Source organism: Candidatus Zixiibacteriota bacterium (assembly GCA_035574315.1).
GTDB lineage: Bacteria > Desulfobacterota > Binatia > UBA9968 > UBA9968 > DATLYW01.
The window spans coordinates 1-404,653 of record DATLYW010000048.1 but is presented as its reverse complement, the minus strand read 5'-3'; the positions used below and the strand labels follow the sequence as shown (position 1 = coordinate 404,653).

The window sequence follows — 404,653 nt, the reverse complement described above, 5'->3', positions numbered from 1 at the left end:
CCCGCCGGTCCGGCGCCGACGACAACCACTTCGACCCGCTCCATCGTCACCCTCCCGGGGACGTCAGCTCGGCTTCGCGCCTTTCTCCCGCAGCACGACCCAGCGCTCGCTGCCGATCTCGAGCGACTCCATGAACCCGGTGACCGTGAGCCGCTCGCCCTTCTTCGGCAACACTCGATCAGTGATCACCCGGATCGAACCGGTGTCGTCCCGCAGCGTGAAGTACTTCACGAACAGAACGGACGCGGCGTCGGTGACGGTGCCGTGGATGGTGATCTGCTTGTTTTCGTAGTCCCGCGGCCGCTCGAGAACGTCCTTGATCCTGGTTGCGGTAAGACGATTGAACTGCTCGCAGGAGGCGGCGGCCAAAACGAGGCAGAGAAGCGCCGGGAGACAGGACGCAGCGCGCATCGCGGCGCATGGGGAGAGCCGACGGCGACAGGCTGCGCGCGAAGTCATGCCCGCGATACTATTGGACGGAAAATCGGCTTGTCAAACGGAATTTCGGCCGCGACGGCGTCGCTGTCCGCGCGTGGCGTTCCGCTGCAGCCAATTCAGGAGACTGGCGGACGTATTCGAAGGCGAGGAGAAGAAATTTACAGGTGGTGCGCCCGCCGAGAATCGAACTCGGACTTAGGGTTCCGGAGACCCTCGTGATATCCTTTTCACTACGGGCGCCCGCTGATTTTTGTACCATCGGCGGGACCGCCGAGTCAACGCGCCACCCGCCAGCCCGGCGGCACGGAGCCCGAAACCGTGCTCGCCACCGCCACCATCTCGTCGTGAATGGTTCCGTTGGAGGCCAGCGTCTCGCTGCCCCAGAGGGAAAACCGTCCGCCGGAAAAGTCGCTGATGCGCCCGCCGGCCTCGGTCACGATGAGGCTTCCGGCGGCGGTATCCCACGGCTGGAGCTTCATCTCCCAGAAGCCGTCGAGCCGGCCGCAGGCGACGTAGCAGAGATCCAGCGCCGCCGAACCGTCGCGCCGCACGCCCTGGGAGCGGACCATGAAGGCCTTGAAGTAAGCGAGGTAGAAATCGGGATGCTCGCGTCGATCGTAGGGAAAGCCGGTGGCGAGCAGTGATTTGTCCAGCTCGGGGGTGCTTGAGATTCGAATGGTGCTGCCGTTGAGCGTTGCGCCGTGCCCCTTCGCGGCGCGGAAACATTCCCGACGCAGCGGATCGTAGACGAGCCCGACGATCAGCTCACTTTCGTGCTCGAGAGCGATCGAGACGCAGAAATGCGGATAGCCGTGGGCGAAATTGGTCGTGCCGTCGAGCGGATCGACGATCCAGCGATAGCCGCTTCCGGAGCCCGTGACGTTCGATTCCTCTTCCGCGAGGATCGCATGGTCGGGAAAGCGCTCGCGCAACGCGGCGACGATGCAGCGCTCGCTTTCCCGGTCGGCGGCCGTCACAAGATCGATCGCTCCCTTGTAGTCGATTGTCTGGGGCTTCAGCCAGCTCTCGCGCAATAGCTCACCGGCCGCCCTTGCCGCGTCCCACGCCGCCGACAGAAAACTCGCAACCATGCCCGTCATTGCGGAAACGTCCGTCGCAAACCGCCGAGTGCTATGTTACCTAATGGGTCGTGAAGATTCGAGCGCCGGCGAAAATCAATCTCGGGCTGCGCGTTACCGGCAAGCGCAAAGATGGCTATCATCTGATCGATTCGATCCTGGCGCCGATCTCGCTCTGGGACGAGGTCGAGATCCGGCGGCGCCCCGTTGCGGGCCGGAAAGCCCGCCCGCGGCGGCAAATCTCGGTCTCGTGCGTGCCCCCGATCGCGCCGCGGGGACGGCGAAATATCGCTTACCGCGCGGCGGAGCTGCTGCTTTCCGAAGCGCGGGTCGACGCCTCGATCGTCATCCGCATCCGTAAGCGCATTCCCGTGGGGGCGGGCCTCGGAGGCGGGAGCAGCGACGCCGCGGCCGCGTTGATTGGCCTGAACCGGCTGCTTCGGTTGGGCTGGACGCGTCGCCGGCTGGCCCGTCTCGCAGTCCGGCTGGGCGCAGACGTGCCGTTTTTCGTATACGGCCGGACGGCCCGGGCCCGGGGTATCGGCGAACGGCTCACCCCCGTTTCCGGGCTCCGCCGGCTCTGGCTGGTGGTGCTCTATCCGGGCTTTCCTGTGGCCACTTCCTGGGCTTACCGGAACGCGCCAGTTAAGTTGACAAAACCCATTGCAAATACTAGCATTACGTCGCGATTGCGGAGCCTGAAAGGTCTGCCGGAAATTCTCGTCAACGACCTTGAGGCGGTTACTTTGGCCCGATATCCTCGGATCCGTCGCCTGAAGGAGAGTTTGGCACAGCAGGGCGCCGTCCTGGCCCTGATGTCCGGGAGCGGATCTTCGGTCTTCGGCGTCTTTACTTCGAGGCAAAAAGCGGCGCAAGCCTTTGCCCGGTTGCGGAAGGAGGAGGGGGTTCACGCTTTTCTTGCACATACGTTGAGGTAGTGGGGGAACAACAAGCCCGCAAGGTTTGTCCGGCATCAGGCCGCGCGCGAAGAGGAGGTCCCTATGCAGGTTACAGAAGTTAGGGTCTTTCCTGTCGATGAAGATAAGCTGAGGGCTTATGTGACCATCACTCTCGACCACTGTTTCGTGATCCGCGATCTCAAGATCATCCGAGGGACCACGGGCTTCTTCGTGTCGATGCCGAGCAAGAAGAGAAAAGACGGAACCTACAAGGACATCGCCCATCCGATCAACAACGAGACGCGAAGAATGATTGAAGACAAGATCATAGCCGAGTACGAGAAAGTTCTCGCGGAAGGGGGGAGCCAGAGAGCCCTCGGAGGCGGGTAGACCGATCATCTGCCCGGGCGGATGAACATCTCTGGGGAGGTTCGGGGATGGGCGGTCGCCAAGCGGTAAGGCCCCGGACTTTGGATCCGGTATCGAAGGTTCGAATCCTTCCCGCCCAGCCAGTTTCCACCTGATTGACGCGGCGCGATTCCATCAAAGACGGCCCGGTCTCGCGCTCGTTCGGCGGGTTTTTTCTTTTTTGTCAGCTCACGCTCGGCCCGTCCGTGAACCGGACGAGGCGTTTCGGGCGCGGGAATTGCTATACGATCCCGGCGGGATGGTTATGAGTCGACAAGGCGCGGAGCTTAAGATTTTTGCGGGCAATTCCAACCCGCCGCTGGCGCGGGAGATCAGCGATTATCTCAAGGTGCCGCTGGGCGAAGCCGTCGTCGAGACGTTCAGCGACGGGGAAAGCAAGGTCGAGATCAAGGAGAACGTTCGGGGCGCCGACGTCTTCGTCCTGCAGTCGACCTGTTCCCCGGGAAACAACAACCTGATGGAGCTCCTCCTCATGCTCGACGCCTTCAAGCGGGCCTCCGCCAAGCGCATCACCGCGGTGATGCCGTACTACGGCTACGCGCGGCAGGACCGCAAAGTGGTGCCGCGGGTGCCGATCAGCGCCAAGCTCGTGGCCGACCTGATCACCACCGCGGGCGCCTCGCGCATGCTCACGATGGATCTCCACTCGGGCCAGATTCAGGGGTTCTTCGACATCCCGGTCGACAACCTGTACGCGACGCCGGTCCTGCTCCAGCACCTGCGCAAGCGGCTGAACAACCACGAAGTGACGATCGTCTCGCCGGACGCCGGCGGCGTGGAGCGGGCGCGCGCGATCGCCACGCGACTGGACGCCTCGCTCGCGATCATCGACAAGCGGCGGGTCGGCCCCAACGTCGTGGCCGAGATGAACATCATCGGCGAGGTCAAGGATCAGGTCGCCGTCCTGCTCGACGACATGGTCGACACCGCCGGCACGCTGACCATGGCGGCGGAGGCCCTGAAGCGCGAGGGGGCGAAAAGGATCCTCGGGTGTTGCACCCACGCCGTGCTCTCGGGGCCGGCAATCCAGAGAATCGAGGAATCGCCGCTGGAAGAACTGATCGTGACCAATACGATTCCGCTCGGGCCGGAAGCCCAGAGATGCCGTAAGATCAAGGTGCTTTCGGTCGCGCACCTGATCGGCGAGGCGATTCGCCGCACGCACGAGGAGGAGTCGATCAGCTCGCTGTTCGTCTGATTCCGGCCGGGCGTTTTTTTACAGGAGGTAGCTTTCGTTGGAAACTCTTGAGATCCATGCCGATGCGCGTGAGGTGAAGGCCAAGCGGCAGGCGCGCCGGCTCCGCCGCGCCGGAAAGATTCCGGGCGTGCTCTACGGTCCGAAGACGCCGCCGGTTCCTCTGCAGCTCGACAAAAGAGAGTTCTCGACCCGGGTGGGCGTGCTGACCGGCTCGCATCTCGTCAGGCTGAGGTCGGAGTCTCCCGCGCTGGCCGACAAGGTCGCGCTCGTCAAGGAGATGCAGTTCCATCCGGTCACCGGGGAGATCCTTCACGCGGACTTTTACGAGGTCGATCTGAGCATCAAGATCCAGGTGCAAGTCCCGCTCCAGTTCGTCGGGAAGGCCGCGGGAGTGGTTCGCGGCGGTATCCTGCAGCCCGTGGTTCGCGAGATCGAGGTCGAATGCCTGCCGCTGGACATCCCGGAATCGATCCAGGTCGACGTGAGCGAGCTCGACATCGGAGACGCCATTCACGTGGAGGACCTCAAGATGCCGCCCGGCATCAGCGCCGTATTCGACTCCAACTTCACGATCGTGACGGTGGTGCCGCCGACGGTCGAGGAGGCTCCGGCTCCAGCCGCGGCGGCTCCGGTGGAGGGAGCCGTAGCGCCGACACTGGGCGCGCCGGAAGAGAAGAAAGAGGGCGCCGAAGAAACCTGATGCCGGGTCTGTTCTGCGCGACGGGACCCGAGCGGTGAAGCTTGTCGTCGGCCTCGGCAATCCGGGCAAGAAGTACGAGCGGACGCGCCATAATCTCGGCTTCGTCGTGGTCGAGCTGGTCGCCGAGCGTCGCGGCGCCAGGCTGCGTTCCCGCCGGTGCGATTCCCTGGTGGGGGAAGCGGTCTTCGATGGCGAGCGGGTCCTGCTCGCAAAGCCGCAGACTTACATGAACCGCAGCGGGGCGGCGGTAAGGGCGCTGCTGAAAGAATGCGGAGCGACTCCGCAGGACCTGATCGTCGTTTACGACGATCTCGACCTGCCGTTCGGGAGAATTCGCATACGCCCCGGGGGAAGCGCCGGCGGCCACCGCGGAGTGCAGTCGATTCTCGACGAGCTGGCGGGAGCGTCGTTTTACCGGGTGCGGCTGGGGATCGGGCGTCCGCCGGAGGGTGTCGATCCTACGGACTACGTGCTCGAGCCCTTCACGCCGGAGGAAGCGAGCCGCCTGGGCGAGTTCGCCGGGCGCGCGGCGGACGCGGTCGCCTGTCTGCTGCTCGAGGGCCCGGAGCGGGCGATGGGGCAGTTCAACCGGGCGGGGTAGCGCGTGCGCGCGGCATTGTAAAGGCGGGCTTGCTGTGCTAAAAACAACCATTTATCGCGGAGGGATGCTCGACCGTGGCACTTTATGAAACCCTTTTCATCGTTCATCCGGAAAAGGGGGGTAGAGTCAAAGAGTTCATCGACCGGTTCAGAAAGATCATCGAGAGCCAGGAAGGCACGGTGACCGACGTCGATGAATGGGGCCTGCGGGAGCTGGCCTACCGCATTCAGAAGCAGAACAGGGGATATTACGCGCTGCTGCGGTATCGCTCATCGGGGCGCGGCGTCGAGGAGCTGGAGCGTAACCTCAAGCTCACCGACGGCATCTTGCGTTACCTTACGGTCCGGGCGGAAGAGGGGAGCCCGACTCGCGGCGTGTCTCCTCCCAAGAGCCGCGAGGAGGAAGGCGGGAAGACGGGCGGCGAGCCGGGCCCGGGCAAAGCGGAAGCGCCGGCCTAAGGAGGCGAACCGCCGGGCGGCCCTCCGATGGGCGAGTACAACAAAGTCATCTTGTTGGGAAATCTCACCCGGGACCCGGAGCTTCGTTACACGCCGGCGGGCGCCGCGGTTTGCGAGTTTTCGCTGGCGGTCCCTCACCGTTACCGCGTCCACGAGGAGCTCAAGGAGGACGTCTGCTACATCGACGTCGTGGCGATGGGGCGGGTGGCGGAGAACAGCAAGAGTTTTCTCCGTAAGGGCTCGCGAGTCCTGGTGGACGGGCGGCTGAACCAGCGCCGCTGGGAAACTCCCGACGGCAAGAAGCGAAGCAAGCACGAGATCGTCGCGAATACCGTGCAATTTTTAGACGGCGCGGGCGCACCGGCAGGCGACCAGGATCAGGAATCGCACTGATCCGCCGGCCGCGCCGGACAGGATAGGGTTCTATGTCAAAAAAAGAGACGACGACCAGGGTTGGCAGGAGCGACGAGGAGAAGGGAAGTTCCCGGCGCCGGCCCATGTTTCGCCGCAAGGTCTGCCGGTTTTGCGCCGACAAGTCGTTGAGAATCGACTACAAGGACGTACGCACCATCGGCGCGTTCATCACGGAACGCGGCAAGATAACGCCGAGTCGCATCACCGGGAATTGCGCGCACCACCAGCGGCTGCTCACGACGGCGATCAAGCGAGCGCGCAACGTCGCGCTGCTGCCTTTCACGACGGCAAAAAGCTAGCCCGCAAGCCGGGGTGATTATGCAACGGCTGGAAACGGCCAGCAAATTTCTCCTGGCTCTGACTGCGACAGCGTTCCTCTTCATCAGCGGCATCATGGCTCCGCCCGCCGGAATCGTGCTGCTGCCGCTGGTCCCGCAGCCGGCGCTCTCGTTCGGGTTGCGTTTCGGGGCGCCCAGCGGCATCGGCGTGACGCTCGCCGCCGCGGCGCTGTTCCTCCTGATCGCCGGCGAGGAGCTGGCGCTGATTTACGGGCTTTTCGGGCTCGTGGTCGCGCTGCTGTTCGCGCTGCTCGGACGCGTGCGGGCGGTCGAGTATCTGGTCTTCGGCGTCGCTTCCGCGGTCTATGCCGCGGCAGGGGCGCTGCTGTTCTATTTCTACGGTTCGTGGTCCGCGATGGTGCGAGATTTCCGGGCGAGCATGACCGAAAACTTCGCGGCCGCCGTGCAGATCCAGGAGCGAATGGGTCTTCCGAAGGAGAGCATCGACGCGCTCCGGGAGCAATCTCCGGAAATTGTCGGCCTGCTCCTCTATCTGCTGCCGGCGCTGCTGTTCGTCGCTGTCGGGGTCGTCGTGTTGCTGAACTTCTTCCTGCTGTGGCATCGTTTTCCGGAGCGGCGCGAGCAGTGGTTTGCCGTCGAGACGTTACGAGAGTGGAAGGCTCCCGAGCCGCTGGTCTGGGGTTTCATCGCATGCGGCTTCTCGTTGTTTCTGCCGGTGCCGGGCGTGCTGAAGGCGCTCGGGGCGAATCTTCTGGTCGTGATCGCCGCCTGTTATTTTTTCCAGGGCCTGGCGATCGTAGCGTTCTTTTTCGACAAGAACCGGGTGCCGCGGTTCTTCCGCGGCGTCACCTATCTGTTCATCGCCTTCCAGCAGATCTTTACGTTTCTGGTCATCGGCCTCGGTCTGTTCGACCTGTGGATCGACTTTCGACGCTTGAGGAAGAAAAACCTGAAGCCGAGCCAGGTTTCATAGAGGAGGCAAGATGGAGGTCATTCTCAAGGAAGACATTCCCAATCTCGGCAAGATCGGAGAGGTCGTGCGCGTGCGCGACGGCTTCGCGCGCAACTACCTGTTGCCGCGCGGGCTGGTCCTGGTGGCGAACAAGAAGAACCTGAAGTTTTTCGAGCACCAGAAGCGGGTGGTCGCGGATCAAAAGCAGCGTCTGGTGCGCGAGGCCCAGGCGGAAGCCGAGCGGCTCGCCGGGCTCGTCCTCGAGCTGCCCATGAGGGCGGGCGAGGAAGGCAAGCTCTTCGGCTCCGTCACCAATCTCCAGATCGAAAAGGCGCTCAAGGCCAAAGGCTTCGAGATCGATCGGCGCAAGATCCACCTGCCTGAGCCCATTCGCGCGCTCGGCGAATTCGAGGTGCCGGTCCGGCTCGCGGCCGAGGTGACGGTGCCCCTGAAGGTCGTGGTCGTTCCGGAGGAGGGCGAAAAGTAGCCCGGCACGGAGACCCGTTCCGGTGTTCCGCTCCGGCGCCGTTGCCGCCGGCCTGACCCGCGCCGGAAGCGGCGGCGCCCGCAGGGCGAGGGTCGGATTGCTGCTTGCCGCCGTTCTCTGGAGCCTGGCCGGCGTCTTCATCAAATTCCTCCCGCTCCATCCCCTGGCAATCGTATTCTACCGGAGCTTTTTTGCGTCGCTGTTCTTCGGCTTCTTCGCCCGCACCACTTCGTTCCCGCGCGCCGCGACCGCCGTCTCGATGTGCAGCTACACCGCGGCGATCAGCGCGTTCGTCGCCGCCAACAAGCTCACCACCGCGGCGAACGCCATCGTCCTGCAGTACACCGCCCCGATCTTCGTTTTCCTCATCGTCCGCTTTCTGCTTCGCGAGGCGGTTTCCGCGGCGAGCTGGCTCGCGCTCCTCTGCGGGATGCTCGGGGTGAGTCTGATCTTCGCGGGGAGCGCGGGAGAGCCCGACGCCCCGGGCGTCGCCATGGCCGTGCTGAGCGGCGCGTTGTTCGCGATTTACATGGTGAGCCAGCGCTTTCTCACCGGCGTCCACGCCGCGACGCTGACCTTCGCCAACAACCTCGCCTGCTGCGTGCTGCTGCTCCCGTTCGTGTGGCGGGAGCTGGCGGTGGCCGGGGATCAGGCGGCGATCCTGGCCGTCATGGGAGTGGTGCAGCTCGGCATCCCCTACTGGCTTTTTGCCCGGGCGGTCGCCAGCATCACGGTGCAGGAGGCGTCGCTGATCGTGCTGGTGGAGCCGGTGCTCAACCCGGTCTGGGTGGCGCTGGCGGTGGGGGAGCTGCCGTCGGCGGCCACCGCGGGCGGCGCGGCGCTGATCCTCGGCGGGCTCGCGCTGCGCTACTGGCGGGAAAAGCCGCCGCCCGGGCGATGACGGCCGCGCTCCGCGGTTTCGCCTGGGCGCGGGAATTGTGATAAGGTACGGCGATCGTCAACAAGACCAGGGAGGGAACGATCATGAACTGGGGCATGGCCAATCGCATGGCAAGAATCGTCAAGCCGGAGGACGGGCGCGCCGTCATGCTCGCCGTCGATCACGGTTACTTTCTCGGGCCCACCAGCGGCCTGGAGCAGCCGCGCAGGACGATCGCGCCGCTGCTGCCCTACGCCGACTCGATCATGCTCACCCGCGGCGTCCTGCGCAGCTCGGTCGATCCGGGCGCGAACGTGCCCGTAGTGCTCCGCGTCTCCGGCGGCTCGAGCATCCTGAAAGAGCTCTCCAACGAGGACATCACGGTCTCGATCGAGGACGCGATCCGACTCAACGCGTCAGCGCTGGCGCTTTCGATCTTCGTCGGGGCGGAATTCGAGAAGCAGACCCTCGTGAGCCTTGCCCGGCTGGTCGACGAAGGCGAGAAATACGGGATCCCGATCCTGGCGGTCACCGCGGTCGGCAAGGACATGGCGCGCGACGTGCGCTATCTGGGGCTGGCCTGCCGGATCGCCGCCGAGCTGGGGGCGCACATCGTCAAAACCTACTATTGCGAGCAGTTCGAGCAGCTCGTCGAGAGCTGCCCGATCCCGGTGATCATCGCCGGCGGCAAGAAGACGCCCGAGATCGAAGCGCTGGAGCTGACGTACAACGCGGTGACGCGCGGCGCCGTCGGCGTCGACATGGGGCGCAACATCTTCCAGTCCGATAGCCCCGTGGGCATGATCCGCGCCGTGCGGGCGATCGTCCACGAAAAGGCCTCGGTGAAGGAAGCCTATCGGATCTACGAAAGCTCGAGAGAGGCCGCGCCGCGGCGGGCGGCAAGCTAGAAAAGGTTACCGGCTCGCGGAGCTGAAACGCGCGACGATGCCGACGTTTCGGAAATTCACGGAAATCGCGGCATGGCGATAGGCTCGCGAATCCCCGCGAGCCTTGAGGTTCGACGGCCGGGGTCCTGTCGCGCCCGCATATCGCGTTCGATCAGGACCGTGTTTCTCGCGAACAATTCGAGCGGCTGGTTGCGGAGACAGAGCCCGACCGGTCGAATGATCGGCGTATCGGTGGTTTGTTTGCGCAAATCGCAGACTCGCGGACTGAAGCTCAAGACGCCCTGAGCCCGATTCAGGATTCCCCGATGTCGTTCCCGAACCAGCAACCGGAAACCGAGAACCGGAAACCCGCCCCGGCCGGCATGGCCGTCGCCATGTATTACAACAACCGCGACGTGCGGCTGGAGCGGATGGCGGTACCGCGGATCGGGGCCGGGGAGCTGCTGGTGCGCGTGCGGGCGAGCGGCATCTGCGGCAGCGATCTCATGGAGTGGTATCGCGCGAGGAAGGCCCCGCTGGTTCTCGGCCACGAGATCTCCGGCGAGGTGGCCGAGGCCGGCGCCGGCGCCGGCGACTTCCGGCCGGGCGACCGGGTTTTCGCCGCGCATCATGTTCCGTGCGGCGCGTGCCGCTACTGCCTCGACGGTCACGAGTCGGTCTGCGACACGCTGCGTTCCACCCACTTCGATCCCGGCGGGTTCGCGGAGTACGTCCGGGTGCCGAAGATCAACGTCGAGCTGGGAACGTTCCGCATTGCCGAGGAGCTGTCCTTCGACGAGGCCTCCTTCATCGAGCCGCTGGCCTGCGTGGTGCGGGCGCAGCGCTTTGCGCGCGTGCGGCCGGGTCAGACCGTGCTCGTGATCGGCAGCGGCGTTTCCGGCCTCCTGCACGTGCAGCTCGCCCGGGCGCGCGGCGCCGCGCGCGTGATCGCCACCGACGTGAGCGACTTCCGCTTGAAGGCGGCCGGCGAGCTGGGTGCGGACGCCGCGATTCACGCCGCGGGCGAGGTGCCGGCGCGCGTGCGCGAGCTCAACGGCGGGCGGCCGGCCGACGTCGTGATCGTCTGCACCGGCGCCGCGGCGGCGATCCGCCACGCCGTGCAATCGGTCGACCGCGGCGGCACGCTGCTGTTCTTCGCGCCCGCGCCCGAGGGCGTCGACGTTCCGATCCCTCTTTTCCAGTTCTGGCGCGACGAGATCTCGGTCGTGACCTCGTACGCCGGAAGCGGGCCGGAGCTGCGCGAGTCGATGGAGCTCATCCGTTCGCGAAAGGTTCGCGTCGCGCCCATGATCACGCACCGCCTGCCGCTCGCCGAAGCCGGCCTCGGCTTTCGCCTCGCCGCGGAAGGCAAGGACGCGATCAAGGTGATCCTGGACCCTGCCCTTTAAAAGTCCAGGGTCTACAGTCCGGAGTCCGGGGTTGACCTTGGACTCCGGAACCCGGACGCTATCTGCCTCCCATCCCCAGCTCCCGCCGCGCCTTGTCGACGAAACTGTAGTCGACTACCTCGGAAGCTGCGACGGGGCGGGAGACCTTCGCGCTTTCGCGCGCCAGATCGACCAGCACCTGCACCGATTCGGGCGTGACGCGCGCGTCCCGGGTGAGGACACGGCCGACCTGCCGCGACATCTCCGCCGCCATCCGCCGGTCGCTTACCTTCCACTGCTTCATCATGATTGCGGTGACGGCGTCGCGGTTCTCGGCGTCCCAGATGAACTGCAGGCCGCGGAGCGTGGCGCGAACCATGCGGTAGACCTCGTCGGGGTTCTCGCGGATCTTCTTCTCGGAGGTCCCGAAGCCGTTCTGGGGGAATTCGACGACGTCGCCCGCGAAAACCAGCTCGTTGAAGCCCCGATCGAGAGCGATGATGTTCTCGGGAACCGAGAGAAACGACGCGTCGACGAGGGCGCTTTCGAGCACGGCGTAGCGGCTCGCCGCGGAGCCTCCCATCGGGAGCAGCGAAACGTCCCGTCCCGGCTCGAGCCCGAAGTGGCGCAGGATCCTGTCGGCGATCAGCGTCGCGGTGCCGCCGGGCGAGCTCCCCGCGATCTTCTTGCCGCGCAGTTGCTTTACGTCCTTGATCTCCTTCCGGCTCACGAGGAACAGAAGCGGCTTGGAGACGGTGAACAGCAGGACCTTCATCGGCTGGCCGCGGACTGCGGCACCGATCGTGCCGGTGACCGCGCCGTTGTAATCGACGTCGCCGTTGAGCACCGCCGTACTCGCCAGGTTCGCGGGCATGTGGACGATTTCGAGCTCGATCCCCTCGTCCTTGAAAAAGCCCCGGTGCAGCGCGGTGTAGAGCGCGAGAAAGGAGACGTTGGTCGACGAGTTGCCCATGCGGACCTTTTTCAGCGCCTGGGCGAAGGAAGGGGCGGGCAGCGCGGCCGGACCGGCGAGCAAGGCGACGATCCATGCCGCCGCGACGGCTCTTGTCCTGCGCATCGGAACCTCCTCCGGGGGATTCCCCCTTGTTTTCGGACTGCGCTCAATCGAGGTGGCTCCACTCCTCGAATTCTTCGAGCCCGAGCCGCTGCAGCGTGTCCATGAACGGGCGGCCGGTCTTCTCGTGCCGCCCCGAGCAGCGGTAGTACTCGTGGATCAGCTGCGGGAGCCACCGGGCGATGGTGAAACCGCGGTACTTGCCGTCCGGGATCGGTTCGAGAAAGCGCGGGCCGACGTCCTGCCAATCGTGCTCGGCGATCCAGCCGCGCTGCGTGCCGAACAGGCTCTGGAGAACGATCGCTCTCAGGCCCGCCTCCAGCATCTCGTCGAGGTCCACGTCCCAGCCGGTCGTGGCGTTGAGGGAATCCACCATGCTCCGAAGCCCGTCGGGCACCTTGTCGTTGAGCGCGAACCAGCAGCCGCCCATCATCCCGCAGGCCTGGCGGAACTGCTCGGTGCGCAGATGGGAGATCGCCCAGCCGTCCGGCTTCGCCGGGTCGAGCGGTCCCCATTTTTCGCGATAGGCGAGATCCGGCGGCGGCTCGCGGCCGCCCGCTCCCTGCGGCTTCATCCCGCCGCTGGCAACCAGCTCGCGGAGCATCTGGCTGAGCAGCGGGCGCCATTCGTGCTGCGCCGGCGTTCCCCCCTTGGTGTGAACGACCCACTTCAGGGCTTCTCCCCCCAGGGCAAGCGCAAGGTCCTTGGGTCCGTCGGCGAGCAAATTGCCGAGCCAGCCTTCGCGCCGGGCGCAGCGCTCGAGCAAGGTTTCCGCCGCTTCCAGATCGCCCCATTCGAGCCTCAGGCCGTCGGTGCGGTCCGGCCCGAGCAGGCCTTTTTCCCATGCCTCGAAAGCCAGCCCGGCGCCGCAGGCATAGTGGCTGCATTCGATGCCGAGATCGTTGATGCGCTCCGCGAGATAGAGGACATCGTTGCCCTTGAAGCCGAGGTTGTAAAAGGTGTCCATCCACTCGCTGCCGGCGTTGAAGCGGCCGATCTTTCCCAGGTGGCGTCCTTCGCCGATCTCGACGTCCCACGGGCACATCCGCGGGCACTGGAAGCACGGGCGCAAGACGACGTGGTTCCGGTCGAGGCCGCGCGCCTCGTCGGTGATCACCGTGCTGCGCCAGTTGAGCCTGGTGATCGCGCCCCAGTCTTCGCCATGGCCGACGCTTGTCAGCCGTTTTTCCACCGTGGTGGTCCGCGGGGCGAGCGCTTTTTTCCATCTGAGGCCGGCCTCGATCAGCGCGCTCCTGTCGAAGGGAACGGGCCGCCGGGTTCCCCAGGCGACGATCGCCTTGAGCTTCTTGGAGCCCATCACGGCGCCGAGTCCGTGGGCGGCGGTGTGATTGTAGTCGTTGACCAGCATGGCGGCCCGGACGAGGTTCTCCCCCGCCGGCCCGATCGAGCCGACGCGGGCGTCCAGGCGTCCGATCTCGGCGCGGATCGCGTCCTCGGTCTCGCGCGTTCCCTTGCCCCACAGGCGCGAGGCGTCGCGCAGCTCGATCTTGTCCTCGCCGACGTAGAGGTAAACCGGCCGCGAGGCTGCTCCGGTCAGGATGAGGCCGTCGTAGCCGGCGCCCTTGAGCGCGACCGCGAAGTAGCCGCTGGTGGCGCCGCGCCCGAGCGTGTAGCGCGTCGCCGGGCTCAGGTAGACGAAGCAGATCTTGGTTCCCCCGGGCGTGAAACCCGTGCCGGTGATCGGACCGGTCATGCCGACGATGACGGCGCGCGGATCGTAGGGATCGACGCCGGGCGGAAGCTCGTGGATGAGAATGTACTCCGCCATCAGCTGCCCGCCCCAGTACTTGCGCAGCAACGGCTCCTCGGGGAGATTCAACGCGGTCGATTCACCCGAGGTCAGGTCGACGCGCAGGACCTTTCCCATGTAGCCGCCGGGGAGGCGGCTGCGGCGCTCGGCCGGGAAAAAGCCGGAGTAGTCGGAGCTCATGGTGAAATACCGTTCAAGCCGTTCAAACCGTATCGCCTCGCGGCGGTTCAACAGCTCAATCGTGACGAGAGCTCGAGCTGTTCAGCTTCATTCCCCCGCCGCCCAGAGCACGCGGTCCGCGGGCAGCTCGATATCGAGCCTTTCCCAGCTTTCCCCGGCGTCGCTGCTGAACATGAGATCGCCGGCGCCGCCCGGACCGGATGCGTGCCCGCGCGCCACATTGCCGAACCCGGCAAAGACCGCCCGCGGATCGAAGGGATGGCGGGCCAGGGCCCAGACCATCGAGTCGAGATTTTCCGCAAGCCCGCGCGTCACGCGCGTCCAGGATCGCGCGCCGTCGGCGCTCCGAAAGAGCGCGGCGCGCGCCCCTCGCTGCTCGCGCCGCCAGACGCCCGGCGAACCGTCCGCGGCGGCGAGCAGCATCTCCGGCGGCTCGCCCGGCGTCGCGGGCGGAAAAAAGACAAAATCGTGGAAATAGTTCCGGGTGAGGCCCGCTTCCGTCCTCGACCAGCCCCGCGCCGGATCGGCGCTGGTGAAGAAGCCGCGCGCGCTCGCCAGATAATAGCGCTCAAAGCTCCCGGGGAAGTTCGCGATCGCGTGAATATCGAGGTAGTCGATCCCCTGGCTCACGTCTTCCCAGGTTTCGCCCCGATCGAAGCTCCGCACGACGCCGCCGTGCTCGATGCAAAGATAAATGACCTTGGCGTCGTCGGGATGAATGAAGATGTGGCGGACGTGTCCCAGGTGCGGGGGCCGTGGAAACCACCAGTTCTTGCGTACCGCTTCCGGAAGGTCCTTGAGAGTTTTCAGCTCCCGCCAGCGATCGCCGCCGTCCTCGCTGCGGAAGAGCGCAACCGGCTCCACGCCGGCGTACACGACGGCGTCGTCGGCCGGGTCGACGGTGACCGCGCGGATGTCGCCGTCGAGGACCTTGCTCCAGCTCCGGCCGCCGTCCGAGGTGCGATAGAGGCCGTCGTGGGCAACCCCTGCGTAGACTCGCTCGGGCCTGGCGCGGCAGCCGGAGATCGAGTCGATGATGGCGTCCTCGAACGCTCGGGACACCTTTTCCCAGCCGCCCTTCTTCGGGCGGCAGACGATCAGGCCTTGCTGGGTGCCGGCGTACAGACGGACCCCCTGGCTCATGACAGCTCTCCCTGGTTCCAAACGCTGAACCTGCCCGACAATTGGAACCGTCTGAACGGAGCGCAGCAGTCGAGCGGCTTGAACGATTCTTTGATCACGGAAACAAGTCCACCCGTCCGGTGCCGGGCTGGCGATCCCAACGGCTCTCCAGGCTGCGAAAGTAGGTCCAGGCTCTCTGCGCCCGGCGCTCCAGCGCGATCTCGGCGCCGAACGCGCGACATTCCCCCGGGCTGACCGTCCCGACCTCGCCCAGCGCCGCCGCCTGCATCGTTTTTTTGGCGTCGTCCTCGAGAACGAGGGAAGCAAAGAGCACCTCGGGAAGATTCCTGCCTGCGACCACGATCCCGTGAGCGCGCAGCAGGACCGCGCGCTTTTCGCCCATCACCTTGAGGAGACCGTCGGCCCGGGCCGGCGTCGTGATCAGGTGGGCCTCGGAATAAAGCGGTACGCCGTCGCCGAAGATCGCTCCCTGCAGCGTCACCGGCTGGAAAGGGCGCCGGGCGATGGCGAACAGCGTCGCGTAGGGCGTGTGGAGGTGCGCGACCGCAACGGCGTCGGCGCGTGAGCGGTGCAGCGCTGTGTGGATCGGCCACTCGACCGGAGGGCGTTCGCTCCCCTCGGTCGGATTGCCCTGCAGGTCGATCGGGATCATCTCCTGCGCGCGCAGCCTGCCCTTGTCGGAGCCCATGCCGGGTGTGATGAAGATCCGTTTCGTTTCGGGCTGGTAAACGCTCACGTGGCCGAAAAGGCCGATCAGCCCCTGCATTGCGAAGATGCGCGCGCAGGTCGCCAGCTCTTCGCGCAGGTCGTTTTCCGTTTTCATGGGCTCGCGCTCCTCCGGGCGGTCTCCGGCTCATCCTCGCTCGGGCGTCCGTCGGCGGCGGGAAAGAGCCTCGGCAAATAGCGGTAGATCAGACGCCCGGGATGAACGGCCGCCAGGTAAAGCGCCCTGAGCTTGCCGGCGATGCCGCAGCGGGGCGTCAGGAGATCCTTGAGCATGAGGCCGAGCGGGACGTTGTGCCGCGGAAATCTTTCCGGCCCGATCCCGCGCACGCCGTAGCTCTCCTTTTTTTCCTTGAGCACGTAGAGAGCCCGCCCGCCGCCGGCTTCCCGATCCCCGTAAACGTAGCCGCCTACTTCGCCGGCCCGCTCGCTCGCTTTGCGGGAGATTTCCTCGCTTGCGCCGAAGTCGAGCGCGCCCGCAGGGCAGGCCTGGACGCAAAACGGCTGCTCGTCTCGGCCGATCCGGTCGCTGCACATCGTGCACTTGGCGGCCTTGCCGGTGAGGTCGTCCCTGGCGATGACGCCCCACGGGCAGGCGTGGATGCAATAGTCGCAGCCGATACATTTTCCGCCGTCGATCACCACCGGACCTTCCTCGTACTTGGTGATCGCTTCGACGGGGCAGATCGCGGCGCAGGCGGGGTAGTCGCAGTGCATGCAGCTGTTGCGCGCCCAGAGCGGCGAAAGCCCTTCGAGGACCGGCGGCTCGATCGTTATCCAGTTGGTCGCGGAAATCGCGTAAGGGCTGGTGCGGTCGTGCTCGTTCCAGTCCTTGCAGGCCTGGACGCAATGGCGGCAACCGATGCACCTGGTGGCGTCGAACAGGATGCTCCTCGGCTTTCCGTCCGCGAGACGGCCGGTCGGAACGAGAGTGCCGTATTGCCGTGCGAGGGCTTCGGTCCCGCTGGCAGCCATGGCGCGTCCCCGTTTATTGATAGTTCCCGGTTTCGAAGTCCCCGCTTCCGATCTTACGCCGAGCGCGAAGTCCCGGTTCCCTTCCGGCGGGTGCCCACCTGCCGACCAAGCAAGGGTCGTTTATCACTTCCGTTTTACCCCCGTCAACCGAGGCGAATTGCGCGGCCGGCTCCTCATCGCCTGCCGCCCGATAAGAGCTCCTGGTGCACCTCGCGCAGCAGGGAAAAATCGACGAGCTGGCTCAGCGGCGGGGCCGCTGCGAGCTTGAGCGGGCGGGTGATCGTGAGCTCGACGTTGTGCCGTAGCGCCTCGTCGTCGGCCAGCCCGGGACGGCGCGCGTCGATCGCCCTGATACAGACATTGGCCGCGGCCTCGGTGACGTCGCGAGGGTGGCCGAACTCCGCCTCGGCGATCCGGTAGATCTCTTCGGGGCGCTCGAGCATGAGCTGCAGGCTTTGCACCATCGCGCGCGTCCAGCGCTTGAGCTTGTCGCGGCGGTTGGCGAGGTGGGCGTCCGAGGTGGAATAGCCAGCCCAGGGCCAGGGGCCCATATCGGCCAGAAGCGCCAGCTCGGTGAAACCCTGCTTCTTCAGAACGTAGGCGGCGTCGGGATTGAAGGCGCGCGCATGGATGACGCCGCTGCGCATGGCGGCGATGGAGGTTCTGGCGCCGCCCACGACCATGAAGGTCACGTCCCTTTTCGGATCGAGACCGTGATGCTGCAGGACCATGGCGGCGGCGATCTCGGTGGTGGCGCCGGGGCCCGTGGTGCCGACGATTTTTCCCCTGAGGTCCGCTACCCGCTTAATTCCCGGGGCGCCCATGAAGACGAACAACGACTTCTCGTAAGGAAAAAAATTGGCCTTGAGCGGTGCACCCCTGGCCGCGGCGCGCATCGCGGAGCCCGCGATCCCGGCGACGTCGATCTCGCCGGCCATCAGCGCGGCGACCACGGCGTTGGAGCTGACCTGAATCCACTGGATTTCGAGGTTTTCGCGCGCGAACAGGCCGGAGCGAATGCCGGCAAAGAGAGGAAGGTAGCCGAAGTCCTTGGTCGACAGCGCGACGCGAAGCAGCTCGGCGGGCGCATCCGGCGGGCGAGAGAGGGAGCAGCAAAAGAGCAAAAAGGCGGCGAGCGCGGCTCCGGGCAGCCGGCTAAGCGCCGGGGCCGCTCGTAGTGTCGTCCTGACCGACGCGGACATCGATCCTCCGACAGGCGCTGTTTCCCGCACGCCGCGACGGGCTCGATCCTCTACCGGCCTTCCACGGGCGCCGGAAAATGAAGCTCGAGGTAGTTCCCCTCACTGTCGAACATGTAAATGGTCTTGCCGCTGGCGCGATCGACGCTGCGGTGGTACCTGCCCAGCTCTTTGGCCGTGCGCAGCGCCTCGTCGTAATCTTCCCAGGGCATGTCGAAAGCGTGGTGCGCGATGCCGTCCTCGTCGAGGGCGTCCCTCCCGATGGGGCGAGGGCGCTCGAAGAGAACGACGGTGTCCGCGCCGCAGCGCAGGCGGTCGAGCCTTTGGACCCGACCGTGGATCGGCAGCGCGTCGGGGTTGTCCGGATTGCCACCGACCCGGCCCAGATATTCCATCCCGAGGATTCGCGTGTAGAAGTCGCGCGCCCGGTCGAGATCGTCCACGGGGATTCCCAGGTGGTAGACCTTGGTGAGCTTCATAAGCCCTCCTCCGCCGGCGCGTGATTCTCTTCCCGGACCCGGGGCGCTGTCAAGCGGCTGCCCCGCGCCGTTGCTTCCGCCGCGGCTTCCGCCTATCATCCCCGCGTAGGGCGCGTTATGGCACGGGCGTTCTTCAAGGTGGTTCCACCCAGGGAAGCGCTGCGGCTGTTGCTGGAGGTCTCCCCGGTGACCTCGGCCGAGACCGTTTCCACGGTCAAGGCGCGCGGTCGCGTCCTGGCCGAGGATCTCTGTTCGCGGGTCGACTTGCCGCACTTCCACCGCGCGGCGATGGACGGATACGCCGTGCGGGCCAGGGACACGTTCGGAGCGAGCCAGAGCCTGCCGGCTTATCTGAAGCTTGCCGGAGTGGTCGAGATGGGCAAGGAGGCCACGCAACCGCTCGGCGCCGGCGAGGCGATGCGCATCTCGACCGGCGGCATGATGCCGCCCGGAAGCGACGCTGTGGTGATGGTGGAGTACACCGAAGAGACCGAAGGCGGTCTCGTCGAGATCCATCGAGGGGTTTCGCCCTGGCAGAACGTCATCCGGGTCGGCGACGATATAAAGAAGGGAGACCCCGTCTTTCCCAGGGGAAAGCGTCTGCGGGCGCACGATCTCGGCGCGCTGACCGGCATCGGCGTCTCGTCGGTGCCCGTCTACGGAAAGCCTCGCGTGGGGCTGATCTCCACCGGCGACGAGATCGTCGAAGCGGACGTGGAGCCCGGCCCCGGACAGGTGCGCAACATCAACCAGCATTCGCTGGGCGCCATGATCGAGGAAGCGGGAGGCGAGCTGCGGGACTGGGGGGTCGTGCAGGACGACAAGCGGGAGCTCGGGCGCGCGATCGGCGAGGCGCTCGAATGGGCCGACCTGGTGCTGCTCTCGGGCGGGAGCTCGATGGGCGCCAAGGACATCACCCTGGAGACGATCCTCTCGTTTCCGCGGTCGGAGTTCGTCTTTCACGGCATCTCGGTGGCTCCGGGGAAGCCCACGATCTTCGCGCGCGCCTGCGGCAAGCCGATCGTCGGGCTGCCGGGCTATCCCGTCTCCGCTCTGGTCATCTTCGATCTTTTCGCCGCGCCGCTCATCCGCCGGCTCGGCGGCGAAAGCATCGCCGCCATCGAGCGGCCGAAGAACTCCGTGCGCGCGATCCTCAAGACTAACGTCGCCTCGCAGGCGGGGCGCGAGGACTACGTCCGCGTCACGCTCGAGCGCGACGGCGAGCGATGGCTGGCCACGCCGCTGCCGGGCAAGTCGGGGGCGATCTTCACGCTGGTCAAGGCCGACGGCATGATCCGAATCGACTTGCAGAGCGAAGGATTGGAGCAGGGGGACGAAGTGGAAGTGCTGTTGTTTTAGCCCGGCGCTCGGTGCGCGAGAAACGTCTCGCGGCTGGCGGCGCCGGGCTCCAGGCCCTGGACGGTAAGACAAAGCCGATGGCTCGCAAACGCTACCTCAAGAAAACCCCCCTCGCAGAGGCGCGCGCGGCTTTTCTGGCGCTGGTCGATCCGCTCCGCCTCGCGGTCGAACAGGTGCCCGTGGACGAGGCGCTGCACCGGGTCACGGCCGAGCCGGTGTTCGCGAAGATCTCCTCGCCCCACTATCACGCCGCCGCGATGGACGGCATCTGCGTGCGAGCCGAGGATACCTTCGGCGCGACGGAGTTCGCTCCCAAGCGGCTGAGACGCGCCGGAGCGGGCTCGCCTCCCGCCGGAAGCTTCGCCTACATCGACACCGGACAGGCGCTGCCGCTCTGGGCCGACGCGGTGATCATGATCGAGAAGGTGCGTCAGCTCGACGACGCGACGGTCGAGATCTTCGACTCGGCCGCCCCGTGGAGCCATGTCCGCCTGGTGGGCGAGGATGTGGTCGCCACGGAGTTGCTGCTGCCGCGGGCGCACCGCCTGCGTCCGTACGATCTCGGCGCGCTGCTCGCGTGCGGCCACACCGCCGTGCCTTGCAAGGCTCGGCCGAGGGTCGGGATCATCGCAACCGGCGACGAGCTGGTTCGCCCCGGAGAAGCGCTCCGGCCGGGAAGCGTCATCGAGTTCAACTCGTCGGTCCTGGCCGCGTTCACGAGCGAGTGGGGAGGAGCGCCGGTACGCTATCCTGCGGTGGCCGACGACCCGGAGCTTCTGCGCGGGGCGTTGCGGCGGGCGGCGCGGGAATGCGATCTCGTCGCGTTGATCGCCGGCTCGTCGGCCGGCGAGCGTGACTTTACCGCGGCGTCGGTGGCGGCCGAAGGGGAGATCGTCGCCCACGGAATCGACGTGATGCCCGGCAAGCCGGCGGTCCTCGGGCACGTCGCGGGGAAACCGGTCATCGGCTTTCCCGGCTATCCCGTGTCGGCGATCGTCATCGCCCGGGAGATTCTGCGACCGGCGCTCGAAAAATTTCTCGGCTGCTCGGGCGCGGCGCCGCCCCGGGTGCGCGCGGTAGTGCCCAAGAAGCTGCCGTCGCATCTCGGGCTCGAGGAGCTCGTTCGCGTCCGACTCGGCCGGGTGGAGGGAAGGCTGATCGCCGTTCCTCTGGGGCGCGGCGCCGGTGTCATTACGACGATGGTTCACGCCGACGGGCTCCTGCGGATTCCAGCCATGGTCGAGGGGATGAACGCGGGGGAGGAGGCGGACGTCGAGCTGCTGCGCCCCGACAGTGAGATCGAAAACACCATTCTCTGCACGGGAAGCCACGATCTGGCGGTCGGCGTCCTCGAGGATCAGCTCAAGCGCGCGTATCCCGGCCTGAAGATCGCGGCGACGAACGTCGGCAGCCTCGGCGGTCTGCTCGCCCTGCAGCGCGGCGAAACCCACATCGCGGGAACCCATCTGCTCGATCCGGAAAGCGGCGAGTACAACGTGCCCGACATCAAGCGTTCGATTCCCGATACGCCGGTCGTCCTGGTTCATCTCGCCCGGCGCGAGCAGGGAATCGTGGTGCGAAAAGGCAATCCCCGCAAGATTCACGGGCTCGAGGACCTGGCGCGCGACGGCGTTCGCTTCGTAAACCGCCAGCCGGGCTCGGGCACGCGCGTGCTGCTCGACTTCGAGCTGAAGAAAAGAAGGATCGACCCCTCCGCGATTTCAGGCTACCAGCGCGAAGAGTTCACTCACATGGCCGTGGGGATAGCGGTGGCGAGCGGGCTGGCGGACGCGGGGCTTGCGGTGCACGCGGTCGCTCGGGCGCTGGGCCTCGATTTCGTGCCGGTGGCGAGCGAGCAGTACGACCTGCTGTTTCGGCGGTCTTTCTTCGAATCGGAAAACGGGCGCCGCCTCGTGGAGGTGGCGCGCTCCGACGGATTCAAGACGGCAGTGGCCGCGCTCGGCGGCTACGACAGTCGCCGCTCCGGAGAGGTGCTCTACCGCCAATAAGCCTCCGACGCGGCGGGACCGCCGCTGCGAAGGTCTCGTCACATTGCGCCGCGTTTGTCCCGCGTTGCCCAAAATTGTGCCGGTCCCGACGGCTTCGCCGCCAAGATCATCCTTTATAATCCGGTAGTTAGGGATTTCGCCGCCGTGGCATTGCGGTTGCGTGAAAAGCTGCGGGGTTTTTCCAACCATGGAGGTCAAGCTGGATCAGATTCAGCTGCTCACGCTGAGCGAGGCGGCAAAACTGCTTCAGGTATCGACTCGAACATTGCAAAGGATGATCCATAGCGGACAACTGCCGGCTTTCAAGGTCGGCGGCCAGTGGCGCTTGCGCGAGGCCCAGCTGAAACAGTGGGTGGAGCGACGAGAGCGCGACGCGGCGGGCAACGGGAAGGACGCTGATTCCGGCGCGTAGCGCCAAGCGCCGGTCGAAGACGCGCGGGGACGGTTGATGAGACTCTTGTGGCTTTCCAGCCTGCGCGGCCGGCTCGTGGTGCTCGTGCTCCTCGCGGTGCTCCCGGCCCTCGCGGTGATCTTCCACTCCGCCCGGGAGCAGCGCCGGGCGATGTCGTTGGAGGCGCAGGCGAGCGCGCTCAGGATCGCGCGGCTGGTCGCGACGAGCCAGAACAACCTCGTGGAGGGAGCGCGGCAATTCCTGCTCGCTCTCACCCAGATCCCCGAGATCCGCAAGATTGATCCCGAGGCGTGCCCGACGCTCGCCCGCCGGCTGCTCGCTCGGGATCCCCGCTACACCAACATCGGCGTGGCCGACGCGGAAGGCAACGTGCGCTGCAGCGGCATCGCGGTCAGGCGGCCGGTCAACATTGCGGACCGGGCCTATTTTCGTGGCGCGCTGAAGAGCGGTGGTTTCGCGATCGGCGAGTACCAGATCGGTCGCGTGACGAGTCGGGCCGCGGTCAATTTCGGATACGCGATCGTGGCGCCGGACGGAAGCCGGCAGGGAGTCGTCTATGCGGGGCTCGGGCTCGCGTGGCTCAACCGGCTGGCGGAACAGGTCGAGCTTCCGGAAGGCGCGACGCTGACGATCGTCGATCCGAACGCGACGATATTGGCGCGGTATCCGGACTCCGAGAAATGGATCGGGCAGCCGCTTCCGCCGGGGCCGTTGCGCGATCTGCTGCTCGCGTCGACGGGCGAGGGAACGGCCGAGGCTCCCGGGGCGGACAGGATACCCCGCCTCCATGGATACGCCCGCGTCGGGGGCAAAAATCCCGGCGCTACGGTGATCGTGTCCACGCGCAAAGACCTTGCTTTTTCCGCGGCCAACTCCATCCTCGCGGTCAGCCTCGGCTGGATGATCCTGGTCTCGGTGCTGGCCCTGGCGGGAGCCTGGTGGGGCGGGGAGTGGCTCATCGTGCGCTGGGTCGACCGCCTGATCGCGGCGACGCAGCGCGTAACCGGAGGAGATCTCACGGTGCGCGTCGGACGTCATCGAGGCGGCGGCGAGCTCGAACAGCTCGCCGCCGCCTTCGATCGCATGGCCGAGGCGCTGGAGCAGCGCGCCGCGGAAGCGGAGCGGGCGAAAGGCCAGATTCAAGACCAGCTCAGGCGGATCCTGGCCCTGCGCGAGATCAATTCGGCCGCCAATGCGACGCTCGATCTCGACATGGTGTTGAACGTGCTGATGGGGGAAATCGACGCGTTGCTGCCCTACACGGCCATGCTGGTCTGGCTACGTAACAGCGAGGGCAAGCTCGAGCGCGCCGGGTGCTGGAATCTCGACGCCGACGACTGGAAAGGGCGAAACCTCAGCGCGACTCCCCGCCTGGTTGAGGAAGCGATCGAAACGCGCGAGCCCGTGATCGTGCGCAACATCCAGGAGGACCCCAGGGTACTGGACCCCGATTTCTACCGCAGGCACGGGCTGGTTTCCTATCTCGGCGTGCCGTTGATCGGCAAGAACAAGGTCGTGGGAGTGCTGGTCTTCCTCACCCGGGAAGAGTACCGCTTCTCCCCCGAAGAGATCGACTTCCTGGTCGCGCTGGCGGGCCAGGCGGCGGTCGCGATCAACAATTCCCAGCTCTACGAGGAGACCAAGAAGCAGGCGGCGGCCCTCGAAAAGGCGAACGAGGACCTGCGGCGAAAGGAACAGATCCAGGCGCTGCTCAAGGAGGTGAACCAGGACGTCACCCGCCTCGACATCGAGGCGCTGTTCTCGAAGCTCACAGGGAAAATTTGCGAGTTCTTCAAAGCCGACGTCGCCGACGTGAGAATCCTGAAGGACGACTGCTGGAGCGTTCTCGGCGTTTCCGGCGTGGAGCCGCAGCTGATCCCGACCGTCCGGCACGGAAGCTCCAACCGGCGCTCCCGCTGGATCGTCGAGCACCGCAAGCCGCTGGTGATCCGCGACGCCAGCACGACGGCGCTGCGGCCGCGGCGGGGAACGCTGCGGCGGCTGGGGCTCCGGGGCTACGTGGGGGTTCCCCTGATCTCGCGCAACGGCGACGTGGCCGGGGTGCTGCGGGCCCTCACCTACGAGCCGCGCGAGTTCACCACGGAAGAGATCGAGCTGCTGCAGACCATCGCCAACGGAGCCGCGGTCGCGCTGGAGAACGCGATGCTGGTCGAGCAGATCAAGCTGCAGGCGGTGGCCCTGGAGAAGGCCAACCGCGTCAAGAGCGAATTTCTCGGCTTCGTCTCTCACGAGCTGAAAACGCCGGTGAATCTCATCAAGGGTTACACCGAGCTGGTCGAGATGATCGGGGGGCTCGCGCCCGAGCAGGAGCACGCCGTGCGCAAGCTGGAGAAGTGCTCCGACGAGCTGATCGGGATGATCAACACGCTGCTCGAGGCGACCAAGATCGAAGCCGGCGCGATCCAGGTCCAGGCCGCCGCGGTGGACCTGCGGGCCTTTTTCGAGGACCTCCAGTCGAGCTATCAGGTTCCGCTCGACAAGGACCTCACGCTGCAGTGGCGCTGCGCGGGAACTCTGCCGGTTGTCCGGATCGACGGGGAGAAGCTGAAGCACATCGCGCAGAACCTGCTCAACAACGCGATCAAGTACACCGAGCGAGGCCACGTCACTGCGACCGCCGCGTACCGCCCGGAATCCTCGGAGCTGGTGTTCCGGGTGGAGGATACCGGAATCGGCATTCCCGCCGACGAGTTGGGGACGATCTTCGAGCGTTTCCGCCAGGTCGGGACGGCCGCCAAAAGGGCGTCGGGCGGCGTGGGGCTGGGACTTCACATCGTCAAGACGTTCGTCGAGCTGCTCGGCGGCACGGTGACCGCTGAGAGCGAGCCTGGCAAAGGCTCCGTTTTTACGGTGACGCTGCCGGCGAGGCCGGAGCCGTTCGGCGATGCGGCCGAGCCCGACGGGCTCAGACCGGCATGACGCCGTGCTTTTTGGCGGGGCGTTGCTCTTTTTTGTCGCGCAGGATCTCGAGGGATTGAATCAACCGCCGCCGGGTCTCGCGCGGCCGGATGGCGGCGTGCGCGAACTGCTTTGAGAGCGCTTCGAACGGGCCGCTGAAGCGCTCGGCGAACTCGGCGATCTTTTCCTGGCGGGTCTTTTCCGGGTCCGCCGAGCGCTCGATCTCGCGACGGTAGAGCACGTTGACCGCGCCGCCGCCGCCCATGACGGCCAGCTCGACCCCCGGCCAGACGAGCAGCTGGTCCGCGCCCATCTCGCGCGTGCAGAGCGCCTGCTTCGCCCCGCCGTAGCCCTTGCGGAGCACCACCGTGATCTTCGGCACGGTCGCCTCCGCATAGGCGTAGAGCATCTTCGCGCCGTGGCGGATGATGCCTTTTTCTTCCTGCTGCCTGCCCGGGAAGAAGCCCGGCACGTCCATGAGGGTGATCACCGGGATGTTGAACGCGTCGCAGAAGCGGATGAAGCGCGCGGCCTTGTCCGACGCGTCCACGTCGAGAGCGCCGGCGAGAAACATCGGCTGGTTCGCCACGAAGCCCGCGGGGAAGCCGTCGAGACGGCCGAAGCCGACGACCAGATTGCGCGCGAACTTAGGCTTGAGCTCCAGGAAATCGCCACCGTCGACGATCGCCTTGATCACCTGGAGGACGTTGTAGGCCTTGCGCGGGTCCTCCGGGACGATCCGCTCCAGCGAGTCGAGTTCGCGCCCGGGATCGTCGCCGGTTTCACGCCGCGGGGCGGGCGCATCGTAGCTCGACGGCAGGAAGCTCAGGAGACGGCGGATCGCGGCGAGGCATTCCTCGTCGTTGCGTGCGACGAGGTCGGCGACTCCCGAGACCTCCGAATGGATCTTCACGCCGCCGAGCTCCTCCATCGTCACGGTCTCCCCGAGCACCTCCTTGATCACCGCCGGCCCGGTGATGAACATCTGGCTCGTGTTTTCGACCATCAGGATGAAATCGGTGAGCGCCGGCGAGTAGGAGCCGACGCCGATGCACGGCCCCATGATCGCGGAGATCTGCGGGATCACCCCGGAGGAGATGCTGTTCTCGAAGAAGATCTTGCCGATCGCCGCGGTCACCGAGAGCCCTTCCTGGATGCGCGCCCCGGGCGAGTCGTTGAGGCCGATGAGCGGAACGCGGAGGTTGCGGGCGGAACGGATCGCGTAGGCGATTTTTTCGGCGTGCGCGCTGCCGACCGTGCCGGAGAGGATGGTGCGGTCCTGGGCGAAGACGTAAACCGGACGGCCGTCGATCTTCCCGAACCCGGTCACCACGCCGTCCGACGGCAGCCTGCGCTCGGCCATGCCGAAGTCGACGCACTGGGTCTCCGCCAGCATGAACTCCTCGACGAACGTCCCCGAGTCGAGGAGCCGGCCGATCCGTTCCCGCGCGGTGAGCTTGCCTTCCGAACGCTGCTTCGCGGCCGCCGCGACGTCCCCCTCGAGCGCGGTCTTTTCCAGGGCCCCGAGCTTCTTCTCGAGCTCCTCCCGGGACGGCATAACGCGCTACCCGCCGGCGAAGCCCATGCCCTTGAGGACCGAGAGCATGACCGCCGCCGCGATCACCGAGCCGATCTGGCCCCCGGCGTTGGCGCTCATCGCGTGCATGAGAAGATAGTTCTTCTTGTTGTACTTCTGCCCCTCGACCTGGACGACCCGCGCCGCCATGGGAAACGCGGAGATGCCCGCAGCGCCGATCAAGGGGTTGACCTTGCCGCCCGTCAGCAGGCACATGAGCTTGCCGAACATGATTCCCATCACGGTGTCCAGGCCGATCGCGATCAGGCCGAGGGCGAGAACGAGCAGTGTCTGGCCGCGCAAAAACTTGTCGGCCTCCATGGTCGCCCCGATGCAAAGCCCCAGCAGCAGCGTAACGATATTGGTGATCTCGTTCTCCGACGCGCGCTTGAGCCGATCGACGACCCCGCTTTCCTTCATCAGGTTGCCGAGCATGACGGTGCCGATCAGCGGCGTTCCGATCGGCGCGATGATCGAAGCCACCACCGTGACGATCACCGGAAAGAGGATCTTCGTCGTTTTCGAAACCGGCTGCTTGACGACGCCCATCGTGATCTTGCGCTCCCGCTCCGTGGTGAGCGCGCGCATGATCGGCGGCTGGATCAACGGCACGAGCGACATGTAGGAGTAGGCCGCAACCGAGACCGCCCCGAGCAGGTGCGGCGCGAACTTCGAGCTCACGTAGATCGCGGTGGGACCGTCGCAGGCGCCGATGATCGCCACCGCCACCGCGTCGAGCTTGTCGAAGCCCGCGGCCAGGGCCAGCAGCAGCGTGAGAAAGATCCCGAACTGCCCGGCGGCCCCGAGCAGGATGATCTTCGGGTTTTCGAGCAGCGGCTGGAAGTCGGTCATGGCGCCGATGCCGAGAAAGATGAGAACGGGAAAGATTTCGGTCAGGACCCCGACGTTGTAAAAAAACCGCAGGATTCCGTGCTCGTCCATCAAGCCGGCCAGCGGGATGTTGACCAGGATGGCGCCGAATCCGATGGGAACCAGCAGCAGCGGCTCGTAGCCGCGGGCGATTCCCAGATAGAGCAGGAGCGAACCGATGAGGATCATCACGACGTGGCCCGCGGTGAGATTGGTCACGCCGAGCAGGAGGCCCTGGAAGCCGGAAGCGATTGCGCTCTCCATTCGTGGAATTCAACCTTTCTGGGAGTCCTGGGCTTCGGCGGGGAAGATCTTGCGCAGCAGCAGAACCAACAGGCTCAAGCACCAAAGCACGAGCATGGTTCCGCCCATGCCGATCAACGCAAGAGTCCATCCGAACGTCCAGGTGTCCATCGGTCAGCTCTCCCCAGATGGCGACAGGATAGTTTGAAGCGCCGGAAGGCGGGTTACTCGATCTCGGCCAGCACCTGATCCGCTTCCACGGCCTGCCCGGGGGAAACCTTGATTCCGCGCAATACGCCGCTCACGGGCGCGACGACCGGAATTTCCATTTTCATGGCTTCCATGACGAGCACGACGTCGTCTTCCTCTACCCGGTCCCCGAGCTTTTTCTCGATCCGCAGAATCTTTCCGACCATCGGTGCAGCGATGGGAGTTGCCAATGTCGTTCTCCTCACTTTGCGACGGCGCCGGCCGACGCCCGGCGACAACCGCCCGCGACGAATCCGGTCCGCTTCGTTTCATGCCAATTAATAGATTTTCCGGCGGATTGTCAATGCTCGCCGCCGGCGTCGACGCGCCACGATCGCGCAGAGCCGAGGCGGCCGGATTCCGCGATGCCCGCGCAAAAACCGCTGCAAAATCGCCTTGTCGCGCTCGTCGTCGCCTTGCTTTTGCCTCCTCGATAGGCTAAGAACCGAATCAACGACGGAGGAGTTTTTATGGCAAAACCGGCATCCCAGGTCGATCAGGTGATGGACAACATTCCTTTCTACGAAAAGTGGCAGCTCGGCGAAGGCATCCCGATCCTCAAGACCTTTTTCGTCCAGGACTTGAAGAAGGTGGAAGTCAAACCGTGGGATCGCGTCGGCGCGCTCGGAGCCTTCATCAACATGGAAGGGGCCGAAGGCGCCACCGGGGCCTACGTGCTCGAGATTCCGCCCGGAAAGAGCACCAACCCGCAGCATCATCTCTACGAGGATATGATCTACGTGCTCAAGGGACGCGGCGCCACGACGATCTGGAACGATCGGGGGGCGAAGCAGACGTTCGAATGGGGCGAGGGGAGCCTTTTCGCGCTGCCGCTCAACGCCTGGTATCAGCACTTCAACGGCCAGGGGGGCGAGCCGGTCCGGATGTTCTCGGTCAACAGCATGCCGATCGTCTTCAACCTGTTCCACAACGCCGATTTCATCTTCAACACGCCGCGCGACTTCACCGACCGGTTCAACGGCGAGCCGGAGTATTTCAGCGGCAAGGGCAAGGCCTACCCGGGACGGGTCTGGGAGACCAACTTCATCGCCGACGCGCGCACCTTCAAGCTCGAGGAGTGGAAGGAGCGCGGCGCCTCGGGCACCAACGTGATGCTCGAGCTGGCCAACGGTTCCATGGCGGCTCATATCTCGGAGTTTCCGGTGGGCACCTACAAGAAGGCGCACCGTCACGGTCCGGGGTTCAACGTCATCATCATCAAGGGGAAGGGCTTCTCGCTCTTCTGGCGGGAAGGGGAGCCGATCAAGCGTTACGACTGGCAGGACGGAAGCGTCTTCACTCCCCCGGCGATGATGTTCCACCAGCACTTCAACACGGGGGCGACGCCCGCCCGCTACCTGCCACCCCGTCTGGGCGGCATCAAGTACAGCCTGGGCGAGGGCTTCGGCGACATCACCAAGGTCGACAAAGACGTCAAGGCCGGCGGCAACCAGATCGAGTACTACGACGAGGACCCCTCCATCCGCAAGATGTTCGAAGAGGAGCTGGCGAAGTCCGGTACCTACAGCCGCATGAATCCGGATGTCTACAAGAGACCGTAGGCGCGCGCGCCGCTCCCGAGGTCCTTGCGCCCCGCCCGGCGTCGTCCGTCGGGCGGGGCGTTTTTTTCAGAGCCGAGGCGGTCCGGCGGACGGATGGGGTGAGTTGTGACCGCAGCGCTCGCGCTCATCGTGTTCGGCTATCTTCTGGGTTCGCTTCCGACCGGGTATCTTCTCGGGCTGCTCGCCGGGGTCGACGTCCGCCGGCTGGGGAGCGGGAATATCGGCGCCACCAACGTGGCGCGCGTCGTCGGCAAGTGGCAGGGGATGTTGACCCTGGCCGCGGATGCGGCCAAGGGGTTCTTGCCGGTGCTCGTCGCGCAGCAATGGCCGGTCTCGCCGGCTTGGGTTGCCGCCGCGGGGGCGGCGGCTTTTGTCGGCCATCTCTATCCGGTGTTCTTGAGGCTGCGCGGCGGAAAAGGGGTGGCGACGGCTTTCGGGGTGATGCTGGCGATGGCGCCGCTCGCGGCGCTCGCCCTGGTCGCGGTATTCGCGGCGGTGTTTCTGCCGACGCGGCTTGTCTCGCTGGGCGCGATGGTCGCTGCGGTGGCGGCGCCGCCGCTTCTCTGGATCCTCTCCTATCCGCCGCCGGCGGTCGCGCTCGGATCGCTGTTTGCGGCGCTGATCATCCTGCGCCACCGCGACAACCTTCGCCGGCTGATCGCCGGCACCGAGCCGAAGTTCCGGGCGGCGGGAGACAGAGGAAGCGAACGCTGAGCGTCGGTTCCGGCTCCGTTCAGTTCTCGATGATTACCTCGACCCGCCGATTCTGGCGGCGTCCCTCCTCGGTGTCGTTGGAAGCGATGGGAGAACGGGTTCCGAGCCCGCGCACGCTCAAGCGTCTGCCGTCGACGCCGTATTGCTCGAGCGCGTCAGCCACCGTCTGGGCCCGCCGCTCGGAGAGCCGCTGGTTGTAAGCTTCCTGCGCGGCGCTTTCGCGGCTCGCGTGCCCTTCGACGCTCAGCCGGCGGTCGGGCGCGTCACGCTTGACGATGCCGGCGATCTGACTCACGCGCTCGCGTCCTTCCGGCGTCAGCTCGGCGCTGTCGAAGCGAAAATTGACGCTCGGGAGGTTCACCATCACGCCGCGGCTGGTTTCGCGCGCCTCGATGTTGCGCTTCTTCAACTCCTCGATCAGGGCCTGGTTTCTCGCGATCTCGGCACGTTGCTGCTCGATCGCCTTCTGCTGCTCCGCCTGCTTCATCTCCTGGCCCTGGAGCTGATCGCCGATCAGCGCCCCCGTGCCGAGGCCGAGCGCGCCGCCGATCGCGGCTCCCGCGCCCGGACGACCGACCGCCGCGCCGATGATACCCCCTGCCGCGGCTCCACCGAGGGCACCGATGCCGGCGGCCTTTTCACGCGTGGTGAGGCCGCCTCCAGCACAACCCGAGACGACCAGCGCCGCGGCGAGCAGGGCCGTGCCGGCCGTCCGGTAGCGTGACGATCCTTCCATAAACCCGACCTCCCGGGCGACTCCTCCTACCACTCGCCCCTTTGCTGCTTCAGGCGCTCGTTCTCTCTCCTTAGACGTTCGATCTCGGCCTGGTTAGCCTGAATCGTTTTCTGCTGCTCGGATTCCTGCTGCTCCCGAGCCATGAGCTGATCACCCACGAGCGCCCCGGCCAGAAGCCCCACCGGACCGCCGATGAGGGCGCCCGCTGCCGCGTGGCCGACGGTGCTGCCGATGATGGCGCCGGTGCCCGCACCGAGGCCGGCGCCGATCAGCCCGCCTTTTTCACGGGTCGTAAGCGGTTGGGAACAGCCGATCGAGGTCACGGCGACAAGGATCGCGGCGAGAGAAAGAGATCGTTTCCCCATGGTTCCTCCCTTGCGAACGGGTTCAATACTCGCGCTGTCGCTTGAGCCGCTCGAGCTCGCGTCTTTGCCGCTCGAGCTCCGCCTGGTTGGCGTCGATCTGTCGCTGCTGCTCGCTCTGTCTTATTTCCTGGCCCTGGAGCTGATCGCCGATCAGCGCCCCCGTGCCGAGGCCGAGCGCGCCGCCGATCGCGGCTCCCGCGCCCGGATGGCCGACCGCCGCGCCGATGATACCCCCCGCCGCGGCTCCGCCGAGCGCGCCGATGCCGGCCGCTTTCTCGCGAGTGGTCAGGGGACCTCCGGAACAGCCCGCCGCTGCGCCGATTAAAACCAAAAGCACGGCGACACCGATCGCTGGCTTCATGATTCCTCCCGCAATCTCGAAGGGTTCCGAGAAACTTTTACCGGATTTTACCAGACGGCTTCCCTCCCGGCAATATTTTTGCGAATCTTTGCCACGCTCGGGCAGCTTCGGCGTCTCATGGTTGACATCGTAGACCTTATGAGTCTATAGTCAACCCAGCATGACGCAACCACTGACGCAAGACCAGGTTATCGAAGCTCTCCGGCGGGTTCAGGATCCGGAGCTGCATCGCGACATCGTCAGCCTCGGCATGGTGAAGGATCTTGCGGTCCGCGACGGCAGGATCGCCTTCACGGTCGAGCTCACCACCCCGGCGTGTCCCTTGCGGGAAAGCATCGAGGGCGACTGCCGCAGGGCCTTGGCGGATCTCCCGGGCGTGAGCGGCGTCGAGATTCGCTTCGGCGCGCAGGTCAGGGGGAGCAAGAGCGGCGGCGGCGAGACCGATCTGTTGCCGAGCGTGAAGAACGTGGTGCTGGTGGCCGCGGGTAAAGGCGGCGTCGGCAAATCCACCGTGGCGGCGAATCTGGCGGTCGCTCTCACCCGCCACGGAGCGGCCACGGGCTTGCTCGACGCGGATATCTACGGGCCGTCGATTCCGATTCTGATGGGCGTCCAGAGAGACCCGGAAAAGGTCGAGGTGAACGGCGGATACAAGATCGCGCCGGTCGTCGCGCATGGCGTGCCCGTGATGTCGATCGGATTCTTTCTGGGCGCCGACCAGGCGGTCATATGGCGCGGCCCGATGCTCGGCAAGGCCCTGCATCAGCTCATGGCCGACGTTCACTGGGGCGAGCTCGACTACCTCGTGGTGGACATGCCGCCTGGAACCGGCGACGTCCAGATCACGTTTTCCCAGCAGCTCAGGGTGAGCGGGGCGGTGCTGGTCGCCACGCCGCAGCACGTGGCGCTCGCCGACGTCATACGCGCCAAGAGCATGTTCGACAAGGTCATGATTCCGATCGTCGGACTGATCGAGAACATGAGCTACTTCATCTGCGACGGTTGCGGCAAGCGACACGAGATCTTTTCGCGCGGCGGCGCGCAAAAAGCCGCCGAGCGCTTCGCGATCCCGTACCTGGGAGAAATCCCGATCACCCCGGCGCTGCGCGAAGGCGGCGACCGCGGCGTCCCGATCCTGGTCCAGGAGCCGGAGTCGCCGGTGAGCAAGAGTTTTCTGGATATTGCGGCGAGGCTGGCGGGACAGCTCTCGATCGCCTCGGAAAGGGCGCGCCGCGTCCAGGGCCTGAAGATCGTCTCGAGCTGAGCGCCGGTCGGGCCCGCAAGGAGTGATTCGCCATGGTGACCAAGGAACAAGTCTACAAGGCGTTGCAGGAGTGCTATGATCCCGAGATCCCGGTCAACATCGTCGATCTCGGGCTGGTTTACGACGTCCAGATCGACAACGATCGAGTCGGGGTGAAGATGACGCTCACGGCGCCGGGCTGCGGCATGGGCGCGATGATCGCCGCCGACGCGCGCCGCAGGCTGCTCGCTCTCGAAGGCGTCGAGGACGCCACCGTGGATCTCGTCTGGGATCCGCCGTGGGATCCGAGCCGGATCAGCGAGGAAGCCAGGCACAAGCTCGGCATCGGCTGATCCGGGGACCCGTCGCTCCATCGTTCGACAGCACCGATGACGGAACGACCCCGGTTGCGGCCGGTGGAAGCCTTCCCGGTACAGCACAACGGCGAGACGCTGATCTACCTCAAGGACCCGCTCAACCTCGCTCCGCCGCTGGGCGTCTCGCCGGTCGGTTATTTCATCCTTTCCCACTTCGACGGCCGCCACAGCCTGATCGACATCCAGGAACAGTACTGCCGCCGGTTCGGCGACCTGTTGCTGACCGAGCAGCTCAAGGGCTTCATCGACATGCTCGATCGCCACTATTATCTCGTGAGCGAACGCTTTCTCGAGCACCAGGCCCGGACCGTGGAGGAGTTCCGCCGCCGGCCGACGCGCGCGGCGGCGCACGCCGGCGGCGTCTACAAGACCGACCCGGCCGAGCTCGCCGCGCAGCTCGACGGCTACTTCACTCACCCCAAGGGCCCGGGCATGCCCGGGCCCGGGCGGCGGAGCGCGCCGCCCCGGGCGATCGTCGCGCCGCACATCGACTTTCACCGGGGCGGTCCGGCCTACGCGTGGGCCTACAAGGAGCTGGCGGAAAGCGAAGGGGCGGACCTCTACATCCTGCTCGGCACCTCGCACTGCGGCGGAGAGCACCCGTTCATCCTGACGTTCAAGGACTTCGAGACGCCGCTCGGGCCGGTGGAGACCGACAAGGAGTTCGCCGGCAAGCTGGTCGAGCGCTGCGGCAGCGAGCTGCTCGCGGACGAATATCTTCACCGGGGCGAGCACTCCATCGAGTTTCAGGCGGTATTTCTCCAGTATGTCGCGCGCGGCCGGGAGGCGCTCGGAGGCCGGCGCCCGAGACCTTTCAAGATCGTTCCGATCCTGGTCTCTTCCTTCCACGCGATGATCCACGCGCGCACGGCGCCCGAGGAGCAGGCGCCGGTGGCCTCGTTCCTCTCGGCCCTGCGCGAGCTCACCGCCGCCGACAGCCGCCGCGTGTGCTTCGTCGCGGGCGTCGATCTCGCCCATGTCGGCCGCCAGTTCGGTGACCGGGAGGAAATGACGCCGGAGTTCCTGCGCTGGGTCGAGGAGGAGGATCGGCGGCTGATCGATCGGCTCGCGGCGCTCGACGCGCGCGGCTTTTTCGACGAGGTGGCGAAGGACCAGGACCGGCGGAGGATCTGCGGCTTCGCGCCGCTTTACTCGTTGATCCGGCTGCTGGAGGGCGCACGGGGCCGAAACCTGACGTACGATCAGGCCTTCACTCCCGAGACCGCGTCGGCCGTGACCTTTACGGCGATGGTTTTCGAGTGAGCCGGGCCGGGCGGCCGGGCCGCCTCTTCAGTGCATGTTCATGCCGCCGTCGACGCTGATCGACTGGCCGGTGATGAAATCGCTGTCGTCGGACGCGAGGAAGATCACGGTGCCGACCAGATCCTGCGGGACCTGGTCGCGCTGAAAGCAGCGCCGCTTGCGGCGGTCGGCGAGCTGCTCCGGAGTCATCACTCCCTCCTGGTTCGAGCCGGAGATCGTCAGGCCGGGCATGATGGCGTTGACGCAGATGTTGTCGCCGCCCACCTCGCGCGCGAGCGCGCGGGTGAAGCCGATGACGCCGGCCTTGGAAGAAACGTAGTGGAGGAAGAACGGCGAGCCGCTGAGCGCCGTACCCGAGGAGATGTTGATGATCTTTCCCTTCCTCTGCCGCTTCATCGCGGGATAGACCGCCTGAACGCAGAGGAAGAGCCCCTTGAGGTTGACCGCCATCACCCGGTCCCATTCGTCGGAGTCGATTTCCATGAAGCTTTTTTTCTTGAGCGCCGAGTACAGGCCGGCGTTGTTGACCAGAACGTCGATCCGGCCGTAGCGCCCGAGCGCCGCCTCGGCCATCGCCCGCGTCTTCTCCGGCGAGGTCACGTCGACCGGGACCGCGAGCGCTTCACCGCCCGCGGCGCGGATGTCCGCCGCCACCTTTTCGGCCTCGGTCTCCTGGATGTCGGCCACCACCACGCTCGCTCCTTCGGCGGCAAGCCCATGGGAGTAGGCCTTGCCGATTCCCATGCCGCCGCCGGTCACGATCGCCACCCTGTCCTTCAAGCGCATCTGTCGCTCCCCCTTCGGGCCGCTGCCGGTCGCGGGAAAGCCCGCGGGCGCAAGCCGCCCGTTTTCTTCGCTCTTCCTCAGAGCTTCAGGCCGTAGAAATCGATCGGGTTGTCGTGCAGAATCGCCTTCTTCGCCGTATCGTCGATGTCCGGCCGCTCCAGGAACTCGGGTATGTCTCGCCTGAACATGTCCGGGAGCCGTTCGTGCGGGTAATCCGACGGCCACATGACGCAGCGCGGGTTGAACTGGCGCAGCACCTGGACGAGCGCCCGTTCCTCGACCTCGCACGTGACCCAGACCTGCCCCGACCGGATGTATTCACTGGGTTTTTTCCTCAGCAGCGGAGCCTGGAACCGGTAGGGCTTTTCGAACTCCTCGTCCATGCGGTCCATCATGTAGGGAATCCATCCGGAGCCGGCCTCCAGGAACGCCACCCGCAGCTTCGGGAAGCGCTCGAAGACCCCTTCGAAGAGCATGTGGGTGAACTGGACGAGGATCGCGAAGGGATGCTCGAGCGTGTGCACCTGAAGAAACTTGTCGAAAAAGTCGAATCCCATGTTGCGGCTGGGAGCGCCGTGAACCGCGAGCGGCATCCCGAGTCGCTCGGCCGCCTGGTAAATCGGGTCGAAATCGGGGTGGCCGTAGCCCTTGTAGAGCACTGTCACCGCCGGGAGCAGCCCGCCGACGAGACCGAGCCTCCGGGCTCGCTCCAGCTCCTTCGCCGCTTCGAGCGGCTCGTGCACCGGGAGCAGCGCCACCGCCTTGAGCCGCGGGCTGTGACGGACGAAACGCTCCGCGATCCAGGAGTTGTAGGCTCGAGCCAGCACGCAGGCCCACTCGGGGTTCTGGATCAGCCCGAGCGCGAGCCCTGCGGTCGGGTAGAGGACCGTGGTGTGAACGCCCAGCTCGTCGAGAAACTCGATCCACTTCGGCGCGGGCGTCTCGTGCACCTTTCCGGGCACCCCGAAGCCGCGGTTCCAGCCGTCGAGCGAGGGAAAATAGCTGTAGGTCTGGAAATGGGGGTACTCCCGGTACTTTCCTTCGAGAAACTCCCGGATCTCGGCGTCCCGCTCCAGCACGTGCCCGTCGGCGTCGATGATCGGATAACCGGTGCTCATGGCGATCTCCTGTCCTTTTCCAGCTCCGCGGTCGGCTGCGGTCCCTCAGCGAAACGAAATGCCGCCGTCGACGTTGACCGTCTGCCCGGTCATGAAATCGCTCAGCGGCGATGCGAGAAACAGCGCGGCGCCGACGACGTCCCGCGGCAACTGGACGCGCTTGAGCGCCCGACTGCCGACGGAAGCCTGGCGAAAGCGCAACGTTTCCGGGGTCGGATTTTCCTCGGAGAGCGTGTTCCCCGGCGCGAGCACGTTGACCTGGATGTTGTCGGGGCCGACCTCGCGCGCGAGCGTGCGCGAGAACCCGATCACCGCCGCCTTCGACGTGACGTAGTGGATGCGGCCGGGGCTGCCGTTGAAAACCGTTCCGGAGGCGATGTTGACGATCTTTCCGGATTTCTGGCGGCGCATCTGCGGCAGGACCGCCCGGCAGCAGAAAAAGACTCCCTTGAGGTTCACCGCCATCAGCCGGTCCCACTCCTCGGGCGCGATTTCCTCGATGCGCCCGCGGTTCATCGGGACGGTGGCGAAAACGGCGGCATTGTTGACCAGCACGTCGATGCGCCCGAACGCCCCCAGGGCCGCCTCCGCCATCGCGCGGGTTGCCTGCTCGTCGGCGACGTCGACGCCGACGGCGAGTGTCTTCGCCCCGGTCTCCCCGCCGATCCGGCGCGCGGCCTCTTCGGCCGCGGGCGCGTCGATGTCGGCGATCACCACGCGCGACCGAGCGCGGGCGAAGCCGGCGGCGTAGGCTTTGCCGATGCCGTGAGCCGCGCCGGTCACGATCACCACCCTGTCCTCGAGCCCGTCGATCATGGCGTTCGGTCCGGCCGGATCAGCGCCTTGGTCGGGAAGAGACCGGGGATCTCGCCGCCGACCGCGCGGATGCAGCGCTCGGTCTCTTCCAGCGGAAACACATGGCTCACCATCTCCTGCACGGGAAACTTCGTCTCCTCCAGGACCCGCAGCGCCGCCTCGGTGGCGTCGTTGTCGGCCGTAAAACAGCCCTGGACCCGGATCTCGTTCCAGACGATCCGGTCCAGCAGCAGCGGCGTCTCGGTCGCGTCGCCCGTCAGTCCCGCGAGCACGAGCGTCCCCTGGCGCCGCAGGCATTCGAGCGAGGTCCGGATCGCCGCCGGGCTCCCCGACACATCGATTGCGACGTCGCACAGCTCGCCGCCGGTCTCCGCGCGCACCACCTCGACGACGTTCTCGGTCTCGGCGTCGATGGTCCGGTGGGCGCCGAAGCGTCGCGCCAGCTCCAGCCTCGCGCGGTCGCGGCCGATTCCGGTGACGAAGATCCGCGCCGCGCCGGCGCGCCGCGCCGCGAACGCGTTGGCGAGCCCTTGCTGTCCCGGCCCCTGGATGAGGACGTAATCGCCCATCTTGACGCCGCCGCGTCGGATCGCCCACTGAAAACCGTTCGCCATGACCGCACCGGCGAGAACGGCGGCCTCTGCGGGGAGCGCGTCGCTCACCTTCGTGGCGAGGACGTCGGGCGCGAGGTACACGTAGTCGGCGAAGCCGCCGAAAAGATGCGGCGGCTTGTCGCACGGCGTCCGCCCGCCGTAGCTCGTGCGCTTCCTGCAGAACCGGGCCGCGCCGCGGCGGCAGTCGGGGCAGCGGCCGCAGCCGAGAGCCCCCTTGAGGATGATGCGGTCTCCTTCCTCGATCTGATGGATCGCCGCCGCATCGCGCCCGAGCTTTTCCACCCGGCCGAGGATCTCGTGCCCGAGGATCAGGGGGAGCGGCGTCCGGATCTTGCCGTGGAAGTATTTGACGTCCGTGCCGCACACCCCCGCCGCTTCGACCCGCACCAGCCCGCCGTCGGCGGGAACGTCGGGCAACGGGTACTCGCGGATCTCGAGCCTCTCGGGAGCGAGAAGTGTCGCGGCGCGGGCGGTCGGCATGGCGGTCGCCTGCAGCCTACTTGACGTACTCGGCGGTCAGCCGGTCGATGAAGCCGCTCGCCTCCGGCTCCTTGACGAGCGACACGTCCACGAACCGCTCGGGGTTTTCCGCCAGCATCCTCGGGTCCTTCTTGCCCACTTCCTGGATCGGCAGCTCGAAGTACTCCTTCGACGGATACGGTTTGAGCGGGAAGTCGTGCTCGCGGAAATTTTCTTCGAGCACCTCGCTGGTCCACACGACGTTCAGCTGCGCGGCGGAGACGGCCCCGAGCACAAAGAAAGCCAGAACGGCCAGCCATCGACGGGTGCTCGCGCGGTTCTTCATGATCGCCTCCTCGGCAAGAGAGCGCGCCGGCCGCTTCCCCGGCGCCGTCCCCCATATACTTCCGTCGCAGGGGGCGAATCAAGCCCGGCGTGCGTCTCAGGAGCGGCGCCGGGCCCGGCGAAACCGCATGCGCAGGCCCAGATCCGACAGCTCGTCGGGCGTGAGGGTCTCCTGGTAACGTTCTCCCTCCGCCGTGTCGTACTCGACGCGTACCGAAGCGGGGGCCCAGGCGATCTTGAGAGTTGCGACGTCGACGCGATCGAGGTGCTTGCCGAGGGTGCGCAGCAGCTGCGACAGCCTGCGCGTGCCGAGGATCTGGGACGAGAAGCGCTTGCGCCGCTTTTTCCGCCCCTGTGCGTTCAGCCACGCGATGTAGATCGGATCGTACCGCAGCTCCTCGGTGCGCTCCGCCGCGCGGGCCGGCGCCGGGGACTCCCAGTCGGCGCCGGCGGCGGTGGGTTTGAAGACCAGCTCCGACCCGGCCGGCAGCGAATCGCTGCGCACCACGTAGCGCGGGCCGTCCTTCTCGATCACGAAGGTGTCGACGCCGAGAATTTCGAGGGATTGCCCGATCGCTCTGAGGGAGGTGGAGTGGGCCATCTCGTCAAACCCCTCGGGCGCGGGCTCCTGGAGAGCCGCGCCCCGTCGCAGCCGGCCAATTGTAGGGCGGCGGCGGCTTTTTCTCAAGCCGCACGCTCAGCTTCGACCCAGCAGCACGCCGAGAAGGAGCACGATGGGACCGAGCGTGGCGTTGACCTTGAGCAGAACGAACCAGCTCTGCCATTGTTGCCGCAAGGGCTCGTCCCAGCCGAGGCGCCCGGCCCCGGGTCGGGCCGAGAGCGCGGCGATCCGAGGGCCGATCCGGAACACCTGCAGCGAATGGTGGGTCAGCATGGCGACGAACAGGACGAGCTTGATCGACAGGACCGCCATGTACGCGCCGCTCAGATGCGCGGCCGTCACCTGATGCCGCAGGATCAAGTTGATCGCGCCCGTGATCATCACAAGGGTGATCCCCGCCCACGAGACCGCCTCGAAACCGCTCCGCCCGCGCTCGAGCATCCTGAGCGCGGAAGCCGGCTCGAGCCTGTGCGCCGCGGGACCGAGAACGACCAGGACAGAAGCGATGGCGCCGAGCCAGAGAGCCAGGCCGGCGAGGTGGAACAAGAGACTCAGAGCCTGCCAGGTAGCCATGCGCCCGCGAACGCCTTCCGCAGTGCTTAACATCGGTCCGATACCATTGCAAATCGGGCGGTTTGTGCGCTTGAAATAGGTCCGTCGCTGTGTTAGCAAAGATTCGGTTCCCACACAGGCGTCCCGCAAAAAATCGCTAAGGATGGTCAATCGATGCTGCGCTGGTTGCCAGAAGACGTGTCCACATACGGCGGAGAGATCGACGCGCTTTTCTACCTGATTTACTACATCACGGCGGCGACTTTCCTGCTCGTCACCGTCCTCATGGTGGTGTTCCTCATCGCATACCGCGCCAGAGACGGGCGGCGCGCCACCTACAGCCACGGGAACACCACGCTCGAAATCATCTGGACCATCGTTCCGGCCGCGATCCTCGTGGTGCTGTCGTTCATGAGCGTCTCGACGTGGGCGAAAGTGAAGCGCGAGACGCCTCCCACCGATTTCGAGGTCGGGGTGAACGCGAAACAGTTCAACTGGGAGATCAGCTATCCCGGTCCGGACGGCCGCCTGGGAACGGCCGACGACGTCAAGTTCGACAACGACATGCACGTCCCGGTCAACAGAATCGTCCGTCTGCACATCACCTCCAGCGATGTCATTCACAGCTTTTTCATGCCCAATCTGCGCTTCAAGCAGGACGCCGTGCCCGGGCGCACGGTGATCGGCTGGTTCGAAGCCACCAAGCCCGGACGGTACGAGCTGCCCTGCGCCGAGCTCTGCGGCTTCGGCCATTCGGGCATGAAGGGGTGGCTGTACGTCGATTCGGCCGAGGACTACGCCAAGTGGGCGGCGGAGCACCTGAGCCCGAAGCCCCAGTAGCCATCTCGCGGCTCGACCGAATGGGCCGAACTTATCACGGAGGACCTTGGACGATGAGCGATACGGTAGCGACGGCGCACCCGGTGCACGAGCAACACGCCGAGCAGGGGTTTTGGCGGACCTACGTGTTCTCGACCGATCACAAGATGATCGGCCGGCAGTTCTTGTTCCTCGGGCTGTTCATGCTGGTGATCGGCGGGTTGCTGGCGATGATGGTGCGCTGGCAGCTGGCGTGGCCGGAAACGCCCGTGCCGGGCCTCGGGGCCATTCCGGAGCCGTATACGTACGGCGGCATCATTCCGCCCCAGACCTACAACGCGCTGTTCACGATGCACGCCACGATCATGATCTTTTTCGTGGTGATGCCGATCATGGTCGGCGCCTTCGGCAACTTCCTGATCCCGTTGATGATCGGGACTCGCGACATGGCCTTTCCGCGGCTCAACATGCTGTCGTTCTGGGTAGGGGCGCTCTCCGGCGCGGTGATGCTGGCGAGCTTCTTCGTTCCCGGCGGCCCGGCGGCGGGCGGCTGGACCGCCTACGCGACGCTGTCGGCCAAGGAGTCGTACACCGGGGTCGGATGGGGCCAGGACCTCTGGATCATCAGCCTGATCATCTCGGGCGCCTCGTCGCTGATGGGGGCGGTCAACTACATCACCACCATCGTCAACATGAGAGCTCCCGGCATGTCCTATTTCCGCATGCCGCTCACGATATGGTCGTTGTTCATCACCGCCGTGCTGCTGCTGCTCGCGCTGCCGGTGCTGACCGCGGCGCTCGCGATGTTGCTGTTCGACCGCACGATGGGCACGAGCTTCTTCCTCCCGGAGAACGGCGGCGAGCCGCTCCTCTGGCAGCACATGTTCTGGTTTTTCGGCCATCCCGAGGTCTACATCCTGGTGCTTCCCGCGATGGGAGTGACCTCCGATCTCCTCTCCACGTTCTCGCGCAAGCCGGTCTTCGGCTACCGCGCCATGGCCTTCTCGATGATCGCGATCGCCTTTCTCTCCTGGCTCGTCTGGGGGCACCACATGTTCGTGAGCGGCATGAACCCGCTGCTCGGGACCGCGTTCATGATGACGACGATGGTGATCGCGGTGCCGTCGGCGATCAAGACCTTCAACTGGCTCGGGACGCTCTGGGGCGGCTCGATCCGCTTCGCCGGCCCGATGTTGTTCGCGCTGGGCTTCGTCTCCAACTTCGTCATCGGTGGTCTCTCGGGCATTTTCATGGCCTCGACCCCGGTGGACATCTTCATCCACGACACCTATTACATCGTCGCCCATTTCCACTACGTGGTGGCGGGGATCATCTTCGCGCTGTTCGCCGCCGTCTACTACTGGTTCCCCAAGATGTTCGGGCGGATGATGCACGAGGGGCTGGCGAAGATCCATTTCGTGTTCACCTACATTTTCTTCAATCTGACCTTCTTCCCGATGCACTTCCTGGGCGTCGCGGGCCACATGCGGCGCATCTACAACCCGCTGCAGTACGAGTTCCTGAAGCCGATGCAGGACTGGAACGTCTTCATCACCGTGAGCGCGTTCCTCCTCGCCTTGGGGCAGATCCCGTTCGTGGTGAACTTCGTCTGGAGCCTGGCGGCGGGGAAAAAGGCGGAAAGAAACCCGTGGTGCGCGAACACGCTCGAATGGACGGCGCCTTCGCCGCCGCCGCACGGGAACTTCGAGGTGCAGCCGGTGGTTTACCGCGGCCCGTACGAGTACAGCTCGCCGGATGCAGCGGAAGACTGGCTGCCGCAGAATCGGCCTCTCGCCGGCGCCGCGGCGCGAGCTCATTGATCGACGGATGAACAGTCTGCCCGAGCGCGACGGACCGTGCGGCTTCGTTGCCGCGCAGGTCTCTTCGAAATGGCCCCACCGCCTCGCGGTGGCTACCGCGGGCGCGACGCTGCCGCTGCTGTTCATCGGCGGCCTCGTGACCGGCAAGGGGGCGGGGCTGGCAGTGCCGGATTGGCCGACGACCTTCGGCTACAACATGTTTCTCTACCCGTGGTCGAAGATGGTCGGCGGAATTTTTTACGAGCACAGCCACCGACTGGTGGCTTCGGCGATCGGACTGCTCACGATCTTCCTCGCGCTCGCCTTCTGGTTGAAAGAGGAGCGGCGCTGGCTGCGGCTGCTGGCACTGGGAGCGCTCGCGCTCGTGATCGTTCAAGGGGTGCTCGGCGGGTTGCGCGTGGTGCTGCTCGAGCACGGTCTCGCGATCGTCCACGCGGCGGTGGCCCAGGCGTTTTTCGCGCTCGTGGTGAGCCTCGCGGTCTTTACGTCGGGGCAGTGGGCGGAGCGCCCGGCGCGGCCGCTGGCGGCAGGCGATCGGCTGCGCCGCCTCTGCGCTTCGACGGCGGCGTTCATCTATTTCCAGTCCGTGCTGGGCGCCGTGCTGCGCCACACCGGAGGGCGCGCGGATCTCCATCTGCTCTTTGCCGCGGTCGTGGCGGCCCACGGGATTCTGGTGCTGCGGCGGTTGCTGCGCTTCCACGCCGACCGTCCCGAGCTCGTGCGTCCCGGGATCGCGTTGGGCACCCTGCTGGCGCTGCAGCTGGCGCTCGGCGGGGCCGTCTACTTCGGCAAGTTCACGACCCTGCTGCGCTGGCCCGCGGACCTCGTCGTCGTGCTCGCGACACTGCACCTTCTGGTCGGCGCGCTCATGCTGGGGACTTCCCTGATCCTGACGCTCAGGTGCTACCGGCTCACCGTTTTTCGGCCACTCGGTCACGGCCCGGAACTCGCCGCGGAGCGGGCGCCGGCATGAGCTCGGAAACCGGCGCCGCCGAGCTCATGCCCGCCGTCGCGCTGCGCAAAGCGGCGGATTTCCTGGAGCTCACCAAGCCTCGTGTCGTCTTCATGGTGCTGGTGACCGCTTTCGTCGGCTTTTACGTCGGATCCGAGCAGGTCCCGGATTACGCCGGGCTGCTGCGAATGCTGTTCGGGACCGCGCTGGCGGCCGCGGGGACGCTGGCGCTCAACCAGTTCCTCGAGCGGGAAACCGACGCCAAGATGGAGCGCACGCGCCGGCGTCCGCTGCCGGACGGCCGGCTGCAGCCGCGCGAAGCGGCCTGGTTCGGCACGGCGGTGGCGCTCGCCGGCCTCGGCTGTCTCGCCGTTGCGGTCAACCCGATCAGCGCCGGGGTGGCCGCTTTCATCGCTGCCACCTACCTCTTCCTGTACACCCCGATGAAAAGGCGCAGCCCTTTGTCGGTCATGATCGGCGCGGTCCCGGGAGCGCTGCCTCCGGTGATCGGGTGGGTGGCGGCTCGCGGCCGGTTCGACATCGACGCCTGGGTGCTGTTTGCGATCATGTTTCTGTGGCAGGTGCCGCACACCCTGGCGATCGCGCGCCTGTACCGGGACGACTACGCCCGCGCCGGCATTCAGTTCCTGCCGGTGATCGATCCCGACGGGCAAAGCACCAGCCGCCAGGTGATCTCGCACTGCGCCGCGCTGCTCGCCGTGAGCCTGCTGCCCACGCTTCTCGGCCTGGCCGGGCCGGTGTACTTCGTTGCCGCGTTTCTGCTCGGCGTCGGTTTCCTGTCCGCCGGCGTGAGCCTCGCGCTCGAATCGACGCTGGCAGGGGCGCGCAAGCTCCTGTTCGCTTCGCTGCTCTATCTGCCGGTGTTGCTGCTCGTCATGGCTTTGGATAGAGTTCCAGCATGAGGTCTGCGGCTGGTCCCAGAGCGTTGCGCGAGAACCGCAATCGGCGGATGGGGTTCATTCTCGGCGCGTCGATCGCGGTCTACATCGCGGCGGTGATCGCTTTTATCGTCGCTTACTGAGAGGGAGCATGGCACAGTCGGCCAAGGTGCGGCGTCTGAACGCCGCCGAGTCGGTTCCGGCGCGCGAACGGCCCGGTTTCGGCGGAGCAGAGCCTCCGGTCCCACCGGTGCGGCGCACGCCTCCGGCGATCGAGAATGCCCGGCTGGCGATCATGATGCTGATCGGCGCGGAAGCGATGTTCTTCGCCGGCCTGATCGGGGCTTTCATCGTTTTCCGCGTCGGGAGCCCGGTCTGGCCGCCTCCGTTCCAGCCGCGGCTGCCGGTCGGGGTCACGGGGGTGAACACGATCATTCTGCTGGCGAGCGCTTTCACGGTGCGCCGCAGCGTGAGCGCGGCGCGGTCGGGCGATGGGGCGCGGCTCCGGCGCGCTCTCGTGCTGACGGCGGTGCTGGGGGGGACGTTCCTCGCCGTCCAGGGCTACGAATGGGCGCGCCTGATCCACTTCGGCCTGACGGTTTCGAGCAGCGTTTACGGCGGCCTTTTCTACACGCTGATCGGGTTTCACGCCGCCCACGTCGTGGCGGCGCTCGTGTGGCTGCTGGTGGTCCTCGGGCTGGCGCGCCGCGGCAGGTTTTCTCGGGAGCGCCATACCGGCCTCGCGATCTGCGCGACGTACTGGATTTTCGTCGTCGCTCTGTGGCCGGTGCTCTACGGTCTCATCTATCTGTTGTGAAGCGTGCCGGCGCGTGTTGACAGCTCCGGCACCTTAAGTTAAGTTCGATTACTTCACATGTTGCGGCGGTCGAGTTTTTTCCTGTCCGGGTTCGGAACGCTGGCGGCGCTCCCCGCGCAAGCTCTAGCCTGCGCGGTTTGCATCACCGGCGCGGGGGCGGATGGCTCGGGCGACGCGTTCAACTGGAGCGTGCTGTTCCTGATGTCTGCTCCCTACCTCGTCGTCGGATCGATCGCGGGCTGGCTCCTCTACCGCCACCGGCGCGCCGGGAGGCTCGAGGCGGCGGAACGTAACGGCGCGCTCGTTCGGCTGGTCTGGGATCATCACAAGGAGAGCGGAAGATGAGCGATGTTGCCGTGGCGCACGCGGGGGTCGAGCCCGCGGAGTCGCCGCTCACGCCTGAGAATCTGGGCAAGCTCGGCATGTGGCTTTTTCTCGCGGGCGACGCGATGTCGTTCGGCGGGTTGATCGTCGGCTACGGGATTCTGCGCCATGCGAGCAAGAGCTGGCCGGTCCCCTCGGAAATCCTCGGCATCAACCTGACCGCCCTGATGACCTTCCTGCTGATCGTCAGCAGCGTCACCATGGTGCTTTCGCTCTCGGCGGCGCAGCACGGCGAGCGCGCCCGGTTCCGGAAGTTCATGGGTCTCACGATCCTCGGCGGCGTGACCTTCCTGGGGTTGCAGGCCTACGAGTGGACTCACCTGATCACCGAGGTCCTGCCCCATCACCAGCTGAGCTTTTCCAGCCATCTTTTCGCGACCACGTTCTTCGTCCTGACCGGCTTTCACGGCATGCACGTGACCGGAGGCGTGATCTACAACGCCTGCGTGCTGGCGGCGGTCTCGCGGGGGCGGTATGGGGCGAAGCACGTCGAGATCGCCGGGCTGTACTGGCATTTTGTCGATCTCGTGTGGATCTTGATCTTCACGTTCGTTTACTTGCTGTAACAGGAGCCTCGGGATGAGCGCAACGACGACGCACAGGGAGCCCAACTACATCGGCGTGTTCTGGTGGCTGCTGGTCTTGACCATCATCGAGATCGGCGTGATCTACCTGCCGCTGGCCAAGGTCGCGGTGGCGGCGCTGCTGGTGGCGCTGGCGATTTCCAAGGCCGCGCTGGTCGCCCTTTACTTCATGCACCTGAAGTTCGAGAAGCTGACGCTGGGGCTCGTGGCCTTGAGCCCGTTCGTGCTCTGCCTGTTCCTCATTCTCATGCTGCTGCCCGACATCTTCCCCCGTTGAGCGAGGCCGTCCACCTGCCGTCGGTGAACGCGGCGCTTAATTCATTGAGCGCCGTTTTCCTGGTCGCGGGCTATTATTTCATCCGCTCGCGCAACGTCTCCGCCCACCGGTTCTGCATGCTCGCGGCGCTGGCCGCCTCGGCTCTCTTCCTCGTTTCCTATCTCGTCTACCACTACCGGGTCGGTTCGGTGCCGTTCAAAGGGGAGGGTGCCATCCGGCTGGTTTATTTCGCGATCCTCATCAGCCACACGATCCTGGCCGCCGCGCTCGTGCCGCTGGTCGGCGTGACGCTCGTCCGGGCGCTCAAGGAACGCTTCGGCGCGCACCGGCGCCTGGCGCGGTGGACCTTTCCCCTGTGGCTCTACGTTTCCGTGACCGGCGTGGTCGTTTACTGGATGCTCTACCGGCTCTCCCCGCCGTGAGGCGCGGCCGCAATTCGTCCGCCCGCTCGTTGACAGCGCGAACGGGTTGGCGCTAGATAGAGCTTCACCCGAAGCGGAGCGACCCGGCATGAGTTCAAAGGCGATCGGAATCGTCGGCTGCGGTGCCATCGGGAAGGCGCTGCTGAAAGCGAGCGCCGCCGGGCTGCTGCCGGTCCGGGTGGCCGGGGTGACGAGCCGTACCGAGGAAAGCGCGCGCGCCTTTCTCTCGAGCCTGGATAGCCCGCCGCCTTTCCTGCCGCTCGCCGAGCTGATTGTCGCCGCCGATCTCATCATCGAGGCGGCGGGGGGAGCGGTGGTGGCGGGATTGGCCGACGCGGCCTTCACCGCGCACAAAGATCTCATGGTGATCAGCGTCGGGGCGCTGCTCGAGCATCCGGAGATCATAGAGCGCGCGCGGGCGACCGGCTGCCGGTTGCACGTTCCCTCGGGCGCGATCGCCGGACTGGACGGGATCAAGTCGGCCTGCGCGGGCCGGGTCGACCATGTGACGATGACGACGCGCAAACCACCGCGCGGGCTGGAGGGAGCGCCCTATCTCGTTCGCAACGGCATCACGCTGGCGGGGCTCGAAGAGGAGAAGGAAGTGTTCTCGGGCAGTGCCCGGGAAGCGTGCCAGGGTTTCCCTGCCAATGTGAACGTCTGCGCCGCGGTGAGCCTGGCGGGCGTCGGCCCGGACCGGACACGGGTGCGCATCCTGGCGGTTCCCGGGCTCGAGCGCAACTGCCACGATATCGAGGTCGAGGGCGAGTTCGGCCGGCTGCACGTCCATATCGAGAACGTGCCGAGTGAAAATCCGCGGACCGGAAAGCTCACCGCCCTGTCGATCGTTCGCGCCGTCCAGCAGGTCGTCGATCCCGTACGAATCGGCAACTGAGGACCGGGGCGCGCTCCGTGCGGGTCCAGGCGCGCCTCGGCGGATCGGGCCGTCCTCCGTTCGCCCCGTAGCCTTTCTCTTGTCGTAAGGAAGCGATGAACAACGCCCAACGGCTAGTGCGGATCCTGGAAAACGCCGGCGTGCGCTGGCTCTTCGGCGTCCCCAGCGGTCCGGTCCTCCCCGTGATCGATGCGCTCCGCGAAAGCTCGATCGAGTTCGTGCTCACCGCGAGCGAAACCTCCGCGGCGTTCATGGCCTCGGCCGTTGGCTACTTGACCGGAGTTCCCGGCGCGTGCGTCTCGACGCTCGGGCCGGGAGCGACCAATCTCGCGACGGGGATCGGCTGCGCCTGGCTCGACCGCGCTCCGGTGCTGGCGATCACCTGCAACGTCGCCACTCCGTGGCTCGAGCGGCGCGTCCAGATGAGGATCGACCACCACGCGCTGTTCAGGCCGCTGACCAAAGCATCGCTGCCGCTGCGCCGCGACAACATCGGGCGCCTCGCCGTCGAGGCCCTGGCGCTCGCCGCGGCCGAGCCGCCGGGTCCGGTCCATCTCGATCTGCCCGAAGACGTTGCCGAGGCTGCGGCCGCGACGGACGATACGCCGGCGCCCGCCCGGCCGCGGCCGCCGGCCGAACTCCCGGCGAGGGTCGTGGATACAGTGGCGGCGGCGCTCGCCCGGTCGCGCCGCCCGCTGCTCGTCACCGGCCTCGGCTTTACCCGTTGCCGGCGCCCGGAGCGGCTCCTGCCGTTCGTCGAGCGACAGGGCATGCCGTTTGTGACCACGCTTCAGGCCAAAGGCTTCCTGCCGGAAAATCACCCCTGCTGGGCGGGCGTGATCGGCCGCGCGCGCCGCAGCGACGTGCAGGCGCTCGTCAGGCGATGCGACCTCGTGATCGCCGTCGGGTACGATCCGGTCGAGATCAACTACGAGGAATGGGCCTCCGGCATTCCACTGATCCATCTGAGCACGGAAACGGCGGAAAGCGGGACCGGGCTCGCCTGGGTGTGCAACGAGGCCTGCGATCTCGATCGAGCGATCGCCGCGCTGAGCGAGCTTCCGGAGTGTTCGAACGATTGGTCCGCGGAAGAGCTGCGGGCGCACCGCGACGCCCTGGAGCGGGCGCTGAGGCCGGCCGGAGACGGCTTTGCCCCGCACGAGGTGATCGACGTGGCCCGGGAGAAGTTCCCTCCGGACGCCGTGCTGGCCTGCGACGTCGGCGCGCACACGCATCAGATCGCCTCTCAGTGGCGCGTGGATCTTCCGCGCTCTCTGCTGGCGACCAACGGCTGGTCGTCGATGGGCTACGGCATGCCGGCGGCCTACGCCGCCAAGCTGGTCGATCCCCGGCGTCCGGTGCTCGCGATCGTCGGCGACGGCGGTTTTCAGATGACCGTCGGCGAGCTGGCCTTCGCCCGCCGCCTCAAGCTCGCGGTGCCCGTCATCGTGCTGAACGACGGCTGGCTCGGCTTGATGAAGGTCAAGCAGGAGCGCCGGCGATATTCTCTTTCCGGCGTGTTCCTCGGGGAGCCGCCCCCCTCGCCGCCGCATTACTTCGGCGTGCCTTGCCGCAGCGCCCGCGACGCCGCAGAGCTCGCCGCGGCGCTCGACTGGGCCCGAGAGCAAGACGGGCCGTCCGTGATCGAGGCGTTCGTTTCGGTCGAAAGCTACTCGCTGACCGTTTTCGATTGATTTGCGATGGCCGACGCACTCCCCGCGCGCGACAGTTTTCGCTGGGCGATTCTGGCGCTCATCACGGTCTCGCACATCATCGGCGCGACGGCTCAGTACGGGATCAACACGCTTGCGCCGTTCTACCAGGGCGAGCTCGGTCTTTCGCGCGCTCAGGTCGGCCTCTTCTTCTCGGCCTTCTATCTTGCCATGACAGGGGCGTCGTTCGTCGCTGGATGGCTCGCCGATCGGCTCGGCGTGCGCCGAACGACCCTGCAGGGTCATCTCGCCGTCGGCCTGTGCACGGTGGCGGCCGCGCTTTCCCCTTCGTTTTCGTGGGCCTTCGCGAGCTTCTTCCTCGCCGGCCTCGGCTACAGCTTTCTCAACCCATCTTCCACCAAAGGAGTGATGGCGTGGTTTTATCGCGACGAGCGCGCTACGGCGATGGGCATCAAGCAGACGGGAGTGCCCGCCGGCGGCGTTGTCGCGGCGGTGCTCGCTGCGCCGCTGGTCCTCGTGGTCGGCTGGAGGGGCGCTCTGGCGGCGCTGGGGGCCGCTAATTTTCTTTTCGGGTTCGTTTTTTCATGGCTGTGGCGCGATCCCCGGGAGGAGTCACAGACCGTGGCCGGCGATGCCGGCGGGAGCTCGGGGCGGGGCGCGCCGCTCGAAGTCTGGGGCTTCGTTCCGGCGAGCTTCGGCACCGCGATCTTCCTGATCGGACAGATGTCGTTGATCACCTACGTGCCGCTCTATCTCAAGGACGAGATGGGGTTCAGCGCGTACTGGGCGAGCCAGGCTCTGGCGATCCTTCAGTCGGGAGCGATGGTGGGGCGAATCGGGTGGGGCGTGGCCAGCGACCGCCTGTTCGGCGGGCGGCGAAAAATCGTGCTGATGATCATCGGCCTGCTGGGCGCGGTGCTGACGGCCGGCCTGAGCGTCGCCACGCCGGAGACGCCGCTGGCGGTGCTGCTGGCGCTCGTCTTTTTTTCCGGTTTGTGCCTGGTCGGCTACCAGGGGGTTTCCTATGCGCTGATCGGCGAGCTCGCGGGCACGATGCGGGCCGGAGTGGCGATGGGCGTCATGATCACGATCAACGCGGCGGCGGCGGCCGTGGGCACGCCCCTGATCGGTTACCTCGTCGACCGGACGGGGAGCTATGCGGTCGCCTGGCAGGCGCTCGCCGGCGCAACACTTTTCGGCATTGCGGGGCTGGGGCTTTTCCTGAAAGAGCCGCGCCGCCGCGCTCCGGTTCACGCCCCCGCTGAAACCAGGCGGGCATGACGGAGAGATGCTGGCGGCGGGTTTTGACGTCTGGCGGAATTCACCGGGAGCAGCCGTCTCGCGTGCCGGATGCACGGAGACCTAAGTTGCGAACCGCAACCTGGCCCCGGGCAAATTCCATAGACGGTGAGGCCGGTCGGGTTTGCTCGCGCCTGCCCGCTCCCTGCAGCGGGCCAGACAGCGCCGGATGTAATCCGGGTCGAGCTCCAGAATCCCGCAGATGCTCGCGAAGCTGAAAAGCCAGTCGTCCTCGGGATCGGCGAACCACCGCTCGGCCTCGAGAAAAAGCTGCCTGTCGTGTCTCGTCTTGGCATGCAGGGTCTTCATGTAGCAGTCGATGGCGTCCTGCAGGACCGCTGCCATGAGCCTGACTTCCGGGCTTCTCGGGGTGCCGCTCTTGTAGATGCACAGGTAGTCGTAAAGAGCGAGGACATCGGACTGAAACAGGCTGTCTTGCGCTTGGCGCTGCAAGATCGGCTCGCCGATCTCCATAAATAAAATACCTCCGCGATGCCTCCGCGTGCCCGCTCGCGCCAGGGTCGGGATCGGCGCACGAGCCGCGCGTCGAGAGAGCCTGAACCGTGACGGAGCAATCACCGCGCCAGCGATCCCTCGTTTCGGAACGTCCTCCCGGCTTCGAGTAAGCACGCGATTCCGGCAACTTGTGGGTCGGCTTCAATCGACGGCCGCATCGGACCGCGCACCGACTGTAGGTTAAAGGGACACAGTCGCAGGAGAAGGGCATGGGAGGTGTAGGAATTCCCCGTCAAGGCGTGCGCGACGGATCGCCTATTGTTCGGGCTCCGGGAAAACGGGTACACTGCAGGTGCAGCCGCGGAACTCAAAGGAGGGCGAAGCGATGGCGGCGTTTCTGGTTCTTCTTGCGTTCCTGCTTCCGTCGGCCGCTGCTGCCGGAGAGCAGCCCAGGCCGGCGTTTCACGAAGAGCTCGGGGAGTCGTGGAACTCGCTCGGTCGCGAGCTGCGGGAGCTGCTCGGGCGCTGGCGGTGGCATTTCGATTTCGAAAGCTCGTGGGAGTCACAGCCGTTGATTTCCCTCATGCTCCGCAACCGGGAGCGACTCGGTCTTTCAGCCGAGCAGGTGCGGCGGCTGGAGGCGCTCCGCGACGGCTACGAGAAAAAGGCGACGCGCGTGCGCGCCGATATAAGAGTGGCCGAAATCGATCTTGCCGCGGTGTTGAAGGCGGAAGAGCCGGACATGACGAAGGTCGAGGCCCAGGTCCGCGAAATCGAGAAGTTGCGGGCCGACCTGCGGATCGAGCGCATCCGGACGATCGAAAGAGCGAAGCAGCAGCTGAGCGCCGAGCAACGCAGAAAACTCGAGGAGCTGCGAAGCGAGCGGCGGCTCGCGCAAACCCAGCCCGCTGAGACCGCCGGCTAGGGAAGCAGCAAAACTTTCCCCGCGGTTCTCCGCGCTTCGAGCCGGCGATGGGCCTCGGCCGCTTCGGCGAGGGGAAAGGTCCGTTCGATCCTGAGCTTGAGCCTTCCGGAGCTCACCCAGGAGAAGAGGTCTCCGGCGCGGCGTAAAAGCTCTTCGCGATCGAGCGTGTAGTGATTGAGGCTGGGCCGGGTGAGAAACAGCGATCCCTTCGCCGCCAGAATCGACGGGTCGAAAGGCGCTACCGGCCCGCTGGACTGCCCGAAGAGGACGAGATAACCCCGGGGCCGCAGGCACTCCAGGCTTTTTTCGAAGGTCGATTTCCCCACCGAATCATAGACGACATGCGCTCCCTGGCCCCCGGTTTCCGCCTTGACGGCGGCGACGAAATCCTCGTTCTCGTAGATGACGACGCGATCCGCGCCGGCCTCCCGCGCCAGCTGAGCCTTGGCTTCAGTGGAGACCGTTCCGATCACGCGGGCGCCCAGCTGCTTGGCGACCTGCACGAGGAGCAAGCCCACGCCCCCGGCCGCCGCGTGGACGAGCGCGATCTCTCCGCGCTTGAGGGGGTAGGTGCTGTGGGCGAGGTAGTGCGCGGTCATTCCCTGGAGCATGAGTCCCGCCGCGACCCGCGATTCGATGTCCCCGGGAACCGGCACCAGCTTCCAGGCGGGCACGATCGCGTACTCGGCGTAGGCGCCCGGAGTCATGGCGTAAGCGACGCGGTCGCCCGGTTTGACCTCGGTCACGCCGTCTCCGACCGCGTCCACCACGCCCGCCGCTTCCATTCCGAGCGTGAAGGGGGTCTTCAACGGATAGAGCCCGATTCGGTGATAGATATCGATGAAATTCAGCCCGGCGGCCTCTACCCTGACGCGTGCTTCGCCGGCCTTCGGCTCGGGGATGGGAATCTCCTCGTACTGCAGAACCTCTGGACCTCCATAACGATGGATTCGAACTGCCTTCATGGTCTCGCCTCCCGTTTGCTCCGTGCGGACTTCTTACTCGAGCATTTCCCGAGGTCGCTGCCGCTCAAGGGCGGCCCCAGGTCATCACCACGATCTCGATCGGCTGGGGCAGCTGTTGCTTCGTCACTCGCAGGATCGGGCCGTCCAGCCGACGAACGCGCGGAAATCCCGCCGTAAAGCCATCCACCGCTCCTTCCCACCAGTAGTGCTCGGGAATCGCGATCTTCGGATTCACCTGCTTGGTGACGGCGATCGCTTCCTCGGGGGTGATCGTGAACATTCCGCCCGCGACCGGCACCAGGAGAACGTCGATCTTGCCGAGCAGCTTGAGCTGCGCAGGCGTCAGCGAGTGTCCGAGATCTCCCAGGTGGGCGATGCACACGTCGTCGACCCGGAAGACGAAGATGGCGTTCTTGCCTCGTTGCAGCCCCTGGCTCTTGTCGTGATAGGCCGGAACCGCGTAGACGGAGACGTCGCGGACCGTGGTATGGATCGGGCGCCAGCTCTCGCCCGAAGGCGTGAGACCGTGCAGGACCACCGGATTTCCCTTGGCCATCCAGACGTTGTTGTGGGCGCCGTGCTGGTGGCTCGTCGTCACGACGTGCTGTTCGAGATCCGGCCAGGGGAGATCGTGGCGGGAATGAGGGTCGGCCAGAACCCGCGTCCCCCTGGAGGACGTGATCTGAAACGTCGCATGCCCGAACCACCGGATCTCCACCGCCGCCGGGGAAGCGGCCACGCGGCGAACCCGCGGTGCGGAGACCACCTCCATCTCGTGGCAAAAGCTCCAGGCAAGGCGCGGCAGGGCGATCAACACCGCCGCGGCCAGACATCTCGGAACGAAGGCGCGTTTCGCCATCAAATACAGCTTCAGGCTTCCGGTTCCCGGCTCATGCCGGGGTGAAAAGCCTGGGTCTCCGTTGCCGGTCCCCGATAAACCATAAACCAGAAACCGGAAACTAAACCAATCCCCATTTCCGCCTCGTCCACCATTCCGCCGCGAGCAGGACCAGCGCGAGAGAGAAGATCCAGGGTGTGCTCCACAGGCGGGTCTGGCGCCGCTCGACGATCCGGGAGGGAGCCTGGCCTTCCAGCCGCGCCGCGATCTTTTCGAGGGCTTTTTCGTTCCATTGCTCGATCGTGAAATGTTCGCCGCGGCTCGAGCGGGAAATCCGCTCGAGCAACTCGGGCCGCGGCCTTCCGTCCTCGCTTTCGTGGTAGCCCGCGGCGACCGAGAAAGCGCTGCGGTCACGCCCGAGCGTCCTGCCCGCGAGGGCGGCTTCGGCCTCGACCCGGTAAGAGCCCTCTCGTGCGGGCGTGAACTCCCCGCGGTAATCGCCGGGGGAGTCGCCGGGGGAGACCGGTACGAGGAGGGGGTCCCCGTCGGGGCCGAGGACGCGGAGCTGGACCGATGCCTGGGCGGCTGGCGTGAAGTCGTCCTTGAGGACCCGCACCGTGATCGCCGCTTTCTCTCCCGGGCGGGATGCCGCCACCGGGAGTATCTTGACCTGCTCGAAAGAGGGCTCGCGGGCGAGCCAGCGCACGGCCTGACGGACGAACTTCAAGTGATGCTGCGGCGTTTCGCGGTTCCCGACGGCGATGAAATTCCAGCGCCATGCCTCGTCGCTCATCAACGCGAGGGTTCGCCCCTGGCCGAAGCGTCCGACGGTGAGCAGCGGCTGGCCGTCGCTCCCGTCTCCGGAGAGCGCCAGCAGCGTTTCGCCGCGCGCCCGCTGCACGCGGTTGAAGGCGGTGAGCTGCGGGAGGCGGGACCAGGTCTCCTCGTTGGCGCGAGCGTCGGCGACCAGCCGGGTGATCGGATGAGCTTTGCCGGCGGGGGTCAGCACGGCGCGCACCGACGTTCGCCCGCGGTACGTGCCCTTGCCGTCGAGCTCCACCGGCAGCACTTCCTTGAGAGCGCTTTCGCCGTATCCGCCGCTGTCGAACGCCCGCGCGCCGCCGAACACCGCCAGCCCGCCGCCGTCGCGCACGAAATCCCGGAGCTTTTCGAGGTAGACCGGGTTGAAATAGGCGCGATGGGAAAAATCGTCCAGGATCACCACGTCGAAGTTCTTCAGCTCCTCGAGAAAGATGTCGTCGATCGGGAAGGGGATCAGGCTGAGCTGGCTGTCCGGGACGTCGACGCTGTCGGTGGGCGTTCGCAGGAAGACGAAAGAGACTAGGTCGACCAGCGGGTCCTGTTTCAAGGCCATGCGGAGGAACCGGTAGTTCCAGGCGGGCGAGCCGGAGAGAGTGAGCACGCGAATCTTGTCGCGTTGCACGTCGACGGCGAATTCCTTGCGGTTGTTGTGCGCGATCTGCTCGCCGGGCTGGACCGGCAGGCTCACGTTGAAATGGTGCGCGCCGATTTCCTTGGGAGTGAAGCTGAGCGAGATTCTTTTCTCGAAGGGGTCCGCGTCGATGTCGACCGACTGAGCGGAGACGAGGTTGCGGCCCCGGTTGAAGTAGAGCGGAAGCTTCCGGCCTCGAAGGCCGTACGCCTCCACGATCACGTCGAGCTTGATCTCGCGCCCGCGAAAGCCGAATTCGGGTGCGCGCACCTCGGCGATGCGGAGATCGGTGTAGGCCTGGGGTCGCCCGACCGTCACGGAAAAGACCGGCAGCGGCAACGGCGGCGCGCCGTCCGCGGCGGCGCGCTCGCCGTTGGCGATCCCGTCGCTGAACACCAGGATGCCGGATTGCGCCGGCACCTCCTTGGCCGCAGCCTCCAGCGCCTCGACGAGGCGGGTGCGGCCGTCGCGAGCTCCGAGGCTTCGCACGGCGGCGGGCGTGACCGGTTCCAGCCCGTCGCCGAACCGGAACAGGCGAAGATCGTAGTCGCGGACGAGGCGCTCGAGCAGCGGCAGCAGGGCGTCCTTGACGGCGTCCAGGCGGCTCTTCGGCGGAGTGCCCGGCGCGTCGGCGGGCAGGGCCATGCTCTGCGAGCTGTCGATCAGGAGCGCGAGAGGGCGGCGAAGCTTCACGACCCGCCGCTCGACCCATGCCGGACCTAAGAGAAAGAAGACGAGAAGGCCGTAAACCAGCCCGCGCAGGAGCGTGAGCAGCGCGCTTCTCCGCGGCCCCAGCCGCTCCCGCAGAGCGCGGTACTGCAGGACGAGCAGGAACGCGGCGAGGGCGCCGATCGAAGCGGCCACCCACCAGGGAACGGGAGGGATCAGGTAGAGATCGGCCATCGGTCAGCGGGTGAGGCGCCTGCGGATGAACGGAACGTGGATGAGGTCTTCCTTGTAGTTTTCGGTCATCGCGTACAGGATGATGTTGATCCCGAGGTGGAAGGCGTCGCGTCTCTGCTCTTCCCCGCCGGGGGTGCAGACGTTGGTCCACTTTCCGAGCTGATCGCGCTCCCACGCGCCGCCGAGGTCGTTCTGGCAATAGATGACCGGCGTGGCGCTGCCGACCGTGATCCCCTCGAGCGCGGGATTGGCAATCCGGACGCCGCCGATCCGGCGCATCAGATAATAGCTGCGCAGCACCGCGTGGCCAGACGGGAGCCGCTTGAGCTCGTTTCCCGGGAAAACCCGCTGGAACTCGCGGCGGACGCTCTTGTCGAAGCCGTAGCCGCGTTGCCCCAGCGCGTCGTCGACAAGCAGGAAGCCGCCGTAAGAGAGGAAACGGCGCAGCGTCTCGATCTCTCCCTCGGTGAACGGCTCGAACTCGTACCTTCCGGCCATATAGAGGAACGGGTATTCGAACAGATCGGGGTCCGCCAGGGTCACCTCGTGCCGGACCGGAGACGCCTCCACGCTCGTGCGCAGCATCAGCTCCTCCATCAGCGGGCCGACGCACAGGGGATGGGGGTTCCAGTCGCCGCCCCGGTAGCGGACCTGGGCGAAGACGAACGGAAAGCGCTTGTCGCGGGGATGACTCGCCCGCGCCGGGCGCGGCAGCGCCGCTGCCAGCAAGCAGCCCCAAGCGAGCCGCAGGAAATCCCGTCTCCTCATGGCGTTCGACCAGGCGCGCGTTCTAGAGACGCTGCGCGATCCATCCCTCCAACAGCAAGGTGGCGATCAACGAGATGAGCAGCGGAAACGCGAGGTCGGTGCGCGCGCCGCCTTCCTCGACGGATTCGACCGGAATTACCTCCGCCCGAACCGGGGCGAGCTTGGCGCGGAGCTCCGCTTCCCCGATCGGATCGAGCCGGGATTCGAGGAAAGGGGAGTTGACGGCGTAAAGCTCGGGCAGGCCGGGCGGCTTCTCGCGATCCGCCGGCAGGACGATCCGGTAGATCCCGGCCCGTTCGTTGCCGCGGTATGACGCGACCGCGCGATCCCTGTTTGCGACGATCTCGGCCGTCCCTTCACGATCGCCGGGCCCGACCACCCGGATGGTTCGTCCCACCATGCTCGGCGGCAAGTCGATCCGCTTCTCCTCACCCACGGCGATCCCCGTATCGACCGAACCGCGCCTTCCCCCCGCGAGGTAGGAAGCCAGTGACTGGACGAGCGGGAGGTACGCGGTCTTGAGCGGGAGATCGCTCCAGTCGCGGTCCGCGCTCGTGCCAAGAAACATCACCCGGCCCCGGCCGACCCGGTGCTCCGTCAGCAACGGTTCTCCGCTGGCGAGCGAGATCAGTGCGGTTCCCCCGCCTCGCTCCAGGCGGGTGTAGCCCCACACCCTCGTCGATCGGATCGAGTCGAGCAGGACAGGATCGGCGAGCGGCGCCAGCGCGGGGTGCGTCGCCTCCACGCGCGCGATCCCGTCCGCTGCGGTTTCGGGCCCGCTCTTCTTGCCGGCGATCGAGCCCGGGAGGAGCGCCGGGGGGACGCGGAGCAGCCTGGCGTTGTAGTCGTCGGCGCTCAGGTGCTCGCCGCCGAAGATCAGCAAGCCGCCGCCGCGGCGTACGAACTCGCGCAAGCGGGCGGCGAACGCCTCCGGAAGGGTTGCGACGTTGGCGAGGACGACGACCTGATAGTTCTCGAGCGAGGTCCCGGCGAGCGCGTCGGCGATCGTCACCACGGGAACGAAAAGCGAAGCGCCGGCGTCGCCCCCGGGGTGGAGCGCCCGGCTGAGAAAAAACGTCTCGCTCTGCACCAGCGAGGTCTGCGGCTCGCCGTCGACCAGGAGCACGCGGAGCCGGTCCTCGGCCAGCAAGCCGAAATGGTGCTCGGTCTGGCCGGCCAGCCCCTCGGCCTTCAGGGTCAGCGTTCCGTAGTGGGAGCCCGCGCGCTCGAGCGCCGTCTGAAAGACCACCGTCGATTCCGATTTCGGAGCAAGCGATGCGAGCCGCTGCTCTCTCGCCTTTCCGTCGATGCTCAGCTGCACGAGCAGATCCTTGACCGCGCCATCGCCGAAGTTCGCCAGCACGGCTTCGAGACGGAGCGGCACTCCGGCGCCTATCCCTCGCTCGCCGCCGGCGCGGACCTCCCTGACGGCCGCGTTCACGGGCGGCCGGCTCCCGCCCACGCGCAGAATCGTGATCGGGACCGCCGGATCGTACTGTTTCAACGCGGCGATCGTGAAGTCGTCCCACCCGGTGAGCGCCAGGTCGGTGATCAGGCGGATCTCCTTGTGACCGGCGGGCTCGGCGAGCAGCTCGTACGCCTTGCCGAGAGCCGCCGCGAGATCGGCCGAGCCGTCGGAGAGCTCGATCGCCTCCAGGTCGCGCAACAGCGCGTCGCGCTCGCTCTTGAGGCGCAGCGGCGCGTCGGCGGAAACCGCGGTGGAAAAGACCGCCGCGCGGTCCCCTTCGCCGAGCGCGCTCAGCAAGGTCCGGGCGGCATCCTTCGCCCGCCGGAAGCCGGCGCCACCGCCGCTCCACTTCATGCTGAGCGAGTTGTCGACGACGACGACCAGGGAGAGGGGCCCCCCGCCGGCGAACAGACCGGCGCCGATCTGAAAGACCGGGTTGGCGAGGAGCAGCGCGAGCAGCGCCACCGCGGCGGTGCGCAGCGCCAGGAGCAGCCAGTGGCGCAGCCGATAGCTGCGCGCCACGCGCCGTTGCGACAGCGCGACGAAGCGGACAGCGGGAAAGCGGAGACGCTTGAGCCTGCGGCGGTTGAGCAGATGAATAAGCAGCGGCACGGCCGCCGCGAGCAATCCGAAGAGGTAGACCGGGTACAGGAAGAAGATCGACATGGAGCGGCTTCAGCCTCTCCAGCTCAGGTACATCGCGAGCGCGCGGTCGAGAGGCGTCGAGGTCGTCAGCAGCTGGTAGTCGATCGAGCTGTCATGGCATTGTTTGCGCAGATCGGCGGTGAACTCGTCGATCGCCGCGCGGTAGGCCTGGCGAATGGCCTTCGGATCGGCGATCACCTTCAGGTCGGGCTGCTCCAGGTCCTCGAACAGGATGTTGCCGTCGAAGGGGAGCTCGATTTCCGCCGGATCGAGCACGTGGAATACGATGACGTCGTTGCCCTTGTAGCGGAACAGCCGCAGCCCCTTGACGATCGCCTCCGGCTCGTCGAGAAGGTCGGAAACCAGCACGACCATGCCGCGTCGCTTGATCTGTCCGGCGACCTTCTCCAGAATCCCGCCCACGTCGGTTTCGCCTCCGGGCGTGCGGTTCTCGAGGGCGTGGAGGATCTGCGTGAGATAGTCGCGCTTGGCGCGCGGCTGGATGACGGTTTCGAGATCGTCGGAGAAAGTCACCAGGCCGGCCGCGTCCTGCTGCTTGAGGATCAGGTAGGAAAGACAGGCGACCAGCGTGCAGGCGTAGTCGAACTTCGTGATCCCGTCCGACGCGTAGTCCATCGAGGCGCTGGCATCGAGCAGGAGGTAGGCGCGCAGGTTGGTCTCGTCCTCGTACTCCTTGATGAAATAGCGGTCGAACTTGCCGAGCGCCTTCCAGTCGATGCGCCGGATCTCGTCGCCCGGCGAGTACTCCCGGTGCTCCTCGAACTCCACGCTGAAACCCTTGGAGCGGCTGCGGTGAATGCCGGACATCAACCCTTCCACCACCCAGCGCGCCCGCAGGGAGAGGCTCGATATCCCGGCGAGAACCTTGGGGTCGAAATAGTTTTTTCCCGGACCGTTCATCGGGCGACGGTCGGCCGCCACCGGCGCAGCGGTATCATCGGACTGACCCGCGAGCCGGCAATCGCCTCCCCTGTTGCGCGGGGCCGAAACTCGCCGGGCGCCGCGGCGCGGCAGCAGACGTCCCGTTCGAAAGTTTCTACCACCGCCGCCGGAGATAATCTAGCCAGCTCCTCCAGCCGCGATGGCTTCCCTGATAGGAAGGGTTGCACTCCCAGCGCTCGACCCAGGCGATCAGGGCCGGCTCGGCTCCGAGCGCGCGCAGCACCTGCAACTGGAACGCGAGACAGCGCCTTTCGGCTTCCGCCCCGGTCCAGGCTTCCCCTTCGCGGTAGAGCCTGGAGTGACAGGCGTCGTGCGCGATCGCGCCCGCGTACCAGTGGAGTGAATGGCTCCACGTCGGCCGGCCTACGACGAAGGTCGGTCTTTCCATCCAGGCCCTCATGCCGCTCCGGCGTCCCTCGCGGATGGCGGCGAGATAAGGCTCGATCTCGTGCAAGAAACCGCGCAGGCCGAGCAAGGCCAGCGCCGCCCGCGTGCGTCTGCGGAACTCTTCGTCGCCGGTGATCTCGATCCCCTGGAAGAGCTCCGAGCGCCGCCGGGAAATCCGCTCGACGAGCATGCGGACCGGTATGCCGGCGGCCGACCGGCGCAGTCGTGCCGCGAGGAGCCCAGGCGAAAGACGGGACGGAGTTGGCTGGCCCACGGCCCCGGGGCGGCCTAGCGGGCCGGCCTGCCGTCGGCCGAAGGCTGGATCTCCCCGAGCAGCCGGTCGATCACGTCGAGCGAGGAGAGCCCTTCGCCCTGCGCCTTGAAGTTCGGGATGATACGATGGCGCAGCACAGCGGGTGCGAGCGCCCGGATGTCCTCGATCGAGACCGCGTAGCGGCCCTGCAGGATCGTGCGTGCCTTGGCACCGAGAATCAGATACTGGGAAGCCCGCGGGCCGGCTCCCCACTCGACGTAGTCCCTGATGAACTGCGGCGCCCTCGGGTTCTTGGGGCGCGAGCTTTGCGTGAGCTGCACGGCGTAAGAGACGACGAAATCCGAGACTGGAACGCGGCGCACGAGCTCCTGGCAGCGCAGGATCTCCGGGCCCTCCATGACCTTGCGCGGCGAGACCTTCGATGTGGAGGTGGTTTGCATCACGATCTGGACCTCGTCGTCGAAATCCGGGTACTGGATCTCGATGTTCAGCATGAAGCGGTCGAGCTGCGCTTCGGGCAGCGGATACGTGCCTTCCTGCTCGATGGGATTCTGGGTCGCCAGGACGAAGAAGGGGAGGTCCAGCGGATAGGTGGTTCCGCCCGCCGTCACCTTGTATTCCTGCATCGACTGCAGCAGCGCCGCCTGGGTCTTGGGCGGCGTGCGGTTGATCTCGTCGGCAAGGAGCACGTTGGTGAAGATCGGGCCCTTGAGGAACTGGAACTGTCTACGGCCGGTGGCTGGGTCTTCCTGCAGGATGTCGGTTCCGGTGATGTCCGAGGGCATCAGGTCGGGAGTGAACTGGATGCGGTTGAACTCGAGATCGAGGATCTCGGCCAGCGTGCTGATCAGCAGAGTCTTGGCCAGTCCCGGGACGCCGACGAGCAGGCAGTGGCCCTTGGCGAACAGCGCGATCAGGACCTCCTCGATCACCCGGTCCTGACCGACGATGACCTTGCGGATCTCGCCCAGCATCGCGTCGCGCTTGGCCGCGAACTCCTCGATTTCCGCGATTTCGTGCTGCTGAATATCGACCGACGCCATGAATCCTCGCTTCAGTTGCCCGCGGCCAGCTTCGCGAGCGCCGCCTTTGCCTCCCGGCTTTTCCCCGGGTCGCCGAGCGCCGTGTAAATCTCGATCAGCAGCCGGTAGATCGTCGGGTTGAAAGGGTTGATCTGCAGGGCTTCTTCGAGCATTTCCCGCGCGGCGCGATGGTCTTTCGCGGCGCGATAGGCGCTTCCGAGCTGCACGTACGTGCCCGCGTTGTCGGGATCCAGCTGCAGGGCTTTCCGGAGGTGCGAGAGCGCCTCGCCGTGGCGGTTCATTTGGATCAGGACGCGGCCCAGCTTGTTCAGAATAATAGGAGAATGGGGACTGGCCTGCAAGGCGCGCTGGTACTCGTTGGCCGCGGCGAGCACCCGGCCGCGGGCGAGCATCTGATCGGCGAGCCGCGTGCGGTTGCGCGCCACCTCCGACTGAATCTCCCTCAGCTCCACGACCTCCTCGTCCTCCTTGCCGTTCTTCTTCACCTTGAAATGGCGCACGCGGCTGCCCTCGATCTCCTTCAGCCCCTTCGACTTGAGGAACTCCTTCCATTGCTTCTCGAAGGTCTCGAAGGAAAGCCCGAGCACCCGCTCGATGGCCGAAGGGGCGGGTGCGTCGCGCAGCGCGGCGAGCAGCTCCCGGGCCCCGGATTTCCCCTTGCGGCGGTTGATGAAATCGATCGCCGAGGCGGCCTCGGCGTAGGCGAGCTGGACCTGCTCCGGGCTGTCGAGGTGGATGAGCGAGGGCTCCATCTGCCGGAACCCGACGAACTTGTCGTGCTCCAGGGCCCGCACCAGGAGCGTCTGGTTGGCCGGCGTGAGATAGTCTTCCGCCGCGTCCCCGGGCGGCTCGGGCCGGCGCCAGCGGGTTTCGTAGAAGCGCGCGGCGCCTTCGTGGATCCAGATCGGCGCCTTGTTGTCGCTCAGCGCGACGATCACGTAATGCAGGTACTCGTGGCTCAGGGAGTCGACCCAGCGGTAACCGAACGCGAGCGCGCGCGGCGAGATGATCATCAGCTTGTTGAACTTGCAGATGCCCACTGCACCGGTCTGCTCGATGTCGCGCAGCGAGAGCGTCGAGATCGCGTTGAAGGCGGCCGCGTCCGGGGCGATCTCGACGCGCACCTTGTCCCTGGGGAAATAGCCGAGCTCGGCGCCGATGCTGCGGTAGCTCTTTTCGAGCGCGTCGAGGGCGTAAGGGGCGAGAATGCCGTCGCGCCGCTCGTCGAGGTAGACGATGAAGTGCTCGCTCTCGTAGCGCTTGAGGCTCCGGACCACGTCGTGGGTCTGCTGCGCGAACAGCCGCATCGCCTGACGCCGTTCGTTCTTCGAATCGAGGGCGAGGGCGCGCTCCAGGGACTGGACCGCGTCGGGGTAGCGGCCTTCGTAGAACTTCACCCAGGCATCGAGGTCCAGAGCGGCGGCGGAGCGCGGCGACTCGCGGAGCGCCCGGCCCGCGAGCTCGCGGGCCTCGTCGATCCGCCAGGCGTCCAGGAGCTCCTGCAGCCGCTGGAGCTCGGCGTCGGCGACCGCGGCCCGGGCGGAAGCCGCCCACGCGAGCGAGAGGGCGAGAAGGAAAACGGCCGGGGAGGCGAGGCGAAACGGGCGCAGCATTCGAATTCGCGGGCTATTCCGTCAGGTTCCTGAAATAGCGCTCGATCTGCTCCTTGTGCTGGGGAGGGATGCCCTGCTTGAGCGACTCGAGGATCTCCTCGCGGAAGCTGCGCGGGGCCTTGTAGTCGTCCTTGCCCGGCAGCCGGAAGCGCTCGGTTTCCAGCCCGGTGACGCCGCCCTCGACGTTGAACTCCGGAAACTCCGGCATGCCGGGCAAGGGGGCCAGCATCCCGTAAGGGAGAAAGCGCCCGCGGCGGAAGACCATCGTCGCCGGCATGTTGCCGAGCTGGCCCCGCTGGGCGAGCTGCTGCATGGCGCTCTGCATCTGCTGCTGCGACTGCGTCAGCCGGTCGAGGGCGTCCCGCTCCGGAGGGACCGCATTGCGGGCGTCGAGACCCCCCAGGCGCTCGCGCGCCGCTCCCATCGATCCGGCCGCCCCGTCGATGTTCTGGAGGATCTTGGGGTCGAGCGCCGGGAATAGCTGGAACAGCGATTCGAGCTTCTCGTGCAACTCGCGCGTGCGCTCTCGCAGCAGCTCCTGGCGGCGCGCGAGTTCGCGCAACTGCTGCTTTTCCGAATCGTTGAGCGCCCGCAGCGGCTCGCCGAGCAGGGCGTCGAGCTCGCCTTTCAACCGGTTGAGCGTGCGCTCCGCGTCGCGCGCCTTTCCCTCCTGCGCGGGCGCGCGCCTTTTCGCCAGCTCGCGGCGCGCCAGCTGCTCGCCCTCGGCGTAGCCGGGAAAATCCCTGTCGAGCAGCCGGGCGATCAGATTCTTCACGAGATGGTTCATGGTGGCGTCATCGAGTTGCGCGTCCGCCGCGGCGTCGCCCGTCTCCCCGCCCTCGCGGTCCGGGAACAGCTCCGTGAGCCGCCCGAGGTCCTCCTTGGCGCGCCCGAGAAAGCGGTCGAGCTTTTCCTTCAGGAGATCATCGCGCTCCCTCAGGGCGGAATTGTTCAGCGCTTCGGTCTCCATCAGGATCTCCTGCTGTTCGCGCGCGATCTGCTGCAGCTCGCTCTGGGAACGCCCCATCTCCCCCTGCATCCGGCCCATGGACGACGCCATGGCCGACCGCTGCGACTGCTGGAGCGCGGCCACCATCGCAGCCATCTGATTGAACAGCTCGCGGGCGAGCTGGCGCGCACCTTCCAGATCGCCCGCGAGGAGCTTCTTGCGGATCTCGTCGAGCGCGGAAAACATCTGGTCGAATCCCAAGCCGCGAAGCGACTCGGGATTCATGAAGTCGTCCGGGAGCTGCTGCGCGAACTGCGAGAGCGCCTGCTGCAGGGACTGGAGGAGCTTGCCGAGCTCGGAAATCTGCTTGAGGATCCCGTCGAGGTTGGGGTCCCCGCTCTGCAGCTTTTCCAGCGCGTCGAGCAGCCGCTCCTGGCTGCGCGCCAGATCCTGCGCCGTGGAAGCGAGCTCGCGCGCCTGCATCCGTTTGCCGATTTCCTCCGAAAGCAGCGACATCCGCTCCAGCTCCGTCGCGATCTCGTCGCGCGCCTTGAGCCGCTCCTGCTCGCCCGCCGCCCGGGCGTGCCGCTCGAGCAGCTCGTCCCTGGTGAACTGGAGATTTTTCTTGAGCGCTTCGAGATCCGACCAGGTCGCGAAATCGGAGAGCCGGTCTTTTTCCACCCGCTGCAGCGCCTCCTCGGTGCGCTGGAGCGCCTCGTCGAGCTTTTTCTCCAGGGCTTCCCGCCGGTCCCGGGCGCCTTCGGCCGGCGATTCCAGGTGGTCCGCCAGCATGTCCATCATGCGGGCGTTGAGGTCGCGAACGATCTCGGCGACCTGCTGGTGCTCGCCGCGCAGGTCCTTGAGCTTCAGCCGGAGCGTCCGCGAGGTCCCGAGCTTGGGGCCTGAGATGGTGTCGTTGTCGCGCACCTCGAGGTGAAAACGGGCTTCGTCGCCCTGGCGCAGGCCGAGCCGGCTGAGATCCCAGCGGAAGCGATCCCGCAGCACCAGCCGCCGGGCGTCGTCGCTCTGGAGCCGGATCGTCTCGCGCCGCTCGCCGACCTCGACCGCCAGATCGATGCGGCCGATGCCGAAGTCGTCGCGCGCGCTGTACTCGAGCGCAAGGACCTCGTCGCCGCTCACCTCCAGATCCTCGGTCGGCGCGAGCAGGTCGACGGTGGGAAAGCCGTCCGGCCTGACCTTGAGCTCGTACGTGATCGGCGCATTGCGAAAACCGTGGACATCCTCGACCGTCACGCGGTAACGTTGCGGCTGGAACAGCACCAGGCTTCCCTGGAGCTCGCGGCCCTCGATCTTGAGGGGCACGGTCTTCCCGTCCTCCGTGACGATCTCCGCCTTGACGACTTGCCGGGTCGTGACGGCGTCGATCCGGATGGTGGAGCCTTTGAGCCCTTCCGCGTCGCCGCCGGGCGCGGTGACCGCGCCGAGGCCGGTGTATGCGGGGGGATAAACCGTCACCCGAACATTGGCGATCTCGGGCGGTTCGATGGCCTCGGCGGTGTAGACCGGCGAGGAAAACGATCCGGCCACCGCCCGATAGCGGATCGTGTGATCCAGCTTCGGGATCGCGATCGCGAACTTTCCCTCTCCGAGCGATTCCATCGGGAGCCCCTCCTCCGCGCCGGGTGCCCCTGCGCGCTCGATTCGGAGCTGCAGGGACCTGGGAATCGCGCCGGAGGTGGTCGCCTGGATCCGAAGCGGGGCGCCGCGAACGAGCCGGGCCCCTTTGGGCTCGATGTGGATCACCGTCACCGAGGGCGGCAGGTGGTCCAGGGGGCGGGCGAGCAGGCTGAAGGTCTCGCCGACCCGGGAGGGATCGAGCAGGACCATGGCCAGCACGGGAACGAAAACCAGACCGAGCAGGCGCACCTGCGCCTTGAGGTTGCGCGCGTCGATCAGCTCGTCGAGCCGCAGGGCCGCGAGCTGGCGGCGCGTGGTGCGCAGCAAGGCGAGCACCATGGCGGGGGAAAATCCCTGAGCCCCCGGGGATTCCGCGAGCCTGGGATAGAGCTGGAGGGAGTTGATCAGGTTGTTGCGCAGCTCGGGGCGCTTCTCCTCGATGTAGCGGGCGGCGCGCTCGCGCGACGGGCGGCGCAGCAGGCGCGCCAGCGTCCGCCCGAGCAGAAAGAGCAGCACGAGAGCGCCGAGCGCCCAATAGAGCAACGGCGCGTAGGGAAAGAAATCCGCCAGCGCCGCAACCGCGGGACCGGCGCCGAAGAGAAGCAGGGCGCAGATCGCGGTCAGGCACAGGCCCTCGGCCCCCTGGACGAGCTTCAGCCGGCGCGTGAAACGCCCGAGAAACTCGGAAAGCTCCCGGAACTCTTCCTGGCCCATGACGGCGCGACGAGCTCATCTTATCGTCGGCGACCGCCGTTGTCCATCCTCGCGGAGCGCGCCCCGCGGGTGGCAACGCCGGCGCGCTTGTGCTATTCAGTTTTGGATAGCCAAGAGCGCGAAAACCCGAAAGGAATTGCAGCCGGCATGGAGAGCATGGACCAACTGGAACCGACCGAAACCCTCTATTTCCACGAAGGACACGACGACGAAGACGAAGACGGCCCGCTCGCCGAGGAAGACCACCCGATGTGGCGCTCCGAGCGCATCTCGCTCACCTCGGTCGGCATCGACGTCGGCTCCTCCACCTCCCACTTGATCTTTTCCAGGCTCACGCTCAGGCGGCAGGGAGTCGCGCTTTCGAGCCGCTTCGTGGTCGTCAACCGGGAGATCATCCACGAGTCGCCGATCCTGCTCACGCCCTACGTCGACAAGACGACCATCGACACGGTGAGGCTCGAGCGCTTCATTCACCAGGCCTACGCCGACGCCGGGGTCACGCCGAACGACATCGATACCGGCGCGATCATCGTGACCGGAGAAGCGGCGAAGAAGAAGAACGCCGAGGCGATCGCGGCGCTGTTCGCCGCGCAGGCGGGGAAGTTCGTCTGCGCGACGGCCGGCCACAACCTCGAGGCGATTCTCGCAGCCTACGGCTCGGGGGCGGTGGCCATGACTCGGCAAGAGGGAGGCGATTTCACCGTCATGAACGTCGATGTCGGCGGGGGAACGAGCAAGATCGCCATCGTGCAGCAAGGACGCGTGATCGACACCTGCGCGGTCGAGGTCGGCGCCCGGCTCGTCGCCATGGACGAGACCGGGAGGATCAACCGCCTGGAGGACACCGCGCTCAAGATCGCAAGAGCCGCCGGCGTCGCCCTGCGGCTCGACGAGGTCATGAGCGAGGAGGACAAGGAGAAGTTCAGCCAGGTGCTCTGCGATTCTCTCTTCGAGGTGCTCGAGCGCGGCCCGCTTTCCCCCCAGGTCCAGGAGCTGCTCTTGACCCCGAGGCTGGAGTACGACGGACCGGTGCACGCGGTGATTTTCTCCGGCGGCGTCTCGGAATACGTTTACGGCTTCGAGAAGCGCAACCTTGGAGACCTGGGGCTGCATCTCGGGCGGCGGGTGAGACAGCGGGCGAACCGGCTCGGTGGCGGGCGGGTGCCGCTCAGGCCGGCCGAGGTGCGCATCCGCGCCACGGTGATCGGGGCTTCGCAGTACACCGTGCAGGTGAGCGGGAACACGATCTATCTCTCGGACCCGGACCTGCTCCCGCTCCGGAACCTGCAGGTGGTGACGCCGCAGTTCGAGCAGACCGAAACGATCACGGCGAGCGAGATCGCCGCGGGCATCGAAAGGGCGTTGCAGCGCTTCGACATCCAGGACGGCGACCGGACGGTGGCCCTCGCGCTGCATTGGGAGCTGGGTCCCTCTTATCCGCTGATCCGCACGCTCGCCGAGGGACTGGTCGGCGCGATGAAGCCGCACGTCGAGAACGGCAACCCGCTGGTCCTCGTTTTCGACGCCGACATCGCCAAGCTCATGGGCAACATCATCGAGCGGGAGCTTCTGCCCGGCGCGGGCATCATCTCGATCGACGGCATCGATCTCAAGGACTTCGACTTCATCGATATCGGACAGGAGCTGCCCGACGCCAAGGCGGTGCCGGTGGTGATCAAGTCGCTGATCTTCCGCCATACCGAAATGGGGCGCGGCCACTCCCACCCGCACCATCATCATCACCATCACTGATCCGCGCGGCGAAGCCCGTCGAGCGGGCGAGAGCGTGGAGTCGGGCGTGGACGGACCGATTATTGACATTACCCCCGATTTCGCATAGTTGTGTTGGATATCCCTTAAATTACGAGCGCTTAAAGCCACTCTGGGAGCGGCGGAATTGCCATGGAAGAACCGAGCGGATTGCAGAACTTTTTGGCCATCGTAACCAAGCCCGACAACATACCGATCGTTGCGATGCTCATTCTCGTCATCTTCTTCACCTGGTTGGGCCTGCGCGAAGCGTTCAGGAACGACAAGCTCATCGAAGAAGGCAAGGAAGACGAGATTCTCAAGGAAATGTGGAAATAGCCGCGCTCAGAGGCTGGCTGGCTGCTCTCGCCCTCCTTGTGGCAACGGGAGCACCGCTTGCCGCCGGCCCCCAAGGCGCCGTCGAGAAGGAAGAGGCGTGGGCCCTGGGGCGAAAATATCTGGCTGAGGGGAGGGTGTCCGAGGCGAAAGCCGCCTTTCAGCGGCTGCTCGCCGGTTACCCCGACGAGCCCGACCTCCATTTTCTTCTGGCGCTGGCCGCGCTCAGGCTGCGAGATGCGTCGGAAGCGGAAAGAGCGCTCCGGCGGGCGCTCGCCGCCGACCGCGACCACGTTCAGGCGCGCACGCTTCTCGGCTGGATCGAGCTCGAGGTCCGGGGGAACGCCGATGGAGCCATCCGGGAGTACTCCAGGGTGATCGAGCTGCGGCCGGACGCACCCGACGCCTACGTCAATCTGGGGGCCGCGTACAAGAAGAAGGGCGAGCTGGGGCGGGCGCTGGCCAATTACAACGAAGCGTTGAAGCGACGTCCGGACGACGCCGCCGCGCTCGCCAACCGCGGCTGGGTTTTCATCGAGCAGGAGCGCTGGGCCGAAGCGCGAGCCGATTTCGACCGCGCGCTCGGGCTGAGACCGAAGGATCCGGGGGCGCTCCAGGGGCTCGCCCAGGTTCTCGAAAAGACCCGCGATTACGCCGGCGCCCAGGCGGTGCTGCAAAGCCTGATCTCGCAGTCGCCGAACTTCGTCTTCTGGCTGCAGTGGGGCAGGCTCGGGCTGATTCGCTTCTACTGGGTTCTCCTATTGATCGCGATCGGCTGGTATCTCGCCGGTCGGGTGCGGAAAGCGAGGGACGTTTCGCATGGCTGAGGCCGAGAAAAAACGCAAGGGCACGGCGCTTCTTGCGGTGATGGACGAGAACTGCTCGAGCTGCGCCGGCTCCCCCCTGTGCGAGGCACATTGTCCGGTGGACGGCTGCATCAACCTGCTCTACGAGGAGATGCCGGGCGGCGGGCTCAAGCCGTACCGGGTTTTCGTGGACAACGACAAGTGCATCGGCTGCCAGATGTGCTACAGCGACGATCTCACCAAGATCCACCAGCACAAGGAGACCGGCGAGATCTTCTACGAGTATGCCGGGAGGTTTTACGATGCCGAGCGCCGGCCCGTCGCCCCGGAGGCGGCCCCCAAGAAGTTCCAGCTGCAGTTGATCGGCACCGAGTCCGAGGATCGGCTGGACAAGAAGATCTGCCCCTGGGACGCGATCAAGATGTACGAGTACGAGGAAGGGCTCCAGCGCTCGCAGTATTTCTACGACAAGAGCAAAATCAGGCTGGTGAACGGAGTCTACGTGATCGACCGGGAGGAGAAGGAGCGGCTGGAGGAGAAGCAGGCCGAGCTTTACGAGTGAACGACCTACGGAAGACGGAGTCCTTATGAGTCAAAAAGTCGAGCTGACGGAAACCATCCTGCGCGATGCCCATCAGTCGCTGCTGGCGACGCGGATGCGCACCGAGGACATGCTGCCCATCGCGGAGAAGCTGGACGCCGTCGGGTACTGGTCGCTGGAGACCTGGGGCGGCGCCACCTTCGACGCCGCCCTGCGCTATCTGAAGGAGTGCCCCTGGGAGCGCCTGCGCAAGCTGCGGGCGGCGATGCCCAAGAGCCGCTTCCAGATGCTCGTGCGGGGCCAGAACGTTGTCGGCTACCGCAACTATCCCGACGACGTCGTCGAGGCGTTCATCCGCCGGGCGGCCGAGCTCGGCATCGACGTCTTCCGCGTCTTCGACGCGATGAACGACGTGCGCAACATGAAAACCGCGATCGAGGCCGCGCTCAAGACCGGAAAGACCGTCGAGGGGGCGATCTGCTACACGATCAGTCCGGTGCACTCCGTCGACTACTTCCTGCGCGTCGCCGAGAAGCTCGCGGAGCTCGGCGTGCAGATCATCTGCGTGAAGGACATGGCCGGCATGCTCGCGCCCTATGTGGCCTACGAGCTGGTGAAGAAGATCAAGTCGAGGATTCCTCTGCCCCTTCACCTCCATTCGCACTGCACGGCGGGGCTGGCGCCGATGAGCTACATCATGGCGGTCGAGGCGGGAGCCGACATCCTCGACACGGCGCTCTCGCCCCTTTCCAACGGGACCTCGCAGCCGGCGACCGAAGCGGTCGTCGCCGCGCTCGCGGGAACCCCGCACGACACGGGTCTCGATCTCGCGAGGCTCGCCGAGATCGCCGACTACTTCTACGGCGTGAGGCGGAAGTACGCTGAGTTCGAGAGCCAGGTCAACAACCAGGTCAAGACCGACATCCTGATCTCGCAGATTCCCGGAGGGATGCTTTCCAACCTGGTGGCGCAATTGAGGCAGCAGAAGGCCGAGGACCGTCTCGAAGCCGTGCTCGCCGAGATGCCCCACGTGCGCAAGGACCTGGGCTACCCGCCGCTGGTGACGCCCACGAGCCAGATCGTCGGCTCACAGGCGGCGCTCAACGTGATGACGGGAAAGCGCTACTCGGTGGTCGCCCAGGAAACCAAGAACTACGTGATGGGGCTTTACGGCGAGCCTCCCGGACCCATCAGCGAGGAGGTCAAACGCAAGGTCCTCGGCAAGAAACAGCCGATCACCTGCCGGCCGGCGGACCTGCTCAAGCCCGGCCTCGAGGCCGCGCGCGCCGAGATCGGCAGCCTTGCCCGGAGCGAGGAGGACGTGATCTCCTACGCGCTGTTTCCGGACATCGCCAAGGACTTCTTCCTGTGGCGCGAGGGGCGAAGCGGGGCGGACGCCCGGAGCGCTCAGGCGGGTTAGCCGGCGAGCGCGGCGCGGAATGGCCGCGACTTCAGATCACCTTGTTCAGCGGGTATTCGATGATTCCCACCGCGCCGTTCTGGATCAGGCGCGGAATCAGGTCGCGCACCACCTCTTCGGCGATCACGCTCTCGATCGAGAACCATTTGACACCCTTCAGGGCGGCCGTGGGGTATAGCGTGGCGATGGTCGGCGCGGTGATGCTCGGGATGAGCTGAACGACCTTCTCCAGGTCCGGCTCGGCGACGTTGAGCTTCAGCCCCACGCGGTTCTCGGCCGAAAGCGCGCCCTGCAGCAGCAGCCGGATCTGCTCGATCTTCTCCCGCTTCCACGGATCCTCCCACGAGCGCTTGTTGGCGATGAGCTGGGGGCAGGACTCCATCAGCTCCGCGACGATGCGCAGCCCGTGCGCCCGGATGGTGCTTCCGGTCTCGGTTACCTCGACGATCGCGTCGACGAGTCCTTCCGCCGCCTTGGCTTCGGTGGCGCCCCAGGAGAACTCCACATCGACCGGGATGTTCCTCTCGGCGAAATAGCGCTTGGTGAAGTTGACCATCTCGGTGGCGATCCGCCTGCCGCGCAGGTCCTCGATCGCCTTGACCGGGGAATCGTGCGGTACCGCCAGCACCCAGCGGGTCGGGCGGAAGCTCGTCTTGGAATAGACCATCTCGCAGACTACCCGGACGTCGGAGGCGTTTTCCATCGTCCAGTCGCGCCCGGTGATGCCGCAGTCCAGGGTGCCGGCCTCGACGTAGCGCGACATCTCCTGCGGCCGCGCCAGGCTGCAGCGCAGAGTGGGATCGTCGACCGAAGGAAAGTAGCTGCGATGGGTCGTGGAGATTTTCCATCCCGACTTCTTGAAAAGCTCGATGGTCATCTCCTCGAGGCTCCCTTTCGGGATCCCCAGCTTCAGCTCCTTCACTTCTTGTAGACCTCCTTGGGGTCGAACACCCGCCGGGCGGCGGTTTTCCAGCCGCCGTCGACCATTTTGCGGAAGAAACAACTCCGGTAGCCTTCGTGGCACGCGGCCCCGCCCACCTGCCGCACGCGCAGGAGCAGGGTGTCGTTGTCGCAATCGAGGTAGACGCCCATGACCTTCTGAAAATGGCCGGACTCTTCTCCTTTAAGCCACAGCGATTTGCGGGAGCGGCTGTAGTAGTGGGCCTTGCCGGTCTTTTTCGTTTTTTCCCATGCCTGCCTGTTCATGTAGGCGAACATGAGGACCTCGCGCGAGCGATAGTCCTGGACGATCACCGGCACCAGGCCGCCGCCCTTTTCGAAATCGATTTTCTGCATGACCGGCTCTTCCTCGGGGATGGATTCACGTAACATATATCCTGCGGGGGTTCAACTCGCGGATCGCGCACCTCGAGCGAAAATCGGTCCTGAGCCCGGCGTCCGGCGTCTTGCGTTCTCTACGACCGCCGAAGGCGATCTATTGCCATCCGATCGGGTCGTAGCCTTTTTCGCGCAGGCAGCGGTCGACGAAGTTCCTGTAGGCGGGGCTGGGCGAGCGCTTGCGAAACGCTTCGCGGACGAGAGCGCGCGTCGCCCCCGCCGCGCCGCCGCCGGCGGCACCGGCCGCCGCACCGGCGCCCGCCCTCCCCAATACCGCCCCTCCTGCCGCGCCGCCCGCCGCGCCCACTGCGGCTCCGGCGGCCGCCTCCGAGCCGGCGCGCTCCAGGGGCCCGCCGCCGCGCTCTCTCCCCAGGTATTCTTCCGCGCGACGCATGCAATCGTCGATCTCCGCCTCTGCGGCGGCGGTTCCGGCGCGCTTGAGCTGAGCGTCGGGATAGAGGACCGGCCGCTGGCCGGCGGCACAAGCGGAGAGCAGCAGGCCCATGGCACAGAGGCAAAACTTCGAGGTCAGCTTCACCGGGCTCATTCCAGCTCTCCATTTTATGCGGTGGACGCCCGCAGCGGAAGACCGCGCCAGACTTCTCCCGTTCGAGTTTGACACGAGAACCGCTTTTCTCGTAGTTTCAGGCGTTGCCGGAGTCCGTGCGCAGAGCGGATCGGAGGGAGCCGTCATGACCGGCGAAAAGTACATCGACGTCGGGGGGATCAGGACCCGTTATTTCGAGAAGGGTAGTGGTCCCGTCGTGGTTCTGTTTCACGGCGGCCATTTCGGATCGCACGACGCCGCCGACTGCGCCGAGGATTGGGGCTTGAATTTCGACGGTCTGGCGCGGTGGTTTCACGTCTTCGCCTTCGACAAGATCGGCCAGGGGTGGACGGACAATCCGAGACGCGACGAGGATTACACCATGGCAGCCGTGGTCGAGCACGCTTACGGCTTTCTCAAGGCCTTGGGCCTGAACGAGATCCATCCGGTCGGCCATTCACGCGGCGCCTACCTCGTCGCCCGCTTGACGATCGAGCACCCCGAGCTGTTCAGGACCTGTATCCTGGTCGACACCAACACCCTGGCTCCGGGCATTAGCAAGAACGAAACCGTGATGGCCAACCCGCCGCTGCCGCGCCTCAGCCGGGAAAGCCAGCGCTGGGTGCTGCAGCGCTATTCCTTTGCCTGCGAGCACATCACGGAGGAGTGGCTGGACGCCATGGTGCGAGTGGCGGCGCTGCCGAAGTACCGCGAGGCGGTCGCCAGAATGGAGGAGGCCGGGCTGCGGGTCACCCGTTTCCTGCCGCATCTCGCGCGGCAGAAAGACGAGACCCTCGGAATCATCCGCGACCGCGGCTTCGGCAGGCCGACGCTGCTCGCCTGGAGCTATCAGGACCCGACGGCGACCATCGATCAGGGCTATGCCCTGTTTGACCTGATCGCGCGCAGCACGCCCGATTCGCGTATGTACATCTTCAATCGCGCCGGCCATTTCTGCTATCGCGAGCACCCCGCGGAGTTCAACGAGATGCTGCGCTCGTTCGTTCAGCGAAACGCCTGAAGGCCGCGCTCCCGGAGACGGAAGGATCAAGCGAAGAGCCGGAGCACCGCAGCGGCACGGATTTTCGCGGCCGCGCGAACCTCCTCCATCGCGACGAGGTCGCAGTCGGTGTGCGCGAGGCTCAGGTCTCCGGGACCGAACATCACGGCCTCGATGCCCGGGAGATTGAGATTGCCGGCGTCGAGCGCGGCCGGCGAGTAACACAATCGCTCCTTTCCAGGTTGTGCCGTTCACGCTGTCCTTGTCCCAGCCGGCGGCAGATGTCCATTCGCGGAAACACGCCATTGCAATTCCTTAAACAAAGCGCCGGGCTCTGATATGGTGGCGCCGCATGCGCCGGGGCGTCGAAATCGCCGCTGCAGGCCTGGTCGCGCTCGCCGCCTTGGGGTGTTCCCTGGAAGAGCGCTTTATCTTCTTTCCCTACGCCGAGATCTCCGAAACGCCGTCCCGATACGGCGTCTCATTCGAGGACGTCTACTTCAGGACCGAGGATGGTCTTACGCTGAACGGCTGGTTTGCGCCCTACCCGCGCGCCTCCGTCACGCTGCTCTGGTTTCACGGCAACGCGGGCAACATCGGCCATCGCTCGGAGCAGCTCAAGCTCCTGCACGACCGGATCCGGACCCATATCTTCATTTTCGATTATCGCGGGTACGGAAGAAGCGAGGGAAGCCCCTCGGAAGAGGGCACCTACAGGGACGCCGCCGCGGCTCTCGGGCATCTGCGCTCGCGCATGGAGGTCGATCCCGAGCGGATCGTCTTTTTCGGGCAGTCGCTCGGGGCCGCCGTGGCGACGGAGCTCGCTGCGCGCGAATCGTGCATGGCGCTGATCCTGGAAGCTCCCTTCACGTCGATCCGCGACATGGCCGAGGCCGCGCTGCCGCTCCTCCCGATCGGCTCTCTGCTCCGCACCCGTTACGAAACCGTGCGCCGCATCCGGGAGGTCCGCGCGCCGGTTCTGGTCCTGCACGGGGAGCTCGACGAGGTCGTGCCGTTCGCGCAGGGGCGAAGGGTGTTCGAAGCCGCGCCCGAGCCCAAGACCTTCCACGCCATCCGGGGCTCGCGGCACAACGACGCCTACGTCACCGGAGGCGAGGCATACTTGGCGTCGCTGAAAGACTTTATCGACAGGGCCGAAGCGCGTACCGGCGGAACTCGGAAGAAGTGAGGCTCAGGCTTTGACCCGCTCCACGTACTTGCGGGTCTGCACGTCCACCCGCACCGTGTCCCCGGTCTTGATGAACTGCGGCACGAGGATCTCGATGCCGTTTTCCAGCACGGCGGGCTTGTAGGTCGCCTCGGATTCGTGCACGCCCGGGCCGGTGGAGGCAACCTTGAGATCGACGGTGGCGGGGAAGAGCACGTCGACGGGACGCCCTTCGAGCAGCTCCATGTCGATCCTCATGTTGGGCTGGAGGAAAGCGAGACGGTCGCCGAGCATCCGCTTCGGCACTTCGAGCTGCTCGTAGCTTTCGACGTCCATGAAATAGCAGCGCTCCGTATCCTCGTAGAGGTACTCGGCGGTCAGGCGCTCGAGGACGACGTCCTCGAGCTTTTCGGTGGGGCGCAGCCGCCGCTCGGTGACGTTGCCGGTCCGGAGATTCCGGAGCGTGAGGTGAACGGTCGCCCCCGCCTGGCCGCCGCCCTTGTGAAGTCGGGCGGCTTCGACCTTGTAGAGGTCCCGATCGAGCTGTATTACCAGACCGCTGCGCACGTCCGATGCCACGATCATGGCGCTCACCTCGAAGCGGACCAATCCTACGGCATCGCCGGACCGGATTCAACGCGGGGGCAAGGCCGGGCGACTGCTCTCCGAGGTCGGCCACGGGATTCGAGGGCGATTTCATCATCGGTGGTCATACCGCTGCGGGGGCGAAGGCGAAGGAGAGCACGGGAATCCGGGATATCGAGCCGCAGCGCGCCCTGGCCGAGGAGAAAAAGCCGAAACGATACGTCTGCGCGAGCCTGGCGCGGCGCCGGCGAACCCTGGAATCCATTACGATCCTTCCGTACCGCGAATTCCTTGACGAACTCTGGGCCGGCCAATACCGCTAAGGGAGGCTCTTGACCGGTGCGGAGGATCGTTGATCGCGGCCGTGGCCCGGGAGCTCCATCCCGATTCCTTCCCCGGTTCCTCATAGTCCGCGCTCGAGCAGAGCCGGCGATCGGTTGGCGACTAGCGTTTCTTTCGCTCCCGGAGCACCGGGATTTCGGCCAGCTTGTCCGCGGGGAGGTGGCTCCAGTAGATGCCTCGGGGGCGGGGAAGAGGCGTTTCTATCTCGATGATCTTTTCCGGGGCGACGATGACGTCGATCGGGATGTCGTGCGCGGTCATCGGGATCTCTTCGTCGAGGATCTGCAGGGGGTGGACGGTGGTGACGATGACGGTGCTCCTGTCTATCTTACGCTCCTCGGTGAGGAGAGCGAACTCGAGATCGGAGAATCCGCCCCCCTTGCCCACGCGCGCGCCTTTGCGGTTGACCGCGACCGAGCCGCAGACCACGAGGTCGATCCTTTTCACCTCGGCCAGCGTGACGGGCCGGCCGTGCTGCGCCGCGCCGGCGATCGACGAGGCGGCGAACGGCGTGCATTCGAGCCTCGCGGGGTCGAGCTCGATGAACGGCCGGTCGCTCTGCAGGCGCGGCACCGCCATGTAGACGGTCTTTCCCTCGGTGAGCGCCCGCTGGCGCACCGGGCGCTGCGGGGAGTCGGGATTGACTTTCAGGACCCTGGCGGCCTTCCAATAAGGGGTTTCCGCCAGGAGCCTGGCGCACGCTTCGGCGCCGATGAAATTGGGGATTCGTCCCTCGGCGCCGGGAAAGCGCGCAACCTTCTTTTCCACCAGGCGACCCCACACATCGCGCCGGATCTCGTCCTTTGACCTCATGTCCTCACGTTATCAGGGAATTCGCGGGCGTGTACACATCCGCTTCGCGGCACTCCGATCGTCAAAAGCTCCAGGGCTCGACGTATAAACCACGAACCCGAAACCACGAACCGGAAACCGGAAACGAAAGCGCTGGTTTGACTGAGGTCGAACGGGGGTTATAAGATCAGCCAGCGTGTCGGAATACATCGTCGTCTACGTCACCGCGGGATCGGCGGAAGAAGGGGAACGGCTGGCCCGCGCGCTCGTCGAGGAGCGGCTCGCGGCCTGCGTCAATCGGGTCGCGCCGGTTCGCTCGGTTTACCGCTGGGAGGGAAAAATCGAGCAGAGCGAGGAGGAGCTGCTGATCGTCAAGAGCCGCAGGGACCTCTTTCCCGTCCTGGAAAAACGGGTCCGGGAGCTCCACGGTTACGAGGTTCCAGAGGTGATCGCGCTTCCCGTGGTAAGCGGGAGCGAGCCCTATCTGCGCTGGCTGAGCGGTGAGCTCACGGCTCCCGGCCCGGGACGGGGCGGGCTGCGCACCGTGCGCGAGGTTTCCGCCGGCGGAATCGTCTTTCGGCGCCGCGGCGGCGCATACGAGACCGTCCTGATTCGCGTGCGCCATCGCTGGACCCTGCCGAAGGGCCACGTGGAGGAGGGGGAAAGCACGGAGCAGGCGGCGCTGCGCGAGGTGCGGGAGGAGACCGGCCTGGAAGGCGCCGTGGTTCAAAAGCTCGGCGACATCCGCTATAGCTATCGCGACAAGAGCAAAGAGGGGGAAGCGATCCGCATCTACAAGCGGGTCTTCTTCTATCTGCTGCGCTACGTCAAAGGCGATGTGCGGGACCACGATCACGAGGTCGAGGAAGCCCGCTGGTTCCCCATGGAGCAGGCGATCAGGCGGCTGAAGTTCGCCACGGAACGCAAAATGGTCCATCGGGCGCTCAGCGTTCTGGAAGCCGAGGACGGCGGACCGGAAGCCTCTGCGCAACGGCGGGCGCAGAGCGACCGGTAGAAGACAAAAAGAGGAGCGGGCGGCGGCGATCATGGCGGTGGAAGAGCCTTCGGTCGGATTCCGGTTCTCGACACCCTACGAGATCGCCGCGGTGCGCCCGCTGCGCCAGACCACGCCCGCCGAGCGCGCCGCGGCGCTGGCCGCCGCGCGTTACAATACGGAGCTGCTCCCGCAGGAGTTGATTTACGTCGATCTTTCCACCGACAGTGGAGTGAGCGCGCTCAACACAGCCCAGCTTGCCGCGCTCGCGGCGGCCCCGGTGGCCGAGCCCGGGATGGGCCTTGCGCCAGAGGCGAGCCGCGCCTACAGGGATCTGGCCTCGGAATTCCAGCGGATCTTCGGCTTCCCCTACGTGGTGCCGGTGACCCAGGGCCGCGCGGCGGAGCGCATCTGGATCAGGCTGCATGTCAAACCGGGCTCGGTGGTGGCGGGAAACATGCTCTTTCCTTCCACCCGGACCCACATCGAGATGAGCGGCGGCAAGGTCGCCGACGTGATCGTCGACGCCGCGCACGATCTCGGCTCGGAGGAGCCGTTCAAGGGAAATCTCGACATCGACAAGCTGCGCGCGCTTTTCAGCGAAGGGCGGGACAAGGTAAGCTGCATCTACGTCGAGGTGGCCGTGAACGCCTGCGGCGGTCATCCGGTCTCCGTGGAAAACCTGCGCGCCGTCCGGGCCGTCGCGACGGCAAACGGCGTGCCGCTTTTTCTCGACGCCTGTCGCCTCCTGGAGAACAGCTACCTGGTGAAACAGCGGGAGCCGGGGTATTCCCACCGCCCGGTCCGGGAGATCGTCGCCGAGATCTGCGGTCTTGCCGACGGCCTGACGATGAGCGCTCTCAAGGATCTCGCGGCTCCGGCGGGCGGATTCATCGCGACCCGGGACCCGGCGAGCTATCAAAAAGCCTGGATGCAGGCGTTTCTCGACGGCGCGCAGCTCGGCAGCAGCGCCATGGAGGTCGTCGCCGCCGGGCTCCGGGAGCTGTTCGCGACCGACGCCTACGTCGCCGGGCGTGTCGAGCAGGTGCAGTATCTCTGGCGGCGCCTCGGCGGCGGCGTTCCGCTGGTGCGTCCGCCTTCGGGCCACGCCGTCTATATCGACGTGCGGAGCTTTCTCCCGCACGTCGCGCCGGAAAACCACCCGGCGGAAGCCCTCGCGGCTTTCATCTACGGCGTTTCCGGAGTTCGCCTCTGCAAGGGACCGCCGCCGGCGCCGAGCCAGAGCGCTCGCGGCACGGAGCTTCTGCGGCTGGCGGTGCCGGCGCGGAAGTATCTGCGAGGACACCTGGACGATGTCGCCGAGGCGGTGTTTTACGCTTATTCGCGCCGCGCGGAGATCAAGGGGCTGAAACGCGTCGAGGAGCCGGGAAGGTCGAAGCACCAGCCGGCTTATTTTACGCCGCTTTGAACGAATCGATCAGCGCGCTGCAACCGACGACGGACCGCCATCTCGGGGCGGTCTTCTTCCGCCGCGTCCGGCAACTCGGGGAGCGGACGTTCATCAAGCTCGAACGAAACGGTCGCTTCGAGGATGTCTCGTGGCGCCGTTGCGGCGCCCTCGTGGAGAGCCTGATCTTTTCGCTGCGTGCCCTCGGCCTGGCTCCGGGAGACGCGGTCGCCATCATCGGCGACAACAGCCTCGAATGGCTCTGCGCGGACCTGGCGACCCTGGCCTCGGGCCTGCCCAACGTGGTCCTCTCCCCGAGCCTTTCGGACGCGATGCTTCTCAGGGTGCTCGATCACGCCGAGTGCCGGGCCGCTTTCGCGCAGGACGCCTGTACAGGTCGGCTGGTCGGTCTCAAGAAGCGGCTGGCTCGGCTCGCCCACGTCATCGCGATGGGTCGAGAAGGCGAGTCGGTTCCGGGTACGATCCCCTTCGCGCGGCTGGCGGCGGCGGGGGGCGGCGGACGGGATGCGCTCGACGCGGTCCTGGGCTCGGTCCGGCCGGGCGATCTTGCGACGATCATGTACACCTCCGGCTCGACCGGCGCGCCCAAGGGCGTGATGAAAACCCAGGACAATCTCCTCTCGAACATCACCAACGGCGGGGAGCTCGTGCCGAGCAGGGCAGAGGAACTGTTCCTCATCGTCCTCAGCCTGAACCATTTATTCGGGCGCTTCGGCTTCCACAAGAGCGCGGTCACCGGGAGAACTACGGCGCTGGTGGAGGCGACCGAGCGACAGGTGGATCTCGACGTGGTTCAGTCGCTCGCGCCGACGGCCCTGGCCGTGGTGCCTCGGGTGATGGCGCGCCTCTGGGAGCAGATGCTGGAACGGGAGGGTCTGGGCGGTCTCTGGGAGAAGCTCGAATCCCTCGACCGCGAGCGAGCCGACGGGAGCGCGTCCTCGGAGCGGCCGTTCGAAGACCTCAAGGCGGCGCTCGGGCCGGCGGTCAGGCGCGCTCTCGGGGGGCGGATCAAGTACATCTCCTACGGCGGCGCGGCGATGCCGCCGCGCATCATGCGCTTTTTCGAGCTGGCGGGCGTCCCCCTGATCGGCTCTTACGGCTCGACCGAATGCGGCGGCGTCACGCTTTGCGGGATCGGCGAGAATCGTCCGGGGAATCTCGGCCGGCCGTTTCCCAACGTCGAGTTGCGGATCGCCGGCGACGGCGAGATTCTCGTCCGCGGGCCCACGGTGACGCCGGGTTACTGGCGCGACCCGGAAGCCACGCGCGAGGCGCTCGACCCCGACGGCTGGTTTCACACCGGCGATCTCGGCGTGCTGCAAGCCGACGGCTCGCTGCGGGTGGTGGGGCGCAAGAAGGACATCTTCAACTGCTCGGACGGCACGAATATCTATCCCGGCGCCATCGAGGCGTTGCTCGAAAACGATCCCTTCATCCGCCAGGCGGTTCTGGTGGGGGACGGGCGGCCGTTCATCGGCGCGCTCCTGGTGCCGGAGCGGGCGAGGATCGCGGCAGCATGCGGCCGTGATCCGGCGAGCCTGTCGCGGCGCGACGTCGAGGCGGCGCTTCGCGAGCGGATCGAGGCGATCAACTCCGGGCTGGAACACTACGAGCGGATCCGCGGCTTTTGCGTGCTCGACGCCGACTTTCCGCCCGACGCGCGCAGCGTGAGCGCTTTTCAAAAGGTCACGGTGCGCCGTGCGGCGGTCGAAGAGCTTTATCGGAACGAGATCGCCGAGATCTATTCGGCGAGGCCGGAAGGAGAAGGCAAATGAGTGCGGTTGCGTTGATCAGCGGCGGCGCCAACGGCATCGGCCGGGCGGTCGCGGCGCGCCTGGCGCGAGCGGGCATGGCGGTGATGATCGCCGATTGCGATCGAGCGGCGGCGGAGCAGACGCGCGGCGAGATCGAAGAGGCGGGCGGCACCGCGGAGGCGATCGAGGTGGACGTGTCGGCCGCGCCATCGGTCCGCGCGGCGGTGAGCGAAACCGAGCGGCGCTGGGGCCGGATCGACGTGCTCGCCAACGTCGCCGGCGGCAGCTTCTACAACAAGCGCGTGGAAGAGCTCACCTGGTCGGAGTGGAAAAGGGTGATCGATGTCAATCTCAAGGGAACGTTTCTCATGAGCCGTGAGGTCGTGCCGATCATGCGACGGCAAAAGAGCGGGCGCATCCTCAACACCGCCTCCAACTACGGCTTTACCGGATCGGCGCTCCGTGTGCCTTATTCCGCGGCGAAGGCCGGCGTTGTGGCCTTCACGAAGAGCCTGGCGCTCGAACTCGCGGCGGACGGCATCCGGGTCAACGCCGTGGCGCCGGGGCCGACGGATACTCCGCGGGTGCTGGAGAAGGAGACGCCCGAGGCGCGCCGGCGGCGGTGGGAAGGGATGATTCCGCTGGGCCGCACGGGGCGACCGGAGGATATCGCCGAAGTGTTTTATTTTCTCACCACGGCGGAAAGCGAGTGGATCACCGGCCAGACGCTGCACGTCAACGGGGGGCTGATATGAGACAGCGAGGAAAAGTCGCCGTGATCACCGGGGCGGCGCAGGGGATCGGCCGGGCCATCGCGCTCGGCTTCGGCCGTGAAGGGGCGAAGGTCGTCGTCGCCGATCTTCAGGCGGAAAAGGCGCGCAACGTCGCCGAGGAGCTGCGCCGAGGCGGCGGGGAAAGCCACGCGGTCGAAGTCGATGTCGCACGCGAGGCATCGGTGGAAGCGCTGGCAAGAGAAGTTCTCGGCCGCTTCGGACGGGTCGATGTCCTGGTCAACGACGCCGGTGTCTATCCCCGCGGCGCGGCGGCCGGGCTCAGCGAAGCGGACTGGGACCGCACGCTCGACGTCAACCTGGGAGGGAATTTCCTCTGCTGCCGGGCCTTTCTTCCCGCGATGCGCGCGCAGAAAAGCGGCCGCATCATCAGCGTCGCTTCCGGGATCGCGCACTACGGGGCGAGGGAGGGCGCGGCGTACGCGGCGTCGAAGGCCGGGATCATCGGTTTCGTGAAGGCGCTGGCGCGAGAGGTCGGCGGCGACGGAATCACCGTCAACGCGATCTGTCCGGGCGCCGCCAACACCGCGATGCCCCGCGGCCACCGGCCGGAGGCGGAGCTGCTCGAGCGGTTGCGCTCGAATCCGCTCGGCCACGTGCTCGAGCCCGACGATTTCGTGGGAACCGTGCTTTTTCTCGCGAGCGACGCGGCCTCTTACGTTACCGGGCAGGCGATCAACGTGAACTGCGGAAGCTACATGTCCTAGAGACGTTCAAACCGTTCAGCCGCTCCGCGGCAGTTCCAACGGTTCGATAGAGGATGACCGCGGATCGGAGACCGGGAACTGGAGGCTGATTATTGACCGGGCTCCGGCGGGAACAGCCTCTTTCCGGTTCCCTCCTCCTGGAGAACGATCGCTTTGGTGGGGCAGAGCTTCGCCGCCAGAAGGATTCTCGCGTCGCTTTCGGCGGCGGGGTCGACGACCTCGGCGATCATTTTCGCGTCGAGCTTGAAGACCCTGGGCAGCGCCTGAACGCATTTCGCATAGCCTTCGCATTTGCTTCGGTCGACGGTGATTTTCATCGCGCCTCCTGCAGGGTCAATGGGCGGGGGCCGGCGCCCCCGGGCGGAGAACCTCTCCCGGCAGATCGCCCGTCGGCTCTCCGTGTTCGATCACGAGCCGTCCGTTCACGACCGTGTGATGCACTCCCAGAGCGCGCTGGATCATCCGGGTTTCGCCGCCGGGCAGGTCCTGCGCGTATTCCGGCTCCAGCGTATCGATCGTCGCCGGGTCGAAGACCACGAGGTCCGCCGCCAGCCCCGGCCGCAGCAGCCCCCGGTCGTGCAGGCCGAAGAGCGATGCGACCTTGAACGTGAGCTTCGAGACCGCTTCCTCCAGGCTCATGATGCCGCGGTCTCGAACCCAGCGCCCGAGAAACGCCGTACAGTACCCGAAGCGGGCGTCATAGCCCATGTGGGCGCCGGCATCCGACTGGCCGACCACGACGGCGGGATGCTGGAGAATGCGGCAGACCGCTTCCGGGTCGCCCTGGGTGGTGATGTGGGCGAAGCGCGTCTCGAGGTCCTCTTCCAGCGCGAGATCGAGGAAGGCATCGAGGCCGCTCTTTGCCCGGCTTCGCGCCAGCTCGGCGACGGACTTGCGTTCCCAATGCTTGTTCTTCGGGAGCTTGACCCGATCGACGAAGACCACGTCCCAGCGTCGCGGGAAGACCGACGGCGAGGGGTCGTCGATCGCCTCGCTCTGGAGCCTCCTGCGCACTTCGGGATCGGCGAACGCCTTGCGCCGTTCCTCCAGGGAACTGAACATGATCGCGCGCCACGTGGGAAACTCGTCGAAGCACTGCGCATCGCGCAGCGTATAACGGTTCTCGAAGGGCTTGGCCTGCGTCATGGCGTAGATCGGGAGCCCTTCTTCCGCTAGGACCCGCTCCGTGCGCTCGAGCATTTCCCGCCAGTGGTCAGGCCGGCTCCAGCTGTGGCTGATGCTCTGCCACACGACGGGGCGGCCCGTACGGCGCGCGAGCTCCGCCGCGTACCGGATGCGGCCCCGGGAATCGGCTCCCCCGCCGCTCAGCTGCACCACGCCCGTGTTCAGCTCGGCAAGCACGTCGAGGAGGGCGCCCAGCTCGGCGTCGTCGGCGACCCGGCTGGCGACCGGCAGGCCGTCCTCGCGCATGTGGCGGGGGTTCTGGTTGGTGGAGAAGCCGGCGGCGCCCGCCGCCATCGCCCGGCGCACGAGCGCCTGCATCTCGGCGATCTCGTCCCCGGTCGCCTTTCGCTCCACCGCGGCTTCCCCCATGACGCAGTGGCGGACGGCGATGTGCCCGACGAGCGCCGCGACATTGACCCCGAGCCTGGCGCCGACGGCGTCGAGGTATTCGGCGGTCGAAGTCCATCTCCAGGGGACGCCCAGTTCGAGCACCCGGCGGCTGATCGCCTCGACCCGTACGAAGCTCTTGATCAGGGCTTCACGGTCGGTGGCTCTGGCGGGCGCGAGGCTCAATCCACAGTTTCCGATCACAACCGAGGTCACGCCGTGAAAGCAGGAGGACGTAGCGAGCGGATCCCAGAACAGCTGCGCGTCGAGATGCGTGTGGGGGTCGATGAAGCCGGGCGCAACGGCCAGGCCGTCGAGCTCCAGCGTGCGGCGCGCGCCGCCCGTGATCCGGCCGATCTCGACGATCCTGCCGGCGGCGACGGCGAGGTCCGCCCGGTAACTCGGCAGCCCCGACCCGTCATAGATTCGCCCGTTCTTCAGCACGAGGTCGTGCATGGCGTTCTCCTTCGAGCCCGCGGAGGGGTCGTTCTCGGCTTCTCTGGCTGAACCCCTTGTAGGAAAAAGGAGCGCTCCGTGTCAAGCGAGAACCGACGTGGGTTTGACAGCCTTGCAAAGCCGCTGTAGATTGCCGCTTCAAAAGCGGCGACGACGTATCTTCGTCGCGCGGCCGTTTTGCTTGCCGGAGCAGCGCCATGATCAGGCCGATAGGTATCTGCGCGACTCACATGGAGTGCCGCAGCTTGAAAGAGTCCGTTCCCGTGCTCACCGATCTGCTGGCGTTCGAGAAGATCGCCGAGGACCCGGGTGAGGCGACGCTCAAGCACCCGAACACCGACTGGCTGCTCGTGGTACACGAAGCGGGCGACGACGCGCCGGCGAAACCAATGCACAACCACTGGGGGGTGCGTGTCGCGCACAACGAGGAAGTGGACGCGGCTTACGAACACCTCAACGCCAACAAGCAGAAATACGGCCTCAAGCAGGTGGGCAAGCCGCTCTACAACCACGGCTCCTACTCGCTCTATTTCGTCGAGCCCGGGACCAACGGCTGGGAGATCGAGTGTTACGAGTCCGCGATGCGCCGGCCCTCCCTGCTGGACCGGGTCGGAGGCGTGCGCGCGCCGCACTGGAGCGAGCCCCTTCCCGCCGAACGCTTCCCGGGACGCGGCTATGTTCCCCAGGGCTTCACGCACGGCACGCTCGCCTGCCGCAGCATCGAGACCGCGCGAGCCTTCTACCGCGACGTGATGGGTCTCGAGGTGCACCAGGCGAACGACCACGTGGTCTACCTCAAGCATCCGGCCACCCGCTGCTACGTGGTCTGCGCCGAGCGACCGGAATGGCAGGCCTTTTCGCCGAACTTTCGCTTCACCGTGGCCGTCGAATCCCTTGAGGCGCTCGAGGAAGCCCATCGCCGGCTGGAGGAAGCCGGAAGCAGAACGGGGTTGACCGAGCTGGGCGCCATCGAGCGCAAGGGCGCGGCGACAGCGTTCCTGCTCCGCGACCCCGATCGAAACTGGTGGGAGGTCAGCGCGGGGAACTGATGCGGCCGGTCGAGAAACCGTTGGCGCACATGGGCCTGCGGGATCTTCGCGCCGTCGCTCGGGCGAGGATGCCCGCCGAGGCCTGGCGTCACTTCGACGGCGCGGCGGAGAGCCGCGCGACTTTTCATCGAAATCCGCGCGCGTTCGCGCGTTATCTTTTCCGCCAGCGGATCTTCCACGACGTGACCGATCCCGATCTGTCGATCGAGCTGTTCGGAGTCCGGCTTTCCATGCCGGCCGCCGTCGCGCCGGTGGGAAGCTTCAGCCTGATCGCCGAGGACGCCGAGCGCCACGTGGCCGAGGGAGCCGAACGTGCGGGAGCGATGGTCTTCTGCAGCGCGGCGGCCAAGTTCGGCCCGGCGGAGTGGCGCGCCGCCTCCAAGGCACCGCTGGTTTTCATGGCGTACATGAACCGGGGCCGTGACGAGATGGGAAGGTCGGCGAAGCTCGCCGAGGATCTCGGGTTTTCGGCCGTCGGCATCACCATGGACACGGTGCGCCCGGTCAAGATCGGCGATGAGGTGCCGCTTTCCACGAAGGACGGCAAGCCGCGTCGGGGCCATCCGGCCACGCCGAAGGACATCGAATGGATGAAACGCCAGGTCTCGCTGCCCGTGGTGATCAAGGGGATCATGGGAGCGGAAGACGCGCGCATCGCGGTCGAGGCGGGCGCGGACGCGGTGGTGGTCTCGAACCACGGCGGCCGCATCCTGGACTACAATCGCTCCGCGCTGGAGGCGCTCCCGGAGGTCGCGTCGGCGGTGGGGGCGAGGGTGCCGGTGCTGTTCGACAGCGGCATTCGAAGCGGCGGAGACATCGTCAAGGCGGTCGCCCTCGGGGCTCGCGCCGCCCTGGTGGGCCGCCCGGTGGCCTGGGGCGTCGGCGCGTACGGGGCGGCCGGCGTGGAAAGGGTCTTCAGCGTTCTCGAGGAAGAGATGAAGCGCGTGCTTTGCATGACCGGCACGCCGAGCATCCGGGCGGTGAGGCCCGAGATCCTGATCCGCGACGACCCGGGAGCGCTGCCGTGAGCTGGGTCTTCTGGGGACTGATCTTCCTCGTGGTCGGTTGGGTGATCTGGACCTACAACGGCCTGGTCGCCCTGCAACATCAGATCCAGAACGCCTGGAAGCAGCTCGAGGTTCAGCTCAAGCGCCGCTACGACCTGATCCCCAATCTGGTCGAGAGCGTCAAGGGATACATGAGTTTCGAGCAGGAGACCCTGGAAAAGGTCATCGAGGCGAGGAGCCGGGCGATGGCCTCGACCGGAGTCAAGGAGACCGCGCAGGCGCAGTCCGATCTGACGCAGTCGCTGGGAAGGATCTTCGCATTGATGGAGAGCTATCCCGAGCTGAAGTCGAACGAGAACGTGCTCCGCCTGCAGGAAGAGCTGACCACCACGGAGAACCGGCTCGCTTTCGCGCGCCAGTACTACAACGATCTGGTGATGCGCTTCAATCTCAAACAGGAAGTGTTCCCCTCGAACGTGGTGGCGAGCTTCTTCCGGTTCCGCCCGAGCGAGTTCTTCAACGTGCCCGACGACGAAAAGGTGGTGCCGCGCGTCAATCTCACCCTGCCGACTTGAGCGGACCATCCTCTGGACATCGGGCCACAAGATTTCCTCCAGGTTCAAGCCCGCAACCGCCGCGGCAGCGTGCTCCTCGTGGCGGCGTTTCTCGCGTTTTTCGCTCTTTGCGGTCTCGCAATCGATTTCGTCTACTTCGGCGCCTTTACGAGCGGGGGGCCGCCGTTCCCCGTGGCGGCGCCGGCCGCTCTGGTCGGCTCGGGGCTGATCGCGGCGGGGGCGTATCGCTTCGGCGACCGGCTGCTCCTCCGCTCGCTCGGGGCGGAGCCGTTGGATCCTGTGGTTCCCGAGCATCGCGAGCTTCGTAACGTGGTGACGGAAATGGCGCTCGCCTCCGGCTGCCCGATGCCCGGAATCTGGGTGATCTACGATCCGGCACCGAACGCCTTCGCCACGGGACGGGACGAGCGGTCCGCGGCGGTTTGCGCTACCACCGGCCTGCTGGCGCTGCTCAACCGCGAGGAGACTCAGGGCGTGGTCGCCCACGAGATGGCGCACATCAAGAACAACGACACGCTGCTCATGATGCTGGTCGCGGTGCTTCTGGGAGCCGTAGCGCTGCTTTCGGACTGGGCCCAGCGAACCGCCGGAGCGCTGCCGCGGCGCCGCGGCGCCCGGATAAAGCTCGTCTTCGCTCTTCCTGCGCTTCTGTTGATCGCCATCTCGCCGCTGGTCTCGCGGCTGCTCGCGATGGCGGTCTCGCGGCGGCGGGAGTACCTCGCGGACGCCTGTGCGGCCGAATTCACGCGCAACCCGCTGGGCCTGGCGAAGGCGCTCGAAAAAATTCGCGACGCGGGGCTGCCGTTTCACCGCGCGCCGCGCGGAACCGCCCATCTGTTTTTCGTCGATCCGCTGCGGCGGCGGATGGGCGAGCGCGAAGGCCGGCTGGCCGACTGGCTCGCCACCCATCCGCCGATCGAGCACCGCATCGAGCTGCTTTACCGGATGGCGGGGATCCCGCGGGCTTCCCAGGCGCGGCCGGTCGACGGTGTTCGCGAAAGCGCGAAATGATCCGTTGTCCTGAGTGCGACGCTGCGATGAACCCGGTGACCGCCCGTGCCAATCCCGGCTCGCTCATCGAGCTCGATCAATGTCCGAGTTGCGGCGGGATCTGGTGCGATCGCTGGGAGCTTTTTCCCGTTCAGCCGGGAGAGGCCGAGCGCTTGGAAACGCTCGACCACGAGCTCTTGCGCAGCCGGAGGCCCGCCCGCAGGGAGAATCTCTACTGCCCGCGATGCACGGCGCCGCTCGCATCTCCGGCGGACCCGCTTCTCGGACCGGATCTCCGGCTCCGGCGCTGCCTGAGATGCGACGGCATCTGGCTCAAGCGCGGCCAGCTCTCCAGATACAAGCGCTGGCAGGAGAAGATCCGGGAGAAGAAGCTTCCGAGGGACGTAGATTTAAAGAGGCTCGGCCGGCTCGCGGACGATCCGAACGCGTGGGTCGTCACCGGTACGGGTGGAATGTTCGCCTACCCGCGCGGGCGGGAAACCGAGGTCGCCATGTCGGGCTTGTTGCGGGAGGTCCTGGAGGCACTGGTCCGGCTGATCTTTCAGTGAGCGACGAACGCTTCTCGTTCGAGCCGCCGCTTCGCGCGGCGTCGAATCAAGAGCGTCAACGGTTCAGGTGAAAGAACCAGGAACCGGAAACACGGATTTCATCCGGTCAGAGCGATCACGTCGATTTCGACCAGCGCGCCGCGCGGCAATTCCGCGACCGCGACAGTGGAACGGGCCGGGACGGCGTTTCCGAGATATTCCTGGTAAACCTGGTTCATCGCCGCAAAGTCGCTCATCCGCCTGAGGTACACGGTCGTCTTGACAACCCGGTCGAGCGACGAGCCGGCTGCCTCGAGAACCGCCTTGAGGTTTTCCATGACCTGGCGGGTCTGGACGGTGACGTCTCCATCGACCAGGGCCCCCGTGTCCGGCTTCAGGGCGATCTGACCGGCCGTGAAAATGAAGCCGTTGGCTTTGATTCCCTGGCTGTAAGGGCCGATGGCAGGGGGCGCCTTATCGGTTCGAATCGGTTCGCGGTTCATAGCGCTTGCGCTCCGGTGCCGATCGTATCTCAGCGGGGCTCCGCCGGCAAACGTTTTTCCTTCTCTTGAAGCCGGAGGGACATCCGGCCTATGATGATGTGGAGGGAATCAAAGCCCGCGATGAAGCTCATTACCGCTCATCGTATCCTCATCGCCAGCGCCGCCGTCTTCTTCTTGTTTTTCTCCGCCTGGGAGCTGGCGCGGTACTTCAACCGGGGCGAGGGCTGGGCGGCGGGTCGAAGCCTCCTTTACCTCGTGATCGCGGTCGGATTTTCCATCTATTTCAAGTCGCTCAAGCGCTGGTACCGCTAGCGGGTCGCCAATCCATGGAGCCGTCGTCGTTCCTCGTCGAGGTGACCGAAGAAGAGGTGCGGCGCGAGCGGCGCCGGGCCCGGGAGCTTCGCGCCAGCCAGTGGTGGAAACGCAAGCGGGCCCGCGGCGTCTGCTACCATTGCGGCAAGAAGTTTCCGCCGAGGGAGTTGACCATGGACCACCTGGTGCCGATCATCCGCGGGGGAAAATCGACCAAGGGCAACGTGGTTCCGAGCTGCAGGCGCTGTAACGCGGCGCGGAAATACCGCCTGCCGTTCGAGGAGCCTGGGGTCTGAACGGCTTGCCGGCCGGAGAACGATCGATTACGATCGCGGGGAGGGCCCGATGGCGGCCGAGATATTCCTGGTTCGAACGATGTCCGATACGGTGGAGACCGATATCCAGCGGGTCTTCACCATCGCCAACGAGATCCTGCCGCGCTACGGCATGTCCCGGCTCACGTTCGAGCAGTTGAGGAAAATCGCCGACGGCCCTTTCGACCTCTTCCTGATCCCGCACATCTTCGCCAGGGAGTACCGCAGGGACCCCGATGTGCGCTTCAACGAGCGCAAAAGGCTCGAAATCAGGACGCACGCGCTCGAGATCGCGCGCCGGCACCGCTTCGACGTCGAGCCCCCGCCGCTGGTTCCCGGCATCGAGCGCTCCCTCGAGCAGACCAGAGCCGCCGGCCTGCGCAACGTCCTGCTCACCACCGGCGGGCGCCGCTTCAAGCACGAGGCGATGGAAAAACACGGGATCGGCGCCTTCTTCGAGGAAATCGTCGATCGCGACCAGACCTACTATGCCAAGGAGCAAGGCCTGTACTATCTGTTCCGCAAGCACCGGCTTCCCAAGCTGCGGATCCTCCTGCTCACCGGGACCGCCAGCTACGTTCGGGCGGGCGCCAACGCCGACGGCTGCAAGGTCGGCGACAGCGAGCTGGAGGTGCGGACGATCGCCCTCGCCAACGAGTTCTCCTACAACGACCCGGAGACGCTGGCGGCGGCGAAGCCGGACCTGCTGATCCACGGCTTCGAGGAGCTCCTTTCCGGGCTGAAGGAACGGCAATGGCTCGGCTGACGGCCCGAAACCCGCACCGTCCCTCCCCGGCTGCTTCGATTCGCCCCCGGGGGGGCGTCATGAGGCTCTACAGGCTGATGCTGGCGGGGTTGCTGAGCGCGTCGCTGACGGCCAATCTCGCCACCCTCTGGGTCAACCTGGACCGCATGGCCGCCGGGTACGGGGACTTCGTGATCTTTTACACGGGAGCGGAAATCGTGAACGACGGCCGGGTCGCAGAGCTCTTCAAGGTCGAAACCCAGCAGGCCTACCAGCGGAAGTTCGACGTTCCGCAGTTCGAATGGCCGCTGCCTTTCAACCACGCGCCCTATGAGCTGGCCATCTTTCTGCCGCTGGCCCGCCTTTCGTATCCCGTCGCGCACGCGGTCTGGTCCGCGTTCAACGTGGTCCTGCTTCTCGCGATCGCGTTTTGGCTGTCTCCCCATCTCGAACCGGGTTACCGGCTCCTGTTCACGGCCCTGACCGCCGCCTTCTTTCCGACCATGGAAGCGCTGAGGATGGGGCAGGACTCGATTCTGTCCACCGCGTTGCTGGTTGCCTGTTTCGCCGCCCTCAAGCGAGGGCGCGACGCCGCCGCGGGAGTTCTGCTCGCCCTCGGGCTCTACAAGCCGCAGCTGGTGTTGCCGTTTGCCGGCGTTTTTCTGGTTCAGCGCCGCTGGAAAACGGTGGCCGCCTTCGGCGTAACAGGCGCCGTGCTCGCCGCCGTCTCGCTTGCCGCGGTCGGATGGCAGGGCGCGCTCGATCTTCTATCGATTCTCCGCTCGATGCACGATTACAGTTACATCGTGAATCCGCGGAACATGCCCAATATCCGAGGGCTGCTTGAGGTCGCGCTGCCGGCTCCGGCGCTTTCCGGCGGCACGCTCGTTGCCGCGTCGTCGCTCGCGCTTTACGGGGGATGCCTCTTTTTCTGTCGGGGAACGCGAGACGCCGCCGAGCCGGGCTTCGACCTCAGATTCGCGCTCGCCATCGTCACCACGACGCTCGTCACTTACCATCTCTATTCCCACGATCTCATGCCGCTGGTGATCGCGCTCGGCATCGTCTCGGGCGAGGCGCTCGCCGGCCGCATGACAGCTCCGGCGGCCCGGTTCGGCTTTCTGGCGCTGCTGCCGATTTTCTACGTGCCGTTGGTTCCGAGCTTGCTGGTTCGCGATCGGGTTTTCGGCTGGGGCGCCGCCCCGCTGCTGCTGCTCTACGGGCTGCTCGTATCGGAGCTCGCGGCGCGCGAGCGTCCGTTGCCGCGGCCGCGTTGAGGGAGAGAGGGCCATGAGCGAGGTTCGAAAGTTTCTCGGAGGCCGCGTGGTGGTCAAGGTCGGCGACATCACGCGCGAGGCGGTGGACGCGATCGTCAACGCCGCCAACAGCTCGTTGATGGGCGGAGGCGGAGTGGACGGCGCCATTCATCGGGCCGGCGGACCGGAAATCCTCGCCGAGTGCAGGGAAATCCGGCGCACCCGTTTTCCCGACGGTTTGCCGACCGGGCAGGCGGTGATCACGACGGCGGGAAAGATGCCCGCGAAGCACGTCATTCACACGGTCGGCCCGGTGTACGGCCGCGGGGGAGAGGACAAGGCGGAGCTGCTGGCGGCCTGTTACCGCAACTCGCTCCGCCTGGCGGCCGACCACGGCCTCAAAACCGTGGCGTTTCCGGCGATCTCGACCGGCATCTACGGCTATCCGCGGGAGGAGGCGGCAAAGGTCTCTTCGCGCGCGATCGAGGAATTCTTGCGCGCCGAGCCGGCCGTGCGCGAGGTCAGGCTGGTTTTCTTCAGCCCCGAAGACGCTGCCGTCTTCGTCGCCAACCAGGCGTTTACCGAGGATTGAGCGCGCGCGGTCCCGGAAGCCGGCGGTCAGCGCCGGTAAAGCGACTTGATGAACCCGCTTTCTTCGAGCTCCTTTACGAAGCGAGAGTCGACGAAGTCCCTGGCATTGGCCTGAGCGGCTTTCGGGTTACTCGCCGCGGTCTCCTGAAGAATCAGCTGGTAGCCTTCCACGGGAGGATAGGGGGCGTCGGGGATGAAGCGCGCGTGCCAGTCCCAGGCTTCTTCCAGCACCTTGCGATCCTCGACCCGGGAGTACTTGCGCATGATCTTCAGAGTTTCTTCCTTCCGCGTCTTGTAGAAATGGATCGCCTCGACGTAGGCGCGGAGGTACCTTCGAATCAGGTCCGGACGCTCTCGCACGAGCCTGCCGGTGGTATAGAGGCCGTTCTGGGGGAACGGAATCTTCAGGTTCGCCATGTCGATCAAGGTGGGGAAACCCAGCTTTTCGGCCGTCGCCTTCCCGGCTTCGGTCGCCACCGTGAACTGGACGATCCCCTTCTGCAGCGCGACCATGCGGTCGATCGTGCCGCCGATGACTCTGAGCGTCACGTCCTTCGCCGGGTCGAGGCCCATCTTTTTCAGCCCGACGCGCAGTGCGAACTCGGCAGTGGTGCCTGCGATGTGGTTGCCGCCGATCTTCCCCTTGAGGTCCTCCGGCTTCTTGATGGAGGGATGCGCGACGAGATAGTAGGGCAGCACGTTCACGTTGCCGGCGATCGCGACGACGTCCGCTCCGGCCAGGCGAGCGCTGGTGAGACCGGGCCCGCCGCCCTCGCCGACAGGGATCTCTCCCGCCAGGATCGACTGGATCCCGCGGATGCTGCCGGAGATGAAGATCGGCGTCGCGTCGAGGCCGTGCTTCTCGAACAGCCGCGCCTCCTTCGCGATCCAGACCACGGTGGAAGAGCCCGGCGTGATGGAAATGTAAGAGGTGTTGATCTTCTCGTTCGCCGCGGACGCGAGCGAAGCGAACGAGAGCGCGGCGGCCACCAGAGCCCATCGAGCGAACGATGTCATCGCGTACCTCCGTGGATCGGTTAATGAGCGAACCCAGACGTCGTATAGCACGTTCGGTCGCGGCAAAAAAGCGCCGACCTTCCGAAAACCTTTTTTTGCGGTAAGCTTGCGGGAGATTTCGCGAGAAAGGAGAGACCATGGCAGACCGCATACCCGATCAGTTCCGAGACCTGTTTTCCAAGCCCGCCTTCGCCCATCTCGCCACGATCATGAAGGACGGAAGCCCGCAGGTCACTCCGGTGTGGGTCGACTTCGACGGCACGTACGTGCGCGTCAACACGGCGAAGGGACGCGTCAAGGACAGAAACATGCGCCGCAACAAGAAGGTTGCCCTGTCCATCCAGGACCCGGACAATCCCTACCGTTACCTGGCCGTCCGGGGGGAAGTCGCCGAGATCACCGAGCAGGGAGCGGACGATCACATCGACGCGCTCACCAAGAAATACCTGGGAAAAGAGCGTTATCCATACCGCCAGCCGGGCGAAGTCCGGGTGATGTACAAGATCCGACCGGAGCGTGTCTCGACCATGGGATGAGCGGCTAGAGCCGCCGCGCCGGACCGCCGTCCTTCAGCTTCTCGTAGGCTCTGGCGCCGACCGCCACGTCCATGATCCCGGTCCCCTGAAGCTTGTAGAGCGTGATGTCCCGGTCGTGGCGTCTTCCGGGCGCCTTCCCCAGCAGGAGGTCGCCGATCTCCCGGACGCGATCCCAGGAGAGGACGCCGTCGCGGACCGCGCGGAAAATGTCGCTTTCGTTCGCGCACACGGTCTCCTTCGACGTGATGAAGATCGCATCGGCCCGGCGCATCGTGGCGTCGTCGATCTCCCGCCGCGTTCGGGTCGCATCGCCGTTGGCGATCGAGGTCACGTGCGTTCCCTCCGGCAGGCGGCGCCCGTCGAATACCGGCGTGCGCGAATCGGTCGCCGTGATGACGAGGTCTGCGCCGTCGAGCGCTTCCTCGGGATGCTCAGCCGGCACGACGGCGATCCCCAGCTCGCGGGCCATCGACTCGGCGAAGCGGGTCCGGCTCTTCTCGTTCGGACTGAAGACCTTGACTTCTTTCAGCTCGCGAACGGCGCACGCGGCCTTGAGCTGCATTGCGGCGTGGGTGGCGCTGCCGAAGACCGCGGCCCGGCGCGCCGCGGCGCGGGCAAGATGCTTGGCGCCGATCGCTCCGGCAGCCGCGGTCCTGAACTCGTTGATCGAGCAGTCCTGAAACAGGATCAACGGTTCGCCGGTCTCGACGCTGTAGAGGATGATCGACTCATGGTGCAGCCGGCGGTCGAGATCGGTTTGCAGGTAGGCGCCCATGAAACCGCCCACCGACCCGGGCAGCAGGCCGAAGATCATGCGGTTCGGGTGGTGGATGCGCCGGCGCGGCAAGTCGAAGCCGCGCCCGCGCGCCAGCTCGCGCAGGGCTTCCTCGACCGCCTCGATCATTTCGCCGATCGACAGGATCCGGTCGATGGGGGTCCGTTCCAGATAGAGCACCGGGTTCCTTTCTTTGGGGGCGGCGCGCTCAGGATCGCCGCTCAGCACCGCAGCCGCGATTCCAGGAGGCGGGCGCAGCGCGACATGCCGTAGCTCGACAACCAGTACACCGCCGCGATGAACAGGTAGAGCTCGAACGGGCGGATCTCACGGTTGTTGACGATCTGCGCCGCCTTGGTGAGCTCCACGTACCCGATGATCGAGGCCAGCGAGGTGTCCTTGAGCAGCACGATGAACTGGGTCACCAGGGCCGGAATCATGTTGCGCAGCGCCTGGGGCAGGATGACGAAGCGCATCGCCTGGCCCCGGGTGAGCCCGGTCGCCGCCGCCGCCTCGAGCTGACCGCGAGGCACGGACTGGATGCCGGCGCGCACGATCTCGCCCAGGTAGGCCGCCTCAAAGAAGACGAAGGCCGCGAGCGCGACGCCGTACTCGGGGATCGCCCGCCCCAGCAGCTGGGGCGCGATGAACCAGAACCAGAAGATCACCATCACCAGCGGCACGCCCCGGAAGAACTCGACGTACGCCGCCGCAACAGCGCGCAGCCAGGGCGATCGCGCCAGGCGCGCCGTGCCGATTGCCACGCCGAGGGCGAAGCCCAGCCCGATGGCGGGGAGCGCCAGGCGCAGCGTGCCGCCGGCGAAGGCGCCGAGGCCGATGAAGCCCTGGAGGATGAGAAAATCGAGGTTGCGGACGACGACGTCGAGGTCCAAGCTTACAGCTCTCCCAGCCGCGCCCGCGTGGTCAGCCCGGGAATCGCGAAACGTTTCTCGAGCCGCGCCATCAGCGCCGCCACGACGAGGCACAGCGCCAGATAGATCGCGGTTCCCGCGACCAGCGCCTCGAAAGCGCGGGCCGTGTAGGCCTCGATCTGGCGTGTCTGGAACGTGAGCTCGGCGACGCCGATGGTCAGCGCCACCGACGAGTTCTTGAGCAGGTTGAGGGATTCGTTCGCCGCGGGAGGGATGATGAGGCGGACCGCGACGGGGACGATGATCCAGCGGTACGACTGCGCGACGGTGAGGCCCGTCGAGAGGGCCGCCTCGAACTGGGTGCGGGGAATCGATTGAATGCCGGCGCGGACGATCTCTGCGAAGCGTGCGCCGTGATAAACGCCGAGGGCGACGGTTCCGGCCCAGAACTCGGCGCCGTGCGCGAGGAGCCAATCCTGGAGGTTCCGCGGCAGGAGCGGCGCCGCGGCGAAATACCAGAAGAACATCCAGACCAGCAGCGGGACGTTGCGGAAGAACTCGACGTAGCCCCCCGACAGCCACCGCAGCGGCTTCGTTGTCAGCGTGCGCAGGGCGCCGGCGGCGATGCCGAGCGCCCCCGCGAGCAGCCAGGCGAGGGCCGAGAGCTCCAGCGTCGTCAGCAGACCTTGGAGCAGCCAGGCACCGGACTGGCCGGTCCAGAGCACGCTCCAGTCAAAGCGGTACGCCATCGGGCTTCATTTCGGCACCACCTGCATCTCGAGGAAGCGCCTGACCTCAGGAGCCAGCGGGTAGGGCACTTCGCCCTTCGGCCCGAACCACTTGTCGTAGAGCGCGAAATACCTGCCGGATTCGATCGCCTCCATCAGACCTAGGTTCACCGCCTGCCGGAAGTCGGAGTCGTTCTTGCGCATTGCCATGCCGTAGGGCTCGTACGAGAAAAACTCGCCGACGACCAGCCAGTCGGCCGGACGCGGAGCCTTGGCTTTCAGGCCCGCGAGCTGAACCCCGTCGTTGGCATAGGCCTCCACCTGGCCGCGGGCGAGGGCCTGAAACGCCGCCGGCTGGTCGGGAAACTCGAGGAGCTTCGCGCTCGGCACGCGCTCGCGAATGATGCGCGCGTTGGTCGAGCCCTGCTGCGCCGCCACGCGTTTGCCCGCGATCGACTGCAGCCCCTTGATCGGGCTTCCCCGCTTCACCAGGAACTGGGCGCCGGTGACGAAGAAGGTGAGGCTGAAATCGACGCTGTCGCGCCGCGATCGAGTGTCGGTCATCGTTTCCGCGATGAGGTCGACCGAGCCCGAGGTGAGCAGAGGGATGCGGGTTTGCGGCGTGGACTCTTTCTTCTCCAGCCGGATCGGCTTGCCGAGCTTTCTGGCGAGCGACGGCAGGACCGCCTGTTCCACCAGGTCGATGGAAAAGCCCACCCATTCGTTCTTCGAGTCCACGTAGGCGAACGGCGGCGAGCCGGTGCGCGTGCCGATGACCAGGACCCCCGTCCGGCCGATCTTTTCCAGCGTCGTCTGCGCGAACGCGGCGGCCGGAGCCAGCATCAGAGCCAGCAACAACCCGAGCGATCGATTCATCCGCGTCTCCTCAGTGCGTGAGAATTTTTCCCAGGAACTGCCGCGCGCGCGCCGACTTCGGGGCGGCGAAGAAACTCTCGGGGCGGTCCTGCTCGACGATCTCGCCGCCGTCCATGAAGACGACGCGGTGCGCCACGCGCCGCGCGAAACCCATCTCGTGGGTCACCACGACCATGGTCATTCCCTCGCCGGCCAGCGCGGTCATCACGTCCAGCACCTCCTTGATCATTTCGGGATCGAGCGCCGAGGTCGGCTCGTCGAAGAGCATGATTTTCGGCTTCATCGCCAGCGCGCGCGCGATCGCGACCCGCTGCTGTTGCCCGCCCGAGAGCGCGGCCGGGTAGGCGTCGGCCTTGTCGGGAATACCCACGCGCGCCAGCAGCTCGCGCGCCAGCGCCTCGGCGTCGCGGACCGCCAGCCCCTTGACGCGCACCGGCGCGAGCGTGATGTTCTGGAGCGCGGTCATGTGCGGATAGAGATTGAAGGACTGGAAGACCATGCCCACGTCGGCGCGCAGCCGGGTGACGTCGGTTTGCGGATCGGCGAGCGAGACACCGTCGACGATCACGTCTCCGGAGTCGAGCTGCTCGAGACGGTTGATGCAGCGGATGAGAGTGCTCTTGCCGCTACCGCTCGGGCCGCAGACGACCACCACCTCGCCCGCGGCGATCGCGAGGTCGATATCCTTCAGCACGTGCAGCGGGCCAAACCATTTGTTGGCGCGGCGAAACTCGATCACAGGGGTGCGGCGACGCGCGTCGGTCCGGTTGAAAAGCGCTGGTCGGCATACTATATGAACAACGGCTTTTTGCAACAGCCGCCGGACCCCGGCGCCGTCTGGCGGCCGGGGCCGTTGCGAGCCCGCCGGACGGTGAACCCACGTGGACTTCTACTTCGTGCGGCACGGTGAAGCCGCGCCGGAACAGCTGGATCCGCGTCGTCCGCTGACCGATGCCGGCCGCCGTGACGTGGAGCGCGTGGCGCGCTCGGCCGCCGCAAGGCAACTGCGCATCGCCGAAATCCTTCATTCCGGCGTTCTACGGGCGCGGGAGACCGCCGAAATCTTCGCGTTGCATCTCCGGCCGGAGAAAGGCGTGCGGCAGAGCGGCGGTTTGCTGCCTCAGGACGACCCGATGGTGCTGCGGGCCGAGCTTCAGGCCGCCGAGGAGCCGGTGCTCGTGGTGGGACATCTTCCCCATTTGGGCCGTTTGGTGGCATCTCTGGTTTCGGGCGATCCCGAGCGGCCGGTGGCCGATTTCGGCCCCGCGACCCTGGTCTGTTGCGCGCGGGAGGCGGCGCGCTGGAACGTCGCCTGGGTTTTGAGCCCGCAGACCGCGTGACGCAAGGTTGACCGGCGCGGGAGGATGGTCTAAAACGAATCAAAATCGGGGATCGAAAGGTGCACGCGCATGGCGTCGGAGACATTGACCATTATCGATAACCGGACCGGCAAACAATACGAGATTCCCATCCGCAACGGGGCGATCCGCGCCACCGACCTGCAGCAGATCAAAGTCAACGACGACGAGGGTCTGGTGAGCTACGATCCGGGTTTCATGAACACCGCCTCGTGCCAGAGCAAGATCACCTTTATCGACGGCGAAAAAGGAATCCTGCGCTACCGAGGCTATCCGATCGAACAGCTCGCGGAGAAGAGCACTTACCTGGAGACCGCCTACCTGATCTTGTACGGAGAACTGCCGAACCGCGCGCAGCTCCAGGAGTGGACGCGCAACGTCACCTACCACTCGATCATCCACGAGAACATCAAGAAGCTCATCGACGGCTTTCACCACGACGCCCACCCGATGGGGATCCTGGTGAGCACCGTGGGAGCGCTTTCGACCTTCTATCCGTCGGCCAAACAGATCTTCGACCTGCAGTCCCGGCGCGAGCAGACCTACCGTCTGATCAGCAAGATGCCGACGCTGGCGGCGTTCGCCTACCGTCACAGCCTGGGGTTGCCCTATTCGTATCCCGACAACGATCTGAGCTACACGGGCAACTTCCTCAACATGCTTTTCAAGATGACCGAGCTCAAGTATCAGCCGCATCCGGTGCTGGAACGGGCGCTCGACGTCCTCTTCATCCTGCACGCCGACCACGAGCAGAACTGCAGTACGAACGCGATGCGCGGCGTAGGCAGCTCGCACTCCGACCCGTACTCCGCGGTGGCGGCGGCGGCCGCGGCGCTGTACGGGCCGCTGCACGGCGGAGCCAACGAGGCGGTGCTGAGAATGCTGATGGCGATCGGCTCGAAGGACAAGGTTCCCGAGTTCATCAAGAAGGTCAAAGGGGGCGAGGGGCGGCTGATGGGATTCGGCCACCGCGTCTACAAGAACTACGATCCGCGGGCGAGGATCATCAAGGAGATCGCGGATCAGGTCTTCGAGGTCAAGGGGCGCAACCCGCTGCTCGACATTGCCCTGGAGCTGGAGCGGATCGCGCTGCAGGACGACTACTTCATCAAGCGCAAGCTCTATCCGAACGTCGACTTCTACTCCGGCCTGATCTACCAGTCCATGGGGTTGCCGATGGACATGTTCCCGGTGCTGTTCGCCATTCCGCGAACCTCGGGGTGGATCGCGCAATGGGAGGAGATGCTGACGGATCCCGAACAGAAGCTCGCGCGTCCGAAGCAGATCTACCTGGGCCCGGCGAAACGGGACTACGTCGCGATCGAGCAGAGAGCGTAGGGATGCCGGCTCCGCCCGAGCGCCTCAACGCAATCGGCCTCCCATCCTTTCCACGATCACCTTCAACCGCTGCCCGACCCTCAGGCGGGCGCTCGCCAGCCCGTTCAGCTGCATGAGCGCGCGAACCTCCTGGCCGTAGCGCCGTGCGATCGAAAAGAGGGTCTCGCCTCTGCGCACCTCGTGGATGACCACCCGACCGCCTGCGGGGCGGGTTTCCTGATGTCGCCGATAGGCTCGGGCGAAGGCCGCCGCGCTGCCGGTCGGGATCTTGATTCGAAACCCCGAAGGGTCCGGGGGCGTGAGGTCGTGCAGGAGCGACGGGTTCAGCTCGCGAAGCTCGGCCACCGTCGTCTCGGCCATGGCGGCCAGCGTCGCCAGGCTCATCGGCTCGTCGATCTCGACCTCTCGATACTCGAGCGGTGGCTCGTATTCGATGTCGCGGATCCCGTACTTCGCCGGATCGGCGGCGATCATCGCGACCGCGACGAACTTGGGTACGAAGTCCCGGGTCTCGTTGCTCAGGCGCGCGTTGCCGCTCAGCGTCCAGAAGTCGCTCGTTCCGCTCGACTGCAAGGCGCGATCCACGGTGCCGGGGCCGGCGTTGTAGGCGGCGGTGACGAGATACCAGCGGCCGAAATAGTCGTGCAGGTCCTTGAGGTAGGCCGCCGCGGCGCGCGTCGCCTTGACCGGGTCGCGGCGCTCGTCCACCCAGCGGTCGATCTTGAGGCCGTAATGGCGGGCGGTCGCCGGAACGAACTGCCATAGCCCGACGGCGCCCCGGGGCGAAGCCCGATGCGGAACGAAACCGCTCTCGATCAAGGCGAGATAGCCAAGCTCCTCCGGCAACCCTTCCTCGTTCAGGATCTTTGCGATCATCGGCCAGTACCGCCCCGAGCGGGCGAGCAGCTTCCGCAATTGCGCCCGGCCGTTCCGGCTGTAGTGCCTGAGGAAGTACCGGACCTTCGGGTTCCGGGTGACTGCCGACGAGAACTCGATGCGCCGGCGGTCGGGCGGCTGCCCGAGGGCTTTGTCGATATCCTTCCCCAGGAGCTCGACCAGGCTGTCCACCTGAGGCGCGTGCGGCCGGCGCGCCCTGGCGGCGCCCTCGGCCGCGGGCACGCGGGTGCTCGGAGAATGTACGGGCCGTTGCGCGCGCGGCTCCTCCGCCGGCGCCTCTGCGGGGAGCGCCTCCAGCGTGGTTTCGCGCACCGCTTGCGGTTCGGCGATCAGGGCTCGCTCGGCCTCTGCGGGCCCGGCGGCGGACCTTTCACCGCCCACCGGCCGCTCGGGCCGCGCGCGATTCGCACCCTCGTGACCGAGCGTGGCGCACCCCAACGTTCCAAGAAGGGCCAGGGGAAGGAAAAGAATGCTCTTGCCGATCTCCATAGCGAAAAAACGCGAGCTGCCGGACGTTACTCGAATACGCCGGGAGATGCAAACGGAGGGTCCGGCGATCCCGTCTGGCTACGGCGCCGCGTGAAACGGCTTGACAACCCGCGATCGAAGTCAATAAATCTCTGGCCGTGGAGGGATGGCCATGGGAAAAAGACTCAGCGCAACGCTCGTGTTCCTGCTCGTCGCCACGGTGGCGCCGCTTTCGGGTGCCGAACGGTCCAAGTACCCGCAGCCGCGGTTCCCGTCTTATCTCAGACCGCCGAAATCCATCGAGGACGTCATGCCCTACGCCCGTGCGGCCGTGAGGCAGACGGGAGGAAGGACCCCGCTCGGTCTCGTCGAAAAAGGCCAGACGGTGGCAATTTTCACCGAACCGACGGCGGACGAAATGATCCTGCAGGCGATCCGGCGCGCCTATGAGGAACGCGGAGTCAAGGTACAGATGGTTCCCGAGCATCAGCTCCTCGGCGTCAGCAAGGAGCAGGCGGTCAAGGCGGTCAAGGCGAACCGATGGTTTACCGCCGAGCACGGCTACATGGAGGCGCGAGCCTGGATCCTCCAACGCTTCAGCGACCCGGAGATCCCGAAGAGATGGCTCAAGGAACGCCGGCCCGACCTTTACCGGGCGGTGTTCGAGAAGGAAGAGCAGAGTTCCAAGGAGTTGATCGACCTGGGGCGGCGGTTCGGCGGGAAGAGCGTTGCCGAAGCGATCGTCAGGTACCTCGACCAGCACAAGGAGGTCAACGCCGTTTTCTGGCGCCGGGGCGGACGCACCGTGACGCGCAGGAGCATCGAGCCGCACGGCAGCAAGTTCTACGGCAACTTCATTTTCGACAACCGCTACGAGCTGATGAACAAAGCGGCGACGTTTCCCGGCGACATCTGGAGGCTGGCCGAGGAGCGTGTGATCGAACCCCTGGCATGGGCCGATCGTGTGGAAGTCAGCGACCCCGAGGGCACCAGCTTCGCTTTCGAGCTCGACGAAAAGCAGGCAAAGGCCTGGGCCGAGGGGGCCTATCAGCAAGGCCACCTGTTCATGTTCCCGCACCAGGCGACAGGGCGATTCCCCTATTCTTCCGTGGACTATCCCGCCTTCACGAAGAAGTACAATCCCCGGTTCCTCGTCAAGGTCAACGGCGTGTTCGCCGGCACGAGCAACCATACCGGGTCCTTTCCCCGCATCGAGGTGCGCGTGAAGGACGGTTACGTGACCGAGGTGAAGGGCGGCGGGATCTACGGCGAGCTGTGGCGGGAATTTCTCAAATATCCCAAGATCAACGAGCTTACTTACCCGTTCCACGACCAGCCCGGTTACTGGTGGCTCTACGAGGCGGGCATGGGTACCAATCCAAAATTCTTCAGGCGTCCCGACGAGAACGGGATGGGCGTCAACACCTCCGAGCGCAACAACGCCGGGGTGATTCACTGGGGCTTCGGATTGCGCCTCGATCACGGCCCGGACAAGGCGGTCGAGTCCAAGGAGTGGATGGACTTCGCCAAGCAGCATGCACTGCCGAACGATCACTGGTGGCACATCCACAACACGCTTCCGACTTATCGGGTGAGGGTGCGCGGCACGAAGAACACCTGGATTACGCTGATCGACAAAGGGGAAGTGAACGCGCTGAAGAGCCCGGAGATCCGGGCCCTGGCTTCCCGCTACGGCAATCCCGACGAGGTCTTGAGCGACGACTGGTCGCCCTACATCCCGGGGATCAACGCCCCCGGCAGATTCGAGGACTACGCGCGGGATCCCTGGAAGACGTTTGCAGAGGTCATGCGCAAAATCGAGGCCGGGACGTTCGAATACTTCTACCCGGCCATGAAAGGCCGCAGGTGATCGCCGAGACTCCCTGAACGGGACCGGCGAGAGCCGGCCCTCGAGCGCTGCTCCGTGTTCCTGCTCCTGCGACTCGCACGAATCGTCGGCAAGCGAGCTTTTGTCGCTTTCGGCGTCGTCACGCTTCTCGTATCGGGTTTGCTCGCCGCGATCAATCTCGCCTCCCACCATGCGCTGAAGCTCTACGTCGAGGACCAGCTCTCCCGCCTGTCGTGGGACATTGCGCTCTACCAGACGACGGACTTCTCCGTCTCCGCGGAAGTGGCGGCGGAGCTGAAGGAGATCGGCGGTATCCGGCGGGTCGAGAGCCTCACGTTCCTGCGCTCGAAGCCGCCGCCCGAGGCGATCCTGATCGTCGACGGCAAGCCCCTTGCAGCTCCTTGGGTGTCGATTCTCGCCGCGACCGACCTGAATCTGCTGCCGCCCGAAGCGCGGCCCCCCGGAACGGAGCCGGATGCGGCGTTTCTCGCCCTCGTCGGCCCGGAGCAGCACATGGGCAAGGCCTACCTCGCGCTGCAGGGGGCCCGGCGGTTTTCGGTGCGGGTGTACTCCGACCGGAAGAAAATCAGCGCGGGGCTGTTCGAGCTCCCGCTGCGCGGCGTGGTGCGCCTGGAGCGGTCCGATATCAATCGCTACTTCATGGAGGAGGTCGGCTCGATCTCCTTCGTTCCTTATATCGGGGTGATTCTCGTTGCGCCCTATGACTTCGGCGTGCTCCGACGCTTCGACGCGCTCGCGCGCGGCGCGCTGGGTGACCGCGCCGACATTCACGTGACGGCGGGTGAGTACCTGCCGGAGGTCGTGCACGTCGCGCGGCTCGATCGCAAGGCGCTGATCTCCGGCTGGGACGTCGAGGGGTCGCTCGCGCGCCTGGAAGCGCTCAACGCGGAAGTCGAGCGCAGAGCGAAGTCCATGGGGCCGGCGATTTTCGTGGACAACGCCCTGCTCGTTCTCTTGAGGCGCATGGCGGAAATCTCGCGCGCCATCGGGCTCGCCACGCTGCTGATCGCAATTCCCCTGCTGGCCATAGCCTGGATGCTCGCCTCGGATCTTTCCTCGCTGCTCATCCTGAACGAGCGACGAACGCTGGGCCTCATGCGCCTTCGCGGCGTACCCGGCCGGCTCCTCGGGTGGAGCCTGCTGCTCTCCATCGGCCTCGGCGGGCTTGTCGGCGGAGTTGCCGGCCTGGTCTCGGGGACCGTCGTTCCTCTCTTCGCCTACGAGGGCCGTCTCCTCCCCCCAGACGTTCTGTCGCGGGTCCAGGGACCGACGAGGATGCTTCTTTTTTTGGTGGCCGGCCTGCTGCTCGTCCTGCTCATCAGCCGACGCCTGGTGCGGTACGCCACGACGATCTCGCCACTGGAAGCGTCGCGCCGGGTCGCCCTGTCCGAGTCGAGTCAGACGCGTGTTCGTTTCTCGGTGCTCGAGGGGGTCGCGTTGGCCGCCGGCGCGGGCAAGATCGGCGGATGGATCGGAGGGTTCAACCTTGGCGAGCTGCTGGCGACGGCCGGAGAGGACAGCGAGGCGCGGCAATGGCTCGTGGAGAGCGTCTTGTTTCTGGATCGCGTGCTCGACTTCGTGGCGCTGCCGCTCCTGGTCCATGGCCTGGTCGCGCTGCTGGTCGCCCGGCGGTCGCTGCTTCGCGGCCTGTTGAGCTCGATGGCGCGCGTTATCGGCGGGAAGCTGCACGGTCTTTCCCTCGCGCACATGTCGCTGAAGCCCCATCGGATCGCGAGCTTCCTGCTCATCGTTGGGCTGATGGCGAGCGTGAGCCTGTATCCCGGCATTGCATCCAAGTCGTTCGAAGAGAAGGCGCTGAGGGGTGCAACGGTGCAGATGGGAAGCGAGCTCCACGTGACAATCAATCCCGCCGACCTGGTCGAGCCGCGACAGCTCGAGCAGGGGCTCGGAGCACAAACGCAGGCGCTCCGCGCGGCGCTGAGAACCCGCCTGGCCGCTTTTCAGCGACCCGACGTTTCCTCGCTCGATTACCTGTTCGAAGCGATCCTGCCGGGCTTTTTCTATCCTGGTTACGGCTTGAGCGGCGTGCCGCTCTATCTGATCGAGGAGCCCCGGCGCTACCTTCGGACGGCTCTCTTCGAAGAGCACCTGGGCGTCACGGCAAAATTCAGCGAGGTCGTAACGACCGCCGCCGACCGGAAGGTCCTCGCCTCGCCTCCGGTGGCGGCATTCTGGAACCTGTCAGCCGGTGAGCCGGTTCTGCTCGGAGCAGATCTCGACAGGAAGGCGGTTCTCTTGCCTGCCGGCGGCGTGATCGGCTTTTTGCCGGGAATGGCACCGCGCAGCGTGTCGGATCGCCAGAGCTACGTTTCGGCACGCATCGATTATCTGAACCATCTCGCCAGCACCGACGCGTATCTCGTCGCGACGATGGACAACCCGGCCGCCGCGAATCTCAAGGTCCTGATTCCCCGCGTTTTCGTGCTCGTCCGGACGAAGCCGGGCGCCGATCCCGGCGGGATCGTCAGGGATCTTAATCGAGCGCTCGGCGCGCGGCCGCTCGAGGTCCGGGAGCTTCGGCGCGAGCTCGAAAAGGTGGGCGGCGACATGTTCATCTTTCTCGCCATGGAAAACATGCGCATTTATCTCGCCGGAGGCGTGCTGCTGGCGGTGGTCGCCATTCTGGCGATCGCGTTGACCAATTATCTCGAGGACCGCCGCACTCTCGGGCTCCTCCGGGTGCGCGGGGTATCGCCCGGGCTGGTGTTTCGATTCCTTGCTTCGGGTCTGTTGGCGCCGGCTCTGCTAGGTCTCGGGGTGGGCTTGCTGGTGGCGCTGGCGGCCGGCTTCGGTTTGGCGAACTTGATCTGGAGCCTGCGCCAATTGAAGTCCGTCGTTCACTTGCTGCCCACGCATCTGGTCGTGTCCCAGCAGACGGTGTGGGTCGCCCTGGGCTTGTTGGCCTTGATGGCGGGGATGGCGCTGCTCTTCAGCCTGTGGGTCTTCAGGAGATCGGCGAGAGCAAGCGTGACCGAGAGCTGAAGGTTCGGTTCAAAGAGGAAGGTGAGCCCCATGGATCCGGACGGTTTTTTCAAGAATCGCGGGGTAGAGGTGAGGGTTTCCAGCTTACAGAAGTCCTACGAGACTTCGGCAGAACGGGTGCGGGCACTGCAGGGCGTCGACTGGGAGATCCCGGCGGGCGCGGCCGTCGCCCTCATGGGGCCATCGGGTTGCGGCAAAACCACCCTGCTCAACATTCTCGGCGGCGTCGACCATGCCACCGCCGGAGAGGTTCGGGTGGGAGATCAGATCCTGGGCGCTCTTTCGGAGCGGGATCTCGAAAAATACCGTTTGTATCGCGTCGGATTTGTCTTTCAATTCTTCAACCTGATCCCCACTCTGACGGCCGCGGAGAATCTGGAGCTCCCGATGCTGGTTGCCGGCGTCGACCCCGCGGAGCGCCAGCGCCGGGTCGACGGGCTGCTGCGAATGGTCGGGCTCGGCGAGAAGGGCCGCAAGAGGCCCGAAGAATTGAGCGGTGGCGAGCAGCAACGGGTCGCGGTGGCATTGTCTCTGGCCAACGATCCTTCGGTGATCCTCGCCGATGAGCCGACCGGGAACCTGGATTCGGAAAATACGGAAATGATCACGGCGCTTTTCCTGTCGCTCGCTGAAAAGTACGGCAAGACGGTCATCATGGCGAGCCACGACCCGAAGGCCGTGGAGCACTTCAAAAAAGTCTACCACATGCGCGATGGGAGGTTCGTCCGACCCGCGCGTCCGGATGCCGAAGGCGGGCTTGGTCAGGTCTTGAAATCAGGATAGCCGGCCCGGGCGGTCTTTTCCTTGTAGTCCTTGACCAGCTCTTCGCGCGGCACCTCGTGTCCCCACACGGCCTCGGTGAAGCTCCACAGCGTGAAGGGATGCGCACCCAGGGCGTAGAGCTTGCCGTAGTCCCTGGTGGCCAGCGCTTCGCGCTCCTCGGGAGTGAGCTTGAGCTTTTCCTTCTTCTCCCACTGCTCGAGATAGGCGCGCGGGCGATGTTTGTACTCCCGTTCCGCCTCCTCGTTCATGTTGACGTGGTGGATGAATTTGTTCATCAGGTACTTGCTCATCGCTCGCCTCGTTCAGGTGCGGAAAAAGGTCCACAGACCGATCGCGATGAAACCCAGGCCGGCGACGTAGCGGAGGTGCCGCTCGCTGACGTAGCCCGAGACCGCGGAGCCGGCGAGCACGCCGATCGCCGAGGTCAGAACCAGGGCGAGCGCCGCTCCGGCGAATACCGCGATCTTGCTGATCTCCCTGTCGGAGGCGAACAGCATGGTCGCAAGCTGCGTCTTGTCGCCCAGCTCGGCGACGAACACGGAGACGAAAACCGTCGATAGGATCTTCCAGTCCATAAGCCCACTTGAAAAATGCCGAGATTTTCCCGTCGCCCTCTGCTACTGCGGGCCCCAGTGGAAGAACGGAACGGCGGGGAAACCCGCGTCCAGCCCTTCCGCATGCGCCGGCCTGGCCGCGTTGGCCACGCCCATCATCATCAAGAAGTTCAGATAGCCCGAGGTCATGTTGCCGGCCTTGATCAGCCGCTCGGGCGTGCAGCCCGCAGCGGCAGCGTCGATGTCGCCGTTCTGAATCCAGCCGACCGCGGCGGCGTCGAAGCTCGGGTCGGTGAGCCTGCGCTCGAACTGCCGTGGCCCGCCGACCTCGAGCGAGAGATGGCCGCTCACCAGGACGCCGATCCGCTTCGTTCCCGGCAGCGAGTCGATCGCCGCGCGGATCGCCTTTCCCACCTCGAAGAAGCGCCGCGGCCGCGGCATCGGCGGCGCGATGCAGTTGGTGAGAATCGGAACGATCGGGATGTCCATCTCCGGCCGCACGAACATCATCGGGACGACGATCGAGTGGTCGACGGTGAGCTCGTTCGAGTATGCGAAATCGATCCCGCGATCGAAGGCCGCTTCCATGAGGGCATCGGAAAGCTCGACGTCGCCCGGGAGCCTGCAACGCGGCAGCCCGAACTCGCGCGTTTCGTCGTAGAAGGTTCCGTCGTAGCAATCCATCTTGCCGATCATGAAGGCCGGCATGTTGTCCATGAAGAACTGGTGCAGGTGATCGTTGCCGATGGCGACCAGGGCGTCGGGGCGGGCGGCAGCGAGCCGCTCGCGCATCATGGCGATCCGCTCGATGACCTTGTCGCATCCGGCCGGCCGGTCGGGCCGCTGGAACAACCGCGGCATGAAAGGGTTATGGGTGATGCCGATGATCGTGACGATTTCCGCCATGGCCTACCTCCGCGAACCTGTTTACCACGGCGGGCGTCCGGGTGTAAACGCCGGCACCGCGAGCGGTTGCGTCAGCGCCGCGCGGATCGGAAAAAGCCGCTCTTCTCCAGCTCGTCGTAGAACGTCGGATCGATGAAATCCGCGGCCTTGTGGCCCCTGGCTTTGGGGCTGGTCTCCGCGAGCTGGGCGAGAATCGTGTCGATCGCCTTGTACGGCAGCCGGGGCGGGCGCTCGATGAAGTTGGTGGCGTAGGCATAGGCCGCCTCGAGGGTTTCCCGGTCGCTGACGCGCGTGTACTTGCCCAGAACCTTCATGGCAAGCTCCCGGTTGCGGAAGGTAAGCTCGACGCCCTCGCTATAGGCCATGAGAAAACGTTTGACCGTATCGGGGTCCTTCCTGATGGTGGAGCGGGTCGAGACCAGGCTCACGGTCGGATAGTCGAGCCCGACTTTACGGAAATCGGCCAGCAAGGTGAATCCGGCCTTTCTCGCCCTGAACTCGCCCGGCGAGCTGAAGTTGCCGCCCTGAATTGCTCCGGCCTTCAGTCCCGCCAGGATTTCGGGTTGGCCGCCCATTTGCAGGATCTTGACGTCCCGGTCCGGCTCCAGTCCCCACTGCTTGAGAAGATAGCGGAGCGTGAAGTCGGTGGACGAGCCGTAGCGGGTGATCCCGAGAGCTTTGCCCCTGAGGTCTCCCGGTTTCTTGATCGAGGGATGGACGACGACGTAGAAGGCCGGGACGTTTACGATCCCCCCGATCACCGCCACGTCGGCGCCCGCGAGATTCGCGCTGACGACGACCCCTCCGGCCAGCGCCACGGGGAACTCGCCGGCGATCATCGCCTGGACGACCTTCGTTCCCGAAGCGACGTACACGGGATCGACCACCATGCCGTGCTTTTCGAACAGCCCCGCCTCTTTCGCGACGTAAAAGGCGGTCTGTGTGGCGCTCACGGCGCTGTAGGCGGCCGCGATTCGCTGGGTTTGGGCCGAAACCGATTCGGCGAGCGCGAACAGGGCACACGCCAGCGCGGGCAGCAGCCTCCTCATCGACGGACTCCTCCTGATGACAAAACGCGTCGAGCCGGCTCATATCACAGATCCCGAAGGAATCCAAAGGGCTTTGGACGTTGACAACGACAAGCGGGAAGTATATCAGAACGGTGCGCCCGGTTGAGCCGGAGCGAGAAATCGAGCTTTTTCGAGGAAAACCAGCCTCATGAACGTGGCGGAGATTCAGGCGAGAAGCGAAAGCCAAAACGTGCGGCTGATCGCGTGGAACGATCTGAACGGTCACGGCGACGGGATGCAGGTGCTGAAGAACGGCCGCTACGTCTACGTGGCTCACCTGGGGACGTCGCCCATGGCGCTGACCATCCTGGACGCCGCCGATCCGTCCGATCCCCGAGTCGTGCGCCAGCTGCCGCACGCCCCCAACACCCACGCGCACAAGGTGCAGATCGCCGGAGATATCCTGATCCAGAACCAGGAGCGCCCGTACTTCGATAAAACGCTCCCGGCGAGCGTTCCCAACGAGGCGGGGATCAAGATCTACAGCATCGCCGACCCGACGGACCCGCGCGAGATCGGCTATCTGCGGCTGCCGGGAAAGGGCGTGCACCGGATGTGGTTCACGGACGGGAAATACGCCCACGTGGGCGCCATGATTCCCGGGATCCGGGAGCGCGCCTACTTGATTGCGGACCTCGCCGATCCCTCGCATCCCAAACAAGCGGGCGTATGGTGGATACCCGGAACCAAGGAAGGAGAGGAAACTCCACCCGGTTGGGAGCCCTTCCCGGGCGAGCACTTCCACGTTCACGGGGCGATTCCGTACGGAAACCGGTCCTATGTGGCTCTGGTCGACGCCGGAGTGGCCATTCTCGACATCTCCGACCTGAGCCGGCCCCGTACGATCAGCCGGGTGGACTGGAGCCCGCCGTACGGGGGGTACGCGCACACCGCGCTGCCGCTCCCGGGCCGGCGGCTGCTCGTCGCGGTCGACGAGGCGGTCAAGTACGACTGCCAGGAAGGCGAGAAGCGGGTCTGGCTGATCGATATCCGCGAGGAAAGGAATCCGGTAATCATCAGCACCTGCCCGGTGCCGCGAGGCGACTTCTGCAAGCGGGGCCTGCGCTTCGGTCCGCACAACGTGCACGAGAACCGGCCCGGGTCGTTCCAGAGCGAGAACGTCATCTTCGTGACCTACTACAACGCGGGGCTGCGAATTTTCGATATCCGCGATCCGTACCGTCCGGAAGAGGTCGGCTTCTTTATTCCGCCGCCGCCCGACGGGCAGAAGGCGCCGATGTTCAACGATCTCTTCGTGGACGCGGACGGGCTGATCTACGTGACGGACCGGATCAAGGGCGGGCTTTACGTTCTGGAGTATACCGGACCGAAGATTCGATGAAATCGGGCGGGCAGCGCCCGGACCCCTGACCGGAGCCGTCCGTGGCGCCCGGCATCAGGAAGGGCCTGCGGACGATGCGTGTGCCGCGGCCACCGATAGCCTTCGGTCCGAACCGACCCTCCCGTGCAAAAAGGGTGGAAGCCCATGAGGAAACAGGCTCTTGTCGAGAGGCAACCGCCGGCGATAAGGGCCCGAAGCCATTCAAGGAGGATGCCATGCGGAACGTGGAAAAAGTCTTAGCCTGCTTCCTCGCCGCCGTACTTGCTGGCCGGGCAGGGACCGCAGCGAGCGCAACGCTCGACGATCTCGTCGCGGGAGCCAAAAAGGAAGGCCAGCTCGAGTTCTACGGCCCCTCGACTCTGGGTCCGGAGGGAGCGAAAGCGCTGGGCGAGGCATTCAACAAGAAATACGGTCTCAACGTGACGCTGCAGTATAATCCGTCCGGGAACATGACCCGGGATACGGGCAAGGTGATCGGGCTTTCGGCCTCGGGCCAGCCGGCCGAGTGGGACGTGATGGTGGTAACCGACGCGCACCACGGCTCGCTCTGGCTGCGAAAGCTCCACAAGACCTTCGACTACACTCAGCTTGGGGTGAAGAAAGAGCGCATCGAGTACGACGGCGGCACCGTTTCGATCGCGAACCAGTTCGCCCTTCCCACCTACAACAAGAAGCTCCTTCCGGCCAAGGACGTGCCGAAGAAATGGGAGGATCTGCTCGATCCCAGGTGGAAGGGGAAGCTCGGGGTGATCAACTCGACCCATCATTTCGCCCGGCTGGCGGCCGGGGCGTGGGGCGAGGAAAAGACCACGGAGTTCGTAAGAAAGCTCGCCGCCCAGAAACCGATCCTCAGTCGCGCGGGGGAAATGGCGCAACGGCTCATCCTGGGCGAGGTGCTGCTGTCCGCCACGCTGCAGGACAGCCAGCTCCACGAGGCGGAGCAGTCGGGAGCGCCGCTGGCGTTCGCCACCGAGGTCCAGCCGGTCGTCTCGCCGGAATACCACGTGGGCGTCCTGAAGCACGCCCCGCACCCCAACGTGGCGACGCTCTTCGTCGCCTTCATGGCTTCGCCGGAGGTCCAGACGCTCTGGAAAAAGTATACCGGCCATACCTCGGCGTACGTTCCGGGGACCGACGCCTACAAGTTCGCTCAGGGCAAGAAGGTCGTCTACATGAAGCAGGATCAGGCGAAGCTGGTCGACAAGCTCGCTCGCGAGTACGGGAAGATCTTGGGCTTCAATCGCTAGCCCGTCCGGGGAACGCCCGATGGAAGCGGAGATGCGGCGCGAGCTGACGCTCGCCACCGGCGGCCTGGAGCAGATCAAACGGCACGGAACAAGCCTGTTCGCGGGGGGGCTTTTCGCGGTTCTGCTGCTCCTCGTCGGGGTGCCGGTCGCGATGGTGGTGTTGATGAGCCTTCGCACCGGATTTCCCGGTGAGGACGTTCCATTTACGCTGGAAAACTTCGTTTCCGTCTACCTCGACCCGGCGACCTACCAGGTGCTGGGCAACACGCTGGTCTTCGCCGTCTCGAGCGTGGCCGTCACCCTGGTGTTCACGATCCCGCTGGTCTGGATCCTGATGCGGACGGACATCCCGCTGAAAAAAACCATCTATGTCTTTCTCACCATCGGGATCCTGATCCCGGTCTTCCTCCGCACCATCGCGTGGATCCTGTTGCTCAGCCCGCGGATCGGCCTGCTGAACCGCTGGCTGCAGGAGCTTTTCGGGCTGGGGGAGCCGCCGTTCAATCTCTACAGCCTGACCGGGATGGCGTTCGTGCAGGGGGTCTCTTTCGTTCCCGGGGCGTTTTTCATGCTGGCCGCCGCCTACCGTTCGATGGATCCGTCGCTGGAGGAAGCGGCCTACACCTCCGGGGTGGGAAAGCTGAGGACCTTCCTGAAGATCAACATTCCGATCACGATGCCGGCGATCGCCGCCGTCATGGTCTACCTGTTCATGACCGCGATCGCGGTGTTCGAGGTCCCCGCGATCATCGGCATGCCTTCGCGGATCCTGGTCCTGAGCTCGCTCATCTACAGCGCGACCACGCCCGCCACCGGCATCCCCGACTATGGCATGGCCGGCGCTTACGGGGCGGTGATGCTCGTTTGCGGCCTCCTGCTCGCCTTTCTCTACGTCCGGCTGGTCAAGCAGGGAAAGAAATACACGGTGATCACCGGGCGGGGCTACCGTCCCCGGGAAATCGCCCTCGGCCGGTGGAAATGGCCGGCCCTGGGCTTCGTGTTTTTCTACCTCGCGATCGAGGTATTCATCCCCTTCATCGTGCTGCTGTGGGCCTCGATCACTCCGTACCTGCAGCTGCCCTCGGCCGCGGCCTGGTCCTCGATCACGTTCAAGCATTATCTCGAGATCCCGATTCACGTCGGGACGCGGCCGCTCGTCAACACGCTGATTCTCATGTTTGCGGTGCCCACCCTTACGATGATCCTCAGCGTACTCGTGTCATGGGCGGTGGTCCGGACTCAGGTTTCGTTTCGCGGATGGCTCGACACGCTGGCGTTCATTCCCCATGCGGTTCCGGGCATCCTCATGGCGGTCGGGCTGGCGTATCTCGGCCTGGCGTACCGCGATGTTTTCCCGCTCTACGGCACCGTTTTCATCATCGTCGTCGCCCACACGATCAACTGGATCGCCTACGGCACGCGGACCACCAACAGCGTCATGATCCAGGTGCATCGCGAGCTGGAAGAAGCCGGGAAGGTCGCCGGCGCCTCCACGCCGCGGGTGCTGTGGAAGATCGTGCTGCCGCTGATCGCGGCGGGGATCTTGAACAGCTGGATCTGGATCGCGATGCTTTCTTATCGCGAGGTCACGATGGCGCTCACGCTGTATACGCGCCACAGCGTGGTCATTTCCACCATCGTGTGGCAGTTCTGGGGCAGCGGCTGGGTGCCGCAGGTCTCGGCTCTGGGCGTGGTGCTGATTCTCTTCGCCGCGCTGGTCGTGGGGGTGATGCGGGCGGTCCTCTCCCGCCTCGGGGAAATCGGCGAGGGCTCGTGACCGGCGGCAGGACGGGGCGGGTTTTCTCATGATCAGCATCCGAAAGCTCAAGAAGACGTTTCACGGGCGGCGAGGGGCGGTCGACGCGTTGCGGAGCATCGACCTCGAGGTGGGGGAGGGAGAGTTTTGCGTCCTGCTCGGGCCGAGCGGATGCGGCAAGACCACCACGCTTCGTTGCGTCGCCGGTCTGGAAAAACCCGACGGCGGCGAAATCGAGATCAGCGGCCGTCTCGTCAACTCCGCCGAGCGGGGCGTCTACGTGCCGGCGGAGAAGCGCGACCTCGGAATGGTCTTTCAATCCTACGCGATCTGGCCGCACATGACCGTTTTTCAAAACGTCGCGTTTCCCCTGACCCAGGGCCAAAAGCGAGTTTCCAAGGCCGCCGTCGGAGAGCGGGTGCGCAACGCCCTGGCGCGCGTGCAGCTCGCGGGGCTGGAAGACCGGCCTGCGACCGACCTGAGCGGCGGGCAGCAGCAGCGGGTCGCAATGGCGCGCGCGCTGGTCACCGAGCCCAAGATCCTGTTGATGGACGAGCCGTTGAGCAACCTCGACGCCCGGCTGCGAGAACAGATGCGCGTCGAGCTGCGCAAGATCACCAAGGCGATCGGCGTCACGACGCTTTACGTCACCCACGATCAGGCGGAAGCCCTGAGCCTCGGCGACAAGGTTTGCGTGATGCACAACGGCGAGATCCTCCAGGTGGCCCCGCCGCACGAGATCTACGCAAAGCCGGTCGACCTCTTCGTGGCGCAGTTCGTCGGCGAGATGAACTTTGTCAAGGGAAAGGTCACCGGCGCGGCGCAGGTGGAATGCCCGCTGGGGACTCTGCGCCTGCCGCTGCCTCCCGGAGTCGGCGCAGGCTACGCTGTAACGCTGGCGATCCGCCCCGAGCACGTCCGGCTCGGCTCCGACTCGACCGCCAGCGTCCCGGGCGTCTGCGGCAGGCTGACGACCAAGAACTACCTGGGCGACAGCACGCTCTTCGAGGTCGAGGTCAACGGAGTTCAACTGCTGGCGAAACTGCCGGGCGACTCCGATCTGGCCGTCGGACAGAGCACGACCGTTATTCTCCCGTCCGAACGCTGGCACGTCTACCCGGCGGCTTAGGCTGGAAGACGCGCCCCTTCGGGCAAGACTGGAAGGTTGGAACATGATGAGCACGACCCCTGCGACCGGAGGCTTTCAGCGGCGGCCGGTCGAAAATCTTCTCCGCGCCCGTTCGGTCGCTCTGATCGGGGCATCGCCGAAGGGCCGCTGGCCCATGGGAATCTATCGCAATCTCAAGAAGGCTTACTCCGGCAAAGTGTTTCTCGTGAACCCGAACTACAAGGAGATCGCGGAGGATCCCTGCTACCCCAACCTCGGAGCGCTGCCCGAGGTCCCGGAGCAGCTGCTCGTCCTGATTCCGACGCGGGCGGTCCTCGGGGTGCTGGAGGAGGCGGCGAAGATCGGCACCAAGTCCGCCACCGTCTACAGCGCCGGCTTCGGGGAGGGAGACGATCCCGAGGGGAAGAAACGGGCGCAGGCGATGCGCGAGCTATGCGAGCGCAGCGGGCTCGTCGTTTGCGGCCCCAACTGCATGGGCTTTTATTCCGTCGCCGAGGGGCTGTGGACCTTTCCCACCTCGACCCCTCTGCTCAAGAAGGGCCTGGTCGGTCTGATCTTTCAGAGCGGCGGTTCCCTTGGTAACTGGATCAAGGGGGCCACGGAACGGGGCATCGGATTCACGTACGCGGTCTCGAGCGGCAACGAGATCAGCCTCGATCTCGTCGACTATCTGTCCTTCATGGTCGACGATCCCGAGACCAAGCTGATCGTCGTCATGGCGGAGGGAATCCGCAGGCCTGAAGAGTTCATGAACGTGGCCGCCGAGGCGCTCCACAGGAAAAAACCCATTCTCGTGGTCAAGCTGGGCAGGTCGGAAATGGGCAGGCGACAGGCGATCTCGCACACCGGGGCGCTCGCGGGCGCCGACGAGGTGTTCGACGCCGTGTGCGAGCGGTTCGGCCTGGTCCGCTGTCCGACGCTGGAGGATCTGACGGAAATCACCCTCGCCTTTTCCGCGGGACGCTTCCCGCGCGGCGGGCGAGCGGCGATCGTGGTCAACTCCGGCGGGATGAAGGGGTTGATCTGCGATCACGCCGAGGAGCTGAGGACCAACCTCGCGCAGCTGAGCGAGCAGACCAAAGAGGCGGTCCGGCCGCTGATTCCGCCGGAGCTGGCGGTGGAAAATCCTCTGGAGTGTGGCGTCGCCGGGTTCGGCGACGAACAGGGGTTCATCAACATCGTCAAGCTCCACGCGCAGGACGACGGGGTCGACCTGCTCGCGATCCACGGCGAGCTGCCCCGCTTTCCGGAAAAACGGGATGCGGCGCTGTTCAAAAGCCTGGCAGCGGCCACGGAAAAGCCGATTCTCGCCTTCTCACGCTCGACCTACAGCTGCACGGACGAAAGCCGGGCGTTCCAGGAGGAGGCCGGGATTCCGTTCCTGCAGGCGATCAAGCCGACTTTGCGTGCGCTCGCCGCGCTGGGCGCCTATGGGGAGCGTGCGCGGGCGGGAATTGCGCGGCTCGCTCCGGCGGCTGGCGACCCCGGCGAGCTTGAAGACGATCGATTTGCCGCCCTGCTTCAAGCGAACGGTCTGCCGCCGCCGCGCCAGGGGCTGGTTGAGACCGCGGAGGCGGCCGCGGCGGAGGCGGAAAAGATCGGCTTTCCGGTGGCGCTCAAGTTGATCGCTCCCGAGATCGTGCACAAGACGGAAGCCGGGGCGGTGGCCCTTGACCTGAGGAGCGCCGGCGAAGTGGAAGCGGAGGGGAAGCGGCTGCTCGGTCTGGCGCACGGCGCCGCCAAGCTGCTGGTGCAGGAAATGGTTCGGGGAACCGAGATGATTCTCGGCGCGCGCACCGACCCGCAATACGGGCCGTTCATGATCGTGGGCCTCGGCGGAGTCTTCGTCGAGGTCCTGAAAGACGTCGCCGTTCGCCTCCTGCCGGTCGGCGAAGAGGACGCGCGGCGCATGCTGAAAGAGCTGAAGGGCTATCCCATCCTGGAGGGGGTTCGCGGCCAGGCGCCGCGCGACGTGGACGCCCTGGTAAAGGCGATGGTCGGGCTCTCGAACATTTTCTCCGCCCACCGCGGGCATCTCTCCGATCTGGAGCTCAACCCGCTGGTCGTTCGGGAGCGGGGCGCGGGCCTCGCCGCCGTCGACGTGCGGTTGATCCGGAAATGACGCGGGTAGGCCGCCGTCAGGATTCGGTCACGAGCTTGTTCGCGAGCTCGTCCCTGTCGTCGGCCGCGCGTGGAAAGTGACGGGCGAGAATCTCGCCGCAGCGGGCTATGGCGCGGCAGAGAGCGTCACAGGCCTGCCCGGACTTGAGCCCCTCCGTTATCGTCTGAACGATCTCGTCCCAGGTGCCCGGGGGCACTTTTTCGTTGATGCCCCGGTCGGCCAATACCTCGACGCGGTGCTCGAGGAGGGAAACCAGGATCAGGATTCCGGTGTGCTCTCGAGTGAGATGGATGCCGTGAGCGGCAAACGCGGCGAGAGCCCGCAGAGCCACGGCGCGTTCGATTCTGGCCCTCGGCACCAGCAGCCGCTTGATCGCGGGCACGCTGCAGGCGACGAAGCCGAGCACTCCTCCGATCAACGGCCAGAGAAACTGCGCGTAAAGCGGCGCCCACGGATCGTGCAGGAGCAAAGCCGCCAGGACTCCGGCGCCGAGCCCAGCGACCAGCCCGGCCATCTCCACCTCGGCATAACGGCCGCTCGCGCTTACGATCATCGGGACGATCTCGCCGGAGGTCGTCCGCTCGGCGCAGGCGACCGCGTCCTCGATGCGGCGTTTTTCTTCCGGCGAAAAGAAACTCTCCGCGTTCATGGTTACCAGCTCCCGGACGCGCCGCCTCCTCCGAAGCCGCCGCCTCCCCCGCTGAATCCGCCGGTCGAACCTCCTCCGCCGAAGTCTCCGCCGGACCACCCCGGCCCGAAGGTGTCGCTGTAAAAGGGACCGCTCCAGCGGCCCCTGCGTCGGCGCCCAAACGTCTCCCATCCCTCAAGCTCGTTGTGGAGCCCGCCAGCGATTCCGATGGCGACTGCCGCGAGGACGAGAAAGACAAGAAGGGCGAGACTGAAGCCCGCGCCCGACCCGAGCGCCAGCCCGGCCCCCAGACCACCGAGGACTGCGCCGGAAAGCGCGCCAACCAACGGAGCGCGGCGCCGTCGTCGGGCGACAAGATGGCTTGCCAGGTAGGTCGGGATCAGCAGGAGAAAAAGCAGAGGCGCCCATGCGGAACCGTTTTCCGGAGCGCTGCGACGGGGGGCGTCGGGGAGCTTCTCGCCGCGGGCGGCGCGCAGGATCTCTTCCACCCCCGCTTCGATCCCCCCCGCGAAATCGTTCCGGCGAAACCGCGGAACGATCGTCTCACGGACGATCCTGCTCGCGATCGCGTCCGGAATCACGCCCTCGAGCCCGTAGCCGACCTCGATGCGGAGCTTGCGATCGTCGCGAGCGACCAGCAGAATTGCGCCGTTGTCGAAACCCTTTTGACCGATCTTCCAACTCTCGGCGACGCGAATGCTGAAGCTTTCGAGATCGTCGCCCTCGAGGCTCGGGATCGTGAGGACCGCGACCTGATGGCCGGTCTCGCTCTCGAACGCGGCCAGACGTTGCTCCAGCCGGGCGATGCGTTCGGGAGGGAGCATGCCGGCGAGATCATTGACCCGCCCGCGCAGCGGCGGAACCTCCAAGGCCGCGGCGGCGCAAGGGGAAATCGCGGCCGCGAGCAGGCAGGCGAGCCGGAGTCGGCGGGACCGGATCGCACTGCGAAAAGCTCCAATCATCGGCAGCAATTCGCCCGAGTCCCGCCCTAGAACTTCACCTGCGGCGGTCGGGCCACACCCTCGTCGGCGCTGAAGTTCTGCCGGACTTCCAGGCCGAGGATATACTTGGCGGTCAAATTCGTCGGGAAAGAGCGGACGCCGGTGTTGTATTCCGCGACCTTTTCGATGTAGCGCTTGCGGGCCACGGCGATGCGGTTTTCGGTGCCTTCAAGCTGCGCCTGCAGGTCGCGGAAGTTCTGGCTCGCCTTCAGCTCCGGGTAACGCTCGACAACCACCAGCAGACGCGAAAGAGCGCTCGAAAGCTCCCGCTGGGCCTGCTCGAATCTCTTGAACGCCTCGGGATCACTGAGGGCGGCGGCGTCGAGATTGACCGCGGTCGCCTTGCTCCGGGCCTCGATGACGCGCTGCAAGGTTTCCTGCTCGAATTGCGCGGCGCCCTTCACCGTCGCGACAAGGTTGGGGACCAGGTCGGCGCGGCGCTGATACTGGTTTTGCACCTCGGACCAGGCGCTCTTGACCTCCTCGTCGAGCGCCTGGAGCCGGTTGTAACCGCAACCCGAAATCCACAGCAGCAGCGCCAGCGCGCCAAGCGAGCGCGCGACTCGACCGTACGCAATCGCCATCGGATACCTCCGTGGCTCTGAATGTAAGGCCGCACCCGAAAAAGGGCAAGGGGCGCCCGATTGAGAGGCCGCGGCCCGGGCTCGTGCGAACCCGGCCGTGAGGAGCGGGCTGTCTCTATTGCATTGCACCGACCTTCGGGCGCCAGCGCTCGAAGCGTTGCTCGAACTTGTTGAGCAGTTCGGTCAGCACCATGCCGCTCAACGCGAAGATGAGGACGCCGACGAAAACCTTGTCGGTCTGGAAGGTCGCTCCGGCGACGGTGATCATGAAGCCGATGCCGGCCGTGGCGGCATAAAGCTCGCCGACCATCACGCCGACCAGGGCGCGCCCGATTCCCTGGCGCATGCCGCTCAGGATGAAGGGGAGCGTGGACGGCAGCACCACGGACTTGAAAACCTGCCACTCGGAGGCGCCAAAGCTCTTGGCAGCGTTGATGAGATTCAGCGGGGTCGTCTTCACGCCGTCGCGGGCGTTGACCAGGATGGGCAGCACGGCGCCGAGGAAGATGATGCCCACCTTGGAGAGAATACCGATGCCGAGCCAGATGATCACGAGCGGAAGCAAAGCCACGCGCGGAGTAGCGTTCATCCCGTTGATGAACGGGTCGAAGATGTGGCTCATCTTCTTGTACCAGCCGACGGAAATGCCGAACGGGACAGCGAAGACGACCGAGAGCAGATAGCCCCAGAAAAGCTCCACACTGCTCACGTAAAGGTCGTTGTAGATCTCGCCGGAGCCGAAAAGCTGAACGGCGGCGTTGAACACGAGCGAGGGGGCGCTCATGAACATCGGGTTGATCAGGTTGAAGGTATTGCCGACGAGCTCCCACAGGACGAGGAACGTGATCACTCCCGCGGCGCCGAGAATCTTTTTTTCCTGGTTGAGGTAGAACCGGTAGAGCTTCGACGTTTCGGCGATCTTGACGTCGAGCAGGAGCTCGTCCGCGGTGTTCTGATGCTCGGCCATGGTTCACGCCCTCCGTTGGTTTGGACTGGAGCCGGGGTCGGTCTCGGAATGGTCGCGTCTCGGCGTGCGCGCGATCAACGTTTTGAGAACCGCTACCAGGCGTGGCCCTACGCTCTGTAGCTCCTCGAAGTGATAGAGGGCGAGCTTGCCGAGGAGCTGCTCGCCTTCGCGCGTGAGCTTCACCAGGACCTGACGCCGGTCGTCGGCCGAGCGCAGGCGGTAGAGGAGCTTTTTCTCCTCCAGCCGGTCGACCAGCTCCACGGTGCTGTGGTGCTGCAGTTGCATCCGTTCGGCCAGCACCCCGATGGTCGGCTTCGCGGTTTGCGGCAGTCCCTTGATCGCCAGGAGGAGCTGATGCTGTTGGGGCTCGATGCCCGCCCGCCGGGCGGCTTCCTCGCTGAAGCGCAGGAAACGGCGGATCTGATAGCGGAACTCCGCCATGGCACGATAGTCGGGGTGGGGAGTTTTCCGGTTCATAAGTCTCGTTTAACGATAATATCGTATATCGATATTTATGCCAGCCTGGGAACCCATTGTCAACAGCCTTTCGACGACCTTCCTCCGTCGCAGGCTGGGGACCAGAATTAGCCGGAACCCGGTCATATCGCGGTTGTTCGGGTCAGGGGGGAGGGATCTCCGACGGGAGCGGGCCCGGCGCGTTGGTTGACTTTGCGCGGTCTTTACTCTAATTATCTTTTTCACGGGTATCGGGTATTTAGAGCCATGACTTACGCCGTTATCAGAAGCGGAGGGAAGCAGTATCGCGTCTCCACGGGCGACATCGTCAAGCTGGAGAAGCTGGCTGGCGAGGTGGGAGACAAAGTGACGCTTTCCGAGGTTCTCTTCGTGGGCGGCGACGGAGAGCCGAAGATCGGGGCTCCGCTGGTCGCGGATGCCAGGGTGCTGGGCGAAATCGTAAGCCAGTCGAAAGCCAAGAAGATCCTGGTTTTCAAAAAGAAACGGCGCAAGAGCTACAGCCGGCAGCGCGGCCATCGGCAGGAGCAAACGGCCGTCAGAATCACGGGTATCGAGTTCTAGCCAGGAGTCTTTCGATGGCGCATAAAAAAGCGGGGGGCAGCTCCCGCAACGGCAGGGACAGTCAGGGGCAGCGGCGCGGCGTCAAGGTTTTCGGCGGAGAGCGAGTGCTCGCGGGAAATATCCTGGTACGCCAGCTGGGAACGAAAATCCATCCGGGCAAGAACGTCGGGATGGGGCGCGACTACACGCTGTTCGCCAAGATCGACGGCATCGTCCGGTACGCGAGGTACGACAGGACGAGAAAACGCGTCGACGTCCTCCCGGTGGCGTGACGCTCCGGGGAGCGGCAAAAAAGCCCCTTTGCGGGGCTTTTTTTTTGTCTCGAGAAAGGCGCTGCGCGTTCCATGAAGTTCGTCGATGAAGCCAGGATCCGGGTGATCGCCGGTCGCGGGGGGCGAGGGTGCGTGAGCTTTCGGCGCGAGAAATTCGTCCCGCGCGGGGGACCGGACGGAGGCGACGGCGGAAAAGGCGGCGACGTGGTCGTCGTGGCGGATCCCCAACTGACGACGCTGCTCGACCTGCGTTACCAGAAGCTGTACAAAGCCCGGCCCGGCGAGCACGGCAGGGGAAAGGAGCAACACGGCAGGGCCGGAGAGGATCGAATCATCAAGGTTCCCGTGGGCACCATCATCCGGGATGCGGTTACCGGTGAGTTGATCGGCGATCTCAAGGAGCCCGGACAGCGGGTGGTGGTCGCCGCCGGGGGGAGAGGTGGCAAGGGGAATGCCCATTTCGTTTCCTCGACCAACCGAAGCCCTCGCTTTGCCCAGCCCGGAGAGCCGGGGGAAGAGCGTGAGCTCGTGATCGAGCTGCGGCTGCTGGCCGACGTGGGAATCGTCGGATTTCCGAACGCAGGGAAATCGACGCTGATCGCGGCGATCTCGGCGGTCCGGCCGAAGATTGCGGACTATCCGTTCACGACGCTGGTGCCGAACCTGGGCGTCGTCCGCTACGGCGACGGCCGGAGCTTCGTGGTGGCGGACATTCCCGGCTTGATCGAGGGGGCGCATCTGGGGCACGGGCTGGGTCACAAGTTTCTGCGCCACGTCACCCGGACCAGCTTGCTCATCCACCTCATCGACGGCTCGAGGGTCCGGGAGGAGGACCCGCTCGCGGACTGGAAGGCCGTCAACCGGGAGCTCGAGCTGTTCGACGCGGGGTTGGCCGCCAAGCCGCAGATCGTGGTCGTGAACAAAATCGATTTGCCCGAAGGGAGGGCGGGGGCGAGATTGCTGGAAGAAAGGATTCCGGCGCGTTGGCGCCCGGTGTCCGCGATCTCGGCGGCGACCGGCGAAGGAGTCCGGGCGCTGGTGCAGCGCACCGGGGCGCGCCTCGACGAGCTGCGCCGGGAAAAGGAAGCGAGCGGTGAGCCAGCGGGAGCATAAGAGGCGGATTTTGCGCCGGGCGCGCCGCGTCGTCGTCAAGATCGGAAGCCAGATCCTCTCATCGCTGGAAGGCATCGAGGAAGCCCGGCTTAAGGAGCTGGTGCGCGAGCTGGCGCGCCTGCACGACCACGGAAAAGAGCTCGTGGTGGTGAGCTCGGGGGCGGTCGCCGCGGGAATGACGAGCCTGGGACGCAGGGAAGGACCGAGGACGATTCCCGAGAAGCAGGCCTTGGCCGCGGTCGGGCAGATCAAGCTGATGGCGCTCTACGAGAGCTATTTTTCACGCTTCGGCAAGAGGGTCGCCCAGGTGCTGCTCACCCGCGAGGACCTCGCGAACCGCCAGCGCTATCTCAACGCCAAACACACCTTCCAGATGCTGCTCGAGTCCGAGATCGTCCCCATCGTGAACGAGAACGACACCGTCGCGGTGGACGAGATGAAGTTCGGCGACAACGACCGGCTTTCCTCGCTCGTGGCGACCCTGCTCCAGGCCGACCTCCTGGTCATTTTGAGCGACGTGGACGGGGTGTACGACCGTGACCCACGGCTCCACGCTGACGCAGCGCTGATCCCCCTGGTTGAGAACATCAAGACGGCGAAGGGGCTGGTGAAGGGGCGAAGCCGCGGCATTCTGGGAACGGGAGGCATCGTCACCAAGATCAGGGCGGCCGAGACCGCGGCCGCGGCCGGCATTCCGACGGTGATCGCCAGCGGCCTTCGGGTCGGCGTGCTCGGGCGCATCTTCGACGAAAAGCAGGAAGTCGGCACGCTGATCCTGCCGGAGGGCAGCCGGATGACCAACCGCAAGCACTGGATCGCTTACAATCTCAAGCCGGCGGGAGATCTGGTCGTCGATGCGGGCGCGCGCGACGCGCTCGTGCACAAGAACAAGAGCTTGCTCCCGTCGGGGCTGAGAGAGATCCGGGGGACGTTCGGGGCGGGCGAGTGCGTCCGCTGCGTCGACGCGCAGGGACGGGAGTTCGCCCGCGGGCTGGTCAATTACACCGCCCAAGAGTTGAATCAAATCAAAGGATTGCATACAAGCGAAATTGAAAAAGTGCTGGGCTACAAGGCGTACGACGAGGTCATCCATCGCGACGATCTCGTGGTGCTTTGAGGGCGGAAAAGGAGCCGAGGTGAAAAACGCGTCTGCGCTCAGGGAAGAAGCGGCTCGGCTGGGACGGAACGCGAAACAGGCCTCGCGCGCCGTCGCGATGCTCTCCTCCGAGCAAAAGAATCGCGCGCTGCGGCTCATGGCCGAGCGGCTCGAGGCCAGAACCGATTTTCTGGTCGCGGAAAACCGCAAGGATATGCGGGAGGCGAGCCGATCGGGGGCGAGCAGGGCGCTGCTCGACCGGCTGATGCTCGATCCCGCCCGGGTGGGCGCGATGGCGAACGCCCTGCGCGAGGTCGCCGCGCTTCCCGACCCGGTGCGGGAGATCGTGAAAATGTGGCGCCGTCCCAACGGGCTCCAGGTCGGCCGCATGCGCATCCCGCTCGGCGTGATTGCGATGATCTACGAGGGGCGTCCCAACGTAACCGCCGAGGCTGCCGCGCTCTGTCTGAAGTCGGGCAACGCCGCGATCCTGCGCGGCGGCAGCGAGGCGTTTTGCTCCAACCAGGCGATCGGCGAAGTCCTTCGGGAAGCCTGCCTTGCCTGCGGCGTTCCCGAAGCGGCGATCCAGGTCGCGGCCTCCCGCGAGCGCGGGCTCGTGCAGGAGCTGCTGCAGCTCGAGGAGTTCATCGACCTCGTGATCCCGCGCGGCGGCGAGGATCTCATCCGCGCCGTGGCCGCGAACTCGCGAGTGCCCGTGATCAAGCACTACAAGGGCGTGTGCCACGTCTACGTGGACAGCGACGCTTCGCTGGAGATGGCCGAGCGCATCTGCATGAACGCGAAGGTGCAGCGCCCTTCGGTCTGTAACGCGATGGAGACGCTCCTGGTCCACGAGGCGATTGCGGCCGATTTCCTTCCCGCGATGATCGCCAAGTTCCTGGCGGCAGGGGTCGAGGTGCGCGGCTGCGAGCGTACCCGGGCGCTCGTTCCCGGCATCCGGCCGGCCTCGGAAGAGGATTGGGGAGCCGAGTACCTGGATCTGATCCTCGCGGTGCGGGTCGTAAAGGACATGGACGAGGCGATCGCGCACATCGAGCGCTACGGATCAAGCCACACCGAGACGATCGTCACTTCGAACTACCAGAAGTCGCGCGAGTTCGTCGATCGGGTCGACTCCTCGGCCGTCATGGTCAACGCCTCGACCCGATTCAACGACGGCGGCGAGCTCGGACTCGGAGCGGAGATCGGCATCAGCACCAGCAAGATCCACGCTTTCGGGCCCATGGGGCTGGAAGAGCTCACGACCACCAAATTCATCGTGTTCGGCAACGGGCAGATCAGGGAATGAACCGGCCCACAACGATCCATCGCCGCCTCGCGAAGCGGAGCGTTGCGGCCCGCCCCGGTTCAGCCGCGGGAAGGGCGTTCGGCGCTCGATGAAGATCGGCCTCTACGGCGGCACCTTCGACCCGATCCATTGGGGCCATCTCCGCAGCGCCGAGGAGGTGCGGGAAGCCTTTGCCCTCGATCGGGTTCTCTTCATTCCCGCTTCGACACCGCCGCACAAACGCGGCCAGGCGATCACTCCGGCCCGCCACCGGCTCGCCATGGTGCGACTGGCGGTCGCCCGGCATCGCGCTTTCGCGGTTTCCACCGTCGAGATCGAGCGAGCGGGCGTCTCGTACACCATCGACACGCTGCGCCACTTCGCGCGATCCGCGGAAAAGCACACGTATTATTTTATTCTCGGGCTCGACGCCTTCCGCGAGATCGACTCGTGGAAGGATTTCCGGGAGCTTTTTCCGCTCTGCAATTTCATCGTCACGTCGCGGCCGGGAAGTCGCGACTCGAATCCCTTCCGCGGGACTTCCGTTGCCCTGCGCCGGCTGTTTTGTTATGATTCCAGACGTAGGCTGTACCGGCACCGGAGTGGTACCCAGTTGTTTTTCTTGAAGCTCACCGATCTCGCCATCTCGGCGTCGGCCATTCGCGAAAAGGTACGCCGCGGACAGTCGATCCGATACCTGGTTCCCTTGGAGGTCGAAGCGTACATCGAGAAGAACGGGCTCTATCGCGGCCCGCGAGCGGAGAAGCGATCCAGTTGACCTCGGCCGGCTCCTGGGATAAAGCGCTTTTGGTCGTGCGGGCGGCGCTGTCGAAAAAGGCCAGCGACGTGACCGTCCTGGAGGTTCGCGAGCTGACCTCGATCGCCGACTATTTCGTGATCTGCTCCGGTCGATCGGACCGCCAGGTGCAAAGCATCGCGCAAGGAATCGAGGAGGAAGCCCACCGGGCGCGGGTCGGAGCTCCGTCGGTGGAAGGGGCCGGTCGCGGGCACTGGGTCCTGCTGGACTTTTCCGACGTCGTGGTCCACGTCTTCTATGAACCGGTGCGCGCTTTTTACGATCTCGACGGCCTCTGGAGCCATGCTCCCAGGGTGGCCCTGCCGGAGCCCTATTCCACCTGGGCGGGCCGACAGCGGGCCGCGGCCGATCATCCCTGACGCGAGAGTTTCTTCGCGAGGCACGTTCCGTGGCGTCACTGCGACCGGTCGTTCTGATCATCCTGGACGGGTTCGGAATCAACCCGAGAAAAGAGGGCAACGCGATCGCCCACGCGCGCATGCCCAACATGGACGCGTTACGCGACCGCTACCCGGTCTCGAGCCTCTCGGTTTCGGGAACCGACGTCGGTCTTCCCGACGGACAGATGGGGAATTCCGAGGTCGGCCACATGATCCTCGGCGCGGGCCGCATCGTTTACCAGGACCTCACGCTCATCCATAAGTCGATCGACGAGGGGACGTTCTACGAGAACCCGGTCCTGCGCGCCGGCATGCGCGAGACCCGGACGGCGAGCGGCCGGCTGCATCTGATGGGGCTGCTCGGGGACGGGGGCGTCCACAGCCACCAGCGTCACCTCGAAGCCTTGATCGAAATGAGCCGGCGCGAGCGGGTCGCGCGGGTCTTTCTCCATCTTTTTCTCGACGGCCGGGATACCCCGCCGCACAGCGCAGAGCAGTTCCTGCTGGATCTCGAAGAGAAGCTGAAGGCCTATCCCCACGCGAGCATTGCGACCTTGACGGGGCGTTACTACGCGATGGACCGGGATAAGCGCTGGGAGCGCACCGAAAAGGCGTATCTCTGCCTGACCGAAGGCGTCGGCAACCGTGCGGCTTCGGCTCTGGAGGGGGTGCGCCAGAGCTACCGCGCCAACGTCAGCGACGAGTTCGTGTTGCCGACCGTGATCGAGGCGGCGGTTCCGGAATGCCTGATTCGCGGCGGCGACGGAGTGGTCTTTTTCAATTTTCGGGCGGACCGGGCGCGCCAGCTCACGCGGGCGTTCACGGAGGAGAACTTCGACGGTTTCACGCGCAAGCGGCGGCCCAAGTTGTCCGCGTACGTGACGATGACGCAGTACGACGAGACCTTCAGGCTGCCGGTCGCGTTCCCGCCGCGCGATCTCAAGGAGATCGTGGGGGAGATCGCCAGCCGCCACGGAATTCCGCAGCTGCGGATCGCCGAAACTGAAAAATACGCGCATGTCACCTATTTTTTCAACGGCGGGCAGGAGGAAAAATTCCCGGGCGAGGAGCGAATTCTCATCCCCTCGCCCAAGGACGTGCCCACCTACGATCTCAAGCCCGAGATGAGCGCGCCGCAGATTACCGAGACCCTGGTTCGCATGCTGCACGAGCGTCGCTTCGGTCTGGTGATCGGCAACTACGCCAACGCGGACATGGTCGGCCATTCCGGGAATTTCGCCGCGGCCGTGCGCGCGTGTGAAACGATCGACGCCTGCGTGGGAAAGGTCGTCGAAGCCGCGCTCGCGGAAAAAGGGCACGTGCTCATCACCGCCGACCACGGTAACATCGAGCAGATGATCGACTACGATACCGGCAAGGCGCATACGGCCCACACGACGAACCCAGTGCCGTTTTTCCTGATCGACGAGGGGCGCACCCGGGCCGCGCTCAGAACGGGAACCGCCAGCGACGTTGCGCCGACGATTCTGGAGCTTCTCGGGATCGATCGTCCAGAGATCATGACCGGCCGCTCGCTCATCGTCCATTCCTGATTCTCGGCGCCGCTCGGCAGCGGAACCGGGACCTCGCATGATCCCGAGGCGCAATCCTTTTCCCGCGGACCGTTTCGCTCGCCTCATCGACTGGCTGTACCCGCCACGTTGCCGCGCTTGCCGGGAGCGCATCCGGGGAAGCGATTCGGAGTATTTTTGCGTCCCGTGCCGCGGGCGCATCCGCTTGATCCAGCCGCCGCTCTGCACGATCTGCGGTCGCCCCTTCCCCGACGCCAGCGGCGGGGATCACCGTTGCGGCGCTTGCCTGGCCCGCCCACCGCGTTTTTCGAGGGCAAGGGCATGGGCCTGCTATCCGCGGGAGGAAACCGATAGGGCGCCGCTGCGGGAAGTGCTGCACCGGTTCAAGTACGGGCGCAAGATCGCTCTCGGGAAACCGCTCGGGCGCCTGATGGCGTTGGGCTGCGCCGGGTTCCTGGCCCAGTACGCCTCCGACCTGATCGTTCCGGTTCCCCTGCACCCCAGGCGGTTGCGCTGGCGGGGCTTCAACCAGTCGGTCGTCCTGGCCCGGCAGGTGAGCCGCGTCTACGCTGTTCCACTGGACCCTTTTGCCCTCCGACGGGTCAAGGAAACCCCGCCGCAAACGCAGCTGAGCGAGGAAGAGCGCAGGAGGAACGTGCGCGGAGCTTTTGCGGTGCGGGAGGGTGCAGAGCTCGAGGGCCGGCGCGTGCTCCTGATCGACGATGTCTACACTTCAGGTGCCACGGTCAACGAGTGCGCCCGGGCGCTCCTGCGGGCGGGCGCGGAGGAGGTTTGCGTGCTCACGCTGGCGCGCACCGTGTAACGTCGGGCGCGTTCCAGTCCCTTTGCGGGTTGCACGAAAAAATGTCGACGGAAGATCGGGAGCGGTGGAACCGCAGATACCGGGCCGGGCCGGGGGCTTCCGAGCCGTCTCCTTTTTTGAAGCGCGTGTTCGAGAGCGGCTGGTGGGACATTCCGCGCGGCCCGGCCCTCGACGTGGCCACGGGCGAGGGGCGAAACGCGCTTTTCCTCGCGTCCCTCGGATTCGAGGTCGTGGGAGTCGACGTTTCGCCGGTCGCGCTCGCGGAAGCGCGCCGTCGTGCGCTCGGCGCCGGGCTGAGCGTCGATTGGCGCCAGGCGGACCTGGAGTCGGAGCCGCTGCCGAAGAATCGCTACCGGCTCGTCGTCGACTTCAATTACCTGCAACGCTCGTTGACCGTGCCGCTGAAAAACTCGTTGGTCCCGGGAGGCTTCGTGGTCTTCGAGACCTATCTCATCGATCAGCGTGAGATCGGCCATCCGCGCAACCCGGCTTATCTTCTACAGCGCAACGAGCTGCTCTCGATGTTTCGCGATTTTCGCGTTCTCCTCTACCGCGAGGGTAAATTCTTCGACGGCGGGCGGCCCGCGTTCCGGGCCGGGATTTTCGCGCAAAAACCGGGCTAGCATCGCGCCAGGTGGGCGAGATAATCGCCCCCCTCGATGATCGCCTCTCCTCGCAACGGACCGCGATAAAGATAGATCCATGCACGGACCCTTGCCCCCGTCGCGGAGCGGACCGTGACACGCTCGCGCCTGAAGAGCCTGCCTTCGTAGGCGTCGAGGAAGGAAAAGAGCCTGTCCGGGTCGTGCACTCGGTAGAGGTCGCCCCTGACGCAAGCCTTGGGGTTTCGGGAGCGGCAGGCCCCGGGGTATGGGCCGAGATCGTAGAGCACCCCTCGAAACGTCCCGGTCCCGCTGAATGTCGACAGGCGTTCCAACGCGTGCTGCGCCGGGATAGCCGTGCCGCGGCGCAGCGTTCCGTAAACGAACAGGTAATCCGGCCGGTCCATATCCCTGGTCTCGTCGGTTTTCGGGGCCATCTTAGCAGCTTTTCTCCGTCATGGAGGCGTCCCGGCGAGGTCGCCTTCCCTCAGAGGCCATTGAACATCTATCGAAGTATCTATATATTGCGATAATCTATGGAGCTGGTCCGGTTGCTCAAAGCCTTTGCCGATCCGATGAGGCTGCGCATCCTAGCGGCCGTCGCGGAAGAAGAGCTCACGGTGGGAGAAGTCCAGGAAGTCGTGGAATCGGTTCAATCCTCTGTTTCCCGTCACCTCGCCATCTTGCGCGACGCGGGGCTGGTGCGGGATCGGCGGGAAGGAACCTCGGTTTACTTTTCGCTGCGCCCCGACATGACCGAAGAGGCCCGCAGGATCTTTGCCTCGCTGCGATCGCGTCTGGCCGAGCTGCCGGAGGCAAAGCACGACCGCGCCCGGCTCGAGGCCTGCCGCAGGCGGCGGTTGCGCCGCTCGCGCGGCTATTTCGAAGCGGTTGCGGGGGACTGGGAGCGGATCCGCCGGAACTACTTCGACGATCGCGTGGCGTCGATCGCGATCGAGAAGCTTCTTCCGCGGAATCTGGTGCTGGCGGACGTCGGCTGCGGCACCGGGAGCCTCACGTTCGAGCTGGCCCGCTTCGCTCAAAAGGTGATCGCCGTCGACCTCTCGCGGGAGATGCTGCGGCGCGCCCGGGCCATCGCGGAGGAAAAGCATGTCCGCAACGTCGAGTTTCTCTACGGCGACGCCGCGGATCTGCCGATCGCCTCGGCGGGCGTCGACGCCGCCTTCTGCGTCATGGTGCTGCACTTTCTGGAGGATCCCGGGCGCGCGGTTGCGGAGCTCCGCCGCATCGTCCGTCCCGGCGGCAGCGTGATCGTGGTGGATCTCGTGGAGCATACGCAGTTGTGGATGCGTCAGCAAATGGCGCACCGCTGGCTCGGTTTCGGGCACGAGACCATGGCTCGATGGCTGGGCGCAGCGGGAGCGGTCGACGTGGAGTTCAACCTCACCGGCTCCTACGCCGGCGAGCGGATGGCGCGCAACGGCAACCGGCCGGTCGAGATTTTCGTCGCGCGTGCCGTCGTTCCGGGGCCGACGGGGGTCGTGGAAAGCAAAGCATGAACGACATCGAGAACACATTGCGGCAGCTGCTGGGGGAGAGGATTCTTTTGTTCGACGGCGCGATGGGGACGATGATCCAGCGCCTCGGGCTCGGCGAGGATGATTTCCGGGGGCGGGCATTCGCCGGTCACGATCGTCCGCTCAAGGGATGCAACGATCTGCTGAGCGTCACGCAGCCGGACGCGATCCTCGAAGTCCATACGGCCTACCTCAAGGCGGGCGCGGACGTCATCGAGACCAACACCTTCAACTCCAACGCCATCTCGCTCGCCGACTACGGCCTGGAGCCGCAGGCCTACGCGATCAACCTGGCCGCGGCACGGCTCGCGCGCCGGGCCGTCGACGCCTTTCCGCGCAAGCCCCGGTTCGTCGCCGGATCGATCGGACCGACCACGAAGACCGCGTCGCTGTCGCCCGACGTCAACAACCCGGCGTTTCGGGCGGTCACGTTCCGGCAGCTGGTCGACGCCTATTCCGAGCAAGTGCGGGGGTTGCTGGACGGAGGGGTAGACCTGCTCCTTCCGGAAACCAACATCGACACGCTGAACCTCAAGGCTTGCCTCTTCGCCATCGAAAGCGTCTTCGAAGAGAAAGGCTTTCGTGTGCCGATCTTCGTCTCGGCCACGATCACCGACCGCAGCGGCCGGACCCTCTCCGGGCAGACGCTCGAGGCTTTCCTGACCTCGATTTCTCATGTCCGCCTGCTCGCGGTCGGAATCAACTGCGCCCTCGGACCGGACCTGATGGCGCCCTACGCCGAGGAGCTGTCGCGCGGCAGCCCCCTGCTCACCTTCGCCTATCCCAATGCCGGCCTGCCGAACGAGTTCGGCGGTTTCGACGTCGGCCCGGAGGAGTTCGCTCGCTTCCTCGGAGACTGGGCGGCCCAGGGCTGGCTGAACCTCGTCGGCGGGTGCTGCGGCACCACGCCCGAGCACATCGCGGCGGTCGCGGAGGCGGTCGCCGGCCGCCCCCCGCGCGTGCCGCCCGCGCCGGACGGTTTCATGCATCTCAGCGGGCTCGAACGGCTGACCGTCCGCCCGGACTCGAATTTCATTCTGATCGGCGAACGCACCAACGTGGCCGGCTCGCGCAGGTTCGCCCGCCTGATCCGCGAGGAGCGGTACGAAGAGGCGCTGTCGGTGGCGCGCGAACAGGTCGAGGGTGGCGCCAATATCCTCGACGTCAACATGGACGAAGCCCTGCTGGATTCCCGCAAGGCGATGACCACGTTCCTGAACCACCTCGCCGCCGAACCCGACATCGCCCGCTTGCCGATCATGATCGACAGCTCCAGCTTCGATGTGATCGAGGCCGGGCTGCAGTGCCTCCAGGGCAAGGGCATCGTGAACTCGATTTCGCTCAAGGAAGGAGAGGAGGAGTTCAAGCGGCGCGCCCGGCTGATCAAGCGCTACGGCGCGGCGGTCGTGGTGATGGCTTTCGACGAGGAGAAGCAGGCCACCACGGCGGAGCACAAGGTCCGGATCGCCAGCCGCGCCCACAAGATCCTCACCGAGGAGATCGGGTTCGACGAAGCCGATCTGATCTTCGACCCCAACGTTCTCACCGTCGCCACCGGGATCGAGGAACACAACGATTACGCCGTGAGCTTCATCGAGGCCACGCGCGAGATCAAGCGGCGCTTTCCCCGTTGCCACGTTTCCGGGGGCGTGAGCAACATTTCGTTCTCGTTTCGCGGCAACGAAAGGGTGCGCGAGGCGATGCACGGGGCTTTTCTGTATCACGCGATCCGGGCGGGCATGGACATGGGGATCGTGAACGCGGGGCAGCTGGCAGTGTACGAGGAGATCCCGCCGGCGCTCCTGCAGCGGGTGGAAGACGTGATTTTCAACCGCCGGCCCGATGCCACCGAGCGCCTGATCGAGTTCGCGGAGCTGTTCCACGGCGAGCGCAAGGAAGCCGGCGAGACTCTGGACTGGAGAAAAGAAAGCGTCGAGCAGCGCCTGGCGCACGCCGTCATCCACGGCGTGATGGACGACCTCGAAAGCGACCTCGAGGAAGCTCTGGCGAAGCTCGGAAGTCCGCTGAAGATCATCGAGGGGCCGCTGATGGACGGCATGAACGTCGTCGGCGATCTGTTCGGCGAGGGCAAGATGTTCCTCCCGCAGGTCGTCAAGAGCGCTCGCGTCATGAAGAAAGCGGTCGCCTACCTGACGCCCCTCATGGAAGCCGAAAAGCGCTCGGTCGACGGGGAGCGGCGAACCCGACTGGTCTTCGCGACGGTCAAGGGAGATGTTCACGACATCGGCAAGAACATCGTCGGGGTCGTGCTCGGTTGCAACAACTGCGAGGTGATCGACCTCGGGGTCATGGTGCCCGCGGATCGTATCATCGAGACGGCGGTGCGGGAAAAGGCGGACATTATCGGCCTGAGCGGGCTCATCACCCCGTCGCTGGAGGAGATGGCGCACGTCGCCGGAGAGATGGAGCGGCGCGGCCTGCGGGTGCCCCTGCTCATCGGCGGGGCGACCACGAGCAAGCGGCACACGGCGGTGAAGATCGCCCCCGCTTATCGGGGAGAGACCATCCACGTCGTCGACGCGTCGCGCGCAGTGCCGGTCGTCGGCGCGCTCAGCCGGCCGGAGAGCCGGGCGGTTCTCGCCGAGCAGAACCGCAGGGAGCAGGAGGAGATCCGCAGGCAGTTCGCCAGCCGAAGCGCAGCCGGGCTGCTGACCTACGAAGAAGCGGCGCGGCGAAGGCTGCACACCGATTGGGACGAGCGCCACATCTGCGTTCCGGCGTTCATCGGGCGCAAAGTGCTCGACGATTTCCCGCTCGCGGAGCTGGTGCCCTATATCGACTGGTCGCCGTTCTTTCATGCCTGGGAAATCCGCGGGCGCTATCCTGACCTGCTGCAGGACCCGGCGCGCGGTCCGGCCGCCCGGGAGCTCCTGGCCAACGCCCGCACGCTGTTGCAGGAGATCGTCGACAAGAAGCTGATTCGCGCCCGCGGAGTCTACGGCTTTTACCCCGCGAACAGCGACGGCGACGACATCCTGGTTTACGAGGACGTGTCGCGCGGGCGCGTGCTCGCGCGCTTCCACACCCTGCGCCAGCAGAGGGAAAACCAGAGGGGCAGGCCTCAGCTGGCCCTGGCCGACTTCATCGCGCCGCTTTCCAGCGGAGTTCTGGACTACGTAGGGGCCTTCGCGGTCACGGCGGGGCACGGCGCGCAGGAACTGGCGTCGCGGTTCGAACGGGAGCACGATCAGTACAACGCGATCATGGTGAAGGCTCTCGCCGATCGCCTGGCCGAGGCCTTCGCCGAGTATCTGCACAAGCAGGCACGCGCCGATTGGGGCTACGGCAGGGACGAGCAGCTGACCTGCGAGGATCTGATCGCCGAGAAATACCGGGGCATCCGGCCGGCGCCGGGTTACCCGGCGTGCCCCGACCATACGGAAAAGGCGATTCTCTTCGAGCTGCTGCGAGCCGGCGAAGCGACCGGGATCACGCTGACGGAGAGCTTCGCCATGGTTCCTCCGGCTTCGGTGTGCGGCCTGTATTTCGCCCACCGCGAGGCCCGCTACTTCGCCGTCAACGCGATCGGCAGGGACCAGGTCGCTTCCTATGCAGCGCGCAAAGGCATGACGGTGGAGGAGGTCGAGCGCTGGCTGGCGCCGATCCTCGGCTACGATCCGCGGGAAAGAACCGCCGAGCGCCTTCAGCCCGGGTAAGGAACCGGAACGAGCTGACCGGCGCCGCTTCTGACGTCGGCCTCCCAGAGCTCGAGCAGCTTTCTCGCGATCGGCCCGGGCTTGCCGTCGCCGATCGGGCGGCCGTCCCATTCGACGACCGGGGCGATCTTGATGGAGCTCCCGATCAGCATCATCTCGGCCGCGGTCCGTCCCTCCTCCACGGGTATGTCGGCGACGCGCACAGCGCTGAGCTCCCCGTCTCGCACCAGGCGCTCAGCGAACTCGAGGACCCGCTGGATGGTGATGCCGGAAAGAATCGCATCGAAGGGCGGGTGGCGAAAGACGCGTTCCGGCGTAACGAACGCCACATTCATGTTCGAGCTCTCGGCCACCATGCCGCGCTGGTCGATGAAGATCCCGTTGTCGGCGCCGCGGTCGGCCGCTTCGAGCGCCACCAGCACGTTGGGGAGGTAGTTGGTGGACTTGATACGGGCGAAAAGAGGGGGCTTGATGGGAACCGTGCTCGTCACCAGCCTCATCCCCTCGCGGTAATAACGCTCGGGGTAGGTCTCCTGTTTGAAAACCACCACGTAGAAACTGCTACCCGCGCACTCCCCGGGACCCAGCGCAAATCCTCCCGGGCCGGCGGACAGCCAGTAACGCACGGATCCATCCTTCCTGCCGCCCGCGGCCGCGGTCTCCAGGATGATCTCTCGCAGGCGCTCCCGCGGGTAGGGGGGCGGAATCCTGGCTTCCCTGGCCGAGCGCAGCAGGCGGTCCAGGTGCGGGTCGAGCTGGTAAAGCATGCCGTTGACGAGCGCCGCCGTGTCGAAGACCGCGTGACCGCGATGCACCATGTGGTCGTCGAGGGGCACGAGCATCAACGCGGGGTCGGTTACGATCCCGCCGAGAACGCTCGAGTACATCGCGTAGAAATTGCCCGATCGCGGGTGAACCGCCCGGCTGAAGCGCGCCAGCGCTTCCGCCGAGGTGAAAATAGGAACGCTCGCCATGAGCCCTTGCTCCGGATTCCCCGCCGCTCCCGGAACGGACACCTTCTCGAGCGCCGCCTGCCGGCACCCCGCGGGCACACGAAAAGCGTTGGCCGGCAAAGGCCGCGCTCTCAGCTATCCAGCACGGGCTTCGGCAGCGTCACGAAAGGAACGCCCTCTTCTTCCAGCTCGGAGCGTTCCTCGGGCGTGGCCGTGCCGTGAATCGGCCGCTCCTCCGCTTTCCCGTAATAGATCTGCCTCGCTTCTTCGGCGAACCGGGGGCCGACGTCCTCGAAGTTCTCGCGGACGTAATGGTGCAGGCGGAGAAGCATCTCTTTGAGGTCGGCTGGCGAAGGCGTAGGCTCCGGAGCCGCCGCCCGAGGCATCGTCTCGGGGCGCTTCCGCACGGCACGATCTTCTTTTTTGACGTGCACGGCACAGGCGTGCGGCACCTTCTGCACTCGCGTTGTGCCGCAGGTAGGGCAGGAGATCTGCCGGTTCTTGGCTTGTTTCTCGAATTCCTCGAAGCTTGGGAACCAGCCCTCGAAGCTGTGCTTCTTTTTACAGACCAGGTTGTAGATAACCATGGAGCCTCTCTGGCTAGCATCATTAAGTTTCCGGGCTCGACTTGTCAAGGCCGGACCTTGCAAGCGATCCGGTCCGGTCGAGGCCGCTGCCCGGGAAGTGCCGCGGTTTGACGGCTCTTCGGCCCGTGTTACGATGGGGCTTCGATGGCGGCCGAGACCGTTTTTAGGATCGTGCGGAAAGTCGCGGAAATCCCGGCGGCCGAATGGGACCGTCTCGCCGGCGACCGCTCGCCGTTCCTGAAATGGGACTGGCTCGATACGCTGGAGCAGACCGGCTGCGCAGGGCCGGAGACGGGGTGGGTGCCGCACCATCTGGTGATCGAGCGGGGCGGGCGGGCGGTAGGCGCCTGCCCGATGTACCTCAAGCTCCACAGCATGGGCGAGTTCGTGTTCGACTATGAATGGGCGGAAGCCGCCCGTCGCTGCGGGATCGCGTACTATCCGAAGCTGCTGATCGGTGTGCCGATGACGCCGGTTACGGGCCCGCGGCTGCTCACGGACCCGGCCGAACCCCGCGCGCCGCTGCTGCGGCTCATGGGAAGGGCGCTCGCCAAGATCGCCCACGACAACAGGATATCGTCGGTGCACGTGAACTTCTGCCTGGAGGAGGAGAGCGAAGCCCTGGAATCGGCCGGGTTCCTGCCGCGGCTGGGAATCCAGTTCCACTGGCAGAACCGGAATTTTTCTTCGTTCGACGATTACCTCGCGAGCTTTCGCAGCGAGCGGCGCAACAAGATCAAACGCGAGCGCAGGGAGATCGCGGAGCGAGGCATCACGATTCGACCGGTCGAAGGGGCGGATCTCCGGCCGGGGTTGATGCGAACGATGTTCCGGCTCTACAAGGCCCACATCGACCGGCTGTACTACGGCAGGCAGTACCTCAACCGGGAGTTTTTCGAGGAGATCGGGGTGCGCTTTTCGGACCATCTATGTTTGATGGTGGCGGAGCGGGGGGGAAAAGTCATCGCCGGAACGTTCAACGTCCGCGACCGCACAGCCATGTACGGCCGCTACTGGGGAAGCTTCGAGGACCATCCGTTCCTGCACTTCAACGTTTGCTACTATTCCGCGATCGAGCATTGCATCCGGTCGGGTCTGCGCCGGTTCGAGGCCGGAGCCGGCGGGAGCTTCAAACAGCTTCGCGGGCTCGATCCCGAGCCGACGCGCAGCGCTCACTACTTCACCGACGAGCGCTTCCGCGGCGCTGTCGAGCGCTACCTCGAGCAGGAACGGAATCTCGTTCGCGAGAAGCGCGATGTGCTTCTCGAGCACAGCCAGCTCAAGACCGGGAGCAATTCTAAGTAGCAGATTTTCCGTGATTTCCTTGACTCTCCCCGGGCTTTCCATTAATTTCTGCGTGGAACCATGAAGCTCCCGGCCAAGAACGTGATCGAGCCGGTGATCTTTTTCGCCGCGCTGCTGGTGCTCTGGGAAATTTTGGTCGAGGTGATCAAGGTTCCCGAGTTCATCCTGCCTCCGCCGCGCGACCTGTGGCTGGCGCTGGTGAAGAAGCTGCCGATCCTGGGTAACCACGCGCTCATCACGTTCGTCGAGGCGGTCGGCGGCTTCGGGCTCTCGCTCCTGCTGGGCGTCGCCTTCGCAATCGCGGTGGTCTATTCGCGCCACCTCCAGAATACCATCTATCCGCTGATCGTGATCCTCTACGCCATGCCGAAGAGCGCATTCGCGCCGCTGATGGTGATCTGGGTCGGGTACGGCCTGTTCTCCAAGATCGCGATCGCGTTTCTCGTGGCGTTCTTCCCGATCGTGGTCAACACGGTGGTGGGGCTGAAAGAAGTCGAGCCGGAGCTGCTCGAGCTGGCGCGCATCAATCGCGGCTCGCAGTTCGACGTGTTCAAGAAAATCAGGCTGCCCAACTCGCTGCCCTACATGTTCGCCGGGATCCGCGTCGCGATCGTGCTTTCGGTCACCGGAGCGATCGTCGCGGAGTTCGTCGCCGCCAACGAAGGCCTGGGTTATCTGGTGCTTCAGGCCAACTACAGCCTCGACACCGCGTTCGCGCTGGTGATCTTGTTGATCCTCGCCCTACTTTCTCTCGGGCTTTTCTGGTTGATCGAGTTGGTGCAAAAGAGAGTCGCTCCCTGGAGCGCCGAGGTGCGCCAGGTCGAGGGCTCATTCTAACAGACGGAGGTCACATGACGATTTCTCGGCCGGGGTCGCGCATCGCATTGGGAGCCACGGGAGCGGTCCTGTTGTCGCTATGGGTTGGCGCCGCCGGGGCGGCGGAGCTCAAGCCGGCGACGATCCGCCTCGATTTCATCATCGGCGGGAAGCACGCGCCGTGGTTCGTGGCTCTGGAGAAGGGCTTTTATGCCAAACGCGGCATGGCCGCGACGATCCACGCGGGCTCGGGCTCGGCCGACACGGTGCGCAACATCGCCGCCGGGGGGGCCGACTTCGGGTTCGCCGACATGGCGACGGCGATCGTCGCGCGCTCGAGGGGGACGCCGGTCATCACGGTGGCGCAGCTCGGGTATGTCCCGGCGACGATCCTCTGGCGGGAAGACAGCCCGATCAAGACGCTGAAGGACCTCGAGGGGAAGTCCTGGGCGATCAGCCCGGGGCAGGCGCAATGGTACTTGATGCCCGCGTGGGCCCGGATCAACAAGATCAACTTCAAATCGATCCGCATTCAGGAGACTGCGGCGCCGCTGCAACCGGCCGCGCTCGCCACCCGCAAGGCGGACTTCATCGTGATGTACCGCGCGTCCAACGACGAAGTGGCCGAGCTGGCCGCCTCGAAGCAGGGCATCAAGCTGCAGCGCGTCTTCATGAAGGATACGGGGCTGGACATCTACGGCAGCGGGCTGGTCGTCAAGGACGACGACCTGAAGCGACGGCCGGATCTGGTGCGGGCCTACGTGGAAGGCACGATGGAGGGATTGCGCTACACCCGCGATCACCAGGAGGAGTCCCTGCAGATCCTGCTCAAACACAAGCCGGAGCTCGATCCGGCCCTGACCACCCTGCAGCTCAAGAACGCGCTGACCGAGGTCATGATCCCACCCGAATCGGTGGAGCACGGCCTCGGCTACATGAGAAAAGACATCATGGAGAAGACCGTGCGCATCACCAACGAATTCTTCGACGTCGCGCGAAAGGTCTCCGCCGCGGAAGTCTACACCAACCGGTTCATCAAGCGCTGAAGGCCTCGGGACCGCCGGATTCTCTCGTGCCGACGCTGATCGCCGTCCGGGACGTCTCGCGCACCTTCGCGAACGCCAGCAGAACCGTGAACGCCCTGGAGCGGGTGTCGTTCGAGATCCAGGCGGGCGAGTTCGTCTCTATCGTCGGCCCGAGCGGCTGCGGCAAGAGCACGCTGTTGAAGATCGTCTCGGGGCTTCTCCCGCCCTCGTCCGGTTCCGTGCTCGTCGCCGGGCACCCCGTCCGCGGGCCCCTGGAGAGCGTCGGCATGGTCTTCCAGTCTCCAGTCCTGCTCAAGTGGCGCTCGGTACTGGACAACATCATGCTGCCGGTGGAGTTCGCGCGGCTCGATTCCGCGAGCCACGTGGAGCGCGCCCGCGCCCTGGTCCGGCTGGTCGGGCTCGAGGGCTTCGAGGACATGTACCCGTACCAGCTCTCCGGCGGCATGCAGCAGCGGGTCTCGCTCTGCCGCGCGCTGGTGACCGACCCGCAGCTGCTGTTGATGGACGAGCCGTTCGGCGCGCTCGACGCGATGACGCGCGACGAGCTCGACCTCGAGCTGCTGCGCCTTTGGGAAGAAAGAAAGAAAACGGTGCTGTTCGTAACCCACAGCATTCAGGAGGCGGTGTTTCTCTCCGACCGCGTCTTGATCATGTCGGCGCGGCCCGGTAGATTGCTCCAGACTCTCACGGTGGACCTTCCGCGGCCGCGAACCATGGAGATGATGAGCTCTCCGATCCTCGCCGAAGCTTCGCTGAAGATCCGTGGCCTGCTGGCGACCGCCGCCGGCAATCCGGAGGCCGCGCGGGGATCGACGGTGTGATTTCCGCCGCTTCCTGCGCTATGATCGCTTTTTAAGGTTCACCAGCGGTCCGTCGCATGAAATCAGGCATGACCTATGCCCGGGCCGGTGTCAGCATCGATGCCGGCGAGGAACTGGTACGGCGCATCGGGCCGATCGCGGCAAAGACCAGGATCCGAGGCTTGCTGGCGGGCGTCGGCGGCTTCGGCGGGCTGTTCGATCTGAAGAGCCGGGGCTACCGCCACCCCGTTCTGGTGTCGTCGACCGACGGCGTCGGCACGAAGTTGAAGATCGCTTTCATGATGCGGCGCCACGACACCGTCGGGATCGATCTGGTCGCGATGGGAGTGAACGACATTCTGACTCAAGGGGCGGAACCGCTTTTTTTCCTCGATTATTTCGTCTGCGGCAAGCTCGACGTGAAGATCGCCGAGTCCGTCGTTCGCGGGATCGCCGAGGGTTGCCGCCGGGCGGGGTGCGCGCTGATCGGCGGTGAGACGGCGGAGCATCCCGGCGATTTCCCCAGGGGCCAATACGATCTCGCGGGCTTCGCGGTCGGCGTGGTCGAAAGGCGGAACGTCGTCGATCCGCGAATCATCGGCCCCGGCGACGTCCTGATCGGGCTGCCTTCGAGCGGCTTGCACAGCAACGGCTATTCTCTGGCGCGCAAGGTCCTGCTCGAGCTCGGGCGGCTCAAGCTGAGCACCCGGGTTCCCGAGCTGGGCCGGACTCTCGGGGAGGAGCTGCTCGAGCCCACCCGCATCTACACGGGCGTGATGAAGAAGCTTTGGTCGCGGCGCTGGATCAAGGGAGCGGCGCACATCACGGGCGGGGGAATCCCCGGAAACCTTCCGCGCATCCTGCCGCCGACGAGGCGCGCCCATATCGACGCTCGGAGCTGGCCACGGCCGCCGATCTTCGACCTGATCCGCCGGTTGGGGCGGATCTCCCGGGAGGAAATGGACCGAACCTTCAACAACGGCCTGGGAATGATCCTCGTCGCGGCGGAGCGGCGTGTCGCCGCGGTCACCGAAGCGCTCGAACGGATGGGCGAGAGATACTTTCTCGTCGGGGAGATCCGCAAGGGCGTCCGCGGAGTGGAGTTTGTCTCTTGAGGGGGAATCCATGGCGCGACGACTTCCGATCGCGGTATTGATCTCGGGCAGCGGCACCAATCTCCAGGCGATCATCGACGCGATCGCAGCCGGGAAGCTGGACGCCGAGATCCGGGTGGTGGTGAGCAACCGGGCGGACGCCTATGGGCTGGTCCGGGCGCGCAATCACGGGATTCCGACCGAGGTTCTCGACCACAAGAGCTACCCCAGCCGCGAGGCTTTCGACGAAGCCGTCGTCGAGATCCTGCGGGCGCGCGGCGTCGAGCTGGTGGTGCTCGCGGGCTTCATGCGCCTGCTCTCGCCGGTCTTCGTCAAAGCGTACTCGAACCGGATCATGAACATCCATCCGGCCCTGCTGCCGTCGTTTCCGGGGCTCCACGTGCAGAAAAAGGCGCTGGAGCACGGGGTGCGCTTTTCCGGGTGCACGGTCCATTTCGTCAACGAGGCGTGCGACGAAGGGCCGATCATCATTCAGGCGGTGGTGCCCGTGTACCCGGACGACAGCGAGGAATCGCTCGCGTCCCGCATCCTCGAGCAGGAGCACCGGATCTACCCTCGCGCAATTCAGCTCTACAGCGAAGGCCGTCTCGAGGTGCTCGGGCGCAGGGTGCTGGTGAAGGGGTGGCCCCGCAGCGAGAACGCGGTGCTGATCGAGCCGCCCCTCGAAGGATGAAGAAGCTCAAGGCCGCACGCGTCCTCGTGGCCAAGCTGATGGTCAGCGGCGGCCTCCTCGCCTATTTCCTGACGCGCATCGATCTCGAGCGCTTCCTCGGCACGCTGGCGGCCGCGGATTTCTCCTACATCGTGCTGGCGCTGGGAGTCTACCTGACGACGCAAACGATCAGCGCGGCCCGCTGGGCGGTGCTTGCCCGGCCGCTGGGCTTCGAGATCCGCTTCCGGAACTTCCTCGTATACTACCTGATCGGAATGTTCTTCAACCTTTTCGCTCCAGGGACCGTCGGAGGGGATGTCAGCCGGGTCTACTATCTCGCTCGCGACGGGCGGCAGAGCCGGGCAGGAGGCGGGGCGGGCTCGACGCTTCACTCGGTCGTGTCGGTTCTCATGGATCGGGCCGTCGGTATGGTCGTTTTACTCTGGCTGGGGGCCCTCGGCCTGGCGCTCTTTCCGCAGTTCGCGGTTCCCGCTGCGATCCGCTCGCTGACGTTCGCGCTCGCCGGGGCAGGGGCGGTCGCCGCCGTGCTCGTGCCGTTTGTCCGGCTCGTCCTGCCACCCAACGGCCACGCGCTCGTGAAAAAGCTCCGGATCGCCCTGGGCGGCTACCGCGATCGGGTGCGCTCGATTCCGCAGGCGGTTCTGCTTTCGTTCGTGGCTCACGTGATGCAGGCCTGGATGCACGTCGTCATGGGCTGGGCCCTGCACGTGGAGATCCCGTTCGCCTACGCGATCATCCTCTATCCGCTGGTCGGCGCGTTCTCGGCCATCCCGGTCAGCCTGAACGGGATCGGGCTGCGCGAGGGGGGGTACATTTTCATGCTCGGCGTGATCGGTTTCGGTTCGGAAACCGGCATCGCGTTCGGGCTCCTGCTCCTGCTGATCGTGGCGGTCGACAGCCTGATCGGCGGAGTCGTCTTCCTGCTGCGGCGCGGGCCGGCCCCGGCCGTCATGGCGGCGGAAGCGGAGATCAGGTCAGATAGCGTATAAAGGCGGTCGCGAGACCGAGGAAAGAGAGAAAGCCGAGAGCGTCGGTGAGGCCGGTCACGATGATTCCGGAACCCAGCGCCGGGTCGAACCGCAGCGCCTTCAGGAGGAGCGGAATCACCGCACCGCTCAACCCCGCGACCAGGCCGAGGTTGAGGACCATCGCGCAGGCCAGGACCAGTCCGAGAATCGGGTTGCCTTTCCACAGGAAAGCGGCGAGCGCGATGACTGAGCCCGCGGCGACCGCCAGGCACACGTTCACCGAGACCTGGCGCAAGACGGCCTTCCACGCCGACGAAAACTCGAGCTCGCCGAGCGCGATCGCCCGGATGATCACCGTGGCGGTTTGCGTCGCCCCGTTTCCCCCCACCCCCGCGACGATCGGCATGAACGTGGCGAGCGCGATCAGCTCGTGCAGGGTTCCCTCGAACAAGGCGATGATCGAGGCCGCCAGCGTGGCCGTGGCCAGGTTCAGGATGGTCCACGGAAGCCGCATTCGGATCGATCGGCCGACGGGCGTAAAGACCCGGTCCTCCTCGGCCAACCCGGCCATCTTGTACATGTCCTCGGTGCTTTCCTCGTTGATGATGTCGATGACGTCGTCGACGGTGATGATTCCCTGCAGCCGGCCCTCCTGATCGACGACCGGCAGCGCCAGCAGCTCGTACTTCGCGACCAGCCGTGCGGCTTCCTCCTTGTCGGTCATCACGTCGGCCTTGATCGGGTCGACGATCATCATCTCCCTCAACGTGCGGTCCGGAGGCGCGATGACCAGATTGCGGATCGGCACGACGCCGACGAGCACGCCCGCGTGGTCGACGACGTAGAGGTAAAAGAAGGTCTCGAGCTCCCCGCGTTCGCGGATCCTGTCGATCGCTCCCTGAGCGGTGGTCTCCGGAGGCAGCGCCATGAAATCGGTCGTCATGATCCGGCCGACGCTGTCTTCGGGGTAACTGATCAGCTCGCGGACCTCGGCGCTCCGGTCGGGATCCAGCAGGGAAAGAACGTTCTCGCGTCGCTCCTCGGGCAGGCTGTCGATGAAGGTGACGGCGTCATCCGGATCGGCGCGAACGATGAGGCGCGCCACCTTCTCGTCGTCGATCAGGGCGAGGATGTCCGGCAGGAGCTCCGGGGGAAGCTCCTTGAGCGTCTTTTCAGCGCGCCTGGCGAAAAAAAGGATATCGAACAGCTGGCGGATCTCGGGAGGCTGGAGCCCCTTGAACAGAAGGGCGATGTCGGCGGGGTGACTCTTGCCGATCACCCGCAGCACGCGATCGGGCGTTGCGGTTCGCAGCATCGCGCGAAACGTTTCCTGATCGAGCTGCAGCGTTCGGAAATTGTTCGCCTGCGTCGCCATCCCGTTCTTTCTTAACCATTGCCAGCCGTATTTTGCAATCCGCCGCGCGGGAGCGATCGCTCCCGCGCACGCCGGGGAGCAGGCGGAGACTCGACCGGGGGGTCCCTGCGGGCAGCCCTTAAAGGGGCGTGGCGGATTTGCTATGGTTGATCCGTTTGAGCAAAGGAGAGCCAACGCCATGATCCCGAAGCGATTCTCGTTGGGCGTGTTGCTCGGTGCGGCCGTCGGGTCGGTCTGCTCGGCGCTGTCGCCGCAAGGCGGTCCGGGAATCTCTGCGGCGACTGCCGGAAATCCGGCGGGACTCGAGCACCGGCCGCCTTCGTTCGCGGCGATCGCGAAAAGGACCATGCCGGTCGTCGTCAACATCTTCACCACGACCCAGAAGAGCGGCCGGAGCGGGTCCGGCGACCCGATCGACGAGTTCTTCGGCCGGTTTTTCGGGGAGTCGGCATGGCCCGAATCGACCCAGCGCAGCCTCGGTTCCGGAATCCTCATCAGCCGAACGGGCGAGATCCTGACCAGTTACCACGTGGTCAAGCACGCCGACGTCATCAAGGTCAGGCTCGCCGATCAGACCGAGTACGACGCCCGGCTGGTGGGAAGGGACACGCGCACGGACCTGGCGCTGATCCAGATCAGAAAGCCTCAGGCGGCGCTTCCGGTCGCCCGTCTCGGCAGCTCGAGCCAGCTCGAGGTCGGCGATTGGGTGATGGCCATCGGGAACCCGTTCGGGCTGGAGCACACCGTGACCGCCGGCATCGTCAGCGCCAAAGGCCGCGCCATCGGCGCCGGGCCCTACGACAGCTTCATTCAAACCGACGCGTCCATCAATCCCGGCAACAGCGGCGGCCCGCTGATCAACGCACTCGGGGAAGTGGTCGGAGTCAACAGCGCAATCTTCAGCCAGGGCGGCGGCAACATCGGTATCGGCTTCGCGGTTCCCATCGATCTCGCCAAGAAGGTCGTCGATCAGCTCAGGAAGAACGGGCGGGTGGTGCGCGGCTGGCTCGGCATCCGCGCGAACGACGCGGCAGCCAACGGTCCGAGAGGCGGCGCCGGAGAGGTCCCGGTCGTAACGGAGGTGGCGGAAAACAGTCCTGCCGCGGAAGCAGGCATCAAGCCGGGCGACTTCATCGTCGAGCTGAACGGCAGACCGCTGTCGAAGAGCAGCGATCTGCGCCAGCTGATCGCCGACACGCCGCCCGGGCAGAAGGCGACCCTGAAAGTGATTCGCGGAAAGCTGGAGCGCGTGGTTCGGGTGAAGATTGGCGAGCTGCCCGATGACGCCGACACGCCGCAGCCGGCGGAAGCCAAGGATGCCGAGCTGGGCCTGCGCGTGCAGCCGATCACGCCGGAAGCGGCCCGCCGGCTGGGGCTGAGCTCGACCAAGGGTGTGCTGGTCGTGGAAGTCCAGCCGGGAAGCCCCGCCGATCAGGTCGGAATCGAGCCGGCGGACGTGATCCGCGAGGTGAATCAGCGACCGGTCAACGGGGTGAAGGACTTCGCAAAAGCGGTGCGCCAGGGCCGGCGCGGCGATCGCATCTTGCTCCTTGTGCAACGAGGCGACAACGCGGTATTCTTCGCAGTGAGGCGCAAGACCTAGGAGGCTCCATGTTTGGATTCGGGCTCCAAGAACTGCTGGTGATCCTGGTGATCGCCCTGGTCATCTTCGGTCCGAGCAAGCTCCCCCAGATCGGCAGCGGGCTCGGAAAGGCGATTCGCGACTTCAAGAAAGGAGTCAGCGGCGACGACGGCGAGGAGGCGGGCAAGACCACCCCGAAGGAAAATCAGAACCCGTCCAAGGACCTTCCCCCCTGAGCCGGCTCGCCCGTCGTGAGCGCCGCCGGCTCGAGTCGCCTGTGCGGTCGATCGGCCGGAAATCCCGCCTACTACTAGATGTAGCCGCGGCCGTCTTTCCTGACGCGATGCCCTTTCAACCCGATCGGCGGCCGCAGGTGACCGTTCGCCAGCTTGGTCCCTACCAGGACGGTGTACAGGGAGGACTTGGAAAGCTTGTAGATCCGCTCGACGGTGAGATCGGTCGCTTCGATGAACGGTTTGAGGCGGAGGTTGGTGCGCCATCCAAGCCGGCGCGTGAACGGATCGAGCGCTTCGGTGAGCGATCCGAGAACCGGGACATCGGTCGTGAAGTGGTTGACGATCACGATCTTTCCTCCCGGCTTACAGACCCTTTTCGCCTCTGCGATCATCCGCACCGGATCCGGGACGACGGTTACGACGTGGAACGCCATCACGTAGTCGAACGCGTTGTCCGGAAACTGCAGGTTCAGCGCGTTCATCTGCATCACCTTTACGTGGGTCCAGCCGTTCTTGCGGATTTTCTGCCGGGCACGCGCCAGCATGTCGGGAGCGAGGTCGATCCCGATAACGTCACAGTGGCGGGGATAAGCCGGGAAAGAGGTGCCGGTTCCCGCCCCCACTTCGAGGATACGGGAGCCGGGGGGCAGGTTCAGGTCTTCGATGACGCGCTGTAAGCGCGGATAAAATATCTTGCCAAAGACTTTATCGTAGAGCGGGGCCAGATCCGAATAGATTTTACTCCGGTGCGCTTCGATCTCACCCATGGGCCATCCCCGTTGCGGAAAATAGCTCAAGCATCCCGGATGTCCCGAGACTGTTTCTTGAAGAAGAGGGAAATATCCCGCCTTCGAAAGCGCCACTGCTTGCCTTTCTTGAAAGCAGGAAGAATGTTCTTGCGGGCAAACTCGTTCACCGTATCGGGGCTCACATCCAAGATAACGGCAACTTGCTTGCTGTTCAACAGCTCCTCTTCTCTTTCCACCATAAAACCCCCTCGGAGAAAAACCGCGGGCGTATCAGGCGCGGGAAAAAAGTTTTTTCCTTCTAACAAGTTCGCGCCGGACTGTCAAGGCAACTTTCGCTCCCCCAGGCCCTCGGCGGGGCGACGGTCGGGCCTCGCCCGACTGAGGAAATCGCCGGCTTGCGGCCCAGGAACGCTTCCTTTAGCATGGAGCTGAAATGCCAGCTCCGGGACCGTTGCGGTTTGTTCATGCGGAAAGTTCTTAAGTTTTTCGGCTTTGCTTTCACGACGTTTGTTCTGTTTATCGCGGTGGTCCTGGCCGCGTTCTACTATCTGGTGCAGATTGGCGAGTTGCGCCGCTTCCTCGTGAGGGAGATCGAGCGCGAAACCGGGCTGCGAGTGGAGCTGGGCCAGGCGCGCGTGGAGCTGGGCTGGATCACCGGCGCCAGCTTCCGCGACCTGGCGCTCTTCGAGGCGGGCGGACCGCGGCCGATTCTCACGGCTGCGGAACTGACCGCGCGCGTGGCTCTGGCCCCGCTTCTGCACCGGCAGCTGGATTTCTACGAGATCCGGATCGACCGGCCGGCGGGGGTTCTGGTGAGGGAAAAGGACGGCCGGGTTCCCCTGATCGACAAGCTGCTCAACCTCCCCTTCCTCGCGCAAGGCGACGCGCGGCTGAGGCTCGATCTGCGATCGATCAAGGTCTCGGGCGGCGACCTGAAGCTTGTCGACCTCCGGCGGGGAAGCGGTCAAGAGATCCTCCTGCACGATGTCCAACTGACGCTCGAACGACTCCGCAGCCGAACGGAGGCGAGCCGGGCCGAGCCGCGGACCGGTGTCGCGGGCTCCCGGCCTCCGGTGCGAGGAGGGGTAGCCTTCTCGGTCGCGAGCGGCGTCAGCTCCGGCAATTGGCGGACGGCGCTGCGCGCAAACGGCCGGGTCATCGCGACGGAAGACGCGGCAGACCTGCGAAAAGCCTACTGGCAGGGCGAGCTTCAGCTGGCGGATCTGCCGGCCGGTATGGTGCGCGAGCAGCTCGGCGAACGGTTTTCGATCCGCTCGATCGACGGTTTTCTCTCGCCGCGGCTCCGCTTTGAAGGGACCCCCGCGACCCGACTGCTGGTGAAAGGCACCGTTCCTTTCCGGCGCCTGTCGATTGAGGCCCCGGATTGGTTCCGGGGGCCGCTCGCTCCGGGCAGCGGCACGGCGGAGATCGACGTCAGCTGGCAACCGTGGGATCTCCATGTCACCGACTTCAGTCTCCGCTCGAACGAGCTGCGGTTGAGGTTCCGCGGCGAGGTTCGGTCGCTGGACAGCGAAAATCCCCGGTTGCGGTTCGCGGCTACCGTAGCCCGAACGCCGTTCGTCGTGCTGCGTAAGTACCTTCCCGCCGCGCGCTGGGCGCCCGAAGTCGAGCGCGTCGTCGCCGCCATCGAGGAGGGCGAGGTCTCGATAAAGTCGGCAACGGGCAGCGGGACGCTTTCCGAGCTCTCGGGGGGCGGGAAAGCCTATCCGTGGGACCGCGTGTCGCTCGAGGCGGAATTCGCCGGCGTGGGGGGCCAGCTCACTCCCTGGTCGCCCTTGCCGTTTCGCCGGGTGCGCGGCAGCCTCAAGGCGGAAAAGGGGCTGCTTTCGGTTGCGGGCGTCGGAGGCGAATACGGCCAGTCGCGCCTGGTACAGGCGAACGGATGGTACGGGCTTTCGCCGCCCGCGAGCGGCGCGTTCGCTTTCCAGGTACAGGCCGTGATCGACCTCGCCGAGTTGAAAGAGGTCGTTCCGCCCGATCGGCTCCCGGGCCGGCTGGCTTCCGCCCTCGCTTCGATTCGCCAGATCGCAGGGTCGGCCACGGTTTCCGCCGGTGTGAAAAAGGCGGCGCGGGGAGCGGTCGAGTGGGAAGGCGACGTGGCGCTGGATCGGGCCCGGCTGCGGGCCGGGGACGTTTCGCTTGCCGAGCTCCGCGGCTCGGTCCGCCTTGCCCCCGCCGAGATCAGAGCGGAGAAGATCTCGGCGCTGCTGGACGGGTCGCCCGTGCAGATTCGGCTGGGACTGCACGAGTACACGGCGCCGAACGGCTCCTTCGACCTGGTGATCGCTTCCGGCGGCGTCCGGGCGGAGGTCGTGTCGCGCCTGCTCGATCTGGGCGACCCGGCTCGGAGCAGCGGCCTGGTGCGGGGCTTCGTGCGGTACCGCGGGCCGCTGACGGGTACGGAGAATCGTCGGTTCTCGGGAGAGCTCGACCTGGCCAACGTTCAGCTCATGACCAGGCCGCTGCTCCAGCCCCTGCGCGAGCTCAACGGGAAGGTCCGGATCGAGGAGGCGGGAATCGAGGTGGAAAATCTCAAAGGGCTGCTCGCGGGATTTCCGGTCACCTTCAGCGGCCGATGGCGTTATCGTGAGGAGCCGCGGCTCCTTTTCGATTTCGCGGCTCCGAATCTCGATCTGGGCTACCTCTTCGCGCAGATCGATCCGGAATCGAGCGAGTTTTACGCGAAGCTCCGCGCCTCCGGACGGATTCGACTGGGCCGGGGTCGCCTGAAGGCGTTCGAATTCTCGGACTTCAGCTCCGATGTCGTCATCGACCGCCGGGTCTGGAAGCTCGACCGCGTGACCATGCGCGCCGCGAGCGGAGCCATCGAGGGGACGGTGACCGTTGCAGACAGGCCGGACGTCCTCGCCTTCAGCATCGACTCGCGGCTTCAGGCGGTGCCTGTGCAAACGTTGCTGCGCTGGCTGGAGATCGAGAACGCGGAGATGACGGGCAAGGCTCACGTCAAGGGGAGCCTGGAATCGATTGGCAAGGACGGGGCGGAGCGGAAGCGCAACCTGAACGGGGCCTTCCACCTGCGGATCGAGGACGGCACCATCCAGCGTTTCCGCATCCTGATCCAGATCCTCAACCTCCTGGACCTTTCGCGCTGGTTCACCTTGAAGCTCCCCGATCTCACCAAACAGGGGATCCGCTTCCGCAGTATCACGGGCGATTTCAGGGTGGAAAAAGGAGTGTACACGACGCAGAATCTCGTCGTGGACAGCGACGATCTGCGCATGACCGGATCGGGGAAGATCGACGTGCCCAACGACAATATCGATTTCGTCATGGCGGTGCGCCCCTTCGCCGGGATCGACACCGCCATCAGCTCCATACCGCTGATCGGGCGCGGCATCGCGGCGATCAAGAATTCCTTTCTGGTGGCCAGCTTCAATATCAACGGGCCGATCGACGATCCGACCATCACGCCGGCGCCGCTGAGCACGCTTTCGGAAGTCTTCTTCAGCGTTCTCGGAGTGCCGAAGAAGCTGATTCCCTTTATCGGCGAGGAAAACAAGGGGACGCCTGCCGGAGCCGAGCCGGGAGGGCCCCGGGAAGAGGCGAGGCCGCCGGCGGCGCCGTGAAAAACGAAATCGTTCTCTACACCCGGAAAGGTTGCTGTCTCTGCGAGGAGATGAAAGAGATCGTACGTTCAGTGACGGCCCGTCGCGCGCTGGACTGGCGCGAGATCGACGTGGACGAGGACGAGACGCTGCGCGAGCGCTACGGCCACGAGGTGCCTGTGCTGTTCGTGAACGGCCGCAAAGCGTTCAAGTATCGCGTGACCGCAAAGGAGCTGGAACGGCATTTGAGCCAAAGGGCCTGAGCGGTCCGTCGGCTGGACGGCTCGGGGCTCGAAGGAGAAGAGATGGCCAGTCCAATCGTCTGGTGCGACATTCCGGTCGTCGACCTGGAGCGCGCGATCCGTTTCTATTCCGCGGTGCTCGGAGCAAAGGTCGAGAAGCGCGAGCTCGGCGGAGCGGTGCTAGGGGTCCTGCCCCACCGGGACGGCGAGACGGGAGGCTGTCTGCTCGCGGGCGGCGCGCATGCCCCGTCGGCGCACGGGCCGACGGTCTACCTCAACGCGAACGGCCGGCTGGACGACGCGATCGCCGCGGTGGAGCCCAACGGCGGCAAGGTGCTCGAGCCGAAACGCTCGATCGGCCCGTTCGGCTTCCGCGCCATCGTTCTCGACAGCGAGGGGAACCGCCTGGCGCTGCACTCCGATTGAGTGCGGCGCTACTCCCCGTCGACGCGGCGTCTGGGCCGGTCCGACTGCGCGAGGATTTTCTTCCGCAGGCGGATCGATTGCGGAGTCACCTCGATCAGCTCGTCGTCGGCGATCCATTCGATCCCGTCCTCGAGCCCCATCTCCCGGTGCGGCGTGATGAGGATGTTCTCGTCGCGTCCGGCGGCGCGGATGTTGGTCAGCTTTTTCTCCCGGCAGACGTTGACGTTGAGGTCGGCGGCGCGCGAGTACTCGCCGACGATCATTCCCTCGTAAACCCGCGCCCCCGGCGGGATGAACATCGCCCCGCGCTCCTGCAGGTGGAAAACCGCGTAGGGCGTGGCGACTCCTTCGCGGTCCGCGACCATCGCTCCGTTGGCGCGCGCCTGAATGGGGCCGTGCCACGGCATCCAGCCGTCGAAAAGGGCGTTCGAAATGCCCGTACCCCGGGTGTCGGTCAAGAAGCGGCCGCGAAAGCCGATCAGGCCGCGGGAAGGGACCGTAAACTCGAGGCGCACGCGGCCCGAGCTCCCGGTGTTCATCTTGACCATCTTTCCCTTGCGGACGGCAAGCAGCTGGGACACCACGCCGATGAACTCCTCCGGGATGTCGACCACCAGGAGCTCCGTCGGCTCGTGGAGCACCCCCCCGATCTCGCGCGTGACCACGGCGGGTTTTGAGACCATCAGCTCGTAGCCCTCGCGGCGCATCGTCTCGATGAGGATGGCGAGCTGGAACTCGCCCCGCCCGGTGACCTGGAAGGCGTCGGGCTGCCCCGTTTCCGCGATCCTCAGGCTGATGTTCTTCTTCTGCTCAAGGAACAGCCGCTCGCGGAGCTGGCGCGAGGTGACGAACTCGCCCTCGCGGCCGGCCCACGGCGAGGTGTTGGCGCTGAAGATCATCGCGATCGTCGGCTCGTCGACACGCAGCGGCGCAAGCGCCACGGGACGCTCGGGGTCGGCCAGGGTATCACCGATCGTGATGTCCTCGATGCCGGCCACCGCCACGATATCGCCCGCCTCTGCCGACGCGACCTCGACCCTTTTCAGACCGTCCCAGGCGTAGATCCGGGTGACCTTCACGGCCGCCCGCGTTCCGTCGGCCCGGCAAAGAGCGTACGGCCCGGGCGTCAGGCGGCCGCTCTTGATCCGGCCGATTGCCAGCCGGCCAACGTAATCGTTGTAATCGAGGTTGTTGGCTTGAAACTGCGCCGGCGCGTCGGGATCGACCGCCGGCCCGGGAAGCGTGTCCACGATCAGCTCGAAGAGCGGCTCGAGATCGACGCCTGGCCGCGCGAGGTCGCGCGTGGCCGTGCCGGCGCGCGCGTTGGTGTAAACCACGGGGAAGTCGAGCTGGTCCTCGGTCGCCTCGAGGTCGATGAACAGATCGTAGATCTCGTCCAGCACCTGCCGGGGCCGCGCGTCCGGGCGGTCGATCTTGTTGATACAGACGAGCGGCGGAAGGCTCGATTCCAGCGCTTTTTTCAGGACGAAGCGGGTTTGCGGCAGCGGCCCCTCGGAGGCGTCGACCAGCAGCATGACGCCGTCCACCATCGCCAGGGTCCGTTCCACCTCGCCTCCGAAGTCGGCGTGCCCGGGCGTGTCCACGATGTTGATCTTGATCCCGCGGAAGCGAACGGAGGCATTCTTGGCCATGATCGTGATGCCACGCTCGCGTTCGAGCTCCATCGAGTCCATGACGCGCTCCGCCACCGGCTCGTTGGCGCGAAAGATGCCGCTCTGGCGGAGCAGGCCGTCGACCAGCGTGGTCTTTCCGTGGTCGACGTGCGCGATGATCGCGATGTTGCGGACGTCCGGGCGCCGGGCGAGAGTCGGCGAAGTCATGCGTGCTTTATCGGGGACCAGCCGCTCCTTGTCAAGCGCGCCGGCGCGCCACGCCGCCAAAAAGACGTTTTCTTGCTTCGCCTGGCGCCGTGGAGTATTTTTAACGTTCAGGCCCATGGGGCGGTTGATCATCTACCTGCGGCGCTACCGCGCGCGCTACCTGCTCGGCGCCCTCTGTCTCGTTGCCACCACGACGCTGGTCATGTGGATCCCATGGTGGATGCGCGAGGCGGTGCGCGCCATCGAGCACGGCGGGCCGCTGAGGGACGTCGCCTTCTACGCCGGCTTGATCGGCGCTGCCGCGGTGGCCCAGGGGATCGTGCGCACCTGGTCGCGCGCCCTGATCTTCAACGCCGGGCGCAACGTCGAGTACGACCTGCGCAACGACCTGTTCGCTCACCTACAGAAGCTGCCGCCGTCCTTTTACCATTCGCAGCGCACAGGGGACCTGATGTCCCGGGTGATCAACGACATCTCGGCCGTGCGCGTGATGCTCGGGCCGGGGATCCTGAACTTCGTCAACGCGCCGCTCTACTACGTCTACGCGCTCGCCCTGATGTTCTCCATCGACGCGCGAATGACGCTGGCCGCGCTCGCGCCGTTTCCGCTGCTGATCTTCGCGGTGCGGCGCTTCCGCGGCCGGATTCTCAAGAGCTCCCTCGAGGTGCAGCAGCAGATGTCGGTCTTGAGCAGCCACGTACAGGAGAACCTGAGCGGCATGCACGTCGTCAAGGCGCACGCGCAGGAGGCCCATCAGACGCAGCGCTTCGTGGAGCTGAACGACGTTTACCAGGAAAAGAGCCTGGAGCTCGCCCGGATGCGCGGCATCATCACGCCGGTGATGCAGGGGGTGAACGGGCTCACGGTGCTGGTGGTGATCTGGTACGGGGGAATGAGGGTGATCCGCGGCGACATTCTGGTAGCGGACATCGTCGCTTTCGTGGCTTACCTGAACGTGCTCGCCTGGCCGACGGCCGCGTTCGGCTGGATGCTCTCGCTGATCGAACGCGGCCGCGCGGCCATGGAGCGGCTGGAGGAGATCTTCAAGATCCAGCCCGAGATCGCCGAGCCCGCCGAGCCGGTCAAGGTGACCGGGCTGGAACGCGGCATCGAGGTCCGCGACGTGACTTTCGCCTACGATCGGCAGAAGAACGGCCGTCCGGCGCTGCGCGACGTCAACCTGCTCCTGCCCAAGGGTCGAACCGTGGCCCTGGTCGGGCGGATCGGCTCGGGGAAGAGCACCCTGGCGCAGCTTCTCCCGCGGCTCTTCGATCCGGCTTGCGGCACGATCCTGTGGGACGGGCAGGACCTCCGCCGCCTGTCGCTGCGCGACCTCCGGCAAACGATCGGCTACGTGCCTCAGGACCCGTTCCTGTTCTCGACGTCGCTCAGGCGCAATCTGACCTTCGGGCGCGAGGACGTCGGGGAAGAAGAGCTCGAGCGCGCCGTCCGGTTGGCGCGGCTCGACCGCGATCTCGAGGCTTTTCCGGACGGGCTCGACACGGTCGTCGGCGAACGCGGGGTGACGCTCTCGGGCGGCCAGAAGCAGCGGGCGACGCTGGCCCGCGCGCTGGTGATGGATCCCCCGGTGCTCATTCTCGACGACTGCCTGTCGAGCGTCGACGCCCAGACCGAAGCCGAGATCCTCGCGGGCATCCGATCGATCCTCAAGCAGAAGACCTGCCTCATCATCTCCCACCGGATCTCCGCCGTGAAGGATGCCGACGAGATCCTCGTGATGGACGAGGGCGAGATCGTCGAACGGGGGAACCATGAGGATCTGATCCGCAGGGGCGGGGTGTACGCGGAGATCTACGAACAACAGCGTTTGACGGAGGAGCTGGAGCGGATCTAGATGGACCCGGTGGAGCAGCGCGAAGAAAGCCTCGGCCGCGCCTACGACGCCCGCCTGATCAGGCGCCTCTGGGCCTTCATGCTTCCGTACCGGCGGCTGTTCTGGCTCGCGATGCTGCTCCTCCCGCTGCAGCAGGCGTTCGGACTGGCACAGCCCTATCTGATGAAGGTCGCGATCGACCGCTTCATCGCGGCCAGGGACTTCTGGGGGCTGCAGAACGTCGGCCTGCTATTTCTCGGTGCGCTCGCCGGCGAGGTCGCGACGCTCTTCTTCCATTACTACCTCACGATGCTGGTGGCGCAGCGGTGCCTGGCGGATCTGCGCGTGGCGATCTTCTCGCACGTGCAGAAGCTGCCGATGGGCTATTTCGACCGCAACCCCGTAGGCAGGCTGGTGACGCGGATGACCACCGACGTCGACGTGCTCCAGGAGATGTTCTCGTCGGGGGTCATGACGCTGATCTCGGACTTCGTCATGGTCGCCTGGATCGTCGCGATCATGTTTTACCTCGACGTCGGCCTCGCTCTGGTCTCTCTGGCGTTGATCCCGCCCATGGCGCTGGCGATCAACTTTTTCCGCGTCAAGGCGCGCCAGACCTACCGCCAGATCCGGGAGCGCATCGCGCGGATCAACGCCTATCTCGGCGAGGCGATCACCGGGATGGCGGTGATCCAGCTCTTCGCCCGGGAGGCGCGAAGCTACCGGGAGTTCGACGCGCTCAACGCCGCTCACCGCGACGCTTACCACATGTCGAACCTGTACGAAGCGGCGCTCTACTCGATGGTGGAAGCCGCGGGCTCCGTGAGCGTGGCGCTGCTGCTCTGGTGGGGCGGCGGCGAGGTGCTGCACGGCGCGGTCGGCATCGGCACGCTGGTCGCGTTCAAGGAGTACATCCACCGCTTTTTCGTTCCCTTGCGGGACTTCAGCCAGAAGTACGCGGTCCTGCAGTCGGCGATGTCGTCGGCCGAAAGGATTTTTCAGCTCCTGGACACGCCGGTCTCGATCGCCAGCCCGAAGCGCGCGGTCGTTCCCAGACCGTTTCGCGGGGAGGTGGTGTTCGACGATGTCTGGTTTCATTACAGGCCGAACGAGCCGGTGTTGAAAGGGGTGAGCTTCCGCATCGAGCCGGGGGAGCGGGTGGCGGTCGTCGGGGCGACGGGGTCGGGAAAAACGACCACGATCAAGCTGCTCAATCGCTTCTACGAGATCCACCGCGGCTCGATCCGGGTGAGCGGCGTCGACGTGCGCGACTGGGACCTGCACGCGCTGCGGCGACACATCGGCGTGGTCCTGCAAGACGTCTTTCTCTTTTCCGGAGACGTGGCGAGCAACCTCCGTCTCGGCGACCGCTCGATCCCCCTGGAGCGGGTGGTCGAGGCGGCTCGCCACGCGAACGCCGAAGGCTTCATCCGGAAGCTGCCGCAGGGCTTCGCCTCCCAGGTGCGGGAGCGCGGCAGCAACTTCTCGGCGGGCCAGCGCCAGCTTCTATCCCTCGCTCGCGTGCTGGTCTTCCAGCCGGACATCCTCGTCCTGGACGAGGCGACCTCGAGCGTCGACACGGAGACCGAGGCGCTGATTCAAGACGCGCTGGAGAAGGTGATGCGCGGCCGCACCTGTCTGGTGATCGCCCATCGGCTCTCGACGATCCGCAACGCCGACCGGATCGTCGTGCTGCACCACGGGGAAGTGCGCGAGAGCGGATCGCACGGGGAGCTGATGGCGCGGAAAGGAATCTACCACCGCTTGTACCAGCTCCAGTACGAGCGCGAGGAGCTGAGGCTCGCCGGACGAGTGACGGCCTGAACGGGTATGAACCGGGTTGCGACCGAGAGCCGGACCGACCGCCGTGGGACGCGCCGCCTCGCCGCCGCCTGGGGGCGGGCGCTGCGGCCGGCGTCGGCGGGGGCGCTCGTCGCTGCCATGCTCGCCTCCTGCTCGCCGCTCTACGTCATGCGGGCGGCTTACGAAGAAGGGAAGATCCTGTGGCGCCGCGAGCCGATCGCAAATCTCCTCAAAGACCCGGCGATGGACGGGGATCGCCGCGAAAAGCTCGCTCTGGTGCTTGCCGTTCGCGAGTACGCCCGCGACGTTCTCAAGCTGAACGTCGGCGGCAGCTACGCTTCGTACTCCTACGTCGACCGCGCCGATCTCTCATATGTGCTCACCGCCGCCCCGAAGACGGAGCTCCGGCCCTATACGTGGTGGTTCCTGATCGTCGGTCGGGTGCCTTACAAGGGATTTTTCTCGAAGGAGGCGGCGGCAGCGGCCGCCGAGGAGCTCAGGGCTGAAGGCTACGACACCCACGTCCGCATCGCGCCTGCCTTCAGCACGCTCGGGTGGTTCGACGATCCGTTGCTGGACCACCTGCTCAAATACGACAAGGTCGCGCTCGCGGACGTGGTCTTCCACGAACTGTTTCACAATACGCTGTACGTCAAGGGCGCGGGCGCCTTCAACGAAAGCGTGGCCAATTTCGTCGGCGGGCGCGCAGCGATCGATTTCTTCCGCGCCCGGTCCGGCGAAGGCAGCCCGGAGCACGAGCGAGCGATGCTCAGATGGGCCGAGGAGCTGGAGTTCGCGGACTTCATCGAAGCGCTGGCAACGGAGCTGACGGATCTGTACGCGCGGGAGATTCCGTACGAGGACAAGCTGAGAGCGCGCGAGGCTGTCTTCGATCGCGCCCGGCGGGACTGGCAAGAGCGGACGGCGGCCCGCCCCGGCCATCGCTTTCGAGGGTTTTCCCGCCAGGAGCTCAACAATGCCGTGCTGATCAATTTTATGCTTTACCTCAAGAATCTCAGGCTCTTCGAATCCGTCTATCACGCTCTCGGGCAGAGCCTGCCCGCGGTCATCGCGTCGGTGCGGGACGCGGTCGATGGCGGCGGCGATCCGTTCGAGAAGGTGCGGGCGCTGATCCCCGCTCCGGCGAGCTCAGCCGGCCAGTACAGCCTTGCACCGGGCGATCGCCTGGATGTGCTCGGACGCTGAGGCCAGCCCGGCCTTCATGGTGTTGACCGAAAGGTGAGTCGCTCCGAGCTCTGTCCAGGCGTGGAGCTGTCGAAGCCAGGTTTCCTCGATTTGGCCGGCGACGGAGATGCGCCCTTCGATGCCGATTTTTTCGGGATCTCGTCCCGCCTCGCGCGCGTACGAGCGCACCCGTTGGATGGCGGCCCGACAGGTTTCGTCGGGGGCGAGCAGCGGGAACCAGCCATCCCCCAGGCGCCCGACCCGCCTGAGGACGCGTTCGTGGCTCCCGCCGAGCCAGACCGGAATCGGCTTTTGGACCGGCGGCGGATTGATGCCGGCGTCGGTGATCTTGTGCCATCGGCCGGAGTAGGTGATCGCGTCCCCCGTCCAGAGCGCGCGCAGCACCTCGATCTGCTCCTCGCACCGGCGGCCGCGGTTTGCGAAGTTTTCCCCGAGAGCCTCGTACTCGACGGGGTTCCAGCCGATTCCAACCCCGAGCCGCAGCCGGCCCCCGCTCAGGACATCGAGGGCGGCCGCCTGCTTGGCGACGAGCGCGGTCTGGCGCTGCGGCAGGATCAGGACTCCAGTGACCAGCTCGATGCGCTTCGTCAGGCCCGCCAGGTATCCGAAAAGAACGAAGGGCTCGTGGAACATATCCCGGTAGCTATAGGGCGGATTCCAGCCCGGTCGGCTTGTAAGATTGGCGCCCAGCACGTGGTCATAGGCGAGAATGTGGTCGTAGCCAAGCGACTCCGCCGCCTGGGCGAAGTCGCGGATGGCGATCGGGTCCGCGCCGATCTCGGTCTGGGGAAAAACGACGCCGTAACGCATGGTTTTACTCCTGTTCGATCGCCCCGATCGTTTGGGGCTTGATTTCCGCCCCGGCCGTACGCAAATTAGCCGCGAACCGCAAGCTTGACTTAAGTTAGCCATTTCATAGGATGGGTGCAAAGGGAGGAGCCCGATGAATACCTTTCGGACCACGATCCTCTTGGCCGCCTTGACGGCTCTGTTGATCTGGATCGGCGACATGATCGGCGGTCGGCAGGGGGCGGTCATCGCGCTGCTGCTTGCCGGAGCGATGAATTTCGTGAGCTACTGGTTCAGCGACAAGATCGTGATCTCGATGTACGGCGGCCAGGAGGTCGGCCCTCAGGACGATCCGGAGCTTTACGGGCTGGTGCAGGACCTGGCCCAGCGGGCAAACCTGCCGATGCCCAAGGTGTATATCCTCCCGCAGGAAACCCCCAACGCTTTCGCCACCGGCCGGAATCCTCGACACGCGGCGGTCGCCGTCACGGACGGGATCCGGCGGATGCTGACGAAAAGAGAGCTTGCGGGAGTGCTCGGGCACGAACTGGCCCACGTCGCCAACCGCGACATCCTGGTAAGCACGATTGCGGCGACCATCGCCGGCGCGATCAGCTATCTGGCGCAGATGGCGCAGTGGGCAGCCATGTTCGGGGCCGGCCGCGACCGCGACCGCGAGGACGGCGGCGGCATGCTGGGCCTGCTGTTCATGATGATCGTGGCTCCCATCGCCGCCCTGCTGATCCAGATGGCGGTTTCACGATCGAGAGAATACGGCGCCGATGAAGGAGGAGCGAGGATCACCGGGGACCCGCTGGCGCTCGCCAGCGCGCTGCGCAAGCTGCACAGGGGTGTGCAGAGTATCCCGCTCGAGGCGAGCGACGCCACCGCCAACGCCACTGCCCACATGTTCATCGTCAACCCGCTGACCGGCAGCGGGCTGGCCGCGCTCTTCAGCACCCATCCTCCGATGGAGGAGCGGATCGCGCGGCTCGAAGCGATGGCGGCCCGAATGGGCGCGCGCGCTTACTGACCGCTCAGCCGACGATCCCCAGAGGAGAAAATATCTTTTCTTCCAGCCACGCCGAGAGGTCCGCGAGGCTTCTCGGCGTGATCTCGTGTCCCATATCGTATTCCCGGTAGGTGAGGGCGGCGCGAAGCTCGCGCAGGCGCTCGACCGAGGCGTGCGCGCGCCCGACCTCGATCATCCGGTCTTCGGAGCCGTGCTGCACGAGCACCGGTAGCGATCGGAGAGCCCCGTCTGCGCCCGCCCCGGAGACGATCTCGTCGGGCAGCCAGGAGCTGAGCGCGACCAGAGCCGCAAAACGGCCGGGATGGGCGAGCGCCAGGGCGTAGGCCATTACTCCTCCCTGGCTGAATCCCATGAGCACGAGCTTGCCCGGATCGACAGGGTAGCGGCCGACGCAATCGTCGATGAAGCGGTCGAGTTCGGCGCGCGACGAAAGGGCGGCGTCGACGTCGAAGGTTCCGCCCGCGGGATACCAGGCGTAACCGGTCGCTTCGGGCCCGATCGGCATCGCGATCGGCGCTTGAGGACAGATCACCAGGAAGCGGCCACCGCACAGGTAAGGGGCGAGCCCGAGCAGGTCGAAGGCATTTGCGCCCCGGCCGTGAAGCGCCAGCAGCGTGGGATGGGGACCGGCTCCCGCAGGCTCGTAGAGCGTGTGCACCAATCGCATCGAATCCTCCTTTTTCCCGACTCAGGCTCTCAGCCGCTCGAGGCTCTTCAGCCCGAGGCGGATCGGCACGACCACTGCGGCGGCGGTCAGGCCGGCCACCGCGATCAGGGAGGGCGCCAGCAGCCCCACCTCCGGTGCTGCGGGTGCCGCGGAGCGAAACGACTTCATGCCAAGGTAGTAGATCGGCCAGGCCTCGACCATCACGGTAAGGCCGATAAAACCGACGCCGAAAATCATGCAGATCGCTCCGCCGAAGCTGGTCGGGATCTCGGCCGCGTGATCGAAGTCGAACTTCGGGTAGAGCGCGCCCACGCCCACCGCGATCGCCGTCATGCCGAGCGCCATCGCGAAAACGGTGACGAGCGAGAGCGCCATCATCCATGCGGGAACCTGGAGCAGGAGGTTGCTCAGGAAAACGAGAATCTCGCCGAGGATCAGCAGCGGCATCAGATAGAGCCAGAACTTGCTCCACAGAACCGCCGTGAGCCCGATCGGGGCGGTCTGAACGATCCAGAAGGCCCGGCCCTCCAGACTGACCGCCGGAAAGGCGAAGCGGATCGCAACCGAGCTCAAGACGAAACCCGCGAGCGCCAGATTCGCGAAGCCGATCATCGTTTTGAGCGTTTCCGTCGGGATTGGCGCCCGGTCGAGAGGCAGAACCTTGAAATTGTACAGGTAGACCACGACCAGGGCCAGGAGCAAAAAGAGCTGCGACCACTGCGTGCTGTCGCGCAGAAAAATCTTGACGTCGCGAATCATCAGCGCGCGCAGCACCCCGGGAACCGGCCTCAACAGGGTTTCGAGCGCGTGCTCGAACCGCTCCGATTGCCGCCGCCCGCGGCGGGACTCCTGCGCCTTGGACCGGCCGCTCAGGTACACGGCGCTCGAGACGCAGCCGGTGACCCAGGGCAGGAAAAGCGCGTAGCTGGCGAGCAGCGCATAGAAAAAGCCGTGGTCGGTGGCACGGTTGAAAAGCGGCCGGGCGAGGACTTCGGCGGACCAGCTGCTCGGCAGGAAGGGCGACGACGGGGCCTCCATCGCGGCGAGGAACTCGAGAAAGTGGCCGAAGCTCTCCGGCTGGACCAGCCGCTCGGGTTGGGAGAAGCGGAACAGGAGATAAACGACGATGAAGGAAAACAGGCCGATGAAGAACAGGACTTCCCGAATCCGCTGCGCCGGAAGGAGATAGACCAGTAGATGGGTCACGAGCACGCCAAGCGCCGCCGGAATGATCAGGAAAAGCGGCAAGGTGATTCCCAACCAGAAGTAGTATTCCCAGCCTCCGCCGAACACGGTTCCGTAGGCGGCGAAAACCGGAAGGCTGAAGAACAGCATCATCCAGGAGGAGTTGACGGCGGTGGTGATCAGCCGGGAGTAATAGAACGACCCCATGGGGACTCGCGTCGACAGCACCAGGTCGAGATCGCGCGCCAGGAAGAACGAAGAAAGCGCCGTGATCAGGTTGCTGAAGAGCAGCATCGACAGGAACGTGAGCAGGATGATCAACAGAAGCTGGTAGGCGAGACCGGGACCGAGATCGTAGATCGATTGAAAGTAGATCAGCACGCGCCGGACCACGTAGTATACGCCGAGCCAAAACCCGGCCCCGATCGCAAGCAGCCCCGCGCGACGCCCCAGCCGCAGCCCGCCGCGTGAGAGGTCGTTCTTCCAGGAGCGCCAGAAGGGCCCCAGCAGCGTCGCAATCGCGGTCACGGCCGGGTACCGTCCGGGCCCCGCGTCTCCGCGGCTTCGCGGGTGAGGTCGAGGAAGACGCTTTCCAGATTGCCGTCCTGGTTTCTCGCCTGCGCGTGAAGCTCGGCCATCGTGCCGCACGCGATCAGGCGCCCGCGCTGGATGATCCCGATTCGGTGGCACAGCTCCTCGGCCATGTCGACGCTGTGCGTCGACAGGAAGACCGCCGCTCCGCCGCGCGCCAGGGATCGGAAGAGATCCTTGAGCTTGCGCGCTCCTCTGGGGTCCATGCCGACCATCGGTTCGTCGACGATGAGAATCCTCGGTTCATGGACGAGCGCGGCGCAGAAGACCAGCCGCTGCTTCATGCCGTGCGAATAGCCTTCGACGAGCTCGTTTCCCCACGCGCTCAGCTCGAATTCTTCGAGAAGCTCCGCGATCCGCCGCTCCAGCCGGGGCCGCTCCAGGCGATGAAGCCGGCCGACGAACTGCAGGAACTCCCGACCGCTGAGCTTTTCGTAGATGAAAGGACGATCGGGGATGAATCCGGCGATCGCCTTGGCGCGTTCCGGCTCGCGTTCCACGTCATGTCCGCCAAGAAAAACCTGGCCGGCGGTGGCCTTGAGCACGCCCATCAGCACTCGGATGGTCGTGGTCTTGCCGGCGCCGTTCGGACCGAGAAAGCCGAAGATCTCGCCGCCGGGAACTTCCAGATCGAGCGAGTCGACGGCGGCCACGTCGCCGTAGAGCTTCGTCAGGCCCGCGATCCGGATCACGTCACGACGCCTCGATCACCCGGATGCTCAACCGGCCGATGAGCTGGAGGACATCGATCTGCCGGTCGATGTCGCCCTCCAGGAACTTCACGTGAGCCGCGTCGGCGGGAAACTGATCGAGCGTGGCATCGAGGGAGACCCATTGGCCGAGCCACACTTCCGACCACGCGTGATAGTAAAAAGCGTTGCGCACGTAGGCCACTCCCACCACGGTCTTCGCCGGCAGTCCGGCGGCGCGCGCCAGCGCGTTGAACAGCACGGTGTGCTCGTTGCAGTCGCCCCGCTTGAGCTCGAGCACCTGGAGCGCGTTGGGAACGCTCACCGTCGGCTGCTTGGCCAGCTCGCGATGAACCCAGCGGCGGATGCGCTCGGCCGCCTCCCGCGCGTCCCGCTCCCGCCCGACGATCCGGCTCGCGAGATCGCGGATTTTCGGATGGTCGCTCTGGAGGAAAGGAGTCGGCTGCAGGTACGAAGCGAGCATCCGGTCGCGAACGGGGAGGCGCACGAACCGCAGGTCTTGCAGCTCCTCGCGCCGGATCTCGAGAACGTCGCCACGCAGCTTCTGGCGCCCCAGGCCGAGCATGGGGAAATTCATCGTCTCGACGCCGCCGAGACGCAGCCTCATCCGCCGGAGCCGCTCGGGATGCTCGACCGGACGGTCCGGCGCGATCGCGGTCGCGGCGATCAGGTCGAGCGGAACCGCGCGTGGTCCGGACGGCATCGCTTTCGCTTCGTTCGGGCTCTGGCGCACCAGGGTGAATCCCGCCGGCGATTCCTCCCGGAGCGTGCCTCCGGCTCCGTCCAGCCAGGAGACCACCGAAATCCCTCTGAACTTCTGCCTCACCCGCATCGCGGGCTCGGTGCGGTCGCCGACGCGGATCTGCTCCCGCCCTTCGACCACCACCGTCGTCACCTGCTGGGACAGGCTGGCCGGATCGAAGGTCGAAAAATAATACTCCTTGCCGGGTTGAAGCTGCTGGGTGGCGATGAAAGGTTTGAGCGCGGCCGGAAGATAAGGAGTCTGCGTCAGTGGAATCTCGCGCTTCGTGGCATGGCCGGCGGACTCGACCTCGAGCACGAGCCTGCCCGCGGCCGCGCGTCCCCGAGCCTTGAAACGGACGCCGTCGGATTGCAGATCGAAGTCGAACCGCTCGAGCGCCCATTCCGGATCGACTTCGACGTTGAGGCGAGTCACCGCAGTGCGCGTGGTGTCGAGCAGCCGCAGGCGCATGATCGCGTAGTCGGCGATGCGATAGCCCGGCTCACCCGGGCGGATCGCCTGAGTCGCGTAGCCTATCTTCTCTCCGCGGTAATAAATGCCCCACCATTCCTCCACGGGGCCGGCGAGCGCCCGGATGGCGGGCAGCGCAATCGGCGCCGGCGGCGCAGAAAGCTGGCGCTGCAGCAGCCAACCATTCATGACGACCCAAAAGGAAACAACGGCGACGCCGGCGGCTCGCTTCACAAGCATGCGGATGTCCGTATATGGTAAAGACAAAGGGAGAACGATTCAATGTCGGTCGAGGGCCGTGAGGGAGAGAGTTCCGAGGTGAGATTCGCCGCCGACCGCATGCTGGGCAAGCTCGTCAAGTGGCTGCGGGTGATCGGCCAGGATGTGATCTACGGGCCCCATCTCTCCGGCTACGGGCTCATCCGCGCGGCGCGTCGCGAGCACCGGACGATCTTGACCCGAGACCGCAAGCTCGCCCGCAAACACCCGCCGGAATTGATTTTCATCGCCAGCGACCGCTATCCCGAACAGCTGCGCCAGGTCATCGAGCACTGCCGGCTCGACCCGTTCGCGCGAGCCTTCAGCCGCTGCCTGGAGTGCAACGCCTTGTTACGGCCGCTGCCCAAGGAATCGGTCGAGGCTCTGGTTCCTCCGTACGTCTTCGCCACGCAGGAGCAGTTCTCGGGTTGCCCGGTCTGCCGTCGGGTCTTCTGGCGAGCCACGCATCACGAGAAAATGCTTGCGGAGCTCAAGAAAATCACCGGCGGCTGAGCTAGAATTTGGCCGGACCCTGTGCTAGAAGAAACCTGTTCGACGGCCGGGCTTCGTGTCGCTGACCGCGTCGGTTCCCGCGATCGCCCGGCGCCGTTCATTCACCAGATCGGAAGAATCGGGAGGTCGAGGAAATTGCGCGGCGGATAAGCCGGCAGGGCGTCCTGCTGTCGCATCGAAGCCACGAACGGCACTTTGAAGAGTTTCCCCGGTAGCTCAGTCGGTAGAGCAGTTGGCTGTTAACCAATTGGTCGGGGGTTCGAGTCCCTCCCGGGGAGCCAGCGTCACGGCTCCGCTTCGGCGGCCAGTGGCGGCCGGAGCGGAGCCCGTTTATCGACTCGGCGATCATCACCTTTCAACACGAACCGGAGGTCACCGGATGGCGTCGAAGATCATAGGCAACCCGACCCCGAGGGTCGAAGGCGAGTTAAAAGTGACCGGCAAGGCGATCTACGCCGTGGACGTCACGCTGCCGGGAATGGTTTGGGGCAAGCTGCTGCGCAGCCCCATCGCTTCCGGAAAGATCAAGCGCATCGACGCCGGCAAGGCGCTGGCGCTGCCGGGCGTGCGCGCGGTCGTCACCGGCGAAGACTGCAGAGGTCTCAGGATCGGGCGGAGGCTTTACGACATGCCGATCCTGGCGGACGGCGAGGTCAGGTTCATCGGCGAGAAGGTTGCGGCGGTGGCCGCGGACACGGAGGAGATCGCCGAGCAGGCGGTCGATCTGATCGAGGTGGAGTACGAGGAGACCGAGCCCATCCTCGATCCGCTCGAGGCGATGAAGCCCGGAGCGCGGCTGATCCACCCGGACGTCATGACCTACAAGGGGCTCCCTCGGCCGCTCAAGGAGCCGTCCAACGATTTCATCTACGTCACCTGGGGAAAAGGGGACATCGAGACGGGCTTCCGCCAGGCCGACATCATCGTCGAGAACACGTTTACCACTCCGGTGGTGCACCACGCGTACATCGAGCCCCATTCCTGCGTCGTCGACACGGCGGAGGACGGCTCGGCGAGGTTCTGGTCCTGCAGCAAGGTGCCGTACGGCGTCCGCGAGCAGGTGGCGAACGCACTGCGGCTGCCTCAGGAAAAACTCGTCTTCAACCCGGTCTTCATCGGCGGTGACTTCGGCGGCAAGGGCGATTTCATGGACCTGGCGGTGGGATACCTCTTGTCGCAAAAAGCCCGCCGGCCGGTCAAGCTGGTGATGGAGTACAGCGAGGAGTTCGCGGCCGGGAATCCGCGCCACGCGTCGATCGTCCGCGTCCGGACGGGCGTCAAGAAGGACGGAACGATCGTAGCGCACCACATGAATTTCATCTTCGACAGCGGGGCCTACGGAGCGTTCAAGCCCAATGCTTTCCTGAACGGTCCTCATCTCTCGGCCGGGCCTTACCGGATCCCGCACGTTTTCATCGAAGAGCACATGGTCTACACGAACAAGATTCCGTGCGGTCATATGCGCTCGCCGGGCGACCCCCAGGGAATCTTCGCCAACGAGAGCCAGATGGACCTCGTCGCCAAGCGGCTCGGCATGGATCCGGTCGAGTTCCGGCTCAAGAACTTCATGCACGACGGGGACATCGATCCGGTCGGAGAAGAGATCGGCTACATCAAGACCGAGGAGACCCTCAAAAAGGCGCTGGAGGAGTCGGGCTACCGACGGCCGAAGCCGAAAAACGTCGGCCGCGGAGTGGCGCTGGTGCAGTGGACGGCGGCCGGGGGCATCGGCACGGTCGAGATCAAGCTGGACCAGGAAGGCTGGGTGACCATCTCCTCGGCGATGCTCGATCAGGGCGCCGGGACTTTCACCGTGCTTTCGGAAATCGTGGCGGAAGAGCTCAAGGTGCCGCTCAAGCGGATCAAGACCGTTTCGGTGGACACGGCGACCGGTAAGAAAGATACCGGCGTGGGCGGCAGCCGGGCGACCCGGGTTTACGGGAACGCCGGGTATCAGGCGGCGCTCAAGGCGGTCGAGGAGATCAAGAAGACGGCGGCCGAGCAGATGGGAACGACGCCGGAGAACATCGTGCTCGCGGACGGCTGCGCGCTCCACCGGAAGCAGGAGCGCCGCCTCTCGTACGCCGAGTTGATCCGGGCCAAGGGGTCGCCGATCGTCGTGGAGGCGACCTACAACGACAGCAGCAAGGTTCACGACGCTTCGATGTGCGTGCAGGTCGCGGAGGTCGAGGTCGATCCGGAAACCGGACAGGTGCAGCTGAAGAAATTCGTCTCCACCCACAACACCGGAACGGTGCTCAATCCCCTCATGCACCAGGGGCAGATCGAAGGCGGAACGATAACCGGGGTGGGTTACGCCCTGATGGAGCAGTTGTTGATCCAGGACGGCAAGGTCGCGACCACGAACTTCGGCGAATACAAGATCCCCACGATCAAGGACATTCCGCCCTTCAGGAGCTCGGTGACGCAGAGGCCGAAGGGGGCGGGCCCTTACAACAGCATGCCGATCGGCGAGACCGCGAACATCCCGGTAGCCGCGGCGATCGCGAACGCCGTCGAAGACGCGTGCGGCGTGCGCATCAAGAACCTGCCGATCACCGCTGAAAAGGTCTACGAGGCGCTTCACGGGAACCGGTAACCGATGAAGCCGGTTCCGGGACACATCGATCTCGGAAAGTTTCGGGTCGTCGGCCGGCGGGAAAGCACCTCCGCGGCCGGCGAGCCGGAAGACTATTTGCTCGAGCAGAGGGCCGTGGTCCGGCTCAACGACGATCTCGTCAGGCTGGAGCGGTGCGAAGATTACACGGTCTTCTGCGACGAAAGCGCTTTCAGAAAACGGGCCGGCAGGCGGCCCTCGCCTCTGCAGTACTTCATCGCTTCGATCGGATTTTGCATGCTCACCCAACTGGCGCGCAGCGCGGCGCGGCTGGAGGTCGATCTGGACGAGGCGCAGATGGAATTGCGGGTCACCTACGATCTCAGGGGCGATTTGCAGCGGGCGCGTCCGTCCCAGGCGGCGCGGGGCCTGAGCTACGTCTTCAGCGTGACGAGCCGGGGGCCAGTCGAAAGCGTGATTCGCGCTGCCCAGGCGGCCGGCCGCGGTTGCCACACCGTGAACTCCATGCGCAAGCGGCTGCCCGTCTCGGGGCAATTGATGCTCAACGGCCGCCGGTTCACCATCGCCGACTGACAGGACACTGCCGGGAGTTCGATGTCGTCCCCAGCCGCGCTGGCCGGAGACCGGATTCGGCGACGAGCGGGTCTGGCTCGAGGAGCCGGTTACCCGAAGGAGCGATCAGGTGCCAGCACCGGCCAGGCCCATCCTTTGCGTTTCGGCCAGCCGTTCGAGCAGGGCTTCGGTGTCTTCGAAGCCGAGGCACGCATCGGTGATGCTCTGGCCGTAGATCACCGGCGCGTCCTGGCGCCCGCCGACGAGGTGGCTCTCCACCATCAGCGCGCGAACGGGGGAGTCCTGGAGGTTTGCCATAACCGCATTCGCCACGTCGATCTGCCGCGCGGCGTCCTTCTCGCTGTTGGCGTGGCTGCAATCGACCATGAGGACTTGGGGAAGGCCGGCGGACCGCAGCAGTGCGGCTGCTTTTCTTATCGACGCGGGGTCGAAGTTGGGCCCGCTCTCGCTGCCGCCGCGGAGCACGAGATGAGCGTAAGGGTTCCCGGTGGTCTCCAGAATCGCCGGCGCGCCCTCTTTGGTCAGCGAGGGGAAGAGATGCCGGTTCCGCGCCGCTCGTATCGCGTCGACCGCTACCTGAACGTTGCCATCCGTGCGGTTCTTGATGCCGACGGGCATCGACAAGCCCGACGCGAGCTCGCGGTGAACCTGGCTTTCCACGGTGCGGGCGCCGATCGCGCCCCAGCTGATCAGGTCGGCGTAGAACTGGCCGAAAGTGGTATCGAGGAACTCGGTGGCGGCCGGCACCCCCACCTCGAGAATGTCCGCCAGCAATTGCCGGGCGAGGCGCAAGCCTTTGTTGATGTGATATGAGCCGTCGAGGTCCGGATCGTTGATGAGCCCCTTCCAGCCGACCACCGTTCGCGGCTTCTCGAAGTAAACCCGCATCACGATGAACAACGCGCCGGACAGCCGGTCGGCGATCGGTTTGAGGCGCGTCGCGTACTCGAGCGCAGCCCTGGTGTCGTGCACCGAGCAGGGACCGACCACCACGAGAAGTCGCGGGTCCTCGCCGTCGAGAATGGCCTCGATGGCTCGCCGGGACTCGGAAACCCTCCTCGCGGCGGAATCGGTGAGAGGGATCTCTTCCGCCAGGATGGCCGGCGACAGCAGGGGGCGAGTCCTGGCGATGCGAAGGTCGTCGGTTCTCATTGCGCCGCCGCAAACAGGTTGTCGTCGCGGACCTCGAAGGTTTCGTCCCGCCGGCAGCGTGCCCGCTTCAACGGCCGATGATAAGTTCATTCGGCGGAAAAGGAAAGGGAAATCCCGGGCCGTCGGAAAGCTCGGGCCGATCGATCGGCGGCGCGGATCCGGATCTTGGAACCCTACTTCGCCGCCTTTTCCACGGCTTCCTGGAGGGAACGAAAGACCTTCAACAGATCGGTGGAGGTGATAATTCCGCAGACTGTGCCGTCCTCGTTGACCACCGGGAGGCAGTTGATGCGTTTCGAGAGCATCTTGCCTGCGGCGAGCGAAAGCTCGGTCTCCGGTTTTACCGTAACGACGTCGCGGGACATGAACTGGCTGACGTAGCTTGCTTTCCAGTCCCGTGTGCGCGCCAGGGCTCGCAGGATGTCCCGGTCGGAGACCACCCCGGCAAGGCGCGTGGCCGAATCGACCACCGGGAAGTGGCGAAAGGAATTGCTGCCCATCAAGCCCACTGCATCGGCGAAGGTATGTTCGGGCCGAAGAGTGACGACCTGTCTCGTCATTACGTCTTGAACGCACAAAGGCACTCTACCGACCAGCGCTTCGTGCATCGCCGCCTTTTCGCTGAGAGCTTTGACGCTGTGCATCTGGCCTCTCCTCCCTCCTTCGTCCCCGGCGCGTCGCAATGCGCGGCAGGGGGTATTGTCCGCCCGCGGCCCCGCCGAACCGGGGGAACCCCGAGAGGCCGGCGCCGGCGCTTTCGAAACGGCCGGACTCCCGCGCCGGAGCGGCACGACACGAAGGGCAATAGGGGTGCCAGAAGACAAAGGTTCCAGCAAATGCCAGCCAGTTCCTCCAGTGGCGGGAGCCGAGGTCTTCGGCGGGTCGTTTTTGTAACATTTTCGCGTTGCCGGTAGGAAAAAACGGACCGGCCGAAGGCGCTTCGTTCCCCGAATGGTTTGCGGCTCCTGGTTCCCGGTTTGCGGTTTTTGAACGATTGCAGCAGCGGGAGGGCGGGGTCCGCACAACCGTGGCACCATGTCGGAGCTCGCTGATATGCGAAGACCCAGGCAGCTCCACCCTTGGGACGTGACGCCGAAGGAGGCGGTGGCGATCCAGCAGAGGCTGCGCTCCAAGGTCATCGTCGAAAAGCTCGACCGGCCGGTTCGCTACGTGGCCGGCTGCGACCTGTCGGCGGCCAGGCATTCCGACGTGGCCTATGCCGGAATCGTGGTGCTGGAACTGCCCGATCTCGTCGAGGCGGCTCGGAGCAGCGCCGTCACCCGGGTGCGGTTCCCTTACATTCCCGGCCTTCTCTCGTTTCGGGAAACCCCTGCCCTGCTCGAGGCCTGGCGCCGACTGGCGATCACGCCCGATCTCCTCATGGTCGACGGCCACGGACTCGCGCATCCGCGTCGCTTCGGGATCGCCTGTCACCTCGGGGTGCTGCTGGATCTGCCGACCATCGGTTGCGCGAAAAGCCCGCTTGCGGGAAGTTTTGTCGAGCCCGGGCTTCGAGCCGGAAGCTATTCGATGGTCACTGACGATGGTGTCATCATCGGAGCCGCCTTGCGGACCGTGGACCGTGTCAGACCGATCTTCGTCTCGGTCGGACACCGCGTCACGCTCGAAGAGGCGATTTTCTGGGCGATCCGGTGCTCCAAAGGGTACCGCATTCCGGAGCCTACCCGCCGGGCGGACATCCTCGTAAACGCGCTCCGGCGGGGCAGCTAGCAAGGCGATGACGGATCGGCCCCAGGTTCATGAGTGAGCCGTAGACATCGTACGGGATCGTGAGGAAAGGCAGGTGACATAAGCAACGACGCGGAAATTCGGTACAACGGCTTGTCTCTTTGGATTTTTCGAGGGAAGATATCGGCGAGTTCGTTGAGGGCGAGCCGGGTCGGTCGGGTTGAGATCTGGACCTGCCACGTCACGGCGGCTCGACCGTTCGAGGGTCTCGATCGGTTCCATGCAAAAGCGGGAAACCGGGAACGGGAAACCGTTGTCAAGGGCGCGCCGTGTCGGTTGATGCCACGGTACCAATGAACTCTTCGGTCAATGCCGTGCCGGTATCCGCCAGCCGCGGCTTCAAAGCGACAGGTCGATCTCCGGCGGGAGCGGAGCGCGCTGCATGGGGACGAACGCCTCGTTTTTAGATCTTCTCAAGGTCCACGAGCGGATCGACGATCTTTTTCTTTCCCACCAGGAAGCGCTCCTGTGTCTCGACCTGGACCGCGCGGCGGAGATTCTTGTCGCCTACGAAGCGGAGCTGTTGACGCATATGGGGGACGAGGAAGAGCATTTGCTTCCGGTTTACCAGGGACGGGCCGGAAAGATTCCGGGAGGCTCGGTGGAGCTTTTCGTCGGCGAGCACAAAAAGATGAAAAATTTCCTGGCCGAGTTCCGGCAGGCGCTCCCGAACCTGCGGGGCGAGCAAGATTCCCGCCTGAGACGGTCGGTTATCGCTCTACTCGACCGGCAATTCATGTACAAGCATCTCGTGGAGCATCACGATCTCAGAGAGCAAAACGTCCTCTACCCGGTCCTTGATCGGGTCACGACGGAGGCCGAACGCATTTCCATTTTTCGGCGACTCCGCCAATCGTCGTAGCGGGGAGCTTGCCGGGCGCACCGTCATGTCGAGAATTTCTCCGACAGCCGTCTTTTCAACTGCCCGGGAAGGTGCCAAACTGGATCGGGAGGTGCCGAGCCGTGTGGAAAGTCGAAACGATAGGCGAAACGGCCGGGCTGGTCTGGAACCACTTGCACTCCAACGGAGAATCGACGCTCGCGGGCCTGGAAAAGGCCGTCAAAGCCCCGAAGCCGATGGTATCGATGGCCGTGGGCTGGCTTGCTCGAGAGGGTAAAATCCAGGTCAAGGAAGATCGACGGACGGTCCGGATCTCGTTGACCGGGTGAGGGGCGCGGCAGGCGCCTTTTCCCTTTCGAAAGGGGCTCGCCTCCGCGGACGGGTTTTGCCTGCGCCGGCCATTGGGACCGGCCGTCGGCGAGCTCGTCTCGACCGACTGCGGGGGCTCGGGAAAAACCGTCGGTCGTTCCATAGCGCCGAACGAGCGGGTCCCTCACCTCACAAACCGGTGCAAGGCCGAACGGAAACCGGCCTGCAGGAATATCCCGACGGCCGCAGCCCGCGTCGACGCGGGCTGCATGTCTCCACACTTGCGAACTCACTGATAACCTCGGCCCGCTCTCAGCGGATGTCCGCTACCAGGAAACTCCCTGGTAACCCGAAGCCGGAGACACGCCCGGCGCGGTTGCCCTCCAGGGCGGTGGCTAGTAAAATCCGGCCAGCGCTCGTTTCAGGAGGTTCGGTCATGAAGAACGCGCATGTGGCGTTGCTGGCAGCTCTCTGCTTCGCGACTTTCTCGACCGGGGCTTACGCGGATCTGCCGGAACCCAAAAGCGAGCGGGTCAATCCCGATGTCGAGGCGGCGAGAAAAGCGATCGACGCCAAGAACTACAAGGCCGCGCTCAGCCATCTGGCCAAGGCGGTTCAGGAGCTTCCCAACGACGCGGACGTCCACAACATGCTCGGTTACAGCTACCGCAAGACCAACCAGCTCGACAAGGCGATGGAGCACTACCGTACGGCGCTCAAACTCGATCCGAACCACCGGGGTGCGCACGAGTATCTCGGGGAGCTTTATCTCGATCTCAACCAGGTGCAGAACGCGGAAAAGCAACTGCAGGCCCTGAAGAAATCCTGCCCGTTCTTCGGCAGGTGCGACGAGTACGAGGACTTGCGGCGAGCAATCGAAAAGCACAAGGCCAGGAAGTAGGCAGCGGTTCGTTGGCAGGCACCCCGTAGCATGGTCGCCCGGCCCGACAAGGATAAGCCGCCGTTTCGCGCGGATCACGTGGGCAGCTTGCTGCGCCCGTCCGATCTGCTCCAGGCCAGGGAGCGGAAGGAGAGGGGAGAGCTTACGGAGCACGAGCTACGCGTCGTCGAGGACAGGTGCATTCGCGACGTCGTGAGGCTCCAGGAAGATCTCGGGTTACAGGGCGTGACTGACGGAGAGTACCGGCGCACGCTGTGGCACGCGGATTTCCTCCGGTGCATCGAGGGTGTCGTCGTCCGCGAGGGGGTGCTGCCGGATTCCGGACGGGATTTTCAGGGCGCCGGCGAGAGCGTGCAGCGCTCGCCGACCCGCTTCGAGACCGTCTCGCGACTCAGGCGGCCGCGCGGCATCGAGACGGAAAACTTCAAGTTCCTCAAATCGGTGACCCGGCGCACGGCCAAGGTCTGCATTCCCTCGCCGTCGTTGCTCCATTTTCGCGGCGGGCGCGGCGCGGTCAGCCGCGCGGCCTATCCCGACATGGAAGAGTTCTTTTCAGACCTCGCCCGGGTCTATCGGGAGGAGATCGCCGAGCTGGCGGCGATCGGTTGCACCTATCTGCAGATCGACGACACCAACCTCGCGTACCTCTGCGACCCCCGGATGCGGGAGAACGCGCGCAGGATCGGCGAGGATCCGGACAGGCTGCCGTCGCTCTACGCGCGCCTGATCAACGACTGCATCGAGGCGCGGCCGGCGACGATGACCGTGTGCGCGCATCTGTGCCGGGGGAATTTCCAGAGCGCGTGGGTGGCCGAAGGCGGTTACGATCCGGTGGCGGAGGTTCTGTTCAACGAGCTGAAGGTGGACGGCTATTTCCTGGAATACGACACACCCCGGGCGGGCAGCTTCACGCCGCTTCGCTACCTGCCGCGAGGCAAGCGGCTGAACCTCGGCCTGGTCACGACCAAGGTCGGGGCACTGGAGCGCGCGGACGACTTGAAGCGGCGCATCGACGAGGCGGCGCAAATCGTGCCCATCGAGCAGCTCGGCATCAGCCCCCAGTGCGGGTTTTCCAGCACCGTGCTGGGAAACAAGCTGACCATCGAGGAGCAGATCGCCAAGCTCGAGCTGGTCGTCGAGGTGGCGCACGACGTCTGGGGATTCCCGTGAACCGGCCGCCGCAGGCGCCCGCCGGTTCGGGGCGATCGCCCAACCGGCGCTGACCCAGAAAGAAGCGCGCGGGAAGTTTCTCCGGCGGTTACGGCGACGTCCCGAGGAGAGTACCCGTGCGACACCGATGTGCCGCGCACCCGCCTCGCTCCTTCCCGAGATGGCTGAAAAGAACAAAGGCCTGATCCTGGCATCGGGGCAAGAATCGTTCTGGCCCCATGTAGGTCCGATCGTTTTTCTCGCCGGGATCTTCCTCATCAACTTTGTGGCCCGGATCGTCCTCTCGCCGCTCCTGCCGGCCATCGAGCGTGAGCTCGAAATGAGCCACACCCAGGCGGGTTTGCTCTTTTTCTTGATCTCGGGGGGATATCTGGTCGGGCTGATCCTTTCGGGCTTCGTCGCCGCCGGCCTCACACACAAGAGCACGATCGTGGTTTCGACCGCCGGGACAGGGGCGGCGCTGCTGGCCAGCGCTTCGGCCAGCCATCTCCCGCTCCTTCAGCTGGGGCTCTGCGCCTTGGGCTTCGCTACGGGTCTTTACATTCCGTCGGCGATCGCGACGATCACCGCGCAGATCGATCCGCGCCACTGGGGCAAGGCGATCTCGGTGCACGAGCTGGCGCCGAACCTCGGTTTCTTCACCGCGCCGTTCTTCGCGGAGCTTTTCCTGCGCCGCGGCTCCTGGCGCGCGGCGCTCGCGACCCTGGGCGCCGCCGCGGTCGCGGCGGCCGTCCTGTATGCACGCTACGGCCGGGGCGGAGAGTTTGCGGGAATCTCGCCGCGCTCGAGCGCGCTCCGCCTCCTGGTCGGTCTCCGATCGTTCTGGATCATGCTGTTGCTGTTCGCCTGGGGCATCAGCTCGACGATCGGGGTTTACGCCATGCTGCCCCTTTACCTCGTGAGCGAGCGCCAGATCACTCCAAGCTGGGCCAACGCCCTGGTCGCGTTCTCACGATCCTATGGGCCGGTCCTCGGCGTGTTCGGCGGGTGGGTCACGGACCGCCTGGGAGTGAAGCGTACCCTGGTCGTGAGCCTGACGTTCACCGGGGCGCTCTCGTTCCTCCTCGGACCGGCATCCGATCGCTGGCTGGCGGTCGTGGTTCTGCTCCAGCCGCTTCTGGCAGTCTGGTTCTTCCCCGCGGGGTTTGCCGCGCTCGCCCGCATCACGCCGCCCCAGGCGCGCAATCTCGCCGTCAGCTTTGCGGTGCCGTTCGGGTTCCTGGTCGGCGCCGGCCTGATTCCGACGCTGATCGGCCGGATGGGGGATGCAGGCTCGTTCGCGCTGGGATTCAGCATTACCGGAGCATTGATCCTTTCGGGAGCCGGCCTCGCGCTTCTGCTGCAGGTTCCGGGGGAGCGCCAGGCGGGGGAGTTGTCCTGACCCGCGGTGGGGTTTATAAAATGGCCCGATGATGACGTTCGAGGAGCTCGCCGCATGTCTGCGGGAGAGCAACCGGATCGTGGTCTTTACGGGAGCGGGGATCAGCACCGAATCCGGCATCCCCGACTTCCGCAGTCCGGGAGGGTTGTGGACCCGATACCGGCCGATCACCTTTCAGGAATACGTCAGCAGCGAGGAAGCGCGTCTCGAATCCTGGCGCAGGCGGCTCGAGAGCTACCGGACCTACCGCGAGGCCGTTCCGAACCTTGGCCATCACTTCGTCCGGAGCCTCGAAGCCAAGGGTAAGTTGATGGGCGTGATCACCCAGAACGTCGACGGCCTGCATCGGATGGCCGGGCTGCCTGATGAAAAGATCGTGGAGCTGCACGGCACCTACCGCCGTACAGTTTGCCTCGCCTGCGGCAAGGATTTCGAAACCGACGAGATCATGAGGCGACTGACCGCCGATTTTCGTTCGCCCACGTGCGACGCCTGCGGCGGAATCCTCAAGCCCGCGACGATTTCCTTCGGCCAGGCGATGCCCCAGGACGCCATGGAGCGGGCGCGCCGGTGGACCGAGCGCGCGGACACGTTCGTCGTGATGGGCTCGTCGCTCCAGGTTCAGCCGGCGGCGTCTTTCCCGCTGCTTGCCAAACGCAGCGGCGCCCGGCTGGCGATCGTCAATCGCGAAGCGGGACCGCTCGACGAGCTCGCCGATTTCGTTCACCACGGTGAAATCGGCGAATTTTGCCGGCGGTTGATCGCTTCGATCTCGGATGGGTGAGAGCCGTCGCGCGGGCGGCGCGATACCTTCCCGCGCGGGCGGGAGTGGCCGTCAGCTTCCCTGGCTCGCCTGGACCTGAGCCCGGATGTCCTTGCGGGTCTCGTAGCTGATGATCTGGATCTTTTCAGCCGGCCCCGAGCGGTTGCCCATCATGATCATCGGCCCGGAGCCCGTGTTTTCCAGCTGGTAGAAAGAGCCGCCGGTAATGAGCGCCGCCTGCCCGGGCTTGAGCGTCACCCTGCCGCCGTCGGGAAAGCTCATGGTGCACTCGCCTTCGATGACCACGAAGGTCTGGTCGGCGTTGTGGCAGTGCATCTCATCTTTCTGTCCCGGCTTGTAGTAGTGCATCCAGGCGTGAAACCGGGGAGTGTTGAAAACGTTCTTGCGCCGTTTCTCCTGGTGTCCCAAGGCGACCAGATCGATGATTTCGATGCCCATCGGCTCCTCCTTCCCCGAGGTGGATTTCCGCCCATCCTGCAACGCGCACCCGGTCTTGTCAACCGCGTCAGAGCACCGCGATCACCTCGACCTGAAACAGCACTTCGCCCCGCAGCTCCGCCTTGATCGCGTGGCGCGCCGGCCGGTTGTGCTCGTCGGGAAACATTCGGAGCCAGGCCTTGTTGACGGCGTCGCGATACCTCTCTTCTCTGAGAAACACGGTCATATGGCCGATGTTCTCGGGTGTTCCGCCGGCGGCGTCCATGAACAGCCTGAGATTCCGGAACATCGTTTCGGCCTGCTCGTCGGGGTCGGAAGGCAGAATTCCGGTCGCAGCGTCCCTGCCGGAAATCGCCGAAGAAAATATAAGGTTGCCCACCACGGCGCCGTTCGGTATGGGCGCGCCGTGCTCCATGCCCTTGACGTGAATGCTCGTTCTCCGCGTCATGACCGCCTCCTTCCCGGGTTTGGCGCTCTCATAGCACGGGCGGGGCGTCCGGCGCAAAAACAGCGGCGTTTGCGGTGAGCGGGTTCCGCCGCGGGACGGCTAGTTCTGTCTCCTGCGCACCGCGTCTTGCTCTCTCACAAAACCGGGCGGGCGTCCATGCCTGGAGCGAATCTCGAGCCAGCCGTTGCGCGAGGAAACCACGTTGATCCTGGTTCCGGGGTCGATGTTGGCGATGAGTTGAGAGTTCTCAGCGGGCTCGCTGAAAACCTGGGTCGGTCGGATCACCTCGTACAGTGTTCCCGCGGCCGGAGCGGGGCTTGCGGAGCCCCTTGTCTCACCGCCGGCGCTCCTCGAGCTGCGCGTCTGCCGCAGGGGCTCGTTTTTCAGAGGTTTCGGCGGCTCGGAGAAGGGCGGTTTTTCGTCCCGGACACGGCCGGGGAGCGACGCGCTTGCGGGCGGCTGTTCTTCGGGGAAGCGGGCGATTTCAGGCTGCCCGGCATTCATGGGGGGTGACGCGTCGTCGCCGGAAGTCAGAAAAAAAACGGTTGCCACTGCGGCGGCGACAACGAGAACTCCCAGGGCGCCAACGGCCCCGTAACGCCGGAACCCGTGCGCCGGTCGGCCGCGGTCCAAGTGTTCGGCGCCGTGGCCTGCGGGCGGCTCTTCGAGAGCACCTGCAGGGCCTGCCGCGGTTGCGCCAGGCATCGTCTCGGGGGACGACGAAACGCCCTGTCCCGGAAGCGACTCGAGAAGCCGAGCAATTCCCGAAAGCTCGTTCTCCAGGATACGCCAGTCCTCTCCGAGCGCTTGCCCCCGGGCACGAAGCAAATCGACCTGCCGCTGGAGCGCTTCGAGGCGACGGCGGTTGTCCTCGTCCTCGGAGACCCGTTGACGCCAGCGCTCGAGCTCGGCTTCGACGCGTTGCTTTTCGGCGAGCGCCTCCCCGTAGGCCGCTTCGAGCTGCCGCAGGCGCGTGCGGGCAGCATCGGCTTCACGGGCTTTCTCCTCGCTTGCGCCGAGGCGCTGGCGCATCTCGGCCAGCGCCGCCTCCAGCTTTTGCTTTTCCTCGGTGAAGCCGGAGGCGCGCGATTCCATGTCAGCCAGGCGTTGCTCCGCCGCCGCGAAGTCGCGCAGCCGCGCCTCGGCGATCTCCAGCCGCGTCCTTAGCGCGGCCACCTCGTTGGCGTGCTCCTCTTCTCGGGCAGCGCTCTGCTGCCGCGCCATTTCCGCTTCGTGGAGCCGGGATTGGCGTTGCTCGAGCTCCGCCGAAAGCTGGGCCACTCTCGCTTGCAGCTCGCCGACGGTCTGCTCGCGGCGCCGACTTTCGGCTTCAGCGGAAGCAAGGCGCGACGCGGCGGCTTCGAGCCCGGCCGCTTTGCGCTCGCTGGCTTCCAGGCGGCCCGAAAGGAGCTCCAGCTCCCGGCGTAGCTCCCGGTTCTGCTCCCGCAGCGCGGTCAGCTGGCTCTCGTGCTCCGGACTCTCAGCGGACCCGGGTGGGCTCTGGGTGGCATCCGGGCGAGCCTCTTTCAGGTTCGCGATCTGCGTCCGTGCCTTCTTGAGCTCGCGTTCCGACGCGATCAGAAAAGTCGCGAGCAGCCCGATCGTCGCGCCGGCGGAAATCAGTATCCAGACGAGCATTGTTTCCATCTGCGTCTCCTGCTTTGCCTTCCACGCGGTCTCCTCGGGGAGCAAGCTTTCGTCGCGGGTTTCCCCTCCCTCCCGCGGTAGCCTGAGGATCAATTTGGGCTACGCCAATTCCATGCCAAGAGGGTACGGCGTGGCTGCCGACTGTTAAGTCTTCGTTTGCCTGAGGCTTTTTTCGACCCGAGGAATCCGCCGGCGTGGTTCGGCGGCGCGAACCATGAAACAAAACCGTAATTGGCGGTGAAATCCGTCGTCCGGAGGGCCTGGGTCAAGTTTTGATCTGCACCGTAACCTCGGTTTCCACCGGGGCCTCGTTGCTCAGCGACGCCACACCGACTGCAGCTCGGGCGTGCTCGCCCCGGTCGCCCCAGAGAGCGATGAATAGATCCGAGGCTCCGTTGACGACCTGGGGCATCTGAACAAAGCCGGGCGCAACGTTGACGTAACCGATCAGCTTCACGATTCGTTCCACGCGGTCGAGATCGCCGAGCGCGGCCTTGATGATCGCGAGGTGATTCAGAGCGCAGCAACGCGCCATCTCGTAAGCTTGCTCGAGCGTAACCGAGCCGCCTACCTTGCCGGAGTACTTGAGCGGCTGGCCGTTCAACCGCCCGATGTTCCCGCCGACGAAGAGCAGGTTGCCGACCCGGACCGAGGGGATGTAGTGCGCCGCGGGCTTCGGCGGAGACGGCAGAGCCAGTCCGAGGGCGGCAAGCTTCTTCTCTATTTCCATGAAAACCTCCTGTGCCCGAAGCGTTCGGTCGGAAGCAGGCGCGAGGGAGCGGGCGGTCGCTGTCGTTCACCGCTCGGACATCGGCTTCACCATGCCGGAGTCGACGTACCCGGGCTTGTTGCCCCGCTTGGAAACGACCTTGAACCACCCTTTCTCCTCGTCGACGACGTGAATCTTCGTGCCCTTGGCGACCTCGGCGACGACCGGATAATGGAGACCCGGCCCGCTACGGACTTGAGTATTGGCCAGCGTCTCGTAGCTTCCTTCCACCGACCGCGCGGGGGGTTCCGGCTCGTCGCCGGTTGCGGGCTCCAATGCCGCCAGCTCGACGAATCCAGGCGGGTTGCCTTTTTTTGAGACGATCAGGGCCCAGTCGCCGTCCCGGCCGACCACGTACACCCGCGCCTTCCTGGGAACTTCGGCGACGGGGCGGAACTGGGGCCCCGGTCCGGTTCGGACGCGGGTGCCCTCCACCGTGACATAGGGGCGCATCTGAGCGTTGAGATCGGGAAGATCGTCGCGGCCGGCGCTCTGTTCTGCTTTCTTGCACGCCGACATGCTCAACAGAACGACCAGGAATGCCAGCGACGCCCATGACTTCCGCGCGGCAATCATTTTTCGTCCTCCGTCAAGAAACGATAACGCACTATTATACACGTTCCCGAGCCGCAAACTGAGCGAAAAAAGCTTCCCTCCGGAGCAAACGACCACCTCGAACCGCGTGGCCGAACGGACGGCGCGCCCGGAGGGCCGGCCTCGCGCCGCCGGGAAGCACCGCCTGCTCAATAGTGTTCGAGAAAGTTCTTGAGCAGAATCTTCCCGCCTTCGGTCAGGATGGATTCGGGGTGGAACTGGACCCCCTCGACCGGCCAGCTTTCGTGGCGGACTCCCATGATCACGTCGTCGGTTCGGGCGCTGACCCGGAGCTCTGCGGGAAGGGTTCCGGGATCGATGACCAGCGAATGATAGCGCATCGCGGCGAACGGATTGCGAAGCGAGCGAAAGATCGTGCGCCCGTCGTGCGCGACGTCGGAAAGCTTGCCGTGCATGAGCGTGGGAGCCCGCACGATTTTTCCGCCGAAGGCAGCGCCGATGCACTGGTGGCCGAGGCAGACGCCGAGGATCGGAGTCTTTTCACCGAATCGGCGGATCACGTCGCAGGAGATTCCCGCTTCGGCGGGAGTGCACGGTCCGGGCGAGATCACGATCTTCTCCGGACGGAGGGCGGCGATCTCGTCGAGCGAGATCCTGTCGTTGCGAGCGACCCTGATCTCGGCTCCGAGCTCGCCGAGGTAGTGGTACAGGTTGTAGGTAAACGAGTCGTAATTGTCGATCAGCAGGATCACGATGCGCTCCACTGCTCGGCGAGATCGACGGCCTTCAACATGGCGCGCGCCTTGTTCAAGGTTTCCTCGTACTCCAGAGCCGGGTCCGAATCGGCGACGATCCCCGCGCCGGCGTTGATGAAGGCTTTTCCATCCTTCATTACGATCGTCCGGATCACGATGCAGGTGTCGAGGTTGCCGTTGTACCCGAAATAGCCGATCGCTCCCGCGTAGAGCCCGCGCTTTTCCGGTTCGAGCTCGCCGATGATCTGCATGGCCCGGATCTTCGGAGCCCCCGAGACGGTTCCGGCCGGGAAGGCGGAGACGAAAAGATCAAAAGGGCCCTTGTCGCGGGCGAGCTTGCCGCGGACGTTGGAAACGATGTGGATGACGTGCGAGTAGCGCTCGATCGCCATCAGCTCGTTGACCTCGACCGTGCCGATCTCCGCAACCCGCCCCACGTCGTTGCGCCCCAGGTCGACGAGCATGATGTGCTCGGCCCGCTCCTTGGGGTCGGCGAGCAGGTCGGCTTCGAGCTCTCGTTCCTCTTCGGGCGTGGCGCCGCGCCGCCGGGTGCCGGCGATCGGACGGAGCTCTATCGTGTCGCCGGTGAGTCGCACCATGGTTTCCGGCGAGGAGCCGATCACGCGCAGGTCCTCGAGCTCCAGGTAGAACATGTAAGGCGAAGGATTGATGACGCGAAGCGCGCGATAGATCTCGAACGGATCGCCCGTGGTCTCGGTCTCCAGCCTCTGACACAGCACGACCTGGATGATGTCGCCCGCCCGGATGTATTCCTTGGCTCGAGCCACCGCCCGCTCGAAACCCTCGCGCGTAAGGTTGGATCGAAACTTCCGGTCGCCTTTGCCCTCCCGGGCCAGGTCGCGCGGCTCGATGCCGCGAGGCTTGCGTTTGAGAGAATCGATCACCTTGCGGATGCGCTCGGTCGACTCGCGGTACGCTTTCTCGAGAGAGGTGCGACCGTCGAGGCTGACGTTGTCGATGACCTTGATGGTGTGCTTGAGGTTGTCGAAGGCCACCAGGGTACGCGTGAAGATGAAGAAGATCTCGGGCATGCCCAACGGGTCGGGCTTGTCGTTGGCGATCTCGTGAAATTTCTCTACCGCGTCATAGGCGACGTAACCCAGAGCCCCACCGAAGAACGGCGGCACGCCGGGCACCGTCACCGGTCGGCAGCCCTTCAACAGCTCCTCCAGGGATTTCAGCGGGGTCTCGGTAACGAAGCTCCTTTTCTTGGCTCCTTCGATGATTTCGACACGGTTTCCGCGCGCTTTAAAGATCCGGTAGGGGCGCGTCCCCAGGAACGAGTAACGGGCCCAGCGCTCGCTCCCCTCCACGCTTTCCAGCAGGAACGCGTAGCGGTCGCGCTCGAGCCGCTTGAAAAACGACAGCGGGGTTTCCAGATCCATCAGGAGCTCCTGATAGATGGGAATCAGGTTGCCCTCCCGGGAGAGCCGGCAGAATTCGTCAAAACTGGGATGGACCATCGCTCGAAAATAAAAAGGGCCATAAGTTTTCACCTATGGCCCTTTCCCGATCTTTCGGATGAGCGGAGTCAGCCATGGTGAAGACGGCGCGGCAATTCCCGGCGCCGCCAGCCCCAAACGAGCCTTTGCATCGGCTGAATCCGCATGGTGCCCATTATGCCGCGCGGAGTGTGCACCGTCAACCGGGGGCGGCGATCAAACAGCGGTTCATGAAAGGCTTCTATGCGGGAGGGTTTTCTCTCCTTCGGGCCGGAGTCGTTTCCTCGGCCACGGGCTCTACGAGGGAATTTGACATCGGGACGTCGCTAAGTTAGGTTAAAACGCTTTTTTGGAAGAGTCGGATCCGGCTTCGCGCACGGGGAGGGGGAAGATGGTTCGACGCGAAAAGTCGAATTACGTGATCCAATCGGTCTCGCACGCTCTGGATGTCCTGGAGCAATTCAGCGGTTCCGTGGACGAGATCGGCGTGACGGAGCTGAGCAAGCGTTTGAAGCTCCACAAGAACAACGTCTTTCGTCTGCTGGCGACCCTCGAGGCGCGGGGCTACATCGAGCAGAACCGCGTGACCGAGAACTACCGGTTGGGCCTGCGCTGCTTGCAGCTCGGGCAGACCTTCATCCAGCAGATGGGATTGCTGACCCAGGCGCGCGCTGCGCTGCAACAGCTGGTCGCCCACACAAGGGAGAGCGCTTTCGTGGCCGTCCGGAAGGATTCGGCTATCGTGCCGCTGGATTTCGTCGAGCCGGGACGGCCGGTACGGGTGGTATCGTTTCTCGGGAGCCGGCTTCCGCCCCATGCGACCGCCGCGGGCAAGATCCACCTGGTCTTCGATCCTGACGGCGGGGTCAAGCAGGCTCTCCCCGAGCGCCTCGAGCGTTTCACGGACCACACGGTCGTGGAGCGCGGCGCCTTGCTCGAGCAGATCAAAGAAATCAAGGAACGCGGGTGGGCCGTCGAGCGCAGCGAGTTCCTGGAGGACGTCGCGTCGGTGGCCGTTCCCGTGCGGGACTACACACGCTCGCTCGTGGGCAGCCTCGCCGTCGCGGCGCCGAGTCATCGTCTGACGAGCGAGCGGATCAAGACGGAAATCGTCCCGATGGTGCTCGAAGCGGGGCGCGCTCTCTCCAAGCGTCTGGGATTTCCCGGATAGGCGACTTTGCGGCTCGTAGCGGCTCTCCGCCGGCGGACGCGTGGCCGCGCCGCGACCGCTGCGCGACCGGACTCTGCCGGTCTTGCGTGGGCGCGTATCATGAAACACGGAGGTCTGTGAAATCGGATGCTGAGCGCAATTGAAAAGATCGCCTTCCTCTTGCTGGCGGCCGGCTCGGCCTACCTGGGCGGCAGAGGCTTTTACGACGTCTATCGCGCGATCGCGCGCGGCAGGCCCGACGACCGTTTCACCCATCTTTCCGAGCGGATCCGGCGCGCTCTGGTCATCGTGCTGACGCAGCAGACCGTGCTCAAGACCCGCCCCGTGGTCTCTGTCCTGCACGCGATGGTCTTCTACGGATTCGTTTTTTATTTTCTCGTCAACCTGGTCGACGTCCTCGAGGGATTTTCCTCTTTTCACGCTCGGGGCGGCCCATGGAACCTGTTCAACGTGCTCGCGGATGTTTTAACCGCGGCGGTGCTGCTCGGCATGGCCGGCCTCGTCGCCCGGCGGTGGTGGGTGCGGCCGGCCGATTTCGACTTTCCCGCCAACGTTCCGGTTCAGGAATCGGTGCGGCCCGGCATCCGGCGGGATTCGACGATCGTCGCGGCGTTCATCCTGTTTCACGTCGGCTGCCGCCTCTTTTTCAAGGCGACGCAGGCGGCGCTCGAGGGCAGCGATCCGTTCCTGCCGGTGAGCTCACTGGCCGCCAGCCTCTTCGCCGGCGCGCCCGCCGGGCTGGTCCAGGGGCTCAACCATTTTTTCTGGTGGGGAGCCCTCGGCTCGATTCTGGTGTTCATTCCCTATTTCCCGCGCTCCAAGCACATCCATATCTTCATGGCGCCGATCAATCTGGCCCTGAGGAAGGAAAACCCAGGGACGCTGCAGCCGATGGATTTCGAGAAGGAGGAGGTGTTCGGCGCCTCCCGCCTCGAGGAGCTGGCCTGGCCTCGGCTCCTCGACGCCTACAGCTGTATCATGTGCAACCGCTGCCAGGAGGTCTGCCCGGCCACCACCACGGGAAAAGCCCTGAGCCCGGCGGCGCTCCTCATCAACGAGCGCTTCGAGATCAACCGGATCCTTCCCGAGTTCGCCTCGGGGAAAGAGAGCCCGCGGCCGCTCTTGGAATTCGCGCTCAACGAGGAGGCCGCCTGGGCCTGCACGACCTGCAACGCGTGCATCGACATCTGCCCGGTCGGCAACGAGCAGATGCTCCACATCATCGATATCCGGCGCGAGCGGGTGCTGGGGGCGGCGGAGTTTCCCGCGGGGCTCAAGAACGCCTTCAACCACATGGAGCGGGCGGGAAACCCGTGGGGCATGGCGGCCGAGGAGCGCATGGCATGGACCAAGGGGCTGCCGTTTGCGGTCCCGACCGTTGCGGAAAACCCCGATCCCGACGTCCTCTATTGGGTCGGATGCGCCGTGGCCTTCGATCCGCGGGCGCAAAAGATCGCCCGCAGCATGGCCCGGCTCCTCGACGCGGCGGGCATCAACTGGGCGGTGTTCGGCAAGGAGGAGAAATGCACCGGGGACGCCGCCCGGCGCAGCGGCAACGAGTACCTGTTCGCCGAGATGGCGGCGGCGGCGGTCGCCGCCCTCGACGAGGTCAAGTTCAAGACGATCGTGACCACCTGTCCCCACTGCTTTCACACCATCGCCAACGAGTATCCGCAGTTCGGCGGCCGTTACACCGTCCGGCACCACACGGATTTCATCGCGGAGCTGCTGCGCGAGGGAAAATTGCCGCTCGACGGGGCCGACGCACGAAACGTAACCTACCACGACCCGTGCTATCTCGGCCGGCATAACGGGATCTTCGATCCGCCCCGGGCGGCCATCGAGTCGGCCGGCGCCCGGCTCGTCGACCCGCCGCGAGCGCGGCGGTCGAGCTTCTGCTGCGGCGCGGGAGGCGGTCAGTTCTGGAAGGAGGAGGAGAAGGGCAGGGAGCGGGTGAGCACCAACCGCTACCGCGAGCTCAAGGCCACCGGCGCCGCCGCCATTGCGACCGGCTGCCCGTTCTGCATGCGCATGCTGGTGGAGGAAGCTGCAAAGGAGGAAACCGGCGCGCCGGAGATTCTCGACATCGCCGAGATCGTTGCAGGCAGGCTCCGGCCCGGCGGCGTATGAGGATCCGGCAGGCCAGGGCTGTGCGTCACGGGGCGGCGGCGCTGATCGCCGCCGCCGTGCTGTCCACGGCGGGCTCGTGCCATCCCCAGCCCCGGGTGGTGATCGAGACGCGAAACGGCCGCGAGGTCGCCTTCGAGGTGGAGATCGCCGATACGCCGGCCAAGCGCGAGCTAGGATTGCAGTATCGGCGGGAGCTCGCCGAAGGCCGCGGCATGCTCTTCCTCTTTCCGGAAGAGCGGGAAAACTCCTTCTGGATGAAAAACACTCCGATTCCGCTGGACATGATCTTCATCGGAGGCGATCGGAGGATCGTCGGGGTCGTCCACCGGACCACGCCGTTTTCGCTGCAGCCGCAGGGGGTGGGGCTCCCGAGCCGCTTCGTTCTCGAGATCAACGCGGGATTGGCGCGGCGCTACGCGATTGAGGCGGGCGACCGCGTCCGCTTCGAAGGGATCGCTCCCGAGAAGGTCCGGGAGTGACCGCTGGCTAGATCTCGCTGAAGAAGTACGGCCGCACGGGCTCGAGCCGTTCCTCGTAAGAGTCCGGGTACAGGAACCACAGTGTCGCCGCGAGGCTGCTCAGCAGGGAATTGCCGTCCTGCGGCGTGAAGCAGGTGCCAATGATCTCGCGGTCCCCGCGCATCGCGAGACTCTGCGCCACGATCACCGTCTGGTTCAGAATCCGGCCGAACAAGCCGTGGTCGCGGCCGAAGGAAAAGACCGAGGCCGAAGATTTCTTGTTGGTCAGCGCCACGCGCCCGTTTCCCTTCAACCGCCGCATCAGCTCGTCCTGCGTGATGCCGCGGCGCAGCTTCAGGTTGAAGTGGATCGTGTGCATGTACTGGGTATTGATCTTCAACGCCGAGGAATAGATGTTCAGGTCCAGCCCCAGCGTCTTGAACAGGTAATGAGCGTCCCGCCCCTGGTGCGTGCCGAATTGCTTGTCGTCGTGCTTGCCCACTTCCGGGGCGGGGATGAATTCACCCTCCTGGCTCAGGTCATTGGCCCGCCGCATGCAGACGAACCGCCCCTCTTCGAGGTTGTCCTCCTTTTCAGGCCCTAAAGCGATCGTATCGATGAGCACGGCGAGATTGTGCGTGTTGCAGCTGACGACCTGGATAAACTGGTCTTCGCCCCTGACCAGGGCCCTGTCGTTGATGCCGCGGGCGTACATCTTGCCGAAACCGAACTCGCTTCCTTGGGCGATAAAGCCCCGGCCGTTTGCCGTGAAGCGGTTGTAGATTTTCTCCTTGTTTTCGTTGCCGACGGGAGTGCAGTCGATCACGACACTGGCCCGCTCGATCGCTTCCTCGGCCTCGAACGACGGGTTCATCCCCATATCGACGAACTTTTGCCACGCGCCCTTGTCGACGCAGAGCCTGGCCCCTTTCTTTCCCAGCACGATGACCTTGGAGCGATCCGTGAGCAGGGGCGTCCGCTTGTGAAACGTCACCTCGTCGATCCCGAATTGTTCGCGAAACGTGGCCAGGATGCCGATCAGCGGCTCGCCGATGGTGCCGGTTCCGACAATATGCACGATTTTCTTTTGCGCCATGGGGGTCACCTGCCCGTTTTTTTGGAAGGGATTCTAGCCCAAGGATGGGGGCCATTCAACCCGCGTTTCGCGCCCCGTGCGGTTCCCGACGAGGCTCCCTTTAAGGCGCTCTTGCGCCATGCTAAATGTAGAGGGCGAGGCGGTTCCATGGCGCAGCAAGAACTCGTTCCCGCTCGGGCCTTTTTCGACGAGAACTTCGGCATCGGGGCGCGCGACCTCGAGCGCGTCATCGCCGCCGCGTTGGGCCGGAAAGCGGATTACGCGGACCTCTATTTCGAATATCGCAAAAACGAGGGAATCAGCCTGGAAGAGGGGCTGGTCAAGAGCTGCACGCAATCGACGGCGAACGGCGTCGGAGTGCGCGTGCTCGCCGGCGCCAAGACCGGATACGCCTTTACCGACGACATCACGGTCCAAAATCTGGAGATTGCCGCTCGGACCGCCCGCTACATCGCCCAGAACCAGCCCTCCCGTGCGCCGGCGCGGGCGACCGGACGGAAAACGGAGGCCCACGACCTCTATCCGGTCAAAACGCCGGCGAACGACGTTCCGCTGGATCAAAAGATCGCTCTGCTGTACGAGATTGACCGCTACGCGAGAAGCCTCGACGGACGGGTGAAAAACGTCTTCGTCTCTCTCGCCAACGAGTACAAGATCGTCCTGATCGCCACCTCCCAGGGTACCGTCGTCGGCGATCTCCAGCCGCTGACCCGCCTCAACGTCAGCTGCATCGCGGAAGAGCGCGGCAACCGCCAGGTGGGCAGCTTCGGCGGCGGCGGCCGGGTCGAGTTCGGTTTTTTCATCAACGCCAGGGACTACGAGCGCTACGCCCGCGAGGCGGTGCGGCAGGCGCTGGTGAACCTGGAAGCCGGAGAGGCGCCCGCCGGAACGATGGACGTGGTTCTGGGGCCCGGCTGGCCGGGCATCTTGCTCCACGAAGCGGTCGGCCACGGGCTGGAAGGGGACTTCAACCGCAAGAAGACCTCGGCGTTCACGGGACGGATCGGCGAGAAGGTGGCCTCCGAGCTGTGCACCGTGATCGACGACGGAACGATCCCGTGGCGGCGAGGCTCGATCAACGTCGACGACGAGGGGACGCCGACGCAGCGCACGGTCCTGATCGAGCGCGGGGTGCTGAAAGGTTACCTCCAGGACCGCCTCAATGCTTCGCTGATGGGGATGGCCCCGACAGGCAACGGCCGACGCGAGAGCTACGCTCACATTCCGATGCCGCGGATGACGAACACCTTCATGCTGGCGGGCGAGACGCCGCCGGAGGAGATCATCCGCTCGGTCAAGAAAGGGCTCTACGCGGTTTCCTTCGGCGGCGGCCAGGTCGACATCACGAGCGGGAAGTTCGTTTTTTCCGCAAGCGAAGCCTACTTGATCGAGGACGGCAAGGCGACCCGCCCGGTCAAAGGAGCGACGCTCATCGGCAACGGTCCGGACGTTCTGACCCGGGTGACCATGGTGGGAACCGATCTGAAGCTCGACGAGGGAGTCGGGACCTGCGGGAAAGACGGACAATCGGTGCCGGTGGGCGTGGGGTTGCCGACGATCCGGATCGACGGGCTGACGGTGGGGGGGACGAGGGCGTGAGAGCAATGCAGGGTCCGTCGAGCCCCCGCTTGCAGTCTCGTGCACGCGGAGCGCCGTGACCGTGGAACGTTACGACCTAAGCCAGGAGCTGGCGCAGGATATTCTCAGGCAGGCCGCGCGCAAAGGGGCGACGGCAGGCGACGTCGTCATGGTCGAGAACGACTCGTTCTTCGTTACCGTGCGGCTGCGCGAGCTCGAAAAGATCAGCCAGGCGCGGGAAAAACGGTTGGGACTGCGGCTGTTCTTCGGTTCCAGCTCGGCGTCGGCGGCGACCTCGGATATCTCGCGGGCGTCGATCGAACGTCTGGTGGAGGAGACGGCGCAGAGGGCGCGGGCGACGGCGCAGGATCCGTTCGCCGGGCTGCCGCCCGCGGAGCAGCTCGCGACAGCGGTTCCTGACCTGGACCTCCTCGACGAGGAGGCCCGCTCCTTGACGGTCGAGGACAGGATCGCTGTCGCCGCCCGGTGCGAGGAGAGCGCCCTGGCGGCCGACGCGCGCGTCACCAACAGCGAGGGCGCGGAATTTTCGAGCGAGTTCGCACGCGTCATCTACGCCAGCAGCGCCGGTTTTTCCGGGGAGTACCGGGGTTCGAGCTTCAGCCAGTCGGTTGCCCCGGTTGCATCGGAAGACGGCTCGATGCAGCGCGATTACTGGTACTCGGCGAGCCGCCGGTTCGCCAGGCTCGAGCCGCCCGAGGCGGTCGGCCGAAAAGCCGCCGAGAGGGCGGTACGCCGGCTCGGAGCCCGCAAGATCAAGACGTGCGAGGCACCGGTGGTGTTCGACCCTGAAACCGCGGCGTCGCTGATGCGCCTGCTGGCCTCGGCGCTCTCCGGGTATGCGCTGTACAAGGGGGCTTCTTTTCTCGTCGGCAAGCTGGGAGTGAGGATCGCCTCCGATCTCGTGACGGTCGTCGACGACGGGACGATCCCAGGAGCGCTGGGCTCGAGGCCGTTCGACGCGGAAGGGCTGCCGACACGCCGCACTCTCGTCGTTGAGAACGGGGCGCTCCGGAGCTATTTGCTGGACAGCTACAGCGGCAGGAAGCTCGGAATGACCTCGACCGGCAACGCCTCGCGCTCGGTGGGAGAGGCGCCCGGCGTAGCGCCGACCAATTTTTATCTCGCCCCGGGAAGCCATCTCCCGGAAGCGATCATCGCCTCTGTCCGGCAGGGGCTCTACGTCACGGAAACCATCGGCTTCGGCGTCAATCTCGTCACCGGGGACTATTCGCGCGGGGCGGCCGGGCTATGGATCGAGAACGGAGAGCTCGCGTATCCGGTCGAAGAGGTGACGATCGCCGGCAATCTCCTCGAGATGCTGCAAAGCATCGAGATGATCGGAAGCGATCTCGAGATGCGCGGTCGCATCAGTGCCCCGACTCTCAAGATCGGCCGGATGACGATCGCAGGGGACTGACCGCGCGCCGGCTCAGAGCACCTTGAAGCCGGCCTTCAGGATCGCCCGCAGGAAATCGTCCACGTGCGAGCGGGCGGGATCGAATTCGACGACCGCGACGCTTCGCTCCACGCTGAAGTCGACGCTGTCGACCCCCGCGACCGCCTGAAGCGCCGCCCGGAGGGCGGGCAGGGCGTCGGCGGTGAGGTTTTCGACCGAAATAATCGCGGTCTTCGTCCTCATCAGCCCTCCGAGTTCACTCTGGCAAACCGTCTCCGGCTTTGCAACCGAGCAGTCCGCGGTTGCCCTCCCGCGAAAAAGCCGATATAGCGGGGTGAAATTCGTCGCCTCCGTCGATGCCGCCCGAGCTGTTCGCCCTCGCCAACGCCTTTTTCTTCGCGCTGCACAACATGTTCACGAAGAAGGGGCTCCGTTATTCCAATCCGGCCACCGCCGTGATCGTCAGCCTCGTCATCAACATGATCTTTCTCTGGGGGACTTCCCTCGTCGCCGTTCCGCTCTCCTCGCTCACCGGCCCGGGGGTCCTGATCTTCGTGCTGGTCGGTTTGTTCCAGCCGGGGCTCACCCGGCTGTTGACCTACAAAGGCATCGAAACCCTGGGGGTCGCCATCACCGATCCGATCCGTGCGACGACGCCGCTCTTCAGCGCGCTGGTCGCGATCGCCTTTCTCGGGGAGCAACTGACCGTGCCGATCTTCGCGGCTACCCTGCTGATCATCGCCGGCGTCACGCTGCTTTCCCTGCGCGGCGGCCCGGCGCAGGAAATCCGCTGGCTCCATGTGCTCTATCCGCTTTCGGCCTCGGTGCTGGCCGGCTGCTCGCAGGTTCTCAGAAAGTTCGGCCTGGCATCGGTGCCGCACCCGTTTCTCGCCGCCGCGGTCACGGCGACCTCGTCCTTCGCGGTCTCGGTCGCAACGCTGTGGTTGGTGGAAAAGAAGACGCAGACGTGGAAGTTCAACCGCCGCTGCCTGCCCTACTATACGGCTGCTGGCGTCGCCGTGAGCATCGGGATGGTCTCTATCTACTACGCCCTCGATCTGGGGAAGGTCACCGTGGTGATTCCGATCAGCAGCACCGGGCCCTTCTTCTCGCTCCTCCTGAGCGCGCTGTTTCTCCGCGACGCCGAGCGCGTGACCTTCAGGATCGTCGCGGGCGCCGCGATGATCGTCGGCGGGGTGCTGCTGATCACCCTGTGGAAATAGCCCGGTTCAATTGGGGAGACGGTCCTCGACCTCGAAGCCGAGATCGGCGATCATCCGGTGCGCCTCGCTCGCTTCCTGGCCCGGGGTGGTGAGATAACCGTTGACGAAGAGCGAGTTCGCCGGATAAAGGCTCAGCGGCTGAAGCGAGCGGAGGTTGCGCTCTCGCCCGCCGCCTACCCGGATCTCCTTGTCGGGAATCACGAAACGAAAGAGGCAAAGGATCTTCAAGCAGCGCTGCGGCGTCAGGTTTTCCATCCCGGCAAAGGGGGTGCCGTCAATGGGATGGAGGAAATTCACCGGGATCGAGTCGACGCCGAGCTGCCGGAGCGCGAGCGCGAGATCGATGATGTCATCGTCGGTCTCGCCCATTCCCATGATTCCGCCGCAGCACGACGAAAGGCCCGCCGCCTTGACGTTGTGGACGGTCTCGACCCGATCCGCGTAGGCGTGCGTGGTGCAGATCCGGGGGTGGTGATTCTCGCTGGTGTTCAGGTTGTGGTTGATCCGCTCCACGCCGGCTTCCTTGAGGGCCGCGATCTTCGACTGGTCCATGAGGCCCAGGGAACAGCAGATGTTGATGTCGACCCGGCTCTTGATGTCGCGCACGGCCTCCGCCAGCTCGCGGACCTCTTTCTGCGTCGGTCCCCGCCCGCTGTTGACGATGCAGAACCGGACCGCTCCCGCAGCCTTGGCGCGAAGCGCGCCCTCCACGAGCTTCTCCTTGGAGACGAACGGGTATTTGTCGATCGGCGCGCGCGAGACGGAGGACTGCGAGCAATAGTGGCAGTCCTCGGGACAAAGCCCGCTCTTGGCGTTCATCAGCATGTGAATCTGGACGCGCTTGCCGAAATAGCGGCGGCGCACCTTGAAGGCCGCGCTCAGCAGCTCCGGCAGATCTTCGTCCGCGGCATTCAATACCGCTTTCATCTCTTCACGTTCGAGCAATTCTCCCTGGAGCGCCTTCTCGGCCAGCCTGTCGAAATCCATCCAGAACCTCCGTTGAACGGGAAGAACTTTTATCATGCGGAAAAGGGGGTTGCAACGACCGTTCGGCGATCAGGTTGCTGAGGGATCGCCGGCCGACGGATGTCAAGCGGAGCCGGCCGAGAGCCGGAGAGCACCAGCCGCCGTTCCCGTCTTTCCCGAGAGCGGCTTGTCCGGCCGCTGCAGCGCGCAGCGGGAGCTTCACGTTCCCGTGCCCGTGCTGCTCTCGGGACCTCGGTCCAGTTCCGATGGATGTTCACCCAGTCTCTCCTCACGACGCGCGGGCCTGTTCTCAGCGATAAGAAAAGCGGGTTTGTGCAATCCAAAAATTAGGAATGCCGGTGACCGAAGTTTCAAATTTCCGCGCACAAAAGGGTCGTTTTCGTGGCATTTCTCTTGCTTTCCCTCTGTGCCAACCAACGGTCGGCGCGTATCGTGCAACCGAAAATCCGAGGAGGGGGAAACATGTTCACCGACAAGATCGAGCTCAAAGACTTCGACAAGATGGATCCCGAATACAAGGATCTGCTCAGACGGGTCCTGACGATTCAAGCCGACTGCGAGATCGGCGGCCCTCACCTTTACGTGGAGAGAATGCTGCCGGCCGCTCCGACCAGGCTGGACCAGCTGATCGTGGCGCGGACCGCGGCCGAGGAGATCGACCATTACCGCAAGTTCGCGCGCCTCGCCGGCGATATCGGAACCGACGTGTCGTTCGTGCTGAGCCAGCCCAATGAGAAGCGTTTCGTCGATACCTTCCGCGGTTTGATCACGACGTGGGAGGACAACGCGGTTTTCGGCTTTCTCATCGACCGGGTCGGCCGCTACCAGCTCGAGGAGTTCTACGACTGCAGTTACCTGCCGCTGGCGCGGATTCTACCCGACATCGTGACCGAGGAGCTGGGCCACATCGAGTACGGCTACAACAAGACCCTCGAGCTGATGGCGAAGGGCGACGAAGCGAAAGAGCGCGTCCAGAAAGCAGTCGACTTCTGGTACGTCAGGGCGCTCGACATGTTCGGGCGCACCGGATCCAAACGCTGCGAGCGGTACCGCTACTGGGGCCTCAAGCGGCGCGCGAACGAGCAGGCTCGCCAGGATTACATGAACGAGGTCAATCCGATCCTGGAGAAGATGGGGCTCAAAGTTCCGGACCCCTTGAAGGGTCGGAAATACCTCTAATACCGGTCAAGTCGAGGGAGGTTCAAGCGGTATGCCCGAGCCGGCACCCAACACGGAAAAACTGGACCAGCATCTGCTGGAGATTGTCCAGGCGCTTCACGGCGCCGTAAAGAGAGGAATTCTCAACGTCAAGGACACCGAAGCCGCCGACCGGGCGGTCAGGGACTGCAAGGAGCTCCTGGACGAAATCATGAAGGGAAACGTGTCGGAGTGGTTGCACTGAAGAAGGACGGCCTTTTCCCGTGAGCCGTCCCATCGCTCCGGCCGCACGGGGTCAGCGCGGGGCGCTGAGCGCGAGCGACAGGATGCGCTGGATGAGCCTCGGATAGCTCAAGCCGCCTTTCATCGCCGACTGCGCGAACTCGTCGTCCCGGTCGAGATTGGGGTTCGGATTGGCCTCGAGGATCACGACCTCGCCTTCGGGCGTGACTCTCAGGTCGATCCGGCCGTAGCCGCGAATCCGCAGCGCGCGGTAAACGCCCCGGCAGATCTTCGCGATCTTCTGCTCCAGCCCGTTCGGCAGCGGGGCGGCGAAGATGTTTTGAATGCCCCAGCGCTTGCGGTAGGCGTCGTCCCATTTCGCCTTGAAGGTGGAAAACTTGGGCTGCCCGTCCGGAACCTGCGAGAAAATCACCTCGCGGAACGGAAAGACCCTCAGCCGGTCGTTCCCCAGCACGCTGACGTAGAGCTCGCGCCCGTCGATATATTCCTCCGCGAGCGCCTCCTGATTGAGCCGCTCGTGGATAAAGCGCACGCGCTCTTCCAGGGCCTCGTCGCTCTCGACGAAGGAGTCGAGCGCGATGCCAACCGAGCCCTCTTCCCGCAGAGGCTTCACGAACAGGGGAAACTTGAGGTGTTTCGGGCGGCGGACGGCGCATCCGGGGGAGTAGATGGCGAAGTTGGGCACGCGGATCCTGTGATACGCGAGCAGCTCCTTGGCCATTCCCTTGTTCTTGCAGAGCGTCAGGCCCGTCGGGCTTGACCCGGTGTAAGGGACCCCCATCATTTCCAGAAGACCCGCCACGTTGCGATCATAGGCGGAGACCTCGTTGAAGTGCTCCGTCAGGTTGAAGACGACGTCGGGCGGGTTGGCCTTGATCTCATCGATGATCATTCCCGGCTCGTCCCACACTCCGATGGTTCGCACCTCGTGACCGAGCCGGTTGAGCGCGTCGATCACGTGCGCCTCGGCGGCCCAGTCGTCGGTCTTCAGCTCCTTGCTGAAATCCTGGCTCTCCGGCGGGGTGCCCGCCGTGTCGAAGAGCACGAGAACCTTGTAGCGTTTGCGTGCGCGCACGGTCAGCGGTCCTTGAATTTTCCGGTGAGTCGGTAATGCGAGACGAGGCTCGTCAAATAGGCGGTCACCTCCACGCCGGTCAGCGGCGAGCGCAGGCGCAGGTCGAGCTGGGCGCAGCGGTCGGTGAGTGCCCGCAGCAGGCGATTGACGGTGAACTTCGGCTCGCCGGTCCAGCTGGAGACCGCGTTGAGGATCAGCTGGTTCGACCGCCGCAAGAAGACCGCGGCACGCTCGCCGTCGGGTGAAGCAGGCGCTTCCGCGAAGAGACGTTTCAGGTCGGCGTCGAAAAAGTCGGGAAAATCCTGGGCGTACGCGCGCCGCCGGCGCCGATAGTAGTTTTCCAGGCGCGATCGCAGGCGCGAGGCTTCGCTCATCTTGGTCTTGACGAAAGCCAGGGGTGGGGTGGCCGCCAGCTTGCGCATCAGACCGTCGACGTATTCGAGCTTCTCCAGCGCCTTCCAGCCGCGATACTGCGTTCGCCAATCCAGGTCCGGCGTCAGCCAGATCGCGACGGTTTCGGCGAAATCCTCCTCCGGGTGGCTCTGCGCGTACCAGCCTTCGAGGTGGCGGACGAAGCGCTTGCTGTACGGCCGTGCTCGAAAGCTCTCGGAGTATTCCAGCGAAGGCGGTCCGAAGACTTTTTGCCACCGCCGGTCACGGTCGAGCAGGTAGGCGTGGTTCAGCACGTGACCCATCTCGTGCCGGAGCAGCCGCATGCACCAGGTCTCGGTGCCTCCCTCGACTTCGAGCATCATCTTCTCTTCGAGCCGTTTGAGGCGCGGGTGCGCGAGATAGAAGGGGATGGCGATGGTCGCCGAGCCTTCGGGGCAGAACCACTCGTCGCCCAGGTAACAGATCGGCTTGCAGGCGATGTTCTTCGCCTCGAGCTCTCGATAAAACTTTTCGATGCGCGATTCGAGCTCCGTTCCCCGGATCTCCAACTTGAGATCGCAGATCCGGAGTTGCAGCAACTGCTCGTCGCTCAGGCTCGCGAAATCGGGCGCGGCGCGGCGTCGCGCGCCGCCGGACATCTCCCTGTTTTCGGATTCCTCCACCGGAAAATATTTTATCAGAGCGAAAAGAAAGCGGCCAGGGAGACCCGGCAGGGCGGCGGAGCTACGGGATCAGGATGATCTTGCCGAAATGGCTTCGGCCCTCGAGATAGCGCTGGGCGGCCCTGGCTTCGGCGAGCGGAAACGTTTTGTCGATGATCACCTTGAACTTGTTCTCCGCGATCAGGCGCAGGAACAGGTCGAGGTGGCGGAAGTCGCCGGGATTGGCTTTGAGATAGTTGGTGATCGAGAAACGCGTCGCCCGGCGTCCCTCCGCCAATGTCGGAGCGGGATCGGGAACGGCGCCGAACGCTCCGCCGATCGAAACAAGTCGTCCGCCGGGCGCCAGGACCTCCAGGCTTTTCTTGTAGACGTCGCCTCCGATCATCTCCAGCACCACATCGGCGCCCCTCCCCCCGGTGATCTTCATCGTCTCGGCGACGAAGTCCGCGACCGTGTAGTCGATGGCCGCATCGGCTCCCAGAGCGCGCAGCCGCCGGCATTTGTCCTCGCCGCTGGAGGTGGCGATCGCCTTCGCCCCGACGTGCTTGCCGACCTGGATCGCCGCCACTCCCACTCCGCTGCTCCCCGCCTGAACCAGCAACCAGTCGCCCTCCTTGAGCTTCCCATCGGACAGCAGCCCGAACCACGCCGTGAGAAAGACGGTCGGCACCGAAGCGGCGGTTGCGGCGTCGACTCCGGGCGGGATCGGGTGGACTTCCGACTCCCGGGCGACCGCATATTCCGCATAGCCGCCCTTGCCGGGGTAGGCGACCACTCGGTCCCCGATCTTGAATTCCTGCACTCCCGGGCCGAGCCTGGCAATCGTGCCGGCGAACTCCCGGCCCGGGACGATCGGCAGATCCTCGGGAGCCACCCGATAGGTGCCCTTGCGGAGACCGAGGTCGGCGCGGTTCAGTGCTGCGGCTTCGACCTTGATCAAGACCTCGCCCGCTCCCGGCTCGGGAACAGGGATTTCGTCGTACTGGAGCACATCCTCGGTTTCTCCAAAGCGGTGAATGCGAACAGCCTTCATAGAGCCTCCCGGATGCCCACGCTTCTGGGCCGCGTGCCACTCCCGCGCGGGAGCGTATCCCGCACCGGGCCGGACTGTCAACGAGGCCGGGGGCCGTGCCGGCGCTGCGCGAGAAGCGTGCGCTTGACAACGGTGACGTTCGCGCCGATGAATCCGGACCGACGCGGCCTGCCGGTGATCACGAGCAACCAGGCCGGCCTGTGGCAGGCGCTTCGCCTCGTCGGCATCGAGGATCGATTGCCGGGACCCGGACGGTTGTTGCGGGAATATTGAAGTGTCTCTGGCCTTGCGCCCCTTCTCGTGCCCCTCGCGTACTCGATTCGCGTCGCCGGCCTCGGCCAGCGCTACTTTTGACCTGCCCGGCAGGTGAGACTCGGCCCGATCTTCTAGCGGTCGCAACACGCCATGTAAGTTGTGGCGAATCCTGGATTACGTTAGACTCGGTTCTGAACGATATCGATCAGGAGGTTCAAATGCCACGCAAATTAGCAGCTTGCGCGATCGCGGCCTTTCTCCTGTGGATGGCCTGGCCGTCGACCCGAGGTTTTTCCCAGGAGGGCCAGATGCACAAGGAGCAAGCGCAGGGCAGCCACGGCATGATGGGCGGCGGGATGATGGGGATGGGCGCGATGTGTCCGATGATGGCGATGACGGGCATGGCGGGAAGCGATCCCGAGATGGCGGCAAGGATGATGGAAATGCGCGGCGAGATGATGATCAAGATGGGGGAAGTGATGGTGAAGCACGCGAAGGCGATGAAGCGAGAGGCCCAGCCTAAGGGAAAGTGACCAACGACCCCCCACAGTAAAGCTCATCGCTACGCTCGTCCTTAGCGCCCCAGCAGGCGTTTCACCTGCTCGATGACTTCAGGCGGCTGACTGGCCACTGTCTTGGCCAGCTCCTGGAGTTCATCTCCGCTTACCGGGTCAAAATCGTAGTTCTTTTTTCGAATTTCCGCGACCAATTCGGGATCCCTGAGCGCTTTCGCGTACGCGTCGCGGATGGTTTTCACGCGTTCGGGAGGGGTGCCGGGCGGCGCAATCATCGGATGACCGAAGATCTCACCGGCGGTAAGTATGCGGGCAATTCGGCGGCCGAGATCGTGGGTGTTGTAGCGGTCCATCAACTCATAGAGGGTGGGAACATCCGGCGCTCGCCTATCCCTTTGCATTCCGGTCTGAAGCAAGTGTCTGTCAAAGCCTTTGCGATGCCATTCGGTAAATGGCTCGCGGCTAAAGTGAGCGCCTAAACCCATGGACCGACAAACGATCTCACCCCTTTGGACGGCTAAGTCGGTTTGGCTTCCTCCCTGATATCCGAGGACAACTTCGAATTTCGCACCGATCAAAGTCCGTAGCGCAAAAATAATGCTCGAACTGTCCCTTCCGGATCCACCGCATTTCGGGGGAAGCTTCGCGTTGATCACGTCATCCATGGTCTTATACGGCGAATCGGCCCGGATGTAGAGGACGGTAGGATTGCGGTCAGGTGAACCGATCCAGTTGAACTTTTGGATGTCGAATTTAACTTCCCTGCTGCCGCCGATCTGACCCAGGTAGACGAGCTGGTTGGGCATTCCGACGGTGAGACCATCCGGCTTGGCGACCTCGTAGAGGTAATTTGCCGCAGCCACCGAGCCGCCGCCGGGCATATTTTGGACTACGACATCCGGGTTTCCGGGAAGATACTTCGGCAAGAAGCGAGCTAGAAGCCTTGCCCAGTAATCATAGCCGCCGCCCGGACTTGATCCGACGACGATGCGCACGACCTTATTGCGATAAAAATCGCCGTTCTCGGTGGCGGCCATGACACATTTACCCGCGGTACTCATCACTATAGCGAGCACAAACAATAGCCGGGGGATCATGGCGTGTCTTAGCGGATTCATCGCGTTACTTCGGCTTGTGCCGAGCCTCGGGGCCTTTGTAGATCATCCCGACTTCCATTACCTCGTAAGAGGCGACGAATTTATTATCGAAAGCCCGCCCACAATAGTGCGTCGGCCGGAGCTTTTCGAGAACAGCATACCCGTTGGCGTCGATGCAGTCCGAATTGACGGACGCGGCCACAACCTGTCCCATGACTGTGAGGCGGTGCAGCCATTCCTTGGTCCAGAGCACTTTACATTCATAGTGGGCCTTGCACTCCTCGATACGCGGGGGTTTCAGTACCCTGCTCGGGATCGGGGTTAGGCCGGCTTTCTCCAGCTCGTTGACCCCTCGGGCGAACGGCAGGCCGACCACCCTTACCTTTTCGAGAATTTCTCTGTCAAACGATGGAATGTTCACCACAAATTCCTGTGTTTCCAGAACATTATGGTAGGTGTCCTTACCTATCTCGACGGTAAACGAGATGCAGGTAGGCTCGTGATTCTGCCTTACGCATGTAGCGAATGACGCAGCATTAACGCGGCCCTCCTTGTCGACCGTTGTGATCATGACAGCGCAAGCGACCGGCGAAAACATCCGATCCCAGTGTTCGTAGGGCACGTCTACTTTCTGGACATTTCCCATGGCTTTCTCGCCTCGATGAACTTCCCGTGGGTGATCCGTGCAGATCTACGGTGCAGCTTTTCCCACGAGTCGTCAGGTTATGAAAGCCGCTCGGTTTGTGTCAAGATTTAATCTTTGATAATCCCCGATTAATTCCAGATTAACCGCCGAAGGGGCCATGGAGCTCAAACAACTCAAGGCTTTTCTTCACCTGTCCCGGAAGGGGAACCTAGGAGTGACCGCCAGTCTTCTGAGGCTTACGCCCGCCGGTGTGTCGCTCAGGCTGAAGCGGCTAGAGCGTGAGCTAGGTGTCAAGCTGTTTGAGCGAAAACCGAATCGGTTGTTGCTGACGGGCAGAGGCCGGGTATTCTCTGACCGGTTGTCGAGAATCATGGATGATCTCGACGCGGCTGTGGCAGCCGTGCGAGATGGTCGGGAGGATGTACCGACCGATATCGAGATCGCCGCGGGGAGCGACACGGCATTTTTTTTGGGTCCTCACTTGGCCCAGTTCGCGAAACGCAATCCTTGCGCGCGGGTGAGCCTGCTGACGCGCTCTTCCGCAGAAATCATTGAGTCGATCTTGGACGGCCGAATTCACCTCGGTGTCGGTTGGTTCCCGTCCATCCCCCGCGATTTGGCTTGCGTGCCGGTGTTGTCATCTAGCTTAGTTGCGATTTGCCCCAAGAGCACGTCGCGGTCGAGTTTTAAGCTCCACTCGATCCAGCAAATTGCGTCGTACCCCCTCGTGGTCCTGCCGCACCACTCGACGGCCCGACGTGTGGTGGAAGAAGTCCTCGCCCGGAAGGGTCTGGAGCTGAAAGTGTCACTGGAGGCGGGCGGCTGTTTAGCCATCAAGCAATTTGTCAGACTCGGACTTGGGATCGGTCTCGTGCATGACATCTGCGTATCGAAAGACGAGCTGTCTTATTTCGTGATGAAAGATCTCCGGGGCGTGTTCGGACAGTGGCAGGTATCTCTGGTTTTCAAGAAGAATCAACAGTTTTCGCCAGCGCACGAAAGTGTCGTCCGATCGTTTTTGCTGGCGGGTCGCATGTGGACAAAGAAACGGCGCGATCTCTTCCGCTCGGCGCGGTAAAGCGAGAGCCAACCCGTGCCGGGAGGCGGCCATCCCTGTGGCCTTTCCTGGGCTCCGCCCCTAGCACGGAAGCTTCGAGTGTCCCCCTAGCGGCGGAGATCGCGTGGCTCATGCAAGGGAGCATGCTCGGGTTAATCCGAAAGCGTATTCGGGAAGGCCCCGGTTCCGCAAGCAAACTGCGTTTTCTTGGGGAATACTTCCCGCGCTCATCCGGGTATATCGCCCGGCGCCTCTCTCGGGGGATTGACAAAGCTTTCCGCGGTTACGATAGAATCGGCCGGCATCGAATTTTGCGCTCGTGCGGCACTGCGAAAAACTGGGCAACTCCCTTGAGGGGAAAGGAGCGCTGGTATGAAATTGAAACGGACCACACGGTCGTTTCTCGTTTCGATCGTCGGCCTGTTGGTTTCGCCGGCGTGGGCGCAGTTTCCCTCCAATCCGACCTTCACGACCCGCGCCCTCACGCCGTTTGCGATCGAAGGCTTGACCGCCGACGCGACCGGTAACCTATACACCACCGGACGCCAGCCGGACACGAACAAGAAATGCCCGGTGTGGAGAATCGACTCCAGCGGAGCAAGGCGAACGGTTGCTTTCATTGCCAACAACCCCGCGTGCAATCCGTCGGGCATAGCGTTCGATGCGGTCGGCAACCTGTATATTGCCGATGCAGCCGGCGGCGGAAGAGTCTGGAGGGTCAAACCCCATCCTGTGGGCTGCGCGTCGGACGACTCGAGTACGCCGGCTTGCAACGCCGTTCCCGACGCGACGGCGTTTGCGGTCAACGCTCCCGGAACCAACGGGCTGGCGTTCGACAGATTCGGCAGCTTGTGGACGGGAGACGGCACGACCGGGCGCGGGCGAGTCTGGAGAATATCGGGACCGAACGCGGACTGCGCGACCAGCGTGAACTGCGAAGAAGTTTTTCGCATTCAGCCGATGCGCAATGGCACAGCGTTGGGGGGAGACATCAGCAGCGTGCAGTTGGCTGCCGAGCCCGCCCAGGGGGTAGGCCGGCAGGCAAGAACGTTTCCGCATACAGCCGCCAACGGGAATCCTCAAGACCTCGTCGCCAACGGTTTGGCGTTCAATCCGGACGGCGATCTGTTCATCGCGGATACCGCTCGAGGAGCGATCTGGAAGGTCGAGTTCAACAACGACGGAAGCGTGGCGGGCGGTCAGATCGGATGCGATACCACGTTCACCCCCAACACCGTCTGCCTCGACACGGTCTTCGTCGCCCATCCGCTCCTCGAGGGAACTGACGGAATCGCCCTCGACACGGCGGGAAACATCTGGAACTCGGCGAACGAGAGAAACGCCATTGTGGTAGTCACGCCGCAAAAGCAGGCCATAGAGATTTTCCGTAACGCTCCGGACGGGACAACCGGCCTTCGAAACCAGGGTCCTCTGGAATTCCCGACGAGCCCGTTTCTGATCGGCACCACCTTTTGCACCGCCAACTCCGACGGCAATCGGCGCGATAACTTCCCCAACTCCGGCGGCGAGGCGTCGCCGAGCGGCCCGAGTCGAGGAAAGATCTCCTGCATGGATCAGGCCTTGTCCAGCCCGGGATTGCCGTTGCCGGTCGAGTGAGTCGTGAGCGAGCCGGAGAAGTCCGAGGGCCGGCGAGCCTCTCCGGGCTCGCGCACCCGGCGCTTGTCCGGATCGACCGCGGCCTAGCCGCAGTCGGCCCGGCGGCCTCCGCTCCCGGCCGAACGGAAGAGCCCGGTCAAAACGCATCCCGGAGCGCCTGGAGGGCGGCGAAGTGGCCGCACATTCCATGCACGCCGCCGCCCGGGGGCGTCGCCGCGGAGCAAATATAGAGACCTTTCACGGGGGTCCGGTAGATCCTTCTCGTCGGCCGCAGAAAAAGCTGACCGAGCAGGGGCGCGCCGCCGTTGATGTCGCCCCCGATGAGGTTGCCGTTGTGCTTCTCGAGCGCAGCCGGAGACATCGTATGGCGCGCGATCACCAGGTCCCGGAAGCCGGGCGCGAAGCGCTCGATCTGCCGTTCGATGCTTTCGGTCATGTCGACCGTCGAGCCGTTTGGCACGTGGCAGTAGCCCCAGAGCGTGTGTGTGCCCGGCGGCGCGCGCAAAGGATCGAAAAGGGAAGGCTGCGCGAGGAGCACGTAAGGCCGCTCGGCGTGCTGTCCGTTCCAGGCCGCGCGCTCTGAAAGCGCGATCTCTTCGAGGCTGCCGCCGAGGTGGACGGTCGCGGCGCGCGTGCACTCGGGCGCTCTCCACGGCACGGGGCCGCCGAGCGCCCAGTCGACTTTGAACGCACCCATGCCGTACCGGTAGCGCCGCAGGCTTTTGCGGTAACCCTCCGGAAGTCGCTCCCCGGCCAGGTCGAGCAACTGTCGCGGCGTCACGTCGCACAGGACGACTCGGGAGGAAGGAAGCTCGTTCAGATTGCGCACCCTCCGGCTCACGACGATTTCGCCGCCGAGACTCCTGAGATACGAAGCCAGGGCGGCGCTGAGCCTTCGGGCGCCGCCGCGTGCGATCGGCCAGCCGACGCCGTGTGCGGTGATTCCCAACACCAGGCCGAAGGCCGCAGAGGGCCTCAGCTCGAGCGGCAACATCGCGTGCGCGCCGAGCCCGGCGAACAACGCGCGTGCCCGGGTCCCGCTGAACCAGCGCCGGGCAAGGCGGCTCGCAGGCTGTAGAGCCAGCATGCCAAAACGCGCCATGCTCCACGGCTGCGAGGGGAATCGAAGCGGGCCGAGCAGATCGACGTCGAGGCCCCGCCACGCGCGAACCAGCGGCGTCATCAAACGGGAATAGGCGTCGCGGTCTTCTCCCAACTGCTCCGCCGTCCGCGCGACGGAGCGTTCGACGGTGACTGCGGTTCCGTCATCGAACGGGTGCGCGAGAGCCGCCTCCGGCTCGATCCACTCGAGCCCGTAGCGCGCGAGCGGGAGCGAGCGAAAAAAGGGTGAGCCGGCGGCGAGCGGATAGACCGCGGAACAGACGTCGTGGACGAAGCCGGGAAGGGTGAGCTCCGCCGATCGAACGCCGCCGCCGATCTCGTCTTCCGCCTCGTACACGATCACGGACTTCCCGCGCTGGGCGAGCGTAATCGCGGCGGCCAGACCGTTCGGTCCGGACCCGATCACGATGGCGTCGTAACGGTCGACCATAGGCGCGGAATGTCGAGTGCGTTCCTTGCGCGGCAGTTTGCGCAGCTCGCTTCAAGGGCTCATCGCGCTCGCCGATGCCGATCCTAGCAGAAAGAGACACATGCCGACGAGCCCGAAAGCCGCTCCATCCCGGCGCAAGAGGTCTCAGGGCGCGCCCCGGCGAGGGTTCCGTTGACACCGGGGGTGACGGGAGATAAAAGCTCCGGCTATGAAAGAAGCGGTACGGAAGCTCGACCGGGAGTACGGGCTGAATCTTTCCGAGGAAGAAATCGATCAAATCGCAAGCCAGGCCGAGGCGGCCGAAAGACTTTTCAAGAAACTGTTCGAGGTCGAAGTCGAAGGCGTGGTTCCGGCGCTCAAGATGGATCTGGGGAAGCCGTCGTGAAAGCCCGGGAAATCGAGAACTGCGACATCGCCGCGGTTGCGCCGCTCGTACGAGATCGCGAGCTGTCCCCGCTGGAGCTGACACGGCTTTTCCTCGAGCGCATCGAGCGGCTTAACCCGGAGATCAACGCCTACGTCACCGTGACCGCGGAGGCCGCGCTGGCCGATGCGCAGAAAGCCGAGGCGGAGATCGCTTCAGGCCGCTACCGCGGGCCGCTGCACGGTATCCCGTTTTCGATCAAGGACAATCTCGCGACCAGGGGGGTCCGGACGACGGCGGGTTCCAGGATTCTGAGCGACTGGGTGCCGGATTCGGACGCAACCGTGGTCCAAAAGCTCAAAGAGGCCGGCGCGGTCGTTCTCGGCAAGACCAATTTGCACGAGTGGGCGCTCGGCGGCACGACCATCAACCCGTTCTACGGGACCACGCGCAACCCGTGGAGCCTCGACCGCATCGCCGGCGGCTCGAGCGGCGGCTCGGCGGCGGCGGTGGCCGCCGGTCTCTGCCTGGCTTCGGTCGGCACCGACAGCGCTCAGTCCGTGCGCAATCCGGCGGCGATGTGCGGCATCGTCGGCCTGAAACCGACGTACGGAAGAATCAGCCAGTACGGCACGGTTCCCGGAACCGGCGCCTATTCCTGCAATCACACCGGCATCCTGACACGAACCGTCGAAGATGCGGCGATCGTGCTCGAAGCGGTTGCAGGGCACGATCCGTGGGACCCGCTGAGCGCGGATCGCCCGGTCGGCCGCTATCGGGACAGCGTCGGCGAGGATGTAAAGGGCTTGCGGATCGGCGTCCTCCGGGGATACTTCGAAGAAGTCGTCACGACGGAAGTGCGCGAGGCTTTTGGCGCAGCTCTCGGCGTCTTGAAGGATCTGGGCGCGCAAAGCGAGGAGGTCACGACGCCGCACATGGATCTGATTCCGGCGGTCAAGGTTTGCACGAGCCGCGTCGAGAACGCGTCGGCGCACGATCGCAACCTGCGCGAGCGCCCGCGCGACTACAGCCCGCAGACGCGCAACGCCTACCTCGCGGCCCTGCTGATCCCCGCGTCCGCCTATCTCATGGCGCAGCGGGTCAGAAGGATCATTTGCGATGAATTTCGCGCCCTGATGAAGCGCGTCGACCTTCTGGCGCTTCCGACCGTCGGCTTCGCGGCCCCGACAATCGCGGAGTGCGCGGAAGGCTGGATCGATATCGATGGGAGAAAGGTCCGGCGGCAGGACGAGCGCGGCGGGGCGGACAGCCTGACGGCGATCCCTTTCAACGTGACCGGGTTCCCGGCGATCAGCGTTCCGTGCGGCTTCTCCAGGGCGGGGACGCCCATCGGCCTGCAGATCGCGGCGGCCCCTTTCCAGGAAGAGCTTATTTTCAGGGCGGCTCACGCCTACGAGCGAGCTGCGGGCTGGTTTCGGCACCGGCCGGCGGTCGCATTCTGACTTTCGGCAGACACGACGGACCGCGCGGAAGAGCGCGGAGTATTCGGAGGAAGCATGACAAGCGACAAAGTCAAAGAGGCGATCCTCGAGAGGATCACGCGCGAGGAGTGCGCGGAGCTGACGAAACAGCTCTGCGACATTCCCAGCCCCACCGGCTCGGAGCGAGAGATCGGGGAGTTCATCCTGGGCTGGTACTCGCGCCACGGCATCAAACCGATCCGCCAGGAGATCGACCCCAACCGGGTCAATGCGGTCGGCGTCGTGGAGGGTCGAGGCGGCGGAACGGTGCTCCAGATCAACGGCCACATGGACACCAGCTACACGGGCACGGAAGAGGACCGCATGTTCTGCAGGGAGCTCGAACCCGAGAGCGAGCTCCGCGGGGCGATACGCGACGGCAAGGTGTTCGGCCTCGGCGCGTCGAACATGAAGTCGGGCCTCGCGGCGTTCATGGTAGCGGGCAAGGCGCTCAAGCAAAGCGGCGTCGAGCTGAAGGGCGACCTGATTCTCGCCGCCGTCGCGGGGGAGATCTCGCGGACGCCGATCGGTCCCTATCAGTCCGGGGCGTATCGCGGCGAGGGAACCGGCACCCGCCACCTGCTCACTCACGGCATCCAGTCCGATTACGCGATCTGCGCGGACCGGTCGGGTCACTCGATCGTCTGGGCGCAAAACGGGGTGGCCCAGTTCCGCATCAGCACTTTCGGCAACCCGCATGCGGCGTGGGGCATGACGCGGGAACAGGAGCCGCCGGAAGAACACAACGCCGTGCTCAAGATGATGAAGGTCGTCGAGGCCGTGGATCGCTGGGCCGCCGATTTCGAGAAGCGGCGGGTCTACCAGTCGGCGGTGGGCCCGTTGCTTCCGAAAGTGAACATCGGCGCCATCCAGGGCGGCGCGCCTTTCAGGCCGAACTATTTTCCCGGCGTCTGCTCGCTTTACGTGGACGTGCGCACGCCTCCGGAGCTGCGGCCGCTGGAAGTTCAGCGGGAGCTGAAGAAAGCGCTTGCCGGCGCCGCGGTCGACTGGGAGCTCGAGATGTACGCTTCCCTCATGGGTTACGAGGCGAAAGGGGTCGAGCCGATCATCGAGGCCGTCAGGCGGGCGTTCGTCACGGCCTGCGGCAAGGAACCGCCCAGGCCCAACCCGTTTCGCGCCAGCATCTGGACCGACACCAACGTCTACAATGAAATGGGGATCCCGGCGATCAAGTTCGGCCTGGGCGGAAAAAAATACGCCATTCGCTCGGAGCAAATCGACATCGAGGAGATCTACGTCGGCGCGCAGGTTTACGCGCTTGCGGCCGCGGAAATCTGCAATTGGGAGAAATAGCGGTCGAATCGTGCGGGGCTCGCGACCGCGATCAATGCGGCCGTGCGTCGTGGCCCAACCCGCTTGGCGCTCGGGTGCGAGCCGGAATTGCCCTCCGTCGGGTTTCAGCCCGCGAAGCAGTCGAAGCCCGGGGCGGCGGAACTCGTCGTCGGCGAATCGCCCGACCTTAAGCGCCCTTCGAGCGTATCCCCGGCGGGAGAATCCTGTAAACGCCCTCGAAGGTCTCTTCACTGAGGTTGGGGGAGATGAGTCCGATCAGCTTCATGGTATGATCCTGGTTCAGTTCAAGACTTCCTTCAGCTTTGCCAGCATCACGGAAGAAGTCTTGTACAGCGCGGAAACGATTTTCTCGAGCGTCTCGCCCGGGACCGGGTCGACGTCGAGCTTCGATTTCTCAGCTTCCGCGAGAAACCCGGGGTCTCTAAGCGTCGCCATGAAAGCGGCGCGCATCGTTTGGACCCGGTCTTTTGGGGTCCCCGGCGGCATCACGAAAGGTCTGGCGACATCGGCGGCGTCGTGAATGCCTACCTCAATGAGCCTGCGCGCCTCGTCGTTCCGGGCGTGGTCGATCGCCAGCGGTACTTTCGGCAGATCACGGTGTGGTTTCGGCAAAGCCTGCAAGACGATATTCACATCGCCCGATTCGAGTCCTTTGGCCCATGTGGACTTGATCGCGTCCCAGCTCCAGCAGGCGCCGGCGAGCTCACCGCTCTCCGCCGCGAGGCGAATGTCGGATGTGCCTTTGAAGCCGAGGACGAGTTGCACCGCGAGGCCGAGCGCCACTTTCAGTATTTTGGGGACGTCGACGATCGGTCCGGAACCGGTCGCACCAAGTTTAACCGGGGCTTTCGCCGCCAGCCACTGTTCCAGGTTGCCGATTCCGCTGGCCCTGGTCAGCGCGCAAGCTGTCCTTTCGGGAATCGGAGCGCCGATGAACTGGTATTTGGTGGCTTCGAACTCGGCGCCGGGCCGGCCGAGCAGTTGCTGCATGAACAGACTGCCGACGAAATGCCCGAGGGTCAACCCGTCCGGCTTGGCTGCCTTGTAGACGTGATTGGCGGCGATCATGCTCCCCGCGCCGGGCATGTTGTCGACGATGAAAGAGGGGTTTCCCGGAATATATCTGCCCATGTGGCGAGCGACGGCGCGGGCGTAGACGTCGAAGCCACCCCCGGCGGAAAGGCCGACGATGACGCGCACGGTTTTACCCCGGTAATACTCATGATTGCTCGCGACGGCGCGGGAGACGTACAGAGAGGCAAGGAAAACGACGACGACAGAGCACAACGAATCAACTTTCATGTTCCCTCCACCATTTCGGCGTTGAGCAGGACACCGCAAGACGGACAGTACAGCCTTTCAAAGACATAGCGCCCTTCCAGGACTTTCATCAGCGGCCCGGCTCGGGTCGGGGACGAGACGTTTCTCTTGCACGCGGCCCGCCAGTCCTCCGCCTCCCGGCAAAGCGCTTGCTGGCAACGGGTGCAGCGAATCCAGCGGCCGTTTGCGCCTTCGGCGATTTCCAGATTTTCTCGTAACGGACGGCTCGCGACGCCTCGTCCAGCTTCCGGCCTTCTCGGCCGGGATCGTAGCTCTCGGGTGGCTTCCGAATCGACGTCGAAGTCTTTCCCGAACAGAGCCACCCCATAGATCTCCCGCGCCGCCGCGGGAGAAACGATGGAGTTCAAGACATCGTGGCGTACGCGCTGCGGGGCCCGCTCCAGGGGATCTCCGTAACCGCCACCGGCGGCCACCCGCATGTACAACACGTCGCCGTCGCGAAGCTCGAAATTGCAGTAGGAAAGCATCGTTTCTTTACCCCCGAGCTCGCGGAGATCGATGGGCGGCCGGTTCGCGGCCAGCAACTCTTTGATCCTGGTCTTTTCCATCAGAACCATGACACTCGGCGCTCCGGGATAGCCGCCGAACATGCCATGCCCGGAGTTTTCCAGGCCCGCCACCCTGTACGCGACTCCCCGGATCTTCGCCTCCGGCGCGTCGTGCAGAGTATGCGCTGATTCGACGGCGACGCCACCCCGGAACCGCCCGGCTCCCGCGCTGTCCACCGCGTGCCGGCGAAACAGGTAAAGCAGGGGGTACTGAAGCTCCATCCATTCAACGTTGGGACAGCTCATATAACTGCCGCCCGAGTCGACGCCGTCACGGTCTATGCGTGCGCCGTTGCCGTCCATGGCGCCGTGCGCCATGTTGATGAACGCCATGTAGCGGCCGTACTGGTTCACCCCGGAGTGGCGGCAGTTGCGGTGGCTGGCACTGGGCGCCACGATTTCGCGACACCAGCGATCGCTCGTTGCGAGCATTTGCATGAGCACGGAGCTTGCGAGAAAGCCCACACCGAAGCCGGAGGAGGTCGTGCTCATGGATATCGGGCCGGGGTAGGCGACGTTCACCAGCGTCCCCTCAGGAGCGACGATGTCGAGCGGCGCCAGGATTCCCTGATTCTTTGGGAGATCGTAGGCGATCGAATAGAGCACGGCGCCGAAACAAAAGCCGAAGGTACCGTGGAAGGGCAGATTTACGCCCTTTCTTGCCTGCGGGTCCGTGCCGGTGAAATCGAAGGTGAGGCGGTCTCCCTGCTTGCGCAGGACCAGCCGAAGTCGACAAGGACCGTCCGCCTCGATGGTCAGCTTCTCGCGCCATTCGCCGTCGGGGACCTCGCTGAGTCGCCTGCGCAACACCCGCTCGGTGTGGTTGATCAGTTCGGCCGAGACGCGCTGCATCAGCTGCGGCCCGTACTGGCGGCACATCGCCAGAATCCGGGCCTTCGCGACGTTGTTCGCCGCGATCTCGCACTTGAGGTCGAGGGCCACCGCATCGGGCTGCCGCGTCATGCGCGTGATCATCTCGAAGACGTCGCGGCGAAGTTTGCCTCGTTCCACGAGCTTGATGCCAGGTATGCGGAATCCTTCCTGAAAGATCTCCGTTGCGTCGGGCGAGTCCCCGCCGGGCGTCATTGCACCCACGTCGCTCACGTGCACAAAGGTGGCGCTCCAACCCACGAGTGCATCCTCGTAGTGGATCGGCGCGATGACGTAGACATCGGGGTTGTGGATGGCGGCAAGATACGGGTCGTTCAGCAAAAAAACGTCGTCGGGAAAGATTTCGTCTGCTCCGAAACGCTCGATGATCCGCCGCACAGCGAACCCGGCGCAGACAACATGGTGCCCATAGGTCTCGCCGGCGGCGAGAATAGCGCCGTCCGGCCGGGTAAAGAGAGGCGTTGTAGTCATGCTGCTGCGTGGTCGTAACGGTTCCCCCGGTGCGCTCGAGCGCGATGCCCATCTCGCGCGTGATGTGGTGCAGCCGGTGCGACAACACCTCGAAGGTGACGGGATCAATATCACCGGGCGGCATGACTCAGGCTCCCAGGAACAACCTCACGTTACGATACTCGTCGACCATCGCGCGATCGCGTGGGTTGACCACGATGGTGGTGAGCGGCGTTTCGACGACCGCCGGCCCCTCGATTTCGTCTCCCGGGGAAAGCCGGTCGTAGTCGTAAATTTTCGTCGAGACGAAATCGCCCGCTTCCTCGAAATAGGCCTGTCGCTGCCCTTTCAACGCGGCACCCGCCCGACTCGCTCGAAGAGGATATTTCCGCAGGCGTGGCCTGGGAAGCCTGCCCGTGGCAACCACGCGAAAGGCCATGATCTCCTTGCCCGCTTCCCGATAGCCCGAGCCGGGACCGTAGGTCCGCTCGTAAACCCGGTCGAAGCGTTCGTAAACCTCCTCGAGCTCGGCCTCGGAGATCTCCGCGGTTCCGGGCGCCAGAGGAATCGTGAGTTCGTGAACCTGCTGGCGATAACGCATATCGAGGCTGCGGGCGACGGCGATATCGGAGCCCTCGAAGCCCGCGCCTTTCAGGCTCTCCGAGGCTTTGCGGGTCAAGAGCGCAAACTGCTCGCGCACCCGAGAGAGCGCTGCGGGCACCGCCAGGCGCTCGGACCGGCCGAATTCGTAAACCACGTCCGAGCTCACCAGCCCCGCTGCGCTGTGCACCGAGGCGGTCAGCGGGATCACGACTTCGGGGATGCCGAGTTCGGCGGCGTAACGCCCTGCGTGCACAGGAGCGGCACCGCCGAAAGCGAACAGCGTAAATTCGCGGGGATCATAGCCGCGCTCGACGGTCGCCCGCCGAATAGAATCGCTCATGTGGGCGTTAGTGATGCGGAAAATCCCGCTCGCAGCCTCGGGGACCGTCATCTTCATCGGGGCGGCGATCTTCGCCTCAAACGCCGCTAATGTTCTTTGTCGATCGAGCCTCATTCGACCGCCGAGAAAGCACTCCTCGTTCAGATAACCCAGAATCAGATCGGCGTCGGAAACCGTTACCTCGGTGCCGCCGAGACCGTAACAGATCGGCCCGGGACGCGATCCCGCACCGTGGGGGCCGACTTTCAGGAGACCGGTTTCCGAGTCGATCCACACGATGCTGCCGCCCCCCGCGCCGATGGATTCGACCCAGATCTTGGGGAGACAGAGCTGATAACGCATCAAAACCGGCTTGTTTTCCTTCTCCACCCGGCCCCCGCGAACGACGCCGACCTTGAAGGTCGTGCCGCCCATGTCGGTGGTCAGGATGTTCTCGATCCCCATGGTCTCGCCGAGGAACCTGCTGGCGATAATCCCGGCGGCGGGACCCGACTCGATGGTTCCCGCGGCACTTCTGCAAGTATCGTCGATATCGAGAGCTCCGCCGTAGGCCTGCATAACCAGCGGATCCCGGCGGAGGCCTTTCGATCGGAGAAGTTCAGTCAGCCGTCGCAAGTAAGCCGCGATCCTCGGGCCGACGTAGGCGTTGAAGGCGGTGGTTGCGGTACGTTCGTATTCTCCCAGATAAGGCGCGACCTCGCTGGAAAGGCTGAGGTAAATCGACGGACAGCGGGTTTTCAGGTAGTCCGCCAAAGCGCGTTCGTGCGCGTCGTTGGCGAGAGACCAGAGCAAGGCGATCGCCACGGACTCCACACCCTTCCCGAGGAGCGCATCGACCGCCCGGACGATCTCCTCCTTTTCCAGCCGGACGAGAACCGATCCCTTGTAGTCGACGCGCTCGGCTACTTCCTCGATCAGCGAGCGTGGGATGATCGGCTCCGGCTTGCTCTGTCCGGATGCGCGAAAGGCCTCACTCTCCGTGAGCCCCTCGGTCGTGCGGCCGCGCATGATCAGCAGGGTGTCTCCGAAACCGAGGGTGGTCAGCAGGCCTGTCTTAGGGCCGCTTCGAGTGATCAGCGAGTTGTCGGCGACCGTGCACGCGTGAAAAAACAGCCGGGTATCGTTCAGCAGATCCGCCTCGCCGGACAGTCCGATGTTGCGCGCCGCGTCGGCGAGGGCGTGCAGAGCTCCGGCAGCAAAATCCTCCGGTGTCGAGAGAGCCTTGCCGAGCGTGACGTTACCCTTCTTGTCCAGGACCACGCAATCGGTAAAGGTGCCGCCGATGTCGACGCCGACAATATAGCTCATCGCGCACGCTCGCCCGCGACCCGTGCAACCGATCCCGCCGAGCTGACTCAGTTCCGGCCCGGTAACATAGATCGACGATCAGGCAGCGAAAATATGCGACTCCCGGGGGCGTGTCAACGCGGGCGCGAGGTGGTGCGTGCGGGATTGCTTGCCGCGCTGGTCTGCGGCAGAGCGGGGTCGAGCACGGATTCAAGAACGACTGCTCTCGGGGCTGAGGTGACGGAGGGGGAGAGGAGACACGGCTCGGAGAGGAAGGAGGGGCGGACCGAAGGGCCGCCCCTCAGTACGCGCTCGGCGGGATCTCTAGCGGTCGTGAAGGTGGCGGCGATGTCCGACGCGGTCTAGGCGGCGATCGATCCGGTCGCCGCGCCGGTCGAGGCGCGCTTCGATCCGGTCCCCCTTCCTGTCCAGGCGGCTTTCGATCCGGTCGCCTTTGCGGTCCAGACGATCGGCAAGCTTGGTTCTGCCTTCTTCCCGGGCTTTTTCGGCCAGGTCATCGAGCCGGTCGTTGATCCGATCTCCCCGGGCATCGAGCCGGTCGTTGATCCGGTCGCCCCGTGCGTCCAGACGCTCGTCGATCCTTTCGCCTTTCGCGTCGAGTCGGTCGTTGATCCGATCTCCTCGGGCATCGAGCCGGTCGTTGATCCGATCTCCCAGTTTGTCCAGGTACTCGTGGTGATCGGCCATCGCCGGTGCCGCTCCGAGGGCCAACAGGCCAAGTCCAACAACTATCGCTCTTTTCATGCTCGTCGGTCTCCTTTTGCTTTTTTCAGGCGCCTCGTCGCAATTGGACGGCATGGGGCCCGAAAGGTTTACGTGGAGCGTCGAGCGAGAACTCGGGGGGCCGAAGTTCGCTCCTTTGACGCCGCGCCAAGGCAATCGAGAGAGCGATCCGGACACTGCCTGGATGGGCGGCGAGGCGGTGCTAGAGTGGTTTGGTGCTCGCGTTGCCGATCATGGGGATCCCGATACCGGGGATCGCTCTCTTCAAGTCGCAGCGCAACCGGGGAAGGGCCGACCTGCAGATTTATGCCTTCGACGCGCGCACGGGAGAGTTCCTGGAGAAAAGCGATGTCTTCGTCGGTACGGCGAAGTACGACGACTACCGCCTCTGATCGTCGTCAACTTCAACCTGACCGACGTCGACGAACCGCCGAGCGAGCCGGGTCCCTGAGCGCCGCCACCGCCGGAACCTCTCAGCGTGCCAGCTCCCGCGCAGCGGCGACCACCGCTTCGAGCGAAGGGAGAAAGGGCCGCTCGTCCCAGAACGGCAGGAACTGGTCGGCGCCACAAATCAAACGTGGCGGCGCAGCCAGAGCCCCCGCCGGCAACCGGTCGAGCAGACAGCGTACGAAGGGCGCGTACCCGGACCACGGCGGCTCGTCCTGAACGATCAACACCCTGCCGGTCTTGCGTGCCGACTCGAGAACTGCTTCGCGATCGATCGGTTTGACGAAGCCCAGGCTGACCACCTCCACACGGTCACGCCAGCCGTCCTTCGCCAGCTCGTTCGCGGCGTCTTCGGCGAGCGCTGCGGCACGCCCGGCGGCGACGATCGTCAGCCGTTCGCCTGCGCGCGCGATCCGCGCCCGCAGACCCGGGCTGTGCTCCTGTACTTCGTCGGCCCGCGAGTGCAGTGAGCGGTCTTCGAAAAACAGCGTGGGCGTCGGCCGAGACAGGGCCTCGCGAAAAGCCCAGTAAGCCTCGCCGGCCGAAGCGGGCATGGCGATATGATTGTACGCGCCGACGAAGCGCTGGTTCGCGTAAACCGCGTCCAGCCCGAAGCTTCTTTCCCATCCCGGGTAGGCCACCAGCATATCGCGGTCGATCAACGGGCGCAGCGCGCGTAACGAGCCGGACTGGATGACGTCCACCGCGGGGGGCTTGCCGGCTTGAGTTTCCGCGATGACACGCTGCACCAGCGGCTCGGGGATGCTTTCGAAGTGCTCGATCCTGATCCCCGGGTATTGCTTGTTCAGCCGCTCCTGGGCGCGCTGGTAAATGATCGCGTCCGTGGGTCCCCAGATAATCACCGTCCCTTCTTTCCTGGCGTCCGCGTAGAGCTGGGCGAGGAGATCCGCTCCGCCTTTGCTTTTCTCCTGCGCGTAAACCGCTGCGCACTGCCAGACCGCCAGAAGAGCCAGGAGCCATCGCGTGCGTTTTGCCTTGCGAGCTGTCATGGGCCGATCTCCCCGCCAGTGAATTGCGTCCGCCGGGCCGCAGCCGGCGCCCGCAATATTAGGAGGCATCGAGGAAGGCTGTCAATGGAAACGTCGAGAAAAAACGGGGACCGCCGTCCCCGCCCGCCGAGGATCGGGCACGACACCGTTCAGGGGCGTGAAGGCGCCGTCCGGCGGAGCAGGCGGAGAAAAGCACGGGCGTCCTCGAACATGTAGCGGTTGTTGAAAAAGACGTAGGTTTTCCGCGCGCACATTCCGAGCAGCCGCTGCAGCTGCGGCGGCTCGTAGCGACTGTTGTAGCCTGCGGGGCCGTGGAGCCGGTAGTAGCGCAGGCGGCCCCACACGGCCGGTCGTTGCAGAGGGTCGACGCAGTGGACGAGGTCGAGCTCCTCGCACAGGCCGCGGATCTCGTCGGCGCTCCACTCGCCGCGAGGCTCCCAGACCAAGGTGAGATTCCCGCGTTCCACCGCGGCGAAGAATCTTCGCATGTTTTTCTTGTTCCCCGCGCTCGGCGTGAAGCTCGCCGGGCACTGAAACAGGACGAGGAGGGCCCCCAGCTCGCGCGCGAACCGGCGGGTGACCTCCCATGCCTCCCTGACCTCGTCGGTGGGCTTGAACGACCCGTACCGGGACGCTCTGGTCACGGGGATCTCGATCTTGAGCCTGCGGTATGTCGGACTGGTCGGCTCGTGCGTGATCAGCTGCCACGCCTTGATCGCGAACTCGAATCCCGCCGGCGCCTCGGCACGCCATTTCGCCGCGGTCTCGGGTCGCGGCGGCTGATAGAAGGTCTGCTGGATCTCGACAGCCGCAAAGGTGGCGTAGTACTTGCGGCGTGCGACCGGAAAGCCGCAACACCCCACGCGCATCGCATCGGCGGTTCTCATCACGCCTCGATTCTGCTAGAAATCAAGCCATGCGCATCTGTTCTCTGCTGCCCGGTGCCACCGAGATCGCTTTCGCGTTGGGGCTCGGAGACGAGATCGTCGGGGTCACCCACGAGTGTGACTATCCGCCGCAAGCGCGGCAGAAGACCGTGGTCGTAAAGCCGGCGCTCGATGCGGCCGCAAGCAGCGGCGCGATCGACCGCGCGGTGAGGGAGCGCGTGCGCTCCGGCGGTCCTCTCTACATCCTGGACCGCACGCGCCTGCGGCGGGTCCGGCCCGACCTCATCCTCACGCAGTCGCTTTGCGACGTGTGCGCGCTGGATTATAACGACGTCGTCGCGGCCAGCCAATCGCTGGAGCCGCGGCCGCGCGTCGTCGGCCTCGCGCCGCGCCTTCTCGCCGACGTCTTCGACGATATCCGCCGCGTCGGCTCAGCCGCAGACCGGTCGGCCGAGGCCGACGCGCTGGTCCGGCGACTGGCGCGAAGGGTCGCGGAGGTCGAAGCCAGGACAAGATCGGCCCGGCGGCCGCGGGTGGCCTGCCTTGAGTGGCTCGATCCTCTTTTCAGCGCGGGTCACTGGGTGCCCGAGATGGTAGAGCTGGCGGGCGGTCGAAACGGCCTGGCGGAGAAAGGCGAGCCGTCGCGCCGGGTCGGGTGGCGCTCGGTCGTCGAGTTTCAGCCCGAAGTGCTGATTCTCATGCCGTGCGGCTTCGACGTCGAGCGCACGCTCGCGGAAGCGCGGCCGCTCAGTCGAAAGCCGGGCTGGAAGGAGCTTCCCGCGGTCGCGGAAGGCCGCGTTTTCGCCGTCGACGGCGGCGCCTACTTCAGCCGCCCTGGACCGCGGCTGGTCGACGGCCTGGAGATTCTGGCGGCCATCATGCATCCGGACCGGTTTTCCTGCAAGATTCCGCCGGAGGCGGCGCGCAAGGTCAGCTGACCCATGGTCAAGTGGCTGTTTTTCCTTTTCAGCATCGTCCCCGTCCTCGAGCTTTATGTGCTCATAAAGATCGGCGGCTTTCTCGGCGCGCTCAATACCGTGATCCTGCTGGTTGCTGCGGCATTTCTGGGGGCACTGCTGGTCCGTCTCGAAGGGGCCAGAACCTTCCGGCGGATGATGGACAGTCTGTCGCAAGGGACCGTCCCCGCCGGGGAGCTGGTCGACGGGCTGCTCATTTTCGCGGCCGGCGTTCTGCTGATCACGCCGGGCGTCTTTACCGATCTTCTGGCGTTGGTATTTTTGGTCCCTGTGACGCGCGCGTGGGTGAAGCGCTGGTTGCGACGAAAGCTCGAGCGGATGATCGCTTCCGGACGAGCGCGGCTCTACTTCCACGGAGGCTCCTAGGGAGAATAAGCACACGGCGCGACCGGCGGGAAAACCAGCTCGCAAGGAGAAGCCTTTGACCTCAACGAACAACGATCCGATACACCGGTTCAGGGAGTTGCTGTCCAGCGCCGAGCGTCTCGGCATTCCGCTCTACAACGCGGCGGCGTTCGCAACCACGGGAAACGACGGCCAGCCTGCCGTGCGCATGCTTCTGCTCAAAGAAGTGGACGAGCGGGGCTTCGTGTTCTACACGAATCTCCAAAGCCGCAAGGGGCGCCAGCTCGCGGAGAACCCGCGGGCGGCGGCCTGCTTCTGGTGGGAGCGGCTCAAGCGGCAGGTCCGGATCGAGGGAACGGCCGAGATTCTGAGCGATCGCGAGGCCGACGAATATTTCGCCACTCGCCCGCGGGGAAGCCAGCTCGGCGCGTGGGCGTCGCAGCAGAGCGCGATGCTTGCTTCCCGTGACGAGCTTCTCGCCGCGTTCGCGGCCTGGACGGAGAAATTCAAGGGGCAGCCGGTGCCGCGGCCGCCGTACTGGTCCGGCTACCGGCTGGTGCCGGAGCGCATCGAGTTCTGGAAAGAACAACCCGACCGCCTGCACGAGCGCGAGCTTTACACTCGCGAGGGCGGGGTCTGGAAAATGGTTCTGCTGGCGCCGTAGCCGGCCGGGCTGCGCGGGCCGTGCGGCGGCCGACGTTGCCGGGAGCTCTCGCGGCCGCAGAGCGCGGTCTTTTCGGGAGCGCCCAGCCCTCTGCGGAGTCCTAGGAGCCCAGCTCCTTGAGCGCTTGCCGCAGATAGCCGGGGTCGACGTATTTCTCCGGCGGCGGCAGCGGCTCCTTCAGCACCCCGTCGCGAGCCTGGACCTCGATGTTGACCTTCAGCCCGTCGAGCGTCACCGATCCGTCCCTCGGGAAGATGTTGTTCCTGGTGAAGTAATCCACTCCCCGCCGGGCGTAAGGCGGCTTGACTCCCATTTCCTGCGTGAAAAACTCCGCAGCCTGAGCGGGCTGGTCGTGGATCCAGCGCAGGCTGCGGACGTGGGCTTTCAGGAACCTCACGACCGCGCCCCGGTTCCTTTCCGCCCAGGCGGGATCGACGTTCACCGCGTTGAACTGGTAGGTCGGGATCGCCTCGACCGTGTCTCCCAGGCGGTTGAAGCCCTGGTCGACGGCGATGTCCGAGTAGGGGATTCCGAGGACCGCGGCCGCGATCGCGCCGGTTTCCAGCGCGCTCAGCCGCGCCGCCGTCCCCCCGGAAACCACCGCCAGCGAGAAATCCCGCGGGTGCTGCAGCCCCTTGCTCTTCAGATAGGAGAGCAGGATCGACGTCGCTCCTCCTCTCAGGCCGGACACGCCGATCCGGGCGCCCCGCAAATCGTCGATTTTCTTGAACGCCTTGCCGCCGATCAGAACGTACGGAGCCGCGTTGACCGTGCCGGCGATGACTTTGAGGTTTCCGCCCTTCTCGTTGAAGATGATGATTCCGTCCGGGTTGAAGTTGGCGAAATGGAGCTCGCCCGCGACCATCGCCTGAAGCTGCACGTCGCTCCGGCCGATGAGGATCAGCTCCACCTGAAGCCCCTCGGCACTGTAGAACCCCTTCTTCTGGCCGACGTAAAACGGGAGATAAAAGAGGGTCTTCGAGGTGATTCCGGCCTTGAGGGTTTGCGCCCTCCCCGGCGCGAAAGCGCCGCCGAGCGCGAGCGCGAGCAGCGGCAACGCGGCAAGAGCTTTTTTCATCGCAGTCCACCTCCCGTCGTGCTTGCCCGGGAGGAAGGCCCAACCGCCGGAAGGGCCGGCTCGATAGCGAGCCAGCGGGCAAGAGCCCTGTGATCCGGCCGCCGGTCGAAGTCTCCCGTGGCCCCTCGAACACTACCACAGGCCGCGGCTCGGGAGGAACCGGAAAAAACGGGCCCCGCCGCGGGCAGGCGCGCCGCTACTTCTTCTTGGCGTAGAGGCTGTCGATGTAGCCGCTCTTGTCGAACTCCTCGACGAAACGCGCGTCGATGAAATCCTCGGGTCGGGCGGTTTTCGCTTTCGGGTTGGTCCGGGCGAGCTGCTCGATGATGATCTTCAAGCCTTCGACGGTCGGATATTGCTTCCGGGGAAGCTTGCTCTCCTCGATCGAGCTTTCGTAAGTCCGGCGCAGCAGTTCCGGGTCCTCGAGGCGGAGATACTTGGCGGCGATTTTCATCCCGGTGGCCCGATCGGTCTTCAGCCGGTGCACCGCCTCGATGTAGGACTTCACGAAGTTTCGCACCACCGCAGGGTTCTCGCGCAGGAAGCGTCGCGTCGTGACGCCGCCCTGATGCTGGTAGGCGAGGCCGAGAGCGGCGACGTCCGCGAGGACGTGAAAACCTTTTCTCTGGGCGATGAAGCTCGCCGGCGGCACGAGCGTGCTGCCGCTGACGCGTTTGGTTTCGAGCGCAGCCAGCCGTTCGGGCGTGCTGCCCGTCTGTATGATGGTGACGTCCTTGGCCGGGTTGAGCCCGAGGCGCGCGAGGGCGTAACGGGCGACGAAGTCGGCGGCCCCGCCGAAGCGCGCCACCGCAATTGTTCCGCCCTTTAGCCGCTCGGGCGTCTTGATGTTCGGCTGCGTCACGAGCCAGTAGTCGAGGGTCGTGATGCCGCCCACTACGTACACGGGGTCGCCTCCCGCGAGGCCGGCGCTCACGATGCCCGGTCCAGACGCCTGGATCAGGGGGGTGTCGCCGGAGAGCATCGCGGTCACGGACATGGTGCCGCCGGTGAAGTAAATCGGCTGAGCGTCGAGGTTGTTGCGCGCGAAAATGCCGGTCTCCTTGGCGACCCAGATTACCAGCTGGTCGGCGCTGATGCCGCTGTAGCCGATGGCGACCTTGACCGGCTGCGCGCTCGCGGGGCGGATCCAGAAAATCGCCATGCATGCGGCCAAAAAGAAGCCGAGTGTCCGGTTCGTAGTCATTTTTCCATCCTCTTTCGGTGCGTTCGGTGTGTGATGAATGAGGCTAGGCCGGCGAGCCGCCCGCGTCGCTCGGCCGGCGCAACCGGCCGGCGGCGACCTGCCGGGCGATGATTTGCTCCGCGATGTCCTGGCAGTCCTTCGTGGAAGAGAGCGGCTTGTCCTGGAAGACGCCGGTCGGCCACGACAGAGCCTTGCGGTACTCGCGCGCGTACAGGTCGGCGCGGCAGAGCACGGTCGGGTTGTAGTTGTGGCCGCTGGCGGCGACGCGCGTCTTGCGCCAGCGCAGCCGGTCGATGTCGACCGATGCGGAGATCACCGCCTCGCCGGGCCCCTCCACGATTGCGAGCATGTCGCCGTCGGGGGAGATGATCTGGGAACGCCCGCGGTAGCCGAACTCCGGCCGGTCGGTGCCCAGGAACGCCGCGGTGGTGCACGACAGGAGGTAAGCCTTGTTTTCGGCGGCGCGCGCCACGCGCATCGCTTCCCAGCCGGCGTGCGAGCGTCGGTAGATCTCGGCGGTCGGATGGATCAGGATCTCCGCGCCTTTGAGGGCCAGCGCCCGGGCGACCTCCGGGTACTGAATGTCGCCGCAAACGAGCACGCCGAGACGGCCGATCGGCGTATCGACCACCGGAAAGAGCGCGTCCTCGCCGAACACCTCGACAAAGCGCTCGTAGATGTCTCCGGGCCCCGTGTAGGAGGTGTTCAGGTTGTTCGGGCCGTTGTGCTTGCGGTAGGCGAGGACGATCTTGCCGGCGGGGTCGACGATGACCGTGGTGTTGAAATAGCGCCCGGGAAACTCGGGATGGCGCTCGAGGAAGTGTCCCGTCATGTAGAGCTTCATTCTGACGCAGATCTCCGCGAGCAGGTCCGTGGCGAAGTTGGGGATCGGCAGCGTCATGTCGATCCATTCTTCGAGGGAGCGAGGCCGGAATTGGCCGAAGAGCGAATATTCGCCGGTGACCGCGAGCTTGATCTCGCCGACCCGGTTGCTGGCGAAGCCGACCAGCTCGCCGATCCGCTTCAAGTTCCTCTTGATCAACTCGTCGCGCTCGTCGCGCCGCCGCACGACGTGACAGTTGCTCTGAATCAAGGCGACATCGTAGGGATACATCGGGTCTCCTTTGCCGCGCTGAATACCCTGCAAACTCTAGCGGCTGGCAGGGGTGATTTCAACGCGGGCGCAGGAATGAACGGCACGACAAGGCATGCCGGGCGGCTCAGGGAGCCGCGGGAGTCATGCACGGCATCTCCATGCCCGCGTCGAGCACCGCGGCGGAATACGGCCAGCCGACGAACCTGGTGACGGGCGCGAACATCGCCGGCTTCGTCAGGGTCGCGTACGCGATGATCGGTCAGGTGTTGTCTCGCGGAGACCCTGGATCAGCGCACGGTCTTCGCAGGAGTGAGAAAATCCCGCCGGGTTTTCCCGGCTCTTGGAATCTCGATCCCGATTCCTCACTCTCGCTTCGTTCTCCGGGCCCGATCTTTCCACAAAGCGAGCTCGGCAGTCCCGTGATCCGTTGGCACCGAAGTTGCCTGTCCGACCTCGGCGTCAGCGGTTTTCCGACGGAGGTATCCCATGAGCGTGGAACGGATATGCAGCAAGGCCGTGGTGACGATCTCGCCGATCGCGACGATCCTGGAGGCGGCGAAGCTGATGCATTCGAAGCACGTCGGCTGTCTCGTCGTCGTCGACGAGTCCCGCCCGGTGGGAATCCTGACGGACAGGGATATCGTTCTCAAGGTCATTGCCAAAGAGAAAAATCCGGGAACGACCACGGTCGGGCAGGTCATGACTCCCAATCCCACCATGATCAACGTCAATTACGATGTGCTGGACGCTGTGCGTCTCATGCGCAGCCGGGGCGTTCGCCGGCTGCCCGTCGTGGACGAGCGGCGGCGCCTTCTCGGCATCGTGACCATGGACGACGTGCTGAGGGCGTTCGGCGCCGAGGTCGGAGATCTGGCCGGGGCGGTCCAGAAGGAGTTCGGTTTGGAGGCCAAGGCCGCCGCTGCGAGCTGAGCCCGAGTCCAGTTGCGATTCACGCGGGATGCGACGGGCAATTCTCCGCAGCGAAGGCGATGATCGGTACCCCCGGCACTGATCGATCAGGATAACTCGATGAAAGCAGGCGCTCGAGAGCGCCGCCGGGCGTCTCCGGGTCCGATCGGCAGCCGCGTTCGGGGCCTGGCGTGCCGCTGCTTCGACCCGCAGGAGTAAAGGGGGTGAACGGATTCCATCGCCTACGGCGGCGGAATCGGCTCCAGGCCCGTCTTGACGATTGCGGGACGCGCGGCGGGGGAGGCGAGAAACCGGATCAAGGCGCGGGCCGCTTCCCGGTTCTTGCTCGCCGCGACAATTCCCGCGGAAAAAACGCTGACCTTCTGGACCTCGGAGGGAAGCGCTCCGACGAGGTCGATTCCTGGAACGGGCAGCAACTCGCTGATCTGTTGAAAGCCGATCTCCGCCTCGCCGCGGGCGACCACCGCGCCGACCCTTTCTCCTTCGATCCGCCGGGCCTTGGGCATCACCTGCGCCGCGATGCCGAGGCGCTGGAACAGCTCCCCGGAAAGATAATCGCCGCTCACGCTGGCGGAGTATGCGATCGACCGGGCTTCGAGAAGCGTACGCTTGAGCGCGTCCACCGAGCTGATGTCCGGCCGGCGGGCACCCGCGCGCACCGCCATGCCGATCGCCGAGCGGGCCAGTTCCGTCCGGCTCTCGGCCAGGACCTTGCCGTCGTCGATCAGCTTTCGGAGCGATGTGTCCGCCATGATCACGACGTCGACGGGCTCGCCTCGCTCGATCCGGCTCGGGATCGAGTTGGCTCCGGTGCCCATCGTCGTGGTCGCGACGACGACCCGGTTTCCCGTGGCTTTTTCGAACAGCGGGATGAGGTCCAGCAGCGCCGCGGTGAAGGCGCCGGACGTCATGACCGTGATGTCGGTTGGCATCTTCGTCACACCTCTTTTTAAAGCGGGTTTTTGATCAGGGGGTGTCGTACCGCGGCACGTCGCTCGGAGCGCATCTATTTGTACAGCCTTTCCACGAACCCGGATTTGCCGATTTCGGCGAGAACCGAGTTGTCGATCAGGGACTCCGGCCTGGCGGTTTTCGCGGCGGGGTGAGCGGCGAAGTCCAGCATCGTTTGCACCGCCGCGGCCGAGACCAGAGGGAGCTGCTCCCAGGCCGGGCGAAAGGTCTGATACGAGTTTTCCAGATCTTCCGCGCTCGTCGTCTTCGTATACTTGCCGATCACCTGCTTTGCGAGGTCCGGCTCGGTCTTCGCGATCTTGATGCCTTCGAGGTAGGCCTGGAGATAGCGCCGGACGTTGTCGCGCCGCGTTTTGACGTAGTCCCTGGTGCTGGCGAAGGCCGCATGGATCATGGGTATATTCTGCTCGGTCACGTTGACCAGCTCCTTCAGGCCCGCGTGCTCCGCCTTGAGCGTGGTCGGCGACGTGAAAATCCCGGCGTCGGCGTTCCCCTGATTGATCCCCGCGAGGATCTCCATCATCCCTTTGAGGTAGAGAAGCTTCACGTCCTTGCCCGGCGTCAGGCCCGCTTTCTGGAGCAGGAGGCGCGCGGCGAAATCCGTCGTGGCCCCGGGGACGGTCACGCCCAGCACCTTTCCCTTCAAGTCCGCGATCGACTTGATCTCGGGTTTGGCGTAAATCGACATGACGGCCCGGTTGAGAATGCCGGCGATGTAGACCACCGGCTCGCCGTTCAAGCCGGCTTCGACAATCTCGCCGCCGGGATTGACGATGTCGAGATTCTTTCCGATCAGCGCCTGGGTGGCCGTTGCAGGCGCGATGTAGCGCAGCTCTACCTTCAGGCCGCGCCTGGCGAAGAGGTTTCGCTCGGCCGCGATCCACAAGGGAGCAAAGGCGCCGCTGAAAGCGGAGTAGTTGGCGCGCACGACGGGAGCATCGGCCGCATGCGCCCGGATGTGCGCCGCCGGCAGGGCGGTCGAGAGGAACAGGAAAACCGTTATCCCGCGGGCCGAAAGCGTTCGCCGCGGGCGCTTGTCGATCAGTCTCATGCGTCCTCCAGGCTGGGTCTGGTTCGAGGCATTCACCGGTCCTGCTTCACGATGCCGAGAAGATTGCGGGCGAGCACCTTCTCGAGATCTTCACGGTCGAGCTTCGCCGCTCCGGCCACGTGCTTCGCGATCTTGTCGATTTCCATCGGCAGAGGATTGTAGGGATGGTCGGAGCCGAACAGGATCTTGGTCGACCCCACGCCCCGAAACGCTTCCAGGAGGAGCGGCATCCAGCCGACCACGGAAGTCTCCAGGAAAATGTTCTCGTGCTGGCGCGCCACGGCAACGGCCAGCTTGACGTACTCCGATACCCCCATGTGGCCCAGAATGACCGGGACATCCCGGTACCGGGCGGCGAGCTCGGCGATGACGCCCGGGGATGCCTTGCTGGACATGCCAGTATGAAAAATGATCGGGACGCGATAGCGCCGGGCGGCTTCGTACACCGGCTCCATCAGCTCCGCCTCATTGGGATCGAAGAACTCGATTTCGGGATGGAGCTTGATGCCTTGCAGCCTGAGCACGCCGAGGCAGTGGTCGAGAGATCGTGCCGTCGCGTCGGGTCCGAAGTTGGGGTTGATGCGGCAGAAGCCGATGACGCGATCCGGATGTTTGGCGGTCTCCGCGGCCACGACCTGGTTGGCCTCCGAGTAATCGGTATACGGCGCTCCCAGCGGAAACGAGACCGCCCGGTCCACGCCGGCCGCGTCGAGATTGCGTACCAGGTCGCCTCCGAGAAAGCTCGCCACCCCGTGCCCGAGCGGCGTCTTCCGCCGTCCGAGGTGAGAATGGGCGTCGATCACCTGAAGCTCCGTATCGCCGATGCGCAAAGCCAAGGCTGCTTCCCTCCCTGGAGGGCGGGGCGCGGAAAAGCCATCGTCCCGTCGATGTGCTTCGGTTCCGCCGCTGAACCGTAGCTCAACTCGCCGCAGGAGTAAACAGCAGCGCGCAGGAGCCGAAGACGAGCTTCCCGCTCCTCCGCCTAATCCGGGATGCAGGCGGTGACGGTGATCTCCACGAGCAGCTCGGGCGCGTTCAACATCACCTCGACGGTTGTTCGCGCCGGCTTGTCGGTCGGGAAGAATTTCGCGTACTCTTCGTTGTAGGCCGCGAGATCCTCGCGCCGCGTCAGGTGCGTGGTCACGGTCAGAACGTTCTCCAGCGAGGTGCCGGCGGCCTGCAGTATGGTTTTGACGCGCTGCAGCGCGTAATTGGTCTGCTCGCGGACGTCCCTGCCCACCTCGCCGGTGACCGGATGCCTTCCCGTCTGTCCGGCGACGAAGACCAGGTTGCCGAAACGCGTGGCGGGGGACAGGTTCGGGTTGGGGGCCGCGAGATTCACCTGGATCACTTCCTTCTTCGGCACGTTGCCTCCTCTCCGGCGAAGGGCCGCAGTTTTGCAACCGAGCCCAAGCCGCCTGGCTGGATTGAATCCGTGGACATCGAGACCGAGCCGGGGCCGCAGAGCCGGCCGCCGCTCGGTCGCGTTACGATCATTTCACCCGGCTGCGCACTTCCCTGGCGATCGTGAAGTCCGCGACCTCCGCCGCGGTGATTCTGGAGCCGAGCAGCCTGGTTCTCGCGGCCACTACGTCCCAGAAGCTTTTTTCGTCGCGCGGCACGCCGTCGCTGTACGCGAAGGTGACGTCGTTCAACGCCGCTGCGGCCTCATCCTCGGGCATCCCGAGCCAGCGGTTGACGATCCCGACGACCGCGGACGCGTTGGCCGGTTGAGCGATGAAGTGCGTGGCGCGTATCAGCGCCCGCAACATTCGCCGCACCTGGTCCGGCTTTTCCTGGACCGTGCGGCGGTAGGTGGAGAGGCCGGCCAGAGGAGCGCTGTAGATGTCGCCGGCGCGAAACATCACCTTGAGACCGGCGGTGCGCGCCTTTTGCGGCCAGGGCGGAACCAGGAAGGTGGCCTCGGCGAGCCCCTGCTGCACCATCGCGAAAAGGGCGGGCGAATCCGCGGCTGAGATCCATTTGGCGTCCTTGAAAGGATCGAGCCCGAAATGCCGCAGCGTCGCCTGATACACGAGGCCGGTCGAGCTGTTGAGGTCGACCGTGTTGAGCGCGAAAGTCTTGCCGCGCAGATCCGCGGCGGAACCTATCTCCGGCCTGGCGACGAGATAATGAAGGGAACGGTCCACGAACACGGCCTGCATCTGGATCGGGACACCGCGCAAGGCGCTGTCGATCGGCGGCAGGAAACTCATCGTATAGTCGATGTGGCGATTGGCCAGAGCGGGAATCACCGCGGCCGTCCGCATCTGAATGAATTTGACGTCCAGCCCTTCCTGGCGAAAAAAGCCAAGGTCCAGCGCCGTTCTGCCCGCGAGAAAGGTCAGGGTCGAAGCGGTGTAGGTGAGCGTCACCTCCTCCGCGCCGGCCCAACGTAACGCCCCCGGCAGGGAACAAAGAAGAACGGAGAGAAACGCCTGCACGTACCTGCGGCCCTTCATCGCGGAAGCCTCCGACGCCGATCCATACCACAGACCCGAGCTTTAGACCATTGGAATCGGGGGCCGATCCGACGCGGTCTCTCTGCCGCCGGTTGCGGTGGCTTTCCTGGGCGGTCGAAGGAGCCGACGGCAAGAGGTTCGCGTCAGCTGAAAAACCGGCGGCGGGGGACGCCTGGACGGACGAGGCGCCGGGCCGGCGTCGGCACCTGGTCCGGGGGAATCCGCTGGAGCGATCGGAGATGCCGGACGATCGCGAGCTGTTCCTGCCGGGTGATGGGACGGCGCGGCGCGTAGTCGCGGATGAAGTCCGGCAGCTCGGCCAGCCGCACCACCGGCACGGTCGGCTGGATGAGCGTCAGCGCGGCGTGCGGATCGACGAAGACCAGAACCGGCGTCACGTAGGGGATGAGGCTCGTCTGGCCGGGGAACAGACCGGCGATGCTGCTGCGGACCGCAATCGCTGCGCGTTTGGCCTGCCTGCTCAAGCTCCGGATGGGCTTGTGCGCGAGAAACCAGAAGTCCTTTTCGCACCGGATGTGCTTCGAGTAGTTCTTTGTCTCGACTGCGAAAACGCCGTTCGGCCCGACGACCACGTGATCGATGTTTCCTCTTCCGTCCGGAAGAACCAGATCGTTCAAAAGAACGTATCCCTGAGGAAGGGTTTTCAGGGCCACCACCACCGCCAGCTCGCCCCGCTGCCCGGCCGACCAGCGGCTCCAGCGCCTGAAGCTTCGCCCGGAGCAGAGCAGCAGGGCGACCCCCGCCGCCAAGCCGATGGCGGGCAGGCGGAGATGGCCCGAAGCGAGCCAGGTCAGCGCCCCGAGGCCGAGGAGAACGGCGGACTGCAGGGAGTAAAAGCGGATCCGCCCGCTCATGAACCGTCCGCCGCGCCGCAGGACCCTCATGACGAACGAGGTCTTCAGGCAACACCGGTGCCAAGGCGAAGCAAAGCGCCTTCGGGAGCGGCCGGGCGAATACGGTAGCGGTGGGCTCGGACGAAAGGCGCTTTTCGGCGGGTGAAAACAGCGTAAAAAGTTCCACGGAGCGGATCTTGCGCCGATTGACAGGCCGGGCGCGATCCGTATAGAAGACGCCCATGCAAAGCCATGGAAGCCATCGGCGGCGTTCTCCGGCCTGGAGGACGCTTCGGTGAACGACCCGACGATCACCCTCGCGCTTTCTCCCGATCCGCGCGCGCTCGCGTTGATCGAGGGGAAGGTGACGATCGACGGCTACCGCCTCGCGGTCGTCCATGAGTTTCGCTCGCCCGGCGAGCAGCACCACCGTTTCGAGAACATGGAATTCGACGTGTGCGAGTTTTCCACCGCGACGTTTCTTCGGAGCCGCGAGGCCGGTGTTCCTTTCGTCGCCATACCGGTCTTTCTCACCCGCGGGGCGCGCCACCGCAATATCTTCTGCCGGCAGGGAGCCTTGCGGCATCCCGCTGATCTCAAGGGGAGAAAAATAGGCCTCTCCCGCTACGGCGCGACGGCCAACGTCTGGGCTCGCGGGCTTCTGCTCGACCTTTACGGGCTGAAGACGACCGACGTGCGCTGGTACGCGTGCGGACATGAGCTGTTCGGCGCTTCGGAGCGACTGCCGGTGGATGTCGACCGGCCCCCGGCTCCGGTGCCGTTCGGTGAAGAGGCCGCCCACCTGGGCAAGATGCTGAGCGAGGGGAAGATCGACGGCGTGATCGTGCCCGGCGATACCGGCCACCGGAGCATTTTCGGCGGCGGCCGGCTGGAGCGCGCGATGAAGAGCTTTCCCGGCGTGACAGCCCTGCTGAACGACGCCGACGAGATCGTTCGCTACATTCGAGCCCGCCGGATCTATCCGATCATGCACACCATCGTCATGAAGGCCGAGGTCGCAAAGCGTTTTCCCGACTTTCCGGCAAGGCTCGTCGAGGCGTTTCGTGAAGCGAAGAGACTGGCGCCGCGGTACATGACCGCGGAGGAGATCGAAGGCTGCGAGAAGGAAAAGGCGGTTCTGGGGGAGGACCCCTACGCCTACGTGCTCGGCCCCATGGAGCTTGAAAGCCTCGAGGCGCTGAACCGCTACCAGATCGAGCAGGGGTTGATGAAAACGAGACTGGACATTCGCGGGCTGTTCGTTCCGGATACGGTTTGATGCGGCTCGTTGTTTTCGAGCGACGGGCTCGGAACTCGAACCGAGATTTTCCGGAGAGTTGACATAACCGGGACAGTCCGATTACTAAGGAGCTCATTGGCAGGGAGACGAGCATCGAGAACGGGTCGAGGGCTCAGGGTCGTGACGGTTTCCGGTTCATAGTTTCCGGTTTTCACGGCGCACCGTTGAACCCGGGAACGATCGAACCGGAAGGCCTCGGCCACGGGCCGCCACGATGCGATGTCTCCGTTTACGGACTCGCTAACAGACTGGCGTCACCCAAGGAGGGCAACCGTATGCGCAACCGGTCGGTTCCGCTGTGGATCGTTTCCGGCGGCTTTCTTGCCTTTCATCTCTGGACTTTTCCCGCGCAGGCTCAGCTTCCCAAAGCCGTGACGGTCGGCTCGAACCCGCCGGGCTCTTTGTTCTACGCGCTCGCGAGCGGCCTTTCGAAGGTAGTGACCGAAGGTTCACCGATCCAGGCTCAGGTCCAACCGCACGCCGGCACGAGCACTTTCCTGCCGCTGATCAACAGCGGCGAGATGGATTTCGGCGTCGTCAACGCCGTGGACATGGGGCTGGCGTATCAGGGGCCGAACCGCCTGAAGATCGGCGGAAGGAATCCCTTTCCTCACGTGCCGAACACCCGCCTGATCATGCGCGGCTCGCCGCTTCGCAGCAGCCTCATCGTGCGGAAAGATTCGCCGATCAAGACCATCCAGGACGTCAAGGGAAAACGCGTGACCGGCGAGTATCCCGCGCAGCTCGCCGTCTGGTACAACGTCTTCGGGTCGCTTTCCAACGGCGGCCTGACCTGGAACGACGTCAAGGTCGTCCCGGTGCCGGCGGTGAACGAGGGCGTGGACGCGCTGGTTCAGGGAAGAGCGGACGTCACCACCCACGCGATCGGCTCGGCGAAAGTGAAAGAAGCAGACGCGGCGGTGGGGATCCGCTACATCTCGCTCGACTGCTCGCCCGAGGGAGAGGCGCGCATCAAGAAAGCGGTTCCCGGCTACTATCTCACCGTCGTGAAAGCGGGATCGTCCACCGGAATCGTCGAGGACACCTGCACGTACACCTACGACATTTATCTGGTCGGCCATAAGGGTTTGTCGGACGCAGCCGTGCAGGCAGTGTTGGGCGCGATCTGGGACAATATCGCGAAGCTGCCTCCGCTCCATCCGGGATTCCGGGAATGGACCCGGGAACGAGCGGTGAGCCCGGAAGCGACGATGCCTTATCATCCGGCCGCGGTTCAATTTTTCAAAGGCAAAAAAGCCTGGTCGGTGAAGGCGGAGGAGAACCAGCAGCGACTTCTCGCGCTCAATCCCTGAGCATGGATCCGGCTTTTGTTGAGCCGTTGAACCTTTGGACGATTGAACCCTGATTTCGCGGTTGGGCCGACAAAGCGAGGACATGCTGGAGCGCCGGGGACGCAGGAACGCGAAATTTGAGACTCCTTGCGCCCTTGAGGCGGCCGGCGTCGATCGCGATTGCGTGCAACCGGACCGGCCCAACGCCAGACCTCCGCGCGAAAGCCACGGCGGCCGGTTAGCGCTTTGCGCCGGGTGATTTCGCCGTGAGCGACGACTTTCAACCGGACACGAAGCTGCGTTCGCTCGCCGGCTGGCCGCGCACCGCGGAACGAGCTCTCCTTGTTACTCTCACCCTGACCGGCGCGGCGTGGGCTGCCCAGCTTCACGTCTTTTTCGAGATCGCCTTTTTCAAGGAGCAGTTCCTGGGGCTTTTTTTCGGCCTGGGGATCGCCGGAGTCTTTCTCCGGGTCAGAGCGGGTAGAAGGGATGGAGGGGAGCAGGTGCCGTGGTACGACTGGCTCTGCGCGGTCGGCGCGCTTGTCGCCGGGACGTACGTCACCGTCATGTATCCCTCGATTGCCTACCGGCTGGGGATCCTCTCGCCGGAGCGCTGGCTTCTCGGAGCGCTCGCGGTCGTTCTCGTTCTCGAGGCGGCGCGCCGCGTCGCGGGTTGGGCGCTCGTATGGGTGGCCGTCGTCTGCATTCTCTACGCCAAGTTCGCCTACCTTTTCCCGGGTCAGTTCTACGCGCACGGGTCGTCCTGGCAGCGGATCGCGAGCTACCTCTACCTCGACTCCAGCGGGATCCTGGGAGTCCCGCTCACGGTCGCCGCCAGCGTGGTGGTGGCGTTTATCTTCTTCGGGCAGGCGCTCTACTCCGTAGGCGGCGATCGTTTCATCACCGATGCGGCGCTGGTCTTCATGGGACGTTACCGAGGCGGATCGGCGAAGGTTTCCGTGGTCTCGTCGGCGCTCTTCGGCACGGTTTCGGGAAGCGCCGTTGCGAACGTGGCGGTGGACGGCGCGATCACGATTCCCCTGATGAAACGCTCCGGATACCCCGCGCACCTCGCAGCGGCGATCGAGGCGGTCGCGTCCAACGGCGGCCAGATCACGCCTCCCGTGATGGGTGCCGCGGCGTTCCTGATCGCGGAATTTCTCAGCCTTCCGTACGGGCAGGTCGCCCTGGCGGCGGCGATTCCGGCAGCGCTCTATTATCTGGCCCTCTTCACGCAGGTCGATCTCGAGGCGGCCAAGCACGGCCTCGGGGGGCTGCCCGCCGACCGGATCCCCCGGTTCCGCGGCGTGGTGCGCTTCGGGTGGGTCTTTTTGCTCCCGCTCGGATTCCTGGTATACGCGCTGATGTTTCGCAACTGGGAAGCGGGGCAGGCGGGAATGGCGGCGGTCGTTCTGACCTTCGTGGTCGGCGCCGTGCAGAGGGAAACCCGCCCGTCGATTCAGGGAATCCTCTCCAGCATCGAGGGAACCGGGCGCACGCTCCTCGACATCGTCACGATCACGGCGCTGGCGGGCCTCGTAATCGGCGCGCTGCAGCTGTCCGGACTGACCTTCAAGCTCTCGCTCATCCTGGTCAGCTTCTCGGGCGGCAACGCCTTTCTGCTCCTCGTCTTGACCGCGCTCATCTGCATCCTGCTGGGGATGTCGCTCCCGACCGCGGTGGTCTACATCACGCTGGCGGTTCTGGTGGGGCCTGCGCTGGCTCAGCTCGGGATCGATCCGCTGGCCGCTCATCTCTTTCTCTTCTACTTCGGCATGCTGTCGCTGATCACGCCGCCGGATTGCCTGGCGACCTACACCGCCGCCGCGATCGCCGGCTCGGATTTCTGGAAGACCGGCTGGACCGGAATGCGACTCGGCATCGCGGCTTACATCGTGCCGTTCGTGTTCGCGCTGCACCCGGCTCTGATCCTCAAGGGCGCGCCGGGCGAGATTCTGCTCGCCGTCAGCGCGGCGTCGGCCGGAACGTTTCTGCTCGCCGTGGCGTGCGCGGGCTATCTGTTCGGCCCCATGGCCTGGGGGAAACGCGGACTGTTCGCGCTCGCGGGGCTCTTGCTCGTGCTGCCGAGCTGGCAGGGAGCGTGGCTCCTCGCAGACGCCGCCGGGCTGCTTCTCGGCGCGGGCCTGATCGCATGGGAGCGGAGCAACGCTGCGGGGCGGACGCCCGTTCCGGGCCCGAGCGGGATTCCGCGGTAGACAGGGGGACGATGAAGTTCGGAATGTTCATCATCGGCGACAGCCACCCGGAGGCGGCCAGAGATCTCGGCGACTATTATGACGCGATGATCGAGCAGGTGACGCGAGCCGAGCGCCTCGGGTATCAGGGGTTCTGGTTCGGCGAGCACCACTTCGATTTCGCCGGGGTCATTCCCGCGCCGCCGGTCTTCATGGCGGCGGCAGCCAGGGCGACGACAACCATCCGCCTGGGCGTTGCGGTCTCCCTGCTCCCTTACCGGGACCCGATCTTCGTCGCCGAGGAATACGCGATGGTCGACGTCCTCAGCCGCGGCCGGCTCGATTTCGGCGTCGGCCGGGGCACGCCACCGGAGCTCAAGGGATTTGGCGTCACCGAGGACAATCGGGAGCTGCTCCTCGAAAGCCTGGAGGTCGTGAAACGAGCCTGGAGCGAGGGGCGGGTCTCGTTTCACGGCAGGTACCGTACGATCGACGACGTTTCGCTGAACGTCCGTCCGGTACAGCGACCCACGCCGCCGTTGTTTCTCGCGGCCTTGAGCGACGAGTCCTATCGGATGGCGGGGATCAATCGCTACCCGGTGCTCGGCATTCCCTACGCAAGTTGCAAGGACATGGCGGAGCTCGAGCGGAAGATCTCGCTCTATCGGGAAAGCCTCGCGGCCTCGGGCGAAGACCCGGCCGCGTTCGAGGTCATCCAGTGTTTTCATGCGCACGCCGCCGAAAGCGAGCGGGAGGCCGACGCGAACGCCCGGCAGGGGATGGTGCCTTACCTGGCGGCGAGAATCCAGGTGCGGCCGCGCGGCTACGACGAGCTGCTCGGAAAACGGCTGGTCGTCGTCGGCAGCCCGAGGCGCTGCATCGAGCAGATCGAGGAAATCCGGTCCACGGGCACCGATCACATCATCTTCATGATGAACTTCGCCACGCTCCCCCAGGAAAAGGTCCTGGCCTCGATGGAAATCATGGCGAGGGAGGTGCTGCCGAAGCTCGCGATCCGCTGAGGCGGAGATCGATCCGCGTCAGGCCCGGCCCCAGAGCTCCCGCGTGGCGAGGCGCGCTCCCTCGGCCATCGCCTCGAATTTGGCCCAGGCGATTTGCGCGTCGCCGACCCGCGGGCCGAGCCCGCAGTCCGTGCCGGCCATGACGTTTTCCCGGCCGACGACCTTCGCGTAGCGCACCAGCCGGTCGGCGATCGCCTGGGGGTGCTCGATGATGTCCGTCGCATGACCGACGACGCCCGGCACCAGCACTTTCCCTTCGGGAAACCTGACCTCCTGCCAGACCCGCCACTCGTGCTCGTGGCGGGGATTGGCCGCTTCGATCGAATAGGCGCCGGCGCGGACCTTGAGGATCAAGTCGACAATGTCCCGCAGCGGGATGTCGTGCTTGTGCGGTCCGTGGTAGCTCCCCCAGCAGGTATGGAACCGCACCTTTTCCGGCGGGATGCCCCGCAGGCCGTGGTTCAGCGCGTCGACGCGCAGCTCGGCGTATTTGCGGTATTCCGGCACGCTCATGTGCGACATGAACTGCCAGCCGTCCGGCAGATCGGGATCGTCGATCTGGAGCAAGAAGCCGGCTTCCACGATCGCCTTGTACTCCTCGTGCATGGCGTCGGCGATCGCGAAAAGGTAAGACTCGTCGTCGGGGTAGTAGTCGTTCTTCATCCAGTGCTCGATCGTGCCCGGAGCCACGGCCGGAAGGAACGCCTCCTCGTAGCTTTGCCCTTCAAGGGCGGCTTTGAAGTCCTCGATCTCGCGCCGCAGGCTTTCGTGCCCGACGTACCGGAGCGGCGCGTTGCAGAAAACCCGCTTGACGTTGTCGCCGCGGTTCACCCGGCTCCTGAAGTAGCTCTCGAATTCCACGAGGTCGCGAGCGAAGATGGTCGAGACGCGTTCCCCCGGCTTCGCTTCGCGCTCGATGAAACCGCTCAGCCGCTCGCGCGCGTAGCGGGAAAAGTTGGATTTCCCGACCTCGCCGTCGTTGATGACGTCGAGACCGCACGCGATCTGTTTCTTGACCGCCTCGGCCACGGCCTCTCTCACGCGCCGCGCGAACGCCCTTTCGTCGATCTCCTGTCCGCTCGTCCGCGCGGCGTGCATTTGCTTGAGGTCGGCGGGCTGGGGCAGGGCGCCCGCGTGGGTGGTGAGGATTCGGTCGATGCTTCGTTTCATGGTTCCTCCCGGCTCGCTGCCCGGATGCCGTAAACGGGCTGAAATCGTCGATTCGCAAGCTTGCAGACGGTCCGCATTCCTTGGACCTCCAGCTGCCAATGAACTCCTTAGTAGAAGGATCGAAAGCGCGGGTCAATAGATGCCCTGCACGTTCGAACCTTTCGAACCGCCGGCCGTTTCCTCCGGAGAAAACGTGCGGCGCCTCGAGCTCTCGAACGGGGGGCGGACGATCAGTACAGTTCTCCCTCGCCCCCGCGCCGCTCCGACGGCCGCCAGCGGAGGAGGTAGGCTTCGGCGCGGTTGATCGCCTCGTTGCACACGACGACCACGAGGGCGAGAACCAGGATGCCGCCGAGCGCGCCCGTGGTCGAGAAAAGCGAGGTGTTGTAATGGATCAGGTAGCCGAGCCCTTTGCTCGCGGCGATGAACTCGCCGACGACCGCTCCGACGATCGCGTAGGGAACGCTGATCTTGAGGCCGGTGGTGATCCAGGGAACGATCGCGGGCATGACGATCTTCGTCAGGATCTGCCGTTCGGTGGCCCCCATGACGCGCAGGATGTTCTTCAGCTCGGCATCGACGCCTTTGACGCCCGCGTAGGTGTTGAAGAAAGTGAGAAAGAAAACGACCATCACCACGAGGATGATCTTCGAGGTCGGGCCGATACCGAACCAGATGATGAACAGCGGCGCGAGCGCGATGCGCGGTATCCCGTTGAAGGCGACGACGTAGGGATCGACGATCTGGGCCAGCAGCTCGCGCCGGCCGAGCGCAAAGCCGAGGCCGATGCCGCTGACGGCGCCGATGAAGAAGCCGGTGAAGGTCTCGTAGAGCGTGACGGCGAGATGGCCGAAGATCGAGCCGTCGGCGACGACCTCGTAGAGATAGCCGAAGACCCGCGACGGGCTGGATACCCAGAAGGGGTCGATGATCCTCCCCGAGCACCATTCCCAGGCGCCGACGAGGGCGAGGCCGAACAGCAGGCGATAGAGGAGCAGACGGCCGCGTCCGATCATTGCGCGAGAAAATCGTTGCTCACCACGTCGGCATAGGCCACCCGCTTTTTGAGCATGCCGGCCTGCTCCAGCACGTCCTGCGTGACCTGTACGCTGCGCTCGGTGATCCTCCCGTCACGGCTCAGCGCCGGGCGCACGGCCCGCGCGCCGGCGAGGAGCAGCTCGGGCGGCGTCTTCGCCATGAACGGCCTGAGCGCGTCCGCCACCTGCTCAGGCGTGCTTTCGAGCGCCCAACGGTTGGCGCGCGTCAGCGCCCGTACCATGCGCCGCACCAGATCCGGCTCTTTCGTAAGCGTCTCCGGCCTCGCCACGAGGTTTTCCATGAGGAACTCGGGGATCGAGGGGTCCTCGCCGCGCGTGTTTTCGATCAGCATCATGGCGAAACCCCGGCTGATCGCCGTCTCCGGCACGGGCGGAGCGGTGAGCGCGGCATCGACCTTGCGGTTCTCGAGGGCCGCAAGCCACGTCGGGCCGGCGCCGATCGGGATGATCTTGACGTCTTTCTGCGGAGTGTAGCCCGCCTTGCGGATGACGAAGGCCGCGAGATGGGCGGTCAAGGCCGCCGGGTTGGTGACGCCCACGGTCAGGCCCTTGAGCGCCTTGATCTTGTCGGCGAGCGGCATGGATTCCGTGATCCCCTTCGCCTTGGCGGCCTCCTTGTGGATCGCCCAGTTGATGAAGACCTTGTTGAGAGCGGCCATCACCATCCGCAGCTTCTTGCCCTCCTGGTATGCGAGGATCACGTTGTCGCCGGTCGTGAAGGTGAATTCCACCTCGCCGGCGATGAGGGCCCGGATATCCGGGCCGCCGCCGCCCGTGGAGGTGACGTCGACCTCGAGCTTTTCATCGCCGAAAAAGCCCCGGCTCTGAGCCACGTACACCGGCGTCATCGAGTGGGCGACCACCGGCATCGTCATCCTGACCTTCCGGAGCGGCTGGGCGCCGGCCGGGCGGTAAGATCCAAGGAGGGAAAAGCCGGCGAGCAACAGTACGATTGCGCGCTTCATGGGATGCTCCCCCTTTCTCTCTCGAGCCTTTGGGAACCGAACCTTGCATCTGCGGCAACGAACCCGGAACCGTGTCCCGGCGCTCCTCTCGTCATGTCCACCGCCCCGACTCGTCAGCACGGCGCCTCCGCCAGCTTCACTTCGGGCCGCAGCTCGCGCCACAATTTTTCATAGGCGGATTGAAAGCTCCGGTTTTCATGGATCTGAAAGACATCCCTGGGCCGCGGGATGTCGATCGCTTCGACGAGCTTGATCCTGCCCGGCCGCGAGGTCATCAATACGACGCGATCCGCCAGCGTGATCGCCTCCACCAGGTCGTGGGTGATGAACACGATGGTCTTTTTCGATGCCGCCCAGAGCTTGAGGAGCTGATCCTGGAGCACGATTCGCGTCTGGGCGTCCAGCGGGCCGAAAGGCTCGTCCATGAGGATCAGCTCGGGGTCGTAGATCAGCGTGCGGATGATGTTGGCGCGTTGCCGCATCCCTCCGGAAAGCTCGTGCGGGTAATGGTCCTCGAAACCCGCCAGCCCCACGCGCTCGATCAGGTCTCGCGCCCGCCGCCGCCGGACGGCCTTCTCGATGCCGCGGATCTCGAGCGCAATCTCCACGTTCTCGATCAGAGTCCGCCAGGGCAATAGGTTGTCTCGTTGCGTGACGTAGCCGATGCGGGTGCAGACGTCGACGACCGGTTCGCCGCGGAAAAGCACGCGCCCGGAGGTCGATGGCAGCAGTCCCACGATCAGGTTCAGCAGCGTCGATTTGCCGCAGCCCGAAGGACCGACGATGGTCACGAATTCGCCTTCTGCCACGCTGAGGTCGACGCCGTCGAGGGCCGCCACTTTCCTGCCGCGCGCCTGGTATTCCTTGCGGAGGCCTTCGACGGAAAGCAGCGCCACGGCACCTCCTACGGCACGATCATGGCGACCGATGCGCCGATGCCGTCGAGCGCGGTCTTGCCGCTGGAGTCGAGATTGTCGCGCCTCGGCACGTCGAAGTTGCTGACGTAAGCGGTTCCGCCGACGAAGACGATGCCGGAGGGAAATTCCAGAGGACCCCTGCTGTCGTTCTTCCAGACCTCGCGCACGCTGCCGTCGGGAGCGACCGTCGCGATCGCGTTGCGCTCGTTGGCGGCGACCCAGAGCGTTCCCCTGGCGTCGAACTCGATCCCGTCGGCGCCTTCGAGAAGCGGGCTTTGAGCCAGCATGACGGGTTTCCCGACGGCGCCGTCGGCTGAAATGGGCACCTTCCAGATGGCGCCCCTGGCGGTATCGGCGACGTGGAGCACGCCGTTTGCGTCGAAGGCGAGCCCGTTCTCGACGATCGGCTGCACCCCGCCTCCGGGAACCTTGCGGCTGTGCGGCGGAATCTGCACGATCGGCTGAGCCGCGCCGCCGCCGGGTCCGACGCGATAGATCTTGCCGGCGCGTCCGCCCGAAACGTAGAGGTTGCCCCGCCGGTCGAGCGCCACGGCGTTCGCCCCCGGGACGCCGGTTGCGAAGGTTTCCGCCCGTCCCGGTTTTCCCGGGTCGAGCTCGGAGGCGCGAATGCGCAGGACCTCGGAAAATCCGCCAGCGGCGATCAACAGATCGCCCTGCCCATTGAACGCGAGGCCGCCCGCGTCGGCGCCGACTTTTTTCCCTTTGATCTCGCGCGGCTCGATACGCCCGACGACAACCGGCCTGGGAGCTTCCGGGTCGATCCGAAGAACATTGCCGCTCACGCGGTCCGGAAGATAGAGCCTGCCCGCCTTGTCGGCGGTGATGGCCTCGACAATCACGCTGCGGTCGGCGCGGGCAGGGTCGAGATCGACCAGGATCGAGACCTCCGACCGCCCCGTCCGCATCGCCGCGCAAGCCTGAAGCCCCATCACGAGGACCAGAAGCAACGTTCTCATAAAGACCTCCCGAGAGCCGATTGCGGTGCCGGCGCGCTGTCCGGCGCGAGCCATGAGGGTGCGCCGGAAAGACAAGTCCGTATACCAAAAAAGGCAGTCCGAAAGGTAGCGAAAAAACAGCGTGGAACGGATACTCGATCGTGGTTCGGCTCGGACGCCCCTTTCGGGGGCCAGGTGAGCCGCCTGCCGGACGGCGGGCTTTGACGCGGCGGCGATAAGAGGTAGGCTCCTACGGGCCGGATGGAAGCGAAGCGCGCCGCAAGAATGTTGTTCTTTCTCCTGGTCTTCGTTTTGCTCTTTCTCCCGCTCTGGGGCTTCTACGTTTCGGTGCGGCCGCCGAAGCTCGTCTCCAGGATCACGCCGGAAAACCTGGGGCTTGCCTACGAGGCCGTTTCCTTCACAACCGAGGACGGCGTCGAGCTGAGCGGGTGGTTCATCCCCGCGACCGGAGGCAAAACGAACAAGACCGTGATCGGCCTTCACGGCTATCCGGCCGACAAGGGAAACATCCTGCCGGTTCTCGCTTTCCTGGCCGCGCGCTACAACCTGATGTTGTTCGACTTTCGCTACCTGGGGGCCAGCGGAGGGCGGTATACCACGATCGGCGCCAGAGAGACCAGGGATCTCGCGGCGGCGGTGGCGTTTCTCCGCTCCCGGGGAATCACCGAGGTCGGTGTCTGGGGCTTTTCGATGGGAGGGGCGGTGGCCCTCATGGCTGCTCCCGATCTGCCCGAGATACGAGCGGTGGTCTCGGAATCGAGCTATGCTCGGCTCGATCTTCTGGCGCCGGTGCTCTTTCGCATTCCGCTTCTCAGATACCCGCTCGGCTGGCTGACCGGGCTCTGGGCGCGGGTGCTGCTCGGGATCGATCTGGCGAAAGTTTCGCCCATGGAAAGCGCGCGGCGGCTCCGAGTTCCGGCCCTGATCCTTCATTCACGAAACGATCACGTCATTCCCTTCGAGCACGCCCTGCTTCTCAAGGAAGCCTTGAAGGAAAATCCGAGGGCCGAGTTCTGGTTCGCGGACGATCTCTTTCACGGCCAGGTGGGCCCGGACTATGAACGGCGCATCGCCGGCTTCTTCGAAGCGAGCTTGTGAGCGCGTTCCCTGATGATCGGACGAAACGAAGGAGCGCAAACGGGGTTCGAGGCCCAGTGGGAAAACAGAAACCGGGAACTAATGGATACCGGCGGCGGCGAAAGCCGTTCTGGCTTTCTGGCTCGCGAGGTGCCGAACGAGGTCGCGCGCGCGTGCCTGTTGCCGGCTGGCGGCCAAGACGGCGGCGTCGTAGCGCGTGTAGTTCTGGATTTCTTCCGGCAGAGGGCCGACAAAGCTGAGGCCGCGGCCGGCGGCTTCGACGATCACCGTGGTCGCCCCGAAACCGATCTCCCTTCCCGTGCCGTCCGCCACGTGGGCGATGACCGCGGCCGCGTCGGGATAGCGCGTGATCTTGGGGTCCAGCACCGCCTTGATTCCCCAGCGCTCGAAGAGTTGCTCGAGGTAGATCCCGGTGGAAGCCCGGTTGTAAACGATCGACTCGGCGGCGAGCAGGGATCCCCTGAGCTCTTCGGCGGTGGCGATCTTCGGCAACGGAGCGCCCGCCCGCACCATCAAGCCGACGCCGATTCGCCCGAGCGTCGCGCGTGCGTCTCCCGCAGTCGTGCCGCTTTGCGCCAGCCGGTCGAGCACCGACTCGGGCGCGATCACCACGTCGGGCGCTTCGCCCGCTGCAATCCGGGCGGCGATCGCCGGCGCGGTTGCAAAGGAGACGGCAACCGCGCAGCCGGCCGCCCGCCGGAACCCGTCGAGGACGGGCATCAGGCCGGGGGCGACGGCGCCGGCGCTGAGCACGGAAATCGAGTCCGCCATGCTGCGCTCCTCAGGGTTTCGCCGCCGGCGGGATGCGCGAGAACACCTTCCGGGCGTTGATCTCGGTGATCTTGCGCTTGTCTTCGGCGGTGAGCCAGTCGATCGAGTCGAAGATCGGCACGAGATCCTCGAAATTGCGCCCCGTCTTCGGATCGATGGCGTTGACGGCGCCGAACATCTCGGTGGCGAACAGCACGTTGTCGACGCCGACCCGCTTGATCAGCAGCTCCATCGATTCCTTGTCATAGACCGCCATGTCCCAGTAAACCTTCCGCGCGACTTCCTCGAACGGCTCCAGCCCTTCGCGCACGTGCAGGCCGCGCTGGCGGTTCCACTGGTATGGAATCGCCCCGCCGCCGTGCGGGATGACGATCTTGAGCTTGGGGAAGTCGTTGAGCACGCGCGATTTCAGGATTTCGACAGCGGCCGCGTTGTGCTGGGCGATGTAGTAGGCGTTGGTCAGGTGCATGGCCGGATTGAGAGAGGCGCTCGCGTGAATGGTGCACGGCACGTCCAGCTCCACCATCTTCTCCCAGAGCGGGTACCACCATTCGCTGCCCAGCGACGGCGTCAGCGGCTCCCGGCCGCCGCCCACGTCAGGGTTCACGTTGCACCCGACGAATCCGAGCTCCTTGACGCAGCGCTCCAGCTCGTCGACCCATTCCTTGGGGCTTACACCCGGCGACTGCGGCAGCTGGCAAACCGGGGAGATCCTGTCCGGCCACAGGCGCGCCACCCGCGCGATCAGGTCGTTGCAGGCCTCGGTCCAGTAGCGGCTCACCAGCGGGGAGCCGAAGTGGTGACCCATGGCGGACGCCTGAGGAGAAAACAACAGCCGGTCGATGCCGCACTCCTTCATGCGCTGGAACTGGCCGCGCATCGAGCGCTCCAGCTCCTCGTCGCTGATCTGGAGCCGGGCGCGCCTCGGCCTGGCGAGGTCGGTGATCTGCCGGCCCCGGTAGGCCTGGAGCTGTAACGGTGCCGTGGTGTAGTGGGTATGGGCGTCGATGATCATCGTTTTCTCCTCGGAGCTGCAGCCGCGCAGCGCAGGAACGAGATTGTCGCGCCTCGCGGGCTCTGCTATAGCTCGTCAATAAAACAAAAATCCGGAGCCTTTGCCATGCCAGACATACCGCGCCTCAACGGCGTAATCAAAGCCCTCGAGGAGGGCAGGGTCGCCTTCGTCGGATTCACCCCCGTCGATATCGAGAGCGCCACCGCCATGGCCTCTTCTTCCTTCGACGGCATCGCGTTCGAGATGGAGCACGCGCCGCTCGACCTTCCCGGCCTGCGCCACGCCCTTCAGGCGATGCTCGACCGCCGGCAGATCGTCGAGCGCGGCACGCTCGCGCCCAAAGTCACGCCGCTCGTGCGCATTCCCCCCAACGGCGGAGAGATGAACCAGTGGGTCGCCAAGCAGGTTCTCGACATCGGCGTCTACGGCATTATTTTCCCTCACGTGAGCACGGTCGAGGAGGCCTGGAACGCGGTGCGCTCGTGTCGTTATCCGCGGCTCCCCGGCGCGCCGCTCTACGACCCCCCGGGGATCCGCGGGGACGCGCCGGCGCGAGCGGCCCGCTACTGGGGACTTACGCAACAGGAGTACTACAGCCGCGCTGACGTCTGGCCGCTGGCGGCGAACGGAGAAATCCTCGTCATCATTCAGTGCGAGGACACCCGCGCGATCGAGAACCTGCCCCGGATCCTGAAGGAAGTTCCCGGGATCGGAGTGGTCTTGATCGGCGAAGGGGACCTCAGCCAGGAGCTGGGCCACCCCCGGGACTACGAGCACCCGGTGGTCGCGGAGGCGATCGACACCATCCTGCGGATCTGCAAGGAGCACAACGTGCCGTGCGGCCACCCGCACCCCGATGCAAAGAACATCGAGCGGCTGATCGCGAGCGGGTATCGCTTCTTGATGCCGTCCGCCCAGCGATCGTTCGCGGTGCTGGAGCAGGGGAGAAAGCTGGCGGGGCGATGAGCGGCTCGGCCGCGGCGCTCACGGGCGCGGAACACGCCGGACAAGAAATGTCGGATGCAGGGCGGAGAGCGGCCGTCCCGCGAGCGGTGCGATCCGCCAATCAGCCGTAGGCGTCGTAAATCCCGTCGAACTTGGCGATCTTGAAGCGCACCATGTTGCGGGCGGCGGCGCGCACGAGCTCGTGATCGCGCGGGGTGCGCGCATGGCGGGCGATGACCTCCGCCGCCATCGCGGTATGATGCTCGTCGACCCTGGCATGAACCGTGAAGAAGGCCCGCGCCCGGGCGTCCAACCCGTAGTGCCGCTCGAGCGCGGCGTCGAACACCTCCGAGTAGCGGCGCACCATGGTCTCGTTCACCAGCGCGCCCGCGCGCGCTTCGGCCAGGGTGCCGAGGAACATGCCCCGAATGATCGCCCCTGTATGGGCCACGCATTCGAAAATCATGACGGCGTCGTCGAAGTCCTCCCCGCGCAACCCGATCGCTTCGCCGAAGCGCTTCATGAGCCCGGGATGGGAGGTTTCCTCGACGAACAGCTCCACGAACTGGTCGTACACCGGTTGGTGGTTGGCGTTTCGCACCATGCAAAAGGCAAGGCCCTTGTTGATCGCGTGGTTCGAAAGGTAGTGCTGGAGGGCGAAGCCCTGCAGGCGTTTTCGCGACAGCTTTCCCTCTCTCAGCTCGCTGAAAAACCGGGTGCTCATCAACTGCGCCACGCCCGGACCGATGATCTCGCGGTGCAAAGAATCGATCAACGACTGATTCTCCATGTTACGGCCCCCCGTGCGCGCCGTTCCCGCAGGGAGGGAAACGGCGCCGCTCAGACACTATCCGGCGGCGGCGGCCGCTGTCAACTTCGGTTCCGGCCGGCGCGCGAAAGTTGACAGCGGCCCCGCTTTCTCTGTAACGTCTCGTTGCTTCGGCTGTTCTTCCATCGAGGAGGGGACGATGAAGATCGTGGTGCTCGACGACTATCAGAACGCGTTTCGCACGCTGCGCTGCTACGCCAAGCTCGCCGCCCATGACGTAACGGTCTTCAACGACACGGAAAAAGATCCGGCGCGGCTGGCGCAACGGCTGGCGGATGCCGATGCGGTCATCCTCACCCAGCAGCGCTCCGCTTTTCCCCGGGCGGTCGTCGAGCGCTTGACGAGGCTGAAGCTCGTCAGCCAGACCGGGCGCAACGTCAGCCACATCGATCTCGCGGCGTGCACGGAGCGCGGGATCGTCGTGTCCGCGGGCGGCGCGGGCAACCCGAGCGCAACGGCGGAGCTCACCTGGGCGCTCATTCTCGCCGCGCTGCGTCACCTGCCCTACGAGATCAACCGGCTCAAGCAGGGTCACTGGCAATCGACGCTCGGCTCGGCGGTGCACAACAGAGTGCTCGGTATCTACGCGTTCGGCCGGATCGGGAGCCTGGTCGCGAACGTCGGGCGGGCGTTCGGGGCGCGCGTCGTTTGCTGGGGCCGGGAGGGCTCCACGGCGCGCGCCCGCAGCGCTGGCTACGAGGTGGCGTCGAGCCGGGAAGCGTTTTTCTCCGAGGCCGACATTCTGAGCCTGCACATCCCGCTGAACAAGGAAACGCGCGGCATCGTAACGCGCGAGGACCTTGCAAGAATGAAACCCACGGCGCTCCTCGTCAACACGAGCCGCGCCGGATTGATCGCGGAGGGAGCGCTGGTAGAGGCGCTCAGGGCCGGCCGGCCCGGCTTCGCCGCCGTCGACGTCTACGAGGACGAGCCGGTGATCGGCGGGAACCATCCGTTGCTGAGCCTCGACAACGCGATCTGCACGCCCCATCTCGGCTACGTCGAGAGGGAAACCTACGAGAGCTATTACGACACGGTGGTCGAGCAGATCCTCGCTTTTGCGGCCGGCCGCCCGATCCACGTGGCCAACCCAGAGGTTCTGCAAAGGCGAGTTTGACCTCCAGGGTGGGCGGTCCGGGGTCCCGGGGTGCTCGTTCTGGCGTGTTGAACGGTCGCATCCGATCCTATATTTCTGACTCCATGACCGATAAGGAGCATCTCATCCTCACCGCTATCGGTCCCGATCGGGTCGGGCTGGTGCAGACAATCTCCGAGTTCATCGACCGCCACGGCTGCAATATCGAGGACAGCAAGATGGCGGTTTTCTGCGGCGAGTTCGCCGTGATCCTCTTGATCAGCGGCAGAGGCGCCGACCTTCTGAAAGTCGCGAATCACTATCGCGAGCTGGAAATCCAAACCGGGTTGACCCTTGCAATCAAGACTCCAGCGGCTCGAAAGCCCACCGAGCCTCTTCTACCCTATCGGCTCACGGCCTCCAGCCTGGACCACCCGGGGATCGTGCATCGAATCAGCGCCGTTCTGAGCAGCCTGGGCGTTAACATCGAGTCGATGGAGACCAAGACCTACGCCGCTCCCGTCAGCGGCACACCGATCTTCCGCCTGGAGGCGAGCATCTCCGTGCCGTCGAGTACCAGCGTCAACGTTCTCCGCGAGCGCTTCGCCGACCTCCAGCGCGAAGAAAATATCGACATCGAGCTTTCCTTGCGATGACGGTTTCCGGTCTCGGGTTCCCGGTTCCTGGTTTTGCGCATTGACCTCGTCGAACCTCTGCGATTGAAGCGAAGTCGCGGTTGCAGTTGCGGCCGACGCGGGATGCGAGGGGAATCCCTTCGCAGCGACGACTTTGAAATTTCGCGTTCCTGCGCCTCCGCTGCTCCGGGGTTGCCCTCGCCTCGGCCGAGCTCGACGGCGAATCCGGGTTGAATCGCCGCGCGCAGCGGCTTCCCGCGCAGCCCCGTACTCCGCGGTACGAGGTCAGGGCTCGATCAGCGCCTCGCGGAGAATCCGGCCGGTGGCGTCTTTCGGCGGCGGCAGCCGCAGCAGGCGGGCGAGGGTCGGGGCGAAATCGATGACGCGGACTCCGGAGAGCCTTCGGCCGGCGTGTACGCCGGGACCGCTCAACGCGAGGATGGTCCGCATGGAGGGCCGCGCCGGGTCGAAGCCGTGGGCGCCGTGAGGCTCTCGCTTGACGATCAGCTCGCCGGCGCCGCCGAGCCGGCAGTCGAGCTCGTACCCCGGCACCAGATCGACGTATAGATCCCCGCCGGCGTCGCCGCCGATGCCCAGCGCCGAGCCGCGGGCCCGCGCGTCGTAGACGTTCGCGACCACGCGGCGTGCGCCGTCGCGGATCTCGGCCAGGGCCTGGCGAGCTTTCTCCACCAGCGCCGCGCGCTCCCGATCGCCGACCGATCCCTGCCTGCGGTCTCGCATGTTGAAAAGCAGATAGCCGTCGGTCCCTGGAGGGCAGAGCAGCTTCGTTTTCGCGAGGTCGACGCGACCCGTTTCATCGACGGCGAGCAGACCGGCTCTCTGGAATGCCTTGTTGACCGAGACGAGCCTGTCCGTCGCTTCCATCCCGTGATCGGAGATCAGCGCGACGAGCGTGTCATCCGGACGATGAGCCATCAATACCCCGAGCAGCTCGTCGGCGCCACGGTAGATCCGCTCGAGCAGCGGCCGCAGCCGCCCGGCGATCTCGCTGCGGTAGCCTGGAAGCGCCGGGTCGAGGTAGCCGCGCCAGAGATGCTCGCTTTCGTCGGGGAACGGCGTGTAGACGAAAAAAAGATCCCAGGGGACGAACGCGATGGCCCAGCGCGCGGCCTGCTCGAGCTGATACAGGGCGAACGAAACGGTTTCGAGATAACGTGCTTCGGCCAGCCCGTCTCCGCCGTCGGGGATCGTCGGCCCGAAATTCCTGCGCAGATACGGGACGCTGGCGCCGTTGCCGACGAAAGCGCGGACGAGGGGACTTGCGTCCCGGAGCAAATGCGGCGGCGCGGCGAGGTCGCGCGCCGGGCGCGTGAAGTAGAGCAGAAATTCCTTGCCTCCGGGATCGAGGTGGAACAGGCGGAAATAGACGGTGGCGGGTTCTCCGGAAGCGGTGCGGACCTGGACAGGATCGCTCCAGTAGGACGGGCCGGCTCCTGCAGGCGCCGCCTTCAGCCGTGCTTTCGCGCGAGCGGCGTCCCGCTCGGGAGCCACGAGCATCGTGTCGTAGCCGGGCCGCTCATCCGCCGGATCATCGATCAGCAGGCAGTAGAGCGTCGAGGCGCCGACGGCGAAACTGGTTTCCAGAGGCGCAGCGAGACTGGCGGGCGCGTTGGTCCACGGAGGAGAGGCGCGGGGGCGGTGGCTTTCGGCGTCGACGACGCCGTCGCGCCCGGAAATGCCGGCATATCCCCGAAAGTGCAGCCCGCCGCCCGATCTCGGCGGCGCGAACGGCATGTGCAGGTCCACCACGTTGCGGCCGGCGCGCCGGGCGACCTCGACGATCGTTTCCGCCCGTTGCAGCTCGGGAGAGAAGCCCGGGGCGCTTTCGAGAACCGTAAAGCGGTCCTTCGGCAGGCGCGGGATGCGGTTGCCGGTTATCCCGGTGGCATCGGGCCGGGCCCCGGTCATGAGCGACGCGAAACCGGGAGCGGTGAGCGACGGGTAGACCGCAAGGACGTCGTCGGCGAAAACTCCGGTCTCGATCAGCCTCGAAAGATGAGGGAGTTTTCCCTGTCGGAGCAGGTCGCCGGCGAAGGCGGGAACGGCGCCATCCCAGGCGACCACGATCGCTTTCGGCGGAGATCGGTCCGCGCTCGCAAAGACGACCGCGGCGCTCGAGAACCAGACGGCGGAGACGAGCAATCGCAGCGGGAGGTTCATTCGCGGAATACCGTTACTTGGCGCCGGCGGGTTTCGACATTACCGGTGCCGGCCGCCGGTGTCAAAGAGGCGGTTGGACATTTTCACCGCGGAGCCCGATAATAACCGCCCCGTGGCCGAAACAAGGAGGTCGCTTCATGCGGTCGGCTGACAAAAGGCTCGTTCTGGCGGTCGTTTCGGCTCCGCTGGCAATCCTCGTCGGGGGCGGGCGGATCGCCGCTCGGCAAGAAAGGAAGAAGTAGGGGGCACTCCGCGCGCGATGTCGGGGAGTGAAAGGGCTGCATGTTGAAGAAGATCCCGACGATCCTCGAAAAGCACGGGAGGAAGCGCATCGACCCTTACTACTGGCTGCGCGAGCGGGAGAACCCGGAGGTCCTGGCGTATCTCAGGGCGGAAAACGAGCGCGCCGAGAGGGAAACCGCTCACCTCAGGGCGCTCGAGGACGCCCTGTTCGAGGAAATCAAGGCGCGCTTCAAGCCGGCTGACCAGTCGGTGCCTTACCGCAAATGCGGCTATTTCTACTACACCCGCTTCGAGGAAGGAAAGGAATATCCGATCCTGGCTCGAAAGCGCGGCTCGCTCGATGCTGCGGAAGAGATCATGCTCGACGGGAACGAGCTTGCGCGCGGGCACGAGTTTTTCTCGATCGGCGGCTGGGCGGTCAGCTCCGGCAGCGACGTTCTCGCCTACGCTACGGACACCGTGGGGCGGAGGGTCTATACCATTCACTTCAAGAATCTGACCACGGGGGAAACGCTCGATGAGGCGATTCCCGAGGCGACCGAGAGCCTCGCGTGGGCCAACGACAACCGCACGCTATTCTACGCCAAGCAGGATCCGGTCACGCTCCGGTCGTGCCGGATCTTCCGGCATGCGCTGGGGAGCGATCCCTCGCGGGACGTTCTCGTTTTCGAGGAGACCGACGAAACCTTTTCGACCTACGTATTCAAGACCAAGTCGAACCGGTTCATCATGATCGTCTCCTCGCAGACCCTCAGCCAGGAGTGCCGCTATCTGGAAGCCGACGATCCCGAGAGCGAACCGCGACTGCTGCTGGCGCGCCAGCGCGACCACGAGTATTACGTCGAGCATTTCGAGGACCGCTTCCTGATCCGGACGAACCGCGGGGCGAAGAATTTTCGCCTGGTCGCGGCGCCCGTGGAGCATCCGGCCGAGGAAAACTGGGTGGAGATCGTTCCACACCGCGAGGACGTGCTGCTGAGCGATTTCGAGGTGTTCGCCCGCCACCTGGCGGTCGAGGAGCGCCGCCGGGGGCTGGTTCACATCCGCGTGATCCCCTGGAGCGGCGGGGCGGGGCACGAGCTGGTTTTCGACGAGCCAAGCTATCGGGCTGGCTTCGGCGACAATCCCGAGCTGGACACCGCGCTGCTGCGCATCGAGTACACCTCGATGAAAACCCCGGTCTCGATCTACGACCACGACATGGACACCGGCGAGCGGCGGCTGCTGAAACGCGAGGAGGTGCTGGGCGGCTTCGACCCGGACGACTACGTCGCCGAACGCCTCTACGCGCAGGCGGACGGCGTGGAGGTTCCGATCTCGATCGTTTACCGCCGCGGCGTCGAGAAAAACGGGCGCAACCCGCTGCTGCTCTACGGCTACGGCGCGTACGGCCTGAGCACGGACGCCGCGTTCTCGTCGCCGCGCCTGAGCCTGATCGATCGCGGCTTCGTCTACGCGATCGCCCACGTGCGCGGCGGCCAGGAGCTCGGCCGGTCGTGGTACGAGGACGGCAAGCTGCTGAAGAAGAAAAACACCTTCACCGACTTCATCGCATGCGCCGAGCATCTGATCAGGGAGGGCTATACCTGCCCGGATCTGCTCTTCGCCATGGGGCGGAGCGCGGGCGGGCTTCTCATGGGGGCGATCGCCAACATGCGGCCGGATCTTTTCAAGGGAATCGTGGCCGAAGTGCCGTTCGTCGACGTGGTCACCACCATGCTCGACCCGTCCGTGCCGCTCACCACCGGAGAGTACGACGAATGGGGAGATCCGAACGACGAGAAGTATTTCGACTACATGCTTTCCTATTCCCCTTACGACAACGTCGAGGCGAAAGACTACCCGCACATGCTGATCACTGCGGGCCTTCACGATTCGCAGGTCCAATACTGGGAGCCCGCCAAATGGGTGGCGAAGCTGCGGGAGCTGAAGACCGACCGCAACCGGCTGCTGTTCAAGACCAACATGGAAGCCGGTCACGGCGGGGCGTCCGGCCGTTTCCGGCGGTACCGCGAGACCGCGTTTTGCTACGCTTTTCTGCTCGATCTGGCGGGCCGCGCCGGCCGGACTTCTTGATCAGCAGGGCGCCGGCCGCGTGAGTCAAGAAAAGCGTCGGGCGAACGGCTCTCCTGGGATCGGCGGCAGGTTCGTCGTATGTCCTTCCGCCCGGACCTGGAGATTAGAATTTGCCGAGCGAGAACAGCCCCTTCAGCGCCCGGTCGACGCTCCAGTCGGTCGGAATAACGCGCCCCGGCGAAAGACGCAAAAGCCGGCCCTGTGCCGGGTTGGGCGAATGGGGAACGAAGACCAGCAGCCTTTGCGCTTCCCCGTTGCCCTCGGACCCCGTCACCAGGCCGATCTCGGCGCCGCCGGTTCCTTCGTCGGGAACCAGTACTACACGCTCAAAAAGCGCCCCCTCCCCCGGGTCGAGGCCGAGGATCTGCTTGAGGGTGCGGTAAAGGAGGCCGAGCCCGGGCAGGCGGCAGACGAGCGCGTCGGTTCGATGCCAGAGCCATCGGCCAAGTACCGTCGTCAGCGTAAGACCCAGGAGATAGAGCAGGGCGATAACCGACAGCAAACCCGCGCCGGGAAAGTAAAACCGCGCAGGGATCAGCGGGCTGAGGGAGTTTTCAGCGTACACGAGGAGAAGAAAGGTGCCTCCGACCGGAAGAAGCGTGACGAGACCGGTCAACAGGCAGATCACGAAGTGACGATAGACCGCTTCCATCCGTGACGCCCTCCGTTACAGGTGTTCGACCCGGCTGCACGCCGCATCTCGCGGCTAGCTTTCCGGCTCGTCCTTCCGCGGGGCCGGACGGGACCAGCGGGCCTTGATCTCCTTTTCGAAGCCGGAATCGGAAGGGTGGTAATACCTCGCTCCCGCCAGCGCGTCTGGCATGTGCTGCTGGTCGACCCGGTGCCCCGGAAAATCGTGCGCGTATCTGTAGTCCTTGCCGTACCCGAGTTTTTCCATCAAAGGCGTGGGCGCGTTGCGGAGATGGAGCGGGACCGGTAATGCGCCGTGCTCTTCGACGTCCCGCGAAGCGGCGAGCATCGCCTTGTAGGAGGCATTGGACTTCGGGGCGGTGGCGAGGTAGGTCACCGCCTGGGCCAGCGGAATCTTTCCCTCCGGAAGTCCGACGAAATGAAAGGCGTCCTTGGCGGCGACCGCTACCTGGAGGGCTCTGGGATCGGCGTTGCCGATGTCTTCCGCGGCGAAGATGATCATTCGTCGGGCGATGAACAGCGGATCTTCGCCCGCCTCGATCATCCGCATCATCCAGTAAAGCGCGGCGTCGGGATCGCTGCCGCGCAGGCTCTTGATGAAAGCCGAGATGACGTTGTAATGCTCCTCGCCCGCCTTGTCGTACTGCAGGGGCCTTCTCTGGATCGCTTCCTCGATGTCGGAGATCTCGATGCTGCACCGTCCCGGTTTCTTGCGCACCAGCGCGGCCGCGGTCTCCAGAGCGTTCAGCGCCACCCGGCAATCTCCGCCGGACTGCTGGATCAGGAAGTCGCGCGCAGCCGCGGTCAACTCCAGGCGCAGGGCTCCCAGCCCGCGGTCCGGGTCCCGCAGGGCACGATCGACGATCTCCCCGATCTCCGCGGGGTCGAGCGGTCGCAGTACCAGGACCTGACAGCGCGACAGGAGGGGAGAGATCACCTCGAACGAGGGATTCTCCGTGGTCGCGCCGATCAGCGCGATCACGCCGCGCTCGACGTAAGGGAGGAAGATGTCCTGCTGCGCCTTGTTGAAGCGGTGGATCTCGTCGACGAAGAGCACGGTCGATTTTCCCGCTCGGTGGAGCTGCTCCGCCTCGGCGATGACCTTCTTGAGGTCCTTGACTCCCGACGTGACGGCGGAGAAGTGAATCCGGGCGGCGCCGGCGGCGTCGGCCAGGAGCTGAGCGAGCGTTGTCTTGCCGCTTCCCGGAGGCCCCCAGAGGATCAGCGACCGCAGCATCCCGCCGGCGAGCATCTCGCGCAGGATTCTGCCTTCGCCGAGAAGATGCCTCTGGCCCACGAACTCGTCGGGCGTCCTCGGGCGCATGCGCTCGGCGAGCGGCGCCTCCCCCCGGGAACGCCGGCTCGGCAGGGAATCGAACAGCTCCATTTCAAGAGCATGCTAGCACAAATCGGTTGGCCCTCGACAGGGGGCGCTGGACGTTCCCGGCGAAGTGGCCTGGCCGGGTTGCTTGCTTTGGACGAACGGAATGGTATGGTGGAGCGGCGTTTCGGACCATGCCGGAGAAGCCTGAAAACCGCAGCCCCTCCTTCATGCACGGGGCGGTGAGGACGGTGCTTTTCCCCGATTCAGCGGTTTCGGGAAAGCTGAGCTACGATCTTCCGGTCAAGATCGACAGCCGCTTTACCGGGGAGGTCAAGGCCAACGACCTGCTGGTGGTCGGTCCCAACGCGCGGGTGGACGCGCGCGTTTCGGCGCGGCACCTCCAGCTCGAAGGCCAGCTCGCCGGGAAGGTGCAGGTGGCGGGTTGCTTCGAGATCATGCCTGGCGGGCAGTTCCGGGGCGAAGTCAAAGCCGGGGAGCTGAAAGTCCACCCAGGGGCCGTCTTCGACGGCAATGGGCGGATCATCGGCCTGGCCAGATAGATCAACCTCCGGAAGACCCCTCTTCGCCGCTCAACCGCGCCGCTTTGCCCGACCGCTGCCGCAGATAGTAGAGCTTCGCCCGGCGCACTTTTCCGCGCGCGACCACTTCGACCTTCTCGATGCGCGGCGAATGGAGCGGAAAGATGCGCTCCACCCCGACTCCGTAGGAAACCTTGCGCACGCGAAACATCGCGCGGTTCCCTTCGCCGGAAAGCCCGATCACGGTTCCCTCGAAGACCTGCGTCCGTTCCTTCTCGCCTTCGACGACTTTGACATGAACCCGTACCGTTTCGCCGGGCCTGAGCGACGGAGGTTGCTGCTTGGTTTGCTGCGCTTCGATCTCGTTCAAGATGTTCATAACGCGACTCCTTCGACAAGGTGTTCAATACCGCAAGAGGCGGTCCAAAATGATGGCTGCCGCCGACCTCACGGACAGGTGATTGTAGCCGGCGCAACCCTCGACGGGCTCCAGAATGTAATCCGCTCGGGAAAGGATCTCGTCCGTCAGGCCCCAGCCCGTCCCGAAAAGAATCAGCACTGGCCGAGAACTCTTTATTAACATGTCCCGGACCTGGGGGAAAGAGGCGCGTCCCGGACCCGTCCTGGCGGAGGTCGCGACGATCGCGGGCTGGATGCCGCTTTCGCGCTCGACGTCAATGAGCACGTCGTCGAGCGCGTCGGTGACGCGCGCCAGCGCCAGAGCCTCCTTGCGGGTAGCGTTGTACTCGGCCCCATAGCCGGTTTCCCAGTGCTCGATGATCTTGAGCGACAGCTTCTGGAGCGCCTTGACGGGAGTGACAACGTAGAGGGCCCGGACGCCGTAGGTTCGCGCGGCCCGCGCGATGTCGTGGATGTCCATGTTGGTCACCGCCGTGGTCACCACCCGGCCGTTCTTGTCGTAAACCGGATGATGGAGCAGGGCGAGGTAGACGGGGGCCCGGTGCTTCAGTGCCTCGGCCTTTTCCTCCGCGCTCAGCCGGGCGCGCGCGAGGAGGTCGGGCCGCCGCTCGGCGGTGAGTGCGACGCTCGCGCGCCGGCGCCACCGCCGGATCCGCTCGTGGTCCCCCGAGAGGAGCACGTCCGGCACGCGCATCCCGCGGAACTCTTCGGGCCTCGTGTACTGGGGGTACTCGAGAAGGCCCTCAACAAACGATTCCTCCGCGGCCGATCTTTCGTTTCCGAGCACGCCCGCGACCAGCCGGGCCACGGCGTCGATGACGACCAGCGCGGCGGGTTCACCGCCGCTCAGGGTATAGTCGCCGATCGACAGCTCTTCGTCGACGAACGCCTTGACACGTTCGTCGACTCCTTCGTAGCGGCCGCACACCAGCACCACATGGTTCTCGCGGGCCAGTCGGGCGGCCACAGCCTGATCGAAGACCCGTCCCTGGGGGCAAAGCAGGATGACGCGAGCGCCGGGAGATTTCCGCCTGACGTCCTCGATCGAGGCCACGAGGGGCTCGGGCTTCATCACCATTCCATGGCCGCCGCCGTACGGATAATCGTCGGCGATCCGGTGGCGGTCCGCCGTGTAGTCGCGCGGGTCCACCATGGAGACCGAGATCAATTCTTTCTCCTGCGCCTTCTTGAGGATGCTATGGCCGAGGGGCGACTCGAGCATCGAAGGGAACAAGGTGATGACGGTAAAGGTCAGCATCGAGCTACGGCCAACTGCGTCAGAGGTCGAGGAGACCCTCGGGAGGGCGGATGATCAACCTGCCCGCCGCAAAGTCCACTTTCTCGACGATCTCCTTGACCGCCGGAATCAGGTACTCTTTCTGCGGCCCGGCGATAACGTAAAGCTCGCCGCCCGGGGAGTGGCGGGCCTCCTTGACGACGCCGATCCGACGGCCTTCCACGTCGAATACCTCCAGGCCGATCACCTGGAAATGATAGTACTCTCCGGGCGGCAGCGGGGCCAAAGCGCTCTCGGGCACGGACAGCGTCGCTCCGATCAGCTCCTGCGCGTGCGTGATGTCGTCGACACCGCGGAGCTTGAAGACGATTTGCGAGCGCTGCCGCCGGCTCGCTTCGACGACGTGCACCGACCGCGAGCCCCCGCGCCGCACGATCACCTCGCGTCCGGCCGTCAGGAGCGCAGTTTCCGGATTGTATGGATTGAGTTTCAGCCAGCCGCCGACGCCGTGAGTCGTGACGATCTTCCCGAGTGGAACCAGTCGCTCAGACACCGGCGCGCAGGGATCCGACGCTATTTTTCCTCGACGATCTCGAGCACCACCCTGCGGTTGGTCCGGGACGCGGCCGCGTTGAGAATCGTACGGATCGATTTCGCGGTTCTGCCCTGCTTGCCGATGATGCGTCCCAGATCCTCTTTCGCCACCTTCAACTCGAAGATCGAAGTGGATTCTTCCTCGGTTTCCTTGACCTCCACGGCGTCCGGATTGCTCACGAGGGATTTCGCCAGATACTGGACAAGCTCTTTCATGAGGAGAAAGCCTCCTCCCGTTCGGATCAAGCGGATCGGCTCTGCCGCGCGATCAGCTGGGAGACCGTTTCGCTCGGCTTGGCTCCCCGCTGGATCCAGCTCTGAACTTTTTCGCGGTCGATCTTGATTCCCCCGCCGGCGGCGTTGGGATCGTAGGTCCCGACCTGCTCGATGTACCGGCCGTCCCTGGGAAAGCGCCCGTCGCAGACCACGATCCGATAAAACGGTCTTTTCTTGGCGCCGTGACGGGCGAGGCGAATTCTAACGCTCATCGATTCGTTCTCCTTTACTGGAACAGGTGAGGCATCCGGCCGAACAGCGACCGCACCCCAAGCTTGTTCACCCTCTGCATCATCTTTTTCATCTCCAAGAACTGCTTCATCAGCCGGTTGACGTCGGTCACGGTCGTGCCGCTGCCCTGGGCGATGCGCCGGCGCCGGCTGCCGTTGAGGATGCCAGGGTGGCGCCGCTCCTGGAGCGTCATCGAGTTGATGATGGCCTCGACCCGCTTGAGCTCCTGCTCGGCTTTTTCCGTATCGACCTGGGAAGCGAGCCTCTTTCCGCCGGGGATCAGCTCGAGAAGGCTTCCCATCGAGCCCATCTTCTTGATCTGCTGCAGCTGCAACAAGAACTCTTCGAGCGTGAACTGCTGTTTCTGGATGACCTTCTGGAGCCGGGCCGCGTCCTTCTGCTCGATGGTCTGCTGGGCCTTGTCGATCAACGACAGGATGTCGCCCATCCCGAGAATCCGCGACGCCAGCCGGTCGGGATAAAATGGCTCGAGCGCGTCGAGCTTCTCACCGGTTCCGCAGAAGAGGATCGGCTTGCCGACCATCCGGCGGATCGAAAGCGCCGCCCCGCCACGGGCGTCGCCGTCGAGCTTGGTCAGAATCACCCCGGTCAGCTCCAGATGGCGGTCGAAGCCGATCGCCTGGTTGACCGCGTCCTGGCCGGTCATCGAATCGGCGACGAACAGGACGTGGCGCGGGGCGATTGCTGCCTTGATCGCCGCGAGCTCCCGCATCAGCGGCTCGTCTATGTGGAGCCGTCCGGCGGTGTCGATGAGGAGCAGGTCGCAAAACCGGCTTTTCGCCTGCTCCAGTGCCTGCCGGCAGATGTCCACGGGATCGCTCTCGGGGTCGGTCGGGTGGACCGGAAGGTCGAGCTCTTTTCCAAGGATCTGGAGCTGCTCGATGGCCGCCGGGCGGTAGACATCGGCCGGCACCAGGTAAGGAGTCCTCCCCTGGGACCTCTTGAGGTGGCGCGCCAGCTTCGCGACGGTCGTCGTCTTGCCGGAACCCTGCAGCCCGACCAGCATGACCGCCACGGGGGGAGCCGCCTTGAGATCGAGCTCCCGGTGCTCGCCGCCCAGGATGGCGGCCAGCTCGTCGGCGACGATCTTGATGAACTGCTGGTCCGGCGTGAGGCTGAGCAGGACTTCCTGCCCGAGCGATTTCGATTTCACCGAATCGAGAAAGCTCTTGACGACCTGGACGTGAACGTCGGCTTCGAGCAGCGCGAGCCGCACCTCGCGCAGGGCGTCGTCGATGTTCTTTTCGCTGATCTTCCCCTGGCCTCGGAGCCGCTTGAAGGTCAGCTCGAGCTTTTCCGTGAGCGATTCGAACATTGTCTAAATTACGATAATTTCAGCGAAAATTGAATAAACAGACTAGTGGAAAAGGCGTGGGTTGTCAAGGTAGACGCCAAAAAACAAAGGCCCGCTGTACCCTTGAACCAGGCACAGCGGGCCCCGGACGCCTCAAAGCCCGGCCTACATCATCCCGCCCATTCCGCCTCCGGGCGGCATCGCCGGCACGGGCGGCTTCTCCTCCGGCTTTTCCGCGACCATCGCTTCGGTGGTCAAAAGCATGCCGGCCACGGAAGCCGCGTTCTGCAGCGCGGTGCGAACCACCTTGGTCGGATCGATGATCCCCGCCTTCATGAGGTCCTCGTATTCCTCGGTGGCGGCATTGAAGCCGAACGAGCCTTTTCCTTCCTTGACCTTCTGGAGCGCGATGGCGCCCTCGACGCCCGCGTTCATCGCGATCCGCCGCAAAGGCTCTTCGAGCGCCCGCCGGATGATGCCGACGCCCGCCTTCTCCTCCTCGCCGACCCTCAGCTTGTCCAGCGCCGGCGCACAACGGAGCAACGCCACCCCGCCTCCGGGCACGACGCCTTCCTCGACGGCCGCGCGGGTCGCGTGGAGCGCATCCTCGACCCTGGCCTTCTTTTCCTTCATCTCGATTTCCGTCGCCGCGCCGACGTTGATGACGGCGACGCCGCCGATCAGCTTCGCGAGCCGCTCCTGCAGCTTCTCGCGGTCGTAGTCCGAGGTCGTCTCCTCGATCTGCGCGCGGATCTGCTTGATGCGGGCCTCCAGGTCCGCCTTCTTGCCGGCGCCGTCGACGATGGTCGTGTTGTCCTTGTCGACGACGATCCTCTTGGCGCGGCCGAGGTCGTGCAGCGAAACGTTCTCGAGCTTGATCCCCAGCTCTTCGGCGATGAGCTTGCCGCCGGTGAGGATCGCAATGTCCTCGAGCATCGCCTTGCGTCGGTCGCCGAAGCCCGGAGCCTTCACCGCCGCGCAGTGCAATGTGCCGCGGATCTTGTTGACCACCAGCGTGGCCAGCGCTTCACCCTCCACATCCTCGGCGATGATGATGAAGGGCTTGCCGGATTTCGCGATCTGCTCGAGGATCGGCAACAGTTCCTTCATGTTGCTGATCTTCTTCTCGTGGATCAGCAGGTAGGCGTCCTGGAGGACGCATTCCATCCGCTCGGGGTCGGTGACGAAGTAGGGCGAGAGATAGCCGCGGTCGAACTGCATCCCCTCGACCACGTCCAGCGTCGTTTCCAGCCCCTTGGCTTCCTCGACCGTGATCACGCCTTCCTTGCCGACCTTGTTCATCGCTTCCGCGATCACCTCGCCGATCGTGGGGTCGTTATTCGCGGCGATGGTGCCGACCTGGGCGATCTCTTTGGGGTCCTTGGTGGGCTTGGAGAGGTTCTTGAGCTCTGCCACGACCGCTTCCACCGCCTTGTCGATGCCGCGCTTCAGCGACATCGGATCGTGGCCCGCCGCCACCAGCTTCGCGCCCTCGGCGTAGATCTGGCGGGCCAGCACGGTCGCCGTCGTGGTGCCGTCGCCCGCCACGTCGGAGGTCTTGCTCGCGACCTCCTTGACCATCTGGGCGCCCATGTTCTCGAACTTGTCCTCGAGCTCGACTTCCTTCGCGACGGTAACGCCGTCCTTGGTCACGTTCGGCGCCCCGAACGACTTCTCGAGCACCACGTTGCGGCCCTTTGGCCCCAGCGTCACCGTCACCGCGTCGGCGAGGATGTTGACGCCTCTCAGAATCGCGTCCCGGGCGTCCCGGTTGAATTTTACCATCTTGGCTGCCATTGTTTCCCTCCCGTTCGAGTCTGCAGAGTTATTTCTCGATCACCCCGAGGATATCCTCCTCGCGCATGATCAGATGCTCTTCGCCGTCGATGTTGATCTCGGTGCCGGCGTACTTGCCGAAAAGCACCCGGTCGTTCACCTTGACGTCGAGCGGCGTGATTTTCCCGTCCTCGTTGACTTTCCCTTTGCCGACGGCCACCACTCTTCCTTCCTGCGGCTTCTCCTTGGCGGTATCGGGAATGATGATGCCTCCCTTGCTCTTTTCCTCCTCGGCGATCCTCTTGACGATAATCCGATCCTGCAACGGCCTGATCTTCACTTCCCGCCTCCTTTCAAGCGTCCAAAATGAGTCATCGAATGCGTGGAATCCGGCCGGCCGCGCCGCGGTGTGGAAGGGCGCTTCCGAAGCCAGCCTAATGTAAACATCCGTCCCGGGCTGTCAAGGCTCCAAGGACGGCTATTTCCTGTGCTTTCGCGCTTCTTCCTCGAAGTACTTGCGGTAGAGCACGTCCCACTCGCGGCTCCCCGGCGGAATGGGCCGGGACAGCGACTGGATTTTTTTCCGGACGATCTCGTCGATCTGATCTTCGTGCTGGAAAAAGCTGTGCAGCACGGCTTTGGTCTCGGCCAGAGCGCGCCCGACGTTGGTGAACTCCCCGAGGCCGCTCTTCGTCACGGCGTCGACGATCAGATGCGCGAGGTGCGATACGCGGCTCTCCGAAAGGCGGGTCACAGGATGAAACCCTTCCTCGCCGCGACCTTTTGCTTGGCGATCAGAAACATCTTGTATGGGTCCATGTCCCGGGCGGCTCGGCCGTGCTCCGCCAGCACCCTGCGAGCCTCCTCTTCGATGGCCTCTTCCTCGGCGAAATTCTGGGCGACGACGGCGACGATTCGCGCCTTGATCTCAGCATCGCCGCCTTTGGCTACCAGCAACCCTTTGGAGCGATAGCTTGCCAGAAGTTGACCCGCGAGCCGTTCCAGCTGTTCCTGCTTGATCTTCATCGGCAGCGGAAAACCTGTGGATAAGTTGCGCCGCGATCGTGGAAAGCCCGGTGGAACCTGTCAACTCTACAGCGTTGTTTATCCGGGGGAGGGCGGGAAGTCAACCGCAGTGGCAGCCGTCACAGCGTGATCGGGCGCTCCTGGCGGGTAAAAAAGCTTGAGTGTTCGCGGGTTTTCTGCAAAAATTCGAATTCCATGAAAACCGCCTGCAGGAAAGCTTTGTTGAAATATCCACAGGGGGCTGCCGTGCGGGCTTCGAGAAGTCCGTGGCGCCCTGTGGACAGCGCCCATGGCTGTGAATAAGCCGCCGCGGCTCGTTCCCGGAGACCGCATCGGGGTGGTTGCGCCGGCGGGATGCGTCGATCCGGATGCGCTGGCGGCCGGGGTGGAAGCGTTGCGCCGGGAAGGCTTCGAGGTGGAGGTCTCGCCCCGGGCAGGGGAAAAAAAAGGCTATCTGGCGGGCGATGGGCGGAGCCGGGCGGAGGAATTGTTGTCCTACTTCGGGCGCGGCGATATTGCGGCGATCTTCTGCGCCCGGGGCGGCTTCGGGTCGATTCAGCTCCTGCCGTACCTCGAGAGGGCGGCTGCGCCGGCACCGAAAATCTTCGCTGGCTACAGCGACGTGACGATCCTGCTCAACTGGCTCACCGAGCGCTGGGGCATGGTCACTTTTCACGGTCCGATGGTTGCCATGGACCTGGCGAACGGGCTGAGCGCCCGGAGCCGCGATTTCTTCTGGGGCGTCCTGAGGGGCGACACATCTTCGTGGAAGATCCGATTGGGCGAGGTCGTTCGGCGCGGAAAGGCGCGGGCGGAGTTGATGGGAGGCTGCCTCTCGTTGCTGGTAACGACGCTGGGGACTCCCTACGAAATAGAAACTGCGGGAAAGCTGCTTTTTCTGGAAGATGTGGGGGAGAAGCCCTATCGGGTCGAGCGCATGCTAACGCACCTGAAGATGGCCGGGAAGCTGGATCGGCCGGCCGGGGTCGTCTTCGGGAGCTTTACCGGCTGCGACGGGGAGGGGGAGCGGCAGATTCCGCAGATCGTCGGCGAGTTGTTCCGCGACGCGCCCTATCCGGTGGTCATGGGACTGGAGGCCGGACACGGAAAGGAAAATCTCACGCTTCCGTTCGGTATCCCGATGCTCCTTGACGCCGAAACCGCTTCCCTCTCCATGCTGGAAGCCCCCGTGTGTTGAGCGCTGGCGGCGGGAAAAGCAGGCGTGCGCGTATGCAAGACGAAACATCGCTGGAAAGCGCAACGGTCAAGTGAGCTTCGATTCCGTCGAGGCGGCGTTTCAAGAAGCCGTCGAGCAAGGCGTGTTCCCCGGAGCGGTGGTTCTGGTGGGCCGGGAGGATGAGGTCGTCTACCAGCAGGCCTTCGGTTTTCGCTCCCTCGTCCCCGAGCGGACACCGATGCGTATCCATACTATTTTCGACCTCGCCTCGCTCACCAAGCCGCTCGCGACCACGCTGGCGGTCATGCTTTTGGTCAAGGAAAGAAAGGTCCGCCTCGACGACCGCGTAACGCGCTTTTTCCCGACCTTCGGGGTTTTCGGCAAGCACACGGTAAGCGTGCGCCAGCTGCTCAGCCACACCTCCGGCCTGGCGGCGTGGAAGCCGTATTACGAGGAGATCGTAAAGGCGGAAAGGGCCGGAAGGATCCATTTCGTCGCAAGCCGCGGGGCCAAGAGCTACGTCCTGGAGCAGATCCATCGTGACAGGCCGGTGAGCGTTCCGGGCACCCAGTCGCTGTACAGCGATCTCGGCTTCATGGTTCTCGGCCAGCTCGTCGAGGAGCTGACGGGAGCGACGCTGGACCGCTTCTGCCAGGAGCAGATCTTCAGGCCGCTGGAGCTGCGTTCCACCTCCTTCGTCGACCTGACGCAGCTCAGAACGCGGCGGCTCGAGCCCGTGGTGGAAATGATCGCGCCTACGGAAAACTGCCCGTGGAGGAAAAAGATCCTCTGCGGCGAGGTCCACGACGACAACGCGTACGCCATGGGAGGAGTTGCGGGCCACGCCGGCCTGTTCTCGTCGGCGCAGGACATTCACCGGCTCGTCTCCCGGTTGAGCCGCTGCTACCGCGGCGAGGACAACTTTCTGCCGGCTCCCCTGCTCAGGGAGTTCCTCACCCGCGACGGCACGGTGCACGACTCCAGCTACGCGCTCGGGTGGGATACGCCGTCCGGGACGCAGTCCGCGGCGGGAAGCCTGTTTTCGCCAAGGTCAGTGGGCCATCTCGGCTTTACCGGGACGTCGCTGTGGTGGGACCTCGACAAAAACTGCCACGTCATCCTGCTCAGCAACCGCATTCATCCCACGCGCAAGAACGAAAGGATCCGCGATTTTCGACCTCGCATTCACGACCTCATCATGAAGGCGTTGTTCCCATGAGCACCGCCGGGCCGAAGTACGCCGGCGCCGCCGGGCCGTCGGGTCCGAGCTTCGCGGTCGAAGGTGATCCATCGATGTTCGACGCTCCTCCCAAGGGCAGCCATATCCATCTCATCGCCGTCTGCGGCGTCGGCATGGCCTCGCTCGCGGGCCTTCTGCAGGCGGAGGGCTATCGGGTAACCGGCTCGGACCAGAACGTCTATCCGCCGATGAGCACCTATCTGGCCGGGGTCGGTATCGAGGTGCTCCCGGGTTTTTGCGCAGAGCACCTCGTCCCGAAGCCCGACCTCGTGGTCGTCGGGAACGCGGTCTCGCGCGACAATCCGGAAGCGCAGGCGCTCCTGAGCGCGGGGATTCCTTATCTGTCGTTTCCCCAGGCGCTCGGAACCTTCCTCATAGGCGACCGTGAGTCGCTGGTGGTCACCGGAACACACGGCAAGACGACGACGACTGCGCTCGCCGCATGGGCCTTGACCCGGGCGGGATTCGATCCGGGTTTTTTCGTGGGGGGCATGCCGCTCAACTTCGGCAGCGGCTGGAGCCGGGGCGCGGGACGGCACGTCGTGCTGGAAGGAGACGAGTACGACAGCGCGTTTTTCGACAAGGGTCCGAAGTTCCTCCACTACCGGCCGCGGCACGTCATCTTGACGAGCGTGGAGTTCGACCACGCCGACATCTACCGGGACCTGGATCATTTGAAGAGCGCTTTCGCCCGGCTCGTCGACCTGATCCCCGCCGACGGTACGCTGGTGGTCTCCGGCGACTACCCCGCGGCGCTCGACGTCGCCGGGGGCGCGCGCTGCCGGGTGATCACGTACGGCGACGGCGCGGAGTGGAGCGCGGCCGAGATCGAGGCGCGCGAGGGGAGAAGCAGCTTCGTTCCGGTTTGGCGCGGCAGGCGGGAGGGGCGCGTGGAGCTCGGCATGATCGGACGGCACAACGTACAGAACGCGCTGGCAGTCTACGCGGTGGGGAGAACCCTGGGCCTCGGCCATCGGACGCTTGCCGAAGGGTTCGCCGGCTTCCGCGGCGTCAAGCGGCGCCAGGAGCTTCGTGGGGCGGCGCGCGGCGTGCGGCTGATCGACGACTTCGCGCACCATCCGACGGCCGTGCGCGAGACGATCGAGGCGGTTCGAGCGGCGTATCCCGGCGCCAGGCTTTGGGCGGTTTTCGAGCCGCGGAGCAACACCAGCCGTCGACGCGTCTTCGAGCGGGAGTTCGCCGCCGCGCTCGGGCTCGCCGACCGCGTGGTGCTCGCGGCGGTGCATCAGCCGGAGAAGATCCCCGAGGGCGAGCGGCTTTCGGTCGGTAACGTGGTGGCGGCGATCAACGACCGCTGTGGGGAGGATCGCGCCGTCGCGCTCGCGGGCGCCGACGCGATCGCGGCTCACGTCGCGGCCAACGCCGCGGCCGGCGACATCGTGCTGGTCATGTCGAACGGCGGCTTCGACGGCGTGCAGGACAAGATCCTGGCGCGGCTAGCCGCTTAGGAAGCGCCGGGCGCATTCTTCGCTGCAAAAGTAGTTCCCGTTCCGCCAGAGTGCCTCCGACTTGGGCACGTAGGCGTGGCACTGCGGGTCGAGAACCATTTCTTCGCCTTTCCCGCCGAGGGAGTCGCCGCGCTTGTCGCGTGCACCGCGCAGGTAGGCCCGCGCCATCCTCAGGCAGACGTAGAGCAACAGCAGAAAAAGCAGCAGGCGCAGGAACAAGGCAAGCGCTCCTCTTTCCGCCGGCCCGGGCCCGGCGGGGCCGGCGGGACCGGGCCTGGCCCGTTCAGGAGTGGTACAGCGTCACCTTCTTGTCGTCCTTTACGTTGATGAGCAGCTCGGAGATGGTGACGCCGAGCTCGGGATGAATCACCTGCGGCGCGATCTCGCTCAACGGCACCAGCACGAACCGCCGGTTGGCCATTTCGGGATGGGGGATCCGCAGGTTCTTCTTCTTCACGATCAGCGCGTCGTACAGCAGGATGTCGAGATCGATGATGCGCGCCCCCCAGCGCTTCTTCACCTTCTTGCGCCCCATGGCGCGCTCGATGTTCTTGAACTTCTGCAACAGCACGTCGGGTTTGAACCGCGTCTCGATCTCGATCGCGCCGTTGACGTACCATTCGCGCGAGTCGCCGTGCGGCTCGCTCTCATAGAGAGACGACTCCTTGACGATCTTGGTGTCGGGGAGCCTGCTCACGCGCCTCAACGCTTCCAAGAAGTTCTCCTTCTTGTTGCCGACGTTCGAACCAACCCCGATGTAGACCTGATGGGCCAGAGCGCTCGCCATAGCGCGCCCGCGGAGACTCCCTACAGTTTGACCAGCCGGATTCTCTCCGCGACCTCCTTCAATCGTTCTTTGTCGACGCACAGCGTGAAGCGGACGTAGCCTTCCCCGGCGGCGCCGAAGCCGTTTCCCGGCGTGGTCACCACCCCGGCCTCGTCGAGGAGCTTGGCGGTGAAGGCGGCCGATGAAAAACCCTTGGGGACAGCAACCCAGACATAAAAGGTCGCCCGGGGCTTCTCGCATTCGAGACCGACGCCCCGCAACGCGTCCACGAGGATGTCACGGCGCTCCTGGTAGATGCGGCGGGACGGCTCGACGATCGAGTCTCCAAGGCGCAGCGCCTCGATGGCGGCCTCCTGAACGGCCTGGAAAACGCCCGAGTCGAGATTGGACTTCGCCTGCGCCAGCCCGCCGACCAGCTCCGCGTTCCCGACGGCCATCCCGATGCGCCAGCCGGTCATGCTGAAGGTTTTCGACAACGAATGGAACTCGATACCGACCTCTTTGGCTCCCTCCAGCTCGAGAAAGCTCATCGGCCGGTAGCCATCGTACCCCATCTCGGTGTAGGCGGCGTCGTGACAGACGATTACGTTGTGGCGCCGAGCGAAGTCGACCACGCGCTGGAAAAAATCGCGCTCCGCGACTGCCGCGGTGGGGTTGTTGGGATAGTTGATCCACAGCAGCTTGGCCCTGGCCGCCACGTCCGCCGGGATGGCGTCGAGATCGGGCAGAAAATGGTTTTCCTTCGTCAACGGCAGAAAGTAGTTCTTGCCGCCGTTGAACGCCGTGCCGATATGGTAGACGGGATAGCAGGGGCTCGCGACCAGGACGACGTCACCCGGATCGACGAAGGCAACCGCCATGTTGCCGATTCCCTCCTTGGAGCCGATCAGCGAGACGACCTCGGTGGCGGGGTCCAGCTTGACCCCGAAGCGGCGAAAATACCAGTCGGCTACCGCAGCGCGAAATTCCGGCATGCCCGAGCTGTTCGGATAACGATGGTGGACGGGATTGAGCACGGCCTCCCGCAGCTTCTCGACGACCGGCGACGGCGTGGGAATATCGGGGTCTCCGATCCCGAGATCTATAAGATCCGCGCCGCGCGCCAGCGCCTCGCGTTTTCGCCGATCGATCTCCGCGAAAAGGTACGGAGGTAAGTCATTGATACGTTTAGCTTTTTTTATCACGATGCCCAATTTTTGTGCGCCTCCCCGAAGTCCGACTGTATTTACCTGTTTTTCTCTGCTTTGACAATGGGTCTGTTTAGCTGAAGGCGAACCGGCGGCGGCCGGGCGACCGTCGCGTTCGCGGGCGCGTGCGGACAAACAGGGCCAGCGCGCTTGCCGGTTGATTACTTCGGCTGGATATACTGGCGCGAGCCCCCGTTGAACACGCTTGGGTGAATATAGCGGCGGTCAAAAAAATTCGGCCGAAACCCGCAGTCGCCCCGGCAACGGTGGGGCCGCTTTCGAGCCCCGGAGTTGACGACGATGATCGTCGTTTCGCCGGGGGCGTAGTTGACGATCACCGGCTCGGGAACCCTTGGCTCTTCGGGAGTTGCAACGGGAATCCTCTCGGGCTCGAAAACAGGGATCTCCTCTGGCGCCCGATCCGCTTTCGGCTCCTCCATGGTGCGTATTCGCAGCGCCGCGGACCGCCGAATCTCCCGCGGAACCGAGGTCAGGTCGTCGGTAAAATGAACGACGCCACCGGCGTCCGTCCACTGATAGATTTCCGCCGCTCCGGCGGCAACGGGCGCCGAAAAGAGGCTCATGAGAACCCATGCAGCAGTTTTGCCGGCCATCTTTCCCTCCTCCGGCCCTCCCGGCCTGGCTTATCGCGGAGTCTTCTTGTCTTCCCGAGATTCGGTTCGGCTCAGCATGCCGTTCTGAAATATCAGGATGGAACCGTCGGGATAGAACCACTGTTCCTCCTGCGAACGGTTCGGCGCCTTGATCTTGACCACACGGCCGGGCTCGCCGACGACCTTGCGCACCTCACCCGTCGTCATTCCTACGACCGGCTTGCGCGCGATCGCCGCCTCCTTGACGGCTTTCGACCACGGCTGCGCCTGGATCCAGGCCAGGCGCCGCTCTTCCTCCTCGGCGGCTTCGGCCGCCTTCTTTTTCCGATCAGCCAGCGGGTCCAGGGTCACGATCGTCGCGTTGAATTCTTCCAAGAACTGCTCAACGCTCAGGTAACCTTCCTTCCCCGAGGCGAAAAGCGCACGGAAATAAGGCTTTTTTGCAGCTCGGCCGACAAGTTCCTTGATCTCGAACGACTCGTTTTCCGCCGGCTGGAAAGTGGCCGCACGGGCGTCGGGCGCGGCGAGAAATCGCGGCGTGCGGCCGTTCACTGAAACGATCCAGTAAGTTCTGCCGACCCGGCTTTCGAGCGCATCGAGCTGCTTGGCGGTGTAGTGGTGCGAGGCGCCCGCGGGCCGGCAAAGCGCGAGCAGGGCTCCGAGCAGCAAGACCGTCCTGGTTCCAACACCCATGGCGAAATTCTATAGAAAACCAGATGCCAAACCAAGCCGAGCCTCCGACCGACTTCGGTGCCCGGGTTCCTTTCGGACCTGGAGACGGGGCACTTTCCCGCGGCTGGGAGGAGTCGATAGCAATCAATCATTCGATATACACGTTTGACGGATCGATACCGTCGCCGTTACGATAGAGGACCAGGTATCTTGCGGTTTCAGGTTGGGGGGCGAGCGGGACGTCCCGCAGACTGATTGCCGGGTTGCGATCCGGACACCCGGAAGGGCTTTGACGGGAGCGAGAAGAGAAGGCGCCTGCACGGAATGAGCGAGCTTGTTTTCGTCTCGTTAGGGTTGCTGGCAGGGGGAGCGATCGCTTGGTTCTGGGCGAGCGCTCGAGCCCGGGGCGCGTTTGCGCGGCACGCGGCAGAGCTGGAGGGTCGCGCTCGCGCAGCGGAGGGCCTCAGGGACGAGTTGCGCGAGCAGATCGAGCGGAGGGAGAGCGAGCTGTCGAGCCTTCGTTCGGCTCTGGACGAAGAACGCCGAGCTCGAACCGAGGCGCAAACCCGTCTGGAGGCTGCGCTTGAGAACTTGCAGGAGCAGAAGAAACTCTTGGACGAGGCGGCAGCAAAGCTCACCGATACGTTCAAAGGGCTCAGTGCGGACGCCTTGAGAAGCAACAACCAGGCTTTTCTCGATCTCGCCAGGCAGACGCTGGAGGTCGTTGTCGAGGAGACCAGAGGGGATATCGGCAAGCGCCAGGAAGCCATCGACGCCTTGATCAAGCCGCTCCAGGAGACGCTAAAGCGCTACGAGGAGCAAATCCAGGCCATGGAGCAAAGCCGTCGGCAGGCGTACGGGAGTCTCGAGGAGCAGCTCAGGGCGCTGGGCACCACCCAGCAGCAGCTCCAGCGGGAGACGGGGAACCTGGTCACGGCGCTGCGGACACCCCAGGTTCGCGGACGTTGGGGCGAGATGACCCTCCACCGCGTGGTCGAGCTGGCCGGCATGTCGGAGCACTGCGACTACGTGGAGCAGACAACCGTCGACTCCCAGACCGGCCGCCTTCGTCCCGATATGGTCATTCACCTCCCGGCGGATCGCGAGATCGTCGTGGACGCCAAGGTTTCCCTCGACGCCTACCTGGATGCGCTGTCCGCGCCGACCGAGGAGGAGCGTAACGCGGCAATGGCGCGTCACGCCAGACAGGTCCGCGCCCATATGGACCGGCTGGCGGGGAAGTCGTACTGGGACCAGTTTCCAAAAGCGCCGGAATTCGTGGTGATGTTCATCCCCGGGGAGTCCTTCTTTGCGGCGGCGGCGGACTGCGACCGGTCTCTGATCGAAGACGGGATGGCCAGACAGGTGGTGCTCGCCACTCCCACGACCCTCATCGCCCTCCTGCGGGCCGTCGCCTACGGCTGGCGGCAGGAGCAGATCGCACGGAACGCCAGGGCGATCAGCGACCTCGGCAAGCAGCTCTACGAGCGCCTCAAGACGCTGGCGGACCATTTCGGCGACGTCGGCAAGTCCCTGGAAAAGGCGATCACCTCGTACAACAGAGCCGTGGGTTCGATGGAATCACGGGTCTTTCCGGCCGCCCGCCGCTTCAAGGAGCTGGGAGCCGCAACTGGCGACGAAATCCCCGTCGTCGAAACGGTCGACCAGGACCCGCGCGCGCTTACGCTCCCCGACCCGAGCGAACGATAACTTTGGTGCCGCCCGGTGCAACCGCCACGACGGACGGCTGGACGATGGCGGCCGGCGAGGGCGGGAAGATTGCACGACTCACTGGAAGTGACGCGGGTGGGGCCTTGCCGCAGCGGCTTCACCGCCGCCGCCAGACGGCCCGAGATATCCCGAACAGGACGCAGGCCGAGCGTTAATGAATGCTTCGTACCTGCGACCTGAACGGAAAGGGTTGGTTGCGGGGCCGGGATTTGAACCCGGGACCTCAAGGTTATGAGCCTTGCGAGCTACCAGACTGCTCCACCCCGCGGCAGGCCTTCTTTGTACCTTGCGCTCCGTCCGGAGTCAAGGTAGGGATGGTCCATGAGCAACGCGCCGAAGACGCCGCTCTTGACCGTCGACGTGATCATCGAGGTCGGCGGGGGCGGCATCGTGCTGATCGAGCGGAAAAACCCTCCTTACGGGTGGGCGCTGCCGGGCGGCTTCGTGGAGTACGGCGAAACCGTCGAGAGCGCGGCGCTTCGCGAGGCCCGGGAGGAAACCTCCCTCGATGTCTCACTCGTCGAGCAGTTCCACACGTACTCCGATCCGTCGCGCGACCCGCGCCACCATACCGTTTCGACCGTGTTCATCGCGACAGCGGAGGGAACGCCGCGCGCCGCCGACGACGCCAAAGCCGCCGGAGTTTTCACCGAGGACACCCTGCCGGCGCCAGTGATCTTCGACCATCCGCGCATCCTGCGCGATTATTTCGAGTACAAGAAGACCGGGCGGCGGCCCAAACCGTAAAACGCCGGGGCCGCAACTCAGAGCAGCCTGGCGAGCGCCGCAGCGATACGGGCGCAGCCCTTCTCGATGTCGGCAATCGAAGTCGCGTACGAAATCCGCACGTGCTCGCGCGAGCCGAAGTCCTCGCCCGGGACCAACGCCACCCTCGCTTCTTCCAGGAGATAGTCGGCGATGTCGCACGGCGAGTCGAGGATCTTGCCGCGCGCCGGTTTCCCCAGAAACGCCGCGACGTTCGGAAAGACGTAAAAGGCTCCCGCGGGCTTGTGGCAGCGCAGGCCCGGAATCCGGCCGAGCGCGGCGACGATGGCGTCGCGCCGCTTGTGGAACTCCGCGACCATCGCCGCCACCTCGTCCTGGGGACCGGCGATCGCTTCGAGGGCCGCAGCCTGGGCGATCGAGGTCGGGTTCGAGGTGCTCTGGCTCTGGATCTTGGCCGCCGCGCCGATCACGCCCTCGGGGCCGAGCGCGTACCCGATGCGCCAGCCCGTCATCGCGTAGGTTTTCGAGACGCCGTTGACGATGACGGTGCGGTCGCGGAGCGAGGGAAAGAGCGCCACCAGATTGTGGACCGCAAATCCCTCATAGACGATCTTTTCGTAGATGTCGTCGGTGATCACGAGACAGCCGTGCCGCTCGAGAATGGCGCCGAGGGCGAGCAGCTCGTCGCGGCTGTAGGTCGCGCCCGTCGGGTTGCACGGGCTGTTGAGAACGAAGACGCGCGCCTTCGGTCCGAGCGCGGCCTCGAGCTGGCCGGGCGTGATGTGAAAGCCGGTCTCCTCGGTCGTGGGAATGAGCTTCGGTATCCCCCCGGCCAGCACCGCCATGTCGGAATAGCTTACCCAATAGGGCGAAGGGATCACCACCTCGTCGCCCGGGTCGATCGTCGCCTGCAAGACATTGTAAAGCGAGTGCTTGGCGCCGCAGCTCACGAGCACCTCTTCCTTGCGGTACTCCAGTCCGTACTCGCGCCGGTACTTGACGGCGATTGCTTCGCGCAGCGGCTCGATCCCCTTCACGTCGGTGTACTTGGTCATGCCCTTGCGCAGCGCTTCGACGGCGGCTTGCTTGACGCGCTCCGGGGTGTCGAAGTCGGGCTCACCCGCGGAGAAGTTGACGATGTCGACGCCCTCCGCGCGCAGCTTCTGGGCCTTGGCGGCGATGGCCAGAGTGACAGACGGCTTGATCCAGCGGGTTCGTTCGGCGAGCCGGTTCATGGCGCTCCTCGGCGGCCCAGCTTTTCCTTGAGCTTGCGCAGTACGTTGGGCGGGACCAGCCCCGAAACGTCGCCTCCCAGACCGACCACCTCCTTGACGAGACGCGAGCTGATGTAGAACTCCGACTCGCCCGTCATCATGAAGAAGGTTTCCAGCTGCGGCTTCAGCCGGTGGTTCATCATCGCCATCTGGAACTCGTACTCGAAATCGGAGACCGCTCGCAGCCCGCGGATGATCACCTTGGCGCCCTTGCGCTCCGCGTAGTCGACCAGAAGCCCCTGGAAGGAGTCCGCCGAGACCCGGTCGTCGAGCCCGGCGAAAACCTCGCGGATCATTTCGAGCCGTTCCGCCACGGAAAAGAGCGACGTTTCCTTGTCGGGATTCGTGGCGATGGCCACGACCACCCGGTCAAAGACCCGCAGCGTGCGCTTGACGAGATCGACGTGGCCGTTGGTGATCGGATCGAACGACCCGGGATAAATCGCGACATTGTTCTGCGCCATGTTCGGAAACCCTCACCGCGTCACTTCGTTTCGGGATCGCGGCCTGAAAAACGAAAGCACCGTATCGCCGTAGCGCCGGCGGTCCGCGAGCGCGAGCGCGCCGTAAGCCTCCTCCACCTTTTCGCGGACGCTGTGCTCCGCGATTACCACACCCGACGGCCGGAGCAACTCCGCCCGCCCGATACGCTCGAGCGTGCCGTGCGCCAGCCCGCGGTCGTACGGCGGGTCGAGAAAAATGATGTCGAAGCGCTCGCCGGCACGCTCCAGGGCGCGCAGCGCCTGCGAGGCCTCGGCGACCCGCACTCGGGCCCGCGGCGCGAGCCCGAGCTGCCGCAGGTTGTTCCGGATCGCCTCCGCCGAACGCTCGGACGCGTCGACGAGCAAGGCCCGCTCGGCGCCACGGCTCAGGGCTTCGATCGCGACGCTGCCGGTCCCGGCGAACAGCTCCAGAACGCTCAGGCCCGAGAGGTCGTGCGGCAGGATATTGAAGAGCGCCTCTTTGACTCTCGCGGCCGTAGGGCGCACGGCCTCGCCCCTGGGGACCTTCAGGCGCCGCCCGCGCGCCTGGCCGCCTGTCACTCGCATCATGGTCGTCCCGCAGCCCGGCTCAGTGAACCACGGTCAAGACGATCTTCCCCCAAAGGTCGCCTGCTTCCAGACGGCTTCGGGCCCGCGCGGCCTCCTTCAACGCGTAGCGTTCCGCGATCGGCGGCCTCGCACCGGTGGCTTCGAGGAAGGCGAGGGCTCGGCAGAAGTCCCCCCGGCTCCCGAGCGCCGACCCGCTGACGGTCAAGTGGTTCCAGAAGACGCGGCGGAGATCGGTCCGGGGGCTCGGTTCGGCCGCTCCGCAGGTGACCAGGCGGCCACCCTTGGCGAGGGAAGCGAGGCTCCGGCGCCAGCTCTCGCCGCCGGCGCAGTCGACGGCGACGTCGACGCCCCGTTTTCCGGTGAGCTCGCGCACCACGGCGGGGACGTCGCCGGCTTCCTCGTCGATGGCGTGCTCGGCGCCGGCCTCTTCGGCGTGGCGCCGCACCGCGGGGCTCCGCGACGCAACGAAGACGCGTGCGCCGAGATGACGCGCAAGCTGCACTGCGGCGGCGGCGAGACCGCCGTCAACCGCGGCGACGAGAACCGATTCTCCCGGCTTCAAGCCCGCATCGGCGACCAGCATGCGCCAAGCCGTCGCGTAGGCGAGCGGCAGCGCGGCACCCTCCTCGAAGGAAAGGCCCTGGGGCAGCCGGAAGCAGTTTCGCGCGGGCGCTCTCACGTACTCGGCGAAGGTGCCGTTCTCGTCGCGCCCGAGCATGTGCAGGCCGGGGCAGAGATGCTCGCGCTCGGCGGCACAAAACTCGCAGCAGCCGCAGCCGCTGGCGGGATAGAGACAGACCGGGTCGCCCACGCGGATCCCGCCGGCCCGGGGCCCGGTTGCAACCACGATCCCCGCGCCGTCCGCGCCAGGTATCAGGGGTAAGGTGACGCCGGGTCCGAAGGCTCCGCGGCAAACTCGAAGATCGAAGGGATTGAGCGAAGCGGCGCGCAACCGGACGACGACGTCTTCCTCCGACCTGACCTCCGGGTCCGGCGCGCGCTCGTAGCGCAACCGGCCGGCGTCACCGTATTCGTGAATTCGGACCGCGTTCAAGAAAAAACTCCGGGAAGCTTCATGGTCGTAGCAGGATCGTTTCGTGGAGTCAAAGGTTTCTCGTCCGGAGCGCGCAAGCGGACGAACGTTCCCGTGACCGTGGCGGGAGGCTTTACGTGGCGAACGACGTGCCGCAGCCGCAGGTGGCCGTTGCGTTGGGGTTGCTGAACTTGAACCCGCCGCCGTAAAGGCCTCCGACGAAGTCGATCACGGTGCCCTGGAGGTACGGAGCGCTTTTCGCGTCGATGAAGATCTTGAGACCGCCGGCGTCGAGCACGACGTCCTGCGGCGCCGGTTCTTTGTCGAAACTCAAATGGTAGGACATCCCGGAGCAGCCCCCGTCGCGCACGGCCACGCGCAGGCCGCAATCTTCCATGCGGTCGCGCGCCATGATGCTCTTGACCTGCCGGATAGCCTCCTCGGTCAGGCTCAGTCGCGCGGTGACAGTCGTGTCTTGCAGGGGCTTCTCTGGCATCGCGATTCTCCGTCGAACAGTCCCTAGCGTAGCCGAGAGCGCGGCGAGGAGTCAAGCTCGGGACTACTTCTCGAAAAGGGCTTCGACGAAACGGCGAGCCTCGAAAGGCTGGAGATCCTCCGGCTCTTCGCCGACGCCGATATAGCGGACGGGCACCCCGAGGGTTTCCCGCACGGCGATCACCACGCCGCCCTTGGCCGTGCCGTCGAGCTTGGTGAGCACGATCCCGGTGATGTCTGCGGCCTCCTTGAAGACGCGCGCCTGCTGCAGCCCGTTCTGTCCCACCGTGGCGTCGAGCACCAGGAGGGTTTCGTGCGGCGCCCCGGGCAGCGCCCTCGCGATCACGCGGCGGATCTTCTTGAGCTCTTCGATCAGATGGGTCTTCGTGTGCAGCCGGCCGGCGGTATCGATCAACGCCACGTCGACGCCGCGGTTCTTCGCCGCCTCGATGCCGTCGTAGACGACCGCAGAGGGATCGGCTCCCGCCCGGTGCTTGACCACGTCGGCTCCGGCCCGCCGCCCCCACGCCTCGAGCTGCTCGATAGCCGCGGCGCGAAACGTGTCCCCGGCTACGAGCAACGCTTTCTTCCCCGCGCTCTGGTACTGGGCCGCGAGCTTGCCGATGGTGGTGGTCTTGCCGACGCCGTTGACGCCGAGGAACAGGATCACCCAGGGGCGCGCCGGAAGCGGCGCGCCGGGCGGCGGCGCTCCGCTTCCCTCGATCAGCTCCAGGATCGCTTCTTGAAGCACCGCCTCCATGGCTTCGGCCGGCGCTCCGCCGCCCGGCGGCGATTTACGGCGCAGGGCGGCCATCAGCTTTTCGGTGGCGGCGACGCCGAGATCGGCGGCGAGCAGCGTCTCCTCCATCGCCGCGAGCGACTCCTCGTCCCATCGGCGGCCCTGAAAGACCGAGCCGATCTTTTGCACCCAGGTCTCGCGGCTTTTGGCGAGTCCCTGCTTGAGGCGCTGGAAAAAAGAACTTCCCTCCATGGCTTGCTTCGGAACCGGCGGGAAAGAAGCGGCGCAGGGGGCTAGCTCATCCTCACCGAGACGATCTTGGAAACCCCGGGTTCCGCCATCGTCACCCCGTAGAGGACTTCGGCCGCCTGCATGGTTTTCTTGTTGTGCGTGATGAGAATGAACTGCGAGACGCTGCTCATCTCTTTCACGAGATCGATGAACCGGTCGATGTTCGCGTCGTCCAGCGGGGCGTCCACCTCGTCGAGGAAGCAGAACGGGCTCGGCTTGGTGAGAAAGATGGCGAACAGAAGGCTCACCGCCGTCAGCGCCTTTTCCCCTCCGGAAAGCAGCGTGATCGACTGGAGCTTCTTTCCCGGAGGCTGAACGACGATGTCGACGCCGGTCTCGAGGAAATCGTTCTCGTCGGTCAAGACGAGCCTGGCCTTGCCTCCGTGGAACAGCCGCGGAAAGACCGCCTGGAACTTCTCGTTGATCGCCTCGAAGCTCTCCCTGAAACGGAGCCGGCAGATACGGTTGAGCTTGACGATCGTGCGCTGCAGGTCGGCCATCGACTTTTCGAGGTCCTCTTTCTGCTGGCTCATGAACTGGAAGCGGGCCGACAGCTCCTCGTATTCCCCGATCGCGGCCAGGTTGACCTCTCCCATGCGTTCCAGACGACCGCGCCAGTCCTCGATCTCGGCGGCCAGCGTTTCCTCGGCCGGGAGGGATGCGTCGTCGGCCAGCGGCACGGCGGCGAGATCCACGTCATATTTCTCGCGGATGGAATCCGCCAGGTGCTGGAGCGCGACGCGCTTCTCGGCCAGCGCCACGTGCAGCCGGTTTCTTTCCTCCTGGCACGCTTCCCCGAGCGGCCGCAGCTCCCTGATCGATTCCTCGATCGCGGCGACGCGGCGGGAGGTCTCCCGGTACCGGTCGCGGTCGAGCTGAAGCCTGGCGTCCAGCTCCGCGAGGCGCTGGTGCGCGGAGGCCAGAGCTGTTTCCGCCGTCGCCAGCGCGGCAGCGGTCTCTTCGCGTTTGCGCAGAACGCCGTCGATCTGCGCGCGGCGCGCCGCGATTTGCGCCGCCGTCTCCTGCTTCAGCGCCAGACGCGTCTTGAGGGTCTGGTCGCTGTGCTCCCGTTTTTCTCCGAGCGCCGCGTTGCGGATCCGCGATTGCGTGACCTCGGCTTCCGCGCTTTCCAGCCCGCCCTTCAACGCGGCGAACGAGGCCTGCTTTTCCCCGAGCGCCGCCTCGCGCGCGGCGGCCTCCCGCCGGCACGCCTCGGTCTCGGCGCCGCATTGCGCGATCTGGTCGGCGAGGAGCTCCAGCGCGGTCGCGAGGTCGCGCTGCTCTTGCACCAGGGTGTCGATGGCGCGGCGAAGCCGGTCGGCCTCCTGCTCGGTCGCCCGCCGTTCGGTCTCCAGGCGCACGCGTTCCAGCTCGAGGCGATGAATTTCGCTCGCGAGCGTCGCCTTGCGGGTCTCCGATTCCTCGAGCCGCTCCTTGACGTCGGCCAGTTCCCCCAGCTCGCGTTCCAGGCGGGCCTGGAGGTCTGCGATCAGCTCGCGCAGCTCGCGCATGCGGCGGCGCTGCGCCAGCAGGCTCCCTTCGAGCGAGTCGCCGCTGCCTCCGGTCACCACTCCCATCGAGTCGATGACCTCGCCGTCCGGCGTGACCAGCGTGCTGTAATAGCCGTTTCGGCTCCAGAGCGCGAGGCCGGCTTTCAGATCCTTGACCAGGACGACGTCCGCGAGCAGGTATTCCGCGACTTCGCGGTAGCCCTCCTTGACGGAGATCTTCTCGAGCAGGGGCCCGACGACCTCGGCTTCACCGAGCGGCAACGGCTTGGAGCTCCGGCGGGCGAGCTGCAGCGGAATGAAGCTGCCCCGCCCCGAGGCTTCCCGCTTCAGGTACTCGATCGCTTCGACGCCTTCCTCCTGCCCGCGGACGATCACGTACTGCAGGCGGTCGCCGAGGACGGCGGTCAGCGCCTTCTCGTACGCTTCGGGCGCCTCGAGGACCTCGGCCACGAGCCCGTAGATTCCGTCTGAGGCCGGCTCCTGACGGCGCTTCTTCAGCATGATCGCCCGGACGCCTTCGTGGTAGCCTTCGTAGTTCTTCTGCAGCTCTTCGAGGGAGAGCAGGCGCGAGCGGCTCTCGTGGAGCTGCTCCTTGAGGGCGGCGATCTTCTGCTCCTGCTCCTCCCGGCTCCGGGCGAGACTCTGGATCGACGCGTTCACCTGGGCCGATTCCAGGCTCCGCTCCGACGCCTGCGCCAGGCAGCTCTCGAGGGCCGAGCCGGTCTCGGCGAGCTTTCGCTCGCATGCGGCCGCGGCCTCAAGGGCCGCTCCGTGCTCGGCGCGGCTGCGCTGGAGATCGCGTTCGATTTCCTCGCGCCGCCGCTCCTTCGCGGCCGCCTCGTTTCTCAAATGCGCGGCCCGGTTGGCCAGCTCGATCAGGGTTTCCTTGTCCCGCTCCAGCTCCCTTTGGAGCGCTTCCATCCGCGCCTGCGCCTCGGCCAGCTCGGCCTCCTTGCGGCGGAGAAAGCTTTCCTCGAACAGCGAGAGCTGGACGACGCTCTCCTTCGCCTTCTCGAGCTCGGCGATCTCCCGAGCGAGCACCTCCAGCTTCTCCTCGAGGGCGCGGAGGCTGGCTCGGGCCTCGGCTTCCGTTCCCTCGATCTGCTCCAGATCCTTGCGGTAGAAATCGATCCGTTGTTCCTGTGTCTGGATGTCGATCCGCGCCTGGTAGACTTCTTCCTGCTGGGCGCCGATTTTCTTTTCGAGCTCCATCATCTCGAGCCGCACGGCTTCGCTCTCGGCCTCTTTGGCGCGCAAGGCGGCCTGACACTCCGCCAGGCGCGCTTCGGTGTCTGCCAGCCGAGACTCGTCGAGCGCGATCTGCGCTGCGGCGCCGCGGCGCCGCAGCGCCGCCCACAGCAGCTCCTTTTCGCGCAGCTCGGCGCGTAGCGCGCGATAGCGCTCGGCTTTTTTCGCCTGCAGCTCCATCGAGCGGATCTGGCGCTCGATCTCGCGCACGATGTCGCTCACGCGCAGCAGATTCTGCTGCGTCTTTTCCAGCTTGCGCTCGGCGATGAGCTTGCGGCTCTTGTACTTGCTCGTCCCGGCGGCCTCTTCGATCAGCGCGCGGCGCTCCTCCGGCTTGGCGTTGACCAGCTCGTCGATCCGTCCCTGCTCGACGATCGAGTAGGCTTTGCTGCCCACGCCCGTTCCCAGGAAGAGCTCGATGATGTCCTTCAGCCGGCACGGCACCTTGTTGATCGAGTACTCCGATTCGCCGGAGCGGAAGAGCCGGCGCGTGACCATGATCTCGCTGAAGCCGTTGTATTCGACCGGGCCGCGGCCGTCCTCGTTGTCGAAGACTAGAGAGACCTCAGCCATGCCGGTAGCGGCCAGGCTGTCGCTGCCGTTGAAGATCACGTCCTCCATGAGGTGGCCGCGGAGGTGCTTGGCGCTTTGCTCCCCCATCGCCCAACGCAGGGCGTCCACGATGTTGGACTTGCCGCACCCGTTGGGGCCGACCACGGCAGTGATTCCCCGGGTGAGGTCCAAGGCGGTCCTTTCCGCGAAGGACTTGAAACCCGTCATCTCGAGCCGTTTCAGGCGCATTTTCGGTACTTTCGGTAGGCTTCGAGGCCGGCCGCGAGCCGTTTCGAGCGCTCGGATGGCACTATTTCATAGGGCGGTCGGGCCTGTCAAGGAAAATTACAATATAGAGGGGAGCAAAATGCAGCTCTGCACTATATATTGAATCCGACCCTGACCTGCCCGCTATTTTTCCAGAAGCTCGGTGTTCCAGTAGGAAACATCGACGGTATTGAGGAAGGGGAGCCATTCCTTGTAGCGCGACAGGCTGAAAGTTTCCTGCATGAAGGGAGTCCATTGGGGCTTGAACGGTTTCCGTATAAGCGTCATTCCGGCCTGCTGGGGCGTTCGCCCGCCCTTTCGGCGGTTGCATTCCTGACAGGAGCAGACGACGTTTTCCCATACCGAGGTGCCTCCCTGAGAGCGCGGAATCACATGGTCGAGGTTAAGCTCATGCCGGGGGAGGCGGCGGTTGCAGTACTGGCAGGTACACTTGTCCCGCGCGTAGATATTGTACCGGCTGAAGCGGACCTGGCGCTTCGGAACCCGATCGTAGCCCACCAGAAGGATGACGCGGGGCACCCGGATGACGCGGTTCACCAGCCCGATGGTCTCGTCGCGGGCCGAGACCGACAGGTCGCTCCAGCTCGCGAAATCGAAGGTCTGGTATTGCTCGTTTACCGCCCGCGCGATCCCCTGATAGAGAAGCACGAAAGCACGGCGCACCGAGGTGACGTGGATCGGCAGATAGGAACGGTTGAGAATTAAAACCTTGGTGTTGAGGATGGAGTAGGCTGGAACCGCCGCGCTATAGCTCATCTGGGTTCAAAAGGGCCGCGACCATGGCTGCGTATCGAGTCCAGAGTATCCGGCGACCCTGCCGATGTCAACCGAGGCCGTTTCGCGGGTCGCGGCTGAACTCTGCTTGCAGTCGCCGAAAATTTACACTATAAGCTTAGACGGCCGATCGTTGACGGCCGTCGATTGGATCTCCCGATGCCGAGCGGCGATCCGTCCCTGAGCCTGCCTCCCTCAAAAACACGTTTGATCCGATAAAACATGAAGCAAGAGATTTTCATCAATTCCACCCCCCAGGAAAGCCGTATCGCCATCATGGAGGACGGACTTCTCGCCGAGTTCCTGATCGAGCGGAAAGAAGAGCGGGGGATCGCGGGAAACATCTACAAGGGCAAGGTGTCGCGAGTCCTGCCGGGCATGCAGGCGGCGTTCGTCGACATCGGCATGGAAAAGGCGGCGTTCCTGCACGCCTCGGACTTCTGGAGCGGGGGGGGCGAGCTGCGCCTGATCGAGGCAGGCGAGGACGAGGCGGAAATCGAAGAGATCCCGAAACCGCCGCCGCGCCGCCGAGTGCCGCTCGAGAAACAGCTCTCCCGGGGAGAGGAGATCCTGGTACAGGTCGCCAAGGATCCCCTCGGCACCAAGGGAGCCCGGGTGACCTCGCACGTGTCGCTGCCCGGGCGCTACATGGTGTTCATGCCCAACACGAAACACACCGGGATCTCGCGGCGCATCGAAGGAGAGGAGGAACGAAAGCGCCTCAGGGAGATCGCGCAGTCGTTGCTCACCGAAGAAGGCGGCTTCATCCTGCGCACCGCGTGCGAGGGGCGGAGCAAGCGCGAGATCCAGCGTGACCTGCGGTTTCTCATCAGGCTCTGGAAACGCATCCGGGAGAAGGCCGCCTCGGCTTCGGCGCCCGCGCTCATCCATCAGGATCTGGACCTCATCATGCGCAGCATCCGGGACTTCTTCACCACCGAGACCGAGCAGGTGGTCGTGGATTCCGCCAAGGACTACCGGCGCATTCTCGATTTCGTCCGCAATTTCATGCCCCGGCTGAAATCGAAGATCATCCTTTACCAGGAAAAGGAGCCGCTCTTCGATCGCTACGGGATCGAGGAGAAGATCGAGAAGGCGCTCGAGCCCCGGGTGTGGCTGCGCTCGGGCGGCTACATCATCATCGAGCGCACCGAGGCGCTGACGGCGATCGACGTCAACACCGGGCGTTTCGTCGGCAAGCGCAGCCAGGAAGAAACCATCGTCAAGACCAACCTCGAGGCGGCGCAGGAGGTGGTCCGGCAGCTGCGCTTGAGAAACATCGGCGGCATCATCATCATCGATTTCATCGACATGGAAAAGGAGTCGAACCGCAAGAAGGTTTACGACGCCTTGAAAGAAGCGCTCAAGAAGGACAAGGCCCGGACGAACATCCTGAAGATCTCCGAGCTGGGCCTGGTCGAGATGACGCGTCAGCGCACGCGGGAGAGCCTGGAGAACCAGCTGCTGCGCCCCTGCCCGCACTGCGACGGCCGCGGGCGGATCAAGTCACCGGTAACGATCGCCTACGATCTGTTGCGTACGATCAAGAAGCAGCAGTCCATGGTGGAAAACGGCAAGAACATCGTCGTCCGCCTGCATCCCGACGTCGCCAATTTTCTCTACGACGAAACCAATAACAGCCTGGAAAACCTCGAGCGCGAGATCAATCACAAGATCATCATCAAGGTGAGCGAGGCGCTGCACCCCGAGAAATACGAGATCTCGTTCTCCTAGCAAGGCCCCGATCGCTCATGAAAACCGGCTCCCGCAACGCGCGCAAACCCGCGCCGCGGAGCTCGCGGGCGTCGTAGCGCTCGAGGCGGGTGAAGTCGGCGATCTTGCGGCGGGGCCTGGGCCGGGGCCAGGCCGGCGGATGGCCGACGGGGACAACCCAGAGGAGCCGGAGCCGCTCCGGAACACCGGACAGCCGGTGCCGAGCTTCATGGCGGCGGCCGCGAGGATCGTCTGCTGGACCGCGTTCGCCACGCTCGCCCGGAAGAGCTTCTTCCGGTCGGCGGGCTGGCGGGTTGTCAGGTAAACGTCGCGGGTGCGCGGGTCGCCGCATGCCAAGACAAGCACGCTCGCGTCACCGGGCGGGCATCCCCTCGAGCAAGCATTGCGCATCCATGCGCGCCGCTCACGGGATCATTGCACCGAAACCTGGCTGCGCCGGCCGAACCACCAGAAGAGCAGGATCAGCGGCGCCAGGACGAGCGTCATCAACAGGGTCACCGCCGAAGCCTTGTTGATTCCGCCGCCGTACCAGTAGCTCCAGATCACGGCGGGAAGGGTGACGTTGTCGTGCACGCCCAGAAAGACCGCGACCGTCAGCTCGCGGTAGACCAGCAGCGCGGTCCAGATCCAGACCGAGAGCAGGGCCGGCCGGAGCAGCGGGAACAGGATGCGGGCCGCGGTCCGGGCGTTGGAGAGCCCTGCGACGAAGGCGGCTTCTTCCAGCTCCCTGTGGATCTGCAGCAGCGACCCGTTGATCGCGCGCGTCGCGAACGCGAGGCGCGCGATGACGTACACGATCGCGATCAGCCAGACCGAGCCGTAAAGAGGCACGTGGTCGCCGAGCACGAACAGGGCGAGCAGCAGCGCGCCGATGGCGAGGATGACTTCCGGGAGCGCGTGCGGCAGGAACGCGCCGAACTCGAGGATATAGCGAATGTTGCGCCGCGAGCGGACCACGAGCCACGAGATGCAAAACGCGAACAGAACGACGAGCAGCGGGACGACCGCGACCAGGAGGGCCGTGTTCTTCAAACCGCGGATGACCAGCTCCCAGTCCATGCCGGCAAAGTGGACCAGCGAAAGGCGGCGGAACATGACCGCGGACGGAGGGGCGAAGTAGGGCGTCAGCGCGGCGTACGCGATCAGCAGAAGCGGCAAAAGCTTCGACAGGAAGGCATAGAGCGCGATGAAGCCCCAGGCGACGAACCGCCACCCGCGGAGGTCGATCGGTGAAGGGCGATAGCCCTTGCCCGTCACCACCTCGAAGCGGTGGCCCTGGCGCAGCACCTGCCCGTACCAAAGCGTGAGCATCCCGGCGATTACGATCATGAACGCGCCCACCGCGCCCGTGATGCCATACTCGGGAAGGCCGCTTCCCTGAGGATTGACCTTCAGATAGATGAAGGTGCTGAGCAGGTAGACCCGGTTTCCGAGGCCGAGGATCGCCGGGATGTCGAAGGTCGCGATGCCGATGGTAACGATGTAGATCACCGCCGCCAGGATTCCCGGGAGAGCCAGCGGAAGGGTGATCCGGCGCAGGATTCCGCCGAAGCCCATCCCATGGACCTTGGCCGCCTCCTCGAGCGAGGGGTTCATGGCGCGGAACATCTGCGCGTTGAGGATGAAAGCCAGGGAGGCGAGGCTCAACCCCTGAACGAAGCCCATGCCGACCGGGGTCGCGATGTTGATCGGCCCCTCGGTAAGGCCGAAGAGATCGACCAGCCATCGGTTGAGAATCCCGATCCGGGGATGGGCGATCAGCGTCCAGCCCATCGCGGTGTAGATGCCGGGAATCAGCAACCCGAGCGTCATGATCGTATAGACCAGCGTCTTCGCGGGAAGCGTGGTGCGCTCGACGAGCCAGGCGATCGGGAGCCCGATCGCCAGCGCGACGGCGGTGCTGGCGAGAGCGAAGACGACGGTATTCTTGATCACCCGCAGGAGGAAGGGATCGCTCAACAGCTCCCGGTAGTTGTCCAGCGTGTAGGTCGCCGCGGCCGTGCCGAAGATGCCCTTTTGAAAGCTCACCCAGAACATCATGGCGACGAAGATCACGATCAGCGTCATCGGCGCGAGCGAAATGGAGAGCAACGCCGGCGAGATCTGGATCCGCCCGCCCAGCCGTCCCGGCAATCGCAGAGTGGCTTGGCTCATGTTTCAGCGTCCAGGGTCCAACGTCCGGCGTCCGGTCGCGGTCTGCGACCTCCGGTCAAAGCCCGGCGCCGGAGGCCCTACGTCGCAGAGGCCGAACTTCTAACCTCGAACCTCGAACTTCGAACCGGAAACCGTTCCTACTTGCCCCCTTCCCGCAGGATCTTTTCCAGCTCTTTTTGGGTTTCGCTGTAGCCTTTGAGCGAGGCGAGCCACTGCGGGGTGTTGTAGGCGATCTTGCCGCCGGAGGAGCGCACCTGGTCGACCTCTTTTTTCATCTTCGAGTCCGGATAGAGATGGAGGTCCATGCCGTCGTGCTTCCAGAGCACGGCCTGGCCCTCGGGCGTGTGCAGGTAAGCCGCGAGCAGCGCCCCCGCGTTGGGAGAGCGCGAGTTCTTCGGCACGCCGGCGTAGCGGGTATGGATCACCGTGCCTTCCTTGACGACGGTGTGCGCGACCGGCGCGCCGGTTCTCTGCAGCACGTTGACGTCGTTGCCGCCGCAGGTAAGGACCAGCATCAGAAATTCCCCGCTGGTGATGCGCTCCGCCTCTCCGCAGCGCATCAGCCCGCCGATCTGCTTCGAGAGCTTCCTCACGTAGTCGATGACGTATTCACGGCCCAACAGACCCGGCATGGCGAGCTCCCGGAAGCCGGCCGCGTACGGAGTGGACGCCACTTTCCCCTTCCATTTCGGCTTGAGCACGTCGTCGAGGCTGCGCGGCACGTCATCGCCCTTGACCAGGTCCGAATTGTAGAGAACGCCGACCACCGCGCTCGCGAAAATCACCGCGACCTTGCCGGGCGCGACGGGCTCGAAACCCGGCTCCGACGGGATCTTGCGCGGCAGGATCGCCGTCCAGTCGATCGGCTTCAAGACGTTCGCTTTCATCGCGTCGAAAATCGCCTGCGAGTTTCCGAGGTAGACATCGGTGCTCGCCGGGTGTCCGGCCTCGGCCTCCTGGGCGAGCCGGAGCATGAGCCGCTGCATGTCCGGACCGGGGGTGAACTGCGATTTCAGGTTGAGCCCGTATTTCCTGTTCATTCCGGCCACGAGCTCGGCCAGGCCGGCGCTGCCTCCGAAGCTGTTCTGGGACCACTGGCCGCGAATGATCCCCTCTTTCTTCGCTCCCTCGATCATCTCGGCGAGCGGACCGGCCGCCCCGGCGTGGAGCGGCTGCACCGTCATGGCGGTGATTGCCAGCAGTGCCAGGGCGCTTGCCAGAGCCCCGGCGAGCCTGGCGTTGGACCCGAGTAGACGATTCATGGATAAGTCCTCCTGTCAGGGCGATTGGCTCAAGGATGTTGCGCGTGCTCGAGAACTTCCAAGCCGGTCTTTTGCTCCGCCGGAAACACCATCACGTCGGCGGGATCGACGCGCAGGCAGACGCTGGCGTTCGGCGTGCCGAGGACCGCGCGGTTTTTCCCGACCAGCTCGCGGTCCGACACCTTCACCTTGAAGATGAACTGGTCGCCGAGAAAAGTGCTCGATTCCAGCCTGGCCTGAAAGACGTTGGCCTCGCCGGGGGCGTGGCCGTAGGCGAACGACAGGCATTCGGGACGAAAGCCGAGCAGGACCTTCTCGCCCGCGGCGCACCCCGAGGCGGCGAGGCGCAGCTTGCCGATCTGCGATTCCGCCACGCCGGGCTCGACGATGACACCGGAGAGCCAGTTCACCGAGCCGAAGAACTCGGCTACCTCGGCGCGCGCCGGCCTGTGATAGATCTCCGCGGGAGAGCCGACCTGCAGGATCTCACCCGACTGCATCAGCGCGATGCGGTCGGCGATCGCCATCGCTTCGATCTGGTCGTGGGTCACGTAGAGGACGGTTGCGCCGAGCTGTTTGGCGAGGTCGCGGATCTTCCCGCGGACCTCCTCGCGCAACCGGGCGTCGAGGTTGCTGAGCGGCTCGTCCATCAGGAGGAGCCGGGAGTTCACCGCGATCGCGCGCGCGAGGGCGACGCGCTGCTGCTGGCCGCCGCTCAGCAGGGTAGCCGGGCGATCGGCGAGCTCTTCGAGCTGCACCAGCCGCAGGGCCTCCCGCACGCGGCTGGCCACCTCGGCGCGGGGGACGCGCTGGGCCCCTTCGGCGAGCGGCAGAGCGACGTTCTGGGACACCGTGAGGTGCGGCCAGACCGCGTAGGACTGGAACACCATTCCGAGCCCGCGTCGCTGCGGAGGCACCCAGGCGGGCGGGTTGTCGGAGGAGACGATCTCGCCTGCAATGGCGATCTCCCCGCCGTCCGGCACTTCGAGACCGGCGACGCAGCGCAACAGGGTGGTCTTGCCGGACCCGCTGGCGCCGACGATCACGAAAAATTCGCCGCCCGCAACTTCCAGGTCGAGGTCCTTGACGGCGGCAACCGCCCCGTCTCTCATGCTGAAGCGTTTCTGGAGGCGACGAATCGAGATCATTGGCTCCGCTCCCGATCTCCCGCCGCGGGCGACGGGCCAGCGGGAGCGCGCGAAACCGCCCTCGCTGCGCCGTCGAATCGAATCCCGGCGGCGCGAAGCAGCCTAGCTTGCCGCGCGCCGGAGCGGGTCAAGGCGGGACGGCATTGCCTCAATGGTATTCGACCCCGGGAAGCGGATTCGCCACCGCCTCCTCGAGGCTCGTGGCCCGCTTCCACTCCGACGCCGGGCGGCTCCGGCCATCCGTGCCGATCTGATCCATCGCAGCGTAAATCTCGATCTGGTTGCCGTCGGGGTCGAGAAACTCGATGCCCGGATTGCCTCCGGGGCCGCGCCGCCCCTCGTAGATGATCGTCACTCCTTTCGAGCGCAAAAAATCGCGGATCCTGAAGAGCTCGGAGACCGTGGCGACCTCCAGGGCGCAGTGGTCGAAGCCGACGGCTCCCTTCTTCGGGACGTGGTCGCGGTTTTCCGCCGGGGCCAGGGCGATGGTATGGTGGTCGGTGCCGCAGCGGAAGAAGACCATGCCCCGTTCGTTCCGGTCGGAGATCTTGAAGCCCATGATCTCGGTCCAGAACCTGGTGCTGCGCTCGATGTCGGTTACGTTGAAGACCACGTGGCCGATCTTCTTGATCCGGATGGGGGTTTTCTCGTCCGCCATAAGGCCCTCCTTCCCGCGTTGGCCCGCCGGGCGGAGCGGCCCGCCGGGCTGGTGGTTCTCCTATCACGGAAACAAAATCAAGGCAAAACCGATGGAGAAAGCGCAGCCGGCGCGGGAGCAAGAGCGCGACGCCGAAAGGATCAGCGCCGGCCGAAGCGGAGCAGCAGCTTTCGGTGGTAGTGGCGCGCGGCCTGCACGCTGATGGAGCGCCGCTTGAGCAAGTCGAGACGCACGAGCTTCCACTGGAGGCTCTTCGCGAGCGCGCGCCGCTCGCCCTCGTCCTCGACGTGCTTGAGGAGGTCTTCGAGCGTGTGAATATCTTTGCGCAGCTCGGCCTCCGGCGGGAGCACGCCGGCGTTCTTGAGCACGTGATAGCCGATTCGCAGGTCTTCGGGAACCCAGCTCAGATCCTCGATTTCGATCGGCTTGCCTTTGCCGGGCAGGTTGTCGAAGGCTCCCGCGCGCTGGGCCTCCAGGATCCGTTCCTCCGCGATGCGCCAGAACAGGCTCAAACCCCGCTCCTTTCGGGCGAAGCCCGCCGGATCTCCTCCGGCGGCTTCACGTCGCGAAACATGAGATAGAAAGCGACGTCGTTGGCCAATTGTAACCCGCCGCCGATGAACAAGGGAAGAGTGAGCGAGACGCTTTCCATCAAGTAGGTGGCGACGGTGGGACTGATCCCGAAAGGGACCTGGCGCGCGAGGCTGGTAACGCCGGCCGCCGAGCCCCGCTCCGCGGAGCCCACCATCGCCATCGTAAACGAGGCGCGGAGCGGGTTGTCCATGTAGGCGAAGTAGGAGCGGATCGCGAGCAGGACCGACGCGAGGCCAAAGGTCGGAGCGAAGGGAATCGCGAGGTAGAGGCTCGACGCGACCGCGTGCGAAAAGGCCATCGTTCGCACCACGCCGAGGCGGCGCGCCGCGACCGGCGCGCTCAGGAACGAGAGCGCCGCCAGGAAATAGGAGACGAAAAAGAGCAGCCCCAGGGATTTGAGCTCGACGCCGAAGCGGAGAAAAAACCAGTAGGGCACCAGCGCGCCCGCGAGCCCGGCGCCGAAATTGTCGACGACCGCCAGAAGGGACATCTTGGTGACGAACACGCCGGTCGCGCGCGATATCTTCCTCGGGGCGGCCGCGGGGCGGTGCTCCTCTCCGATCGCCCGGTAGACGAGGGCGAGAACGGCGCTCAGCACGACGGTCAGAAGGAACAGGGGCTTGTAGGAAGCGACCGCCTCCCACCCCCAGCTTTCCTGGAGATATTGCGGCAGACCGGCGGCGAGCGCGCCCACCGCGCCCATCAGGGAGCCGACGAATGAATTGAGCGCGAAGATCTGGTTGCGGTTCTCCGGCGTGCATTTTTCCGCGAGCAGCGCCTCCTCGACCGGATTGAAGGGCCCCCCGCCGGAGCCGCCGCCTCCCTGGCCGCCGGCGCCGACGTTGGCGATCACCACGGCCAGCAGGATGAAAAAGAGAGAGCTGAAAAAGATGAAAATGGCGTTCGAGACGATGGTGAGGGCGGCCAGCAGGATCAGGATCCGCCGCCGCCCGAGGCGATCCGAGAGGTGCCCCCAGGCCGCGGTCAGGAGCGCGCCGCTCAAATAGGCGACGGAGAAGACCACGCCGATCGCCAGGGTCGAGTAGCCCAGCCGGTCGAGGTAGATCGCGAAAACGACGTTGAGATACGAGAAGGCGAAGGCGCGAAGACCGCGCGACGCCATCAGCAGCCTGGCATCGCGGGGGAGCCCGGCGAGCATCTACGTCGGGACCCCGGGCGCCGCGGAGGCGGAGGCGGCGCGCTCCTCCGGCGGTTTGACGTCCCGGAAGAGATAGTAAAAAGCGCAGTCGTGGAGGAGCTGCAGCAGTCCCCCCAGGGCGATCGGCACGCTCAGGGAGAGCGCCTGCATCAGATAGGCCGAAAGCGCCGGGCTCACCGTCATCGGGACATGGCGCGAGAGGCTCGTGATTCCCGCGGCCGAGCCGCGTTCCTCGGGCCGGACCACGCCCATGAGAAACGAGCTGCGCAGGGGGTTGTCCATGTACGCGAGGAAAGAGCGCAAAACGATCAGCGCCGCGGCGCTGGGGAAACCCGGCGCGAGCGGCACGAGCATGTACATCAGTGACGCCGTCCCGTGAGAGAGCGCCATCGTTCTCACCACCCCGAGCCGGCGCGCGATCCACGGCGCCGCCAGGAAGGAAAGGGCGGCGAGAAAATACGAGAGAAAGAACATGAAACCCAGGGATTTCAGTTCGACGCCGAAGCGGAGGTAGAACCAGTAGGAGATCAGCGGCCCGGCCAGCCCGGCGCCGAGATTGTCGACCATCCCGAGGAGCGCCATCCTGGTGATCAGGCGGCCGGTGCCCTTGGAGATCTTCCTTTCGCGCGGTCGCGGCCGGTGCTCCTCGCGGATGCTGGCATAGGCGAAGATCAAGACCACGCTGAAGACGATCGTGAGCGCGAACAACGGCTTGTACGACGCCACCGACGACCAACCGCGGGTCTCCTGGAGGTACTGCGGCAGGCCGCTCACGAGCGCGCCCAGAGCCCCCATGACCGACCCGACGAACGAGTTCGTCGCGAACACGCGGTTGCGCTCCGCGGGGCCGCATTTCTCCGCGAGCAAGGCGTGCTCGACGGGATTGAACGGACCGCCCCCCTGACCGCCCCCGCCGGAGCCGCCGGCGCCGACGTTGGCGATGATCACCGCCAGGAAAATGAAAAAGAGGCGCTCGACGAAGACGTAGATCATGTTCGAGACGATGGTCAGCGCGGCGAGCAGCATCAGGATGTTTTTCCGGCCGTAGCGGTCGGAGAGATAGCCCCAGACCGCGGTCAGGACCGCGCTGCTCGCGTAGGCCGTGGAGATCACGAGGCCGACGGTCACCGTGGAATAGCCGAGCTGGTTGAGGTAGATGGCGAAGACGACGGTGAGGTAGGAAAAGGCGAACGCGCGCACTCCGCGCGAAGCCATCAACACGAGCACGTCCCGCTGCAGGGTCGCCATTCGCTACGAGCCTTGCGCGGCGCGGTAGCGCTCCCGCTCGAGATCGAGCTCGGTGCGGATGCCGAGGGCGTGCAGCGCGTCGTTCGCCTCCTCGAGCGAAGCGCTCGACCGGACCGCCCGCGCGGGCCGCGCCACGCTCTGGTACAGAACCCCCGGCGAGAGGAAAAAAGTAAGGGCGGTGAGGGGAGTGAGCTTGATGCTTCTCTGGCCGCCGCGAATCTTGCCTTCTCCCCACGCGCCGCGGAAACAATCGAGCGGGATGGCGCTCGCCTCGGTCGGAACGGTCTTGATCACGTTCTCCAGCTCCGCGGCGATCCTCGGCGTGAGCGACCAGCTTCCGAGAAAGCCGCCGGCCGCGGCTACCTTGCTGAGCGCGCGCTCCAACTCGTCGACGGTCAGCTCGCCGTCGCTCCCGTAGCCGAAAACGCCCCAGAGGGTCCGCAGGCCGCGCTCTTCCAGCTCGGCGAAGGCTGCGAGCATCACGGAATCGGCAAGCGGGCTCCGCAGTCCCGGCTCGCTGCCGTCGGCGAGCGAATCCCCGCCGACGTCGAGCCCCACGAGCAAGTCCGTCCGAAGCTCCTCGACCGCCCGCTCGATGCCTTCCACCGCGCCGCGCACGCCGCCGTTGATGTCGAGCAGCAGGACCCCCTCGCCCAGCACCGACGCCATGCGCGACTCGGCGAAATAGACCCCGCTACGGGTCCGGGTCTCGCTCCCCGCGATCCAGGCATAGGGATGGAGCACCCGGACGTTCTCGACCTCGTCCAGGCGGCGGGGCCCGGGAACCGGATCGAAGACGTAGCGCTCCCACGAGAGACCGCCGAGGCGAAAACGCAAACCGCAGAACTCCAGGAATCGCGCCGCCGCCAGCGCGCCGGCCACGTCGCCGCCGCCGCCCACGCCGATCACGAGGGCGCTGGTCGAGGCGCGAATGATGTCCTCCAGCGAACCAGAAACGGGCGGGCGCATCGGCAAAACGGTCACGCTCCCGGACGGCGGGTCATCCGGCCTGCGCCCACGCCCTTCGCCAGGCGGAGCGCGTCACGGCCGCTCCCTCTCCGGCAGCGACGTGTCCTGTCCCGGAACCGGATCGGCGATAGCCGCTTCCAGCGAGCGCGCGCCGCGCCATTCCGCCGCCGGGCGCACGCGGCCGTCGCTTCCGACCTGGTCCAGGCCCCAATAAATCTCTACGGCATGGTTGTCCGGGTCGCGGAACTCCACGGCGATCTGGCAGCCCGCGCGCCGCCTTCCCTCGAAATCGATCGGGACGTTGTGGGCGCGCAGCCGGTCGCGGGCGCGCAGCACTTCCCCCAGAGTGGCGACCTCGAAAGCGAAGTGGTGCAGCTCTTTTCCCGTCGAACTCCCGGCGCCCGCGCCAACGAGCGCGAGGCAGTGATGGTCGGTATTGCAACGCAGAAAGACCATGCCCCCGGGCATCATCGCTTCCGGGTAGACGTCGGACACCTTGAACCCGAGCACTCGGGTGTAGAACTCCGTCGATTTTTCCAGATCGCTCACCTGCAGCACCACGTGTCCCAGCTTGCGGATCTGGAACCCGATCGCGGCGGGAGGGCTCATGCCCTTGAGCTTTTCGACGTCGACAGCCATGGCCGTTCCTCCTTTCCGCCTCGTTCTATACCATTTCCCGCCTCGGCCCGCACTCGTGTCGGCGGCCGCCGGGGGGAGCCCAACGGTCGCGCTAGCTCGGTCGAGGCGGCATGAGGCCCCGGTCGCGGAGAAATTCGATCACCAGAGCGTCGAAGCCGGCGGGATCCTCGATGCAGCAGGCGTGTCCCGTTCCCGGCAAGACCCGGTGGACCGCGCCGGGAATCAGGGCGGCGGTCCGCTTTCCCGCGGCGAGCGAGTTGTCGTGCTCGCCGTTGACGACCAGCGTCGGCACCGTCATCGAAGAAAGCCGCGCCGTCATGTCCGCCCCGGCTCGGGCGCGAAAGATCTGAGCGATCGCCGCGCCGGGCAGGCGCGGGCCGCGTTCGGCGAAAGAGTCGAGGAGGTAGCCGCCGAGCCTGGTCTCGGGAAAGCCCGGAGCGACCAGCTCCCGGAGATGGCGCCGATGATACCGTTCGATCCCCGTTTCGGTGTAGCCGCGGACGCGCTCGTCGATGCCGCTGCCGCCGGCGCTGCTGCCGCCGACGAGAATCAGCGCCTTGAAAATCTCCGGGTGATCGAGGCCGAGCAGAATCGCGATCCCCGAGCCCACGCTCGCACCGGCGAGGATCGCCTCGCGGACGTTCTCCTCGCGGCAGACCGCGAGAACGTCGCCCGCCATGTCCGCAAGGGTGAACGGGCTTTCGGGCTTGTCCGAGCGGCCGTAGCCGCGGAGGTCGGGCGCGATCACCCTGAAATAGGTCGAAAAGCGGGCGATCTGGTACATCCACAGGTTGTGGTCGAACGGGTTCGCATGGACCATCACGAAGGGGAAGCCTTCGCCCGCCGTCTCGTAGTAGATTTTCAACCCGCCGGATCGGCTGTAGGGCACGGTCTGCTCGTGAAGGTTCAGGCGGCCGAACCGCCTCGATCGGAGGTCTAATCCGGCTTCCGCGGTCGTTCGCGGCGCAGCTGCTCCTTCACCTCGTCGAGCGTCATGACGTCCGCGTACTTGTGGTGCAAATCGAACAGGTTCACCTTGTGCGAGAGGGGACTCCGGTCGAACACGCACTCCTCCACGATCGAGACGTGATAGCCGAGCGAGTAGGCATCGACGCAGCTCGCGCGGACGCAGCCGCTGGTGCTCTCGCCGCAGACGATCAGGCTGTCGATCCCCTTTTGCGTGAGATGGGCGACGAGCGGCGTGCCGAAGAATCCACTCGCCCTTTCCTTGTAGATCACGACGTCGCCGGGCTGCGGCCGGAACTCCTCGCGGATCTCGAAGGCTTTCGGATCGATCTGCACGCGCTGGCGGTTGGTGGCGTAGACGGTGTCGGGGTTGACCTCCTTGCGCGTTTCGGTGGTGGTGTAGAAGATCGGGATCTTGAGCGAGCGGCAGAGCGCGAACAGCTCCTGCGTCGGCTTGATCGCGTTGTAGGCGTAGATGCCGCAGGAGCTCTTGTGTTCCTTGACCAGCTCGTGCGGGTACCTGGGGCCGCCTTCGTAGACCAGATTGTAAAGATCGATCGCCAGCAGCGCCGGCCTCTGGCCGATGTAGGTTTCGCGGTGGTACGGCGTGTAGGTTTCGAGGATTTCCGGCGTGACGACGTCTTTCCAGCAGTGATCTTCGAATTTGGGCAGCGCCATGGCGTCCTCCCGGACCGCTTTGGTTCGGTTCTACCGTTAGCCGGCAGGGCTGTCAAGGAAAGGCGCTGCGCGCCCGTGGTTTGTAACGGTGCTCGTAATCCGGTAATGTTCTGGCTCGAATTCGCCGCGCGCAGGGCCAGCGCGCGCCGCTTCGAGGGACTGGATTTGGCATCACGAGCCGAGACGCTTCCGGGGAGCACCGCGGCCGCAGCTCCCAGAAAAATCGCCTTTGCCGCGCTCCACCACCGCGATTTCCGCATCTACTTCGCCGGCACCATGCTGGCCATGATGGCCGACAACATCGAGCACGTCATCAGCTACTGGCTGCTGTTCCAGAAATTCCACTCGCCGGTTCTCGCCGGATTCGCGGTGATCAGCCACTGGACGCCTTTTCTTCTTCTTTCGGTTTACTGCGGCGGCTTGGCGGACCGTCACGATTGCCGCAAGGTCATCCAGGTCGCTCAGGTCATGTACATGGCGGTGTCGGTGGCATGGGCCGTGCTCTTCTTCACCGACACGATCGAGGTCTGGCACGCCTGCGTGCTGCTCGTCGTCCACGGAATCGCGGGCGTGCTCTGGGCGCCGGGCGAACAGCTCATGATCCACGACATCGTCGGCCCCGACGATCTGCAGAGCGCGGTGCGCCTCAACTCCACCGGGCGCCAGCTCGGAATCCTCATGGGCCCCGCGGTCGGCGGCGGGCTGATGCTGGGGCTGGGGCCGAGCGCCGGGCTGATCGTCAACGCGCTCATCTATCTGCCGCTGACGCTCGTGCTGCTGCGGCTGCCGTACACGGGCCACGCCCGGGACGGAAAGCCCGCGCGCCGGGCGATCGGCTGGAAGGACGCGGCCGCGGTCCTCCGCGAGGTCGGCGCCAACCGCCCGATCGTCACCATGGTGCTTCTCGGAGGCGCCGCCTCGCTCTTCGTGGGCAACGCCTTCCAATCGCAGATGCCCGAGTTCGCCCACGACCTCGGCGCAAAGGACGCCGATCTCTCCTACAGCGCGTTGCTCGGCGCCAACGCCGCGGGAGCGGTTGCCGGCGGATTCCTGCTGGAAGGGAAGGGCTGGCTCAAGCCCACGGTCCGGACCGCGATCGTCTGCGCGGGCCTGTGGTGCGTGGCGGTCGCGGCCTTCGCCTTCTCGTCCAGCTATCCGCTGTCGCTCGCGCTGCTGTTTTGCGCGGGCGTGCTGAACCTCGCCTTCTACTCGACCGCGCAGACGATCGTCCAGCTGCTCGCGCCGAGCCATCTCCGCGGGCGGCTGATCGGCCTGTTTTCGACCTCGACCTTCGGCCTCCGGGCCTTCAGCGGCGTCACGGTGGGCGTGCTGGGCGGCCTGATCGGGATCCACTGGTCGCTCGCCTTGAGCGCGATGGCGCTCTTCGCCGTCACCATCGTGCTCTTCGCCTTCGCGATGCCCGTCGCCGGCGAGTTTCAGGGACGCCGTTGAAGAAGGTCCTCGATTCCGGCGGCGCCGCGGCGGCGGCGCCGGGGGCGGAGCGGAGGCTCGCCTTCGCCGCCCTGCACCACCGCGATTTCCGCATCTACTTCACCGTCAGCATGCTCTCGATGATGGCGGACAACATCGAGCACGTCATCAGCTACTGGCTGCTGTTCCAGAAATTCCATTCCCCCGTCCTGGGCGGATTCGCGGTGATCAGCCACTGGACGCCCTTTCTTCTTTTCTCGGTCTACTTCGGTGCGCTGGCCGACCGGCACGACTGCCGCAAGGTGATTCAGGCCTCGCAGCTCATGTACGCGGTCGTCTCCCTGGCATGGGGCGTGTTGTTTTTCACCGACACGATCGAGGTCTGGCACGCCTGCGTGCTGCTCGTGGTCCACGGCATGGCCGGAGTGCTCTGGGGTCCGGGAAGCCAGCTCATCATCCACGACATCGTCGGCCGTGAGTTCCTGCAGAGCGCCGTGCGGCTCAACTCGACCTCGCGCCAGCTCGGTATCCTGCTGGGCCCGGCGGTGGGCGGCGGGATGATGCTCCTTTTCGGGCCGGCCGTCGGGCTGTTCGTGAACGTCATCCTCTACCTGCCGCTCGCGGCCTGGCTGGCGACCGTGCCGTATACCGGCCACCGCCGGGACGAGGCGGGGGGCGGACGCACGCAGCGCCTGACCTTGCGGGGGGCCGTCGCGCTGCTGCGCGAGCTTTCAGCCGACCGCACGATTCTGTCGATGATCGTCCTCGGGGGCGCCACGTCGCTGCTGGTGGGAAACGCTTTTCAGGCGCAGATGCCCGAGTTCGCGCACGACTTCGGCCACGACAAGCAGGACATCGCCTACAGCGTCCTGCTGGGAGCCAACGCGGCCGGTGCCGTCGTGGGCGGGCTGCTCCTCGAGGGCAGGGGGCTGCTCAGGCCCGACCCGCGGACCGCGGTGGCCTGCGCGATCCTGTGGTGCCTGGCGATCGCGGGCTTTGCGGCGTCGAGCAGCTACCTGTTGGGCGTTGCGCTGCTCTTCTGCGCGGGGCTGCTCAATCTCACCTTCCTCTCGATGGCCCAGACCCTGGTACAGCTGCTGGCTCCGGCACAGCTGCGCGGGCGGCTGATCGGCCTGTTCAACATGTCGTACAACGGCCTCAAAGCCTTCAGCGGCGTCACCGTCGGCGTCGTCGGCGGCCTGATCGGTGTTCACTGGTCGCTTGGATTGAGCGCGATGGCGCTTTTGGCGGTGATCATCGCGCTTTTTGCGTTCATGACGCCGGAGCGGGGCGCGGCGGGGCCGCGCTAGACGGCCGACGGCGCTTCGGGTTCCGCGGGCCCGCGGGCCGCGAGCGCGCCGTAGCCCTCCAGCAGCTCGCGTTGCTCGGCGGCCGATATCCCGAGCTGCGGTTTGCGGACCGCCGCCGAGCGAATCAGCCCTTGATGCCGCAGCACCGCCTTGATGCGCGCCACGGCCTCGACGATCGGCTCGCTGAAGACCAGCTCCTTCAGCCGGTCGAGCCCTTGCTGGATGGCGAGCGCGCGCGTTCCGTCGCCGGCGCGGCCGGCCGCGTCCAGGGCGGCCCATCTCTCGGTGGCGAGATTCGCCACGCCGATCAGCGCGCCGCGGGCGCCCAGGCCGTAGCTCTCCGCGACGAAGCGGTCGTTGCCGGTGAGAATCTTCATCGCTGCCTGCTCGCGCCCGAGCCGCCGCGCGGTTTCCGCGAACAGCTCGCGGTCGAAGGAAGCTTCCTTGAACGCCGCGACGTTTTTCAGCCGCGCGATGCGGCAGATCGTTTCGACGTCGTACCAGTAGCTTTTCACCGGCACCTGAAAGAGCACCAGGGGCAGCATGGTGGCGGCAGCCAGCTCCTCGAAGAATCGCACCTTGAGATCGCCGCCGACCTCGCCCCAGGCGAACAGCAGCGGCGGAAAGATCATGACGGCGTCGACGGCAAGCTTTTCCAGGTCGCGGACGAGCGCGACGGCCTCGGCGGTCGATTGCGGGGCGATGGTCGCGACGTGCACGCGACCCGCACGGCGTGCGACCCGGCCGGCGATCTCGTAAACCCGCCGTTTTTCCTCCAGCGTCAGCACCGGCCCCTCGCCGATGCGCGCGCACGAAACCAGTCCCGCGACGCCGGGGATCGCGGCGAAATGGGCCGCCAGGCGCTCCAGGCTCTCCAGATCCAGCTCGCCGGAGTCGTCGAACGGCGTGACGTGCGGAATGAACAACCCCTCGAAGCGATCGTAGACTGCGGTGGTCATCGTTGCCTCCGGCGCCGGGCGAAAAAAGCGGTCCTTGAATTTTCCTCAGCCATAAGTAGAACGGATCGCGGGACACGGTCAAGCGGGATGACGATGGCGAAGGAAATCTCGTGCGCGCAGCTCGAAGAGCTCATGGACGGCGGCTCGCCGTGCGCCGTTCTGGACGTCCGCGAGCGCGGCGAGTTCAACGACTGCCAGATCGCGGGCGCCACGTCCCTGCCGCGCGGCGAGATCGAGTTCCGCGTCCTCGCCCTGGTGCCGGATCTCAAGGTGCCCGTCGTGGTTTACGACGAGGGCGGGGCGCGTGCGGCGCTGGCGGCGGCCACCCTGGCGGAGCTGGGGTACGAGGAGGTCGCCGTGCTTGGCGGCGGGATCGACGCGTGGCGAAGCGAGGGGCGGCCCGTCGCAACCGGCGTCAACGTTCCCAGCAAGCGGTTCGGCGAAAGGCTCTACCGGGCGCGACACGTTCCGCACGTGACGCCGGAGGAGCTCAAGCGCTGGCAGGACGAGGGGCGGAGCGTTGCCGTGCTCGACGTCAGGACTCCCGAGGAATACGCGCGGTTCTGCGTTCCCGGAGGGAGCAACGTTCCCGGCGGCGATCTGGTGCTGTGGGCGCACGCGCTGAAACAGCGGCGGGAAGCCATGATCGTCGTCAACTGCGCAGGACGCACCCGGGGCATCGTGGGAACGGCGACGTTGCGGGCCCTCGGGGTCGAGAGCGCCCGCGTGCTGCAGAACGGCACGATGGGATGGGTGCTGGCCGGATTGGAGCTGGAGCGGTCGCCCCGCAGAAACGTCCCGGTCCCGCCGGTCGAAAGCGTGAGCGAGGGTTCGAGGCTGGCACGGCGCATGGCCGCCGACGCCGGGCTTTCCCGGCTCGGCTGCGAGGATATCGACGCGCTTCTCTCCCGGCGTACGGACGGGCCCTTCTATCTCGTCGACGTGCGCTCCCGGCGGGAATACGAGAGCGGCCACATCGCCGGGTCGATCCACGCGCCGGGGGGCCAGGCGGTGCAGTGCGCGGACGATTTCATCGCCGTCCGCCACGCCAGGATCGTCTTCCTCAGCAACGAGGCGGCGCGCGCGACCGTGGCGGCCTACTGGTACGGTGAGATGGGCTTTCGCGACGTCTCGGTCCTCGACGGCGGCCTGCGCTCGTGGGCCGAAAGCGGAAGGCCGCTTTTCGCCGGCGCCGAGAGCGGCGAGAGCCCCCTGGTGACCCGCGCGGTGGACGCCGCCGCCTGGATCGACGCCCGCGAGCTCCTCTCCACTGGCGCCAGCCGCGGCGTCACGATTCTCGACGTCGGAACGAGCGCGGAGTTCGGCGCGGCCCACCTTCCCGGGGCGCTCTGGATCGCGCGCGGCCGTATCGAGACCGAAATCCCGCGGCTGTTTCCGGACCGCGGCAAGCCGATCGTGGTGACCTCCCCGGACGGCCGCGCCGCGGCGCTCGCGGCGCGGGCGCTCGAGGGCATGGGCTATGAACGCGTGCGGGCGCTCGAGCGCGGGTTGCGCGGCTGGGTCGCCGCGGGTGGCTCGACCGAAGCCGGGCTGGCTCGCTGCCTCGTCGAGCCGAACGACGTCGTTCTCTCCCCTTCGATCACCGGGGACCTCGAGTCGATGAAGCGCTATCTCGAGTGGGAAGTGACGCTGTGAGGAGCAGCCGCCCGGCGCAACCGTCTAACAGTTGTCGTATTTCGGGCTGGCGAAGGTCTTCACGGCCCTGCCGTCGACGTCGAAGCGCAGCCGCGGGAGATCCGTGAGGTCCTTGCCGTAGACGTGGATCTCGACGGTGTTCCGCCGCGTGACGTTGTTCATCTCGTGGATGTCGTCGTCGGGCGGCAGCAGACAGGAAACCATGCCCGCCTCGTTCCTCAGCACCGCGGTGACTTCGAGCTCGGCGTATCCGGGTCGCGAGCCGTCGTCCGTGCGTCGAAAGCGTGTTTCCTGGATTTCGTTCTCGATCACGCCCACCAGGCCCCACGTCTCGTGGTTGTGCGCCTTGGCGTTGTCGCCGGGTCCCCAGACGACCGCCGTCACGTTGAACCGCGGAGCGCGGTGCAGCATGTAACGGCCGTAGGCGGTCGCTCCGCGCCGGGTGAAGCGGGCATCGATGCAGGAAGGAGTGCGCACCAGCCTTTCGAGAAGCGGGCGGGCCTGCGCGACGATCCTCGCGGGCGCCGTTTCGGCGCCGGTGATGCGGTTCAGGTCCGTGATGAACTGTTCCAGCGAGTAGGGGTTTGCCATCGGTCTTCCCGCGAACGTCATTGTCCGCGCACTGTCAATACCGGGCAAGGCGCCGCGGCGACGACCCGGGCCGCGACGCTGCCCAGGAAAAGCCTCGACAGCCCGGTGCGCCCGTGCGTGCCGATCACGATCATGTCGGCGTTGCGGCTTTTCGCCGCCTTGATGATCTGATCGTACGCCACCCCCTTGAGCAGGAGGCTTTTCGCCCTGACCCTCGAGCGGCGCAGCCGCTGCATCAGCCTGTCCATCGACGCCTCGGCTTCGCGCCGCGCGCTCTCGGCGAGCCTGGCGTAGAGCTCGGCGCCGCCGAAGTCCTCACCCGGCATGTGGGCGGGCACGGGCTCGATCACGTGCACGACGAGCAACTCGGCGCCGTTTCGCCCCGCAAGGGCGATGGCGTGCTCCAACGCCCGTTCCGAGGCCTTGGAGTAGTCCGTCGCGTAAAGAATGCGCCCGATTTTCCCGGCCATCGTCCCTGCCGGGGCTCAGGCGCTCGCCTGCGCGCGCGCCGCCGCGCGCGCGATGCCCGCGGGAATTCTCGACAGGTCGAGGTCGTAGAGCCTGGCCACGTTCGTGGCGAGGACCTTCGTTTGCGTTTCCACGGGCAGGTGGCCGAGGTCGCGGCGGATGATCCTGAGCGAGTTCGGCCAGGTGGAGTTGGGATGCGGAAAATCGTTCGACCACATGACGTTGTCCTGACCCCACCACTCCAGGTTGTGGCCGCAGACCGCGTCGTTGAAGAAGCAGGAATAGACCTGGTTGCGAACGAACTCGCTCGGGTCCCGGGTGATCGGGGGCGGGTTCACGCCGCGGAACCGGCGATAGTAGTAATCCCACTGCTGCACCATGAACGGCAGCCAGCCGACCTCGTTTTCCACTGTGACGACCCTGAGCCTGGGGTAGCGTTCGAGGATGCCGTAAAAAATGAACTCGAACAGCGCGCCTGCGATGTCGGCGAGCTTGAGGTTGACGCTGCCGCGATAGTGCTCGACGCCCTTGCGCCGTTCCTTGTCCTTGTTGTAACCGTGGCCGGTAAGAATGTGCAGGCTCACCGGGACGTCCAGGTCCTGAGCGGCCGCCCAGAATTTGTCGTAGTGGTCGGAGCGAAACGGCAGCGACGGATGCGGAACCTGCCACACCATCGCGCCCCTGAGGCCGGCCTTGCGGCAGCGCTCCAGCTCCTTTACGGCGACGTCGATGTCGTAAACGGGGATCGCCGATACGCCGATCAGGCGGTTCGTGTCGACGCTGCAATAATCGATGAGCCAGTCGTTGTAGACGCGGAAGCAGGCTTCCTGCAGGCCGGCGTCGTCGAGCGCGAAAAGGTCGAGCAGGAGCGTCGGATAGAGCACCTCGGCGCTCACGCCGTCGGCCTCCATCTCCTTGATGCGCGCGTTGGGATCCCATCCTCCCGGATGGTGCTGGAAGCCTTCGCCGACCTTGTGCGGCGGAAAGAGAGGCGCGGCGTCGCGGTAACGCTCGGGCACGCCTTTTTTCCAGAGATCGACCGGCTCCATCACGTGCGAGTCGGACGAGATGATAACGCCTTCGATTCCCTCGCCGTGGCCGTTTGCCGCAGCCATCGTTCGTTCCTCCTTTTCGCGATTTCGCTCCCGGGCGACCCGGCGAGCTTACGCGATCTTCGGGCCGAGTGTCAATTCGCACCCGCCCCGATCCACGAGCGCGAGCGCGGGGGTCATCGCCACGCTTTGCCGACGAGCCCCCGCATCGGTCACGCGAGCGCGGCGTGCTAGCCCCGCGTCGACTCCAGGACCTCCGGATTGAGGAGATCGACGGGCCGTCCGTCCATGAACTTGAGAATGTTCGTGATCGCCTGCTCGTACCGCTCGCGCAGGACCTCCTCCGTGGCGTAGCCGCGATGCGAGAGCAGGATGGCGTTGTCGAAACGGCGCAGCGGGTGATCGAGCGGCAGGGGCTCGACGTCGTAGACGTCCAGGGCGACGCCGCCCAGCCGCCCGCTCCGCAGCGCTTCCACCATCGCGCGCTCCGAGACCAGGGGGCCTCGGGCCGTGTTGACGAGCAGCGCCCCGGGCTTGACCAGCGCCAGCTCCTTCTCCCCGATCAGGCCGCGCGTGCTCGCGTTGAGCGGAACGTGAACGCTGAGCACGTCCGACTCGCGCAGGAGCGTCTCCAGCGAGACGCACTCGACGCCCGCCTCGGCGGCCTTCTCGGGGGTCAGCGTGCGCGAGTAGGCGAGAACCCGCGCGTCGAACACCTTCAGGATTCGCGCCACCTGACGCCCGATCCTGCCGAAGCCGATCACGCCCGCGGTTTTCCCCTGAAGCATCCTGCCGGTCACGGCCGGCCACGACTCCTCGCGCATGCGCCGGTCGACCTCCGGGATCCTGCGCAGCAGGGCCAGGATGAGGCCGATGGTGAGCTCCGTCGTCGATCGTCCGTTGTCGCTCGGCGTGTACGCGATCGGGATGCCGCGCCGGGTGGCGGCCGCCACATCGAGATGGGCCGTGGTCCGGCCCGTCTGGGAAATGAACTTGAGGCCCGGAACGGCGGCCAGCTCCGCCTCGCGAAAAGGCGTGCGCTCGCGCATCAGCAGGATCGCGTCGGCGCCGCGCAGGCGGTCGGACAGCTTCTCGAGCGTGTCGAGGCGTTCCTTGAGAATCGTCACCTCGGCGCGGCCGCGCAACAGCTCATACGCCGGAACGCGGCTCGCCTGGTCCTCGAAGTCGTCCAGGATGAAGACGCGGAGTACGCTCATAGGGAAGCGGTCACCTCGATCTCGCACAGCTTGCCCGGGGCGGAGTAGCCGTCGACCAGCTCGACCTCGACCTGTGGAATTTCAGCGGCAACGCGCCGGCGAAACAGCTCCCGAAGCGTCTCGAGCGGCTGGCTGCGATGGAGGTAAAAGGATACCCGGGCGACGCGCGACCACGAGGTGCCGGCGTCCCTGAGCGATGCCTCGATGCGGGGAAGAATGTCGTCCAGCTGCTCCTTCAGGGTCGGTCGCACCGCCGTGACTCCGGACAGCACCGCCACCGATTCATAGACGAGAAAGCGGATCGGCACGATCGGCGGATCGTAGTCCACGATCCGTTTGGCGCTGTCGGGCCGGGCCGGCCGCATCGCCAGGAGATCGATCGCCACGCGGGCGTCGGAGTCGAAGCGGCCCGGAGCGATGTAGCTCGAGCTCGCCGACCGGGCCTTGCCGGAAAGGATGCGAACGCGCTCGTCGCTGCCGCGATCGCGGCTCTCCCGATCCTTTCCCCAGAGGCGGGTGCGCACCGTGTGGGCGAGCGAAAGGCCGAGCGCGCCGAGCTCCCGATCGAAGCGCTCGAAGAGCTCCCTGGCCTCTTCGGTCGCCGTCGCGGCGGGCCGCGCCTCGCCGGAAAGCATCACGAACTCGTGGCCGAGCCAGGAAAAAATCCTCTTGCGCATCGTGCTATCCCACCGTTCCGGGGCTCCGGAGCAAAGGCGGATCGATCTTATAACAGCCGTTCGGCCAGAGCAATCGCGGGGCGCCGTCTCGCTAGGGACGCGAAACGCAACAGCCCGCGGCCGCCGCTCGCGGCGCGTCGGGAATCGCTTTCTCCCACACCGAGCGCAGGTCGGGCGAGTGGGGATGGCGGATGCCGTTCTCTTCGAGAATCTCCGCGGTCGACGCCAGCAGCTCCGCGCGGTTGAAGACCATGGTCTCGTGCGTTCGGCGCCCGGCCGTCGAAAACTTGAACGTGGCGTCCGGGGCGGCACTGTCGCGCAGGATTTCGACCAGATGGCGGAGGTTCCGGACCGGGACGCCGTTCACCTCGCTTACGACGGATCGCTCCGGGTTGTCGTATCCCTTGGTGCTGCGGTGCGGGAACATCGGCGACGCCACCACCACCAGCTCTTCCCCGCGAAAGGCCGGTTTGTCGTAGCGGCGGGTGATCAACAGGCTGGCGTGCTGGCGCGCGGGGAGCAGTCGCTGCACGCCCACCCGCTCGATGTACTCCTGGGTCGCCTGCGAGAAGACCAGGGGGCCGGCGATGAAGTAGCGCGGGTTGTCGTTCATCAGGTAGGGCACCACGAGTTCCCGGCCGCCGTGGACCGGCAGATCGATTTCCAACGTCCGCCCCTCGCGGAAAACGGTGACTTTGAGCTGCCCGTTGCGCGCGTGCTTCTGCACCAGATAGAGGGCGGAGAGACGGAGATCGTAGCGCACGGTGACCTTGCCGTCGCTGTCGATCGGCGTGTCGCCGATCCGCGTGATGACGTCCCATTCCCGCAGCGGGTACGAGGGATCCCTGCTGTAGGAGTCTGCGACCATGATGCCGTTGATGCCCGGAGGCAGTCCGAGCTTGCGGCGCAGGGCGTCGTTCTCGACGGTCTGAAGGAAGTCGTGGATCTGAGGCTTGCCGTCGTAGGAGCCGTCGGCGATGTCCGCGAGGAAGAGCTCGATCTCCTCGACAGGGATGAGGTAACCGATGTTCTGGGCGTTCTGGATGAGGCTGAAGACCAACCCCACCAGCTTCCCGTCGGAGACCGCCGGGCCGCCACTGTTGCCGAAATTCAGCGCAGCGTCGACCTGTATGCGCAGGCCGCTCGTCTGGTAGTAGTATTCGGTGAACTCGATGCGCGAGACGATCCCCTGGGTGACCGAGAGCTCGGTCCCTCCGGTCGGGTAGCCGTAGACGTTGACCACGTCCTTGACGCGCGGCAGCTCGTCCGCGAAGGGGAGAAAGCCCCGCCCCTCGAAAAATGCCTCGTCTTCGAGCTTGAGCACCGCGAGATCGATCGACGGCGCGATCGCTTCCACCCGGGCGGCGATTCTGTCCGGGGACTGGTTGGGCTGGACGTAGATCTGGCTCGCGTAGCGGACCACGTGGGCGTTGGTCAGGATGCGCCGCCCCCGGATCACCACCCCCGATCCGCCCACCTGTTGCGGGCTGTTTTTCATCCAGGGTCGCAGCACGTCCGGCGTGTGATGGATCGCGTGAATCTTGACCACGAGGTCGCGGATCCTGTCCTGAGCCGTCAGCGGCCGGGCATCGACACTCCACAGCAGAATGAAGACGAACGAGCAGACCAATGTTCGAACCATCGTCACCTCACAGAGCGTTTTTTCAGCCCGGCACGGGCCGGACGCGCGGCGGCGCCGTCCAGGCGGGAACGCGACCGTCGCGCGCGGCCGGGGCTCTGTTTTCAGGAGCCCCGAGGCCGCTCGGTTGCGCCCGCCTCGACCGCACGCGCCGCGAATGCCGCAGACCCCAGTATATACGAAAAGCGGCGCGGCGGGAAAAAACCGCAGGACTCAGCCGGCATTCACCTTGCCAGTGGCTTCGTCGGGCCGGCAGAGATCCGCCAAAATCGGCGTCAGGTCTTTGGTTTCCCGTTTCTACTTTCCATATTGACTCGCGAACCTCTGCGGGATTGGGTCGGCCGCGAGCGGCCCGGCGCCGGGTTGCGCAATCTCCCGCTCGCGTATATGCATGAACGATCAAGCCGCTGCCCGAAGCGCCGCCAGCGGCGTGGCTCGGAGTCGCCGCCCTTGCGTCATGACCCCTGAGGCCATTGCTCTCCTCGCCGCCCTATCGTACGCGCTCTTCACGGTTTTCGGCTGGTTCGGGCTCCGCTACTCCACGCCGATCGTGGCGACCGTCGTCTCGCTGACGGCGCGCACCGCTACGTTATGGACGGCGGTCTTCGTGACCGGGGGCATCCCGCGGTTCGCCACCCCGGCCCTGGTGGTGTTCGTCGTCCTGGGAGTCCTGCAGAGCGCCACGAGCCTGCTCACGTTCATCGGCCTGCACAAGGTCGGGACGGCCAGAAGCCAGCCGCTGCGCAACACCTACCCGCTCTGGAGCGCGGCGATCGCGGTGCTCGTCATGGGCGAGCGAGCCGGCGGGATGATCCTCGCGGGGACCGCCCTGATCGTCGTCGGCGTCGTACTGATCTCGTGGAAGCCGCAGGCGCCGCCGCCCGGCTACCGTTGGTGGCACGTGCTCTACTCGCTCGCGGCCGGCGCTCTGGCCGGCATCGCCTTTCCGCTGCGGCGCCTCGGCCTGACGATCACGAACGAGCCGGTCTTCTTCGCGGCCGTGGTCGCGGTCGTCTCCCTGATCGGCGCGGTGCCTTACTGCGCGGGGGCTCGCGACCGCCGCGCGCCCTGGGACCGCAGAGGAGTCCTGCACTTCAGCGCTTCGGGATTTTTCGAAGCGCTCGGAGCGCTACTGTCGTTGATAGCGCTCGCTTCCGGCCGGGTCGTCGTGGTGGCGCCGATCGTGGCGACCACGCCGCTCTGGAACCTGCTGATCGCGATGATCTTTCTCCGCGGCCGCGAGGAGATCAACCCGCGCACCGTCGCCGGCACGGTCGCGGTCGTGCTCGGAACGGTAGCCGTCGCGGCCGGACGGTGACGGGCGAAGTCCCTTGACAAGCAGACGGCAGAGCGATAGGAGAGGGACTGTGCCCACCACCTCCGTGAAGGGCACGCCGGAGCGACGCGCGGAGCGCGCCCGCGGATCGTTTGCGGCGACGATGTAAGGAGGGAGTCCTATGAACGGAGAGGAGACTCCGCCGGGCCAGGATCGCCCGCTGCGGCGGGCCGTCCGGGAAACGCTCAGCGGCCAGCGGCGGGTCGGCTGATTCGGCCCCGAGCTCCAACACCGGAAGGTGCTGAATCGCTCCATCGAGCGAGCACAGGAAGAGGGGGCGGTTGAAAAAACGCCTGCCAGGCCGGGCGCTGCAAGTCGCCGGACGAAGGTCGCCGACGCACGGGCTTCGAGCCAGCCAAGCGTATAACTGAGACAGGACGCGACAGCGTCGGAAGCGGGGTCACCTCCCGGGAGGCGGTCCCGCTTTTTTTTGCTACGGTCAGCGCAGCAGCTGACCATAGCCGGGAATGCTGATCTTCATTCCCAGCGTGCGGATGACCCACCAGAGAGAGGCCGCCGTGCTCGATACGACCGGACGGTCCACGTCCTTTTCCAGCTCCTCCACACACGCCACCGAGCGCCAGCGGCCCTGAATCAGGACGGCGTCGACCTTCGGGTGCTCTCGGTAAAGCGCGCGCGCGACGTTGTACGAGGCGTAGTCCGGAAGCTTGACCTGATCCACGGGCCTGGAAACTTGCAGGCCCCGGATGCCGAGAACCTGAAATCCCGCCGATTCGTAGTAGCGCCGGACGGCGTCGTTGATCGATTCCTTGTACGCGGTGGCGATCACGACCGTTTTTGCCCGCAGGCGCCTGAGCGCCTCTGCGCTGGCGCCCATCGCGGTAATGACGGGTAGCCCGACGCGGGCCGAAAGGCCGGCTACGATCTCTTGCTCCTCCCGATAGCCCCGCTGCGTACCGAGGGTGATTCCTCCGAGCAGCACGACGTCGCACTCCTCGGCGCGGAAGATCTCAAGGCCGGTTTCGAGCGCCGCCACGGCCTTGTCGAACTCCTCGGGGGTGTGGGCGCGCACGTTCAGTCCCGTGGCGACGATGGTAAAGCCCTTGGGCAGGATCAGGTTCCAGTCCGAGGGCGTTTCGAAGACCGAGGGGGACAGATATCCGATGCGCGCTTTCCACCCCGACATTTTTTCTGTGCTCCGTCACCGCAGCCCAGGGTTCTTTTATCGCAAACCGACCGCGAGGGGAAGGGAATCATTCGCGGGTCCGGGAGGACGCTGCCCTCGTATCACGGCGGCCAGGCCCCGCCCGATTTCGATGCATGTCCGCCGGCCAGTGAACTCCTCAGGAGTCTTCTTCCGGCGCGCCTCCCGAGCGCGCCAGATCCTCGACCCGGACGCGTTCGACGTTCAGCCTGGCCACCGCCCTGGCCATGCGCTCCAGCACCTCGTCGAAGCCGAGCGGAGCGGCGTCCCTGGGCCGAAAGCGCAGCGGGTTGGCGCGCGCGACCACGAAGCTCTTGAGATACGGGCTGGTCAGTCCGCGGGCCTTGAGGCCCTCGACTTTCTCCATCACCGCGTCGTCGAGCTCCATGAGCGCGCGCGCCCGTTGTTCCCGGACGGCGAGGGCGCTTCGCAGCGGGCGGTCGAGGAAGGCGTCGCAGCGCCTGAGGAGCGGGTGATACGCGCCGCCGCTGAAGCGCGGCCGCTCCAGATAGCAGAGGCCGAGCGTCACCAGCGCCGCCTCCTCGAACTCGAGTGCGTAGCTTTTTTCCGCCGCCTGGTCCAGGGCCGCGAGCTCCCGGTACATCTTGATCACTTCGAGGGCGCGCTCCCGGAGGTTGTGGGCTTTTTCGGTGTTGAGCGCGAGGATCTGGTAGGCGACGGACGGCTCGGGAACGACGAGCGCGACGATGGTCCTGGCGCCGAGCGTGCGCATCGCGGCGAGACGGTGGTTGCCGTTCGGGGTCCAGTAGCGCGCTTCGGCTTCCCTCGGGCCGCGAACGGCGATGATCGGATCGAGGAAGCGGCCGATTTTCGCGATGCAGGATTCCAGCCGGCGAACGTGGGCGTCGGAGAGATTTCGCTGGTACGGCGTCGGCGCGACGCTGTCGATCGGCAAAGCGGCGAGCACGAGCCAGCGCCCGCCGAACGGCTCGCGATACGAAACGAGCGCCTTGCCGCCGTCGCTTTCGATCGCCCGTCGGAGCTCCGCGACGGCCTCGGGCGGCGCACCGGCGAGAAGCTCGGCGGGCTCGAGCGCGACCGCTTTCCCGGCGATTTTTCGGCGCCTGCGCGAAGCCCCTTTTTTCGCCCTGGTTTTTTTCTCGGCCATGGTTCGACCCTCTGTCGTTGCTATTCCAGCCGGCGCATCTCGGGCCGCCGGGCCGCCACCACCAGCGCCATCGCGCCGACGGCAGCTCCTCCGATCGCCACCGCCGCCGGAGCACCGGCATATTCCGCGATCGCGCCGGCGATCATCCCGCCGACCGGCATCAGCTCCCAGGCAAGCCCGTAGATTCCCATGACGCGGCCGCGCAGGTGATCGGGGAGGTTGACCTGCAGGATCGAGTTGATCGTCGTGATGTAAAACTGGCTGGCGGCGCCCAGCGCGAAGGCCAGCGCCAGCGAAAGCGGATACGAGCGTGACAGGGCGAAAACGATCAGGAGCCAGCCGAAGAGAAGCGCGCCGCCGATCGCCATGAGCCCCTTTCTGCGAGCGGTTGCGAAAAACGCCACCAGGAGCACGCCGCACAGCGCGCCGGCGCCGCCCGCGCTCTGCAGGAAACCGAAGCCGCGCGATCCAACCTCGAGCACGTTGCGGGCGAAGACCGGCATCAGCACCAGGTAGGACATGCCGAAGGCGCTGTTGAAGAAGGCCATCCCGATGAACGTGGAATAGATCTGGTTTTGGCGGATGAACGACAGCCCGGCGACCATGTTCTGCACGAGCCCGCCGCTCACGGCCGCCGCGGGGCGGCGCTCGAGGCGGATTGCGAGCCAGAGCGCCACCGCGCTCAGCGACGCGGCCAGACAGAAATAATAGGTCGGGCCGACGCCGACCCAGTAGATCAGCATGCCGGCCACGGCCGGTCCCATGAGCCGGTTCAGCTGCCAGATCGTTCCGCCGATCGCCACCGCGTTGGGGATCTCCGATCTCGGAACCATCTGGGGCAACAGGGCCATGCGGCTCGGCCGGTCGAAGGCGCGAACGGAGCCCGAGACGAAGGCGAAGAGCAGAACGTGCCACAGCGCTATCCTGCCGACGGCCACCAGCGTGCCGACGGACGCGAAGACGGCTGCGGAGACCGTCTGGGAAACGATCATGATGCGTCGGCGGTCGGCTCGATCGGCGATGACGCCGCCGAGCAGCGTCAGCAGGATCGTCGGTGCCGCGAACGCCAGGCCGGCGGCGCCGAGCATCAACGGCGAGTCGGTGAGCTCGAGGACCAACCACGCCTGGGCCACGCCTTCCATGTTTTGTGCGAGGACGGAGGAGAGCTGCCCGAGCCAGTAGAGCCGGTAGTTGCGATGGCGCAGCGCGCTCAGCGCCTCGAGCAGTCGATGGTTTGCGGCGGCGATGCGTGCGGCGGCCTCGGTCATCGGAGATCGGCTACGGGCGGAATCGGGACCGCGCTATTGTTCCCGAAACCACCGTGGGTGTCAAAGAGCCGGGCGCGGTTGAGGAAACCGGCGGCGCCTTTTATCATGAGCAAACGTCCAGACGAGAGGGTGACGAGCGATGGCTCAATACGACTATGATCTGTTCACGATCGGCGCCGGGTCGGGCGGCGTGCGCGCCAGCCGGGTTTCGGCCGCTTACGGCGCCAGGGTTGCGATCGCCGAGGAACGATACCTCGGGGGAACGTGCGTCAACGCAGGTTGCATCCCGAAAAAACTCCTCGTCTACGCCGCGCAGTTCAGCGAAGACTTCGAGGACGCGGCGGCGTTCGGATGGACGGTGGGGGAGCGTCGAATCGATTGGGCGCGGCTGATCGCGAACAAGGACCGGGAAATCGCGCGGCTCAACGGCGTCTACCGCAAGCTCCTGGAGGATACCGGCGTGACGGTCATGGAAGGGCGTGCGCGTCTTCTCGGACCGCACGCGGTGGAGATCGGCGGCCGCCGCGTGACCGCCCGCTACATCCTGGTCGCCGTCGGGAGCTGGCCGGTCGTACCCGCGGTTCCCGGGGCCGAGCTCGCCATCACCTCGAACGAAGCGTTTCACCTTCCGGCGCTGCCCGGGAAGGTGGTGATCGTCGGCGGCGGCTACATCGCCGTGGAGTTCGCGGGCATCTTTCACGGCCTCGGCGCAAAGGTCGTGCTGGTCCATCGCGGGCCGGCCCTGCTTCGAGGATTCGACGAAGACATCAGGTGCTCTCTCGGCGAGGAGATGGCGAAGCGAGGGATCGATCTTCGGTTCAACGTCCGCGTCGAGCGCATCGAGAGCCGCGGGGGCGGGCTGCGCGTCGCTCTCTCCAGCGGCGCCGTCGTCGAAGCCGACCGCGTGCTCTACGCGACCGGACGGGCTCCCAACACCCGCGGGCTGGGGCTGGAAGAAGCGGGAGTTGCGCTGAAGCCGAACGGTGCCGTCGCGGTCGACGACTATTCCAGGACCAGTGTGGAGAGCGTCTACGCGATCGGCGACTGCACGGACCGCATGATGCTGACGCCGGTGGCGATTGCCGAGGGTCGCGCCGTCGCGGAAACGCTTTTCAACCAAAATCCGATGCGTCCGAGCTATGCCAACGTTCCCACGGCGGTCTTCAGCACCCCGAGCGTGGGTACCGTGGGTCTCACCGAAGGCGACGCGCGGGAGCGTTACGGAGAGATCGACGTTTTCAGGACGAGCTTCCGGCCCCTGAAGCACACGCTGACCGGCCGCGACGAGAGAACGATGATGAAGATCGTCGTCGACCGCCGGACCGACCGCGTGCTCGGCTGCCATATGGTCGGCGAAGAGGCGGGGGAAATCATCCAGGGCTTTGCGGTCGCCATGAACTGCGGCGCCACCAAGGCGCAGTTCGACGCCACGATCGGGATTCACCCGACCGCCGCGGAGGAGTTCGTAACGATGCGCACCAGAGCGACCTAGCAAGCCGGCGAGCCCGACCCGGGACAGGTGTGCCCGCAGGACGTGCCGCATTTGGCATTTTGCTCCGGGCGGCTGCGACAAAGCCCGTGAAAAATCATGGTTTTTCTCGTGGCACGGCAGTTGCTTTCTCCAGCACAGGTGGGGGTTCGGCCATGGATCGGGATACGTTTCGGGAAAAACTTCTCACGGTCATGGAGGGCAAGGACCATTGGGCGTGGCCCGCGTTCGTGAGCGGGAGGGTGCCCAGGGAAAAGCTCCACCTCCACTTCGAGCAGGAGTATGCGACCTACGTGAGGGATTTTCCCGTTCTGGTAGGACGGGCTTATGTTCAGTGCCCGATCCCCGAGGTGAGGCGCAGCCTCGCCGAGAATCTCTATGAAGAAGAGACCGGCGGTTTGATCGCGGGCAAGCCGCATCCGGAGCTTTTCCTCGAGTACGCGCGCGGACTGGGAATGGATCTGAGCCGGTTCGAAAACATCGAGCTGGTGCCCGCCGCGAGACGTTACCGCGACTATCTCGATGACGCTACGCTGCGGCGCGGCTGGGACGTCGCGGCGGCCATCGTCACGATTTTCGTCGAAGGCACGAAGGACGAGCGCTCGCTGTTCGAAGCTGCGATCGCGCCCACGCCGCCGCCGTTGGAAGAGCATCCGCTGGTGAAGCATTACGGCATGAGCGTCGAGCATCTCGCCTTGACCAAGGCGCACCGGCAGGTGGAAGGTCGTCACCGCACGCTCGCCTGGACGGCCATCCTGGAGCACGTCGAACCGGTTCGCCGCTCGGTGGTGGCAGCGGCGATGTCCGGCGCGCTGGTCCGGTGGCTTCAGTACCGTGACGAAGTTGCCGCGCTGTGCGGCATCGAGCGCGACGGCCTGCGGCGCGAGCCCGCGGCGGTGTAGTTGCGCCCTGCGTCAAGAGTCTCGTTTCCAACACCCCTGTTCTAACGTCTCGGGGTTCAGGGTCCCGCGTCCGGAGTTTTTCAGGTTCAGAATCCGAAGTTTTGGTGTTCCAACGCCGGACGCCGGACGCTGGGCTGCGGACCCTATACTATATCCGAGCCACCGTTAACATCGCCCGCCGGAGCCCGTCTAAGCCGCCGAGGAGGGCAAACGCCTATGAACATCAAAAGGACCGTAACCTGCTTCGGGGTGGGGTTGATGCCGCTTTTGCTGCTCGGCGGCCCGGTGCCGGCGGATGACGGACACGGCGCCCGGCGCAGTCTTTTCGAAGAAATCCGCCGTGACAGAGCGGAATTGCGGCGCGACATGAGAGAGCTCAGGCGTGATCGGGCGGAGCTGCGGCGCGATCTGCGGCGCGGGGCACCGCCGAGCGAAATCGCCGCCGACCGGCGCGAGGTCAGGGACAGCCTGCGGGAGGTCGCTCAAAGCCGCCGGGAGCTGAGAAGGGATTACGCGGATCTCAACCGCTATCGCTGGCAGCATCGATGGGACCGGGATCGGTGGGATCACCGGCCGCCTTACCGCCACGGCTGGTATCGCAATCGGGGCTGGGGCTATCACCGCGACTGGTGGACCGATCACCATCCCCGCTGGCGTTGGAGAGACCGCGATCGTCACGAGCGCTGGGGAATGTGGCACCGCCACTGGGATTGATTTTCAGAGAGCCTTAAACCGAATTCCCTCCCGCGGAGGAGGCGGCGGTCCGCCTCCTCCTTTGGCCGTTTTCGAGCATTCCTCTTGACAGCTCCGCACGCGAGCAACTATAAGCGCCGATAACCCGAGAGAGCGAACGGCGCATGGCAATCCCGCAGCGATACAACACGGGGTACAACATCGGTGTCGGCGGCGCGGTGGTTGCCGGTGGCCGGCTGCTGCTCGTGCGACGCTCGTCGCGCCACGGCCGGGGCAACTGGCAGCTTCCCGGAGGATTCATCGAGCCTGACGAAACCATCGAGCGGGCGGTGGTGCGCGAGGTGCGGGAAGAGGCCGGCGTCAGCACGGAAGTCGAAGGAGTCCTCGGCGTGCGGAGCCGCTACGATCCCGAATCGGGCAACGGTCTTTACGTCGTTTTGCTGTTGCGGCCCGTGAGCGGAGAACCGCGCGCCGACGGCCGTGAAGTCGATCAGGCGGGCTATTTCACCCTCGAGGAAATCTCCCGCCTGAGCCCCCTTCCGCCGGTGAACTGGGAGATCGCCCGGCGCGTGTTGTCCGCGGATCGCCGCCTGCTCATTCCCAAATCCGTAACGAATCTTGCCGGCGCCCGCTTCACGCTGTTCGTCGGTTGAGCGCCGGAAGCGGCAAGCAATATTTTGGCCGGTTTTCTTCAAGGTCGCGGCTTTTCTCTCGATGGGCGTCGAGCCTTTTCGTTGACCCGCAACAAATAACGGCGTAGCTTTCGACTGTGCCTCGATCTACGGGCGCGGAAAGGGGTTGACGATGAAGATTCAGTGGGAGTTACGCTGTGGACGCATCCGCCGCGCATGGCCGGCAATGGTTGTCCTGCTGCTCGCGGGGGGTCAGCCGATCACGCAGGCCGCTGCGCCGCGGCAGCTGGTCGAGGCTGCCGCGAAAGAGGGGGAAGTGGTCTTCTACGCGTCCATGAACCTGGGCGAGGCGAACGCCCTCATCTCCCGTTTCCAGGAGCGATACCCGGCGGTCAAGGTGAGACTCAACCGAACCGGAAGCGAAAAGCTCCTCACCAAGGTCCTCGCCGAGGCGGCCGCCGGCAAGAGCTTCGCCGATGTCATCCAGACCGTCGAGTTCAGCATGTATCTTTTCAAGCGCAGGGGCGTGCTCGCGCGCTACGTGCCGCCTGAAGATTCCCTCTATCCCCGGGAGTTCAAGGACTCCGGCTACTGGACCACGGTCTACTACCATCCGTACGTCGCGGCATACAACACCCGGCTGGTTTCGCCGCTGGCGCTGCCGAAGAGCTACGACGATCTTCTCGATCCGAAGTGGAAGGGCAAGATGATGATGGAGGGGACCAAGGCGGAGTGGTTCGCCGGCATGCTCCAGATCCTGGGGCGCGAGCGCGGGCTGGCTTACATGCGGGCACTCGCAAAGCAGGAGCCGACGCAGCGGGTCGGCCACGAGCTCCTGGCGCAACTCGTCGCCGCGGGCGAGAGCTGGCTCGACATCAACATACCGTCGTCCTCCGTCGATCGATTGAGGCAGAAGGGGGCGCCGATCGACTGGACCGCGCTCGGCCCGGCGCCGGCGATCATGGTCGGCACCGGTCTCTCGGCCCGCGCGCCGCACCCCAGCGCCGCCCGGTTGTACCTGGATTTCGTTCTGTCGCAAGAAGGCCAGAAAATCATTCAGGGGTTCGGTCGCCTGGTGGCCAGAAGCGACCTCGCCCGCGGACAGACGGCGCTGGTGCGCGGCATCCAGATGGTCCCCGTCGATCCGGCGCTGGCCGAGAGGATGGAAGAATACTCGAAGCAGCTCCGGGAGATCTTCTCTCGCTGATCGAAGCGCCGCGCGCGGCTTGAACGACGAATCGCCATCGGTTATACGGAACATCGGTGGACGCGGCCGCGAAAAAAAGCATCTCGGTGACCGTGAACGGGGCTGCGCACGAGCGCGAGGTCGAGCCGCGGCTCCTGCTCGTCGATTTTCTACGCGACACGCTGGGCCTCACCGGCACCCACGTCGGCTGCGACACCTCCATTTGCGGCGCGTGCACGGTTCTTCTCGACGGCGCGGCGGTGAAGTCCTGCACCGTGCTCGCCGTCCAGGCGGACGGCGCCGAGGTCCTCACCATCGAAGGATTGGCGCGGGGAGAGAAGCTTCACCCGATCCAGCAGGCGTTCTGGGATCGCCACGGGTTGCAGTGCGGTTTTTGCACCCCGGGAATGATTCTCACCTCCTACCAGCTCCTCCGGCGCAACCCGAATCCGTCGGAAGCGGAAATCCGCCACGCGCTCGACGGGAATCTCTGCCGCTGCACCGGCTACCAGCATATCGTCGACGCCGTGCGCGAGGCGGCGCGAGCGATGAGACCGAGGAGCGGCGGGCGGCTTCGGGCTGCAGCGCGCTCGGGACGAAGCCGGAGCTGAAAGCGGAGGAGGCGTCGTGCCGGTCAGCAAGCTGGTCGGAGCGAAAGTCAAACGGCGGGAAGACCCGGCCCTGGTTCGGGGCCTCGGCCGGTACGTGGACGACGTCAAGCTTCCCGGCGTGCTTCACGTCGCGATCCTGCGAAGCCCGCACGCGCACGCCAGGATCGTGCGCATCGATACCGACGAGGTGCGGCGGCAGCCGGGCGTGGTCGCGGTCTTCACCGGCGCGGACCTGCGCGGGAAGATCGCCGCCCTGCCGACTACGGCGGACAACCCGACGCTCAGGGTCCCCGAGCACCGCGTCCTGGCGGTCGACAAAGTCTGTTACGTCGGCGAGGGCGTTGCGGCGGTCGCGGCCGAAGAACGCTACGCGGCCCGCGACGCCCTCGATCTGATCGCCGTCGACTACGAGCCCCTGCCGGCCGTCACGGATCCGGAACGGGCTCTCGCTGCCGGCGCCCCGGTGATCCATTCCCAATGGCCCGACAACCTGGCCTTTCGCTGGGAGCACAAGCAGGGAGACGTCGAGCGGGCGTTCGAGCAGGCGCACAAGATCGTCCGGCAAAAGCTCGTTCACCAGCGCCTTGCCCCGGTCGCTCTCGAAGGTCGAGCCGTGGCGGCGCGCTATCTGGCCGCCGAAAAGGAGCTCACCGTCTGGTCGTCGACGCAGATCCCGCACATCCTGAAGAGCCATCTGGCGCGCATGCTGAATCTCCCGCAGGATCAGGTGCGCGTGATCGCGCCGGACGTCGGTGGCGGGTTCGGGAGCAAGCTCAACGTCTACGCCGAGGAGCCGCTGCTCGCGTACCTCGCGATCGCGCTCGGCCGGCCGGTCAAGTGGACCGAAGAGCGGGGCGAGAATATGCGCGCGACGATCCACGGCCGCGGCCAGACCGGCGAGGTCGCCGCGGCGGTGGCGGAGGACGGCGCCATTCTGGGATTGCGCTACGACGTGGTCGCCGACATCGGCGCCTATCATCAGCTCTTCACGCCGGCGATTCCGCCGTTCACGGGCCGCATGCTTTCCGGGTGCTACAAGATCCCGGCGATCGCGATCGAGGTCAAAGGGGCCTTCACCAACAAGATGTCGACGGACGCGTATCGCGGCGCCGGGCGGCCCGAGGCGACCTACGTGATCGAGCGGCTCGTCGACAGGATCGCCCGGGAGCTGGGGATGGATCCCGTCAAGGTGCGGCAGCGGAACTTTCCGCAGCCGCGCGAGTTCCCGTTCAAGACCGCGACGGGTCTCACCTACGACAGCGGCAACTACCGCGCGGCGCTCGACAAGGCACTCCGGCTCGCCGGCTACGCGGAGCTGAGACGGGAGCAAAAACGGCTGCGAGGCCGCGGGCGCTATCTGGGGATCGGGCTTTCGACCTACGTCGAGATCTGCGCGATGGGGCCCGGGTTCTCGGAGTACGGCAAGGTGGAGGTCGAGCCCACGGGCAAAGTGAGAGTGCTGACCGGGGCCTCGCCGCACGGGCAGGGGCAGAAGACCTCGTTCGCGCAGATCGTGGCGGATCAGCTCGGCGTCGCTCTGGACGACGTCGAAGTGGTGCACGGCGATACCGCGCTGGTCGCCAGGGGAACCGGCACCTTCGGGAGCCGGGCGACGGCGGTGGGAGGTATCGCCGTTTACCACGCAGCTGAGAAGGTCAGGGAGAAGGCGCGCGAGCTGGCGGCGCATCTGCTGGAAGCGGACGTCGAGGACGTCGTTTTCGCCGACGGCCGCTTCGGCGTCAAGGGAGTGCCGCGCCGGGCGCTCACGCTCGCGCAGATCGCGCAGCGGGCGCAGGCGACGCGCGATCTTCCGCCGGGGCTCGATCCGGAGCTCGCGGCGGAGTCGACGTTCGAGCCGGACAACTTCACTTTTCCCTTCGGCACTCACGTCTGCGTGGTCGAGGTCGAGCCCGATACCGGGCAGGTCACGATCCGGAAGTACATTGCGGTCGACGATTGCGGCAGGGTGATCAATCCGCTGCTCGTCGACGGCCAGCTCCACGGCGGTATCGCCCAGGGAATCGGACAGGCGCTCTTCGAAGAGATCGTCTACGACGAGAACGGGCAGCTCCTCACCGGCAGCCTGATGGACTACGCGCTGCCGCGCGCAGCCGACCTGCCGCGCTTCCGTCTCGCCCGCACCGAGACGCCAACGCCGGTGAACCCGCTTGGCATCAAGGGCGTCGGCGAGGCGGGGACGATCGGCTCCACGCCCGCCGTGGTGAACGCCGTGGTGGACGCGCTGGCTCCCTTCGGCGTGAGCCATATCGACATGCCGATCACGCCGGAGAAGATCTGGAACATCTGCCGCAGACCAGAGACGGCGGCCGGAGGGCGGAAATGATCCCGGCTGCTTTCGACTATCTCGCGCCGCGCACGCTGGAGGAGGCGCTCGAAGCCCTTGCCGCGCACGGGGAGGACGCCAGGCTCCTCGCCGGCGGTCAGAGCCTGCTGCCGCTCCTCAAGCTCAGGCTCGCCCGGCCGAAGCTGCTTGTCGACCTGCGAAAGATTTCAGGGCTCGACGGCGCCGAACGGCGGAACGACCGACTGTGCATTGGCGCGCTGGCCACTCACTATAAGATCGAAAGCTCGGCGGCGCTCGCGAAGAGCGGGCGGCTCTTGGTCGAAACCGCCGGCGTGATCGGCGACCTCCAGGTGCGAAACCTCGGTACGATCGGGGGCAGCCTCGTCCACGCCGACCCCGGCAGCGACTGGCCGGCGGCGATTCTGGCGCTCGGCGGCGAGCTGCTCATGCACGGGCCCGCGGGCGAGCGGCGGATACGAGCCGAGGACTTTTTCCTGGGGCCGATGACGACCGCCATCGGTCCCCGGGAGATCCTGACGGAAATCCAGGTGCCGGCGGCGCAGCGCCGATCGGGGAGCGCCTATTTCAAGGCGAGGCAACGGGCCTCCGGCTTCGCTCTGGTCGGGGTAGCGGTCGCGTTGAGGGTCGACTCGAAGGGAAGCTGCGAGGAGATCGGCATCGGCGTGACCGGTCTTGCGGACAGGCCGTTTCGCGCCCGCGCCGCCGAAGAGCGGTTGCGCGGCGAAAAGCTCGCGCCCAGACTGATCGAGGAAGCCGCCGCTCGCGTCGCCGACGGCGTCGAGCCGCTCTCGGATCTCCACGGCTCCGCCGAGTTCCGCTCACACCTGGCTCGCATCTACGGCGCCCGCGCGATTCGCGCCGCGGCGCAGCGCGCCCGCTGACCCGCGGTCTCCGCCGGGCAGCCGTCGCCCGTCGTCGTCGATCGCAACCGCGGAATCCGCGATCGACGGGCTCCTCGAGAGACGGGACAGGCTGCGAGTTTCAGCGGCCCAGGAAAATGGACCGGAAATCTTCCCGCAGCTTCTTGAACTCCTCGGCCGTCGGGTTGTCCATGAACACCGCGTTGGCCACGATCTTGTCCGCCTCCTTGACGGCGGGGTAGATGCCGGGATAGAGCGGAAAGTCCCCGCTATCGGCGATCGCTTTCTGCGCCTCCGGCCCGCAGAGGTAATCCATGTACAGCTTTCCGGCGTTGCCGTTCCTCGCCCTGGCTCCGAGACCCAGGTCGGTCGAGTCCGTGAACACCTTGTCGAAGACGACGAGACTCAAGGGCCCTTTGACCTGCCCGACGTATTGCGCGTACGAGATGCCGAGGTAGCCTTCCCCCCGGACGAGAGCATTGGGAACCGGCGCCAGCGATTCGACGAGAAAGGGCTTCTGCCTGGCGAGCGCCCTCACGTAGTCCAGCCATTTGTCGCCCTTGATCTTCTGCAGGTTCCAGAGGAACTGCGCCGTGCTGGTGTGGCGCGACGGGTCGGGCATGACGATCTTGTTCTGCCATTTCGGATCGAGCAGATGATCGAAGCTCCCGGGCAGGTCGGCGGTTTTCACCAGGTCCGTGTTGTAAAGCACGGCCAGCGGCGTGTGGCGAAACGCGGTCAACACCCCGTCCTTGTCTCTCACTTTTTCGGGAAACTTCGCGGCCGCGGGCGGCGTGTAACGGGCCAAGGCGTTTTCCCGCTTGAGCAAGGTAATGGTGCCGTTGATCGCGAAGACGACGTCGAAGCCCGGATTCCCGCTGCGCCATTCGGTGATGGCGCGATCCACGACCGCCGTCGCCGAAGCGCGCCAGTACTCGACGCGGATGCCGTAGCGCTTCTCGAACGCCGCATGGATGGGCTGGATCACGTTCGGAAGCGTCGTTCCATAGACGACGACCTTGCCTTCTTTTCTTGCTCCGGCGACATCCGCCGCCTGGGCGACGAGCATCCGCGGAGCGAGCAGCCATGTACAAAGAATCCCGGCGGATAAGAGAAGCGCTGAATAGCGACGGGCGGACAAACTCATGTCTTCCTCCGGACTTCGGCTCCCGGCCGTATCGAAAGGGGCGCGCGACCCGAGGATTCCGGGGCGGCCTGCGCCGGGTTCATACCTTTTCCCTCCAGACGTCCCGAAACTGAGTGGCGACGACCTGATCGTAAGGGGCCGGGCCCGAGAGGAGGCCCACGCTTCGAGCGAACCGGTTCATGTTCTCGACGGTCTCCTCGCTGATCTCGGGATCGTAGTACGGAAGATCGCGACGGATCAGGTCGGCGATCAGCTCCGCTTCGGCAGGCGGAAAGCGCTTCTTCCCCACCTCGCCGGCCAGCGTCACGTCCTCGCGCAGCGCCTTGTGAGCCTTCATGATGGCGCGGATGGCCGCACGGGCCGTCTGCGGCTCCTCGTCGATGCGCTTTTGCGTGGTGACCAGGGCGGGAAACGTGTGGTGGCGCGCCCCCGGCGGCCCGTCTCCCCGTCGCACGTCGAGCACCATCGCGCCGACACCGCGCCGTACGGCGACCTCGCACCCCATGCCGTTCGCCCAGAAGCCGTCGAGCTTCCCTTCCTCGAGCGCCCGGGCGGCCGAGAGCCCGAAGGAAACATCGGGGCCCGCTGCACCGGGGATCGGCGTGATCTTCACGTTGTCGCGCTCGGGGTCGATGCCGGCCTCGACGAGCATCGCGCGCAAGCTCAGGTCGACACCCGGAGCGGCGCCGAGGCGCAAGCCCTTGACCACGCTCAGATCGCCCCGTTTCGGGCGGAGATCGCTGCGGACGACGAGAAACCAGTAGGTGTGGCGGGCCACCGCCGCGAGGAGCTTCGCCCCGCGCCATTCGGGAAAGGCGAACAGCGTCGCGTGGGCCGAGCCGACGACGAAGTCGAGCGCGCCGTCGCGCAGAGCCTCGTAGGTCTTCGGAACGGGGAAGAGGAGGTCGATCGAGGCGTCGAGCCCCTCCGAGGCGAAGCATCCCAGCTCGACGGCGGCGATCGCCGGAAAATAGGAATTGGAGATCAGGTCGGGAACGGCGATGCGGATCACGGCGCCTCCTTTAGTCGGCCAGGGGAATCGTCATGAAGACATGCGGCTCGCTCCCGAGCACGCGCGAGACATGGCCTTCGCCCGTGGTGTCGTCCGCGAGCATGACATCGCCGGCCTTGAAGGTCCGCCTCGCGCCGCCTGCGGCCTCGATCTCCCACGAGCCCGAAAGCGTGACCACGTACTGGCGCCGGGGCGCGGGATGGAGATCGAGCACCGTCCCCGGAGGGACGCAGCGGAACACGGCGCTCGTCGCCTTGCGCGGCTCGGTGGTGAGGATTTTCTGATCGCCGCCGAACCGGAGCTCGACGTCTTCGAAGTGCGATTTTCCGTCCGCCCCGGTATAGATCCTGACAATGGTCATTCCCCCCTCCTTCAGACCTTGTATTCGAGGCCGGCGGCTGCGATCCCGGCGATCACGCATGCTTCGTCCTCGTCCGCGGTTCCGCCGCTCGCCCCGGCCGCGCCGATGATCGCCCCGCCGTCGATGATCAGCACGCCGCCGGGAACCGGGACCACCTTGCCCTGCGACATGTCCGAGAGCGCGCCGAGAAATTCCGGCCGGCTCTTCAGCCGCTCGCCCAGGTGGCGGCTGGACTCCCCCATGCCGATGGCGCCCCAGGCTTTCCCGATCGCGATGTGCGGCCGCAGGATGCCGGCGCCGTCCTCGCGCTTGAGCGCCTTGAGGTGGCCTCCCGCGTCGAGCACCGCCACGCAGAGCGGGCGGATCTTCATCTCCCGCGCGCGGGCGAGCGCTCCGTCGACGATCGCCGCCGCCTTGTCCAGCGTCAGCTCCATGGCTTTTCCTCCGTTCGGGCGGTCAGAGCCTGAATTGCCTGCGGTCGTTCGCCTTGCGCCACTTCTTTTCGGCGTCGGCGTCGAAGATCAGCGACTGGTCGGCCGGAATGGTGAACCATGACTGCCCGCGAATCTCGCTTTCAAGCTGACCGGGCGCCCAGCCGGCATAGCCGAGCATCAGCAGATAGCGCCTCGGCCCCTTGCCGGCGGCGATCGCCTCGATCATCTTCGGATCGGAGGTCATGGCGATGCCGTCGTCGATTTTCGCGGACGTATCCAGCAAATAATCGTCCGTGTGCAGCACGAAGCCGCCGCTCGGCGAGACGGGTCCGCCGTAATGCAGAACGATCTCTCCCGCCGCTTCTTTGCTTTCGATCCCGAAACCCTTCAAGAGATCCTTGATCGGGCCCCTGGTCAGCGGGCGATTGATGATCAGGCCGAAAGCCCCGCCGGCGTCGTGGCGCACGAGGTAGATGACGGTCTCGACAAAACGCGGGTCCGTCATCTCCGGCGTCGCAACGAGAAGCTGACCGGTGAGATGGCCGCCGGGCCCGGCTCCGCCCGCTCCGCCAGGGCACGGCGCGGCGACCGCGGCCCAGCAAAGCAGAAGGCTGAAACAAACCCACCGCGCCAGAACCCGCCCTTTCTCGTCGCCCATCGCGGGCGGCGGTTCCACCGTCTGCGATGAGCCAAACTAAAATACCCCGGGGACCCAAATCAAGAGGCGGGCCGGAGTCGCCTTGACCCGCCGGAGCCGTTCTCCTATAAAGAGAGCTGACGACGGCGGCGCCATGAGCGCGACGATCCCAAACCGGCCGCTCCCGGAAATCCTCCCGGTGTTTCCTCTGACCGGCGTTTTGCTCCTGCCCGGCACCGTGCTGCCGCTGCACATCTTCGAGCCCCGCTACCGCAACATGGTCGAAGACGCGCTGGAGCGCGATCGGATCTTCGGGATGATCCAGCCGCTCGTGCCGCAGCAGGACAATCGGCCCTTACCCGGGGCGGAAGAGCAGCGGCCGGAGCTCTACCGGGTGGGCTGCGCCGGGTACATCGAGAGCTGGGAACGCCTCCCGGACGGTCGGTTTTTCCTGAATCTCAGAGGGCTGAACCGCTTCCGTTGCGCCGAGGAGCTACCGCTTCACCGGGGGTACCGGCGCGTGCGTGCCGACTACCGGGAGTTCCCCGATCACGCGCCGATCGAAGGCTGGCGGTGCGCCCGGGAGCCGCTGCTCTCCGCGCTCGCCGACTACGGCAGGGCTCGCGGCCTGGAGGTTCATCCGGCGCAGGCGGAGCGTTTCACCGATATCGAGCTGATCAATCTCATCGGAGTGTCGCTGCCGTTTCATCCGGCCGAAAAACAGGCGCTGCTCGAGGCCGCCACCCTGAAGGACCGCGAAACCCTGCTCGTCGATCTGCTCCGGCTCGGAGCCCGCTCGCCCGGCGGCGATCCGGGCTCCTCGCCTTCGTCCCTCAACTGAGGGGTTTTCCGTCGCTTTCCCGGAAATTTTTTCCGCCGGTGGACCCGCGCCACGGCGTTGACACCCCCGCGCTTTCGTGGAATACGGACGGGGGCGGTTGCTCGCGGCAGCGATGAGCTTGATTTTCCAGGTATCGGATACGCATTTCGGGACCGAGCAGCCGCACGTCGTCGAGGCGCTGGTCCGGCTGGCGCGCGAGCGCCGGCCCGACGCGGTGGTCATGTCGGGCGACATCACGCAGCGCGCGCGGCGGCGTCAGTTCCAGGCGGCGCTCGCGTTCGTCGAGCGCCTCGCGGCGCCGGCGACGCTGGTGCTGCCGGGCAACCACGACATTCCGCTCTTCAATCTCGCGGCGCGTCTTTTTCGCCCTTACGGTAACTACTGCCGCGCGTTCGGCTCCGATCTGGAGCCGGTGCTGGAGTCTCCGGATTTCCTCGTGGTCGGAGTGAACACGACGCGGCCCCGGCGCCACAAGATCGGCGAGGTCTCCGCGGCGCAGATCGCGAGGGTCGCGGAACGCCTGCGCGCGGCGAAGGACGAGCAGCTCCGGATCGTGGTGACCCACCAGCCGGTGCACGTGATCCAGCCGGCGGACGAAAAGAGCCTGCTGCGGGGCAGCGAGCGGGCCGTGCGGGCGTGGGCGGACGCGGGCGCCGAGCTGGTGATGGGCGGCCACATTCATCTGCCCTACGTGACGCCTCTCTTCGAGCGGTTTTCCGGGTTGACCCGGAAGGTCTGGATCGTGCAGGCGGGCACCGCGGTCTCGAGCCGGTTGCGCTACCACCGCGCGAACTCCGTCAACCTGATCGGTTACCGGCGGGACGAGAAGCCGCGGCGCTGCACGGTCGAGCGCTGGGACTACGACCTGGGAAGTGGAAGATTCGAGCCCGGAGAGCGGGCGGAGCTCGAGCTCGACGACGCCGCGGGGGAGTGACATCGAAGCGGGCCCCATAGAACCAACCGGGATCGGCGGGAGACGGGCATGGAACGGACGCAGGTGATCATGGTTCGACACGGGCAGACCCGGTGGAACACCCTGGGGATACGACAGGGCCATCTCGACAGCGAGCTCACCGAGCTCGGCATCGCTCAGGCGAAGGCGCTGGCCGAGCGCCTGTCGCGCGAACGGTTTACCGCACTCTACAGCAGCGATTTGGGACGCGCGGTGGAGACGGCGCGCACGATCGCGTCCTACACCGGCCACGACATCGTCACGGACGCGCGGCTGCGCGAGCGGAATCTGGGGATTTTCCAGGGACTCAACGCGGAGGAGATCCAGCGGCGTTTCCCGGAGGAATACCGCCTCCACAGAAGCCTCGGGCCGCACTACGTGATACCCGGCGGAGAGAGCGTGGCCCAGCAGGTGCAGCGCAACATGGCGTGTCTCACCGAGATCGCGCAAAAGCACGCCGGCGAGACGATCGTCGTCGTCACGCACGGCGGGGTGCTGAGCGGCGTTTTCCGCCACACGCTGTCGATCCCGCTCGACGCTCCGCGCCGCTTCGAGTTCGTCAACGCCGGCCTGAACGTTTTCGTCTTCGACGACGGAAAATGGCTCCTTCAGACCTGGGGGGACGTGAGCCACCTCGGCGCCGCGGAGACGAGCGAAAGCAACGATCCGTAAGACGCCGCCGGACGGCTTGAACGAAGGAAGCGGTCGAACGGCTTCGACGTTTTGAACGGGACCGCAGCCCATGAACGCCGTCCCGCGTCCGACGTCCTTGGCTTCCGTTCCCGGTCTGCCCTACGGCGCTCGCTTCTCCAGCCTCACGCTGAAGCCGGGTCTGCGGATGTAGATCTGCCGGGAGTCCTCGCGCTTGCTGAGCTGCTCGATGAGCTTCACCAACGGCTGGCCGCCGTCGAGATAAGTCCTGGGCTTGCCGGAGCGGAGCAATGCGTCCACCGCGTCGTTGCCGGCGAAGAAGCGCAGGATCAGCTCTTCGTCCGAGAGGTGGACGCCGAGTCTCTGGCGGATCTCGTGCAGCGAGGGCTCGGGCTGGCGCCACTCGCGCCACTCGCGGGCGCGCGGCCGGCTCAGGATCTTGTCCTTGACGGCGGGATCCATCAGCTCCGCACCCTCTTTCCCCCAGATCCCGAGGGCATACTGGATGACCTGGTCGGGAACCTCCTTGTAGCGTTCGCCCAGGATCACGTTGATGGCGGCCTGCGTGCCGACGTATTGCGACAGGGGAGTGACCATGATCGGGTAGCCGAAATCGGCCCGTACGCGCGCGGCCTCCTCGAGCGCCGCCTCCATCTTGTCCTCCATGCCGACGATCTTGAGCTGGTGGCGCATGTTCGAGATCATGCCGCCGGGGACCTGGTGCAAATACTGCGAGTAGTCGTATTCCACCGGCCGGCCGATGGGCAGGCCCAGGCGCTTGGCGACCGAGGTGAAATGGCGGCGCACCGGCTCGAGCGGCTTCTCGTCGACGACCGGGGTGTAGCCCAGCGCTCGCAGGTTGTGCGCCACGTTGAAGATCGAGGGCTGGGAGGAGCCGTTGGCGAGCGGGGGAACCGCCGTGTGGAGCACGCGCATGCCCAGCTTGACCGCCTCGAGGTAGCACAGCGGCGCCTGCCCGCTGTTGCAGTGGGCGTGGAACTCGACGGGGACGTCGCCCGCGCTCCTGAGCACCACCGGGATCAGCGTGCGCGCCCGCTCGGGCGTCAGCAGGCCGCCGACGTCCTTGAAGCAGATCCGGTAAGGCCGGATCGCCGCCGCTTCGCGGGCCTTGGTCGCGTAGTATTCGTCGGTGTGGCGCGGCGAGACCGAGTAGATCAGATTGGCCACCGTGTCCATTCCGTTTCGCTTGAGATCGGCGATCTCCTCCTTGAAGGCCGTGTAATCGTTCCAGCAGTTCGAGGTGCGGGTGAGCGTGAGGCCGTAGGAGACGAGCCGCTCGACCAGCAGCTTGAGGATGCAGTGCGGCGTCTTCTCGAAGGCGCTGTGCATCCCGCCGTGGTAGCGCAACTGCGTCTTGCGGAATTTCTTCGTTCCCTGACGCAGCCACTCCCAGGCGTCCTCTTTCAGCTCGCGCGCGTATTTCTTGAACATCACGCTCAGGAAGAACTCCATCGACTCGAACCCGGCCTCGTCGAGGTGGGGCGCGGCCGGCAGCATGGCGCCGACCGGCATGTTGAGGGCCCAGAGGCTCTGATTGCCGTCGCGCAGCGTGGTGTCGATGAAGCGCACTTCGCTCATGGTTCCCCCGGTGGCTTTCGCTCGGTTTCTATTCTGTACAAATTCCTGCACAATAGATCAATCGGGAGGTTCCGCGCCAGAGCGGAGCCCGTTCGGCGACGTGCCGGACCGGGGAGGACCGAGCATGAAGAGCTTCCGCAGGGAACTGTGGTTCAACACGCCGACGCGCGTGGCGTTCGTCAACATCACGCCGCAGGTGGAGGAGTGCGTGAGGGAGAGCGGCGTCAAGGAGGGGCTGGCGCTGGTGAACGCGATGCACATCACCGCCTCGGTGTTCATCAACGACGACGAGTCGGGATTGCATCACGACTACGGCGTATGGCTGGAAAAGCTCGCGCCGCACGAGCCGGTGCGCCAGTACCGGCACAACGACACCGGGGAGGACAACGCCGACGCCCACATGAAGCGGCAGGTGATGGGGCGCGAAGTGGTGGTGGCGATCACCGGGGGAAAGCTCGACTTCGGTCCCTGGGAGCAGATCTTCTACGGCGAGTTCGACGGCCGCCGGCGCAAGCGCGTGCTGGTGAAGATCATCGGCGAGTAGAGGGGCGCGGTGCGGAAAGGGGTGCGGCGGGCGGAAGGGGTCGGAGAAGAAACGGCGGCGGCGCGCTGCCCGCACTATCCGGACTGCGTCGGCTGCGCGTACAGCGCGCTGCCGTACCCCGAACAGCTCGAGCGCAAGCGCCGAAGCCTTGCCGAGGCGTTCGGGGCGTACGCTTCCCTGGCTTCCGCGGAGATCCCGGAGGTCGTTCCGTCGCCCCGCCGCCTCGGCTACCGGGCCCGGGTCAAACTGGTGGTGCGTGCCGCGAGGGGAGAGCCGCTGGTGGGTCTCTATCGTCCGGGGAGCCATCGCGTCGTGGACATCTCCCGCTGTCCCGTGCACCCGGAGCCGGTCAACCGCGCGATCGCCTACGTCAAGCGCAAGCTCCGCGAGCTGGGAATCGAGCCCTACGACGAGCGCGACGACTCCGGCGACATACGTTATCTGGATTTGCGCTACGGGTTCGAAAGGCGCGAGCTCAACGTCACCCTCGTCACGCGCCACGCCGCATTGCCGCAGGGAAAGAGGCTGGCCCGCTCGCTGATGCGCCGCCTCGGGTTCGTCACCGGCGTCTTGCAGAACGTCAACCCCGAGCGGGGCAACGTGATCTGGGGCGAGCGCTTCGTCACGCTCGCCGGGCGCCCTTACGTCGAGGACCGCATCGATTCGTACCGGCTCGCGTATCCCGCGGGCGTCTTTTCGCAGGCCAATCCCTTCGCGGCACGTAAGCTCTACCGGCTGGTCGCGGAGCTGGCCGGGCTGGGCGGCGGAGAGACCGTCGCCGATCTTTATTGCGGAGCTGGACCGATCGCGCTTCTGCTCGCCGCCCGGGCGCGGCGCGTCGTCGGGATCGACGACAGCGAACCGTCGATCGCGGCGGCCAGGCAGAACGCACGGCGGAACGGGATCTCCAACTGCCGCTTTTTCTTCGGCGACGCCGCGGAGCGGCTGCGGCAGGCGGCGAGCGACCTCGGCGCGATCGATCTCATCACGCTCAATCCGCCGCGCAAAGGTGTTCAGCCGGCGGCCCTGGAGGCGCTGGTTGCCGCCGGCGCCCCTCGGCTGATCTACGTCTCGTGCGACCCGGCGAGCCTGGCGCGCGATCTCGACCGCCTGCTCGGCCGCGGTTACCGGCTCGCGCGGCTCCAGCCTCTCGACATGTTTCCCCAGACCGAGCACGTGGAAACGGTGGCGCTGCTCGCCCGGGCCTGAGACGCGGTCCGTCTTGCAATCCCCGCGCTCCCTGTGTTTTGATTGGCGCGCAAGTTCGGTTCGGACGGAGGTGCGATATGGCCGAGCTCCAGGTCCAGGGCGTCACTCACTGGTCGATTCCGGTCAACGATCTCGCCGAGGCGGAGAAGTTCTACGGGGAAATTCTCGGTCTCGAGCCCAAGGGGCGCCTGGGGAATTCCAAGATGTCCTGCTTCAAGGCAGGCGAGCACCATTTCATCCTGCTCTGCGAGCGCAAAGAACCGCTGGTCCGAACCCCGCAGCAGGACAACCGCCTGCACCACGCCTTCACGGTGAGTCCCGAGATGTGGGAAAAGGGTTGCAAGGTTCTCCACAAACACGGCGTGAAGATCGCCGAACCGATCGTCTACCGGGAGAAGGGCCACTTCACCGGACGGGAGCTTTATTTTCTCGATCCCAGCGGCAACATGCTCGAGCTTTGCGATCCGACCTGGAAGCCCGGCATGCCGACGCCCACCTACGAGGAGATCGTCTCGTCCTGAGCGGCGCCGCTTAACCCGAGCGGTAGCGCCAGAGTTGCGGGATCGCCCAGCAAACGCCGAGCACGCTCGCCGCGCAAAGAACGGAGCCGGCGAGCAGAGCGTTCGGCGCCCCGAGCACCGCGGCGGCGGCGCCGGCGATCACGGCTCCCAGGGCGTTGGTGGTCTGGGCGAAGACGGTGAGAAAGCTCGAGGCTCTGCCGCGCATGTCGTCCGGCGCCAGAATCTGGACGACGGTGCGGCGGACGGCGACGCTGATCGCATCGCTGAACCCGAGCGCGCCGACCGCCAGGAGCCCCAGCCAGAACCACCGCGAAAGGCCGAGAAACCCCAGGCTCGACGCGAACAAGAGGGTGGCGATCACCGAGAGCGCTCCCTTGCGCTCCACCTCGCCGACGGCGAGCAGCAATCCCGAGCCCACGAGGGCGCCGATTGCGGGCGCCGCGTAGAGGGCGCCGAGCCCGCCGGCGCCGACCTTGAAGACGTCGTTGGCGAAAATCGGCAGGATCGGGCGGTAGTAGCCCACCAGCACGGCGAAGAAATCGAGCAGGAACAGAGAGAGAATGATCCGCGTGTGCCAGAGAAATTCGAAGCCTTCAACGAGACTGCGCAGGCTCACGCGCCGCCGCTCGCCCGTCGGCTGCCCCGAGCTGCGGACCATGAGCACCGAAACCAGCGCCGGGGCGAGCAGCGCGGCGTCCATCAGATAGGAGACCTCGATCCCGGCGAGGTCGATCAGGAAGCCCGCGAGCACGGGCGCGACCAGCTGCGTGCTCTGCATCATGAGCGTCGCGAGCGTAACCGCGTTGAGCAGATGCGACGAGGGCACGAGGCTCGGGATGATCGCCTGGCGAGCGGGGCCGCCGAGCACCTGAAACGCGGCCGTGAACAGGTTGAACAAGTTGACGTGCCAGACCTGCACAGAGCCGGTCGCCGTGAGGGCCGCGAGCGCCAGCCCCGGCACGACGTTGAAGATCTGCGTGTAGAGGATCAGCTTCTTGCGGTTGACGCTGTCGGCCAGCACGCCGCCGAGCAGGCCGAAAAAAACGAACGGCGCCGCCTGGAAGAAGCCGGTCAGGCCGAGCTGCAGCGAGGAGCCCGAGATGTGGTAGACGTGGTAGAGGCTCGTGACGTTGCGCATGTGCATCGAGGTGTTGGCGCAAAGAATCGCGAACCAGATCAGGCGATAGTCGCGGAAAGCGAAGGAGGACCAGGGGCGGACGCGGTCCGGGGGCACTGTATCGGGAGGCTTGTCGGTCTGCTGCGTCACCTGGGTGTCTGAATCGCGGGTGCGGCGCGGATCGTGCGCCAATGTAGCAGATCAGAGTTCGAAACTTCAATAGAACGTTCGAGCCGTCCGGCGCCGGTCAGGCTTCGTGCCGTCTCCGGCTTTCCGTCCCCGGCCTCCATTTCGAACGGCGAACCTCGAGCGGGGGCTCGCGGTCGAGCTGGGAGAAGGCGTCGCGATGCAGGGTGTTCCCGTCTCTGCATCGAGCCTCGATGCTCTTTTGCGGGATACGAGTACGAGCGACGGGATATACGAGAGGCCGGAGACGTCCTCGGAGCCGGCGGTTCAAGGGAAATTTCAGCTCGTGAGAAAGTATCCTCCGGTCACCGCGTGATGCCAGCTCCTGACCACCGAGGGGGCGATTCCCAGCGGCAGGTCCTTTTCCGCTTTCCAGAAGCTGTGCACGCCCGCGCCGAAACGGGTGAGCGCGATCCTCGGCGCCGGCTTCATGGCGCGAAAGCCGGGGAGGATCACTTCCTGATAGACCTCGGGGCTGTGGTCCCGGCTGTCCTTGGAGATCTCGAAAAGGAACGGCGGCAGCGGTTTCACCCCCTCGCCGGACAGCTCGCGCGTATAGCCGATGAACCGCCGAACGAGCGCCTCGGTCTCGTCGGCGTTCATCTTCAACCGCGCGGCGCTCACGCGTGCCGCCGTCTCGAGAGACGCGGTGATCGCGTGGGTGACGATGTACTCCGCCTTGAACTGCGGGCGCGACCGGACATTCTCCCAGGCCGCGAAGATGTCTTCCATGATCGCCGGCAGGCGCATCAACGCTGCGGGCCCCTCCTGCCCAAGCGCTTCGGGGCCCTGGTAGCGGGCGAGGTCGCGCCACGTGCGGATGTAAAGCTCATTGAAGGGGTCGGTGCGCGGCTTGCTTTTTTTCGCAGCCTTCTCGTAGCCGGAGATCTTCCCCATGTCGCCGCCCCAGAGGTCGCGGCCGCTGCAGAGATAGCCGAAAGGGGAATGCTCGGCGGCGCACACGCCGGCCATGTTCGGGATGCGCTGCGACAGCATGCAGATGAACGGCCCGCCGGTGGAGTGTCCCTGGCCGTAGATCGAAAACTCATCCGCGGGAAAATGGCGCCGGGCGGCCTCGATCATTCCCTCCTCGAAGGCCGCGGGCCAGGCGGCCATCCGGTAATAAAAGAGCGTGTCAGGTTTCGCGCGCGCGAGCGTGCGCGTCCCGTAACGGTTTCGCATCGAGGCGTCGCGTACGACATCGTACTGGTCGGGCGTGATCGTCTCGCCCTGCTTCCAGATCGGCGTGCGAACGGTTCCATCGGCATGAACCGTGTCGTCCGGCCAGTCGCGGCTGGGGTCGGGAAAATAGAAACGGCCGGGGAAGGTGCCTGCCAGAACCTTGTAGCCGAACCGGACGGCCAGCAGCCGCGAATAGCGCTCGATCCCCTTGAAGTCGCTCGAGCCGCCGTGGAGGAGGAAAAAGCCCGCCTTCTTTCCGTCGGCCCCGCGCGGGACCCGCTCCGGGTCGGCGGGCTCGTAGACGACCATGCCGAGGTCCCAGTCCATGCCGAGAACGTTGATGCGAAAGATGTCCTCGGCGCAGGAGATCGGAATCTCGGGCATCCCGAGCACTTCCTCGGTGTCACGGACGCATTGCTCGCGGCTGACGAACTCCGGCGGTTCCCACGTGCTTTCGGCTTCGGCCTTCATCGGCTCACCTCCCGCGAGCTCACATTTATTGAGCCTTCGCGCGCAAGTCAAACCACCGCGTCGGTGTCCGGCGTTGGGAATCCGGAACTTTCGACGCAGGACCCCGGACCTTGAACGCTGGACCTTGAAAACGAGACGGAGTAAAAAGGCGGGAGGCGAAATCGAGCCGGGGCGATTATGAACGTCTTGATCACGGGCGGAATGGGAGTCAACGGCGCGGCCACGGCCCGCTTTCTCGTGGGCGAGGGCCTCCGGCCGGTGTTGTTCGACAACCGCCTCGACTTCTCGCTCTTGCGGGACGTGGTGCAGCGGGTCGAGTGCGTCGAAGGCGACGTTTGCGATCCGCGCGCGCTGGAGAGAGCGGTCGAGGACCACGGAATCACGCACATCGCCCATCTCGCTGCCCTGATGCCCGAGCCGGCGGAAGCAAATCCGCGACTTGCGGTCCAGGTCGGAGCCGGCGGCACGACCAACGTTCTCGAGGTCGCGCGCGCACACGGCATCAAACGCGTGGTGTTCACCAGCTCCAAGGCGGTGTACGGCGAGATCCGCGGCGCGCACGGGGCGCCCGAGTTCAAGCCCGTGACGGAGGATCATCCCAAGCGGCCCGCGGACCTCTACGGAACGATAAAGGTCTGCTGCGAGGCGCTCGGCGCGTATTATCGGGAGGCCTGGGGAGTGGAGTTTCTGGCGCTTCGCTACGCGTCGATTTACGGCCCCGGAAAAGAGGCGCGCCACGGACCGCTTTCCTTTTACGGGAGGCTCATCGAAACCGCGCGCTCCGGCGAGCCCTGGGCCGTTCCGGAAGGCGGCGATCAGCACAACGATGCGGTTTACGTCGGCGACGTCGCCCGCTCGATCTATCTGGCGTTGAAGGCGCCGACTCCGGGAGTCTGGGCGTTCAACATCGGCAGCGGGCGGCTCTCGACGCCACGGGAGTTCCTCGCGGCGGCCGCGAAACTGTTTCCCGCCCACCGCATCACCCTGGGGCCGGGCCCGGGCAGGCTCGGGCGAACCAAGCAGAGCTACTGCCGGTTCGACATCTCGGCGGCAAGAAGGCACCTCGGATACGAGCCCGCCTTCGGCGTCGAGGAAGGCGTTCGTGACTACGTGGCGACCCTGGGGTTGATCGGGAGATAAAGAATAGTTCAAACGGTTCGAGCCGTTCAATCGCCCCGCTCCGTTCGACCCGTCCGGCGCGGGGGAACAACCGTGGACGTGGGATTCCGGACACACGGAGATAACGACCGGAGACCGGAGACGGAAGAGCGGAAAAACGATCGTGCAGGGACGCATGTTGCAAAGGAAAGATTCGTTTCAGGCTGTGGGATTCGGTTCGACGGGTCCGGAGTTCAAAAAGTTCGCTTAAAAAGGGTTCGGCTGAAAGCGTACGAAACTGAAGGACGCGATTACGGGAGAGGATACCGTGGCGGATCAAGGTAAGGCGGCTGCAAACGCGGAAATATGGGCGGCGGGAATCGGTCGCAGGAGTCGGGCCGAGTACGGATCGGACCTCGCGGTCGAGGTGCTGCGGGAGCTGGGGATCCGGTACATTGCGCTCAACCCCGGCGCCAGCTACCGGGGCCTGCACGATTCCCTGGTCAACTTCGAGCCCGGGAGCGGGCCCGAGCTGATTCTGTGCACGCACGAGGAGATCGCGGTTGCGCTCGCCAACGGCTACGCGCGCGCCACCGGCGAGGTGATGGCCACGGGCCTCCACGACATCGTCGGGCTGCAGCACGCGAGCATGGCGATTTTCAACGCGTGGTGCGATCGTACCCCGATCCTGAACCTCGGCGGCGGCGGACCCCAAAACACGATCAACCGGCGGTCGACGGACTGGGTGCACACCGCCCTGGTTCAGGGCAACATGGTGCGCGAGTTCGTGAAGTACGACGACCAGCCGAGCACCGTCGAGGCGCTCCCGGAGGCGCTGCTGAAGGCCTACCGGATCGCGACGACGGAGCCGAAGGGCCCCGTCTACGTCTGCCTCGACACCGACGTCCAGGAGCAAAGGATCGCATCGCCCCTGGTCGTCCCGGACGCGCGCCTGTTCCGCGCGCCGGCGCCTCCCGCGCCCAATCCTGAAGCGCTGCGGCGCGCGGCGCAGCTGCTCGCCGAAGCGGAGTGGCCCGTGATCGTCGCGGGCGAGGTGGGACGGAATCCCGTTGCGCTTCCGCCGCTGCTCGATCTCGCCGAGCTGCTAGGCGCTCCGGTGATCGACGCCGACGGCCGCTACGCCTTTCCGAGCACGCATCCGCTCAACCTGACGACCGCGCGCGAGCAGGCCTTGCGCGACGCCGATACGGTGCTCGCTCTCGACGTCCCGAGCCTCGGCGTGCCGCTCGGCCCTTCGGTGCGCGAGCGCGGCAACTTCGCGCCGGTGACGCCTCCCTCGGCGAAAATCATACACGTTACGCTTCTCGATCTGGAGCGGCAGAGCTGGGTGAGCGATGGGATGTGGTTGCTTCCGGTCGCGGTGCCGATCGCCGCAGACACCGCCATTGCGCTGCCGCAGCTGCTCGAGGAGGTCCGCCGGCGCGGGGTTTCCCGGGAGAAGGCAGCGAGCCGGCGCGCGAAGGTGGAAGCGATCTACGCCGAGGCGCGGCGCAAGAGCCGGGAATGGCTCGAAAAAAGCTGGGACGAAACTCCGATCTCCCAGGCGCGCCTGTACGGCGAGATCAACCGGCGCGTGGAGCGGCGCTCCTGGGCGCTCGTCTCCGCGCACGGGCGGCGCTGGCGGGAGGCGCTCGAGGTGACCGAGCCGGCGCACGGTCTGGGGGGCGGACGGGGGGGCGGCGTAGGCTACGGGCTGCCGTCCTCGATCGGCGCCGCGCTCGGGTTCAAGGGCAGCGGGCGTCTCTGCGTCGGCGTCATCGGCGACGGGGATTTCATGATGACGTCGAACGCGCTCTGGACCGCGGCGAAGTACGAGATTCCGCTTCTCGTGGTCGTGCTCAACAATCGCTCGTACTACAACGACGAGGAGCACCAGGAGCGGATGGCGCGCTGGCGCGGCCGGCCGGTGGAGAACAAAGGGATCGGCATTCGCATCGAGGATCCGGCGCCGGACATCGCGGCGATCGCCCGGGCCCTGAGCGTGGCGGGGTTCGGCCCGATCACCGAGCCGGCGGCGCTCGGTCCGGCGCTCGACGAGGCGATCGCGGTGGTGGACGGCGGCCGGCCGGCCGTGGTCGACGTCGTGACCCAGCCGCGATAGCCCTTCAGCGGAGGCGCGTCTGGCGCCGCCGCTTCTCGATCTCGATGTCGACCTGGCGCGAGCGCTCGACGGTATAATTGAGCCTTTCCCGTTCCTGCGCGAGTAATTCCTTCTCGCGGAGCAGGACGCGCCTTTCCTCGATCAGCCGGCGCCGCTCTTCGGCTATTTTCTGGTGCTCCTCCAGCACCTGGACCCAGACCTTCGCCTGCTCGACGAGGGGGCTTCGGGGATGCTCCTTGATCAGCCTCCTGAAATAGCCGAGCGCCTTCGGGTAGTCCTTCCTGGGATTCGAAGAGTAAGCCGAGATCAACCCGAGATTGAACAGCGCTACGTCAGGCGCGGCCCTGCCGTCCGCGAGCAACCGCTGGTTCTCGCGCAGAGCCGCGTCGTAGTTGCCCTGCTCGAAGAGCTGCCGGCTTTGGCCGAAGGGATCGGAAGACTTCTCGGCGTCGTGCACGGCGAGCCCCGAGCAACCGGGCAGCGCGGCGGCGAGCGCCGCCAGGAGCACGGCGGCGCAAAAGGAAGGCCGCACCGTCGGCGCTGCCTGTCCTCGTGGCCGAACGGTTTTCCGCTTCATGACTTTCTCGCCTTTCCGCATCCCAAAGTCTCGATCGAGGCTCGAATCGAGCTCCAGGACGCTCTGGCGCGCCGATGCCAGAGTTCCGCCAGCCGGAAGGCACGCGAGCGCCAGTTTTCGAGCAGCGCGCGCCGGGTCGTCGTCATCGCCGCTGCTGCCCGCCGCTCCGGCTTTTCTTCGCTCCCGCCCGGGAGCGCCTCGGGGACGGGCGGAGCCTCGGCGAGCTGCTGGAAGCGCCGGATCAGGCGGTCGTTCTCGGAGGCCAGGATCTGGAGCACGGCTTTCTGATCGGTCGTCATCGTGGCGTTCAGCTCGCTCTCCAGACGACCGAGGCGCGCCCGCATGGAAATCAGGGGCGTGGCAAACTCGTCGGTGACCGAGCGGACGAAATCCCGGTTCGCCTGAGCTGCGGCCTCGAGTTTCCGCCGGGCGTGCGCGAGCGCGTCCGCGAGGTCGCGGATCTCCGGGATTCGGGAAAAGTCCTCTGCGGATGCGGTGTCCGGGGCGTTTTCGGCGGTTTGCTGCCGCAGCTCTGAAATCGGCCGGGTGATGCTCCGGCTGACGACCAGGGAGACCGCTGCGCCGAGCGCGATCAGCAGGACCGTGGTCAGAATCGCGACGCTGCGGGCGGTGTGGGCCGCGCCCTCGATCGTCCGCAGCTTTTCCTGGAACGTTTCCTGGAGCCGCCCCTTCAGCCCTTCGAGCTCCCTCAGGAGCGTATCCATGATCTTTTCCTTTTCCTGGCGGTAGCGGCTTTCGGCGTAGGGCTGGCGGGCCTTGAGATAGCGGACCTCCTGCTCGAAGAGCTCGCGGTAGCGCCGATGGTACTCCTCTACGCGCGCCAGCCGGCCCTCGACCTCGGGGGAGGCGGCCAGCGCTTTCACCTCGCTCAGCGAGCGGAGGAAGTCCCGGTTGAACTGGGAAAACTGATCCCGGTGGGCCGCCGCCTGTGTGATGACGAACTTGCCCGCGTAGCGCACCTCCGAGAGAAAGATGTCGGCCAACCTCTCCTGGTGAGAGATCAGGCGATAATCGCGCCCGAGCGCCGTGCGCGCCGCCTCGCTCAGCGTGCCGAGCCGCAGGATCGAGTAGGAGGAGGCGCCCAGGGAGAGAACGAGAATGACCGAGTACCCCGCCATGAGCCGCCAGAAGATGGGTATCGCCATCGAACGCTCCTTTCAGCTGCGTCAGGCTTGCCCGGCGCAGTCGGCGCGGTATTCCGGGACTCCGGGCCGGTTGGAGGGCACGCCGAGGGGCAGCCGGACGATGAAAATCGATCCCTCGCCGAGCCTGCTTTCGACCCGGATCGTGCCGCCCAACAGCTCCACGAAGGTCTTGACGATATAGAGACCGAGGCCCGCGCCCGAGTGGCTCCGCGTCGTCGTGCTGTCGAGCTGGCGGAACTTGTCGAAGACCACGGGAATCAGCTCTTCGGGAATACCCGGTCCGGTGTCGGCGACGCGCAACTCGAGCTCTCCGGTCCGGGCGAGCACGCTGGCCGATACCACCACCGATCCTTGTTCCGTGAACTTGATCGCATTGTTGATGAGGTTGGTCACGATGTGCTTGAGCTTCGCCCGATCGGTCATCAGCGCCGGAAGGTCGTCGGGGTGGCGCCACTCGAGGGAGAGGCGCTTTTCGCTCGGCATCATGTAGTCGGAGCGCAGCTCGGCGAGAAACTTGTTCAGATCGACCGCCTCCCGGTGGACCGCGACGCTCCCGGTCTCGATCTTGGTGATCTCGAGAATGCCGTTGATCAGGGCGAGCAACTGGGCCGCCTGGGAGCGGATCTTTTCCATTCCCCTGGTCTGCTCCGGGCCCAGCCCGCCGAACATCCCGATGCGCAGCGCCTCGGCGTAATTCATGATGATGTTGAGGGGCGTGCGCAGCTCGTGCGACATGACGCCGAGGAACTCGTCCTTGGTCTTGTTCGACTTCTCCAGCTCCTCCGCTTGGCGGCGCGTCTGCTCGTAGAGGCGGGAGTTCTGGATCGCCATCGCCGCCTGCGTGCCGACATCCATCAGGAAATCCACCTCATCGGCCTGAAACTCGTGCGGCCGGTTGGTGTAGAGCGAAAGGACGCCGAGGGCCTCGCCTTGCGAGATCATCGGCAGGCCGAGATAGGAAACCAGCCGGTAGCGGCGGAAGAACTCCGGATGGGTGGTGCGGGGATCGAGCTGCGCATCGCGAACGGCGACGGGCGCGCCCGCCCGTACCACCACCTCGGGAAGGCCGCGCTCGATGCCGGTCTCGGCGAAGCCCGCATCGTCGCCCGCGTCGCTCCGGTACGCCATGTCTTCGAGCCGCCCGGTCCGCCGGTCGATCCAGCTCACCGTCGTCACGCAGCAGGGAAACAGCGCAGCGATCTTCGCGAGCAACGTGTTGAGCACACTGGCGAGGTCGAGCGTCGACATCAAGGCGAGGTTCAGATCGTGGAGGACCCTCTGGCGAAGGCGCTGGACCTCGATCTGCGCGACGGAGGCTCTGGCCTCCCGGTCACGCCGTTCCAGTGTTTCGGCCAGCTCGTCGAACGCTCTGGCCAGGCTGCCGAGCTCGCTCCTGCCGTAGGGGAGCGAGGTACGGGCGGTGAGCGTTCCCGCGGCGACCTGCCGCGTCGCCGAAACGAGGTCGCGGATGCGACGCAGGACGAGCAGATCGGCCCCGAACCAGGCCGCGAGCACCGTTACGGCCGTGAGCAGCGCGAGGGCGGCCAGGCTGTAGGCGGCGATGCGATCGGCCTCGGCGAAGGCCAGGGACGCGGGAACGTCGATCGCGGCGTAGATCGTCTGGCCTTCGAACCTGGTTTTGAGCCGGCTGAAGGCAAAAAGGCGCTCCACTCCGTCCGCTGCGATCGCCTGCACGGCGCCTTCGAGCCCGCCGAGAACGGCGAAACGGTTGGAGCTGTCCATGAAGGCTTTCTTTCCGACCCAGGCGGCTCCGTCAGGGTGGCGGAGGAGAACGGTTCCCTGATCGTCGATCAGAGTGAACGACGCGCCCGGTGAGAGGCGGCTGTGGGCCGTGATGCGAGCGACCCAGGAAAAGTCGAGCGCGACGACGACCGCGCCGCGCACGACGCCCGGGGATTCCACGACGGGATAGCCAAGGTCGACGACCGCCTTTTCCGCCGACGGGAGCGGACGGATCCGGCCGATGGAGAAATCGTGAGTTCGGGTCACCGCCGAAAGGAGCGCGGCCTCGGGCCTCACGAGAGCTTTGCTCCGGGGCAAAGCACCGCAGACCTGGCCGCCGTTCAGGTTGAAAACCGCGAGATCGACGTAGAGAGGCTCGAGCAGGCCGGCCAACAGCCGATCGCAGGCCGGGCCGGATCGCTCGCGGACTTGCGGCAGGCGGGCCAGGGTGACGAGGAACTGGTGGGCGTTCTCGAAGTAGCGCTCCTGCTCGGCTCCGATCAAGCGCGCGGTGTCCAGGGCCTTCCCCTGAACGTGCCCCGCCATCAGGGCACGGTAGCGGGCGGTGCCGTAGAGAATGACCCCGAAAGCGGGAACGACGGCCAGCAGGACGAAGGCGATCAAACGGAAGCGAAGACTCGAGATCAGCCAGGCCATAAAATAAAAAACGGCGCCGCGCCGAAACCGTGGGGGAGCGGAGCAACCTCCGTGCCACGAAGACGCGAGCGGAATATTTGGAGCAATTCCGGTAATGCGTGCAGCCAGGCGCTAATCAGCGAGTGTCACCAGGGGCGGTTTTGACCGACGATGCCGTTTTTTTCAGTGGCGATGCCGGAGGGGGAAACGAGGAGGGAGGAATCGTTTCGTGCGCGCTCGAAGGGCATCTCCCTTGTCGGCCCCGTCCCGTCCTCACGGTGCGGGCCTGAACGTCGGCTTTGCGTTTCCGCGCCCGCGCTCCACAGGACTCGCCGCTTCAAGCGGTGAAGACGGAGAAAGGCGAATCCGGCCCGGCGACGTCGGGATGAGCGTGCTGCTTGACGACGGCTGCGGGGCGGCGATAGAAGAACAACGTCGCGCTTCTGATGCTCGTGGTCTTCGTGGTTTTAGACAACTGCCTCGGGCTCGGGTTGCGCGGTAGAGATTGACCGGGAGAGAGCTTTCACGGGAGGAAACCGCCATGGACAAATCGCTTGAGCGGATGCTCGAAGCGCTCTTGCAGAAGGAAGGGCTGGAGCCGAGAGACGGCGACCTGGAGCGTTTCGGGTCTTTGCTCGAACATTACGTGGCGACGCTGGAGACGCTTCGAAGCGTCGATGCCGGTGACGCCGAGATCGCCGGCGTGTTTCACCCGGAGCGGAAATAGGGGGGCGCATGAGCCACGCTGGCGGCGAACCGCTTTACTACCTGACGATCGACGAGGCACAGAGGCTGATTCAACGGCGCGAGCTTTCACCGGTCGAGCTGACCAGGGCGGTGCTTGACCGAATCGCCGCCGTGGACGGTGACCTGCACGCGTACTGCCGGCTGACGGGGGAGAGTGCGCTCATCGAAGCCCGCCGCGCCGAAGCCGAGGTTCTCAAGGGCGACTGGCGCGGCCCGCTGCACGGAATCCCGGTTGCGGTCAAGGACCAGCTGGACGTGGAAGGGGCTCCCGCCGAGATTCGCGGTGCGAGCGCGGCGGCGGCGCTGGCGACCGCCGACGCCACCGCGGTCAGGAAGCTGCGCGACGCGGGCGCCGTTCTGCTCGGAAAGCTCACCATGAGCAGCATGCCGACCGAACCGCCGGCGCCACGAAATCCGTGGGACCTCAAGCGAATCACGGGCGGATCGAGCACGGGGGCCGGCGCGGCGGTGGCTGCCGGATTGTGTCTGGGCGCGCTGGGCGAAGACACGGCCGGATCAATCCGCAATCCCGCCTCTCTCTGCGGCATCGTCGGCCTCAAAGCCACTTACGGCCGCGTGAGCCGCCGGGGGCTGGCGCCCCTCGGCTGGTCACTGGACCACTGCGGGCCGATGACGCGGACCGTGGAGGACTGCGCTCACATGCTGCAGGCGATCGCCGGTTACGATCCCGACGATCCGACGTCGGCCGACGTGCCGGTGCCGCCCTACGCCGCCGCGCTTCGCGAAGACGTTCGCGGCATGGTAATCGGCGTGCCGCGAGATTTCATCGAGGTCTGTCGCGGAAGGACCGACCCCGAAGTTCTTTCGAAGGTCGAGCAGGCGATCGCAGATCTCGAAACGCTCGGCGCCCGCGTCGTCGAGGTCTCGCTCCCCACGCTGCGCTACGCGACGCAGGCCAACGCGGTGATCTACTACAACGAGCACTACGCGGGCAGGCGGGAGGAGGCGAAGATCGTGATCAAGAGCGGCCCCGCGGCGCGCCGCGCGCGGATCTACCTGGGCGTGCTGACGGGCGCCGCCGACTACCTCCACGCGCAGCGGCTGCGCAGCAAGCTGAGACGCGAGTGCGCGGAGGTTTTCGAGACCGTCGATCTCCTGGCGCTGCCCTGCCAGACCGCGACCGCGCCGACCTTCGAAGAGGTGGACGCGCTCGATACGCTGCGCAAGCACCTGGCGCCCGAGTACCAGGCGCCGTTCAACCTCGCGGGGCTGCCGGCGATGTCGGTTCCCTGCGGGTTCAGCCAGAAGGGGTTGCCGGTGGCGCTGCAGCTCGTCGGCAAGGCGTTCGGCGAGCCTTCGGTCTTCCGCGCGGCCTTCGCCTACCAGCAGCACGCGCGCTGGCACGAGCGCCGGCCGCCGATTTGAGCGGCGGCCGGCGAGCTGCTCCCGCCTTGGGTTTCGTCGATCGTCCGAACCGGCGGAAACCTGGAGCTGTTACCGCCGCGGCCGGCCCGGGGCCTCTCGGCGCCCGGACAGGCCGTAGAAGCGCACGGCGTTGCCGCGGCGGATCGCCTCTTTGTCGGCCGCGCCCAGCCCGGGATTTTCCTCCAGCTCGCGCAGAGCGTGCTTGCAGGTCTCGTTGTTGACCTCGTGGGGAAAGTCGGAGGAAAAGATGAACGGATCGGAGCCGACCGTGCGCACGGCGAACGGCAGCGTCAGCTCGTCGCCTTCGACGCCCACGAAGATCCGCCCCTCGCGCACATGGCGGCGGATGTAATCGGTGATCGATTCGTTCTCGCGCAGCTTGAGAAACCGGCCGCGCGGATCGTACTGCACGTGGCTGTTCCATGAGCGCTCGAAGCGCTCGATGCAGCCCACGAACCATCCCGAGCCCGCTTCCATGAAGCCGAAGCGGGCGTTGGGGTACTTGTCGAAGATCCCGTTGAAGAGAAGGCCGCCGAAATTGACCATCTGGCCGAACGGATGGCCGAGCGCGTTCACGGGGGCGTACGGGCTCATGTCGTCGAGGCCCATGTGGTCGTGCACGCCGCCGTGAATCGCGATCGCGCAGCCCAGCCGGTCGGCTTCCTCGTAGATCGGCCAGTAGCGCTCGTCGCCGAGGTGATTTTGCAGCCCCGGAGCGCCGGTGCTCGGCAGCATCGCGCCGCAAAAGCCGCGCTCGCGCACCGCCCGGCGCAACTCCTCGACCGCAGCCGCGGGCTCCTGCAGCGGAATCAGCGCGAGCCCGTAGAAGCGATCGCTCCGCTTGAGGTACTCGTCCCACAGCCAGTCATTGTAAGCCCGCGCCAGCTCGATCGCCCAGTCGCGGCTGACCACGCGGCCGAAGGCGAGCCCGCTGGAAGGATACAGCACCGCCTGCCCGATGCCGGTGTCCTCCATGAAGGCGACCCAGCCCTCGCGGTCGACACGCCGGAACGCGCCGTCCGGAACGAAGTGGCGGTTGGCGGCGTGGAGATGGTCGTTGGGCGGAAACGGGCTTCGCATCGTCCAGTTGTCGCCGCGGTACTCGCGCGGCATGCGGCTCCAGATCGCCTCGTGGTTTTCGAAGATGTGACCGTCGCCGTCGATAACGCTTCTTGTTTCTGGCATGATCGCGCTCCTCAGAGTCGGGCAAGGCCGTAGAACCGGCGGGCGTTGCGGGAAAGCACCGCTTGCTTGTCCTCGGTCTTGAGCTCGGGATTCTCCTGCAGCTCCTCCAGCTCGTGCTTGCAGGTCTCCGCGTCGACTTCGTGCGGATAGTCGGTCGAGAATACGAAGGGCTTGTTGCCGACGATCCGGACCGCTTCCGCGATCGTCAGCTCGTCGCCCTCGACGCCGACGAAGATCCGCCCTTCGTCGATGTGGCGGCAGATGTAATCGATGATCTTTTCGCCTTGACGAAGCCGCAGAAAGCGGCCGCGCGGGTCGTACTGGACGTGGCTTTCCCACGAGCCGGTAAAGCGCTCCAGGCAGGTAAGCAGCCAGGCCGATCCGGCTTCCATGAAGCCGATCCGGACCCCCGGGAACTGGTCGAAGATGCCGTTGAAGACGATCCCGGCGAAGCAGATCATCTGTCCCATGGGATGGCCGAGCGCATTGACCGGGGCGTAGGGGCTCATGTCGTCCATGAGCAGACCCTCGTGTGCCCCGCCGTGGATCGCGAGCGCGCAGCCGAGCCGCTCTGCTTCGCCGTAGATGGGCCGGTATTTTTCCGAGCCCAGGTGGGGCATGTTCGCGCCCGTCGACGGCAGCATGGCGCCGCAAAAGCCAAGGTCGCGCACGATGCGGCGCAGCTCGATCACTGCTTCGGCGGGCTCCTGCAGCGGGATCAGGCCCATCGCCTTGAAGCGCGGGCTCTTCGAGACGTATGTGTCGTAGATCCAGTTGTTGTAGGCGCGCGCCAGCTCGATCGCCCAATCGCGGCTGACGATCTTGCCGAACGCCAGACCGGCGCTGGTGTAAAGCACCGTTGCACCGATGCCGACCTCGCGCAGAAAAATCTCCCACCCCTCTCGGCCGACGTTGGCGAAGGCGCCGGGCGGCGTGAAATGGCGGTTGGCCGTATGGAGATGGTCGATCGGCGGGAACGGACTTCGGCCGCGCAGATCGGAGAAGCTCCGCCCGACATAAGCCTCGGGCATGTACTTCCAGATGGCGGCGATATCCTCAATGACGTGGCCGTCGCCGTCGACGATTTCGTGCTGTTCTGTTGCCATCAAGCACCTCGGTCCGAAAAAAGATTTCCTATTCATAGCGCGGCAGGCCCGGCTTTCCAACAGCTTGGGGGGCGGGGCCCGGGCGGAGCAGGCCGGCTTTGCGGCCAGCGACGCTACCTGCCGGCGGGCAAAGTGTGGTATTTTGCGCGCCATGATCAAGAGAGCGGCGGCGATCGGGCTGGTCCTGGTCGCTGCGACGGGGTGCGTCCCCGCGAACGTCAGCCCGGGCATGACCTTCGCGGTGGGGCTGAACGACTATCACGAGGAGATGAGCCGGCTCGCGGCCCGTCCGGACCGCTGGCCGGACCGCCAGCGCATGGCGGAATCGCTGAAGAGCGTCTATATCGTGACGATCGGCGGATCGCGGGAATTCAATCAGCTGGTCGACCTCGACCTCAGGCGCAAGGAGTACGAGATCGCGCTGCGCCAGACCGCGGTTCGCCCGGAGCGCGCGCGGGAAATGAAATCCGAGCTGGAAAGGATCGAGCGGGCCGTGGCCGAGCTCAAGGAGATCGTCAAGGAGCAGGCGCTGAACGCGCTGTCACGAGGCACCGATCCGGCGCGCCGGATCGAAAGCATCGCGGCCATCGGGCTGGTTCACATCGCGCTGGATCGCTTTGCGGCTTCGGGCGGCGGCTTTTCGAGCCCGCCAGCGCAGGTCGGCCCTTATACCGTCACCGATCTCGGCGGCGTGGGAGCGATCGTCAGAACTCCGGAAGGGCAGGTCTACCGTTGCGCCACGGCGCTGGTAGAGGACGCGGGCGCGGGAATCACCTGCGAGGCCCCGGCGAAATAAGGCCGCTTTCGTGTGTGAGCGGTGCCGTGGGGATCGACCACGCAGGTCATGAAGGAAGGGACTCGCCGTCCGCCCGCTTCTTGTAGCGGCGCCACCCTCCTCTCCAGTCGCAGCCGCAGGCGCGGCAGTACCATTCCGTCATCCCTTCCCACTCCTCGCGGTCGGCGAGGACCGCCTCGTTGCGTTCCACCGCGCGGCGCTGCGCCGCGCCAGGGACGCCGTGGATCACCGGCACGACCGTCTCGGAACCGCACTCCGGACAGGGAGGCGGCTTGCGCGGTCGCCGGCGTCTGCTTTGCCGCGCCGGGCTCGGGGGCGTCACGATCGGTCTTCCCGGAGGGCTTTCACAGCGCCCGCCGCACCTCGCGCGCGACCTCGACGAGGAAGCGTGCTTTCGCTTCGGCGAGCTCACGGCTGATCGTCATCAAACCGCAGTCGGGGGCGAGCAGCAGGCGCGAAGGCTCGACATATTTCAGCGCGACGCGCACCCGCTCGGCGACGGACGGCACCGGCGGCACCGGGGAATCGCCTGGATCGACGCAGCCGAACAGAATGGTGCGCCCCCGGCAGGCGCCGAGAACCGCTGGATCGTAGCCGCTTCGGGCGAACTCCACGGCGAATCCCCCGATCCGTGTCTTCATCAGCTCGGCGAGCAGCTCGGGATATTCGTACTGGTGCTGGCGGCCGCCGCCGCCGGGGTAGCCGTAGCAAAGGTGAACGACGGTGGGCGCACGCACGCCTTCGAGGCAGCGGTCCAGCGCCCGGGAGCCGTAGGCGAAGACCTTTTCGTGGTAACGCGTCATCGCGGGCTCGTCGATCTGCAGCACGTCACACCCGGCCGCCTCCAGCTCGAGCAGCTCGGCGTTGAGCGCGGCGGCGACGTCCAGCGCCATCTTTTCCTCGTCGCCGTAGGTCTCGTCGAGCGTGCTGTCGATCACGGTCATCGGCCCGGGGACCGCCATCTTGATCGGCTTTCGGGTGTGCGCCTTGGCGAAGCGGAGATCTTCGACGACCGCCGCGCGCCGGCGCTCGATCTTCCCGACGACCCGCGGGACCATGCGGTTCTGCTCGCGCCGGCGATAGATGGCTTTGATGCCCTGATGAACGAGGTCGATCCCGTCCCACGCGGCAAGCACGTGGTGGATGAAGCCCGTGCGGCGCTGCTCGCCGTCCGTCAGGAGATCGAGGCCGATTTCTTCCTGAGTGTGGAGGATCAGGCGAGTGGCGTCGTCCTGCGCCTCCCGCAGCGCGGCTCCGTCGAGCCGAAACCGCACCTGGGTGCGCTCGCTCGAAGCGAGCCACGCCGGTCGCGGGAAGCTGCCGATCGTGGTGGTGGCGACTGCCGGGATCTGCATGGGACCTCCGCAGGGGGCGGTTCAAAGATTCCGAAGTTCAATTGTTCCATATAGGAATCGTTCAAACGGTTCAAACCAGCCAGCCGCTTCGCTCCGTTCAATCCGTCCGGCGCGCTCGGGGCGGTTCAAAGGTTCCAGAATTCAACGCTTCAAGGACGATTCGAAGCGCTCTTCTTCGTCTCCTTCGGGGTGTGCCAAACCGGTCTCGCCCGGGTTTCTCGAATTTTGAACGGGTGGACCCTTGAAGAGCTGTTGCCGCGCTCGAGCGCAATAGCAGCGGGCGTTGACACTCCCGCGACTTGGGATTAGCTCTGGTTCGAGCGAAATCTTTCCAGCGAGGAGGCGGTAGTGGTTTACGACGACCGGAGCGTGAAACCGATGAGCGCGAGCCTGATGCGGGCGCGCATCGCGACGAGAATCCTGGCGGGTCTGTACGAAGACGTTCCCACGATGCTCACCAGCGCGGTGAGACTGGCGGTGGAGCTTCCCGGCGGCAAGGCTGATCCCGGGCCGCCCTATCCCTTCACCATCGGCGTGAGCCCGGCATGGTGCAGCGGCGTGCGCGGAGCGAAGCTGGTCGGGACCGGCAAGCTCGACCTCGTCTGGCTCAACCCCTCGGTCATCGCCTCGATGGCGGTGCGCGGCAAGGGGCCGTTTCGCCGCGCGTATCCGCTGCGTGCGCTCGCGGTCTTTCCGTCCTGGGACCGACTCGTCGTCGCCGCGTCGCCGAAGCTCGGCGTCCGGACGATGGAGGAGCTGATCGCCATGCGGCCGAAGATGAGCGTCTCGATCGCGGTGAACGACTGCGTGGATTTCGCGATCCGGGCGATGCTGAAGGCGCACGGCATCTCGCGCCGGGATTTCATCGATTGGGGCGGCACGATCGACGAGGTGGTCCGGCCGAGCAATCCCCGACGGCGCGAGGGGATCGTGTCGGGTGACGTCCACCTGGTCATCGACGAGGGGATGGACTCCTGGGGCGACGTCGCGGTCCAGCACGGAATGGTCTTTCTCTCGTTTTCCGAAAAGGCGCTGCGGAAGCTCGAGCGCTACGGCTTCAAACGGGCGCGGGTCGACGGCGGTCGGGTCGCAGGCATCGAGGGGCCGGTCACGGCGGTGGATTTCAGCGGCTGGCCGATCGTCGTGCACGAAAAATTCCCGGAGGAGCTGGCCTACCGTATCGCGGCGGTCCTGGAGCGGATCCGGGAGGAAATCCCCTACGACGCGCCGGCGCCGCCGCCGATGCGGTCCCTTTGCACCGACACGGATTCCGGCCCGCTCGACATCCCGCTCCATCCGGGGGCCGAGCGGTACTACCGGGAGAAGGGCTACCTCTAAAAAGATTTCGCCCGGAAGAGCACGGGAAGCAATCTCCTCCCGTGCCCGTCCGGTTGGCTCGGCTCATTCACGCACGAAGAACAGCAGGAACATGCCGGCAATGTAAGTCGACGCGGCGACGTAGAACGCAGGGGCGAAGCCGTAGTGCTCCATGACGTAGCCCGCGATCAGCGTCCAGATGGGTCCCGAGATGAAGCCGACGAAATAATAGATGGAAAAGGCGGCGTCGGTCAGCTCGGGTGTGGCGAAATCGCCGATCATCGTCTGCGTGAGGGAGCCGCGCGCCTGGACCACCGCGCCGTAGAGAACCAGATTGAGATAGAAAAGGGGGCCCAGGGTCGAGTGCTGCACCAGAGCGACGGTCATGAGAGCCGAGGCGAGAAGCGTCGCCTGGGTGACGAGGGCGCGCTTTCCCGTGCGGTCCGAAAACCATGCGATCCCCAGCGGGCCGACCAGCCCCGCGCCCTGCATCAACGTCAACAGCAGGCCACCCGTGGAGGCGCTGACGTCGAAGCGGTCCATGAAGAACGGCACGAGATAGGTGGCGTTGATTCCCGTGCCGCGCCCGGCCGCGCCCACCATCAGCACCATCGACGTCAGCAGGATCTTGCGGTTTCTCAGGCAGATCGCGTAGGCCCTGAAATTCGCTTTGAGCCTGCCCCTGCGGCTCCGGGTCTCGTCCAGGACCGGGCCTTGCTCCTGGAGGAAAAAAAGCGCCAGGCCCGCGACAAGGCTCAGCATCCCGAAAACCACGAAGGTCGTCCGCCACCCGAGGTAAAGGAGGGCCAGGGAGGCCAGCGCCGGGCCGATGAAAGAGCCGAGATTGCCCGCGGAGTGGTGAAACGTGAGCGCCCAGCCGCGCGCTTTCGGGAAGTAACGCGACAGGATGCTCGACCCCAGCGGGTGCTGAGGGCTGGAGCCCGCGTCGATGACCGCCCGCGCGACGAGCAGCTGAGGATAGCTCGTGACCAGCGACTGCATCATTGAGGTGCAGCCCACGAGCACGTTGCCCGCGCCGAGTATCGCCGTCCGCCTGAACATCCCGGCGAAGAAGCCGTAGACGACCTGAAGCCCCTGACCGACGAAGCTCGAAACGGCGGAGATCATGCCAAGCTGGAGCAGGCCGAATCCCAGCTCTCTCATCACGACGGGATAGACAACCGACGTGATGCTGTACTGGAGATGATTGAGGGTGTGGCAGGCGCTGATGAAGCTCAGCGCGAGGCGCTTTTGCTGCTCGGTCGCCTCGAAAGCGGAAACCCCGACGGCTACGGGAGCGGCCGAAGACCGATGCTCGTTCATTTTCCTGAGAAGTGGAAGTGCTATTTGAATGTGTAGCGGGAGCAGGCCGCGGCTGTCAAACGATTGCGCGCCCGGAGTCCCTTCCGGTCGGGCCGTGCGGCGCTCGAGATTGCATGCACAGGCTCGCCGCCAGCCCGGCGATCATCAGGAGGAGACCGACGAGGAACGCGTACCACAACGCGTCGGCGAGAAGCGAGGTGAGCTTCGGCAGGAGCGAAGCGGGGATCGTGGCGCGCGCCGCGGGTTCGAGCAGGTACTGCGGGTCGGCGATCCGCCCGCGCAGGGAGCCGGGGAGATCGGAGGCGCCATCGAGCATCTGCAGCCCGTGCTGCATCCGGTCGAGCAGGACGGTGCCCATGAGGCTGATGCAAAAGGCACCACCGAAGGTCCGGAACAGCATGATCGTCGAGGTCGCCACGCCGATCCGCCGCATGGGCACCGCGCTCTGGGCGGCAACCAGGCTCGTGAGGTTGGCCATACCCATGCCGACGCCGATCAGGCAGCCGCCGGCGACCACGGCTGGCACGCCGCCTGCGCTCGCGGCGAAGACGAAGACGGAATAGCCGAGCGCCATGGATGCCATTCCCGCCGCGGCGGCGAAGCGATAGCCGCCCCGTCTGATCACAGGGTCGGCGATCAGGCTTCCGACCGTCCAGCCGAGGCTCAAGACCAGGAGCACGGCGCCGGCGCGCGACGCGGCGAGGCCCGTCACTCCCTGCAGATAGAGCGGGAGATAACTGATCGCCCCGAACACGCCCATTGCCGCCAGCGCGGCCACGGCCGACGACACGCGGTAGAGAGGGATCGGAAAAAGGTCGAGCGGAATCACCGGCTCCTCGGCGCGCCTCTCGATGAGATAGAAGGCGGTCAGGAACACCGCCGAGAGCCCGAGCAGCGACAGCACCTCGGGATTGAGCGGACGGCGGTTGTGGGCTCCGTGGGAAAGCGCGTAGAACATGAGCATCAGCGCGGCCAGGAGCGCCGCCGTGCCGGCGAGGTCGAGCTTCGGCACGCGATGCTCCGCTTCGGCTTCCCGCAGACCGGTCGCGATCAACGCGACCGAAAGCGCGGCGATCGGCAGGTTGACGAAAAAGACCCAGCGCCAGCTCGCGTGCTCGACGATCAGGCCGCCCGCCAGCGGCCCGAGGACGGAAGAGACGCCCCAGATGCCGCTGATCACGCCCTGAACCCGGGCGCGGCGATCGGGCGGATAGAGCACGCCCGCGATGATGAACGAGAGGGCGTAGATGGCGCCGCCGCCGAGACCCTGGATCGCCCGGAACACGACCAGAGCTTTCATGCTCCAGGCCATGCCGCAGAGGGTGGACCCGACGACGAAAACCGCGATGCCAGCGAGCATCAACCGCCGCCGGCTGAACAGATCGGCGAGCTTGCCGAAGACCGGAGTACTCAGAGCCGAGGTAAGCATGTAGATGGAGAAGACCCAGCCGTACAGCTCCAGACCGCCGAGCCGGGCCACGATGGTGGGCATCGACGTGCTGACGATGGTGGCGTCGATGGCGAAAAGGAAGATGACCAGCATGACGCCGGCCACGGCGATTGTGCGGCGTGGCGTGGGTTCTTCCGGGATTGCTCGCGTGGTACTCACTGCTGGGGCGCGGCTCGCGGCAAAAGATCTCTCAGAGTTGACTCACTTCGGAAACGGTGTCAAGGAAGCGCGAGCTTTTGACTGTCGCTCCCGACGGCGCTAGGTTTCTGGATTGCACTACGGAGGAGAAGATGACGACGGACAAGAAGAAATGGGTTGCGGCAGCCGTGTTCTGGTGCGCGCTCCTTCCCGCGGCGGCGCCGGCACAGATCTCGCCGGCGACGGTCGAGGCGGCGAAGAAGGAAGGCGAGGTGATGTTCTACGGGGCAATCACCATCAATGCGTCCAAGGCGATCGGCGATCTGTTCGAAAAGCGGTACGGAATCAAGCTCCGCCACTGGCGGGGCGACGCCACCGAGCTGATCAACCGCAGCCTCGCCGAGGCGCGGGCGGGGAGGCCGGGCTTCGACGTGACGCTGGGCAACGAGGTCGTGGTGACGGCGCTCAACGAACGGAACCTGTTCGCGGATTTCGAGCCGCCCGCGGCGAAGAGCTTCCCGAAGCAGTTCCGCACCGCCGAACGCAGGATGACGCCATGGCGCGTGCTGCCCTACGGCCTCAACTACAACAACCGGCTGCTCAAGCCCGCCGAGGCGCCCAGGCGCTGGGAGGATCTGGCGGAGCCGAAGTGGAAGGGAAAATTCGGCATGGCCAACCCGGGCATCCATGTGACCACGCTGCAGTTCGTGCTCAATCTCGAGAAGCTCCTCGGGCCGAAATGGGTGAGCGTGGTGGAAGGGTGGGCAAAGCAGGAACCGCGCCTCGGCCGCAGCCTCTCCGACACCATTCAGCCGCTGACGGCGGGAGAGGTGCAGGTGGCGATCGGCTACATCAAGGACAAGTACCAGTTCCCCGGGCCGATCGAGTACGTGCGCATGGACCGTTATCTCGCCTCGGTGAGCTACGTCGCGATCAACCGCCAGGCGCCGCATCCCAACGCCGCGCGCCTGTTTGCGGACTTTTTCCTCGGGCCCGAGGCGCAGAAGGTCTTCGGCGATCTCGGCGAGTACGTTTTCCATCCCGAGGTCGAGCATCGCTTCAAGAAGGACGTGAGGGACGATCAGATCGTGGTCATGTCCCTTCCCGCGAAGGCGGAGCTGGAGAGCTGGGGCCGGAAGCTAAGGGAGATGTTCAAGTAGGAGGTTCGAACCGTTCAAGCCGTCCAGATGAATGTAAATGGGAGAGGAGAACGCTGGACGCCGAGCTTGAGACGGCGGGAGGGCAGTGGTTAAAGGGCGCGGCTTATGTTAATGGATTTTGAATTTATATTTCCTGTGCCAGGACCGCGCGTTTGCCGGAAAAAACAACCCGAATCTTCTACGGCTGGTGGATGGTGGCCGCTTCGTGTGCGCTGCGAGTGCTCGGCGCCGGGCTCCACAGCTTTGGCTTTACCGTCTTTTTCCTCCCGCTCAGTCAGGATCTGAACCTCAATCGCACCTCGACGTCGCTCGCTTTTTCCCTCGCCAGAGCCGAGGGCGCGATCGAAGGGCCGGTCGTCGGCCACCTGCTGGACCGCTATGGCCCCAAGCCTGTGATGCTGGCTGCGGCACTGCTCATGGGCTTGGGCTATCTTCTGCTCTCGCAGGTCGAGAGCTACGCCGGCTTTTTGATCGTCTATCTCGGCGTGATCTCGCTGGCGCACGCGGGCGGCTTCATGCACGCCCCGATGGTGCTGATCAACACGTGGTTCATCCGCTACCGTGCCCGCGCGATCACCGTGAGCAGCGCCTCCTTCGGGCTCGGCGGCGTCCTGATCGCGCCGCTCTTGAGCGCCGCCGTCCAGGCCTGGGGCTGGCGCTGGGGCGCCGCCGCGGCGGGCCTCCTCTTTCTCGCGGTCGGCGTTCCGCTGGCTCTCACCATCCGCCGCTCGCCCGAGAGCGTCGGGCTGCGGCCCGACGGAGGCGAATCGCCGGTCGCGACAGCGGGCAGGAGCGAGGCGCCGCCGGCAGCGGAAGTCGAGGTCACGGTGGGCGAGGCGTTGCGGTCGTTCCCGTTCTGGGGATCGGTCATGGCGGCCGGCATCCGCAACGCCTGCTACCACGCGATCGGCGTTCACTTCGTGCCGCTGATGGTCTGGAAAGGGCTGAGCGAGCAGCAAGCCGCTTTCCTGCTCAGCACCTACGCGTTTTTGGGGATGGCCTCGACGCTCGTGTTCGGCTGGGCCGCCGATCGAAGCGACAAGCCGCGCCTCACGGCCTCGATCCTGTTCGTGGGCGGCGCCGCCATGCTCCTTCCCATCTTCAGCGGCTCGCTCTGGGTCCTGGTCCTCTTCACGGTCTTCTTTGCCGCCGTTGAGAGCACCTTTCCGCTCGGCTGGGCGGTGGTCGGCGATCTCTTCGGCAGGAAGCACTACGCGAAGATCCGCGGCTACATGACCCTCTTCTACACCTGGGGGAGCGTGCTCGGCCCCGTGATCTCCGGCGCGGTCTTCGATCGCTGGCAGAGCTACGAGCCGCTCCTGTGGTCGCTGGTCGGTGTCTACGTGTTGGCGGGACTGCTTTTTGCGAGCCTGGACCCTGCCTGGCGCAAAGCCACCGGCCTGGCAGCGAAGCCCCTGTGAAAAATCATTGCGCCAAATTTGAACGACCTTCTGTCATCACTACCTGGCGCAGCCTTTGTCCGTCGCGGTTCTCGGTTCCCGGTCACCGGTCGGTCTAGCCACCGGCCTTGAACACCCGGTCGTGCTCTCTTACCTTCTCCCGCACCGCGATTCCCACGGTTTTTCCTTTGTCGGCATGGGTGACGTTCTGATGCTCGATCTGCATGGAATCGACCGTCTGCTTGAAGTCGGTATGCTTGCCCTTGATGTGGATCGTGTCGCCGACATTGAGGTCGCCGTCGGTGAGCTCGATGATGCCGACGTTGAGGTGGGAATAGTAGTGAGTCACGCGGCCAAGCGGTACTTCCCCCGTATCATTAGCCATTTTCGCTCCTCCTTAATACCATCGTTCTCTCACGACCCATGATCGAAAGCCACGGTTGCGGGGATGGCCGGTCCGCAATAAAATCGAGCCAAACGAAGGGAGGAACTCGGCATGGCAGTCACCGTGAAAAAGATCGTGCTGTGGCGCAAAGAGGTAGAGAACAAGCCGGGTATTCTCGCCAACGCCCTGGCGCCTCTAGCCCACGCGGGAACGGACATCCACGTGGTAATGGCTTATCGCTTTCCCCGCGAGGAATCCAGAGCCGCCATCGAGCTCTATCCGGTTGCCGGGAAGAAGGCCGTGGCCGCGGCACGGGAAGCGGGGTTCGCGGCCTCCGCCATTCCAGCATTGCTCGTCGAGGGCGACAACAGGCCGGGGCTCGGGTACCAGACGGCTCAATCGATCGCCGATGCGGGCGTCAACATCGATTTTCTCGTCGCGCAGGTCGTGGGCCGAAAATTTTCAGCGGTTTTCGGCTTCGAATCCGACGCGGACGCCGCCAAATGCGCCGCGATCGTTCGCAAGGCGGCCGCAGGCAAGAAAAAAGCCCGTTGAACGGCCCGGCGCCTCCCTCGTTCGCGAAGCGCCGTCCTTTGTCCCGTTTCTCCGCCGCGTCGGCTCTCGCACCCACCGGGGGGCCCCGGTTTTGTTCGTCCGTTCTTCGCCTTGAGCCTTTGAAACCTTCGACCCGCAGCCGAGCAGCCTCGGCTGTTATTGGCGCTCGGCCAGCCGCCTGCTAATTTGTAAGTGTAGACGTTGCGGAGCCGAAACTGCGAGACTGAAGCAACCAGGGAGACTGAGGCCGGTGCGGCTTTCGGCGGGTCGTAGGCGATGAATTCCGACCGCATCACATTGCCGGGAAAGGAGCTGCCTCGCTCGGAAGCGCCCGTCGAGGCGGGCCAGGGTCCCGTTCCGGGAGCCGGTGCGAGCAGCCTGGAACGCGCCCGTATGCTGGTGGCCGCCAGGGTTTCCGAGGACGAACGACTCCGGGAGCCTGCGGATCAGGGCGCACAAGCCGGCGAGCTCCTGGGTAAACTCGGCATGGACGCCGATACCTGCGCGGCCGCCTTGCTATTGCCGTTGCTCGAACGGGGTGCGGTCGGTGCAGAGGCGATAGAGAAGTGGGCGGGCGCACAAGCCGCCAGCCTTACGCGAGGCGCTCTTCGGATCGCCAATCTCAAAGATCTGCGCAAGACGGCGACCGAGGCTTTGCAGGCGAATCGCCTGCGGCAGATGCTTTTGACGATCGCGGAGGACCCGCGGGTGGTGCTCGCGAGCCTGGCGCACCAGCTTTGCGCTCTGCGCGCGGCGGAGAACGCCCCGGCCGAGACACGGCGCACCCTCGCTCGAGAAACCTTCGAGGTTTTCGCGCCGCTCGCCAACCGCTTGGGCGTCTGGCAGCTCAAGCAGGAGCTCGAAGACCTCGCTTTTCGATACCTCGAGCCGGAAGCCTATCAGCGCGTCTCCGATGGCCTCGACCGAAGGCACGCGGATCGCGCGCGCTACATCGCCCGGGTGGTTTCGCGCCTGAGCGAAGAGCTGCAGCGCGCCGGGATCAGGGCCGAAATCAGCGGGCGCCCCAAACACGTTTATGGCGTCTGGAACAAGATGCGGCAAAAAGGGATCGAGATCGGGGACGTCTTCGATGTCCTCGGTTTTCGGATCCTGGTCGACGAGGTGAGCGACTGTTACGCGGCGCTGGGCGTCGTGCACGGGCTGTGGGAGCCCATCCTCGATGAGTTCGACGACTACATCGCCAAACCCAAACCCAACGGCTATCAGTCCCTGCACTCGGCGGTCATTGGGCCGGAGGGAGTCACGATAGAGGTGCAAATCCGGACCTTCGCCATGCACCGCTACGCCGATCTGGGAGTGGCGGCCCACTGGCAGTACAAAGAAGGTCTGCAAAGGCGCATCGCCTGGTCCCGCGACTTCCTGAAGGCCGGGGAGAGCGCATCCCGCGGCGTCGACCTTATCGACCGCTTCAAGCAGGCGGCTTTCCACGACCGGATCTACGTGCTCACGCCGCAGGGCCATATCGTGGATCTCCCCGCTGGCGCCACGCCGCTCGACTTCGCCTACGCGATTCACACCCAGGTCGGGCACAGATGCCGCGGCGCGAAGGTCGACGGGGCTATGGTCCCGCTCACGATGTCCCTCGCCAGCGGCCAGCAGGTCGAGATCCTGACGGCGCGGGAAGGCCGTCCCAGCCGCGACTGGCTGAACCCCAACCTCGGGTATCTGAAAACCGCCTCCGCGCGTGCCAAGGTCCGGCGCTGGTTCAAGCAGCAGGATCATGAGGCACATGTGGCCCAGGGCCGGGCGGTGCTGGACCGCGAGCACCGGCGACTGGGCCTTCCGGAGATCAACATCGCCGAACTCGCCAAACGCTTCGGAATGCGTCGCCCTGAAGACTTGCTGGCAGCCATCGGCCGCGGCGATATCGGTTCCGCGCGGCTCGGCCACGCGCTCGGCGTTCAGGTTCCGCCGCCCGCGCCGAGCGCGCCGGCAGCCTTGCCCCCCTTGCGCCTCGGCCTGCGAGTGCAGGGCGCGAGCAACGTTTTGACGAAGATCGCCGGGTGTTGCACGCCCGCCCCGGGAGACGCCGTCGGCGGATACGTCACAGCGCAAGGAGGCGGCATTTCGATTCACCGGAGCGATTGCCCGAACCTGAAGCGGCTAGGGGCGTTACGACCTCAAAAGCTGGTGGAGGTCGACTGGGGCGAGACGAGCGGACAGCGCATCGGGGGGGCCGAGCGCAAACCGGGCATGGATTGAAGGCGGGCACGAATCGCAGTGGGAGCAGCTTGCGGTAGCCGCCGCGGGGCAGGATAGAACCTTCCCGCATCGTGAGGTCTCCGAGAGCGGCGACACGAGGACAGTCGGGGGCGCAAGGGGCTCGAGGGGCGGAAAGGACTGCCGGAAACGTGCGATCGCCTGCTCCTCACGGAGCGGTGGCTCTTCGGTTCATCCGGTCCCTCCTTTCTTTACTCGGGAGACCCCCGACCGGCCGAACGCCGGTGGTTCGTGAATTCCTTTCGAGCTGTTTTTAGGCCAGGGAGACGGCGATGACGCCGGCGACGACGCAGATCGTGCCGAGCACGCTCGCGGGGGTAACGTGCTCGAACTCGCGCAGGAAGATCGCGGCCAGGATGACCGTCCAGATCGGCGCGGTCGCAGTGATCGGCGAGACGACGACCACCGGTCCGCGGGAGAAGGCGAACAGCATGAGGAGCACGGCGAGGGTCTCGAAGGCTCCGGAGAGAAGGATCGGCTTGACGGCGCGGCGGTCCCACACGAGCTTTTCGCCGCAGATCGGCAGCGCGTAGTAGACGCCGAAGGCGAGGAGCGAGATCGGCCCGATTACGGCCGTGAAGAAGAGCGGCTCGTGTGACTGCGTCAGGGCGAAACGGCGAAGCGGGTGCACCAGGGCGGTGAGGAGGACCGTCGCGAAGGGATAAAGCAGGTAGCTCCAGCGGAAGGCGGGGAGGTGTTGGTCGATGCGCCACGACGTGAGCACGACGCCGACGATGATGAGGGCCGTGCCGATCAGGCCGGCCGCGGTTGCAGGCTCGCCGAGGACGAGGATGCCGACGGCGACCGTGAAAATCGGATAGGTGTTGCGGAGCGTCACCGCGCGGCCGGTGCCGATTTTGTGGATCCCCGTGTAGTGGCAGTGGCGCATCGCCGGCTGGATCAGGCCGGTGAGCCCGATCGCCGCCAGCGCCGTCCAGTTGGGCTCGGGAATTCCGGTCGTCGTGAGCAGCACCGTCCAGAGGACGACCGTGTGGACGAGGAGCGAGACGAACGTCGCGGTGAGCGGCGTCGAGTGAGCGAACCCCCTACGAACCGAGACGTTGGAGGCGGCGAAGGAAAGCGCGGTGAGCCAGGCGAGGAGTTGCGGCGACATGGAGTTCGGCTGCCTTAATCACGGACATCGAGGCCGTTCAAGCGGGCCGCGCAACGGCTGACCGGACACCGATGCGCCGTTCAAGCCGCGAAAGACCGGCGAGCGGAGCCGCCGGGTCTGCGCGAAGAGACGGACGGAACGGGAAACCATCACCCTTTTACTTCCAGAAACTCCAGCCGCACGCCTTCGGGGCCCTCGAAAAAGCAGACGTGGCGGCCGTCGGCGAGAACGCGCTCCTCGAGAATCTTCACGCCGCGCGCCTTGATCCGGGCGACCTCTTCGGCGAAGTTGTCGGCGTCGATCGCCACGTGCTCGAGGCCGTAGTGCTGTTCAAGCTTCTGCTCGGGAAGAAAGCCCGTCACGCGCACCGGAATACCGTGGAGGTCGAGCCGGTAGCTCGTCTCGCCGTTGGGCTCCTTGCGCTCCGAGACGATCCTGGCGCCGACGTTCTCGACGTACCAGTCCGCGGTCCGGCGGGTATCCGGAGATTTGAGGTGCAGGTGGTTGATCTTGAAACCCATGATTTCCTCCTTTTGAGTCGGTCGAACTCTTGGACGACTGGACCATGAGACGGGCCGTCGCGTGGTTCACCGCTAGCGTCCGCTCAGGGCCCGTTCGAGCGGCCCGTGCTCGCGGAACGGCTCGGGCCAGCCGACGTACTCCCTGAGCTCCGGCCGGTAGAGCATCAGATCCTTGACGACGTTCTCGATTCCCCGATCAGGCACGAACGGTGCGGTCTTGAACAGGGAAGCGTAGGCCTCGACCGATTTCTTGACGATCGTCTGGTCCTTCTCGCGCAGCCACCTGGCGAGCGATGCCTCGGCGAAGCGGTGGTCCTTCTTGATCAGGCGGATGCCGGCCACGTAAGCCTTGAGAAAGCTCTCCGTGACCCGCGGCTCCGCGCGAATGAAGGTCCGGCTGCTGGTCACGCAGGAAGAGGGATAGACGAGATCGGTCTTGCTGAGGTCGACGAATACGGGCCAGTTGCGCTCGAGGAAGGGGATGGCGTAGCGCGCCGTGAGGGCTGCGGCGGCGATCCGCCCGGCCTCGAGCGCCGCGACCATTTCCGGTCCCGCGCCGAGCTGGAGCACGATCATGTCCCTGTCCGGATTGAGCCCGATGTGCTTGAGCGCGGCGCGCAGGTAGAAATGAGTGGTGGAGCCGTAGCGGGTGACGGCGGTCGCCTGGCCTCTGAGTTCGGCGGGTGACCTGAATTCCGGGCGGGCGATCAGATAAACGGGGTCGGCGTTCACGGGGCAGGCGAGCAACACCACATCGGCGCCGGCCGCCCGGGCGGCCACCACGGACTCGGCGCCGACGCCGGAGAACTGAAGGTTGTTGGTGACGATCGCCAGCGTGATCAGCGAGCCGCCGCGGATCTGAACCGGCTCGACCTGGAGCCCGCGGCGGGCGAAGTAGCCCGCGTCCTTGGCGACCCAGACGGGAAGGTGCGAAGGCGAGGCGCTGGTCCCGTAAAGGATTCGCCGGAGCTCCCCGGCACCGTGGCAGACAGCGGGTGCGCTGACCAGGAATGCCGCGAGAAGGAAGGAAAGCACTCGAAGCATCGTGATACGCATATCCCGGTTTGGTCGCCGCTGTCCAGCGGCTGGGTTGGCAGCGGATGCAGATCGGCAAAGCGCTGGACGCCGCACGCAGACGCGGGACATCGAACGACGGGGCCAGTCCATTGACTTGGAGCCGGCGTGGAAGTAAAGGTGGGGCGCTTATGGGGAAGTCGATCCTGGTCGCGTTTCTGGCGCTCCATTTCCTGGGCCGCGGCGCAGCCGCGGCCGAAAAGCTCACCTTCGCCCACGTCGCGATCAATCCAGGGCAGGGGCTTCTCTGGGTCGCTCGCGACGCGGGGTTATTCGCGAAGTACGGCTTCAGCGCGGACGTGGTCCTGATCCCGGGAACGCCGCGCACGGTTCAGGCGCTGATTGCCGGCGATCTCGACTACATCGTCGCGGGAACGGCGGCGATCGTGAGAGCGCGGGAAAAAGGGGCCGACGTCGTCATGCTGGCGTCGCCGTCCAGCTATTCGTCGCAGCGGGTCTTCGTCCGGCGCGACTCGTCGCTGCGAAGCCTCGCCGAAATCAAAGGCAAGATCGTCGGCGTGACCCAGTACGGCTCGGCGGGAGACACCTTCCTGCGACGGGCGCTCAAGAAGGTCGGATTAAGGGAAACCGACGCCAGCATCCTGCAGATGGGCGGGACTCCCGGCGTGGCCCAGGCTCTGGAGGCGGGAAAGATCGAGGTCGGGGTGCTGGGCGACTCGGGCATGCTGCTCGTTTTCCGCGGTCTCGCGCGGCCGCTGGAGGGCGCGAGCGCGCGCGAGCTGGGCTTCAAGGGCCTCGACGGGCCGCTCACCACCACGGAGCGCAAGATCAGGACGGATCGAGCTGCGGTGCTGCGCGTCGTTCAGGCCTACGTCGAGGCGATCCACTATTTCAGGACCAACCGGGAGGGCACCGTGGGGATCCTGAAAAAGTACATGCGCGGCCTCGAGGACGAGCATCTCGGGGCGTGGGTGGACGACGTCGCCGCGGGGCTCAAGCCGCTACCCTATCCCGACGAGGAGGCGCTGCGGGCCGAGCTGGAGCAGGTCGGGGCGAAAGGCCGGCCGCCGGGCTATTTCGTCGATACAAGTTTTCTGGACGGGATCAAGAAAAGCGGATTCGTCGAGAAGCTTTCAAGGTGACAGGGAGGGGAACGATGGCGAAGATCAGACATATTGCAATCAAGGCGGAGGACCAGGAAAAGACCGCCGACTTCTACAAGAAGACGTTCGGCATGACCGAAGCGTGGCGCGGCCCCGTGCGCAGCGACGGCAAGCGGGCGATCTATCTCACCGACGGCTACATCAACATGGCGATTCTGCCAGCGCGGGGCGAGCGCGAGGGGATCGACCACTTCGGCTTCCAGGTCGAGGATATGGAGGCGACGCTCAAGACGGCGGCCGCCTGCGGAGCGCAAAGGGAGGCCTCCCCCAAACCGCGTGACGGGCGGTTCGCCGAGATGGGTGTGCACGATCCGGTCGGAACGCTGGTGGACGTTTCGGTCCACGGCTGGAAGGCCTAGCGGATCGGACCAGGGGGATTTTTCAGGAGTCGAGGTGAAATCGATGAGGGTTATCGGGCTGGTTTTGGGCTTGTGCGGCTTCCTGTTGGCCACCGGCGCGGCGGCTGCGGCGGAAGGGTCGGGAAAGATTCTTCTGGCGCACGGCGCGATCAGCGCCAACGTCGCACCGCTCTGGATCGCAAAGGAGCAAGGCTTTTACAAGAAGTACGGCGCGGACGTCGATCTGGTCTTCATCATTGCGGGGCGCGCCACCCAGGCGATGCTCGCCGGCCAGGTGCCGGTAGGGCTCGTCGGCGCCACGCACGTCACCAACACCGTCACCGCCGGCGGAGATCTGGTGATGATCCTCGGGCTGCAGAACACGCTCGACTATCTCTTCATCGCGCGGCCGGCCGTCAAGAGCGGCGAGGATCTCAAGGGAAAGAAGGTCGCGATCGGAACGCCGTCGGGCTCCGCTTCGCTCGCGACCTATGTGGCGCTGGATTACCTGGGGCTCAACCCACGCCGCGACAATATCGTGCTGCTGGGCATCGGCGGAGTGCCGGAACGGCTGGGGGCTTTACGCGCGGGAAGTGTGGAAGCCACCAGCCTTTCCCCTGAGTTCGGCCAGGTGGTGATCAGCGAGGGCTACCGCGTGCTGGTCGATACGGGGAAGGAAAAAATTCCGTTCCAGTCCTCGGGGCTCGTGGTCTCGCGCTCGTTGATCCGGTCCAACCCGCAACTGATCGACGGTCTGGTCAAGGCGACGGTGGAAGGGGTCGCCTTCATCCACAAGCCCGCCAACAAGGAGATTGTGCTCAAGAGCCTGGCCCGCAACCTGCGTCTCGACAAACCCGAGCGCGTGGAGAAGGCCTACCAGACACTGGTTGGCGAGCTGCCGAAGAAGCCGTGCCCGACCCTGCGGGGTGTTGCCTCGGTGCTCAAGCTCATGAGCCAGCACGGGCTCAATCCGAAAGCCTCGCAAGTGAAGCCGGAGGAGGTCGCCGACATGTCCTTCTGCAATCGGCTCGAGGAAAGCGGCTTCTTTCGCCGTCTCTACTGACTTCCTTCCTATCACGAGCGATAGGCCCACAGCTGCGGAATCGCGCGGCTGATCCCGAAAACGATGACGACGCACGCCGCGCTGCCGGCGAGGAGAGCGGTCGGGGCACCGATCGCCTGCGCCGCCGCGCCGGCGAGCAGCGCTCCGAGGCCGTTGGTCGCCTGGGCAAAGACGACCATCAGCCCCGAGGCGCGGCCGAGCATCGCGTCGGGCGCCAGCAGCTGCACCACGGTGCGGCGGACGGCCACGCTGATCGAATCGGTAAAGCCCAGCAGGACGGCCGCGGCGGCCGAAAGCCAGAACCAGCGCGAGACGCCGAGCAGCGCGAGGCCGCCGGCGAAGCAGAGCGCAGCGACGATCACGAGCACGCCCTTTCTGCGAGCGTCGCCAGCCGCCAGGACCGCCATCGAGCCGAGGAGCGAGCCGATGGAGGGCGCCGCGTACAGGATGCCGAGTCCCGTGGCGCCCACGCGGAAAAGGTCGGCCGCCAGGACCGGCAGCAGGGGGCGATAGAAGCCCACCAGCGTCACGCCGAAATCGAGCAGGAAAAGCGAGAGGACGATCCGCTGAATCCAGATGAACTCCACGCCTTCCCAGAGGCTGCGAAGACCGATCGCCCGGCGCCCGCCTTCAGGCGCTCCCGGCGTGCGGACGAGCAGGATGGCGAGCGCAGCGGGGACGAAGGCCATCGCGCCGATGAGATAGGTTGCAACGAGACCGCTGCGGTCGATCAGGAAACCTCCGATCGCCGGACCGGCGAGAAAGCTCGTCTGGATGATCATGGTGTTGATCGCCACCGCATTCATCAGCACCGGGGGCGGCACCAGGCGCGGCACCATGGCCGCGCGGGCCGGCCAGCTGAAGACCTCCACGGCGGCGCCGATGAAGCCCAGGGTGTAAATGTGCCAGACCCGGACCGTGCCCGAGAGCGTGAGCAGGGCAAGGAGCAGGCCGGGGACGACCTGCAGCAGGAAGCTCAGGAGCAGGAGCTTTTTTCTGTCGAAGCTGTCCGCTATCACGCCGGCAAACAGCCCGAACAGCACGAACGGCAGTGCCTGGAGAAACGAGGTGACGCCGAGCTGGAAGGCCGAGCCCGAAAGCTCGTAGACCTGGTAGACCCCCGCGATGCCGCGCACCTGGACCGAGAGCGCGGCGAGCACGCTCGCGCTCCATATCAGCCGGTAGTCGCGGTAAAGAAGGGACGACCAGGGCCGGATTTTCTCGGGTGTCTCCAGGTGATCCGGTCTTCAGGCGCAACCGCGCGGGAAGGCGACCGCGGCGGCACGGTGAAATCACGGCGCCGCCGGCGGTCGAGTTTCGTTGGGCCAGCCTTCTAGCGCCTCCCGCCGGCGGGAGAATCCTCCAGGACGCCGCGGGCCTCGGCCTGGGCCAGGACCGCTTCGATGGTCTTGACGAGGCTCCGGGCCGCCTCGACGCTCAGCTCCACGGCGACGCGAGCGGCCGGCCCCGCGGCCTCGTCGACGAAGTCGATGTTGACCGCGTGCTCGAGGGGCATGTCGTACGGGTGGTCATAGGACACGTTGGCTTCGCGGACCTTGAACCAGCCGCCGGGTCCCTTGCCGCGCCCGTCGATCTTGGCCTGATGAACGATCATGGTGCACATGGTGGCTCCTTTAGCCTCGCAGGTGTTTTTCCAGAAACGCAAAAACCTTCTTCCAGCCGTCGACGGCCTGCTCCTGCCGGTAAGCGGGCCGGTCGTAGTAGAAAAAGCCGTGGCCGGCGCCGTCATAGCGATGAAACTCGTAGCTTTTGCCGTGCCGCTTGAGCTCGGCCTCGTGCTGGTTCACCTGCTCGGGCGAAGGCGATTTGTCCTCGTTTCCGAACAAGCCGATCATGGGACAGGAGAGATCCCTGGTATAGTCGATGGGTGCGACGGGCTGCTTGGGTGTGAGCTCCTCCTTTGACATCACCACGCGCCCGCCCCAGCACTCCACCAGGGCGTCGAAGCCCTTGAGCCGGCAGGCGGCGAGAAAGCCGTGGCGGCCGCCCGAGCACGTGCCGAAGATTCCTACCTTCGAGCTCACGTACGGCAACGAGCGAAGCAGGCGCTGGGCCCCGGCGAGATCGCCGAGCACCTGGTCGTCGGGGACTCCCCCGGCCGCCCGCACCTTGGCGCCCACGTCCTCCGGGGTCCCGTGGCCTTCCCGGAAATAAAGGTTGGGAGAGATGGCGACATAGCCGTGGTGCGCGAACCTCCTCGTGCACTCGCGGTACCATTCGTCCCAGCCCGGGGCGTGGTGGATGAGCACCATACCGGGGAAAGGGCCGCTGCCCAGGGGCCGGGCCATGTAGGCGTTGATGATGTCGCCATTGTGGCCTTGCATCGTCACGGTTTCGGCCAGCATGCCCTCGTACATATTGGTCTGGTACATGAGTCATCCTCCTTAGTGTTAGTGGCCATTGGCTTCAGGCCAACCGCACCCTTAATATAAAAGGCCCTGCGGGTGCAATAGCGGGGGGTCCAGCGCGCCTGCGGTTATCCCTTGTAATCGGCGGGGAAAACAAGTAAGCTTCGATTGCCATTCAGTATGGAGCCTTCTGAACGGTTGAATATTGGCGGAGTTGAAGGCTTGTCCGTCTTTCCTTGCGATTCGCTCCTACGCGCATTATCCGACCAGAGCGTGTTTGTATTCCATGTTCTGCTCAAGGCGGGATCTGGTTCACAGGGTCAAAGACACTAACGGTTTTTCCCTCACAGGAGGAGAACATGGGTACTAAAATCTACGTCGGCGGCCTTCCGTATTCGACGACGGACGCGCAGCTGCAGGAAATTTTCTCGGCGCACGGCACCGTGGAGTCCGCAAGGGTGATCACCGACAAGTTCACCGGCCGATCCCGAGGCTTCGGCTTCGTCGAGATGAGCACGGCCGAGGAGGCTCAACGGGCGATCCAGGCGCTCAACGGGAGCGATCTGGAGGGGAGGAGCCTGACGGTCAACGAAGCTCGTCCGCTCGAAAAGCGCTCCGGGTTCGGAGGCGACCGGGGCGGCGATCGGCGCGGCGGTCGGAACCGCTGGTAGCTGTTTTCGGTCGGGGGCGGTGGTGGCCGCTTCCGACCGGCGACGGGCGTCACCGCACCGTCGCCACGCAACTCTAGTTTCGGCCCGGCCGTCGTCCGGGTGCCGGCAAAAACCGCTTTCTCCGCGCGCGTTGCGCGCGGAGAAGTGATTTGCCTTGCCCCGGGCCGGCAGCCAGGCCGACGCACTCTGTCTTTCCTGCCGCTCCTGCGCCGTTGCGGTCTTCATGCAATCGGTCGATCTCGATCGACTCAGGCTAATCGATCCGGGCGGCCGTTCCGTTTCGCTCAGCGAGTGCTTTAGCGATTACCTGCTCCTGATTTTTCTCAGACATCTTGCCTGACTTCCGTGCCGGGAGCACCTCGGGGAGGTGCGCGATCTCAAGGAGGAGTTCGACCGGCGCGGGATTACTGTCGTCGTCGTCTCCTTCGCCCCGCCCTCACGGCTGGCCGACTACCGGGAGCAGCAGCAGTGGCCGTTCCGCCTGCTTTCGGACCCGGGCCGAGACGCCTATCGAGCCTTCGGGCTGAAGAGGTTTTCCTGGTTCAGGCTTCTCGCGCCGGCGACGCTCGGCTTTTACTGGCGGCGATGGCGGGAAGCGGAGTTGCCCCGATTCGAGCGCAGCGAGGACGTCTTCCAAGGCGGTGGTGACTTTCTCCTCGATCGGGCCGGAAACGTTCTCTTCGCCCACCGAAGCCGCGAACCGGCCGATCGCCCACCCGCCCGCCGGATACTGGAGGCCTTCGACCAAGTCGCGTCGCGATTCGAGCGCGGCGGGAGCTTGTGATTTCCCGGCCTTTGCAAGCCCTGAGCACCGACGCTATCGCCTTCACGCCGCCTTGGTTGCTTGACTCTGTTTTGGCTGAAATTAAATTTTCGCTGTTCTGCTACCCGTCGGTCCGGGCGCTACGCTCGGCGCGGAACCGCCGGGGAGATGCTCGTTGTTTTTCTCATCCATCAGGAGAGGGCAGCCATGCCAACTTACGAGTTTCGTTGCCAGAAGTGCGAAAAGATCTTTCAGCTGACTTATTCGTTCGCGGAACTCGAACGAGCCAAGAAAGAAGGCATCAGGTGCTCAAGCTGCGGGAGCTCGCAGGTAAAGCAACAGATCGCTCCCTTCATGGTCCAGACCTCAAAGAAGAGCTGAGCTTTACCAGGCGCTCCCCGGCGGCACTGCGAAACCTGTGTAAGATTCCGCGGGAGCGCGCTGTGCCAGGAAGCGCTCCCGCACCTGGATCTTGCGCTCGCTTCCTCTGCGCAGAGCGACAGCTTCGCAAGGGCCGGTGAGCTCACTACTATTTCCGCGCTCAGGCAAGGGTCCAAACCGTTCAAGCCATTCAACCGCTGCGCTTTCCCGTGAGCCGCGCGCAGAGCGGTTCGACGTCTTACTGAGCGAAGCTGCGAGCAAGACCGGCGCCGAAGCATCTGCTTCTTGCATCGAACGCCGCTCGCGCGGCAATTCCTACCGGTGCGATCTGTGCGGCGCGGTTTTTTGCAGAGTTGCGAAACCGACGCGGCGGCTTCGAAAAAACAAGTGGAATTTCACTTTGGTTCGTGGCATGGGCGTTGCTGCTGCGACAGGGCACCATGTCGAACAAAACCGCGAAGATGCCGGTCCTGTCGTTGCTCGCGTTGTTTGCTCTCGTGGCCCCTCCGGCACTCGGCGCCTACGAGGAGATCACCGTGGTCAACGGCGGGACGATTCGCGGCACCGTGAAGTTTCGCGGAGCGGTGCCGAAGCTGCCGCCGCTCAAGATCACCAAGTACAAGGAGATCTGCAAGAACGTTCCCAACGAAACCCTGATCGTCGGCCCCGGCCAGGGCCTGCGTTATGCGGTGGTGATGCTGGAGGGCGTGACGCGCGGCAAGACCGTGGAAAAGGAGACCGTCCACGAGCTCGACAACGTGCGGTGCCGCTTCGTGCCTCATGTCCAGACCGCCAGCGTCGGGCAGTTCGTCCTGTTTAAGAACTCCGATCCCATCCTGCATACCGCCCACGCGTTCTTCCCCGATGGGCAGCCTCAGTTCAACGTCGGACTGTACCCGGGGCGCGTGAGCCGAAAGCCTCTTGTCCACGCCGGTCTGGTCAGGATCCTTTGCGAGGTCCATCCCTGGATGTCGGCCTACATCTCGGTCGCCGAGCATCCCTACCAGGCGACCACCGACATCTACGGCGAGTTCATGATCAACGAAGTTCCAACAGGCAGCTACAAGCTCAAGGTCTGGCACGAGACCCTGGGGACGCTGGAGAAACAGGTGGAGGTCAAGGCGGGAGCCTCGCACAGCGTCGACTTCTTCTACACACCGGGAACGGGGGCCAAAAAATGAACTCCTTCGTGAAGACGGCGAGGCTCGCGCTGCTGGCCGTGTTCCTTGCGGCGCCTGCGGCTCCGGCGCGCTCGGCTACCATCAAGGGGACGATCACCGTCGGCGGAAGGCCGGCGCGCGACGTGGTGGTTTCGGTGGAAGGCGTGGCGAGCGAAAAAATCGCGGCAAGCCTCGCGGGCGTCAAGCCCGGCAAGGCGGTGATGGATCAGCGCAACATGAAGTTCATCCCGCGCGTGCTGCCGGTGCTGGTCGGGACCGCGGTCGACTTCCCGAACAACGACAACACGTTCCACAACGTCTACTCCAGGGGCGGCGCGAAGGACTTCGACCTCGGCCTCTATCCGCCGGGGAAGACTCGCGGCACGACCTTCGAGAAGCCCGGTATCGCGCGCATCCTGTGCAACGCTCACCCCAATATGGAAGGCTTCGTGGTGGTCAAGCCGCATCCTTACTTCTCGGCGGTGGACGAGCGGGGCCTTTTTCGAATCGAAGGCGTTCCCGTGGGGAAAGCCCGCCTGGAGGTCTGGCATCCGGATCTCGGCGTTCGCAGCGAAACGATCGAGGTGCGGCGCAGCAGCGACGTGATCACGCGGGACATCGATCTGAAGAAGCCGTGAAAGCGATGAATCGACAGACGGCGGAGAGCAAACGATCGATGGTGCTCACGGCCGCCGAGGAGAGGGTTCTGGAGCTCTTGTCTCTGTCGCGCACCAACAAGGAGATCGCATCGGTTCTAGGGATCAGCCCCGCGACAGTCAAGCGCCACATCGAGAACATCTTTCGCAAGCTCGGCCTGCGCAACCGGGTCGAGGCCGCCATCTACGCGTTGAGCCGCGACGCTTGCTGCGCCGCGATCCGTTCAGGGTGCAGGCTCGAACTGTGGCGCCGGCGATGGGAGTCGGGAGAAGCCTGAGCGCGGCAGAGCTCCCGCAGGCCCGCGGCGCCGCTGGAGGACGTCATGAAGAAGATCGGTCTTTGGGCAGGAGCGTTCTTGATTTTCGCCGCGGCCGGGGCATGGATCGGACCGGGTCAAACCGCGGAAGAGAGCGGGCTTCTGATCGCCGTCAAAACCGATACGGCCCCGGTGCTCGACGGCAAAGTGGACGCGATCTGGAAAAAAGCCCGCGAGATCACCATTCCGGTCGCCGGCGGCGCCAATCTCCACAAAGGCGCCACGGAAGTCGCTCTTAAGGCTCTGTAGACCGACAGCAACGTTTTCTTCCTCGCGCGCTGGCGCGATCCGACCGACAGCGTGCGGCGGTCTCCGTGGGTCAAGCAAGCCGATGGCTCGTGGCTCAAGCTGAAGGACCCGAACGACAAGGGCGGCGACAACAACCGCTACTACGAAGACAAGCTCGCGATGATATGGAACATCAACGTCGCCGGCTTCGAGGCCGCGGGCTGCATGGTCGTCTGCCACGCAGGCGAGGCAGGCAAGGCCTACGGGAACAAGTACACCGCCAATCCCGGCGAGATGGCGGATATCTGGCACTGGAAGCGGGTACGCACAGGGCCCGTCGGACAGATCGACGATCAGTATCTCGACAGCACGCGTTACGACAAAGAGAAAGCGCCGGAGGCGGGCAGAAAAAGCGATCCCAAGACCGGCGGCGGGTACACGGACAACGTTGCGGACGACCGGAAGGGACCGAAGTTCGGGGCCAAAGGCAACAAGCCGGCTCCGCCTTACTGGATCCTCGATCGGGAGAAAGAGCCCCTCGACAGCGGCAAATACAAGCCGGGGCAGGAGGTCGCGGGCATCGTGATCGCGCCCCTGGAAGGCGACCGGGGCGACATCGCGGCACGGGCGATGTGGAGCCGCGGAGTCTGGACGCTGGAATTTTCCCGCAAGCTCAAGACCGGAAGCCGCTATGACGTCCAGTTCGACGATCTAAGCAAAGATTACGCTTTCGGGGTGGCTGTGTTCGACAACGCCCAGGTGAGGCACGCGTTCTCGGGAGGCCCGAACAAGCTGAGATTCGCTAGGTAAGCGAAGCGCCGCCACGCTAGTGTCCACTGCGGGCGTTCGATCGGCGGATCGAGATCGGGCGCTCGCGGCGGTTCGAAGAGCGGCGGAGCGGCTGAAAAGCCTGGCAAACGCGGGCCTGCCCCCAGGTCGAAGACGCGCTCGCACAGCGAAAGCGATCAACCAGAAGGCCCCGCACAGCTCGGAGCGGGTAACGGTCGCTCGCCGTGCCGGTAAGTCTGGAGGCGGCGAGCGGATTCGAACCGCTGCATCGAGGTTTTGCAGACCTCTCCCTTAACCACTTGGGTACGCCGCCCCTCTCTGCTAGCTAACACGATCCCTTCGACAGTTGCAAGATCTACTGGTTTATTGACAACCTAGCGCGAAACCAGTAATTACAAAATCCACCATGGCAACCATCATCACCAGCGATTGCATCAACTGCGGCGCGTGCGAGCCCGAGTGCCCGAACAATGCGATCAGCCAGGGTGAGAATATCTACAAGATCGATCCTCAACTCTGCACCGAATGCGTGGGCTTTCACGACTACGAGGCGTGCGCGGCGGTCTGTCCCGTCGACTGCTGCATCACGGACCCGAACAACATCGAGAGCGAAGAGGTCTTGATCGCGCGTGCCCGCGCACTCCACAAGGACATCGACTTCGGCGAGAATTTCCCCTCTCGCTTCCGCAAGGGCGGAGGGGCCGCCGCGCCCAAGCCCGCTGCCCAGGCCGCTGCTGCGGCGCCAGCCCCGCAGGTCGCCGCGGCTCCGGCCGCGGAGGCCAAGCCTGCGGCGGCAAAGCCGGCGGGGCCCGACGCTGCACCCGCCGCGTCTCCTCCGCCGAAACCGGCCCCCGCAGCTCCGCCCCCCGGCAAGGAAGCCAGACCCAAGAAAACCTTTCCGAACGAGCTGCCGGCGAGCTTCGAAGAGGTCTCCAGCCGGTATCGCACCGCAGCTCCCCTGTCGCGCGGCTGGCGCGCGCTCGTGCTCTTCGCCGCCCAGCCGCTGCTCGGCGCGCTGCCGCATCCGATAAAGAAGCAGCTCGAGGATGCCGTCGGCAATCCAATCGTCTTCAGCGCGGCGGGAAGCACGGGGCTGAACGTCCTGCATAACGTGATTCTCTATCCGGTGATCGCGATGGCGATCGCGGCGCTGACCAACGGACCGCAGATCCTCTTCAGCCAGGAGATCAATATTTTCGTGTTGGTCGGCATCATCCTCGGCGCCCTGGAGGGCGTCTGGCGATTGCGCGACGGCTTTTTTTACGCGAAGCCGGCGGAAGAGATGACCCTTCGGCCCGCGTGGTACGGGACCGGGCTGGCTGTCCTGCTGCAACCGCTCCTCAAGCGCCAAACCGGGGTTGTCAGGGAAGTGCCCGTTCCGGTGGACGGCTTTTATTCGCGGGGATTCGTCGAGAAGCTCGAGCGCGAGCGGCGCTACGGCAACGTCTATACCCTCGAGGACCGCGGCGGCGCTTATCTCCTGAGGCTGGAATTTCCGCGCGCCGTGCCGGACCTCGGCCTTCCCGCGCAGGCCGACCTGCCAAAAGAGATGCCCGATTACGACTACGATCTGGCGCTGCAAAACGGGCAGTTCATCGTGCGCGGCAAGTGTCCGGACGAGCGCATCCGCAGGATCTCATCCAGCATCGGAGCGTTCCCGCCCGAGTTCACCACCGTCATCCCGCTCCGGGAGAAGGTCACCGGTTTCGTTCACCGCGCCGGCAATAAGTTGCTCGAGGTTTATCTGGTGAAAGAAGAAAGCGCCGCGCGCGCGGCGCGCCAGCATTGACCGCGACCGCGGAATGCCTCGATGAAAGCTTTCAAGGCGCAGGAAAAGCGCGCTTCCTGTGACTTGCCTGCGGGCCTCGAAGCGATCGCCTTTCGCGAGATGAGCCTCGCCGACCTGGACGAGGTCATGAAGATCGAGCGGACCTCGTTCGCGTCTCCCTGGAGCGAACGCTTCTTCATCGAAGAGATCCAGGCGCCCTGTGCGCGCGCTCTGCTGGCGGTCGCCGGTGAAAGGATCGTCGGCTACGTGATTTTCTGGCTGCTGCCCGACGAGGTCGACGTACACAACCTCGCGGTTCACACCGCTTACCGGCGCCGCGGCATCGGGCGGCGACTGCTGCAGCAGGTCATCGGCCAGGCCCGCGGTCGGGGGTCGTCTCGAGTAACACTTGAAGTTCGACGTTCAAATACCGCGGCGCAAAGGCTTTACGAGTCACTCGGCTTTCGCATAACCGGGGTCAGGCGCGCTTACTACGCCGACAACGGCGAGGACGCGCTGACGATGGCTCTCGTGCTGCGACGCTAGACGGCGCAGGGCTCTCTCAGAGCTTTCCGACATTTCCCCCCTAAATCGTTGAAACTTCTGGGTTTACAATTCGGCTGCGCTTGACGCCGCGACTGGCCCTGGTGTATATTAAATTTCGATTAAGAGCCCGCGGTCCGAGTCAGCTGAGCGCTGTTTTCTTGGAGCCTGCTTCCGGCGGGATGAACAACCGAATGGCAACGAGGCGTATCCAGTTATCGCACGGCGGTCCGCGGGCGTTCCATCCCATCCATTCGGCACTGCTGCCGATCCAACCTGTCGGTTTCCGTTGTCCCCGAAATCCGAATCAAGCGCACAGGCGTTCGCTCACGAGGAGGTTTTTATGTTCAAGGTTGGCGAGAAGGTTGTTTATCCCGCCCATGGCGTCGGCGAAATCGAGGCCATCCGCACGCACGTCATTTCGGGGACCGAGAAGAAGTTTTACATGCTGCGGATCCTCGAAACCGACATGAAGATCATGATTCCCGTCGACAACGTCCAGTCAGTAGGCCTGCGGAAGGTCATCAATCGGGCCATGGTATCGAAGGTCTACAAGGTCCTCAGGGAAAAGAAAGTCGGCACCGACCAGCAGACCTGGAATCGCCGCTATCGCGAATACACCGAAAAGATCAAAACCGGTTCGATCCTCGAAATCGCCAAAGTGCTGCGCGACCTCTTCGTGCTCAAGGGCGATAAAGAGCTTTCCTTCGGCGAAAGGAAGATGCTCGATACGGCCCAGAACCTGCTGGTCAAGGAGCTTTCGATCGCCCGCGCCCACTCGGAAGAAAAGATTCTCGAGGAGCTTCGCCATATCTTCACCCACTGACCTTCTTGCCGCCATGCTGTTTTTTCGAGCCGAGAGCCTGCACTCTCGGCTCTTTTGTTTCTGGGGACCACCGTGCGCGCCAGCGCGATCGTAGTCGCCGCCGGCGAAGGCCGCCGCATGCGCTGCGGCGAGCCGAAGCCCTACGTGCTGCTGGCGGGTCGTCCGATTCTCCTGCGGACGCTGGACCGCATCTTCGCGGCGAGAACCGTCGCCGATGTGGTCGTCGTCGTGGCTCCCGGGCGGATCGAGCGTTGCCGGGCGTTGCTCCAGGCCGATCCAGCGATCGGGGGCCGGAGCTGGACACTGGCCGAAGGCGGCAGCACACGCCAGGAATCGGTGCGGCGCGGCCTCGAACGGATCCCCCCGGACCGCGACATCGTCCTGATCCACGACGGCGCGCGGCCGCTGGTCCCGCCGGCGCTGGTCGACGCCTGCGCCGAAGCGGCGTACCGCCACGGCGCCGCCGTTCCCGGGGTTCCCGCCCGGGACACCATCAAGGTCGTGACGCCGGACGGCCGCGTGCAGTCGACGCTGGAGCGCGACGCGCTCCGGGAGGTTCAGACGCCGCAGGCTTTTCGGTACAGCCTGATCCTCGAGGGGCACCGACGTGCCCTAAGCGAGGACTTTCAGGGAACCGACGACGCGGTACTGGTAGAACGGATGGGAGAACCCGTGGTCGTCATTGAAGGCGACCGGTCGAATATCAAAATCACGCTTCCCGAAGATCTGGCGGTGGCCGAGGCTCTTCTCGGGCCTGGCCCTAAGGCGTGGGACGGCTCAGAACCTCGTTCAGGCTCCCGGAGCGATAGCCCTGGAGGTCGAGGCTCACGTACTTGAACCCCAGCGCCTTGAATCGCTCGACGACGGCGTCGCGCGTGCGCTTCTCGAACAGCCGCTCGATCTCGTCCTGGGCCACCTCGATTCGCGCGAGATCCCCGTGGTAGCGGACGCGGAATTCGCGGAAGCGGAGCTCTTTCAGGAACAGCTCGCAGGCCGCCACCCTTCGCAGCCGCTCGAGATTGATCTCCGTGCCGTAGGGGAACCGCGATGACAGGCAGGGGCTCGAAGGCTTGTCCCACGTCGGGAGCCCGAGCGCACGGCTATAGCGCCGGATGTCCTCCTTGGTCATCGCCGCCTCCACGAGCGGATGGCGCACCCTCCACTGATGCGCCGCCTGCAGCCCCGGCCGGTGGTCCTTGAGGTCGTCGAGATTGGTGCCGTCGATCACAACGCCGAGACCGAGCCGCTCCGCCTCCGCGCGGCAGAGCCGATAGAGCTCGTCCTTGCAGAAAAAACAGCGGTTGGAGGGATTCTTCGCGTAATCCGGATTACCGAGCTCGTGCGATTCCACCACGACGTGGCGGCAGCCCAGAGCGGCGGCAAAGGCGCTTGCAGCCTCCAGCTCGCCCGGGGGAACGGCGGGTGAAGCGGCTGTGAGGGCGACGGCCCGTTCTCCCAGCGCCCGGTACGCAGCCTTCAGCAGGAAGGTGGAGTCGACCCCGCCGGAGAAAGCGACGAGCGCGCCGCCCGTCGCTTCGAGAATGGCGCTCAGCCGTTCGTACTTTGCGTCCATCGGCGCTCTCCGAAGAGGTCGGTGCTCAGGTAATGCTCGCCCTTGTCGGCGAAGATCGTCACCACCACGTGGCCTTTCCCGAGCGTCCGGGCGACCTTCAGAGCGGCGCAGCACGCGGCGCCCGAGGAGATTCCCACCAACAGCCCTTCCTCGGCCGCCAGCCGGCGCGAATAAGCGGCGGCGTCCGCGTCGGTCACCGTGATCACCTCGTCGAGGATCTGGCGATTCAGGACCGCCGGGATGAAGCCGGCGCCGATGCCCTGGATTTTGTGATAGCCGGGCTCACCGCCCGAGATGACCGGGGACGCGGCCGGCTCGACGGCGCAGATCCGGACGTCCTTCATTTTCTCCTTCAGCACTTCGCCGACACCGGTGATGGTTCCGCCGGTGCCGACCCCGGCCACAAAGGCGTCGATGCGCTTGAACTGCCTGAGCAGCTCGACCGCCGTGGTGCGACGGTGCATCTCCGGATTGGCCGGGTTGTTGAATTGCTGGGGCATGAAATAGTCGCTGTGCTCCTGGAGCAGCTCTTCGGCCTTGTGAATCGCGCCGCCCATTCCTTTGGTGTCCGGAGTCAGCACCAGCCGGGCGCCGTAGGCGGCGAGCAGGCTGCGGCGCTCCTCGCTCATCGTGTCGGGCATCGTCAGGATCAAGCGGTATCCTTTGACCGCCGCCACCAGCGCAAGCCCGATGCCGGTGTTGCCGCTGGTCGGCTCGATGATCGTTGCCCCGGGCTTCAGCTTGCCCTGACGCTCCGCGGTCTCGATCATGTTCAGGCAGATACGGTCTTTGACCGAGCCGCCCGGATTGAAATACTCGAGCTTGGCCCACACTTCGGCATCGTTGGGGCCGGGAAGCGACCGCAGCCTGACGACGGGGGTCGAACCGATGAGATCGAGAACGGAGCGGGTACCGTTGGAGCCAGCCACTTTTTTCTTCGTCTTTCCGAGGAGAAAGCGGATGCGAATCGGAAGACATGCTATATTGTCGAGCTGGAGATGTCAATGAAACGGCGCCGCGATGCGGCCCGGGAGGGTGCAGGAGCCGTGACACCGGCACGCGATCGATCGCTGGTCCTGTTTCCGGGAGCGCTCGGTGACTTCCTTTGCTTTCTTCCGGCCCTCGAATGGCTGGCCGGGAGATCGGCGGTCGACCTGCTCCTGGCGCGAAGCGATCTCGCCGCGCTCGCGCCGCCGGAGGTTCACACAGGTTCGCTCGAGCGTTACGAGGTCCGGCGCCTGTTCGCGCCCGGAGCCGCGGAAGAACCGGCCGTCCGGCGGTTCTTCGAGGAATACGCCGCGGTTTACTCTTGGCTGGGCTTTCACGCGCCTGGCTTCGCCGCCGAGCTGGCGCGCGCCGCCCGCGGGACGGGCGTGTTTCCGCCGGAGCCCGCTTGCGGCCGGACGCATCAGATCGATCACTACCTGGCGTGTTGCGGCGCGCCGCCCGATCCGCGGGCGCGGCCGCGGATCCGTCTGAGCGCGGCGGCCATAGAGTGGAGCGACTCCTTCCTCGAGCGGCACGGGTGCCGCGGTCTCCCGCTGCTGGCGCTCGCTCCCGGAAGCGGCGCGGCAGAGAAAAACTGGCCCGCCGAATTTTTCCGAGCCGTCGGGCGCTGGTGGAGGCGGCGAACGGGTGGCAGGGCACTCGTCGTCTTCGGTCCGGCGGAAGAGGAGCGGGGGCTTGCGCGCGAGCTCGACGGCGCGATGCTGCCGGTTCGCGGTCTGGATCTCAAGCAGCTTGCCGCGCTGCTCAGCCGCTGCGACCTCTACGTCGGCAACGACAGCGGGGTGACCCACCTGGCCGCGGCGGCCGGTGTCGAGACCGTGGCCCTCTTCGGGCCATCGAGCCCCGGGCGATGGGCGCCGCGAGGCGTGCGCGTCACGATCGTCTCCCGGGGGGTAGACTGCTCACCGTGCTCCCGCGCGGCGATGAAGAGCTGTGCTCAGCGGGAGTGTCTGACGGCGCTGCAACCCGGCGAGGTCATCGAGAAGCTCGAAAAGTTGCTTGAAATGGCTACCTTGACAAGGGGGGGGTGGCGCATTAGAGTTGAATCCGAAGCGCCGCGGTCGCTGGAAAGGGAACCGCGAGAGGAGAGACGCCGCACGGTTTGACTCCAGGGTCTGATTTTTTGCAGATCGAGCCGAACACCGCCTGGAAACCCGCGCACGCGGAGCACGTTTCCGGGCTTTTTTTCTCTCTAGGGAAACAGTGATGGCGGAAGGGGGAGAAAAACGAGAGGGTCGCGGGTTCGTCGTTCAGGACCGGCGGCGGTTTTCCGAGACCGGAGAGCCTCGCGAAGGTACGGGAGACACGGACAGCTCTTCGGCCTCGGAAACCGCCGAGAGTAAGTCGGGCACCGGCCGTCCCGCACAGCCGCGGGGCGAGCCGTTTGCAGAAATCAACTTCTCCGCTTTCGTCATCAGCCTGAGTACTCAAGCCCTCATGCATCTGGGGGAGATCCCCAATCCGCTCGACGGAAAGGTCGAGACGGACATTTCCATGGCCAAGCAGATGATCGACATTCTCGGCATGCTGCGCGACAAGACGCGGGGAAATCTGAGCGATGGAGAGGAACGGCTGCTCGAGGACGTCCTTTACGACCTCCGGATGAAGTACGTGGAGGCGGTCAAGAGAAAATAGGAGCCTAAAGGGAATGGACAGAATCTGGAACGGCAAGGTGAGCGCCAAAGCAGCGGTCGTTGTCGCCGTGACCTCGCTGCTGGTCGGCCTCGGCATCAGCGGCAGCTTCGATTGGATGGTACCGAGCCGAGCCCTGAACCTCGGGGATGCAGCGGCTCCGGCGGAAAGCCGTAGCGGAACGCCGCTTCCCGATTTCGTCGCGCTCTCGAAGAAGCTGCGCCCGGTGGTGGTCAACATCTCGACCATGCAAGTGAGCGAAGGGCGGGGCCAGGAGTTCGGCAGCCCGTTCGGCGAAGACGACCCGTTCAACGAATTCTGGCGCCGGTTCTTCGGCGGGCCGATTCCGCGCGGGCCTCAGCGGCAGAGAAGCCTGGGCTCCGGCTTCATCATCGACGCCGACGGCTCGATCCTGACCAACAACCACGTCGTCGAAAACGCGCAGAAGATCGTCGTCAAGCTGGCGGACGAGCAAGAGTACGAAGCGAAGGTCATCGGCCGCGACGCGAAGACGGACATCGCGATCATCAAGATCAACGCCAACACCAAGCTCCCGGTGGCCAGCCTGGGGGACTCCGACCGCCTTGAGGTGGGCGAATGGGTGATGGCGATCGGCAACCCCTTCGGCCTCGACAGCACCGTGACGTCCGGAATCGTCAGCGCCAAGGGACGCCACATCGGGCAGGGGCCGTACGACAACTTCATACAGACCGACGCTTCGATCAATCCCGGCAACTCGGGAGGGCCGCTCATCAACTGGCGCGGCGAGGTGATCGGAATCAACACCGCGATCTTCAGCCGGTCGGGGACCAACATCGGCATCGGCTTCGCCATTCCGATCAACCTGGTGAAGGAGCTGCTGCCGCAGCTGCGCGGCAAGGGCAAGGTGACGCGCGGCTATCTCGGCGTCTTGATCCAGAAGGTGACGCCGGAAATCGCGGAGAGCCTGGGGCTGGAAAAGGCGCGTGGCGCCCTGGTCGCCAACGTTTCCAAGGACGGTCCGGCGGAGAAGGCCGGCGTGAAGGTCGGAGACGTGATCATCGAGTTCGACGGCCGCGAGATCAGGGATTCGGGCGAGCTGCCGATAATCGTCGCGCGAACTCCGGTCGACAAGAAGGTCCGGATGAAGGTCCTGCGCGACAAGAAAGAGGTGGTGCTCAACGTCACCATCGGCGAGCTGAAGGACGAGGAGGTGGTCGCCTCGGCGGCGGAGAAGGGAGAGCTGGGTCTCACCGTGCAGCGGGTGACGCCGCAGATCGCCGAGAGCCTGGGCCTGGAAAAAGCCGACGGCGTGGTCGTGACCGCCGTCGAGCCGGGCAGCGCGGCCGACGACGCCGGGCTCAGACGCGGCGACGTGATTGTCGAGATCGATCGCAAGCCCATACGCAGCGTCGAAGACTACAAGAAGGCGATCGCCGGCGCGCGCAAGGGAAAAGGGATCCTCTTCCTGGTCCGGCGCGGCGAGAGCACCCTGTTCCTGGCTCTCAAGCCGCAGCGCTGATTTCCAGCACCCGCGCACTCGACAGGGGGCTGGATAACGTCCAGCCGGCCTGTTTTCGTTGTCTTCTGCGCCCGATGTGAGAAAATGAACTCCACGGAGTTTGGGGTTTGAAAAGATTCAAACTGCGGTTCGTCAGCGCGGCCCTCCTGAGCCTGCTCGTCGTCACCTGCGCCGGAATCGCCTTCGGAAGCTGGTATCTCAAGCGCCTCGAACAGACCGTCCAGGCCAAGTTCGAAGGGCAGAAATGGCGTTTTCCTTCCAAGATCTATTCCGATTCCTATCTGCTGTACGTAGGCATGCACTTGCGGCAGGAAGAGATCTGGGAAAAGCTGCGCCGGTTGGGTTACCGCGAGACACAAGGCACGCCGACCCGTAAGGGAGAGTATCGCTATCTGAAATCGAAAGGCGTGCTGGAACTCTACCTGCACGATTTCGTCTATCCGACCGAGCCCTTCCGGGGCTTTCCCGTTCGTATCTTCCTGAACGGAGGGACGGTGGCGCGCATCGAAAATGCCACCGCCGATCACGAGATGTTCTCGCTCGAGCTGGAGCCTGAGCTGGTCACCGGTCTTTACGACCGGATCTGGGAGGAGCGGCGCGTCGTATCGCTCTCCGAAGTCCCGCCGCTCCTGGTCAAGGCGATCCTCGCGGTTGAGGACGAGCGTTTCTACAAGCACCACGGCATCGATCCGGTTTCCATTCTCCGCGCCCTGTGGGTCAACTTACGCAGCGGGGCGGTGGTCCAGGGCGGGAGCACGCTCACGCAGCAGCTGATGAAAAACTTTTTTCTCGGCAGCGAGCGCACGCTGTCGCGCAAGGTCAAGGAAGCGTTGATGGCGCTCATCGCGGAGCGGAAGTACTCGAAGGCCGAAATTCTCGAGAACTACTTGAACGAGATCTACCTGGGCCAGCGCGGCTCGCAGGGAATCTTCGGGGTCTGGGAAGCCTCGCAGTTCTACTTTTCCAAGCCGCTTTCCGACCTGACCGTCGGCGAGATGGCGTTGCTCGCAGGCCTGATCCGCGCTCCCAACGCGCTGTCGCCGTACCGGAGCCTCGACGTCGCCACCAAGCGCCGCAATGTCGTGCTGGCCAAGATGCTCGACGACAAGATCATCACGCGACGGCAATACGAGGCGGCCGTGCGCGAGAGGCTGCCGCGGCGCGAACTGGTGAAGATCACGAACGACGCTCCGTTCTACGTCGACTTCCTCCGCCGCGAGCTGGCCGAAAACTATTCCAATGAGACGCTCACCGCGGAGGGAATGCGGATCTTTACCAGCCTCGACCTCCAGCTCCAGCGGTTCGCGGAAAAGGCGCTCTCCGAAGGCCTGAGCCGGCTCGAGGAGACCTATCCGAGCCTGCGTCGCCGCGGTGAAGACGACCATCTCGAAGGCGCGATGGTCGTGATCCGCCCCCAGACCGGCGAGATCAAGGCGATGGTGGGCGGGCGTAACTACCAGAAGTCGCAGTTCAACCGGGTGTGGCAGGCGAAGCGCCAGCCCGGATCGATCTTCAAGCCTTTCGTCTACCTGGCGGCGTTGATCTACGGGAGCGACAACGGGGGGCGGAGATTCACGCCGGTAACCAAGGTCGAGGACGCGCCCTTCACCTGGAGCTACGAGGGCCAGGAGTGGCAGCCAGGGAACTACAACGACGAATTCTTCGGCACCGTGACGTTCCGCCGCGGCCTGGAAAAATCGCTGAACGCGGCCACGGCGCGGATCGCGCGCGACGTCGGCATCCAGCGTGTCCGCGACGTGGCGCGTCGGCTCGGAATCCAGAGCCCGCTTCCCTCGGTGCCGTCGCTGGCGCTGGGCGCCGCGGAGGTGAGCCCGCTCGAGGTGGCGGTCGCGTTTGCTACCCTCGCCAACAACGGGGTGCGCACCCGGCCGCTGGCGGTCAAGCAGGTCATGGACGCCGAGGGGCGGGTCCTGGAAAAGCGCGACGTGCGCGTGGAAAAGGTCATCTCGCCGCAGCACGCGTTTCTCATGAACCATCTTCTCAAGGGAGTGCTCGACCGCGGCACCGGCGAGCTCGCGCGTCGGTGGGGGTTCAACCGGCCGGCCGCAGGCAAGACGGGAACCACCAACGACTACAAGGACGCCTGGTTCGTCGGCTACACCCCCGACCTGCTCGCCGTGGTCTGGGTCGGGTTCGACAACCAGAGCAAGCTCGGACTTTCAGGGGCCCAGGCGGCGCTGCCGATCTGGACGGAGTTCATGAAGCGCGCCACCGCCGGAATGCCGGTCACGGATTTTGTTCCGCCGCCGGGAGTCAAGCTCGTCGACATCGATCCGATCAGCGGCCAGATCGCCACTGCGAACTGCCCCTCGACGATCCGGGAAGCGTTTCTCGAGGGGGAGGAGCCGGTAGCGACCTGCCCGCTCCACCCCGGGGACTCGCTGCAGATATCGCACGCGTGGTGAGGGATTTTGTGGTTTGGCTCGGACCCAGAACGCTCGAGCCGGTGCCGGCGGCAGCGGTGGTGATCGCGGTCGCCCTGGGCTGCGCGCCGCCGCGTCCGGCCTACCGCGCTCCGCTTCCTCCACCGGGCGGGAGCCTGCGCACCCCGCCTCCGCCGGCGCCTTCGTCCAGGGAATCCCAGGAAATCGCGAGGAGGCCGCTGCCGCAGGAGAGCAGGATTCGCGAGCAGAATCTGAAGACCGGCGAGCCTCCCAAGAAGGCGCCTTCGGTGGAGCCCGCAGCGCCGCCGGTCGCGACGCCGGGGCCCTCGACGCCGCCGCTGCCCGACGACAGCTCGCTGCTGGCCAAGATCACTGCGGCGACGCCGCCGCAGCGCGCCGCGTCGCTGCGGCTGACCGAAGAAGGGCGAAAGCTGCTCGAGGCCGGCGACGCAGGCAGGGCGCTGGCTCGTCTCGAGAGGACGATCGTCATCGATTCGACCAATCCCTACGGCTACTTTTTTCTCGCCAAGGCGCATTACCAGCTCGGCCGCTACCACGAATCGCTCAATTTCCTCGACGTCGCCGAAACGCGCTTGAGCGGCGAGCCGTTCTGGCTGGCCGAGGTTCACGCCCTTCGCGGCGAAAACTACCGCGCCCTGGGGATGAACGAAAAAGCCGCCGAGAGCTACGGGCAGGCGCTACGACTCAATTCAGGAAACCGTACCGCGGCGGAAGCCCTCCCCCGGCTCAAGGGAGAGGCTCAATCGCACTCCCGTTGAGACTCGCGCCGACATGCTGGTTCTGGGAGTCGAAACCTCGTGTGACGATACCGCGGCGGCGGTGCTGCGCGACGGGCGCGTGATCCTGGCGAACCTGGTCTCCTCCCAGGACGAGATCCATCGGCCTTACGGCGGCGTGGTGCCGGAGCTGGCGTCGCGCCGCCACGTCGAGAACATCCTCCCGATCGTGGAAGCGGCGCTCGCCCGAGCCGCCGTAGCGCCGGGAGAGCTCGACGGCCTGGCGGTCACCCGCGGCCCGGGGCTGGTCGGCTCGCTGCTCGTCGGTCTGTGCATGGTCAAGGCGATGGCATTCCGCCTTGGCATTCCTTACGTCGGCGTGAACCACCTCGAGGCGCATCTGCTCGCGATCCAGCTCGAGCAGGACGTTCCGTTCCCCTACATCGCGCTCCTGGCTTCGGGCGGCCACACGCTGCTGTACCGGGTCGACGGCGTCGGCGCGTACGAGCATCTGGGCGGCACGGTCGACGATGCGGCGGGCGAAGCCTACGACAAGGTCGCCAAGATGATGGGGCTGGGATATCCGGGCGGGCGCGTGATCGACCGGCTCGCGCGGGAGGGGAACCCTCAGGCGATTCGCTTCCCGCGGGCGCGTGTGCGAAATGGGACGTACCAGTTCAGCTTCAGCGGCGTCAAGACATCGGTCCTGCATTATCTCAGAAAGCACGAGGCGCGATGGCGCGACCACGTTCCGGACATTGCCGCCAGCTTCCAGGAGGCGGTCGTCGACATGTTGGTCGGCCCGACCATCAAGGCGGCGGCAACGAGCGGTGTCCCCCGGATCGTACTGGCGGGCGGGGTAGCCGCCAACAGCCGATTGAGGCAAAAGATGAGCGAGCGGGCGGCCGCGGAGGGGCTGCGCGCCTATTTTCCCGAGCCGAAGTTTTGCACCGACAACGCCGCCATGATCGCTCTGACGGGATACCACCGGCTGAGGCGTGGAGAGCGCGACGACCTCGGGCTCAACGCCGACGCCGACCTCACGCTGTAGGCCCGCGGCAACGCCAGACGGCCGGCCCGGGACCGATTCCCCGATGACCACGCTCTACGAGGAGGTCCGCGCGGCGCTAAGGGAGCCGGGCTTCAGGCCGCGAAAGCGCCTCGGGCAGAACTTCCTGATCCGGGCCGACGTGATCGACGCAATCGTCCGGCTCCTCGATCTCGCGCCCGGCGACGAGGTTCTCGAGATCGGCCCGGGCCTCGGGTTTCTCACGCGCCGGCTGCTCGAGCGCGGGGCGCGTGTCTGGGCCGTGGAGGTGGACCCCTTTCTCGTCCGGCGGCTGCGGGCGAGCGAGATCGGAGCACGGCCGGATCTGGAGATCGTGGCGGGAGATATTCTGAAAGTTTCGTTCGCCGATCTGCTGCCGCCGAGACCGGTGAAGGTTGCCGGCAATCTTCCGTACAGCATCTCGACCCCTGTGCTGTTCCGCCTCATCGAGCACCGGGCGCGCTTTTCCCGGCTGGTGCTCATGCTGCAGAAGGAAGTCGCGGACCGGATCGCCAGCGGGCCCGGTACGAAACGCTACGGGGCTCTTTCGGTGCTGTGCCAGGCGTACCTGCGCATCGCCGCGAGGATCCCGGTGGCTCCCGAGGCCTTCTTCCCGCGTCCCAAGGTCCGCTCGGCGATTCTGAGCATCGAGCCGCATCGCCGGCCGGTGCTGCGGCCCGAGGAAAGCGAGCGGTTCCGCGCGGTGGTGCGGGCCTGCTTCTCCGAGCGGCGCAAGACGATTGCGAACAACCTCGCCCGCTGGCTCGGCATCGGCCGTTCGGAGATCGAGGATGTCCTGCGCGCGGCCGCCGTCAACCCCGGCCGTCGCGCGGAGACGTTGAGCGTCGAGGAGTTCGTCGGGCTTACGCGTGCGCTGGCGGCGAGCGGCCGGATGGGCGCCTGAACCATGCCCGAGCTGCCGGAGGTCGAGACGATCCGCCGCGGGCTGCGCAAGCGCCTTCGCGGCCGCAGGATCGAGCAAGTCGAAGTCCTGGAGCCCCGCCTGCGCGTCGAGGTCGACGGCCGGCTCGCTTCGCGGCTCCGCGGGCGGGCGATCGTCGACGTCGGGCGGCGGGCAAAGTACGTGCTGATCCGCCTCGAGGACGGCGGGGTCTGGCTCTTTCACCTGGGGATGTCGGGCAAGCTGATTTACGTCGATCCCGCCCTGCCTCGGCAAAAGCACGATCATATCGTGGCGCGCCTCGACAACGGCGCGGAGCTTCGCTATCACGATCCGCGCCGCTTCGGCCTCTCGCTGGTCGCGGAGAAGACGGAGCTCCCGGGCGTGGCGCAACTCGGCCGGCTGGGGCCCGACCCGTTCGACCGGCGATTCAGCGCCGGTTATCTCTACGCTTGCACGAGAAAATCGAGCCGTCGTATACGCGATCTCCTGCTCGACCAGGGGATCGTGGCGGGGATCGGCAACATCTACGCCAACGAAGCGCTCTACCGCGCCGGGGTGCGGCCGACGGCGCGCTCGCGCCGGCTGACGCGCGCGGAGGTCGGCCGTCTGGCCGCCGCCATCCCGGAGCTTCTCAGGGAGGCGATTCGCTGGTGCGGGACGTCGTTCTCCGACTATCGCGATGCGGACGATCGCTTCGGCGAGTTCCAGAGCCGTCTCGCGGTCTACGGCCGCCAAGGCGAGCCGTGCCGGATGTGCGGCACGCCCGTCAGGCGTGTCGTCCTGGGAAACCGGAGCGCCTTTTACTGTCCGGCCTGCCAGGCGGGAACGGGTCCGCGGTCGGCTGCTAGCGCGCCGCGCCGCCGTCGGGCGCCGGCGGCTGTCGGCGAATGACGTTCATCGCGAGCGAGATCATCGATCCGACGTCGCTCAGGGTGGCCGGAAGGATCAGCGTATTGCCCGCCTGCGCGAGCTTGCCGAACTCCCCGAGGTAGCTCTCCGCGACCCTGAGCTGGACCGCCTCCAGTCCGCCCGGCTGCTGGATCGCCTCGGCGACCTTGCGGATGCCGGCCGCGGTGGCGTCGGCGATGGCGAGAATCGCCGCGGCCTGACCCTCGGCCTCGTTGATCTGCTGCTGTTTTTTCGCCTCGGAAGCCTTGATAACCTGCTGTTTTTCGCCCTCGGCGGTGTTGATGGCGGCGTCGCGCTGGCCTTCCGACGTCAGGATCAGGGCGCGCTTCTCGCGCTCCGCGCGCATCTGTTTTTCCATTGCCGCGAGCACGTCCTGCGGCGGCGTGATGTTCTTGATCTCGTAGCGCATCACCTTGATTCCCCACGGCTCGGAAGCCTTGTCGAGCTCGCTCACGACCTGGGTGTTGATGTTGGTCCGTTCCTCGAAGGTGCGATCCAGGTCGATCTTGCCGAACTCGCTGCGCAAGGTGGTCTGCGCGAGCTGCGAGATGCCGAACGTGTAGTCGGCGATGCCGTAGGAGGCCCGTTCCGGATTGAGCACCTTGAGATAGAGGACGCCGTCGACCGAGACCTGGACGTTGTCCTTGGTGATGCAGACCTGCGGTGGAATGTCGATCGCCTGCTCCTTGAGCGAGTGCTTGTAGCGCACCACGTCCAGGAAAGGGATCAGGATGTGGAATCCCGCCTGCAGCGTGCCGCTGTACTTTCCCAGCCGTTCGACGACGTAGGCGCTTTGCTGCGGCACCACGACGGCGGTCTTGGCAATGACGACGACGATCAGAACCGCCAGCACGACCACGACGACCATTCCGCCCATAGATCGCTCCGTTCTAACGGGATTCTCCGCGCACGAAGATGGTAAGCCCTTCAACGCGCTCGACCCTGCAGCGCGCGCCGCGCGCGAGGGCCCCGTCGCCCACGTTGCGCGCGCTCCACGAGGTTCCGCGTAGCTCCGCCTTGCCCACGCCGTTGCGGGGGATTTCCTCGGTGACCACGGCCGTCTCCCCGACCAGGGTGTCGACGTCGCCGCAGCTTTCACCGCGGGCCATCTCGACGAGCTTCCCGCGAAACAGCCACAGGGCGCAGAGCGAAAGGGCCGAGAAGAGGAGAAACTGGAACCAGAGCGGGCCGGCGGCTTCGAAGCCCGCCAGCGCCCCGACGACGAGCGCGCCGACGCCGAAGAAGATGATGTAAAAGCCGCCCGGCGTGACGATTTCCGCCCCGAGCAGGAGCAGACCGAAGAGGATCCACAGCCACCAGTCCATGGACGCGCTGCTTGAAACCGTGGGCGAGGGTAGCCGAGGGCGGCGTTTTTTTCAACCTGAAAAAGCGCCTCGCCGGGAACGGCCGCCGCTCAATCGGGCAGCAGGCGGAGGAACTCGCTGAAGACGCCTCGCCCGAGGCGGCGCAGCCGCGCGGCCCGGGCGGGCGTCTCGGCGAGGATCGCGCGGGCGCTGATCTTTCCCCGGAGCGCCGCGATCTCCCGGGCGTTTTCAGGCACCCGCAGCCAGCGCCGGATCATCGGCTCGTCGACTTCGAGGTGGAACTGCAGGCCGTAGGTGCACGCCCCGTAACGAAACGCCTGGTTGCGGCACAGGGACGACGAAGCCAGATGGACGGTGCCCGGCGGCAGATCGAAGGTTTCGCCGTGCCACTGGAAGACCTTCTGTGGACCGGCCCAGCCGCCGAACAGCGGATCGCCCCGCGCGCCGGCCTCCGGCACGACCTCGTACCAGCCGATTTCCTTCTCGGGGTTGGGATAGACGGCTGCGCCCAGGGCCTTGGCGATCAGCTGCGATCCGAGGCAGACGCCGAGCAGCGGGACGCCGCGCTTCATCGCCTCCTCGATCAAGGCCAGCTCCACGGCGATGTGAGGAAGCCGGCTCGCGTCGTTGGCGCTCATCGGGCCGCCCAGCACGACCACTGCCAGGTGGCCGTCGAGACGCGGCCTCGCGTCCGGGCGCCGGGCGAAGTTCACCCGGTCGGCGCGAAAGCCGCGGCGCGAAAGCAACGGCGCGAAGGTCCCGAGCGTCTCGTGCGAGACGTGCTGCAGGACCAGGATGTTCCGCTTCGGGTCGCGTCGCGTTCCGGGCCGCGCCGAACTCATCCGATGATCTTGTAGTCGCCGGAGCGATAGCTGCGGCAGAGCTGCAGGTAAGTCGACGAGCCCATCCGGATCCAGTGCAGCGCCTCGCCGCCGAGCTCTTTCTTGACCTTGGCCGGGCTGCCGGCGGCCAGCACGCGAGGCGGAATCTTGGTGTGGGGAACGACGACGCTGCCGGCGGCGATCAGCGACTCCTCGCCGATCTCGGTATTCTCCAGCAGCGTGGCGTTCATGCCGATGATCGCGCCGCGCTTGATCAGCGGTCCCTCCATGATGGCGCCGTGGCCGATCGTGCAGTCCTCCTCGATGATCGTCGGCGCTTCGCCGGAATGGATGACGCAGTTGTCCTGGACGCTCGTCCGCGCGCCGACGACGATCGGATTGGCGTTCTGATCCGACCGCAAAACCGCTCCCCACCAGATGCTCGCCTCGTCGCCCACCCGGACGTCTCCGATGAGAACCGCCGTGGGGGCGATGAAGGCGCTGGGGGAGATGACCGGTCGCTTGCCCTTGTATTCGATGATCATGCGGCGCGCTCCTCGCGTAAAAGGTGTGCGATCACGCTAGATGATGGCCGGGCGCAAATCAAGGCTGCCCGCGCCCGGTCAGAGGGCGAACGCCGCGCCGGCCATGCGCGCGATCGTCTCGCCGATCGCGAGCGAGGCGGTCGCTCCCGGGGAAGGGGCGTTGAGGACGTGAATCGCGTTGCGGCGCTGCTCGATCACGAAGTCGTCCACCAGAGCCCCGTCGGCGGCGACCGCCTGCGCGCGCACGCCGGCGCCGCCGGCCACGAGATCGGCGTCGCCGATCTCGGGAACCAGCCGGCGCAGCGCGCGGACGAAGGCCGCCTTGCTGAGCGAGCGGTAGAATTCGCCGCAGCCCGTCCGCCAGTAGCGGAGCGCCATCGCCCAGAAGCCGCCGAACGACGCGGTGCGCCAGAGGTCGGCCGCGCTGACGTCGCGCATCCGGTAGCCCTCGCGGCAGAAGGCGAGAACGGCGTTCGGGCCCGCCTCTACACCGCCGCGGATCATGCGGGTGAAGTGGACGCCGAGAAACGGAAAGGCGGGATCGGGCACCGGGTAGATCAGGTTTCGAACCAGGAAGCTCCTTTCGGGCGCGATCTTGTAGTACTCGCCGCGAAACGGAACGATGCGGTGACGCAGCTTCGGTGCGCCGCGACCCATTTCGGCGATCACGTCGGAGTGAAGCCCGCCGCAGTTGACCAGGTGGCGCGTCCGGTAGTCGCCGCCGCTGGTCTGCAGGACGAGCCCGTCGCCGCTCTCGATGACGTCGAGCAGCCGGTGCGCGGTGCGGATTTCCGCGCCGGCGGAGCGCAGGCGCCGGGCGTAGGCCTCCGCAACCTCGGTGTAGTCGATGATGCCGGTTTCGGGGACGTAGAGCGCTTTCAGGCCGCGAGCATGGGGCTCCAGCTCGCGCAGTCTCTCCGGGCCGATCATCTCGAGCCCGACAAGGCCGTTGGCGAGGCCGCGCCGGTGGAGCTCCTCGAGGCGGGGGATTTCCGACTCGTCGGTGGCGACCACGACCTTGCCACAGACCTCGTAGCGAACGCCGTTTTCCTCGCAGAATCGCAGCAAAGCCTTGCGCCCCGCCACGCAGGTCCGGGCCTTGACGGAGCCCGGGCGGTAGTAGAGCCCGGAGTGGATCACCCCGCTGTTGTGACCGGTCTGGTGGCGCGCCAGAGCCGGCTCCTTTTCGAGGATCATCAGCTTCGCCCGCGGGTAGGATTCCACGAGCTTGAGCGCGGTAGCCAGCCCGATGATGCCGCCGCCGATGATCGTCACGTCGCAGGGTGCCGGCATGGGGCGCTTCAGAGCCGCAGCAGCGCTCGGGAATTTTTCTCGGTGAAGCGGCGCACGCGCTCCGGATCGGTCTGGGCGTTGACTCCCTCCAGCGCCTTGGGGAGGGGGCCCAGGCCGCCGCAATAGTCCGAGCCGAAGACGATCCGCTGCTCGCCCAGCTTGTCGATCAGGAACGCCAGAGTTCTCGCGTCCGAGCCGGCCGTGTCGACAAGGAAATGGTCGAGAAAGATGTCCAGATAGCGGCGCTCTCCGCCTGGCCCCTTGTGCTTCCAGAAAAACCGGCGAAGCAACAGCGGGAGCCCGCCTCCGGAGCTGCGGATGACCACGCGCAGGTTCGGGTGGCGGTCGAACACGCCAGCGGCGATCATGCGGGCGACGCATTCGGACACCTCGGCGTCGGAGAGCACGGCGTAGGAGACGCCCGCGCCGCCGTCTTCGAGGCGCTCCAGCGTCGGATCCTTTGCCAGCCCGGCCCCGTGGAGGAAGATCGGCCAGCGAAGCTCCGAGAGCTTGGCGTAAAGCGGCTCCAGGAGTGGCAGGTCCACCACCATCTCACCGTCGACCGTGGGGTAGAAAAGCGCCGCGCGAAAGCCCAGCACCGCGGCCTGCTCCAGCTCGGCGACCGAGGCGGCGACGTTCTTCAGCGACAGCGCGGCGACGCCGATGAGACGGTCGCGATGGGGTGCGATGCGGTCGGCGAGAATCCGGTTGGAGAGTCGCGTAACTTCCAGCGCCTGCTCGGCGGGCAGCCGGTCGGCGTACAGTCCCGCTCCCTGGCAGACGAGCTGAAGGTCGATGCCGGCTTGGTCCATTTCCACAACCCGGCGGGAAAAATCGGGGGAATCCCAGGCGTCCACGCGCACTTCCCGGCCCGTCAGCTCGGCGAGACGTCCGGCCACCTCCGGGGCGGTGTGATGGGAGTGCCAGTCGATCCATGCAGCCATGGTGGGCTCCTTTCGGCGCTTCCGCGACGATTTCCGAATATCGGCGGCCCCCGCGGTCAAGCGGCAGCAAGCGCGATGTCCCGCCGCCGGACGCTAGCGCCTGGTAAGATCGGCCTGCTTGCTCCTCAGCCGCCGAATCAGCTCCTCGTACGAGCCGTTGGCGATCACGCGATTGAACTGCGAGCGGAAATTGTTCACCAGGCTGACGTTCTCGACCACGATATCGTAAACCTTCCACTCGCCGCCCACCAGGTGGGCCTTGTAGTTGAGCGAAAACTCCTCGCCCTTGGCGGTGACGATCTTGCTGCTGACGTCGGCGTAACCGCCGTCCACGCGCTCACCCACGTAGAGGATCTTCTCGTCGGTGTACGACTCGATGGTATCGGCGTAGGTTCGCTCGAGCAGGTCCGTGAACAGGCGGACGAACTCCTCCTGCTCTTGGGGCGTGCGCCGGCGCCAGTTCGCGCCGAGCGAGCGCCTGGCCATCTCCGTGAAATCGAAGCGCGCGAACAGGATCCGGCGCAGCTGCTCGCGGCGCTCGCTGGTTCGGGAAGGCGCCCGGAACCGCGGATCCTTCAACACCAGGAGCGCCCGGTCGACCGTGGCCCTGATCTGCTCGGTCGGCACGCCCGCGCGGGCGGTCGCGCCGTGGCTCCACAAGCCGAGCGCCGCCGCCATGACGAACACGAAAAGGCTAATTCGGCACATCATTTTTCTTGTCGGATTTCTCGGGCCTTGAAGTGAGATCGCCCCCGACGATCTTGCCGATCAGATCGGGGATGTCGGGCGGCGAATCGGTTTCCCGGATCCGGCCGCCGGGAGGAATGATCTTGTCCGATGCGCCGGGGGTGATCAGAACGAACTTGTCGCCGATCAGGCCGCGGGCGCGCACGGAAGCGATCGCGTCCTCCTGGAGCTTGACGCCGTCGTCGATCCGCAGCTGGAGACGAGCCTGGTCGTCGGCGAGCCGGATGCTCTCGACCCTGCCGACCTTGACGCCCGCGATCTCCACGGGGTCGCCGTTCTTTAGCCCCGCCACGCTCGGGAAGTCGGCATAGACCGTATAACCCTCGTTGCCGAGCACTTCGAGCTTGCCGAGCTTGATCGCGAGGTACCCGAGACAAACGGCGCCGAGCAGGACGAAAACGCCGACGATGATCTCAATGCGCGTGTGATTCACTGGCTCCTCTCCTAAAGGACCGCGAGAGGCCCTTCCACGTCGCCTTGCAGGAACTGGCGGACCACCGGATTTTGCGACGCCACGAACGCTTCGGTGTCGGCCGCCTCCTCGATTACCCCGTTGGCCAGCATCGCCACTCGATCGGAAATCCGGAACACTTCCGGGATGTCGTGACTCACGATGACTCCTGTGAAGTGGAAAGTCTCGTGCATCTTGCGGATCAGCGCGTGAATGCTCTTGCCCAACATCGGATCCAGCCCGGTCGTCGGCTCGTCGAACAGGACGATCTCGGGCTCCATCACGAGCGCGCGCGCCAACCCGGCCCTTTTTTTCATGCCCCCGCTCACCTCGGCCGGGTACTTGTATCCCATGCCCGCCAAGCCGACCTGGTCGAGGCGCTCTTCGACCTTGCGGCGGATCTGCTCTTCGGTGAGCCGGGTCTTCTCGCGCAGCGGAAAGGCCACGTTGTCGTAGATCGTCATCGAATCGAGCAAAGCCGCTCCCTGGAACAGCACGCCGAACTTCTGGCGGATCTTGTTGAGCGCGCTCTGGCCGAGCCGGGTGATGTCGACGCCGTCGACCAGCACGCTTCCGCGGTCGGGGAGCAGCAGGGCGTTGAGGTGCTTGAGCAGCACGGTCTTGCCGCAGCCGCTGCCGCCGATGATGGTCGTGATTTTGCCCGTCTGCAGCTCGAGGTTGACTCCGTTGAGAACGCGCTGTCGCCCGAAGCTCTTATGTAAATCAACCACCTGGATCATGCAATCAGAGCATCACCGACGTCATGAAGTAGTCCCAGACGAGAATCAGGACGAAGCAGAGAACCACCGATTCCGTCGTCGCCTGGCCGACGCCGGTCGCCATCGGCGGCGCGTGAAAGCCTTTGTAGCAGCAGACCCATGCGATGATCAGGCCGAAGCTGATCGATTTGAGCAGTCCGCTCCAGACGTCGTGGAACACCACGCTGCTCTCCATCCCGGCAAAATAGCTGCCCGAGCTCACCCCCAGCAGGCCGACGCCGATGACGTAGGCGCCGTAAATGCCCACCACGTCGAAGATCGCCGTCAGCAGCGGCATCGAGATCAACCCCGCGATCAGCCGGGGTGAAACCAGGTACTGAACCGGGTTGACCGCCATGGAATAGAGCGCGTCGATCTGCTCGGTCACCTTCATGCTGCCCAGCTCGGCCGCCATCGCCGAGCCGGTGCGGCCGGTGACCATGAAAGCGGAAAGGACCGGACCGAGCTCGCGCAGCAGCCCGAGCGCCACCGCCGAGCCGAGGAAGCTCTCGGCGTTGAACTTTCTGAGGCTGTAGTAGCCCTGAAGCCCCATGACCATTCCGGTGAAGATACCGGAGAGAACGACCACCGACAGGGAATCAACGCCGATGGTCTTGACGTGATACAGGATCAGGCGGATTCGCAGGGGCGGGCGAAAGGCCCAGGCGAAGGCGGAAAGCAGGAACAGGAACATCCTCCCGGTGCCCGCGAGCTGCAGGATCGTGGCACGGCCGATTTGACCGAAGAAGGCGATCATGCGTTATGCGAAACCCGGCTGCGGAACACCCGATCTGCTCCATGGCGCCTGGCCTGCGGCTCGTCCGATTCGCGATCGCGCGACTCGCGGCCGGGTTTCCGCCCGGCCGGGAAGCAGAGGTTCCAACATTCTGCTAGTATCCAGGTACTTAAGCTCACGTTTGTATAGAAAACCTCCTCCGTTTTCAAGCAACAAGCGACGCGCGGAGGGGCCGAGCGATGCGAGACGATTCTCTGGATACCATTTTTAACGGCAGGCTCAAACTTTACCAGAGCCGATCGGGGTACCGCTTTTCCCTGGACTCGGTTCTGCTGGCTCACTTCGCGACGGTTCGCGCAACCGACCGCGTGGCCGACCTCGGGAGCGGCAACGGCGCGGTCGCGCTGATGCTCGCCCACCTCCAGCCGGAGATCCGCGTCACCGGAATCGAGACACAGGAGCGGATGGTCGAGCGCGCGCGGCGCAACGTGAGGTTGAACGGGTGCGCGGACAGGGTCGAGATGACTCGCGCCGACGTGCGCGAGGTCCGGCGCCGCTTCCCCCCGGGCGCTTTCACGGCGGTGGTCTCCAATCCGCCGTATCGAAGAGCCACCAGCGGTCGTGTCAGCCCCGACGAGGAGAAGCGGATCGCGCGGCACGAAACCTGCGGAAACCTCGCCGATTTCTTGAGCGCGGGAGCGTATCTGCTGCCGGACGGCGGCCGGATGGCCCTGGTCTATCCGGCGCCCCGCAGCGTCGATCTGCTGGCCGGGATGCGCGCCGCCGGTCTGGAGCCGAAACGGGTGAGGCTGGTTTACTCGCGGTCCGGATCCAGCGAAGCCTCCCTGATCCTCGCCGAGGGAGTCAAGGGAGGAAGGAGCGGGACGGCGATACTTCCGCCGCTCCACGTCTACGAACGGGAAAAACACTATACGGCCGAGGTCGCGGCGATGCTGGCGGGGAGCAGAATCGGAGCGCCGGCGACGGACGCGCGTTAGGAACCGCCGGGCGGTTCTTTTCGCCGCCGGCGCGCGTGGCCGGCCAGGATCTTCTTGAAAGACTGGCGGATCTCGGGGTCCTCGATCTTGTCCAGGAACTCTTCGCCCTGCAGCGGCTCGGGAGGCGCCGGGGGATTTTTCGGGGTTCGTTCCTGGGCGGGGCCGTCGATCTTGCCCACGACGAAAAAGATATTTTTCACCAGTTCCGCTCCGAGGCGCTGGTTGAGCTTCTCGGCGATCATCTCCTTCATGTACTGGAGCTGCTGCATCCAGACCGGGCTGGAAACCTTGACGAAAAGAGTGCCGTTGCGGATCTTTTCAGGCTGCGCGTTGCGCGCGATGGTGAGCCCGACGGTGTCGTTCCAGATCGGCCAGACGCCGTACTCCTCGAGTCGAGCGGAAAGATCGAGCCGCCTGAGGGATTTTTCCAGCACCGCGCCCACGTGCTCGAGCTGAGAATCCTTGTCCGCCACGGCCCGGATCTTATCAAATAAGCCAGGCTCTCACCACGTTTTTGGGCCCTCCGGCGCCCGATTTCGACGCCAAAAAACGAAGACGTCCCGAAGGGCAAATTTTTTCTTGACAAAGATTTCCAAAGCCGTTACCACTACCAAATCTAGTTGCATATCCATTGATTCATACTATATGTAGAAAAAGAGGGGGGCCAAGACATGGTGTTCACCACTGCGCAAGCCACTGATTTTGCTACGGATCGGGGACAATCGGGGGCTCCCAAAACGGGGCTCAGCCTCAAGCGCTATTTCACCCGCGAGGGGATCCATCCGTACGATGAAGTGGAGTGGGAGCTGCGCTCGGCCTCCATCACCAACGAGAAAGGCAAGGTCGTCTTCGAGCAGTCCAACGTCGAGATCCCGAAATCGTGGTCGCAGATGGCGACCACGGTGGTCGTCTCGAAGTACTTTCGGGGTCCGCTGGGGAGCCCGCAGCGCGAGCACAGCGTGCGCCAGATGATCAGCCGCGTGGTCGATACCATCACCCGCTGGGGCGTGAAGGACGGCTACTTCGCGAGTCAGACCGACGCCAGGGTTTTTTCCGACGAGCTGACGCACATCCTGCTGCACCAGAAAGCGTGCTTCAACAGCCCGGTGTGGTTCAACTGCGGCATCGAGGAAAAGCCGCAGTGCTCCGCCTGCTTCATCCTGTCGGTCGACGATACCATGGAGTCGATCCTCGACTGGTACCGCAAGGAAGGGATCATCTTCAAAGGCGGCTCGGGCTCCGGCGTCAACCTGTCGCGCATCCGCTCCTCCAAGGAGCAGCTGGCCGGGGGCGGCACGGCCTCGGGCCCGGTCTCGTTCATGAAGGCGGCGGACGCCTCGGCGGGAGTGATCAAGTCCGGCGGCAAGACGCGGCGTGCGGCGAAGATGGTCGTGCTCAACGTCGACCATCCGGACATCGAGGAGTTCATCAAGTGCAAGGTCGAGGAGGAGAAAAAAGCCTGGGCGCTCATCGAAGCGGGCTACGACGCGAGCCTCGACGGCCCGGCGTACGGCAGCGTGTTTTTCCAGAATGCCAACAACTCCGTGCGCGTCACCGACGAGTTCATGCGGGCGGTGGAGGAGGACCGGGAGTGGAAGACCCGCTACGTGACCACCGGCGAGGTCTGCGACACCTACCGTGCCCGTGACCTGCTGCGGATGATCGCGGAGAGCACGTACATCTGCGGTGATCCCGGGATGCAGTACGACACCACGATCAACGAGTGGCACACCTGCGCCAACTCGGGTCGCATCAACGCCTCCAACCCGTGCTCGGAGTACATGCATCTCGACAACTCCGCGTGCAACCTGGCGTCGCTCAACCTGCTGAAGTTCCTCAGAGACGACGGCGGGTTCGACACGGAGTCGTTCCGCCGCACGGTCGACATCATGGTCCTGGCCCAGGACATCCTGGTCGACAACGCCTCGTACCCGACCCCGGAGATCGCGGCGAACGCGCACGCGTTCCGGGAGCTGGGCCTGGGTTACGCCAACCTCGGGGCGCTGCTCATGTCGCTCGGCCTGCCCTACGATTCGGACGCGGGGCGGGAGTACGCCGCGGCGGTCACCGCGCTGATGTCGGGCGAGGGCTATCTGCAGTCCGCCCGCATCGCGGCGGCCACCGGGCCGTTCGCCGGATTCGAAACCAACCGCCAGCCGATGCTGCGGGTGCTCAACAAGCACCGCGCGCACGCCTACAGGCTCTCCTCGTCCCACGTGCCTCTCGAGCTGCTGTCCGCGGCGCGCGAGGCGTGGGACGAAACCTGCAGCGCGGCGGACAAATGCGGAGTGAGAAACTCGCAGATCTCCGTTCTGGCTCCCACCGGGACCATCGCCTTCATGATGGACTGCGACACCACGGGGGTGGAGCCCGACATCGCGCTGATCAAGTACAAGAAGCTCGTGGGCGGCGGGCTCCTGAAGATCGTCAACCACAGCGTGCCCCGCGCGCTCAAGCGCCTCGGGTACGACGTCAAGCAGATCCAGGAGATCATGGAGTACGTCGAGGAGCACGAGACGATCGAAGGGGCGCCGCACGTCAAGGACGAGGACCTGCCGGTGTTCGACTGCGCCTTCAAGCCGGCCAACGGCAGCCGCTCGATCCATTACATGGGCCACATCAAGATGATGGGGGCGGTGCAACCGTTTATCTCCGGGGCGATCTCCAAGACGATCAACATGCCCAACGACGTCACCGTCGAGGAGATCATGAATGCCTACATGGAGGCGTGGAAGCTCGGGCTCAAGGCGGTCGCGATCTATCGCGACGGCTCCAAGCGCACGCAGCCGCTCAACACCTCCAGGGACAAGGAAAAGGAGGAAAAGCGGCCGGCGGCCGAGGCGAAGGAAAGCCGGCCTTTCCGCCGGAAGCTCCCCGACGAAAGGCGCTCGATCACGCACAAGTTCGACATCGCCGGCCACGAGGGCTACATCACCGCCGGGATGTACGAGGACGGCCAGCCGGGCGAGATCTTCATCACGATGTCCAAGGAGGGGTCGACGATCTCCGGGCTGATGGACTCGTTCGCCACCGCGATCTCCATGGCGCTCCAGTACGGGGTGCCGCTCAGGGTGCTGGTCGACAAGTTCAGCCACATGCGCTTCGAGCCGTCCGGGTTCACCAAGAACCCGGACATCCCGATCGCCAAGTCGATCATGGACTACATCTTCCGCTGGATGGCGACCAAGTTCCTCGACCGGGACGCGCAGCGGGAGGTCGGGATCGTGAAGGAGATCGCCGAAGAGGCTCCGGCCAAGGAGCCGGCCGCGGGGAAGAAGGGGATGGCGCTCGCTTCCCAGCCGCCGCGCGGCGGCGCGCCCGTCGCGAGCATCAGCAGCATCACCAGCCTCTACCAGCAGGACGCCCCGCCCTGCCCGGACTGCGGCGCGATCATGATCCGCAGCGGCGCCTGCTACAAGTGCATGAACTGCGGCGCGGTGAGCGGGTGTAGCTGATCGCTGGCCTCGCCGCTTGACGCCGTTTTCGGTGGGGCCCTGCGAGCGGCTGGCCAAGAAGAGCCGGGCGGGCGGCCTCCGCCCGGCTTATTTTTTCTCCAGGTGGAGGAGTCCTTTCTCGGTGTCGATGTCCAGCCGGAAACGGCTGAGGAAGTTGAGGCCGAGGAGCCCGGCCGCCGTGGAACCGGGCAGGGCGTCGTGGACCGCCGCGGTCAGGTTTTCGACCTCCATCCCCCCCACCGAGATCGAGTCGAGCCGGGCGAGCGGCGCCTGGATCACGCCGTTGGCCGTCTGGAAGGGCACCGTGCGGGCGTCGGGGTCGACCTGGAGATCGAGGGCCTTGGCGGTAGCCGCCGAAATGAAGGTGTAGCTTGCGCCCGTATCGACCACAAACCTTGCGGCGGTCTTCCGGTTCAGGGTCGCCTCGACGATGACCACCTCGCCTCGCTTTTCGAAAGGGATCGAGGCCTTGTCGGGTGAAGCCGGCTTTTCCGGCTCGGCGGCCCTGGGGCTTTCGCGTACCGGGATGCGGGCCGCGCCCTCGCGCTGGGATTTCGGGATGCTGTGCAGGTTATCCGTGAAATGAACCACCCCGTTTCGGTCCACCCAGCGGTAAAACTCAGCTCCGGCGGCCCGCCAGGGCGCCGGAGCCAGCCCGAGGAGGAAAAGAGCGATTCCGAGCCGTTTCACGAGCAAAAAGTTTACCATATTTGCCGGGTCGGCGGCATCCCTATTTTTGGGCCCCGGCGGCTGGGCCGAAGGGTCCCGGGATGCCGCGCCTTTACAAACTCCCGGGTGTGTGGTAAAAATTTTGCAAAAAGAAACGAAAGAGAGAAAAAAGCGGAGAAACATGGGAATTGCTCAACGGGACACGCAGACGACGATCGAGCAGTTCAGACTTCACCCGACGGATACGGGCTCTCCGGAAGTGCAGGTCGCTTTGCTGAGTCAGCGTATCGATTACCTCACCGAGCACTTCAAGGTGCATGTCAAGGATCACCACTCCCGTCGCGGCCTTCTGAAGCTGGTAGGCCAGCGCAGGAGGCTGCTGGATTATCTCAAGAGAAACGATTTCTCGAGATACCAGAGTCTGATCCAGCGGCTCGGAATCAGGAAATAGCTGTTCCGCGTCGGTTCCCGCCGTCATCTCCTCCGTTAAAGCACCTCTCGTTTCAGAGGACTTCTTATGGTTAAAAGCGTGCAACTGGATTTTTACGGCCGTCCCCTATCCATAGAAATCGGCAAGCTCGCCAAGCAAGCCGACGGGGCCGCGCTCGTCCGCTACGGCGAGACCGTCGTCCTGGTGACGGCGGTGGCGGCGAAAGAGGTGCGGGGCGACGTCGATTTCTTCCCGCTGACCGTCGATTACCAGGAAAAGACCTTCGCCGCGGGCAAGATCCCCGGCGGCTTTTTCAAGCGGGAGGGGCGACCGTCGGAAAAGGAGATTCTGACCTGTCGCCTGATCGACCGGTCGATCCGCCCGCTCTTCGCGGAGGGAATCCGATGCGAGACGCAGATCATCGCGACGGTCCTCTCGGCCGACCGTGAAAACGATCCGGACACCGTCGCCATGCTCGGCGCCTCCGTCGCTCTTCATGTTTCCGACATCCCCTTCAACGGTCCCCTCGCCGGGGTGCGGGTCGGACGGGTGGGAGGACGCTGGGTGATCAACCCTACCCAGAGCGAGCTCCAGGAAAGCGACACCGACATTTTCATTTCGGGCAGCCGCGACGCGATCGTCATGGTCGAGGGCGGCGCCAAGATGGTGCCCGAGGACGAGATCCTGGAAGCCCTGTTCACGGGGCATCAGGCGCTCCAGCCGCTGATCGACATTCAGGAGGAGCTGCGCCGCGAGGTCGGGAAACCCAAGCGCCAGGTACCCATCGCCGTGCGCGACCCTGCGGTCGAGCAAAGGGTACGCGAGCTGGCCGAGGCGAAGCTGCAGGAGGCGATCGAGATTCCCGAGAAGCTCGAGCGCTACAAGCGGATCGCCGAGATCAAGAGCGAGGTGACCGCCGAGGCGCTGGCGGAGTTTCCGGACAAGGAAAAGGACATCAAGGGAGCCTTCGAGGACCTCAAGCGCAGCTGTTTTCGCAACCTGATCGTCTTTCACGAGCGGCGAATCGACGGCCGGGGCCTGAAGGACATCAGGCCGATCAGCTGCGAGGTAGAGGTTCTGCCCCGCACCCACGGCTCGGCGCTGTTTACGCGCGGCGAGACTCAGGCTCTGGTGGTGACCACGCTCGGAACGGCCTCGGACGAGCAGAAGATCGATGCCCTGATCGGCGAGCACTACAAGAAGTTCATGCTGCATTACAACTTCCCGCCCTTCAGCGTCGGCGAGGTCAAGTTCCTGCGGGGTCCGAGCCGGCGCGAGATCGGCCACGGTAACTTGGCGGAAAGGGCGCTCCTTCCGGTGCTTCCCGACGAGAACACCTTCCCCTACACCATCCGCATCGTCTCCGAGGTGCTGGAGTCGAACGGCTCGACGTCGATGGCGACCGTCTGCGGCGGCTCGCTTTCGCTCATGGACGCCGGCGTGCCGGTCGCGGCTCCAGTGGCGGGCATCGCGATGGGGCTGATCAAGGAGGGTGAGCACGTTCGCGTTCTCTCAGACATCCTGGGCGACGAAGATCATCTCGGAGACATGGACTTCAAGGTGGCGGGAACGCCGGCGGGCGTGACCTCGCTCCAGATGGACATCAAGATCTCCGGAGTCAACCGGGAGATCATGCGCCAGGCGCTGCACCAGGCGCGCGAAGGACGCCTGGCGATTCTCGAGATCATGAACCGGACGCTGTCGGCGCCTCGCACCAGCATCTCGGGTCATGCGCCGCGGATCACCACCCTGAAGGTCAAACCCGACAAGATCCGGGAGATCATCGGTCCGGGCGGAAAGGTGATTCGGGGCATCATCGAGGCGACGGGCGTCAAGATCGACGTCGAGGACGACGGCACGGTCACGATCGCCTCCAGCGACGAGGCGGCGGCCCGGAAGGCGGTCGAAATGGTGCAGCGGATCGCCGCCGAAGCCGAAGTCGGAAAGATCTACAAGGGTACGGTGAGAAAGATCGTCGATTTCGGCGCGTTCGTCGAGATTCTCCCCGGTACCGACGGCCTGGTCCACATCTCCCAGCTGGCGCCGGAGCGCGTGCGGCGGGTTTCCGACGTCCTCAAGGAAGGGGACGAGGTCATGGTGAAGGTCCTGGAGATCGACAAACAGGGAAAGATCCGGCTCAGCCGCAAGGAAGCGCTCCTGGAAACCTCCAAGAGGCCGCCGTCCGGCTCGGGACAGACCTCCGACGACGCCCGCGACTAGAGGGAAGCGCGCTCTCCGAGCTCCATGTTCGCCAAGACCCTGCTGGACAACGGCATCCGCGTGGTTTCCCACCGGATGCCGAATCACCGTTCAGTGAGCCTGGGAATCTGGGTGGAGAACGGCTCCCGCCACGAGGCGTCCGACGAAAGCGGGATCTCGCACTTCATCGAGCACCTTCTGTTCAAAGGGACCGAGGAGCGAACCGCGGCGCAGATCGCCGAGGAGATCGACGCGGTCGGCGGAGTGCTGAACGCGTTCACCGCGAAGGAGCACACCTGCTACTACGCCAAGGTGCTCGACGAGCACCTGCCGCTCGCCGTCGACCTGCTCACCGACATCTTTCTCCATTCGACCTTCGACGCCGAGGAAATCGAGCGCGAGCGGTCCGTGATCCTGCAGGAGATCTCACAGATCGAGGACACTCCGGACGACTACGTTCACGATCTGTTCAGCTCCGATTTTTTCCAGGATCATCCCCTGGGGCGCCCGATCTGCGGCCGCGCCGAGACGGTCTCCAGTTTCAGCCGCGATGACTTTCTGAGGTTCTTCAAGTCGCGTTACCGCCCGGATCGCGTGATCGTGGCAGCCGCGGGGCGCGTGAATCACGACGAGCTGGTGGGGGCGATGGCGGAGCGGCTCGGCGAGGCACCCGCGGGGGGCGGGGAGCCCGCGAGGGTCACGTCCCCGACGACCTCCTCGGGGATGTTCCGCCACGTCAAGTCGCTGGAGCAGGTTCACCTGTGCCTCGGGGTCCCCGGGCTCGCCCAGTCGGATCCGCAGCGCTACGCCGGCTATGTGCTCAACGCTATCCTCGGCGGCGGTATGAGCTCCCGGCTGTTTCAGGAGATTCGCGAAAAGCGGGGCAAAGCGTATTCCGTCTATTCCTTCTCCTCGTCGTACTACGATGTCGGCTATCTGGGAGTATACGCCGGAACCAGCGTCGAATGGGCCGAGGAGGTCGTCGACCTGATCCTGAAGGAGATCCGTAGCTTGGCGGCGGGCGACATCAAGGACGAGGAGATCCGGCGCACGCAGGGCCAGCTCGTCGGCAGCATGCTGCTCGGCCTCGAGTCCACCGATTCCTGGATGAGCCATATCGCGAGGAACGAAATCTATTTCGGAAGGGCGATCGACATCGACGAGATCTGCGCCGGCGTTCGCGCGGTTTCGCGCGACGAGATCGTCGAGCTGGCCAGCCGGCTGTTTCGCCCGGACGCCATGGCGATCTCGGTTCTCGGCGACTTGAAAGACGGCTTCAAGGTCGGGCCGTTCGAAGCGGCGGATTGACGCGGACCGGCGGCGGGCGTGGAGCGGACAAGAATCCAGATCAAGCGGGTGCGGCCGCGAAGCCCGGCGCTCCCCCTCCCGGGCTATGCCACCGAGGGATCGGCCGGAATGGACCTTCAAGCCGACATCGACTCGGAGCGGCGGGTCGAGCCGATGGAGCGGGTGCTGATTCCCACCGGCATCGCCATCGCGCTGCCGCCCGGATTCGAGGCGCAGATTCGGCCGCGCAGCGGCCTCGCCTTCCGGCAGGGCCTCACACTCATCAACAGTCCCGGAACGATCGATTCGGACTACCGCGGCGAGATCCAGATCGCGGTCGTCAACCTGGGGCGCGAGCCGGTGGTTATCCGCGGAGGTCAGCGCATCGCGCAGCTGGTCGTGCAGCGGGTTTGCAAGGCCGAATGGGACGAGGTAGAGGAGCTGCCGGCGAGCGGAAGGCAGGAAGGAGGATTCGGCCACACGGACGAAAAGTAGTTCAAGGCTTCAACACAGGAGATTCGAGCAGAGCCGTCCCCGCCGGCTTCAGGGCGGGCCTCGAACATCGGCGTGTTGAACCGTCGCCGGGCCGCTTCAGGAAATGATTCCACGTTACACCCACCCCGAGATGGCTCGCATCTGGTCGGAGGAGAATGGCTTTCAGAAATGGCTCGACGTCGAGATCCTCGCGGCCGAGGCTCTCGCGCGCGAGGGCAGGGTTCCCAAGGCAGCCGTCGCCCGGATCAGGAAAAAGGCTCGTTTCGACGTCGCGCGGATCCGCGAGATCGAACGCGAGGTCAAGCACGAGGTGATCGCCTTTCTCAGCTGCGTGGCCGAGTCGATCGGCGACGACGCCCGATTCCTGCACGTCGGGATGACCTCCTCCGACGTCATGGACACGGCGCTGGCGATTCAGTTCAAGGAAGCCTCGGCCCTGCTGCTGCAGGACATCGATCGACTGATGGCGGTCCTCAGGCGCCAGGCTTTCAAGCACAAGCGCACGGTGATGATCGGCCGCACCCACGGCATCCACGCCGAGCCGACCACCTTCGGCCTCAAGCTCGCGCTCTGGTACCAGGAAATGGCGCGCAACCGGGCCCGGCTGGAAAAGGCCGCGGAGGACATCTGCGTGGGACAGATTTCAGGGGCGGTCGGCACCTTCGCCCACATCTCCCCGAAGGTCGAAGCCTACGTCTGCCGGAAGAGCGGCCTCAAGCCCGCGCCGGTCTCGAGCCAGATCATCCAGCGGGACCGCCACGCCTTTTTTTTCGCGACGCTCGCGGTGATCGCGGCCTCTCTGGAGAAGTTCGCGGTCGAGATCCGCCACTTGCAGCGCACGGAGGTGCGGGAAGCCGAGGAGCCGTTCACCCCGGGGCAGAAAGGCTCGTCCGCGATGCCGCACAAGCGCAATCCCATCCTCTCGGAGAACGTTTCGGGCCTGGCGCGGCTGATGCGCGGATATGCTGCCGCGGCGCTGGAGAACGTCGCGCTCTGGCACGAGCGCGACATCAGCCATTCGTCGGTCGAGCGGGTGATCGCCCCCGACGCCACCACGTTGCTGGATTTCATGCTGCGCCGGATGACCTACGTGCTCGAGAATCTCTGTGTCTATCCGGAGAACATGCGCCGCAACCTCGAGATGAGCGGCGGAGCGGTCTTCTCCGAGCGCGTCCTGCTGGCCCTGGTGGACAAGGGCCTGGCGCGCGACGCCGCCTACCGGCTGGTTCAACGCCATGCGCTCAAGGCCGGGGCGGAGGGAGGTGACCTCAAGCGATCGCTGCTCGGGGACGCGGAGATCCGCCGCCATCTGTCGCCGCGCGAGATCGAGGCGCTGTGGGGCTTCGAGCGCGATCTGGCCCACGTTGATTTCATCTTCCGCAGGGTGTTTCAATGAGAGAAGGAGAGGCGGCTCGGCCTGCTGGGACGATGCGGGTCAAGATTTTCGTATCGCTGAAAGAGGGCGTCCTGGATCCCCAGGGCAAGGCGATCGAGCGGTCGCTGCACGCGCTCGGCCACGGCGGAGTCCAGAGCGTTCGTACGGGCAAGTATCTGGAGATCGACCTGCAGGCGGCTTCGCGCGAGGCCGCGGAGGCGAGCGTGCGGGAGATGTGCTCTCAGCTTCTGGCCAACCCGGTGATCGAGGACTACCGCTTCGAGATTCAGGAGTGAGCGATGCGTTGGGGGGTCGTTGTTTTTCCGGGCTCCTGTGACGAGCAGGATGTGTTCGACGCGCTGAAGCGCGACCTCGGCCAGAAGGTGAAGCTCCTCTGGCACAAGGACGAGCTTTCAGGCCATTTCGACTGCCTGGTGCTTCCCGGGGGGTTCTCCTACGGGGACTACCTGCGCTGCGGCGCCATGGCGCGCTTCTCGCCGATCATGCGCGGCGTGGTGAAATTCGCCGAAGGCGGCGGGCTGGTGCTCGGCATCTGCAACGGTTTCCAGATCCTTTGCGAGTCGGGTCTCCTGCCCGGGGCCCTGATCCGGAACGCGGGGCTTCAGTTCGTCTGCCGGGAGGTGTGGGTGCGGGTGGAAGAGAACGACACGCCTTTTACCTGCGAGACCCAGCCGGGGCAGCTTCTCAAGATGCCGGTCAAGCACGGCGAGGGCTGCTACTACGCCGATCCCGCCACGCTCGAGAGCCTGTACCGGAACCGCCAGGTCCTGCTCCGCTATGTCGATGCCAAGGGCAGGACCACTCCCGCGGCCAATCCCAACGGCTCGATCGACCACATCGCGGGCATCTGCAATGCCGGCCGGAACGTCTTCGGCCTGATGCCTCATCCGGAAGACGCCTGCGACCCCATCCTGGGCAGCGAGGACGGGCGCAGGATCTTCGAATCCATCGCCGCCGCCTGCGCGCGCAGAAGCCCCGCGGACGCCCGGGCGCCGGGGGTGGCATGACGCGGGAGCCCAGGGTCACCCGGGAGCTGGCGGCGAGTCACGGTCTCACCGACCAGGAATACGCGAAGATCGTCGAGCTGCTGGGCCGCGAGCCCAACTACACGGAGCTCGGCGTCTTCTCGGTGATGTGGTCGGAGCACTGCAGCTACAAGAGCTCCAAGGTCCACCTCAAGGAGCTGCCGACCAGCGGACGCCAGGTCCTGCAGGGACCCGGCGAAAACGCCGGAATCGTCGACATCGGTGACGGCCTCGCCGTGGCCTTCAAGATGGAGAGCCATAACCACCCGTCGTTCATCGAGCCGTACCAGGGAGCGGCCACCGGGGTGGGCGGCATCTTGCGGGACATCTTTACCATGGGAGCGCGGCCGATCGCGTCGCTGAACTCGCTCCGGTTCGGCAGCATCGATCACCCGCGGACGCGCTACCTGCTCTCCGGCGTCGTCGCCGGAATCGGCGGCTACGGCAACTGCGTCGGCGTTCCGACGGTGGGGGGCGAGGTCTACTTCGAAGAGTGCTACAACGCCAACATCCTGGTCAACGCCTTCTCGCTGGGGATTTTGAAAAAGCGGCGGATCTTCACCGGAACAGCCAGGGGCTCGGGCAACCCGGTCATTTACGTCGGTTCCAAGACCGGCCGCGACGGCATCCACGGCGCAACCATGGCTTCGGAGGCCTTTTCCGAGGAAAAGGAACAGCGCCGGCCCACGGTCCAGGTCGGCGATCCGTTCACCGAAAAGCTGCTGCTCGAAGCCTGTCTCGAGCTGATGGAAACCGACTGCATCGTCGGCATTCAGGACATGGGCGCCGCCGGGCTCACCAGTTCCTCGGTGGAGATGGCGGCGCGGGGTGGGAGCGGCATCGAGATCGAGCTCAGCCGTGTTCCCACGCGCGAGCCCGGGATGACCCCCTACGAGATCCTGCTCTCGGAGTCCCAGGAGCGAATGCTGCTGGTGGCGAAGAAGGGGACCGAAGACGAGGTCAAACGGATCTTCGACAAGTGGGACCTGGACGCCGTGGTGATCGGCTCGGTGACCGACGACCAGTTGTTTCGCGCTTTCTTCAACGGAACCGAGGTGGCGCGCATCCCCGTGAGCGCGCTCACCCGGGACGCTCCCGTCTACCGGCGGCCGGCGCAGCGCCCCAAGGGCCAGGACGAGCTCCAGCAGCTCGACCTCGCGGCGATCGAGGAACCCAGGGACCTCGGAGCGACGCTCAAGCTCCTTCTCGGCTCCCCTAACCTGGCTTCGAAAGAGTGGGTCTACCGGCAGTACGACCACTTCGTGCGGAGCAACACCGTGATCGCACCGGGAGCCGACGCCGCGGTGATCCGCATCAAGGGAACGCGTAAAGGGATCGCGCTCACGGTCGACGGCAACGGCCGCTACTGCTTTCTCGATCCGTACGTCGGCGGAGCGCTCGCGGTCGCCGAGGCGGCACGCAACCTCGCCTGCGTGGGGGCGCGGCCCATCGGCCTCACGGACTGTCTGAACTTCGGCAGCCCGGAAAACCCCGCCGTGATGTGGCAGTTCGCGGAGGTGATCCGCGGCATGCGCGACGCCTGCATCGCGCTCGACATCCCGGTTGTGAGCGGCAACGTTAGCTTCTATAATGAAACCGACGGAATCCCCATTTATCCAACGCCCACGGTGGGCATGGTCGGCCTTCTGTCCGAGGTGACCCGGGCGGTCACGCCGTGGTTCAAGGGGGCGGGCGACACGGTGGTGCTGCTCGGGAGGACCCGCGAGGAGCTCGGCGGCAGCGAATACCTCAAGGTCGCCCACGGTATGACCCGGGGAACTCCGCCGTGGATCGATTTCAAGTTCGAGCGCGCGGTCCACGAGTGCTGCGTGGAAGCGATCGAAAGAGGAATCCTTCGATCGGCGCACGACATTTCCGACGGCGGGTTGGCCGTAGCGCTCGCGGAATGCTGCATCGCCGGTCCGGGAAAGGCGCTGGGGGCGCGGATCGACATGCGGGAGATGATGCGCGGGGACGCGTTGCTTTTCAGCGAGTCTCAGGCACGGATCATCGTCTCGCTGCAGGAGCGGGATCTCCCGCAGCTCCAGGACATCGCTTCGCGCTTGAACGTGCCGCTGCAGGTTCTCGGGGTCGTGGGCGGGGCGCGACTGGCGATCCAGCCGCTGCTGCAGCTCCCGGTGGACGAGCTGCGGGCGGTCTGGGCGAACGGGCTGGCGGGCCGGCTCAAATGAGCGGGCCGCTTTGAAGGCTCGGAAGAAAAGCGGTGCGCGATAAGTTTCGCGAAGAATGCGCGGTCATGGGCGTTTACGGCCATCCCGAGGCGGCCAACATGGTCTACCTCGGCCTCTACGCGCTTCAGCACCGCGGCCAGGAGTCGAGCGGCATCGTTTCCTCCGACGGCAAGATCCTCATCTCGCACCGCCAGATGGGGCTTGTGGCCGACGCGTTCAACGAGGAGATCATCAAGCGCCTGGAAGGGGCGAGCGCGATCGGCCACAACCGCTATTCGACCCAGGGACAGAGCCATCTGAAGAACGCGCAGCCGTTCGTGGTCGAGTACTCGCAGGGCCCGATCGCCATCTCGCACAACGGCAATCTGGTCAACGGCGCCGTCCTGCGCGAGGAGCTGGAGCAGTTCGGCTCCATTTTCCAGTCGACCACGGACACCGAGGTCATCATCCACCTGATCGCCACCTCGAAAGAAGCGACGCTCATGGGACGGATCATCGAGGCGCTCAGCCGCGTGCGCGGAGCCTATTCGCTCCTCTTTCTCACCCCGGACCGGATGATCGCGGCGCGGGACCCGATGGGATTCCGTCCGCTGGTGCTGGGGATGTTTCCGCCCGCCAGGCACCACGGAGCATACGTCGTCGCCTCGGAAACCTGCGCCTTCGATCTGATCGGCGCCGAGTATCTGCGCGAGGTGGAGCCGGGCGAGATCCTCACCTTCGGCCCGACGGGCATGGAGTCCCTCAAGCCGTTCCCGCCGGCCCCGCAGGCGAAGTGCATCTTCGAGTACATCTACTTCGCCCGGCCGGACAGTAATCTCTTCGGACAGAACGTCTACCAGGTGCGCAAGGCGCTCGGGCGACAGCTGGCGCGCGAGACCCACGTGGATGCCGACCTGGTGACGCCGGTGCCCGACTCCGGGGTGCCGGCGGCCATCGGCTACGCGGAGGAGTCGGGGCTGCCGCTCGAGTTCGGGCTGATCCGCAATCACTACGTCGGCCGAACCTTCATCGAGCCCCAGCAATCGATCCGCCATTTCGGCGTCAAGATCAAGCTGAACGCGCAGAAGGAGGTGTTGCGGGGCAAGCGGGTGGTGGTCGTCGACGACTCGATCGTACGGGGCACCACCAGCCAGAAGATCGTCCGCATGCTGCGGGATGCAGGCGCGAGAGAGGTCCACATGCGCATCAGCTCGCCGCCGACCGTGAGCCCGTGCTACTACGGGATCGACACACCGACACGCAGCGAGCTGATCGCGTCCTCCAACGCGGTGGAGGAGATCCGCCGTTTCGTCGAAGCCGATACCCTGGCTTATCTCAGCCGGGAGGGGATGTACGCATTTGCCGGCGGCCGGCGCGAGGGTTTCTGCGACGCCTGCTTTTCAGGGAACTATCCGGTGCACTTCGAGGACGAGGGTCACACCAGACAGCTCCACCTGTTCGACGCTTTGAATCGTTGAGCCCGCCGCATCGGGATTCCTGGCGCGCGGGCACACTCAAACCCAAAACCCCCGGGGATTTCAAGAACGAGGACAATCCGCCGGCAGGCTTCGGCTCCCGTCCTGCCGGCGCCTTCAAGAGCTGAAGATAGGGAAGAAGTGACCTACTTTACGTGCTTGCTGACCAGCTTGGTCATTTCGAACATCGTGACCGATTTCTTCCCGCCGAAAATCGGTCTCAGCTTGTCGTCGGCGTTGATCATCGTCTTTTTCTTCTTGTCCTGGAGGCCGTTCCGCTTGATGTAGGCCCAGAGCTTTTTCGTGACTTCCGTGCGCGGAATCGGTTTGCTGCCGACGACCGCGCTCAGAGCCGCGTCGGGCTGTACCGGCCTCATAAATGCGGCGTTCGGTTTTCGCTTCTTCGCTGTTGCCATTTGTCCTCCTTGGAAAGAGACGTTATTAGCCTGTGCTTATAGCAGAGGCGCAAAACCATTTCCACTATTTTTTTCGATTTTCTCCTCTGAGAGCCCGGGTGCCATCCTCGTCCAGGACCGGGTCGCCGTCTCGGAGAAATACGGCGACTCCGTACTGCTCCCGGGCGCACTCCGGCGACACGTATCCCTCGCGCACGTCCGCCAGCACGAATTCGGCGGGCCGGTGGAACGGGTCTCCCAGGCCGCCGCCTCCGGGCCTCTCGATCCTCAACAGATCGCCATACCGCAGCCGCTGGTCGCCGAACCGCGAAGGTAGAATTCTGGCCTCCGCCGTTCCCGGATTCACGATGCAGGCACCGAGCCCGCCGCGGTGTCCCCCTTCGGCGCCCCCGGGCGCAATTGCGTGCTTGTCGGTGCGCATCGAGAAGCGCGCTTCCTCGGCGAGGATGCGATACTCTCGGACGAAGCCCAGGCCCCCCCGCCAGCAGCCGGCGCCGCCCGAGTCGCGGAGGATCTCGAAGCGCTCGACGCGCGTAGGAAATTCCGACTCGATGATTTCCACCGGCGCGGTCTTGCAGTTGCTCAGGTGGAAGGCGGTGGCCGAAACCCCGTCCTTGCCTCGGCGGGCTCCGGTGCCACCGCTGAAGATCTCGTAGTGGACGTAGGCCCGTTCCCGCCCCGGGACGCGCCCGCCGAGCACCAGCGCCGCGCTGCCGGAGCCGCCGGCGATCCGCTTCTCGGGAGCGAATGCCGCCAGAGCCTCGAGGACCGCCTCGGCCGCTGCCAGCGCCGTGGGCATGTAGGTGTTGACCGCGGCGGGGAACCGGGGGTCGAGGACGCTCCCCGGACGAAACGAGGCCTCGACGACCCTCGCCAGACCCTGATTGATCGGCAGGAAAGGGTCGACCAGGGCAACGAGGCAGTAGGCACAGGCGGCGCGCACGAGAGGCGGCCGGATGTTCGCCGGCCCCTGAGTCTGGTCGCTGCAGCCGCTGAAGTCGAAGTGGAGCCTGTCTCCGGACTTGACGGCGCGGACATGGATCCTGATCGGTTTGGAGAGCTCGATGCCGTCGTGGTCGACGAAAGTTTCGCCCTCCGACTCGCCGTCGGGCCAGGAAGCGATCGCCCGCCGGACGCGGCTTTCGGTATAGTCCGCCAGCAGAGCCGTCGAGGTCAGGACGGTTTCCTTGCCGTAGCGGTCCATCAGCTCCTGGAAGCGCCTCTCCCCCAGACGCGCCGCACCCACCTGACCGCGCAGGTCCCCCACCACCAGCTCCGGCGTGCGGCTGTTCGCCGCAATCACCGCGTCCAGATCCCGGCTCGTCCGGTACCGCGATGCGTACTTCACCGGCGGCAGATGCAACCCCTCCTGGTAAATCTCGCGGGCCTGGCTCCAGCA

403 protein-coding genes, 5 tRNA genes and 3 pseudogenes are annotated in these 404,653 nt (G+C 65.5%); 208 read left to right on the top strand and 203 right to left on the bottom strand.

Annotation, left to right across the window (positions count from 1 at the left end):
* Window positions 1–63: 63 nt before the first annotated feature.
* From VNN77_18375 to VNN77_18365, 3 genes are all read right to left on the bottom strand, one after another.
* Complete coding sequence (locus tag VNN77_18375; protein ID HXG53368.1) at window positions 64–411, bottom strand: hypothetical protein; 348 nt, start codon at window positions 409–411, stop codon at window positions 64–66.
* Between the two features lie 192 nt (window positions 412–603).
* A tRNA-Arg gene (locus tag VNN77_18370) sits at window positions 604–678 on the bottom strand.
* A gap of 35 nt (window positions 679–713) precedes the next feature.
* Complete coding sequence (locus tag VNN77_18365) at window positions 714–1,538, bottom strand: inositol monophosphatase family protein (GenBank protein ID HXG53367.1); 825 nt, start codon at window positions 1,536–1,538, stop codon at window positions 714–716.
* Between the two features lie 50 nt (window positions 1,539–1,588).
* On the opposite strand from VNN77_18365, the gene ispE reads away from it, so the two are divergent.
* The 14 genes from ispE (at window position 1,589) to VNN77_18295 (ending at window position 11,130) form a co-directional block, all read left to right on the top strand.
* Window positions 1,589–2,455 carry a 4-(cytidine 5'-diphospho)-2-C-methyl-D-erythritol kinase gene (ispE, locus tag VNN77_18360; GenBank protein HXG53366.1) on the top strand — a complete coding sequence of 289 codons (867 nt, stop codon included), beginning with the start codon at window positions 1,589–1,591 and terminating at the stop codon, window positions 2,453–2,455.
* A 63-nt stretch (window positions 2,456–2,518) separates the two neighbouring features.
* Entirely contained in the window at window positions 2,519–2,806 is a 288-nt protein-coding gene (gene spoVG / locus VNN77_18355; protein ID HXG53365.1) for a septation regulator SpoVG, read from the top strand.
* A 48-nt stretch (window positions 2,807–2,854) separates the two neighbouring features.
* A tRNA-Gln gene (locus tag VNN77_18350) sits at window positions 2,855–2,928 on the top strand.
* A 161-nt stretch (window positions 2,929–3,089) separates the two neighbouring features.
* Window positions 3,090–4,043: a ribose-phosphate pyrophosphokinase gene (locus tag VNN77_18345; GenBank protein HXG53364.1), complete on the top strand. Its 954-nt coding sequence runs from the start codon at window positions 3,090–3,092 to the stop codon at window positions 4,041–4,043.
* A gap of 37 nt (window positions 4,044–4,080) precedes the next feature.
* A complete protein-coding gene (locus VNN77_18340; GenBank protein HXG53363.1) occupies window positions 4,081–4,743 on the top strand; it encodes a 50S ribosomal protein L25/general stress protein Ctc in 663 nt (220 codons plus the stop codon).
* Window positions 4,744–4,777: 34 nt separating this feature from the next.
* Complete coding sequence (gene pth, locus VNN77_18335) at window positions 4,778–5,344, top strand: aminoacyl-tRNA hydrolase (protein ID HXG53362.1); 567 nt, start codon at window positions 4,778–4,780, stop codon at window positions 5,342–5,344.
* Window positions 5,345–5,418: 74 nt separating this feature from the next.
* On the top strand, window positions 5,419–5,802 hold the full coding sequence (gene rpsF, locus VNN77_18330; protein HXG53361.1) for a 30S ribosomal protein S6: 384 nt from the start codon (window positions 5,419–5,421) through the stop codon (window positions 5,800–5,802).
* Window positions 5,803–5,829: 27 nt separating this feature from the next.
* A complete protein-coding gene (gene ssb / locus VNN77_18325; GenBank protein ID HXG53360.1) occupies window positions 5,830–6,195 on the top strand; it encodes a single-stranded DNA-binding protein in 366 nt (121 codons plus the stop codon).
* Window positions 6,196–6,227: 32 nt separating this feature from the next.
* Window positions 6,228–6,515 (top strand): 30S ribosomal protein S18, encoded by a 288-nt coding sequence (rpsR, locus tag VNN77_18320; protein ID HXG53359.1) that lies wholly within the window; start codon window positions 6,228–6,230, stop codon window positions 6,513–6,515.
* Window positions 6,516–6,534: 19 nt separating this feature from the next.
* On the top strand, window positions 6,535–7,488 hold the full coding sequence (locus tag VNN77_18315; GenBank protein ID HXG53358.1) for a DUF2232 domain-containing protein: 954 nt from the start codon (window positions 6,535–6,537) through the stop codon (window positions 7,486–7,488).
* Window positions 7,489–7,498: 10 nt separating this feature from the next.
* Window positions 7,499–7,954 carry a 50S ribosomal protein L9 gene (gene rplI / locus VNN77_18310; protein ID HXG53357.1) on the top strand — a complete coding sequence of 152 codons (456 nt, stop codon included), beginning with the start codon at window positions 7,499–7,501 and terminating at the stop codon, window positions 7,952–7,954.
* A gap of 22 nt (window positions 7,955–7,976) precedes the next feature.
* Entirely contained in the window at window positions 7,977–8,855 is an 879-nt protein-coding gene (locus tag VNN77_18305) for a DMT family transporter (protein HXG53356.1), read from the top strand.
* 83 nt (window positions 8,856–8,938) lie between these two features.
* Window positions 8,939–9,742 carry a 3-hydroxy-5-phosphonooxypentane-2,4-dione thiolase gene (gene lsrF, locus VNN77_18300; GenBank protein HXG53355.1) on the top strand — a complete coding sequence of 268 codons (804 nt, stop codon included), beginning with the start codon at window positions 8,939–8,941 and terminating at the stop codon, window positions 9,740–9,742.
* A gap of 305 nt (window positions 9,743–10,047) precedes the next feature.
* Window positions 10,048–11,130 carry an alcohol dehydrogenase catalytic domain-containing protein gene (locus VNN77_18295; GenBank protein ID HXG53354.1) on the top strand — a complete coding sequence of 361 codons (1,083 nt, stop codon included), beginning with the start codon at window positions 10,048–10,050 and terminating at the stop codon, window positions 11,128–11,130.
* Window positions 11,131–11,188: 58 nt separating this feature from the next.
* Here the strand turns inward: VNN77_18295 and VNN77_18290 are convergent, their stop codons facing one another.
* The 7 genes from VNN77_18290 to VNN77_18260 form a co-directional block, all read right to left on the bottom strand.
* A complete protein-coding gene (locus VNN77_18290) occupies window positions 11,189–12,187 on the bottom strand; it encodes an ABC transporter substrate-binding protein (protein HXG53353.1) in 999 nt (332 codons plus the stop codon).
* 43 nt (window positions 12,188–12,230) lie between these two features.
* Complete coding sequence (locus tag VNN77_18285; GenBank protein HXG53352.1) at window positions 12,231–14,135, bottom strand: aldehyde ferredoxin oxidoreductase N-terminal domain-containing protein; 1,905 nt, start codon at window positions 14,133–14,135, stop codon at window positions 12,231–12,233.
* Between the two features lie 87 nt (window positions 14,136–14,222).
* Window positions 14,223–15,278 (bottom strand): hypothetical protein, encoded by a 1,056-nt coding sequence (locus VNN77_18280; protein HXG53351.1) that lies wholly within the window; start codon window positions 15,276–15,278, stop codon window positions 14,223–14,225.
* A gap of 94 nt (window positions 15,279–15,372) precedes the next feature.
* Window positions 15,373–16,101 (bottom strand): class II aldolase/adducin family protein, encoded by a 729-nt coding sequence (locus tag VNN77_18275; protein HXG53350.1) that lies wholly within the window; start codon window positions 16,099–16,101, stop codon window positions 15,373–15,375.
* On the bottom strand, window positions 16,098–16,976 hold the full coding sequence (locus VNN77_18270) for a 4Fe-4S dicluster domain-containing protein (GenBank protein ID HXG53349.1): 879 nt from the start codon (window positions 16,974–16,976) through the stop codon (window positions 16,098–16,100). Before VNN77_18270 ends, VNN77_18275 begins: the two co-directional genes overlap by 4 nt.
* A 173-nt stretch (window positions 16,977–17,149) precedes the next feature.
* Window positions 17,150–18,178: an ABC transporter substrate-binding protein gene (locus VNN77_18265; protein HXG53348.1), complete on the bottom strand. Its 1,029-nt coding sequence runs from the start codon at window positions 18,176–18,178 to the stop codon at window positions 17,150–17,152.
* Between the two features lie 50 nt (window positions 18,179–18,228).
* Window positions 18,229–18,654, bottom strand: coding sequence for a VOC family protein (locus tag VNN77_18260; protein HXG53347.1), 426 nt, complete (start codon window positions 18,652–18,654; stop codon window positions 18,229–18,231).
* A 117-nt stretch (window positions 18,655–18,771) separates the two neighbouring features.
* On the opposite strand from VNN77_18260, the gene glp reads away from it, so the two are divergent.
* The 4 genes from glp (at window position 18,772) to VNN77_18240 (ending at window position 25,374) form a co-directional block, all read left to right on the top strand.
* Window positions 18,772–20,013: a gephyrin-like molybdotransferase Glp gene (glp, locus tag VNN77_18255; protein HXG53346.1), complete on the top strand. Its 1,242-nt coding sequence runs from the start codon at window positions 18,772–18,774 to the stop codon at window positions 20,011–20,013.
* Between the two features lie 77 nt (window positions 20,014–20,090).
* Window positions 20,091–22,022 carry a molybdopterin biosynthesis protein gene (locus VNN77_18250; GenBank protein ID HXG53345.1) on the top strand — a complete coding sequence of 644 codons (1,932 nt, stop codon included), beginning with the start codon at window positions 20,091–20,093 and terminating at the stop codon, window positions 22,020–22,022.
* Between the two features lie 187 nt (window positions 22,023–22,209).
* Complete coding sequence (locus VNN77_18245; GenBank protein HXG53344.1) at window positions 22,210–22,434, top strand: helix-turn-helix domain-containing protein; 225 nt, start codon at window positions 22,210–22,212, stop codon at window positions 22,432–22,434.
* Window positions 22,435–22,470: 36 nt separating this feature from the next.
* Entirely contained in the window at window positions 22,471–25,374 is a 2,904-nt protein-coding gene (locus VNN77_18240) for a GAF domain-containing protein (protein ID HXG53343.1), read from the top strand.
* Here the strand turns inward: VNN77_18240 and VNN77_18235 are convergent.
* From VNN77_18235 to VNN77_18220, 4 genes are read right to left on the bottom strand one after another with little or no spacing between them, the layout of a single operon-like run.
* Complete coding sequence (locus VNN77_18235; GenBank protein HXG53342.1) at window positions 25,361–26,911, bottom strand: carboxyl transferase domain-containing protein; 1,551 nt, start codon at window positions 26,909–26,911, stop codon at window positions 25,361–25,363. The two genes, VNN77_18240 and VNN77_18235, sit on opposite strands and share 14 nt — an antisense overlap.
* A 6-nt stretch (window positions 26,912–26,917) precedes the next feature.
* Window positions 26,918–28,063, bottom strand: a complete 1,146-nt coding sequence (locus tag VNN77_18230) for a sodium ion-translocating decarboxylase subunit beta (GenBank protein HXG53341.1) — start codon at window positions 28,061–28,063, stop codon at window positions 26,918–26,920.
* Window positions 28,064–28,072: 9 nt separating this feature from the next.
* Window positions 28,073–28,213 (bottom strand): OadG-related small transporter subunit, encoded by a 141-nt coding sequence (locus VNN77_18225; protein ID HXG53340.1) that lies wholly within the window; start codon window positions 28,211–28,213, stop codon window positions 28,073–28,075.
* 53 nt (window positions 28,214–28,266) lie between these two features.
* A complete protein-coding gene (locus tag VNN77_18220) occupies window positions 28,267–28,482 on the bottom strand; it encodes an acetyl-CoA carboxylase biotin carboxyl carrier protein subunit (GenBank protein ID HXG53339.1) in 216 nt (71 codons plus the stop codon).
* Between the two features lie 279 nt (window positions 28,483–28,761).
* Here VNN77_18220 and VNN77_18215 point away from each other — a divergent pair, with 279 nt between their 5' ends.
* Window positions 28,762–29,853: a cupin domain-containing protein gene (locus VNN77_18215; protein ID HXG53338.1), complete on the top strand. Its 1,092-nt coding sequence runs from the start codon at window positions 28,762–28,764 to the stop codon at window positions 29,851–29,853.
* A 105-nt stretch (window positions 29,854–29,958) separates the two neighbouring features.
* Window positions 29,959–30,567: a glycerol-3-phosphate 1-O-acyltransferase PlsY gene (gene plsY / locus VNN77_18210; protein HXG53337.1), complete on the top strand. Its 609-nt coding sequence runs from the start codon at window positions 29,959–29,961 to the stop codon at window positions 30,565–30,567.
* 19 nt (window positions 30,568–30,586) lie between these two features.
* Here the strand turns inward: plsY and VNN77_18205 are convergent, their stop codons facing one another.
* Genes VNN77_18205 through VNN77_18195 form a run of 3 tightly spaced genes read right to left on the bottom strand, consistent with a single transcriptional unit; the run spans window position 30,587 to window position 32,029 of the window.
* Window positions 30,587–31,303, bottom strand: a complete 717-nt coding sequence (locus VNN77_18205) for an OmpA family protein (GenBank protein ID HXG53336.1) — start codon at window positions 31,301–31,303, stop codon at window positions 30,587–30,589.
* A gap of 26 nt (window positions 31,304–31,329) precedes the next feature.
* Window positions 31,330–31,668 (bottom strand): glycine zipper domain-containing protein, encoded by a 339-nt coding sequence (locus VNN77_18200; protein ID HXG53335.1) that lies wholly within the window; start codon window positions 31,666–31,668, stop codon window positions 31,330–31,332.
* 22 nt (window positions 31,669–31,690) lie between these two features.
* A complete protein-coding gene (locus VNN77_18195; GenBank protein ID HXG53334.1) occupies window positions 31,691–32,029 on the bottom strand; it encodes a glycine zipper domain-containing protein in 339 nt (112 codons plus the stop codon).
* A 160-nt stretch (window positions 32,030–32,189) separates the two neighbouring features.
* Between VNN77_18195 and VNN77_18190 the strand changes: the two genes are divergently transcribed.
* The 3 genes from VNN77_18190 to amrB are packed head-to-tail and all read left to right on the top strand — an operon-like array spanning window position 32,190 to window position 34,912.
* The gene (locus tag VNN77_18190) at window positions 32,190–33,293 is read left to right on the top strand and encodes an Mrp/NBP35 family ATP-binding protein (protein HXG53333.1); all 1,104 of its coding nucleotides are present in this window, start codon (window positions 32,190–32,192) and stop codon (window positions 33,291–33,293) included.
* A 32-nt stretch (window positions 33,294–33,325) separates the two neighbouring features.
* The gene (locus tag VNN77_18185; protein HXG53332.1) at window positions 33,326–33,625 is read left to right on the top strand and encodes an iron-sulfur cluster assembly protein; all 300 of its coding nucleotides are present in this window, start codon (window positions 33,326–33,328) and stop codon (window positions 33,623–33,625) included.
* 36 nt (window positions 33,626–33,661) lie between these two features.
* The gene (amrB, locus tag VNN77_18180) at window positions 33,662–34,912 is read left to right on the top strand and encodes an AmmeMemoRadiSam system protein B (protein ID HXG53331.1); all 1,251 of its coding nucleotides are present in this window, start codon (window positions 33,662–33,664) and stop codon (window positions 34,910–34,912) included.
* Between the two features lie 27 nt (window positions 34,913–34,939).
* Here amrB and VNN77_18175 read toward each other — a convergent pair whose 3' ends face one another.
* The 7 genes from VNN77_18175 to VNN77_18145 form a co-directional block, all read right to left on the bottom strand.
* Window positions 34,940–35,698 carry a 3-oxoacyl-ACP reductase family protein gene (locus VNN77_18175; GenBank protein ID HXG53330.1) on the bottom strand — a complete coding sequence of 253 codons (759 nt, stop codon included), beginning with the start codon at window positions 35,696–35,698 and terminating at the stop codon, window positions 34,940–34,942.
* Between the two features lie 77 nt (window positions 35,699–35,775).
* The gene (locus VNN77_18170; GenBank protein ID HXG53329.1) at window positions 35,776–36,816 is read right to left on the bottom strand and encodes an amidohydrolase family protein; all 1,041 of its coding nucleotides are present in this window, start codon (window positions 36,814–36,816) and stop codon (window positions 35,776–35,778) included.
* Between the two features lie 45 nt (window positions 36,817–36,861).
* Window positions 36,862–37,632 (bottom strand): glucose 1-dehydrogenase, encoded by a 771-nt coding sequence (locus tag VNN77_18165; GenBank protein HXG53328.1) that lies wholly within the window; start codon window positions 37,630–37,632, stop codon window positions 36,862–36,864.
* Entirely contained in the window at window positions 37,629–38,726 is a 1,098-nt protein-coding gene (locus VNN77_18160; GenBank protein ID HXG53327.1) for a zinc-binding dehydrogenase, read from the bottom strand. The genes VNN77_18165 and VNN77_18160 overlap by 4 nt, the downstream gene beginning before the upstream one ends.
* A 16-nt stretch (window positions 38,727–38,742) precedes the next feature.
* Window positions 38,743–39,051 carry a hypothetical protein gene (locus tag VNN77_18155; protein ID HXG53326.1) on the bottom strand — a complete coding sequence of 103 codons (309 nt, stop codon included), beginning with the start codon at window positions 39,049–39,051 and terminating at the stop codon, window positions 38,743–38,745.
* Between the two features lie 96 nt (window positions 39,052–39,147).
* Entirely contained in the window at window positions 39,148–39,651 is a 504-nt protein-coding gene (locus VNN77_18150) for a hypothetical protein (protein ID HXG53325.1), read from the bottom strand.
* 96 nt (window positions 39,652–39,747) lie between these two features.
* The gene (locus tag VNN77_18145; protein ID HXG53324.1) at window positions 39,748–40,245 is read right to left on the bottom strand and encodes a hypothetical protein; all 498 of its coding nucleotides are present in this window, start codon (window positions 40,243–40,245) and stop codon (window positions 39,748–39,750) included.
* Window positions 40,246–40,398: 153 nt separating this feature from the next.
* Here VNN77_18145 and coxB point away from each other — a divergent pair, with 153 nt between their 5' ends.
* The 13 genes from coxB (at window position 40,399) to VNN77_18080 (ending at window position 51,047) form a co-directional block, all read left to right on the top strand.
* Window positions 40,399–41,064, top strand: a complete 666-nt coding sequence (gene coxB, locus VNN77_18140; protein HXG53323.1) for a cytochrome c oxidase subunit II — start codon at window positions 40,399–40,401, stop codon at window positions 41,062–41,064.
* A 53-nt stretch (window positions 41,065–41,117) separates the two neighbouring features.
* The gene (locus tag VNN77_18135) at window positions 41,118–42,863 is read left to right on the top strand and encodes a cbb3-type cytochrome c oxidase subunit I (protein ID HXG53322.1); all 1,746 of its coding nucleotides are present in this window, start codon (window positions 41,118–41,120) and stop codon (window positions 42,861–42,863) included.
* Window positions 42,864–42,870: 7 nt separating this feature from the next.
* Entirely contained in the window at window positions 42,871–43,836 is a 966-nt protein-coding gene (locus VNN77_18130; GenBank protein HXG53321.1) for a COX15/CtaA family protein, read from the top strand.
* Window positions 43,833–44,738, top strand: a complete 906-nt coding sequence (gene cyoE, locus VNN77_18125; GenBank protein HXG53320.1) for a heme o synthase — start codon at window positions 43,833–43,835, stop codon at window positions 44,736–44,738. Before VNN77_18130 ends, cyoE begins: the two co-directional genes overlap by 4 nt.
* On the top strand, window positions 44,735–44,857 hold the full coding sequence (locus VNN77_18120; protein ID HXG53319.1) for a hypothetical protein: 123 nt from the start codon (window positions 44,735–44,737) through the stop codon (window positions 44,855–44,857). The genes cyoE and VNN77_18120 overlap by 4 nt, the downstream gene beginning before the upstream one ends.
* 8 nt (window positions 44,858–44,865) lie before the next feature.
* Window positions 44,866–45,531 (top strand): cytochrome c oxidase subunit 3, encoded by a 666-nt coding sequence (locus tag VNN77_18115; protein ID HXG53318.1) that lies wholly within the window; start codon window positions 44,866–44,868, stop codon window positions 45,529–45,531.
* Between the two features lie 57 nt (window positions 45,532–45,588).
* The gene (locus tag VNN77_18110; protein ID HXG53317.1) at window positions 45,589–45,876 is read left to right on the top strand and encodes a hypothetical protein; all 288 of its coding nucleotides are present in this window, start codon (window positions 45,589–45,591) and stop codon (window positions 45,874–45,876) included.
* The gene (locus VNN77_18105) at window positions 45,873–46,481 is read left to right on the top strand and encodes a cytochrome c oxidase subunit 3 (GenBank protein HXG53316.1); all 609 of its coding nucleotides are present in this window, start codon (window positions 45,873–45,875) and stop codon (window positions 46,479–46,481) included. The genes VNN77_18110 and VNN77_18105 overlap by 4 nt, the downstream gene beginning before the upstream one ends.
* Before the next feature lie 13 nt (window positions 46,482–46,494).
* Window positions 46,495–46,776 carry a cytochrome C oxidase subunit IV family protein gene (locus VNN77_18100; GenBank protein HXG53315.1) on the top strand — a complete coding sequence of 94 codons (282 nt, stop codon included), beginning with the start codon at window positions 46,495–46,497 and terminating at the stop codon, window positions 46,774–46,776.
* Between the two features lie 23 nt (window positions 46,777–46,799).
* Window positions 46,800–47,198, top strand: a complete 399-nt coding sequence (locus VNN77_18095; protein HXG53314.1) for a DUF420 domain-containing protein — start codon at window positions 46,800–46,802, stop codon at window positions 47,196–47,198.
* Window positions 47,199–47,286: 88 nt separating this feature from the next.
* A complete protein-coding gene (locus VNN77_18090) occupies window positions 47,287–48,093 on the top strand; it encodes an aspartate dehydrogenase (protein HXG53313.1) in 807 nt (268 codons plus the stop codon).
* Between the two features lie 95 nt (window positions 48,094–48,188).
* Window positions 48,189–49,787: a thiamine pyrophosphate-binding protein gene (locus VNN77_18085; protein ID HXG53312.1), complete on the top strand. Its 1,599-nt coding sequence runs from the start codon at window positions 48,189–48,191 to the stop codon at window positions 49,785–49,787.
* 6 nt (window positions 49,788–49,793) lie between these two features.
* Complete coding sequence (locus tag VNN77_18080) at window positions 49,794–51,047, top strand: MFS transporter (protein ID HXG53311.1); 1,254 nt, start codon at window positions 49,794–49,796, stop codon at window positions 51,045–51,047.
* An 81-nt stretch (window positions 51,048–51,128) separates the two neighbouring features.
* Here the strand turns inward: VNN77_18080 and VNN77_18075 are convergent, their stop codons facing one another.
* Window positions 51,129–51,539 carry a hypothetical protein gene (locus VNN77_18075; protein HXG53310.1) on the bottom strand — a complete coding sequence of 137 codons (411 nt, stop codon included), beginning with the start codon at window positions 51,537–51,539 and terminating at the stop codon, window positions 51,129–51,131.
* A 367-nt stretch (window positions 51,540–51,906) separates the two neighbouring features.
* Between VNN77_18075 and VNN77_18070 the strand changes: the two genes are divergently transcribed.
* Window positions 51,907–52,446 carry a periplasmic heavy metal sensor gene (locus VNN77_18070; protein HXG53309.1) on the top strand — a complete coding sequence of 180 codons (540 nt, stop codon included), beginning with the start codon at window positions 51,907–51,909 and terminating at the stop codon, window positions 52,444–52,446.
* Here the strand turns inward: VNN77_18070 and VNN77_18065 are convergent.
* The 10 genes from VNN77_18065 to VNN77_18020 all read right to left on the bottom strand — a co-directional run bounded on the left by VNN77_18065 (window position 52,443) and on the right by VNN77_18020 (window position 67,067).
* Window positions 52,443–53,411 carry a quinone oxidoreductase gene (locus VNN77_18065; protein HXG53308.1) on the bottom strand — a complete coding sequence of 323 codons (969 nt, stop codon included), beginning with the start codon at window positions 53,409–53,411 and terminating at the stop codon, window positions 52,443–52,445. The genes VNN77_18070 and VNN77_18065 overlap by 4 nt on opposite strands.
* A gap of 64 nt (window positions 53,412–53,475) precedes the next feature.
* The gene (locus tag VNN77_18060) at window positions 53,476–54,270 is read right to left on the bottom strand and encodes an MBL fold metallo-hydrolase (protein HXG53307.1); all 795 of its coding nucleotides are present in this window, start codon (window positions 54,268–54,270) and stop codon (window positions 53,476–53,478) included.
* A gap of 100 nt (window positions 54,271–54,370) precedes the next feature.
* Window positions 54,371–56,605 (bottom strand): glutamine amidotransferase, encoded by a 2,235-nt coding sequence (locus VNN77_18055; GenBank protein ID HXG53306.1) that lies wholly within the window; start codon window positions 56,603–56,605, stop codon window positions 54,371–54,373.
* Between the two features lie 3 nt (window positions 56,606–56,608).
* Window positions 56,609–57,373: a DUF4159 domain-containing protein gene (locus tag VNN77_18050; GenBank protein ID HXG53305.1), complete on the bottom strand. Its 765-nt coding sequence runs from the start codon at window positions 57,371–57,373 to the stop codon at window positions 56,609–56,611.
* A gap of 22 nt (window positions 57,374–57,395) precedes the next feature.
* Window positions 57,396–59,507 (bottom strand): BatA domain-containing protein, encoded by a 2,112-nt coding sequence (locus VNN77_18045; protein HXG53304.1) that lies wholly within the window; start codon window positions 59,505–59,507, stop codon window positions 57,396–57,398.
* A gap of 9 nt (window positions 59,508–59,516) precedes the next feature.
* Window positions 59,517–60,407, bottom strand: a complete 891-nt coding sequence (locus tag VNN77_18040; protein HXG53303.1) for a DUF58 domain-containing protein — start codon at window positions 60,405–60,407, stop codon at window positions 59,517–59,519.
* Window positions 60,408–60,543: 136 nt separating this feature from the next.
* The gene (locus VNN77_18035) at window positions 60,544–61,026 is read right to left on the bottom strand and encodes a hypothetical protein (protein ID HXG53302.1); all 483 of its coding nucleotides are present in this window, start codon (window positions 61,024–61,026) and stop codon (window positions 60,544–60,546) included.
* 98 nt (window positions 61,027–61,124) lie between these two features.
* On the bottom strand, window positions 61,125–62,153 hold the full coding sequence (locus tag VNN77_18030) for a MoxR family ATPase (protein HXG53301.1): 1,029 nt from the start codon (window positions 62,151–62,153) through the stop codon (window positions 61,125–61,127).
* Window positions 62,154–62,164: 11 nt separating this feature from the next.
* Window positions 62,165–63,766 (bottom strand): tetratricopeptide repeat protein, encoded by a 1,602-nt coding sequence (locus VNN77_18025; protein ID HXG53300.1) that lies wholly within the window; start codon window positions 63,764–63,766, stop codon window positions 62,165–62,167.
* A gap of 13 nt (window positions 63,767–63,779) precedes the next feature.
* Complete coding sequence (locus VNN77_18020; GenBank protein ID HXG53299.1) at window positions 63,780–67,067, bottom strand: DUF4175 family protein; 3,288 nt, start codon at window positions 67,065–67,067, stop codon at window positions 63,780–63,782.
* 147 nt (window positions 67,068–67,214) lie between these two features.
* Here VNN77_18020 and VNN77_18015 point away from each other — a divergent pair, with 147 nt between their 5' ends.
* From VNN77_18015 to VNN77_17995, 5 genes are all read left to right on the top strand, one after another.
* On the top strand, window positions 67,215–68,819 hold the full coding sequence (locus VNN77_18015; protein ID HXG53298.1) for an ethanolamine ammonia-lyase reactivating factor EutA: 1,605 nt from the start codon (window positions 67,215–67,217) through the stop codon (window positions 68,817–68,819).
* Between the two features lie 150 nt (window positions 68,820–68,969).
* The gene (locus tag VNN77_18010; GenBank protein HXG53297.1) at window positions 68,970–69,155 is read left to right on the top strand and encodes a hypothetical protein; all 186 of its coding nucleotides are present in this window, start codon (window positions 68,970–68,972) and stop codon (window positions 69,153–69,155) included.
* Between the two features lie 38 nt (window positions 69,156–69,193).
* Window positions 69,194–69,979, top strand: coding sequence for a tetratricopeptide repeat protein (locus tag VNN77_18005; protein ID HXG53296.1), 786 nt, complete (start codon window positions 69,194–69,196; stop codon window positions 69,977–69,979).
* Window positions 69,972–70,520: a hypothetical protein gene (locus VNN77_18000; GenBank protein HXG53295.1), complete on the top strand. Its 549-nt coding sequence runs from the start codon at window positions 69,972–69,974 to the stop codon at window positions 70,518–70,520. The genes VNN77_18005 and VNN77_18000 overlap by 8 nt, the downstream gene beginning before the upstream one ends.
* 25 nt (window positions 70,521–70,545) lie before the next feature.
* Window positions 70,546–71,919: a pyruvate carboxylase subunit B gene (locus VNN77_17995; protein HXG53294.1), complete on the top strand. Its 1,374-nt coding sequence runs from the start codon at window positions 70,546–70,548 to the stop codon at window positions 71,917–71,919.
* A 31-nt stretch (window positions 71,920–71,950) separates the two neighbouring features.
* Here the strand turns inward: VNN77_17995 and hisG are convergent, their stop codons facing one another.
* The 3 genes from hisG to VNN77_17980 form a co-directional block, all read right to left on the bottom strand.
* Window positions 71,951–72,841, bottom strand: a complete 891-nt coding sequence (gene hisG, locus VNN77_17990) for an ATP phosphoribosyltransferase (protein ID HXG53293.1) — start codon at window positions 72,839–72,841, stop codon at window positions 71,951–71,953.
* The gene (gene hisI / locus VNN77_17985; protein HXG53292.1) at window positions 72,838–73,215 is read right to left on the bottom strand and encodes a phosphoribosyl-AMP cyclohydrolase; all 378 of its coding nucleotides are present in this window, start codon (window positions 73,213–73,215) and stop codon (window positions 72,838–72,840) included. Before hisI ends, hisG begins: the two co-directional genes overlap by 4 nt.
* 139 nt (window positions 73,216–73,354) lie before the next feature.
* Window positions 73,355–73,804 (bottom strand): hypothetical protein, encoded by a 450-nt coding sequence (locus VNN77_17980; GenBank protein HXG53291.1) that lies wholly within the window; start codon window positions 73,802–73,804, stop codon window positions 73,355–73,357.
* A 145-nt stretch (window positions 73,805–73,949) separates the two neighbouring features.
* Between VNN77_17980 and VNN77_17975 the strand changes: the two genes are divergently transcribed.
* Window positions 73,950–74,825 carry an alpha/beta hydrolase gene (locus VNN77_17975; protein HXG53290.1) on the top strand — a complete coding sequence of 292 codons (876 nt, stop codon included), beginning with the start codon at window positions 73,950–73,952 and terminating at the stop codon, window positions 74,823–74,825.
* Between the two features lie 26 nt (window positions 74,826–74,851).
* Here VNN77_17975 and VNN77_17970 read toward each other — a convergent pair whose 3' ends face one another.
* Window positions 74,852–75,031, bottom strand: coding sequence for a hypothetical protein (locus VNN77_17970; GenBank protein ID HXG53289.1), 180 nt, complete (start codon window positions 75,029–75,031; stop codon window positions 74,852–74,854).
* 125 nt (window positions 75,032–75,156) lie between these two features.
* Here VNN77_17970 and VNN77_17965 point away from each other — a divergent pair, with 125 nt between their 5' ends.
* Window positions 75,157–75,993, top strand: coding sequence for an alpha/beta hydrolase (locus VNN77_17965; protein HXG53288.1), 837 nt, complete (start codon window positions 75,157–75,159; stop codon window positions 75,991–75,993).
* A 3-nt stretch (window positions 75,994–75,996) separates the two neighbouring features.
* On the opposite strand, the gene VNN77_17960 is transcribed toward VNN77_17965, so the two are convergent.
* The 3 genes from VNN77_17960 to VNN77_17950 form a co-directional block, all read right to left on the bottom strand.
* A complete protein-coding gene (locus tag VNN77_17960; protein ID HXG53287.1) occupies window positions 75,997–76,557 on the bottom strand; it encodes an elongation factor P in 561 nt (186 codons plus the stop codon).
* A 124-nt stretch (window positions 76,558–76,681) separates the two neighbouring features.
* Window positions 76,682–76,822 (bottom strand): hypothetical protein, encoded by a 141-nt coding sequence (locus VNN77_17955; protein HXG53286.1) that lies wholly within the window; start codon window positions 76,820–76,822, stop codon window positions 76,682–76,684.
* Window positions 76,823–77,001: 179 nt separating this feature from the next.
* A complete protein-coding gene (locus VNN77_17950) occupies window positions 77,002–77,712 on the bottom strand; it encodes a 5-formyltetrahydrofolate cyclo-ligase (GenBank protein HXG53285.1) in 711 nt (236 codons plus the stop codon).
* A 175-nt stretch (window positions 77,713–77,887) separates the two neighbouring features.
* Here VNN77_17950 and cutA point away from each other — a divergent pair, with 175 nt between their 5' ends.
* The 5 genes from cutA to VNN77_17925 are packed head-to-tail and all read left to right on the top strand — an operon-like array spanning window position 77,888 to window position 83,366.
* Window positions 77,888–78,706 carry a divalent cation tolerance protein CutA gene (gene cutA, locus VNN77_17945; protein ID HXG53284.1) on the top strand — a complete coding sequence of 273 codons (819 nt, stop codon included), beginning with the start codon at window positions 77,888–77,890 and terminating at the stop codon, window positions 78,704–78,706.
* 31 nt (window positions 78,707–78,737) lie between these two features.
* Entirely contained in the window at window positions 78,738–80,114 is a 1,377-nt protein-coding gene (locus tag VNN77_17940; GenBank protein ID HXG53283.1) for a tryptophanase, read from the top strand.
* The gene (locus VNN77_17935; GenBank protein HXG53282.1) at window positions 80,111–81,889 is read left to right on the top strand and encodes an AMP-binding protein; all 1,779 of its coding nucleotides are present in this window, start codon (window positions 80,111–80,113) and stop codon (window positions 81,887–81,889) included. The genes VNN77_17940 and VNN77_17935 overlap by 4 nt, the downstream gene beginning before the upstream one ends.
* Window positions 81,886–82,623, top strand: coding sequence for an SDR family NAD(P)-dependent oxidoreductase (locus VNN77_17930; protein ID HXG53281.1), 738 nt, complete (start codon window positions 81,886–81,888; stop codon window positions 82,621–82,623). Before VNN77_17935 ends, VNN77_17930 begins: the two co-directional genes overlap by 4 nt.
* The gene (locus VNN77_17925) at window positions 82,620–83,366 is read left to right on the top strand and encodes an SDR family NAD(P)-dependent oxidoreductase (GenBank protein HXG53280.1); all 747 of its coding nucleotides are present in this window, start codon (window positions 82,620–82,622) and stop codon (window positions 83,364–83,366) included. Before VNN77_17930 ends, VNN77_17925 begins: the two co-directional genes overlap by 4 nt.
* An 89-nt stretch (window positions 83,367–83,455) precedes the next feature.
* Here the strand turns inward: VNN77_17925 and VNN77_17920 are convergent, their stop codons facing one another.
* The gene (locus VNN77_17920) at window positions 83,456–83,683 is read right to left on the bottom strand and encodes a ferredoxin (GenBank protein ID HXG53279.1); all 228 of its coding nucleotides are present in this window, start codon (window positions 83,681–83,683) and stop codon (window positions 83,456–83,458) included.
* A gap of 16 nt (window positions 83,684–83,699) precedes the next feature.
* Window positions 83,700–85,394 (bottom strand): amidohydrolase family protein, encoded by a 1,695-nt coding sequence (locus VNN77_17915; GenBank protein HXG53278.1) that lies wholly within the window; start codon window positions 85,392–85,394, stop codon window positions 83,700–83,702.
* Window positions 85,395–85,591: 197 nt separating this feature from the next.
* Between VNN77_17915 and VNN77_17910 the strand changes: the two genes are divergently transcribed.
* From VNN77_17910 to VNN77_17890, 5 genes are all read left to right on the top strand, one after another.
* Window positions 85,592–86,443: a VOC family protein gene (locus VNN77_17910; protein ID HXG53277.1), complete on the top strand. Its 852-nt coding sequence runs from the start codon at window positions 85,592–85,594 to the stop codon at window positions 86,441–86,443.
* Complete coding sequence (locus VNN77_17905; protein ID HXG53276.1) at window positions 86,443–87,471, top strand: alpha-hydroxy-acid oxidizing protein; 1,029 nt, start codon at window positions 86,443–86,445, stop codon at window positions 87,469–87,471. The genes VNN77_17910 and VNN77_17905 overlap by 1 nt, the downstream gene beginning before the upstream one ends.
* Window positions 87,468–88,025 (top strand): LemA family protein, encoded by a 558-nt coding sequence (locus tag VNN77_17900; GenBank protein ID HXG53275.1) that lies wholly within the window; start codon window positions 87,468–87,470, stop codon window positions 88,023–88,025. Before VNN77_17905 ends, VNN77_17900 begins: the two co-directional genes overlap by 4 nt.
* A 69-nt stretch (window positions 88,026–88,094) precedes the next feature.
* The gene (locus tag VNN77_17895) at window positions 88,095–89,036 is read left to right on the top strand and encodes a M48 family metallopeptidase (GenBank protein HXG53274.1); all 942 of its coding nucleotides are present in this window, start codon (window positions 88,095–88,097) and stop codon (window positions 89,034–89,036) included.
* The gene (locus VNN77_17890) at window positions 89,033–89,584 is read left to right on the top strand and encodes a zf-TFIIB domain-containing protein (GenBank protein HXG53273.1); all 552 of its coding nucleotides are present in this window, start codon (window positions 89,033–89,035) and stop codon (window positions 89,582–89,584) included. Before VNN77_17895 ends, VNN77_17890 begins: the two co-directional genes overlap by 4 nt.
* 98 nt (window positions 89,585–89,682) lie before the next feature.
* Here the strand turns inward: VNN77_17890 and VNN77_17885 are convergent, their stop codons facing one another.
* Window positions 89,683–90,066, bottom strand: a complete 384-nt coding sequence (locus VNN77_17885; GenBank protein ID HXG53272.1) for a RidA family protein — start codon at window positions 90,064–90,066, stop codon at window positions 89,683–89,685.
* A gap of 120 nt (window positions 90,067–90,186) precedes the next feature.
* On the opposite strand from VNN77_17885, the gene VNN77_17880 reads away from it, so the two are divergent.
* The 5 genes from VNN77_17880 to VNN77_17860 are packed head-to-tail and all read left to right on the top strand — an operon-like array spanning window position 90,187 to window position 93,285.
* Window positions 90,187–90,378, top strand: a complete 192-nt coding sequence (locus tag VNN77_17880; protein HXG53271.1) for a hypothetical protein — start codon at window positions 90,187–90,189, stop codon at window positions 90,376–90,378.
* Window positions 90,379–90,392: 14 nt separating this feature from the next.
* Entirely contained in the window at window positions 90,393–90,674 is a 282-nt protein-coding gene (locus VNN77_17875) for an HNH endonuclease (protein HXG53270.1), read from the top strand.
* Window positions 90,675–90,723: 49 nt separating this feature from the next.
* Window positions 90,724–91,458 (top strand): hypothetical protein, encoded by a 735-nt coding sequence (locus VNN77_17870; protein ID HXG53269.1) that lies wholly within the window; start codon window positions 90,724–90,726, stop codon window positions 91,456–91,458.
* A 59-nt stretch (window positions 91,459–91,517) separates the two neighbouring features.
* Entirely contained in the window at window positions 91,518–92,714 is a 1,197-nt protein-coding gene (locus VNN77_17865) for a glycosyltransferase family 87 protein (GenBank protein ID HXG53268.1), read from the top strand.
* Window positions 92,715–92,727: 13 nt separating this feature from the next.
* The gene (locus tag VNN77_17860; GenBank protein HXG53267.1) at window positions 92,728–93,285 is read left to right on the top strand and encodes an O-acetyl-ADP-ribose deacetylase; all 558 of its coding nucleotides are present in this window, start codon (window positions 92,728–92,730) and stop codon (window positions 93,283–93,285) included.
* A gap of 26 nt (window positions 93,286–93,311) precedes the next feature.
* Here VNN77_17860 and VNN77_17855 read toward each other — a convergent pair whose 3' ends face one another.
* Window positions 93,312–94,301 (bottom strand): ABC transporter substrate-binding protein, encoded by a 990-nt coding sequence (locus VNN77_17855; protein HXG53266.1) that lies wholly within the window; start codon window positions 94,299–94,301, stop codon window positions 93,312–93,314.
* A gap of 137 nt (window positions 94,302–94,438) precedes the next feature.
* Between VNN77_17855 and VNN77_17850 the strand changes: the two genes are divergently transcribed.
* Complete coding sequence (locus VNN77_17850; GenBank protein ID HXG53265.1) at window positions 94,439–94,837, top strand: PPOX class F420-dependent oxidoreductase; 399 nt, start codon at window positions 94,439–94,441, stop codon at window positions 94,835–94,837.
* A 4-nt stretch (window positions 94,838–94,841) separates the two neighbouring features.
* On the opposite strand, the gene VNN77_17845 is transcribed toward VNN77_17850, so the two are convergent.
* The 5 genes from VNN77_17845 to VNN77_17825 are packed head-to-tail and all read right to left on the bottom strand — an operon-like array spanning window position 94,842 to window position 98,827.
* A complete protein-coding gene (locus tag VNN77_17845; protein HXG53264.1) occupies window positions 94,842–95,792 on the bottom strand; it encodes an ornithine cyclodeaminase family protein in 951 nt (316 codons plus the stop codon).
* A gap of 41 nt (window positions 95,793–95,833) precedes the next feature.
* A complete protein-coding gene (locus tag VNN77_17840; GenBank protein ID HXG53263.1) occupies window positions 95,834–96,505 on the bottom strand; it encodes an amino acid ABC transporter permease in 672 nt (223 codons plus the stop codon).
* Window positions 96,506–96,507: 2 nt separating this feature from the next.
* Window positions 96,508–97,233: an amino acid ABC transporter permease gene (locus VNN77_17835; GenBank protein ID HXG53262.1), complete on the bottom strand. Its 726-nt coding sequence runs from the start codon at window positions 97,231–97,233 to the stop codon at window positions 96,508–96,510.
* Between the two features lie 6 nt (window positions 97,234–97,239).
* The gene (locus VNN77_17830) at window positions 97,240–98,088 is read right to left on the bottom strand and encodes a transporter substrate-binding domain-containing protein (protein HXG53261.1); all 849 of its coding nucleotides are present in this window, start codon (window positions 98,086–98,088) and stop codon (window positions 97,240–97,242) included.
* A gap of 10 nt (window positions 98,089–98,098) precedes the next feature.
* On the bottom strand, window positions 98,099–98,827 hold the full coding sequence (locus VNN77_17825) for an amino acid ABC transporter ATP-binding protein (GenBank protein ID HXG53260.1): 729 nt from the start codon (window positions 98,825–98,827) through the stop codon (window positions 98,099–98,101).
* A gap of 142 nt (window positions 98,828–98,969) precedes the next feature.
* Here VNN77_17825 and sixA point away from each other — a divergent pair, with 142 nt between their 5' ends.
* Both sixA and VNN77_17815 read left to right on the top strand, forming a co-directional pair.
* The gene (gene sixA / locus VNN77_17820) at window positions 98,970–99,428 is read left to right on the top strand and encodes a phosphohistidine phosphatase SixA (GenBank protein ID HXG53259.1); all 459 of its coding nucleotides are present in this window, start codon (window positions 98,970–98,972) and stop codon (window positions 99,426–99,428) included.
* A 69-nt stretch (window positions 99,429–99,497) separates the two neighbouring features.
* Window positions 99,498–100,784 (top strand): citrate synthase, encoded by a 1,287-nt coding sequence (locus VNN77_17815; GenBank protein HXG53258.1) that lies wholly within the window; start codon window positions 99,498–99,500, stop codon window positions 100,782–100,784.
* 24 nt (window positions 100,785–100,808) lie between these two features.
* Here VNN77_17815 and VNN77_17810 read toward each other — a convergent pair whose 3' ends face one another.
* Window positions 100,809–102,170 (bottom strand): transglycosylase SLT domain-containing protein, encoded by a 1,362-nt coding sequence (locus VNN77_17810; protein HXG53257.1) that lies wholly within the window; start codon window positions 102,168–102,170, stop codon window positions 100,809–100,811.
* Window positions 102,171–102,321: 151 nt separating this feature from the next.
* Between VNN77_17810 and VNN77_17805 the strand changes: the two genes are divergently transcribed.
* Genes VNN77_17805 through VNN77_17795 form a run of 3 tightly spaced genes read left to right on the top strand, consistent with a single transcriptional unit; the run spans window position 102,322 to window position 107,805 of the window.
* Window positions 102,322–104,019 carry a hypothetical protein gene (locus VNN77_17805; protein HXG53256.1) on the top strand — a complete coding sequence of 566 codons (1,698 nt, stop codon included), beginning with the start codon at window positions 102,322–102,324 and terminating at the stop codon, window positions 104,017–104,019.
* A 54-nt stretch (window positions 104,020–104,073) separates the two neighbouring features.
* Window positions 104,074–107,022: an FtsX-like permease family protein gene (locus VNN77_17800; GenBank protein ID HXG53255.1), complete on the top strand. Its 2,949-nt coding sequence runs from the start codon at window positions 104,074–104,076 to the stop codon at window positions 107,020–107,022.
* 30 nt (window positions 107,023–107,052) lie between these two features.
* Complete coding sequence (locus VNN77_17795) at window positions 107,053–107,805, top strand: ABC transporter ATP-binding protein (GenBank protein HXG53254.1); 753 nt, start codon at window positions 107,053–107,055, stop codon at window positions 107,803–107,805.
* On the opposite strand, the gene VNN77_17790 is transcribed toward VNN77_17795, so the two are convergent.
* From VNN77_17790 to VNN77_17775, 4 genes are all read right to left on the bottom strand, one after another.
* On the bottom strand, window positions 107,784–108,095 hold the full coding sequence (locus tag VNN77_17790) for a hypothetical protein (GenBank protein HXG53253.1): 312 nt from the start codon (window positions 108,093–108,095) through the stop codon (window positions 107,784–107,786). The genes VNN77_17795 and VNN77_17790 overlap by 22 nt on opposite strands.
* 12 nt (window positions 108,096–108,107) lie before the next feature.
* Window positions 108,108–108,380, bottom strand: coding sequence for a TMEM165/GDT1 family protein (locus tag VNN77_17785; GenBank protein HXG53252.1), 273 nt, complete (start codon window positions 108,378–108,380; stop codon window positions 108,108–108,110).
* Between the two features lie 42 nt (window positions 108,381–108,422).
* Window positions 108,423–109,265 carry an extradiol ring-cleavage dioxygenase gene (locus tag VNN77_17780; protein ID HXG53251.1) on the bottom strand — a complete coding sequence of 281 codons (843 nt, stop codon included), beginning with the start codon at window positions 109,263–109,265 and terminating at the stop codon, window positions 108,423–108,425.
* Between the two features lie 71 nt (window positions 109,266–109,336).
* Window positions 109,337–110,314 (bottom strand): ABC transporter substrate-binding protein, encoded by a 978-nt coding sequence (locus VNN77_17775; GenBank protein ID HXG53250.1) that lies wholly within the window; start codon window positions 110,312–110,314, stop codon window positions 109,337–109,339.
* Window positions 110,315–110,483: 169 nt separating this feature from the next.
* Here VNN77_17775 and VNN77_17770 point away from each other — a divergent pair, with 169 nt between their 5' ends.
* The 5 genes from VNN77_17770 to VNN77_17750 all read left to right on the top strand — a co-directional run bounded on the left by VNN77_17770 (window position 110,484) and on the right by VNN77_17750 (window position 117,931).
* Entirely contained in the window at window positions 110,484–111,677 is a 1,194-nt protein-coding gene (locus tag VNN77_17770; protein HXG53249.1) for a hypothetical protein, read from the top strand.
* A gap of 224 nt (window positions 111,678–111,901) precedes the next feature.
* Window positions 111,902–112,924: an extracellular solute-binding protein gene (locus VNN77_17765; GenBank protein HXG53248.1), complete on the top strand. Its 1,023-nt coding sequence runs from the start codon at window positions 111,902–111,904 to the stop codon at window positions 112,922–112,924.
* 19 nt (window positions 112,925–112,943) lie between these two features.
* On the top strand, window positions 112,944–114,701 hold the full coding sequence (locus tag VNN77_17760) for an iron ABC transporter permease (GenBank protein ID HXG53247.1): 1,758 nt from the start codon (window positions 112,944–112,946) through the stop codon (window positions 114,699–114,701).
* Window positions 114,702–114,729: 28 nt separating this feature from the next.
* Window positions 114,730–115,809: an ABC transporter ATP-binding protein gene (locus tag VNN77_17755; GenBank protein ID HXG53246.1), complete on the top strand. Its 1,080-nt coding sequence runs from the start codon at window positions 114,730–114,732 to the stop codon at window positions 115,807–115,809.
* A 43-nt stretch (window positions 115,810–115,852) separates the two neighbouring features.
* The gene (locus VNN77_17750; protein ID HXG53245.1) at window positions 115,853–117,931 is read left to right on the top strand and encodes an acetate--CoA ligase family protein; all 2,079 of its coding nucleotides are present in this window, start codon (window positions 115,853–115,855) and stop codon (window positions 117,929–117,931) included.
* Window positions 117,932–117,947: 16 nt separating this feature from the next.
* Here the strand turns inward: VNN77_17750 and VNN77_17745 are convergent, their stop codons facing one another.
* The 5 genes from VNN77_17745 to VNN77_17725 form a co-directional block, all read right to left on the bottom strand.
* Window positions 117,948–118,580, bottom strand: a complete 633-nt coding sequence (locus VNN77_17745; GenBank protein ID HXG53244.1) for a TPM domain-containing protein — start codon at window positions 118,578–118,580, stop codon at window positions 117,948–117,950.
* Between the two features lie 2 nt (window positions 118,581–118,582).
* A complete protein-coding gene (locus VNN77_17740) occupies window positions 118,583–119,542 on the bottom strand; it encodes a TPM domain-containing protein (protein ID HXG53243.1) in 960 nt (319 codons plus the stop codon).
* Between the two features lie 26 nt (window positions 119,543–119,568).
* Complete coding sequence (locus VNN77_17735) at window positions 119,569–120,165, bottom strand: LemA family protein (GenBank protein HXG53242.1); 597 nt, start codon at window positions 120,163–120,165, stop codon at window positions 119,569–119,571.
* 115 nt (window positions 120,166–120,280) lie between these two features.
* Window positions 120,281–121,132 carry an ABC transporter permease gene (locus VNN77_17730; GenBank protein ID HXG53241.1) on the bottom strand — a complete coding sequence of 284 codons (852 nt, stop codon included), beginning with the start codon at window positions 121,130–121,132 and terminating at the stop codon, window positions 120,281–120,283.
* A 3-nt stretch (window positions 121,133–121,135) separates the two neighbouring features.
* The gene (locus VNN77_17725) at window positions 121,136–121,609 is read right to left on the bottom strand and encodes a MarR family transcriptional regulator (protein HXG53240.1); all 474 of its coding nucleotides are present in this window, start codon (window positions 121,607–121,609) and stop codon (window positions 121,136–121,138) included.
* Between the two features lie 246 nt (window positions 121,610–121,855).
* Between VNN77_17725 and rplU the strand changes: the two genes are divergently transcribed.
* From rplU to VNN77_17675, 10 genes are all read left to right on the top strand, one after another.
* Window positions 121,856–122,170, top strand: a complete 315-nt coding sequence (rplU, locus tag VNN77_17720) for a 50S ribosomal protein L21 (protein ID HXG53239.1) — start codon at window positions 121,856–121,858, stop codon at window positions 122,168–122,170.
* 14 nt (window positions 122,171–122,184) lie between these two features.
* Window positions 122,185–122,442, top strand: a complete 258-nt coding sequence (rpmA, locus tag VNN77_17715; protein HXG53238.1) for a 50S ribosomal protein L27 — start codon at window positions 122,185–122,187, stop codon at window positions 122,440–122,442.
* Between the two features lie 72 nt (window positions 122,443–122,514).
* Complete coding sequence (gene obgE, locus VNN77_17710) at window positions 122,515–123,555, top strand: GTPase ObgE (GenBank protein HXG53237.1); 1,041 nt, start codon at window positions 122,515–122,517, stop codon at window positions 123,553–123,555.
* Window positions 123,536–124,672, top strand: coding sequence for a glutamate 5-kinase (gene proB / locus VNN77_17705; protein ID HXG53236.1), 1,137 nt, complete (start codon window positions 123,536–123,538; stop codon window positions 124,670–124,672). The genes obgE and proB overlap by 20 nt, the downstream gene beginning before the upstream one ends.
* A 19-nt stretch (window positions 124,673–124,691) precedes the next feature.
* Entirely contained in the window at window positions 124,692–125,960 is a 1,269-nt protein-coding gene (locus VNN77_17700) for a glutamate-5-semialdehyde dehydrogenase (GenBank protein ID HXG53235.1), read from the top strand.
* 88 nt (window positions 125,961–126,048) lie between these two features.
* On the top strand, window positions 126,049–126,717 hold the full coding sequence (gene nadD, locus VNN77_17695; protein HXG53234.1) for a nicotinate-nucleotide adenylyltransferase: 669 nt from the start codon (window positions 126,049–126,051) through the stop codon (window positions 126,715–126,717).
* Window positions 126,714–127,115, top strand: a complete 402-nt coding sequence (gene rsfS / locus VNN77_17690; protein HXG53233.1) for a ribosome silencing factor — start codon at window positions 126,714–126,716, stop codon at window positions 127,113–127,115. The genes nadD and rsfS overlap by 4 nt, the downstream gene beginning before the upstream one ends.
* Window positions 127,116–127,153: 38 nt before the next feature.
* The gene (gene gpmI, locus VNN77_17685; protein ID HXG53232.1) at window positions 127,154–128,689 is read left to right on the top strand and encodes a 2,3-bisphosphoglycerate-independent phosphoglycerate mutase; all 1,536 of its coding nucleotides are present in this window, start codon (window positions 127,154–127,156) and stop codon (window positions 128,687–128,689) included.
* A 37-nt stretch (window positions 128,690–128,726) separates the two neighbouring features.
* Window positions 128,727–129,491 (top strand): ComF family protein, encoded by a 765-nt coding sequence (locus VNN77_17680; protein ID HXG53231.1) that lies wholly within the window; start codon window positions 128,727–128,729, stop codon window positions 129,489–129,491.
* A gap of 125 nt (window positions 129,492–129,616) precedes the next feature.
* A complete protein-coding gene (locus tag VNN77_17675; protein ID HXG53230.1) occupies window positions 129,617–130,114 on the top strand; it encodes a class I SAM-dependent methyltransferase in 498 nt (165 codons plus the stop codon).
* Here VNN77_17675 and VNN77_17670 read toward each other — a convergent pair.
* The gene (locus tag VNN77_17670; GenBank protein ID HXG53229.1) at window positions 130,111–130,530 is read right to left on the bottom strand and encodes a gamma-glutamylcyclotransferase family protein; all 420 of its coding nucleotides are present in this window, start codon (window positions 130,528–130,530) and stop codon (window positions 130,111–130,113) included. The two genes, VNN77_17675 and VNN77_17670, sit on opposite strands and share 4 nt — an antisense overlap.
* Window positions 130,531–130,629: 99 nt before the next feature.
* On the opposite strand from VNN77_17670, the gene VNN77_17665 reads away from it, so the two are divergent.
* Window positions 130,630–131,613: a metalloregulator ArsR/SmtB family transcription factor gene (locus VNN77_17665; GenBank protein ID HXG53228.1), complete on the top strand. Its 984-nt coding sequence runs from the start codon at window positions 130,630–130,632 to the stop codon at window positions 131,611–131,613.
* On the top strand, window positions 131,610–135,308 hold the full coding sequence (gene metH / locus VNN77_17660) for a methionine synthase (protein HXG53227.1): 3,699 nt from the start codon (window positions 131,610–131,612) through the stop codon (window positions 135,306–135,308). The genes VNN77_17665 and metH overlap by 4 nt, the downstream gene beginning before the upstream one ends.
* Here the strand turns inward: metH and VNN77_17655 are convergent.
* Both VNN77_17655 and VNN77_17650 read right to left on the bottom strand, forming a co-directional pair.
* The gene (locus tag VNN77_17655) at window positions 135,296–136,282 is read right to left on the bottom strand and encodes an aminotransferase class IV (protein ID HXG53226.1); all 987 of its coding nucleotides are present in this window, start codon (window positions 136,280–136,282) and stop codon (window positions 135,296–135,298) included. The two genes, metH and VNN77_17655, sit on opposite strands and share 13 nt — an antisense overlap.
* Before the next feature lie 110 nt (window positions 136,283–136,392).
* A complete protein-coding gene (locus tag VNN77_17650; GenBank protein ID HXG53225.1) occupies window positions 136,393–136,848 on the bottom strand; it encodes a DUF1178 family protein in 456 nt (151 codons plus the stop codon).
* 144 nt (window positions 136,849–136,992) lie between these two features.
* Between VNN77_17650 and VNN77_17645 the strand changes: the two genes are divergently transcribed.
* From VNN77_17645 to VNN77_17615, 7 genes are read left to right on the top strand one after another with little or no spacing between them, the layout of a single operon-like run.
* Window positions 136,993–138,153, top strand: a complete 1,161-nt coding sequence (locus tag VNN77_17645; GenBank protein ID HXG53224.1) for a GNAT family N-acetyltransferase — start codon at window positions 136,993–136,995, stop codon at window positions 138,151–138,153.
* 60 nt (window positions 138,154–138,213) lie between these two features.
* A complete protein-coding gene (locus VNN77_17640) occupies window positions 138,214–138,990 on the top strand; it encodes an ABC transporter permease (protein HXG53223.1) in 777 nt (258 codons plus the stop codon).
* A 14-nt stretch (window positions 138,991–139,004) separates the two neighbouring features.
* A complete protein-coding gene (locus VNN77_17635) occupies window positions 139,005–140,015 on the top strand; it encodes an ABC transporter substrate-binding protein (GenBank protein ID HXG53222.1) in 1,011 nt (336 codons plus the stop codon).
* Between the two features lie 26 nt (window positions 140,016–140,041).
* Entirely contained in the window at window positions 140,042–140,836 is a 795-nt protein-coding gene (locus VNN77_17630) for an ABC transporter ATP-binding protein (GenBank protein ID HXG53221.1), read from the top strand.
* A gap of 56 nt (window positions 140,837–140,892) precedes the next feature.
* Window positions 140,893–141,930, top strand: a complete 1,038-nt coding sequence (purM, locus tag VNN77_17625; GenBank protein HXG53220.1) for a phosphoribosylformylglycinamidine cyclo-ligase — start codon at window positions 140,893–140,895, stop codon at window positions 141,928–141,930.
* A 10-nt stretch (window positions 141,931–141,940) separates the two neighbouring features.
* Window positions 141,941–142,603: a phosphoribosylglycinamide formyltransferase gene (purN, locus tag VNN77_17620; protein ID HXG53219.1), complete on the top strand. Its 663-nt coding sequence runs from the start codon at window positions 141,941–141,943 to the stop codon at window positions 142,601–142,603.
* Entirely contained in the window at window positions 142,600–143,592 is a 993-nt protein-coding gene (locus VNN77_17615) for a lysylphosphatidylglycerol synthase transmembrane domain-containing protein (protein ID HXG53218.1), read from the top strand. The genes purN and VNN77_17615 overlap by 4 nt, the downstream gene beginning before the upstream one ends.
* Here VNN77_17615 and mgtE read toward each other — a convergent pair.
* On the bottom strand, window positions 143,573–144,946 hold the full coding sequence (mgtE, locus tag VNN77_17610; GenBank protein ID HXG53217.1) for a magnesium transporter: 1,374 nt from the start codon (window positions 144,944–144,946) through the stop codon (window positions 143,573–143,575). The two genes, VNN77_17615 and mgtE, sit on opposite strands and share 20 nt — an antisense overlap.
* 178 nt (window positions 144,947–145,124) lie before the next feature.
* Here mgtE and VNN77_17605 point away from each other — a divergent pair, with 178 nt between their 5' ends.
* Both VNN77_17605 and VNN77_17600 read left to right on the top strand, forming a co-directional pair.
* Window positions 145,125–146,549, top strand: coding sequence for a Do family serine endopeptidase (locus tag VNN77_17605; protein HXG53216.1), 1,425 nt, complete (start codon window positions 145,125–145,127; stop codon window positions 146,547–146,549).
* A gap of 8 nt (window positions 146,550–146,557) precedes the next feature.
* Window positions 146,558–146,764, top strand: a complete 207-nt coding sequence (locus tag VNN77_17600) for a twin-arginine translocase TatA/TatE family subunit (protein ID HXG53215.1) — start codon at window positions 146,558–146,560, stop codon at window positions 146,762–146,764.
* A gap of 74 nt (window positions 146,765–146,838) precedes the next feature.
* Here the strand turns inward: VNN77_17600 and VNN77_17595 are convergent, their stop codons facing one another.
* Both VNN77_17595 and VNN77_17590 read right to left on the bottom strand, forming a co-directional pair.
* Window positions 146,839–147,531 (bottom strand): methyltransferase domain-containing protein, encoded by a 693-nt coding sequence (locus VNN77_17595; GenBank protein HXG53214.1) that lies wholly within the window; start codon window positions 147,529–147,531, stop codon window positions 146,839–146,841.
* Window positions 147,532–147,557: 26 nt separating this feature from the next.
* The gene (locus VNN77_17590; protein HXG53213.1) at window positions 147,558–147,752 is read right to left on the bottom strand and encodes a helix-turn-helix domain-containing protein; all 195 of its coding nucleotides are present in this window, start codon (window positions 147,750–147,752) and stop codon (window positions 147,558–147,560) included.
* Window positions 147,753–147,977: 225 nt separating this feature from the next.
* On the opposite strand from VNN77_17590, the gene VNN77_17585 reads away from it, so the two are divergent.
* The 3 genes from VNN77_17585 to VNN77_17575 are packed head-to-tail and all read left to right on the top strand — an operon-like array spanning window position 147,978 to window position 151,768.
* A complete protein-coding gene (locus tag VNN77_17585; protein HXG53212.1) occupies window positions 147,978–151,121 on the top strand; it encodes an AsmA-like C-terminal domain-containing protein in 3,144 nt (1,047 codons plus the stop codon).
* Complete coding sequence (locus VNN77_17580; GenBank protein ID HXG53211.1) at window positions 151,118–151,363, top strand: glutaredoxin family protein; 246 nt, start codon at window positions 151,118–151,120, stop codon at window positions 151,361–151,363. Before VNN77_17585 ends, VNN77_17580 begins: the two co-directional genes overlap by 4 nt.
* A gap of 42 nt (window positions 151,364–151,405) precedes the next feature.
* Window positions 151,406–151,768, top strand: a complete 363-nt coding sequence (locus VNN77_17575) for a VOC family protein (protein ID HXG53210.1) — start codon at window positions 151,406–151,408, stop codon at window positions 151,766–151,768.
* A gap of 8 nt (window positions 151,769–151,776) precedes the next feature.
* Here the strand turns inward: VNN77_17575 and typA are convergent, their stop codons facing one another.
* A complete protein-coding gene (gene typA / locus VNN77_17570; GenBank protein ID HXG53209.1) occupies window positions 151,777–153,609 on the bottom strand; it encodes a translational GTPase TypA in 1,833 nt (610 codons plus the stop codon).
* 115 nt (window positions 153,610–153,724) lie between these two features.
* On the opposite strand from typA, the gene VNN77_17565 reads away from it, so the two are divergent.
* The 3 genes from VNN77_17565 to VNN77_17555 are packed head-to-tail and all read left to right on the top strand — an operon-like array spanning window position 153,725 to window position 158,452.
* The gene (locus VNN77_17565; GenBank protein HXG53208.1) at window positions 153,725–155,464 is read left to right on the top strand and encodes an ABC transporter ATP-binding protein; all 1,740 of its coding nucleotides are present in this window, start codon (window positions 153,725–153,727) and stop codon (window positions 155,462–155,464) included.
* Window positions 155,465–157,267 (top strand): ABC transporter ATP-binding protein, encoded by a 1,803-nt coding sequence (locus VNN77_17560; protein ID HXG53207.1) that lies wholly within the window; start codon window positions 155,465–155,467, stop codon window positions 157,265–157,267. It begins immediately after the preceding gene.
* Window positions 157,268–157,273: 6 nt separating this feature from the next.
* Entirely contained in the window at window positions 157,274–158,452 is a 1,179-nt protein-coding gene (locus tag VNN77_17555) for an aminopeptidase (GenBank protein HXG53206.1), read from the top strand.
* On the opposite strand, the gene VNN77_17550 is transcribed toward VNN77_17555, so the two are convergent.
* Window positions 158,396–159,262: an LLM class F420-dependent oxidoreductase gene (locus VNN77_17550; protein ID HXG53205.1), complete on the bottom strand. Its 867-nt coding sequence runs from the start codon at window positions 159,260–159,262 to the stop codon at window positions 158,396–158,398. The genes VNN77_17555 and VNN77_17550 overlap by 57 nt on opposite strands.
* A 133-nt stretch (window positions 159,263–159,395) precedes the next feature.
* Here VNN77_17550 and htpX point away from each other — a divergent pair, with 133 nt between their 5' ends.
* Window positions 159,396–160,274 (top strand): zinc metalloprotease HtpX, encoded by an 879-nt coding sequence (gene htpX / locus VNN77_17545; GenBank protein HXG53204.1) that lies wholly within the window; start codon window positions 159,396–159,398, stop codon window positions 160,272–160,274.
* Window positions 160,275–160,278: 4 nt separating this feature from the next.
* Here htpX and VNN77_17540 read toward each other — a convergent pair whose 3' ends face one another.
* The 4 genes from VNN77_17540 to VNN77_17525 are packed head-to-tail and all read right to left on the bottom strand — an operon-like array spanning window position 160,279 to window position 164,880.
* Window positions 160,279–160,941: an alpha/beta fold hydrolase gene (locus tag VNN77_17540; GenBank protein ID HXG53203.1), complete on the bottom strand. Its 663-nt coding sequence runs from the start codon at window positions 160,939–160,941 to the stop codon at window positions 160,279–160,281.
* A 21-nt stretch (window positions 160,942–160,962) separates the two neighbouring features.
* Window positions 160,963–162,654 carry a hypothetical protein gene (locus VNN77_17535; GenBank protein ID HXG53202.1) on the bottom strand — a complete coding sequence of 564 codons (1,692 nt, stop codon included), beginning with the start codon at window positions 162,652–162,654 and terminating at the stop codon, window positions 160,963–160,965.
* Window positions 162,651–163,409 carry an ABC transporter ATP-binding protein gene (locus VNN77_17530; GenBank protein HXG53201.1) on the bottom strand — a complete coding sequence of 253 codons (759 nt, stop codon included), beginning with the start codon at window positions 163,407–163,409 and terminating at the stop codon, window positions 162,651–162,653. Before VNN77_17530 ends, VNN77_17535 begins: the two co-directional genes overlap by 4 nt.
* A 1-nt stretch (window position 163,410) precedes the next feature.
* Window positions 163,411–164,880 (bottom strand): transglutaminase-like domain-containing protein, encoded by a 1,470-nt coding sequence (locus tag VNN77_17525; protein ID HXG53200.1) that lies wholly within the window; start codon window positions 164,878–164,880, stop codon window positions 163,411–163,413.
* A gap of 42 nt (window positions 164,881–164,922) precedes the next feature.
* On the opposite strand from VNN77_17525, the gene VNN77_17520 reads away from it, so the two are divergent.
* The 4 genes from VNN77_17520 (at window position 164,923) to VNN77_17505 (ending at window position 168,562) form a co-directional block, all read left to right on the top strand.
* Entirely contained in the window at window positions 164,923–165,411 is a 489-nt protein-coding gene (locus VNN77_17520; protein HXG53199.1) for a Mut7-C RNAse domain-containing protein, read from the top strand.
* A 205-nt stretch (window positions 165,412–165,616) separates the two neighbouring features.
* Window positions 165,617–165,692, top strand: a tRNA-Asn gene (locus VNN77_17515).
* 98 nt (window positions 165,693–165,790) lie between these two features.
* Window positions 165,791–168,010, top strand: a complete 2,220-nt coding sequence (locus tag VNN77_17510; protein HXG53198.1) for a xanthine dehydrogenase family protein molybdopterin-binding subunit — start codon at window positions 165,791–165,793, stop codon at window positions 168,008–168,010.
* Between the two features lie 3 nt (window positions 168,011–168,013).
* Window positions 168,014–168,562 (top strand): OsmC family protein, encoded by a 549-nt coding sequence (locus tag VNN77_17505; protein ID HXG53197.1) that lies wholly within the window; start codon window positions 168,014–168,016, stop codon window positions 168,560–168,562.
* Between the two features lie 105 nt (window positions 168,563–168,667).
* Here the strand turns inward: VNN77_17505 and VNN77_17500 are convergent, their stop codons facing one another.
* Complete coding sequence (locus VNN77_17500) at window positions 168,668–169,714, bottom strand: 3-deoxy-7-phosphoheptulonate synthase (protein ID HXG53196.1); 1,047 nt, start codon at window positions 169,712–169,714, stop codon at window positions 168,668–168,670.
* 173 nt (window positions 169,715–169,887) lie between these two features.
* Window positions 169,888–170,358 carry a CBS domain-containing protein gene (locus tag VNN77_17495; protein HXG53195.1) on the bottom strand — a complete coding sequence of 157 codons (471 nt, stop codon included), beginning with the start codon at window positions 170,356–170,358 and terminating at the stop codon, window positions 169,888–169,890.
* A gap of 409 nt (window positions 170,359–170,767) precedes the next feature.
* On the opposite strand from VNN77_17495, the gene nfi reads away from it, so the two are divergent.
* From nfi to VNN77_17460, 7 genes are all read left to right on the top strand, one after another.
* Window positions 170,768–171,445 (top strand): deoxyribonuclease V, encoded by a 678-nt coding sequence (gene nfi / locus VNN77_17490; protein HXG53194.1) that lies wholly within the window; start codon window positions 170,768–170,770, stop codon window positions 171,443–171,445.
* 400 nt (window positions 171,446–171,845) lie between these two features.
* Window positions 171,846–172,325 carry a hemerythrin domain-containing protein gene (locus tag VNN77_17485; protein ID HXG53193.1) on the top strand — a complete coding sequence of 160 codons (480 nt, stop codon included), beginning with the start codon at window positions 171,846–171,848 and terminating at the stop codon, window positions 172,323–172,325.
* Between the two features lie 101 nt (window positions 172,326–172,426).
* Window positions 172,427–172,633, top strand: a complete 207-nt coding sequence (locus VNN77_17480; GenBank protein HXG53192.1) for a winged helix-turn-helix domain-containing protein — start codon at window positions 172,427–172,429, stop codon at window positions 172,631–172,633.
* Between the two features lie 416 nt (window positions 172,634–173,049).
* Window positions 173,050–173,514, top strand: coding sequence for a tetratricopeptide repeat protein (locus VNN77_17475; protein HXG53191.1), 465 nt, complete (start codon window positions 173,050–173,052; stop codon window positions 173,512–173,514).
* Window positions 173,515–173,544: 30 nt separating this feature from the next.
* Window positions 173,545–174,684 carry a 5-methyltetrahydropteroyltriglutamate--homocysteine S-methyltransferase gene (locus VNN77_17470; GenBank protein HXG53190.1) on the top strand — a complete coding sequence of 380 codons (1,140 nt, stop codon included), beginning with the start codon at window positions 173,545–173,547 and terminating at the stop codon, window positions 174,682–174,684.
* Between the two features lie 160 nt (window positions 174,685–174,844).
* The gene (locus VNN77_17465) at window positions 174,845–176,065 is read left to right on the top strand and encodes an MFS transporter (GenBank protein ID HXG53189.1); all 1,221 of its coding nucleotides are present in this window, start codon (window positions 174,845–174,847) and stop codon (window positions 176,063–176,065) included.
* A gap of 28 nt (window positions 176,066–176,093) precedes the next feature.
* The gene (locus VNN77_17460) at window positions 176,094–176,849 is read left to right on the top strand and encodes a Sir2 family NAD-dependent protein deacetylase (GenBank protein ID HXG53188.1); all 756 of its coding nucleotides are present in this window, start codon (window positions 176,094–176,096) and stop codon (window positions 176,847–176,849) included.
* A 51-nt stretch (window positions 176,850–176,900) separates the two neighbouring features.
* Here the strand turns inward: VNN77_17460 and VNN77_17455 are convergent, their stop codons facing one another.
* The 7 genes from VNN77_17455 to trpE all read right to left on the bottom strand — a co-directional run bounded on the left by VNN77_17455 (window position 176,901) and on the right by trpE (window position 182,945).
* Window positions 176,901–177,287 carry a cupin domain-containing protein gene (locus tag VNN77_17455; GenBank protein HXG53187.1) on the bottom strand — a complete coding sequence of 129 codons (387 nt, stop codon included), beginning with the start codon at window positions 177,285–177,287 and terminating at the stop codon, window positions 176,901–176,903.
* Between the two features lie 67 nt (window positions 177,288–177,354).
* Window positions 177,355–177,735 carry a RidA family protein gene (locus VNN77_17450; GenBank protein HXG53186.1) on the bottom strand — a complete coding sequence of 127 codons (381 nt, stop codon included), beginning with the start codon at window positions 177,733–177,735 and terminating at the stop codon, window positions 177,355–177,357.
* Between the two features lie 99 nt (window positions 177,736–177,834).
* Window positions 177,835–179,382, bottom strand: coding sequence for a hypothetical protein (locus tag VNN77_17445; protein ID HXG53185.1), 1,548 nt, complete (start codon window positions 179,380–179,382; stop codon window positions 177,835–177,837).
* Between the two features lie 265 nt (window positions 179,383–179,647).
* Window positions 179,648–180,112, bottom strand: coding sequence for a RidA family protein (locus VNN77_17440; GenBank protein ID HXG53184.1), 465 nt, complete (start codon window positions 180,110–180,112; stop codon window positions 179,648–179,650).
* A 66-nt stretch (window positions 180,113–180,178) separates the two neighbouring features.
* Entirely contained in the window at window positions 180,179–180,727 is a 549-nt protein-coding gene (locus tag VNN77_17435) for an SH3 domain-containing protein (protein ID HXG53183.1), read from the bottom strand.
* 167 nt (window positions 180,728–180,894) lie between these two features.
* Window positions 180,895–181,458, bottom strand: coding sequence for an aminodeoxychorismate/anthranilate synthase component II (locus tag VNN77_17430; GenBank protein HXG53182.1), 564 nt, complete (start codon window positions 181,456–181,458; stop codon window positions 180,895–180,897).
* Complete coding sequence (gene trpE, locus VNN77_17425; GenBank protein HXG53181.1) at window positions 181,455–182,945, bottom strand: anthranilate synthase component I; 1,491 nt, start codon at window positions 182,943–182,945, stop codon at window positions 181,455–181,457. The genes VNN77_17430 and trpE overlap by 4 nt, the downstream gene beginning before the upstream one ends.
* Window positions 182,946–183,315: 370 nt before the next feature.
* On the opposite strand from trpE, the gene VNN77_17420 reads away from it, so the two are divergent.
* The 3 genes from VNN77_17420 to VNN77_17410 all read left to right on the top strand — a co-directional run bounded on the left by VNN77_17420 (window position 183,316) and on the right by VNN77_17410 (window position 186,704).
* A complete protein-coding gene (locus VNN77_17420; GenBank protein HXG53180.1) occupies window positions 183,316–184,095 on the top strand; it encodes an IclR family transcriptional regulator in 780 nt (259 codons plus the stop codon).
* A 126-nt stretch (window positions 184,096–184,221) separates the two neighbouring features.
* Window positions 184,222–186,225, top strand: coding sequence for a (Fe-S)-binding protein (locus VNN77_17415; GenBank protein HXG53179.1), 2,004 nt, complete (start codon window positions 184,222–184,224; stop codon window positions 186,223–186,225).
* On the top strand, window positions 186,222–186,704 hold the full coding sequence (locus tag VNN77_17410; protein HXG53178.1) for a DUF192 domain-containing protein: 483 nt from the start codon (window positions 186,222–186,224) through the stop codon (window positions 186,702–186,704). The genes VNN77_17415 and VNN77_17410 overlap by 4 nt, the downstream gene beginning before the upstream one ends.
* A gap of 7 nt (window positions 186,705–186,711) precedes the next feature.
* Here the strand turns inward: VNN77_17410 and VNN77_17405 are convergent, their stop codons facing one another.
* Window positions 186,712–187,779 (bottom strand): hypothetical protein, encoded by a 1,068-nt coding sequence (locus tag VNN77_17405; GenBank protein HXG53177.1) that lies wholly within the window; start codon window positions 187,777–187,779, stop codon window positions 186,712–186,714.
* 147 nt (window positions 187,780–187,926) lie between these two features.
* Here VNN77_17405 and tldD point away from each other — a divergent pair, with 147 nt between their 5' ends.
* Window positions 187,927–189,378 (top strand): metalloprotease TldD, encoded by a 1,452-nt coding sequence (tldD, locus tag VNN77_17400; protein ID HXG53176.1) that lies wholly within the window; start codon window positions 187,927–187,929, stop codon window positions 189,376–189,378.
* Between the two features lie 61 nt (window positions 189,379–189,439).
* The gene (locus VNN77_17395; GenBank protein ID HXG53175.1) at window positions 189,440–190,795 is read left to right on the top strand and encodes a TldD/PmbA family protein; all 1,356 of its coding nucleotides are present in this window, start codon (window positions 189,440–189,442) and stop codon (window positions 190,793–190,795) included.
* 12 nt (window positions 190,796–190,807) lie between these two features.
* Here the strand turns inward: VNN77_17395 and VNN77_17390 are convergent, their stop codons facing one another.
* Window positions 190,808–191,017: a heavy-metal-associated domain-containing protein gene (locus VNN77_17390; protein HXG53174.1), complete on the bottom strand. Its 210-nt coding sequence runs from the start codon at window positions 191,015–191,017 to the stop codon at window positions 190,808–190,810.
* A gap of 113 nt (window positions 191,018–191,130) precedes the next feature.
* Here VNN77_17390 and VNN77_17385 point away from each other — a divergent pair, with 113 nt between their 5' ends.
* Window positions 191,131–191,997, top strand: coding sequence for a DMT family transporter (locus VNN77_17385; protein ID HXG53173.1), 867 nt, complete (start codon window positions 191,131–191,133; stop codon window positions 191,995–191,997).
* A 6-nt stretch (window positions 191,998–192,003) separates the two neighbouring features.
* On the opposite strand, the gene bioB is transcribed toward VNN77_17385, so the two are convergent.
* On the bottom strand, window positions 192,004–192,984 hold the full coding sequence (gene bioB / locus VNN77_17380) for a biotin synthase BioB (GenBank protein HXG53172.1): 981 nt from the start codon (window positions 192,982–192,984) through the stop codon (window positions 192,004–192,006).
* A gap of 462 nt (window positions 192,985–193,446) precedes the next feature.
* Here bioB and VNN77_17375 point away from each other — a divergent pair, with 462 nt between their 5' ends.
* Window positions 193,447–194,163: a Phenylacetic acid catabolic protein gene (locus VNN77_17375; protein ID HXG53171.1), complete on the top strand. Its 717-nt coding sequence runs from the start codon at window positions 193,447–193,449 to the stop codon at window positions 194,161–194,163.
* A gap of 31 nt (window positions 194,164–194,194) precedes the next feature.
* Window positions 194,195–194,386 (top strand): hypothetical protein, encoded by a 192-nt coding sequence (locus VNN77_17370; GenBank protein HXG53170.1) that lies wholly within the window; start codon window positions 194,195–194,197, stop codon window positions 194,384–194,386.
* A 51-nt stretch (window positions 194,387–194,437) separates the two neighbouring features.
* Here the strand turns inward: VNN77_17370 and VNN77_17365 are convergent, their stop codons facing one another.
* The 3 genes from VNN77_17365 to VNN77_17355 all read right to left on the bottom strand — a co-directional run bounded on the left by VNN77_17365 (window position 194,438) and on the right by VNN77_17355 (window position 197,548).
* Entirely contained in the window at window positions 194,438–195,460 is a 1,023-nt protein-coding gene (locus VNN77_17365) for a hypothetical protein (protein HXG53169.1), read from the bottom strand.
* Window positions 195,461–195,462: 2 nt separating this feature from the next.
* Window positions 195,463–196,491, bottom strand: coding sequence for a putative zinc-binding metallopeptidase (locus VNN77_17360; GenBank protein ID HXG53168.1), 1,029 nt, complete (start codon window positions 196,489–196,491; stop codon window positions 195,463–195,465).
* Window positions 196,492–196,576: 85 nt separating this feature from the next.
* On the bottom strand, window positions 196,577–197,548 hold the full coding sequence (locus tag VNN77_17355; protein ID HXG53167.1) for a zinc-binding dehydrogenase: 972 nt from the start codon (window positions 197,546–197,548) through the stop codon (window positions 196,577–196,579).
* 147 nt (window positions 197,549–197,695) lie between these two features.
* Between VNN77_17355 and VNN77_17350 the strand changes: the two genes are divergently transcribed.
* The gene (locus VNN77_17350; protein ID HXG53166.1) at window positions 197,696–197,821 is read left to right on the top strand and encodes a hypothetical protein; all 126 of its coding nucleotides are present in this window, start codon (window positions 197,696–197,698) and stop codon (window positions 197,819–197,821) included.
* 200 nt (window positions 197,822–198,021) lie between these two features.
* The gene (locus VNN77_17345) at window positions 198,022–198,336 is read left to right on the top strand and encodes a hypothetical protein (protein HXG53165.1); all 315 of its coding nucleotides are present in this window, start codon (window positions 198,022–198,024) and stop codon (window positions 198,334–198,336) included.
* A gap of 41 nt (window positions 198,337–198,377) precedes the next feature.
* Here VNN77_17345 and VNN77_17340 read toward each other — a convergent pair whose 3' ends face one another.
* The gene (locus VNN77_17340) at window positions 198,378–199,355 is read right to left on the bottom strand and encodes a tripartite tricarboxylate transporter substrate-binding protein (protein ID HXG53164.1); all 978 of its coding nucleotides are present in this window, start codon (window positions 199,353–199,355) and stop codon (window positions 198,378–198,380) included.
* 85 nt (window positions 199,356–199,440) lie between these two features.
* Entirely contained in the window at window positions 199,441–200,061 is a 621-nt protein-coding gene (locus VNN77_17335) for a flavin reductase family protein (protein ID HXG53163.1), read from the bottom strand.
* Window positions 200,062–200,218: 157 nt separating this feature from the next.
* On the opposite strand from VNN77_17335, the gene VNN77_17330 reads away from it, so the two are divergent.
* Window positions 200,219–201,139 (top strand): LysR family transcriptional regulator, encoded by a 921-nt coding sequence (locus VNN77_17330; GenBank protein ID HXG53162.1) that lies wholly within the window; start codon window positions 200,219–200,221, stop codon window positions 201,137–201,139.
* Between the two features lie 351 nt (window positions 201,140–201,490).
* Window positions 201,491–202,735: an SMP-30/gluconolactonase/LRE family protein gene (locus VNN77_17325; GenBank protein HXG53161.1), complete on the top strand. Its 1,245-nt coding sequence runs from the start codon at window positions 201,491–201,493 to the stop codon at window positions 202,733–202,735.
* Window positions 202,736–202,871: 136 nt separating this feature from the next.
* Here VNN77_17325 and VNN77_17320 read toward each other — a convergent pair whose 3' ends face one another.
* The gene (locus VNN77_17320; GenBank protein HXG53160.1) at window positions 202,872–204,287 is read right to left on the bottom strand and encodes an NAD(P)/FAD-dependent oxidoreductase; all 1,416 of its coding nucleotides are present in this window, start codon (window positions 204,285–204,287) and stop codon (window positions 202,872–202,874) included.
* A 208-nt stretch (window positions 204,288–204,495) separates the two neighbouring features.
* Between VNN77_17320 and VNN77_17315 the strand changes: the two genes are divergently transcribed.
* From VNN77_17315 to VNN77_17305, 3 genes are read left to right on the top strand one after another with little or no spacing between them, the layout of a single operon-like run.
* A complete protein-coding gene (locus tag VNN77_17315; protein HXG53159.1) occupies window positions 204,496–204,672 on the top strand; it encodes a hypothetical protein in 177 nt (58 codons plus the stop codon).
* A complete protein-coding gene (locus tag VNN77_17310) occupies window positions 204,669–206,114 on the top strand; it encodes an amidase (protein ID HXG53158.1) in 1,446 nt (481 codons plus the stop codon). Before VNN77_17315 ends, VNN77_17310 begins: the two co-directional genes overlap by 4 nt.
* Before the next feature lie 54 nt (window positions 206,115–206,168).
* Window positions 206,169–207,446: a M20/M25/M40 family metallo-hydrolase gene (locus VNN77_17305; GenBank protein HXG53157.1), complete on the top strand. Its 1,278-nt coding sequence runs from the start codon at window positions 206,169–206,171 to the stop codon at window positions 207,444–207,446.
* 279 nt (window positions 207,447–207,725) lie between these two features.
* Here VNN77_17305 and VNN77_17300 read toward each other — a convergent pair whose 3' ends face one another.
* The 4 genes from VNN77_17300 to VNN77_17285 all read right to left on the bottom strand — a co-directional run bounded on the left by VNN77_17300 (window position 207,726) and on the right by VNN77_17285 (window position 213,671).
* A complete protein-coding gene (locus VNN77_17300; GenBank protein ID HXG53156.1) occupies window positions 207,726–208,748 on the bottom strand; it encodes a tripartite tricarboxylate transporter substrate-binding protein in 1,023 nt (340 codons plus the stop codon).
* Window positions 208,745–210,697 (bottom strand): hydantoinase B/oxoprolinase family protein, encoded by a 1,953-nt coding sequence (locus VNN77_17295; protein ID HXG53155.1) that lies wholly within the window; start codon window positions 210,695–210,697, stop codon window positions 208,745–208,747. The genes VNN77_17300 and VNN77_17295 overlap by 4 nt, the downstream gene beginning before the upstream one ends.
* 127 nt (window positions 210,698–210,824) lie before the next feature.
* Entirely contained in the window at window positions 210,825–212,927 is a 2,103-nt protein-coding gene (locus VNN77_17290; GenBank protein ID HXG53154.1) for a hydantoinase/oxoprolinase family protein, read from the bottom strand.
* Between the two features lie 303 nt (window positions 212,928–213,230).
* Entirely contained in the window at window positions 213,231–213,671 is a 441-nt protein-coding gene (locus tag VNN77_17285; protein ID HXG53153.1) for a hypothetical protein, read from the bottom strand.
* Between the two features lie 191 nt (window positions 213,672–213,862).
* On the opposite strand from VNN77_17285, the gene VNN77_17280 reads away from it, so the two are divergent.
* Window positions 213,863–214,042 carry a hypothetical protein gene (locus tag VNN77_17280; GenBank protein ID HXG53152.1) on the top strand — a complete coding sequence of 60 codons (180 nt, stop codon included), beginning with the start codon at window positions 213,863–213,865 and terminating at the stop codon, window positions 214,040–214,042.
* Window positions 214,043–214,123: 81 nt separating this feature from the next.
* On the opposite strand, the gene VNN77_17275 is transcribed toward VNN77_17280, so the two are convergent.
* Complete coding sequence (locus VNN77_17275; protein ID HXG53151.1) at window positions 214,124–215,107, bottom strand: transketolase C-terminal domain-containing protein; 984 nt, start codon at window positions 215,105–215,107, stop codon at window positions 214,124–214,126.
* A 149-nt stretch (window positions 215,108–215,256) separates the two neighbouring features.
* The gene (locus VNN77_17270; protein HXG53150.1) at window positions 215,257–215,994 is read right to left on the bottom strand and encodes a DUF72 domain-containing protein; all 738 of its coding nucleotides are present in this window, start codon (window positions 215,992–215,994) and stop codon (window positions 215,257–215,259) included.
* A gap of 29 nt (window positions 215,995–216,023) precedes the next feature.
* Here VNN77_17270 and VNN77_17265 point away from each other — a divergent pair, with 29 nt between their 5' ends.
* Genes VNN77_17265 through pdxH form a run of 3 tightly spaced genes read left to right on the top strand, consistent with a single transcriptional unit; the run spans window position 216,024 to window position 217,980 of the window.
* A complete protein-coding gene (locus VNN77_17265; protein ID HXG53149.1) occupies window positions 216,024–216,932 on the top strand; it encodes a cobalamin-binding protein in 909 nt (302 codons plus the stop codon).
* 3 nt (window positions 216,933–216,935) lie between these two features.
* The gene (locus tag VNN77_17260; GenBank protein ID HXG53148.1) at window positions 216,936–217,337 is read left to right on the top strand and encodes an FxsA family protein; all 402 of its coding nucleotides are present in this window, start codon (window positions 216,936–216,938) and stop codon (window positions 217,335–217,337) included.
* A 55-nt stretch (window positions 217,338–217,392) separates the two neighbouring features.
* Window positions 217,393–217,980: a pyridoxamine 5'-phosphate oxidase gene (gene pdxH, locus VNN77_17255; protein ID HXG53147.1), complete on the top strand. Its 588-nt coding sequence runs from the start codon at window positions 217,393–217,395 to the stop codon at window positions 217,978–217,980.
* A 100-nt stretch (window positions 217,981–218,080) separates the two neighbouring features.
* Here the strand turns inward: pdxH and VNN77_17250 are convergent, their stop codons facing one another.
* From VNN77_17250 to VNN77_17240, 3 genes are all read right to left on the bottom strand, one after another.
* On the bottom strand, window positions 218,081–219,058 hold the full coding sequence (locus VNN77_17250; GenBank protein HXG53146.1) for an ABC transporter substrate-binding protein: 978 nt from the start codon (window positions 219,056–219,058) through the stop codon (window positions 218,081–218,083).
* A gap of 196 nt (window positions 219,059–219,254) precedes the next feature.
* Window positions 219,255–220,262, bottom strand: a complete 1,008-nt coding sequence (locus tag VNN77_17245) for an ABC transporter substrate-binding protein (protein ID HXG53145.1) — start codon at window positions 220,260–220,262, stop codon at window positions 219,255–219,257.
* Between the two features lie 43 nt (window positions 220,263–220,305).
* Window positions 220,306–221,376 carry a nitrilase-related carbon-nitrogen hydrolase gene (locus VNN77_17240; protein HXG53144.1) on the bottom strand — a complete coding sequence of 357 codons (1,071 nt, stop codon included), beginning with the start codon at window positions 221,374–221,376 and terminating at the stop codon, window positions 220,306–220,308.
* A 468-nt stretch (window positions 221,377–221,844) separates the two neighbouring features.
* Here VNN77_17240 and VNN77_17235 point away from each other — a divergent pair, with 468 nt between their 5' ends.
* A complete protein-coding gene (locus VNN77_17235) occupies window positions 221,845–222,288 on the top strand; it encodes a CBS domain-containing protein (protein HXG53143.1) in 444 nt (147 codons plus the stop codon).
* A gap of 221 nt (window positions 222,289–222,509) precedes the next feature.
* Here VNN77_17235 and modA read toward each other — a convergent pair whose 3' ends face one another.
* The 6 genes from modA to VNN77_17205 all read right to left on the bottom strand — a co-directional run bounded on the left by modA (window position 222,510) and on the right by VNN77_17205 (window position 227,648).
* A complete protein-coding gene (modA, locus tag VNN77_17230) occupies window positions 222,510–223,220 on the bottom strand; it encodes a molybdate ABC transporter substrate-binding protein (protein ID HXG53142.1) in 711 nt (236 codons plus the stop codon).
* 74 nt (window positions 223,221–223,294) lie between these two features.
* Window positions 223,295–224,311, bottom strand: a complete 1,017-nt coding sequence (locus VNN77_17225) for an ABC transporter substrate-binding protein (protein HXG53141.1) — start codon at window positions 224,309–224,311, stop codon at window positions 223,295–223,297.
* Between the two features lie 32 nt (window positions 224,312–224,343).
* On the bottom strand, window positions 224,344–225,147 hold the full coding sequence (locus VNN77_17220; GenBank protein HXG53140.1) for an amidohydrolase family protein: 804 nt from the start codon (window positions 225,145–225,147) through the stop codon (window positions 224,344–224,346).
* A gap of 146 nt (window positions 225,148–225,293) precedes the next feature.
* Entirely contained in the window at window positions 225,294–225,677 is a 384-nt protein-coding gene (locus tag VNN77_17215; protein ID HXG53139.1) for a RidA family protein, read from the bottom strand.
* 127 nt (window positions 225,678–225,804) lie between these two features.
* A complete protein-coding gene (locus VNN77_17210) occupies window positions 225,805–226,773 on the bottom strand; it encodes an ABC transporter substrate-binding protein (GenBank protein HXG53138.1) in 969 nt (322 codons plus the stop codon).
* Between the two features lie 143 nt (window positions 226,774–226,916).
* Window positions 226,917–227,648: a nuclease-related domain-containing protein gene (locus VNN77_17205; GenBank protein HXG53137.1), complete on the bottom strand. Its 732-nt coding sequence runs from the start codon at window positions 227,646–227,648 to the stop codon at window positions 226,917–226,919.
* A gap of 274 nt (window positions 227,649–227,922) precedes the next feature.
* Between VNN77_17205 and VNN77_17200 the strand changes: the two genes are divergently transcribed.
* The 4 genes from VNN77_17200 (at window position 227,923) to VNN77_17185 (ending at window position 233,436) form a co-directional block, all read left to right on the top strand.
* Entirely contained in the window at window positions 227,923–228,906 is a 984-nt protein-coding gene (locus VNN77_17200) for a hypothetical protein (GenBank protein ID HXG53136.1), read from the top strand.
* Between the two features lie 296 nt (window positions 228,907–229,202).
* The gene (locus tag VNN77_17195; GenBank protein ID HXG53135.1) at window positions 229,203–230,240 is read left to right on the top strand and encodes a TAXI family TRAP transporter solute-binding subunit; all 1,038 of its coding nucleotides are present in this window, start codon (window positions 229,203–229,205) and stop codon (window positions 230,238–230,240) included.
* Between the two features lie 245 nt (window positions 230,241–230,485).
* Window positions 230,486–232,435 (top strand): TRAP transporter fused permease subunit, encoded by a 1,950-nt coding sequence (locus VNN77_17190; GenBank protein HXG53134.1) that lies wholly within the window; start codon window positions 230,486–230,488, stop codon window positions 232,433–232,435.
* Between the two features lie 11 nt (window positions 232,436–232,446).
* The gene (locus tag VNN77_17185; GenBank protein HXG53133.1) at window positions 232,447–233,436 is read left to right on the top strand and encodes an LLM class flavin-dependent oxidoreductase; all 990 of its coding nucleotides are present in this window, start codon (window positions 232,447–232,449) and stop codon (window positions 233,434–233,436) included.
* Window positions 233,437–233,454: 18 nt separating this feature from the next.
* Here VNN77_17185 and VNN77_17180 read toward each other — a convergent pair whose 3' ends face one another.
* The 5 genes from VNN77_17180 to VNN77_17160 all read right to left on the bottom strand — a co-directional run bounded on the left by VNN77_17180 (window position 233,455) and on the right by VNN77_17160 (window position 238,523).
* Entirely contained in the window at window positions 233,455–234,606 is a 1,152-nt protein-coding gene (locus tag VNN77_17180) for a cobalamin-independent methionine synthase II family protein (GenBank protein HXG53132.1), read from the bottom strand.
* A 230-nt stretch (window positions 234,607–234,836) separates the two neighbouring features.
* Window positions 234,837–235,622, bottom strand: a complete 786-nt coding sequence (locus VNN77_17175) for an ABC transporter permease (GenBank protein ID HXG53131.1) — start codon at window positions 235,620–235,622, stop codon at window positions 234,837–234,839.
* On the bottom strand, window positions 235,619–236,629 hold the full coding sequence (locus tag VNN77_17170; GenBank protein HXG53130.1) for an ABC transporter substrate-binding protein: 1,011 nt from the start codon (window positions 236,627–236,629) through the stop codon (window positions 235,619–235,621). The genes VNN77_17175 and VNN77_17170 overlap by 4 nt, the downstream gene beginning before the upstream one ends.
* 113 nt (window positions 236,630–236,742) lie before the next feature.
* Window positions 236,743–237,525: an ABC transporter ATP-binding protein gene (locus VNN77_17165; protein HXG53129.1), complete on the bottom strand. Its 783-nt coding sequence runs from the start codon at window positions 237,523–237,525 to the stop codon at window positions 236,743–236,745.
* 8 nt (window positions 237,526–237,533) lie between these two features.
* Entirely contained in the window at window positions 237,534–238,523 is a 990-nt protein-coding gene (locus tag VNN77_17160) for an SMP-30/gluconolactonase/LRE family protein (protein HXG53128.1), read from the bottom strand.
* A 240-nt stretch (window positions 238,524–238,763) separates the two neighbouring features.
* Between VNN77_17160 and VNN77_17155 the strand changes: the two genes are divergently transcribed.
* Complete coding sequence (locus VNN77_17155) at window positions 238,764–239,621, top strand: alpha/beta fold hydrolase (protein HXG53127.1); 858 nt, start codon at window positions 238,764–238,766, stop codon at window positions 239,619–239,621.
* 78 nt (window positions 239,622–239,699) lie between these two features.
* Here the strand turns inward: VNN77_17155 and VNN77_17150 are convergent, their stop codons facing one another.
* Window positions 239,700–240,392: a substrate-binding domain-containing protein gene (locus VNN77_17150; GenBank protein ID HXG53126.1), complete on the bottom strand. Its 693-nt coding sequence runs from the start codon at window positions 240,390–240,392 to the stop codon at window positions 239,700–239,702.
* A gap of 10 nt (window positions 240,393–240,402) precedes the next feature.
* The gene (locus tag VNN77_17145) at window positions 240,403–241,407 is read right to left on the bottom strand and encodes an amidohydrolase family protein (protein HXG53125.1); all 1,005 of its coding nucleotides are present in this window, start codon (window positions 241,405–241,407) and stop codon (window positions 240,403–240,405) included.
* 105 nt (window positions 241,408–241,512) lie between these two features.
* Here VNN77_17145 and VNN77_17140 point away from each other — a divergent pair, with 105 nt between their 5' ends.
* Window positions 241,513–242,373: an aldolase/citrate lyase family protein gene (locus tag VNN77_17140; GenBank protein HXG53124.1), complete on the top strand. Its 861-nt coding sequence runs from the start codon at window positions 241,513–241,515 to the stop codon at window positions 242,371–242,373.
* A 100-nt stretch (window positions 242,374–242,473) separates the two neighbouring features.
* Here the strand turns inward: VNN77_17140 and VNN77_17135 are convergent, their stop codons facing one another.
* Window positions 242,474–243,127 (bottom strand): iron-containing redox enzyme family protein, encoded by a 654-nt coding sequence (locus VNN77_17135; GenBank protein HXG53123.1) that lies wholly within the window; start codon window positions 243,125–243,127, stop codon window positions 242,474–242,476.
* Window positions 243,128–243,320: 193 nt separating this feature from the next.
* Here VNN77_17135 and VNN77_17130 point away from each other — a divergent pair, with 193 nt between their 5' ends.
* Together VNN77_17130 and VNN77_17125 are read left to right on the top strand one after the other, a co-directional pair.
* Window positions 243,321–244,298, top strand: a complete 978-nt coding sequence (locus tag VNN77_17130) for a D-2-hydroxyacid dehydrogenase family protein (protein ID HXG53122.1) — start codon at window positions 243,321–243,323, stop codon at window positions 244,296–244,298.
* Between the two features lie 83 nt (window positions 244,299–244,381).
* On the top strand, window positions 244,382–244,912 hold the full coding sequence (locus VNN77_17125; GenBank protein HXG53121.1) for an ACT domain-containing protein: 531 nt from the start codon (window positions 244,382–244,384) through the stop codon (window positions 244,910–244,912).
* Window positions 244,913–245,176: 264 nt separating this feature from the next.
* Here VNN77_17125 and VNN77_17120 read toward each other — a convergent pair whose 3' ends face one another.
* Entirely contained in the window at window positions 245,177–247,072 is a 1,896-nt protein-coding gene (locus VNN77_17120) for an alkaline phosphatase family protein (GenBank protein ID HXG53120.1), read from the bottom strand.
* 282 nt (window positions 247,073–247,354) lie between these two features.
* Between VNN77_17120 and VNN77_17115 the strand changes: the two genes are divergently transcribed.
* A complete protein-coding gene (locus tag VNN77_17115; protein HXG53119.1) occupies window positions 247,355–249,391 on the top strand; it encodes a S9 family peptidase in 2,037 nt (678 codons plus the stop codon).
* Window positions 249,392–249,494: 103 nt separating this feature from the next.
* Here VNN77_17115 and VNN77_17110 read toward each other — a convergent pair whose 3' ends face one another.
* Window positions 249,495–250,043, bottom strand: a complete 549-nt coding sequence (locus tag VNN77_17110) for a DUF502 domain-containing protein (GenBank protein HXG53118.1) — start codon at window positions 250,041–250,043, stop codon at window positions 249,495–249,497.
* Between the two features lie 54 nt (window positions 250,044–250,097).
* Window positions 250,098–251,429: a replication-associated recombination protein A gene (locus tag VNN77_17105; GenBank protein ID HXG53117.1), complete on the bottom strand. Its 1,332-nt coding sequence runs from the start codon at window positions 251,427–251,429 to the stop codon at window positions 250,098–250,100.
* 128 nt (window positions 251,430–251,557) lie between these two features.
* Between VNN77_17105 and VNN77_17100 the strand changes: the two genes are divergently transcribed.
* Entirely contained in the window at window positions 251,558–251,926 is a 369-nt protein-coding gene (locus VNN77_17100; GenBank protein HXG53116.1) for a polymer-forming cytoskeletal protein, read from the top strand.
* A gap of 1 nt (window position 251,927) precedes the next feature.
* Here the strand turns inward: VNN77_17100 and rplS are convergent, their stop codons facing one another.
* From rplS to VNN77_17050, 10 genes are all read right to left on the bottom strand, one after another.
* On the bottom strand, window positions 251,928–252,284 hold the full coding sequence (gene rplS, locus VNN77_17095; GenBank protein HXG53115.1) for a 50S ribosomal protein L19: 357 nt from the start codon (window positions 252,282–252,284) through the stop codon (window positions 251,928–251,930).
* 24 nt (window positions 252,285–252,308) lie between these two features.
* The gene (gene trmD / locus VNN77_17090; protein ID HXG53114.1) at window positions 252,309–253,583 is read right to left on the bottom strand and encodes a tRNA (guanosine(37)-N1)-methyltransferase TrmD; all 1,275 of its coding nucleotides are present in this window, start codon (window positions 253,581–253,583) and stop codon (window positions 252,309–252,311) included.
* Between the two features lie 19 nt (window positions 253,584–253,602).
* Window positions 253,603–254,115, bottom strand: coding sequence for a ribosome maturation factor RimM (gene rimM / locus VNN77_17085; GenBank protein ID HXG53113.1), 513 nt, complete (start codon window positions 254,113–254,115; stop codon window positions 253,603–253,605).
* 20 nt (window positions 254,116–254,135) lie between these two features.
* On the bottom strand, window positions 254,136–254,372 hold the full coding sequence (locus VNN77_17080; GenBank protein HXG53112.1) for a KH domain-containing protein: 237 nt from the start codon (window positions 254,370–254,372) through the stop codon (window positions 254,136–254,138).
* Between the two features lie 26 nt (window positions 254,373–254,398).
* Window positions 254,399–254,644: a 30S ribosomal protein S16 gene (rpsP, locus tag VNN77_17075; GenBank protein HXG53111.1), complete on the bottom strand. Its 246-nt coding sequence runs from the start codon at window positions 254,642–254,644 to the stop codon at window positions 254,399–254,401.
* A 14-nt stretch (window positions 254,645–254,658) separates the two neighbouring features.
* Window positions 254,659–255,999 (bottom strand): signal recognition particle protein, encoded by a 1,341-nt coding sequence (ffh, locus tag VNN77_17070; protein HXG53110.1) that lies wholly within the window; start codon window positions 255,997–255,999, stop codon window positions 254,659–254,661.
* Between the two features lie 144 nt (window positions 256,000–256,143).
* Window positions 256,144–257,775, bottom strand: coding sequence for a chaperonin GroEL (gene groL / locus VNN77_17065; protein ID HXG53109.1), 1,632 nt, complete (start codon window positions 257,773–257,775; stop codon window positions 256,144–256,146).
* Between the two features lie 28 nt (window positions 257,776–257,803).
* Entirely contained in the window at window positions 257,804–258,094 is a 291-nt protein-coding gene (groES, locus tag VNN77_17060; GenBank protein ID HXG53108.1) for a co-chaperone GroES, read from the bottom strand.
* Between the two features lie 138 nt (window positions 258,095–258,232).
* On the bottom strand, window positions 258,233–258,508 hold the full coding sequence (locus tag VNN77_17055; GenBank protein HXG53107.1) for a DUF507 family protein: 276 nt from the start codon (window positions 258,506–258,508) through the stop codon (window positions 258,233–258,235).
* Window positions 258,505–258,780, bottom strand: coding sequence for a DUF507 family protein (locus VNN77_17050; GenBank protein HXG53106.1), 276 nt, complete (start codon window positions 258,778–258,780; stop codon window positions 258,505–258,507). Before VNN77_17050 ends, VNN77_17055 begins: the two co-directional genes overlap by 4 nt.
* A gap of 289 nt (window positions 258,781–259,069) precedes the next feature.
* Here VNN77_17050 and VNN77_17045 point away from each other — a divergent pair, with 289 nt between their 5' ends.
* From VNN77_17045 to mpl, 3 genes are all read left to right on the top strand, one after another.
* On the top strand, window positions 259,070–259,978 hold the full coding sequence (locus VNN77_17045; protein HXG53105.1) for an LD-carboxypeptidase: 909 nt from the start codon (window positions 259,070–259,072) through the stop codon (window positions 259,976–259,978).
* A gap of 70 nt (window positions 259,979–260,048) precedes the next feature.
* Window positions 260,049–261,176 carry a serine hydrolase domain-containing protein gene (locus VNN77_17040; protein HXG53104.1) on the top strand — a complete coding sequence of 376 codons (1,128 nt, stop codon included), beginning with the start codon at window positions 260,049–260,051 and terminating at the stop codon, window positions 261,174–261,176.
* Window positions 261,173–262,666, top strand: coding sequence for a UDP-N-acetylmuramate:L-alanyl-gamma-D-glutamyl-meso-diaminopimelate ligase (gene mpl / locus VNN77_17035; GenBank protein HXG53103.1), 1,494 nt, complete (start codon window positions 261,173–261,175; stop codon window positions 262,664–262,666). The genes VNN77_17040 and mpl overlap by 4 nt, the downstream gene beginning before the upstream one ends.
* Here the strand turns inward: mpl and VNN77_17030 are convergent.
* The 5 genes from VNN77_17030 to VNN77_17010 all read right to left on the bottom strand — a co-directional run bounded on the left by VNN77_17030 (window position 262,655) and on the right by VNN77_17010 (window position 265,947).
* Window positions 262,655–262,885 (bottom strand): PP0621 family protein, encoded by a 231-nt coding sequence (locus VNN77_17030; protein HXG53102.1) that lies wholly within the window; start codon window positions 262,883–262,885, stop codon window positions 262,655–262,657. The two genes, mpl and VNN77_17030, sit on opposite strands and share 12 nt — an antisense overlap.
* Window positions 262,886–262,949: 64 nt before the next feature.
* The gene (gene folK, locus VNN77_17025) at window positions 262,950–263,453 is read right to left on the bottom strand and encodes a 2-amino-4-hydroxy-6-hydroxymethyldihydropteridine diphosphokinase (protein HXG53101.1); all 504 of its coding nucleotides are present in this window, start codon (window positions 263,451–263,453) and stop codon (window positions 262,950–262,952) included.
* Window positions 263,454–263,473: 20 nt separating this feature from the next.
* Entirely contained in the window at window positions 263,474–264,640 is a 1,167-nt protein-coding gene (locus VNN77_17020; GenBank protein ID HXG53100.1) for an LL-diaminopimelate aminotransferase, read from the bottom strand.
* 161 nt (window positions 264,641–264,801) lie between these two features.
* On the bottom strand, window positions 264,802–265,254 hold the full coding sequence (locus tag VNN77_17015; protein HXG53099.1) for a DUF4124 domain-containing protein: 453 nt from the start codon (window positions 265,252–265,254) through the stop codon (window positions 264,802–264,804).
* Between the two features lie 30 nt (window positions 265,255–265,284).
* Window positions 265,285–265,947, bottom strand: a complete 663-nt coding sequence (locus VNN77_17010; protein ID HXG53098.1) for a hypothetical protein — start codon at window positions 265,945–265,947, stop codon at window positions 265,285–265,287.
* Window positions 265,948–266,250: 303 nt separating this feature from the next.
* Here VNN77_17010 and rmuC point away from each other — a divergent pair, with 303 nt between their 5' ends.
* Entirely contained in the window at window positions 266,251–267,636 is a 1,386-nt protein-coding gene (rmuC, locus tag VNN77_17005; GenBank protein ID HXG53097.1) for a DNA recombination protein RmuC, read from the top strand.
* A gap of 212 nt (window positions 267,637–267,848) precedes the next feature.
* Here the strand turns inward: rmuC and VNN77_17000 are convergent.
* A tRNA-Met gene (locus tag VNN77_17000) sits at window positions 267,849–267,925 on the bottom strand.
* A gap of 53 nt (window positions 267,926–267,978) precedes the next feature.
* Here VNN77_17000 and VNN77_16995 point away from each other — a divergent pair.
* Window positions 267,979–268,404: an NUDIX hydrolase gene (locus VNN77_16995; GenBank protein HXG53096.1), complete on the top strand. Its 426-nt coding sequence runs from the start codon at window positions 267,979–267,981 to the stop codon at window positions 268,402–268,404.
* A gap of 17 nt (window positions 268,405–268,421) precedes the next feature.
* Here the strand turns inward: VNN77_16995 and VNN77_16990 are convergent, their stop codons facing one another.
* The 8 genes from VNN77_16990 to VNN77_16955 all read right to left on the bottom strand — a co-directional run bounded on the left by VNN77_16990 (window position 268,422) and on the right by VNN77_16955 (window position 277,589).
* On the bottom strand, window positions 268,422–269,618 hold the full coding sequence (locus VNN77_16990; protein HXG53095.1) for a pyridoxal phosphate-dependent aminotransferase: 1,197 nt from the start codon (window positions 269,616–269,618) through the stop codon (window positions 268,422–268,424).
* Entirely contained in the window at window positions 269,615–270,121 is a 507-nt protein-coding gene (gene coaD, locus VNN77_16985) for a pantetheine-phosphate adenylyltransferase (GenBank protein HXG53094.1), read from the bottom strand. The genes VNN77_16990 and coaD overlap by 4 nt, the downstream gene beginning before the upstream one ends.
* A gap of 12 nt (window positions 270,122–270,133) precedes the next feature.
* Window positions 270,134–270,709 carry a 16S rRNA (guanine(966)-N(2))-methyltransferase RsmD gene (gene rsmD / locus VNN77_16980; GenBank protein ID HXG53093.1) on the bottom strand — a complete coding sequence of 192 codons (576 nt, stop codon included), beginning with the start codon at window positions 270,707–270,709 and terminating at the stop codon, window positions 270,134–270,136.
* Window positions 270,710–270,728: 19 nt separating this feature from the next.
* The gene (locus tag VNN77_16975) at window positions 270,729–271,763 is read right to left on the bottom strand and encodes a zinc-binding dehydrogenase (protein HXG53092.1); all 1,035 of its coding nucleotides are present in this window, start codon (window positions 271,761–271,763) and stop codon (window positions 270,729–270,731) included.
* A gap of 112 nt (window positions 271,764–271,875) precedes the next feature.
* The gene (locus VNN77_16970; protein HXG53091.1) at window positions 271,876–272,238 is read right to left on the bottom strand and encodes an iron-sulfur cluster assembly accessory protein; all 363 of its coding nucleotides are present in this window, start codon (window positions 272,236–272,238) and stop codon (window positions 271,876–271,878) included.
* 63 nt (window positions 272,239–272,301) lie between these two features.
* Window positions 272,302–273,228 (bottom strand): signal recognition particle-docking protein FtsY, encoded by a 927-nt coding sequence (ftsY, locus tag VNN77_16965; protein HXG53090.1) that lies wholly within the window; start codon window positions 273,226–273,228, stop codon window positions 272,302–272,304.
* A 41-nt stretch (window positions 273,229–273,269) separates the two neighbouring features.
* Window positions 273,270–276,827 carry a chromosome segregation protein SMC gene (smc, locus tag VNN77_16960; GenBank protein ID HXG53089.1) on the bottom strand — a complete coding sequence of 1,186 codons (3,558 nt, stop codon included), beginning with the start codon at window positions 276,825–276,827 and terminating at the stop codon, window positions 273,270–273,272.
* 162 nt (window positions 276,828–276,989) lie between these two features.
* Window positions 276,990–277,589, bottom strand: coding sequence for an HNH endonuclease (locus tag VNN77_16955; protein ID HXG53088.1), 600 nt, complete (start codon window positions 277,587–277,589; stop codon window positions 276,990–276,992).
* A gap of 273 nt (window positions 277,590–277,862) precedes the next feature.
* Between VNN77_16955 and VNN77_16950 the strand changes: the two genes are divergently transcribed.
* A complete protein-coding gene (locus tag VNN77_16950) occupies window positions 277,863–279,374 on the top strand; it encodes an Rne/Rng family ribonuclease (protein HXG53087.1) in 1,512 nt (503 codons plus the stop codon).
* 139 nt (window positions 279,375–279,513) lie between these two features.
* Window positions 279,514–279,678 carry a hypothetical protein gene (locus VNN77_16945; protein HXG53086.1) on the top strand — a complete coding sequence of 55 codons (165 nt, stop codon included), beginning with the start codon at window positions 279,514–279,516 and terminating at the stop codon, window positions 279,676–279,678.
* Window positions 279,679–279,785: 107 nt separating this feature from the next.
* On the opposite strand, the gene VNN77_16940 is transcribed toward VNN77_16945, so the two are convergent.
* From VNN77_16940 to VNN77_16890, 11 genes are all read right to left on the bottom strand, one after another.
* Window positions 279,786–281,528 (bottom strand): iron ABC transporter permease, encoded by a 1,743-nt coding sequence (locus VNN77_16940; protein ID HXG53085.1) that lies wholly within the window; start codon window positions 281,526–281,528, stop codon window positions 279,786–279,788.
* A 137-nt stretch (window positions 281,529–281,665) separates the two neighbouring features.
* A complete protein-coding gene (locus VNN77_16935) occupies window positions 281,666–282,790 on the bottom strand; it encodes an extracellular solute-binding protein (GenBank protein HXG53084.1) in 1,125 nt (374 codons plus the stop codon).
* Between the two features lie 29 nt (window positions 282,791–282,819).
* Entirely contained in the window at window positions 282,820–283,938 is a 1,119-nt protein-coding gene (locus tag VNN77_16930; GenBank protein ID HXG53083.1) for an ABC transporter ATP-binding protein, read from the bottom strand.
* 148 nt (window positions 283,939–284,086) lie between these two features.
* Window positions 284,087–284,596, bottom strand: a complete 510-nt coding sequence (locus VNN77_16925; protein ID HXG53082.1) for a VOC family protein — start codon at window positions 284,594–284,596, stop codon at window positions 284,087–284,089.
* A gap of 140 nt (window positions 284,597–284,736) precedes the next feature.
* Window positions 284,737–285,108, bottom strand: a complete 372-nt coding sequence (locus tag VNN77_16920; GenBank protein HXG53081.1) for a DnaJ family domain-containing protein — start codon at window positions 285,106–285,108, stop codon at window positions 284,737–284,739.
* Window positions 285,105–286,349 carry an MFS transporter gene (locus tag VNN77_16915; GenBank protein ID HXG53080.1) on the bottom strand — a complete coding sequence of 415 codons (1,245 nt, stop codon included), beginning with the start codon at window positions 286,347–286,349 and terminating at the stop codon, window positions 285,105–285,107. The genes VNN77_16920 and VNN77_16915 overlap by 4 nt, the downstream gene beginning before the upstream one ends.
* Window positions 286,350–287,597: an MFS transporter gene (locus VNN77_16910; protein ID HXG53079.1), complete on the bottom strand. Its 1,248-nt coding sequence runs from the start codon at window positions 287,595–287,597 to the stop codon at window positions 286,350–286,352. It abuts the gene before it with no gap.
* Between the two features lie 3 nt (window positions 287,598–287,600).
* Window positions 287,601–288,566 carry a DUF1152 domain-containing protein gene (locus VNN77_16905; protein HXG53078.1) on the bottom strand — a complete coding sequence of 322 codons (966 nt, stop codon included), beginning with the start codon at window positions 288,564–288,566 and terminating at the stop codon, window positions 287,601–287,603.
* 72 nt (window positions 288,567–288,638) lie between these two features.
* On the bottom strand, window positions 288,639–289,205 hold the full coding sequence (locus VNN77_16900) for a VOC family protein (GenBank protein ID HXG53077.1): 567 nt from the start codon (window positions 289,203–289,205) through the stop codon (window positions 288,639–288,641).
* 91 nt (window positions 289,206–289,296) lie between these two features.
* On the bottom strand, window positions 289,297–290,094 hold the full coding sequence (locus VNN77_16895) for an alpha/beta hydrolase (GenBank protein HXG53076.1): 798 nt from the start codon (window positions 290,092–290,094) through the stop codon (window positions 289,297–289,299).
* A 47-nt stretch (window positions 290,095–290,141) separates the two neighbouring features.
* The gene (locus VNN77_16890; protein HXG53075.1) at window positions 290,142–290,849 is read right to left on the bottom strand and encodes an isochorismatase family protein; all 708 of its coding nucleotides are present in this window, start codon (window positions 290,847–290,849) and stop codon (window positions 290,142–290,144) included.
* A gap of 165 nt (window positions 290,850–291,014) precedes the next feature.
* On the opposite strand from VNN77_16890, the gene VNN77_16885 reads away from it, so the two are divergent.
* Window positions 291,015–292,301: an MFS transporter gene (locus VNN77_16885; GenBank protein ID HXG53074.1), complete on the top strand. Its 1,287-nt coding sequence runs from the start codon at window positions 291,015–291,017 to the stop codon at window positions 292,299–292,301.
* The gene (locus tag VNN77_16880; GenBank protein HXG53073.1) at window positions 292,298–293,590 is read left to right on the top strand and encodes an MFS transporter; all 1,293 of its coding nucleotides are present in this window, start codon (window positions 292,298–292,300) and stop codon (window positions 293,588–293,590) included. Before VNN77_16885 ends, VNN77_16880 begins: the two co-directional genes overlap by 4 nt.
* Here VNN77_16880 and VNN77_16875 read toward each other — a convergent pair.
* Window positions 293,587–294,549, bottom strand: coding sequence for a dihydrodipicolinate synthase family protein (locus VNN77_16875; protein HXG53072.1), 963 nt, complete (start codon window positions 294,547–294,549; stop codon window positions 293,587–293,589). The two genes, VNN77_16880 and VNN77_16875, sit on opposite strands and share 4 nt — an antisense overlap.
* A 93-nt stretch (window positions 294,550–294,642) precedes the next feature.
* On the opposite strand from VNN77_16875, the gene VNN77_16870 reads away from it, so the two are divergent.
* Entirely contained in the window at window positions 294,643–296,205 is a 1,563-nt protein-coding gene (locus tag VNN77_16870) for a rhodanese-like domain-containing protein (protein HXG53071.1), read from the top strand.
* Window positions 296,206–296,229: 24 nt separating this feature from the next.
* Here the strand turns inward: VNN77_16870 and VNN77_16865 are convergent, their stop codons facing one another.
* From VNN77_16865 to VNN77_16840, 6 genes are all read right to left on the bottom strand, one after another.
* A complete protein-coding gene (locus VNN77_16865) occupies window positions 296,230–296,796 on the bottom strand; it encodes a cysteine dioxygenase family protein (protein HXG53070.1) in 567 nt (188 codons plus the stop codon).
* A 17-nt stretch (window positions 296,797–296,813) separates the two neighbouring features.
* Window positions 296,814–297,266: a universal stress protein gene (locus tag VNN77_16860; protein HXG53069.1), complete on the bottom strand. Its 453-nt coding sequence runs from the start codon at window positions 297,264–297,266 to the stop codon at window positions 296,814–296,816.
* 15 nt (window positions 297,267–297,281) lie between these two features.
* Complete coding sequence (locus tag VNN77_16855) at window positions 297,282–298,379, bottom strand: amidohydrolase family protein (protein ID HXG53068.1); 1,098 nt, start codon at window positions 298,377–298,379, stop codon at window positions 297,282–297,284.
* A 167-nt stretch (window positions 298,380–298,546) separates the two neighbouring features.
* Complete coding sequence (locus VNN77_16850; protein HXG53067.1) at window positions 298,547–299,533, bottom strand: D-2-hydroxyacid dehydrogenase family protein; 987 nt, start codon at window positions 299,531–299,533, stop codon at window positions 298,547–298,549.
* Window positions 299,530–300,210 carry a hypothetical protein gene (locus VNN77_16845; GenBank protein ID HXG53066.1) on the bottom strand — a complete coding sequence of 227 codons (681 nt, stop codon included), beginning with the start codon at window positions 300,208–300,210 and terminating at the stop codon, window positions 299,530–299,532. Before VNN77_16845 ends, VNN77_16850 begins: the two co-directional genes overlap by 4 nt.
* Window positions 300,211–300,301: 91 nt before the next feature.
* Complete coding sequence (locus VNN77_16840; GenBank protein HXG53065.1) at window positions 300,302–301,852, bottom strand: trypsin-like peptidase domain-containing protein; 1,551 nt, start codon at window positions 301,850–301,852, stop codon at window positions 300,302–300,304.
* A 454-nt stretch (window positions 301,853–302,306) separates the two neighbouring features.
* Between VNN77_16840 and VNN77_16835 the strand changes: the two genes are divergently transcribed.
* Complete coding sequence (locus VNN77_16835; GenBank protein ID HXG53064.1) at window positions 302,307–303,167, top strand: EamA family transporter; 861 nt, start codon at window positions 302,307–302,309, stop codon at window positions 303,165–303,167.
* 457 nt (window positions 303,168–303,624) lie between these two features.
* Here the strand turns inward: VNN77_16835 and VNN77_16830 are convergent, their stop codons facing one another.
* From VNN77_16830 to VNN77_16820, 3 genes are all read right to left on the bottom strand, one after another.
* Complete coding sequence (locus tag VNN77_16830) at window positions 303,625–304,332, bottom strand: hypothetical protein (protein ID HXG53063.1); 708 nt, start codon at window positions 304,330–304,332, stop codon at window positions 303,625–303,627.
* A 157-nt stretch (window positions 304,333–304,489) separates the two neighbouring features.
* On the bottom strand, window positions 304,490–305,479 hold the full coding sequence (locus VNN77_16825; protein ID HXG53062.1) for a ParB N-terminal domain-containing protein: 990 nt from the start codon (window positions 305,477–305,479) through the stop codon (window positions 304,490–304,492).
* A gap of 20 nt (window positions 305,480–305,499) precedes the next feature.
* Window positions 305,500–306,747 (bottom strand): MFS transporter, encoded by a 1,248-nt coding sequence (locus tag VNN77_16820; protein ID HXG53061.1) that lies wholly within the window; start codon window positions 306,745–306,747, stop codon window positions 305,500–305,502.
* 139 nt (window positions 306,748–306,886) lie between these two features.
* Between VNN77_16820 and gor the strand changes: the two genes are divergently transcribed.
* The 8 genes from gor (at window position 306,887) to VNN77_16780 (ending at window position 315,467) form a co-directional block, all read left to right on the top strand.
* Window positions 306,887–308,239: a glutathione-disulfide reductase gene (gene gor / locus VNN77_16815; GenBank protein HXG53060.1), complete on the top strand. Its 1,353-nt coding sequence runs from the start codon at window positions 306,887–306,889 to the stop codon at window positions 308,237–308,239.
* A gap of 152 nt (window positions 308,240–308,391) precedes the next feature.
* Window positions 308,392–309,138, top strand: a complete 747-nt coding sequence (locus tag VNN77_16810) for an iron-containing redox enzyme family protein (GenBank protein HXG53059.1) — start codon at window positions 308,392–308,394, stop codon at window positions 309,136–309,138.
* A 216-nt stretch (window positions 309,139–309,354) separates the two neighbouring features.
* Entirely contained in the window at window positions 309,355–309,852 is a 498-nt protein-coding gene (locus tag VNN77_16805; protein ID HXG53058.1) for a hypothetical protein, read from the top strand.
* Between the two features lie 143 nt (window positions 309,853–309,995).
* Window positions 309,996–310,484, top strand: a complete 489-nt coding sequence (locus VNN77_16800) for an NUDIX hydrolase (GenBank protein HXG53057.1) — start codon at window positions 309,996–309,998, stop codon at window positions 310,482–310,484.
* A gap of 205 nt (window positions 310,485–310,689) precedes the next feature.
* Entirely contained in the window at window positions 310,690–311,670 is a 981-nt protein-coding gene (locus tag VNN77_16795; GenBank protein HXG53056.1) for an extracellular solute-binding protein, read from the top strand.
* 56 nt (window positions 311,671–311,726) lie between these two features.
* Window positions 311,727–312,260 carry a (2Fe-2S)-binding protein gene (locus tag VNN77_16790; GenBank protein HXG53055.1) on the top strand — a complete coding sequence of 178 codons (534 nt, stop codon included), beginning with the start codon at window positions 311,727–311,729 and terminating at the stop codon, window positions 312,258–312,260.
* Between the two features lie 16 nt (window positions 312,261–312,276).
* Window positions 312,277–314,604 carry a xanthine dehydrogenase family protein molybdopterin-binding subunit gene (locus VNN77_16785; protein HXG53054.1) on the top strand — a complete coding sequence of 776 codons (2,328 nt, stop codon included), beginning with the start codon at window positions 312,277–312,279 and terminating at the stop codon, window positions 314,602–314,604.
* On the top strand, window positions 314,601–315,467 hold the full coding sequence (locus VNN77_16780; protein ID HXG53053.1) for a xanthine dehydrogenase family protein subunit M: 867 nt from the start codon (window positions 314,601–314,603) through the stop codon (window positions 315,465–315,467). The genes VNN77_16785 and VNN77_16780 overlap by 4 nt, the downstream gene beginning before the upstream one ends.
* A gap of 100 nt (window positions 315,468–315,567) precedes the next feature.
* Here VNN77_16780 and VNN77_16775 read toward each other — a convergent pair whose 3' ends face one another.
* From VNN77_16775 to VNN77_16755, 5 genes are all read right to left on the bottom strand, one after another.
* Window positions 315,568–316,593, bottom strand: a complete 1,026-nt coding sequence (locus tag VNN77_16775; protein ID HXG53052.1) for an extracellular solute-binding protein — start codon at window positions 316,591–316,593, stop codon at window positions 315,568–315,570.
* A 79-nt stretch (window positions 316,594–316,672) separates the two neighbouring features.
* Entirely contained in the window at window positions 316,673–317,605 is a 933-nt protein-coding gene (locus VNN77_16770) for an ABC transporter substrate-binding protein (protein ID HXG53051.1), read from the bottom strand.
* A 10-nt stretch (window positions 317,606–317,615) separates the two neighbouring features.
* On the bottom strand, window positions 317,616–317,966 hold the full coding sequence (locus VNN77_16765; GenBank protein ID HXG53050.1) for a hypothetical protein: 351 nt from the start codon (window positions 317,964–317,966) through the stop codon (window positions 317,616–317,618).
* 11 nt (window positions 317,967–317,977) lie between these two features.
* Complete coding sequence (locus VNN77_16760; GenBank protein HXG53049.1) at window positions 317,978–318,400, bottom strand: heme-binding protein; 423 nt, start codon at window positions 318,398–318,400, stop codon at window positions 317,978–317,980.
* Window positions 318,401–318,422: 22 nt separating this feature from the next.
* Window positions 318,423–319,058, bottom strand: a complete 636-nt coding sequence (locus VNN77_16755; protein HXG53048.1) for a YqgE/AlgH family protein — start codon at window positions 319,056–319,058, stop codon at window positions 318,423–318,425.
* A 133-nt stretch (window positions 319,059–319,191) separates the two neighbouring features.
* Between VNN77_16755 and VNN77_16750 the strand changes: the two genes are divergently transcribed.
* The 3 genes from VNN77_16750 to VNN77_16740 all read left to right on the top strand — a co-directional run bounded on the left by VNN77_16750 (window position 319,192) and on the right by VNN77_16740 (window position 321,502).
* The gene (locus VNN77_16750) at window positions 319,192–319,878 is read left to right on the top strand and encodes an LON peptidase substrate-binding domain-containing protein (protein ID HXG53047.1); all 687 of its coding nucleotides are present in this window, start codon (window positions 319,192–319,194) and stop codon (window positions 319,876–319,878) included.
* A gap of 112 nt (window positions 319,879–319,990) precedes the next feature.
* A complete protein-coding gene (locus VNN77_16745; protein HXG53046.1) occupies window positions 319,991–320,812 on the top strand; it encodes a metallophosphoesterase in 822 nt (273 codons plus the stop codon).
* A 48-nt stretch (window positions 320,813–320,860) separates the two neighbouring features.
* Window positions 320,861–321,502 (top strand): histidine phosphatase family protein, encoded by a 642-nt coding sequence (locus tag VNN77_16740; GenBank protein ID HXG53045.1) that lies wholly within the window; start codon window positions 320,861–320,863, stop codon window positions 321,500–321,502.
* A 120-nt stretch (window positions 321,503–321,622) separates the two neighbouring features.
* Here the strand turns inward: VNN77_16740 and VNN77_16735 are convergent, their stop codons facing one another.
* A complete protein-coding gene (locus VNN77_16735) occupies window positions 321,623–323,080 on the bottom strand; it encodes a biotin carboxyl carrier protein (GenBank protein HXG53044.1) in 1,458 nt (485 codons plus the stop codon).
* A gap of 124 nt (window positions 323,081–323,204) precedes the next feature.
* Here VNN77_16735 and VNN77_16730 point away from each other — a divergent pair, with 124 nt between their 5' ends.
* The 3 genes from VNN77_16730 to VNN77_16720 all read left to right on the top strand — a co-directional run bounded on the left by VNN77_16730 (window position 323,205) and on the right by VNN77_16720 (window position 325,354).
* Window positions 323,205–323,624: a secondary thiamine-phosphate synthase enzyme YjbQ gene (locus VNN77_16730; protein HXG53043.1), complete on the top strand. Its 420-nt coding sequence runs from the start codon at window positions 323,205–323,207 to the stop codon at window positions 323,622–323,624.
* A gap of 9 nt (window positions 323,625–323,633) precedes the next feature.
* On the top strand, window positions 323,634–324,833 hold the full coding sequence (rlmD, locus tag VNN77_16725; protein ID HXG53042.1) for a 23S rRNA (uracil(1939)-C(5))-methyltransferase RlmD: 1,200 nt from the start codon (window positions 323,634–323,636) through the stop codon (window positions 324,831–324,833).
* A 77-nt stretch (window positions 324,834–324,910) separates the two neighbouring features.
* On the top strand, window positions 324,911–325,354 hold the full coding sequence (locus VNN77_16720; protein HXG53041.1) for a VOC family protein: 444 nt from the start codon (window positions 324,911–324,913) through the stop codon (window positions 325,352–325,354).
* A gap of 10 nt (window positions 325,355–325,364) precedes the next feature.
* Here the strand turns inward: VNN77_16720 and VNN77_16715 are convergent, their stop codons facing one another.
* Window positions 325,365–326,621: an MFS transporter gene (locus VNN77_16715; protein HXG53040.1), complete on the bottom strand. Its 1,257-nt coding sequence runs from the start codon at window positions 326,619–326,621 to the stop codon at window positions 325,365–325,367.
* Between the two features lie 315 nt (window positions 326,622–326,936).
* Window positions 326,937–328,310 carry a hypothetical protein gene (locus VNN77_16710; GenBank protein HXG53039.1) on the bottom strand — a complete coding sequence of 458 codons (1,374 nt, stop codon included), beginning with the start codon at window positions 328,308–328,310 and terminating at the stop codon, window positions 326,937–326,939.
* A 177-nt stretch (window positions 328,311–328,487) separates the two neighbouring features.
* Here VNN77_16710 and VNN77_16705 point away from each other — a divergent pair, with 177 nt between their 5' ends.
* A complete protein-coding gene (locus tag VNN77_16705) occupies window positions 328,488–329,450 on the top strand; it encodes an NAD(P)-dependent oxidoreductase (GenBank protein ID HXG53038.1) in 963 nt (320 codons plus the stop codon).
* 286 nt (window positions 329,451–329,736) lie between these two features.
* Window positions 329,737–331,530, top strand: coding sequence for a thiamine pyrophosphate-dependent enzyme (locus VNN77_16700; GenBank protein HXG53037.1), 1,794 nt, complete (start codon window positions 329,737–329,739; stop codon window positions 331,528–331,530).
* A gap of 4 nt (window positions 331,531–331,534) precedes the next feature.
* On the opposite strand, the gene VNN77_16695 is transcribed toward VNN77_16700, so the two are convergent.
* The 3 genes from VNN77_16695 to VNN77_16685 are packed head-to-tail and all read right to left on the bottom strand — an operon-like array spanning window position 331,535 to window position 335,673.
* A complete protein-coding gene (locus tag VNN77_16695) occupies window positions 331,535–332,107 on the bottom strand; it encodes a tetratricopeptide repeat protein (protein HXG53036.1) in 573 nt (190 codons plus the stop codon).
* On the bottom strand, window positions 332,104–333,273 hold the full coding sequence (locus tag VNN77_16690) for a hypothetical protein (GenBank protein ID HXG53035.1): 1,170 nt from the start codon (window positions 333,271–333,273) through the stop codon (window positions 332,104–332,106). Before VNN77_16690 ends, VNN77_16695 begins: the two co-directional genes overlap by 4 nt.
* A gap of 21 nt (window positions 333,274–333,294) precedes the next feature.
* On the bottom strand, window positions 333,295–335,673 hold the full coding sequence (locus VNN77_16685) for an ATP-binding protein (protein HXG53034.1): 2,379 nt from the start codon (window positions 335,671–335,673) through the stop codon (window positions 333,295–333,297).
* A gap of 520 nt (window positions 335,674–336,193) precedes the next feature.
* Between VNN77_16685 and VNN77_16680 the strand changes: the two genes are divergently transcribed.
* Complete coding sequence (locus tag VNN77_16680; protein ID HXG53033.1) at window positions 336,194–336,379, top strand: hypothetical protein; 186 nt, start codon at window positions 336,194–336,196, stop codon at window positions 336,377–336,379.
* Between the two features lie 8 nt (window positions 336,380–336,387).
* Window positions 336,388–337,785 (top strand): amidase, encoded by a 1,398-nt coding sequence (locus VNN77_16675; protein HXG53032.1) that lies wholly within the window; start codon window positions 336,388–336,390, stop codon window positions 337,783–337,785.
* A 69-nt stretch (window positions 337,786–337,854) separates the two neighbouring features.
* Here VNN77_16675 and VNN77_16670 read toward each other — a convergent pair whose 3' ends face one another.
* Window positions 337,855–338,970 (bottom strand): amidohydrolase family protein, encoded by a 1,116-nt coding sequence (locus VNN77_16670; GenBank protein HXG53031.1) that lies wholly within the window; start codon window positions 338,968–338,970, stop codon window positions 337,855–337,857.
* 11 nt (window positions 338,971–338,981) lie between these two features.
* On the bottom strand, window positions 338,982–340,076 hold the full coding sequence (locus VNN77_16665) for an amidohydrolase family protein (protein HXG53030.1): 1,095 nt from the start codon (window positions 340,074–340,076) through the stop codon (window positions 338,982–338,984).
* A gap of 151 nt (window positions 340,077–340,227) precedes the next feature.
* On the opposite strand from VNN77_16665, the gene VNN77_16660 reads away from it, so the two are divergent.
* Entirely contained in the window at window positions 340,228–340,872 is a 645-nt protein-coding gene (locus VNN77_16660) for a hypothetical protein (protein HXG53029.1), read from the top strand.
* Between the two features lie 46 nt (window positions 340,873–340,918).
* On the opposite strand, the gene VNN77_16655 is transcribed toward VNN77_16660, so the two are convergent.
* Complete coding sequence (locus VNN77_16655; GenBank protein HXG53028.1) at window positions 340,919–341,107, bottom strand: hypothetical protein; 189 nt, start codon at window positions 341,105–341,107, stop codon at window positions 340,919–340,921.
* 109 nt (window positions 341,108–341,216) lie between these two features.
* Complete coding sequence (locus tag VNN77_16650) at window positions 341,217–342,227, bottom strand: 5-methyltetrahydropteroyltriglutamate--homocysteine methyltransferase (protein HXG53027.1); 1,011 nt, start codon at window positions 342,225–342,227, stop codon at window positions 341,217–341,219.
* A gap of 348 nt (window positions 342,228–342,575) precedes the next feature.
* Between VNN77_16650 and VNN77_16645 the strand changes: the two genes are divergently transcribed.
* The gene (locus VNN77_16645) at window positions 342,576–343,565 is read left to right on the top strand and encodes a TAXI family TRAP transporter solute-binding subunit (GenBank protein HXG53026.1); all 990 of its coding nucleotides are present in this window, start codon (window positions 342,576–342,578) and stop codon (window positions 343,563–343,565) included.
* 63 nt (window positions 343,566–343,628) lie between these two features.
* On the opposite strand, the gene VNN77_16640 is transcribed toward VNN77_16645, so the two are convergent.
* Together VNN77_16640 and VNN77_16635 are read right to left on the bottom strand one after the other, a co-directional pair.
* The gene (locus VNN77_16640; protein ID HXG53025.1) at window positions 343,629–344,867 is read right to left on the bottom strand and encodes an MFS transporter; all 1,239 of its coding nucleotides are present in this window, start codon (window positions 344,865–344,867) and stop codon (window positions 343,629–343,631) included.
* 55 nt (window positions 344,868–344,922) lie between these two features.
* Window positions 344,923–346,476 (bottom strand): MDR family MFS transporter, encoded by a 1,554-nt coding sequence (locus VNN77_16635; GenBank protein ID HXG53024.1) that lies wholly within the window; start codon window positions 346,474–346,476, stop codon window positions 344,923–344,925.
* 131 nt (window positions 346,477–346,607) lie between these two features.
* Here VNN77_16635 and VNN77_16630 point away from each other — a divergent pair, with 131 nt between their 5' ends.
* Both VNN77_16630 and VNN77_16625 read left to right on the top strand, forming a co-directional pair.
* Window positions 346,608–347,615, top strand: coding sequence for an extracellular solute-binding protein (locus VNN77_16630; protein HXG53023.1), 1,008 nt, complete (start codon window positions 346,608–346,610; stop codon window positions 347,613–347,615).
* Between the two features lie 152 nt (window positions 347,616–347,767).
* On the top strand, window positions 347,768–349,036 hold the full coding sequence (locus VNN77_16625; GenBank protein ID HXG53022.1) for an MFS transporter: 1,269 nt from the start codon (window positions 347,768–347,770) through the stop codon (window positions 349,034–349,036).
* 94 nt (window positions 349,037–349,130) lie between these two features.
* Here the strand turns inward: VNN77_16625 and VNN77_16620 are convergent, their stop codons facing one another.
* A complete protein-coding gene (locus VNN77_16620) occupies window positions 349,131–349,400 on the bottom strand; it encodes a hypothetical protein (protein ID HXG53021.1) in 270 nt (89 codons plus the stop codon).
* A 111-nt stretch (window positions 349,401–349,511) separates the two neighbouring features.
* On the opposite strand from VNN77_16620, the gene VNN77_16615 reads away from it, so the two are divergent.
* Together VNN77_16615 and VNN77_16610 are read left to right on the top strand one after the other, a co-directional pair.
* Window positions 349,512–349,955, top strand: a complete 444-nt coding sequence (locus tag VNN77_16615) for a hypothetical protein (protein ID HXG53020.1) — start codon at window positions 349,512–349,514, stop codon at window positions 349,953–349,955.
* A gap of 276 nt (window positions 349,956–350,231) precedes the next feature.
* Entirely contained in the window at window positions 350,232–352,178 is a 1,947-nt protein-coding gene (locus tag VNN77_16610; GenBank protein HXG53019.1) for a RelA/SpoT family protein, read from the top strand.
* A gap of 271 nt (window positions 352,179–352,449) precedes the next feature.
* Here the strand turns inward: VNN77_16610 and VNN77_16605 are convergent, their stop codons facing one another.
* From VNN77_16605 to VNN77_16595, 3 genes are all read right to left on the bottom strand, one after another.
* On the bottom strand, window positions 352,450–353,310 hold the full coding sequence (locus VNN77_16605) for a DMT family transporter (protein HXG53018.1): 861 nt from the start codon (window positions 353,308–353,310) through the stop codon (window positions 352,450–352,452).
* A 149-nt stretch (window positions 353,311–353,459) separates the two neighbouring features.
* Window positions 353,460–353,831 carry a VOC family protein gene (locus VNN77_16600; protein HXG53017.1) on the bottom strand — a complete coding sequence of 124 codons (372 nt, stop codon included), beginning with the start codon at window positions 353,829–353,831 and terminating at the stop codon, window positions 353,460–353,462.
* Window positions 353,832–353,903: 72 nt separating this feature from the next.
* Window positions 353,904–354,887 carry an ABC transporter substrate-binding protein gene (locus VNN77_16595; protein HXG53016.1) on the bottom strand — a complete coding sequence of 328 codons (984 nt, stop codon included), beginning with the start codon at window positions 354,885–354,887 and terminating at the stop codon, window positions 353,904–353,906.
* A gap of 149 nt (window positions 354,888–355,036) precedes the next feature.
* On the opposite strand from VNN77_16595, the gene VNN77_16590 reads away from it, so the two are divergent.
* The 3 genes from VNN77_16590 to VNN77_16580 are packed head-to-tail and all read left to right on the top strand — an operon-like array spanning window position 355,037 to window position 357,430.
* Window positions 355,037–356,008 (top strand): ABC transporter substrate-binding protein, encoded by a 972-nt coding sequence (locus VNN77_16590; protein ID HXG53015.1) that lies wholly within the window; start codon window positions 355,037–355,039, stop codon window positions 356,006–356,008.
* Window positions 356,009–356,022: 14 nt separating this feature from the next.
* Complete coding sequence (locus VNN77_16585) at window positions 356,023–356,388, top strand: VOC family protein (GenBank protein HXG53014.1); 366 nt, start codon at window positions 356,023–356,025, stop codon at window positions 356,386–356,388.
* A gap of 43 nt (window positions 356,389–356,431) precedes the next feature.
* The gene (locus tag VNN77_16580) at window positions 356,432–357,430 is read left to right on the top strand and encodes an ABC transporter substrate-binding protein (protein HXG53013.1); all 999 of its coding nucleotides are present in this window, start codon (window positions 356,432–356,434) and stop codon (window positions 357,428–357,430) included.
* An 11-nt stretch (window positions 357,431–357,441) separates the two neighbouring features.
* Here VNN77_16580 and VNN77_16575 read toward each other — a convergent pair whose 3' ends face one another.
* The 3 genes from VNN77_16575 to VNN77_16565 all read right to left on the bottom strand — a co-directional run bounded on the left by VNN77_16575 (window position 357,442) and on the right by VNN77_16565 (window position 359,823).
* On the bottom strand, window positions 357,442–358,647 hold the full coding sequence (locus VNN77_16575) for an MFS transporter (GenBank protein HXG53012.1): 1,206 nt from the start codon (window positions 358,645–358,647) through the stop codon (window positions 357,442–357,444).
* A 116-nt stretch (window positions 358,648–358,763) separates the two neighbouring features.
* Window positions 358,764–359,054 carry a DUF6295 family protein gene (locus VNN77_16570; GenBank protein ID HXG53011.1) on the bottom strand — a complete coding sequence of 97 codons (291 nt, stop codon included), beginning with the start codon at window positions 359,052–359,054 and terminating at the stop codon, window positions 358,764–358,766.
* A 10-nt stretch (window positions 359,055–359,064) separates the two neighbouring features.
* Window positions 359,065–359,823, bottom strand: a complete 759-nt coding sequence (locus VNN77_16565; GenBank protein HXG53010.1) for a dienelactone hydrolase family protein — start codon at window positions 359,821–359,823, stop codon at window positions 359,065–359,067.
* A 335-nt stretch (window positions 359,824–360,158) separates the two neighbouring features.
* Here VNN77_16565 and VNN77_16560 point away from each other — a divergent pair, with 335 nt between their 5' ends.
* The 8 genes and pseudogenes from VNN77_16560 (at window position 360,159) to VNN77_16525 (ending at window position 364,785) form a co-directional block, all read left to right on the top strand.
* Complete coding sequence (locus VNN77_16560; GenBank protein HXG53009.1) at window positions 360,159–360,470, top strand: RNA-binding protein; 312 nt, start codon at window positions 360,159–360,161, stop codon at window positions 360,468–360,470.
* 352 nt (window positions 360,471–360,822) lie between these two features.
* Window positions 360,823–361,254, top strand: a pseudogene (locus VNN77_16555) (peroxiredoxin-like family protein).
* A 147-nt stretch (window positions 361,255–361,401) separates the two neighbouring features.
* Window positions 361,402–361,614, top strand: a complete 213-nt coding sequence (locus tag VNN77_16550) for a zinc ribbon domain-containing protein (GenBank protein HXG53008.1) — start codon at window positions 361,402–361,404, stop codon at window positions 361,612–361,614.
* A gap of 440 nt (window positions 361,615–362,054) precedes the next feature.
* Entirely contained in the window at window positions 362,055–362,795 is a 741-nt protein-coding gene (locus VNN77_16545) for a hypothetical protein (GenBank protein HXG53007.1), read from the top strand.
* Entirely contained in the window at window positions 362,792–363,412 is a 621-nt protein-coding gene (locus tag VNN77_16540; GenBank protein ID HXG53006.1) for a hypothetical protein, read from the top strand. The genes VNN77_16545 and VNN77_16540 overlap by 4 nt, the downstream gene beginning before the upstream one ends.
* Window positions 363,413–363,417: 5 nt before the next feature.
* A complete protein-coding gene (locus VNN77_16535; GenBank protein ID HXG53005.1) occupies window positions 363,418–363,708 on the top strand; it encodes a LuxR C-terminal-related transcriptional regulator in 291 nt (96 codons plus the stop codon).
* 45 nt (window positions 363,709–363,753) lie between these two features.
* Window positions 363,754–363,996, top strand: coding sequence for a hypothetical protein (locus VNN77_16530; GenBank protein ID HXG53004.1), 243 nt, complete (start codon window positions 363,754–363,756; stop codon window positions 363,994–363,996).
* Window positions 363,997–364,011: 15 nt separating this feature from the next.
* Window positions 364,012–364,785: pseudogene (locus tag VNN77_16525) on the top strand (ethylbenzene dehydrogenase-related protein).
* Window positions 364,786–365,001: 216 nt separating this feature from the next.
* Here the strand turns inward: VNN77_16525 and VNN77_16520 are convergent.
* Window positions 365,002–365,077, bottom strand: a tRNA-Cys gene (locus VNN77_16520).
* Between the two features lie 93 nt (window positions 365,078–365,170).
* On the opposite strand from VNN77_16520, the pseudogene VNN77_16515 reads away from it, so the two are divergent.
* From VNN77_16515 to ispD, 4 genes and pseudogenes are all read left to right on the top strand, one after another.
* Window positions 365,171–365,395 (top strand): annotated as a pseudogene (locus tag VNN77_16515) (YfhL family 4Fe-4S dicluster ferredoxin).
* Between the two features lie 1,179 nt (window positions 365,396–366,574).
* Window positions 366,575–367,078 carry a ribosomal protein S18-alanine N-acetyltransferase gene (gene rimI / locus VNN77_16510; protein HXG53003.1) on the top strand — a complete coding sequence of 168 codons (504 nt, stop codon included), beginning with the start codon at window positions 366,575–366,577 and terminating at the stop codon, window positions 367,076–367,078.
* 340 nt (window positions 367,079–367,418) lie between these two features.
* On the top strand, window positions 367,419–367,901 hold the full coding sequence (locus VNN77_16505) for a CarD family transcriptional regulator (protein HXG53002.1): 483 nt from the start codon (window positions 367,419–367,421) through the stop codon (window positions 367,899–367,901).
* Between the two features lie 72 nt (window positions 367,902–367,973).
* Window positions 367,974–368,738, top strand: a complete 765-nt coding sequence (gene ispD, locus VNN77_16500; protein HXG53001.1) for a 2-C-methyl-D-erythritol 4-phosphate cytidylyltransferase — start codon at window positions 367,974–367,976, stop codon at window positions 368,736–368,738.
* Here the strand turns inward: ispD and larE are convergent.
* The gene (gene larE / locus VNN77_16495; GenBank protein ID HXG53000.1) at window positions 368,662–369,474 is read right to left on the bottom strand and encodes an ATP-dependent sacrificial sulfur transferase LarE; all 813 of its coding nucleotides are present in this window, start codon (window positions 369,472–369,474) and stop codon (window positions 368,662–368,664) included. The two genes, ispD and larE, sit on opposite strands and share 77 nt — an antisense overlap.
* Complete coding sequence (gene cysK, locus VNN77_16490; GenBank protein ID HXG52999.1) at window positions 369,450–370,403, bottom strand: cysteine synthase A; 954 nt, start codon at window positions 370,401–370,403, stop codon at window positions 369,450–369,452. The genes larE and cysK overlap by 25 nt, the downstream gene beginning before the upstream one ends.
* A 75-nt stretch (window positions 370,404–370,478) precedes the next feature.
* On the opposite strand from cysK, the gene VNN77_16485 reads away from it, so the two are divergent.
* The 8 genes from VNN77_16485 (at window position 370,479) to mutM (ending at window position 379,600) form a co-directional block, all read left to right on the top strand.
* On the top strand, window positions 370,479–371,588 hold the full coding sequence (locus VNN77_16485; protein HXG52998.1) for a glycosyltransferase family 9 protein: 1,110 nt from the start codon (window positions 370,479–370,481) through the stop codon (window positions 371,586–371,588).
* A gap of 100 nt (window positions 371,589–371,688) precedes the next feature.
* Window positions 371,689–372,117 (top strand): DUF1844 domain-containing protein, encoded by a 429-nt coding sequence (locus VNN77_16480; protein HXG52997.1) that lies wholly within the window; start codon window positions 371,689–371,691, stop codon window positions 372,115–372,117.
* Window positions 372,118–372,130: 13 nt separating this feature from the next.
* Window positions 372,131–373,615: a DegQ family serine endoprotease gene (locus VNN77_16475; protein HXG52996.1), complete on the top strand. Its 1,485-nt coding sequence runs from the start codon at window positions 372,131–372,133 to the stop codon at window positions 373,613–373,615.
* A 107-nt stretch (window positions 373,616–373,722) separates the two neighbouring features.
* Entirely contained in the window at window positions 373,723–376,041 is a 2,319-nt protein-coding gene (locus VNN77_16470) for a PBP1A family penicillin-binding protein (protein ID HXG52995.1), read from the top strand.
* 8 nt (window positions 376,042–376,049) lie between these two features.
* Entirely contained in the window at window positions 376,050–376,799 is a 750-nt protein-coding gene (locus VNN77_16465; GenBank protein HXG52994.1) for a tetratricopeptide repeat protein, read from the top strand.
* Window positions 376,800–376,812: 13 nt separating this feature from the next.
* The gene (tsaD, locus tag VNN77_16460; GenBank protein HXG52993.1) at window positions 376,813–377,808 is read left to right on the top strand and encodes a tRNA (adenosine(37)-N6)-threonylcarbamoyltransferase complex transferase subunit TsaD; all 996 of its coding nucleotides are present in this window, start codon (window positions 376,813–376,815) and stop codon (window positions 377,806–377,808) included.
* A gap of 43 nt (window positions 377,809–377,851) precedes the next feature.
* Window positions 377,852–378,709, top strand: a complete 858-nt coding sequence (rsmA, locus tag VNN77_16455; GenBank protein HXG52992.1) for a 16S rRNA (adenine(1518)-N(6)/adenine(1519)-N(6))-dimethyltransferase RsmA — start codon at window positions 377,852–377,854, stop codon at window positions 378,707–378,709.
* A gap of 3 nt (window positions 378,710–378,712) precedes the next feature.
* Entirely contained in the window at window positions 378,713–379,600 is an 888-nt protein-coding gene (gene mutM / locus VNN77_16450; GenBank protein HXG52991.1) for a bifunctional DNA-formamidopyrimidine glycosylase/DNA-(apurinic or apyrimidinic site) lyase, read from the top strand.
* On the opposite strand, the gene VNN77_16445 is transcribed toward mutM, so the two are convergent.
* The 10 genes from VNN77_16445 to VNN77_16400 form a co-directional block, all read right to left on the bottom strand.
* Window positions 379,554–380,495, bottom strand: coding sequence for a stomatin-like protein (locus VNN77_16445; protein HXG52990.1), 942 nt, complete (start codon window positions 380,493–380,495; stop codon window positions 379,554–379,556). The two genes, mutM and VNN77_16445, sit on opposite strands and share 47 nt — an antisense overlap.
* Before the next feature lie 13 nt (window positions 380,496–380,508).
* Window positions 380,509–380,943: an NfeD family protein gene (locus tag VNN77_16440; GenBank protein HXG52989.1), complete on the bottom strand. Its 435-nt coding sequence runs from the start codon at window positions 380,941–380,943 to the stop codon at window positions 380,509–380,511.
* A gap of 89 nt (window positions 380,944–381,032) precedes the next feature.
* A complete protein-coding gene (locus VNN77_16435; GenBank protein HXG52988.1) occupies window positions 381,033–381,785 on the bottom strand; it encodes a gamma-glutamyl-gamma-aminobutyrate hydrolase family protein in 753 nt (250 codons plus the stop codon).
* Window positions 381,782–382,309, bottom strand: a complete 528-nt coding sequence (locus VNN77_16430) for a gamma carbonic anhydrase family protein (GenBank protein ID HXG52987.1) — start codon at window positions 382,307–382,309, stop codon at window positions 381,782–381,784. The genes VNN77_16435 and VNN77_16430 overlap by 4 nt, the downstream gene beginning before the upstream one ends.
* A gap of 78 nt (window positions 382,310–382,387) precedes the next feature.
* Window positions 382,388–383,602 carry an L-2-hydroxyglutarate oxidase gene (lhgO, locus tag VNN77_16425; GenBank protein HXG52986.1) on the bottom strand — a complete coding sequence of 405 codons (1,215 nt, stop codon included), beginning with the start codon at window positions 383,600–383,602 and terminating at the stop codon, window positions 382,388–382,390.
* 8 nt (window positions 383,603–383,610) lie between these two features.
* Complete coding sequence (locus VNN77_16420; GenBank protein ID HXG52985.1) at window positions 383,611–384,546, bottom strand: amidohydrolase family protein; 936 nt, start codon at window positions 384,544–384,546, stop codon at window positions 383,611–383,613.
* Between the two features lie 93 nt (window positions 384,547–384,639).
* Window positions 384,640–385,257 carry an ABC transporter substrate-binding protein gene (locus VNN77_16415; GenBank protein HXG52984.1) on the bottom strand — a complete coding sequence of 206 codons (618 nt, stop codon included), beginning with the start codon at window positions 385,255–385,257 and terminating at the stop codon, window positions 384,640–384,642.
* Window positions 385,241–385,726 carry an outer membrane lipid asymmetry maintenance protein MlaD gene (gene mlaD / locus VNN77_16410; GenBank protein ID HXG52983.1) on the bottom strand — a complete coding sequence of 162 codons (486 nt, stop codon included), beginning with the start codon at window positions 385,724–385,726 and terminating at the stop codon, window positions 385,241–385,243. The genes VNN77_16415 and mlaD overlap by 17 nt, the downstream gene beginning before the upstream one ends.
* Before the next feature lie 11 nt (window positions 385,727–385,737).
* Window positions 385,738–386,484, bottom strand: a complete 747-nt coding sequence (locus VNN77_16405) for an ATP-binding cassette domain-containing protein (GenBank protein HXG52982.1) — start codon at window positions 386,482–386,484, stop codon at window positions 385,738–385,740.
* Between the two features lie 4 nt (window positions 386,485–386,488).
* A complete protein-coding gene (locus VNN77_16400) occupies window positions 386,489–387,259 on the bottom strand; it encodes an MlaE family lipid ABC transporter permease subunit (GenBank protein ID HXG52981.1) in 771 nt (256 codons plus the stop codon).
* Between the two features lie 218 nt (window positions 387,260–387,477).
* On the opposite strand from VNN77_16400, the gene VNN77_16395 reads away from it, so the two are divergent.
* A complete protein-coding gene (locus VNN77_16395; GenBank protein ID HXG52980.1) occupies window positions 387,478–388,236 on the top strand; it encodes a tRNA1(Val) (adenine(37)-N6)-methyltransferase in 759 nt (252 codons plus the stop codon).
* On the opposite strand, the gene VNN77_16390 is transcribed toward VNN77_16395, so the two are convergent.
* Entirely contained in the window at window positions 388,233–388,709 is a 477-nt protein-coding gene (locus VNN77_16390) for a DUF721 domain-containing protein (GenBank protein ID HXG52979.1), read from the bottom strand. The genes VNN77_16395 and VNN77_16390 overlap by 4 nt on opposite strands.
* Before the next feature lie 198 nt (window positions 388,710–388,907).
* Here VNN77_16390 and VNN77_16385 point away from each other — a divergent pair, with 198 nt between their 5' ends.
* On the top strand, window positions 388,908–391,691 hold the full coding sequence (locus VNN77_16385; protein ID HXG52978.1) for a vitamin B12-dependent ribonucleotide reductase: 2,784 nt from the start codon (window positions 388,908–388,910) through the stop codon (window positions 391,689–391,691).
* Between the two features lie 87 nt (window positions 391,692–391,778).
* Here the strand turns inward: VNN77_16385 and VNN77_16380 are convergent, their stop codons facing one another.
* Complete coding sequence (locus VNN77_16380) at window positions 391,779–392,381, bottom strand: TIGR02281 family clan AA aspartic protease (protein ID HXG52977.1); 603 nt, start codon at window positions 392,379–392,381, stop codon at window positions 391,779–391,781.
* Window positions 392,382–392,541: 160 nt separating this feature from the next.
* Between VNN77_16380 and rpsO the strand changes: the two genes are divergently transcribed.
* The 9 genes from rpsO (at window position 392,542) to purF (ending at window position 402,841) form a co-directional block, all read left to right on the top strand.
* A complete protein-coding gene (rpsO, locus tag VNN77_16375) occupies window positions 392,542–392,811 on the top strand; it encodes a 30S ribosomal protein S15 (protein HXG52976.1) in 270 nt (89 codons plus the stop codon).
* Window positions 392,812–392,877: 66 nt separating this feature from the next.
* Window positions 392,878–395,010 carry a polyribonucleotide nucleotidyltransferase gene (gene pnp, locus VNN77_16370; protein ID HXG52975.1) on the top strand — a complete coding sequence of 711 codons (2,133 nt, stop codon included), beginning with the start codon at window positions 392,878–392,880 and terminating at the stop codon, window positions 395,008–395,010.
* 24 nt (window positions 395,011–395,034) lie between these two features.
* Entirely contained in the window at window positions 395,035–396,297 is a 1,263-nt protein-coding gene (locus tag VNN77_16365) for a pitrilysin family protein (GenBank protein HXG52974.1), read from the top strand.
* An 18-nt stretch (window positions 396,298–396,315) separates the two neighbouring features.
* Window positions 396,316–396,771 (top strand): dUTP diphosphatase, encoded by a 456-nt coding sequence (gene dut / locus VNN77_16360; protein HXG52973.1) that lies wholly within the window; start codon window positions 396,316–396,318, stop codon window positions 396,769–396,771.
* 103 nt (window positions 396,772–396,874) lie between these two features.
* Entirely contained in the window at window positions 396,875–398,167 is a 1,293-nt protein-coding gene (purB, locus tag VNN77_16355) for an adenylosuccinate lyase (GenBank protein ID HXG52972.1), read from the top strand.
* A 32-nt stretch (window positions 398,168–398,199) separates the two neighbouring features.
* Window positions 398,200–398,442 (top strand): phosphoribosylformylglycinamidine synthase subunit PurS, encoded by a 243-nt coding sequence (gene purS / locus VNN77_16350; protein ID HXG52971.1) that lies wholly within the window; start codon window positions 398,200–398,202, stop codon window positions 398,440–398,442.
* Window positions 398,443–398,445: 3 nt separating this feature from the next.
* On the top strand, window positions 398,446–399,174 hold the full coding sequence (gene purQ, locus VNN77_16345) for a phosphoribosylformylglycinamidine synthase subunit PurQ (protein ID HXG52970.1): 729 nt from the start codon (window positions 398,446–398,448) through the stop codon (window positions 399,172–399,174).
* Entirely contained in the window at window positions 399,171–401,384 is a 2,214-nt protein-coding gene (purL, locus tag VNN77_16340) for a phosphoribosylformylglycinamidine synthase subunit PurL (GenBank protein ID HXG52969.1), read from the top strand. The genes purQ and purL overlap by 4 nt, the downstream gene beginning before the upstream one ends.
* Window positions 401,385–401,449: 65 nt before the next feature.
* Window positions 401,450–402,841: an amidophosphoribosyltransferase gene (gene purF / locus VNN77_16335; GenBank protein HXG52968.1), complete on the top strand. Its 1,392-nt coding sequence runs from the start codon at window positions 401,450–401,452 to the stop codon at window positions 402,839–402,841.
* Window positions 402,842–402,984: 143 nt separating this feature from the next.
* On the opposite strand, the gene VNN77_16330 is transcribed toward purF, so the two are convergent.
* Both VNN77_16330 and VNN77_16325 read right to left on the bottom strand, forming a co-directional pair.
* Window positions 402,985–403,254, bottom strand: a complete 270-nt coding sequence (locus tag VNN77_16330; GenBank protein ID HXG52967.1) for an SWIB/MDM2 domain-containing protein — start codon at window positions 403,252–403,254, stop codon at window positions 402,985–402,987.
* A gap of 64 nt (window positions 403,255–403,318) precedes the next feature.
* The coding region (locus VNN77_16325; protein ID HXG52966.1) for a hydantoinase B/oxoprolinase family protein at window positions 403,319–404,653 on the bottom strand (1,335 nt) is incomplete at its 5' end.

Excerpts from the sequence above, each read along its gene's own strand:
- VNN77_18375 (HXG53368.1), bottom strand. The coding sequence starts at position 411 with ATGCGCGCTGCGTCCTGTCTCCCGGCGCTTCTCTGCCTCGTTTTGGCC.
- VNN77_18365 (HXG53367.1), bottom strand. The coding sequence starts at position 1,538 with ATGACGGGCATGGTTGCGAGTTTTCTGTCGGCGGCGTGGGACGCGGCA.
- spoVG (HXG53365.1), top strand. The coding sequence starts at position 2,519 with ATGCAGGTTACAGAAGTTAGGGTCTTTCCTGTCGATGAAGATAAGCTG.
- VNN77_18345 (HXG53364.1), top strand. The coding sequence starts at position 3,090 with ATGAGTCGACAAGGCGCGGAGCTTAAGATTTTTGCGGGCAATTCCAAC.
- ssb (HXG53360.1), top strand. The coding sequence starts at position 5,830 with ATGGGCGAGTACAACAAAGTCATCTTGTTGGGAAATCTCACCCGGGAC.
- rpsR (HXG53359.1), top strand. The coding sequence starts at position 6,228 with ATGTCAAAAAAAGAGACGACGACCAGGGTTGGCAGGAGCGACGAGGAG.
- VNN77_18315 (HXG53358.1), top strand. The coding sequence starts at position 6,535 with ATGCAACGGCTGGAAACGGCCAGCAAATTTCTCCTGGCTCTGACTGCG.
- rplI (HXG53357.1), top strand. The coding sequence starts at position 7,499 with ATGGAGGTCATTCTCAAGGAAGACATTCCCAATCTCGGCAAGATCGGA.
- lsrF (HXG53355.1), top strand. The coding sequence starts at position 8,939 with ATGAACTGGGGCATGGCCAATCGCATGGCAAGAATCGTCAAGCCGGAG.
- VNN77_18295 (HXG53354.1), top strand. The coding sequence starts at position 10,048 with ATGTCGTTCCCGAACCAGCAACCGGAAACCGAGAACCGGAAACCCGCC.
- VNN77_18290 (HXG53353.1), bottom strand. The coding sequence starts at position 12,187 with ATGCGCAGGACAAGAGCCGTCGCGGCGGCATGGATCGTCGCCTTGCTC.
- VNN77_18285 (HXG53352.1), bottom strand. The coding sequence starts at position 14,135 with ATGAGCTCCGACTACTCCGGCTTTTTCCCGGCCGAGCGCCGCAGCCGC.
- VNN77_18280 (HXG53351.1), bottom strand. The coding sequence starts at position 15,278 with ATGAGCCAGGGGGTCCGTCTGTACGCCGGCACCCAGCAAGGCCTGATC.
- VNN77_18275 (HXG53350.1), bottom strand. The coding sequence starts at position 16,101 with ATGAAAACGGAAAACGACCTGCGCGAAGAGCTGGCGACCTGCGCGCGC.
- VNN77_18270 (HXG53349.1), bottom strand. The coding sequence starts at position 16,976 with ATGGCTGCCAGCGGGACCGAAGCCCTCGCACGGCAATACGGCACTCTC.
- VNN77_18265 (HXG53348.1), bottom strand. The coding sequence starts at position 18,178 with ATGTCCGCGTCGGTCAGGACGACACTACGAGCGGCCCCGGCGCTTAGC.
- VNN77_18260 (HXG53347.1), bottom strand. The coding sequence starts at position 18,654 with ATGAAGCTCACCAAGGTCTACCACCTGGGAATCCCCGTGGACGATCTC.
- glp (HXG53346.1), top strand. The coding sequence starts at position 18,772 with ATGGCACGGGCGTTCTTCAAGGTGGTTCCACCCAGGGAAGCGCTGCGG.
- VNN77_18250 (HXG53345.1), top strand. The coding sequence starts at position 20,091 with ATGGCTCGCAAACGCTACCTCAAGAAAACCCCCCTCGCAGAGGCGCGC.
- VNN77_18245 (HXG53344.1), top strand. The coding sequence starts at position 22,210 with ATGGAGGTCAAGCTGGATCAGATTCAGCTGCTCACGCTGAGCGAGGCG.
- VNN77_18240 (HXG53343.1), top strand. The coding sequence starts at position 22,471 with ATGAGACTCTTGTGGCTTTCCAGCCTGCGCGGCCGGCTCGTGGTGCTC.
- VNN77_18235 (HXG53342.1), bottom strand. The coding sequence starts at position 26,911 with ATGCCGTCCCGGGAGGAGCTCGAGAAGAAGCTCGGGGCCCTGGAAAAG.
- VNN77_18230 (HXG53341.1), bottom strand. The coding sequence starts at position 28,063 with ATGGAGAGCGCAATCGCTTCCGGCTTCCAGGGCCTCCTGCTCGGCGTG.
- VNN77_18225 (HXG53340.1), bottom strand. The coding sequence starts at position 28,213 with ATGGACACCTGGACGTTCGGATGGACTCTTGCGTTGATCGGCATGGGC.
- VNN77_18215 (HXG53338.1), top strand. The coding sequence starts at position 28,762 with ATGGCAAAACCGGCATCCCAGGTCGATCAGGTGATGGACAACATTCCT.
- VNN77_18205 (HXG53336.1), bottom strand. The coding sequence starts at position 31,303 with ATGGAAGGATCGTCACGCTACCGGACGGCCGGCACGGCCCTGCTCGCC.
- VNN77_18200 (HXG53335.1), bottom strand. The coding sequence starts at position 31,668 with ATGGGGAAACGATCTCTTTCTCTCGCCGCGATCCTTGTCGCCGTGACC.
- VNN77_18195 (HXG53334.1), bottom strand. The coding sequence starts at position 32,029 with ATGAAGCCAGCGATCGGTGTCGCCGTGCTTTTGGTTTTAATCGGCGCA.
- VNN77_18190 (HXG53333.1), top strand. The coding sequence starts at position 32,190 with ATGACGCAACCACTGACGCAAGACCAGGTTATCGAAGCTCTCCGGCGG.
- VNN77_18185 (HXG53332.1), top strand. The coding sequence starts at position 33,326 with ATGGTGACCAAGGAACAAGTCTACAAGGCGTTGCAGGAGTGCTATGAT.
- amrB (HXG53331.1), top strand. The coding sequence starts at position 33,662 with ATGACGGAACGACCCCGGTTGCGGCCGGTGGAAGCCTTCCCGGTACAG.
- VNN77_18175 (HXG53330.1), bottom strand. The coding sequence starts at position 35,698 with ATGCGCTTGAAGGACAGGGTGGCGATCGTGACCGGCGGCGGCATGGGA.
- VNN77_18170 (HXG53329.1), bottom strand. The coding sequence starts at position 36,816 with ATGAGCACCGGTTATCCGATCATCGACGCCGACGGGCACGTGCTGGAG.
- VNN77_18165 (HXG53328.1), bottom strand. The coding sequence starts at position 37,632 with ATGATCGACGGGCTCGAGGACAGGGTGGTGATCGTGACCGGCGCGGCT.
- VNN77_18160 (HXG53327.1), bottom strand. The coding sequence starts at position 38,726 with ATGCCGACCGCCCGCGCCGCGACACTTCTCGCTCCCGAGAGGCTCGAG.
- VNN77_18155 (HXG53326.1), bottom strand. The coding sequence starts at position 39,051 with ATGAAGAACCGCGCGAGCACCCGTCGATGGCTGGCCGTTCTGGCTTTC.
- VNN77_18150 (HXG53325.1), bottom strand. The coding sequence starts at position 39,651 with ATGGCCCACTCCACCTCCCTCAGAGCGATCGGGCAATCCCTCGAAATT.
- VNN77_18145 (HXG53324.1), bottom strand. The coding sequence starts at position 40,245 with ATGGCTACCTGGCAGGCTCTGAGTCTCTTGTTCCACCTCGCCGGCCTG.
- coxB (HXG53323.1), top strand. The coding sequence starts at position 40,399 with ATGCTGCGCTGGTTGCCAGAAGACGTGTCCACATACGGCGGAGAGATC.
- VNN77_18135 (HXG53322.1), top strand. The coding sequence starts at position 41,118 with ATGAGCGATACGGTAGCGACGGCGCACCCGGTGCACGAGCAACACGCC.
- VNN77_18130 (HXG53321.1), top strand. The coding sequence starts at position 42,871 with ATGAACAGTCTGCCCGAGCGCGACGGACCGTGCGGCTTCGTTGCCGCG.
- cyoE (HXG53320.1), top strand. The coding sequence starts at position 43,833 with ATGAGCTCGGAAACCGGCGCCGCCGAGCTCATGCCCGCCGTCGCGCTG.
- VNN77_18120 (HXG53319.1), top strand. The coding sequence starts at position 44,735 with ATGAGGTCTGCGGCTGGTCCCAGAGCGTTGCGCGAGAACCGCAATCGG.
- VNN77_18115 (HXG53318.1), top strand. The coding sequence starts at position 44,866 with ATGGCACAGTCGGCCAAGGTGCGGCGTCTGAACGCCGCCGAGTCGGTT.
- VNN77_18110 (HXG53317.1), top strand. The coding sequence starts at position 45,589 with ATGTTGCGGCGGTCGAGTTTTTTCCTGTCCGGGTTCGGAACGCTGGCG.
- VNN77_18105 (HXG53316.1), top strand. The coding sequence starts at position 45,873 with ATGAGCGATGTTGCCGTGGCGCACGCGGGGGTCGAGCCCGCGGAGTCG.
- VNN77_18100 (HXG53315.1), top strand. The coding sequence starts at position 46,495 with ATGAGCGCAACGACGACGCACAGGGAGCCCAACTACATCGGCGTGTTC.
- VNN77_18090 (HXG53313.1), top strand. The coding sequence starts at position 47,287 with ATGAGTTCAAAGGCGATCGGAATCGTCGGCTGCGGTGCCATCGGGAAG.
- VNN77_18085 (HXG53312.1), top strand. The coding sequence starts at position 48,189 with ATGAACAACGCCCAACGGCTAGTGCGGATCCTGGAAAACGCCGGCGTG.
- VNN77_18080 (HXG53311.1), top strand. The coding sequence starts at position 49,794 with ATGGCCGACGCACTCCCCGCGCGCGACAGTTTTCGCTGGGCGATTCTG.
- VNN77_18075 (HXG53310.1), bottom strand. The coding sequence starts at position 51,539 with ATGGAGATCGGCGAGCCGATCTTGCAGCGCCAAGCGCAAGACAGCCTG.
- VNN77_18070 (HXG53309.1), top strand. The coding sequence starts at position 51,907 with ATGGCGGCGTTTCTGGTTCTTCTTGCGTTCCTGCTTCCGTCGGCCGCT.
- VNN77_18065 (HXG53308.1), bottom strand. The coding sequence starts at position 53,411 with ATGAAGGCAGTTCGAATCCATCGTTATGGAGGTCCAGAGGTTCTGCAG.
- VNN77_18060 (HXG53307.1), bottom strand. The coding sequence starts at position 54,270 with ATGGCGAAACGCGCCTTCGTTCCGAGATGTCTGGCCGCGGCGGTGTTG.
- VNN77_18055 (HXG53306.1), bottom strand. The coding sequence starts at position 56,605 with ATGGCCGATCTCTACCTGATCCCTCCCGTTCCCTGGTGGGTGGCCGCT.
- VNN77_18050 (HXG53305.1), bottom strand. The coding sequence starts at position 57,373 with ATGAGGAGACGGGATTTCCTGCGGCTCGCTTGGGGCTGCTTGCTGGCA.
- VNN77_18045 (HXG53304.1), bottom strand. The coding sequence starts at position 59,507 with ATGTCGATCTTCTTCCTGTACCCGGTCTACCTCTTCGGATTGCTCGCG.
- VNN77_18040 (HXG53303.1), bottom strand. The coding sequence starts at position 60,407 with ATGAACGGTCCGGGAAAAAACTATTTCGACCCCAAGGTTCTCGCCGGG.
- VNN77_18035 (HXG53302.1), bottom strand. The coding sequence starts at position 61,026 with ATGCTCGTCGAGCGGATTTCCCGGCGGCGCTCGGAGCTCTTCCAGGGG.
- VNN77_18030 (HXG53301.1), bottom strand. The coding sequence starts at position 62,153 with ATGGCGTCGGTCGATATTCAGCAGCACGAAATCGCGGAAATCGAGGAG.
- VNN77_18025 (HXG53300.1), bottom strand. The coding sequence starts at position 63,766 with ATGCTGCGCCCGTTTCGCCTCGCCTCCCCGGCCGTTTTCCTTCTCGCC.
- VNN77_18020 (HXG53299.1), bottom strand. The coding sequence starts at position 67,067 with ATGGGCCAGGAAGAGTTCCGGGAGCTTTCCGAGTTTCTCGGGCGTTTC.
- VNN77_18015 (HXG53298.1), top strand. The coding sequence starts at position 67,215 with ATGGAGAGCATGGACCAACTGGAACCGACCGAAACCCTCTATTTCCAC.
- VNN77_18010 (HXG53297.1), top strand. The coding sequence starts at position 68,970 with ATGGAAGAACCGAGCGGATTGCAGAACTTTTTGGCCATCGTAACCAAG.
- VNN77_18000 (HXG53295.1), top strand. The coding sequence starts at position 69,972 with ATGGCTGAGGCCGAGAAAAAACGCAAGGGCACGGCGCTTCTTGCGGTG.
- VNN77_17995 (HXG53294.1), top strand. The coding sequence starts at position 70,546 with ATGAGTCAAAAAGTCGAGCTGACGGAAACCATCCTGCGCGATGCCCAT.
- hisI (HXG53292.1), bottom strand. The coding sequence starts at position 73,215 with ATGCAGAAAATCGATTTCGAAAAGGGCGGCGGCCTGGTGCCGGTGATC.
- VNN77_17980 (HXG53291.1), bottom strand. The coding sequence starts at position 73,804 with ATGAGCCCGGTGAAGCTGACCTCGAAGTTTTGCCTCTGTGCCATGGGC.
- VNN77_17975 (HXG53290.1), top strand. The coding sequence starts at position 73,950 with ATGACCGGCGAAAAGTACATCGACGTCGGGGGGATCAGGACCCGTTAT.
- VNN77_17965 (HXG53288.1), top strand. The coding sequence starts at position 75,157 with ATGCGCCGGGGCGTCGAAATCGCCGCTGCAGGCCTGGTCGCGCTCGCC.
- VNN77_17960 (HXG53287.1), bottom strand. The coding sequence starts at position 76,557 with ATGATCGTGGCATCGGACGTGCGCAGCGGTCTGGTAATACAGCTCGAT.
- VNN77_17955 (HXG53286.1), bottom strand. The coding sequence starts at position 76,822 with ATGGATTCCAGGGTTCGCCGGCGCCGCGCCAGGCTCGCGCAGACGTAT.
- VNN77_17950 (HXG53285.1), bottom strand. The coding sequence starts at position 77,712 with ATGAGGTCAAAGGACGAGATCCGGCGCGATGTGTGGGGTCGCCTGGTG.
- VNN77_17940 (HXG53283.1), top strand. The coding sequence starts at position 78,738 with ATGGCGGTGGAAGAGCCTTCGGTCGGATTCCGGTTCTCGACACCCTAC.
- VNN77_17930 (HXG53281.1), top strand. The coding sequence starts at position 81,886 with ATGAGTGCGGTTGCGTTGATCAGCGGCGGCGCCAACGGCATCGGCCGG.
- VNN77_17925 (HXG53280.1), top strand. The coding sequence starts at position 82,620 with ATGAGACAGCGAGGAAAAGTCGCCGTGATCACCGGGGCGGCGCAGGGG.
- VNN77_17920 (HXG53279.1), bottom strand. The coding sequence starts at position 83,683 with ATGAAAATCACCGTCGACCGAAGCAAATGCGAAGGCTATGCGAAATGC.
- VNN77_17915 (HXG53278.1), bottom strand. The coding sequence starts at position 85,394 with ATGCACGACCTCGTGCTGAAGAACGGGCGAATCTATGACGGGTCGGGG.
- VNN77_17910 (HXG53277.1), top strand. The coding sequence starts at position 85,592 with ATGATCAGGCCGATAGGTATCTGCGCGACTCACATGGAGTGCCGCAGC.
- VNN77_17905 (HXG53276.1), top strand. The coding sequence starts at position 86,443 with ATGCGGCCGGTCGAGAAACCGTTGGCGCACATGGGCCTGCGGGATCTT.
- VNN77_17890 (HXG53273.1), top strand. The coding sequence starts at position 89,033 with ATGATCCGTTGTCCTGAGTGCGACGCTGCGATGAACCCGGTGACCGCC.
- VNN77_17885 (HXG53272.1), bottom strand. The coding sequence starts at position 90,066 with ATGAACCGCGAACCGATTCGAACCGATAAGGCGCCCCCTGCCATCGGC.
- VNN77_17880 (HXG53271.1), top strand. The coding sequence starts at position 90,187 with ATGAAGCTCATTACCGCTCATCGTATCCTCATCGCCAGCGCCGCCGTC.
- VNN77_17875 (HXG53270.1), top strand. The coding sequence starts at position 90,393 with ATGGAGCCGTCGTCGTTCCTCGTCGAGGTGACCGAAGAAGAGGTGCGG.
- VNN77_17870 (HXG53269.1), top strand. The coding sequence starts at position 90,724 with ATGGCGGCCGAGATATTCCTGGTTCGAACGATGTCCGATACGGTGGAG.
- VNN77_17865 (HXG53268.1), top strand. The coding sequence starts at position 91,518 with ATGAGGCTCTACAGGCTGATGCTGGCGGGGTTGCTGAGCGCGTCGCTG.
- VNN77_17860 (HXG53267.1), top strand. The coding sequence starts at position 92,728 with ATGAGCGAGGTTCGAAAGTTTCTCGGAGGCCGCGTGGTGGTCAAGGTC.
- VNN77_17855 (HXG53266.1), bottom strand. The coding sequence starts at position 94,301 with ATGACATCGTTCGCTCGATGGGCTCTGGTGGCCGCCGCGCTCTCGTTC.
- VNN77_17850 (HXG53265.1), top strand. The coding sequence starts at position 94,439 with ATGGCAGACCGCATACCCGATCAGTTCCGAGACCTGTTTTCCAAGCCC.
- VNN77_17835 (HXG53262.1), bottom strand. The coding sequence starts at position 97,233 with ATGGCGTACCGCTTTGACTGGAGCGTGCTCTGGACCGGCCAGTCCGGT.
- VNN77_17830 (HXG53261.1), bottom strand. The coding sequence starts at position 98,088 with ATGAATCGATCGCTCGGGTTGTTGCTGGCTCTGATGCTGGCTCCGGCC.
- VNN77_17815 (HXG53258.1), top strand. The coding sequence starts at position 99,498 with ATGGCGTCGGAGACATTGACCATTATCGATAACCGGACCGGCAAACAA.
- VNN77_17810 (HXG53257.1), bottom strand. The coding sequence starts at position 102,170 with ATGGAGATCGGCAAGAGCATTCTTTTCCTTCCCCTGGCCCTTCTTGGA.
- VNN77_17805 (HXG53256.1), top strand. The coding sequence starts at position 102,322 with ATGGGAAAAAGACTCAGCGCAACGCTCGTGTTCCTGCTCGTCGCCACG.
- VNN77_17795 (HXG53254.1), top strand. The coding sequence starts at position 107,053 with ATGGATCCGGACGGTTTTTTCAAGAATCGCGGGGTAGAGGTGAGGGTT.
- VNN77_17790 (HXG53253.1), bottom strand. The coding sequence starts at position 108,095 with ATGAGCAAGTACCTGATGAACAAATTCATCCACCACGTCAACATGAAC.
- VNN77_17785 (HXG53252.1), bottom strand. The coding sequence starts at position 108,380 with ATGGACTGGAAGATCCTATCGACGGTTTTCGTCTCCGTGTTCGTCGCC.
- VNN77_17780 (HXG53251.1), bottom strand. The coding sequence starts at position 109,265 with ATGGCGGAAATCGTCACGATCATCGGCATCACCCATAACCCTTTCATG.
- VNN77_17775 (HXG53250.1), bottom strand. The coding sequence starts at position 110,314 with ATGAGGAGGCTGCTGCCCGCGCTGGCGTGTGCCCTGTTCGCGCTCGCC.
- VNN77_17770 (HXG53249.1), top strand. The coding sequence starts at position 110,484 with ATGAACGTGGCGGAGATTCAGGCGAGAAGCGAAAGCCAAAACGTGCGG.
- VNN77_17760 (HXG53247.1), top strand. The coding sequence starts at position 112,944 with ATGGAAGCGGAGATGCGGCGCGAGCTGACGCTCGCCACCGGCGGCCTG.
- VNN77_17755 (HXG53246.1), top strand. The coding sequence starts at position 114,730 with ATGATCAGCATCCGAAAGCTCAAGAAGACGTTTCACGGGCGGCGAGGG.
- VNN77_17750 (HXG53245.1), top strand. The coding sequence starts at position 115,853 with ATGATGAGCACGACCCCTGCGACCGGAGGCTTTCAGCGGCGGCCGGTC.
- VNN77_17745 (HXG53244.1), bottom strand. The coding sequence starts at position 118,580 with ATGAACGCGGAGAGTTTCTTTTCGCCGGAAGAAAAACGCCGCATCGAG.
- VNN77_17740 (HXG53243.1), bottom strand. The coding sequence starts at position 119,542 with ATGATTGGAGCTTTTCGCAGTGCGATCCGGTCCCGCCGACTCCGGCTC.
- VNN77_17735 (HXG53242.1), bottom strand. The coding sequence starts at position 120,165 with ATGGCGATTGCGTACGGTCGAGTCGCGCGCTCGCTTGGCGCGCTGGCG.
- VNN77_17730 (HXG53241.1), bottom strand. The coding sequence starts at position 121,132 with ATGGCCGAGCATCAGAACACCGCGGACGAGCTCCTGCTCGACGTCAAG.
- VNN77_17725 (HXG53240.1), bottom strand. The coding sequence starts at position 121,609 with ATGAACCGGAAAACTCCCCACCCCGACTATCGTGCCATGGCGGAGTTC.
- rplU (HXG53239.1), top strand. The coding sequence starts at position 121,856 with ATGACTTACGCCGTTATCAGAAGCGGAGGGAAGCAGTATCGCGTCTCC.
- rpmA (HXG53238.1), top strand. The coding sequence starts at position 122,185 with ATGGCGCATAAAAAAGCGGGGGGCAGCTCCCGCAACGGCAGGGACAGT.
- obgE (HXG53237.1), top strand. The coding sequence starts at position 122,515 with ATGAAGTTCGTCGATGAAGCCAGGATCCGGGTGATCGCCGGTCGCGGG.
- nadD (HXG53234.1), top strand. The coding sequence starts at position 126,049 with ATGAAGATCGGCCTCTACGGCGGCACCTTCGACCCGATCCATTGGGGC.
- VNN77_17680 (HXG53231.1), top strand. The coding sequence starts at position 128,727 with ATGATCCCGAGGCGCAATCCTTTTCCCGCGGACCGTTTCGCTCGCCTC.
- VNN77_17670 (HXG53229.1), bottom strand. The coding sequence starts at position 130,530 with ATGGCCCCGAAAACCGACGAGACCAGGGATATGGACCGGCCGGATTAC.
- VNN77_17665 (HXG53228.1), top strand. The coding sequence starts at position 130,630 with ATGGAGCTGGTCCGGTTGCTCAAAGCCTTTGCCGATCCGATGAGGCTG.
- metH (HXG53227.1), top strand. The coding sequence starts at position 131,610 with ATGAACGACATCGAGAACACATTGCGGCAGCTGCTGGGGGAGAGGATT.
- VNN77_17655 (HXG53226.1), bottom strand. The coding sequence starts at position 136,282 with ATGGCGAGCGTTCCTATTTTCACCTCGGCGGAAGCGCTGGCGCGCTTC.
- VNN77_17650 (HXG53225.1), bottom strand. The coding sequence starts at position 136,848 with ATGGTTATCTACAACCTGGTCTGTAAAAAGAAGCACAGCTTCGAGGGC.
- VNN77_17645 (HXG53224.1), top strand. The coding sequence starts at position 136,993 with ATGGCGGCCGAGACCGTTTTTAGGATCGTGCGGAAAGTCGCGGAAATC.
- VNN77_17640 (HXG53223.1), top strand. The coding sequence starts at position 138,214 with ATGAAGCTCCCGGCCAAGAACGTGATCGAGCCGGTGATCTTTTTCGCC.
- VNN77_17635 (HXG53222.1), top strand. The coding sequence starts at position 139,005 with ATGACGATTTCTCGGCCGGGGTCGCGCATCGCATTGGGAGCCACGGGA.
- purM (HXG53220.1), top strand. The coding sequence starts at position 140,893 with ATGAAATCAGGCATGACCTATGCCCGGGCCGGTGTCAGCATCGATGCC.
- purN (HXG53219.1), top strand. The coding sequence starts at position 141,941 with ATGGCGCGACGACTTCCGATCGCGGTATTGATCTCGGGCAGCGGCACC.
- VNN77_17615 (HXG53218.1), top strand. The coding sequence starts at position 142,600 with ATGAAGAAGCTCAAGGCCGCACGCGTCCTCGTGGCCAAGCTGATGGTC.
- mgtE (HXG53217.1), bottom strand. The coding sequence starts at position 144,946 with ATGGCGACGCAGGCGAACAATTTCCGAACGCTGCAGCTCGATCAGGAA.
- VNN77_17605 (HXG53216.1), top strand. The coding sequence starts at position 145,125 with ATGATCCCGAAGCGATTCTCGTTGGGCGTGTTGCTCGGTGCGGCCGTC.
- VNN77_17600 (HXG53215.1), top strand. The coding sequence starts at position 146,558 with ATGTTTGGATTCGGGCTCCAAGAACTGCTGGTGATCCTGGTGATCGCC.
- VNN77_17595 (HXG53214.1), bottom strand. The coding sequence starts at position 147,531 with ATGGGTGAGATCGAAGCGCACCGGAGTAAAATCTATTCGGATCTGGCC.
- VNN77_17590 (HXG53213.1), bottom strand. The coding sequence starts at position 147,752 with ATGGTGGAAAGAGAAGAGGAGCTGTTGAACAGCAAGCAAGTTGCCGTT.
- VNN77_17585 (HXG53212.1), top strand. The coding sequence starts at position 147,978 with ATGCGGAAAGTTCTTAAGTTTTTCGGCTTTGCTTTCACGACGTTTGTT.
- VNN77_17575 (HXG53210.1), top strand. The coding sequence starts at position 151,406 with ATGGCCAGTCCAATCGTCTGGTGCGACATTCCGGTCGTCGACCTGGAG.
- typA (HXG53209.1), bottom strand. The coding sequence starts at position 153,609 with ATGACTTCGCCGACTCTCGCCCGGCGCCCGGACGTCCGCAACATCGCG.
- VNN77_17565 (HXG53208.1), top strand. The coding sequence starts at position 153,725 with ATGGGGCGGTTGATCATCTACCTGCGGCGCTACCGCGCGCGCTACCTG.
- VNN77_17560 (HXG53207.1), top strand. The coding sequence starts at position 155,465 with ATGGACCCGGTGGAGCAGCGCGAAGAAAGCCTCGGCCGCGCCTACGAC.
- VNN77_17555 (HXG53206.1), top strand. The coding sequence starts at position 157,274 with ATGAACCGGGTTGCGACCGAGAGCCGGACCGACCGCCGTGGGACGCGC.
- VNN77_17550 (HXG53205.1), bottom strand. The coding sequence starts at position 159,262 with ATGCGTTACGGCGTCGTTTTTCCCCAGACCGAGATCGGCGCGGACCCG.
- htpX (HXG53204.1), top strand. The coding sequence starts at position 159,396 with ATGAATACCTTTCGGACCACGATCCTCTTGGCCGCCTTGACGGCTCTG.
- VNN77_17540 (HXG53203.1), bottom strand. The coding sequence starts at position 160,941 with ATGCGATTGGTGCACACGCTCTACGAGCCTGCGGGAGCCGGTCCCCAT.
- VNN77_17525 (HXG53200.1), bottom strand. The coding sequence starts at position 164,880 with ATGCTTGTGAAGCGAGCCGCCGGCGTCGCCGTTGTTTCCTTTTGGGTC.
- VNN77_17520 (HXG53199.1), top strand. The coding sequence starts at position 164,923 with ATGTCGGTCGAGGGCCGTGAGGGAGAGAGTTCCGAGGTGAGATTCGCC.
- VNN77_17510 (HXG53198.1), top strand. The coding sequence starts at position 165,791 with ATGGCGTCGAAGATCATAGGCAACCCGACCCCGAGGGTCGAAGGCGAG.
- VNN77_17505 (HXG53197.1), top strand. The coding sequence starts at position 168,014 with ATGAAGCCGGTTCCGGGACACATCGATCTCGGAAAGTTTCGGGTCGTC.
- VNN77_17500 (HXG53196.1), bottom strand. The coding sequence starts at position 169,714 with ATGAGAACCGACGACCTTCGCATCGCCAGGACTCGCCCCCTGCTGTCG.
- VNN77_17495 (HXG53195.1), bottom strand. The coding sequence starts at position 170,358 with ATGCACAGCGTCAAAGCTCTCAGCGAAAAGGCGGCGATGCACGAAGCG.
- nfi (HXG53194.1), top strand. The coding sequence starts at position 170,768 with ATGCGAAGACCCAGGCAGCTCCACCCTTGGGACGTGACGCCGAAGGAG.
- VNN77_17485 (HXG53193.1), top strand. The coding sequence starts at position 171,846 with ATGGGGACGAACGCCTCGTTTTTAGATCTTCTCAAGGTCCACGAGCGG.
- VNN77_17475 (HXG53191.1), top strand. The coding sequence starts at position 173,050 with ATGAAGAACGCGCATGTGGCGTTGCTGGCAGCTCTCTGCTTCGCGACT.
- VNN77_17470 (HXG53190.1), top strand. The coding sequence starts at position 173,545 with ATGGTCGCCCGGCCCGACAAGGATAAGCCGCCGTTTCGCGCGGATCAC.
- VNN77_17465 (HXG53189.1), top strand. The coding sequence starts at position 174,845 with ATGGCTGAAAAGAACAAAGGCCTGATCCTGGCATCGGGGCAAGAATCG.
- VNN77_17460 (HXG53188.1), top strand. The coding sequence starts at position 176,094 with ATGATGACGTTCGAGGAGCTCGCCGCATGTCTGCGGGAGAGCAACCGG.
- VNN77_17455 (HXG53187.1), bottom strand. The coding sequence starts at position 177,287 with ATGGGCATCGAAATCATCGATCTGGTCGCCTTGGGACACCAGGAGAAA.
- VNN77_17450 (HXG53186.1), bottom strand. The coding sequence starts at position 177,735 with ATGACGCGGAGAACGAGCATTCACGTCAAGGGCATGGAGCACGGCGCG.
- VNN77_17445 (HXG53185.1), bottom strand. The coding sequence starts at position 179,382 with ATGGAAACAATGCTCGTCTGGATACTGATTTCCGCCGGCGCGACGATC.
- VNN77_17440 (HXG53184.1), bottom strand. The coding sequence starts at position 180,112 with ATGGAAATAGAGAAGAAGCTTGCCGCCCTCGGACTGGCTCTGCCGTCT.
- VNN77_17435 (HXG53183.1), bottom strand. The coding sequence starts at position 180,727 with ATGATTGCCGCGCGGAAGTCATGGGCGTCGCTGGCATTCCTGGTCGTT.
- trpE (HXG53181.1), bottom strand. The coding sequence starts at position 182,945 with ATGGTCCATCCCAGTTTTGACGAATTCTGCCGGCTCTCCCGGGAGGGC.
- VNN77_17420 (HXG53180.1), top strand. The coding sequence starts at position 183,316 with ATGGTTCGACGCGAAAAGTCGAATTACGTGATCCAATCGGTCTCGCAC.
- VNN77_17415 (HXG53179.1), top strand. The coding sequence starts at position 184,222 with ATGCTGAGCGCAATTGAAAAGATCGCCTTCCTCTTGCTGGCGGCCGGC.
- VNN77_17410 (HXG53178.1), top strand. The coding sequence starts at position 186,222 with ATGAGGATCCGGCAGGCCAGGGCTGTGCGTCACGGGGCGGCGGCGCTG.
- VNN77_17405 (HXG53177.1), bottom strand. The coding sequence starts at position 187,779 with ATGGCGCAAAAGAAAATCGTGCATATTGTCGGAACCGGCACCATCGGC.
- tldD (HXG53176.1), top strand. The coding sequence starts at position 187,927 with ATGGCGCAGCAAGAACTCGTTCCCGCTCGGGCCTTTTTCGACGAGAAC.
- VNN77_17390 (HXG53174.1), bottom strand. The coding sequence starts at position 191,017 with ATGAGGACGAAGACCGCGATTATTTCGGTCGAAAACCTCACCGCCGAC.
- VNN77_17385 (HXG53173.1), top strand. The coding sequence starts at position 191,131 with ATGCCGCCCGAGCTGTTCGCCCTCGCCAACGCCTTTTTCTTCGCGCTG.
- bioB (HXG53172.1), bottom strand. The coding sequence starts at position 192,984 with ATGGATTTCGACAGGCTGGCCGAGAAGGCGCTCCAGGGAGAATTGCTC.
- VNN77_17375 (HXG53171.1), top strand. The coding sequence starts at position 193,447 with ATGTTCACCGACAAGATCGAGCTCAAAGACTTCGACAAGATGGATCCC.
- VNN77_17370 (HXG53170.1), top strand. The coding sequence starts at position 194,195 with ATGCCCGAGCCGGCACCCAACACGGAAAAACTGGACCAGCATCTGCTG.
- VNN77_17360 (HXG53168.1), bottom strand. The coding sequence starts at position 196,491 with ATGTCCGGCGGCGCGCGACGCCGCGCCGCGCCCGATTTCGCGAGCCTG.
- VNN77_17355 (HXG53167.1), bottom strand. The coding sequence starts at position 197,548 with ATGAAGGCTGTTCGCATTCACCGCTTTGGAGAAACCGAGGATGTGCTC.
- VNN77_17350 (HXG53166.1), top strand. The coding sequence starts at position 197,696 with ATGAATCCGGACCGACGCGGCCTGCCGGTGATCACGAGCAACCAGGCC.
- VNN77_17345 (HXG53165.1), top strand. The coding sequence starts at position 198,022 with ATGCCACGCAAATTAGCAGCTTGCGCGATCGCGGCCTTTCTCCTGTGG.
- VNN77_17340 (HXG53164.1), bottom strand. The coding sequence starts at position 199,355 with ATGGCCGCCACCGAGAACGGCGATTTTTATCGCAATAAGGTCGTGCGC.
- VNN77_17335 (HXG53163.1), bottom strand. The coding sequence starts at position 200,061 with ATGGGAAATGTCCAGAAAGTAGACGTGCCCTACGAACACTGGGATCGG.
- VNN77_17330 (HXG53162.1), top strand. The coding sequence starts at position 200,219 with ATGGAGCTCAAACAACTCAAGGCTTTTCTTCACCTGTCCCGGAAGGGG.
- VNN77_17325 (HXG53161.1), top strand. The coding sequence starts at position 201,491 with ATGAAATTGAAACGGACCACACGGTCGTTTCTCGTTTCGATCGTCGGC.
- VNN77_17320 (HXG53160.1), bottom strand. The coding sequence starts at position 204,287 with ATGGTCGACCGTTACGACGCCATCGTGATCGGGTCCGGACCGAACGGT.
- VNN77_17315 (HXG53159.1), top strand. The coding sequence starts at position 204,496 with ATGAAAGAAGCGGTACGGAAGCTCGACCGGGAGTACGGGCTGAATCTT.
- VNN77_17305 (HXG53157.1), top strand. The coding sequence starts at position 206,169 with ATGACAAGCGACAAAGTCAAAGAGGCGATCCTCGAGAGGATCACGCGC.
- VNN77_17300 (HXG53156.1), bottom strand. The coding sequence starts at position 208,748 with ATGAAAGTTGATTCGTTGTGCTCTGTCGTCGTCGTTTTCCTTGCCTCT.
- VNN77_17295 (HXG53155.1), bottom strand. The coding sequence starts at position 210,697 with ATGACTACAACGCCTCTCTTTACCCGGCCGGACGGCGCTATTCTCGCC.
- VNN77_17290 (HXG53154.1), bottom strand. The coding sequence starts at position 212,927 with ATGAGCTATATTGTCGGCGTCGACATCGGCGGCACCTTTACCGATTGC.
- VNN77_17285 (HXG53153.1), bottom strand. The coding sequence starts at position 213,671 with ATGAAAAGAGCGATAGTTGTTGGACTTGGCCTGTTGGCCCTCGGAGCG.
- VNN77_17275 (HXG53151.1), bottom strand. The coding sequence starts at position 215,107 with ATGACAGCTCGCAAGGCAAAACGCACGCGATGGCTCCTGGCTCTTCTG.
- VNN77_17270 (HXG53150.1), bottom strand. The coding sequence starts at position 215,994 with ATGAGAACCGCCGATGCGATGCGCGTGGGGTGTTGCGGCTTTCCGGTC.
- VNN77_17265 (HXG53149.1), top strand. The coding sequence starts at position 216,024 with ATGCGCATCTGTTCTCTGCTGCCCGGTGCCACCGAGATCGCTTTCGCG.
- VNN77_17260 (HXG53148.1), top strand. The coding sequence starts at position 216,936 with ATGGTCAAGTGGCTGTTTTTCCTTTTCAGCATCGTCCCCGTCCTCGAG.
- VNN77_17250 (HXG53146.1), bottom strand. The coding sequence starts at position 219,058 with ATGAAAAAAGCTCTTGCCGCGTTGCCGCTGCTCGCGCTCGCGCTCGGC.
- VNN77_17245 (HXG53145.1), bottom strand. The coding sequence starts at position 220,262 with ATGACTACGAACCGGACACTCGGCTTCTTTTTGGCCGCATGCATGGCG.
- VNN77_17240 (HXG53144.1), bottom strand. The coding sequence starts at position 221,376 with ATGTATCCCTACGATGTCGCCTTGATTCAGAGCAACTGTCACGTCGTG.
- VNN77_17235 (HXG53143.1), top strand. The coding sequence starts at position 221,845 with ATGAGCGTGGAACGGATATGCAGCAAGGCCGTGGTGACGATCTCGCCG.
- modA (HXG53142.1), bottom strand. The coding sequence starts at position 223,220 with ATGCCAACCGACATCACGGTCATGACGTCCGGCGCCTTCACCGCGGCG.
- VNN77_17225 (HXG53141.1), bottom strand. The coding sequence starts at position 224,311 with ATGAGACTGATCGACAAGCGCCCGCGGCGAACGCTTTCGGCCCGCGGG.
- VNN77_17210 (HXG53138.1), bottom strand. The coding sequence starts at position 226,773 with ATGAAGGGCCGCAGGTACGTGCAGGCGTTTCTCTCCGTTCTTCTTTGT.
- VNN77_17205 (HXG53137.1), bottom strand. The coding sequence starts at position 227,648 with ATGAGCGGGCGGATCCGCTTTTACTCCCTGCAGTCCGCCGTTCTCCTC.
- VNN77_17195 (HXG53135.1), top strand. The coding sequence starts at position 229,203 with ATGCGCAACCGGTCGGTTCCGCTGTGGATCGTTTCCGGCGGCTTTCTT.
- VNN77_17185 (HXG53133.1), top strand. The coding sequence starts at position 232,447 with ATGAAGTTCGGAATGTTCATCATCGGCGACAGCCACCCGGAGGCGGCC.
- VNN77_17180 (HXG53132.1), bottom strand. The coding sequence starts at position 234,606 with ATGAAACGAAGCATCGACCGAATCCTCACCACCCACGCGGGCGCCCTG.
- VNN77_17175 (HXG53131.1), bottom strand. The coding sequence starts at position 235,622 with ATGATCGGACGCGGCCGTCTGCTCCTCTATCGCCTGCTGTTCGGCCTC.
- VNN77_17170 (HXG53130.1), bottom strand. The coding sequence starts at position 236,629 with ATGAAGCGCGCAATCGTACTGTTGCTCGCCGGCTTTTCCCTCCTTGGA.
- VNN77_17160 (HXG53128.1), bottom strand. The coding sequence starts at position 238,523 with ATGAGAACGTTGCTTCTGGTCCTCGTGATGGGGCTTCAGGCTTGCGCG.
- VNN77_17155 (HXG53127.1), top strand. The coding sequence starts at position 238,764 with ATGGAAGCGAAGCGCGCCGCAAGAATGTTGTTCTTTCTCCTGGTCTTC.
- VNN77_17150 (HXG53126.1), bottom strand. The coding sequence starts at position 240,392 with ATGGCGGACTCGATTTCCGTGCTCAGCGCCGGCGCCGTCGCCCCCGGC.
- VNN77_17145 (HXG53125.1), bottom strand. The coding sequence starts at position 241,407 with ATGATCATCGACGCCCATACCCACTACACCACGGCACCGTTACAGCTC.
- VNN77_17140 (HXG53124.1), top strand. The coding sequence starts at position 241,513 with ATGCCAGACATACCGCGCCTCAACGGCGTAATCAAAGCCCTCGAGGAG.
- VNN77_17130 (HXG53122.1), top strand. The coding sequence starts at position 243,321 with ATGAAGATCGTGGTGCTCGACGACTATCAGAACGCGTTTCGCACGCTG.
- VNN77_17125 (HXG53121.1), top strand. The coding sequence starts at position 244,382 with ATGACCGATAAGGAGCATCTCATCCTCACCGCTATCGGTCCCGATCGG.
- VNN77_17120 (HXG53120.1), bottom strand. The coding sequence starts at position 247,072 with ATGAACCTCCCGCTGCGATTGCTCGTCTCCGCCGTCTGGTTCTCGAGC.
- VNN77_17115 (HXG53119.1), top strand. The coding sequence starts at position 247,355 with ATGTTGAAGAAGATCCCGACGATCCTCGAAAAGCACGGGAGGAAGCGC.
- VNN77_17110 (HXG53118.1), bottom strand. The coding sequence starts at position 250,043 with ATGGAAGCGGTCTATCGTCACTTCGTGATCTGCCTGTTGACCGGTCTC.
- VNN77_17105 (HXG53117.1), bottom strand. The coding sequence starts at position 251,429 with ATGGAGCTGTTCGATTCCCTGCCGAGCCGGCGTTCCCGGGGGGAGGCG.
- VNN77_17100 (HXG53116.1), top strand. The coding sequence starts at position 251,558 with ATGCCGGAGAAGCCTGAAAACCGCAGCCCCTCCTTCATGCACGGGGCG.
- rplS (HXG53115.1), bottom strand. The coding sequence starts at position 252,284 with ATGAACATCTTGAACGAGATCGAAGCGCAGCAAACCAAGCAGCAACCT.
- trmD (HXG53114.1), bottom strand. The coding sequence starts at position 253,583 with ATGCTGACCTTTACCGTCATCACCTTGTTCCCTTCGATGCTCGAGTCG.
- VNN77_17080 (HXG53112.1), bottom strand. The coding sequence starts at position 254,372 with ATGAAAGAGCTTGTCCAGTATCTGGCGAAATCCCTCGTGAGCAATCCG.
- rpsP (HXG53111.1), bottom strand. The coding sequence starts at position 254,644 with ATGAGCGTTAGAATTCGCCTCGCCCGTCACGGCGCCAAGAAAAGACCG.
- ffh (HXG53110.1), bottom strand. The coding sequence starts at position 255,999 with ATGTTCGAATCGCTCACGGAAAAGCTCGAGCTGACCTTCAAGCGGCTC.
- groL (HXG53109.1), bottom strand. The coding sequence starts at position 257,775 with ATGGCAGCCAAGATGGTAAAATTCAACCGGGACGCCCGGGACGCGATT.
- VNN77_17050 (HXG53106.1), bottom strand. The coding sequence starts at position 258,780 with ATGAAGATCAAGCAGGAACAGCTGGAACGGCTCGCGGGTCAACTTCTG.
- VNN77_17045 (HXG53105.1), top strand. The coding sequence starts at position 259,070 with ATGGCTGTGAATAAGCCGCCGCGGCTCGTTCCCGGAGACCGCATCGGG.
- mpl (HXG53103.1), top strand. The coding sequence starts at position 261,173 with ATGAGCACCGCCGGGCCGAAGTACGCCGGCGCCGCCGGGCCGTCGGGT.
- folK (HXG53101.1), bottom strand. The coding sequence starts at position 263,453 with ATGGCGAGCGCTCTGGCCCATCAGGTCTACATCGGGGTTGGTTCGAAC.
- VNN77_17015 (HXG53099.1), bottom strand. The coding sequence starts at position 265,254 with ATGGCCGGCAAAACTGCTGCATGGGTTCTCATGAGCCTCTTTTCGGCG.
- VNN77_17010 (HXG53098.1), bottom strand. The coding sequence starts at position 265,947 with ATGGGTGTTGGAACCAGGACGGTCTTGCTGCTCGGAGCCCTGCTCGCG.
- rmuC (HXG53097.1), top strand. The coding sequence starts at position 266,251 with ATGAGCGAGCTTGTTTTCGTCTCGTTAGGGTTGCTGGCAGGGGGAGCG.
- VNN77_16995 (HXG53096.1), top strand. The coding sequence starts at position 267,979 with ATGAGCAACGCGCCGAAGACGCCGCTCTTGACCGTCGACGTGATCATC.
- VNN77_16990 (HXG53095.1), bottom strand. The coding sequence starts at position 269,618 with ATGAACCGGCTCGCCGAACGAACCCGCTGGATCAAGCCGTCTGTCACT.
- coaD (HXG53094.1), bottom strand. The coding sequence starts at position 270,121 with ATGGCGCAGAACAATGTCGCGATTTATCCCGGGTCGTTCGATCCGATC.
- rsmD (HXG53093.1), bottom strand. The coding sequence starts at position 270,709 with ATGATGCGAGTGACAGGCGGCCAGGCGCGCGGGCGGCGCCTGAAGGTC.
- VNN77_16970 (HXG53091.1), bottom strand. The coding sequence starts at position 272,238 with ATGCCAGAGAAGCCCCTGCAAGACACGACTGTCACCGCGCGACTGAGC.
- ftsY (HXG53090.1), bottom strand. The coding sequence starts at position 273,228 with ATGGAGGGAAGTTCTTTTTTCCAGCGCCTCAAGCAGGGACTCGCCAAA.
- smc (HXG53089.1), bottom strand. The coding sequence starts at position 276,827 with ATGCGCCTGAAACGGCTCGAGATGACGGGTTTCAAGTCCTTCGCGGAA.
- VNN77_16950 (HXG53087.1), top strand. The coding sequence starts at position 277,863 with ATGAAGCAAGAGATTTTCATCAATTCCACCCCCCAGGAAAGCCGTATC.
- VNN77_16945 (HXG53086.1), top strand. The coding sequence starts at position 279,514 with ATGGCCGACGGGGACAACCCAGAGGAGCCGGAGCCGCTCCGGAACACC.
- VNN77_16940 (HXG53085.1), bottom strand. The coding sequence starts at position 281,528 with ATGAGCCAAGCCACTCTGCGATTGCCGGGACGGCTGGGCGGGCGGATC.
- VNN77_16935 (HXG53084.1), bottom strand. The coding sequence starts at position 282,790 with ATGAATCGTCTACTCGGGTCCAACGCCAGGCTCGCCGGGGCTCTGGCA.
- VNN77_16930 (HXG53083.1), bottom strand. The coding sequence starts at position 283,938 with ATGATCTCGATTCGTCGCCTCCAGAAACGCTTCAGCATGAGAGACGGG.
- VNN77_16925 (HXG53082.1), bottom strand. The coding sequence starts at position 284,596 with ATGGCGGACGAGAAAACCCCCATCCGGATCAAGAAGATCGGCCACGTG.
- VNN77_16915 (HXG53080.1), bottom strand. The coding sequence starts at position 286,349 with ATGCTCGCCGGGCTCCCCCGCGATGCCAGGCTGCTGATGGCGTCGCGC.
- VNN77_16910 (HXG53079.1), bottom strand. The coding sequence starts at position 287,597 with ATGGCGACCCTGCAGCGGGACGTGCTCGTGTTGATGGCTTCGCGCGGA.
- VNN77_16905 (HXG53078.1), bottom strand. The coding sequence starts at position 288,566 with ATGCGCCCGCCCGTTTCTGGTTCGCTGGAGGACATCATTCGCGCCTCG.
- VNN77_16900 (HXG53077.1), bottom strand. The coding sequence starts at position 289,205 with ATGGCTGTCGACGTCGAAAAGCTCAAGGGCATGAGCCCTCCCGCCGCG.
- VNN77_16890 (HXG53075.1), bottom strand. The coding sequence starts at position 290,849 with ATGGCGCTGCCCAAATTCGAAGATCACTGCTGGAAAGACGTCGTCACG.
- VNN77_16875 (HXG53072.1), bottom strand. The coding sequence starts at position 294,549 with ATGACCACCGCAGTCTACGATCGCTTCGAGGGGTTGTTCATTCCGCAC.
- VNN77_16870 (HXG53071.1), top strand. The coding sequence starts at position 294,643 with ATGGCGAAGGAAATCTCGTGCGCGCAGCTCGAAGAGCTCATGGACGGC.
- VNN77_16865 (HXG53070.1), bottom strand. The coding sequence starts at position 296,796 with ATGGCAAACCCCTACTCGCTGGAACAGTTCATCACGGACCTGAACCGC.
- VNN77_16860 (HXG53069.1), bottom strand. The coding sequence starts at position 297,266 with ATGGCCGGGAAAATCGGGCGCATTCTTTACGCGACGGACTACTCCAAG.
- VNN77_16855 (HXG53068.1), bottom strand. The coding sequence starts at position 298,379 with ATGGCTGCGGCAAACGGCCACGGCGAGGGAATCGAAGGCGTTATCATC.
- VNN77_16850 (HXG53067.1), bottom strand. The coding sequence starts at position 299,533 with ATGAGCGTACTCCGCGTCTTCATCCTGGACGACTTCGAGGACCAGGCG.
- VNN77_16845 (HXG53066.1), bottom strand. The coding sequence starts at position 300,210 with ATGCGCAAGAGGATTTTTTCCTGGCTCGGCCACGAGTTCGTGATGCTT.
- VNN77_16840 (HXG53065.1), bottom strand. The coding sequence starts at position 301,852 with ATGGTTCGAACATTGGTCTGCTCGTTCGTCTTCATTCTGCTGTGGAGT.
- VNN77_16835 (HXG53064.1), top strand. The coding sequence starts at position 302,307 with ATGACCCCTGAGGCCATTGCTCTCCTCGCCGCCCTATCGTACGCGCTC.
- VNN77_16830 (HXG53063.1), bottom strand. The coding sequence starts at position 304,332 with ATGTCGGGGTGGAAAGCGCGCATCGGATATCTGTCCCCCTCGGTCTTC.
- VNN77_16825 (HXG53062.1), bottom strand. The coding sequence starts at position 305,479 with ATGGCCGAGAAAAAAACCAGGGCGAAAAAAGGGGCTTCGCGCAGGCGC.
- VNN77_16820 (HXG53061.1), bottom strand. The coding sequence starts at position 306,747 with ATGACCGAGGCCGCCGCACGCATCGCCGCCGCAAACCATCGACTGCTC.
- gor (HXG53060.1), top strand. The coding sequence starts at position 306,887 with ATGGCTCAATACGACTATGATCTGTTCACGATCGGCGCCGGGTCGGGC.
- VNN77_16810 (HXG53059.1), top strand. The coding sequence starts at position 308,392 with ATGGATCGGGATACGTTTCGGGAAAAACTTCTCACGGTCATGGAGGGC.
- VNN77_16805 (HXG53058.1), top strand. The coding sequence starts at position 309,355 with ATGAACATCAAAAGGACCGTAACCTGCTTCGGGGTGGGGTTGATGCCG.
- VNN77_16800 (HXG53057.1), top strand. The coding sequence starts at position 309,996 with ATGGCAATCCCGCAGCGATACAACACGGGGTACAACATCGGTGTCGGC.
- VNN77_16795 (HXG53056.1), top strand. The coding sequence starts at position 310,690 with ATGGTTGTCCTGCTGCTCGCGGGGGGTCAGCCGATCACGCAGGCCGCT.
- VNN77_16780 (HXG53053.1), top strand. The coding sequence starts at position 314,601 with ATGATCCCGGCTGCTTTCGACTATCTCGCGCCGCGCACGCTGGAGGAG.
- VNN77_16775 (HXG53052.1), bottom strand. The coding sequence starts at position 316,593 with ATGAGTTTGTCCGCCCGTCGCTATTCAGCGCTTCTCTTATCCGCCGGG.
- VNN77_16765 (HXG53050.1), bottom strand. The coding sequence starts at position 317,966 with ATGACCATTGTCAGGATCTATACCGGGGCGGACGGAAAATCGCACTTC.
- VNN77_16760 (HXG53049.1), bottom strand. The coding sequence starts at position 318,400 with ATGGAGCTGACGCTGGACAAGGCGGCGGCGATCGTCGACGGAGCGCTC.
- VNN77_16755 (HXG53048.1), bottom strand. The coding sequence starts at position 319,058 with ATGGGCGACGAGAAAGGGCGGGTTCTGGCGCGGTGGGTTTGTTTCAGC.
- VNN77_16750 (HXG53047.1), top strand. The coding sequence starts at position 319,192 with ATGAGCGCGACGATCCCAAACCGGCCGCTCCCGGAAATCCTCCCGGTG.
- VNN77_16745 (HXG53046.1), top strand. The coding sequence starts at position 319,991 with ATGAGCTTGATTTTCCAGGTATCGGATACGCATTTCGGGACCGAGCAG.
- VNN77_16740 (HXG53045.1), top strand. The coding sequence starts at position 320,861 with ATGGAACGGACGCAGGTGATCATGGTTCGACACGGGCAGACCCGGTGG.
- VNN77_16735 (HXG53044.1), bottom strand. The coding sequence starts at position 323,080 with ATGAGCGAAGTGCGCTTCATCGACACCACGCTGCGCGACGGCAATCAG.
- VNN77_16730 (HXG53043.1), top strand. The coding sequence starts at position 323,205 with ATGAAGAGCTTCCGCAGGGAACTGTGGTTCAACACGCCGACGCGCGTG.
- VNN77_16720 (HXG53041.1), top strand. The coding sequence starts at position 324,911 with ATGGCCGAGCTCCAGGTCCAGGGCGTCACTCACTGGTCGATTCCGGTC.
- VNN77_16710 (HXG53039.1), bottom strand. The coding sequence starts at position 328,310 with ATGAAGGCCGAAGCCGAAAGCACGTGGGAACCGCCGGAGTTCGTCAGC.
- VNN77_16705 (HXG53038.1), top strand. The coding sequence starts at position 328,488 with ATGAACGTCTTGATCACGGGCGGAATGGGAGTCAACGGCGCGGCCACG.
- VNN77_16695 (HXG53036.1), bottom strand. The coding sequence starts at position 332,107 with ATGAAGCGGAAAACCGTTCGGCCACGAGGACAGGCAGCGCCGACGGTG.
- VNN77_16690 (HXG53035.1), bottom strand. The coding sequence starts at position 333,273 with ATGGCGATACCCATCTTCTGGCGGCTCATGGCGGGGTACTCGGTCATT.
- VNN77_16685 (HXG53034.1), bottom strand. The coding sequence starts at position 335,673 with ATGGCCTGGCTGATCTCGAGTCTTCGCTTCCGTTTGATCGCCTTCGTC.
- VNN77_16680 (HXG53033.1), top strand. The coding sequence starts at position 336,194 with ATGGACAAATCGCTTGAGCGGATGCTCGAAGCGCTCTTGCAGAAGGAA.
- VNN77_16675 (HXG53032.1), top strand. The coding sequence starts at position 336,388 with ATGAGCCACGCTGGCGGCGAACCGCTTTACTACCTGACGATCGACGAG.
- VNN77_16670 (HXG53031.1), bottom strand. The coding sequence starts at position 338,970 with ATGCCAGAAACAAGAAGCGTTATCGACGGCGACGGTCACATCTTCGAA.
- VNN77_16665 (HXG53030.1), bottom strand. The coding sequence starts at position 340,076 with ATGGCAACAGAACAGCACGAAATCGTCGACGGCGACGGCCACGTCATT.
- VNN77_16660 (HXG53029.1), top strand. The coding sequence starts at position 340,228 with ATGATCAAGAGAGCGGCGGCGATCGGGCTGGTCCTGGTCGCTGCGACG.
- VNN77_16650 (HXG53027.1), bottom strand. The coding sequence starts at position 342,227 with ATGCAGATCCCGGCAGTCGCCACCACCACGATCGGCAGCTTCCCGCGA.
- VNN77_16640 (HXG53025.1), bottom strand. The coding sequence starts at position 344,867 with ATGAACGAGCATCGGTCTTCGGCCGCTCCCGTAGCCGTCGGGGTTTCC.
- VNN77_16630 (HXG53023.1), top strand. The coding sequence starts at position 346,608 with ATGACGACGGACAAGAAGAAATGGGTTGCGGCAGCCGTGTTCTGGTGC.
- VNN77_16620 (HXG53021.1), bottom strand. The coding sequence starts at position 349,400 with ATGGCTAATGATACGGGGGAAGTACCGCTTGGCCGCGTGACTCACTAC.
- VNN77_16615 (HXG53020.1), top strand. The coding sequence starts at position 349,512 with ATGGCAGTCACCGTGAAAAAGATCGTGCTGTGGCGCAAAGAGGTAGAG.
- VNN77_16610 (HXG53019.1), top strand. The coding sequence starts at position 350,232 with ATGAATTCCGACCGCATCACATTGCCGGGAAAGGAGCTGCCTCGCTCG.
- VNN77_16605 (HXG53018.1), bottom strand. The coding sequence starts at position 353,310 with ATGTCGCCGCAACTCCTCGCCTGGCTCACCGCGCTTTCCTTCGCCGCC.
- VNN77_16600 (HXG53017.1), bottom strand. The coding sequence starts at position 353,831 with ATGGGTTTCAAGATCAACCACCTGCACCTCAAATCTCCGGATACCCGC.
- VNN77_16595 (HXG53016.1), bottom strand. The coding sequence starts at position 354,887 with ATGCGTATCACGATGCTTCGAGTGCTTTCCTTCCTTCTCGCGGCATTC.
- VNN77_16590 (HXG53015.1), top strand. The coding sequence starts at position 355,037 with ATGGGGAAGTCGATCCTGGTCGCGTTTCTGGCGCTCCATTTCCTGGGC.
- VNN77_16585 (HXG53014.1), top strand. The coding sequence starts at position 356,023 with ATGGCGAAGATCAGACATATTGCAATCAAGGCGGAGGACCAGGAAAAG.
- VNN77_16580 (HXG53013.1), top strand. The coding sequence starts at position 356,432 with ATGAGGGTTATCGGGCTGGTTTTGGGCTTGTGCGGCTTCCTGTTGGCC.
- VNN77_16570 (HXG53011.1), bottom strand. The coding sequence starts at position 359,054 with ATGTGCACCATGATCGTTCATCAGGCCAAGATCGACGGGCGCGGCAAG.
- VNN77_16565 (HXG53010.1), bottom strand. The coding sequence starts at position 359,823 with ATGTACCAGACCAATATGTACGAGGGCATGCTGGCCGAAACCGTGACG.
- VNN77_16560 (HXG53009.1), top strand. The coding sequence starts at position 360,159 with ATGGGTACTAAAATCTACGTCGGCGGCCTTCCGTATTCGACGACGGAC.
- VNN77_16550 (HXG53008.1), top strand. The coding sequence starts at position 361,402 with ATGCTCGTTGTTTTTCTCATCCATCAGGAGAGGGCAGCCATGCCAACT.
- VNN77_16545 (HXG53007.1), top strand. The coding sequence starts at position 362,055 with ATGTCGAACAAAACCGCGAAGATGCCGGTCCTGTCGTTGCTCGCGTTG.
- VNN77_16540 (HXG53006.1), top strand. The coding sequence starts at position 362,792 with ATGAACTCCTTCGTGAAGACGGCGAGGCTCGCGCTGCTGGCCGTGTTC.
- VNN77_16535 (HXG53005.1), top strand. The coding sequence starts at position 363,418 with ATGAATCGACAGACGGCGGAGAGCAAACGATCGATGGTGCTCACGGCC.
- VNN77_16530 (HXG53004.1), top strand. The coding sequence starts at position 363,754 with ATGAAGAAGATCGGTCTTTGGGCAGGAGCGTTCTTGATTTTCGCCGCG.
- rimI (HXG53003.1), top strand. The coding sequence starts at position 366,575 with ATGAAAGCTTTCAAGGCGCAGGAAAAGCGCGCTTCCTGTGACTTGCCT.
- VNN77_16505 (HXG53002.1), top strand. The coding sequence starts at position 367,419 with ATGTTCAAGGTTGGCGAGAAGGTTGTTTATCCCGCCCATGGCGTCGGC.
- larE (HXG53000.1), bottom strand. The coding sequence starts at position 369,474 with ATGGACGCAAAGTACGAACGGCTGAGCGCCATTCTCGAAGCGACGGGC.
- VNN77_16485 (HXG52998.1), top strand. The coding sequence starts at position 370,479 with ATGAAACGGCGCCGCGATGCGGCCCGGGAGGGTGCAGGAGCCGTGACA.
- VNN77_16480 (HXG52997.1), top strand. The coding sequence starts at position 371,689 with ATGGCGGAAGGGGGAGAAAAACGAGAGGGTCGCGGGTTCGTCGTTCAG.
- VNN77_16475 (HXG52996.1), top strand. The coding sequence starts at position 372,131 with ATGGACAGAATCTGGAACGGCAAGGTGAGCGCCAAAGCAGCGGTCGTT.
- tsaD (HXG52993.1), top strand. The coding sequence starts at position 376,813 with ATGCTGGTTCTGGGAGTCGAAACCTCGTGTGACGATACCGCGGCGGCG.
- rsmA (HXG52992.1), top strand. The coding sequence starts at position 377,852 with ATGACCACGCTCTACGAGGAGGTCCGCGCGGCGCTAAGGGAGCCGGGC.
- mutM (HXG52991.1), top strand. The coding sequence starts at position 378,713 with ATGCCCGAGCTGCCGGAGGTCGAGACGATCCGCCGCGGGCTGCGCAAG.
- VNN77_16445 (HXG52990.1), bottom strand. The coding sequence starts at position 380,495 with ATGGGCGGAATGGTCGTCGTGGTCGTGCTGGCGGTTCTGATCGTCGTC.
- VNN77_16440 (HXG52989.1), bottom strand. The coding sequence starts at position 380,943 with ATGGACTGGTGGCTGTGGATCCTCTTCGGTCTGCTCCTGCTCGGGGCG.
- VNN77_16435 (HXG52988.1), bottom strand. The coding sequence starts at position 381,785 with ATGAGTTCGGCGCGGCCCGGAACGCGACGCGACCCGAAGCGGAACATC.
- VNN77_16430 (HXG52987.1), bottom strand. The coding sequence starts at position 382,309 with ATGATCATCGAATACAAGGGCAAGCGACCGGTCATCTCCCCCAGCGCC.
- lhgO (HXG52986.1), bottom strand. The coding sequence starts at position 383,602 with ATGCCGGCACCCTGCGACGTGACGATCATCGGCGGCGGCATCATCGGG.
- VNN77_16420 (HXG52985.1), bottom strand. The coding sequence starts at position 384,546 with ATGGCTGCATGGATCGACTGGCACTCCCATCACACCGCCCCGGAGGTG.
- VNN77_16415 (HXG52984.1), bottom strand. The coding sequence starts at position 385,257 with ATGATGTGCCGAATTAGCCTTTTCGTGTTCGTCATGGCGGCGGCGCTC.
- VNN77_16405 (HXG52982.1), bottom strand. The coding sequence starts at position 386,484 with ATGATCCAGGTGGTTGATTTACATAAGAGCTTCGGGCGACAGCGCGTT.
- VNN77_16400 (HXG52981.1), bottom strand. The coding sequence starts at position 387,259 with ATGATCGCCTTCTTCGGTCAAATCGGCCGTGCCACGATCCTGCAGCTC.
- VNN77_16395 (HXG52980.1), top strand. The coding sequence starts at position 387,478 with ATGCGAGACGATTCTCTGGATACCATTTTTAACGGCAGGCTCAAACTT.
- VNN77_16385 (HXG52978.1), top strand. The coding sequence starts at position 388,908 with ATGGTGTTCACCACTGCGCAAGCCACTGATTTTGCTACGGATCGGGGA.
- rpsO (HXG52976.1), top strand. The coding sequence starts at position 392,542 with ATGGGAATTGCTCAACGGGACACGCAGACGACGATCGAGCAGTTCAGA.
- pnp (HXG52975.1), top strand. The coding sequence starts at position 392,878 with ATGGTTAAAAGCGTGCAACTGGATTTTTACGGCCGTCCCCTATCCATA.
- VNN77_16365 (HXG52974.1), top strand. The coding sequence starts at position 395,035 with ATGTTCGCCAAGACCCTGCTGGACAACGGCATCCGCGTGGTTTCCCAC.
- purB (HXG52972.1), top strand. The coding sequence starts at position 396,875 with ATGATTCCACGTTACACCCACCCCGAGATGGCTCGCATCTGGTCGGAG.
- purS (HXG52971.1), top strand. The coding sequence starts at position 398,200 with ATGCGGGTCAAGATTTTCGTATCGCTGAAAGAGGGCGTCCTGGATCCC.
- purQ (HXG52970.1), top strand. The coding sequence starts at position 398,446 with ATGCGTTGGGGGGTCGTTGTTTTTCCGGGCTCCTGTGACGAGCAGGAT.
- purL (HXG52969.1), top strand. The coding sequence starts at position 399,171 with ATGACGCGGGAGCCCAGGGTCACCCGGGAGCTGGCGGCGAGTCACGGT.
- purF (HXG52968.1), top strand. The coding sequence starts at position 401,450 with ATGGGCGTTTACGGCCATCCCGAGGCGGCCAACATGGTCTACCTCGGC.
- VNN77_16330 (HXG52967.1), bottom strand. The coding sequence starts at position 403,254 with ATGGCAACAGCGAAGAAGCGAAAACCGAACGCCGCATTTATGAGGCCG.